We start from the raw sequence: 461,373 nt of genomic DNA, 5'->3' as shown, positions 1-461,373 counted from the left end.
GCCGGGCGTGAGCGCATCCAGTGGCGTGCGCTGGCCGGCGTGGGCGCGCAGGTAGGTCTCGAGCTGGGCGCTGGAGCGGATCGGCGGTCCCGCTATGGCAACCGCGGTGTCGCCGCTTGCCGCCACTTGGGCGGGTAGTGCCGGAGGCGGCGGCTGCGCCAGTGCCTGCGTCGCCAGGCACAGCGTAAGACTGGCAAGACATGCGCAGCGCATGCGGCGCTCCCGGGGCGGTGGTCGTTGCCGATCCTGGCGGCCGCCGGGCGGCCCTTCCACATGCGGAAGGCGCCATCTTCCACAGTGCTTAGGGAACTGAGCGCCTGGGCAGGGCATCCAGGCATCCAGCGGACACGCCCGAACGGATGAACGGCAGGCCAGCAGGGCCCGCGAAAACTTGACCTTGTAATAGCGTGCTATTACATTAGCGCAATGAAACAACGTCCCATCCCCGCAGAAGATCGCGACAGCGATGCATCGTTCAAGGCATTGGCGCGCACCCTGGCCCAGCTCGGCAAGCCGCAGGAAGTGGCGGCGTTCCTGCAGGACCTGTGCACGCCGGCCGAGCTGGAGGCGATGGCGGACCGCTGGCGGGTGGTGCCGCTGCTGCTCAAGGGCGTGCCGTACCGCGAGATCCACGACCTGACCCAGGTCAGCGTCACCACCATCGGCCGTGTCGCACGGACCCTGGAATACGGCGCCGGCGGCTATGCCGCGGCGCTGCGCCGGCAGACGGCGCGCCCCTCCGATTCCCACTGAGATGTCCTGATGAGTGCTTCCCTGGCAGCACCGGCCCGCGACCGGCTGCGTATCGCGATCCAGAAGAGTGGCCGCCTGGCCGAGCCGGCCCGTGCGGTGCTGGCGGCCTGCGGGCTGAGCTGGCGCGAGAGCCGCGACAAGCTGTTCTGCTACGGCGAATCGTTGCCGGTGGACCTGCTGCTGGTGCGCGACGACGACATTCCCGGCCTGATCGCCGATGGCGTGTGCGACTTCGGCATCGTCGGCCGCAACGAACTGGAAGAGCAGGCCGGCGAGCGCCGCCGCAACGGCTTGCCCGAGGCCTACCGCGCCCTGCGCGGACTCAACTTCGGGCAGTGCCGGCTGATGCTGGCGGTGCCCGAGAACTGGGAATGGAGCGGGCCGCAGCAGGTGCAGGGGCTACGCATCGCCACCAGCTATCCGGCGGTGCTGGCCGACTGGCTGGACGCGCGTGGCATCGCCGCGCAGGTGGTGGAACTGTCGGGCTCGGTGGAGATCGCGCCGCGCCTGGGTACCGCCGACCTGATCTGCGATCTGGTTTCCAGCGGCGCCACCCTGGCCGCCAACCAGCTCAAGCCGGTGGAGACGCTGCTGGAGAGCGAGGCGGTGCTGGCCGGGCCGGTGCGCGAACCGGCCGACGCCCGCGCCGGCCTGGCGGCGATGCTGCTGCGCCGTCTCGATGGCGTGCTCAAGCTGCGCGACAGCAAACTGCTGATGTTCCGCGCCGCGCGCGAGCGCGTCGCCGACCTGGCGCGGCTGCTGCCCGATGCCGAACCGCTGGTGCAACTGCCTGGCGACGGCGATGGCCCGCTGCAGTTGCAGACCATGTGCCACGGCGCGATCACCTGGCAGCGCATGGAGGAACTGGAGCGCGCAGGCGCGCAGGGGTTGATGGTGTTGACGGTGGAGCGGTCGCTGGCATGAATCGATTGGAATGGAGCGCGCTCGACGCGCAGGAGCAGACGCTGGCGCTGACCCGGCCGGTGCAGCGCGTGGCCGAGCAGACCCGCAGCGCGGTGACGCAGGTGCTGGATGCCGTGCGCAGCCGCGGTGACGTGGCGCTGCGCGAGCTCACCGCGCGTTTCGATGGCGTGGTGCTGGAGACCTTCGAGGTCAGCGCCAGCGAGTTCGCCGCCGCCGAGGCGGCGGTGCCGGCACCGCTGCGCGCGGCGATGGCCGAGGCGGCGGCGCGGATCGACACCTTCCACCGCGCCGGCATGGCGCAGCCGTATGCGGTCGAGACCGCGCCGGGCGTGGTCTGCGAGCGCGTAGTGCGGGCGATCGGCCGGGTCGGCCTGTACGTGCCGGCCGGCAGCGCACCGCTGCCGTCCACCGCGCTGATGCTGTGCGTGCCGGCGGCGCTGGCCGGCTGTCGCGAAGTGGTGCTGTGCACGCCGCCGCGCGCCGACGGCTCGGCCGATCCGGCGGTGCTGGTCGCGGCGACGCTGTGCGGGGTGGACCGGGTGTTCAAGCTCGGCGGCGCCCAGGCGATCGCGGCCATGGGCTTCGGCACCGAGACCGTGCCGTCCTGCGACAAGTTGTTCGGCCCCGGCAACAGCTATGTCACCGAGGCCAAGCAACAGGTGGCCCAGGCCGGCGCGGCGGCGATCGACATGCCGGCCGGTCCGTCCGAGGTGCTGGTGATCGCCGACGCCGGCGCCAATGCCGCCTTCGTCGCCGCGGACCTGTTGTCGCAGGCCGAGCACGGCCCGGATTCGCAGGTGCTGTTGCTGTCCGACAGCGTCGCATTGATCGAGGCGGTCGAGAACGAACTGGAGCGGCAGCTGGCGACGCTGCCGCGTGCGGCGATTGCCCGGCAGGCGCTGGCCGCGTCGCGGCTGATCCGTGTCGACACGCTGGACGACGCGTTCGCCATCAGCAACCGCTATGCGCCGGAACACCTGATCCTGGCGCTGCGCGCGCCGCGCGACTGGCTGCAGCGGGTCGAGGCCGCCGGCTCGGTGTTCCTAGGCGACTACACCCCGGAGGCGCTGGGCGATTACTGCAGCGGCACCAACCACGTGCTGCCGACCAGCGGCGCCGCGCGCGCCTACAGCGGCGTGAGCGTGGCCAGCTTCCAGAATTTCGTCAGCGTGCAGAGCGCCAGCGCCGACGGCATCGCCACGATCGGCGGCTGCGCGGTGTTGATGGCCCGTGCCGAAGGCCTGGACGCGCATGCCAACGCGGTGGCGTTGCGCATGGAGACGGCGGCATGAGCGCGACCTCCGACACGCGCGCCGTGCTGGCGCTGGTACGCCCGGACCTGCGCGATTTCGCCGGCTACTCCTCCGCACGCAGCAGCGCGCTGCAGGGCGAGGTCTGGCTCAATGCCAACGAATCGGCCTGGGCCAACGCCGCCGATGGCGACGCCGGCAATCGCCGTTATCCGGATCCGCAACCGCCGGCGCTGCGCGCGGCGCTGGCTGCGCTGTACGCCTGCGCCCCGGAACAACTGCTGCTCGGCCGCGGCAGCGACGAGGCCATCGACCTGCTGCTGCGCGCCCTGTGCGAGCCGGGACGCGATGCCATCGTCATCACCCCACCGGTGTTCGGCATGTACGCGGTGTGCGCGCGGCTGCAGAACGCACGCGTGGTCGAGGTGCCGCTGCGCGACACGGCCGACGGTCTGCTCACCGACGTGGACGCGGTGGTGGACGCCGCATTGAGCCAGATGGCCAAGCTGGTGTTCCTGTGCTCGCCGGGCAACCCCGGCGGCGCGGCGATCGCCGTGGCCGACATCGCCCGTGCCGCCGAGCGCCTGCACGGGCGGGCGGTGCTGGTGGTGGACGAAGCCTATGGCGAGTTTTCCGATGAAGCCTCGGCGACCGGCCTGCTGGCGCGCCACCCCAATCTGGCGGTATTGCGCACGCTGTCCAAGGCGCACGCGCTGGCGGCGGCGCGGATCGGCTGCGTGATCGCCGATCCGGCGCTGATCGCGGTGCTGCGGCGCTGCCAGGCGCCGTATCCGATTCCGGCGCCGTGCACGCAGCTGGCGCTGGCCGCGCTGCAGCCCGAACCGTTGCGGCAGACCGCCGCACGGGTGCAGGAAGTACGCGCCGAACGCACGCGCATGCAGGCGGCGCTGGCGGTGTTACCGGGTGTGCGCCAGGTGTATCCGTCGCAGGGCAATTTCCTGCTGCTGCGCTTCGACGACGCCGAGGGCGCGTTCCAGGCGCTGCTGGCGGCCGGGGTGGTGGTGCGCGACCAGCGCGCCGCGCCTGGCCTGGGCGATGCGCTGCGCATCACCCTGGGCACGCCGGCGCAGAACCAGCGCGTGCTCGGCGCCTTGCAGGCGTGGAGGGCGGCGGCATGACCCCGATCCTGTTCGTGGACCGCGACGGCACCTTGATCGAGGAGCCGGCCGATTTCCAGATCGACGCCTACGAGAAGCTGCGTTTCGTGCAGGGCGTGATCCCGGCGATGCTCAAGCTGCGCGATGCCGGCTACCAGTTCGTCATCGTCACCAACCAGGATGGTCTCGGCAGCGAGGCCTATCCGCAGGCCGCCTTCGACGGCCCCAACGACCTGATGCTGCAGATCTTCGCCAGCCAGGGCATCGTGTTCCGCGAGGTGCTGGTCGACCGCAGCTGGCCGGCCGACAACGCGCCCACGCGCAAGCCCGGCATCGGCCTGATGCTGCCGTACCTGCAGGACCGCAGCATCGACTGGTCGCGCTCGGCCATGGTCGGCGACCGCGTCACCGACATCCAGTTCGCCGAGAACCTGCGCATCCGCGGTTTCCAGTTGCGCACCGCGCAGTTCGGCGGCGAGTGGGACTGGGCCGGCATCGCCCATGAACTGGCCGATGCGCCGCGCCGCGCACGGGTGCAGCGCGACACCAAGGAAACCCGCATCGCGGTCGAGATCGACCTGGACCTGGCGCGCGACCCGCACTGCGTCACCGGCCTGCCGTTCTTCGACCACATGCTCGAGCAGATCGGCAAGCACGGTGGTTTCGCCCTGGACGTGCGCGCCGAGGGCGACCTGCACATCGACGAACACCACACCATCGAGGACACCGGCCTGGCGCTGGGGCAGGCGCTGCGCCAGGCGCTGGGCGACAAGCGCGGCATCGGCCGCTACGGCTTCACCCTGCCGATGGACGAGACCCTGGCCAGCGCCGCGCTGGATTTCAGCGGGCGGCCGTACTTCGTGTTCGAAGGCGAGTTCAAGCGCGAGCGGGTCGGCGACATGCCGACCGAGCTGGTGCCGCACTTCTTCCGCTCGCTGTGCGATGCGGCCGGGCTGAACCTGCACCTGAGCGTGCGCGGCGACAACGACCACCACAAGGTCGAAGCCTGCTTCAAGGCGCTGGCGCGCGCCCTGCGCCAGGCGTTGCGCCGCGAAGGTGCGGCCTTGCCCTCCACCAAGGGCGTGCTGTGATGCGCGCGACTGCTGCAAGGAGCCTGCGATGACCGATGTCGCGCTGATCGATGCCGGCGGCGCCAACCTGGGCTCGGTGCGCTACGCGCTCGAACGCCTCGGTGTGGAAGCACGTCTGGTGCGCGACGCGGCGGACCTGCAGGGTGCGGACCGGGTGATCCTGCCCGGCGTCGGCGCCGCGCCGCATGCGATGGCGCGGCTGCGCGAGCAAGGCCTGATCGAGCCACTCCGTGCGTTGCAAGTGCCACTGATCGGCATCTGCCTGGGCATGCAGTTGCTGTTCGAACGCTCGGAGGAGGGCGATGTCGACTGCCTGGGCCTGCTGACCGGCGTGGTCCGGCGCATGCCGCCGGCGCTGGGCATTCGCGTGCCACACATGGGCTGGAACCGGCTGCTGCCGTTGCAGCCGTCGTCGCTGCTGGCGGGCGTGCCGGACGGCGCCAGCGCCTATTTCGTGCATGGCTATGCCGCGCCGGTCACCGCCGACACCGTTGCCGCCTGCGACCATGGCGGCCTGTTCACCGCGGTGGTGCAGCATGGCCGCCGTTGCGGCGCGCAATTCCATCCCGAGCGCTCGGCCGATACCGGCGCGCGCATCCTGCGCAACTTCCTCGAGACCGATTTCCCATGAGCTTCGTCGTCTATCCCGCGCTGGACATCCGCGACGGCCGCGTGGTGCGGCTGGCGCAGGGCGACTACGCCCGCGAGACCCACTATGGCGACGATCCGCTGCGCCGCGCGCAGGCCTTCGCCGATGCCGGTGCGCAGTGGATGCACCTGGTCGACCTGGATGCGGCCCGCGCCGGCGGCTACACCCTGGCGCCGCTGCTGCAGCGGATCCGCAGCGAGACCGGGCTGCAGGTGCAGACCGGCGGCGGCGTGCGCTCGCGCGCCGATGTGCAACGCCTGCTCGATGCGGGCGCCAGCCGCGTGGTGATCGGTTCGCTGGCGGTGCGCGACCGCGAGTCGGTGCTGGAGTGGCTGGCCGAGTTCGGCCCCGACCGCATCACCGTGGCGCTGGACAGCCGCCAGGACGCGCACGGCGTGTGGCGCTTGCCGGTGCACGGCTGGACCGAGACCTCGTCGCTGAGCCTGGATGCGCTGGCCGGCGAGTACGCCGCGGCCGGCCTGATCCATCTGCTGTGCACCGACATCGCCCGCGACGGCATGCTGTCCGGGCCGAATCTGGCGCTGTACACGCACCTGCGGCAACTCGCGCCGGCGCTGGCCGTGCAGGCCTCCGGCGGCATCCGCGACGCCGCCGACGTGCGCGGCGCACGCGAGGCCGGCTGCGCCGGCGCGGTCCTCGGCAAGGCGCTGCTGGAAGGGCGGTTGCGCCTGGACGAGGCGCTGGCATGCTGAGCCGGCGCATCATTCCGTGCCTGGACGTGCGCGAGGGGCGTGTGGTCAAGGGCGTCAAGTTTCGCGACCACGTGGACATGGGCGACATCGCCGAACTGGCGCTGCGCTACCGCGACCAGGGCGCCGACGAACTGGTGTTCTACGACATCGGCGCCAGCCCGGAAGGGCGCTCGGTGGACTACGCCTGGGTCGAGAAGGTGGCGCGGCTGCTGGACATCCCGTTCTGCGTGGCCGGCGGCATCCGCGACGTCGCCACCGCGCGCGCGGTGCTGCACGCCGGCGCCGACAAGATCTCGATCAATTCGCCGGCGCTGGAGCGGCCGGCGCTGATCGCCGAACTGGCCGAGGCGTTCGGCGTGCAGTGCGTGGTGGTCGGCATCGATTCGATCCGCGAGGACGACGGCCAGTGGCGCGTGCGCCGCTTCACCGGCGACCCCAGCAAGACCCAGGCGCTGCGCATGCGCACCCTGGACTGGGTGGTCGAGGCGCAGCGCCTGGGCGCCGGCGAGATCGTGCTCAACTGCATGGACAGCGACGGCGTGCGCCGCGGCTACGATATCGCCCAGCTGCATGAGGTGCGCGCCCTGTGCAAGGTACCGCTGGTGGCCTCCGGCGGCGCCGGCGAGATGCAGCACTTCGCCGACGTGTTTGAGCGCGCCGACGTCGATGGCGCGCTGGCCGCCAGCGTGTTCCATAGCGGCGCCATCGCCATTCCCGAACTCAAGCGCTTCCTGCGCCAACAACAGATCGAGGTGCGCGATGGCGCATGAACACTCCAACGACACGGACGTCGCGGACGCGGCACTGGACTGGGGCAAGGGCGACGGCCTGCTGCCGGTGGTGGTGCAGGACGCCGCCACTCTGCGCGTGCTGATGCTGGGCTACATGAACCAGGAGGCGCTGGCGCAGACGCGACGCAGCGGCCAGGTCACCTTCTACAGCCGCAGCAAGCAGCGGCTGTGGACCAAGGGCGAAAGCTCCGGGCACGTCCTGGAGGTGGTGGCGATCGACACCGATTGCGATGGCGATACCTTGCTGGTCCTGGCGCATCCGCACGGTCCGACCTGCCACCTGGGCCGCGACAGCTGCTTCCCGCAGGCGCCGGGCCAGTTCCTGGGCGCGCTCGATCGCCTGGTCGCCCAGCGCGAGCGCGAACGGCCGGCGGGCAGCTACACCACGCAGCTGTTCGAGAAAGGCACGCGGCGCATTGCGCAGAAAGTGGGCGAGGAGGGCGTGGAGACCGCGCTGGCCGGCGTCGCCCAGGGCGACGACGAACTGCTCGGCGAATCCGCCGATCTGCTCTACCACCTGACCGTGCTGCTGCGCGCGCGCGGCCTGGGCCTGGCCGACGCGGTGGCGGTGCTGGAAGCGCGGCACCGCTGAGCCTGTCCGGCGCGGTCATCGCCGCGTCGGCATAGCTGGCTACAATCGGGGGCCCTCGGTTTCCCCGGATGTTCCGCATGCTGCGCACCGTCGTCCTTGCCTGCCTGTTGGCTGCCGCCGCTCCTGCCGTGGCGCAGACCGCGACGATCAGCGGCAGCGTCTATCAGGAACGCGACAACGCCCCGGGCCGCGGCCCGAGCGATGTCGGCATCGCCGGCGTGCAGGTGTCCGACGGCGTGCACATCGTCCGCACCGACGCGCAGGGCCGCTACCGACTGCAGGTGGAACCAGGCCGCACGGTGTTCGTGATCAAGCCCGACGGCTACAGCTTCGCCAGCGCCGGCAACGGCCTGCCGGACTACTGGCGGCATTACGCACCGGCTGGCTCGCCCAAGCTCAAGTACCCGGGCATCGCCCCGACCAGCGGCGCCACCGACCACTGGGATTTCGCGTTGCGCGCGCAGCCCAAGGCCGACAGCACCGAGGTGCTGGTGTTCGCCGATACCCAGACCGCGTCGATGACCGACGTCGGCTACTACGCCCGCGACATCGTCGCGCCCCTGCGCGGCAAGACCCATGCGCGCATCGGCACCACGCTGGGCGACGTGGTCAGCGACGACCTGTCGCTGTATCCGGCGCTGAATGCGGAAACCGCCAAGCTCGGCGTGCCTTGGTTCCACGTGCCCGGCAACCACGACCTCAACTTCGACGCGAGCGACGATGTGGATTCGCTGTCGAGCTGGCGTGCGGTCTACGGCCCCGATACCTACGCGGTGGAAGAGGGCGGGGCCAGCTTCGTGTTCCTGGACGACGTGGTCTACCAGCCGACGCAGCAGCCCAAGTATGTCGGCGGCCTGCGCGAAGACCAGTTCGCGTTCCTGCAGGCCTATTTGGCCAGCGTGCCCAAGGACCGACTGCTGGTGCTGGGGATGCATATCCATCTGTTCGATGCGGTCCCGGGCAAGGAGACCTTCCGCCACACCGATCGTGCGCGCCTGTTCGCGCTGCTGAAGGACTTCCCGCACGTGCTGGTGCTCACCGGGCACAGCCATACCCAGCGGCACGTGTACTACACCGCGGCCGACGGCTGGCACGGCGCGCAGCCGCTGCACGAGTACAACGTCGGCGCGGCCTGCGGCGCGTTCTGGTCCGGGGTGAAGGATGCCGATGGCATTCCCGCCGCGACCATGGCCGACGGCACCCCGAACGGCTATGCACTGCTGACCGTGCGCCGCGACGGGGGCTACGCGCTGGCCTACCACGCCGCGCGTGCCGCCGACGACGCGCAGATCGGCCTGCATGCGCCGAAGGTGTTGCGCCGCGGCGCCTATCCGGCCTGGGGTGTGTACGCGAACGTGTACATGGGGGAGGACGACACGCGCGTCGAGTACCGCGTGGACGACGGCGCCTGGAAGCCGATGCAGCGCGTCGAACAGCCCGACCCGACACTGCTCGCCGAGAACGCGCGCGACGATGCCGCCGACGCGCTGCGCGGCTACGATCGTTCGCCGGAAGCGACTCCCTCGCAGCATCTGTGGCGCGGCGCCTTGCCGACCGACCTGAAAGTGGGTGCGCACCGCATCGAGGTCCGCGCATTCGACCGCTGGCGCGGCGAGCAGCGAGCCGGCGGTAGCTACCGCTTGCAGGATGCGAGCCCTTGATGAAGTGGCGGCGGTGCGCGGTGGTCGGCAGATAAGGGCGCGGTGATGCTGCATGCTGGATCACCGTCACTGCCGCGACAGGGTTTTAGGCGGCCATGGATTCCAGGCGTCGGGACTGAAGTCCCTCCCACAGTGCGTCCATCAACACCTCGCAGCGTCGGACCCATATAGGAGCGGCTTTGCCGCGACAGGCGCGGTGAGACGGTCGCGCCATCCACCGTCAACGCCAAGAGACGCGTGCTCGCGTTCCGCACGCGCCACGCCGACCGCAGAAACAAAAAAACCTCCACGAAGGAGGCCGACGAACCGAAGGATCCTGGCTGGCGAGCGAAGGCTGGCGGGCGGTTGGATCGGGGCGCAGCTGGCTGGCGAAACGCGGGCGGGCTTGCTGCGGGAGTGATTCTAGCGAGCGCGCGCGCGCCGCGATCGAACGCGAATCACTCTCATCTTTCGGCCTGCTGCACGGGTTTGGGCGTGCAGGGTCGAGAGCAGGATCGTCCGGCAAGCACGAGGGTGCGCGCACGCCCCTCGCATGCAGTCGACCTCACGCCCTGCGCGGCATCACCGCGCGGACGTGCGCTTCGTCGGCGATGCCGGGTCCTGCACGCGCATCGGCACGGCGGGCGCTGCGCCATGCGCGTGGGTCTGCTCGCCATCGGCCGCATCCGCCGCGTCGGCCGCATCGGGTTCCGGATACGGATAGGGCGGTGCCGCCGCGTTCGGCAACTGCGCGCGCCAGTGCTGCAGCCAGGGGCCGATGCGCGCGCCTACGTACAGTTGCGGATACGACGGCGCCTCGCCTTCGGCCTGTTCGCGTGCGCTGATCTCGGCACTGGCCAGGCGATAGCTTTCGACGACATCGGTGGTGCGCGCCAGCGCGTCGATCAACCAGGCGCGGCCGAAATAGGTGGCGCTGGCGGTGTTGCCGCAGCCGAACGAGGGCCGGTCGCGGCGTGCGGCGGTGATCACCAGGGTGTCGGCGGTCTTCAGCGCCGGCACGAAGCCGCCGGAGTAGCAGGCCGAGATCACGATGATGCGGTTGCGGATGCCGGCGTCGTCGAGCAGGCGGCGCAGGTCCTGCGGGGTGATGGTGTCGTACTCGGCATCCTCGCCGGGGCCGAACTGCAGATACAGCTCGTGCTGGTCGGTGCCGTGGCTGGTCAGGAACAGCAGCAATGCGTCCTCGCGCGGGTCCATCAGCTTGCCGACGCGGTCCAGGGTATCGGCCAGGTTGTCGTACGAGGCCTGCGGCGCGTAGGCGTGCGCGCCGAGATTGTCGCCGTGGTTGATCAGGGTGGCGATGCGGCCGGCAGCGCCGAAGCGCTGCGCGAACAGCTGACGCAGGTACAGCACTTCGTTGCGGAACACGTCCTCGCTGGCGTCGCCGGCGAAGCCGACCACGTACAGGTCGGGGATGCCCGGTCGCTGCGCCTGCAGCGATCCCAGCGCCTGGCGCAGCTGCGCCTGGTCGAACGGGTCCTGCGCCGCGTCGTCCTGCGCGGTGTCGGCCGCGCCGCCCGGCATGGCACCGGCATCGGAATGGCAGGCGGGCAGCGCCAGCGCCAGCAGCGCGGCCGGCAGCAGCCGGCCGCGCAGCACGGCGAGCGGGCGCCGCAACGCCGCCAGGGCGGCCATCAAGGCAGCGACGGGCCTGCGCATTGCGGGCTCAGAAGCCCAGGTCGGCGAAGCTCTCCGCACGGCGGTGGCCGTTGCAGGCCGCGCCCTGGCGCGGTTGCGGGTAATCGTCGCGGCGGTCGATCAGCACCGTGTCCAGGCCGGCGGCGCGCGCCGCATCCAGTTCGGCGACCACGTCGGACAGGAACACGATCTGCGCCGGCGCCACGCCGATCGCTTCGGCGATGCGCGCATAGCTGGGCTGCTCGCGCTTGCCGCCGATCTCGGTGTCGAACCAGCCGGAGAACAGCCCGCGCAGGTCGCCGGCGTCGCTGTGGCCGAAGAACAGCTTCTGCGCCGGCACCGAGCCGGACGAGTACACGTACAGCGTCCGGCCCTGCTCATGCCAGCGGCGCAGCGCCGGCGCGGCGTCGGGATAGATGTGCGCGGTGAAGTCGGCATCGCGGTAGCCGGCCTCCCAGATCATGCCCTGCAGCGCCTTCAGCGCGGTGTGCTTGCGGTCCTCGTCGATCCAGCCCTGCAGGGTCTCCACGATCACCGCATCGGTGCAGATGCCGCCGCATTCGGTGGCGACCGCGTCCAGCCATTGCCGCACCTGCGGCTGCTGGCCGTGTTCGCGCACGAAGCCGGGCAGGGCACGGCGCGCGTAGGGGAACAGCACGTCCTTGACGAAGGAGATGCTGCTGGTGGTGCCTTCGATGTCGGTGAGAACGACGCGCGGATCGGTCATCGCTCAGTGCGCCTCGCCGCGCAGCTTCGCCTCGTAGCGCGGGAAGCGCTGGGCGATATCGGTGCCGGTGAAGTGGCCGACCCAGCCATCCGGCTCGGTGAAGAAGCGGATCGCGACGAAGCGCGGCTCCGGCCCCATGTCGAACCAGTGGTGGGTGCCGTCCGGCACGGCGATCAGGTCGTTCTGCACGCACTCGATCTCGTAGACCTTGCCATCCACGTGCAGGGTGAACAGGCCGGAGCCGGCGACGAAGAAGCGCACCTCGTCTTCCTTGTGGAAGTGCTCCTCGAGGAACTTCTTGCGCATCTCCTCGCGCTGCGGGTTGTCGGGGGCGATGCTGACCACGTCCACGGTCTTGAAGCCGTTGGCGGCGACCAGGCGGTCGATGTCGGCTTTGTAGGCGGCCATCACCGCTTCCGGCGAGGCGCCGGGCTCGATCGGCTGGTTGGCCTGCCAGCGCTCGAAGGTGACGCCGATCTTGCGCAGTTCGGCGGCGATCGCGTCGCCCTCGCGGCTGTCGAACAGCGGCGCGTCGGGAGTGGTGTCGGCGAAGATACGGAGTCGGCTCATGGCGGCGGGCGAAAGCGGCAGGGGGGGACGAAAAGGGTAGCAGGTGCGCGGCCGGCGGCCGTTGCGGCGCTGGAACGCTGTCGCGCCGCGGCGGATCAGCCGGCGGCGCGCAGCTTGCGCAGCTCCAGCTCGCAGTGCAGCAGGAATTCGAAGGCTTCCAGGTGGCGGCGCGCTTCGGCCATGTCGCGGCCCCAGGCGTACAGGCCGTGGCCGTCGATCAGGTAGCCCCACAATGGCGTGCGGTCGAGCAGGGCGTCGACCTGGGCCGCCAGCACGGTCATGTCCTGGGTGTTGGCGAACACCGGCATGTCCACCGCGGTCTCGTGGGTCTGGTTGCCGTGCAGCGCTTTCAGCAACTCATAGCCTTCCAGACGGATGTGACCCTGCGGGGCATACAGGCGGGAGGCGATGGTTTGCACCGGCGAATGCGTGTGCAGGATGCAGCCGATCTCCGGGAAGCGCCGGTACAGCTGGGTGTGCAGCAGGGTCTCGGCGGACGGGCGCAGCGGCCGGCCGACGGCCTGGCCGTCGAAATCCACCACCATGATGTCGTCCTCCACCAGCCGGCCCTTGTCGCGGCCGGAGACGGTGATCGCGGCATGGCGATCGTCCAGGCGGTGCGAGAAGTTGCTGCTGGTGGCGGGGGTCCAGCCGGCCTGCGAGAGCTCGCGGATGTTGTCGATCAGCAGGTGCGCCAGCGTGCGCAGGCGCTCGGAATCGTAGGGCAGTGCGTTCATGCGGGTAGTTTAGGGCTTGATGGCTGGATTGGGATGACAGGCGGCCGCACCCTCACCCCAACCCCTCTCCCGGTGGGAGAGGGGCTAAGCCATCCAACCGAAGCCGGCGCTTCCTTCTCCCCTCGGGAGAAGGTGCCCCGCAGGGGCGGATGAGGGTACGGGCGAAGCCTCGTGCAGCCGAACACCGCGCGCGCTTCGCGCCCGTACCCTCACCCCAACCCCTCTCCCGGTGGGAGAGGGGCTCGTGCTTCTCCCTTCTCCCCTCGGGAGAAGGTGCCCCGAAGGGGCGGATGAGGGTACGAGCGAAGCCTAGTGCAGCCCAAACACCGCATGTGCTTCGCGCCGGACCCTCACCCCAACCCCTCTCCCGACGGGAGAGGGGCTCTTGCGGCTCAGCCTTGGTCGGTGCGGCGCAGCCGGCTGTGGCGGTAGCCGTAGCCGAAGTAGATCGCCAGGCCGATCACCGTCCAGCCGGCCATCAGCATCCAGTTGTGTGCGGTCATCGCCGACAGCAGCGCCAGGCAGCTGAGCACGCCGGCGATGCAGATCGGCCAGGCGAACGGGATGCGGAACGGGCGCGGCAGGTCCGGCTGGGTGCGGCGCAGGATCAGCACCCCGGCGCAGACCGCGGCGAAGGCGATCAGGGTGCCCATCGAGGTCAGTTCGCCCAGCACGTCCAACGGGAACAGCGCCGCCAGCAGGGCGATGCCGATGCCGGTGATCACCGTGTTGACGTGCGGGGTGCGGTAGGTCGGGTGGATCTTGGTGAACACCGGCGGCAGCAGCCCGTCGCGGGCGATGATCATGAAGATGCGCGGCTGGCCGATGATCATCACCAGCACCACCGAGGACAGGCCGATCAACGCGCCGATCTCGACCACCACGCGCAGCCAGGCCAGCTGCGGATGCGCCGCCACCGCGGTCACCACCGGCTCGTCGGTGCCCAATTGGGTGTAAGGCAGCAGCCCGGTCATCACCGCGGCCATGGCGATGTACAGCACGGTGCAGATCACCAGCGACAGGATCATGCCGATCGGCAGGTCGCGCTGCGGCCGGTGCGATTCCTGCGCCGCCACCGAGACTGCCTCGAAGCCGATGTAGGCGAAGAACACCATCGCCGCGCCACGCAGCACGCCGTCCATGCCGTACTTGCCCGGGCCTTCGTTGGCGGGGATGAACGGATGCCAGTTGGCCGGGTCCACGTACTTCCAGCCGGCGGCGATGACGAGCACGATCAGGCCGCTCTTCAGCACCACCATCGCCATGTTCATCGCCGAGGACTTGCGGATGCCGACGTAGCACAGCCAGGTCAGCAGCAGCACGATGCCGGCGGCGGGCAGGTTGGCGATCGCCCCGGTGGGCTGCAGCTTGCCGTCCAGCGGCGCGTTGACCAGGGCCGCGGGCAGGTGGATGTTGAAGTGGTCGAGCAGGCTGAGGAAATAGCCGGTCCAGCTGACTGCCACCGCCGAGGCCGACACGCCGTACTCGAGCACCAGCATCCAGCCGATGAACCAGGCCGCCAGTTCGCCGAAGGTGGCGTAGGTGTAGGTGTAGGCGCTGCCGGAGACCGGCACCATCGCCGCGAACTCGGCATAGGCCAGCGCGCAGAACGCGCAGCACACCGCGGCCAGCACGAACGAGAGCATGATCGCCGGCCCGGCGTGGTTGGCCGCGGCCTGCCCGGTGATGACGAAGATGCCGCCGCCGATCACTGCGCCGATGCCCAGCGCGGTCAGGCCCCAGGGGCCGAGCGCACGTTGCAGGCCCAGCCCGCCGGCGTCCTCGTGGCTGGCATGGGGGTGTTTGGTGGCCAAGAGTTGTTTGAGCATGGAGCGGTTCCAGCCGAACACGGCGTGCGAGGAGAGGGGTGAACGCGAAGACCGGCGCGGACGCCGGTCTTCGGGGGAGCGGATCAGGCCTTGGTGGCCAGGCGGCTGTTGCGGATGCCGTAGAAGAAGTAGATGCACAGGCCGACCAGGGTCCAGCCGACGAACACCTTCCAGTGTTCCTGGAACGCCTGGAAGAACAGGCCGACGCAGAACAGCGCGCCCAGCGGGCACACCGCCCAGAACAGCGGCACCCGGAACGGACGCGGCAGATCGGGACGGGTGAAGCGCAACACCATCACGCCGACGCAGACCGTGGCGAAGGCCAGCAGGGTGCCCATCGACACCAGCTCACCGAGCACGTCCAGCGGGATCAAGCCGGCCAGCAGCGCGGCCAGCACGCCCACCACCACGGTGCCGACATACGGAGTGTGGAAGCGGCGATGGACCTTGCCGAACAGCTTCGGCAGCAGGCCATCGCGCGCCATGGTGTAGAAGATGCGCGGCTGCGCCATCAGCATCACCAGCACCACCGAGGACAGGCCGGCGATGGCGCCGATCTCGACGAAGGTCTTCAGCCAGGCCAGGTGCGGGTAGTGCTCCAGCGCGGTGGCCACCGGCTTGGCGGTGCCCAGTTGGGTGTAGGGCAGCAGGCCGGTCAGCACCGCGCAGACGATGATGTAGATGATGGTGCAGATGGCCAGCGACACCAGGATGCCGATCGGCATATTCTTCTGCGGGTCCTTGGTCTCGCCGGCCGAGGTAGAGACCGCATCGAAGCCGATGTAGGAGAAGAACACGATCGATGCCGCGCGGAAGATGCCGCTCCAGCCGAACTCGCCGGGGCCGGTGTTTTCCGGGATGAACGGATGCCAGTTGTCCGGGTTGATGTAGAAGACGCCGACGCCGACGAACAGGCAGATCACCAGCACCTTGATCGCCACCACGATGGCGTTGACGAAGGCCGACTGGGTGACGCCGACGTAGCACAGCGCGCTGACCGCGGCCACGATCAGCACCGCCGGCAGGTTGACGATGTTGCCGGAGGCGACGAAGGCGTGGCCGGTCCAGGTCAGCGGCGCGCTGGCCAGTTCCGTGGGGAAGGGCAGGCCGAGGGTGCCGGTGACGAAGCTGATCAGGTAGGCCGACCAGCCGACCGCGACGCTGGAGCCGGCGAACAGATATTCCAGCACCAGGCACCAGCCGATGAACCAGGCCACGCCTTCGCCGAGCGTGGCGTAGGAATACGAATAGGCGCTGCCGGAGACCGGCAGCATCGCCGCGAACTCGGCGTAGCAGAGGCCGGCGAAGGCGCAGGCCAGGCCAGCGAACACGAACGACAGCATCACTGCCGGGCCGGCATGATTGGCCGCGGCCTGGCCGGTGAGCACGAAGATGCCGGCGCCGATCACCGCGCCGATGCCGAGCAGGATCAGGTGTCTGGCGGTGAGGGTGCGTTTGAGGGTGCCTTCGCCCTCCAGACTGCCTTCGAACGGTTCGCCGGCATCGACGTGACCGGCAGGTTCGATCGGCTTGACCCTCAGCAGAGACTTGAGCATTCGGTGCATCCCCAGGTGGCGGTACGGGGCAAGCGGCCCCGGCAATGGTGAAGCGCCGGGCCCTTGGTGGGCGACGCAAGCGTCGTACCATGCCAAAGCCGGCCGGCCGCCACAAGCCGCGCTGCACCGTGGACGGCGATAATGACGGCCCCCGAACGCGAGAACGCCGATGCCGGAGTCGTCCCTACGCCAGCAGTTGCAGGCCCATGCCCGGCAGTGCCCGGACCAGGCCGAGGTCGCCGCGCAGTTCCTGGCCTTGCTGGACGATGCCGCTGATCCGTTCGTGCGCGCACGCCTGGACGGCCATTTCACCGGCTCGGCCTGGCTGGTCAGCGCCGATGGCACGCGCACCCTGCTGACCCATCACCGCAAGCTGCAGCGCTGGCTGCAACTGGGCGGGCACGCCGACGGCGACCGCGATCTGGCGCGGGTGGCGTTGAAGGAGGCCGAGGAAGAATCCGGGCTGCCTGGCTTGGCACTGGAGGATGGCGCGATCTTCGACCTGGACCGGCACTGGATTCCCGCCCGCGGCGAGGTGCCGGGGCACTGGCATTACGACGCCCGCTACGTGGTCCGCGCCGGCGTCGAAGAAGCCTTTGCGGTCAGCGCCGAGTCGCTGGCCCTGGCCTGGCGCCCGATCGCCGAATTGCGGGACGACGCGGACCTGGATCCGTCGCTGCGGCGCATGGCGTACAAATGGCTGCAGCGGCAAGCCCCTCTCCCCCCAGGAGAGGGGTTGGGGTGAGGGTAGGGTTGCGCAGCGCACGCGGTGTTTCAGCTGCACGAGGCTGCGCCCGGACCCTCATCCGCCCCTTCGGGGCACCTTCTCCCGGCGGGAGAAGGAAGAGCCGGCTCCGATCGGATGGCTAAGCCCCTCTCCCCTCGGGAGAGGGGTTGGGGTGAGGGTCGGGGCGCGCAGCGCACCCACGAATCCCCAATCCCCAATCCCCGCTAGTAAAGAATCCGCGTCCGCAACGTCCCCGCCACCTGCGCCAGTTCGTCCTTCAGCACCGCGGCCAGTTCCTCGCTGGCGGCGACGTCGATCACCACGTAGCCGACCTTGGGGTCGGTGCGCAGGAACTGGCCGTCGATGTTGACGTTGTGGCGCGAGAACAGTTCGTTGATCTGCGATAGCACGCCCGGCACGTTGCGATGGATGTGCAGCAGGCGCAGGCTCTCGGCGTGCTCGGGCAGGGTCACCTCGGGGAAGTTCACCGCCGACAGGGTGCTGCCGTTGTCGCTGTAGCGCACCAGCTTGGCCGCCACTTCCACGCCGATGTTGTCCTGCGCCTCCAGCGTGCTGCCGCCGACGTGCGGGGTCAGGATCACGTTGTCGTGCGCGGCCAGCGGCGATTCGAACGCATCGCCATTGCCCTTGGGTTCGATCGGGAACACGTCCACCGCGGCGCCGCCGATGTGGCCGCTGCGCAGCGCCGCGTCCAGCGCGTCGATGTCGATGACCGTGCCGCGCGAGGCGTTGATCAGGTGTGCGCCCGGTTTCATCTGCGCCAGTTGCGTGGCGCCGATCATGTTGCGGGTCGCCGCGGTTTCCGGCACGTGCAGGGTGACCACGTCGGCGCGCGCCAGCAGGTCGTCCAGATCGGTGGCGGTGCGCGCGTTGCCCAGCGACAGCTTGGTCTCGATGTCGTGGAAGATCACCTGCATGCCCAGCGACTCGGCCAGCACGCCGACCTGGGTGCCGATGTGACCGTAGCCGACGATGCCCAGCACCTTGCCGCGGGTCTCGTGGCTGCCGGTGGCGGACTTCGACCAGCCGCCGCGGTGGCATTCGGCATTCTTCTGCGGAATGCCGCGCAACAGCAGGATGGCCTCGGCGATCACCAGTTCGGCGACGCTGCGGGTGTTGGAGTAGGGCGCATTGAACACCGGGATGCCAGCCAGTTCGGCGGCGTCCAGGTCGACCTGGTTGGTGCCGATGCAGAAGCAGCCGACCGCGATCAGGCGCTTGGCATGGGCCAGCACCTCGGCGCTGAGTTGGGTGCGCGAGCGGATGCCGACGATGTGCGCTTCGGCGATGCGCTGCTTGAGCTCGTCTTCCGGCAGCGACTTGGCATGCAGCTCGATCTGCGAGTAACCGGCCGCGCGGAACACGTCGACGGCGGTCTGGCTGACGCCTTCGAGCAGCAGCACGCGGATATCCTGCTTCGGAAACGAGGTCTTCTTGGGCGACATTGCAGTGAGGGAGCGATGGCCAACGGGCCGGTCACTATGCCAGATGGCTCCGTGCTTTGGTGCGCCGCAATAGGATGGCGGGGGACCGTGGATGCAACGCCGGTGGAAGGTTTCAGGTGTATCGATCGCCGCAGCCGCGGCGCGGGATTCGAGAGTCGGGACTGGGGATTCGCAAGAGCAGCAGTGTCCTCGTCCAACTGGACGACATCGCACAACGCTGGCACGCTTGAACGCTTATCTACGCTTCGACCTCTCCGCCCATGACCGACCCGCGCCTGGATGCCCTGGCCCTTGCCGTTCCCGGCCTGCGCCTGAAGACCGATCCCGCCGACCTGGAGCACTACGGTCGCGACTGGACCCGGCGCTGGGCCCCGGCGCCGCTGGCGATCGCGTTGCCGGCGACGGTGGAAGAGGTGCAGGCGGTGCTGCGCTGGGCCAACGACCATGCGGTGGCGGTGGTGCCGTCCGGCGGCCGCACCGGCCTGTCCGGCGGCGCGGTGGCCGCGCACGGCGAACTGGTGCTGAGCCTGGAGCGGATGAACAAGGCGCTGGCGTTCGATCCGGTCGACCGCAGCCTCACCGTGCAGGCCGGCATGCCGCTGGAGGCGGTGCACAACGCCGCGCGCGAGCATGGCCTGCTGTACCCGGTGGACTTCGCCGCGCGCGGGTCGTGCTCGATCGGCGGCAACATCGCCACCAACGCCGGCGGCATCCGCGTGATTCGCTACGGCAACACCCGCGAGTGGATCGCCGGGCTGAAGGTGGTCACCGGCAGCGGCGAGCTGCTCGAGCTCAACCGCGGGCTGATCAAGAACTCCAGCGGCTACGATTTCCGCCAGTTGCTGATCGGCTCCGAGGGCACGCTGGGCATCGTGGTCGAGGCCACCCTGCGGCTCACCGACCCGCCGCCGCCGAGCAACGTGATGCTGCTGGCGCTGCCCTCGTTCGAGGTGCTGATGCAGGTGTTCGCCGCGTTCCGCAGCCGGCTGCAGCTGGAAGCCTTCGAGTTCTTCACCGACCGCGCGCTGCAGCACGTGCTGGCGCATGGCGCGCAGGCGCCGTTCGACACGGTGTATCCGTACTACGTGGTCACCGAGTACGCCAGCGGCAACGAGGCGCAGGAGGCCGCGGCGCTGGCCGCGTTCGAGGCCTGCATGGAGCAGGGCTGGGTGCTGGACGGGGTGATCAGCCAGAGCGAGGCGCAGGCCGCGCAGCTGTGGCGCCTGCGCGAGGGCATCACCGAGGCGGTGGCGCGCTACACCCCGTACAAGAACGACGTGTCGGTGCGGATCTCGGCGATGCCGGCGTTCCTGGCGCGGACCCAGGCGCTGCTCGGCGAGGCCTACCCGCAGTTCGAGGTGGTGTGGTTCGGCCATATCGGCGACGGCAACCTGCATATCAACGTGCTCAAGCCCGATGCCACCGCGCCGGCAGACTTCATTGCCGCCTGCGAGCAGGTCACCAAGCTGCTGGCGCAGGTGCTGGCCGAGCACGGCGGCAGCATCTCCGCCGAGCACGGCATCGGCCTGGTCAAGAAGCCGTACCTGGACAGCACCCGCAGCGCCGAAGAGATCGCGCTGATGCGCGCGGTCAAGCGCGTGTTCGATCCGTCCGGGCTGCTCAATCCCGGGAAGCTGTTCGATCCTTGAGACCGGCCGCTCCACTGCCGCGCGACCCGTTCAGGCGCTGCGCGCGACGGACCGCTAGGCTATGCGGCGCGGCGCTGGCCGTCCCCCCTTTCATGATCCTGTTTGGAACGATTGCGATGACCCGAGTGACCGCGCGCTGCGCCCTGCTGTTCGCCCTGATCCTGCCCGCGTTCGCGCAGGCGTCCAGCTTTGCCGGCAGCTCCGCCGGTTCGGCCTCGGCCGGCTCGGCCGGCAGCTCGGCGTCCTCCGACAGCAGTTCCAACAACGACAAGGTGGTGCTGCAGGCGCGCGACGACGCGGCCGGCTTCGTCGCCAGCGCCGGGCGCATCCGCGGCGTGCAACTGGAAGCGGCGCTGCGCGTGCTGCGCGAGGCCAACCCGCAGGCGCAGCAGGCCAGCGACCTGGAACTGGCGCAGGCGATCCTGGCACTGTGATCCCGCGCCGGCCACGGCGCCCAGGCGCGCGGTGGCTGGCGTTGCTGGCCCTGTCCGGTGCGGTGCACGCAGCGGCCGCGCCACTGTCTGTCGACGAGACCGGGCTGAATCCCGCCGAACGTATGGCCAGCGAGGCCGTGCTGGCGGCCGCGCAAGCGCGGTTGCCCGCAGCCTGGGCCCCGGCGCTGCCCGCAGGGCTGCCGCTGCAGTGGCGCGACGATCTTCCCGCGCAGGTGCACGGCCGCGCGCAGGCCAAGCGCCTGCTGTTGAACAAGCGCCTGCTGCGCGACTGGATGGCGGCGACGGGGGGCGACACCGATCCGGCCGCCGACCCGGCGCGGCGGCCGGCACTGGCTGCCTTGCTGCACGAACTGGCGCATTTCTACGATCGTTCCGCGGCAGGAAGGTTGTCGTCCGATCCGCGGCTGCTGGATCTGGCTGGCTGGCAGGTCAGCCCGATGCGCCTGGGCCTGCGCCGCGGCCAGAACCGGTTCACCGAGCGCAGTCCGGACCGCTACGAATTGCAATCGCCGGCCGAGTTCGTGGCGGTGAATCTCGAGCATTTCCTGCTCGATCCGGACTACGCCTGCCGGCGGCCGGCGCTGGCCCGCTACTTCGCCGCGCGCCTGGCATGGACGCCGCCGTCGGCCGCGTGCGCGCCCGGCCAGGTCTTTGTGCAGGACCCGCTGGCCGACGCGGCCGCCTTGCTGCAGGTGGACCCGGCACGGGTCTACGCGGTGGACTATCTGCTGGCCGAGGGCAATGCGCAGCCGATGAGCCACTGGGGCCACAGCATGCTGCGCCTGGTGATCTGTGCACCCGGGCGGCCGCTGGGCCCGGCATGCCGGCTGGATCTGGCCGAGCACCGGGTGCTGTCGTTCCGCGCCTTCGTCGACGACGTGCAGATCTCCAACCTGCGCGGGCTGACCGGCTCGTACCCGTCGCGGCTGTTCGTGCTGCCGCTGCGGCAGGTGGTGGACGACTACACCCAGGTGCAGCTGCGCGGCCTGCAGTCGCTGCCGCTGCGGCTGTCGCGCGAGGAGATCGCGGCGCTGCTGGAGCGCGCCGCGCAACTGCACTGGAGCTACGACGGCCGCTACTACTTTCTCAGCAACAACTGCGCGGTGGAGACCTACGCCTTGCTGCACGACGGCGTGCCGCGGCTGGCAGCCGCGCATCTGTCCGGGATCAGCCCGACCGGATTGCGCCGGCGCCTGGTGCGTGCCGGCATCGCCGATGCGTCGGTGTTCGACGACGCCGACGCGGCGGTGCGCAATGGCTACTCCTTCCCGGCGGCGAGCGCGCATTTTGCGCAGATGTTCGCGGTGGCGCGCGGTTCCTTGGCGCTGCCGGCGCGCAATGCCGAGGCGTGGCTGGACCTGCCGGCCGCGCAGCGCGCGCCCTGGCTGCAGCGCGGCGACCTGCGCGCCAGCGCTGCCTTGCTGCTGCTGGAGAATGCCGCCCGTCGTCGCGCCGAACAGCGCGGTCGCGATGCGCTCAAGCGCCGCTATCTGGGCAAGCCGTTGACGTCCGCGGTTGACGGGGCGGGCGAGGGCAATGCGAGTGCCGACACCCGCGATGCCGCCAGTGCGGTACGTGCGGTGCTGGCCGAGCAAGGCGTGCTGAGCCAACCGGCGAGCCTGCTGCAGGGGCAGCCGGGCTATGGCCTGCCGCAGGCGCAGGAGCGCGCCTGGCTGCAAGTCCAGGGACAGGCACGGATCGCGGCGCTGCATGACGACGGCGCCGCGCTGCAGACGCGCCTGCGCCGGTTGCTGCCGGCGCCGCTGCAGGCGGACCTGGCGCAGATCGATGCCAACCTGGCGACGCTGGGCGAACGCCTGCGCACGCTCAATCGCGAGGGTGGTGGGCTGCAGTTGCGGTCGCCTTCGGTGTTGCAGGAGGGCGGTGCGACGCCGTAGTGCGGCGTGCGAGGTTGGTCAGGGAGGCCGAAGGGGCATCTCGCGTTTGGTTGAGGATGTCGTGGTCGCGGCTGAAGCCGCTCCTACGATGTGGCTGACGGTGCGTCCGCTTGCAGGCGCAGCCTTTCTTCATGAAAGGAGGCCGATAGGTCCAGTCGTCGGGACTGAAGTCCCTCCCACAGAAGCGTCGCACCTTCCGCCCATTTTTGTATGAGCGGCTTCAGCCGCGACGAGCGAAGCGGTGAGGCGATTCGTCCAGGATAGCTACCGGGACCGAAGGTATTCCCACAGGTGCCGCACAGCGTGGCCAACACCTGTAGGAGCGGCTTCAGCCGCGACGAGCGAAGGCGGGAACTGGCCGATATCGACTGCTCTCAGGGCTGAGGTCCGTTCCCGCAAGGACACGGCCTCGCCGCCCCGTAAGCCGCCATCAGGGCTGTTCGAGATCGGCATCCTCGCCGTAGCGGCGCAGCCAGGCGTCGCGCGGCGGATCCTGGCGGTACTGCGCGCGCAGTTTCGCCCAGGTCTGTGCATTGCCGTCGCAGTACCTGTCCATCGCCTTTTCCAGTTCGCGACGCCGCGCCGCATCGTAGGGCTCCTCGCCCGCGAAGTGGTTGCAGGTGTCCTGGCGCACGACGAAGGCGCGGATCGGCTCGGGCAGCGCGCAGAAACCGGCGTAGTGCTCGGGGTCGACCGCGTCCGGAATCGTGCACGCGGGCTTGGCAGCAGCTGTGGCGGCCGGCGTCACCGGCGCGGCGAGCGCCAGCGCCGGCAGCGCCAGCAGCAGGCCGAGGCAGGCGCGCCGTGACGCGCGCTCGGCGCTGCCTGCGCGGGAGGCGTGATTGGCACGGCGCCCGCGCATCGGGTCAGTCGGCGCGGCCGGCGAATTCGCCGGTGGTGGTGTTGACCAGCACGCGCTCGCCATTGCCGATGTACTCAGGCACCATGATCTCGATCCCGGTGTTGAGCTTGGCCGGCTTGGGCCGCTTGGTGGCGGTGCCGCCCTTGAGTTCCGGCGGGGTCTCGATCACTTCCAGGGTCACGCTCTGCGGCAGCTGGATCGCCACCGGCTGGTCGTCGATGACCTGCACGTAGATGCCGCTGAGGCCCTCGGTGATGTAGCCGGCATCGGTGCCGATCACATCGGCGTCCAGGGTGTACGGCGTGTAGTCCTCGTCGTCGAGGAATACGAAGGCCTCGCCATCCTTGTAGGAGAAGGTGGCCTGGCGACGCATCAGCTCGACCTCGCGCAGGTCGTCGTCGCCGTCGAAGCTGGCATCGAGCTTGTTGCCGCCCGGCACGCTATACATCACGAAGCGGAAGCGCAGGTTGCCGCCGCGGCCCTGCGGCGAGCTGCGCTCGATGTCGCGGATCTGGTACACGCCGTTGTTGTATTCGACGACGTTGCCTTTCTTGATTTCGTTGGCTTTCATGGGTTTGGAGCCGGGATTGGGGATTGGGGAGTCGGGATTGGAAAGCGCCGGGCAGGGACGAGGGACGGGGAGCGTTTACGAATCCCCAATGCCGAATCCCCAATCCCGGCTACTTCGGCGCCAACCGCACCGCGCCGTCCAGGCGGATGGTTTCGCCGTTGAGGTAGCGGTTGCGCAGCAGGAACATCACCGTGTCGGCGAATTCGTCCGGGCGGCCGAGACGCGAAGGATACGGGATCGACGCGGCCAGCGACTGCTGCACGGCCTCGGGCATGCCGTCGACCATCGGGGTCCAGAAGATGCCCGGGGCGATGGTGTTGACGCGGATGCCGAAGCGCGCCAGTTCGCGTGCCATCGGCAGGGTCATCGCCACCACGCCGCCCTTGGACGCGGCGTAGGCGGCCTGGCCGATCTGGCCTTCGTAGGCGGCGACGCTGGCGGTGTTGACGATGGCGCCGCGCTCGCCGTCCTCGCCCGGGGCGTTGTGCTGCATCAGGTCGGCGGCGGCCTTGGCGACGTTGAAGCTGCCGACCAGGTTGACCATCACCGTGCCCTGGAACGTGGCCAGCGGCATCGGCGCCTCCTTGCCGAGTACGCGGCCGGCGCCGAGGATGCCGGCGCAGTTGATCGCGGCATTGAGTCCGCCGAGGAAGTCGCGCGCCGCGCCGAGCTGCGCGGCCACCTGGGCCTCGTCGCTGACGTCGGTGCGCAAGTAGCAGGCCCGGTCCGCGCCCAGGGCGGCGACCGCGGCCGCGCCTTTGTCGTCGTTCAGATCGAACAGCGCCACCTTGCCGCCTTCGGCGACGATGCGTTGCGCCACCGCCAGGCCGAGGCCGGACACGCCGCCGGTGACCACCGCTTTGAGATCGGCAAGCTGCATGGATGTTCCCTCCCAGGAAAACGCCCAGTTTAGAGGGTGCTGCCCCATCGCGGCGAGATCGGCGACGGGCCGCGGCATGCAGGCCCGTCACAGGGCACGGACCTGCAGTGGCTCAGGCCTCGGCGGCCAGCGCCTGGCCGACCTTGCTGCCGGTGGGCCGGCCGAGTTTCTGCGCCAGCCAGCGTCCGGTCGCGGCCAGCGCCGGCAGGTCGATGCCGGTCTCTACGCCGTTGCCGTGCAGCAGGTAGACAACATCCTCGCTGGCCACATTGCCGCTGGCGCCCTTGGCGTACGGGCAGCCGCCGGCACCGGAGACGGCGGCATCGACCACGCGCACGCCTTCTTCCAGGCAAGCGGCGATGTTGGCCAGGGCCTGGCCGTAGGTGTCGTGGAAATGCACCGCCAGCGCCGCCATCGGTACCGCCGCGGCGACCGCACGCAGCATCGCCCGCGCCTTGCCCGGCGTGCCCACGCCGATGGTGTCGCCCAGCGAGATCTCGTAGCAGCCCATCGCATGCAGCCGCTGCGCCACGCGCACCACGTCTGTCAGCGGGACCTCGCCCTGGTAGGGGCAGCCGAGCACGGTGGAGACGTAGCCGCGCACCTTGACCCCGTCCGCGGCCGCGCGCTCCAGCACCGGAGCGAAACGCGCCAGCGATTCGTCGATGCCGGCATTGGTATTGGTGCGGTTGAAGGCCTCCGAGGCGGCGGTGAACACCGCCACCTCGCGTACGCCGACCGCGGCGGCGCGCTCGTAGCCCTGCAGGTTCGGCACCAGCACCGGATAGTCCACGCCCGGCACCTGCGCGATGCCGGCGTAGACCTCGGTCGCATCGGCCAGTTGCGGGACCCATTTGGGGCTGACGAAGCTGGTCGCCTCGATGCTGCGCAGGCCGGTACGCCCCAGCCGTGCGATCAGCTCGATCTTGTCTTCTGTTGCGACCCAGGCCTTCTCGTTCTGCAGGCCGTCGCGCGGGCCGACTTCGACGATGCGCACGCGGTCGCTCATCCGCGAAGTTCCTGTGCGGTTGTCCGCGCACTGCGCACGTGACGAGAAGCGATGATGGTCATGGGGATTCCTGATAGGGCAGATGGGGAAACGGCAGCAGGCACGGCCAGCGCCGTAGGCGCCAGCGTGACACCGTAGTGCGGATCAGGCCGACGCCGGGCGGTGGCAGACCGCTTCGATGTTGTGGCCGTCCGGATCCAGCAGGAACGCACCGTAGTAGTCGGGGTGATAGTGCGGTCGCAGGCCCGGTGCGCCGTGGTCGCGGCCGCCGGCGGTCAGGCCGGCGCGGTGGAACGCGTCCACCTGTGCGCGGCTGGCGGCGACGAAGGCCACGTGCACACCGTTGTCCCGGCGTCGCGGCCGCCGTCGGCGATCCAGAAGCTGGGCTTGCCGTCGCGGCCGAAACCGACGTGGCGCTGGCCGCCGCTTTCCTCGGCGCTCACCTGCATCACCACGTCCATGCCCAGCGCAGCCAGGGCGGCGCGGTAGAAAGCCAGGCTGCGGTCGAGGTCGCTGCAGCGCAGGCCGAGATGGTCGATCGGATTCATGGGCTGGCCCTCCAGGCCGGTTCGCGCTTCTCCAGGAACGCATTCAGCCCTTCCTGGCCCTCGGCCGAGACCCGCAATTGCGCGATCAGGGCCGCGTTGGCCTGGTCCAGCGCATCGCGCTCGCCGCCGGCGGCGACCCGCCGCACCAGGGCCTTGGCGCCGGCGGCGGCCAGCGGACCGGCCTGGCCGAGCAGGGCGACCTGGCGCTGCACCGCCGCGTCCAGCGCGTCCGGCGCCACCGCCTGGTGGACCAGGCCGATCTGCGCCGCGGTGGCGGCGTCGAAGGTCTCGGCGCTGGCGAACCAGCGCCGCGCCTGGCGCGCGCCGATCGCCGCGATCACGTACGGCGAGATCACCGCCGGCAGCAGGCCCAGCCTGCTTTCGCTGAGCGCGAAACGCGCATCGGTGGCGGCCACGGCGATGTCGCAGCAGGCGACCAGGCCCACCGCGCCGCCGAACGCGGCGCCCTGCACCCGCACCACGGTGGGCTTGGGCAGTTCGTCGAGCAGGCGCATCAGTCGCGCCAGGGCCAGCGCGTCGTCCAGGTTTTCCTGTTCGCCGGCGCCGGCCATCGAGCGCATCCACTGCAGGTCGGCGCCGGCCGAGAACGCCGCGCCGGCGCCGGCCAGGACCAGCACCTGCACCTGCGGGTCGGCGCCGATCTGCAGCAGCGCGTCGCTGAGCTGGGCGATCAGCGCGGCGTCGAAGGCGTTGCGGACCTCGGGTCGGTTCAACTGCAGGGTCAGGACCTTGCCGGATCGTTGCAACAACAGGGCATCGCTCATCGAACACTCTCGTACGCAGGGAAAACGGCAGCCATACGGCGATCATAGCCGGCCGTGCCGGCGCCGCCATGACGCGCCGCGGCGATGCTACAATTGATAACCATTCTTATCGACGGAACGTGCTGTGACGTTGTCCGACATGCCGTTGCGCAGCAGCGCCCTCGTTGAATCCGTGCACGACCGCCAGCCCAACGACGCCATCGCCCGGCGTCTGCGCGAGCTGGGTTTCGTCGCCGGCGAGCAGGTGCAGATGCTGGCCAGCGGGCCGATCGGCGGCGAGCCGTTGCTTGTGCAGGTGGGCTATACGCGCTTCGCGCTGCGCCGTAGCGAGGCGGCGCGGGTGCAGGTCAGCGCGCTGGACGAGGTGCGCCCGTGAGCGCGGTGGCCGCGCCGCTGCGCCTGGCCCTGGTCGGCAATCCGAACTGCGGCAAGACCGCGCTGTTCAACCAGTTGACCGGCAGCAAGCAGAAGGTCGCCAACTACGCCGGCGTTACCGTCGAGCGCAAGGAAGGCCGCTTCCGCGCGCCGTCCGGCCGCGAGTTCGCAGTGCTGGACCTGCCCGGGGCCTACAGCCTGCAGCCGGCCAGCCTGGACGAGGCGATCACCCGCGACCTGTGCCGCGGCTTCTACCCGGGCGAGCCGGCGCCGGACGTGCTGGTCTGCGTGGTCGACGCCACCAACCTGCGCCTGCACCTGCGCTTCGCGCTGGAACTGCGCGAGCTGGGCAAGCCGATGGTGGTGGCCTTGAACATGGTCGACGCGGCGCAGCGCCGCGGCATCCAGATCGACCGCCAGGCGCTGGAGCAGGCGCTGGGCGTGCCGGTGATCGAGACCGTGGCGGTGCGCCGCAACGGCGCGCGCGCCCTGGTCGAGCGGCTGGACACGCTGGCGCCGGCACTGCCGCCGGCGGTGGCGCCGAGCGAGGGGCAGGGCGACTACCACCAGCAGGTGCGCGCGATCCTGGCCTCGGCGGTGTCGATGCCGACCCGCACCTCGCGCATCGACGACGCGCTGGACCGCTGGCTGCTGCACCCGGTGGCCGGGCTGCTGACCCTTGCAGTGGTGATGTTCCTGATCTTCCAGGCGGTCTACGCCTGGGCCGCGCCGTTGATGGACCTGATCGAAGGCGGCACCAAGGGGCTGGGTGCCTGGGTCGGCGCGACGCTGCCGGAGGGTCCGCTCAACAGCCTGCTGGTGGACGGCATCATCGCCGGCCTCGGCGGCGTGGTGATCTTCCTGCCGCAGATCCTGATCCTGTTCGCCTTCATCCTGGCGCTGGAGGAATCGGGCTACCTGCCGCGCGCGGCGTTCCTGCTCGACCGCATGATGGCCGCGGCCGGCCTGTCCGGGCGCTCGTTCATCCCGCTGCTGTCCAGCTTCGCCTGCGCCGTGCCCGGGATCATGTCCACCCGCAGCATCCAGGACCCGCGCGACCGCCTGGCCACCATCCTGGTGGCGCCGCTGATGACCTGTTCGGCGCGCCTGCCGGTGTATGCCTTGTTGATCGGTGCGTTCATCCCGCAGAAGCAGGTGTGGGGCGTGTTCAACCAGCAGGGGTTGGTGCTGTTCGGCCTGTACTTCGCCGCCATCGCCAGCGCGCTGGCGGTGTCGTGGACGATGAAGAAGTGGCGCCGCGACAAGGGCGAGCACCCGCTGCTGCTGGAGCTGCCGTCCTACCGCGTGCCGCACCTGCGCGACCTGGCGCTGGGCCTGTGGGAGCGCGCGGCGATCTTCCTCAAGCGCGTCGGCGGCATCATCCTGGCGCTGACCATCCTGCTGTGGTTCCTGCTGTCGTTCCCGGCGCCGCCGGCCGACGCCACCCTGCCGGCCATCGACTATAGCTTCGCCGGTCGCATCGGCCACGCCATGACCACGGTGTTTTCGCCGCTGGGCTTCAACTGGCAGATCTGCATCGCGCTGATTCCCGGCCTGGCCGCGCGCGAGGTGGCGGTGTCGTCGCTGGCGACGGTGTACGCGCTGTCGGCGGCCGACGACGATGCCGCCGCGCAGGCGCTGTCGCCGCTGATTCATGACGGCTGGTCGCTGGCCACCGCGCTGTCGCTGCTGGTCTGGTACATCTACGCGCCGATGTGCATTTCCACCCTGGCCACGATCAAGCGCGAGACCAATTCCTGGAAGCAGATGAGCTTCGCCGCGTTCTACCTGTTCGCGCTGGCGTATCTGGCTTCGCTGGTCACCTACCAGGTCGCGGTGGCGCTGGGAGCCGGCTGAGATGAGTGCCTCGCTGCTGCTGCAGTACCTGGTGATCGCGCTGGCGGTGCTGGTCAGCGCCTGGGTGGTGCTGAAGAAGCAGTTCCCCGGCACCGCGCGCAAGCTGCGCGGCGCCATCGCCGTGCGCCTGCTCAAACCGAACCGTGCGGCGTGGCTGCAGGCCCTCGGTCGCAGCATCGCACCGGCGCCCACCGCGGGCGCAGGCGCTTGCGGCGGTTGCGACAGTTGCGGGCCGACGCCGCCGCGGCGGCACTGAGCCGCGCCACGCGTTGCCGGCCGGCGCCCGCTTGTGCGCCGCACATGCGCGCCGTGAAGGCGGCGACTATCCTATGCCGATGACAAGCCCATTCCAGTTCTCCCGCCGTGCGCAGGCGCTGACCAGTTCGGCGATCCGCGAAATCCTCAAGGTCACCGAACGTCCGGAAGTGATCTCCTTCGCCGGCGGCCTGCCGTCGCCGGATACCTTCCCGGTCGAGCGCATGCGCGAGGCCTGCGCCAAGGTACTGCGCGACGCGCCACAGGCGGCGCTGCAGTACGGCCCGACCGAAGGCTATCTGCTGCTGCGCGAATGGGTGGCGGCGCGGCTGAGCCGCGACGGTGCCCACATCCGGCCAAGCCAGGTGCTGATCACCACCGGTTCGCAGCAGGGCCTGGACCTGCTCGGCAAGGTGTTCATCGACGAAGGCAGCAAGGTGCTGGTGGAAACGCCCAGCTATCTCGGCGCGCTGCAGGCGTTCTCGCTGTTCCAGCCTGCGTTCGCGGCGATGCAATCGGACGACGATGGCGTGGTGGTGGACGCGCTGGACGATGCGCAGCTGGCCGGCGCGCGCTTCATGTACGTGCTGCCGAACTTCCAGAATCCGACCGGGCGGCGCCTGCCGCTGCACCGGCGCCAGGCACTGGTGGCGCGTGCGGCCGAGGCCGGCGTGCCGATCGTCGAGGACGATCCCTACGGCGAGCTGTGCTACAGCGGCGACACGCTGCCGAGCCTGCTGTCGATGAACCCGGACGGCGCCATCTACATGGGCTCGTTCTCCAAGGTGTTCGCGCCCGGCCTGCGCCTGGGCTACGTGGTCGCGCCTGAAGCGGTGCACGCCAAGCTGGTACAGGCCAAGCAGGCGGCGGACCTGCACACGCCCTCGTTCAGCCAGCGCATCGTCTACGAGGCGGTGCAGGACGGTTTCCTGGATGCGCACATCCCCGGCATCCGCGCGTTGTACGCCAGCCGCTGCGAGCAGATGCTCGCCGCCCTGGCCAGGTATTTCCCGGCACAGGTGCGCTGGAACCGCCCGGCCGGCGGCATGTTCATCTGGGTCGAACTGCCGGAGGGCATGGACGGCAGCGCGCTGCTGAGCAAGGCGATCGAGCGCAACGTGGCCTTCGTGCCGGGCGCGCCGTTCTTCGCGGTCGCGCCGCAGCGCAATACCCTGCGGCTGTCGTTCGTGACCGTGCCGGCCGAGCGCATCGAGACCGGCGTGCGCATCCTCGGCGCGCTGTTGCAGGACGAAGTCGCCGCGCATCGGCGCGCGACGGTCTGAGTCCGGGCGTGCCTCCGTCGATGACGTCGTCCGATTCCGCCGCCGCGGCGTGGACCATCGATGCGGTGCTGGTCGGCCGCGCGCAGGCGTTCACCCGCCCAGGCAGCCGCAGCGCCATCGACAAGCGGCCGCAGGCCGGGCGCCTGCGCATCGGCCTGGAGGGGCTGGAACTGGACGAGCAGGGCGACCGCCGCGTGCATGGCGGCCCCGACAAGGCCTTGCACCATTATCCGCGCGACCATTACCTGGCCTGGCGCGAGGAACTGGGTGCGCATGCCTTGCTGGACGCGCCGGGTGCGTTCGGCGAGAACCTCAGCAGCTGCGGCGTGACCGAGGCCGACCTGTGCCTCGGCGACCGGTTGCGTCTGGGGACGGCCGTGGTCGAGGTGTCGCAGTCGCGGCAGCCGTGCTGGAAGCTGTCCGACCGGTTCGGCGTGGCCCCGCTGGCGCGGCGCGTGCAGGACAGCGGCCGCACCGGCTGGTACTACCGCGTGCTGCAGCCCGGCGAGGTCGCCGCCGGCGATCGTTTGACCTTGCTGGAGCGCCCGTATCCGCAGTGGCCGCTGGCACGGTTGATCGGCCTGCTGTACCGGCGCGAGATCGATCCGGCGCAACTGCAGCAGGTGCTGGCGCTGCCGCTGGTGCCGAACTGGCGCACCTTGTTCGAGCGGCGCCTCGCACAGCATGCGGTGGAGGACTGGGACAAGCGCTTGTTGGGGCAGGCGGCCGAGTAGGGCTTGCTTGCTGCTGCGCGGGTGCGGTCCCGGCGTCGGGGCTGAAGCTGCTCCCACAGCTGGGCGATCGGCTGCGATTGCGTTGTGGTGCCAGGTGCCAAGCGCCTCGCGCGCCAGCTTTTCTGTCGCTTCAAAGGGCCGCCACACCGTTGTGAGAGCGTCTTCAGCCGCGACGAGTGAACTATCCCCACTTCCTAGGTAGCGTACTGGCTGCTCGTCGGGCGCTTGCGTCTCTGGTGCACGCACCCTCTGTCGCACCCGCCCGCAAACCGCTAGCCTTGTGCCGATGACGACTTCTCCGCTGCGTGTGTTGATCCATGGTGCGTCCGGCCGCATGGGCCAGGCGTTGTTGCGGCTGGCCGCGCAGGACCCGGCGCTGCAGGTGGTGGCCGCGGTGGTGCGGCGCGCGCCGGCGCAGCGGGTGATCGACGGCGTGCCGTACTTCGCCGCGGCCGAGTTGGGTGGGGTGCCGGCCTTCGACGTGGCGATCGATTTCAGCCTGCCTCAGGGGTTCGACCCGGTATTGGCCTTGTGCACGGCGCGCGGCGCGGCGCTGGTGTCCGGCACCACCGGCTTGGAGGAGGCGCAGCGGCAGGCACTGACCGCCGCCGCCGAACGCATTCCCTTGATCTGGGCATCGAACTTCAGCCTGGGCGTGGCGGTGTTGCACGATCTGGTCGAGCGTGCCGCCGCGGCGCTGCCGGGTTGGGACTGCGACATCGTCGAATCCCACCACGTGCACAAGCAGGACGCGCCCTCCGGCACCGCGCTGACCCTCGGCGACGCCGCGCAACAGGGAGGCGCCACCCCGCGCTACGCCAGCCTGCGCGCCGGCGATATCGTCGGCGAGCATCTGGTGCAGTTCGCCGGACTCGGCGAGCGGGTGGAACTGGTGCACCGCGCCAGCAACCGCGACATCTTCGCCCGCGGCGCGCTGCATGCCGCCGCGCGCCTGCCGGGGCGTGCACCCGGGGCCTACCGGCTGCGCGACCTGCTCGGCTGAACAGGCGCTTCACCCAAACGGCTGGCGCGGACCGCCCCGCGCCGGTACAATTCTCGCTCGCCTGTTACCCATCGCCACGGACCCGGAGAAGCGCCGAGTTCGCGGTTTCTTGCAGCCTGCAAGTTGGTGGGGCAGGGTTCCTCTCTCCCCAAGGCGAACCCCGTGACTCAACCCGCAATCCTTGTCCTTGAAGACGGCACCGTGTTCGAGGGCGAATCCGTAGGCGCTGCCGGCCTGTCCGTCGGCGAAGTGGTGTTCAACACCGCCATGACCGGCTACCAGGAGATCCTCACCGATCCCTCCTACGCCCGCCAACTGGTCACGCTGACGTATCCGCATATCGGCAACACCGGCTGCACCGACCAGGACGACGAGGCCGCCCAGGTCTGGTCGGCCGGCCTGATCGTGCGCGACGTGCCGCGCCGCCCCAGCAACTGGCGCAACCAGGTGGCGCTGCCGGACTGGCTGATCCAGCGCGGCGTGGTCGCCATTGCCGGCATCGACACCCGCAAGCTGACCCGCATCCTGCGCGAGAAGGGCTCGCAGAACGGCGCGTTGATGGCCGGCGAGGTCGACGTGGACACCGCGCTGGAAGCGGCGCGCAAGTTCCCCGGACTGAAGGGCATGGATCTGGCCAAGGTGGTCTCCACCGACAAGGCCTATCCCTGGCACGACGGCCAGCTCGACCTGGACAGCAACGCGTTCGTGCAGGCCGAACCCAAGTTCAAGGTCGTCGCCTACGACTACGGGGTCAAGCACAACATCCTGCGCATGCTCGCCGAGCGCGGCTGCGAAGTGACCGTGGTGCCGGCGCAGACGCCGGTCGCCGAGGTGCTGGCGATGAATCCGCACGGCGTGTTCCTGTCCAACGGTCCCGGTGACCCGGCGCCGTGCGACTACGCGATCGCCGCGATCAAGGAATTGCTGGCGCGCAAGATTCCGACCTTCGGTATCTGCCTGGGCCACCAACTGCTGGCACTGGCCGCCGGCGCGCAGACCCTGAAGATGGGGCACGGCCACCACGGCGCCAACCACCCGGTGCAGGACCTGGATAGCGGCCGGGTGATGATCACCTCGCAGAACCACGGCTTCGCGGTGGACGAGGCGACCTTGCCGGCCAATGTGCGCGTCACCCACCGCTCGCTGTTCGACGGCAGTAACCAGGGCATCGCGCTCACCGACGCGCCGGCCTTCAGCTTCCAGGGCCACCCGGAAGCCTCGCCGGGCCCGCGCGACGTGGCGCCGCTGTTCGATCGCTTCACCGCGCTGATGGCGGCCGCCGCCTGATGGCCGTAGCGCCGGCCATGCCGTTGCCGACCCGCCGCTGGCGGTGGCCGGCTACGGCGTTGCTGGTGCTGGCCGCGTATCCGGCCTTCGTGCTGGGCGCGGTGTACCCGCAGTGGCTCAGCGCCGGCCTGCCGGGCGGGCGCGATGGCCCTGCCGATGCGTACCGCCATAGCCTGGCCAGCGCCGTGGTCGCCTACACCCTGTCGCCGCGCTGCGTGGACTGGGTCACGGCGGTCATGGAGCGCGACGGCCACGGCAACCCCAGCCGGGCGATGGACGCCCACAACAACCGGATCGGCGCGCGCATCGGCGCCACCGCCAGCAGTTGGGCCGCGATGCAGCGCGAGGTTCGCGCCGCGGTCGACCATGGTGCGATCGATGCGCGTTCGTCCGATCAGATCACCTGGCGCGCCCCCGCGGCGTGGCAGGACCGCCTCTACTGAGAATCCCCATGCCCAAGCGCACCGACCTCCAAACCATCCTCATCATCGGCGCCGGCCCGATCGTCATCGGCCAGGCCTGCGAGTTCGACTACTCCGGCGCGCAGGCGTGCAAGGCGCTGCGCGACGAGGGCTACCGCGTGGTGCTGGTCAACAGCAACCCGGCCACGATCATGACCGACCCGAACATGGCCGACGCCGTGTACATCGAGCCGATCAACTGGCAGACGGTCGAGAAGATCATCGCCAAGGAAAAGCCCGATGCGCTGCTGCCGACCATGGGCGGGCAGACCGCGCTGAACTGCGCGCTGGATCTGGCCGACCACGGCGTGCTGGAGAAGTACGGTGTCGAACTGATCGGCGCCAAGCGCGAGGCCATCCGCATGGCCGAGGACCGCGAGCTGTTCCGCGTGGCGATGGGCGAGATCGGCCTGGAGTGCCCGAAGGCGGCGGTGGCCCACACCCTGGAAGAGGCGCTGGAGATCCAGACCACGGTCGGTTACCCGACCATCATCCGCCCCAGCTTCACCCTCGGCGGCAGCGGCGGCGGCATCGCCTACAACCGCGAAGAGCTGATCGAGATCGTCGGCCGCGGTCTGGAACTGTCGCCGACCAGCGAAGTGCTGGTCGAGGAGTCGGTGCTGGGCTGGAAGGAGTTCGAGATGGAAGTGGTCCGCGACACCGCGGACAACTGCATCATCGTCTGCTCGATCGAGAACCTGGATCCGATGGGCGTGCACACCGGCGACTCGATCACCGTGGCGCCGGCGCAAACCCTCACCGACAAGGAATACCAGCGCCTGCGCGACGCCTCGATCGCCGTGCTGCGCAAGATCGGCGTGGACACCGGCGGCTCCAACGTGCAGTTCGGCATCAATGCGCAGACCGGCCGCGTGGTGGTGATCGAGATGAACCCGCGCGTGTCGCGCTCCTCGGCGCTGGCCTCCAAGGCCACCGGCTTCCCGATCGCCAAGGTCGCGGCCAAGCTGGCGGTCGGCTACACCCTGGACGAACTGAAGAACGAAATCACCGGCGGCCTGACCCCGGCCTCGTTCGAGCCGTCGATCGACTACGTGGTCACCAAGATCCCGCGTTTCGCCTTCGAGAAGTTCCCGCAGGCCGACGCGCGCCTGACCACGCAGATGAAGTCGGTGGGCGAGGTGATGGCGATGGGCCGCACCTTCTCCGAATCGCTGCAGAAGGCGCTGCGCGGGCTGGAGACCGGCAAGATCGGGCTCGATCCGACCGGCCTGAACCTGACCAGCGAAGACGACCTGGCCGCGCTCAAGCGCGAACTGAAGGCGCCGGGTCCGGAGCGGCTGTTCTACGTCGCCGACGCCTTCCGCGCCGGCATGAGCGTGGAGCAGGTGCACGCGCTGTCGTTCATCGACCCCTGGTTCCTGGACCAGATCGAAGACCTGATGGCGCAGGAAGTGCAGGTGGCCGCCGACGGCCTCGCCGCGCTGGACGCGGCACGCCTGCGCACGCTCAAGCGCGCCGGCTTCTCCGATGCGCGCCTGGCCGAGCTGTGCGGCACCAACGAGGCCGCGGTGCGCGCGTTGCGCCGCGCACACAAGGTGCGGCCGGTGTACAAGCGGGTGGACTCGTGCGCGGCGGAATTCGCCACCGACACCGCCTACCTGTATTCGACCTACGAGGACGAGTGCGAGGCCAAGCCCAGCAACCGCGACAAGATCATGATTCTTGGCGGCGGTCCCAACCGCATCGGCCAGGGCATCGAGTTCGACTATTGTTGCGTGCACGCGGCACTGGCGCTGCGCGAGGACGGTTACGAGACCATCATGGTCAACTGCAATCCGGAGACCGTGTCCACCGACTACGACACCTCCGATCGCCTGTACTTCGAACCGCTGACCCTGGAAGACGTGCTGGAGATCGTCGAGCTGGAGCAGCCCAAGGGCGTGATCGTGCAGTACGGCGGGCAGACCCCGCTGAAGCTGGCGCGTGCGCTGGAAGCCAACGGCGTGCCGGTGATCGGCACTTCGCCGGACTCGATCGACCTGGCCGAGGACCGCGAGCGCTTCCAGCAGCTGGTCGACAAGCTGGGCCTGAAGCAGCCGCCGAACCGCATCGCCCGCAACGCCGAGGAAGCATTGGTGCTGGCGCGCGAGATCGGCTACCCGCTGGTGGTGCGCCCGAGCTACGTGCTCGGCGGCCGCGCCATGGAAATCGTCTACGGCGAATCCGACTTGGCGCGCTACGTGCGCGACGCGGTCAAGGTCTCCAACGATTCGCCGGTGCTGCTGGACCGCTTCCTCGACAACGCGGTGGAAGTGGACGTGGACATCATCGCCGACCAGGACGGCCAGGTGCTGATCGGCGGCGTGATGGAGCACATCGAGGAAGCCGGCGTGCATTCGGGCGATTCGTCCTGCTCGCTGCCGCCGTACTCGCTGTCGCCGGGGACCCAGGCCGAGTTGCGTCGCCAGGTGGTCGAACTGGCCAAGGCGCTGAACGTGGTCGGGCTGATGAACACGCAGTTCGCGGTGCAGGTGAACGACGCCGGCGACGACATCGTGTATCTGCTGGAAGTGAACCCACGCGCCTCGCGCACCGTGCCGTTCGTGTCCAAGGCCATCGGCGTGCCGCTGGCCAAGATCGCCGCGCGCTGCATGGCCGGCAAGACCCTGGCCGAGCAGGGCGCGCTGAAGGAGATCGTGCCCGACTACTACTCGGTGAAGGAGGCGATCTTCCCGTTCGCCAAGTTCCAGGGCGTCGATCCGATCCTCGGCCCGGAGATGCGGTCCACCGGTGAGGTGATGGGCGTGGGCCGCAGCTTCGGCGCGGCGTTCGCGCGCGCGCAGGAAGCCGGCGGCATCAAGGCGCCGCCGCTGGGCAAGGCCTTCGTGTCGGTGCGCGATCCGGACAAGCAGCGCGTGCTGCCGGTGGCGCAGGCGCTGGTCGAGCGCGGCTACACCCTGGTCGCCACCCGCGGCACCTGCGCCTGGCTGCAGCAGCACGGCCTGCAGTGCGAACAGGTGAACAAGGTGGCCGAAGGCCGTCCGCACATCGTCGATCTGATCAAGAACGGCGAAATCGTGTATATCGTCAACACCACCGAGGGCCGGGCGGCGATCTCCGACTCGTTCTCGATCCGTCGCGAAGCCCTGCAGCATCGCGTCACCTATTCGACCACGGTCGCCGGCGCGCGTGCGCTGGTGCATTCACTGGAATTCCGCGGCACCGGTCCGGTCTGGGCGCTGCAGGAACTGCACAAGGAGCTGGAAGCGTGAGAGCCCCGATCACCATGCAAGGCGCGCAGCGGTTGCGCGAGGAACTGGATCACCTGAAGTCGGTCAAGCGTCCCGAGGTCATTACTGCCATCGCCGAGGCGCGTGCGCACGGCGATCTCAAGGAGAACGCCGAGTACCATGCCGCGCGCGAGCAGCAGGGTTTCATCGAAGGCCGCATCAAGCAGTTGGAGAGCGAGCTGTCGCACGCCGAGGTCATCGACGTCAGCAAGCTGGCGGTCGGCAGCAAGGTGGTGTTCGGCGCCACCGTGACGCTGGCCGACGTCGAGACCGACGAAGAGAAGCGCTACCAGTTGGTCGGTGACCTGGAAGCGGACATCAAGCTCGGCCTGATCGCGATCTCCTCGCCGCTGGCGCGTGCGCTGATCGGCAAGATGGAAGGCGACAGCGTCAGCATCGATGCCCCGGCCGGACGCCGCGAGTACGAGATCGTCAGCGTCGCCTACGTCGGCTGATCCGATGGCGGTCGCCACCTTGCTGTTGCCGGAGCGGGTCCGCCTGGCCGGCGCCGTGCTGGCCGGCGAGGTGGCGCGTGCGTTCGGCCGTGCCGACCGCACGCAGGCCACGCCGGGCGGCGAGGCGCAGTTGCGCCGCCATTTCGTGCTGGCGGAAGCATCGTTGCCGGCCGCGGCGCTGACGCGGCAGCTTGACGCTGGCGATGCCGGCGATGGCCTGTGGCTGCGCGCCGATCCCGCGTACGTGGTGCCGGACATGCAGGGCGCGCGGCTGATGGCGCATGGCGACATGCTGCCGCTCGATGCGGTGGACCTGGACGCGCTGCTGCCGGCGGTGCAGGGTCTGTTCGCCGAGAGCGGGCTGACCCTGGACGCGCCCGATCCCACCCGCTGGTATCTGCGCCTGCCGGCCGACAGCGTGCTGCCGGTCTTCGCGGCGCCGGCGCAGGTGCTCGGGGCGGACCTGTTCGATTATCTGCCGCAGGGCGAGGACGCGCGCCGCTGGCGTGCGCTGCTGACCGAGGCGCAGATCGTGCTGCATCAGCATCCGTGGAACCGCGAGCGCGTCGCCCGCGGCCAACCGGCGATCAATTCACTGTGGTTCTGGGGCGGCGGCCGCCTGCCGGCCTCGGTCGGCACCGCGCATGCGCAGGTGCGCAGTCGCGATCCGCTGTTGCGTGCCTTGGCCCAGGCCGCCGGCGTCGCCGATGCGCAGGCGCCGCGGGTCGATGCACTGGTCGACCTGCGCCAGCTGCGCGCGCCCGAACAGTTCGTCGGCGAGGTGGTGCAGCCGCTGCTGCAGGCGCTGCGCGATGGCGAGCTGCAGGAGCTGCAGCTGGATTTCGAGGACGGCACCTGTTTCCGCATCGCCCCCGCGCAACGCTGGCGCCTGTGGCGGCGGCCGTTGTCGCGCCTGGACGCATGAGTTCGATCGCGCGCATCGTGCGGCGGCCCGCGGCGGCCGCGGCTGGCCCGTGGCACGAGGCCACATTGCCGCTGCTGCGGCGCATCTACGCCGCGCGCGGCGCGCACCACGGCGGACTGGCCCAGCCCAAGCTGGCGCAGCTGCTGCCGCCGGATGCGCTGAGCGGCATCGACGCCGCAGTGGCATTGCTGGCCGAGGCGATCGCCGCGGGCAAGCGCATTCTGGTGGTCGGCGATTTCGATTGCGACGGCGCCACCGCCTGCGCGGTGGCGGTGCGCGGGCTGCGCCTGCTCGGCGCCGCGCAGGTGCTGCACGCGGTGCCCAACCGCATGGTCCATGGTTACGGCCTGTCGCCGGCGCTGGTCGCGGAACTGGCGCCGTTGCAGCCGGACCTGCTGGTCACCGTGGACCACGGCATCGCCTGCCATGCCGGCGTCGCCGCGGCCAAGGCGCTGGGCTGGCAGGTACTGGTCACCGACCACCATCTGCCGGGTCCGGCGCTGCCGCCGGCCGATGCCATCGTCGATCCGAACCTGGCCGGCGACGCGTTCCCGAGCAAGATGCTGGCCGGCGTCGGCGTGATCTTCTATGTGCTGCTGGCATTGCGCCGGCACCTGCGCGCGCACGGCGCGTTCGCCGCGGCGCCGCCGGATCTGGGTGTGCTGCTGGATCTGGTCGCCGTCGGCACCGTCGCCGACCTGGTGCCGCTGGACCCGAACAACCGTGCACTGGTCTCGGCCGGCCTGCGCCGGCTGCAGCGTGGCGAGGGCTGCCTCGGCCTGCGCGCCTTGATCGAAGCCAGCGGTCGCGACCCGGCGCGGCTCAGCGCCAGCGACATCGGCTTCGCCCTGGCCCCTCGGCTCAACGCCGCCGGCCGGCTCGAGGACATGGCCCTGGGCATCGAGCTGCTGTTGTGCGAGGACCCGCAGCAGGCGCGTGCGATCGCCGCGACGCTGGAAGAGATCAACGCCGAACGCCGCGCCGTGCAGCAGCAGATGACCGACGAGGCCGAGGCGGTGGTGGCGCAGGCGCTGCTGGCCGCGCCCGAGCAGCCGCCGGTGGCGGTGTGCCTGTTCGATGCGCAGTGGCATCCCGGCGTGATCGGCCTGGTCGCCTCGAAGATGAAGGACCGCCTGCACCGGCCGGTGATTGCCTTCGCCCCGGCCGAGCCGGGCAGCACGCAGTTGCGCGGCTCGGCGCGTTCGATTCCCGGTTTCCATATCCGCGACGCGATGGCGGCGGTGGAGGCGCAGCGGCCGGGCCTGATGGAGAAGTTCGGCGGCCACGCGATGGCCGCGGGCCTGAGCCTGCCCCAGGACGCGCTGGCCGAGTTCGAACAGGTGTTCCGCGCGCATGCGCTGGCCAGCCTGGACGCGGAACTGCTGCAGGCCGAACTGCTCAGCGATGGTCCGCTGGACCCGCACGAACTCGACCATCACCATGCCGAGGCGTTGCGCCAGGGCGGGCCGTGGGGGCAGGGCTTCCCCGAACCGCTGTTCGACGGCGAATTCGAGGTGCTGCAATGGCGCGTGCTGAAGGAGCGCCACCTCAAGCTGAGCCTGCGCTGCCCCGGCCGTGCCGAGCCCCTGAACGCGATCCATTTCAACGGCTGGCACGGCCGCGAACCTGGCCGCCGCGTCCACATCGCCTATCGCCTGGTGGCCGACGATTATCGCGGCGGCAATGCGGTGCAACTGGTGGTGGAGCACTGTCTGCCATTGGGTAGTTGAATATCTGGCGGTCTGCAGATGCAGATCGCGTCGCATGTGCCGACCCTCACCCCAACCCCTCTCCCGGCGGGAGAGGGGCTTTGCTGTTCCCTTCTCCCACCGGGAGAAGGTGCCCCGAAGGGGCCGGATGAGGGTAGGGCGCAGCCTCGCTTAGTCCGTCGCACCGCGCCTGCATCGCACCCTCACCCCAACCCCTCTCCCGGTGGGAGAGGGGCTTTTGCTGTTCCCTTCTCCCACCGGGAGAAGGTGGCACGCAGGGGCCGGATGAGGGTAGGGCGCAGCCTCGCTTAGTCCGTCGCACCGCGCCTGCATCGCACCCTCACCCCAACCCCTCTTCCGGTGGGAGAGGGGCTGCTCGCTCGCGAGTTCGCGGTGCGCCGGTCTAGTCCTGGCGCGCCGGCGCGGCAATGCCGGCGCGCTACACTTTGGCGATGTCCGATCCGTCCGGCGCCAGCGCCTACTCCCGTTTCCAGCCCTGGCGCCGCAGCTTCGAGATCGGCTTCTGGGTCGCGTTCACCCTGATCAACGCCACCGCCAACAGCGTCACGGTGCTGATCGACATCCGCAACACCGGGCTGCACTTCGCCGCGTGGGAGCCGGTGGTCTGGGAGTGGTCCAGCAACCTGATGTTCCTGCTGATCGTGCCGCTGGTGGTGGTGCTGACCCGACGCTACCCGCTGCACTGGGACACGTGGCGACGCCGGTTGCCGGGTTATCTGCTGGGCAGCGTGGCGCTGTCGGTGTTGCACGTGGTGGGGATGGTCGCCCTGCGCAGCCTGGTCTACCGCCTGCAGGGCCAGCACTACGATTTCGGCCCATGGCCGCAGGGGCTGGTCTACGAATACCTCAAGGACGTGCGCAGCCTGGCCTCGATTGCGCTGTGCGTGGAGATGTACCGGTTCCTGCTGCGGCGCTGGCAGGGCGAGGCGGCGCTGCTCGGCGCGCCCGACGCCGGCCCGCCGATGGGCTCGCTGGAGCGGCCGGAGCGCTTCCTGGTGCGCAAGCTGGGCCGCGACTTCCTGGTCGCCGCGGCCGACATCGAATGGCTGCAGGCCTCGGGTAACTACGTCAACCTGCGCGTGCGCGGCCACGACTATCCGCTGCGCAGCACCATGGCCGCGATCGAGGCAAGGCTGGACCCGGCGCGATTCGTGCGCATCCACCGCAGCTACATCGTCAACCTGGCCAGCGTGGTCTCGATCGAGCCGCTGGAGGCGGGCGAGGCGCGGGTGCATCTGCGCGACGGCAGCCAGGTGCCGTGCAGCCGCCGCTACCGCGCCGCGCTGCGCGTGGCGGCCGGCGAGGGCGAGGCCGCCACCGTCGAGTAGGCCGGCGGCGCTGTGGCGCAGCGGCCGGAATTGCTAGAATCGCGCTCTTGTCTGCCGGAAAAAGCCGCAATGATCGAACTCAATCCGATTCGCCACCGCATCGCCGATCTGTCCGATCGGGTGCTGTCGCTACGGGGGTTTCTTTGACTACGACGCCAAGAAGGAGCGTCTAGAGGAAGTCACCCGCGAGCTGGAAAGCCCCGATGTCTGGAACGACCCCGAGCGTGCCCAGGGCCTGGGCCGCGAACGCGCCGGCCTGGAGAAGACCGTCGGCGGGATCGCCAGCGTGCTCGATGGGCTGAACGAATCGCTGGAATTCCTGGAACTGGCCGAGAGCGAGAACGACGAAGCCACCGCGCAGGCGGTGCTGGCCGACGTCGACCGCTTCCAGGCGCAGGTGGAGAAGCTGGAATTCCAGCGCATGTTCTCCGGGCAGATGGACGCCAGCAACGCCTTCGTCGACATCCAGGCCGGGGCCGGCGGCACCGAGGCCCAGGACTGGGCCGAGATCCTGCTGCGCATGTACCTGCGCTGGTGCGAATCGCGCGGCTGGAAGACCGAGCTGATGGAAGTCTCCGGCGGCGAAGTGGCCGGGATCAAGTCGGCCACGCTGCGCGTGGAAGGCGACTTCGCCTACGGCTGGCTGAAGACCGAGACCGGCGTGCACCGGCTGGTGCGCAAGTCGCCGTTCGATTCGGACAACCGCCGCCATACCAGCTTCACCTCGGTGTTCGTGTCGCCGGAAGTGGACGACAACATCGACATCGACATCAATCCGGCCGACCTCAAGACCGACGTGTACCGGTCCTCCGGCGCCGGCGGCCAGCACGTCAACAAGACCGAGTCGGCGGTGCGCATCACCCACGTGCCCACCGGCATCGTGGTGGCCTGCCAGACCGGGCGCAGCCAGCACCAGAACCGCGACAATGCGATGAAGATGCTGGCCGCCAAGCTGTACGAGCTGGAGATCCAGAAGCGCAACGCCGAACGCGATGCGGTGGAGGCGACCAAGTCCGACATCGGCTGGGGCAGCCAGATCCGCAACTACGTGCTCGACCAGAGCCGGATCAAGGACCTGCGCACCGGCGTGGAGCGCTCGGACACCCAGAAGGTGCTCGACGGCGACCTGGACGAGTTCGTCGAGGCCAGCCTCAAGTCCGGTCTGGAAGTCGGCTCCAAACGCAGCGACGCCTGAACCGGCGGCCTCCGTCCTGGCGACGGAGGCCGTGCGGCGGCACACGGCCCGCCGGCTGGTGCATTCTTTCCCTTCCTCACGCATCCCCCATCCCATGACCGAGCAGACCCCCGCGCCGTCCCTTGCTGTCGACGAGAACAGCCTCATCGCCGAACGGCGCGCCAAACTCGCCGCGCTGCGCGCGCAGGGCGTGGCCTATCCGAACGATTTCCGCCGCAGCGACTTCGCCGGCGATCTGCAGGCCGAGTTCGCCGACACCGAGCGCTGGACCGCCGAGGCGCTGGAGGCCCAGGGCCGCAGCCTGCGCCTGGCCGGGCGCCTGCTGGCCAAGCGGGTGATGGGCAAGGCCAGCTTCGTGCAACTGCAGGACGAGTCCGGGCGCATCCAGCTGTTCCTGCAGGCCAACGCCCTGGGCGAGGCCTACGACGCCTTCAAGGGCTGGGACATCGGCGACATCATCGGTGTGGAGGGCGGCCTGACCCGCACCAAGACCGGCGAGCTGTCGATCAAGGCCACCGGCCTGCGGTTGCTGACCAAGGCGCTGCGGCCGCTGCCGGACAAGTGGCACGGCCTGTCGGACGTGGAGCAGCGCTATCGCCAGCGCTACGTCGACCTGATCGTGTCGCCGGAGGCGCGCGAGGTGTTCGTCAAGCGCTCCAAGATCATCCGCGCCATGCGCGCCTGGCTGGACGCGCGCCGCTTCCTGGAAGTGGAGACGCCGATGATGCACTACATCCCCGGCGGCGCCACGGCCAAGCCGTTCACCACCCACCACAATGCGCTGGACCTGGATCTGTACCTGCGGGTGGCCCCGGAGCTGTACCTGAAGCGTCTGGTGGTCGGCGGGCTGGAACGGGTCTACGAAATCAACCGCAATTTCCGCAACGAAGGCGTCAGCACCCGGCACAATCCGGAATTCACCATGATGGAGCTGTACGAGGCTTACGCCACGTACCACGAGGTGATGGACCTGACCGAGAACGTCATTCGCGATGTCGCCCGCGAGGTGTTGGGCACTACCCAGGTGCACTGGGACGGGGCCGACATCGACCTGGCGCCGGCGTTCCGCCGCTGGCGCATGGACGAGGCGGTGCGCCACCACAACCCGGAGATCAGCGCCGCCGACTGCACCGACCGTGACGCGCTGCTGCGCCATTGCGAGCGGCTGAAGATCCGCACCAAGCCGTCCTACGGCTGGGGCAAGCTGCTGCTGGAGATCTTCGAGGCCACGGTCGAGCACACCCTGATCCAGCCGACCTTCATTACCGACCACCCGGTCGAGGTGTCGCCGCTGGCGCGCTCCAGCGATACCGAGCCGGGCTATACCGACCGCTTCGAGCTGTTCATCAACGGCAAGGAAATCGCCAACGGCTTCTCCGAGCTCAACGACCCGGAAGACCAGGCGGCGCGGTTCCAGGCCCAGGTGGCGGCCAAGGACGGCGGAGACGACGAGGCGATGCATTTCGACGCCGACTACATCCGCGCACTGGAAGTCGGGCTGCCGCCGACCGGCGGCCTGGGCATCGGCATCGACCGGCTGGTAATGTTGCTCACCGGCAGCAGCTCGATCCGTGACGTGCTGCTGTTTCCGTATATGCGTCCGGAGGCTTAACCTAGCCCCGCTGGCGCGGTTCTTGCACCAGGCGTTGCACGCAAAAGGAAGTGAGGTGGACGGGTCGGCGTGATGCGCGCCGGCGCGTTCCCGTTGTCGTCTCAGCAGCCCGCGCAGATGCGACGGGCGGAGGATTGCAGATGCATGATGCCAGCATGAGCCTCTCCGGCGCGTCCTCGAACGGGGACCGTCTCCACTGGGCCGACGGAAGCGACAATCGTTTGAACATCGTCATCGTCGACGATCAGACCTCCGCGCGCACGATGCTGCGGCATGTCATCGAGGACATCGCCCCGGAACTGACCGTGCGCGATTTCGGCGATTCGCAGGCCGCGCTGGCCTGGTGCGAGGCCGGCAAGGTCGATCTGTTGCTGCTCGACTACCGCATGCCGGGCATGGACGGGCTGGAGTTCGCGCGGCGCCTGCGCCGGCTGCCCAAGCACCGCGACATCCCGATCATCCTGATCACCGTGGTCGGCGACGAGCCGATCCGCCAGGCCGCCCTGGAGGCGGGGGTGATCGACTTCCTGGTCAAGCCGATCCGCCCGCGCGAACTGCGTGCGCGCTGCCATAACCTGCTGCAGTTGCGGCTGCAGAGCGAGAACATCAAGCAGCGCGCGATGTCGCTGGAGCAGCGCCTGCTGGCCAGCATGCGCGAGGTCGAGGAACGCGAACGCGAGACCCTGTCGCGGCTGGCGCGGGCCATCGAGTACCGCGACGTCGGCACCAGCGCCTACCTGGAGCGCATGGCCCACGTGGCCGGGCTGATCGCCGAGCAACTGGGCCTGTCCGAGGACGAGGTGCGGGTCATCGAGATGGCGGCGAGCCTGCACGACATGGGCAAGATCGCCATTCCCGATGCGGTGCTGCTCAAGCCGGGCAAGCTCAACGAGGACGAGATGGCGGTGATGCGCATGCACCCGCGCATCGGCTACGAACTGCTCAGCGGCAGCCAGAACCGCTTCATCCAGGTCGGCGCGCTGATCGCCCTGCGCCACCATGAGCGCTACGACGGTAGCGGCTACCCGGACGGCCTGGTCGGCGAGGCGATTCCGCTGGAAGCGCGGATCGTGGCGGTCGCCGACGTGTTCGACGCGCTGATCTCGCCGCGCCCCTACAAGGATGCCTGGACCATGGATGCGACGCTGGCCTACCTCTACGCCCAGCGCGGCCGTCTGTTCGACCCGCGCTGCGTGGACGCGCTGTTCCGCGGCCGCGAGCAACTGCAGGTGATCTGCGAGAAATTCTCCACCGCCTCGGCGCGACCAGGGGTCTGACATGATCTCGGCGATCAGGTGGGTGCGGCAACGGTTCGCGGAGCGCAAGGATACCGAGCACGCGCAGGCCCTGGTGCGGATCGCCCTGATCTCTATCATCCTGAGCTATGTGCTGTTGCCGGGTCCGCGCGCCACCTTGCCCATGCGCGAGTACCTGAACGTGGTCGCCGTGGTGTCGTCCGGTCTGGTGCTGTCGCTGGGTGTGCTGGCCTGGTTGCTGTGGCGGCCTGAACGTTGCGATACGCGACGGATCATCGGCATGATCGCCGACTACGGCCTGATCGCTGCGGCGATGATCGGCATGGGCGAGCCGCTGGCCTGGATGTACGTCGTGGTCCTGTGGGTGACGGTTGGCAACGGTTTGCGCTACGGCAACCGGTATCTTTATCTGGCGGTGGCCATGGGGGTGGCCAGCTTCGGCACCACCGTGCTGGTAACGTCTTACTGGCGCAACAATCTTGGGCTGGGCGTTGGTCTGGTCATCGGCCTGTTGGCGGTGCCGGTTTATCTGTCAGGGCTGTTGCGGCAATTGACTCAGGCGACGAAGGAGGCGCAGCGCGCCAACGAGGCAAAGAGCCGCTTTCTGGCCAACATGAGCCACGAATTCCGTACCCCACTCAACGGCCTGTCCGGCATGACAGAGGTGTTGTCGACGACCAGACTCGATGCCGAGCAGCGCGAGTGCGTCAGCACCATCCAGGCGTCTGCCAAGAGCCTGCTCTCGCTGGTCGAGGAAGTGCTCGACATCTCGGCGATCGAGGCCGGAAAGATCCGCATCGACAACAGTGCCTTCTCTCTGCGCGAAACCGTGGAGCAGATCGGTTTGATCCTGCAGCCGCAGGCGCGGGCCAAGGCGATCGGCTATTTCGTCGACATCGCCGCTGAAGTGCCGAATCATCTCCTCGGCGATGCAGGCCACCTGCGCCAAGTGCTGCTGAATTTGGCCGGGAACGCGATCAAGTTCACCGACTTCGGTCGAGTCGACGTGCGGGTCAAGCTGCTGCGCACCGACATGGATCGGACATGGCTGAGTTTCGATATCGTCGACACGGGCATCGGTGTGCCGGAGTCGATGCGATCGCGGCTGTTCGATGCCTTCGAGCAGGCGGATGTGGGATTGGCCCGCCGTTACGAAGGAACCGGACTGGGCACCACGATCGCCAAAGGCTTGGTGGAGTCGATGGGCGGCAGTATCGGCTATCAGGAGAACCTGCCGCGCGGAAGCCGGTTCTGGTTCGATCTGCCGTTCGAGATTCCTGTAAGCACTGTCGAGGAAGAGCCGCAGGCGGAGGCGGCTTCCGCCGAACGCCCCGAGGAGAACGGCCAGCCTGGGAACGTCATTGCCTTTTCGGATCCCTTCCTGCGCCACCGTGCGCGCATCCGCAGCATGCGCATTCTGGTGGCCGATGACCACGCGGCCAATCGCATGGTGCTACAGCGCCTGCTGCAGAAGGCGGGTCACCGTCCGATCTGCGTCGAGGGGGCCGAATCGGTGCTGGACGCCTTGGCGGAGAGCGAGTTCGATGGGGTCATTGTCGATTTGCACATGCCCGGCATGAGCGGGTTGGACATGCTGAAGCAGCTGCGGATCATGCAGGCTGGCGGCCCGCGCACGCCCGTGGTGGTGCTCAGCGCGGACGTCACACCCGACGCGATCCAGCGTTGTGAGCAGGCCGGTGCGCACACGTTCCTGGCCAAGCCGGTCGTCGCCAGCCGTCTGCTGGATACGTTGGCCGACATTGCCGCGGAGGGGCGCCTGCGCGGCTCTGGCGAGGCTCAGGTCAGGCAGTTGATCGCCACCACGTCCGAAGGTGTGCTGGATTCCTCCGTGCTCGATGAATTGGCCGGGCTGGGCATGGGCGAAGGATTCGAACGCGAGTTCATTTCGCAGTGTCTCAACGATGCCGAGGGCTGCCTGGGTGGCATGCAGATCGCAGGCGACGCGGAGCATTGGGAACGTCTGCGCGAACATGCTCACGCGATCAAGGGCGTGGCGAGCAATCTGGGCCTGATCCGGCTGGCCAGCCTTGGTGGCGAGTTGATGCAGATGGCGGAATGGCAGATGCGCAGCGAATGGCGCTCCCGGTTGATGGCACTCAACGCCAGTCTGACCGAGGGCAGGGAAGTGCTCGAGGCGCGTGCGCGCCGCAGCGCAAGTTCCGAAGAAAACGAATTGCGCTGAGGCCGACGGTAAGGCCCGGGCGTGATACCGGGCCGACCGCTGACCACTGCGTTTTCCAGCTAGGCTGCAACATCCCGCGCACGGCGGGTCTGCGCGCGCACCAGCCGATCCATCGTGCGCAGCGATTTCTCGTCCAGCGCCAACGCGGAATCGACCCAGATTTTGGTGATCGCCTGCAGTTCCTGCAGGGTCACGGGTTGCGCCAGATTGCGCACCGTGTTCATCGCCAGGTACGACTGCGGGCTGCGGCGCTGGTGGTGGATGAGCTGTTTCACGCGGTCGATGCCCTGGTTCCGCGGGACCAGTACATCGACGATGCCCATCGCGTGCATCTGCTCGCTGCTGTACAGGTCGGCACCCAGGATGATCTGTTCGGCCACATGCGGAGCGACGCGCTTGCACAGGAAGGAATAAGCGCCCATGCCGGGAATCAGTCCGAAAATCGCCTCCGGCAACCCCATCGTGACGCCTTCTTCTGCGACGATCGTGTGGCAGGCCAATGCCATCTCCAGACCTCCGCCCAGGGTATCGCCTTGCAGCAGGGCGATGGTGCGCACGTCGCCCGCCAGGCCTCGCTGCAGTTGATGGACGCCGCTCACGCAGCGATAGGCGTAGTCGAGCAGTTGCTCGCGGTCTTTGCGGCGGATGAGGTCGGAAAAGAGCGCAAGATCGCCGCCGAGATTGAAGACATTGGCGTCGGAGGCGATAACCAGATGCTTCAGTGCGCCCTTCCTGAGCGTATTCGCACGCGTTGTCATCGCCTCCAGTGCTGCCAGTACGTCATCCAGCATCTGGCTATGGAAGCATGGGCGCGTGCCGAGCTGTGGATTCGCATGCATGTACAACCAATGGCTATCGTCGTCGCCGTCCGCATCGATGCGGATGCTGGAATAGGTGCGGGTACGGGGCAGCGTGTCGATCGTGCTCATGGCGGGCTCTCGGAAAGACGCCCGCGGAGATGGCGTGGCGCAGCGGGCGAGTGCGTTTCCACCCGGCGGATGCTACACCCGGGTGCCGTGGCCGGAACTCGCCCCGCCATCGCCTGCACGGGCGCCGCGTGGGCGCCCGCTGGACCTGCTTATTGCGGCGGCGGTGCGTCGCGCAACTCGCGCCGCAGGATCTTCCCGACGTTGGTCTTGGGCAGCTCCTTGCGGAATTCGACGATGCGCGGGTGCTTGTAGCCGGTGAGGTTGGCGCGGGCGTGCGCCTTCACCTCGTCGGCGGTCAGGTTGGGGTCCTTCTTGACGATGACCACCTTGACCGCTTCGCCGGATTTTTCGTCCGGCACACCGACCGCGGCCACTTCCAGCACGCCCGGCATCATCGCGATGACGTCCTCGACCTCGTTCGGATACACGTTGAAGCCGGACACCAGGATCATGTCCTTCTTGCGGTCGACGATATAGAAGAAGCCCTGCGGATCCATCCGCGCCATGTCGCCGGTGTGCAGCCAGCCGTCGGCATCGATGGCGCTGGCGGTGTCCTCCGGCCGGCGCCAGTAACCCTTCATCACCTGCGGCCCGCGGATGCACAGCTCACCGACCTCGCCATGGGCGAGGGTCTGGCCCTGGTCGTCCTTGACGCAGGCGTCGGTGGAGGGGATCGGCAGGCCGATCGCGCCGTTGTATTCGGTCAGGGTCAGCGGGTTGATGCAGGCCGCCGGCGAGGTCTCGGTCAGGCCGTAGGCCTCGACCAGGGTGACGCCGGTGACCTGCTTCCAGCGTTCGGCCACCGCGCGTTGCACCGCCATGCCGCCGCCGAGGGTGAACTTCAGCGAGGAGAAATCCACCTTGTCGAAGCCGGGCGTGTTGAGCAGGCCGTTGAACAGGGTGTTGACGCCGGTGAAGGCGGTGAAGCGGGTCTTCTGCAGTTCCTTGACGAAGCCCGGCATGTCGCGCGGATTGCTGATCAGGTGATTGAGCCCGCCGAGCTTCATGAAGACCAGCCCGTTCGCGGTCAGCGCGAAGATGTGGTACAGCGGCAGCGCGGTGATGATGACTTCCTTGCCTTCCTCCAGCTTGCCGGTCGCCGAGATCCAGGCGCCTGCCTGCAGCATGTTGGCGACCAGGTTGCGGTGGGTCAGCATCGCGCCCTTGGCCACGCCGGTGGTGCCGCCGGTGTACTGCAGGAAGGCGATGTCGTCCGGCGCGATGTCGATCGGCGGCAGCGTGTGCAGGCGGCCGAGGGTCAGCGCGTCGCGGAAGCGGATCGCGTTGGGGAGGTCGTAGTCCGGCACCAGCTTCTTGACGTACTTCAGGACGAAGTTGACCAGCGGCCCCTTGGGGAAGCCGAGCATGTCGCCCAGGCCGGTGGTGATGACCTGCTTGATCGGCGTGTCGGCGAGCACTTCCTGCACGGTGGTGCCGAAGTTGTCGATCACCACCAGCGCGCTGGCGCCGGAGTCGATCAACTGGTGGCGCAGTTCGCGCGGGGTGTACAGCGGGTTGACGTTGACCACGGTCATGCCGGCCAGCAGCACGCCGAAGGTGGCAATGGGGTACTGCAGGCAGTTGGGCATCATCAGGGCGACGCGGTCGCCCTTCTTGAGTTGCAGTTCGCCCAGCAGGTAGCCGGCGAATTGCCGGGCCAGTTCGCCGGCCTCGCGGTAGGTCAGGGTCTTGCCGAAGTTGCAGTAGGCGGGGCGGTCGCCGAACTTGGCCACGGAGCTTTCGAAGACGGCGGCGACGGAGCGGTATTCATCGACATCGATGTCGGCGCCAACGCCGGCCGGATAACTCTGCAACCACGGACGATCCAGACTCATATTCCCCCTCCAGGAAATGTATTGATGGGCGCGCAGCGGACAGTATCCGCCGGAATCCCGTAATGGGAGCATACCGTTCCGTAGGGGAGAAAGGCGAACAGGGGCGGGGGGATGCCTTGTGGGCGAGCGTGTTTTTGTGCCGGTAGGGCAAGAGTGCCGAAGGCTATCTGCTGTTGCTGTTGCTTTTACCGGTTCCCTTCCGAAGCGGCGGCCAGCACGGGGAAAAACCCCGAAGGGGCGGCGCACAGGGACGTGCGCCGTCCGCGGCAGGGGCAGGATGCCCCTCCCGCGGATCCCCGGGCTGGACGCGGACCCGGAACGCGCAGCGCGTAGGGCGCGAGGCAGGGTGTGCTTTCTTTTGGTTACTTTTCTTTGCACAAGCAAAGAAAAGTAACTCGCCGAAAGGCGAAAGCCTTTGCTCTCGAGTGCGCGCGCATGCAAGTGTCAATTCGCGTACCCGAGCATCGCCCCCGCGCTAGGCACGGGGGCCAGGGTTCCGTGTGGGAAACCCGTGCGGCTGTCAGCGCGCAGCCAATTGCCGCAGCACGTACTGCAGCAGGCCGCCATGGCGGAAGTACTCCACTTCCTTCGGGGTCAGCAGCATCACCGCCACCTCGAAGGACTGCGCGCTGCCGTCGGCCTTGGTCGCCACGACCTTGGCGCGCTTGCTGGCGCCGTCCTGCAGGCCGGTGATCTCAAACACTTCCGAGCCGTCCAGGCCCAGGCTCTGCGCGTTCTGGCCGTCGAGGAACTGCAGCGGCAGCACGCCCATGCCGACCAGGTTGGAGCGGTGGATGCGTTCGAAGCTTTCGGCGATCACGGCCTTGACCCCGAGCAGGTTGGTGCCCTTGGCCGCCCAGTCGCGCGAGGAGCCGGTGCCGTATTCCTTGCCGCCGATCACCACCAGCGGCACGCCGTCGGCCTTGTACTTCATCGCCGCGTCGTAGATCGCCAGCTTTTCCGGCTGGCCGCCGCCGGGCGGGTGGTACAGGGTGTTGCCGCCTTCCTCGCCGCCGAACATCAGGTTCTTGATGCGGATGTTGGCGAAGGTGCCGCGGACCATGACGTCGTCGTTGCCGCGGCGGCTGCCGTAGCTGTTGAAGTCGGCCGGCTGCACGCCGCGCTCCTGCAGGAAGCGGCCCGCCGGCGAGTCCTTCTTGATGTTGCCGGCCGGGGAGATGTGGTCGGTGGTGATCGAGTCGCCGAACAGGCCGAGCACGCGCGCGCCGTGCACGTCGTCGATGCGGCCGACCTGCATGGTCATGCCGTCGAAGTAGGGCGGGTTCTTGATGTAGGTGGAGGCGCCGTCCCAGGCGTACAGCTCGCCGTCGGGCGAGGCGATGGCGGCCCAGCGGCTGTCGCCCTTGAACACGTCGGCGTAGTTCTGCTTGAACATCTCCGGGCCGACCGTGGCGGCGATGGTGTCGCCGATCTCCTTGTTGCTCGGCCAGATGTCGCGCAGGTACACCGGCTGGCCGTCGCTGCCGGTGCCCAGCGGGTCGCGGGTCAGGTCGATGTCGGTGGTGCCGGCGATGGCGTAGGCGACTACCAGCGGCGGGGAGGCCAGGTAGTTCATCTTCACTTCCGGATGCACACGGCCTTCGAAGTTGCGGTTGCCCGACAGCACCGACGCCACCACCAAGTCGTCCTGGGCGATGGCCGCCGACACGTCCTCCGGCAGCGGGCCGGAGTTGCCGATGCAGGTGGTGCAGCCGTAGCCGACCACGTAGAAGCCGAGCTGTTCCAGGTCGTCCATCACTCCGGCCTTCTTCAGGTAATCGGTGACCACCAGCGAGCCCGGCCCGAGCGAGGTCTTCACCCACGGCTGCGCCTTCAGGCCCTTGGCCACGGCGTTGCGCGCGAGCAGGCCGGCGCCGAGCATCACCGCCGGGTTGGAGGTGTTGGTGCAGGAGGTGATCGCCGCGATCACCACCGCGCCGTCGCGTAGCTGCCAGCCGGCGCCGCTGGCCTCGGCCTCCTGCGCATGCGCCGCTTGGGCGCCGACCGCAGTGCCGCCGCCGCCTTCGTTCTTGAGCCGGTCTTCCTGTTTCGCATCGCTGTGGCGCTTGCTGCGCGCGTCGGCGAACGGCACCAGGCTGTCGCGGAAGTTGCGCTGCATGTCTTCCAGCAGCACGCGGTCCTGCGGGCGCTTGGGGCCGGCCAGCGAGGGCTTGACCTGGCCCATGTCCAGTTCCAGGGTGGCGCTGTATGCGGCATGCGCGCTGTCGGCGTCGTGCCACAGGCCCTGCGCCTTGGCGTAGGCCTCGACCAGCGCGATCTGCTCCTCGCTGCGCCCGGACAGGCGCAGGTAGGTCAGCGATTCGGCGTCGATCGGGAAGATGCCGCAGGTCGCGCCGTATTCGGGCGCCATGTTGCCGATGGTGGCGCGGTCGGCCAGCGGCAGGTGCCGCAGGCCGTCGCCGAAGAACTCGACGAACTTGCCGACCACCCCGTGCTTGCGCAGCATCTGCGTCACCGTCAGCACCAGGTCGGTGGCGGTGGCGCCTTCGGGCAGCTTGCCGGTGAGCTTGAAGCCCACCACCTGCGGGATCAGCATCGACGAAGGCTGGCCGAGCATCGCCGCTTCCGCCTCGATGCCGCCCACGCCCCAGCCGAGCACGCCGATGCCGTTGATCATGGTGGTGTGGCTATCGGTGCCGAACACGGTGTCCGGGTAGGCGATCGCCTCGCCGTCGCGTTCGCCGGTCATCACCACCCGCGCCAGGTGCTCCAGGTTGACCTGGTGCACGATGCCGGTGTTCGGGGGCACGACCTTGAAGTTGTCGAACGCCTTCTGGCCCCAGCGCAGGAAGCCGTAGCGCTCCTTGTTGCGCTGGAATTCGATCTTGCCGTTGAGGTCCAGCGCGTCGGGCTTGCCGAACACGTCCACCTGCACCGAATGGTCGATCACCAGTTCCGAGGGAATCAGCGGGTTGATCTGTTCCGGGCGCCCGCCGAGCTTGACCACCGCGTCGCGCATTGCGGCCAGGTCGACCACGCACGGTACGCCGGTGAAGTCCTGCAGCACCACGCGCGCCGGCATGAAGGCGATCTCGGTGTCCGGCTCGGCCTTGGGATCCCACTTGGCCACTGCCTCGATGTGGTCCTTGCCCACGGTCACGCCGCCGTCTTCGTGGCGCAACAGGTTTTCCAGCAGGATCTTCAGCGAGTAGGGCAGGCGGGCAATGTCGAAGCGCTCGGCGAGCTTGGGCAGGCTGTAGTAGGCGTAGCGTTGGCCGTTGACCTCGAGCGAGGCACGGGTGGAAAAGGAATCGCTCATCACGGAACTCCTATGGCATCGCGGCTGTAGGGACTGCGGTCATTCTGACCGATTCAGTGTGTATGGCAGGTGTGACCTGCGCTGTATGCGGGCTTGAGTATGACGCTTCAAGTATGTAAAATTCGTGCATACCTTGTGGAGCCCGCCCCATGGAAGCCACTGTCGCCGAGCGCGGTCAGATCACCTTGCCCAAGGCCGTGCGCGACGCACTGGGCCTGAGCAAGGGCACCATCCTGAAAGTGGAACTGGACGGCGGCCGGATCATCCTGCGCAAGAGCGTGGACGATGCCATCTCGCGCGCCCGCGGCCGCTTCAAGCTCGACGGCTTCGCCAGTACCGACGAGGCGATGCGCGCCATCCGCGGCCGCGCCCCGGGCGATCCGTTCGAACCCGAGCCCGACGCCGGCGCATGATCGCCATCGACTCGTCCGTGTTGGTGGACCTGCTGGCCGACGGCCCCCAGGCCGACGCCGCCGAAGCCTGCCTGCGGCAGTGCCTGAGCACCGGTCCGGTGGTGGTCTGCGACATCGTCCTGGCCGAAGTGTGCAGCGCGCTGCGCGATGGTGCCGAGGCGTTGTCGGTGCTGGAGGACATGAGCATCCGCTTCAGCGCGCTGGAGGCCAAGTCGGCCTTGCGCGCCGGCGAGATGCAGCGCCGCTTCCGCGCCCGCGGCGGCAAGCGCGAGCGGGTGGTGGCCGATTTCCTGATCGGCGCGCATGCGTTGCTGCAATGCGATGGCCTGATCACCCGCGACGACCGTTTTTTCCGCGATTACTTCAAGGGCCTGAAGATCATCGTCCCCAAGCCTGCCGGCTGACGCCGCGCCGCCGCTACCGCACATCCCCACCGTATTTTTCCGGAGAACCCGCATGTTGGAAGCCTACCGCCACCACGTTGCAGAGCGCGCCGCGCTCGGAATCCCGCCGCTGCCGCTGAGCGCGCAGCAGACCGCGCAGGTCATCGAACTGCTGAAGAACCCGCCGGCCGGCGAGGAGCACTTCCTGGTCGAACTGCTGAGCCATCGCGTGCCGGCGGGCGTCGACGACGCCGCCAAGGTCAAGGCCTCGTACCTGGCCGCGGTCGCCTTCGGCAGCGAGAAGACCCCGCTGATCTCGCGCACCCGCGCCACCGAACTGCTGGGCACCATGCTCGGCGGCTACAACATCCATCCGCTGATCGAGCTGCTGGACAACGCCGAACTCGGTGCAGTCGCCGCCGAGGGCCTGAAGCACACGCTGCTGATCTTCGACGCCTTCCACGACGTGCAGGAGAAGGCCGAGGCCGGCAACGCGCACGCCAAGGCGGTGCTGCAGAGCTGGGCCGAGGCCGAGTGGTTCACCAGCAAGCCGGAAGTGCCGCAGAGCCTGACCATCACCGTGTTCAAGGTGCCGGGCGAGACCAACACCGACGACCTGTCGCCGGCGCCGGACGCCACCACCCGTCCCGACATCCCGCTGCACGCGCTGGCGATGCTCAAGAACAAGCGCGACGGCGCCCCGTTCGAGCCGGAAGAAGACGGCAAGCGCGGCCCGATCCAGGCCATCGCCGATCTCAAGACCAAGGGCCATCTGGTCGCCTACGTCGGCGACGTGGTCGGCACCGGTTCCTCGCGCAAGTCGGCGACCAACTCGGTGCTGTGGTGGACCGGCGAGGACATCCCCTACATCCCCAACAAGCGTTTTGGCGGCGTGTGCCTGGGCTCGAAGATCGCGCCGATCTTCTACAACACCATGGAAGACGCCGGCGCGCTGCCGATCGAGCTGGACGTGTCGCAGATGGAGCACGGCGACGTGGTCGAGCTGCGTCCGTACGAGGGCAAGGCACTGAAGAACGGGCAGGTGATCGCCGAGTTCGCGATGAAGTCGGACGTGCTGTTCGACGAAGTGCGCGCCGGCGGCCGCATCCCGCTGATCGTCGGCCGCGGCCTGACCGCCAAGGCGCGCGAGTTCCTGGGCCTGCCGGCCTCGGACCTGTTCCGCCTGCCGATGGACCCGCCGGACACCGGCAAGGGCTTCTCGCTGGCGCAGAAGATGGTCGGCCGCGCCTGCGGGCTGCCGGAAGGCCAGGGCATGCGCCCGGGCACCTACTGCGAACCGAAGATGACCTCGGTGGGCTCGCAGGACACCACCGGCCCGATGACCCGCGACGAGCTGAAGGACCTGGCCTGCCTGGGCTTCTCCGCCGACCTGGTGATGCAGTCGTTCTGCCACACCGCCGCGTACCCGAAGCCGGTCGACGTCAAGACCCACCACACCCTGCCGGAGTTCATCTCCACCCGCGGCGGCGTGTCGCTGCGTCCGGGCGACGGCGTCATCCACAGCTGGCTCAACCGCATGCTGCTGCCCGACACCGTCGGCACCGGCGGCGACTCGCACACCCGCTTCCCGATCGGCATCTCGTTCCCGGCCGGCTCCGGCCTGGTCGCCTTCGCCGCCGCCACCGGCGTCATGCCGCTGGACATGCCCGAGAGCGTGCTGGTGCGCTTCAAGGGGCAGATGCAGCCGGGCGTGACCCTGCGCGATCTGGTCAACGCGATCCCGCTGTACGCGATCAAGCAGGGCCTGCTGACCGTGGCCAAGCAGGGCAAGAAGAACATCTTCTCCGGCCGCATCCTGGAGATCGAAGGCCTGCCGGAACTGAAGGTGGAGCAGGCGTTCGAACTGTCCGACGCCTCCGCCGAGCGGTCGGCCGCCGGTTGCACGGTGCGCCTGAACAAGGAGCCGATCGTCGAGTACCTGACCAGCAACATCACCCTGCTGAAGTGGATGATCGCCGAAGGCTATGCCGACGCGCGTTCGCTGGCGCGGCGGATCAAGAAGATGGAAGAGTGGCTGGCCGACCCGCAGCTGCTCGAGCCTGATGCCGATGCCGAATACGCCGCGGTGATCGAGATCGACCTGGCCGACATCCACGAGCCGATCGTGGCCTGCCCGAACGACCCGGACGACGTGAAGACCCTGTCCGACGTGGCCGGCGCGGCGATCGACGAAGTGTTCATCGGCTCGTGCATGACCAACATCGGCCACTTCCGTGCCGCGGCCAAGCTGCTGGAAGGCAAGCGCGACATCCCGACCCGCCTGTGGGTCGCGCCGCCGACCAAGATGGACGCCTCGGAGCTGACCAAGGAAGGCCACTACGGCACCTTCGGCGCCGCCGGTGCGCGCATGGAAATGCCGGGCTGCTCGCTGTGCATGGGCAACCAGGCGCAGGCGCGCGAGGGCGCCACGGTGTTCTCCACCTCCACCCGCAACTTCCCCAACCGCCTGGGCCGCAACACCAACGTGTACCTGGGCTCGGCGGAACTGGCGGCGATCTGCTCGCGCCTGGGCCGGATCCCGACCAAGGACGAGTACATGGCCGACGTGGGCGTGATCAAGACCAGTGGCGAGCAGATCTATCGCTACATGAACTTCGATCAGATCCAGGACTATCAGGACGTGGCCGCCACGGTCGCCGCTTGATCGCCCCGGCGATGCGCTGACGCGACGTGCCGCCCATGCGGCACTGTCGCAAACGAGAAGCCCGGCATTGCCGGGCTTTTTTCTTGGGGGTTGCAGGCGTTTCCCGACGCGGCGGTCTTGCCGCGCTCGCGTGCGCTTACGTCGGCTGTGCGGACGCACGCCCCTGCAGCCAGTGCTCCAGCGCCGCCGGTGTGAGCGCCGGGGCGAACAGGAAGCCCTGCAGCACGCGGCAGCCCAGCCGCGCCAGGAACGCGCGCTGCGCCTCGGTCTCCACGCCCTCGGCGACGGTATGCAGGCCGAGGGTCTCGCCAATGCGCAGCACCGAGGTGGTCAGCGCGCGCGAGGTCTGGCAGTGCTCCAGGTCGCTGACGAAGCTCATGTCCAGCTTCAGTTCGTTGACCGGCAATTGATGCAGGTGGCTGAGGCTGGAATAGCCGGTGCCGAAGTCGTCCAGCGACAGCAGCACGCCGCTGGCCTGCAGTTGGCGCAGATTGGCCAGCACGGCGCCGGGGTTGGAGAGCATGACGCTCTCGGTCATCTCCAGTGCCAGGTCCGCTGGTTGTAGGCCGGCGGTGGCGAGCAGATCCTCCACCCGCGCGGGCAGCTGCGGGTCGGCGAAATTGTTGGCCGACAGGTTCACCGCCACGCGCGGCACCGGGATACCGCGCAGGCGCCAGTCGGCCATCTGCCGGCAGGTCTCGCGCAGGACCCAATGTCCGAGCTCGTCGATCAGCCCGCATTCCTCGGCCATCGGTACGAAGCGGGCAGGGGAGATCGCGCCGAGGTTGGGATGTTCCCAGCGCAGCAGCGCTTCCACGCCGTACAGCGCATGCGGCGCCTGGCTGTGCAACTGCGGCTGGTAGTGCAGTTGCAGTTTGTTGCGATGCAGGGCGTCGCGCAGCGCGGTCTCCATCGCCACGCGTTCCTGCGCCATGCGGTTCATGTCGGAACTGAAGTAGCACACGCTGTTGCCGCCCTCGCGCTTGGCCCGGAACATCGCCAGGTCGGCATGGCGCAGCAAGGTCTCGATGTCGCTGCCGTCCTCGGGGAACATCGCCACGCCGATGCTGGCGCTGGGGTGCAGGGTCACCTGGCCGACCACCAGCGGCTCGGCCAGCGCCAGCAACAGGCGCTCGGCGACGCCGGCGGCCTGTTCGACGCTGCAGTTCGGCAGCATCAGCACGAATTCGTCGCCGGCCTGGCGGCCGATGAGGTCGGTCACGCCCAGGGTGTCGCCGATGCGATGGGCGATGTCGCGCAACAGGCCGTCGCCGGCGGCATGGCCCTGGGTCTCGTTGACGCGCTTGAAGCGGTCGATGTCCACGAACAGGATCGCCACCGGCGCGCCCTGGTGCTCGGCGGCGGCGAGCGCCTGCTCGGCGCGGGCGCTGAACATCACCCGGTTGGGCAGGCCGGTGAGCGAGTCGTAGAAGGCGAGCTGGTGCACGCGTGCCCTGGTCTGCTCGCGTTCCAGCGCCAATGCGCACAGATGCACGCAGAGTTCGATCAGGCGCAGGTGCCAGGCCAACGGCTCGCGCACCTGCCGGTAGCACAGCGCGAAGCTGCCGAGGACGCGGCCGCTGCTGGACTTGATCGGGGTAGCCACGCAGGTGCCCAACTGCACGTACTGCACCAGCCCCATGTAGTCGGCGAACAGCGGGTCGGTGCGCGGGTCGAGCACCAGCACCTGCTTGCCGCGCCAGATCGAGGTGGCGAGGGCGCCGGCACGCGGTCCGGCGCGCATGTTGCTCATGGTCTCGCCGAACCGCGCCGGCATGCTCGGCGCCGCCAGCGGCTGCAGGCAACCACTGCCGTCGACGCTGACGATCGCGGCCATCAGTTCCGGCGCGATGCGCTCGACCTCATTGCAGATCAGCGTGGCGACCTCGACCAGCGGCTGTTCGCGGACCAGCGCCTCCAGCACGTTCTTGTGCAGCACCTCGTGCATCTTGCTCTGGGTGATGTCGGTGAACGAGAGGATGTAGCGCCGTTGGTCGCCGTTCTCGCCGGCGATGGGGGTGGCCACCAGGGTGGCCCACAGCGGGGTGCCGTCCTTGCGGTACGCCAGGATGTCGGCCTGGTGGCCGAAGCCGGCGCGTACGCGTTCGCGGGTCTGCTGCACGGTCTGCAGGTCGGTACCGGGGCCGGTCAGCACGTTGCTGGGCAGGTGCCCCAGCACTTCGCTCTCGGCATAGCCGAACACCTGGCTGAAGCCGGCGTTGACGTAGAGGATGTTCAATTCCGGATCGCAGACGACGATCGCGTTGTCGCTGGAGTCCAGCGCCAGCGACAGCAGCCGCATCCTGGCATCGCGGGCGCGTTCGGCGCTGATGTCGCGCACGAACAGCACCTGCAGCTGGCTGGTGTTCTCCGGCACCCGTGCCGCGCTCACCGCCAGCCAGCGTGCCCTACCGTCGGGGTCGCGCAACGTCAGTTCGTAGCTGCCGCTGCCGTCGTGGTGCAGGCAACTGGCGAGGAAGTCCGCGCGGTTCTCCGCGTCGACCAGCTCGCCGAGCGGATGGCCCAGCACCTGCGCGCGTGGCCGGTTCCACAGCGCTTCGGCGGTGTGGTTGAAGGCGACCACGCGTGCCTTCGCATCGATCACCAGCACCCCTTGCGGGGCATAGTGCAGGCAGTGCAGCAGATCGAGTTCGGAACAGGCCGCGGCCGCCCGCGCCGTTTCCACACTGGGGTCGCTGGAGACGCTCGAGGTGGTGGCGCGGCGGCCCGGCATGCTGTCAGCGGGCCTGCACGGACAGCGCGATCAGGCGCTCGGCGATCTTGTCCAGGGGCAGCACCTCCTGCGCCGCGCCCAGCCGGAAGGCCGTGCCGGGCATGCCCCAGACCACGCTGGTGGCCTCGTCCTGGACCAGGGTGCTGGCGCCGGCCTGCAGCATTTCCAGCAGGCCGCGCGCGCCGTCGTCGCCCATGCCGGTGAGGATCGCACCGATGGCGTTGGCGCCGGCGTTGCGCGCCACCGACTGGAACAGCACGTCCACCGCCGGCTTGTGCCGGTTGACCGGCGGGCCGTCGTCGATCTTGCAGCGCCAGCGCGCGCCGTCGCGGATCACCTGCAGGTGCTTGCCGCCGGGCGGCAGGTAGGCGTGGCCGGGCAGGATCGCTTCGCCTTCGGTCGCCTCGCGCACGGCCATCGCCGAGTGCCGGTTGAGACGGTCGGCGAAGGCCGTGCTGAAGCCCGCCGGCAGATGCTGGGTCATCACCACTGCCGGGGCATCGGCCGGCATGCCTTCCAGCACCACGCGCAGCGCTTCGGTGCCGCCAGCGGACGCACCGATCGCGATCAGCCGGTCGGTGGTGCGGAACTTCAGCGAGGACACGGCGGCGGGCGTGGCGGTGGCGCTGGCCGGTTTCGGCGTGGCCGGCCGGTCCAGAGCACGGACCTTGGCCTTGGCCGCATTCTTGACCTTGGTGATGATCTCTTCGGCGTATCCCTCCAACCCGCGGGCCACGTCGAGCTTGGGCTTGGAGACGAAGTCGACCGCGCCCAGCGACAGCGCCTGCAGCGTGGTGTCGGCGCCGCGCTCGGTGAGCGAGGAGATCATCACCACCGGCGTGGGCCGCAGCCGCATCAGGTTTTCCAGGAACGCCAGGCCGTCCATGCGCGGCATTTCCACGTCCAGGGTGATCACGTCCGGATTCAGGCGCTTGATCTTCTCGCGCGCCAGCAGCGGGTCGGCGGCCGAGCCGACCACTTCCACGCCGGGCGCGCCCGACAGGATCTCGGTGAGGATCTGCCGCACGACCGCGGAGTCGTCGACGATCAGGACACGGCAAGGGGCTTCCAGGCTCATTCGAACAACTCCACGGCGCCGGTGACAGGGGCTTTGGCCAGACGGGCGCGCACCGCCGACTCGGCCGCGGCGATCTCAGCTTCCTCGTGCGCGTGCGGCAGGCGCTGCACGACCACGCGGCCGGTGCCGGGAAAGAACCAGATCTTGCGCGGATGGATGCCGCGCAGATCCTCGGCCACCACCGGGATCTGTTCGGCCTTGAGGTAGTTCAGCACGAAGTCGGCGTTGCGCGTGCCGACCGGGTTGTTGGTGAAGCCCTTGAGCACGTTGCCGCCGCCGAACACCTTGGCTTCCAGGCGGTTGCGGGCGGCGCCGCGCTTGAGCAGGTCGTTGATCAGCACTTCCATCGCGTAGCTGCCGTAGCGTGCCGGCGCGCCGTCGCCGCTCTGGCCGTCGGGCAGCATGAAGTGGTTCATGCCACCGATCTTCAGCAACGGGTCGCGGATGCAGGCGGCCACGCACGAGCCCAGGATGGTGGTCAGCGCGGTGTCGTCGTCCACCACCAGGTATTGGGTCGGCAACAGCTTGGCCGCGATCGTCTGGAAGCGCGTGTCGTGATAGCGCATCACCTGGTCCAGGGCCATGGCGGCGGGGCTCATGCGCGATCCTTTTGCGCCCGACGGTACAGCGTGCGGCCACAGGGCTGGATCAGGTCGGCCGCATGCAGATAGTTCTCCGAATGGCCGGTGTAGAGCATGCCGTCGTCGTCCAGGTGCGGGATCAGCCGCGACAGGATGCCGCGCTGGGTGGGCTTGTCGAAATAGATCATCACGTTGCGGCAGAACAGCGCCAGGTACGGGCCGGCGACGTCGTAGCGCGGTTCCAGCAAGTTGAGCTGGCGGAACTCGAGCAGGTCGCGCAGCGCCGGCAGCACCCGGCACTGGCCCTCGTTGGCGCCGCTGCCGCGCTGGAAGTACTTGCGCTTGAGCGCGGGGTCCAGGCTGGCGACGCGCTCCAGCGCGTACACGCCGCGCGAGGCGGTGGCCAGCACCTGGGTGTCGACGTCGGTGGCGAGGATCCGCACCGGCGGGGTCAGCGTGCCGAAGGCCTCGCAGGCGGTGATCGCCAGCGAGTAGGGCTCCTCGCCGGTGGAGGCGGCGCAGGACCAGATCTTCAGCGGCGCGGCGCTGGAGTGCTTCTGCAACTCTTCGCGCAGCCGCTCGAAATGGTGCGGCTCGCGGAAGAACGAAGTCAGGTTGGTGGTCAGCGCGTTGGTGAACGCCTCCCACTCGTCGCCGCCGTCGCGCTCCAGCCAGTCCAGGTAGTCGCGGAACGAGCGCAGGCCCAGCACGCGCAGGCGTCGCGACAGTCGGCCGTAGACCATGTCGCGCTTGGCCGGGGCCAACGCGATGCCGGCCTTCTGGTAGATGAGGTCGCAGACCCGCTTGAAATCGCGATCGCTGAAGTCGAAGTCGCGATTGTCGGAGCCGGAAGAGGGCGAAGCAGGAGTCTGGATGGCCATGGTGTGCAGCGATGCTCGGTCACTCGGGTTATCGGCCGGCACCGGCCGAAATTGACAGCCGGCGTTCAGCGACGGCCATCAGCAAGGGTGTATCGGTTCAGAACTCCTGCCACTGGGCCTCGCTGGCGGTGGAAGCGCCCGCGGCGACTGCGGCGACGGGGCGCGGCCGTGTCGCCTGCCGGGGTCTGCCGCGGGCCGGGGCGGGCGCGGCTTGCACCGTGGGCGCGTTGGCGGCGACACCGTGGTAAGTGTCCAGCTTGAACGCGGCGATGGCCGCGCCGAGTTGCCCGGCCTGGTCCTGCATCGAGCGCGCCGCGGCGGTGGCTTCCTCGACCAGGGCGGCGTTCTGCTGGGTGCTCTCGTCCATCTCCGTCACGGTCCGGTTGACCTGCTCGATGCCGGCGGACTGCTCCTGCGACGCGGCGGCGATCTCGCCCATGATGTCGGTGACGCGCCGCACCGAGGTCACGATCTCGCTCATGGTGCGGCCGGCCTGGTCGACCAGCGCCGAGCCTTCGGCGACGCGGCCGACCGACTCGTCGATCAAGCCCTTGATCTCCTTGGCGGCACTGGCCGAGCGCTGGGCGAGGGTGCGCACTTCGCTGGCGACCACGGCGAAACCGCGGCCCTGGTCGCCGGCACGGGCGGCTTCCACTGCGGCGTTGAGCGCCAGGATATTGGTCTGGAAGGCGATGCCATCGATGACGCCGATGATGTCGGCGATCTTCTTCGAGGACGCCTCGATGCCGTTCATGGTGGTGACCACCTGGCCGACCACGTCGCCACCCTGCGAGGCGACCGCGGCGGCGCCGGCGGCGAGCTGGTTGGCCTGGCGCGCATTCTCGGCGTTCTGCTTGACGGTGGAGGTCAGCTCTTCCATCGACGCGGCGGTGCGCTCCAGGCTGGCCGCCTGCTGTTCGGTGCGACGCGACAGGTCGTCGTTGCCGGCGGCGATCTCGGTCGAGGCGACATTGATGTTGGCGGCGGCGGCCTGGATGCGGCCGACGATGGCCGCCAGTTGCGCGGCGGTGGCGTTGGCGTCGTCGCGCAGCGCGGCGAACACGCCGTGGTACTCGCCGTGCATGCGCGCGGTGAGGTCGCCGGCGGCGATCGACTGCAGCAGCGTCGACAGCTCGCCCAGGTTGCGGTCGCTGACCGCCATCATCGCGTTGAGGTCCTGCACCATGGCGCGGAAGCCGAACTGGAAGCGGTCGGGATCGCCGCGCGTGCCGAACGCGCCGGCCGCGGCCGCCTCCGCCAGTTGCTTGATCTGCTCGCTCATCGCGGTCAGGTTCTGCTTGGCCATGTCCATGGTTTCGGTGAGCACGGCCTTTTCGCCGGGCAGCCGGTCCATGTCCTCGGACAGGTCGCCGATCGCGTAGCGCTGGATGATCTGCAGCAGGCGCATCTTCACCGCGATGTGCGAGGCGACCAACTCGTTGGTGCCCTTGACCATCTGCCCGTACTCGCCGGGGAAGGCGTTCTCGTCGATGCGGTAGCTGATGGTGCCGTGCGCATGCTGCTGCGCCATCTCGTCCTGCGCGCGGATCACCGCGTGGATGCGCGAGCGCATGACCAGCATGTCGTCCATCAGCTCGCCGATCTCGTCCTTGCCGTGCGGGTAGGTGGCGCCTTCCAGTTCGCCGCGGGCCACCGCCTGCGACAGGCGCTTGGCGGCGTGCAACTGGCGCGCGATGCCGCGCGCGATCAGCCAGGCGGTGACGCCGGCGAACAGCACGGCCAGCCCGAGCAGCGCCAGGATCAGGGTCTTGGTATTGGCCATCTGGCTGTCGGCGCGATCCATCTCCCGGTTCAGTTCGGCGACGTTGTACTGGGTCAGCGCCACGATGCGCTCGAACAGGGTCCGCCGCAGCGCACGTGACCGGGTGTCGGAGATCGTCTGCGCCGCCGCCACGTCACCGGCGCGCAAGGCGGTGCCCATGTCGGTGTTGGCCTGCAGGTAGGCGTTCAGCGTTTCCTGGACACCGGCGTACATCTGGACCTGCTTGGGGTCGCGCATCATCGCCGCGATGACCTGCTGGTTCTTCGCCACCTCGGTGCGCACCTTCTGCATGCGCTTGAAGTAGTCGGCCTGGGCCTGGGCATCGTCGGCGCGCGACAGCTGCGCCAGCTCGTATGTACGGAACTCGCCCAGCTGCGCGCGCACCTCGGACAGGGCCTGGGTCGCCGGCACCCAGTCGTGCTCGATGTGCTTGAGTTCGGCGATCGACAGGTTGGTGCGGGAATAGGTGAACGCGCCCAGCACCAGCGTCAGCAGTGTGGTCAGGACGAAGGCGCCGATCAGCTTGTCGCGGATTTTCAGGTGCGAGAGCACGTTCATGGGCATTCCATGTGCGGTAGCGGGGTGGAAAAGCGGAGCGAAGGCGGCCGCGGCATCAGCCGGCGGAAGCGGGGCGGGGCGAGGGCGACGCAGAGGCAGGCTGCCGGTCGAGGCCGCGTGCGTGGCGCCGCCGGGACGGCCGGCGCGGAACCGTGCGCAGGATCTGCGCGCATGCGGCGCCGCGGCGCGGCGGCAAGCGACTGGACGACGGTGAAGATGGACAGCAAGGCATCACGTGCTCCCTGAACGGTCGCGGTCGTGACCCGGCGATGTCATGCGCGGATCACGTGGCGTGATCCTGATATCGACTAGCGCGGCGATTGCTTGAACCGCGCCAGGGGGTAAATCGCCATGCCGTGCCTGATCGTTTCTATGGCAGCGGTACGTCCGCTCAATCGGCCTCGATGGCCGGGGCCGCCGTGCGGACCAGCCGCAGCGGGGCCGATCGCGCCGCGCTCCGTGCCGCTGCGGCAGGCATGAGCGCCGCAGCGCCGTCCGCATGTGCCGACATCGCGTCCAGCCGGAACACCGCTGCGGCCTCGCCGAGCCGGCGGCCTTGCTCTTCCAGCGCCCGCGCCGAGGCGCTGGCCTCCTCGACCACGGCGACGTTCTGCTGGATCGCCTGGTCCATCTGCGCCACGGTGCGGCTGACCTGCTCGATGCCCATCGACTGCTCCTGCGAGGCCGCGGAAATTTCGCCCATGATGTCGGTGACGCGCTGCACCGAGGCGACGATCTCCTGCATGGTGCGGCCGGCCTGGTCGACCAGGACCGAGCCCTCGCTCACGCGGCCCACCGAGTCGTCGATCAGCGTCTTGATTTCCTTGGCGGCGTTGGCCGAGCGCTGCGCCAGGGTCCGCACTTCGGTGGCGACCACGGCGAAGCCGCGGCCCTGCTCCCCGGCGCGGGCGGCTTCCACCGCGGCGTTCAAGGCCAGGATGTTGGTCTGGAAGGCGATGCCGTCGATGACGCTGATGATGTCGGCGATCCTCTTCGACGACGCCTCGATGCCGCTCATGGTCTCGACCACTCTGCCGACCACCTCGCCGCCCTGCGAGGCCACCGACGCCGCCCCAGCCGCCAGTTGGTTGGCCTGGCGCGCGTGCTCGGCGTTCTGCTTCACGGTGGAGGTCAGTTCCTCCATCGACGCGGCGGTCTCTTCCAGGTTGGCTGCCTGCTGTTCGGTGCGGCGCGACAGGTCCTCGTTGCCGCTGGCCAGTTCGGTGGTGGCGCCGTGGATGCTGCGCGCCGCGGCCTGGATGCGGCCGACGATGTCGGCGAGCTGGTCGGCGGTGGTGTTGGCATCCTCGCGCATCCGCGCGAACACGCCATGGAAGTCGCCCTGCATGCGCACGCTCAGGTCGCCGGCGGCGATCGCCTGCAGCAGCGCCGAGAGCTTGCCCAGGTTGCGGTCGCTGACCTCCATCATCGCGTTGAGGTCCTGCACCATCAAACGGAAGTCGTGCTGGAAGCGCTCGGCGTCGCCGCGCACGCTGAAATCGCCGGCGGCGGCCGCGGCGGCCAGACGCTTGATCTCGGTATTGATCGCCAGCAGGCTGGCCTTGGCGGCATCCATGGATTCGTGCAGCACCGCGCGGCTGCCGGGCAGGCGGCGGGCATCGCGATGCAGGTCGCCGTTGGCGTATTCGTTGAGCACGGCGATGGCGTCGACGATGGCGTCCAGGTGCTCGAACATCATGCGGTTGATGCTGGCGGCCAGTTCGCCGTACACGCCGGGGAAATCCTCCGGCATGCGGTGGGACATGTCCTTGTCGGCATGCAGCACGGCCATCCGGGCGGTCTCGCTGGAGAAGCGCTCCAGCATCCGGATCATCTCGCCGGTGGCGCGCAGCATTTCGCCGGTCTCGTCGCGGCCGGGGTTGTCGATGCGCACGCTGAGGTCGCCACGCGACACCGCGCGGATCGCCTCCAGGCTGCGCGACACCGGCCGCAGCACCGAACTGCCGATCAGCCAGTTGATGCCGAAGGCGAGAAGCACCAGGATGCCGCCGGCCAGGGTCATCACCCCGGTGAAGATCAGCGCCTGCGCCTGCACGTCGTCCATGTAGACGCCGGTGCCGATCACCCAGTGCCAGGGCGCGAACGGGGCGTTGTAGGAAACTTTCTCCACCGGCGTCTCGTTGCCGGGCTTGGGCCACAGGTAGTCGACGTAGCCGCCGCCGGCCTCGGCCACCTTGACGAACTCGCGGAAGATCGGCTTGCCGTCGGCGCTGAGCACCTGGCCGATGTCCTTGCCGATCAGATCCTTGCGGGTGGGATGCATCAGCATGGTCGGGTGCAGGTCGTGCACGTAGAAGTAGTCCACGCCGTCGCGGGCGCGCATCGACTCCAGGGTGCGCAGGGCGGTGCGCTGCGCCTCCGCCAGCGGCATGCTGCCCTTGTCCACCTCGGCCGCATAGGCGCGGACCACGCCCAGCGCCAGCTCGATCTGGCTCTTCAGCGCCTGCTCGCGCGTGTTGCGGATGTCCAGGTACTGCATCCGCGCGGCGATCACCGCCAGCAGGACGATCCCGGCGCCCAACAACACGGTCTGCCACAGGAACTTGCGGCGCAGCGGCAGATCCGAGAGGCGGGTGAGCAACGAGCGAGACGACATCGACCTGTTCCTTGGAAAGGTTCCCAGGGATTTAACGGCCCCGTGAACGATGAAATTGAGCGCGCGGCGCGATCGATTCGTAGACAATCCGCGCGCCGACGCGATCAGCAAAAAAATCCCCGGCGCGCAGGCCGGGGATGGGGTGATGCAGCGACAGGCCGGGCCGGTCTCAGAACTCCTGCCAGTCGGAATCGGCCAGCGCCGGTTCGACCTTGCGGGCGCGCACCGCCGCCGGTTTGGCGGAGGCGACGGCCGCGGGCTTCTTCGCCACCGGTGCCGGACGGGGTGCGGCCACGGCGTGCGGTGCATGCACCACCGCAGCCTGGGCCGACTGCTCGACGCGGAAGATCGACACGGCTTCGGTCAGCTGACCGGCCTGTTCTTCCATCGAGCGCGCTGCGGCGGTGGCTTCTTCCACCAGGGCGGCGTTCTGCTGGGTGGTCTCGTCCATCTGGGTGACGGTCTGGTTGACCTGCTCGATGCCGGCCGACTGCTCCTGCGAGGCGGCGGCGATCTCGCCCATGATGTCGGTGACGCGCTGCACGGAGGCGACGATCTCGGTCATGGTCTGGCCGGCCTGGCGCACCAGGGTCGAGCCGTTGGTCACCTGGCCCACGGAAGCGTCGATCAGGCCCTTGATCTCCTTGGCGGCGTTGGCCGAGCGCTGGGCGAGGGTGCGCACTTCGCTGGCCACCACCGCAAAGCCGCGGCCCTGTTCGCCGGCACGCGCCGCTTCCACCGCGGCGTTGAGCGCCAGGATGTTGGTCTGGAAGGCGATGCCGTCGATCACCGAGATGATGTCGCCGATCTTCTTCGAGGACGCCTCGATGCCGCTCATGGTCTCGACCACGCGGCCGACCACGTCGCCGCCCTGCGAGGCCACCGATGCGGCGCCGGCGGCCAGCTGGTTGGCCTGACGCGCATGTTCGGCGTTCTGGCGCACGGTGGAGGTCAGTTCCTCCATCGAGGCGGCGGTCTCTTCCAGGTTGGCGGCCTGCTGCTCGGTGCGGCGCGACAGGTCGTCGTTGCCGGCGGCGATCTCGCCGGCCGCGGCGTTGATCGCGTTGGCCGACTGCTGGATGCGGCCGACGATGGCCGCCAACTGCTCGGCGGTGGCGTTGGCGTCGTCGCGCATGGTCGCGAACACGCCCTGGAAGTCGCCGTGCATGCGCGCGGTGAGGTCGCCCTGCGACAGCGCGGTCAGCAGCTTGGACACTTCGCCGATGCTGTCGCCGTTGGCCTGCAGCAGGCCGTTGAGCTGCTGCGCCAGCTGCAGGAAGAAGCCGTGCTTGCCTTCCACGCCGACACGCCCGCTGAGGTCGCCGGCGGCGGCATCGCGCACGATCTTGGCCACTTCCTGCTCGACCTGCGCTTCCAGGGTGCGGTCGCGCGCTTCGCAGACGAAGCCGATGTGGTTGCCATGCGCATCGCGGATGGCGGTGATGGTCTGGGCGATGCGCGCGTCGGCATAGACCATCTCGCGCTCCATGACGCCGTTCTTTTCCAGCTCCGACAGGGTCTTGGGGTCGTGCTGGTTGCGGTACTCCAGTACCGTGACCGGCGAGCCGACCAGCGGCAGGCTCGAATCGAAGGCCGGCGCCACCGATTGGATCTGCTGGGCGTACTTGTCGGCCAGGCCCTGCATCGACGGGTTGGCGTAGACGATGTTGTAGTCCAGGTCGACGATGAACATGCCGGTGGAGGAATTGTCCAGCGCGGTGCGGATGCGCAGGTTCTCGGAGGCGACCGCGGCGTCGCGCTCGATGCGCCCGCGCAGGTCCTGCTGCATGCGCTTGAGCGCCTGCATCAGCTCGCCGATTTCGTCCTTGCCGTTGGCGTCGATATGCCCGTCGAGCTTGCCGCCGGCGACATCGCTGGCGACCTTGACCGCATCGCGCACGCTGTTGGCCAGCATCCGGCCGAACAGGAAGGCCATGCCGATCGCGGCGCCAAAGCCGATCAGCAGGCAGACCAGCAGGGTGGCGGCGGCCTTGCGATAGGTGCCGCTGGCGGCGTCGGCCGCGGTCTTGGCCTGGCGGTCGTTCTCGCCGATCAGGGCGATGACGTCCTCCATCACCTTGTTGTGCAGGGTGCGGGTCTCGCCGGTGAAGGTGTCGATGGCATCGTCGTGCAGATCCAGCTGCAGCATTTCGTCGACGGACTGGTAGGAGGCGCTGGCCTTCTTCCAGTCGGCGACCAGGCGGTCATAGAGCGCCTTTTCCTGCGGGCTGGCGATCCTGGGCGGGTACTTGGCCAGGATCGTATCCAACTGCTTCTTCAGCGCGGCCTGGCGCGCAGCCGATTCCTTCTTCAGTGCATCGCTGCTGCGGATCAGGCTCTGGTAGGCGGCATTGCGGTACTCGCCGAGGATGCCGCGCATTTCGCCGCCGGTGCGCACGCTCGGCACCACCTGCGTCGATACGTCTTTGGTCACGCCGTCGAGCGAGTTCAGGCCGCGATAGGCGGCCACGCCCTGGATCAGCATCAGCGCCAGCACGACGCCGAATGCCAGCATCAGCTTGGGCATCACCTTGAGATCTTTTATCCACTGCATGAGCGGTTCCCGTAATTCGGAGGGGGGCGACAAGGGGCAAAAACGACAAACGCCGCCGTGCCGGACCGTCTGTGCGGGTCCAGCGCGGCGGCGCAAAGGCTTACTTGATGGTCGCCAGCTTCAGGCTGGACGGCGCGCTGACCTGGATTTCGGCACGCGAGCTGTCGCGTTCGATCTTGCCGATCACGCAGACGTCCTTGCCTTCCAGGGTCTCCGGCGCGAAGCCGAACTTGCTGCGGTCGGCGCCGGCGATGCGGGCGGAGAAGGTGTGGCGCGGGAACATGCCGCCCATGTACAGGAAGGTCGGCTCGCCTTCGGAGTTCTGCGCGTACTTGGCCTTCTCGACCTTGCCGCAGACCATGCCGTCCTTGCCGACGAAGCGGGTGGCCATCTCCGGCGGGATCATCTGCTGGGACTGGGCGAAGGTGCTGGGGCTGGCGGCGAGCAGCAGGACCAGCAGCATGGGAAAGCTCGGTTTCATGGAACGACTCCTTGGGGACGGGGGCTGAAGTGAGGGCTGTGTGATGGCCAGCCACCTTTCAGCTATCGGCCTGAAACCGGTTAACTTGATTCTCACAAGTGATAAACAGTTCGCATTTCAAATAAAAAACCCGCCGTGAGGCGGGTTTCGTCTACAGCCGGGCCGGCCGTCGCCGTCAGGCGGCTTCGTCGACGTGGGCGTGCTGCTGGCCGAACTCGGCGCTGTCCAGCAGGGTCTCGATGTCCAGCAGGATCAACATCTTGTCGTCCTGGGTGCCGATGCCGGAGATGAAGCGGGTATCGACCGCGGCGCCGAACTCGGGGGTCGGGCGGATCTGCTCTTCGTTCAACGGGATCACGTCGGAGACGCTGTCCACGACGATGCCGACCACGCGGTTCTCGACGTTGAGCACGATCATCACGGTGAAGGCGTCATAGCGCGCCTCCTTCAGGCGCAGCTTCAGGCGCAGGTCGATCACCGGCACGATGGTGCCGCGCAGGTTGATCACGCCCTTGATGTACTCGGGGGCGTCCGGGACCCGGGTCACCGAGTCGTAGCCGCGGATTTCCTGCACCTTGAGGATATCCACGCCGTAGTGTTCTTCACCGAGGGTGAAGCTGAGGAATTCGCCGCCGGTGGCGCCGGAGGTGGAGGTGGTCTTGTCGTTCATCGTGTGCTCCTGGTGCGCACGGAATTGCGGTGGTGGCGGAATTGGGGAAGCGCGACTCTGATGCTAGATCGGCGCGTGGCCGCCGAACTTTAGACCTCGGCCGGTTGGCCGGGCCCGGCGTTCAGGAAAGCACGCCGCTCTTGCGGGCGCTGCGCTGGCGCTCGATGCGGAACACGTAGCGCTGGATCGCCGCGTCGGCGCCGCGCGGCAGGTCCAGGAAGCGCATGCCCACCCGCAGCGTGTCCTGGCCGTTGGCGAGCTTGGAGACATACATGTTGCAGACCTGCAGGGTCAGCCGGATGGCGTCGGCATCGGGCAACTGCAGCACGCAGTTCGGGTAGCGCTCCTGCACTTTCGGCATCGGCTGGCCGTGCACCAGCGCCACCGCCAGGCCGCCGCCGCTGATGTCCACCACGCGCAGCTTCAGTTCGACCTGGCCGGCGTCGTCCTCGATGCGCAGCACGCACAGCGGCGAGTCGGTGATGGGGGTCTCCAGGCGGAAATGCTCGCGCCGCTGCAGGTAGTACAGCGATTCCGGGAGCGGGGCGCGGAAGCCGTGCTGGCCGTCGTGTTCGACGCGCTGGGGATGTTCGATGCGGAAACGCACCCGTACCTTGTCCAGTTGGGCGAAGCACAGCAGGTACTCGGCCTGTTCGGCGGCGCGATTGGAGGCTTCGTTGACGCTCAGGTCCAGCAGCACTTCGTCCTCGTCCAGCGCCAGCAGCGCGGTCGAGAAGGCCTGGTCGCGGCCGCCCACGTGCGCGCTGACCTGCGAACGCTGCTGGATCAGCGACTGCAGCAACTGGCGGATCTGTCGCGGCTTGTCCAGCAGGAAACGGTCGTCCTCCACCTCTTCTTCCGGCGAAGACGGGACGGGGGAGTCGCTGGGAGTGCCTTCGGCCATGGTGGACAGTGAGTACGGGAAGTGGGTGGGGCCGCACCGCATCGGCACGCCCCACGCATGCTATCGGCTGAGCTGGGCTTTTTTGTAGACCGGATGCACGTTGCCGCCGCTGGCGGAGACGCCCGACGGCGAGCGCTGCTCCAGGGTGAAGGATGCCACGGCCCGGGCCAGTTCGCCCGCCTCCTGTTCCATCGAACGCGCGTTGGCGCTAGCTTCCTCGACCAGGGCGGCGTTCTGCTGGGTCGCCTCGTCCATCTGGGTGACGGTCTGGTTGACCTGCTCGATGCCGGCCGACTGTTCCTGCGAGGCCGAGGCGATGTCGCGCATGATGTCGGTGACCCGCTGCACCGAGGTCACGATCTCGCTCATGGTGCGCCCGGCCTGGTCGACCAGCGCCGAGCCGGTGGCGACGCGGCCGACCGACTCGTCGATCAGGTCCTTGATCTCCTTGGCCGCACTCGACGAGCGCTGGGCGAGGGTGCGCACCTCGCTGGCCACGACGGCGAAGCCGCGGCCCTGGTCGCCGGCGCGCGCGGCTTCCACCGCGGCGTTCAGCGCGAGGATGTTGGTCTGGAAGGCGATGCCGTCGATGACGCCGATGATGTCGGCGATCTTCTTCGAGGACGCCTCGATGCCGTTCATGGTGGTGACCACCTGGCCGACCACGTCGCCGCCCTGCGAGGCCACCGCCGCCGCGCCGACCGCCAGTTGGTTGGCCTGGCGCGCATGCTCGGCGTTCTGCTTGACGGTGGAGGTCAGCTCCTCCATCGAGGCCGCAGTTTCTTCCAGGCTCGCCGCCTGCTGTTCGGTGCGGCGCGACAGGTCGTCGTTGCCCGCGGCGATCTCGCCGGCCGCGGTGTTGATCGCATCGGAGGCGCCTTGGATCTGCCGCACGATCGTCGACAATTGCTCGGCAGTGGCGTTGGCGTCGTCCTTCATGTTCGCGTACACGCCCTGCAGGTCGGCGTCGATGCGCCGCGACAGGTCGCCCTCGGCCAGCGCGCGCAACAACTGCTGGATGTGGCCCAGGCCGGAGGCGCTGGCAGCGAGCATGGCGTTGATCTGTTCGCCCAACTGCAGCAGGAAGCCGTGCTTGCCGTCCAGGCGGATGCGCCCGCCGAGGTCGCCGGCGACTGCGCCGCGCACGATGCCGGCGATCTCTTCTTCCACCGCCACCTCCTCGGTGCGATCGGCCCATTCCACCACGAAGCCCAGGCGGTTGCCCGCCGCGTCGGTGACCGGATTGACGATCAGGCGCATGGTGTGGCCGCCCACGCGGATCTGCGCACGGTGCGTGCCCTTGAGCTCGGCGAGCATGCGCGCCTGATGTTCCGGGTGGCGGTGGAACACGTCGATGGTCTGGCCCAGCAGTGCGCTGGCATCGAACTGCGGCAGATCGCGGCGCAGATCCTCCTGCACGTCGCTGAGCATCTGCAGCAGCGGCCGGTTGACGTAGACGATACGGCGCTCGGCGTCGGCGATCATCACGTTGGTGGTGACGTCGTCCAGCGCGCTGCGGATGCGCTGGGTCTCACGCTGGGCCTCGCTGTCCTGCTCGCGGCTGTGCAGCAGTTGCGCGTTGGCGGCGACCAGAGTGTGGGCGATGGAGCCTTCCGGCAGGGTCAGCGCGCGGATTGCGGCCGGCAGCGGCTGCTGCTGGGCGATGGCGCGCGCGGCCTGCGCCAGATCGTGCGGGTCGTGGCCCACGTCCAGCAGTTGCCGGCGCATCTGTACCGCCATCGGCACCAGGATCGCCGCTTCCACCGCCACGTACAACGCGTGGATCGCCAGGATGCCGATTCCGGCGTCGGCGGTGAACACGCGCACCGGCAGGCCGCGATGCTGCAGCCAGAAGAACAGCACATGATGCACGGCGATCGCCGTGGCGGCGACCATGATCGGGCGCCAGTCGCGGTAGTACAGCAACAGCGCGATCAGCAGGATGACGCCGAAGTGCACCTCGATCATGCCGCCGGCCTGCTGGATCAGCGCGGCCGCCAGCACCATCAGGCCCAGCGCCACGGTACAGCGGCTGAGCAGGCTGCCCGGATACAGCTTCACCTGCAGCGCGATGACCGCCAACGTCGGCAGGCTGACCGTCAGCCACAACGTCCACGTGCCCTGATGCCAGGCGGCGCCCAGGCTGGCGAGGGTGGCCAGCACCGCCACCACCACGAACAGGCGGTCGGCCTGGGCCGCCAGTTTCTGCAGATAGACGTAGCGCTCGTTGCCGATGAGGAAATTGCCGTGGTGAGGCGACGCGCTCATGCGAGGGATTCCTTGGAGTCGATGGGACATCCGCACGAGGCGGGCGAGATCAGCGGCGAGACGCCGCTGGTGGCGAGTAGCCGGGGGATCAGCGTGGCGGCGGCGATGGAGTTGCCGCAGCCGGCCAGTTGTGCCGGGCCGGCATAGATCAGGCGGGACTGCGCATCGAAGACGATCAGCGCATAGGGCAGGGCCGGTGGTGCCGCACGGTCGCGCAGGTCGACGCTGCGGATGCCCGGCAGCGGTGCCGGTGCCGGTGCCGTTGCCGGTGCGGCGCATGCGCAGTCGGGCAAGCGCAGGCGGAACGCGACGGCCTGGCCGGCAGTGATGGCGGCCGGCGCGAAGGCCAGCAGGCGCGCACGGATGGCCTCGGCGCTGTCGGCCGGGGGCGGCGTGGCAGATGCCGCTAGGTGGGCGACGGCCCAGACGCTCCAGACCGCCAGCAGCAACAGGCCCGCCGGCAATCGCAGAACGTGCCGCGATCGGTCGGCATCGGTGGGGCGTGTCTGCATGGAAGACCGGCCTGGGCGGCGCCGGCATCTACCGGCTGTTCACGTTATCGACAGCCACCATCGTTCCTTAAGGTGGTATTCATTCCATTTCACGCTGTGGTCACGATACCGCTTTGGTGTGTCCGTATCGAAGCTGAATGTCTCAGGCTTGGAAACGCGATCGGCCGCGGGACGCCCGCAGCCGATCGGTCTTTCCAGTTGCCGCGTCGGTGGCAGGCGTGGCGCCGCCGGCCGGTGCCGGGCAGGCGGCAGGCTGGCTCCAGGGTGACCCGCGCGCGCAGGCTCAGGCGAGCGTGTGCGCCGGCCCGTGCGGGGACAGCACCGCCGGCGCGCGTGCCGAGGACGCGATTTCCACCTTGAACACCGCCACCGCCTGGCGCAGCTGCCCGGCCTGATCTTCCATCGAACGTGCCGCGGCGGTGGCTTCTTCCACCAGCGCCGCGTTCTGTTGCGTGCTCTCGTCCATCTGGGTGACGGTGCCGTTGACCTGTTCGATGCCCGACGATTGTTCCTGCGAGGCGACGGCGATCTCGCCCATGATGTCGGTGACGTGCTGCACCGAGGTCACGATCTCCTGCATCGTGTTGCCGGCACGTTCGACCAGGGCCGAACCCTCGGCGACGCGCTCGACCGAATCGTCGATCAAGCCCTTGATCTCCTTGGCGGCGCCGGCCGAGCGCTGCGCGAGCGTGCGCACTTCGCTGGCGACCACGGCGAAGCCTCGACCCTGTTCGCCGGCCCGCGCGGCTTCGACCGCGGCGTTGAGCGCCAGGATATTGGTCTGGAAGGCGATACCGTCGATGACGCTGATGATGTCGCCGATCTTCTTCGACGACGCCTCGATGCCGCTCATGGTCTGCACCACCTGGTCGACCACGTCGCCGCCTTGCGAGGCCACCGAGGCCGCGCTGGCGGCCAACTGGTTGGCCTGGCGCGCGCGTTCGGCGTTCTGCTTGACCGTGGAGGTCAGCTCCTCCATCGAGGCCGCAGTTTCTTCCAGGCTCGCCGCCTGCTGTTCGGTGCGGCGCGACAGGTCGTCGTTGCCGGTGGCGATCTCGGCCGCGGCGCCGTTGATGCTGATCGCGGCGGTCTGGATGCGCGCGACGATCGTCGCCAGTTGTTCGGTGGTGCTGTTGGCGTCGTCGCGCATGGTCGCGAACACGCCCTGGAAATCGCCGTGCATGCGCGCGGTCAAATCGCCCGCGGCGATGGCGCGCAGCAGGGACGACAGCGCCTGCAGGTTGCCGTCGGACGTGGCCATCAACTGGTTGAGGCTGTCGACCATCAGCTGGAAGTCGTACTGGAAGCGCGCGGTATCGCCGCGCACGCTGAAGTCGCCGGCCGCGGCGGCGCCGGCCAGGTGCTTGATCTCGGTGTTCATCGCGGTCAGGTTGCGCTTGACCGTGTCCATCGTCTCGGTGAGACGCGCCTTTTCGCCCGGCAGGCGGTCCATGTCTTCGGACAGGTCGCCGATGGCGTAACGGCCCATGATCTGCGCCAGGCGCTCGGTCACCGCGATGTGCGATGCGGCCAGCGCATTGCTGTCGCGGACCATGCGCCCGTAGTCGCCCGGGAAGGTGCTTTCGTCCATGCGGTAACTGGTCTGGCCGGTATCGTGGCGCTTGGCCATCTCGGTCTGCGCGGCCAGCACCTCGCGCAGCTGTTGCTGCATGCGTTGCATATCGGCCAGCAGGCGTCCACTTTCGTCGCGGCTGCGCACCACGATGCGGGCGTCCAGGCGGCCCTCGGCGATGTCCGCGGCGACGCTGGCGGCGCGGCGCACGTTGCGGGTCAGGGTGATCAGCGTATGCACGCAAACCGCCGCGATCAGCAGGGTCAACAGGCCGAGCCCGGCAGCGGCGGCCCACATCGCCTGCAGCGAGGCGTCCAGGTGCCGTTGCGACTGGCGTTGCAGCGCCTGCAAGCCGGTGGCGCTGAGGCTGTGCAAGGCGTCGTCCCAGCCATGCAGGGCCGCGTCCCAACGTTGATCGGCATCGGCGTTGCCGCCGTCCAGGGCCTGCGCTAGCTGCGGCAGCGCGCGATCGGCGACCGCCGCCTCGGCGGCGACCGCACGCGACAAGGCCGGATCCGGTTGCTCCAGCAGGCCCAGCGCCTTCTTCAGCTCCTGCCGCAGGCGCGCGTGATCGCGGGCCAGTTCGGCGATCTGCGCGTGCAGCATCGGCGTCTCGGCGCCGGCCTGGGAGGGGACGTGCATCGCATCCAACCGGGTCAGCGTTTCGCTGGTGACCGGGGCGTAGATCAGGCTGCTGACCACCAAGTGGTAGCTTTCCACGTACGGCGTATAGACCAGTTGGCTGTCGTCGCGCAGGGCATCCAGCGCGTCGTCGGCCTGGTCCGCCACCGCCGCGAAATCGTTGCGCCTGGTCCGCAAGGTCTGCTGCAGCTGCGCCAGCGCCGCCGTGCTGCGGTCGAAGCCGGGCAGGGACGGCACGGTCCGCTGCAGTTCGCGCAGCGCCCGGTCCGCGGTGTCGCGCGCTTTCGCCACGTCTGCGGCGTCGCCCACCTGTTCTTCCTGCAGCGCCCCGAGCAGGACCAGCATGTCGCGCAGCGGCGCGTAGCTGCGCAGTTCGGCGCGGCTGACCTCCACGCCGTCGCTGAGCGTGCGCGTGTACAGCAGCAGCGGAATGGCCAGCCCGATCAAGGCCAGGGCGCCGATCAGGCTGAGCTTGCGCGCGATGGGAAGGTCGTGCCAGACCCGCAAACGGGAGCGGTGTTCGGAGGCGAGCGGAGCGGCGTGGTTCGCGGGATGCGACGTCATTGCGCGGGTCTCTGAGGAAGAGCGAAAGAAGGCGGGCGATCCACAGGGAACCGCGCCATGGGAATGCGGGGTGCAACCGGATGGCCGCGGAACTTCGCCTGTCCAGGCGCGCGCATGCGATGGAATCGGCTGCGCTCGACCGGGTCGGGCAGATCTTTAGCGGCCGTCGTAGACAAATGTTGAAGCTGTCATCATGACCGCGTTAAGCCGCCGCCCATGCTGTGCAACCCTTGGCAGAGGGACGCATCGGGCGGGACATACGCGGCCGGGCGTGACTCGGATGCAGCATGCGTGAGTCTTTTCGCGTGCCGTGCCCGGTGGTCGGCGCCTCTCGGCCGGGCAGCGGCGTCGGGTCAGCTTTGTTCGATGGGGCCGCCCCGGATTGCAGCGTCGGCTGCCTGCGTGATCGGGTGGATTTGAGCGAGGCATTGCGTTGCCGATGACCGCGACCGCGGAGTCGTGGCGGGTTGCACGCTTACCCGTGTGAGGGACTGTCGGTGACGTCCGAGATGAGGCTGGGATGAAGCCTCAGGCCGTCACGGCTGCAGTCAAACCGGGCAGACCGTGGCGGCATCGGCGTGAGCCTTGGGACATTGCGAGACGGCAGCCGATCGCAGTGTCGATCGGCTGCCAGGCGCGTCCTTGCGGGGGCGGTGCCAGGCGACTGGTCGCCGTGGGATCAGAACTCCTGCCACGTATCGCCATTGCTTGTCGCGGCCACGGTCGCGCGGCGCGCGGTCGGCGCTTGCGGGCCGACGCCGGCCTTCGCCACAGTCTTGATCGGCGGCTTGGCGCTCCGTGCGGCCGGCGCAGTGCGGACAGGCGCAGGCCTTGCCATCGCGGCGACATTGTCGATCTTGAACAGCGCGACCGCATCGCTCAGTTGCACGGCCTGCTCTTCCATCGAACGCGCGGCGGCAGTGGCTTCTTCCACCAGGGCGGCGTTCTGCTGGGTGGTCTCGTCCATCTGCGTGACGGTCTGGTTGACCTGCTCGATGCCCGCGGACTGCTCCTGCGAGGCGGCCGAGATCTCGCCCATGATGTCGGTGACCCGCTGCACAGAGGCGACGATCTCGTGCATGGTCTTGCCGGCCTGGTCGACCAGGGCCGAACCGGTGGCGACGCGGCCGACCGAATCGTCGATCAAGGTCTTGATTTCCTTGGCGGCACCGGCCGAGCGCTGGGCGAGGGTACGCACTTCGCTGGCGACCACGGCGAAGCCGCGGCCTTGGTCGCCGGCCCGCGCCGCTTCCACTGCGGCGTTGAGCGCCAGGATGTTGGTCTGGAAGGCGATGCCGTCGATCACGCCGATGATGTCGGCAATCTTCTTCGACGACGCTTCGATGCCGTTCATGGTCTCGACCACCTGACCGACCACGTCGCCGCCCTGCGAGGCCACCGAGGCGGCACCCGCGGCCAATTGATTGGCCTGGCGCGCGTGTTCGGCGTTCTGCTTCACGGTGGAGGTCAGTTCCTCCATCGACGCGGCGGTTTCTTCCAGACTTGCCGCCTGCTGTTCGGTGCGGCGCGACAGATCGTCGTTGCCGGCAGCGATCTCGGTGGCGGCGGCGTTGATGCTGACCGCCGCGGTCTGGATGCGGCCGACGATGCCGGTCAGCTGATCGGCGGTGGCGTTGGCGTCGTCGCGCATCTGCGCGAACACACCGTGGAACTCGCCGTCCATGCGCGCGGTGAGGTCGCCCGCGGCGATCGACTGCAACAAGGCCGACAGCTTACCGAGGTTGCGATCGCTGACGTCCATCATCGCGTTGAGGTCCTGCACCATCAGTCGGAAGTCATGCTGGAAGTGCGCTGCGTCGCCGCGGGCGCTGAAGTCGCCGGCGGCCGCCGCCGCGGCCAGGCGCTTGATCTCGGTGTTGATCGCCAGCAGGCTGGCCTTGGCCGCATCCATCGATTCGTGCAGCACCGCGCGGCTGCCGGGCAGGCGACGGGCGTCGCGGCGCAGGTCGCCGTTGGCGTATTCGTTGAGTACGCCGATGGCGTCGACGATGGCATCCAGGTGCTCGAACATCATGGTGTTGATGCCCTTGCTCAGCTCGCCGTACACGCCGGGGAAGTCCTGCGGCATGCGGTGGCTCATGTCCTTGTCCGCATGCAGTTCGATCATCAATGCGGTTTCGCTGGAGAAGCGCCGCAGCTGGTTCTGCATCCGATCCATCGCGACCAGCAGGCGGCCGGGCTCGTCGCGCGCGGTGGTGCTCACGTCGTTGTCCAGGCGTCCGTCGGCGATGGCCTCGGCGGCGCGGGTGGCGCGGGCCAGCGGTCCAGTCAGGCTGCGGGTGATGGTCCAGCCCAGCAGGCCGCTGACCAATAGCACGGCCAGGCCGCCGGAGATCAGGACGATGCGCCCACGCGCCATCGCCGCCGACGAGACCGCATAGGCCTGCTTGCTCAGGCGCCGCTGCAGATCGGCATTGGCGCGGATCGCGGCCTGCTGCTTCTCCATCGCCACCGATGCATCGCCGAGCAACAGCGCCTGCGCCTGCGCGTTCTGGTCCTTTTCGCCGAGCGCCAGCACCTGATTGTTCAGCTGCACCGATCGTGCGCGCGAGACCTCGATCGTATCCATGGCTTGGCGCTCGGCCGGGCTGGCCGGCATCGCCGACAAGGCATCGTGCGCGGTCTTGTAGCGCGCCCGGTTGCTCTTCACCATGTTGATCATCTTCTGGTTGGCCGCGTCGCCATCGACGATGGTGACGGCCATCAACCCAATCTGCACGTTGGTGTTGGCGTCGAGCATCTCGTTGGAGAGCCGCACCTTTTCCATGTTGTTGTTGACGATGCTGTCCAGCTCGCGATGCGCTCTGGCCATGGTCAACAGCCCCATTGCGACCAGCAGGCCGGACAACAGGATGAGGATGCCGAACGCCACACCCAGGCGCCGACCGACGTTGTAGCGTTGCAGAAGTGCGTTCATAACCGACCTTTGGGACAGAGGGGGAGTCGGGTCGTAAGCGCTGGCAAATCAGCAGTTGCGACGCGTCGTGGCGGTGCCTTGCCGCACCCTCAATATCGACGTGTCGGTGAGAAGTTGAGCAATTCTCACCGAATCGTTGGCGGTCGGTTAGGAAGCTGTCTGCCGGCTACATTGCACCTGGCGGGATGGGGGAAATCCGACGTTGTTCCGACATCCACTGCTGTGTAATGAGAAAGGCTGCATCTTGCCCTTGAGGCGCGCGGGTCGAACTACACCGCATGGCGCCGAGGCCGGTCGCCAGGCTGGCAGCCCGACGACCGACCGAACCGATCAGAACTCCTGCCAGTCCCCGCCGCCCGCGATGGCGACGCGCTTGGCTGGCTGCCGCAATGGACGCGCCGTCGTCTTGGCGGCATGCGCCGGCTTGGCCGCAACAATGGGTACCGATGCCGGTGCAGCGCGCACGCCGGCCACAGCGACGCCGGTGTTGTCGATCTTGAACAACGCCACCGTGCTGGTGAGCTGGCCAGCCTGCTCCTCCATCGCGCGTGCCGCGGCGGTGGCTTCCTCCACCAGCGCGGCGTTCTGCTGGGTGGTCTCGTCCATCTGCATCACGGTCTGGTTGACCTGTTCGATGCCCGACGATTGCTCCTGCGATGCGGAGGAGATCTCGCCCATGATGTCGGTGACGCGTTGCACCGAGGCAACGATCTCGCTCATGGTCCGGCCTGCCTGGTCGACCAGCACCGAACCTTCGGCCACGCGCGTGACCGAATCGTCGATCAGGCCCTTGATTTCCTTGGCGGCGCCGGCCGAGCGCTGCGCCAGGGTACGCACTTCGGTGGCGACCACGGCGAAGCCGCGGCCCTGGTCGCCGGCACGGGCGGCTTCCACCGCCGCGTTCAGCGCGAGGATGTTGGTCTGGAAGGCGATGCCATCGATGACGCTGATGATGTCGGCGATCTTCTTCGACGAGGCCTGGATACCGCTCATGGTTTCGACCACCTGGCCGACCACGTTACCGCCTTGCGAAGCCACCGAGGCCGCACCCACCGCCAACTGGTTGGCCTGGCGGGCGTGTTCGGCGTTCTGCTTGACCGTGGAGGTCAGTTCTTCCATCGACGCGGCGGTCTCTTCCAGACTGGCGGCCTGCTGCTCGGTGCGGCGCGACAGGTCGTCGTTGCCGGCGGCGATCTCGGTGGCGGCGGCATTGATGCTCACCGCCGCGGTCTGGATGCGGCCGACGATCGCGGCCAACTGTTCGGCGGTGGTATTGGCATCGTCGCGCATTCTGGCGAACACGCCGTGGAAGTCGCCATGCATGCGTGCGGTCAGATCGCCGGCGGCGATGGATTGCAGCATCCGCGACAACGCCTGCAGGTTGCCGTCGGCGGTGGCCATCAGTTGATTGAGGCTCTCGACGATGGCGCGGAAATCGTACTGGAAGTGCACCGTGTCTCCGCGCGCGGCGAAATTGCCGGCCAGGGCCGCGGCAGCGAGTTGGTTGATCTCCCCACTCATGCGCATCAGATTGCCCTTCACTGCAGCCATCGCCGTGGTGATGATGGCCTTCTCGCCGGGCAGCTGCGGCATGTCCTGGGAAAGGTCGCCGATCGCGTAGCGTTCGATCAGGTGGACGGTCTGCATTTTCACCGCGATGTGATCGGCGACCATCTTGTTGGCGTCGCGGACCATGCGTGCGTAGTCGCCCATGAACGCGCCCTCGTCCATGCGGTAGCTGATCTCGCCGAGCTCGTGGCGGCGCGCCATCTCTTCCTGTGCCTGGAGCAAGTTACGCAATTGCGTCTGCATGGCGTGCATGGCATTCAGCAACCGCCCCGGTTCGTCGCGCATGTCGGTGGCGACGTCGTTGTCCAGCCGCCCGCTTGCGATGGCCTCGGCGGCGCGGGTGGCACGGTTCAGCGGCTGGGTCAAGCTGCGGGTGATCGTCCACCCCAGCAGGCTGCTGGCCAGCAGTACCATGATGCCGCCGGCGATCAGCAGATTGCGGCCATTGGTGATGGCCTGCGTCGCCTTGGCGTAGGCGGCCTGCAATTGCTCGTTCTGCAGGTCCACGTTCTCGCGGATGTAGCCGTTCCAGGCCAGGGTGGCAGGGCGCGAGCGGTTGATCAGCAGCGCTTGCGCTTCGTCGTTGCGATCTGCCAGCGAGAGCGCAATGACCTGGTCGTTCAATGCGCGCGCTGTCGCCCGTGCCGCGTCGATCTTGGCACGCAGCACTTTGCCTTTCGCGGACGGAGGAAACTTGTCCAGCTCGGCGCGCAATTCGGTGTAGCGCTGACGGTTGTTCTTGACCTCGGCCAGTGCCTGCTGGTTGAGTGCGTCGCTGGTCACCATCGCCAGCGTCCCGAGCGCGCCAAGGATCTTGTTGTTGGCGTCGAGCATGTCGTTGCTGATGCGGGTCTTCTCGACGTTCTTCTTGACGATCTGATCCAGCTCGGTCTGGGCGCGCGACATGGAGACCGTGCCGGCGGCGACCAGCAGGCAGGACAGCAGGATCAGCAGGCCGAAGGCGCCACCGAGCCGGCGTCCCACGTTGTAGCGTTGCAGAAAGGAATTCATGCCGACCTCTTCGTTGACGATGTCCCTGGGACGTCCAGGTCCTTTTCCCTACGGGTTCCGGTGGCATCTGTGCGACCGGAGTGGTGGGCGTGGCAGTCAGAAAGCGAAGAGAGGAAAAACCATTGCCTTGCTGTACAACATGATCCGCCGTCACCCGAATGTAATATCGGCGTGACGGCGCAATACTCGATACGTCGTTGGTCGTAAGACGATTCCCGACGCTGTCTAATTCAGTTCCCTACGCGGACAGCGGCTGCCATTGCGTGCCGATCGCGTCGGCGATCACCTGGGCATTCGCCTGCGGCGCGTGCCTGACTGTGGTCGCCGTCGCCGTCGCCTGTGCCGGCGCCGCTGCCGCGACGGACGCCGTCGCGGGCGCCGCGCTGCGCGTGGCCTGCTGTTCCAGCCGGAACACCGCCACCGCGTCGCTCAGTTGCGCCGCCTGGTCCTCCATCGACCGTGCCGCGGCAGTGGCTTCCTCGACCAGCGCGGCATTCTGCTGGGTACTCTCGTCCATCTGCGTCACCGTGCGGTTGACCTGCTCGATGCCGGCGGACTGCTCCTGCGAGGCGGAGGAGATCTCGCTCATGATGTCGGTCACCCGGCCCACCGAGGCCACGATCTCCTGCATGGTCTGGCCTGCGCGCTGCACCAGTTCCGCGCCGGTGGCGACCCGGTCGACCGAGTCGTCGATCAGGCCCTTGATCTCCTTGGCGGCGCTGGCCGAGCGTTGCGCGAGCACCCGCACCTCGCTGGCGACCACGGCGAAACCGCGGCCCTGTTCGCCGGCACGTGCGGCTTCCACCGCGGCGTTGAGGGCCAGGATGTTGGTCTGGAAGGCGATGCCGTCGATCACCGAGATGATGTCGGCGATCTTCTTCGAAGCCGTCTCGATGCCGCTCATGGTGTCGACCACCTGGCCGACCACCGCGCCGCCTTGCGAGGCGACCGCGGCGGCGCCGGCGGCGAGCTGGTTGGCCTGGCGCGCATGCTCGGCGTTCTGCTTGACCGTGGCGGTCAGCTCTTCCATCGAGGCGGCGGTTTCTTCCAGGCTGGCGGCCTGCTGCTCGGTGCGCTGCGACAGGTCGCTGTTGCCCTGGGCGATCTCGGTGGCGGCGCTGTGGATGTCGCCGGCGGCGCGCTGGATGCGGCCGACGATATCGGCCAGGCGCTCGGCGGTGCCGTTGGCGTCGTCGCGCATGGTGGCGAAGATGCCGTGGAAGTCGCCGTGCATGCGCGCGCCGAGGTCGCCATCGGCCAGCGCGCTGAGCAGCCGCGAGACCTCGGCGATGCTGATCGCGTTGGCGTCGAGCAAGCCGTTGAGCTGCTGCGCCAGCATCAGGAAGAAGCCCTGCTTGCCGGTGCGGTCGATGCGCTGCGACAGGTCGCCGGCGGCGGCGCTGCGTACCACCGCGGCCACTTCCGCTTCCACCCGGGTCTCGGCGGTGCGATCGCGCCATTCGCAGACGAAGCCCATGTGGGCGCCCTCGGCGTTGCGGATGGCGGAGATCTCCTGCGCGATGCAGACCTCGCGATAGCGCACCTCGCGCTGCGCCGCGCCCTGCCGGTCCAGCCGCTGGTAGATCTCCGCGTCCTGCGCATTGCCGACTTCCAGCAACGTCACCGACTGGCCCAACAGCGACGCGGCGCGGTCGAATGCCGGCGCGCAGGCGCGGATGTCCTCGGCGTGGGTCTGCAGCAAGGTCTGCAGCGCGGTATTGGCGTAGATGATGGTCAGGTCGGGATCGGCGATGTACATGCCGGTGGACGCGTTGTCCAGCGCGGTGCGGATGCGCAGGTTCTCGGCGGCGACGCTGCGCTCGCGTTCGATGCGCTCGCGCAGTTCGCGCTGCATCCGCGCCAGCGCCGCCATCAGGCTGCGGCCGTGCCTGGCCGCGACCGGGATGGGCTGGTCCAGGCGGCCTTCGGCGATGTGCTGGGCGGCGTCCATCGCCACCCGCGGCTCGCCGCCGAGCAACTGCGCGACCGAGCGCAGGATCCATGCCGCGGCGGCGCCCAGGCACAACACGGCGAGCAGCACCGCGCCGGTCTGCTGCCAGGTGGCGCGCTGGCTCTGCTGTTCGGCGGCGGTGCGACTCTGCTCGTTCAGCGCCAGGATGCGGTCGCTGATCGTGTCCATCTCGGTTTCCAGCCGCGCGAACTGCGCGGTGAAATCGGCATAGGCGGCGCTGCTGTCGCCCTGGGTCTCGGCCAGCGTCACCACCTTGTCGGCGGCGGCGATGTAGCGCTGCAGTGCAGGCCCGGCGGCATCCAGTTGCGCGCGTAAGGCGCCGTCCAGCGGCAGCTTCTGGTTGTCGTCCAGCGCCTTGCGGAATTCGCCGGCGTGTTCCCCCAGCGAGGCGCGCGCGGCCTTGACCCCGTCCGCATCCTGCCGTGCCGCCGCCAGCAAGGCGGCGGTGACGTCGCCGCGCAGGGCGTCGTGCATCATGTCGGCCTGCATGTGGTTGCGCAGCGCGTCCGAGGAGGTGACCTGTGCCGCGACCGAGCGCAGCAGCCCTTGCTGCGCGGTGTAGCCGACCCCGCCCAGGGCGAGCAGGGCGAGCACCGCCACCAGCACCAGGATCCCGAGCATATGCATGATTTTCATCGGTGTGGCCCGATCAGAAACGGAAGGACAGGCCCGCGCCGAGCGCGTGGTCCGGCGAACGGTCGTTGAGGCCGCGGCTGTACACCACGTCCAATTGCACGTCCTGGCTGAGCAGCCAGGCCGAGCCGACGTCGAGCAGGGCGATGGTGCCGCCGTCGTCGGCATGGGCGATCTGCGGTAGCGCCAACTCCACGAACGAGCGGCTGCGGTCGGTCCAGGCCTTGCCCAGCACCACGCCGAAGATGCCGGCGGTGTAGCGATGCCCGCCGTCGCCTTCGTCGCGGATCACGCCGGGCATCATCCCCAGCGAAACGCTGTCGCTGAGTTCCCATTCGGCCACCAGGCGGAACGAGGGGCGGGCGCCGCTGCCGCGCACGTCGCGTGCGCCGCTGGGCAGGTCCACGTGCAGCAGCCAGGCCAGCGAGGCGCCGCCGATCTCGCTGGCAAGGTGATGCTTGAGCCCGAGCGAAATGTCGGAAAAGCCGGAGACATCGTCGCCGACCGGGACGTCGACCGTCTGCCAGCCATCGGTCTCCACGCGTAGTTCCCAGGTCGGGCCGATGCCGTAGCGGAACAGGGTCGGTGTGGTGTAGCCATCGACATCGCCATCGCGTTCCCAGGCCACGCTGGTTTCCACCTGCAGGCGCCGGTCGCCGACGGTGAGGCTGGATTCGACGAAGTCGGGGCGATCGGTGGCGATCGGTTCGACCTCGGCGTGCGCCAGGCCGGCGAGGCCGCACAAGGTCAGACAACTGGCGATGACGCGTAGCTTCATGTGCGGCTCCCATTGGCGGTTCGGTCGGAACCGTGGGGCCGGGCGCAATGCGGCCGGCGCCGGGGCACGCCTGTCGCGGCGCCCATGGCATGGCAGTTCCGCTTTCTATATCGACCCTGAATACACTTTCTTTACGAGCGTGACGCGCTAAGCGCTCTGCGGCCGCCGCGACCAGGAGCCAGGCGGCCGGACCGCGAAGCGCGCAAGGCGCTCGGGGGAGTGGGTCGAGGTGCGGCTCAGAACTCCTGCCACTGCCCATCGTCGGTCGACGCGGTCGCGCGCGGGACCGCCCGCAACGGCGCCGTGGCCGGCCGCCGCGGCGTGGCCGCCGCTGTGGCCGGCGCGGGCGACGCAGGGCGGCGCGCGGGCGCCGGCGCAGCGATCGCCACCCCGGTGCTGGTCTCGAGCTTGAACAGGGCCACGGCCTGATTGAGCTGGCCGGCCTGGTCTTCCATCGAGCGCGCCGCGGCGGTGGCTTCCTCGACCAGCGCGGCGTTCTGCTGGGTGGCCTCGTCCATCTGGGTGATGGTCTGGTTGACCTGCTCGATGCCGGCGGACTGCTCCTGCGAGGCCGCGGAAATCTCGCCCATGATGTCGGTGACGCGCTGCACCGAGGCCACGATCTCCTGCATCGTGCTGCCGGCCTGATCGACCAGCGCCACGCCTTCGGCGACGCGCTCGACCGAATCGTCGATCAGGGTCTTGATCTCCTTCGCCGCGTTCGACGAACGCTGGGCGAGGGTGCGCACTTCGCTGGCCACGACGGCGAAGCCGCGGCCCTGTTCGCCGGCGCGCGCCGCTTCCACCGCGGCGTTGAGCGCCAGGATGTTGGTCTGGAAGGCGATGCCGTCGATCACCGAAATGATGTCGGCGATCCTCTTCGAGGAGGTCTCGATGCCGTGCATCTTCTCCGAGACCTCGCTGGCCAGTCTGCCGCCCTGCGAGGCGACCGAGGCGGCGCCGGTGGCGAGCTGGTTGGCCTGGCGGGCGTGCTCGGCGTTCTGCTTGACGGTGGAGGTCAGCTCCTCCATCGAGGCCGCGGTTTCTTCCAGGCTGGCGGCCTGTTGTTCGGTCCGGCGCGACAGGTCGTCGTTGCCGGCGGCGATCTCGGCCGCGGCGCCGTTGATGCTGACTGCGGCGGTCTGGATGCGCGCGACGATCGCCGCCAGTTGTTCGGTGGTGGCATTGGCGTCGTCGCGCATGGTCGCGAACACGCCCTGGAAGTCGCCATGCATGCGCGCGGTCAGGTCGCCCGCGGCGATGGCCTTCAATAGCCTGGACAGCGCCTGCAGATTGCCGTCGGCGGTGGCCATCAACTGGTTGAGGCTCTCGACCATCAAGCGGAAGTCGTACTGGAAGCGTTCGGCGTCACCGCGCACGCTGAAGTCGCCGGCCGCGGCGGCGCCGGCCAGGTGCTTGATCTCGGTGTTCATCGCGGTCAGGTTGCGCTTGGCCGTGTCCATCGTCTCGGTGAGCACGGCCTTCTCGCCGGGCAGGCGGTCCATGTCCTCGGACAGGTCGCCGATGGCGTAGCGGCCCATGATCTGCGCCAGGCGCAGCTTGACCGCGATGTGCGAGGCGGCCAGTGCATTGCTGTCGCGAACCATGCGCCCGTAGTCGCCGGGGAAGGCGCTCTCGTCCATGCGGTAGCTGATCTGGCCGGCATCGTGGCGCTCGGCCATTTCCTTCTGTGCGTCGAGCACCGCGCGCAGCTGCTGCTGCATGCGCTGCAGCGATCCCAGCAACTGGCCCAGTTCGTCGTTGCGCGCATACTGGATGCGGCTGTCCAGTCGCCCGGCGGCGACCGCGCTGGACACCTCCACTGCGCTGGCCAAGGGCGTGACCACCAGCCGCCGCAGCAGCAGGTAGAGGCCGCCGCTGAGCAGCAGCGCGGCGCACAGGCCGACCGCGGCGATGGTCCACAGCAGGTTGCGCGCCTGCGCCATCAGCACCGCCTTCGGCACCGCCACGCCCAGCGCGAAGCGCTCCTGGGCCTGGCCGATCTGCAGCGGCACGTACACTTCCACGTCGGTGGCGCCGGTCTGCGGATCGACGCTGTCGCGGCCGACGGTCTTGCCCTGGGCGATGTCGGCCAGCAAGGCGCGGGTGGCCGGATCCTGCAGTTTCTTGCCGACCAGCGCGGGATCGCGGTCGGCGACGATGGCGCCGCCGGGCGAGAGCAGGCGCACGCGGCCGGCGCCGAGCGGACGCAGCTTGGCGACGCGCTGCTGCAGCGCGGCCAGGCCGAAATCGGTGGTGACCACGCCCAGGAACTTGCCGTCTTCCAGGATCGGCGTACTCACCGTGGTCATCAGCACCTTCTTGCCGGCGATCTCGTAATCGTAGGGTTCGGCGACGGTGGGCCGCAGCAGCTTGCGCGGATTCAGATACCAGTCGCCGGCGCCGGCCACCTCGTAGTCGTGCAGCGGATCGCGCACGAGTTTCCCGTTCTGCCAGGACCAGTACACCATGTAGCGGCCGCTGGCGTCGTGGCCGGCGCTGTTGGCGTAGTCCGCGTCCTTGCCGTCCAGCGCCTGCGGTTCCCAAAGCGTGCCGATGCCGGTCCAGTCGGGGTGCTGCTGCAGTTCGCGGCGCAGGCTCTCGCTGAACAGGTCGCGCGCCGTGTCCTGGCCGCGCTGGGCGAGCAGGGCATTGGCCAGCGCCTGGTTGGAGACGGCGGAGGCGCCGATGGTGTTGCCGATGCGCTCGGATTCCAGGCGCGCGGTGTCGGTCATGCCGACCTTGGCGGAGGCGAGCAGGGCGGAACTGCTGCGGGCGTAGATGATGGCGGCGGTAATGCCGAAGCACAGCAGGGCGATCGCGGCCACGCCCAGCATCAGGCGGGTGGCGACACTGCTCGGGCGTGTGGAGGACGTCGTGGGCATCGCGGTCGTCTCGATGGGAGGATGGAGAGATCGCGCCATCGCCTCGGAAAGCGTCTTGCTTTCGGACAAGCCAGGCAGGGAGCATGCGCGATAGTGCCGTTATCGGCACCGCGTCCCAGAAATGTAGTCGGTGCCTGTGGTGTGCCGCGCCGGGCGGGCGCATCCGCGCGGATGGCGACGTCGGATCCGGACCCGCCGTCTACCGCGGCGCATGCCGCGGGGAGGGGAAGGCGCGCCTTGGTGGCGCACCGTGTGGCGGCCGGGCGGCGGCCAGGCGGCGAAGCATGGCGGCAATAAAAAGCCCCGGGAGCGATCCGCTCCCGGGGCCATTGGTGCGAGACGAGCGGCAGGGATGCGCGCTCAGAACTCCTGCCAGCTGTCGTCGCCGGCCGCGACCGCGATCGGCCGGGCCGATGGCCGCACCGGGCGCGCGGCGGGCTTGGCCGCCGGCTTGGCGGCCGACCGAGCGACCGCGCGGACCGGTGCGCTCGCTGCGCTGGCGATGGCCGGCTGGCCGGCGTGGCTGCTGCTGGCATCGATCTTGAACACGGCCACGGCCTGGCTTAACTGCCCTGCCTGGTCTTCCATGGAACGCGCCGCGGCGGTGGCTTCTTCCACCAGGGCGGCGTTCTGCTGGGTGGTCTCGTCCATCTGCGTGACGGTCTGGTTGACCTGCTCGATGCCGGCGGACTGCTCCTGCGAGGCGGCGGCGATCTCGCCCATGATGTCGGTGACGCGCTGCACGGAGGCGACGATCTCGTGCATGGTCTTGCCGGCCTGGTCGACCAGGGCCGAACCGGTGGCGACGCGGCTGACCGAGTCGTCGATCAGGCCCTTGATCTCCTTGGCGGCATTGGCCGAGCGCTGGGCGAGGGTACGCACTTCGCTGGCCACCACCGCGAAGCCGCGGCCCTGTTCGCCGGCGCGTGCGGCTTCGACTGCGGCGTTGAGCGCCAGGATATTGGTCTGGAAGGCGATGCCGTCGATCACCGAGATGATGTCGCCGATCTTCTTCGAGGAGGCTTGGATGCCGCTCATGGTCTCGACGACCTGGCCGACCACATCGCCGCCCTGCGAGGCGACCGAGGCGGCGCCGGCAGCCAGTTGGTTGGCCTGGCGGGCGTGCTCGGCGTTCTGCTTGACCGTGGAGGTCAGTTCTTCCATCGACGCGGCGGTTTCTTCCAGGCTGGCGGCTTGCTGCTCGGTGCGGCGCGACAGGTCGTCGTTGCCGGCGGCAATCTCGCTGGCGGCACCGTTGATGCTGACCGCGGCGGTCTGGATGCGCGCGACGATGGCCGCCAACTGCTCGGCGGTGGCATTGGCGTCGTCGCGCATGGTGGCGAACACGCCCTGGAAATCGCCGTGCATGCGTGCGGTCAGGTCACCGGCGGCGATCGACTGCAACAGGCCCGACAGCGCCTGCAGGTTGCCATCGGCGGTGGCCATCAGCTGGTTGAGGCTCTCGACCATCAGCCGGAAGTCGTACTGGAAGCGTTCGGTGTCGCCGCGCACGCTGAAGTCGCCTGCGGCCGCTGCACCGGCCAGGTGCTTGATCTCGCTGTTCATCGCGGTCAGGTTGAGCTTGACCTTGTCCATGGTCTCGGTGAGGACGGCCTTTTCGCCGGGCAGCCGGTCCATGTCGTCGGACAGGTCGCCGATGGCGTAGCGGCCCATGATCTGCGCCAGGCGCAGCTTCACCGCGATGTGCGAGGCGGACAGGGCATTGCTGTCGCGGACCATGCGGCCGTAGTCGCCGGGGAAGGCGCTCTCGTCCATGCGGAAGCTGATCTGGCCGGCGTCGTGGCGCTGGGCCATCTCGGTCTGCGCGGCGAGCACTGCCTGCAACTGGCTCTGCATCTTGTCCATGCTCGTCAGCAGCACGCCGGCCTCGTCCTTGCTGCGCAGGTCGATCGCGTTGTCGAGCTTGCCGCGGGCGATGGCGTCGGCCACGTCGATCGCCGTGCCCAAGCGCTTGAGCAACTGGCGGCGGATCACGATCGCCATGCCGATCGCGGCCACGATCACCAGCAGATTGCCCAGCAGCACGGCCCACTTGTTCTGCGCGCGCACCGTGTTCAGGGTTTCGCTGCGCTTGGCGAGCAGTCCGCGCTCCTCGTCGGTGAACTCACCGAGCAGGCTGCGGATCGATTGCATCGCCTTGCGGTCGCGGGCCTGCTTGAACTCGGCGGCGACCTGCGCCGTATCGTCGGACTGCGCGCGCAAGGCGGTGATCTGCTTTTCCACGCCGACCAGATCGTCGAACGACGCATGCAGCTTCTCGAGCCGCGCCTGCTGGCGCGGGTTGTCCGCAGTCAGGCGCTTGGCCTCGGCGAAGTTCTTGTCGAAACTGGCCAGGCCCGCGGTGTAGGGCTGCAAGTGGTCTTGGTTGCCCGACAGCAGATAGCCGCGCGCGCCGGTCTCGACGTTGAGCGCATCGACTTCCATCATGTCGCCGGTCGCCAGCACCTTGTAGGTGTGGTCGTTCATGTCGGCGGCCGTATTGAGCGAGGACAGGCTGCTCAGGCTGATCGAGCCGATGATCACAGTGATCAGCACGATCACGGCAAAACTGAGCGCGAGCCTGGCGGAGAGACTGAGGTTCTTGAGCGTCATCGTCGTATTCCTGGTGGAAAGAGTGGAGCGTTGGGGATGGCGTACCCCGTGCCTGAGTCGATGTCCGCGGAGGCGTTGGGCGCTGCCTTATCTATTTCGGCTGTGAATCAAAATCATCCAATTGATAGTTTTATTGAAATCAATAGGTTTTACGGATTGAAACATGCACTCCAATTGCAGTTGCCTTGCTTTAATGGCGTCGCTGCAAATTTTGTTCAAATTTGTAGACAATTTGTGTGCGCAACTTCCGTATCGGCATCGCGCCTGGGTTCTTTAAGCGCCGATGGCGCGTATTTAGCTTGTTTTCACGGTTGCTTCACGCAAGCAGGGATGCGCTTCTCGTTCCGAGGATCGTTGACGCCGCCGATTCCCTCGCGACCGGGCCAAGCCGGTCGAAAAAAGCCCGGGAGCTGACGCTCCCGGGCTCGATGTCATGCAGGTGTCTGGACGCGTCGGTAGCGCGCGATCAGAACTCCTGCCAATCGGTAGCGCCGGCCGCAACGGCGACGTTGCCCGTGGCGGTCGGCCGGTGGGCGGCCGCGCGCGGGGGAGACGCCTTGACCGGTCGCTGTGCGCCGGCGCTGGCGACGACCGCCGGCTTCGGGGCGGACGCGCGGCGGGTCACCGCCGGCGCTTGCTGGTCGATCTTGAACAGGGCCACGGCCTGGCTCAGCTGCCCGGCCTGGTCTTCCATCGACCGTGCCGCGGCGGTGGCTTCCTCGACCAGGGCGGCGTTCTGCTGGGTGGTCTCGTCCATCTGCATCACGGTCTGGTTGACCTGCTCGATGCCGGCCGATTGCTCCTGCGAGGCGGCCGAGATCTCGCCCATGATGTCGGTGACGCGCTGCACCGAGGTCACGATCTCGGTCATGGTCCGGCCGGCCTGATCGACCAGGGCCGAGCCCTGGGCGACGCGGCTGACCGAGTCGTCGATCAGATCCTTGATTTCCTTGGCCGCATTCGACGAACGCTGGGCGAGCGTGCGCACTTCGCTGGCGACCACCGCAAAGCCGCGGCCCTGTTCGCCGGCGCGGGCGGCTTCCACCGCGGCGTTGAGCGCCAGGATGTTGGTCTGGAAGGCGATGCCGTCGATCACCGAGATGATGTCGCCGATCTTCTTGGACGACGCCTCGATCCCGCTCATGGTCTGCACGACCTGGCCGACCACGTCGCCGCCTTGCGAGGCCACCGAGGCCGCACCCGCGGAGAGCTGATTGGCCTGGCGCGCGTGTTCGGCGTTCTGCTTGACCGTGGAGGTCAGTTCCTCCATCGAGGCGGCGGTCTCTTCCAGGCTCGCCGCCTGCTGCTCGGTGCGGCGCGACAGGTCGTCGTTGCCGGTGGCGATCTCGCTGGCGGCGGCATTGATGCTGACCGCGGCGGTCTGGATGCGCGCGACGATCGCCGCCAATTGCTCGGTGGTGGCGTTGGCATCGTCGCGCATGGTGGCGAATACGCCCTGGAAATCGCCGTGCATGCGCGCGGTCAGGTCGCCGGCGGCGATGGAGCGCAGCAGGGACGACAGCGCCTGCAGATTGCCGTCGGCGGTGGCCATCAACTGATTGAGGCTGTCGACCATCAGGCGGAAGTCGTACTGGAAGCGCTCGGTGTCGCCGCGCACGCTGAAGTCGCCGGCCGCCGCGGCGCCGGCCAGGTGCTTGATCTCGCTGTTCATGGCGGTCAGGTTGTGCTTGACCGTGTCCATCGTCTCGGTCAGCCGCGCCTTTTCGCCCGGCAGGCGGTCCATGTCCTCGGACAGGTCGCCGATGGCGTAGCGGCCCATGATCTGCGCCAGGCGCTCGGTCACGGCGATGTGCGCGGCGGCCAGCGTGTTGCTGTCGCGGACCATGCGCCCGTAGTCGCCGGGGAAGGTGCTTTCGTCCATGCGATAGCTGATCTGGCCGGCGTCGTGGCGCTGCGCCATCTCCGCCTGCGCGGCGAGCACCGCCTGCAACTGCTGCTGCATGCGGCCCATGGCGTGCAACAGGCGGCCGGTTTCGTCGCGGGCCTCCGTGCGCACGGCATTGTCCATGCGGCCATTGGCGATCGCCTCGGCGGTCCGCGTGGCCAGGCGCAGCGGCGTGGTCAGGCTGCGGGTGATGGCGAACGCCAGCAGGCCGCTCAGTGCCAGCGTCAGCAAGGCTCCGGTGATCAACAGTATTTGGCTGCTTTGCATCGACGACAAGGCGGCCTGGTAGGCCTTTGCGGCCTGATCTTTCTGGCGGTTGGCGAAGGTGCGGATCGCGTCCTGCCAGGCCAGCGTGGCAGGAGTCGCTGACGCGTTCAACAACTTCAGCGCCTTGGTGGTGGTGTCGTCGTTCGTACCCAAGGCTACGATTTGGTCGTTGATGTCCTTGGCAATAGCACGTTTTTCATCAATCTGCTTGCGTATTGCGTTGCCAGCGGCCGCCATCGACATGGTGTCGATCTTGGCGCGGGCGTTGGCGTAGTTTTCGCGCTGTGATTTGAACTGCTCCAGCGCCCGCTGCCGTACAGCCGGGTCATCAGAGGTGGTGAAAGTGCTGAGTGCAATCAGCACGGATGAGTTGGCATCCAGCATCTGGTTGCTGAACTCGATCTTCATCATTCGATCGAGCACGATCTTGTCCATCTGCTTGCGTGCATCGGACATGCCCCAGAGACCAACTAGTACCAGCAGAACGGAAAGCAGGATGAAAAGGCCGAATGCGGCCGAGAGGCGAACACCGACGTTGTAGCGTTGCAAAAAACCGATCACATCAATCTCCTCGAAAAGCGGGTGCTACGCACTGATTTGTAGCGGCGTGCGTGGGATGCCATGCAGCGCATGGAGCAACTGCGGCATCGCGGCGGCCGCGCGGGAGCGGCCGTATGAATATGGCGCGTGGCGATCAGAACTCCTGCCAGTCGCTGGCGGTGGCCTGGGCGAGCACGGCGGAACGTACCGGTGCCGGTCGCGGCTTGCGTGACGGCGCGACCGGCGCGCTGCGCGGAGCAGGGCGGGCGGTCCGCGCCGGGACGACGGTGGCGGCTTGCGTGATGGGATGGGACGTGTCCAGCTTGAACACCGCCACCGAGTCGCGCAGGTGTCCGGCCTGTTCTTCCATCGAGCGTGCGGCGGCGGTGGCTTCCTCCACCAGCGCGGCGTTCTGCTGGGTGGTCTCGTCCATCTGCATCACGGTCTGATTCACTTGCTCGATGCCGGCGGACTGCTCCTGCGAGGCGGCGGCGATCTCGCCCATGATGTCGGTGACGCGCTGTACCGAGGTCACGATCTCGGTCATGGTCCGGCCGGCCTGGTCGACCAGCGCCGAACCCTGGGTGACGCGGCTGACCGAGTCGTCGATCAAGGTCTTGATCTCCTTGGCGGCGTTGGCCGAGCGCTGGGCGAGGGTGCGCACTTCGGTAGCGACGACGGCGAAACCGCGACCCTGATCGCCGGCGCGTGCCGCTTCCACCGCCGCGTTGAGCGCCAGGATGTTGGTCTGGAAGGCGATGCCATCGATCACCGAGATGATGTCGGCGATCTTGCGCGAGGAGGCCTCGATGCCGCTCATGGTGTCGACCACCTGGCCGACCACCGCACCGCCCTGCGAGGCCACCGAGGCCGCGCCCGCGGAGAGCTGATTGGCCTGGCGCGCGTGTTCGGCGTTCTGCTTCACGGTGGAGGTCAGTTCCTCCATCGACGCGGCGGTCTCCTCCAGGCTGGCGGCCTGCTGCTCGGTGCGTCGCGACAGGTCGTCGTTGCCGGTGGCGATCTCGCTGGCGGCCGCATTGATGCTGACCGCAGCGGTCTGGATGCGCGCGACGATGGCGGCCAACTGCTCGGTGGTGGCGTTGGCGTCGTCGCGCATGGTGGCGAACACGCCCTGGAAATCGCCGTGCATGCGCGCGGTCAGGTCGCCGGCGGCGATGGAGCGCAGCAGGGACGACAGCGCCTGCAGATTGCCGTCGGCGGTGGCCATCAACTGATTGAGGCTGTCGACCATCAGGCGGAAGTCGTACTGGAAGCGCTCGGTGTCGCCGCGCATGCTGAAGTCACCGGCCGCGGCCGCGCCGGCCAGGTGCTTGATCTCGTTATTCATCGCGGTCAGGTTGTGCTTGACCGTGTCCATCGTCTCGGTGAGATGCGCCTTTTCGCCGGGCAGTCGCTCCATGTCCTCGGACAGGTCGCCGATGGCGTAGCGGCCCATGATCTGCGCTAGCCGCTCGGTCACGGCGATGTGCGCGGCGGCCTGCGCATTGCTGTCGCGGACCATGCGTCCGTAGTCGCCGGGGAAGGTGCTTTCGTCCATGCGGTAGCTGATCTGGCCGGCGTCGTGGCGCTGCGCCATCTCCGCCTGCGCGGCGAGCACCGCCTGCAACTGCTGCTGCATGCGCCCCATGGCGTTCAACAGGCGGCCGGTTTCGTCGCGCGCCTCGGTGCGCACGGCATTGTCCATGTGGCCATTGGCGATGGCCTCGGCGGTACGCGTGGCCAGGCGCAGCGGTGTGGTCAGGCTGCGGGTGATGGTCAGCGCCAGCAAGACGCTGAGCACCAGCGCCAGCACGGTGCCGCCGATCAACAGCATGCGGCCACGGTGCATCGAATCCAGCGCGGCCTGGTAGCCGGCGGCGGCCTGCGACTTCTGCCGATCGGAGAACTCGCGGATCTTGCTCTGCCACGCCAACGTCGCCGGCAGTGCTTGCTGGTTCAGCATCTCCACCGCCTGGGCGTTCTCGCCCTTCTCGCCCAGCGCGACGATGGCGTCGTTGATCTTCTTCGCGGCGGCACGCTTGGCGTCCATGTCGGCGCGGATGGCGCGGCCTGCGGCGGTGCTGGACAGCGTGTCGATCTTCGCGCGGGCTGTGGCGTAACGTTCGCGCTGGCGGTTGAAGGTGTCCAGCGCCGCTTGGCGCATCGCCGGGTTGCTGGAGGTGGTGTAGGTGCTCAGCGCCACCAGCACGGAGGAATTGGCGTCGAGCATCTGGTTGCTGAATTCGATCTTCGCCATGCGGTCCAGCACGATCATGTCCAGGTGCTTGCGCGCCTCGGCCATGCCGGACAGCCCGATGATCACCAGGACCACCGAAAGAAGAATCAGCAGGCCGAAGGCCGCCGATAGGCGGACACCGACGTTGTAGCGTTGCAGAAAACGGGTCATTTCAATCTCCAAGGGGCAGAAAGGCAGGTCGGCGCATAGGGATGCGGCGTCGGCGGTTTACTCGGGCAGACGCGGACGGCCTGCGCTGGAGGCGGCGGTAGTCACATGGCGTGATGACTGACGACGCGCAGGCAGGTCGTGCGAAAGCGCCGCAATCGCGACGGTGGCCATGGCGTTGCCATGCCCGATCTGCACCTGGAATCGCCGATGGCGTCCATGGGTCGTCTCGGTGGATGCGTCTTGCTGTCGCGAGAGCGCATGCATGGTGGGCCCCGTGTACGAAGGAAGAAACGACGCGTCTTGCGATGCGCCGGGAATCCGGGGTGTGATGCAACCTGACGAAACGTCTGGCAAAAAAATGCAAGTCGAGTCCGCGCGCGTGCCAAGGGCATGCGCAAAAAGATCAGCCGTCAGGGCGGCGTCCTTTCCCCGTTCGTTCGACTTCAGCGACCGGCAATGTGCACCGATCGATCCCCCCTGAAGCGCCGGCCGACCTCCCCAGGCCATGCCGGCACGCACCGATGTAGACAAAAAGCGTGCGCTCAACCTGGTATCGACGGGAGCACAGGATTCTTTAGCGTCGCAGGCGCCGTAGGACGGCGTGTTCATCCTGGCACTGCCGGTAAGCCGACGCTGCTTGTTTGAAGCATCCGGCGCCTTGCCGTACTCGGCATTGAGGAAGCTGGCGCAAGTGTCATGCGCATCGGCGGCATGCGCGTCGAGCGGCCGTGCGATGCATGCACGGCCGCTCGGTGAGCACTCGGAACGCCTGCCAGCCCGGGCAAGCGCAACGGACCGCGCCGTGCCCGGTGCCGGTCCTGACGTGCGCGACTACGCGGAGCGCACGCTGCGTGGGGCAGGGCGGGTTGCCGGCGCGATGGCGATCGATGCAATTTCGGGCAGTGCGTCCAACTTGAACACCGCCACTGCGTCCTGCAATTGCGTGGCCTGTTCCTCCATGGAACGCGCGACGGCGGTGGGCCTGACGCTGATGCGGACGTCGATCACTGTGCTGGAGCGATGCACGGGCGGCGCGACGAGCGCCTCGGCAGGTGGGCGTCGAGGCGATCCGTGATCCGCAGCGCCCACAACGCAAAAGCCCCGGCATCGCTGCCGGGGCTCGTCTGTGGCGTGACGCGGGAGGGTGGGGCGGTCAGGCCGCCTGCTGTACCCGCAGCGAGCGGACCAGGCCGCCGATGTCCACGATCAGGGCGACGCGGCCGTCGCCGAGGATGGTCGCGCCGGAGATGCCGCTGATGCGCCGGTAGTTGTTCTCGATGTTCTTGACCACCACCTGCTGCTGGCCGATCAACTCGTCCACTTCCAGCGCCAGCTTCTGCCCGTCGGCCTCCACCACCACCACCAGCGGTTCTTCGCTCTGCTCGATGCGGCCGAAGCCGTAGGAGTCGCTGAGCGAGAGGATCGGCAGGTATTCGCCGCGGACCCGCAGCACCCGGCCTTCGCCGGCCATGGTGCGGATGTCGTCGGCCTTCGGCTGCAGCGCTTCGATGACGTAGGCCAGCGGCAGGATCAGGGTCTCGCCGGCGACCGCCACGGTCATGCCGTCGAGGATCGCCAGGGTCAGCGGCAGGCGGATCAGCACGCGGGTGCCGCGGCCGGATTCGCTTTCCAACTGGACTTCGCCGCCCAGGCCCTGGATGTTGCGGCGGACCACGTCCATGCCGACGCCACGGCCGGACAGGTCGGTGACCGCATCGGCGGTGGAGAAGCCCGGGGCGAAGATCAGGTCCCAGACCTGCGCATCGCTCGGGTTGTCCGGCACGGCAATGCCACGCTCAGCGGCCTTGGCCAGGATGCGGTTGCGGTTGAGGCCGGCGCCGTCGTCGCTGACTTCGATGACGATGTGGCCGCCCTGGTGCGACGCGGCCAGGGTGATGGTGCCGGTCTCGTCCTTGCCGGCGGCGCGGCGCGCCTCCGGCAGTTCCAGGCCGTGATCGATCGAGTTGCGCACCAGGTGCACGAGCGGATCGGCGATCTTTTCGATCAGGCCCTTGTCCAGCTCGGTGCCCTCGCCAATCGTGCGCAGGCGCACCTGCTTGCCGAGGCGGCTGGACAGGTCGCGGACCAGGCGCGGGAAGCGGCGGAACACCGCGTCCACCGGCAGCATGCGCACGCCGATCACAGCCTCTTGCAGGTCGCGGGTATTGCGTTCCAGCAGGTCCAGGCCGGCGAACAGGCGTTCGGCCACGGCCTGGTCCAGGCCGGTGGAGACCTGCTTGAGCATGGCCTGGGTGATGACCAGTTCGCCGACCAGGTTGATCAGCGCATCGACCTTGTCGACGCTGACGCGGATCGAGCTTTCCGCTTCGTGCGCGGCGGCGGCGTTGCCGGCCGGCGCATTCGCGGCCACGGCGGCGGCGGGCGCTGCGGTGGCGGCGGTCGGTGGCGCGGTCAGCACCGGTGCCGGCGCGGTGGCCAGGCTCGGCGGCGGCACCGGGCGGATCTCCAGTTCGCAGTCGTCGATGACCCAGGCGAAGGTGTCTTCGATCGCGCTGCGCGGAATCTTGCCGACCAGGCCCAGATCCCAGGCCAGGTAGGCCTCGAGCGGATCGAGTTCGGCGAAGCCGGGCATGCGCGTGCTGCGGCAGGCGACCTGCAGCGGGCCGAGGTGTTCGAGTTCGCGGATGATGCGCAGCGGATCGTTGCCGCTCATGAACAGCGACGGCGCCGGGGTGAAGCCGATCTGCCAGGCTTCCGGCTCGGCCGGCTGGTTCGCCGCCGGGGTGGCGGCGGCCGGCGCGGCGGGGCCGCCGTTCAAGGCGTGCTGCAGGCGTTCGTGCACGGCCTTGACCGCGGCCGGATCGGCCGGGACGCCGTGTTCGGCTTCGCGCAGCAGGGCGCGCAGCACGTCCACCGAGCCGAGGATGGCGTCGATCGCGTGCGCCTCGACCTCGCGCTTGCCGGCGCGCAGCTCGTCGAGCAGCGTCTCCAGCACGTGGGTGAGGCCGGCCATCGCTTCGAAGCCGAAGGTGGCGGCGCCGCCCTTGATCGAGTGCGCGGCGCGGAACACCGAGTTGATGGTCTCGGGGTCGCGATTGCCTTCTTCCAACGACAGCAATCCGGCTTCCATCGCATCCAGCCCTTCGCGGCTTTCCTCGAAGAAGGTGGCGTGGAAACGTTGCAGGTCCATGCTCATGGGGCGGGAATCCGGAAAAGGAGGAGAGGGATCAGCCCAGGACTTTCTGGACGGTGGCGATCAGCTGTTCGGGATTGAACGGCTTGACCAGCCAGCCGGTGGCACCGGCAGCCTTGCCCTCGGACTTCTTCTCCGCCGCCGACTCGGTGGTCAGCATCAGCATCGGGGTGAACTTGTAGTCCGGCAGCTGCCGCAGCTCGCGGATCAGGGTGATGCCGTCCATGTTCGGCATGTTGACGTCGGTCACCACCGCGTTGAAGCGCTGGCCCTTGGCGCGGCCCAGCGCGACCGCGCCGTCTTCTGCTTCTTCGACGGCAAAGCCGGCCGAGGTGAGGGCGAAGGAGACCATCTGGCGCATCGACGCCGAATCGTCCACTACCAAGATACGTGCGCTCATGCCGCGTTCTCCACAGATTTCAGATTGTCAGGGGTTGCAGGAAGGCCCAGCGATTCGCTGACCCCTAGCAGGCGTGCCGCGTCGCGAAAGGTGGCGTTGCAGGCCTCGAATTCGGTGCGCTTGCCATCCTTGCGACGGGCGTCGACGAATGCGCACAGCACCTGGACGGACGCGGTATGGATGCGGCGCACTTCGCCGGCGTCCAGACGCAGCACGTCGTCCGCCGCAAGGAACGCGGTCAGGCGTTGTTTCAGGTCGGCGCTGGTCTCGATGCCGAGATCCTCGCCAAGAGGGACTGTGCTCATCATTACTCCGCACCAATGGTTCTATGGCAGATAACGGCCGTGGCCTGAAAAGCTTTAGCGGCGGTTGGAAAGTGCGGCACCGTTCCCAGTTGCCGCCCGCCGCATCGCTCAGTGCAGCAGTTGCTCGGCGTCGAGCAGGATCATCGGCTGTTGCGCCAGACGCGCCACGCCGCGGAACAGATGGTTGGAAATGCGGCAGATGCGGGCGTTGTCCGGCGGTTCGATCTGCTGGTCGCGCAGGCTGGCCACGTCTTCCACCGCGGACACGCGCAGGCCCAGGGTCTCGCCGTTCTCTTCCAGCACCACCACCCGGGTCAGCATGTCCATCTCGATCGGCGCCGCGCCCAGGTGCAGGCCCAGGTCGATCACCGGCACCACCTGGCCGCGCAGGTTCATGATGCCCAGCATCGCCGGTGGCGTGCCACGCAGCGCCAGCAGCGGCACCGGCAGCACCACTTCCTGCACCTTCAGCAGTTCCAGTGCGTAGGCCTGCTCGCCGCAGCGCAGGCGCAGCCAGCGGGTGCTGCGCTCGGCCAAGCGCTCGGGGGCGATGGCCGAGCCGTGCGGCACGCTCGGCGCCATGAAGGCCTGCAGATTCGGCGGCAGCTTCGCTCCGGCCGCCTGTGCGCGGCTGGCTTCTGCGCGCCGTTCCGGCGGCACCGCCATCGGCGGGCGCTGGACCGCACGCGCGGCGGCGGCATCGTCTTCGGCGGCGAGATTGCGCGGCGTTGTGGCGCGTTGCCGCTCCATCGCCGCGACCACGTCCAGGTCGGCCTGGCGCTCGGCCTGCTCGGCCGGCGTGAGCGCGGCAACGGGTGCCTGCTGCGACATGATGCCGGCCAGGGCCGGATCGGAATCGGCTTCGGCCAGGACCGCGGCGGCGATCTCTTCGGGCGTCGGACCGGCCAGCGCGGGTGCGAGTGCCTGCTGGGACATGATGCCGGCCAGGGCCGGATCGGAATCGGCTTCGGCCAGGACCGCGGCGGCGATCTGTTCGGGCGTCGGGCCGGCCGGCGCGGGCGCGAGCGCCTGCTGCGACATGATGCCGGCCAGGGCCGGATCGGAATCGGCTTCGGCCAGGACCGCGGCGGCGATCTCTTCGGGCGTCGGACCCGCCGGCGCGGGCGCGAGTGCTTGCTGCGACATGATGCCGGCCAGGGCTGGATCGGAGTCGGCTTCGGCCAGGACCGCGGCGGCGATCTGTTCGGGCGTCGGACCCGCCGGAGCGGGCGCGAGCGCCTGCTGGGACATGATGCCCGCAAGGGCTGGATCGGAGTCGGCTTCGGCCAGGACCGCGGCGGCGATCTGTTCGGGCGTCGGGCCAGCGGTGGCGAGTGCCGGGATCTCGGCGTCCGCGTCCACGTCGGCGACCGCGACCGGCGCGGGGTTCGCTGGCGGTGCCTTCTGCTCCTCGGCGATCACGTCGTGGAGCAGGCCTTCCAGGTAATCGTCGATGATGCCGGGGGTGCTCATGCGGCTTGCTCCATCGGCGTCGCGTCGCTGGCCAGCAGCCATTCCAGCGCGCGGCGGTAGGCGGCCAGACCGCGGCCGGGGTAGTCGCCCGCCGCGCCGGCCACGGTCAGCGCCTTGACGTTGCAGATCTTGGTATCGACCGGGATCGCGTCTTCCCACACCCGTTCGCCGTAGCTGTCCTGCATCTGTCGCAGGGTCTCGTTGCCGGCGCGGGTGCGCTTGTCGAACAGGGTCGGCAGGATCGAGGCGGGCAGCGGCCGGCGCCGCGAGCGTTCGACCATGTCCACGGTGCGGACCATGCTGGCCAGGCCGTGCAGGGCCAGCGGCTCGGCCTGGGTCGGGATGATCACGCGGTCGGCCGCGGCCAGCGCATTGATCATCAGAAGGCCCAGGGTCGGCGGGCAGTCGAGCAGGATGTAGTCGTGCTGGCCGGCATGGCGGGCCATGGCCTGCTGCAGCGCCAGGCCCAAACCGGGCTGGTTGGCGCTACGCCGTTCCAGCGTGGCCAGCGCGGTCTGCCCGCAGACGAAGCTCAGGCGCTCGACCGCGGTGTCGCGGGCCAGCGCGGCCAGTTCGCCCGGCGGGGTCCCGAACAGGTCCAGCACGCCCGGCGGCTGCGGTTCCTGCGGCACGTCGAAGGCCCGGGTCAGCGAGGCGTGCGGATCGAGATCGAGCATCAGCACGCGGTGTCCGAGCATGGCCAGCCCACGGCCCATGGCGAGCGTGGTGGTGGTCTTGCCCACGCCACCTTTCTGGTTGGCGATCGCCCAGATGCGCATCAGTTGACTCCTTCAATGGCAGGTACTGCGCGGGAACCGCCGGCATTGCCGGCGGCCGCCGCGGCGGGGGGTGTCGAAGTGGCCGGCGCGGCGCCGGCGCTCAAACGGTCGGGGGCCGACGGCGTCGGATCGCTGCTGTCGCCGGAATCGGCCAGGATCACCAGCACCACGCGGCGGTTGGCGTTGCGGCCGGCCGGCGTGTCGTTGCTGGCGCGCGGGCGGAACTGGCCGTAGCCGATCATCGACAGCCGCGAGGGCTGCAGGCCCTGGTCGGCGAACAGGTGGACCACGCTGGCCGCGCGCGCCGCCGACAGTTCCCAGTTCGACGGGAACTGCAAGGTGGCGATCGGGGTGTTGTCGGTGTAGCCCTCCACGCGCACCCCGTTGGGCACGCCGGCCAGCACCTGCGCCAGTTCCGCCAGGGTGGCGCGCGCGCTCTGGTCCAGCGCGGCCGAGCCGGAGCCGAACAGGATGTCGCTGTTGATCTCCACTTCGATCCACAGCCCGGCGCGGCGCACGGTGATCAGCTTCTTCTGGATCAGCGGCGCCAGCGCGGCGCCGAGACGGTCGGCGATGCTGTCGAGCTGGCGTTGCGCGCGGCGCAACTGCTGCGCGTCGCGCAGGTCGTCGCCGCGCTGCGCATTGCCGGAGGGCAGGCGGTTGGGATCGGGCAGGGTCAGCGCCGGGCTGGACTTGATCGGGGTCGGGCGCTCGCCGCCCTGGCCCTGCAAGGCCTGGTCGCCGACCTGCACCGGGCGCAGGGTCTTGGGGGTGCCGCCGAACGCGGCGCTCATCGCGTCGGCCATCACCCGGTACTTGGCTTCGTTGATCGTGGACAGCGCGTACATCACCACGAAGAAGGCGAGCAGCAACGTCATCAGGTCGGCATAGGGGATGGCCCATGCCTCGTGGTTGGCGTGCTCGTCGTGGGAGTGCTTGCGGGCCATTGGCAACTCAATGCAAGAATCCGGCCAGTTTCGATTCGATGTTGCGCGGGTTCTCGCCCTGGGCGATGGCGATCAACCCTTCGATGATCATTTCGCGCTCGCCGCAGCTGTGCTTGATCACGCTCTTGAGCTTGGCGGCCATGGGCAGGAACAGCAGGTTGGCCGAGGCGATGCCGTAGATGGTGGCGGTGAACGCGGCGGCGATGCCATGGCCGAGCTTGCTCGGGTCGGCCAGGTTCTTCATCACCGCGATCAGGCCCAGCACCGCGCCGATGATGCCCAGGGTCGGCGCGTAGATGCCCATGCCCTCGAACACCTTGGCCGCGGCCAGGTCGCAGTGTTCCTGGCCTTCCAGGTCGATCTCCAGCATGTGCCGGATGGCTTCCGGCTCCACGCCGTCCACCAGCATCTGCAGGCCCTTGCGCACGAACGGATCCTGCTGCTGCGGCACCTGGTTCTCGAGGCCGAGCAGGCCCTGGCGGCGGGCGATGTTGCTCCATTCCACGATCTGCTTGAGCAGCGCCTGGCGATCGCTCGGCGGCGGCCACAGCAGCCACTTGGCGATCTGGAACGCACGCCGGAACACGGAAGGCGGGGTATGCACCAGGATCGCGGCGACGGTGCCGACGATCACGATCACGAACGCAGCCGGCGACCACAGCGCCGAAATGCCGGCGCCCTTGAGGATGCTGCCGCCGATCAGCGACAGAATCGCCAACAGCAGGCCAATGAGACTGAGCTTGTCCATGCAGGAGGTATCGGCCAGGGGGCTTGGGACTTGATGGGGGTGGGGCCGGGATTGGGGATTGGGGATTGGGGATTCGCAAAAGCGCGCGCGGATCGCTGGTCGGCTTGGTGTGGGAGCGGCTTTAGCCGCGACGCGCTGACCTTGCCGCGTTGCCTATGCACAATCGTTCGGATCGTGTCGGCAGGGAGCCTTGCGCCGCGCGTTATCGCCGTTCCCGTAGTGGAACCGATGCGGCGGCGAGCCGCTTTTGCGATTCCCCAATCCCGATTCCCGAGTCCCAGCCTCACCGCGTCGCGGCTGAAGCCGCTCCTACAAGAAGCAGAGAAGCGCCAGGGAAGCCGCTCTCACGATTCCCCAATCCCGATTCCCCAATCCCGGCTCGTCAGGCCTTCAGGCCATCCACATCCAGGATCAGCGCCAGGCGGCCGTCGCCGATGAGGGTGGCGCCGGCGTAGCCGGGCAGGCCGCGCAGGGAACGCGGCAGCGGCTTGATCACCACTTCCTCGCGGCCGCGGACCTGGTCCACGACCAGGCCCATGCGCGATTCGCCGGCCTGCAGCACCACCACGGTCAGCAGCGGCAGTTGCGGGGCGTCGATGTTGAGCCACTGGCGCAGGTCCACCAGCGGCAGGGTGTGCGACTGCCGGTCGAGCACGGCGCGGCCGTCGAACCAGCCCAGCGAGCGGCGCGGGGCGTGCAGCACTTCCACCACGCGCGCCAGCGGCAGTGCGTAGACGGTGTCGCCGGCCTGCACCAGCAGGGTCGGCAGGATCGCCAGGGTCAGCGGCACGCGGATCAGGAAGCGGCTGCCGCGACCCAGTTCCGACTGGATCTGGATCTGTCCGCTGAGTTCGCGGATGCGCGACTGCACCACGTCCATGCCGACGCCGCGGCCGGAGATGTCGGTGACTTCGGCCTTGGTCGAGAAGCCGGGCAGGAACACCAGGTGCAGGCATTCCTCGGTGGTCAGGCGGGCGGCGGCCTCGGGGTCGATCAGGCCCTTCTCGCGGGCCTTGGCGCGCAGCCGTTCCGGGTCGATGCCGGCGCCGTCGTCCTGCACCTCGATGCTGACGTAGTCGCCTTCCTGCTGCGCCGACAGGCGCACGTGGCCGCCGCGCGGCTTGCCGGTGGCCTCGCGCAGCGCCGGCGCCTCGATGCCGTGGTCGATGGCGTTGCGCACCAGGTGCACCAGCGGATCGGCCAGCGCCTCGACCAGGTTGCGGTCCAGTTCGGTATCGGCGCCGATCAGTTCCAGTTCCACTTCCTTGTTGAGGGAGCGGGCGACGTCGCGCGCGACCTTGGGGAAGCGCGAGAACACCTTGCCGACCGGCTGCATGCGCGTGCGCATGACCGCCGACTGCAGGCGCGCGGTGGCGATGTCCAGGCTGCTGACCGCGCGGTCCAGTTCCTCGTCGCGCAGGCGCACGCGCAGGGTCTTGAGTCGGTTGCGCGAGAGCACCAGTTCGCCGATCAGGTTGACGATCGCGTCCAGGCGCTTGGTGTCCACACGCACGGTGTGTTCGGGTTCGGCGGCCTTGGCCGGGGCGGCCGCGGCCTTGGGCGCGGCGCTGGGCGCGCGCGGCGCCGGCTGCAGCGCCTGCGGCGTGGCCGTCGGCGGCGCATCGCCGTGCAACTGGTCCAGCAGCGCTTCGAATTCGTCGTCGCTGATCAGATCCCCCGCGGCCGCGGCGGTGGCCGCTGCGGGGGCGGGCGCCGGCGCGGCGCTCTTGGCCGGGGCCGGTGCCGGGGCGGCATCGCCGTGCGCGTCGAACTGCGCGATCAGTTCCGCTGGCGCACGCGGCGGCTCCTGGCCGCTGCCGAAGGCGTCGAGCATCGACTGCAGGTAGTCCAGCGACTGCTGCGCGGCGTCGAAGTGCCGCGCCTGCAGGGTGGCCTGGCCGGCGCGGGCCATGCCCAGGGTTTCCTCCGCGGCGTGGCACAGCTCGACCATGGCGTTGATCGCCAGGAAGCCGGCGCCGCCCTTGAGCGTGTGGAAGCCGCGGAACACGGCGTTGAGCTGGCCGCTGTCCTCGGGCGCCTGCTCCAGCGACACCAACTGCTCGCCGAGCCGGTCCAGGATCTCCTGGGCCTCGATGATGAAGTCGGCAGCGATGTCGTCGGGTACGGCGCTCATGGCATTACAGTCCCAGTCCGGACAGCAGGTCGTCGGCGTCGTTCTGCGACACGCCGTGGCGGTCCAGACCGGGCAGGGCCGGGCCGGCCAGGCTGCCGTCGGGTTTGCGTTCTTCCTTCGGCGGCAGACCCAGCGCGCCGAAGCCTTCGTGCACGCGGCGCACGATGCCGGCGACGCGACGGATGATCTGCCCGGTCAGGTCCTGGAAGCTCTGCGCCAGGGCCATTTCGGTGAGGTTGTGGCGGATCTTGTCGAGGATCTCGCCCTGGTCGCCGCTGAGGCCGCCGGCGGCGAGCTGGTTGGCCAGCGCGCGGCATTCCTCGGCCAGGTCCAGGGTGCGGTGGCTGGCCTGTTCGGTCATCTCCACCACGTGGTCCAGACGCGAGCAGGCGTCGTCCAGCTCGCCGGCCTCGCTGGGCACCACCGGCAGTTCGCCGAGCGCCTGACCCAGATCGCGCGCGAGCCGGCTCAGGCCCTGCATCATCGGCCGCGTGCGCCAGGCGGCGAGGGTGTCGATCTCCCTGCGCCAGCCGGCCTCGTCGCCGTTCTCCAGCGCGTCCAGCGCGCCTTGCAGGCGTTCGATCAGGGCGGTACGTTCGGCTGTGGCTTCCATTTAGGCGGTCGCTCCCAGGCGTTCGAAGATCTTGCCCAGCTTCTCCTGCAGCGTCTGCGCGGTGAACGGCTTGATGATGTAGCCGTTCACGCCGCACTGCGCGGCCTCGATGATCTGCTCGCGCTTGGCCTCGGCGGTGACCATCAGCACCGGCAGGTGCTTGAGCTTGTCGTCGGCGCGGATGTTGCGCAGCAGATCGATGCCGGTCATGCCGGGCATGTTCCAGTCGGTGACCACGAACTCGAACGGTGCCGAGCGCAGCGCGGCCAGGGCGCTGTTGCCGTCTTCGGCCTCGGCGGTGTTGGTGAAGCCCAGATCGCCGAGCAGATTCTTGACGATGCGCCGCATCGTCGAGAAATCGTCCACGATCAAAATCCGCATGTTCTTGTTCACCACTGACTCCTAAGGGTTCCTATTCTTCGTCTTCCAGACCGGCATCGGCGACACCGAACGCCTTCAGGCGTCCGCGCAACCGTACCGTGGCCTGGCCATGGATCTGACACACGCGCGACTCGCTGACCCCGAGTACCGCGCCGATTTCCTTGAGGTTCAATTCCTGCTCGTAGTACAGCGACAGCACCAACTGCTCGCGTTCGGGCAACTGCGCGATGGCCTTGCCCAGCTCGCGGCCGAATTCGCTGCGCTCGAGCATCTGCTGCGGATTGGGTCCGCCCTTGGCGATGGTATCCAGCTCGCCATGGTCCTCGATGCGCGACTCCAGGCTCAGCACCTGGCCGCGGGCGGCATCTTCCATCAAACGCAGGTATTCGGGAAGCGGCATGTCCATCGCCGCGGCCACTTCGTTGGCGGCGGCGGCGCGGCCGGTGCTCTGTTCGATCTTGCGGATCGCCGAGGCGGCGTCGCGGGCGCGGCGGTGCACCGAGCGCGGCACCCAGTCGCCGCGGCGGATCTCGTCGATCATCGAGCCGCGGATGCGGATCGAGGCGTAGGTCTCGAACGAGGCGCCCTGTTCGGCGTCGTAGCTGCGCGAAGCCTCGATCAGGCCGATCATGCCGGCCTGGATCAGGTCGTCGATCTCGACGCTGGCCGGCAGTCGCGCCGCCAGGTGATGGGCGATGCGCCGGACCAGGTCCGAGTGCTGGGCGATGTAGTCGTTGGCGCTGTTGCGCTGGACGGCGCGGTAGTGGGCGGCGGCGTTCATGCGGCCACCCCGCGCTGGATGATGCGTTCGACGAAGAACTCGACGTTGCCGCGTGGGGCGGTCGGCGCCTGCCAGCGCGCGGTGCGCCGGGCGATCTCGGAGATCGCCTGCGCCGACGGGCTGGACGGGTAGGCCTTGACCACCGGCTGCTGGCGCTGCACCGACAGGCGCAGCCAGTCGTCCTGCGGCACGCAGCCCAGGTAGTTCAGCGACACGTCGCCGAGGAACTTCTCGCAGACCCGGCTCAGCTTGTCGTACAGCAGGCGGCCTTCGTTGAGGTCGCGCACCATGTTGGCGACGATCTGCACCCGGTCCACGCCGCGCTCGCGCGAGAGGACCTTGATCAGGGCGTAGGCGTCGGTGATCGAGGCCGGCTCGTCGCAGACCACCACCACCGCGTCCTGCGCGGCCTGGCAGAAGGTCAGCACGCTGTCGGTGATGCCGGCGGCGGTGTCGACGATCATCACGTCCAGCTCGCGCTGCAGCTCGGAGAACACGTTGACCAGGCCCACGTGCTGGGCCGGCGGCAGCTCGGCCATGTAACGGCGGCCGGAGGCGGCGGGCACCACCATCAGCCCGTTGGGCATGTCGATCAGCACTTCTTCCAGGGTGCAGCGCCCGGCGACCAGGTCGGCCACGGTGAACTTGGGCGTCAGCCCCAGCAGCACGTCGACGTTGGCCAGGCCGAGGTCGGCGTCCAGCAGCAGGGTGCGCTTGCCCATGTCGGCCAGCGCCATGGACAGGTTGACCGAGATGTTGGTCTTGCCCACGCCGCCCTTGCCGCCGGTCACGGCGATGGTGCGCACCGGACCCAGCGGTTCGCTACGCGTCGCCGACAGGGGGAAGGCATTGGTCAGATTGACGTAGTCACGCGACGGCATGGGTCTGCTCCGGAGTACAGGGCTTATCGGCAGCGCGCCGCAAATCTTCAAGGCGCAATACCAGGCTGGCGGCGTTGGCGCGGTGCAGGTCGTCCGGCACGCGCTGTCCATCGGTCACCCAGGTGATGGGGAGGCGGTGGTCCACGACCACCGACAAGGCACTGCCGAACCGCCCGGTCTCGTCCAACTTGGTCATGATGACCCCCTGTGGGTCGGCGCCGGCGAACCGGCGCACCACCTCGTCCAGGTCGGAGAAATGGGCATTGGCAGGCAGTACCAGCAAGGATCGGACCACACGCGAGGCGCGCAGCCAGTGCAGCTGGGCGGCCAGGGCGCGGTCGCGCTGGCCCATGCCGGCGGTGTCGATCAGCACCAGCTTGTAGTCGGCCAGGCGCTCCAGCAACTGCTGCAGCGCGGCGTCGCTGTCGGCCTCGTGCACGGCGATGCCGAGCTGGCGGCCGTAGCTGTGCAACTGTTCGCGGCCGCCGACGCGGACCGTGTCGGTGGTCACCAGGGCCACGTCGCGGGCGGCATGGCGCTCCAGGAAGCGCGAGGCCAGCTTGGCGATGGTGGTGGTCTTGCCGGCGCCGGTGGGGCCGATCAGGGCGATCACGCCGCCTTCCTCGATCGGGTCCAGCGGGGCGATCGGCAGGCGCTTGGACAGCAGGCCCAGCATCAGCCCGCGGCCGCGGTGCAGCTCCAGGTCGGCGGGGATCTGCATGACCACGTCGCGGGTGATGCCGCTGTCGAAGCCATAGTCGTCCATCAATTCCAGGGCCTGGGCACGGACCGGCGAACCGCGCAGGCGTTCGTCGGTGAGGCGGTTCATCTCGCGCTCGATCATCTGCCGCATCAGCGCCAGTTCGTCGCGCAGCTGCGTCAATTGTTCGTCGTTCTGCGGGGCCGGGAAGGTCGGCACCGCCGCCAGCGTCGCGGCCGCCGGGATTCCGGCAGTGGCCGGCGCGTCCGCCTTGGCCGCGCTCGGCGCGGGCGCGGCCGGGGCCGGGCTCGCCACCGGGGTCAGCGCCACCGCGGCGACGTCGTCGCGCCAGGCCGGCATGGCCTCGGCGGCCGGCGCCGGGGCGGCGGCAGCGAACGGGCTGGGCATGGGCACGCTGATCGGGGCGTTGCGGAACACGTCCTCGGGGATGCTGAAGTCGGCGCGGCCCGTGGCCGGTGCCGGAGCCTTGGCCGCTGCGGCCGGGCGCGCTGCGGCAGCCGGGGCGCCCGCGTCAGGCATGGCCGAGGCGGCCAGCGCCGCCGGCTGGGTCAGCGGCCGCGCTGCGGGAGCGGCCGGGGCGGTCGCCGCGGCGCCACCACGGCGCTCGCTGATCGCGGCCATCATCGCCATCGCCGGGCTGGCCGCGGCCTTATCGCTGCGGGCGGCGCGCGGCGCGGCAGCGGCCGGTGCCTGCGCCGCGGCGGCGCGTGGCGCCTCGTCCGGGCGCACCGAATCCAGCGCCCGCTGCACCAGGGCCTCGTCGTAATTGCTGGCGGCGACGATCTCGATGCCCTCGTCGGTACGCCGGTTGGACAGGATCACCGCATCCGGCCCGTGCTCGTCGCGCACCATCCGGAAGGCGGTGCGCATGTCGGGGGCGACAAAGCGTTTGATCTTCATGGGTGAGTGCCGGGATTCGGGATTGGGGAGTGGGGATTGGTTGCGGAGGCCGCCATGGCATGGCTGCTATCCGGTCGCCTTGCTCTGGTTGTGTTCGTTCGTGTCATTGCTGTCTCTCTCCGCGTGCCGGGCCCGCTGTTGCGACTCCCGAATCCCAAATCACCAATCCCCGCCAATCAGCTGATCGTGCCGACCAACTTCAGCCGCTTGTCCTCCGGCACTTCGCTGTAGGACAGGACCGACAGCGCGGGGACGCTGTGGCGGACCAGGCGGGCGAGGGCGGCGCGGACCTGCGCCGGCACCAGCACCACTGCCGGTTCGTTGCGCGCCTCCTGCTTGCTCACGCAGTCCGCCAGACTTTGGTGCAAGCGTTCGGCCAGTCCGGGTTCCAGCGCCGCGCCGTTGCCCTGGGTAGAGTCCTGCAAGACACGTTCCAATTGCGGGGCCAGGGTGAACACCGGCAGTTCCGGGGCCATGCCGGCGATCTCCTGGACGATGAACCGGCCCAGGGCGTTGCGTACGGCGGCGGTGAGTGCGCCGGGTTCCTGACTCTGCGGCGCGTGCTCGACCAGGGCCTCGACGATCTTGCGCAGCTGCCGCACCGGGATCTTCTCGATCAGCAGGTTCTGCAGCACCCGCACCACCACCGACAGCGGCAGCGCCTTGGGGGTGAGGTCCTCGACCAGCTTGGGCGCGCTCTTGGCCAGGGTCGCCAGCAGTTGCTGCACTTCCTCGTGGCCGAGCAGTTCCGGGGCATGTTCGCGGATCAGGTGCGAAAGGTGCGTGGCGATCACCGTGGCCGGGTCGACCACGGTGTAGCCCATGGTCTCGGCCTGGGCGCGCAGGTGCGGCTGGATCCAGGTCGCATCCAGGCCGAACGCCGGATCCTTGCCGGCGATGCCGTCGATCTTGCCGAGCGCGCCGCCCGGGTCCAGCGCCAGTTCGCGGTCCGGGTGGATGTCGGCGGTGGCCACCGGCACCCCGTGCACCAGCAGGCGGTAGGCGTTGGCGGGCAGTTCCAGGTTGTCGCGGATGTGTACCGGCGGCACCAGGAAGCCGATGTCCTGGGTCAGCTTGCGGCGTACGCCCTTGATGCGTGCCATCAGCTCGCCGCCCTGGGCCTTGTCCACCAGCGGGATCAGGCGGTAGCCGACCTCCAGGCCCAGCGGGTCGATCGGACGCAGTTCGTCCCAGCCCAGTTCGGCATTGGCCTGGGCCGCGGCCGCGGCCTGCGGCGCCGCCTCGGCGGCGGCCGGGGTCGGCTGCAGGCTGCGCTTCCACATCTTCCAGGCCAGCAGGCCCAGGATCAGCGCCAGCGTCAAGAAAGCGACGTTGGGCATGCCCGGGATCAGGCCGACCAGGCCCATGATCGCCGCGGCCACCGCCAGCGCCTTATGCTGGCCGAACACCTGGCCCATCATGGACGCGCCCATGTCCTGCGAGCGCGAGGCGCGGGTGACCAGCATCGCCACCGCCGAGGACACCAGCAGCGCCGGCAACTGCGCGACCAGGCCGTCGCCGATCGACAGCAGGGTGTAGGTGGAGGCGGCCTGTCCCACCGGCATGCCATGCTGCAGCACGCCGACCGCCATGCCGCCGATCAGGTTGATGAACAGGATCAGGATGCCGGCGATGGCGTCGCCGCGGATGAACTTGCTGGCACCGTCCATCGAGCCGTAGAAGTCCGCTTCCTCGCGCACTTCCTCGCGGCGGGCCTTGGCTTCCTCGCGGGTCAGCAGGCCGGCGTTGAGGTCGGCGTCGATTGCCATCTGCTTGCCGGGCATGGCGTCGAGGATGAAGCGCGCGGTCACTTCCGACACGCGCCCGGCGCCCTTGGTGATGACCACGAAGTTGATGATGGTCAGGATCGCGAACACCACGATGCCGACCGCATAGTTGCCGCCGATCACGAATTCGCCGAAGGCCTCGATCACCTTGCCGGCGGCGCCGTGGCCGTCCTGGCCGTTGATCAGGATCACGCGGGTGGAGGCCACGTTCAGCGCCAGGCGCAGCATCGTGGTCATCAGCAGCACGATCGGGAAGATGCTGAACTCCAGCGGCCGCTTCACGTACACCACCGCCAGCAACACCATCAGCGAGATGGCGATGTTGAAGGTGAACAGGGCGTCCAGCACCGGGGCGGCCAGCGGCACCACCACCATCGCCAGCATCAGCAACACGATCACCGGGGCGCCGAGCCCGTGCTTGATCATGTCCATGACTTTGCGCGTATTCATCTGCGCGGCGGGCTGACTCATGGCTGGCTCCCCGGGGCGAATTCATCCACTTCCAACGGCGGCAACGGCGGCATCGGCCCAGTGCGCCAGGCGCGCAGCTGGTAGACGTACGAGAGGACCTGCGCCACCGCGGAATACAGTCTCACGGGAATTTCCTTGCCGAGTTCGCCTTCCCTATACAAGGCGCGTGCCAAAGGCGGCGCCGAGATCACCGCCACCCGATGCTGCTCGCCGACCTCGCGGATGCGGAAGGCGATTTCGTCCACGCCCTTGGCCACCACGGTGGGGGCGCGCATGCGCCCGCTCTCGTACTTCAGCGCCACCGCATAGTGGGTGGGGTTGACCACCACCACGTCGGCCTTGGGGATGGCTTCCATCATCCGCCGCTGCGACATCTGCATCTGCATCTGGCGGATGCGGCCCTTGACCTCGGGGCTGCCGTCGCTTTCCTTCATTTCCCGGCGCACTTCCTCGCGGGTCATCTTCAATTTGCGGATGTAATTCCACTTCTGATAGGGCGCGTCGATCGCGGCCAGCAGTGCCAGCGCGCCGGCGGTGTACAGCAGCAGCCGCAGGGTGAAGCCCAGGCCGTGGCCGACGGCCTGTTCCAGCGGCTGCAGCAGCAGCCCGCGCAGGAAATCGACGCTGCCCCACAGGCACAGCATCGCGGCGCCGCCGACGAAGGCCATGCGCAGGATCGATTTCAGCAGTTCGGCGATGGTCTCGGCGCCGTACATGCGGCTCAGCCCGGCCATCGGGTTGAGCCGGTCGAACTTGGGGATCAGCGCCTGGCCGGAGAAGCGCAGGGTGCCCATCAGCACCGGCGCGGCGAAACTGGCGGCAAGGCAGATGCCGACCAGCGGCAACACCACCCAGAGCAGGTTCAGCAGCAGTTCGCCGAAATGGCCGAACATCGCCTCCGGATGGGCGCGCATCGACAGGTCCGGGCGCAGCGCCTGCTTCAGCCAGGACACGACGCCGGCGGTCAGCGAGGTGGACAGGCCCATCAGCGCGAAGACCCCGGCGCTGAACACCGCCGCCGTCGCCAGCTCGCGCGAATGCGGGATGTTGCCCTGTTCGCGGGCTTCGCGCAGGCGTTTGTCTGTTGGCTGTTCTGTGCGCTCTGCGCCTTCTTCGCTCTCGGACATCGGGGGATGCGCTCGGCCAGGATCGACCCTGCGCACTGCAAGGACCGTGCCGGTCCTGGCCCGACTCTCCGAGACTGCCGCGGCGGGGCCTTCCGGCCGCGGTCAGGCGGGCTGCAGTTCCACCCGGTCGCGGCCCAGGCGCTTGGCCTGGTACAGCGCCGCATCGGCACGCGCCAGCAACTGCTGCAGGGATTCGCCGGGCCGGTACCAGGCCACGCCGATCGAGGCGGTGATCGCCAACTGCCGCTCGCCGATGCGCAGCGGTTGCCCGGCGATGGTGGCGCGCAGGGCCTGCAGCCGCTCGCCGCAGCTCGGCGGCAAGCCGGGCAGCATCGCCAGCAGTTCCTCGCCGCCGTAGCGGCCGACCAGGTCGGCGTCGCGCAGATTGGCGCCCAGGCGCCGCGCCACCTCGATCAGCACCGCATCGCCGACCAGATGGCCGTGCTCGTCGTTGATCCGCTTGAAATGGTCCAGGTCGATCATCGCCACCGCCAGCGCGGTCTGTTCGGCCTCGCTGCGGCGCATCTGCGCGGCCAGCGCCTCGAGGATGCCGGCGCGGTTGAGCAGGCCGGTGAGGGCGTCGTGCGAGGCTTTCACCGCCAGCGCGGCGCGGGCGATCTCCAGTTCGCGCTTGTCGTGCTCCAGTTCCTCGGTGCGCCGCGCCACCAGGTCGGCCAGTTCGCGCTGGCGCTGGTGCAGGCGGCGCTCGCGCCAATGCAGCAGCGCCACCATCAGGCCGCCGCCGAGCAGCAGGTACAGCGCCAGCATCGGCTGGCTGCGCCACCACACCGGCGCCACCGAGAACGCCACCCGTAGGGGAGCCGAGGCGCTACGCCGGTAGGCGTCCAGCAACTGGATCTCCAGCACGTAGCGGCCCGGTGCCAGCGGCGGTTGCTCGAACTCGAAGTTGGGCGTATGCAGCCAGCGGGTGTGTGCGCCCTCGAAGCGATAGCGGAAGCTGATGCGGTTGCGCTCGTCGTACAGGTCCGGCGAGCCGACCGCGATGTGCAACGGATCCTCGCTCCAGGGCAGGCGCGCGCCCGCGGCGATGGCCACGCCGCCGCGACTGAACTCCTTGAGCGCCAGCCGCGGCGCCTGCGCCGGGAACAGCCGCGTCGGATCCTGCAGGTGGGTGACGCCGCGGCTGCTGCCGATCCACACCGAGCCGTCGCCGTCCTCCAGGAAGGCCGATTCGGAAATATCGTTCCAGAGCAGGCCCTGCGCCTGGGTCAGCCGCGACCAGGCGCGACCGTTGAACACGTCCACGCCCTGGTTGTGGCAGATCCAGATCCAGCCATTGCGGGTGCCGCGAAGGGTGTAGATCTGCAGGTCGCGCAATTGCGCATCGGCAGGCTGCAAACGCAGGGTGTCGCCGTCGAGCCGGCCGTGCCAGGCGCCGGGACCGTACAGGCTGGCCCAGGCCTGGCCGTCGTCCTGGACCAGCAGCTTGCTGAGCACCGCCTGCGATGGCCTGCCGTCCACGACCAACCGGATCGGGGTCCAGGTGTCGCCGCGCAGGCGGAACAGCCCGGCGACGCCGGTCACCAGCACGCTACCGTCCTGCCGCTGCTGGATATCCGAATACTCGCCGCCGGGCAGCGTCGACAGCCGTTGCGGCTCCGCGTCTGCATTCGCCTGCGCAAGCAGGTACACGCCGTCGTCGCTGAGGATCCAGACCCGGCCGGTCGCATCCACGAGCAGTTGCTTGGCGATCACCAGTCGCTGTCGGCCGCTGCTGCGCAGCGGCGGATAGACGCGCAGCAATCGACCCTGCGCGTCGTAGTGGCGCAGCACGCCTACCGAGCCGATGCTCCACAGGGTGCCGTCGGCGGCACGCTGCAGCCCGATCATCTGTGTGCCGTTGGCGCTGGCCCAGCGCTGGAAGCGCCCGTCTTCGCGCAGCCGATCGATGCCGCCCTCGTTGCCGGCCAGCAGATCGCCCTGCTGGGTGCGCTGGATGCTCCAGGTCGGTGCGCGGCTGATGCCCTGCGACACGTCCCAGTTCTCGATCCAGCCATAGCCGGTCCAGCGCAAGACGCCTTCGCCGTCCATGCTCAGCCACAGGTCGCCGGCCTGGTCGAAGCGCATGGCGACGATATTGCCCTCGGGCAGGCCATTGCGGCGGTCGAAGCTGTGCCAGCGGCCGTGCTCCCAGCGCGCCAGGCCTCTGTCGGTGCGCACCAGCACGCGGCCCTGCGGGTCGAGCAGGATCTGCGTGCGCCGCGTCAGCAGGCCCGGTCCGTCCAGTCCAGGCGGCGTCTGTTCCTGGAAGCGTGAGGCGCCGGCCGGCAGCCGCATCACTTGGCGCTCGCCGAGCACCCACAGGGTGCCGGCGCGGTCACGCACCGCGCTGCGCCAGACCTCGCGCTGCAAGCCCTGGGCTTGGTCGTAGCGGGTCGCGTGGCCGTCGGCATCGACCCGGCACAAGGCCTTGCCGCAGCCCAGCCACAGCACGCCATCGGCGACGAACAGGTCGTGGACCTCGGCCAAGTCCGGTTGCCGCGCCAGCGTCGCCGCGTCGAACAGCGGGTGCAGTTCCCAGCCGATGCCGTCGGCCTTGCGCGCGGCGCGCAGCAGGCGGCGCCCGTCCAGGACCACCGTGCCCCAGTCCGGCGCGGCCAGGCGCGGGCGGTTCAGTTGATGGTGCGACGGCAGGCGGTCGTGCTCCAGCGGCATCCAGCCCGCCGGCGTGCCGTCGTCGACGTAGATCGCATCGTAGGTGGCCATCCACAGCCGTCGCTGGGCGTCCTCGACGGCATCGGAGATGTAGTGGCCGCCGCGGCCCTGCAGCGGCACCTGCTGGAACTGGTTGCCATCGAAGGCGTACAGGCCGCTCTCGCTGCAGACCAGCAGGCTGCCGTCGCGGCGCTGCAGCAGGCAGGTGCCGGCGAGGCCGAGCAGACCCTGGTCCTGCGCGTAGTGCCGCAACGGGATGACCTGGGCCTGCGCGGCTCCGGCGCAGCCCAGTGCCGACAGCAGCAGCCATCGCAGGCATCGATCCATGACCCTGCGCATGCGGCGCTCAGCCGTCGCTGTGCCGCCGTGCGAGACGGCGAGGGCAGACACGAGCGAACGCGGACGAGCAATGGGGCATGGCGGGGGCGGTATCAGCAAAAGAAAGGGCGGGCGGCGGCGACCGGCAGTGTAAGGACGGGCGGCAGCGCCATCGCTCATCCAGGCGTCACACCAATGGCCTTCTGCCGGTATCGGCCGCAGTACGGCGCAGCTTGAGTGCCGGCTAGGCGGTGATCGCGCGCGCCGCGTCGAAGGCGGCGTCGAACAGACGCTGCACCGGCGGCCCCATCTCGCCGACCAGTATTGCCAGCAGCGCCAGACCGAGCACCACCGCCACCGGCAGGCCGAGCTGGATCGGGTTCAGCGAGGGCGCGGCCTTGGCCAACGCGCCGAAGGCCAGGTTCACCGCCATCATCGCCACAATCACCGGCAGCGCCAAAGTCACCGCACCGCGCATGATGCTCATGAAGAAGTTCGGTGCCACCGACGCCATCGCCTGGGCGTCGGGAAGGGCGGTGCCGATCGGCAGCGCCTTGTAGCTGTCCACCAGCAGCGATACCACCGCCAGATGCCCGTTGGTGGTGAAGAACATCAGCCCGAAGACCAGGTAGAACCACTGGCCGATCACCGGCGAGTTGACCCCGCGCAACGGGTCGGCCATCTGCGCAAAACCGAGGCCAGTGCTCTGCGAGACCAGTTCGCCGGCCATCGCCCCGGCCTCGAAGATCATCCGCAGCATGAACCCCATACTGGCCCCCACCGCCAGCTCCCGTGCCACGCTCAGCACCACTGCGGCATTGAACCCATCCCAGTCCGGCACCGGCGGCAGGATCGGCGCCAGCGCGATGGCCAACGTCCCCGACAGGATCACCCGTACCCGTCCCGGCACCGCCTTGGTGCCGACCAACGGCATCACCGTGAACATCGCCCCGATCCGCAGCATCGTCCACAGCACGGCCCCGATCATCGCGAACGCCCGCGACCCATCGACGACCATTTGCGTGGCGGCATCCATCAGCCCGAGGCCCCGGCAGACATCACGAAGGAACGGCCAGCACTAACTGCGAGACGCGGGCGCCTTGCAGCCGAAGACAGACCGGCGAACCCCCAAACAACCAGGGGCACAGCACGACCGGCAATGGAGCCAAAGCCAAAGCGGCTATAGCCGTAGCCGTAGCCGTAGCCGTAGCGGTCGCTTTTGCGGTTGCCGTCGTTTTTGCTGTTGTTTCGCTCTTGATCCACCGGGTCCCCTCCGCAGCGGCGGAGCTGGCGGGCAAAACCCCCCGCAGGGGGGCGGCGCACAGGGATGTGCGCCGTTTTCGGCCGGGGCAGGGCTCGCCGGGAAAAGGCGAAGCACTGCTTCGCCCCGGCGGGCGGGCTGGCGCCGCGAGGCGACTGCCCCGGACTTGGCTGCGAAGCAGACAAGCCCCGTCCGAAAATCCCGTCAGCGGAGCGGACCCGCGTAGCGGGCGCGAAGGCGGGGTGTGCTTTCTTTTGGTTACTTTTCTTTGCACAAGCAAAGAAAAGTGACTCGCCGCAAGGCGAAAGCTCTTGCTGTTCAGAAGGCTCGCCACAAGGCGAAAGCTCTTGCCGGTTCCCAGCCAAAAGCGATGCAGCAGCAAGAAGCGCAGCGTCAGACGCAGCCATCCCAGCTACCCAATCAAATGCGGAATACGCTGAAACAGCATCGTCGTGTACTCCACCAGATGCGCCAGCAACATACTCCCCGTCGCGAACAACATCGCCGTCAACGCCACCACCTTCGCGATGAACGCGATCGTCGGCTCATTGAGCTGCGTCGCCGCCTGGAACACACCGATCACCACACCCACCGCCAACATCGCCAGCAACAACGGCCCCGCCACCCACAACACCGTGATCAGCCCGCCACGCAACTCGGTCAACGCCAGTTCCGGACTCATCGCCTCAGACCCCGTTGAAACTGGCGGCCAGCGTGCCGACCGTCAGCACCCAGCCATCGACCAGCACGAACAGCAGGATCTTGAACGGCGCCGAGATCAGCATCGGCGACATCATCATCATGCCCATCGACATCAGCACGCTGGCCACCACCAGATCGATGATCACGAACGGAATGAAGATCAGGAAACCGATCTCGAACGCCGTCTTCAGCTCGCTGGTGACGAACGAGGCCACCAGCACCTGGAACGGCACCGCGTCCGGGCCGCTGTAGGTGCCGTTGCCGGCCATGCCGGCGAAGGTCATCAGGTCGGTCTCGCGCACCTGCGCCAGCATGAAGGCGCGCAGCGGCTGCGTGGTCAGCGTCCACGCGGTCTGGAAGTCGATCTGGCCGTTGAGATACGGGCTCATGCCCTGGCCCCAGGCCTTTTCCCAGACCGGCATCATCACCAGCGCGGTCAGGAACAGCGCCAGGCCCATCAGCACCTGGTTGGACGGCGTCTGCCCGGTGCCCAGCGCCTGCCGCAGCAGGCCGAGCACGATGGTGATGCGGGTGAAGGCGGTCAGCACCAGCAGCAGCGACGGCAGCAAGGTGATGGCCGTCATCAGCAGCAGGGTCTGCAGCGGCAGGCTCACCGGCTGCGCGCCGATCTTGCCGACGTTGACCTCCGGTAGCGAGGGCAGGGTGGGCGCGGCGTTCTGCGGGTTCTGCGCGGTCGGCGTGGTGGCCGGCGCCGGATTGGCCTGCGCCCAGGCGAACGCGGGCAGCAGGCTCAGGGCCAGCAGGATCAGCAGCAGGCGCAGGCGGCGAGCGTTGCGGTTCCAGAAAAACGGCATGGTCATTTGTCCTTGCGCAGCTTCTGCGCCAGAAGCTGAGCGAAATCGGGAAGCTGCTTGAACTGCTTGAGCGAAGGCAGGGTCGGCGCGGGGGCCTGCGGCAGCGGCTCGGGCAACTGATGCAAGGTGCGTACCCCGCCGGGCGACACGCCGAGCAACAGCTGTTCGCCATTGACCTCGACCACCACCACCCGCTCCTTGGCGCCGACCGCCAGGCTGGCGACCACGCGCAGGCCCTGGGCCGGGCGGAAGCCGCTGCCGGGCAGGCGCTTGAGCACCCAGGCCATGGCCAGGATCAGGCCCAGCACCAGCAGCAGCGCGAACACCGCACCGAGCAGGCTGGGCGCCGACGGCGCCGCGTTGCCGACGCCCGCACCGTGCTTTGCGGTCTGCGTGGCGATGGCGAGCAGCAAGCTCACCGCAGTCTCCGGATGCGCTCGCTGGGGCTGACCACGTCGGTCAGGCGCACGCCGAAACGGTCGTTGATGGTCACCACTTCGCCGTGCGCGATCAGGGTGCCGTTGACGTACACGTCCAGCGGCTCGCCGGCGCCGCGCTCCAGTTCCACCACCGAACCCTGGTTGAGCTGCAGCAGGTTGCGGATCGGAATGCGGCTGCGGCCCACTTCCAGCGACAGCGTCACCGGCACATCCAGGATCACGTCCAGGTTCAGGTCGTTGGACTCGGCCGTGGCATCCGGCTGCAGGCTGTCGAACTGGGCCGGCGCCGGCTGGGTGGGATCGGTCTGGGTCATGGCAGGTCTTCCTGGAGAGCGGGACGACGGCGCAGCGCGCCGGGGGGATGGGTGGCGGTGATCTTCACCGCGTTCTGGCCGCGCGAGATGCCGAACTCGCCGGTGAACACCGGGATGTTCTCCACGCACAGCGGCACCTGCTTGGGCAGGTCGATCGGGAGCACGTCGCCGATCTTCAACCGGGTCAGCTCGCGCAGGCTCATCTGCTTCTGCGCCAGCACGCTGGAAATGGTGACCTCCGAGCCGAACAGCTGCTCGCGCAGCATGATGTTCCAGCTTTCGTCGCGGTCGACGCGGTCGCTCTGGATGCCGGCGTCGAGCAGTTCGCGGATCGGCTCCAGCATCGAGTACGGCAGGGTCACGTGGATCTCGCCGCCGCCGCCTTCCAGCTCCACGTGGAAGCGGCTGACCACCACGTACTCGCGCGGGGTGACGATGTTGGCGAAGTGCGGGTTGACCTCGGAATTGATGTACTCGAAGTCCACCTCCATCACCGGCGCCCAGGCTTCGGCCAGGTCGGCGAAGGTCTGCTTGAGCATCAGCTGGATCACCCGCATCTCGGTCGGGGTGAATTCGCGGCCTTCGATGCGGGTGGGGTAGCGGCCGTCGCCGCCGAAGAAGTTGTCGACCACGGTGAACACCAGGGTCGGCTCGAACACGATCAGGCCGGTGCCGCGCAGCGGCTTGAACTTGATCAGGTTCAGGTTGCTCGGCACGTACAGCGAGTGCATGTAGTCGTTGAACTTGATCAGGTCGATGCCGCGCACCGACAGGTCGGCCGAGCGCCGGATCAGGTTGAACAGGCCGATCCGCCACAGGCGCGCGAAGCGCTCGTTGACCATCTCCAGGGTCGGCATGCGCCCCCGGATGATCCGGTCCTGGCTGGAGAAGTCGTAGTTGCGTGCTTCACCCGGCTCGGCCGCCGCCGGCTCGGTATCCACCACGCCGGCATCGACGCCATGCAACAGAGCATCGATCTCGTCTTGGGAAAGCAGGTCGGTCATCGCGGCATCGCCTTACTGGGTGACGAAGCTGGTGAACAGCAGTTCTTCCACGCACTTCTTGCCGGTCTCGGCGGTCATCAGCTTCTGCGCATCGGCCAGCGCCGCGGCCTGCAGCTTCTTGCGCCCGTCGATGTTGGCGATGTCCGTTGCCTGCACCTGCGAGAACAGCATCAGCAGATGCGCGCGGATCGCCGGGGCGTTCTCGGTGATCAGCTTCAGCTCTTCCGGATCGCGGGTCATCAGCTGCACTTCCAGCTGCAGGTAGTGCGGGCCGTCTTCGGCGCCGCCGTTGAGGTTGACCACGAACGCCGGGTCCATCGCGAAGTACTGTGCGGGCTTGGGAACCTCGGCAGTCTTCTCCTCGGCCTTGGCGTGGCCGCCCTCGGGCTTCTTCAGGAAGAAGAACGCGCCGGCACCGCCGCCGCCCAGCACCAGCACCGCCGCGATGACGATGATCAGCAGCTTTTTCTTCGACTTGCCGCCTTCCGGGGCGTCCTTGGCGTCTTTCTTGGATTTGTCGGGGGCTGACACAGTGCGGCGTCCTGAAGGGGGTCTGCCCCTGAGGATGCAATCGCCGTGCCGAAACCGGGCGCCGGGCGCGCCGGGTGTTTGACGGTGCCGCCGCGTGCCGCGCAGGCGTGGGCCGAGACCGTTGTGGGAGAAGGGACCCGGGGTGGGAAGGGGTTCAGCCCCGACGCTTTTCGGAGGAAAGCGTCGGGGCTGAACCCCCTCCCACAAAAGGCCTTATCCCGATCCGGTTGGCGGCAGCGCCGCCAGGATCAGGCGTAGGCGTCGAGCAGCCCGCGCTGGCGCAGCACCATCGCCGGAATCCCGACGCTGCCGGACAGGTCGTCGGCAAGCTCGCCGCCGCTGCGGCTGCCGCCCTGCGGCGTGCTCTGCGCATTGGCCTGCTGTTGCTGCGGCTGCTGCTGGCCGACGTCGGCCTGGCCGAGCTGGAAGCCGTGCTGGCCGAGCATCTCGCGCAGGCGTGGCAGGCTGTTCTCCAGGGCCTGGCGCACGTCGGCCTGGTTGCTGCTGAAGCTGGCGTTGACCTGGTCGCCGGTCATGTGCAGGCGCACCTCGACCGGGCCGAGCTCGGCCGGATTCAGCTTGATGTGGGCGTGGCCGATCTTCTGGTCGGCCAGCCAGCTGATGCGCGCGCCCAGTTCCTCGTCGAACTGGTTGCCGTGCAGGTTCGGGGTCGGCGTGGGCGAGCCGCTGAACGGCTGCGCATCGGTCAGCCGCGTGGTGGCGTGCAGCGGCGTGGCCGCCGCGGTCGGCGCGATCGCGCTGGGGTCGGCGGCGGGCGCGGCGTCGCCGCCTTCGCCGGTCTTGCCGCTGGCCGCGGCGGCGATGGCCGCCAGTGCCGCCAGCGGGGCTGCGGTCTCGGCGCCACCGGCCTTGTCGGCCGACCCGCCCTGCGCCAACAGCATCGCGCCGAAGCCGCCGGCAGCCGAGGCCGGGGCGGTGCCGGCCGTCGCGCTGGCCGTGCCGGCGGTGGCCGCATTCGGATCGGTGGCGCCCGCCGCGGTCTGCGGCAGCGCGTCGCCGCCGCCGAGCAGGGCGGCCGCGCCGTTGGCCACGGCGCCGGCGACGCCGACGGCCAGCCCGGCCGCCGCGCCCAGCGGGGTCGCCGAGGCGGCCGGCAGCACCGCCGCGCCGATCGCCGGCAACAGGCCCAGGCCGATCCCGGCCAGCCCGGCCGGCGGCCAGGCGGCCTCGTCGGGCTTGGCGTCGTCGCGCTTGTCCTCGGCCTTGCCCTTGTCCTTGCCCGAGGCCTTGGTCTCGGTGCTGCTCTTCTCGGTGTCCTGGGCGACCTTGTCGCCGGCCTGCGCGGTGCGCGCGGGATCGCTGGCGGTGTCGTCGGCGGCCGCCGGGCGCTTGTCCGCCTGGTCCTTGTCGGCCGGTTGCGCCGGCTTGGCCGTCTCGCGGGCGGCGGGCTTGGGCGCGGTGGTGCGCGCCGAGCCGCCGCTGCTGCCGCCGAGCAGCTTGGCGAAGTCCTTGTCCTTGCCGCCGCTGCGGTCCAGGCCCGGGGTGTCGTTGCCGCCGCCGATCTGGCTGGCGCGGCCGCTGCCGCCCAGCGCGGAAAGCGCGTTGTTCATCGTCCGTCTCCGTTCTCGTGTTCGTCGGCGGTGGCCGCCAGGCGCGCGCGGCGCGCGCCGAGGTCGTCCATCTCGCGCTGGCTGCGGCGGTCGTCGACCTTGCGTTCCTGCGCGCGGTAGCTGGCCGCGAGCTGTTCCAGCACCTGCTTGTCGCGACTGGCCAGCAGCAGCCGGCTGCGCTCCATCTCGACCTTCTCGCGATTGCGGTCCACGGTCTGGCACTGCTGCTGCACCGCGCTCTCCAGCCTGTCCAGGAAGGCGCGGCGGTTGGCCAGCTGCGCCAGACTGGTCGCCGCCATCTGGCTGTTGGCGTACTCGTCGGCGTAGCGGCGCAGTTCTTCCAGCCGCGACTCGTGGGTGGCCAGGGCGCGCTGGCGCTCGGCGAGATCGCGGGCGACCTCGTCTTCGTGCTGCTGAGCCCGGCGGAGCAGGGGATCGAGACGTTGCGATTGCATCATGGCTTAGTTCTCGCGGTCGACCAGCCGTTTCAGGGCGGCCTGGCTGTGGGGCAGATCTGCGGCTTTGGCGACGTCCTGTCCGAGGAATTCCATGATCTCCGGCCAGCGCTCCAGCGCTTCGTCCACCGCCGGGTCATTGCCGCGCTGGTAGGCGCCGATGGTGATCAGGTCGCGGTTGGCCGAGTAGGCCGACACCAGCCGCTTCAGCGAGCGGATGCGCAGGCGCCACGGCTCGTCGGCGATGTCCTGGACCACGCGGCTGACCGAGGACTCGACGTCGATGGCCGGGTACAGGCCGCTGTCGGCGACGCGCCGCGACAGCAGGATGTGGCCGTCGAGAATGGCGCGGGCGGCATCGGCGATCGGGTCCTGCGGGTCGTCGCCTTCGGTCAGCACGGTGTAGAAGGCGGTGATCGAGCCGCGGCCCTTGGCGCCGTTGCCGGCGCGCTCGACCAGGGCCGGCAGCTTGGCGAACACCGACGGCGGATAGCCGCGGGTGGTCGGCGGCTCGCCCACCGACAGGCCGATCTCGCGCTGGGCCTGGGCGAAGCGGGTCAGCGAGTCCATCAGCAGCAGCACGTTCAGGCCCTGGTCGCGGAACCACTCGGCGATGGCGGTGGCGCGGTAGGCGCCGTGCAGGCGCGCCAGCGGCGGGCGGTCGGCCGGGGCGGCGACGACCACGGCGCGGCGCAGGCCTTCCTCGCCCAGGGTGGTTTCGACGAAATCGCGCACTTCGCGGCCGCGTTCGCCGATCAGCCCGACCACGATCACGTCGGCGGCGGTGTAGCGGGTCATCATGCCCAGCAGGGTGGACTTGCCGACGCCGGAGCCGGCGAACAGCCCCACGCGCTGGCCGCGGCCGATCGGCAGCAGCGCGTTGATCGCGCGCACGCCGACGTCCAGCGGGGTGGTGATCGGTTCGCGCGCCAACGGGTTGATCGACACGCCGGCCATGCCCACCGAGCCTTCGGCGCGGATCGGGCCCTTGCCGTCCAGCGGCACGCCGTCCGAGTCGATGACGCGGCCGAGCAGGCCTTCGCCCACTTCCACGCCGCCGCGGCGGTGCAGCGGCACCACCCGCGCGTTGGGCAGCAGGCCGTGGGTTTCGGCGCTGGGCATCAGCGAGGTGCGGTCGCCGGAGAAGCCGACCACTTCGGCATCGACCCAGCCGCCGTCGACCTCGACCCTGCAGGTGGCGCCCATCGGCGCCTCGCAGCCGACCGCTTCCAGGGTCAGGCCGACCGCGCGGCGCAGGATGCCTTCGCGGATCAGGCCGCGGCCGGCGGCCGCGTCCAGGTCGAGCCTGCCGAGACGGCCGGCCAGGCGCAGGTTGCGCGCATCCAGCCAGTCGGCGGGGTGGGTGCCCGACAGCGCGCTCACAGGCCGGCTCCGGACTTGCGCATCACCGTCTCCAGGGCCGCGCGCAGGCGCGCTTCGAGGGTGCCGTCGATGCGCACCGATTCGGCGTGCACGCGCAGGTCGCCGCGGCTCAGGCTCAGGTCCGGCACCAGCCGGATGCCCTGGTCCATCATCGTCAGCAGCGGGGTCAGTGCGGCGATGTCGTCCGGGTGCAGGCGCACCTCGACGTCGCGGCGCGCGCCGCCGACCGCGTCCAGCGCCTCGGCCACCAGTTCCGACAGCAGCACCGGGTCGGCCTGGTAGGCGCGGCCGACCAGGCTGCCGGCGATGCGCACGGCCAGTTCGCCGAGCGCGCCGACCACTTCGTTCTCCAGCCGCGCCAGCGGCCGCGAGAAGTTGTCCAGGATGCCGTCGATCTGCGCGGTCAGCCGGCGGATCTCGGCCTGGCCCTGGGCCAGGCCCTCGGCGTGGCCGCGTTCGAAGCCTTCGTGCTGGGCCGCGGCCTCGATCGCCTGAATCTCCTCCAGGCTCGGCGGGCGCAGCACCGGCTCGTCCGGCAGCACGTCTTCGTACGGCTGCGCCGCCGACAACGGCGGGGCATCGAGTTCCGGCGCCAGCCAGCGCACCACGTTGCCGTTCATACCATGGCCTCCGCACCACCGCCGCCGAGGCTGATCACGCCCTCATCGGCCAGACGCCGCACGATCGCCAGGATCTCCTTCTGCGCGGCCTCCACGTCGGCCAGGCGCACCGGGCCGCGCGCCTCCATGTCTTCGAGCAGGATCTCGGCGGCGCGCTGGGACATGTTCTTGGTGATCTTGTCGCGCACCTTGATGTCGGCGCCGCGCAGGGCCAGGCCGAGGCGGTCGCCGCTGACCTCGCGCAGCATGGTCTGCAACCCGCGGTCGTCCAGCTCTACCAGGTTGTCGAACACGAACATCAGGTCCTGGATGCGGCTGCCCAGGTCGGCGTCGATCTTGCTGATCGCCGCCAGCACACCCTGGTCGGCGCCGCTGTCCAGGAAGTTGAGGATGTTCGCCGCGACCTTGACCCCGCCCACGTTCGAGGACTTCAGGTTCTGGTTGCCGGAGAACTGCCGCTCCATGATCTCGTTGAGTTCGTTGAGCGCGTGCGGCGGGATGCCGTCGAGGGTGGCGATGCGCATCAGCACGTCGGCGCGGGTGCGCTCGGGCAGCAGCTTCAGCGCCTCGGCGGCCTGGTCGTTGTCCAGATGCGCCATCACGATGGCGATGATCTGCGGATGCTCGTTGCGCACCAGGTCGGCGATCGCGCGCGGATCCATCCACTTCAGCGTGTCCAGGCCGGTGGTGTTGCGGCCCAGCAGGATGCGGTCGATCAGGCTGCCGGCCTTGTCGGCGCCCAGCGCCTGCACCAGCACGTTGCGGATGTAGTCGTCGGCGCCCACGCCCAGCGAGGTCTTGCTGCCCAGCTCGGCGTTGAACTCTTCCATGACCTTGTCGACCTGGTCGCGCGAGATGCCGCTCAGCGTCGCCATGGCGATGCCGATCTTCTGCACCTCCTTGGGGTCCATGTGCTTGAGCACCTCGGCCGCGTCGGCCTCGCCGAGCGACAGCAGCAGCACGGCGGCGCGCTGGGTCCCATTCATTGCATTCGCATCAGGCTTCACTGGCGACCCATCCCTTCACGACCTGCGCCACGCGCTTGGAATCTTGTTTGACCGCTTCGCGGGCCTGGCGCAACCGTTCCTCGTAGGCGTCGGGCAGGGCGATGGCGGGGTTGCCGCCGCTGCCGCCGCTGAGGCTGGCGGTGTCCTCGCCCAGCGACGGCAGCAGCGGGTTGTCGTCGTCGAGCATCGACAGCTTGGCATCGCGCGGTTCGTTGCCGTCGCGGTCGTGGCCGACCGCCGCGGCCGGCGCGGGACCGGCGATCTGGCGCAGCGCCGGGCGCAGCACGCCGAACAGCAGCGCCAGCACCACCGCCGCACCCAGCACCAGGCGCAGGCCGTTCATCACCCGCGGATCTTCCCACCAACCGGGCTTGTCTTCCGCTTCCGGTGCTGTGCGCACGAACGGTGCGTTCATCACCGAGACGGTGTCGCCACGTTCGGCATTGAAGCCCACCGCCTGCTTGACCAAGCCTTCGATGCGGGTCAGCTCGGCGGCGCTGAGCGCCTGCTCGGTCATCTTGCCCTTGGCGCCGGGACGCATCACGTGGTCCACCAGCACCGCCACCGAGACGCGCTTGATGCGCCCGGCCGGCTGCCGGGTGTGCTGCAGGGTCCGGTCCAGTTCGTAGTTGCGGGTGGCGCTCTTGGAACTCTCGGTCGGCGTCGCGGCGGCGGCTTGTTGGGTGCCGGCCGTGCCCGGTGCAGGCGGAGCGCCGGTGGCACCCGGCTGGCCCGGCGCGCTGCCCGGCGAGTTGCTGGTCGCGCCCGGCGCGCCCTGCGGGCCGCCGGTCTGGGTGCTGCTGTCGCTGACCTGCTCGCTGCGCAGCTTCGGCGGGTCGCCGTTGTACAGCTCGCGCGCTTCCTCGACCACCGAGAAGTCCATGTCCACGTTCACTTCCGGGTTGACCCGGCCGGGGCCGGTCATCGGCTCCAGCAGTTCGCGGATGCGCTGGTTGTAGGCGCTTTCCTGGCGGCGCACCTGATCGAACTGGGCGGCGTTGAGCGCGGCATCGCTGTTGGGGTCGGCGATGGTCAGCATGCGCCCGCTCTGGTCGACCACGGTGACGCGATCCGGCGCCAGGTCGGGGATGCTGGAGGCGACCATGTTGACGATCGCATCGACCTGGTTGCGTTCCAGGGTGGTGCCGCCACGCAGTTCCAGCACCACCGAGGCGCTGGCGGCCTCGCGCTGGCGGGTGAACGCGCTCGGCTTGGGAATGGCCAGGTGCACCCGCGCCTCGCGCACCGGGCGCAGGCTGGAGATGGTGCGGGCCAGTTCGGTTTCCAGGGCGTGCTGGTAGCGCGCGTTCTCCACGAACTGGCTGACCCCGAAGCCGGGATCCTTCTCCATCACCTCGAAACCCATGTTGCCGTTGTCGGTCAGGCCGGAGCCGGCCAGCTTCAGCCGTGCGTCGTACAGCTTGTCTTCCGGCACGGTGATCGCGCCGGTGGCCTGGTCGAGCTTGAACGGGATCTGCGCGGTGCGCAGCAGGTCGGTGGCCTCGGCCGTGCCTTTCTCGTCCAGGCCGGTGTACAGCGGGGTGTAGGCCGGCTTCTGCGACCAGAAGAACACGAACAGCCCGGCCGCCACCGCCACCGCGATCATCGCCATCAGGCCGATGCGGCGGGTGAGCTGCAGGCTCTGCAGGCGGTCGAACCAGGCGCCCGCCTTTTCGCTGCTGAAAGTGTCTTTGCTGATCGCAAGCGCCATCGTCTTCTACCCTTACAGCGGCATGTTCATCACGTCCTGATACGCCTGGACGAGTCGGTTGCGGACTTCCACGGTAGCGCGAAACGCCACCTGGGACTGTTGTGCGGCCAGCATCACCTTGGCCAGATCCGCGCTGGGGTCGCCCAGTTCGAAGGCCTTGGCGAGGTCGCCGGACTTCTGCTGGGCCTCGTTCACGCCGCCGATCGCGTTACGCAGGGTCTCGGTGAAGCTCGGGCCCTGCACGCCCTGGTTGCCGGTCAGGCCTTCGATCGCATTGCTGCGGCCGACATCGCCCACCCGCGTCTGCGCTGCCTGGCCGACCTGGCCCTGATAGCTGCGGATCTGCGAAAGGATGGAGCTGATGGAGTCGCTCATACGGTGAAGTCCCTGCCGGGAGACGGCTTGCCCGTATGCAATGCAAGCGGTGTGCCGAAACGGCGTTCACGTGCCGCGCGGCCTCCAAGCGGGCACGGGCGGGGGACACCGGCGGCAGGTGACGGGTTCCCGGCGCCTGCCGCGTCGCCGGCGCGGGTGGGCGCAGGCGACGTGTCGGCGGGTTGACGCTGTGCGCGTCGTCACGTTCGGACGCGGGCGCTGCGCGCCGACCTCAAGGTGGGCTGGGGGGCGACTCAGTCCGGCAGCCAGGCCGCCCGCCACTCCTGCAGATTGGCGCCTTGCAGCAGCCAGTCGCGCTGCACCGCCGCGCGCAGGGCGGCGCCGGCCGCGGCCCGGGCGTCGGCATCGGCCAGGTGTGCGCGGATCGCATTGACCCAGTCGCGGAAGCGGTTCTTGACCAGGGTCACCGGCAGCCCGCCGTCGCGGTAGGGCGGCAGGTCGCTGGCCACCACCGGATAGCCGCAGGCGCCGTACTCGAGCAGGCGCAGGTTGCTCTTGCAGCGGTTGAACAGGTTGTCTTCCAGCGGCGCCAGCGCCAGGTCCAGGCCCAGCGCGGCCAGCGCCTGCGGATAGCGGGCGAAGTCCACCCCCGCGTGCACCTCGTGCACGTGCCGGCGCAGCCGCTCCGGGCACATCCCCATGAACACCCAATGGACCTCGCCGGCCAGCGCCTGCACCACGTCGGCGATCAGTTCCAGGTCGCCGGTGTGGCTGAGTCCGCCGGCCCAGCCGACCCGCGGCTTGGCCGAGTCGGACGCCGCCGGCGTCGCCAGCGCGCCCCACAGCTGCGGCTCCAGCCGGTTGCGGACCACGCGGATGTCGCCGTGCAGGCCGGCCAGCGCCTCGGCCAGGTCCGGCGTGGAGACGGTGACGCGGTCCACCAGCGTGGCGGCACGCCGCAGCGAACGCAGTACGTCCTTGGGCATCTGCTCGCGATGCGCGCTCTTCAGCGGCAGATTGGGCAGGTAGTCGTCCAGTTCGTAGACCATGAAGGCACCGCAGAAACGGCGCATGCGCTCCATCCGCACCAGTTCCGCATCGCCGACGCGGCGCTGCAGCACTACCGCGTCGGCGCCGATGCGCTGCAGTTCCACCGGGTCGAGCAGGCGCGCGTAGTACAGGCCGTCGATCTGCGCCGCCGCGGCCAGCGCCTGCAACGGCTGGATGACCCGGTACTGACCACTGCCGAAGGTGTCGCCCGGATGGGCAAGGATCCGCGGCAGCGGCTTCCATGACAGCGGCTGCCAGGAGAACTCGGATTCGCCCAACTGGAAGCCGCCGGGCTGCTCCAGGCCCAGGCTGGGCGAATAGGCCGGATCGTACGCCAGCGCCGGCAGCCAGCGCTGCAGCAGGGCCTCGTCGGCCGCCTCGCTGCGCGTGGCCGGGGCCGGCTGCAACAGCAGCGCCTGTGGCGTCCACACCGTCCAGGCGCCCGCCGCCGCGGCGCGCAAGCACAGGTCCACGTCGGCGCCGCCCTTGGCGAAGCCGGCCGCGTCGAATCCGGACAGGTGTTCGAACAGCGCCCGCCGCACCAGCAGGCAATGCGCCGACACCGCGCTGTAGCGATGCGCCACCTGCAGCCGGCCCATGTAGCCGGGCTGCGCCATCGCCTCGCCGGCAAAGGCGTGGCCGGCGCCGGCCAGCACGCCCGGCAGCAGACCGGCGTGGGTGATCCGGCTGTCGGCGGACACACCCTTGGCGCCGACGATGCCGACCTCCGGCCGCTGCGCGTGGTTCATCAGCGCGTGCAGCCAGCTGTCCTGCACCGCGGCGCTGTCGGCGTCCAGGAACAACAGGTACTCGCCCTGCGCCTGGGTCGCGGCGAGGTTGTGCGCCTCGGCCTGCGAGACCCGCTGCTCCAGCTCGAACACGCGGATGCGGCCGTTGCCCAGCTCGGCCACCGCCTGCATCCACGCAGTGATCTCCGGCGCCTGGCTGGCGTTGTCCACCAGCAGCAGTTCGTAGGCGGGGTAGGCGGTCTGTTCGAGCAGGCTGACCACCGCGCGCTGCAGCGCCGGCAGGTTGTCCTGTGCCAGCAGCACGAGCGAGACCGGCGGCTGCGCGGGGTGGCCGTAGTCGATGCGGAACAGGCCGCCCGGCAGCGGTTCGACCGCGGCATGTGGATAGCCGCGGGCCTGCAGGTGCGCGGCGATCGCACGCTGGCGCGCCGGGCCGCCGGCCTCGGCGCTGACCGGCGCGGCGACCAGCAGCGGCTCGGGCAGGTGCACGATGCCGTCGCCGCCGTCGCGCAGGAACAGGCGCAGGATCAGCTCGAATTCGCTGGCGCCGTCGTAGGCCGGGTCGAAGCCGCCCAGCGCCTGCACCGCGGCACGGCGGAACACCCAGTGGCTGGCCATTGCCAGCGGATTGCCCAGCAGTAGGTCCAGGTCCGGGTCCGGCCGCAGCAGCGGCGCCAGGGTGTCCGCATCCACCGCCAGCCATTCATCCGCGTACAGCGCGTTGCACTGCGGCTGTTGCGCCAGTTCCAGCAGCAGCCGCAGCAGGCCGCCTGCATAGAAACGGCTGCCCGCGGCCACGCGCAGGCACCAGTCGCTATCCGGTGATGCATCCAGCGCTGCGGCCAGCGCCGCCGCATCGGCCTCGGCCGGCAGCGACGGCAGGCTCCGGACCCGCGGGTCCGGCCACGCTGCGATGGGCGCATCGCCCAGCACCAGCGCCTGCACCTGTGCGAACGCCGCACCCTCCAGTAACAGGCTGTCCAGGGTCGCCGCCAGTGCGGCGTGGTCGGCGCCGCTTGCGTCGACCAGGACGGCCAGCCGCGGCGCGCTGCCCAGGGCGACCATGCGCGCGTCGAGCAGGTCGCGTTGCGCCGGCGTCACCATCCGCCGCGCCTGCCAGTCGTGCAGGGCGCTTTGCACGCAGACGCGCGCGTAGGCGTCCTGGATCGCCTGCAGCAGGTCCACCGGCGTACTCGGACCACCGGCCAGCGGCGTCACCGTGACCTGGCGAACGTCGCCATCGCCGCGGTACCAGCCCATCGCGCGCACGCCCTGGCGGAAGTTGGCATGACCCTGATCGCCGATGCCGGGCTGGTCGCGGCCGACCTGGCTGTATTGCTCCTCCGACACCCGGAAGCGGGTCAGCGGCCGCGCCAGCAGTGCCAGATGGCCGCGATGCAGCAGCTTGGCGTACAGCGCCAGATCGCCGACCCAGTTGATCACCTTGCCGGCCAGCGTCATCAACTCGTCGCCGATCTCCAGCAGGTCGCTGCGCCGGCACAGCACGCAGCTGGGCTCGCCGACGAAGTTGATGGTGTGGTCGGCCAGGAACGACAGCAGCTCCGGCCCGTCCAGCAGCACGTCGCCCGCGAACGGAAAGGCAGTGGCGGGGATGTCCTCCAGCGGCGCGCCGTGGCTGTCGATCCGCTGCCGGCGCGAGGACGCCAGCAGGACGTCGGGCGCGGACTGCATCGCCGCGACCAGCGCGGCCACGCAATCCGGCGCCAGCACGTCGTCGTCGTGCAGGAACTTCACGTACTCGCCCTGGGCCAGGGCGATGCCGCGCGCGGTGCTGCCGAGTTCGCCGTAGCGCTCCGGATTGCGTTGGTAGCGGATCGGGAACGGGGCACCGGCCGCACGGCGTTCCACCACCTCGGCGATCGCCTCGGTCGGGTTGTCGTCGCAGATGACCAGTTCCAGCGCCGGATAGGTCTGGGCCAGCACGCTGTCGAGCGCCTGCTCGAAGTAGCGGAGCTTGTAGGTCGGCATGACCACGCTGACCAGGGACGGGTGAGGCATGAACGATGGACCGTGTCGGGAATGGGAGCGGAGCGCACGCTGCGCCCGATCCATCTCAGATGCAACAAGCATGCCGGTCCTGCCCGTGCCGTCGCCTGCGAGCAGGCGGCGCTTTAGGAGCGAAGTTGGGTCTGGAGGCGAAGAAGAAGGTGGCGCAGCAGGCGCGGCTGCGCCTCACTCCACGTAGAGCACGCTGTCGAAGTAGTACATGGCGTAGTGGCGCAGTCGTAGTTTGGCACCCGGCATGATGCGGTCGAGTTCGGCGACGATGTCCAGCAGGTCGAGCGCATGGTGGTAGCAGGTGATGGCCATGCGCGGCCGGCAGCGCCCGATCAGCGCCGCGCCGCCCCGCAGCACCTTGGCCTCGGCGCCTTCCACATCCATCTTCAAGACGCTGACGTGCTCGATCAGGTCGTCCAGGCGCACGCAGTCCACGCGTGCTGAGCCGCTTCCATCGAGTCGGCTGCCCATGGTGCCTTGGGCATCGAACGCCAGGGTGCCGGCCACGTCGGCGACTGCGGCGTTGTACAGCGTCGTGCGGCCGTCATCGTCTGTCAGCCCTTGCTGCAGGGCGGCGAAGTTCTCCGGATCCGGCTCGAAGGCATGGATGGTGGCATAGCGGTGGCGCGATGCCGCGCGGAACTTCTTGACCGTGTCGCCGCGATAGGCGCCAATGTCCACATAGTGTTCGTCTGCGCCGATCCGCAGCGGATGCTCCAGAGCCGAATACACCGAGTAATACTCCTGCTCCATCGGGCACAGGACATCCAGCAGCGGCCGCCTGTCGCCGTCCATGCGCATCTGCAGTAGCGCGTCCAGGGTACGCATGCTCAATGCGTCGGCGAAGCGGCCACGCACGGCATCGAACTGCGCGGCGTGCGCAAGCGTCTGTTCCCGTGTCACCTGTCCGCTCTGATACACCAGTGGAATATCCAGCGCGTACATCAACTGCGGCAGATCGACGCGGCGACCGCTGCCCAGCCGCTGCAGTTGATCGAAGTGCAGCCACGCGGTTGGCATGTACGCACAGTTGATCGTGGGTAACCCGGCCAGATCCGGATCGCGCAAGAAGGTCGCTGTCGGACGCACGTCATCGAAGCCCGCATCGGTGATGCGGCGTTCGTGAAACACATCGTCCAGCGCAACGACGCGGATGCCGGGGACGCGCTCGACCAACAGAGCGGCGGCGCGGGCCGCGTAGAGCCCGCCGAGACTGGAACTGGGCGCCAGGAAGATTGCGCCGCCGGCGCGCTTGCAAGCATCAATCAGGTCCGCTTCGCGCTGAAGCGCGGCCAGAGGGTCGGTCATGGATTCACTCGAAAGGAGCGCGCCCTGCGGGCACGGGTGTTGGAAAATAGGCTTGGCTGCGCATCGCCTCATAGCGCGATCGGGTCGCGCCGCGAACACAGCAGATGCCCGATCCTAGCGGAGCGGGGGATGCTTACACCCGTGCATGCATCCCAGCTTGTGCAGAGGCGTTTGGGTTTGCGCCGTGCTGAATCGGACTTGCGAACTGCTGCCACACCGTTGGTGCGATGCGGCATGAATCGGATCGTGATACGTGTCGTCGCGTGCTGCGCGGCGTTGGGATCAACGCAGGATGCGGGCGCCGCCAGGCATCAGGGCGTCGTAGAAACAGCGGTCGGCCAGCACGTCCGGCACGGTGCCGGGCAGCAGCCATTCGCAGTGTCGGCCGATCTTCGCGCCGCTGCGGGTCATGCTGCCGCCGCCCAGCGTGCTGCCCTGACCGATCTGCGTGCCGCGGCCGAGGTGCACGCCGGCATGCAGGGTGACGCAGGCGCCGACGCGCACGTCGTGTTCGACGATCACTTGGCGGTCCAGCCAGCCGCCGGCGCCGATGCTGCTGCCAGCGGCCAGGTTGCAACCGGGGCCGACATGCACGTTGCCGAGCAGGCGCACGCCGTCATCGATGTGCGATTGCGGCCACACAAGATCGATGCTGCCATAGCCGGCCAGGCGCACGTCGGCCAGCAGCTTGTGCCGCGACTGGTTGACCGCGCGTTCGTCCATGGCGACGAACACGTCGGTCGCGGCGGGCTGATGGCTGGCGTGCAGGGCGCCCAGGTCGAAGTTGTAGCGGTCCGGCGATTCCAGGGCGATGCCCACGTACGCCAGGCCGCAGGCTTGCGCGGTACGTTGTGCCTGCTCCAGCGCATGGCCCTGGCCGATCAGCACCAGCGTCTTCATGCCGGTTGCTCCAGCACGTTGGCGCGGTACCACAGGTGCTGGCGCACCAGCTCGGTCTCGTAGTCGCCGTGCATGAAGGCACGCGAGTGCGGACCGAAGCCGGCCTGCAGGCGTTCCAGCACCGCCGTGTCCTCGGCGATCACCTGGTGCTCGATGCGCATCAGCGTACTCAGCAGGGCGGTGAAATCGGTCCGCTCGCTTCGGCGCCGGGCGGTCGCCACCCACAGGTGGTAGTCGGTCTCGTGCGGCGAGACCGGATCGTACTGCTGCAGTACGAAGGAGTCGCCACGCACGCTGTAGAAGTTCACGTTCGGATACAGGAACCAGTTGTAGAACGCCGAGTCCTCACCGTAGCGCTCGCAAAGCGGTCGGTACCAGTGATCCTGCACCGCGATCTCGGCCTTGGCCGGGAAGCTCAGCGCGTCCAGCGGAACGGGCTCGCCGCCTTGCAGCAGTTGTTCCACCGCCGAGGGTACCTCGACGGACCGCTCGACATGCGCCGAGGGCTTTGGCGCTGCCGTCATCAGCGGGTTGAAGGTCTTGGGATGGATGAACGGAATATGGTTGTAATCCTTCACGTTCTCCATGTTGAGTTTCCAGTTGTAGCGCACGCGGTGGCAGCTGTAGATCAACTGCGAATCCACGTGCGATGCCGCCGCGCGCAGATCCTCCAGGAACGCGGGCGCAAACTGCTCCTCCAGCGGCAGCGGTTGCTCGGCCATGTTCACGAACAGCAGTTCGCCGACCTGCTGCAGATGCAGCTTGGTCAAGCAGATGTTGGCCTTCTCCTCTGCGGTGAACTGGTACAGGCCGGAATTGGGCAGCCCACGCAACTCGCCCTCGGCACCGAACGACCACGCGTGGTATGGGCACACCAGCGGCCGCTTGCCGTGCGACTCGGTCTGGATCGCCGACTGCCGGTGCGGGCACTGGTTGAGGAAAGCGCGGATGCCGGCCTCAGTGCGCTGCACCAGCACCGGCACCCCGGCCACCTGGCGCGCGAAGAACTGGTTGCGCTCGCGTACCATGGAGGCGAAGCCGACGAAGATCCACAATTTGCCGAACAGCCGCTGCTGTTCCAGGCGCAGGCTGTGCGGGCTGATGTAGTGCTCGGCGTCGAGGGCGTGGCGGGTCATGCGGAACGGCGTCCTGGGTGCGGGGTCAACGGCTGAAGATGGTACGCGCCGGGTTCCCGGCGACGGTGACGTTGGGCGGCACGTCCTTGACCACCACGCTGCCGGCGCCGATCACCGCGCCGTCGCCGATCGCGACGCCGGGCAGCACGGTGGCGTGCGGATGGATGACCACGTCATGGCCGATGCGCGCGCCGCCGCCGACGAACACGAAGTTACCGATCTGCACGTAGTCGCCGATCACCACGTCGTGGCCGACGATGGTGGTGGCGAGGATGGTGACGAACTCGCCGATGCGGCTGTCGGCACCGATCGACACGCCGACCTCGAACAGGCTGCCGCGCCCGATCGGCGTCTCCGAGGCTTCGCGCAGGCGCGGGCGCAGCACCATGAAGTCGGCGCCGCGCGCCAGCAGTGGTTGGCTGTAGCGGCGGCGCGCGGCCGGGTCGCCGAGCGCGCAGACGAACAGGTCGCCGGGCACCGGCTGGTAGGTGTCCGGGTCGCCCAGCAGCGGCCAGCGCAGGCCGGACGCCAATGCGCTGCGGCTGTCCAGGAAGCCCTTGATGTCCCAGGCCTGGCCGTAGCCCGGATCGTCGTTGTACGCCATCGCCGCGATGCCGCGGCCGAAGCCGCCGGCCCCGACGATCAGCACGTGTTGCGGGGGCGCATCGCTCATGCGAACTCCACGCCGCCGTCCATGCTGAAGGCCTGGCCGGTGACTTTACTGCTGGCGTCGGAGAGGAAGTACAGGCAAGCCATGGCCACGTCCTCGGGGTCGCCGATGCCCAGCGGGTAGCGCTTGCGGCTCTCCTCGAACCAGGCCTTGTCTTCGTTGATCAGGGTGGTCTCGACCAGGCCCGGGCACAGCGCGTTGGCGCGGATCTGGCGCCTCGCCAGTTCCAGCGCCAGCGGCCGCAGCATGCCGATCAGCGCCGCCTTGGAGCCGGCGTAAGGCCCGACGCCGACGGTGCCGGTCAGCGCGGCGATCGAAGCGAGGAACACGATGGAGCCGCCGGGGCGCAGCGCCTGGCGCGCGAGCAGATGGCGGGTCAGCATCGTCGGCGCGACGTAGTTGATCGTCATCACGTCGGTGAGGAAACGCTCGCTGACCAGTTTCATCGGCGACAGGCCGCGGATGCCGGCGCTGTGCACCACGCCGTCCAGCGGCCCGCTTTCGGTGGCCAGGCGTTGCACGGTGGCGGCGTCGCACAGGTCGCCGGCGAACAGACGATGGCCGTCGCCCGGCAAGGCGTCGAGCAAGGCCTGCAGCCGCGGCAGGTCGCGGCCGGCGACGAGCAGGCGCGCGCCGGCGCCGGCACAGGCCTTGGCCACCGCCTCGCCGATGCCCTTGGAGGCGCCGGTCACCAGAATCGTCTTGCCATGCACGCCGTACAACGTTTGCGACAGAGCGGCCGGCGTTTCCGCAACGGACATGGGGGTCTCCAGGCTCATAGGCGGATCGGCAGGGAGAGCCCACCGTCGATGGTCAGGGTGCTGCGGGTGATCCAGCGGCTCGCGTCGGACAGCAGGTAGGCGGCGCCATTGGCGACATCGGCCGGGTCGATGCGGCCCAGCGGGGTCAGGGCGATCTTGTCGTCCATGTCCGCGGTGCTGCCCAGCCTACTCAGCATCGGCGTGTCGACGTAGCCGGGGGCGATGCAATTGGCGCGGATACGGTGCCGGGCCTGTTCCAGCGCGAAGGAGCGCACCGCGGCCTCCAGTGCCGCCTTGGACCCGGCGTAGCCGGCGCTGGCCTGCGGCGCGGCGCGCGCGGTCAGCGCCGAGACGTAGACCAGCGAGGCGCCCTCGTGCAGCCGGCGCTTGGCCAGCAACTGCTGGGTGAGGATGACCGGTGCCAGGTAGTTCACCGACAGCATCTGCTGCAGGTGCTTCTCGGCGGCCATCCGGAACGGCACCAGCGCGGCGATGCCGGCGCACGAGGCCAGGCCGTGGTAGCGCTCGGCCGCCTCGAGTAGGGCCGTGCGGGTTGCTTCTTCGGTAAGGTCGCCGATGACGCTGCGGTGGCCTTCGCCAGGGAGCGTTTCGGCGACCGCCTGCAAGCGTTCCGCATCGCGCCCGTTGAGCACCAGCGTCGCGCCCAGGCGCGCGCACAGCGCGGCCACGGCCGCACCAATGCCCGAGGAGGCACCGGTCACCAGGATGGTCTTGCCCTGCAGCCCGAAGGCATCGGTCGTTGCAGAGAACGCCATCGTCAGGACTCGATCAGGTCGGGGAACACCGCGCCGTCGATGTCGACCAGGCAGGTGCCCCAGGACAGACCGATGCCGAAGCCGCACAGCAGCACGCGCTTGCGGCCTTCTTCCAGTTGCTTGTTGATCCGCGCGGTCATGGTGACCGGTAGCGAGGCGCCGCTGGTGTTGCCGAAATCGTGCAGGGTGGAGGGCACCTTTTCCGGCGGCAGGCCGAGCTTCTTGCGGATGGTCTCGTTGATCATCCGGTTGGCCTGGTGGAACACGAAGTAGTCGATCTCGTCCTTGGACACGCCGCTGTAGTCGAGCAGCTTCTGCACCGCCGGCGGCACCCGCTGGGTGGAGAAGCTCAGCACCGCCACACCGTCCAGTTGCAGGTCCACGCCGCGGTGCCAGTGGTCTTTCTCGTCGGCGCGGTAGGGGATCAGGTGCTGCACCCCGACCGGTTCGCGGTGGCCGCCGACCGGCAGGATGATCGCGCGGTAGCCGCTGCCGTCGCTGTTGAGGTCGAAGTGCATCGGCGCGGCGTCGGCGCTGAATTCCAGCGCGGTGGCGGTGCCGGAATCGGAGAAGATCGGGTCGTCGAAGGTGGCGCTGCGGTCGCCCACCAGCAGCAGGCCCTTCTTGACGCCGCCGGCGGCGATCATCGAGCCGAGCAGGTTGATGCCGAACGGGTAGGCCGAGCAGCCCAGGTTGACGTCGAAGGCCACCGTGGCGTGCGACAGCCCGAGGCGGTCCTGCAGGATGATCGCGGTCGCCGGGATCGGGTAGTCCGGCGACTGGGTGACCACGATCAATGCATCGACCTCCTCGCGCTGCCATTGCAGGCGCTCCAGCAGCACCTGCGCCGCGTCGAAGGCCAGGTCGGAAAAGCACTGCCAGTCCGCGGCCATGCGCCGGGTATGGATGCCGATGTTGCGCACCAGCCGCTCGCGCTCGGAGCGGATCTGCGGCCGGCAATCGGTGAGGTTGGAGACGACGCGCCTGGGCACGCAGGTCGCCATGCCGGCAAAGCGTACGTTGCGCAGCGTGGAGGTCGGCATGTTACGCCCCGGTCAGCTTGTAGAGGTCGCCCAGGGTGACCACGGCGGCCAGGTGCTCGCCGGTGATGGTCTTGCCGTACTCCATGTCGAACATCACGATCACGCCCAGCGCGGCCAGTGAATCCCACTCGGGCAGTTCGCGCAGCACCGTGTCCATGGTCACCTCGACCGGATTCTGGAAATCCGTGGCCGACAGGAAATTCTCGATAAACGTCTCTTGGCTCATGTTGCTGGTTCCACGGGTTGGGCGAAGGAGGGAGGAGCGAGGGTGCTGGAGGAATCGGATCCGGACATGACGCCGCCGGCAGCGGCGATCAGGTCGACGATGGCGTCCACCTGGTCGGCCGCCAGTCCAGGGAAGATCGGCAGGCACAGCACGCGATCGGCCATCTGCCGGGCCACCGGCAGGCCGGCCGGGGCGGACGAGGGCAGGCCGCGGTACATCGGGAAATCGCTGATCAGCGGGTAGAAGTAGCGGCGCACCAGGATGTCGTGGCTGCGCAGCAGCCGGTGCAGTTCATCGCGCGCCAGCGGGAAGGCGTCCTCGACCAGGATCGGGAACGAGGCGTAGTTGGACAACCCCGGCGACCGCGGCGCCAGGCAACGGATCCCCGGCACCTGCGCCAGGCGTTGCCGGTACTGCGCGTCGATCGCCCCACGCTGCGCCAGCGCGTCATCGATGTGCTGGAGTTGCAGCAGCCCGAACGCGGCGTTGATCTCGCTCATCTTGCCGTTGATGCCGGTCGCCACCACCGTGGTCTCGTCGACGAAGCCGAAGTTCTTCAGGCGGCTAATGCGCTGGTAGGTCTTGGCGTCCGGGCAGACGATGGCGCCGCCCTCGAAGGTGTTGAACACCTTGGTGGCGTGGAAGCTGAGCACGCTGAGGTCGCCGTGGCGCAGGATCGAGCCGCCCTCGTCCTTGACCCCGAACGCGTGCGCGGCGTCGTAGATGACCTTGAGGTTGTAGGTGTCGGCGATGCGCTCGATCGCCGCGGTGTCGCAGGGGGTGCCGTAGCAGTGCACCGGCATGATCGCGGTGGTGTGCGGGGTGATCGCCGCTTCAATCTTGAGCGGATCCAGGTTCATGCTCAGCGGATCGATGTCCACGAACACCGGCTTGATGCCGCGCCACAGCAGCGAATGCGCGGTGGCGACGAACGAGTACGGCGTGGTGATGACCTCGCCGGTGATGCGCAGCGCCTGCAGCGCGGTCAGCAGCGCCAGGGTGCCGTTGGTCAGCAGCGCCAGGTGGTTCACCCCCAGGTACTCGGCCAGCGCCTTCTCCAGCGCACGGTGCATGTCGCCGCCGTTGGTCAGGATGCGGCTGCGCCAGATCTGCTCCAGGTACGGGACGAACGCCTCCAGGGGCGGCAGCAGCGGACTGGTGACGGGAATGGACATGGGACCTGCCTGGCGACGGGTGAAAGTCCCCGGTGCGGAACGCGCCGCCCGGTGCTGTGAAACGTGAAGCAAGCCACATGCCAAAGAGGCTGTCTACTCCCGTCATGCCGACCGGGATGCGGCGATGGCAAGGCAAAGCGCCGCGTGGCTAGCCGTGACCGCGCGATGCGCACGTCGACGCCCACGTTGCGCCGGTCGTGCCGCCGCGGGGAAACGATGAAAGGGGAAGGGAGTGCGCCGCGCTGGCGGCGGGCGCGCCGGGTGCGGCCGCACCCGGCGCCGTGCGCCGGCTCAACTGGCCAGTTCGGTCTGGTCGCGGTCGATGCCGTACTTGCGCAGCTTCTCGACCAAGGTGGTGCGCCGCAGGCCCAGCAGCTGCGCCGCATGTGCGACCACGCCCTGGGTGCGCTCCAACGCCTCGTTGATCAGCGCCAGTTCGATGTTGGCCATGTGCCCGCGCAGGTCCAGGCCGCTTTCCGGCAGTGTCGCCGCGGCCGCAGCCGGCGTATCGGCATCCGCGCCGCCCGGCTTGCCGCCGGCGTGCAGGTCCACCACGTTCGGGACCCGCCGCGGATCGGCGACGACGGGCGCCGGTGGTGCCGACACGTCGATGGACGAGGCGAAGTCGCCACGGTAGCGTGCCGGCAGGTCCTGCACCCGCACCAGTCCGCCCGGATGCAGCACCGCCAGGCGTTCGACCAGGTTGGTCAGCTCGCGCACGTTGCCCGGCCACTCGTAGCTGCGCAGCGCCTGCAAGGCCTCCTCGGAGAAGCGCACTTCACCGCGCCCGGTCCGCGCCAGTTGCGCGGCGATGGTGTGCACCAGCGCCGGCAGGTCGTCGCTGCGTTCGCGCAGCGCCGGCATCTCGATCGGGAACACGTTGAGCCGGTAGAACAGGTCCTCGCGGAACTGGTTGCCGGCGATGCGCTCTTCGAGGTTGCGGTGGGTCGCCGCGATCACCCGCACGTTGCAGCGGATGGTAACGTTGCCGCCGACCCGCTCGAAGCTGCGCTCCTGCAGCACGCGCAGCAGCTTGACCTGCATCGGCAGGCTCATGTCGCCGATTTCGTCGAGCAGCAGCGTGCCGCCCTCGGCCATCTCGAAGCGGCCCTTGCGTGCGCTCAGCGCGCCGGTGAACGAGCCTTTCTCATGGCCGAACAGTTCGCTTTCGAGCAGGTCCGGCGGGATCGCGCCGCAGTTGATCGCCACGAACGGGCCGTCGCGGCGCGGCGATTGCTGATGGATCGCGCGCGCCACCACTTCCTTGCCGGTGCCGGATTCGCCCAGCACCAGCACGGTGGTGTCGAACGCGGCAACCTGATCGATCAGCCGGCGCAGGCGGGTCACCGCCGCGCTGGTGCCGGTCGGGCCGTTGTCCTGCGCGGCACCGGCCTGGTGTTCGGCGTCCAGCCGCTTGAGGCTGGCGCGGCGCAGCAAGGTTTCCAGTTGCGCGTGGCGCAGCGGGGCTTCCAGTTGCCACACGTTGGCCTCGTGCAGGCCATGGCGCTGGGCGAAGGCCTGCGCGTCGCCGTTGAGCAGCAGCACCGGCGGCGGCAGCGAACTGCGCGCCACCCAGCCGAAGAAGGCATCGGCCTGCTCCTGGTCGTCGAGCCCGCCGACCAGGATCGCCATCCATTCGGTCTGCCGGTGACGGCCGGGCTGGACGTCGGCCACGTCGGTGACCCAGCGCGGGTTGAGGTCCATGAATTCGAGCAGGCTGACGGTCCGCTCGGCGCGCACCGCATCGTCATCGATCACCAGGATCCGCGATTCGCTCATGCCGGCACTCCCTCGGTGCGAAGTCCCTCCAGGATCGGCATCACTTCCTGGATGTAGGACAGCTTGCTGACGAAGTTGTCGGCGCCGGCGCGCATGGCGTGTTCGCGGTGCTCGGCGTCGTCGAAATGGCTGGCGATCACGATGTACGGCGCCTGGTCCTGGGTCTTGATCAGGCGCGTGGCCTGCAGGCCGCCCATCTCGGGCATGGCCAGGTCCATCAACACCACCTGCGGGCGCAACGACTCGGACCGCTCGATGGCTTCCAGGCCATTGGCGGCGCTGCCGATCACTTCCATCCACTCGAGCTTGCGGAAGTGGCGCATGGCGGCGTTGATGAAACCTTCGTGGTCGTCGACCAGAAGCACGGACAATTTGTTCATATGCGTCGTTTTTCCTTAGCCCACACGGGCCAGCAGCGGTTTGCTGCCGCGGCGGCGTTCGCGTGCGGGAGCGATGTCCAATTGTTCACGATACTTGGCGACAGTGCGCCTTGCCACGTTTACGCCCTGTCGCGACAGCAGCCCGGCGATGGCCTCGTCGGCCAGCGGCCGCCCAGCCGGCTCGGATTCGATCAGGCGCCGGACCATGGCGCGCACCGCCTGCCCGGAGACCGCGGCGCCTTCCAGGCGCACGGCGAAGAAATGCTTCAGCTCGAAGGTGCCGCGCGGAGTCTGCAGGTACTTGCCGGTGGTGATGCGCGAGATGGTCGATTCGTGCATGCCGATCGCCTCGGCCACTTCCTTCAGGGTCAGCGGCGCCATCGCTTCCTCGCCCTTGACCAGGAACGCCGACTGGCGCTCGACGATGGCGCGGGTGGTGCGCAACAGGGTCTCGTAGCGCATCGACAGGCCGCGGGTCAGCCATCGCGCCTCCTGCAGCATCTCGCGCAGCGGCTGCGCGGCGTCGCCGGCCTCGGCCAGGGCGCGTTCGTGCATCGGGTTGACGGTGACGCGGTGGGTGGTGGCCGGGTTCAGCGCCACCCGCCAGGTGCCGTCGGCATGCCAGGCGACCACGTCCGGGAGCACATGGCCGGCGTCCTGCGGCTGCAGGCTGTCGCCGGGCCGCGGCTGCAGCGACAGGATCAGCCGCACCGCCTCGCGCACGTCGTCGGTCTCGGCATCGAGCTGGCGCCCGAGCAGGGCGTAGTCGTGGCTGGCGAGCAGGTTGAGGTCGCCTTCGAGAATGCGCGCGGCCAGGTGGCGGCCGGGCACGCGGCCGGGCAGGTCGCTCAGCTGCGCCTGCAGGCACTCGCGCAGGTCGCAGGCGCACAGGCCGGCCGGGTCGCCGTGCAGCAGGCGCTGGCGCACCGCTTCGGCCTGCGCCACGGTCAGGCCCAGGCGTGCGCTGGCCAGCTGCTGCAGGGTCTCGAGCGCGCCGTCCAGGTAGCCGGCATCGTCGCAGTGTTCCAGCCAGAACGCGGCCGCTTCCAGTTCCAGCGCCGGCAGTTCCAGGGCCAGCCGCTGCAGCACGCGCAGGTGCGGGTCGCTGGACTCGCCGGCGGCGATGCGTTGCATGCGATCGTCTTCGCCGTCGTTCCAGCCGGCGGCCGGGATGTCCCACATCGAGGATTCGGGCAGTTCGTCGAACGCTGCGGTTTCCAGCCCCGCATCCTCGTGCTTGACCACCGGCTCGATCACGCCCTCTGACTCTTCCAGTTCGAGCAGCGGATTGGTCTCCAGCGCGCGGCGGATTTCCAGTTCCAGTTGCATGCCGTCGAGCTGCAGCAGTCGGATCGACTGCAGCAGTTGCGGGGTCAGATGCAGTTGCTGGCCCAGTTGGGCGGAAACGGTCGGCTTCATGCGGACTTCCTCGGTTTGGCGCCAACCCTCTGGCGCCCGTGGAACGCATACTGCTTGTCGCCCGACGGTAACAGAATCGGGGGGTTCCTGAGTAGGGTAGTAAAATTCCCGACAGGGTGTCAGGAATTTCCCGACATTCGGGTCCTGGGCGCCGGACAGTCGACGGCGTAATGCCTTATCTGGCGGGCCTCGGCTGGATCGTCGCAGCCTGCTGACCGGTTAAGGCAAACGCCATGCCAATGTTCCGTGTCGGGATGTCGTCCCCAGTTCAGCTCAGTTCGCTCTGATGGCGCGCAGCCAGCAGGACCAGATCGTTGGCGCGCCGACAACCCAGCGATTCCATCATGCGCGCGCGGTGGGTCTCCACCGTCTTGACGCTGATGCCCAGATCCGAGGCGATTTCCTTGTTGCTCTGGCCCCGGCCGATCTGACGCAGGATCTCGCGTTGCCGCGGCGACAGGGCGGCGACGCCCACCGGGCGCTCGCGGCCGAGCATCGGCGCGATCATCTTGGAGGAGATCTGCGGGCTCAGGAACACCTGGTTGGCGCTGGCCGCACGTAGCGCCAACTCCAGCTCCAGCGGGGCGGCGTCCTTGACCACGAAGCCGGTGGCGCCACGGTCCAGCGCATCGCGCACGTGCACCGGGTCGTCGTGCATCGACATCATCACCACCCGGGTCTTGGGCGAGCTGTGCAGCACGTCGGTGAGTGCGTCCAGGCCGCTGCGCCCGGGCAGGGACAGGTCCATCAGCACCAGGTCGGGGCGGTGCAGGGTGGCCAGGTCCACCGCCTGCTGCGCGTTGCTGGCCTCGGCGACCACGTCGACGTCCGCAAACGTCTGCAGCAGCCGGCTCAGGCCGGCGCGTACCAAGGTGTGATCGTCGACGATGATGACTCGCACGGTGCAGGTCCTTCTATTCAGATCGGCACCTTAGCCGAGCCGCTCGCCGCCGCCAACCTCGGCGCCACGCTGGCGGACCGAGGTGCCGGCTCAACGCGCCCGGCGGCTGTCGGCGATTTGCCGGCGGTGCAGCCGGAACAGGTGGCGTTCCAGGGCCTCTTCCAGGCCAGGCGGCTGTGTCTCGAACCGTAGCCAAAGTTGCACGACGCCGGCGGTGGTGGCCTCGGCCAGCACCCGCACCGGCAATTCCAGGTGGTCCGGCAGCCAGTCCGAGGGTTGCAGGCGCAGCAGGCCGGCGGCGCCGGCGGCAGCGCCGGAGCGCGCACCGAGCTCAAGTCGCACGCCGCGCCGCGACCAGCACAGCGGCCGCAGCGGCAGGGCGTCTTCATGCTGGCGGGCCAGCCGGCCCAGCAGGACAAGCATCAGGTCGAGCTTGGCCTCCATCCGCTGGGTCTGCGCGGTGGCCTCGCTGCGATCGTCGCTGCCGTCCTCGCCACGCAGATCCTCGATCTGCGCCAGGCTACGCAACAGCGCCTCGCCGGCGGCGAGCCGGCCGGCGCCGTTGCCCAGGCGGAAATCCGCCGGCAGCGCCAGTTCGCAGCTGAGGGTGTCGTGAAACAGTTCGGCGTCGGCCGGGTGGTGCGCGGCGCCGTCCGAGCCGGTGTTCATCCCAGCAGTCCGGCCTGCGAATACAGCCGCGCGGCGTGAGTGGACTGGCGGCTGGTGCGCAGCCAGGCCGCGGCATGGTCGCGCTCCATGCGCATCTGCGCGGTCACCGCCTGCTGCAGGGCGAGCAACGGCTTCAACGCCTCGCGCGAGCGGTCGGCATCGTCCTGCTGCAGATACGCCTGCAGGCGCCGCTCGTGATCGGCGATCATGGCCTGGGCCAGTGCGTAGTCGTCGCCACGCAGGACCTCGCGCAACTCGTGCAGGTCGTTGTGCAGGTCGGCGAGTTGGATACTCACGATGCGTTCGCCGTGGCCAGTTCGCGCTGCTGCGCGGGGATGGCGGCCCAGGCCGCGTCGATCTCGCTGAGCAGTTCCAGCGCTTCGGTCAGCGCAGCGTCGTCGTTGTGCAGGTTGGCTTCGGTCAGCCGGTGCATGACGTAGTCGTAGAGCGCCGACAGATTGCCGGCGATCTCGCCGCCGGCCTCGTGGTCGAGCGAGCCATTGAGATGGCCGACGATGGCGCAGGCTTCGCCGATCGCCTTGCCCTTGCGCGCCTGGTCGCCCTGCGCAAGGCAGGCCTGGGCCTGGCGGATGCGCTGGCAGGCACCGGCGAACAGCATGGCGACCAACTTGTGCGGGTCGGCATCCGTGACGCTGGTGGAAATGCCCATCTTGCGATATTGCTCAGCGTACTGGCGGCTGGAACCGTACATGGAAAACTCCCTCGGTGGATTGGCAGCGCGGGCCGCCGTGCTCTCCGGCAAGGGTGCCGGGGCGGTGGTTGCGGCCAATCCGCAATGACTGTCGATACTCTTCATATCGGCCACGACGCACTTGGACTTGAGCGGCGGCCGTGTGCGCGTCAGCTGAACTGCTTGGTGAGGCTATCGCTCACGCCCTGCATCTGCGTCACCAGCGTTTCCATCGCCGTGAAGCGCGCGGTGTACTGGTCGGTCAGCGTCTGCATGCGCGCGTCCAGATCGTTGAGCTGGTCGGTCAGGTCGGAAATGTGCTTGTTGAGCGCGTCGGTCCGCTGGGTCAGCGTACCGTTGGTGGTGTCCAGGTTGCTCTTCAGCAGCGTGCTCATGCCGGCGCCGAAGTTGCCGGCGCTGCCGAGCATGGTCTTGGCCGCCGAGGGATCGGCGGCCACGGCGGTATCGAACTTGCTGCTATCCATGCTCATCACCCCGTCCTTGTCGATGGTGACGCCCAGCGCCATCAACCCGCTGACGTTGTCGCTGACCAGCCGCCGCAGCGACTGCTGCAGGCCGCGCACCATCGCATCGCCGGTCATCGGCGAGGCCTTCTTGTTGGTGGCGTCGTAGGCGCTGGAGGACTTCAGGACGCTGTTGGCCGAGTTGTAGGCGCTGACCAGCGCGGTCAGGTTCGCTTTCAGCGGGCTGGTGTCGCTGGTGATGTTCAGATTGTAGGTGGTGCCGGCAACCGCCTTGGTCAGATTGATGGCGACCCCGGGGACGATGTCGGCGATGGTGTTGCTGCTGGACGTACGCTGGAAGCCGTCCACCTTCACCACCGCGTCGTCCGCAGCGATGGTCTGGGTCAGGCCGCCACTGCTGCCAGGCGGGTAGGTGAGCTTGGCCAGGCCGCCGTCGCCGCCGGAGGTGGTGATGGTCAGCGCGCCCTTGGTGCCGGAGTTGACCGCGTTGAGCACCAGGTGGTCGCCATCGTCGGCGGTGACCACGCTGGCGGTCACGCCGGCGCCGTTGGCGGCCTTGTTGATGAAGGCGGCCACGTCGCTGAGCTTGCTGCCTGCATCGACGTTGACGTTGAGCGTGGTGCTGCCGTAAGCGATCGTCAGGGTGCCGCCACCGACGACGGCGCCGCTGGCGTAGGCCGACGAGGTCAGCTTCTGCGACTGCGCCAGCTTCACGACCTCGATGCCGTACCTGCCGGCGCTGGCGCTCGAGGTGACCGTGGCGGTATAGCCCGCACCGTCGTCGATGTTCGCCTTGAAGGCGCCCTTGTCGGCGCTGTCGGAGACGGTACTCATCGCCGTCTGCAGGTTGGACAGCGCGCTCTTGATCGTGCTCAACGACGACAGCTGCGCGGTGGAGGCGGTGCCGTCGCGGTTGATCCGGTCTTCCTGCGGTTGGCGTTCCTTCGATACCAGCTTGGCGACGAAGGTCGGAATGTCCAGGCCTGAGCCGATTCCCGTGGTGGACATGATCGCGTTCCTTGAGGTGGCCGGCGCGCGGCGCGCCAGCGGCTGAGGGGAGTATCGGCGTGCGGGGGCGGTTCTTGAGCGCCGCCCGCGCGTCGCGGCGGTTCTCCGTTGCGATGCAAATCCTGTGCCGCAGTGTCAGCGTCAAAAAAAAGGCCCCTCCTTGCGGAGGGGCCCGGTGTCACGTTGCGGCGCGTCGCGCTTAGCCCTGGAGCAGGCTCAGCACGCTCTGCGGCGCCTGCTTGGCCTGGGCCAGCATCGCGGTGCCGGCCTGCTGCAGGATCTGCGTGCGGGTCAGCTCGGCGGTTTCCTTGGCGTAGTCGGTATCGCGGATGCGGCTGCGCGAGGCCGACAGGTTCTCCGAGGTGGAGCTCAGGTTGGCGATGGTGGAGGTGAAGCGGTTCTGGATCGCACCCATGTCGGCACGCGAGGAGTTCACCGCGGTCAGCGCGTTGTCGACGATGCTCAGCGCCTTCTGCGCGCCCTGGAAGGTGGAGATATCCAGGTCCTGCAGGTAGTTGGTGGTGCCGGCGGTGGCGGTGGCGCTGGCGGCGATGCCGGCGTTGCTGAAGGTGATGCCGGTGGCGCCGGTGGCCGAGCCGGCGGTGAACGAGAAGTCCTGGCCGCCCTTGACCGATTCCAGCTTCAGCGCGCTGCTGGTCGGGTCGATCGAGGCGTACACGCCGGTCTGCGCCAGCTGGTCGTTGATCGCCGAGGCGATCTTCTTGGCCACGTCGGCACCGGCATCGCCGGCGGCCACCGAGACCGAGGCGATGGTGACGCCGTTGACGACCATGCCGGAGAAGCTGCCGCTGGCGGTCGCGGTGCCGGAGGCCAGGGCGGCCGAGCCGGTCTGCGTGGCGGCGAAGCCGGCCTTGCCCAGGGCCGAGGCGCTGGCGTTGACGATGCTGTTGATGCCGATGGTCTGGCCGGCGTCGGCGCCGACCTGGAACAGCGCGCCGGAGAACGAACCGTCCAGCAGCTTGGTGCCGTTGAAGTTGGTCTGCTTGGAGACGCGGTCGATTTCCGCGGTCAGCTGCTTGACTTCCGAGTTCAGCGCACCACGGTCGGTGGTGGAGTTGGTGGCGTTGGCCGACTGCACCGACAGTTCGCGGATACGCTGCAGGTTGTTGCCGATTTCGACCATCGCGCCTTCGGCGGTCTGCGCCAGCGAGATGCCGTCGTTGGCGTTGCGCGAGGCCACGTCCAGACCACGGATCTGGGTGGTGAAGCGCTCGGAGATCGCCAGGCCGGCCGCATCGTCCTTGGCGCTGTTGATGCGCAGGCCCGAGGACAGACGCTGGATCGTCGTCGCCAGGCTGGCGCTGGTGGTGTTGAGGTTGCGCTGAGCGTTCAGCGACATTACGTTGGTATTGATGACCTGTGCCACGTTGATATCTCCTGTAAGCGATTTGTCCGGCAACTTTTGTTGCCTGGAGTCTCCGCAGGGGGCCATCAATTGGCCAGTGCCGCTGCTGATACAAGTAACGGCGGCAAGCCCGCAACCTTTAGTGATTTGCTGCGCAAAAATATGGCGGCGCGATGATTTGCAACCCACCCAAAACGCGGCGAAGAGCTTGTTTCGGCCGCGCTTTGGCAAACTTTAGGTCCAGCATGCAAGTCCGGGACACGGCGGCGTGGATCGATGCGGAAGACGTCGATGCCATCGCGGGCGCCATAGAAGATGCTGGATCACCTCGCCAACATGCGGCCGCGTCCACCGCTAACGCCTGACCCCTGTCCGCACTCCAGTCCGCCGGTCCGAGACCGGGTTCCTGCGCGTTAGGAAGTCGATGGCGCTGGCCATCTTCGGTCGCTCCAGTGGCAATGGCAGCGTGCACCGGGGGCCTTGCGTACCGCCTTGCTCACGCCATCCTCCAACGGCCGCATGACCTGGCAATGCCGGCCGAGACCGTCCAGCCGCTCCAGCCAGCGGGCCGTAGGTCGGGCACGCCAACCGCGGGTGCGGCATATGCGGGTTCAACGCAGCATCGAGTAACGGCGGTGACGCCGTGTTGTCCGACATGCACTCCCGCCGCGTCGGAACCGAATAAAAAAGGCCCCTCCTTGCGGAGGGGCCCGGTGTCACGTTGCGGCGTGCCGCGTTTAGCCCTGGAGCAGGCTCAGTACGCTCTGCGGCGCCTGCTTGGCCTGGGCCAGCATCGCGGTGCCGGCCTGCTGCAGGATCTGCGTACGGGTCAGCTCGGCGGTTTCCTTGGCGTAGTCGGTATCGCGGATGCGGCTGCGCGAGGCCGACAGGTTCTCCGAGGTGGAGCTCAGGTTGGCGATGGTGGAGGTGAAGCGGTTCTGGATCGCACCCATGTCGGCACGCGAGGAGTTCACCGCGGTCAGCGCGTTGTCGACGATGCTCAGCGCCTTCTGCGCGCCCTGGAAGGTGGAGATATCCAGGTCCTGCAGGTAGTTGGTGGTACCGGCGGTGGCAGTGGCGCTGGCGGCGATGCCGGCGTTGCTGAAGGTGATGCCGGTGGCACCGGTGGCCGAGCCGGCGGTGAACGAGAAGTCCTGGCCGCCCTTGACCGATTCCAGCTTCAGCGCGCTGCTGGTCGGGTCGATCGAGGCGTACACGCCGGTCTGCGCCAGCTGGTCGTTGATCGCCGAGGCGATCTTCTTGGCCACGTCGGCACCGGCATCGCCGGCGGCCACCGAGACCGAGGCGATGGTGACGCCGTTGACGACCATGCCGGAGAAGCTGCCGCTGGCGGTCGCGGTGCCGGAGGCCAGGGCGGCCGAACCGGTCTGGGTGGCGGCGAAGCCGGCCTTGCCCAGCGAGGCGGCGCTGGCGTTGACGATGGTGTTGATGCCGATGGTCTGGCCGGCGTCGGCGCCGACCTGGAACAGCGCGCCGGAGAACGAACCGTCCAGCAGCTTGGTGCCGTTGAAGTTGGTCTGCTTGGAGACGCGGTCGATTTCCGCGGTCAGCTGCTTGACTTCCGAGTTCAGCGCACCGCGGTCGGTGCTGGAGTTGGTGGCGTTGGCCGACTGCACCGACAGTTCGCGGATACGCTGCAGGTTGTTGCCGATTTCGACCATCGCGCCTTCGGCGGTCTGCGCCAGCGAGATGCCGTCGTTGGCGTTGCGCGAGGCCACGTCCAGACCGCGGATCTGGGTGGTGAAGCGCTCGGAGATCGCCAGGCCGGCCGCGTCGTCCTTGGCGCTGTTGATGCGCAGGCCGGAAGACAGGCGCTGGATCGTCGTCGCCAGGCTGGTGCTGGTGGTGTTGAGGTTGCGCTGAGCGTTCAGCGACATTACGTTGGTATTGATGACCTGTGCCATTTTGATATCTCCTCTTAGCGATTTGTCCGGCAACCGGTTGGTGCCTGGAGTCTCCGCAGGGGGCCATCAATTGGCCGGTGCGGCTGGTGATATAAGTAACGGCGACAGGTGCGCAACCTTTAGCGGTTTACTGCAGAAAATTTGCCGTTCCGACAATGCGCAAAAGACCCGGGCCACGGCGAAGAGGCTGATTCGACCGCGATCCGGCAAACTTTAGGGCTTCTTTCGCCTTGTCTACCGCGCAGTCGGCGATGGCGGTCTTTTGTATAACGCGAAAGGCCCGGAGGCGTCGCCGCGCTCCGGGCCTTTCGGTATATCCGGTTTATCGCTTGACGATCAGAGCCTGTCGAACAGCGACATCTTCTGCATCTGGGTAAAGATGGTCTGTGCCGCTTTCAGCGCCGACTGTTCCAGCTGGTATTGAGAAATCGCTTGCGCGTAGTCGAGGTCGCGCAGCGAGGACAGGGTGGTCTTCAGGGTCACGTCGTTGGCGGCGCGCAGGTCGGTGGCGTTATCGATCGCCGCGAGCTGAGCGCCGCCGGCGGCGCGCGCGTCGATCATCTTCGACGAGGCCTGGGTGATGTCGCGCATCGACGATTGCAGGCCGTTCTGCAGTGCGGCCTTGGCGGTGGGGGTGATGGGATCGGTGTTGAGCAGGTCGACCAGGTTGCTGATCGTGGAGAACACGTCCTTGGTGGTCGATGGCCCGATCTGGAAGCTGTCGCCGGCGGCGGGGGCGCCGTCCACGCGCATCTTCAGGCCGGGCAGGCCGATGCTCTCGCCGGCGGCATAAGTGCCGGTGTTGATCACGGTGCCGCTGCTGTCGCGCACCTCGTAGGTGGTGGCGGCGGTGAACACGACGTTGTAGCTGCCGCCGTTCCAGGCGGTCGCGCTTGAGCCGTCGCGGCTGAAGTCCAGCAACAGGCCGGTACCGGTGTTGGCGGCGGCCGCGTGCGCGTCCACGGTGCCGTCGCCGGTCGGTACGCGCATGAAGATCTCGCTGCCGGGCAGGGTGTCGGAGACCTTGGTATCCGGGGCCACCTCCACGCTGCGCTGGGTCTGGTTGCCGCTGTAGACCACGTTGCCGGAGACCACGGCGAAGGGTGCGGCGTCGTCGGCGGTGCCGCCGAACAGGTAGCGGCCGGAGCCGTCGGTGCTGTTGGACAGGCTGAGCAGGCTGTCGTGCAGGGTCTTCAGTTCCGCGGCGATGGCCTTGCGGTCGGGGGTGGTCAGCGCCGAACTATTGGCTTCCACCGTCAGATCCTTGACCCGGGCCATCAGGTCCCCGGCCTGCGACAGCGAGTTCTCCTGCAGGTTGAGCCGGTTCTGCACGTTGTTGGCGTTGTCGCCGAAGCGGGCCAGCGCGGCCACCGTGCGATCCAGGCTGACCGCGGTGCCCGCGGCGACCGGGTCGTCGGCCGCGCTGACGATGCGCTGGCCGGTGGAGAGCTGCTGCTGCAGGTGCGAGATCGTCGCCTGCTTGCCGAGCATGGTGTTGAGCGACTGATTGAAGATCATGCCGCTGGAGATGCGATTGCTCATCGGACCGCGCTCAGGATGGACTGGAACAGGGTGTCGGCGGTGGAGATCAGGCGCGAGGCCGCCTGATAGGCCTGCTGCAGCCGCAGCATGTCCGCCGCTTCCTCGTCGAGGTTGACGCCGGATAGCGAGTCGCGCGCATCCTGGGCGCTGCTCTGGATCACGTCCTGCGCGTCGGCGGCGTACTTGGCCTGGCGCGCCGCCGAGCCGACCGTGGTGGTCAGGCCGGCCACCGCGCCGTTGAGGGTGATGGTGCCGCCGTTGAAGGCCTTGGAGTCGTCGAGATTGGACAGCAGCAGGGCGTTGCCGTTGTTGCTCGAGCCGACGCCGGTCGGGCCCACCGCGAAGCTGTCGCCGGCCGACGGCATGCCGTCCATGGTCAGGCTCCAGCCATTGGCGTTGATGGTCTGACCGGCCGTGTAGGTCTGCGGTGCGCCGCCGTTGATCGAGTAGTGCGTGGAATCGATGAAGGCGATGCTTGCCGGCGTCAGCAGGTTGGCGTTGCTGGCGTCGGTTGCGGTGACCCCACTGACCTTGCCGGTGCCCAGGTTGCTCAGCGTGGCGCTGGCCTGGATCGGCGTCGCCGCGGCGATGCGCGAGGGGTCGGTGATGGCCACGGACAGTTTGCTGATGGCGTTGGCCGTGGGTTGCAGCAGGAACTTGTCGCCGCTGGCGGCGGTGCCGGACACCTGCAGGGACACGCCGTTGACCACGAACGGATCGGCACTGGTGCCCGAACCGCTCATCGGGACGCTGGCGCCGGTGTCGCTGCGGCTGGCGCTCCAGGCGGTGCCGTTGTAGGTCAGCAGCAGGTTCTGCCCGTCGAGCTTGCTCAGGTCGCTGACGTTGGCGGTGAACGCCGCGGTGCCAGTGTTGGCGCTGTTGCCGTCCACGCTCGGCGCCGGCAGGTTGAAGAAATCGCCGCCCAGCTGCCCGTACAGATCCATGCCGGCATGGTGCTGCTGGTTGTAGCTGCTGGCCACGCCGGTGGCGATACGCCCAAGTTCGGCCTTGGTCGGATCCAGGACGTTGCTGCGGAACTCCAGGAAACCGCCGAGCTGCCCCCCCAGCGCCTTGCTGGTAAGCGGCGTCGAGCCGCCCGGCGTCTTCAGCGCGATCTGCAGCTTTTCCGGCTGGTAGGGGTCGGGACTGGTGACCAGCGTCGACGCATTGGTGCCGACCACCATCGCTTGGCCGCCGGAGGTGTAGACGTTCATCATCCCGCCGTCCTGCTGGATGACGCTGCCGCCGGTGTAGCCGATGAGCTGGCTGATCATCTGGTCGCGGCGATCGAGCAGGTCCGGCGCGGCGGCATTGGCGTTGGAGCCGATCTGGCCGTTGAGCTTGGCGATCTCGGTGGCGAGGCGGTTGGCCTCGGCGGTGCCGGCCAGCAGGCCGTTGTTGACCTCGCTGCCGAGCGAATCGAGCTGGCCGTTGAGCTGCTTGAAGCGGGTCACCAGCGAATTGCCGGCGTCCAGCAGGTTCTGCCGGTTGGCGCTGGCCGAGGCGTTGGAGGACAGGCCGCTGGTGGCGTCGAAGAAGTTCGACCACTGCCCGGCGATGCTGGTCGCCTTGTCCGAGAACAGCCCGTCCACGCGGCTGGACAGGCTGGACAGCTGCTTCAGCCGGGCCACTTCGCCGGTGCTGTCGAACAGCCGCGAGATCGCCAGCTGGTCGGCGACGCGGGAGACGTCGGTGATCTGGGTGCCGTTGCCGATGAACTCGCTGCCGTACTGGCTGGGGACCGTGGTCGCGAACGTCGTCCGCTGCCGGCTGTAGCCGTCGGTATTGATGTTGGCGACGTTGTGGCTGACCGTGGACAGCGCCCGCTGGAAGGCGAGCAGGGCGCCGGTACCGGTGGAGAGAATGGACATGGGCGGCTACCTCAGCGGCGCACGAGGCCGGACGAATCGACGGTGCTGGCCAGCACGCGCTCGATGCCGCCGGCGGCGGCGCTGCCGATCGCGGCGACCGCGCGACCGATGGTCGGGCCGCCGGCGATGGCGGCGATCTTGGCCGCATAGGCCGGATCGGTGGCGTAGCCGGCGCGCTGCAGGCCCTGGGCGAAGCCGCGGATGTCGGTGCCGGCCTTCAGCGCCTGCTGATAGCGCGGATTGGTCTTCAGCAGGCGCACATAGTCGGCGAAGCTTTCCGCCGGCGAGGAATAGGCACGGAAATCGGCGGTCTGCGACTGCTTGACCCCGTCCACGTACTCGTGGGTGCCGGTGGTCACGCGGTCGCCGTTCCAGCCGGTGGCCTTGATCCCGAACAGGTTGTTGGAACTGGCGCCGTCGCCGCGGGAAATGCCGCGGCGGCCCCAGCCGGTTTCCAGCGCGGCCTGCGCGACCAGGGCACGCGCGTCCACGCCCAGTTCCTGCGCGGCCTTCTGCGCATGGTTCCAGATCTTGGCGACGAAGCCTTCCGGGGTGCGCTCGCCGAGGCTGGCCGCGGCGGCATTGGCCGCCGCGGCGGCGCTGGGATCGATGGCGTTGCCGCTGTCGGCGGTGGCCTGCACGTTCGACCAGCGGTCGTCGGCGCCGGCCCAGGACATCCCGGCGCTGCCGTCGGCCGGGCTGCTGCCGATGGCCTGGTGCATCGCGCTGCTCTCGCGGCCGGCAATCATGTCCAGCACCTGCTGCTGCGGGGAGGCGGTCGCCTCGGCGCCGCTCCACGGGCCAACGCCGGCGCCGGCCGTGGCACCGGCGGCAAGCGCGGCGTCGCCCTGCAGCGGCATCGGGCCGTTGCCGGACTGGCCGGATACCAGCGAATAGGCCTTGGCCGCCTTGGCCGCGTCCAGCGAGGTATTGGTGGGCGTGGCCGCGGCCGACTGCCCGCCGCCCAACTGCTTGGAGATCATCGCGGCCAGGCCCAGCCCCTTGCCGTCGGTCAGGCCCTTGGCCAGTTGCTGGTCGTACATGTCGCGGAAGGTCTGGTTCTCGCCCGGGAACAGCGAGTTGCCGAAGCTTGCGTCGCGCATGCTCTTGACCAGCATGTTGGCGAACTGCCCTTCGAGCTGGCGCGAGACCTTCTCGATCTTGGCCGGATCGTTTTGGGTAGAGGCGTGCAGGTCGAAGGGAGCGGCCGAGATACGCATGTCAGATCACCTCCAGCTCCGCGCTCAGGGCACCAGCCTGCTTGAGCGCTTCCAGAATCGCGATCAGGTCGCCAGGTGCGGCGCCGACCTCGTTGACCGCCCGGACGATCTGATCCAGCGAGGTGCCGCCCTCGAACTTGAACATGCGGCTGCCTTCGTTGGTGGCGGTGATGGTGGACTTGGGCGTGGCCACGGTCTGGCCGCCGCTCAGGGCATTGGGCTGACTGACCTGGGTGCCTTCGCTGATGGTCACCGTCAGCGAGCCGTGCGAGATCGCCGCCGGGCTGACCCGCACCTGCGAGCCGATCACCACCGTGCCGGTGCGGGCATTGACCACCACCTTGGCCGCCGCCGCGCCCGGCGACAGCTCCACGTTCTCGATGCGCGCCAGCAGACCGATCCGCGCGCTCTGGTCGGTGGGCGAACGCACCGCCACGGTGGAGCCGTCCACCGCGTGCGCGCTGCCCGGGCCGAAGGTGCTTTCCAGCGCGGAGACCATGCGCGAGACGGTGGTGAAATCGGGCTGATGCAGGTTCAGGGTGATCTCGCCGGTGTTGCCGAACACGTCCGGCAGCGCACGTTCCACTGTCGCGCCGTTGGGAATCAGGCCGACGCTGGGCACGTTCACCGAGATCCGCGAACCGTCCTTGCCCTGCGCGCCGAAGCCGCCGACCACCAGGTTGCCCTGCGCGACCGCGTAGACCTGGCCGTCGGCGCCCTTCAGCGGCGCCATCAGCAAGGTACCGCCGCGCAGCGAGATGGCATTGCCGATCGAGGAGACGGTGATGTCGATGGTCTGGCCCGGCTTGGCGAATGCCGGCAGCTGCGCGCTGATCGCCACCGCGGCCACGTTCTTCAACTGCGGGTTGACGTTCGACGGCACGTTGACGCCCAACTCGCCGAGCATGTTCTTCAGGCTCTGCACGGTGAAGGGCGCCTGGCTGGTGCGGTCGCCGCTGCCGTCCAGGCCGACCACCAGACCGTAGCCGACCAGCGCGTTGTTGCGCACGCCGCCGACCTGGGCCAGGTCCTTGATGCGTTCGGCCGCGGCCGGCGCGGCCAGGCCCGCGCACAGGGCGACGGCGGCGAGCAGGCGGCAGGGCAGGGACAGGAGATTCATGGCGGGCCTCAGTACGGCGAGATGCGCGAGTTGAAGAAGCGGCTCAGCCAGCCCATTGCGTTGGACTGCGCGACCGCGCCGCGGCCGCCGTAGGCGATGCGCGCTTCGGCCACCTTGCTGGAGGGAATGGTGTTGTCCGGGGCGATGTCGGCGGCGCGGACCACGCCCTGCACCTGCACCAGTTCGTCGCCCTGGTTCAGCCGCAGGTTCTTCTGGCCCTGGATCACCAGGTTGCCGTTGGGCAGGCGCTGCATCACGGTCACGGTGATGCTGCCCTGCATGGTGTTGCTCTGCGCGGTGTTGCCCTTGCCGGCGAAGCTGCGGTCGCCGCTGGTGGAGTTGTTGAGGATGTTGGTGCCGTTGACGGTGAGCGGCGCGCCGAGCAGGGTCGGCGTGGCCATGGTCACCGCATCCTTCTTGCTGATGCTGGTGTTGGCGGTGCTGCTGGCGTTGGTGCTTTCGACCAGGGTGATGGTCAGCAGGTCGCCGACGTCGCGGGCGCGACGGTCCGAATACAGCTGCAGGCCGGGGCCGGCGGCGTAGATCGCGCCAGCCGTGGGCTGCGCCTGCGGCGCCATCACCGGCGTGATCGGCGCCATCGGCGCGTACGGACGCACGTCGCCGGCGGCCACGCCCAGACCGGCGCAACCGCCGAGCAGGACCGGCAGCAGCAGCACGGCGGAGAAGGAGAGAGAGGACAGGCGCGACATGGCGGATTCCGGAGGCGAGGGGATCAGACGTTGTTGTTCAGATAGCCGAGCATGGAGTCGGTGGTGGAGATGGCCTTGGCGTTCATCTCGTAGGCGCGCTGGGTTTCGATCATGCTCACCAGCTCTTCCACCACGTTGACGTTGCTGCCTTCCAGCGCACCCTGCGCGATGTTGCCGAGGCCGTTGAGGCCGGGCGTGCCGTTCGTGGCCGGGCCGGAGGCGGCGGTTTCCACGTACAGGTTCTGGCCCTTGGCCTGCAGGCCGGAGGGATTGATGAAGTCGGTCAGGGTCAGCGAGCCGACCTGCAGCGCGGCGGCGGTGCCGGCGACCTGCACGCTGACCGTGCCGTCGTTGCCGATGGTCACCGACTGCGCGCCTTCCGGGATCTGGATACCCGGCTGGATTGCGTAGCCGCTGTTGGTGACCAATTGGCCCTGCGCATCGATCTGGAAGCTGCCGTCGCGGGTGTAGGCCGTGGTGCCGTCCGGCATCTGCACTTCGAAGAAGCCGCGGCCGTTGACCATCACGTCCAGGGCGCGGCCGGTCTGCTGCTGGCTGCCCTGCTCGAAATCCTTGGCGGTGGCGACCACGCGCACGCCGGTACCGATCTGCAGGCCCGAGGGCAACTGCGTCTGCGAGGAACTGGCGCCGCCGGGCTGCCGCACCTGCTGGTACAGCAGGTCCTCGAAGTTGGCGCGGTCGCGCTTGAAACCGGTGGTGTTGGTGTTGGCCAGGTTGTTGGACACGACCGACATGCGCGTCTGCTGCGCATCCAGTCCGGTCTTGGCGACCCACAAAGCCTGATTCATGACCCGAGTTCCTCTGATGGTGGCCCCGGCACGACGCGCCGGGGGCGCAGGGAGTGATGCACGTGCCGTGCCAAACCGGCACCTGAGGCGCCGCGGCGTGCCTTAGCCGTTCAGACGCAGCAGGGTGTTGGCCGACTGCGCGTTCTCGTCGCCGTTCTTGATGACCTTGACCTGCATTTCGAACTGGCGCTGCAACTGGATCATCTGCACCAGCGCGCCGGCGGCATCGACGTTGCTGCCTTCGAGCATGCCGGTGCGCAGCGAGTTGCCGGTGGCCGGCGCGAAGGCCTTGGCCGGATCGTCGCTGACGTTGCGCATCAGGCCGTCGGGACGGCGGCTGAGCTGGTCCGGCGGCGCCTGTACCACCTTCAGCGTGGCGATGGTGCTCATCGCGGTGGGGGCTTCGCCCAGCGGCACGATCGACACCGTGCCGTCGTTGCCGATTTCCAGCGACTGGTGCGGTGGAATCGAGACCGGGTTGCCCTGGTCGTCGAGCACCGCATGGCCGCTGGCGGTGACCAGCTGGCCATTCGGGGTCAGCGCCAATTCGCCGCCGCGCGTGTACGCCTCCTTGCCGTCGGACGACTGCACCGCCAGCCAGCGATCGGCATCCAGCGACACATCCAGCGGATTGCCGGTCGTGTGCTGGGCGCCGACGTCGCGGTTGAAGCCCTGGTCGATGTGCAGCGCATCGATACGCGACGGATAACCGGCGCCAGGAATCCGATACGCCTCGGTGTTGGCCAACGCCGCCTTGAACCCGGAGGTCTCGACATTGGCCAGGTTGTGCGACACGGTGGCCTGCGCCTGCAGCGAGGCGCGGGCGCCGGTCATGGCGACGTAGAGGGCTTTGTCCATGGGTGTGGGCCGTGATTCGGGAGAAGGGATTCGGGATTCGAAGAAGCGGAAGTACCGCAGACGATCGGAAGTGGTGGCTCAAGCTGGCGCCCGGTCGACGGGACGCCAGCGGTGACGAATCACCAATCCCGAATCACCAATCCCGGCCTTAACGCATATTGATGATCGTCTGCGTGACCTGATCCTGGGTCGAGATCACCTGCGAGTTGGCCTGGAAGTTGCGCTGGGCCACGATCATGTTGACCAGCTGCTCGGTCAGGTCGACGGTCGAGGATTCCAGCGCGCCGGACTGCACGCTGCCGAAGTCCGAGGTCGCCGGTGAGCCGGTCCGGGCCAGGCCCGAGGCCGAGCTTTCCGCCCAGGCGTTGTCGCCGAGCGAACTCAGGCCCTGCGGATTGACGAAGTTGGTCACCGCGATCTGGCCCAGCGCCTTGTCGGCGTTGTTGGAGTAGCGCGCGTAGACGATGCCTTTCTCGTCGATGCTGATCGAGTTGAGCTTGCCGCTGGCGTAGCCGTCCTGGGTCGAACCGCGCAGGGCGAAGGCCTCGCCGTACTGGGTCGACCCGAACACATTCAGGTTCAGCGACAGGGTGCCGGCACCGGTGCTGGGGGTGAAGGTGCCCAGCGCGATCTTGCCGTCAGGCGGGCTGACCAGCGCGCCGCTGTTGGAGAACTGCAGCGTGCTGGCACCGCCGGCGGCGACGCCGTCCACGTAGTTGTAGACGGTCCACTGGTTGGGCGTGGAGGTCTTGACGAAGTACGAGGTCTGCACGTGGGCCACGCCCAGCGAGTCGTACACCGTGGTGCCGCCGCTGGAGTTGTTGTAGCTGTTGGCGTCGTTCGGATCGAACGTGGCCACCGTCGGCGGCTGGGTGTTGCCGGGCAGGGTGAAGGTCAGGTTGACCGTACTGGTCTGCTTGGGCGGGCTGTCGGTGGTCAGCAGCTGCAGGTCGGTCAGGGTGCCGGCGGCGAAGCCGTTGCCGTTGCTGGCCGGCGGGAACACCTGCAGGCGGCCGCCCTGCGGATTGACCACGTAGCCGTTGGCGTCGGTCTGGAAGTTGCCGGCACGCGAGTACACGCGGGCACCGTTGTTGGACAGGGTGAAGAAGCCGGAACCGGAGATGGCCAGGTCCAGGCTGCGCCCGGTCGGATCGATGGTGCCCTGCGAGAACTGCTGGGCGACGTTGCTGACGCGCACGCCCGAACCCACCGCGTTGCGCGCCAGGCCGTAGCCGTTGAGCGTGAACTGGTCGGCGAACTCGGCGCGCGAGCCCTTGAAACCGGTGGTGTTGGCGTTGGCGATGTTGTTGGCGGTGACGTTGAGGTCGGTATTGGCCGCCCTGAGGCCTGACAGCGATGTATTGAAACCCATGGTGGACTCCTGTGGATGGTCGGCGTGGCGTTAGCTGACGCGGAGAACGTTGGTCAGCGGCGTGGTGCCGAGCCCGGTCAGATCGAGATAGATGCCGTCCGATCCGATGATGGCGCTCTCGACCGGCGCCTGGACGTAGGTGGACAGGGAGAGCTGGTTGCCCTTGGCGTCGGTCTGCCCGGCGGTGATGCTGTAGCTGCCGGCCGGCATGCGCTTGCCGCTGGCGTCGGTGCCGTCCCAGGCGAAATCGAGCTGGCCGGCCTTGTCGGCGGTCAGGCTGATCTTCTTGATCGGCTGGCCGTTGGCATCGCTGACGGTGACGTCGACCACGCCTGCGTCCTTGGCCGCCACCAGGCCGCCGGTGCTGCCTTCGGCGCCCAGCGGCAGCGAGGCCGACGGCACCAGCACCTTGTGGCCGATCAGGTTGGCGCCGCGCAATACCTGGTCGGTGCTCATCGACGAGGACAGCGCGGTCACGGTCTTGTTGAGGTCGCCGATGCCCTGCACGGTGGACAGCTGCGCCATCTGCGCGACCATCTGGCTGTTGTCCATCGGCTTGAGCGGATCCTGGTGCTGCAGCTGTTCGGTCATCAGCTTCAGGAAGTCGGCCTGCTGCAGCGCCTTGCCGCTGGTGGTGCTGGTATTGCTCGAGGCGCTCAGGCCAAGACTGGAATAGGTGGTGTCGGTGGAACTGGTGACGCTGGTCATGGAGGCGGTCCTGGAACGTGAGACGGCGGAAGGAGGGCGGCTCAGCGGCCCATGGTCAGAGTGGCCAGCGCCAGTTCCTTGGCAGTGTTGAGAACCTCCACGCCGGCCTGGTAATTGCGCGAGGCGGAGATCAGGTTGACCATCTGCGAGACCGGGTCCACATCGGGCGAATAGATGTAGCCCTCGGAATCGGCGAGCGGATGGCCGGGTTCGTAGCGCTTGATCGGCGGCGCGTTGGTCTGGGCGATTTCCTTGACGTTGACCGAGGTCAGGCTGCTGTCGTGCGGGTTGCGCACCGCCTGGAAGATCGGCTCGATCGGCTTGTAGGCCGCTTCCGCCGAACCGGCCACCGAATCGGCGTTGGACAGGTTGCTGGCGATGGTGCTCATGCGCACCGACTGCGCCTTGAGCGCGGAGCCGGCGACGTCGAAGATCGGCAGGTTGCTCATGCTTATTGGCCCGTGATCGCGGTGAGCATGTTGCGCACCTTGGATTCGATGAAGCTCAGCGAGGCGCGGTACTCCAGCGCGGCGCGGCCGTAGGCGGCGCGTTCGGCATCCGGATCGACGGTGTTGCCGTCCAGGCTCGGCTGGCTGGCGAAGCGGGTGACCTGGAACGGGTTCAGGCCGTCGCCGCCGACGGCGATATGGCGGCTGTCGTCGACCGCGAGCTGGGTGCCTTCGCGTTGTCCCTGTGCGGCACGCATCGCCGCGTCGAAATCCAGGTCCTGGGCCTTGTACCCGGGCGTGTCGACGTTGCTGAGGTTGCTGGCGATCAGCTTCATGCGCTGCTCGCGCAGCGGCAGGGCGTCGCCATGGACGCCGAAGTAGGCTGTGATCGGATTGGACATGGCACGATCCCGCGGTTCGTTGCCGTAACCACAGGCAAGGCCCGTGCCAAAGTCGGGTGCCGGGCCCGTGCGATCAGGGTTCGGCCGCGGGACGCCGGAAGCGTCCGCTGTCTTTAATATGCCGTCAGGCAGGCCGCGCGGCGCGGCGCCCGGGTCAGGCCGCCTGTGCGGCCGCGGCGACGACCCGCAGCCGGGTCAGCACGTACTCGGCCAACTCGTTGGGGCTGTACTTGGCCACGAAGGCGTTGGCGCCCACGCGCTCGACCATCGCATTGTTGAACACGCCCGACAGCGAGGTATGCAACAGCACGTACAGGCCGGCCAGGCCTGGATGGCGGCGGATTTCCGTCGTCAGCGTATAGCCGTCCATCGCCGGCATCTCGATGTCCGAGATCACCATGGCGTAGCGTTCGGCCGGATTCTCGCCGGCCGCATGGATCTGCAAGAGATGGTCCAGGGCCTGGCGACCATCCGAGAGCAGGGTCGCGGCGACCCCGAGCTGGTCCAGCACGCTGCGGATCTGCTGCCGCGCCACCCGCGAGTCGTCCACCACCAGTACCTGCAACTGCGGGCCGGTGAGGGCCAGCGACGGGTCCAGGTTGGCCTCGACCCGGGTCTGGGCGATGTCGGCCAGCACGCTTTCCACGTCGATCACCTGGATCAGCTCGCCCTGGAAGCGGGTCACCGCGGTCAGGTAGCTGGACTCGGCGCCCAGTTCCGGCGGCGGATGGATGTCCTCCACCGCGATGTTGACGATGCGCTCCACGCCGCTGACCAGGAAGCCCTGGACCGACCGGTTGAACTCGGTCACCACCAGATAGGCTGGCGCGGTATCCGCGTTCGGCTCGCGCTCCGGGTGGCCGATGGCCAGGCCCAGGTCGAGCACCGGTACCGAGCGCCCGCGCACGTCGGCGACGCCGGAGAATTGCAGTGGCAGCCCGGGCACCTGGAACAACTCCGGCCGGCGCAGCACTTCCTGCACCTTGAAGACGTTCACGCCAAAAAGCTGACGACCGCCCAGCCGGAACAGCAGCAGGGCAAGCCGGTTGTGGCCCGCCAAGCGGGTGCGCTGGTCGATTCGGTTGAGAAGGTCATGACTCATGGCGTTCATATCGGCGCCTGCGCGGCGGAACTTGAGGGCGCGGTGCGGATCGGGCGTGCTGTTTGCGGCACGGCCTTTGCATGGTGTCGGCGACCTTTCCGAGAGAGACGGCCATGCGCCCGATCCTATTGCTGGTCCTGCTGGCGGCGACGCCGGCCTGGGCCGCGGACTTCCAGTCGGTGGACTCGATCCGTGCCGCGGCGCTGTCCCTGGCCGGCGCCGACGCCGATGCCGAGGCGACCCTGGACCCGTCGGTGCGGGTGCCGCTGTGCCCGGTGCCGTTGCAGGCCCAGCCGACCGGTACCACGACCGTGGAAGTGAGCTGCCCGCGCGAGACCGGCTGGCGGCTGTTCGTGCCGGTCAAGGTGCGGCGCATGCAGCACGTGCTGGTGCTGGCGCGCGGCCTGTCCGCTGGAGAAACCATTGGCGCGGCCGATATCGTTCCCGAGAAGCGCGACGCGGCACGCATCGTCGGCGCCGCGATGACCGAGCCGGAGATGGCGATCGGCAAGGTGGCGCGGCGCACCCTGCCGGCCGGCACCTTGTTGTCCGCCACCGACCTGGTCGCGCCGCGGCTGGTCCGGCGCGGCGACAATGTGGCGCTCGTGGCACGCAGCGGCGGTCTGGAAGTGCGGATGGCCGGGCGCGCACTGGGCGATGCGGGCGAAAACGAGCGGGTGACCGTCGAAAACCTGTCGTCCCGGCGTATCGTTCAGGGAACTGTGTCACAAAATGGCGACGTTTTAGTGACGCGCTAAGAATCCGGCTAAAGTTCTCCGACGCTGTGCCGTTACCTACACCGAACCCGTAACAGGATGTCCGTCATGACCCAGAAAATTGAAGGGAATTTGCCGAGCCCGGCCACCCTTCGCACGTCGTCCGTCTCGACCAAGGCCGCCTCCGGCGCGTCCGAGGAAGGCAAGGACCGTGCGGTCGGTGCGGCCGCTGCAACCGATAGCCTGCGCCTGACCGGCGAGGCCTCCGGCCTGCAGACCCTACAACGCCAACTGTCGGCCGCGCCGGCGGTGGACAGCAGCCGCGTCGATGCGGTGCGCAGTGCGCTGCAGAACGGCAGCTACAAGATCAACCCCGACGCGATCGCCAGCCGCATGATCGATATGGATCGGCAACTCGGCGCATGAACATGTCCGTGACCAACCTCCTGCAGCAGCTCAGCGACGCGCTCGCCGGCGAGCGCCAGGCCTTGTTGGATCACAACGTGGAAGGCCTCATGCAGGCGACCAGCGCCAAGCTGGCGGCACTGCGCGCACTGGAGGCCGATGTGCCCGCCGGCGCCGAGGCCGAGTTGCGCCTGCGCGAGCTGGCCGACGCCAACCGCGCCAACGGCGCGCTGCTGTCGCGGCGACGACGCGAGGTCAACTGGGCATTGCGCCACCTCGGCCGCAGCGAGAGCGCGTCGTCCTACGACGCCAACGGCCAGTCCAGCACGCCGCTCTCCCAGCGTCCCCTGGCAGTCGCGTAAGCCGCAGCGCGTCCCAACGCGGGTCGCGCATCCGCCGGCGCCAACGGCGTATATTGGGCATCCATCGATCGCCCGCGGCCTGTCGTGAATTTCGCCGAAATCAATCCCAACCAACCGCTTGTCCTGCCCTCGCGCGAGCACCTGCTCGCGCTGAGCGAACTGTTGTACGAAGGCGTGGTGCTGTTCCGTGCCGACGGGCAACTGCTGCTGGCCAACAGCGCCGCGCGCCGCCATCTTTCCGGCACCGACGCCGGCCTGGCTGCGCACCTGGCGCAGTGGCTGCCGAGCGATGCGCTGTCGCAGGCGCGCAGCAGCGGCCGCTGGAGCGGGAGCCTGCCGACCGAACACCACGTGGTGCTGGCGCATCTGTACTTCCATGCCGATGCGGACGGCGGCCATTACCTGATGCTGATCCAGGGCATCGAAGGCCAGCAGGACTACGAACAGGAACTGCAGCAGCGCCATGCCGAGCTGCGCCAGGCCTACCTGCGCCTCAACGGCGCTCAGGAAAAGCTGCTGCAGTCGGAGAAGATGGCCTCGATCGGCCAGCTCGCCGCCGGCGTCGCCCACGAGATCAACAATCCGATCGGCTATGTCCACTCCAATCTGGGCAGCCTGCAGGAGTATCTGCGCAGCCTGTTCACCCTGATCGAGGCCTACGAGCGCGCCCTGCGCGCGCCCGATCCGAAGGCGCTGATCCCGGAGATCGACGACATCCGCAACCGCTTCGACATCGACTTCATCAGCCGCGACCTGCCGCAGCTGATGGCCGAGTCGCGCGAAGGCATCGAGCGGGTCACCCGCATCGTCCGCGACCTCAAGGATTTCTCCTATTCCGGCCGCGAGGAGTCGTGGAAGCTGGTGGACCTGCACTCGGGTCTGGAATCCACCATCAACATCATCTGGAACGAGCTCAAGTACAAGGTCACCCTGGAGCGCCACTACGGCAACCTGCCGCTGGTGGAGTGCCTGCCGTCCGAACTCAACCAGGTGTACATGAACCTGCTGCTCAACGCCGGCCAGGCGATCGGCGAGCGCGGCACCATCGTGGTCAGCACCGGCCAGGACGGCGAAGAGGTGTGGATCGAGTTCAAGGACTCCGGCGCCGGCATTCCGGCGGACCTGCTACAGCGCATCTTCGACCCGTTCTTCACCACCAAGCCGGTCGGCAGCGGCACCGGCCTGGGCCTGTCGATCTCCTACGGCATCATCAACAAGCACCACGGCCGCATCGATGTCAGCAGCACCGTGGGCGACGGCTCGACGTTCCGGATCGTGATTCCGGTGAGGCAGCCGAAGTAGCTGAGAGGCTGGGATTCGGGAGTGGGGATTCGGGATTGGCAAAAGCGCTTTTGCGTTTGCTGTTCCCATCCGCGCGTGTCAATGAAATGCCGACACCGCGCTTTTACGAATCCCCAATCCCCAATGCCCAATCCCCGCCCCTCAGGGGCCCGCATCCCGTCGCTGTTCGTCGTGCGTGCGGAAGGCCTGGCGGATGTGTTCGCGCAGTTCGTCGTCGTTCCACGGCTTGGTCAGGAAGCGGTAGATCGCGCCACGGTTGATCGCGTCGGTGACGGTGGCCAGGTCGGTGTAGCCGGACAGGACCAGGCGGATGGTGTCGGGGTAGAGCATCTTCACCCGGCCCAGGAACTCGGTGCCGCTCATGTCGGACATGCGCTGGTCGGACAGGATCACCTGCACGTCGTTGGTGGCGAGCAGGTCGAAGGCGTCGCGGACGTTGCCGGCGGCGAGGATGCGGTAGCCATCGCGGCGGAACAGCCGTACAAGCGAGCGCAGCACGTTCTCCTCGTCGTCGAGCAGTAGCAGGGTGCGGTCCGGGCGGGTTTCGGTGAACGATTCCGGGCGCAGGTAGCGCCGGCGCAGCGCCATGCCCGCGGCTTCGGCGGACATCGGTTCGCCGAACAGGTAGCCCTGGAAGATGTCGCAGTCGTTGCGGCGCAGGAAACCCAGCTGCGCCTGCGATTCGACGCCGTTGGCGATCACCACCATGCCAAGTTGGTGGCCCATGGCGATGATCGCGCGGGCGATCGCCGCCTCGCGGTTGCCGGCCGGTGCGCTCTTGATGAAGCTGCGGTCGATCTTCAGCTTGTCCACCGGGTAGCGCACCAGCGCGCTGAGGCTGGAGTCGCCGGTGCCGAAGTTGTCCAGGCTCAGGCTGATGCCTTCGCGGCACAGGTTGGCCAGGGTCTCGTGGACGAAGTTGACGTTGTTGGTCAGCGCGCTTTCGTTGATCTCCAGCACCATCATCTGCGGCGGCACCCCGGCCGCCTGCAGCGCCGACATCACTTCGTTGAAGAAGGTCGGGCGCAGCAGCTGCAGGGTGGAGACGTTGACCGCGATGGTGAAGTCGTCGAAGCCCTGGTCGCGCCATAGCCGCGCCTGGCGCAACGCGCCCTCCATCACCCAGGTGCCGATCTGCACGATCACGCCCAGGCGCTCGGCGGTACGCATGAAGCGCTCCGGCACCAGGATGCCCAGGGTCGGCGACTGCCAGCGCAGCAGCGATTCCATGCCGACCACGCGTCCGTCGCGGGCGCTGACCATCGGTTGGTAGCGCAGGCGCAGCTCGCCGTTGGGAATGGCGTCGACGATCTGCCGCGAGATGATGCTCTCGCTGTGCGCGCTGGGCGGGCCGTCGGCGGCATACAGGCGCACCAGGTTGCCGCCTTCGCGCGCGGCCTGGTAGACCGCGTCCTCGGCGAAGTCGAGCAGGGTCGACAGGCGCGTGGAATGCTCCGGGCACAGGCTCACGCCGATCTTGCCGGTCATGAACAGGGTGTACGGCAGCACCGACAGCGGCAGCTCGATCTGCTGCCGGATCTCCTCGGCGAAGGCTTCCGGTGGCGGCACGTCGGCGGTGCGCGGCACCGCCATCACCAGTTCGTCGCTGCCGTGGCGCCACAGCAGGCCGCGGCCGCGCAAGTGCGCCTGCAGCCGGTGCGCCAGCAGCGCCAGCGCCTGGTCGCCGACCTCCGGGCTCATGTTCTCGTTGATCGAGGCGAAGTGGTCGATGTCGATGTGCAGCAGCATCACCCCCGGCCCACCGGCCAAGGCCTCGGCGATCATGCCGGTCAGGGCGGGATGGCCCGCACCCAGGCGCGACGGCAGTTCGTCGTCCACGGGTACGGCGCTGGCGGGATTCCACATCGGCTCAGGTTCCAGGCGGGGGCGACGGCGCTGCCGCGGTGGTGTAGGGCAGGCACAGCGAGACCCGGGTTCCAGCGCCGGGCGCGGTGTCGATCTGCAGGGTACCGCCGGCGCTCTGCGCGCGCTCGCGCATCACGATCAGGCCCAGGCCGCGCGGGCCGGCCGGATCGAAGCCGTCGCCATCGTCGACCACTTCCAGGCGAAGGCGCTGGCGTTCCTCGTCGCCAAGGGTCATCCGCACTTCGCCGGCGCTGGCGTGGCGCAGCACGTTGGTCAGGCTCTCCTGGGCGATGCGGAAACAGGCCTGTTCGACCTCGCCGCTGGGGCGCTCGGGCAGGGCGGCGATGTCCAGGTGCAGGCGCACCGGCGAGGCGCGGAACAGCATGCCGGCCTGCCAGCGCAGCGCCGCTTCCAGGCCCAGCGCGTCCAGCTGCGGCGGCCGCAGCAGGGTGGAGAGGTTGCGCAGCTTGGTGATGCTGCTGTCGGCCAGGTTCACGATCTCGCTCAGGTCCTCGCGCCGGCGCTCGGCGTCGGTCTCGTCCAATGCGGCATGCGCGGACAGCTTCATCGCGGTGATCGCCTGGCCGATGTCGTCGTGCAGGTCGCGCGAGATCGCGCGGCGCTCGTCTTCCTGCAGCGAGAACAGGCGCCGCGCCATTGCCTGCAGCTCGCGGTTGCTCTGCGCCAGCGCATCGCGCATGCGCTCCGGTTCGCTGAGGTCGCGCACGATCAACAGCTTGCAGTCGCGGCCGCTGTAGCGGACGTTGCCGAACGACAGCCCGGCGTGGAACAGCGAGCCGTCGCGGCGGCACATGCGCGCGGTGGCACCGCGTTCGCCCTTGGCGCCGGCCGCGCCCATCCGCTGCCGCACGAGCGGCAGATCGGCGCTGTCGACCAGGCCCTGCAGCGGCTCGCCGAGCAGGTTCTCGCCCTCGAAGCCGAACTGTCCGGCGCAGGCGGCGTTGGCGTACAGCACGTGTTCCTGGTGCAGGATCGCCACCCCGTCCGGCAGCACCCGCACCAGTTCCCGGAACTGCTCCTCGCGCTCGTGCAGCAGGCGCCGCGAGCGCTCGTGCTCGGTCACGTCTTGCAGGGTGCCGTGCACGCAGGCGCTGCCCTCGTCGTCGCTGGACGATTCGGCGCGCAGGTGCAGCATGCGCGCCTGGCCGTCGGCGGCCAGCACCGGCAGCAGCATGTCCAGTTGCAGCGGCGCGCTGCCGCACAGGTCCTCGATCACCCGCTGGATACGCGCCTGCGACGGCACGTCAGGCGGCACCAGCAGCTCTTCCAGGCGGTGCTGGCGCGGCTGTTCCGGCACGCGCCGGCCGAGCATGCGGTAGACCTGCTCGGAATAGCTGCCCAGGCCGCTGGCCCGGTCCAGTTGCCACGAACCCAACCGCGCGATCGACTGCGCCTCCTGCAGATGCTGCAGGGCCTGGTCGCGGCGGCGCTGCGCGTCGTACTCGGCGCTGCGGTCGCTGATCACCACCAGCCGCGCCTGCCGGCCGTGGTAGTCCAGGCTGGTGCTGCGCGCCTCGGCCATGCACTGGCTGCCGTCGCGCAGGCGCAGCGGCTCGGCCACCACGCAGGTCTTGGACGGCGTCTGCCGGATCGTCTCGATCACCTCGGCCAGGCGGGCGCTGGCACTGGGCGGCCACAGCCGGGCCAGCTCCAGGCCGACGAACTCGTCGTGCGACCAGCCGAAGAAGGCGACCGCCGCCGGGTTCACGTCGAGGATGCGCAGGCCTTCCAGGTCGTAGACCAGCATCGGGCTGGGATTGGCGTGGAACATCTGCCGGTAGCCGGCCTCCGACAGCGCCAGCCGGGTGTGCGCCTGCACCGCGGCGCGCACCAGCGGGCGCAGCAGGTAGTAGAGGGCAACCGCGGTCAGCGCCAGGAACAGGGCGTCGTTGACCAGCTGAAGAGCGACCAACGTGCCGCGATCGTCTACGAAGTGCACCAGAACCAGGTCGCTGCCGATCGACAGCGCCAGCCCCAGCAGCACGTACAGCAACACCACGCGCCAGATGCCGCGGTCCAGGCGTTGCGCCAGGCGCATGCCGGAGGTCGCCTGGGTGGGCAAGGCACTGTCGCGTTGTGGTTGCATGCCCCGGCAGCCTGCTGCGGTGATCCGTGTCCGGCGGACATCTTAGCCGCTGACGGCCGCCGCGGCCCATCGCCGGGCAGTGTCGGCGCTCAATTAATGCCAGCGGATGCCGTTATCACCTTCGACCGCTGGCCTTCAGGGCGGCGAAACGGAGTATCTCGGCGTGGATCAAGGCGTCATCGCAAGCTTGCTGCAGCACCCGCTCACCTCGGCGCTCGTCCTGCTGGACGCCGATGGCAGGCCGCTGGCGGCGAACCGGGCAGCGCAGGCACTGGAGTTGCCGCGCACCGTGGAGGCGTACGCCGAGCTGCTGCGTGCGGCCCGCGAGCGCCTGCTTGGCGGCGAGACCATGCTGGCCTGCGCCTTGCCCGGCACCGCCGGGCGGCGCCTGGACGGCTGGCTGCGTGCGGTCCGCGACGACAGCGGCGGCCTGCTGGCCTACACCCTCAGCGTGCCCGAACCGGTCGGCAGCGACGGCGCCACCCGTTGGGAAATCGCCCTGGACAGCGCCGAGCACGGCCTGTGGGACTGGGACATCCCCAGCGACACCATTTTCCGCTCCGAACGCTGGAAACGCATGCTCGGCTACGGCGGCGATGCCCCGGCCGATGGCCTGAACGCGCTGCTGCCGCTGGTCCACAGCGACGACCAGGAGCGCCTGCGCCAGGCGATCCGCGCGCATTTCGAGGGCAGCACCGAAACCTATATGTGCGAGTTCCGCCTGCGCCGGCAGGACGGGCAGTGGCACTGGATCCTGGACCGCGGCCGGATCGTCGCGCGCACCGCCGACGGCAGCCCGCTGCGCATGATCGGCACGCACACCGACATCCACGAGCAGAAGCTGCTCGAGCAGCGCCTGCGCGACCAGCAGACCCTGCTGCGCGAGGCGCAGCGCATGACCCGCATGGGCAGCTGGTCCTGGGATCCGCTGAATGACCGGGTGTGGTGCTCGCGCGAGTTCCTGCGCGTCACCGGCCTGGACGAACAGCAGACGCCGAGCAGCCGCGGCTGGCTGCGCCTGCTCAGCCGCGATTCGATGGCGCAGCTGATCTCGATCTGGCGGCGCATGGCGCGCGAGGCCAAGCCGGCCAATTTCGAGGTCGAGCTGTTGCGCGGCAGCGAGTCGCCGCTGCACCTGCGGGTGTGGGCGCAGCCGCAGGTGGAGGCCGACGGCCGCGTCCAGCGCGTGCTGGGCCAGGTGCAGAACATCACCGAGCAGCGCCAGACCGACGCGCTGATCCGCTGGCGCACCGAACTGCTCAACCGGGTCTCGGCGCTGGGCAAGATCGGCGGCTGCGAGATCGAGGTCGGCACCCGGCGCATGCAGTGGACCGAGGAGTGCTATCGCATCCATGGCCTGCGCAAGGAGGCCATCGATCTGGATCACGCGTTGGCGCTGTACACCCAGGACTCGCGCGATGCGTTCGAGTCGGCGCTGGCGCGCATCGCCGAGGGTGGCCTGCCGGAGCAGCTGGACCTGTGCTTCCACCGCCCGTCCGGGCAGCGCATCTGGGTGCAGGTGCTGATCGAACTGGACGAGCGCGATGGTCTGCCGCCGCGCTTCGTGGTGCTGTTCCGCGACATCACCCGTGAACGCGAGGCCAGCGAGCGCATCGAGCTGCTGGCCCACTACGACCTGCTGACCGGCCTGCCGAACCGGCAGCTGCTGCGCGAGCAGGCCGAGAAGGCGATGCACGATTCGGTGGAGCGCGGCACCACGCTGGCGATGCTGTTCGTCGACCTGGACGGCTTCAAGAGCATCAACGATTCCTTCGGCCACGCCACCGGCGACGCACTGCTGAAGCTGGCGGCCACCCGCATGCATCAGCAACTGCGCACCAGCGACCTTTTCGGCCGCTTCAGCGGCGACGAATTCGTGGTGGTGCTGCGCGACCTGGCCGAGCCCGGCGACGCCGGGCACGTGGCGCGCAAGCTGATCGCGGCGCTGGCCGAACCGCTGCACAGCGGCGAGAACGTGATCAAGATCGGCGCCAGCATCGGCATCGCGCTGATGGAGGAGGGGCGCCAGGACTTCGACGGCCTGCTGCGCGCGGCCGATGCGGCGATGTACGCGGCCAAGGAGTCCGGACGCAACACCTGCCACTACTACAGCCAGGACGTGCTGCTGCGTGCGCAGCGGCGCCTGGAGATCGAGCACGCCCTGCACGGCGCGCTGGACCGCGAGGAGTTCTCGCTGGTGTACCAGCCGCTGGTGCATGCGGCGGGCGAGCGGGCCCCGGCGGTGGAAGCGCTGCTGCGCTGGCATCGCCCCGGCCATGGCCACTGCAATCCGGCCGAGTTCATTCCGATTGCCGAGGAGTGCGGCGAGATCGTGCGCCTGGGCGACTGGGTGATCGGCGAGGCCTGCCGCCAGGCCGCGGCCTGGGATGCGGCGGGGCTGAGCTTCGACCGCGTCTCGGTGAACGTCTCGGCGATGCAGTTGCGCGACCGCGGCTTCGCCGAGCGGGTGATCGAGCTGTGCCAGCGCAACGGCTGGTCGCCGAAGCGGCTGGAGCTGGAGCTGACCGAGTCGGCGCTGATCCGCGACAGCGAATCGCTGCGCCGCTGCTTCGAACTGTTCGAACAGGAAGGCGTGCTGCTGGCGGTGGACGATTTCGGTACCGGCTTCTCCAACCTGCATTACCTCAACCGCTTCCCGGTGCAGCGCCTGAAGATCGACCGCAGCTTCGTGCAGGACATGCTGCACGACACTGGCACTGCCAAGGTCACCCAGGCGATCGTGCAGCTCGGCCACGCGCTGGGCATGCAGGTGGTGGCCGAGGGCGTGGAAACCGTGCAGGAAGAGGCGCTGTTGCGCGAGCAGGGCTGCGACGAGATCCAGGGCTATCTGCACTCGCGGCCGCTGCCGCCGCGCGAACTGGCGGCCTGGTTGCGCGCGCGCCAGCAGGTGGCGCCGGCGACGCATCCGCGGCTGGTGCTGGCTGCGCAGTGAATGCGGGGCGCCGCCTGCGCCGCGCGGACTTGCGGCGCCGCAGCAGCTGGCTATACTGCGCGCGCCCATCGTTTCCCGGCCAGAGGCCACCTTCCTTGGACAGTCATCCTAGACCGACGCTGCAGCGACAGAGCTGACAGGACCGCCACGGTCTGGGTCGTCCCAGATGGGTCCCGTCCGCTCAGGACGGGATCGTTCGCCAGCCCCTCGCGGCGCTGGCCTTGATTCCGATAGTGCGCAAGCCCGATCCGCGAGGACTCCGAGCGTAGCCCCTGGCGTTTCCCGTCGTCGGAGCCGCCCATGCGCCTGTCATCGCCCTCGTCCCTGATTCGTTCGTCGCTGCGCGGTTGCGTGGCGCGGCGACGGCGTGCGTGTGCCATCCAGCCGGTGCATGCCCACGCGGCCGGCAGCGGCTGACGCACGGCGTACATCTTCCCCGGTCACACTGGGCGGTCCGCTTCGCGACCCGCGCCAGCGTCCTTTTTCCTTGCGGCGTCCGCTGCCGCTCCTGCCGGATCTTCCCATGCTGCCATTCGCTCGCGACCGCTCCGCGCCCGGACAGCTCGCCGCACGCCCCGGCGTGCTGCCCAACCTGCACGATCTGGCGGTGTTCGCGCTGCTGCTGGGCCTGGGCGCGCTGCTGCTGCACGGCGCGTCCGACATGCGCGCGCCGCTGCCGCCGGCAGGCACCGCCGCGGTGTCGCTGGATCTGTGGCAGCTGCCCGAATACGGCCTGCGCACCACCTTGCGCATGTTCGCGGCGATGGCCGCCTCGCTGGTGTTCACCTTCGTGGTGGCGACTCTGGCCGCCAAGAGCCGGCGCGCCGAGCGGGTGATCGTGCCGGCGCTGGACATCCTGCAGTCGGTGCCGGTGCTGGGCTTCCTCACCTTCACCGTGACCTTCTTCCTCGGCCTGTTCCCCGGCCGCCAGATCGGCGCCGAGCTGGCCTCGATCTTCGCCATCTTCACCAGCCAGGCCTGGAACATGGCGTTCTCGTTCTACCAGTCGCTGCGCAACGTGCCGCGCGACCTGGACGAGGTGTCGCGTGGCTTCGGGCTCAGCGCCTGGCAGCGTTTCTGGCGGCTGGAGGCGCCGTACGCCACGCCCTCGCTGATCTGGAACATGATGATGTCGATGTCCGGCGGCTGGTTCTTCGTGGTCGCCTCCGAGGCGATCAGCGTCGGCGACCACACCCTGGAACTGCCCGGCATCGGCTCGTACCTGGCGCTGGCGATCGGCCAGCGCAACTTCGCCGCGGTCGGCTGGGCGGTGGTGGCGATGGCCGTGCTGATCGCGCTGTACGACCAGTTGCTGTTCCGCCCGATCGTGGCCTGGTCGGACAAGTTCCGCGCCGAACTCACCGCCTCGCAGGACAAGCCGCAGTCGTGGCTGTACGACCTGCTGCGGCGCACGCGCCTGGCCAAGCGCCTGGTCGCACCGCTGGCCTGGATCTGGCAGCGCGCCATGCTGGTGCGCTGGACGCCGCGGCGCCAGCCGCAGCCCGTGGCGGCATCGCGCGCATCCGGCCGCAGCGGGGTCTGGGGCGATCGACTGTGGAGCGCGGCGCTGGCCGTCGCCGGTGCGGCCGCGGCCTGGTTCGCCTACGACTATGGCCGTCGCCATCTGGGCCTGCACGACCTGTCCGAGGCCTTCGGCGGCGGCCTGGCGACGTTGCTGCGGGTGGTGGTGCTGATCGCCCTGGCCAGCGTGGTGTGGGTGCCGATCGGGGTGTGGATCGGGCTGCGTCCGAAGGTGGCGCAGCGGGTGCAGCCGCTGGCGCAGTTCCTGGCCGCGTTCCCGGCCAACGTGTTGTTCCCGTTCGCGGTGCTGGCCATCGTCAGCACCGGCGCCGACCCCAACATCTGGCTGTCGCCGCTGATGATCCTCGGCACCCAGTGGTACATCCTGTTCAACGTGATCGCCGGCGCCAGCGCGTTCCCCACCGATCTGCGCGAGGCCGCGACCATCTACCACCTGCGCTCGTGGACCTGGTGGCGGCGGGTGATCCTGCCCGGCATCTTTCCGTACTACATCACCGGTGCGCTCACCGCGTCGGGCGGTTCCTGGAACGCCAGCATCGTGGCCGAGCTGGCCAGCTGGGGCCACACCCAGGTGCAGGCTTACGGCCTCGGCGCCTACATCGCCCGCGCCACCGCCGCCGGCGACGGCCCGCGGGTGCTGCTCGGGGTGGCGGTGATGTCGCTGTTCGTGACCCTCTTCAACCGCGCGGTCTGGCGACGCCTGTACGTCTTCGCCGAACGCCGCCTGCGTTTCGACTGATTCCTGGAGACCGACCATGAGCTATTCCGCAAGCGTGCCCGAGCGCGCCCCGCTGGTCCGCGTGCAGGGCGTGCGCAAGACCTACGACAAGGGCGGGGCGACGCCGCTGGTGGTACTGGAGGATGTCGACCTGACCCTGCACTCGGGGCAGATCGTGGGCCTGCTCGGCCGTTCCGGCTCGGGCAAGTCGACCCTGTTGCGCGCCATCGCCGGGCTGCTGCAGCCCAGCGCCGGCAGCATCGCCTTCCGCGACGCCGCGCCCGGCCAGGTTGCCGACGACATCGCCATGGTGTTCCAGAGCTTCGCCCTGTTCCCGTGGCTGACCGTGCTGCAGAACGTGGAAGTCGGCCTGGAGGCGCGCGGCGTGGCCGCCGACGAGCGCCGCCGGCGCGCCCTTGCGGCGATCGACCTGATCGGCCTGGACGGCTACGAGGGCGCCTATCCGAAGGAACTGTCCGGCGGCATGCGCCAGCGCGTGGGCCTGGCGCGGGCGCTGGTGGTGCGGCCGAAGCTGCTGCTGATGGACGAACCGTTCTCGGCGCTGGACGTGCTGACCGCCGAGACCCTGCGTACCGACCTGCTGGATCTGTGGTCGGAAGGGCGCATGCCGATCGAATCGATCCTGATGGTCACCCACAACATCGAAGAGGCGGTGTTGATGTGCGACCGCATCGTGATCTTCGGCGCCAACCCGGGGCGGGTGATCGGCGAGATCGAGGTGACCCTGCCGCAGCCGCGCAATCGCCTGGCACCGGCGTTCCGCGCCCTGGTCGACGACATCTACGCGCGCATGACCGCCAGCCCGCAGCGGCCACAGACCCGCGAAGGCGTGTTCCCGGGCAGCGGCATCGCCATGGTGTTGCCGCGGGTCTCGAGCAACCTGATGGCCGGCCTGATCGAGGCGGTGGCGGCCGAGCCGTACCACGGCCGGGCCGACCTGCCGCCGCTGGCCGCCGGCCTGCAACTGGAAGTGGACGAACTGTTCCCGATCGCCGAGACCCTGCAACTGCTGCGCTTCGCCGTGTTCGAACAGGGCGACCTGCAGCTGACGCCGGCCGGGCAGCGCTTCGCCGAGCTGGGCACCGATGCGCGCAAGCAGCTGTTCGCCCAGCACCTGGCCACCTACGTGCCGTTGGCCGCGCACATCCGCCGCGTGCTCGACGAACGCCCCGCACATCACGCGCCGGCGCGCCGCTTCCGCGACGAGCTGGAAGACCACATGTCCGAGGCCTATGCGGCGGAGACGGTGCAGGCGGTCACCAGCTGGGCGCGCTACGCCGAGTATTTCGCCTACGACAAGCAGGCGGACCTGTTCTCGCTGGAGAATCCGAGCTGATCCGCCAGCGGTGTACGGCGTCGCGTAGAGCGGCTTCCGCCGCGACCCGACGCCCGACAGTGCGGAAGCGGCTTCAGGCACTGGCCCGGATGCGATGCCGGTCGATGTCGCATCTCTATCGCCGAATTCGCGCTTGCATCAACGATGCCGCGATCTGATCGCGGCCGTTGTGGCAGGGATTTGAATTCCGACTGCAAGCGCATCAACGCTACCGGAGGGCGTCACGCGTCGCGACTGAAGTCGCTCCCACAGGAGCGTTCCCGCGCTCCGGCGCTGAATTGCGTTGGAAGCTTTACCCACGACGCTGGATGCGATGTCGGTCGATGTCGCAGCTCGCCGCCGAATCCGCTTCTGGAACGACGATGTCGCGATCTGATCGGAGTAGGTGTGGGAGGAACTTCAGTCCCGACTGCAGGTGGCCGGCCGGGCACGTGTCGCTCGCTTGCCGCGACCAAACGGCATTGCGCATCGCTGCGTCTTGCCGTGGTCTAGCGAGACCAGACATCGCCTTGTAGGAGCCCGGACGATCGGCTCGGCCTCATGCGCCAAGCGAGATCCAACGCGATGAGGTTGGGTGAATCTTCTTGGCAGTGCTCCGAGCGCATGCCACGCACAGGCTGCGCGCGCCGCCCGCAAACGCAACCGCCGCGATCGACTCAGTCGCCGTCGTAGAGCGGGAAGTGCACCGGCGGCGCCGGGGTGCCGGCGGCGGCGACCGCGCTGCCGTTCAGGCCCATGTCCCAGGCCAGGCCGGCCCAGACCGGGTCGGCGATGCGCGCGTCCTGCTGCGTCGGTGTGTGCGCAATCAGCAACTGCCGCAGTTCGGCCTGGGCCAGGGTCTCCAGCCGCCGCAGCGCGTGGCCGGGCTGGCGCGGCGCGGTCACCGGCCGCGGGCCGGGATCGGCCACCGGCTCGGACGAGGACGCGTGTGCGCTGCTGCGTTCATCGCAGGACATGGCCGCAACTCGGGACAGGGACTGGAGAGGCATCGACATCGACGGGGCTGGACGGGAAGGGCAGAGACGACAAGCCCCGGCAGGGGCCGGGGACTCGTCGGTTCATGGCGCGGAGGACGACAAGGCGGGCTTTAGAACAGCTCGACAGTGCCGGCGCCCATGCTCTGCTGCGCCACCGGCTTGTGCGGCGGGCGCTCCCACTCGGTGCGCATGTCGCGCAGGCGGTTGCCGACCCGCTGCAGAGCGTCGATCAGTTCGTGGTCGAACACCCCGCCATTGCGGTGCAGCAGTTCCTGCAGCGCCACGGCCTCGCGGTTGATCGCGGTCAGGCGGTCCAGGTGGGTGTGCACGCCGCCCAGGGCCTGGGTCGCGATGTCCTCGAACTGCAGGGCGCGCACCGCTTCGGCGACGCTGCTGTCGATGGCGCGGCCGCACTCGGAGATCTCGCGCATGCCGTCGCCCAGCGAGTGGTTGATCGCGGCCACGTTGTCCAGCATCGCCGCGGCCTCGGCCCGCGCCTCGCGGGAGCGGTCCATGTCGCGCGATGCCATGTTCGAGACCGTCTCGCGGACCTTGGCGATGGCGTCCTTGGAGCTGTGCGCCAGCTTGCGGATCTGCTCGTTGAAGGTGGTCGAGCGCTCGGACAGGTTGCGCACCTCGTCGGCCACCACCGCGAAGCCGCGGCCCGCCTCGCCGGCACGCGCCGCTTCGATCGCCGCGTTCAGCGCCAGCAGGTTGGTCTGGTCGGCGATCGACTTGACGTCCTCCAGCAGGGCGAAGATGCCGTCCAGATGCTGGGACATGTCGTCGATGTAGTGCACCGTGGTGCTGCTCTGGCCGCTGACCTGCTCCAGTGCCTCCACCAGTTGCTCCATGCGCTGGCTGGCATGCTGGGCGAAGCGGGCCACGTCCACACCGGCACCGCCGTCTTCGCCGGCGCGGTCGACGATGCGGGCCAGCGCCACGCTCTGCTGCCGCGACTTGCGGTTCATTGCCTCGAAGCTGCCGCCCAGGCCGCTGACGGCTTGGCGGATCAGTTCGCGGGCACGTTCGATCTCGGAGCGGGAGCCCTCGATCTCGTTGCCGACGAAGCTGCGCAGCTCGTTCAGCAGGTGGTCCTGCTCGCGCATGACCTTGGCCTGCTCCGGCGAGCGCCGGGTCTGGCTGTACGCGGTCCAGCCGGCGAAGCCGAGCCAGCTCAGCGTCATGGTGGTGAGGATGGCCCAACGGACCGGGGCCGGCCAGTCGAAACCGGCGGCGATGGGGAACAGCAGCGTCAGGGCGAGCGGGGCGGCCAGACGGATCAGGAGGCGTGAGTACATGGACGTTCTCGGCAGATTCACGATTGCTGTATCGGCCGTCCCCCCCGGGTCTTTAGCAACGCCGTGAGCGGATCATCGAAACCTGCCGACATTCATACGATCGGCGTCGCAGAACGGCCGAGCGGGGCGCGCTGCATGGCCCCGCGCCGGTGCCCTCGCGGGCTCAGCCCAGCGCGCGGTCCACGGTGTCGCGCATGCGCCGCTTGGCCAGCAGGAAGTCCCACAGGCTGCCGCCCATCTGCCGCCACAGCACCGCCGCGCGCACCGCCGCCAGCAGCAGCGCGCGGATCTCGGCCACCACCCCGGCCTGGCCCAGGTAGTGCGGATTGCCTTGCACCATCACCCGGGGGCGCAGGTGGCTGATGGTGTCGGCATAGAGCTGGCCCAGCGCCGCGATCACCTCCGGGTGGGTGCTGTCGCCATGGCGCTCCAGCAGCGGCGCGATCCGGGCCAGGCCGGCGTCGACCTTGGCGTCGGTCTCGGCATCGCCGGCGAAGCGCCGCTCCAGCTGGATCACCGCCAGCGCCAGCCGCGGCAGCACCTCGTCCTGGCCCTGGTTGCGGAAGTAGTTGTGCAGCAGGCGCAGGCCTGGCGCCAGGTCGGCGCGGCGGCCGTACACCGCCTCGGGGCTGGGCGCGTCGATGCGGAACACGCTGTCGAGCAGGGTGCGCACCAGCGACGCCTCCGACTGGCCGGTCTCGGCGATGCGCCGCACCTGCTGCAGGGCCTGGGCCATGCCCGCCAGCGCCAGCATGCGCGCGTCCATGGAATCGGTCATCGAATCGTGTCCTCGTGTGCGGCGGGTGCCTGCTGCGCCAGGCGGCGCTCCAGCGGGGCATCGGTAGTGGCGATCACGGCGCCGCCCAGGCATTCCTCGCCCTGGTACAGCACCAGCGACTGCCCGGGGGTGACGGCGCGCTGCGGGCGCGCGAAGCGCACCGACAGGGTACCGTCGTCGCCGACCTCGACCGTGCAGGGCTCGTCGGCCTGGCGGTAGCGGGTCTGGGCGGTGCAGTCGAAGCGTCGTGCCGGCGGCGCGCCGGCGATCCAGTGCGCGGTCTCGGACTGCAGCCGGTTGGCCATCAGGTGGGGGCTGTCGCGGTCCTGGTCGACGTACAGCACGTTCCGGGCGACGTCCTTGCCGACCACGTACCACGGCGCCGCGGCGCGCCCGCGCACCCCGCCGATGTTCAGGCCCTCGCGCTGGCCCAGGGTGAAGTAGAACACCCCCGGATGCTCGGCCACGACATGCTCGTGCGGATCGCGGATCTCGCCGCGCCGGGCCGGCAGGTAACGCCCCAGGAATTCGCGGAAATCGCGTTCGCCGATGAAGCAGATGCCGGTGGAGTCCTTCTTGGCGTGGGTCGGCAGGCCGGCCTCGCGGGCGATGCGGCGCACCTGCTCCTTGGGCAGCTCGCCGACCGGGAACAGCGTCGCAGCCAGTTGCGCCTGGCCCAGCTGGTGCAGGAAGTAGCTCTGGTCCTTGTTGCGGTCCAGCCCACGCAGCAGCCGCCAGCGGCCGCCGACGCTGTCCACCCGCGCATAGTGGCCGGTGGCGATGCGTTCGGCGCCGAGTTCGCGTGCCGCGTCCAGGAAATGCTTGAACTTGACCTCGCGGTTGCACAGCACGTCCGGGTTTGGGGTGCGCCCGGCGGCGTATTCGGCCAGGAAGTGTGCGAACACGCCTTGCCAGTACTCCTGCGAAAAATCGCGGAAATGGAACGGGATGCCGAGCCGCCCGCACACCGCCACCGCATCGCGGCGGTCGTCGTCGGCGCGGCAATCGCCGCTGCCGTCATCGGCCCAGTTCTGCATGAACAGCCCGGACACCGCGGCCCCCTGCTGGACCAGTTGCCAGGCCGCCACCGACGAATCCACGCCGCCGGAGACCCCGACCATGACCGTTGCGCCGCTCATGCCACCTGCCGCAACAGGTCCAGCGGGTAGCGGCGTCCGGCCAGGAAATCGGCCACCACCTGCCATACCAGCGGGCTGCGCCAGCGCGGCGCGGCGGCCTCCAGCTCGGCCAGGGTCATCCACAGCGCGCGCACGATGCCGGTGTCCAGCGGCCGCTGCGGATCGTGCGCGACCGGGTCGGCGGCGAAGGCGAAGCGCAGGTAGTGGCGGCCGTTGTCGGCCTTCCACTGGTAGGCGCCGATGAACGCGGTCGGCTGCACCTGCCAGCCGGTTTCCTCCAGCGTCTCGCGCACCGCGGCCTCGATCAGGCTCTCGTCCGGCTCCAGGTGGCCGGCCGGCTGGTTCAGCACCAGCGCACCGGCGATGGCTTCCTCCACCTGCAGCAAGCGCCCGTCGCGCACCACCACCGTGGCCACGGTCACGTCCGGCTGCCAGGGTTCTGCGGCCGCCGTCATCAGAACAGATCCTTGCCGCCGTTGAGTTCGGCGTCCATCGCGTCGGCGCCGCGTGCGGCCGCCTCCAGCGCCTCGCGCAGCGCCGTGTCGTCGGCATCGGCGGGGATCTTGACCACGAACACCGCGGTGCCGCCCTGGCGGACCCAGCCGCCGAGGATGTCCGACTGCGCATCCTCCAGCAGCCGGTTGGCGACCTTGGCGGGCAGGCTGTCGCCCTGGGCCTGGTAGGCCGGCGACCACACCTCGCGGATGCGGTAGCTGCCGAAGGTCTCCACCGGCGAGCGCACGTAGGTGAGCTGCTTGCGCTCACGGCCGTTGTCGCGCAGGCCGAACAGCACCTGGTAATCGCCGTCCTCGTCGGCCTGCACGTCGTAACCCAGCGCCTGCAGGCGCTTGCCCAGCGCCGCGTCCGGCGGCTCGGCGGCGGCTGGCAGGGCCACGGCGAGCAGCGCGGCGAGCAGCGGAACCTTGGGGAACATCGTCGAATGCATGCGAAGCGCCATCGAAAGGAGGGGAATTGTGCGGGCAGGGCCGGCGATCGTCCAATCCGGGCCGGCGGCCCCCGTATATAATGGGCGGATGCCCCGCAAGAATTCCCCCGAGCACGATCATGGCGTCATGGTGGAGACCGGCAAGCCGGAAATCGCCCGCCCGCCGATGTATCAGGTGCTGCTGCTGAACGACGACTACACCCCGATGGACTTCGTGGTGACCGTGCTGCAGCAGTTCTTCTCCCTGGACCTGGAGCGCGCCACCCAGGTGATGCTGCACGTCCATACCCGCGGCCGCGGGGTATGCGGGGTCTATACCCGCGAGGTGGCTGAATCCAAGGTGGCTCAGGTGAACGAGTTCTCGCGGATGAACCAGCACCCCCTGTTGTGCACGATGGAAAAAGCCTGATAGTGGGAGGCGTCGGTCACCGGTTTGCCCGGACTAACGCGGTGTGAACACACTGATCCGATAGGGTTGTGGAAATTCGCAACTCAAGCCACATATTGTTGGCAACAGACGTCGGAGTACACCATGTTCAGCAAAGATCTCGAGCAGACCATCGGCCAGTGCTACAAGCGCGCCCGGGAAGCCCGTCATGAGTTCATGACGGTGGAGCACCTGCTGTTGGCGCTGCTCGACAACCCCTCCGCCCAGGCCGTGCTCAAGGCCTGCGGCGCCGACGTCGAGCGCCTGCGCAGCGACCTGGAACAGGCCATCGAGGCCTCCGTGGCGCGCCTGGCCGAGGATGACGGCCGCGACACCCAGCCCACCCTGGGCTTCCAGCGGGTGCTGCAGCGGGCGGTCTACCACGTGCAGTCCTCGGGCAAGAAGGAGGTCAGCGGCGCCAACGTGCTGGTGGCGATCTTCGGCGAGAAGGACTCGCATGCGGTGTACTTCCTGAACCAGCAGGACATCACCCGCCTGGACATCGTCAACTACCTGTCCCACGGCATCGCCAAGATGGGCGAGGACGGCGAGCACGCCGCGCCGGCCGACGGCGAGCCCAAGGGCGAGGCGGGCGAGGGAGAGCCGAAGGGCGACGCCCTGGCCGAGTACGCCACCAATCTGAACGAGCAGGCTCGCAATGGCCGCATCGACCCGCTGGTGGGCCGCGCCGACGAGATCGAGCGCACCATCCAGGTGTTGTGCCGCCGCCGCAAGAACAATCCGCTGTACGTGGGCGAGGCCGGCGTCGGCAAGACCGCCATCGCCGAAGGCCTGGCCAAGCGCATCGTCGAAGGCAGCGTGCCCGCGGTGCTGGCCGATGCGGTGATCTTCTCGCTCGACCTGGGCGCGCTGGTCGCCGGCACCAAGTACCGGGGCGACTTCGAGAAGCGCCTGAAGGGGGTGCTGACCTCGCTGAAGAAGGTGCCCAACGCGGTGTTGTTCATCGACGAGATCCACACCATCATCGGTGCCGGCTCCGCCTCCGGCGGCACCATGGACGCGTCCAACCTGATCAAGCCGGCGCTGTCCTCGGGCGACCTGCGCTGCATCGGCTCGACCACGTTCCAGGAATACCGCGGCATCTTCGAGAAGGACCGCGCCCTGGCGCGGCGCTTCCAGAAGATCGACATCGTCGAGCCGACCGTGGGCGAAACCTTCGAGATCCTGCAGGGCCTCAAGCCCAAGTACGAGGCGCACCACGGCGTGACCTATGCCGACGACGCGCTGCAGGCGGCGGTGGACCTGTCGGTCAAGCACATCGGCGACCGACTGCTGCCGGACAAGGCGATCGACGTGATCGACGAGGCCGGCGCGCGCCAGCGGCTGCTGCCGGAAGGCCAGCGCAAGGAGTTGATCGACATCGAGGAGATCGAGACCATCGTCGCCAAGATGGCGCGGATCCCGGCCAAGCAGGTCAGCGCCACCGACAAGGACGTGCTGCAGCACCTGGAGCGCAACCTGAAGATGGTGATCTTCGGCCAGGATCCGGCGATCGAGACACTGTCCTCGTCGATCAAGCTGGCGCGCTCGGGCCTGGCCAATCCGGAAAAGCCGATCGGCAACTTCCTGTTCGCCGGCCCCACCGGCGTGGGCAAGACCGAGGTCACCAAGCAGTTGGCGCTGCAGTTGGGCATCGAGCTGGTGCGCTTCGACATGTCCGAGTACATGGAGCCGCATTCGATCAGCCGCCTGATCGGCGCGCCCCCGGGCTACGTCGGCTTCGACCAGGGCGGCCTGCTGACCGAGAAGATCGTCAAGACCCCGCACTGCGTGTTGCTGCTGGACGAGGTGGAGAAGGCGCACCCGGACATCTTCAACATCCTGCTGCAGGTCATGGACCGCGGCGTGCTCACCGACACCAACGGGCGCGAGGCCAACTTCAAGAACGTGATCCTGGTGATGACCACCAATGCCGGCGCCACCCAGGCCTCGCGGCGCTCGATCGGCTTCACCCAGCAGGACCACTCCACCGATGCGATGGAGATCATCCGTCGCAGCTTCACCCCGGAGTTCCGCAACCGCCTGGACGCGGTGGTGCAGTTCCAGCCGCTGGCCTTCAGCCACATCCTGCGCGTGGTCGACAAGTTCGTGATCGAGCTGGAGATGCTGCTGCAGGAGAAGCACGTGTCGCTGTCGGCGACCCCGACCGCACGCGACTGGCTGGCCCAGCACGGCTTCGACCCGCTGATGGGCGCGCGGCCGATGGCGCGGGTGATCCAGGACAAGGTCAAGCGCCCGCTGGCCGACGAGCTGCTGTTCGGCAAGCTGGTCAACGGCGGCCGCGTCACCATCGACGTGCGCGATGGCGAGCTGGTGGTGGAGACCCAGGCCGAGCCCGAGCGCCTGCTGCCGGCGACGGTGGACTGAGGCCGACAGGCACGACGAAAGGCGGCTGCAGAGGCTGCAGCCGCCTGGCGAAGTCACCGTCGTTCCACCGTTGCAGACGCGAAAGGCGGCCACTGGCCGCCTTCTTCATGTCCGCCCGCGGCGGATTACTTCATGCGGTAGGTGATGCGACCCTTGGTCAGGTCGTACGGGGTCATTTCGACCTTCACCCGGTCGCCGGTCAGGATGCGGATGTAGTTCTTGCGCATGCGGCCGGAGATGTGGGCGATGATTTCGTGTCCGTTTTCCAGCTTGACCCGGAACGTGGTATTGGGCAACGTCTCGCTGACGGTGCCTTCGAATTCGATGGAGTCGTCTTTCGACATGTAATCCTGTGCGATTCGGAGCGGCCAAAGGCCTGAAGAGCGAGGATTTTACTCGCCTGCGCCGCGCCATGCAAAGTTTGCGTTAATCCCGCTCAATCCTGGGCCAGTTCAAGCGCCGCCAGCGACCCGAATCGCGACGTCCAGGGCCCGGTCTGGGCCGGCGCCGCCGCCAGCGGCGCGATGGTCTCCAGGAAGCGCGCGCGCGGCCAGCGCTCGGCGCCCAGGCTCAGCAGGTGATCGTTCTCCACCTGCGCGTCGATCAGCGGCCAGCCCCAGCCGTGCAGGCGCCGCGCCAGCGCGGCCAGCGCGACCTTGGAGCCGCCGCTGCGCGCACTGAACATGCTCTCGCCGAAGAACATGCGTCCGCGTGCCACTCCGTAGATGCCGCCGACCAGTTCGCTGCCGTCGAACACTTCCACCGAATGCGCGTGGCCGGCCTGGTGCAGGGTCAGATAGGCGTCGCGCATCGGCGCGGTGATCCAGGTGCCGTCCTGGCCGCGGCGCGGGAGTTGCGCGCAGGCGTCGATGACCTGGGCGAAGGCGGTGTCGGCGCGCACCGTCCACGGGCAGTGGCGCAGGCTGCGGCGGAAGCGCGAGGACAGGCGCACGCCATCGCTGCGGAACACGGTGCGCGGGTCCGGGCTCCACCACAGGATCGGCTCGCCATCGGAGTACCAGGGGAAGATGCCCTGCGCATAGGCCGCGAGCAGGCGCGTCGGCGACAGGTCGCCGCCGACCGCGAGCAAGCCGTCCGGCTCGCGCAGGGCGCTGGACGGCGGCGGGAACGGGGCGGCGGGATCGGCCGCGAGCAGGGCAGGGAGACGACGCATCGCCGGCAGCGTAGCCGATGCCTCAGGCGTCGTGGCGGAACGGCGAGTGGCGCTGCAGCGCCGCCGCGTGCTGGCGCACCTCGGCGCGTTCCTGGGCGCACCACTCGGCCAGCGGTACACGGAAGCCCGGGTCGGCGATCCAGTGGCGGCTGCGCACCAGTCGCGGCAGGAAGCCGCGGGCGATCTTGTGCTGGCCCTGCGCGCCCGGTTCGAAGCGGGTCAGGCCCTCGCGCAGGCAGTATTCGATGCCCTGGTAGTAGCAGGTCTCGAAGTGCAGGCCGGGCAGGGCGTCGCCACCCCAGTAGCGGCCGTACAAGGTGTCGCCGCCGCGCAGGCAGAACGCGCCGGCTACCGGCGCGCCTTCATGCATGGCGAGGAAGATCAAAAGGTTGCGCGGCATCGTTCGCGCAAGATGTGAGAAGAATGCCAGGGTCAGCGCCGGCGAATTGCCGTAGTCGTCGAAGGTGCGCAGATAGAACCCATACATCGCCTGCAGGTCGGCAGCGCTGGCCTCGTCGCCGTGCAGCACCCGAAAGTCGATGCCGGCGCGCTGCACCTTGGCCCGCTCCTGGCGGATGTTCTTGCGGTGCTTGTGGTCCATCGCGCCCAGGTAATCGTCGAACCCGGTCCAGCCGGCGTCGTTGTGCCACTGGTACTGCACGTCGTTGCGCTCCAGCCAGTCGGCGCCGAACGCGGCGTCCTCCTCGGCGCGGTGGAAATTGACGTGGGCCGAGGACAGGTTGGTGCTCTCGGTCAGCGCCTGCATGGCCGCGAGCAGTTCCTGTTGCGCCGCCTGATCGCGCGCCAGCAGCCGCGGCCCGGTCACCGGCGAGTACGGCACCGCGCACAGCCACTTGGGGAAGTAGTCCTGGCCGTAGCGCGCGTAGGCGTGCGCCCAGGCATGGTCGAACACGAATTCGCCGTGCGAGTTGCTTTTGACGTACCCGGGCGCCGCGGCGACCAGCGCCTCGCCGTCCCAGACGGTGAGATGCAGCGGGCTCCAGCCCCAGTCCGGGCGCAGGCAGCCGTGCTGCTCCAGGCCGGCCAGGAACGCGTGGGCGACGAACGGATTGCAGCCGTCGTGCAGGGCGTCCCAGTCGGCAGCGGCGACCGCGTCGAGCTGGCGCAGCCAGCGGATCCGGCTCATCGCCGTGACGACTTGCGGTAGAGGGCGGCGCAGCGGCCGCCCGTGCCACCTGCCGCACGCGCGGGCGCACGGCCGCTTCCGGCCGGGCGCCGGCAGCTCAGGGCCTGCGTGGACTCAGGCACCCTTGTCCAGATACCGCTCGGCGTCCAGCGCGGCCATGCAGCCGAAGCCGGCCGAGGTGATCGCCTGGCGGTAGTGCTGGTCGGCGACGTCGCCAGCAGCGAACACGCCCGGCACCGAGGTCTCGGTGGCGGCGCCGCCGAGGCCGGAGCGGATCTCCAGGTAGCCGTTGTGCATGGCCAACTGGCCGTCGAACAGCTGGGTGTTCGGGTGATGGCCGATGGCGACGAAGAAGCCGTGCGCTTCCAGGTCGCGGGTGCTGCCGTCCTGCACCGACTTGACCCGCACGCCGGTGACGCCGGCCTCGTTGCCCAGCACTTCGTCCACCTGGTGGTGCCAGACGGTCTCGATCTTGCCGGCGGCGACCTTGGCGAACAGCTTGTCCTGCATGATCTTTTCCGCGCGCAGGGTGTCGCGGCGGTGCACCAGATAGACCTTGCGGGCGATGTTGGACAGGTACAGCGCCTCTTCCACGGCGGTGTTGCCGCCGCCGACCACGACCACGTCCTGGTCCTTGTAGAAGAAGCCGTCGCAGGTAGCGCAGGCCGACACGCCGCGGCCCTTGAACGCCTCTTCCGAGGGGATGCCCAGGTACTTGGCGGTGGCGCCGGTGGCGATGATCAACGCGTCGCAGGTGTAGTCGCCGCTGTCGCCGCTGAGCCGGAACGGGCGCTGCGCCAGGTTGGCGGTATGGATGTGGTCGAAGATCACCTCGGTCTCGAAGCGCTCGGCATGCGCCTGCATGCGCGCCATCAGGTCCGGGCCCATCAGGCCGTGGGGGTCGCCCGGCCAGTTGTCGACCTCGGTGGTGGTCATCAGCTGGCCGCCCTGCTGCAGGCCGGTGATCACCACCGGCTTGAGATTGGCGCGCGCGGCGTAGACCGCGGCGGTCCAGCCGGCCGGGCCGGAACCCAGGATCAGCAGGCGGGAATGCTTGGCGGAATTGGCGGCAGAGGGGCTCATGTATACTCGCGAACAGGGTGAAATGGCGGCCGAAGCGCGGCATTGCGCGGGTTCCGGCGAAGTCACATAGAGTGGCGGCCGGCCTGGAACGAATCAAGCCGCGTGGCGGAAACGCTGCGGCCCGCCGCGACAGACAGCGTGCGCCGCACGTCGTTGCCCGCCTCGATCGGGCATTGCCAGCGTCGGCCTGCGCAAAGACCGGACGATTCAGGTACCGACTGCTGAAATGCAAGGGCGAATCGTTTATTATCAATCACTAACGATGCATTTCTAAGGTCTGGTCATAGCGTGGCGAAGCAGGTTCCGGAACGCGGCAAATCCCAGGGCGCCAATGCGGCGGCACGCAAGCAGGGCGCCGCGCCCAACCCACGCCGGCAGAAGCTGTGGCGCGATCTGGCGCTGATCGCGATCGCGCCGTTGCTGCTGTACCTGCTGGCCAGCCTGGCCACGTACTCGGCGACCGATCCGGGCTGGTCGCATACCGGCAGCGTGGTCGCACCGGTGCACAACATGGGCGGCAAGTTCGGCGCCTGGATCGCCGACGTGCTGCTGCAACTGTTCGGCTACGTGGCCTTCCTGCTGCCGGTGGTGATCGGCGCGATCTCCTGGATCGCGCTGTTCGGCATGGACAGCGATGGCGATGGCGAGGCCGACCTGGGGCCGGCGCTGCGCCTGGTCGGCATCGTCGGTTTCCTGATCGCCGCCACCGGGCTGCTGCACCTGCGCCTGTTCGCCGGCGACGTGGCCGGGGCCGGCGGCATCCTCGGCAAGCTGGTTGGCAACTCGCTCGGCGCCGGGTTCGGCGCGCTGGGCGCCAACCTGTTTGTGCTGGTGCTGCTGCTGGTGTCGGTAACCCTGGCCACCGGGCTGTCCTGGTTCGCGGTGATGGAGCGCATCGGCAAGGCGGTGATGACGCTGCCGGCGCTGGCCCGCCGCGGCAGCCAGCAGGCCAACGAGTGGCAGCAGACCCGCGCCATGCGCGAGGAACGCGAGGAAGTGCGCAAGGTCGACGCAGTGCAGCGCGCCAAGCGCGAGCCGGTCAAGATCGAGCCGCCGCCGGCACCGGTGGTGGAGAAGAGCGAGCGCGCCAAGCGCGAGCAGCAGATCCCGCTGTTCCACGGCACCGGCAGCGACCCGTCCGGGGTGCCGCCGCTGGCCTTGCTGGACGACCCCAAGCCGCAGGCCAAGGGCTACTCCGAGGAGACCCTGGAAACCCTGTCGCGGCAGATCGAGTTCAAGCTCAAGGACTTCCGCATCGAGGCGCAGGTGGTCGGCGCCTATCCTGGCCCGGTGATCACCCGCTTCGAGATCGAGCCGGCGCCGGGCATCAAGGTCAGCCAGATCAGTTCGCTGGACAAGGACATCGCCCGCGGTCTGTCGGTGAAGTCGGTGCGCGTGGTCGACGTGATCCCGGGCAAGTCGGTGATCGGCCTGGAGATCCCCAACGTCAGCCGCGAGATGATCTATCTCAGCGAGCTGCTGCGCTCCAAGGAATACGACAAGTCGACCAGCCCGCTGACCCTGGCGCTGGGCAAGGACATCGCCGGCCGCCCGACCGTGGCCGACCTGGCGCGCATGCCGCACCTGCTGGTCGCCGGTACCACCGGCTCGGGCAAGTCGGTGGCGGTCAACGCGATGGTGCTGAGCCTGCTGTACAAGGCTTCGGCCAAGGACCTGCGGATGCTGATGATCGACCCGAAGATGCTCGAACTGAGCGTCTACCAGGGCATCCCGCACCTGCTGGCGCCGGTGGTCACCGACATGAAGGAGGCCGCCAACGGCCTGCGCTGGTGCGTGGCGGAGATGGAGCGCCGCTACAAGCTGATGAGCGCGGTGGGCGTGCGCAACCTGGCCGGCTTCAACAAGAAGGTCAAGGACGCGCAGGACGCCGGGCAGCCGTTGATGGACCCGCTGTTCAAGCCCAACCCGGACCTGGCCGAGGCGCCGCGACCGCTGGACACGCTGCCGTTCATCGTCATCTTCATCGACGAATTCGCCGACATGATGATGATCGTCGGCAAGAAGGTCGAAGAGCTGATCGCGCGGCTGGCACAGAAGGCCCGCGCCGCCGGCATCCATCTGATCCTGGCCACCCAGCGGCCCTCGGTGGATGTGATCACCGGCCTGATCAAGGCCAACATCCCGACCCGCATCGCCTTCCAGGTCAGCTCCAAGATCGACTCGCGCACCATCCTCGACCAGTCCGGTGCCGAGACCCTGCTGGGCCACGGCGACATGCTGTACCTGCCGCCGGGCACGGCGATGCCGGATCGCGTGCACGGCGCCTTCGTCAGCGACGAGGAAGTGCACCGGGTGGTCGAGCACCTCAAGGCCAGCGGCCCGGCCGACTACATCGAGGGCGTGCTCGACGAGGTGCAGACCATGGGCGACGGCACCGTGATCGGCGCCACCGGCCTGCCCGAAGCCGGCGGCGGTGGCGGCGACGAGTCCGACCCGCTGTACGACGAGGCCCTGCGCATCGTCACCGAGACCCGCCGCGCCTCCATCTCCGGCGTGCAGCGGCGGCTGAAGATCGGCTACAACCGCGCCGCGCGGCTGATCGAGGCGATGGAAGCCGCCGGCGTGGTCAGCCCGCCCGAACACAACGGCGACCGCAGCGTGCTGGCGCCGCCGCCGCCGAAGTGATGCGCACCGCGCCCTCCGCCGGCCATGGCCTGCGCCTGAGCGGACTGGCGCCTGTGCGCGCCGCGCGCTGGCTGTTCGGAGCGGTGCTGCTGGCGCTGGCCGGCGCCGCCGCCGCGCAACCGGCACCGGCCGCACATCCTGATACCGACCAGGCGGCGGGCGCGGCGGCCGCACCCGTGGTCAGCAACAACTACAGCTACGTGCGCTACCGCGCCGACTACGAGGTGCGCGAAGACGCCACCAGCGTCGAGACCGACGAGTACGAACTGCTGCTCAAGACCAAGGCCGGCGTCGACCAGTTCAGCCAGGTGCGGCTGGGCTACAGCGAGAAGCTGGAGACCCTGGAGGTGCTGGCTGCCTACACCCTGACCCCGGACGGGCTGCGCCACGACGTGCCGGCCGACAAGATCTACACCCAGGAGAGCTATTCCAGCGCGGCGGCGGCGATGTACGCCGACCGCAAGGTCAAGGTGGTGGTGTTCCCCAACCTGATGCCCGGCGCGCGCCTGGTGTACCGGGTGCGCCGCACCCAGAACGTGCCGTACTTCCCCGGCTATTTCAGCCTGTGGGAAACCTTCAGCGTGTTCTCCCAGTACGACGACGCCACGGTGACGCTGGTGGCGCCGCGGCGGCTGCAGATGCACCTGTACACGCGCGGCGTGCAGGGCAGCAACACGCCGCAGATCGACGGCGAGCAGGCGCGCTGGGAATGGCGCTACAGCCGCCGCGAGCCCATGAAGAGCCAGAACTGGACGGCGGCGACCTGGGAATTCAGCCCGACCATCATGGCCAGCAGTTTCCGCCGCTGGGCACAGATGGCCCAGGCCTACCAGCACAGCAGCGCCGCCGCCGCGCAGGTCACCCCGAAGGTGCGCGCACGCGCCGAGCAGATCACCGCCGGCATCAGCGACCGCCGCGCGCAGGCCGCGGCACTGTACGACTGGGTGGCGCGCAACATCCGCTACGTGGCGGTGTACCTGGGCAATGGCGGGCTGCAGCCGAACAGCGCCGACAGCATCCTCGACAACCACTACGGCGACTGCAAGGACCACACCGTGGTGCTGGAGGCGCTGCTGGCGGCCAAGGGCATCGCCAGCACGCCGGTGCTGATCGGCGCGCAGGGCGGGCCGACCCTGCCCGAGGTGCCGGTGCTGGGCCGCTTCAACCATGCCATCACCTATCTGCCCGAGTTCAAGCTGTACGTGGATTCGACCAGCCCGTACGCGCGCTTCGGCCAGTTGCCGGCCGGCGACCTGGGCGCGCCGGTGCTCCACACCGCCGACGGCACCGTGGCGCGCACGCCGCCGGACGATGCCAAGGTCAATCGCTACCTGGTCGAAACCGACTACCGCTTCGCCGCCGATGGCAGCCTGAGCGGCATCGCCCGCCTGGACAGCGGCGACGTCGGCGAGGTCGGCCTGCGCACGATGTTCGTGCAGCTCAACGCGCAGAACCGCACGCGTATCGAGGAGTCGATCGTCGCCGCCTCCGGCTTCGACGGCAGCGGCGAGCTGCTGCTGCAGGGCACGCCGCAGGATCTGACCCGGCCCTTCGGCTACGCCTACCGCTTCCGCGCCCACGACTACGTCGACTTCGGCGTGGTCGGCGGCATGAGCCTGCCGCTGATGCCCGGCGCCGACTCGGTGCGCGGGGTCTACAGCACGGCTTCGGCCGAGCGCAATCTGACCCCGTTCTACTGCAACGACAACGCGCGCAGCGAGACCTACCGGCTGACCTTCCCGGACAGCGTGCCGATCATCGCGATCCCGGCCGATACCCATTTCCGCAACGCCGCCGGCGAGTACGCCGCCACCTGGGTGCGCGCCGGGCAGACCGTGACCGCCACGCATACGCTGCACCGGCGTGCGATCCATGGCCCGGCGGCGCTGTGCCAGCCGCAGGATTACGCTGCGTTCCGCGAGTTGTACCAGCAGGTGCGGCGCGGCTTCCGCGGGCAGATCCTGTACGGCGACCTGAGCCGGATGCAGACCGGGCCGTAGCGTGGCGCGGCCGGCCGCGCCCTCTGATCGCCTATTCAGGCGCGTCGCGTCACACTTCCCACACTCCATCCGGAAATCCATCCGCATGCTTCGCACACTCCGCTACACCGTCCTCGCCACCGCGCTGCTGGCCGGCTCCGCCTTCGCCGGCGCCCGCGAGGACCTCACCGCCTTCACCCGCGGGCTGAAGGGCCTGGACGGCCAGTTCGCGCAGAAGGTCTACGACGGCAAGGGCACGCTGAAGGAAAGCTCCAGCGGCCGCGTTGCGCTGTCGGCGCCGCGCCTGTTCCGCTGGGAGTACCGCAAGCCCTACACCCAGTTGATCGTCGCCGATGGCAGCAAGGTCTGGGTGTACGACCCGGACCTGAAGCAGGCCACGGTGCGCGCGCAGGGCAGCGAGGAACAGAACAGCCCGCTGACCGCGCTGATCGATCCGGGCCGGCTCGACCGCCAGTACGACGTCAGCGAGGAAGCGGTGGCCCGCGACGGACTGCAGTGGCTGACCATGACGCCGAAGGTGGACACCGAGGCCAGCTTCCAGATGGCCAAGCTCGGCTTCGACCGCAACGGCCTGGCGCGCATGGAAGTGGTCGACCCGGTCGGCCAGCGCACCGACATCAGCTTCAGCGACTGGAAGCGCAATCCGGCCTTCGCCAGCGGCACCTTCCGCTACGTCCCGGACAAGGACGTGGACGTGGTCGGCGACCGCTGAGCCGGCGGCCGCCGCGCGCCGGGTCGGTGCACGGCGGGCTTTTCGCTCAGTTGGGGCAGGTCTGCACTTCGATGCTGACGTGGCCCAGCGTGGCCACGCCCTGCAGGCGCGCGTGGTAGAACGCCGCCGGCCGCGGCCGGTGCGTCACCAGCGACACGATCGCCGCGTGCTGGCCGGGGCCGACCCGCCACACGTGCAGGTCGGCGATGCGCTCGTCGTCCTGCTGCAGGCGGTCGCGGATCTGCGCCTGCAGCGCCGCCGGCGCCGAGGCGTCGAGCAGCACCGCGCCGGTGTCGCGCAGCAGCGCCAGCGACCAACGTGCGATGACGATGGCGCCGACGATGCCCATCAGCGCATCGGTCCAGGTCCAGCCCAGGTACTTGGCCAGCAGCAGGGCGACGATCGCCATCACCGAGGTCAGCGCGTCGGCCAGCACATGCATGTAGGCCGAGCGTAGATTGTGGTCGGCGTGGGCGTGCCGATCACGACTGTGCGCAGGCGCGGCGTGGGCGTGCGCATGCCCGTGGTGATCGTGAGGGTGGGGATGGTCGTGACCATGGGCATGATCGTGGTCATGCCCATCGTGGTACGCGTGCGCATGGTCGTCATGCCGATGCGCGGCGTTGGCGTGTGCGTGGCCATGGTCGTGGTCATGATGATGGCCGTGGCCATGCCCCTGCCCGTGATCGTGGTGGTGGTCGGCACCCAACATCCAGGCACTGAGCAGGTTCACCAGCAGGCCCAGCGCCGCGATCCACAGCGCTTCGTCATAGGCGATGTGCACCGGCTGCGCCAGGCGCAGTGCCGACTCCACGCCGATGCCCAGGGCGATCAGCGCCAGGATCAGCGCGCTCGAGAAGCCGGCCAGGTCGCCGACCTTGCCTGTGCCGAAGGTGAAGCGCGGGTTGTGCCGGTGCCGCCGCGCGAACCAGTAGGCGAAGCCGGCCAGCGACAGCGCGCCGGCGTGGGTGGCCATGTGCAGGCCGTCGGCCAGCAGCGCCATCGAGCCGGTCCACCAGCCGGCGACGATCTCCACGATCATCATCGCGGCGGTCAGCGCCACCACCGCCCAGGTGCGGCGCGCGTTGCGCTCGTGGCGCGTGCCGAGGAAGTCGTGCTGATGGGTAAATGCGTCCAGGATGTCGTGGTGGCTCATGGCGGGGGGCGGCCGGGCAGGGGAGGCGCCGCGATTCTAGCGCTGGCGTCGGTGCCGCGCGGGCTTGCAGCGAGCGGGCCGCGGGCAGGCACGCATGCAGGCCGCACGGCGTGCACGGGCCGCGGCGATAGAATGGGCGCATGGCCAAACGCAGACCCTTCGCTTCCGATACGCCCGACCTGCTGAGCGTCGACCGCGAGGCCATGCGCCCGCTGGCCGAGCGCATGCGCCCGCGCACGCTCGACGAGATGGTCGGGCAGAAGCGCCTGCTGGCACCCACCAGTGCGCTGCGCCGCGCGGTCGCGTCCGGCCGCGTGCACTCGATGATCCTGTGGGGGCCGCCCGGCTGCGGCAAGACCACCCTGGCACTGCTGTTGGCGCAGTACGCCGAAGCCGAGTTCAAGGCGATCTCGGCGGTGCTGTCCGGCCTGCCGGAGGTGCGGCTGGTGCTGGCCGAGGCCGCGCAGCGCTTCGCCGACGGCCGCCGCACCGTGCTGTTCGTCGACGAGGTGCACCGCTTCAACAAGGCGCAGCAGGATGCGTTCCTGCCGCACATCGAGCGCGGCACCATCCTGTTCGTCGGCGCCACCACCGAGAATCCCTCGTTCGAGCTGAATTCGGCGCTGCTGTCGCGCTGCCGCGTGCACGTGCTGGAGCCGGTGTCGCCGCAGGACATCGCCGAGGCGCTGCAGCGGGCGCTGCACGATCCCGAGCGCGGGCTCGGCGCCGAGCAGTTGCAGGTCTCCGATGCGGCGCTGCTGGAGATCGCCGGCGCCGCCGATGGCGACGTGCGGCGCGCGCTGACCCTGCTGGAGATCGCCGCCGAACTGGCCCAGGACGAGGCCGGCGAGATCACCGCGCAGACCCTGCAGCAGGTGCTGGCCGACCGCACGCGCCGCTTCGACAAGGGCGGCGAGCAGTTCTACGACCAGATCTCGGCGCTGCACAAGTCGGTGCGCAGTTCCAATCCGGACGCGGCGCTGTACTGGCTCACGCGCATGCTCGACGGCGGCTGCGACCCGTCCTACCTGGCGCGGCGGCTGACCCGCATGGCGATCGAGGACATCGGCCTGGCCGACCCGCGCGCGCAGTCGATGGCGCTGGAAGCCTGGGACATCTACGAGCGCCTGGGCAGTCCCGAAGGCGAACTGGCGTTCGCGCAATTGGTGCTGTACCTGGCCAGCACCGCCAAGTCCAACGCCGGCTATGCCGCGTTCAACCAGGCCAAGGCCGAAGTGCGCGAGACCGGCACCCAGGAGGTGCCGCTGCACCTGCGCAATGCGCCGACCAAGCTGATGAAGACCCTGGGCTACGGCGCCGACTACCAGTACGACCACGACGCCGAAGGCGGCATCGCCCTGGACCAGACCGGCTTCCCCGATGCGATGGGCGAGCGCGTGTACTACCGCCCGGTGGAGCGCGGCCTGGAGATTAAGCTCAAGGACAAGCTCGACCGCCTGCGCGCCGCGCGCGAGCAGGCGCGGGCTGACAAGGCCGGTCGATCGGCTTCATAATCGGCGCACAGGAGATGGCATTCCTCCTCGAACCGCCCGCAGCACTGCGCGCTGATGATGCCTGCCCAACCCCCGCCGGGGTGGCAGGCTCGCGCCCCGGCATCGTCCTTGTGGAGAATCCGATGCCCGTTCCTTCTCGTTTTTCTGCTGCCACTCCGGCGTTCGTCTCGCGGAGGCGCGCATGAACCTGACCCTGTGGTGGCAACAACTGCTGCTGGCGATGGCCGGTGGCGCGGTCGGCTCCGGGCTGCGCTTCGCGGTGGGCAGCGCGCTGCTGCAGCGCTACGGCGCCGGCTTTCCCTGGGGCACGCTGGCGGTGAACCTGGCCGGCGCCTTCGTCGGCGGCTTCCTGCTGGTGTGGATCGAAGGCCGCGGCGCCAGCGCGCCGTACTGGCGGGCGCTGCTGATCGTGGGCCTGGTCGGCGGGCTGACCACGTTCTCCTCGCTGATGATGGAAAGCATGGTGTTCGTGCGCAACGGCCGCCTCGGCACGGTGCCGCTGTACCTGGCGATCACCCTGGCGGCGGGGCTGGTGCTGGTGTTCGCCGGCGCGCGCACCGCCGCGGAACTGCGGCCGCCGACGGCGACTGCCGGCCGCTGAGCGGACGTGGGTCTCTAGCCCAGCAGGGCGGCGCCCACGCCCAGCGGCGGCGCCAGCAACGCCAGCGGCACGATCAGCCGCGGCCGGTACGGCAGCAGGCCCAGGGTCAGCAGCGCCGCGCTGGCGCTGAGCGAGCCCACCCACAGCACCGGGCCGATGCCCCAGCCGCGCGCTGCAACGCAGCTGGCGAATGCCGCGCTCAGCAGCAACCAGCCGGCGGCCTGCAGTCGCCGCAGGCGCGGCGGCGTGGCGCGGCGAGCGCCGTACAGCTCGAGCTGGTGCTTTTCCATGCCCAGGCACAGCGCGACGAAGCCGGAGAAGGCCAGGCACAGGCCGAGCACGGTCATGCGCCCTCCGTGGCCAGCACCGGCTTGCCGGGTCCGCCGCGTTCGCGGGCGCGGCGTTCTGCCGCCGACAGCGGCGGTTGCCAGCGCTGCATGCGCCGCGCGGCCAGCGCCAGGGCGATACCGAGGAACAGGCAGACCAGGTCGAACCCGGCCAGCGCCCAGTCGCCGGCCAGCAGGCTCACGCCCAGGTGCGCGTCGGTGGTGATGGCATTGAGCAACGGCAGCAAGCCGAACAACGCCGCGCCCGCATACAGTTGCCAGGCCCACATCGGGCGTTTCGGCCACACCTGGGCCGCGACCAGGGCCGCGGTCCAGGCCAGGAAGAACACTGTCGCTTCGCTTTCCGGCCGGGATTCCAGGTGCAGCGGTAGCAGTCGATTGCCCCAGAAATAGGCGGCGAAGGCGATGGGCAGCCCGGCCACGGTGCCGATGTTGAGCGCGTCGACCAGGCGCAGGCCCAGGCCGATGCGGCCGGCCTTGGCGTGCTTGGGCCGCTCCTTGACCGCCCACAGGATCGCGCCGCTGGCCACCATCAGGCAGCCGAGCAGGCCGCAGCCGAAGAACAGCCAGCGCAGCCAGGGCCCGGCGAAGTGCGCCAGGTGCAGGCCGTACAGGGTGCTGCGGGTCTCCGCCGCGGCGCCGAGTTCGCCGCTGCGGCCGAGGATCTGCCCGCTGGCCGCGTCCAGCAGCAGCGAGGGCGTGGTGTAGCCCAGCCGCTGGCCGTCTCCCTGGCGGATCTGGATGGCCGCGGCGGCGTCGCCGGCGTTGTACACGGTGAAGCCGGCGATCGGCGCCTGCGCACCCCATTCGCGGCGCGCCACGTCCAGCAGCTGCGCGATCGGCAGCATGTGCCCGGGCGTGCCGCTGGCCTCGCGCAGGTTCTGCGGCTCCTGGAAGGCCTCGGCGTAGAACGCCTGCTCGGCATCGGGATAGGCGGTCTTGATGCCCCAGGGCAGGTACATCAGCATCAGCGTGACCAGCCCGGTGTAGGTGATCATCGCGTGGTAGGGCAGGGCGAGCACCGCGCTGGCATTGTGGAAGTCCAGCCACGAGCGCTGGCCCTTGGCCGGGCGGAAGGTGAAGAAGTCCTTGAAGATCTTCTTGTGGGTGATCACGCCGCTGATGATCGCCACCAGCATGAACATCGCGCAGAAGCCGACGATGTAGCGCGCCCACAGCGCCGGCAGGTAGTGCAGGTCGAAGTGCAGGCGGTAGAAGAAGTCGCCGCCGCGGGTGTCGCGGGTCTGGCTGGCCTCGCCGCTGACCGGGTCGAGCAGGGCGCTGCCGAACATCTCCTTGCGGCTCTGGCGGGCACCGTCGGCCGGCGGTGGATTGCGCCAGAACAGATCGGTGAACGGCGCGCGCGGGTTGGCCAGCGACACGAACCATTGCGGCGACTGCGGCGCCTCGCGCTGCAGCAGCGCCACCGCCCGGGCGGCGACCACGTCGGTGCTCGGCTGCGCGCTCGGCAGTTCCGGACGCATCCAGCGGCTGATCTCGTTGCGGAAATAGCTGGCGGTGCCGGCCATGAAGATCAGCAGCAGCACCCAGGACACCAGCAGGCCGCTCCAGGTGTGCAGCCAGGCCATCGATTGGCGGAATCCCTGTTTCATGGCGCCTGCTGCTGCAGCCAGGCGATGGCCAGCGCCATCGGCGCCAGCAGCGCGGCGATGCCCAGCCAGGCACGTCCGGGACTGCGCGCGGCGAACGCCCACAGCGCGGTGCAGGCGCAGACCAGGATGCCCAGCATCATGCCGCTCAACACCGCTTGCGCACGCACCGACGGCCACAGCAGCGGCAACAGCACCGCCGTGGCCGCGGCCAGCGCATAGCCGCCGACGATCGCGGCCAGGGTGCGCGCCAGCACGCCCAGCCAGGGCGGCAGCCCACGCGAGGCGGCGGTGGGCGGGGTGGAGAGGCGCGGCGACGCTGGCGGAACAGGGTGCATGGAGGCCCGTCGGGAGAGGCACCGGCTTGGCGACAGGGCTAGGCGGAGCGGATGGCAGCGAGGGCTGCGGGTCAGTTAATGATACGCATTCCTATTTCCGACGCAAATCCCTGGCCTGGCTCGCGCTGTTGTGTCCGCAGGGTGTGAGTGATAAGCGGCGTCCTACAGAAGCGACTTGAGGCCGCCGAGCGGTGGCATAGGGAATGGTGAAACAGGCTTTTCCCCACGCAGCGCTGCATTCGCTTTCTTCTCGACCAGCTGATTTCCAGGCGGCCGGCGGCGTGCCAGTCATGATCCCGTGGCCTATTCTGATCGCGCGCACGCACGTTCATTGCTCGGCCATCTGCAGGGCCGCTTCTGATGGGTTGTTTGGTAGACACGTCGCGCCAACTCTTGCGGCTGATCAGAGAAAGCGAATAGCGTCCTTGAGAAGCATCCGTCCGCCAGGGAAGATCAGGTCATGAACGTCGCCAAGAACCTGTGGAGAGTAGTGTTTGCGGTCCATCTTCTCGCCGCGCAACTCTTTGCTGGCGCCGCCACCGCGTCGCCCGTCATTGTTACGACCACGACGACCTACCCCGACCAATCTCCCGAAAAGCAGGCCGTCGTGGCCTGGCTTCAACAGCATGCCCAGTACGTCAACGGGCATCTGATTGGGGAAGTCGACAAGCTCCGCGACGTCACTGTTACGTACACCCGGACCACTGACGGTCGCGTGCGTCCGCAGGCGCCAGGAGATGCGCCGCCAACGCCGCTACCGCCCGGGCAGCCCGGAGACACATATTCCGTATCGAACTGCACTGGCGGCGTCTCCCAGTCGTGGAGCTACAAATTCGTTTCCAACTCCAACGGAGGCGGATGGGTGCTGGTTGATTACAAGTACACGAAAAAAGCCTGCGGCTCCGAAGGCACTTGATTCCGAAGGTACTTAATTAAGCGCAGATTCGGCAGCCGCGTTCGGCGTAGTGGCATCAGCGCAGCGTGGTGGTCGCCGCGGCTGGTGCGGCGAGCATCGCTTCGGCCGCAGCGATCTTCTGCGTCACCGCGTCGCGCAACGGCGAGCCGGCGGGCAGCAGGGTCAACAGGTGGCGCCAGTCGCTGGCGGCGGCGGCATAGCGCTGCTGCTGGAAGGCGGCGATGCCGCGCATCCATAGGGCGCGCTGGTTGTCCGGTTGCTGCGCCAGCACCCGGTCGAGCATGGCGCGTGCGGCGCTGCCGACGGTGAGATCGGCGCGTTGCGCCATGTCGGTCTCGGCCCAGCCGAGCAGGGCCTCGACATTGTCCGGGGCGATCCGCAGGGCCTGCGCATAGGCCTGCTGCGCCTCGTGCGGGTGCCGCGCCTGTTGCGCGTCCCAGGCCTGTTGCAGCCAGCCTTGCAGCAGCTGCGCGGTCTGCTCCGGCGCGGCCGGCGGCAGCGGGTGCAGCGGGACACCGGCCAGGGCCGCCGGTGTGCCGATGCGCCAGTACAGGCTTGCACCGAGCAGGGGCAGGCTCAGCGCCAGCAGCAACGCGACGCCGCGTTGCGCAGATGCGCCGGAATGCTGGACGAGTAGTGGACGCAGCACCGCGAACAGGGCGATGCCCAGCATCGCCGCGGCGGCAAACAGGAAGCCGGGCGTCACCAGGCGTCCTCCGCATCCGCGTCCGCCGTCGCGGCGCCGATGGCGCGGCGGCGTTGCCGCAGCGTCGCCAGCACCATCGCGGCGCCGCCCAGCAGCAACAGCGCCGGCCCGAACCACAGCAGCCAGGTGCCCGGCGCCAGCGGCGGGTCGTACAGGACGAAGGCCGAGTAGCGATCGACCATGTACTGCTTGATCTGCGCATCGCTGCGCCCGGCCTGCAGTTGCGCGAACACCTGGTGGCGCAGGTCGCGCGCCAGGGTGGCGTCGGAATCGGCCAGGTTCTCGTTCTGGCAGACCAGGCAGCGCAACTGCGCGGTCAGTTGCTGGAAGCGCTGTTCCTGCGCGCGGTCCTTGAACGGCAACGGGTCCACTGCCTGGGCAAACGTCGGCAGTGCACCGCCCAGCAGCCACAGCAGCACCAGCAATCGCCACCATGGCGTGCGTCGGCACGTCCGTGCGACGCGCGCGCTCATCGCCGCGCCTCGTCGAGCGACGCGATCGCCGGGCGCAGCTCATCGGCCAGCACCTGCGCCGTCAGCACGCCGACGTGCTTGTAGCGGACCACGCCGTCGGCATCGATCAGGAAGGTTTCCGGTGCGCCGTATACGCCCAGATCGATCGCACGCTGGCCATCGGCGTCCACCAGTACCAGCGCATACGGATTGCCGCGCCGCGCCAGCCAGGCGGCGGTATCGTGCGGATCGTCGCGGTAGGCGTAACCGACCAGGGTCACCCCCAGTTGCCGGGCCTTCGCCATCAGCAGCGGGTGCTCCTCGCTGCAGGCCATGCACCAGCTGCCGAACACGTTGAGCAGATACGGGCGACCGCGCAGTTCCTGGCTGCCGCTGCGCAGCTCCGGCCGGTCCAGGCGCGGCAACGCGAACGCCGGCACCGGCTTACCGATCAGCGGCGAGGGCACCTCGCGCGGATCGTGGCTGCGGCTCCACCACAGGCCGAACCCGAACAACGCGGCCAGCAGCAGGAAGCCAGCCAGCGGCAGCAGCCGGCTCATGGCGCGGCTCCGGCGAGCGCGGCCGGCGTGGCGGCGCTGTCCGCGACCGGTTGCGCGCGCAGGCGGCGCGCGCCGGCGCTGACGAAGCCGCCGAGCATCATCAGCAGACCGCCGGCCCAGATCCAGCGGATGAAGGGCTTGTCGTACAGGCGCAGGGTCCAGCCGTATTCGATGTGCTGGTCGTCGACCGGTTCGCCCAGCGCGACGTACAGATCGCGCAGCACGCCGGCATCGATCGCCGCCTCGGTCTGGATCCGTTCGCTGCTGTACAGACGCTTCTGCGGATGCAGTACCGCCACCACGGCGCCGTCGCGCAGCACGCTCACCGTGCCTTGCTCGGCCTTCCAGTTGGGGCCGTCGACCAGGCGCACGCCGTCGAAGCGGAACGCATGCGCGCCGACCTGGGCGCTCTGGCCGGGATCCAGGCGCACGTCGCGTTCCACCGACAGGCTTTCCGACAGCAGCACGCCGGCCACGAACACCGCGACCCCGGTATGCGCCAGCAGCATGCCGGCCAGTTCGGCGGGGAAGCGGCGGCCGCGCGGGGCGCTGCGCCAGCGGGTGAGCGCATACAACGCGGTGCCGACGCCGACCCAGGTCGCGGCCGCGACGCCGGCCACCGCGCGCAGCGTACCCGCGCTCAGCAACCACGCCAGCAGTGCGCAGCCCAGTGCCGCCAGACCGGCGCGCGCGGCCACCGCGCGCAGCGCGCCGGGGTCGGTGCGGCCCCAGCGCAGGTAGGGACCGAACGGCAACAGCAGCACCACCGGCAGCATCAGCAGCGGAAACAGCAGGCCGAAGTAGGGCGGCCCGACCGAGATCTTGCCCAGCCGCAGCACATCGCCGAGCAGCGGGAACAGCGTGCCCAGCAGCACCATCGCCGCGGCCACGCTGAGCATCAGGTTGCCGACCAGGATCGCGGTCTCCCGCGACAGCGCGGCGAACGGCTTGCCCGCGGCCAGGCGCGGCGCGCGCAGCGCGTACAGCAGCAGCGAGCCGCCGACCACCAGCACCAGGAAGCCGAGGATGTACAGGCCACGGCGCGGGTCGGCGGCGAAGGCGTGCACCGAGGTCAGCACGCCGGAGCGCACCAGGAAGGTGCCCAGCAGCGACAGCGAGAACGCCAGGATCGACAGCAGCAGGGTCCAGGCGCCGAGCGCGCCGCGTTTCTCGGTGACCGCCTGGGTGTGGATCAGCGCGGCGCCGACCAGCCACGGCATGAAGCTGGCGTTCTCCACCGGATCCCAGAACCACCAGCCGCCCCAGCCCAGCTCGGCGTAGGCCCACCAGCTGCCGGCGACGATGCCGGCGCTGAGGAAGCCCCAGGCGACATTGGTCCACGGCCGCGCCCAGCGCACCCAGGCCTGCTGCTGTTCGCCGCCGAGCAGGGCGGCGATGGCGAAGGCGAAGGCCACCGAAAAACCGACGTAGCCGGTGTACAGCACCGGCGGGTGGAACACCATGCCCGGGTCCTGCAGTACCGGGTTGAGTTCGCTGCCGTCGCGCGGCATCGGCGACAGCCGCGCGAACGGATTGGAGGTAAACAGGACGAAGGCCAGGAAGCCGCTGGAGATCAGCCCGAGCACCCCGAGCACGCGCGCGGCGAAGGCTTCCGGCAAGTGCCGGCTGCTGCGCGCCAGCGCCACCGTCCACAGGTTGAGGATGGCGATCCACAGCAGCAGCGAGCCCTCGTGTGCGCCCCACACTGCGGCCAGCCGGTAGTACCAGGGCTGCGCCAGGTTGGCGTTGGCGGCAACGTAGCGCACCGAGAAATCCAGCTGCAGCAACACGTAGCCGAGCAGGCCGAAGGCCAGCCAGGCGAAACCGGCCTGGGCGTACGCGGCCGGCCGCGCCACCGCCATCCAGGTGCGCTGGCCGCGCCAGGCCCCGAGCAGCGGCAGCACGGCCTGCACCAGCGCCAGCAGCAAGGCCAGGATCAGGGCGCATTGGCCGAGCTCGGCGCTCATGGTGCGGCTGCTCCGGCGCGGTGGGACGCGATCGGACTCATGGTCGTGCGGTCGCCGCAGCGGCCGCCGAGGTGTTGCCGACGTGGGCGCGATCGGCATGCGCCTGCGCCATCGCGTCCTTCAGTTCCTGCGGCATGTAGGTCTCGTCGTGCTTGGCCAGCACTTCGGTGGCGACGAAGCGCGCACCCTGCATCGAGCCGGTGGCGATCACCGCCTGGTTGTCGCGGAACAGGTCCGGCAGGATGCCGGTGTAGGCGACAGCAGTGGCGCCGGCCTTGTCGATCACGGTGAACTGCACCTGCAGCGAATCGGCGCTGCGCGTGATCGAGCCGGCCTTGACCATGCCGCCGAGCCGGAACACCCGGTAATCCTTGGCCGCGCCGGCCTGCACCTGGCTCGGCGTGAACAGATAGCTGATGTTGTGCTGCAGGGCCAGCACGAACAGGCCGGTGGCCAGCGCCGCGGCGCCGAGCAACAGCAGCACCAGCAGCAGGCGGCGCCTACGGGTGGGATGCATCGTGCGCTCCGTTGGTGGCCGCGTTGCCGCGGGCACGGCGGGCCTGTTCGCGGGTCACTTGCGCACGGATCTCGGCGAGCAGGCGGCGCTGGCGGCGGCGCGGCAGCAGGCTGTCCAGGAGCAGCACCACCAGCGCCAGCGCGTACGCGCTCCACACATAGACGGCATAGCCGCCCATCGCCCAGAACCCGCTCATGCCGCGTGCTCCGCGGGCGGCGCGGTGTCCGCCGGCGACGTCGACACCGGCGCGGCCTGCAGCGCAATCGCACGCACCCAGGCCTTGCCGCGCTCCAGTGACAGCAGATCGCTGCGCATGCGCCCGCACAGGCTGGCGACGTAGTAGCACTTGCTGGCGACCACGCCGGTCAGCAGCGGCCACAGCATCGACAGCGGCATCTTCGACGGGCCGAGCACGCGTACCGTGGAGCCCTGGTGCAGCGTGTTCCACCAGACCACCGAGTAATGCACGATCGGCAGGTTGATCAGCCCGACCAGCGCCAGCAGCGCGGCGGCGCGCGCGCCCTGGCGCGGGTCGTCGATGGCGCGGTGCAGGCCGATCACGCCCAGGTACAGGAACAGCAGCACCAGTTCCGAGGTGAGCCGGGCGTCCCAGGTCCACCACGTGCCCCACATCGGCCGGCCCCACAGCGAGCCGGTACACAGGGTGACGAATGTGAAGGCGGCGCCGATCGGTGCCGAGGCCATGCAGGCGATTTCCGCCAGCTTCACCCGCCACACCAGCGCGACCAGGCCGGCCACGCCCATCGCCGCGTACACGAACAGGCTCATCCACGCGCACGGCACGTGCACGAAGATGATGCGGTAGGCGTCGTGCTGCTGGTAATCCGGCGGCGCCAGCACCAGCCCGCCGTAGCAGGCCACGGCGCCGAGCAGCACGGCCGCAGCCAGGCTCCAGGGACGCACCGCGCCGGCCACGCGGTAGAAGGTTGGCGGCGCGCCGAGCCGGTGCAACCAGAGCGGGATCCAGGAACGCATGGGGATGACCTCAGCGGGCGAGGGGAGCGCTGCGCGGCAACGCCTGCACGGCGGCGGCGGCGTCCACCTGCAGCAGGCCGTCGCGCGTGCGGCTGGTGCGCAGCAGCAGGTCATGCACGCTGCGCGCGTCCAGTTGCGGCGCCAGCGCCAGCAGCAGCGCGACCACGCCGCTGACGTGGGCGGTGGCCATCGACGAGCCGGAGGTGAAGTCGTAGCCACCGTTGGGCTGGGTGGTGAGGATGTCCTCGCCCGGCGCGCTGAGCACGCCCGCCGGTGCCGGCGTGGCGGCGCTGCTGCGCACCACGATCACCCCGGGAATGCCATCGGGAAACCCGTCCATGCGGCCGTTGGGCGGCATCGCCGCGACCACGATGCGGCCCTCGCGCAGCAACTGTTCCATGAGCTTGCGCAGCAGCGGGTCTGCCGGACCGCCCAGGCTGAGATTGATGATGCGGGTGCGGGTGTCGCCGATCGCCGCCAGCGCCTTGGCCAGGGTGAAGGAGTTGCAGCCGGCGCCGGCACCGGGGCGCTGCGGATACCAGCAGGCCTTGTACACGTCTAGCATCGCCTTCGGCGCGATGCCGACGATGCCCAGGTGGTTGTTGCTGCCGGCGGCGATGATGCCGGCGACCTCGGTGCCGTGCTGGTCGCGGTTGAACGCGCCCGGATCGGCGGCGACCAGGTCGCGGGTGTTGCGCAGGCGTCCGCGCAGGTCCGGATGCGACGTGTCCACGCCGGTGTCGACGATCGCCACGTCCACGCCCTGGCCCTGGCTCAGCGTCTGCGCGGTGGCTGCATTGGTGGCGGCGAAGCCGCGCTGCATGTCCACGTAGGGGTCGTTGTAGCGCAGCGGCTGCGCCGGCGCGGCCGCGGCCTGGCTGTCGGCCGAATACGTGCCGAAGTCCTGCAGCGGCTGCGACAGCGCCACGCGGTCATCCTTGGCCAATTGCGCCAGCAGCGCCGCGCGGTCGCTGCCCGGCGCCGGCTCCAGCACCACGCAGTACAGCCCCAGCGCCTTGATCGGCCAGCCGGCGACCTGGCGCAGGCCGTAGCGCTTGTTCAGCGCGTCCAGGGTGGCGACCGCCTGGGTGCCGGCGCCGTAGTAGCGGGCCGAGGCATAGCCGAGCAGATTGGAGCCGGCGTGGCGGCTCGGCGCGGCCATCGGGTTGGCCACGGCGAGGACGATCTGGCGCTGGCTGTCCAGCGCCGGCGACGGATCCAGGCTGGGCGCCTTGGCCGCGGGCGCAGGATCGGCGACGGCCGCCGGCGCGGCGTGGGCACAGGCGCCAAGGCCCAGGCAGGCGAACAGCAGGCTGGCGAGATGCAGCTTCATGGCGCGGCGATCGGCTCCGCCAGGCGGATGCCGGCGGTGGCGCGCAACTGCTGCACGCTGCGCTGCGGCTGCGCCGCCGACCCGGCCTGGATCGGCACCACGGTGTAGGCGCCGGCGGCGTTGGGGCCGCCGATCACCCGCAGCTGCAGCTTGCGCAGCAGCGCATCCCAGTCGGCCAGGGTCATGCGTGCGTCCGGCACCACCCGGATCGCGTCGGCCGCCAGCGGCTGCGTGGCGTCGCTGAGGGTGCGGTAGGCGGTGCTGCGCTCGTGCTCGGCGGACAGGCGCACGCCCAGCACGCCCAGGCCCACGGCCTGCAGCAGGGCGGCGGCAACCAGCGCCCGCGTGGTCCAACTGGTGCGGCTGCGCTGCGGCTGTGCCTTGGGGACCGGCGCGTCCAGGCGCTGCAGCAGGCGCTGCAGCCCTGCCTCGGCGTCCACCGGCACGTCGCTGGGCAGGGTCATCGCCATGCGCAGGCGGCTCTGCTGGGCGAACTCGGCACTGCAGTGCTGGCACTTGGCCAGGTGCGCGACCAGCCATTCGTTCTCGTCTTCCGTGGCGCTGTCCTGCAGCACCCACGGCATCAGTTCCCAGGCATGCGCGCATTCGTTGCCTGGCTCATTGAAGCCCGTTTTCATCACGCGCTCTCCGTCAGCGTGGACGCGTCGCCGGCCAATCCCGGCAACACGTTGCGAAGCTTGACCCGGGCATGGAACAGCCGGGCCTTGATGGTGCCCACCGGGCACTGCATGATCGCGGCGACCTCTTCCAGCTTGTGGCCGAGGCCGTAGACCAGTTCCACCACCAGCCGCTGGTCGGCCGACAGGCGTTCCAGGCCCTTGCCCAGCCAGTCGCGCAGCTCGCGGTCCTCGTCCGGGTCCGCCGCCGCGGCGTGGTCCTCGGCGGCCACGCCATCGTCGATGGCGTCGTCGCTGTGGTGGCGGATCGCCTTGAGCCCGCAGCGGTAGGCGATGCCCATGATCCAGGTCGAAACCTGCGAATCGCCGCGAAAGTCGCCCGCCTTCTGCCAGACGATCCAGAAGCAGTCGTTGATCGCTTCCTCGATGATGTCCGGGCGCCGGGTCAGCCGCGACAGGAACCGGCACAGGCGGCCGTGGTAGGCGCGGTACAGGCGGGTCAGCGCCTCGCGGTCGCTGGCCGCCATGCGCCGGAGCAGCATGCGGTCGGTGGCATCGCCGAGCAGGTCGGTGTCGTTCATGGGGGCAGGTGTGGCAACGGGCACCGGTATGTGCCGGGGCGGCACGGAAAGGTTGCGCTCGGATCAGAAGCTGCGGGAGACGCTGGCCACCCAGGGCCAGATCCCGTGGTTCGCGCCGCCGTGGGTGTCGTTGAACATGCGGTCCACCTCCACGCTCCAGCGCCCGGCGTTCCAGATCAGCCCGGCGTGGCCGTAGCGATAGTGCGCCACGTACTCCAGTCCGTACAGGGCCGGCGGCGCCTGGCTGACGCCGACCCCGGCCGACAGCGACAGCGCGCCGTGGAGCGGCTGGTGCGCGGTGAGGTCGAGCGCGCCGTACCAGCGCTGGCGCAGGCCGCTGTCGGGCAGGCGGAACGCGGCCAGCGACAGGCTCAGGCGGTCGCGGTAGCTCCAGCCCAGGCTGAGCTCGTCGCGGTTGAACGGACGGTCGACACGCCGGCCGGGGTAGCGGTACAGCAGCGCTTCGGCCTGCAGTTGCCAGTTGTCGGACAGGGTCCAGCCGCGCGACAGGCCGGCGCTGCCCATCAACACCTTGCCCGGCGCGTCCAGTGCCACGCTGGCCGAGCCGCTCAGCGACCAGCCCGGCGCCGGCAGCCAGAACAGCGCGCCCTGCAGGGTCGGGGTGCTGCGGGTCACGGCGATGCCGCGATCGACCAGTTGCGAGCTGATCCCGGCGGCACCGCCGACGTCGCCGGCCATTGCCGCCGGCGCGTGCAGGGCGGCGAGCGCAAGGCCCACGGCCAGGGCCGCGCCGACGCCTGGATGCACTGACCGCCGGGATGCGGCGCTCGGCGGGACCGCGTGCGCGTTCAGCATGCGCGGCCCGCCCCGCAGCGCTGGGTAGCGGCGGGCAGCAGCGACGAAGCGCCGCGGACGGCAGGGAAAACACGCACGGTGGCTCGGTGCTCGCAGGTCAGGAATCGGGCACGGGCGCGACGCGACGGCCGGCCCGTGGGGCGCCGAATATGACCCGATCGGGCAGCGAGTTCAATGCAGGCTGTGCAGGTAGGCGATCAGGTCCTGCAACTGCTTTGGATCGTCCAGTCCGTCGTACTTCATCTTGCCGCCGGGCAGGGCCTTGGATGCCGGTTGCGACAGGTAGCTGCGCAGCTTGTCGTCGCTCCAGGTCCACTGGCTCTGCTTCATCGCGTCGGAATAGGCGTAGTCCGGCACGCTGCCGGCGCGGCGCCCGACCACGCCGAACAGGGTCGGGCCCTTCTTGTTCTTGGCCGGTGCGGCGCTGTGGCATTCGGCGCATTCGCTGGCGAACACGCCGGCGCCGGGCGCGCCGCCGGCGGCATGCGCGGACGGCGCCACCGCGGCGGCCAGCGGCAGCAGGCCGGCCAGCAGGGTGCACAGGGGGAGGGCATTGGTGCGTTTCATGGGGGGAAGCTCCGTGCGGGGGATCAAAAGGCCAGGCTCAGGCTCAGCGCGAACTGGTTGAGGTCGCGCGGGCGAGTGACCGGGGTAGCGCCGAACACGTTGCCGGTGCTGCCGTTGAACTTGCTGAAACGGAACCAGGTCGCGGACAGGCGCAGGTTGGAGATAGACGAATAGCTGTCGTCCTTGCCGAACGGCGCCCACGAGGCGCTGATCAGGTTGCTGGTGGTGTCCGGCGCGCCGTACGGGCGGTAGCGGAACGGATCGTCCGAGCCGGTGTTGATGAAGTGCGCCAGCAGCAGGCTGTAGCTCTGCTTGTAGGTGTAGTTGAGGCTGATCGACTGGTCGCGCACGCTGGCCCGGCGCGGGCCGGCCAGGGCCGGGTCGGTCGGGTCGATCAGCGCGCTGCCGTAGCGGCGGCGCTCGTAGATGTTGAGGTAGCCGAGCTTGAGGATGTGCTCGCGGGTGCCCAGGAACTGGTAGTTGAGGTCGTAGCCCAGATCGGTGAAGTCGTCGCGCGGGCCGGTGCTGCGCGGCAACTGCCGGCGCGTGGTGAGTGCGACCACGCCGGCGGAGAAGAACTGGCGCTTGAGGTCCTTCATGTAGCTCAGGCGCAGGTAGCCGGTGTCGCTGAGCTTGCCGGGATCGCCGCCGATGGCGTAGCCCAGGTCGTCCTGGGTCGACACGGGCAGGGCGGTGTAGGTGCCTACTTCGCCGTACCAGTTGCGGTCGTACAGGCCGTAGACGCTGGTGCCGATCACCCGGTTGGACAGCGAGGATTGGTTGAGCAGGGTGGTCGAACTGGAATAGGCCGAGGCCGGGCCCAGCCCGGAGGCGTTGGGCAGCATGCCGATCGGGTCCTGGCTGCCGGGATTGTTGTTGACGCTGACGCCGAGCAAGGTGTCCTTGCCGCCGAGCTGGAAGCTCTTGACCACCGCGCGCAGGTCGACGTTGTCCAGGCGCGTGGTGTAGTCGTTCTTGCCGTTGTTGGTGGTGGCGACCTTGACGTAGCCGCCGACGTTGTCGGTGATGCGCCCGGCCAGGTACAGGTCGGCCTCGCTGAAGCGGGTGCGGCTCTCGCCGCGCGCCGGCACGCTGCGGTTGGCGGTGAGCTGCGCGGAGGCCGGGATCTTGGTGCCGTTGCCGTCGCTGTCGGTGTAGCCGCCGAGCTTGAAGCGCATGCCGTAGGGCGTCAGTGCCGGGCCGTAGGCGCCGATGTGGCAGTCGGCGCAGGACGAGCCGGTCTGCCGCGCGAACGCCGGCACCGCGGCGGCGCGTGGGCTCAGCACCAGCAGCAGCGAGCCCAGCGCCGACCACAGCAGCGCCTGCTCGGTGCCGCGCGTCCTGTCGCTGCGGGAGGAGGTGGAGGGGGACGACGGGGCCTGGTGCATGCGGAAGGTCCTTTGGCGGGCGGGTGGGTGCGGCGACGGACGGAAACGAGGTGAGCGGAGACGCGGCTCAGCGGCGGCGCAGGAACGGCACCATGCGTTGCAGCACGGCGTCGCGGCGCACGAGGTGGTGCCACAGCGCCGCGCCGATGTGCAGCAGGATCAGGCCGAGCAGCAGCCAGGCCGCGTCGACGTGCCAGGCGCCCAAGCTGTCGGCGAGATCGGGATCGGGCGCGACCAGCTCGGGCAGGGTCGCGCCGAACAGATGCACCGGCTTGCCCATCGATTGGCTCAGCGCCCAGCCCAGCACCGGCAGGGTCAGCAGCAGCGCGTACATCACCACGTGGGTGGCGCCGGCCAGCAAACGCATCAGCGCCGACCCGGCCTCCGGGTCGTGGCGCTTGCCCAGGCGCATCCGCAGCGCGACGCGCAGGCAGAACAGGCCCAGCACGAACAGGCCGAAGTGGCGGTGGCCTTCCAGCAGCCACTGCCGCCACATGCGGCTGTCGACCTCTTCGCGCAGCAGGATCAGTCCCGCCGCCAGCACCAGGCACAGCACGGTGAGCCAGTGCAGCCACACCATCGGCCGCGGCAATGCCGCCGACGCGGCAGGAGGGGAAACGGGCGGTTTCGGAGCGGCCGGCGTGGGCGAGGTCATGGCGGTACGCGGTGTCCTTGGGGGCGACGAGGCAGGGGCGCGGCGTGATGCCGGCGGGGCATCGCTGCAGCGGTGGTCGTCGATGGGTGCCGGCGCTGCGGCGAAAGGTTGCGTCGTAGTGCGCGTCGGCGTTGCGCAACCTTTCCGCGGACCCGCGGCACTCAGCCTGGACACTCCGATGTGGAGCCCGGTCGGGCACTCTGATGGCAATCGAACGAATCCAGTTGCGGACGCACGGCGACGCGCGCGGCCAGCTCGTGGCGCTGGAGCAACAGCGCGACGTGCCTTTCGACATCCGCCGTGTGTACTACCTGTTCGCCACCCGCAACGGCGTGCACCGCGGCCAGCATGCGCATCGTCATCTCAACCAGTTGGCGGTGGCGTTGCACGGTTCGGTGTCGTTCCTGCTCGACGACGGCAGCGGTCCGACGCAGGTGGTGCTGGACGATCCGCGGCAGGGCCTGCTGCTCGGCAGCATGGTCTGGCGCGATCTCTACGACTTCAGCGCGGACTGCGTGCTGATGGTGCTCGCCGACCAGGCCTACGACCCCACCGACTACATTTTCGACTACGACGAGTTCCTGCGCGAAGCGGCGGGCATGCGCCGGCAGGAGGCCTAGGCGATGGCGCGTCCCCTGGTCATCGTCGGCGCCGGCGAACTGGCGCAGATCGCCTGCGAATACTTCACCCACGACAGCGACTACGAGGTGCTGGCCTTCAGCGTGGAGCGCGACTACCTGTCCGCGCCGACCCTGGCCGGCCTGCCGGTGGTGGCCTACGAGGAGCTCGAACAGCGATATCCGCCGTCGCAGGTGGAGGCATTCGTGGCGATCCCCGCCAGCGGACTCAACCGGCTGCGCACGCGGTTCTATCTGGACGCCAGGCGCCGCGGCTACCGTATGGCCAGCTACGTCAGCTCGCAGGCCTTCGTCTGGCGCAACGTGGAACTGGGCGAGCACTGCTTCGTGTTCGAGCACAACGTGCTGCAGCCGTTCACCCGCATCGGCGCCAACTGCATCCTGTGGAGCGGCAACCACGTCGGCCACCGCACGGTGATCCACGACCACGTATTCGTGGCCTCGCACGCGGTGATTTCCGGCTACTGCGAGATCGGCGCGAGCAGCTTCATCGGGGTCAACGCCACGCTCAGCGACCGGGTCAAGGTCGCCGCCGACAACGTCATCGGCGCCGGTGCGCTGCTGACCCGCGACACCGAACCCGGACGCGTCTACGTCGGTGCGCCGGCGCGGGCGGTGGCCGGCAAGTCCAGCTTCGACGTGGACCTGTGAGGCGCATGTTCGCCTGGCACAAACGCGGATTGGTGTTCGACACCGCGCGCGACGGCGTCGGCGGCTGGATGCGGCATTCGGCGCTGACGCCGACCCCGCTGCGGCTGGATGCCGAGCGTCTGCGCATCTACGCCGGCTTCCGCAACGATGCCGGGGTCAGCCGCATCGGCTACGTGGACGTGCGCGCCGACGATCCTACCCAGGTGCTCGGCATCAGCGCCGCACCGGTGCTGGACATCGGTCGCGCCGGCTGCTTCGACGACAACGGCATGATCCTCGGCGACGTGGTGCATGGGCCGGACGGCCTGTACATGTTCTATGTCGGCTTCCAGCAGGTGGCGCGAGCCAAGTTCCTTGCCTTTACCGGCCTGGCGGTCTCCACCGATGGCGGCGACACGTTCCAGCGCCGCCAGGACACGCCGCTGCTGGACCGCGCGCCGGGCCGCAGCACCATCGCCGCGGTGCATTCGGCGCGTTACGAGAATCGCCGCTGGCAGCTGTGGTACGCGGTGGGGGACGACTGGGAATGGATCGGCGGCACGCCGTACCCGCGCTACCACATCCGTTGCGTGGAGACCGACGACCTGCAGGCGATCCCGCGTCAGGACACGGTCTGCCTGCAGCCGCAGGGCGACGAGTACCGTATCGGCCGCCCGCGGGTGTACCGGCACGATGGCCGCTATCTGATGTATTTCACCCATGGCAGTCGTGCCGGCGCCTATCTGCCCGGCATGGCGGTCAGCGACGACGGCCGCCACTGGCAGCGCTGCGACGCGGCGTTGGGTCTGCCGCTGTCGGCCGATGGCTGGGACGCACGCACGCTGTGCTATCCGGCGCTGATCCGCCACGGCGAGCGCCTGCTGCTGTTCTACAACGGCAACGACATGGGCCGCGACGGGTTCGGCGTGGCCGAGGCGGTGGTGCCGGCCGGCATGGCCTGGGAGGACGGCGATGCTGTCGGTTAGGGCGTATACCGCGACCGACGCGCCGGCATGGGATGCCGTGGTGGACGCCTCGCGCAACGGCAATCTGCTGCACCGGCGTGGCTATATGGACTATCACGCCGCACGCTTCGTCGATGCTTCGTTGTTGGTCGAGGACGCCGGCGCGCCGGTGGCGGTGTTTCCGGCCAACCGCGATGGCGACGCGGTGACCAGCCATGCCGGCCTCAGCTATGCCGGCTTGGTGTCGACCCACGCGCTGCGTGCGACGGCGACGCTGGAGGCGTTCGAGCGCATCGCCGCGCATTATCGCGACACCGGCGTGCGCACGCTGCTGTACAAGGCGGTGCCGCATCTGTTTCATCGCAGTCCGGCGGAAGAGGACCTGTACGCGCTGCACCGGCTCGGCGCGCGCCTGCAGCGCCGCGACCTGTCCTCGGCGGTGCCCTTACGCGAACCGCCGCGCTTCGCCGCCGCACGCAAGCGCTCGGTCGCCAAGGCACGCCGCGCCGGGCTGCGCGTGCAACGGGCAGACGATCCGGCGCCGCTGCATACGCTGCTGGGCGAGGTACTGCAACGCCACGGCGCGCGCCCGACCCACAGCCTGGACGAACTGCGCCTGCTTTGCGCGCGCTTCCCGGCACAGATCGTGCCCTACGAAGTGCGCGACGGTGCCGACCTGCTGGCCGGCACGCTGGTGTACGACTTCGGCCATGTCGTCCATACCCAATACCTGGCCTGCTCGGAGCAGGGTCGCCGTGCCGATGCGCTGAGCCTGCTGCTGGCCGAACTGATCGAGCAGGTCTACGCGCAGCGCGAGTTCCTCAGCCTGGGCATTTCCACCGAGCAGCAGGGCCAGGTGCTCAATGCCGGCCTGGTCGAGCAGAAGGAGCGCTTCGGCGCACGCGCCGTGGTCCACGATTTCTACCATTGGGAATTGCAATGAACCTGCCAGCGGCCAGCGTGCCGTTCCTCGACCTGCGCGCCAGCAATGCGCGCTATGCCGACGAGCTCAAGGCCGCCGCGGCGAGGGTGATCGATTCCGGGTGGTACGTGCTCGGCGAGGAACTGGACGCGTTCGAGCGCGAGTTCGCCGCCTACTGCGGCACCGCCCATGCCATCGGCGTCGGCAACGGCATGGACGCGCTGACCCTGATCCTGCGCGGCTACCGCGCACTCGGCCGGCTGCGCGAAGGCGACGAGGTGCTGGTGCCGGGCAATACCTTCATCGCCAGCTTCCTGGCGATCAGCGAGAACCGGCTGCGACCGGTGCCGCTGGAGCCGGAAGCGGCCAGCTTCAACTTGGATCCGGCGCAGGTGGAACGGGCGATCGGCCCGCGCACCAAGGCGATCCTGGCGGTACACCTGTATGGGCAACTTGCGGAGATGGCCGCGTTGCGCAGCATTGCCGAGCAGCATGGCCTACTCCTGATCGAGGACGCGGCGCAGGCGCACGGCGCGCGTCGCGACGGCCGCCCTGCCGGTAGCTTCGGCGATGCCGCCGGTTTCAGCTTCTTCCCCGGCAAGAACCTGGGCGCGCTCGGCGACGGCGGCGCGGTGACCACCGACGACGATGCGCTGGCGGCGCAGCTACGCGTGCTGCGCAACTACGGCTCGGACATCAAGTACCGGCATCTGGTGCAGGGCGTGAACTCGCGCCTGGACGAACTGCAGGCGGCGCTGCTGAGGGTCAAGCTGCGCCATCTGGATGCCGACATCGCCGCGCGCCGCGCGATCGCCCAGCGATACCTCGATGGCATCGCGCATCCGCAGATCGCAGTGCCGCAGGTGGCCGACCCGGCCGCGCACGCCTGGCACCTGTTCGTGGTGCGTTGCGCGCAGCGCGATGCGCTGCAACAGCATCTGCAGGCCCAGGGCGTGCAGTGCCTGGTGCATTACCCGACGCCGCCGCATCGGCAGCCGGCCTATCCGGAACTGGCGACGCTGCAGTTGCCGCTGTGCGAGCGGTTGGCTGCCGAGGTGCTCAGTCTGCCGATCGGCCCGACCCTGGACGACGCGGCGGTCGCGCAGGTGATCGACGCCTGCCAGCGTTTCGGTGGCGTGGCGGCATGAACGTGCTGCGCAGCGGCGTGTACAGCGGCGTGGCCACCGCGGCCAAGCTGCTGTCCGCGTTGCTGGTGCTCAAGCTGGTGGCGGTGTACGCCGGGCCGGCCGGGGTCGCCCGGCTCGGCCAGTTCACCAGCCTGATGTCGCTGCTGGCGGCGGTGGCCGGCGGCGGCATCGGTGCCGGCGTGGTCAAGTACGTGGCCGAATACCGCGACGATGCGCAGTCGCTGACCCGGCTGCTGGGAAGCGCCTTGGGCTATGCCTGCGTCGCAGCGTGCGCGATGGGCGTGGCCGCGCTGCTGTGCAGCCGCCTGATCGCCGAGCGTCTGCTCGGCGACGCGCAGTACCAGCCGCTGATCTGCGTGCTGGCAGTGGCGCAGCTCGGGATTGCGCTGGCCAACTATATTCTGGCCGTGGTCAACGGTTTCATGGACGTGCGCCGGCTGGCCTTGATCCAGGTCGCCGGCGCAGTGCTGAGCGTGCTGCTGGTGGCGGCGCTGGCGCACGGCATGGGCCTGTATGGGGCGCTGTTGGGCCTGGTGCTGGGGCAGGTGGCCTGGCTGTGCGCCGGGGTGCCGGCGCTGCGGCGCAGCCCGTACTTCCGCCGCGAGATGCTGCGCATCCGCTTCGACCCGGCGATGGTGCGGCGGCTGGCCGCCTTCTCCGCGATGACCCTGGCCTCGGCGCTGCTGCCGCTGCTGGTCAACATCGGCGTGCGCGATCATCTGGCCGGCCAGCTCGGCTGGCAGCAGGTCGGCTATTGGCAGGCGGTGAGCCGTGTCTCCGATGCCTACCTGCTGTTCTTCACCACCGCCATCAACGTCCACTACCTGCCCAAGCTGGCGGCGCTGCACACGCGCACCGCGCTGCTGCAGGAACTGCGTGGCGCCTACCGCTACGTGCTGCCGGCGGTGATCCTGGCCGCGGCTACGGTGTACCTGTGCCGCGACTGGATCACCCGGCTGCTGTTCTCGGCCCATTTTGCCGCCGCGTTGCCGCTGTATGCGCCGCAGCTGCTCGGCGACGTGCTCAAGATCGCGTCCTTCGTGCTGTCCTACCTGATGCTGGCCAAGGCGATGACGCGGCTGTTCGTGCTCTCCGAATGCTTTTTCGCCGCCAGCTACCTGGGCCTGGTGGTGCTGTTCACCGCGCACATGGGCCTGATCGGCGCGGCCTATGCGTTCGCCTGCAACTACGCGCTGTATCTGGCGTTCAACGTGCTGGTGGTGCGCCGCTACCTGCGAGGACTGGGCTGATGGACGCACCGCACACGCCGCCGACGCTGCCGCTGGTGTCGGTGTTGATCCCGGCCTACAACCACGCGCGCTTCGTGCAGCGCTGCCTGGACAGCGTGCTGGAGGATCCGTACCCGAACAAGGAACTGGTGATCGTCGACGACGGCTCCAGCGACGGCACCGCCGAGTGCATCGCCGAGTGGATTGCCCAGCACGGCGACACCTTGCACGTGCGCTTCTGGCCGCGCGAGAACCTCGGCATCGCCGCCACGCTCAACCACCTGGTGGCGATGGCCCGCGGTGAGTTTCTGCGCCTGGGGGCCAGCGACGATTACCTGCTGCCCGGCGGGCTGGGCGTGCAGGTGGCGTACCTGGGCGCGCATCCGCACAAGGCTGCGGTGATCGGCGACGCCATCGTGGTCGACACCCAGGGCCGCACGCTGCACCAGAGCAGCATGCGCGACCTGCACGGCGTGGACAAACGCCTGTACCTGAGCGAGGCCGGCATCCGCCGCGCGGTGATCCGCCACTGGGCGGTGAGCGGGGCGGTAGCGCTGGTCCGGCGCAGCGCGCTGCAGCCGGGCGCGGAGTGGGACGAGGGCCTGCGTATCGAGGACTGGGACTTCTTCCTGCGCCTGGTCGCGCGCGACGCCCTCGGCTTCCTGGACGTCGCCGTCTGCGCCTACCGCGTGCACGACCACAACGCCAGCCGCACCCGGCACTTGCCCAGCCGCCTGGCCAACCTGGCCGAATCGCGGCAGGTGGCATTGCGCCGCGCGCGGTTGTTCGATCCCGCCTGCCGCACCCTGCTGCATGCGCAGGCGCACTACATCGCCGCCAAGATCGCGTTCCTGCGGCGCAGCCCGCTGGCGCTGGGCGGGCACCTGTTGGCACATGCGTGGCTGTCGCTGTTGGCACGGTTGCGCCAGGGCGGCCAGCCAGCCCTGATCGAGCGCACATGAGCCGCCTGCTGCGCCTGCCGTCGGCGTATTTCGGCCTGCCGCTGCTGCTGAGCTGTGCGCTGACCCTACTCAGTTTCGACCTGCCGCCAGGCTATCTCGCCGGCATCGCGCTGCTGGCCGCCGTGGCGCTGGCGACGCTGGGGCTGGACGCGTTGCTCGGCATCCGCCTGCCGCCGTTGGCGGCGTTCCGGGCGCGCGACTACGCCGGCACCCGCGAGGCCTTCGTCGCGCTCGGCCTGGCCGCCGCGGTGGGCCTGTTCTGCCTGCTGGACCTGTTGCTGTTCCCGATTCCCTTGCTGCACAACCCCTCCGCCTACGCCGACCTCAGCCCGCTGCAATCGCACGTGCGGCATGTGTCGAACATGTGCTGGATCCTGCCGCCGATCGGCCTGCTATGCGTGCGCGAGCGCAGCGTGCGCAACGCGCTGCTGCTGGTCGGCTTCGCCTTCCCGGTGCTGGTGATCGACCGCAACCGCCTGTTCGCGGCGGTGTTCAGTGTGGGCCTGTTGGTCTTGCTGCGTCGCGACCCGGCGCGGCCGCTGCCGTGGAAACGGGTACTGGCGCTGCTATGCGCCGGCGCCGCCGCGTTCTCGCTGCTGGGCACGCTGCGCTCGGGCTCGCTGGATTCGGTGGCGCTGCCGTTCGGCGCGCTGTACCGGGCCGCGCCGCAGGGCATCAAGTGGCTGCTGCTGTACATCGGTGCCGGCCCGTACAACTTCGGCGCGCTGCTCAGCAAGGGCTACGAGAACGCCAGCTTCCTGGTCAACCAGTTGGTGCCGCTGAGCGGTTCCATCGCCACTGCCGGCACCGGCATCCCGCTGGATGCGCCGAACATCAATGTCGGCACCGAGTTCCTGCCGTTCCTGCTGGCCGGCGGCCCCGGCGCCGCGCTGGCGGCGATGCTGGCGCTGTACGCGGCGCTGCTGTGGAGCGTACGCCTGCTCGGCCGCGGCGTGGCGCTGTTCAACCTGCTGGTGTTCCTGCGCATCGCCTACGCCTGCGTGATGTCGCCGTTCGCGCCGCAGGCCTTCACCTGGACCAATGCCGGCTTCGTCGCGCTGTGCCTGCTGCTGCACGCCTGCAGCGCCTTGCTGCCGAACCGCCGCGACGCCGCAGCGGCGGCGGCCCTGCCTTCCGCTCCCCCGAGATCCCCGCTGCCATGACCGACACCGCCATGCCCCAAGACGAAATCTACCTGATCGACCTGTGGCGGATCCTGCGACGGGAGTGGCGCTGGTGTCTGCTGCCGCTGTTGCTCGCAGTGGCACTGGCGGCGCTGTTCCTGCATGGCGCGACCCGCCAGTGGCAGGCCACCGCCTGGGTGCAGGTCGGCGAGTTCGGCCCGACCCCGTCCGGGCGCGACCCCAAGCTGGAACCGTTCCAGCGGGTGATCGACCGGATCAAGACCCGGCAGTTCCAGGAACAGGTGCTGCGCGGCGCCGGCGTAGCGTTGGACAGCCGCCAGGCCGCGCTGTACCGCGACAGCCTCAAGCTGGGTCCGGACCCGTACGCCAACCTGATCCAGCTGACCCTGCGCGCCCAATCGCCGCAGCAGGCACGGCAGCTGGCGACGGCCACCATCGCGCAGCTGCAGGCGCTGCACCGGGGCATCCAGGCCGGTCCGCTGCAGCAGGCCAATGCACGGCTGCAGGCGCTGGCCGCGGACATCGCCGCCACCCAGGCCGAGCGCGACCGCCTGCTGCAGCAGCGCGAAGGCCGCGGCAGCGTCGAGCAGCAATTGCTCGGCAACATGCTGCTGTCGGAGAAGACCACCACGCTGCGCGGCCTCAAGGCCGAACGCGAGGATCTGCTCGGCCGGCTCGGCGCGCGCTACACCTACGACACCTCGGCGCCCTGGGAGACCTATGTGCCGCCGCGCGCCGCGTTCCCCAACCCGGTGCCGGTGCTGGCCGCGGCGCTGCTGGCCGGGCTCGGCGGCGGCGTGCTGGCCGCGGTGGTGCGCAACGCGCTGCGCCGCCGCCAGACGCGGCCGACTGCGGCTGTCGCATAACGGCACCTTGCCGATTCAACCAAACGGCGCTGCTGCCGCACCTACCTGCAGTACCGCGCGCTCGATACGCGCGGATTCCGACGAGGGCAGGGGAGTGGAGAGGTGCAGGTGACAGCGAACGGCAAGGCGGGCGCGACGGCGCATACGACCACTCTGGACCCGGTGCGGCTGCTGGACACGCAGCGCGCCTTCGACAGCGTGGCCGCCGACTACGATGGCCCACGCGGCAACAACGCGCTGATCCAGCGCATGCGCACCACCTTGTGGGACACGGTGGCGACGCAGTTGCCGGTCGGTTCGCGCCTGGTCGACCTGGGCTGCGGCACCGGCCTGGATGCGCACGCCTTCGCCCAGCGCGGCTACCGCGTGTTGGCCACCGACTGGTCGCCGCAGATGGTCGAGCGCACCCGTGCCCGCGCGCAGGACCCGAGCCTGCACGGCCGGCTCAGCGCGGCCCACGTCGGCATCCAGCAGCTGGATCTGCTCGATGGCGAGTTCGATGGCATGTACTCCAATTTCGGCCCGCTCAACTGCGCGCCGGACCTGCCGGAGGTCGCCGGTCACTGCGCACGGCTGCTGCGCCGCGATGGCCGGCTGGTGTTCTCGGTGATCGGCCGGCTGTGTCCGTGGGAACTGGGCCACTACCTGCTGCGCGGGCGCCTGCGCCGTGCCGCCGTCCGCGCCGCGCGCGGCGCCACCGCGGTCGGCATGAACGTGCACACGATCTGGACCTGGTACTACTTTCCACGCGAGTTCTACCGCGCGTTCGCGCCGCATTTCGAGTTGGAGTCGTACCGCGCGCTCAGCCTGTGCCTGCCGCCGCCGTACCTGGTCGACCACTACCAGCGCCACCCGCGTTTGGGCGAGGCACTGGGCCGCCTCGACGACCGCATCGGCGGCTGGCCGCTGCTGCGCGACATGGGCGACCACTTCCTGATCGTGATGCGCAAGCGCTGAGCATGGCCGCGCCTGCCGCTCCCGTCGACGTCTGCCTGGACGGTGCGCGTGTCGCGCATGCCGGCGGGGCAGTGCACGCGCCGCTGGCGCTATGCGCCGGTCGCGTCGCCGCGTCGGCCACGCCGGCGGCGCTGCACATCGCCTTGCCGGGGCACCTGCTGCTGCCGGGCTTGATCAACGCCCACGAGCATCTGCACGTCAATGCGGTGCCGCCGCTGCCCCAGGCCGCGCCATTCGCCAACAGCTACGCCTGGATCGACGCCTTCGCCGCGCATTTCCACACCCCTGCGGTGGCCGCCGCGCTGGCCTTGCCCAAGCCGCTGCGGCTGCGCCATGGCGGGCTGAAGAACCTGCTGGCCGGGGTGACCTGCGTGGCCCACCACGACCCCTGGCATGCCGCGCTGGACGCGGCCGACTTCCCGGTGGCGCTGCTGCGCGACTTCGGCTGGAGCTACACCTTGCATGGCCCCGACTACGGGCCACCGCTGGCGCAGAGTTTCGCCGCGGCGTCGGCTGCCGGCTGGCCATGGATGATCCACCTGGCCGAAGGCACCGACGCGGTGGCCGCCGGCGAACTCGCCGAGTTGGAGCGGCGCGGCCATCTGGCCCACAACACGGTGCTGATCCACGGCGTCGGCCTGGGCACGCACGATGTCGCGCGCGTGCTCGCCTGCGGCGCAGCGGTGGTGTGGTGCCCGAGCAGCAACCTGACCCTGCTCGGACGCACCCTGGACCCACGACGCCTGAGCGCCGCCGGGCGCCTGGCGCTGGGCAGCGATGCGCGGGTCAGCGGCGGCCGTGACCTGCTCGAGGACCTGCGCCTGGCCGCTGCCCACGGCCTGGACGCGACCCAGGCGCTGCGTCTGGCCACGACCGCCGCGGCCGACATCCTGGGTTTGCCGGAGCGCGGGCATCTGGCGCCGGGCGCACACGCCGATCTGCTGATCGTCGCCGATCGCGGCGGCGCACCGGCGCAGAGCCTGGTCGGGCTGTCGCGCAGTGCACTGCGCGCGGTGGTGCGCGATGGGCGGCCGCGGATCGCCGATCCCGATTTCGCGCCGTGGTTCGCCGCCGTCGGCGTGGACACGGTGCCGGTGACGCTGGACGGCGTGCCCAAACTGCTGGCCGCGGAGCTGGCCGATCCTGAGTTGCTGGCGCTGGAGCCGGGCCTGGAATTTCAAGTTGCGCCGCCGCGTTCGCGCAAGGCGGACATGGTGCAGGTATGCCACGCATGAGCGCAGTCCCGACCCTCGATCCGCTCGCCGCCTACGCCCTGTGGGCGGACAGCTACCCGGCGCAGGCGCACAACCCGGTGATGCAGGCCGAGCAGCGCGCCATGCTGGCCTTGCTGCCGCAATCGTTGCGCGGCCAGCACGTGCTCGATGCCGGCTGTGGCAGCGGCCGCTACCTGCTGCATGCCCTGCAGCGTGGCGCCGGGCACGTCACCGGCGTGGACCTGTCGCCGCAGATGCTGGCGCGCGCCGCGCAGGAACTGGCTGATGCCGACGCCGGCCGCTGCACCTTGCAAGAAGGCAGCCTCGAGGCCTTGCCGCTCGCCGATGCCAGCGTGGACCTGAGCCTCTGCGCGCTGGCGCTGGGGCACCTGCCGCAGTTGCCGCCCGCGCTGGCGGAACTGCGCCGCGTCACCCGGCCCGGCGGCTGGGTGCTGTGCAGCGACGTGCACCCGATCGGCCCGGCGCTGGGCTGGCGCCGCGACTTCAAGGCCGGCGGTCAGCGCTACGCGGTGCGCCACACCCAGCACCTGTACAGCCACTGGCACGCCGCCTGCGCCGCGCTGGGGCTGGCCATCGACGCGGTCAGCGAACCGATGCTCGACCCGGCGGACATTCCCGCCGGCGCCCATTTCGATCCCGCTGCATTGCAGGTGCCGGTGGCCCTGGTGCTGCGCCTGCGGCGCCTGCCGTGACCCCCGTCCTGCGTTCGCCCCGTATGTCCTCCACACCCAACACGCTGCTGGTCAATCCCACCATCACCAAGCCGTCCAGCGCCCGCTTTCCGCTGTCGCTGCTGAACCTGGCGGCGGCACTGGACCGCCACGGCGACAGCCGCATCATCGACGGCAACGTCGACCGCGACTTCATCGACCGCAGCCTGCAGGCGCTGCAGGAGCAGCACTTCGATGCGGTCGGCATCAGCGTGATGGGCGGGCCGCAGCTGGCGCCGTCGATCGCGCTGTCGCAGGCCATCCGCGCGCGCTTCCCGGCGCTGCCGATCGTCTGGGGCGGCTATTTCCCCACGCTGTACCCGGACACCGCGCTGGCCGCGCCGTACGTGGACTACGCAATCCGCGCGCAGGGCGAGGACACCTTGCCGGAACTGCTGGCCGCCTTGCGAGGCGAGGGGCCGACGCTGGCGCAGGTCGACGGGCTGTCCTGGAAGCAAGACGGCGCCGTGGTGCACAACCGCAACCGCGCCTTCCAGCGCGGCGATGCACTGCCGTCGCTGCCCTACGAAAAACTCGGCGAGCCGCGTCGCTATCTCGGCCGCACCTTCCTCGGCCAGCGCACCGCCTCGCACCAGGCCGCGCTGGGCTGCCGCTTCCGCTGCACGTTCTGCGGGGTGGCGGCGATGTTCGGCGGCGCCACCGCCTTGCCGACCGCGGCACGCCTGGAGCGCGAGCTGGGCTATCTGAAGTACGGCCTGGGCGCCGACTCGATCCAGTTCTTCGACCACAACTTCTTCGACCGCGAAGCCGACATGATCCCGTTGCTGGAGGTGATGGCGAAGCTGGAAATGCCGTGGTGGTGCTACGCGCGCGCCGACGCGTTGCTCAACCTGTCCGAGAGCACCTGGAAACTGGTGCGCAAGAGCCGCCTGCGCATGGCCTACGTCGGTGCCGAGTCGCCGAGCGGGGCGATGCTCAAGGAGATCCGCAAGGGCACGCGCCCGGACCAGACCCTGGAAGTGGCCGAGCTGTGCCGGCGCAACGGGGTGATCCCGGAGCTGTCGTTCATGGTCGCGCCGCCGCAGGACAGCGAGCGCGAGACCGAGCAGACCTTCGAGTTCATCCGCGAGCTGAAGCGGATCAATCCGCAGTCGGAAATCATCGTCTACGTGTACACCCCATTGCCGGAGAGCAGCCGCCACGAGAAGGACCGTGGCCGCCGCCCCAGCATGCCCTTGCTCGACCGCGACGGCGTGCCGGTGCAGTTCCCGCGCACGCCGGAAGAGTGGGCGCAGCCGCAGTGGGTGGACTACGCCTGCCACGCCGATGCGCCCTGGCTCACCGGTGCGCTGCGCCAGCGCATCCGCGATTTCGTCACCGTGCTCGGCTGCCGCTATCCCACCGCGCAGGACCCGCGCTCGCCGGGCTGGGCCAAGCGTGGCCTCAGCGCTCTGGCCGCGTGGCGCTACCGCTACCGGCGCTACGACCGGCCCTGGGAGCTGAACCTGGCCAACCGGCTGGTGCGCCTGCACCGGCCGCAGGTGTCCGGGATCTGAGCATGGCCGGCAACGTCCCCCGCGCCGTGCATGCCGTGCAACTCAACTTCGTGCCGCTGCCGGACGGGGTGACGCCGGAGCAGGCGTTCGCGCTGTGGCCATCGCTGGCCGATATCGCCGAGGCCGTGGCCAGCGCCGGCACCCGCGTCTCGGTGATCCAGGCCGCCGCGGTCGATGTGCAGTTGCAGCGCAACGGCGTCGACTATCACTTCGTGCGCCGCGCCGACGCCGGACGCCGGCGCCACCTGCGGCGCATCGCCGCGTTGCTGGCCGAGCTCGATGCCGACGTGGTGCACGTGCACGGCCTGCAGTTCGCGCGCGAGGCGGCGACGCTGGCGCGCTGGCGGCCGTCGCTGCCCATCCTGCTGCAGGACCACGCCAACCGTCCGCCGCGCTGGTGGCGGCGGCCGCAGTGGCGACGCTGGTATGCGGCCGCCGCCGGCATCGCCTTCACCTCGCTGGACCTGGCGCGCGGTTTCGTCGGCACCGGGCTGTTCGCCGGGTCCACGCGGCTGTTCGCCATTCCCGAATCCAGTTGCCGCTTCACTCCCGGCGAGCGCGACCAGGCACGCCGCGACAGCGGACTGCACGGCGCGCCCTGTGTGCTGTGGGTCGGCCATCTGAGCGAGGGCAAGGATCCGCTCACCGTCCTCGAAGGCGTGGCGCGCGCCAGCGTGCAGTTGCCCGGGCTGCAACTGTTCTGCGCGTTCGGCGATGCGCCGCTGCTGCCGGTCGTGCAGCAGCGCATCCGGGCCGATCCGCGGCTGGCCGGCCGCGTGCACCTGCTGGGCCGGGTGGAGCACGCGCAGATCCAGACCCTGATGCGTGCGGCCGACCTGTTCGTGTCCGGCAGCCTGGCCGAGAGTTGCGGCTATGCGGCACTGGAGGCCTATGCCTGCGGCGCGGTGCCGGTGCTGACCGACATCCCGGCGTTCCGCGCGCTCAGCGATGGCGGCCGGGTCGGCGCGCTGTGGCCCTGCGGCGACGCCCAACGCCTGGCGGCCACGCTGCTGCAGGCCTCGCGCGACGGGCCGTCGCGGGCGTTGGTGCGCGCGCATTTCGATGCGCAGCTGTCGTTCGCGGCGGTCGGGCGGCGCTGGGCGCGGGCTTATGCGCAGTTGCTCGGCGCCGCGCCGCGGAGCGCGGCATGAAGCTGGCCCTGGTGGTGCCGGGCGGCGTCGACCGCAGCGGCGAGTACCGGGTGATTCCGGCCTTCCTGAGCCTGATCGAACGCCTGGCACGCGTGCACGACTTGCACGTCTTCGTGCTGCACCAGGAGCCGCTGCCGGCGCAATGGGACCTGCTGGGCGCGCGCATCCACAACATCGGCGCGGTGCGCACGCGCTGGCGCGCGATCGCCGCGATCCGCGCCGAGCACCGTCGCGCACCGTTCGACCTGGTGCAGTCGCTGTTTTCCGGCCACTGCAGCCTGATCGCGGTGGCGGCAGCGCGCTGGCTGCGGCGGCCGAGCCTGGTGCACATCGCCGGCGGCGAACTGGTCGCGCTGCATGCGATTGGCTACGGCGGCCGGCGCAAATGGCAGGGGCGGCTGCGCGAGGCGCTGGTGTTGCGCCTGGCGAGCGCGGTGACCGCCGCCAGCGCGCCCATCCTCGACAGCCTGCGGGCGTTGGGCATCGCCGCCGAACGCGTGCCGCTGGGCGTGGACCTGCGCGCCTGGCCGCCGCGCCCGCCGCGTGCGCGCGGGGAGGGGCCGGCGCGCCTGCTGCACGTCGCCAGCCTCAATCCGGTCAAGGACCAGACGACCCTGCTGCGCGCACTCGCCGCGCTGGTCCGCGCCGGCGTCGACTTCCGCGTCGACCTGGTTGGCGTGGACACCCTCGACGGCGCGATGCAGCGCCTGGTTGCCACGTTGGGGCTGAGCGAGCGCGTGCGCTTCCTCGGCTTCAAGACCCAGCGCGAACTGCGGCCGCTGGTGGAGGCGGCGGATCTGCTGGTGCTGTCGTCGCAGCACGAGGCCGGGCCGCTGGTGCTGCTGGAAGCGGCGGTGGCGGGCGTGCCGACGGTGGGCACTGCGGTCGGGCATCTGCAGGAGTGGGCGCCCTCGGCGGCGCTGGCGGTGCCGGTGGGCGACTGGGCCGGCCTGGCCGATGCGCTGCGCCAGGTGCTCAGCGACGACGAACTGCGCCTGCGCCTGGCCTGGGCGGCGCAATGCCGGGCCGTGCGCGAGGATGCCGATTGCAGCGTGCGCGGCTTCACTGCGCTGTACCAGCGCCTATGTGCACCGCGCAATGGCGATGGCCGGCGCGCGGCGCAGCATGGCTGACGTGCAGCGCGGCATTCCGGCGCTTCGCCTTCAAGACGGAATCACGCTTTGTGGTAGGAGCGGCTTCAGCCGCGACATGCGCCGCCACAATGGCTGTCGCGGCTGAAGCCGCTCCTACGACGGTCTTTTACTGCGCGCTCGATGAGGGCGTGCGTCAATCCGACGACGGCACATACCCCTGCAGTGCGGTCCGCACCGCGTACAGCGTGTCCATCCGCGGCACCGGACGCAGCAGCCGCTGCAGTACGCGGCGACGCTGCGGCAGACGCACCCAGTCCTGGCCCTGCAACCACAGTTGGGTGCGGATCATCTCGGCGCGTTCCTGCCGGCTTTCCGCCGAGGGCTGCAGGCGCTGGCGCAGATAGTCCAGCACCTCGCGGCCCGAACGCGCCCACTCGATGCCCGGCAGTGCCGGTAGCCACAGTTGCGAGCACGACGCCGCGGTCAGGTCCAGCCCGCGCGTGCGCAGCCGCAGCAGCGGCGGGCATTGCGCGCGCAGTTGCTTGAGCACCGCCGACGGGATCGCCGCGCGGTAGTAACGCAACATCAGCCGCAAGGGCGACCATGCCCACCAGGCGTCGGCGCCGGTCAGCACCTGCCAGTCGCTGACGCGCATGCGCGGGGCGAGCAGGGCCAGGTCGTGCAGGTGCATCAGCCGCAGGCTGCGGCTGCACAGCCCGCCGGCCGCATGCAGCAGCAGGTGGCTCATCAGCGCGCCGTTGCTGGGGTAGGGATTCAAGCCAGGCTTGCCGTCGCGCGGCAGGATCCGTTCGCCGAGGTCGACCGTGCGCAGCGGCAGGCGCTCCTGGATGCGCACGTGCAGTTCGATGTTGATCGGGGTGTCGCGGTGCTCGCCCAGCGCCTGCACGGCCTGCGCCTGTGCTGGGCGGAAGGTCTGGTGCTTCCATTGCACGAACTCGGCCACGTAGCCCAGCGCACCGAGCAGCGCCGCGGCACGCTCGGCGTCCTCGGGGCGCACAAGCAGGTCGATGTCGGCCATCGGCCGGTCGCCAGGGCGATACAGGCCTTGCGCGTGCAGCGCCGCGCCTTTCAGCGGCACGATCGCCAGGCCGGCGGTCTGCGCCAGGGCATCGATCCGTTGCAACAGTGCGGCGATGCGCTGGTAGCGATGTGCCACGTGCTCGCGTTGCCCGTCCAGGAACGCGCGCCACGGTCGGTCCGGCCACTGCGAGCGCTGGCTCAGCAGCGGCGCCACGCCGTGCGCGACCGCCGCCGCCGCGGCCAGTTGCCAGTGCAGGCCGCTCCAGGCCGGCATCGGCGCACCCGGGCGCGCCAGCTCGTGCGCCAAGGTTTCGGTGGCCAGGCGCAGGCCACGACCGATGCGCCGCAGCGGCAGTTGTGCCGGCGTCGCCGTGTGGACCGCCGCCGGCGGGTCGGCCGCCACGGCCGGATTCGATGGCGTCGCCACGTCGTTCATGAGCGCTGCACCAGCGGGATGCGGCGGCTGCCACCGGCGGCGACCGCCTTGGCCGTCGGCGCTGGCAGCGCCTCGGTCCGATGCTGCGCCTCGCGTGCGATCAATGCCGCCCAGTCGGCGTCCAGCGCCACCCAGTCCTGCGCATGCGTCGGCGCCGGGCGCGCATCCTCACGGCATTGCAGGTCCACCTGCCGGTGCAGCAGGTCGCGCACCTGGCGATAGAACGCCGAGTCGTAGGCGCCGCGGAACATCATCGCCAGGTCGTCGCTGTCCTGCCAATGCGTCTTGCGCCCGAGCTGGTCCTTGACCTGCTGGTAGAACACGGTGCCGGGCAGGGGATAGGACACGCTGACGCCGATGTCGTCCGGCCGCGCCTGCGCCACCAGTCGGCGGGTGGCGAGGATGTCGTCCAGTTGCTCGTCCAGGTAGCCCAATTGCAGGAAGAAGCCGACGCGGATGCCCTGCGCGCCGAGGCGCTGGCGTGCGGCGATCACGCCGTCCACGTCGGTGCCCTTGGTCATCTTGTCGAGGATGCGCTGGCTGCCGCTCTCCGCGCCGATCCAGGCCTCGCGGCAACCGGCCCGCGTCAGCGCGGCGGTCATGCGCTCGCTGCACAGGTCGGCACGGGTCTGGATGGTGAAGGGCACCGCGCCGTCGGCGGCGGCCAACGCGTCGGCGAAGTCCTCCACCCAGTCGACGTGGAAGCCGAAGATGTCGTCGGCCATCCACACATGGTCGGGCGCGAAGCTGCGCTTGAGCTGGGTCATCTCCGCGGCCACGTCCTGCGCCTCGCGGCGTTTGTAGTGATTGCCCCAGATCGGCTTGGCGCACCAGTTGCAGCGGAACGGGCAGCCGCGCGACGCGGCCATGTTCAGGCTGAAATGGCCGTGCCGCTGCTGCCAGAACGCACGGTAGCGGGCGATGTCCAGCAGGTCCCAGGCCGCCGTCACCGACAGCCGCGGATCCGGCGGCCGTGCGCCGATCTGCGCGCGCTTGAGTTGCGGCAACACCGCGCTGGCCACCTCGGCGATGCCGGCCACCCAGCGCGCCGGGTCGATGTCCGGTTCCGCCTGCAGGCGCGCAACCAGTTCCAGCAACGCCGCGATGCCTTCGCCGATCAGCACCGCGTCGGCACCGGCGGCGAGGAATGCCTCCGGGTGATCCGACGCGTCGGAGCCGGCGACGATCACCCGACTGCCGCCGGCGCGCGCCTCGGCGATCATCCGGCACGCGGCCTCGCGCATCCGGCTCAGGCACATCTTGGTGAGGAAGTTGAAGTTGTCCTCGTAGAACACCACAAGGTCCGGCCGCTGCGTGCGAACGGCGTGGTCGTAGTCCTCCACCCCCTCGGCGAGCATCGCGTCGAACAGCGTCAGTTGGTGTCCATGTTGGCGCAGCAGTGCCGCCACCTGCAGCGTGGCCAGCGGCGGATACGGCTTGCCACGCTCCCATTGCTTGGGGTCGTAGCGCAGGAAGTAGGAGTGGCTGACCTGGATCTTGAGCATCGGCGAAAGGTCTCGTTCGGCGCCGTGGGGGAGAAGGCGCATGCAGCGATGGCCGCGCGCAGGTGGCCGTGGCGGTAGGTGCCGGGGCTGCGTCGTTTGGTTGCGCGCTGCGTGGGTGGCGCCGGCGCAACCTTTGGCCGCGACAAGCGCACCCACGCTGCATCCACTCAAGCGACTCTTCTCCGATGCAGCGATCGACCGTGCGTGTTCTGGACGTGGCGACAAGCGACCACGCCGCGCCTGTCGTCGCCGCGGGCGGCGCCTGCGATCCGTTCCACACCCGGTTGCGGCGACCGCACACGCTCAGCAAGCAACTGCTCGGCGGCCGCTTCCACTTCGAAAGCAATAGTCCGACCCTGCTGGCCTTGGTGGAGGCCGCTTTCGGCGCGGTGCCGGCGCATCGCCTGCCGGAGAGCGCTGCGTTCCATATCGAACTGACCCTGGTGAACCGCGACGAGGCGCCGTACGCGCTGGCGTTGGAACCGCCGCCGGTGCAGACCCATTCCGGTGCCGGCGTGTTGAGCGGGGTGATCGATGCGCACAACTATGTGGTGCTGGTGCCCGAGCAAGGCAGGGCGCTGGTGGTGGTGTCCGAGGACATGCTCGCGCACGCCTACCACGTGCGTTACGAACTGATCGAGTTCGCCGTGTTCGTCCTCGCCGCGCGCGGCATGCGCCTGGTGCCGCTGCACGGCGCCTGCGTCGGCCGCGATGGCCGCGGCGTACTGCTGCTCGGCGGCAGCGGTGCCGGCAAGTCGACCCTGGCCCTGCACAGCCTGTTGCGCGGGCTGGAGTTCCTCGCCGAGGATGCCCTGTTCGTCGCGCCGCAGCACCTGCTCGCCACCGGCATCGGCAACTTCCTGCACCTGCGGCCGGAACTGCTGCGCCTGCTCGACCCGCAGACCCACGCCTGGATCGCTGCGGCGCCGATGATCCGCCGCCGCAGCGGTGCGCTCAAGCACGAGGTCGACATCCGCCAGGGCGACTGGCGCCTGGCACAGGCGCCATTGCGGCTGGCCGCGGCCGTGTTCGTCTCGGCCACCGTGGCGGCCGATCCGCAGCGCCTGCTGCAGCCGCTGCCCGACGCGGACGTGGCGGCGCGCCTGGCCGCGGACCAGCCCTATGCCGCGGGCCAGCCGCACTGGCCGTTGTTCGCCCGTCAACTGCAGCGGCTGGGCGTGTACGAACTGCAGCGCGGCACCCATCCGGAGGCCTCCGTCGATGCGCTGCAGACGCTGCTGGGCTGAGTCCTCGCACAAGGTGATGGCGCCGGCGATGCGCGTCGCCGGCGTCCGGGAGTGTCGGCTAAGCAAGGTGTTCATGGTCCACGGCACAGACACCCGACGATGAGCACGCGACCGGATCCAGCCTCGCACCTGCTGCGTGCCTTCATTGCCGTACTCGGTCGCGGCGAGTGCCTTCGCATCGCCTGGTACGTGCTGCTGTCGCTGCTCGGCGCGCTGGCCGGCGCGCTCGCCGCGGTCGCGTTGGTGCCGCTGGTGCAACCCGGCCATGTACTGACCCTGGCCGGTCACGCCTTGCCATTGCCGAGCGGCTTCCTCGCGCAGACCCTGCTGTTCGTCGCCGCCAGCAGCGGCTTCGCCCTGCTGCGCTGGTGGGCGACGCGACTGGCCGCGGACCTGGCCAGCCGTCACGCGCTGGACCTGCGCCGGCAGGTGCATGCGCGGCTGCTGCAGGCGCCGTTGCCGGCCCTTGCCGATGCCAGCTCGGCGGAAATCGCCAACCTGCTCACCTACAACGTCGAGATCGTGGTGCAGGGTTTCAGTGCGCTACTGCAGCTGCTGGTGGCGGCGATCACCGCGGCGGTGAGCCTGGCCGCGGCATTCCTGGTCTCGCCCATGCTGGTGCTGGCACTGCCGCCACTGCTGGCGCTGGGCCTGCTCGCCTTCCGCATCGCCGGCCACGAACAGGCCCGGGTCAGCCGCCAGTACGTTGCCGACATGACCCGGCTGTTCTGGCTCAGCGAGGATTTTCCGCGGCGCCTGCGCCACGTGCGTTCGTTCGCGCGCGAGGCGCGCGAGCAGGAAGCCTACGAGGCGATCGCCGGTCGGCTCGCCCATGGCTACGCGCGGCAGCAGGCGCTGGTCGCGTCCGGCCGCCTATGGCTGGAACTGGCGGCGGTGGCGGCCGTCGCCGCGATCATGCTGCTGGCCGGGATGTGGCACGGCATCGATCGCGGTGCGCTGATCACCGTCGGCCTGCTGCTGGGGCGGCTGCTGCCGTACCTGGTCTCGACCCGGCAGAGCGTGCAGCAGCTGCGCTCGGCGGCGCCGGCGCTGGAGCTATGGCAGCGTTATGTGGCGCTTGGCACGCCAGCACCGGCGCCAGCGCCGGCACCGCCAACCACGGTGGCAGCGCAGTCCAGTGCCGCGACCGAGGCGGCGGCGCCAGCGGCCATCCAGATCGAACGCATCGGTCTCGCCCCGCCGCTGGCCGCCGTCGCCTTGACCGATCTGGTCCTGGCGCCCGGCACGCTGACCCTGATCAGTGGCCCGTCCGGAGTCGGCAAGAGCAGCCTGATGGATGCGCTGGCCGGCATGGTCGCGCCCCCGCAGTTCGTCGCCCGCTGCAACGGTCGCGCGCTCGACTTCGCCGGCTATCGTGCCGTGCTACAGCCCTTGGCCTACGTCGCCCAGGGCGTGCGGCCCTGGCAGCACACCGTGCGGCACTGCCTGGCCTGGGCGGCGCCGAGCGCGGGCGAGGCGGCGATGTGGGAAGCCCTGCGCGACGTCGGCCTGGCCGCACGTCTGCAGGGCGGCGCCGGCCTGGACACCGCCTCGCACGGCGCCGGCGCGCGCCTGTCCGGCGGTGAACTGCAGCGGCTGCTGCTGGCCCAGGTGCTGCTGCGGCAACCGCGCGTGGCCTTGCTCGACGAAGCCACCAGCGCTCTCGACGCCATCGCCGAACAACAGGTCCTGAGGACGCTGCGGCGCCGCTTGCCGCAGACCGCTCTTGTGGTGGTGTCGCACCGCCTCGGCCTGACGGCGATCGCCGACCAGTGCGTGATGGTGCAACGCGGGACTGTGGCCCCGCTGCTGTTGGCGGACCGCGCGTCCTGAGCGACCGCGGCGGTGCGCTGGCGAACCCAGGACGCTGTCGTTTCCAGCCGCCAGCCCGATGCGTCGGTCCAAGCGTGCTACGCGCGGTTTTGTCTAAGCGCCATGGGCTGGGCGTCGCTAAGCTCTGCGCACAGGGGGAGAGCATGGACGTCATTCAACGGGTAGCTGCAGGGCTGCTCCTTATCGCCGTCTCGGTGACCGCATCCGCGCAAACGCGTTCCGCGATCGGGCGGGGCATCGAGCGTGTGAACCCGCAGCGCAACGTCGCCCCGATTCCACGCCTGGATTGCCGCAAGCTGCTGGCAAACGATCCGCGGCCCTGGACGCATGCCTACTGCGAACACGTGGACTTCTCCATGCAGGACAACCTGGCCCATACCTTCGGCCGACCGAGGCCATCCCGGATCCAGCTCGATATTCCTGCACTGGGCACTGCCGAAGCCCGTGCCGCCGGCGTTTCCTGCTCGGAGGGGCGCGTGATCCGCAAAGTGGGCAACGGCTGGGAGCAGGCCCTGGACCGTGATCGCAATTACTTGCGTTGCAGACCATCGGTGGAACTGCCGTCGATTTTCATTGGCAGGTGACGGAGCGTGTGCTCGGCACATTCACAGAAAACGAGGCCCCCGCAAGCGAGGCCTCGTTCGCATTCGAACTCAGGTGGTGTAAGTCCACCTGACGTCTGACTCACCCCTGCGGGATGTCGCACTTCATCTTTCCATCCACGTAGTACGGCTTGGGGACGTCCGGATTCTGGCTGGTCTTTTCGAACACCACCTCGAACGAGTTGGGATCCGGCGTGCCCTTGCGCGACGTGCAGGCCTCCTGCAACTTCTTCTTGACCGCGGCGATGCCGGCTTCGCGGTTGGCACCGTCCGCGCTGTTGGTGAGATTGGCGACCTCGGCGAAGGCCGGCGAGGCGAGGCCCAGCAAGCTTCCTGCGAACACGAGTGCGTACAGCTTCTTCATGGCGTCTCCTTGTTGTTGGGTATCCTTACGCAGCCGGAGGCGTTTGTCGCCACGCATGCGTCAATGCCTGGCACAGCGGCCGTCTTCCAGCGCGGGGCTAGCATAGGCAGCGGTGGTTAAGGCTTCGTGGGGATAGCGGCGGCACGACGTTGCAGCACCACCCTCGCAGCGATCGTGCATCTCGGTCTCGGTTGCGCCCTGTAGCCGATACGCGTGGCCCGGGGGTGCCCAACCCTGAAAGGGCATGTCGCCAGCGCGACAGCGGAGGCTACTCGGTACGCGGCGCCTCGTAGTTCTGGCCGGGCTGCAGCGTCGTCACGTAGGGACCGTTCCAGTCACGGTCGAAGATGCGCGTTAGTGTCTCGGCCGGCCCTTTGCCTTTGACGAACACCGAGGCGTCCACTGCCGTGTTGAAGTAGCTCCATTCCCAGTTGCCGGTGCCGATCACGCTGCTGCGGTCGTCGGCCACCGCGTACTTGGCGTGCTCGACCCGCGCGTAGGGAATGAAGCCCTGCGGTGCCGGCGGCAGACGGCTGAACTTCACCGTGATGTTCGGCAGCGCGGCCAGGCTCTTCAGATACCCCTGCATCGGTTCGCGCAGCGCCCAGTCGGCGACGATGATGTGCACCTGCACGCTGCGCGCGGCGGCATCGCGGATGGCGCTGTCGACCGGCGCCCACCAGCCCTTGGGGCCGAAGCTGCGGATCGCCGAGAGCGTCATCACCTGGATGCGCAGCGCATGCTGGCTGGCGCGGATCATCTCGATCAGCGCCGGCTCCTCGGCAGTAACCCATGCCGGCTGCAACGCCGGCGGGCTGAAGGCGGGGAAGGCGGTCAGCGGCGCGTCGCTGCCGGCATCCAGCAGCACCGGATCGGTGGAGGTGACCGGAACGAAGTCCGGCGGCAGCACGCCGCGTGCCTGCGCCTTGGCCAGGTCGCCCTCGTCGGCCAGGCGCCAGCTGTAGTCGAAGCTGGCGGCGAAGGTCCTGGCGAAGCGCGCGTCATCGATGCGCGCGCCGATCTCGTGGATCTGCTCCAGCGCTCGCCAGTCCCAGTTCTGGCTACCGACGAATACGCTGGCGTCGTCGACGATCATGTACTTGGCGTGCAGCACGCCGCCGGTCAGCGTATCGACCGGCAGCACCCGCACGGTGATGCCCGGCACCTTGCCCAGCCAGGCGACGCTGTCCGGGTTCTTGGCCAGGAAGGTGTGGTCGACCAGCAGGTGCACCGCCACCCCGGCCCGGGCGCGGGCGGCCAGCGCGTCCAGTACCGGCGTCAGGCCGGTGCCGGGCTTCTCGGAGATGTAGAACGCGGCGATGTCGATGCGCTGCCTGGCGCCGTTGATCATCCCCAGCCAGGTCTGCTGGGTGCGCGGCACGCCGGGTTCGCCGTAGACGCTGGCCTCGGGCACGCTCTCGACGATCTGGAACTGCGAGGGCTGCGGCCGGGCCTCGGCACCGGTGACTGCCGACAGCAGCAGGCAGACCATGGCGGCGGACAGGAAACGGCGTGCGCGATGCGCGCTGGCGATGGAAGCGAGAGGCACGTTGGGTGTCCTTGCGGGAGCTTGGGAAGTGGACGCCGGGCGGCGATGCGCGCGCATGCTACCGGCAGCCGTCGTAGCTTGGCAGCCCGTTGCTGCAACACACGTGTCAGTGAGATGCCCCGGTGCCGATGGGTTCCGGATAGCTTGGCGCGGCCCTGTCCAGGCGCGTCAGCGCGTCAGGGTAGAGCGCGCCGCCGATGCGCGCGCCGGTCGGGGCCGACCTCCATCGCTTGACGACTCACTGTCCGCATTGGATCAGGACGTTGCCATGCAGGGCTGCGCCGCGACCGACACGCCCGGCCGAGCAGCGGTTGCAGAAGAAACGCACCGCGGTCCAACGGCACCCGCGACCGCGTTGCGCGATGCGGGAGGGTTCAAACGCGACCATCGGCGAATGCAGCCTGCGCCTGCGCAAACCACTGCAGCACCTGCTGGCGATGCGGCTCGCCCCAGCAGCGCACGAACTGCTGGGTGTGATGGTCAGTGGGGTCGTTGAGCGCAGCGATACGTTGCGCGATATAGGCAGGCTCCAATCGCAGGCCGCAGTCGACCTCGATGCAGTGGCGCCACGCGGTGTAGCTATCGGGAATGATGGAAGAAGACATGAAGATCCCTGAAGTTCGGCACCCACCGCGGCACAGCCCCCGTGCGACGCACGTCGATGGTGGCCGGATGCGAACCGCGGCTGACTGACGGCAACGGCAGGCTTGCGCCCGCGATCGATTGTTCACTAATGTTATAGTGTAACTCAACCGATGCGCACCTTATGCGACCTGGCATTCCCCTGATCCTGTTGCTCCTCTTCGCCAGTTCGCCCGCCGCCGCTGCAGTCCGCCACCACGGCCCGCATGTGCACGGCCAGGCCGACCTGGAGCTCGCCGTCGATGGCACGGCCGTCGACGTGCAGCTCAGCGCGCCGGGCATCGGCATCCTCGATTTCGAACACCCGGCGCGCGATGCCGGCGAGCGCCAGCGCCTGGAGGCCGCCGTCGCCACCTTGCGCGGTGCAAGCTGGTTGCAGTTCCCGGTCGCGGCGGCCTGCTCGCTGCGCAGTGCGCAGGTCACCACCGAGGGCTACGACGTGGCGATGGCCGATCCGGACGAGCCTGGCCACAGCCATGCAGAATTCCATGCCCACTATGCATTCAACTGCGCCCAGCCGACGCGACTCGATCACCTGCAGGTGTTGCTCCCGCAGCGTTTCCCGGGGCTGCACACGGCGGTGGTAGATGTCGCCACCGCGGCCGGGCAGGGCCGCACCGAGGTCGTGCTCGGGCAGACCCGGGTGAAGTTGCCGGAATGAACCAGCAGCCCGTCGTCGAACTGACCGAGGTGCGCTTCGGCTATCCCGGTGGCACCGCCCCGGTGCTGGACATCGCATCGTTCGCGCTGCCGCGTGGGCAACAACTGTTGCTACGCGGCGCCAGCGGATCGGGCAAGAGCACCTTGCTGGCGTTGATCGCCGGCGTGCTGCAGCCCACCGCCGGCTGGGTGCGCGTGGCCGGGCAGGACCTGGCGGCGTTGCGCAAGGCCGCACGCGACCGTTTCCGCGCCGACCACTGCGGCGTGGTGTTCCAGCAGTTCAACCTGCTGCCGTTCCTGAGCACCCGCGACAACATCGCCCTGGGCCTGCAGTTCTCCGCGCGCCGCGGCCGGCTGGCACCAGGCATACAGGCGCTGGACACGGAGATCGAGCGGCTGATGGTCGCGCTGGGCCTGGACGTGGCGGCACTGTGGTCGCGCCAGGCCGCCCGCCTCAGCGTCGGCCAGCAGCAACGCGTGGCCGCGGCGCGCGCGTTGATCGCGCGGCCGCCGTTGCTGCTCGCCGACGAGCCCACCTCCGCGCTCGACCCGGTCGCGGCGCAGGCCTTCCTGCAACTGCTGTTCGCCGAGTGCCGGCAAGGCGGCACCAGTTCGATCGTGGTCAGCCATGATCCGTCGATCGCACCGCTGTTCGACGCCCAGGCCGACCTGGCCACGCTCAACCGCGCCAGCGCGGGAGGGGCGCGATGAGCCTGTTGAAGCTGGCCCTGGCCAGCCTGCGCAGCCGGCGCCTGGGCGTGGCGTTGACCGTGCTGGTGATCACCCTGAGCGTGACGCTGCTGCTGGGCGTGGAGCGGATCCGCACGCAGGCACACGAGGGTTTCGCCAGTACCGTGTCGGGCACCGATCTGATCGTCGGCGCGCGCTCGGGCCCGGTGAACCTGTTGCTGTACTCGGTGTTCCACATCGGCGACGCCACCAACAACGTCTCCTGGAAGAGCTACCAGGACCTGAGCGCGATGCCCGAGGTGAAATGGGCGGTACCGCTGTCGCTGGGCGATTCCTACCGCGGCTACCGCGTGGTCGGCACCAGCACCGGATTCTTCGAGCACTATCACTACGGCGCCAAGCATCCCCTGGCGTTCGCGCAGGGCAGGGCATTCGACGACCTCTACGATGCGGTGATCGGCGCCGACGTCGCCGCCGCGCTCGGCCGCCACCTGGGAGACGAGATCGTCCTGACGCACGGTACCGGACGCATCAGTCTGGCCACCCATGCCGACAAGCCGTTCCGGATCGTCGGCATCCTGCGCCGCACCGGCACGCCGGTGGATTCCAGCGTGCTGGTGTCGCTGCAGGCGATCGAAGCGATCCATATCGACTGGCATTCCGGCGTGCGCCTGCCGGGCCAGCACGTCAGCGCGGCGCAGGCGCGGGCGATGGACCTGACCCCGGACACCATCACCGCCTTCATGCTCGGCCTGAAGACCCGCATCGCCACCTTCTCGGTGCAGCGGCGGATCAACGAGTACCCGGAAGAAGCGATGCTGGCGATCATGCCGGGCGTCACCCTGCAGCAGCTCTGGGGCACGCTGGGCACCGCCGAAGGCGCCTTGCGCATGATCGCCTCGCTGGTGGTGCTGCTCGGCCTGGTGTCGATGGTCGCGTTGCTGGTGGCCACGCTGCAGGAGCGCCGGCGCGAGATGGCGATCCTGCGCGCGGTCGGCGCACGGCCGCGCGACATCGCCTGGCTGCTGTTGTTCGAGGCCGGCCTGGTCACCGTGGTGTCCTGCGCGCTGGCACTGTTGGTGGTGACGGCGGCCAGCTGGCTGGCGCGTGGCTGGGTGCTCGATCATTTCGGACTGGCGCTCAACCGCATCGCGCCTAGCGCGGCGGAGTGGGGCTGGCTCGGCTGCGTGCTGCTGGCCGGCGTGCTCGCCGGCATCGTGCCGGCCCTGCTGGCCTATCGCCGCACCCTGGCCGATGGCCTGTCGCCGGAGCTGTGAGCGTGACCCGCTGGATCCTTCCCTTGCTGGCGCTCGCACTGCTGTGCGGCTGCGGCCGCCAGCAGCAACCCGCCACCGCAGGAAAAGCGCAGGCGACAGCGGCGGCGCAGCCAGCACCGGCCAACGACGCGGCGATCAACCCGCCGCTGGGCGAGCCCGACGCCGACGGCTATCGCGAACTGGACTGGAGCGCGATGCTGCCGCCGGCCGAGCTGAAGGCCCTGGAAAACAGCGACGAAGCGCCGGTCAACCATACCGGCAAGCGTGCGATGCCGCAGACCGGCACCTACAACACCGTGGCCGCCGTGCTGGCGCGCAAAGTGCGCCTGCCGGGCTATGTGGTGCCACTGGACAGCGACGACGCCGGCCGCGTGCGCGAGTTCCTGTTCGTGCCGTACTACGGCGCCTGCATCCACGTGCCGCCCCCGCCGCCGAACCAGATCGTGCATGTGCGCCTGGACACCCCGATCGACCCGCCCGACATGTACAGCCCGTTCTACCTGACCGGCCAACTGCGCGCCGAAACCCTCCACGGCGAACTCGCCGGCACCGCCTATACAATGGAGCAGGCGCACCTGCATCCTTATGAAAAAGGCTGATCGCCATTTCGCGCTGGTCGCGGTGCTGTGCCTGCTGGCGGCCTGCCACGGTGACGGCGGGAAGCAGCCGGACGCCACGCCGACACCATCACCGGTAGCGACGCACGCGACCGCAGCCGCCGACAGCGTCCCGGACACAGTGGAACGCTGGGAACAACTGGCGCCGGCCAACGACATCTACCAGCGTCCACCGCCGCGGATCAGCGCGTCCTGGCGAGGCGACGCCACGGTGATGGATCAGGCGGCGCCGGTCGACGATGGCCCGTCGGTGGTCAACGGCATGCCGATCGACCATTCCGGCACCCAACGCGCCGCGCAGTTCGGATCGTCGCAAGTGGTGAAGGGGCTGGAAGGCAAACGCTTCGCCCTGGACGGCTACGTGGTGCCGCTGGAAAGCGACGACGAGGGCAAGGTCAGCGAACTGCTGTTCGTTCCGTTCTATGGCGCCTGCATCCACGTACCACCGCCGCCACCGAACCAGATCCTGCACGTGGTGCTACGCACCCCGATCGACGTGCCCGAGCTGTGGGACCCGTTCCACCTGCAGGGGCGGCTGCATCTGGCCGACTTCAAGGCGGATATCGCCAATGCCACCTACGAGGCAGAGGACGCCACGATCACTCCGGTGCAGGGCTGAATGCGCGGCTCGATGCGCCTGAAGTCTTCGATGCTTTTGGCGATCGTGATCGCCGCCTGTGGCGTCGTCGTTGCCGGCGGCGTGCTGTTGGCATTGCGCACGCACCGGCATGCGGCACCAACACCGCATGCTGCTGCGACCACGGCGATCCACCCGCCAACTGTGCCCGCATTCCATGTCGCGCCATTGTCCGAAGACGCAGCCTACAAGCGCATCACCGCACTGTTGCAAAGCAATCCCGCATTCGCACGCGACGCCACGTTCCTGATCGCGGCCAGCGTCCGCGAACGCTGCGCACCCGCCCATGCCGGCGAACTGGCGAAGATGGCCAACCGCGCGCGCCTGCCGGTGCTGGCCGCAACGTCCGAGGTAACGGCGCGCGAACCCGACCTGGACCATCCGATCTACCAGGCGATCCAGCGCATCGCCGCCGCGGCACCGTGCGGCCGCACGCTCGACCTGATGGCGACCGGCATCCCGCTGCAACTGGACCCAGAACGCTACGCGGCAGCGTTCCCCGACAGCTACCACCAACCGACGCTGGACACCGTGCCGCACGAATACGCCGGCCAACCGCTGGGCGCCCGCGCGGCGCAAGAATGCCAGTCGATCGCCTACGCAGTGCTGCCGCTGGGCCAAGACGGCTGGCAGTGCAGGGCGCTCTGGTCCGGCGCGCGCCCGCGGATCGTCAAGGCTTGCGAGCAGGCCCGTAGCGAAGCCGGGCAGGGGGCTGGTGACGCGATTCCGCCCGAGGTCGCGAACCGGCTGACGCCGGTGGTGGCTGGCTTGCTGGAGAAGTTGCCGGAATCCTGTCGCTGAAGGCTGTTGCTCAGTTGCAGCGGCTGGTGGAATCGCGGCAGTGCTGCAGCGAAAGGGCTAACTGCGGTAGCGTGTGCTATGGCTAACAATCGTTCAACTGGCGCCGCTTCGCGACGCGGCTAAATTCAGGGTGACTCGCCTATGCAAGGTTCAGCGTTTCTAGTGGCAGCGCTTTCCGGCGTTTCAGCGCTTTTGGGCGTCGCATTAGGTCACATATTTGCCGCAAAGCGCGCACGCCAAGATGAACTAGCAGCGATGAGGATGGCTGCCTACGTAGACTTCCTAAAGTCGACTTCACTTCTATTCACCGCGCGTCGCGCAGGACGCATCAAGGATGAAGTCGAAGAATTGGCTCACCTCAACGACGCCAAGGCGCGAATTTTGTTGACGGCCGATCTTCCTGTGGCCCAAAGCTTACAAAAATTCTGGTTGCAAGGCGGAACGTTGGAGCAAGAGCAAGAGATACTTGCCTTCCGCACCCTCTGTGATGACATGCGCGAAAGTCTCGGCAAGGAGCGTCTTTCAATAAAAATGGATCTTGCTGGGGTTTTGTTTAAGCTTGAACCATCAACGTATTCGTACAAAGCCAGTGGTTGATAGGTATCGTTTCATCCCAATAGACGCTATTTCGCGACGTGACTTAGTGCCGCATTAGGGGGCTGCTATTCCTTTCCGGACACGGGTTGGATCAGTAACGGCGATTAGGAATGTTTCCTATGCTACGTCGTTGCGTTGGGCCTTACGTTCACTTGCCCCCGAACCCTTGCAACCGCACCTGGATGAACTCCAGCAACGCCCGAACCCGAGCAGTGACCGAATGACGGTGACTGTAGGCGCCGAGCAATTGCAGTGGTGCAGGGCTTAGATCCAGTTGCACTTCCTGCAATCGGCCCGCGGCAAGATCTTCCTGGCATGGGTAGGCCGCAACGATCGCGAAGCCAAGCCCCTGGCGCGCGCCGGCCACCGCAAGCTCTCCGCTATTGACGCGATAGCGGCTGCGCACAGGCACCTTCACGATCTCGCCCGCAGGATCGAGAAACTGCCAGGGCTGGCCCTTCAGTGCGCTCACGGTGGTGATGCAAGGCAAGGACTTGAGTTCGCGCACGTAGCGCGGCGTTCCGGTTCGGGCCAGTAGAGCGGGGGCCGCAACCACGATGCTGGGCAGTGTCGCCAGTTCGCGGGTAATGAACGCACTGTCATCCTGACGTCCGCGATGGAAGACGATGGAGAGGTCCATGTCCTCGCGCAACACTTCCAGGCCGGTCAGGCGCGTGTCGCATTCCAACTCAATGCCAGGATGAAGACTGCAGAATTCGGCAAGGATAGGCGCGAGCAGCCTGGGCGCTTCGTTGGGCATGCACATCCTGAGAGGCCCCTTCAATTCGCCTTGTACTGCGCCGAGCTCCTCCTCCGTGGACAACAAGGCGTCGAGTACTGGTTTGGCGCGTTCGTACATCAGCCTGCCAGCTTCTGTCATGCGCAGATGGCGCGTGCTGCGTTCCAGCAAGCGCACGCCCAGCCTGCGCTCCAGCGCCGCGACGTGACGGCTGACGTTCGACGACGGCAGGGCCAGCAGGCGACCCGCGCCGGAAAAGCTCTGCTCGTCGACGACGGCCACGTAGACACGAACTGCATTCAGGTCGAGGTTGTTGCGCACCGTTATCCCATCTGAGGTATGAAATCCCGCCATTTTTGCACGCTAGTTTGCGCAATTGGTGGGGGCCAAGATGCACTCCCGTCCAATGGATGCCATGCAACGGCACGCCTGGACCACTTGAATCGTGATGCATCGGAATGGAAATCGGAATACTGGGTGGTGGCATCGCAGGCTTGAGCGTGGCCCTCGCGTTGCACAAGCAGGGGCACACCGTCCGCGTCTATGAACGTCGGAACGGGCCGGCCACCATGGGCGCTGGCGTGACGCTTTGGCCCAACGCTGGCTTTGTGCTGCAAGAGTTGGGGTTATTGGAGGATGTCGCGGCAGCGGGCGGCCGGCCGTTGTCAGTGCAGCGCAAGGACGCAGCAGGTAACTCGCTGGGAGGCCTGGACATCACGCTGCTGGACCGACTCATGGGCTACCCGACCCATACGATCCTGCGTCGGGACTTGCAGGCGGTACTGCTCGACCACGTGGCACGCGCTGGTATCCAAGTGGAGTTCGGGCATCGCGCGGTAGCCATTGATCTGGATGCCAGCGACAAGGCCGTGGCGCGGTTCGAGAACGGGAAGCGTATCCGCCCGGACCTGCTTATCGGCGCGGATGGGCGCATGAACTCGGTGGCGCGTAGGTTCGTCGCAGGGGACAACACGCCCATTTACCAGGGCTTTGTGAACTGGATCGGCGTTGCACAGGGAAGTGGCGCGTTGGTGAGCGACCTCGCAATTCAGGACTACTGGGGGTCTGGCGATCGTTTTGGTTGCGTCCCGATCCGGACAGATCTGGTGTACTGGGCCGCCGCGCAGGCGCGGCCATTGCCCGAGGCGACGCCAGCAGCGGATTTGCGCAAGGAGGTGATGGATCTGTTTGCAGGATGGCCCGAGCCTGTCGCGCGCCTCATCGAGGCCACGCCGGCGCATTCCATGCAACTGATCGCGGTGCATGACGTCGAGCAGCTGCACACATGGAGCCGAGCAAATGTGCTGCTCGTCGGAGATGCGGCGCACGCGCCGCTGCCGACCTCGGGCCAGGGCGCCTGTCAGGCCTTGGAAGACGCCTGGCATCTGGCGCGGTGCCTCGCTGGCGACGACGGTGGCCTTGATGAAGCACTGCCACGCTTCGCCGCAGTCCGCGGACCAAAGACCTTAAAGCTGGCAGAGCAGGGCCGAATGTTCGCACGCGGCCTTTTCGCCCAAGACCCCGAAACCTGCCGTCTTCGCAATGAGCGCGCCAAGGCGTCCGATCCGTTGCGTGACGCGCACGCCATGGCGGCAGGATGGTCGCAAGGGTTGCCGATGGCCGACTGCATTGACCGGGCGCCGGCCAACGGTGCTGGCAGTCTGTATCGTCTATGACAGACGATTTTGATCAGGGCGTAGCATGGTATTTCTGGCCGCCCGAGCCAACGATCAGCAGTTTATCGCCTCTCGTAGGCAGGGGTGGTGTCCCAGGTGTTCGTCCACTCTTCGTGGGAGAAAAAAGTGCGGGCTAAGCCGGAAGGCATGTCAACGAGGGCGCTCAGTCTTTAGCTGACCCGCAGCTCTGAGAAGCCCAAGTGCCCACTCGACGCGGTCTGATGCAGTGTCGACCAAGTTGCCGGGGTCTTCTCCCAGCAGCGCTCGAAGTTGATGCGGGGCGAAGACCAGGTCGACGAAGTTGCGTGCCAAGGTGGACGGGTCGGCAGGTTGATCCGGGCCATCGAGAATCGCCACGCGGACGCGCTGCAGCCCGCCCTCCCAACCGATCCGGTTGACCTCAGCGGCAAGCGCCGGCGCTCGGATGGACGTGCCGACGACCAAGCGCATCATGGCCACTGTCTCGGGTTGCAAGGCGTGCGCGAGTATTCCTTGACCTGCGAGCCTTAGCCGCCCCTCCAGATCCATCGGGACGCTGGCAGGGGCGGGCGCGGGCTGCGTCTCGACATCACGGCGAATCACCGCCTCGAAGATGGCGTCTTTGTTGGCGTAGCGGGCATAGAGACTTGCCTTTCCTGCGCCCGCCAATCGCGCAATGTCTTCACACGAGGTGTGCTCGAAGCCGCGTTCCAGAAAAAGTTGCAATGCCGCGTCGAGTAGGCGCCGCTCGACATCGCCCGCCTTATCTAGCGGCGGCCTCCCGCCTTTGGATTTCTGCTTCGCAGTTTTCATCGACGAAAAGTTACACGGCGCTTGCGCTTTCAACAACTGAACGATATCGTTCAGTTGTTCTCTGCACGAGCCCTGGGCTGCACGTTGCATCGCAGCCGATGTGACAGGGCGCTTGTCTCTTCTATTGCACTGGCCATCCGCGGGTTTCGGCGCAAAAAGAGTCAAGCGAGAACGATGTGTCGAACGCCGGTCTGAATTCGCGGGTTGTCGTCGCCGGCGCCTTGACCCAGCTGGATAACGATCGCTACTGCGTGCGAACTTGGCAGACCGATCGTCGGACCCTAACCAGAACGTATGCATCGGGAGCCTAAAATGACGGACGCCATTGCACCGTTTCAGATCCACGTCTCACAGTCAGAACTCGATGACCTCCAGCAACGTCTCGGGCAAACCCGCTGGCCCAGCGCGGAAACGGTGAGCGACCAGAGCCAGGGCCCACAAGTCGAGCGCATTCGACGTCTGGTCGACCGCTGGCAGACTGGCTACGACTGGCGCGTAACGGAGAAGCTTCTGAATGGCTGGAACAGCAGTCGCACTACCATTGACGGATTGGATATCCATTTCCTTCATGTGCACTCCCCGGAACCGGATGCGCTTCCATTGCTGTTGACGCATGGATGGCCGGGATCCATTCTTGAGTTTCGTGAGGTCATCGGCGCACTGAGTGACCCTGTAGCCAATGGCGGTAAAGCGTCGGACGCCTTTCATTTGGTGATTCCGTCGTTGCCTGGCTTTGGTTTCTCCGGGAAACCCGTCACCAGCGGATGGGGAGTAGGGCGAACGGCGATGGCATGGGTCCAGTTGATGCAGCGGCTGGGCTACGGCAAGCGGTGGGGTGCCCAGGGTGGCGACTGGGGCAGTGCGATCACGACAGCACTTGGATTTATGCAGCCGCCAGGCTTGGTCGGCATCCATCTGAACATGGTGATGTTCGACCCGAGCGCAGAGGAGATCGCCAACGCCACGCCTGCTGAGAAGAGGATGCTCGATGACGCCAAGCGCTACTACACAGAATTTTCCGGCTACATGCGGCTTCAAAGCACGCGGCCGCAATCTGTGAGTTTCGGCTTGGCTGATTCTCCGACCGGCTTGGCTGCCTGGATCTATGCGCTCTTTCAGGACGTCTCCCAAAGCAACGGCGAACCCGAAAAAGTGGTCACATTGGACCATCTCATCGACGACATCATGTTGTACTGGCTCCCCAATGCAGGCCCAAGCTCCGCGCGGTTTTATTGGGAAGCCGCGCATGAAATAGGGACAGCGATGCCTTCGCACGCGATGCGGACGCCAACGGGCATCAGCATGCTTCCAGGAGAACAGGTGCGTATTTCCCGGCAATGGGCAAAGCGACGCTTTGAGGATTTACGTTTCTTTGGAGAAGCGGAGCGGGGCGGGCATTTCGCTGCAATGGAAAATCCGTCCGCTTTTGCTGATCACGTGCGAGAGACCTTTCGGTCGCTTCGATGATGGTTGGCGGATTGGATGGATCCAGAGCGTTGGAGATCGCCATGGCGATCGCGTCACCATAGATGCCGACGGTGACCGGATTGTTGGAGACGTTACCGGAATCCTGTCGCTAAGCGCGGTTGCGGTTGTGCTGCGAGCGTAAACTGCTCCGAGCGCCACTTCTCAGGCTTCTCATTGCGCGCAGCGTGACGAGCAGCGCTTACGCATCCCGAAGCAGAAAGCGCCCACAAAGCGCTGCTCATTGAGCTTCAGCACATGCAGGAAGCGACGCCGCCTGAGCGCGACACTTTTACCCAACGTGGGCGCGCCAGGGAAGATCGGGCACATGCGAAGGTAGATCGGGCGTGCTAGGAGACCAAAGAGGCTCATCAATTGAGAGCGAACAGGTAGGGTACGGTCCAAGCAAAGGACACGAACCGGAGAAGCTGATTGACGACAAGAATTCGCCGCAGATATAACTCATTGAATAACTGGAATTTTTACGGGAGACGGGGCGGATCCTTAGTAGTATGAGTCGAAGACAAATCGCCACATTCGCGGCGGACTTCGCTCAAACACCACCAACTTAAGTCTGGTGCCGACAAATAGCCCCGGAGTCTCCGTTAGCGACGACAATCTGCCCCGCAGTTCTATCTGCGTGGCCGCGAGGCGGCAGGGCGCGACCGCCTCGACGGAGGGGCGGTCACTTTCTTGGCGGTTGGTATGGTGAGTGGAATGTCCACAATTCGACGTCTTTCGGGTGTCGGCACCCGAAGCCAAGTGATTCGGATCTGGTCGAGATGTCCCGGTCGAGCCCGAACCTCGATCGATGGCAGCCACCAGCTCACGCTGCTCTTCACACTGCTTTGGAGATGTCCGCGGAGCACCAAATCCAGACCTTGGGCGTAGCCGCGTCGGATCAGGCCTTCGAGTGCGCGCAACAGGCAATCTCGCCCGGCAATCTGCTCCAGAGCGTAACTGCGCGCCGCCTGCAGTGATCTGGCTTGGTCGTCCAGCTCGAGGCCACAGGCCGCGATCACGCGGTCGATGAGGCGGCCGCACAGTTGTAGCATTTCAGGCTCGATCGCCGACAGGTTCAACCATATCTCATTGCCATGAGCAGGGCTGTGCGGCGCGATGAAACAATCAGGACGGGCGTGGACATTGTCGCGCAAGGCCACCTTCGCGTCCAAGCCATGGAAGGTGACCAACTCCAGCGGGGTTTGGACGTCCGCGGGAAGTGCACGAACTACCTCTTCGCTCACTTCGCTTAGCATGGCAAGCACACGCGCAGGAAGTGGAACGTACGTCATCGGACGTTCCGAGCCTAGCAGGCACCAGGCCCAGCACTGGCGCCTATCAAGTTCGGCGAGTCCCGCCGCATTGAACTCTTCAATCTCAAGAGCAGTGGCATCCGGCAGCAGTGCGTCCGGGAGCGCCGCCTGGTGACGGTAGTGCTCGCGCCATCGGGAACCGCGATCGGGAGCTACCAGATAGCGAGTGGTGCGCTGGTCCCGGGCCCAAAGCCAGTAGGCTTGAAGCCAACCCTCTGCGTGCAGCGATGGAAATCGCCGCATCTGTGCCGATGCCACATCGACATCGAACAGATCGAAGCCGCAAGGACAGGCCCCCATTTGCTCGGGACCGCCGAGCAGCGGAAACAGTGGACGGCGGCAGCGCGGGCAAGATTCGATCAATCGCTGACCGTGCCAAGGACACTCAACGATTGATGGCAACTGAAACGCAGCCGTGTGGTATCCATGTTGCGCGCACTCTGGGCACTGTCGAACCGGGGACGGTCGATCAAGGGCGCCGGAGGTCTGGATCGGCGACCAACTCTCAGGGAGCCAATGCGTTCTGGCGTACGCCGGGTCGACGCCTGCGGCCGTGCACAGGGCCATCTGTGCGCGGCCGGGGCGTTGAACCTGCGCCAACAGGTTGATGTCTTTCCTCAACCGGAGGTCGAGAGAGGAAACCAGTTCGCGCGGCTCCAATGCCATCAGGCGACACACGCGAAGCAGCAGCCCATACCCGGACAGGTGCGGGTAGATCTCGAAGTCGGCCCCCAACAACGCGAGTGGCGCAGAGCTGCTGGGTACCGCTTCACGTATGTTACGCCGCCTCATCACCGGAGATCAGGTTGGCCCGAACGTACTCTAGTCGCAGGTAGCCACTCGCAAGCAGGGCGGCGCGCACGTGTGCTGGCGTCAGTTCGTCGAAACCTCGCTCCTCAGCGGCGTTGGCGAGCAAATGGCGAACGGTCAGAGCAAATGTGGCCATCGGCCAGGCATCACTGGTCGGCAACTTGTTTTCGGCCCGTAACGCGATCACGCCCTCGAGAATCAGACCCGCCTGCGCCGCTAGGCGCCAGCCACTGTCGTACGCGCCCGGGGCGAAGAACCGGGAGAACGGCATGTCCGGCGTAGGCCACGTTGCAGAATGGTCGTACCGATCCAGGGCGTGCGCGATCTCCACCAAACCTATCAGGGGTTGGAAGGCGTGGGTCGACATAAACCAGCGCCGTAGTAGGTGAGAGGGATAGCCGGCCCAGTCGTCATGCGCGTTAACGCCGGTGGCGTCGTTTTGGCGGACGAAAACGATGAACAGGCGCAGCTTCGCATCCGTCACCTGCTCGTCGATGTCAGCGAGATAGTCGTACTCAGCCCGCGTAATGCGCTGAGCGTTGTCGATGAACATGACCATCAACGGCAGGTCGGCTTGGCCGCATCGTGTCTTGACGAAGTTTACGATCCGGTCCTTGCCGCGTTGTGGTGTCAGACGATCGGAAGTTGTCAGGTTCAGTCGAGTGTTGAGCGCGGTATAGAACGCGCCGTCGCTGCGTCGCTGTCCACTGGGCATGATCAGGCGACTGGCGACGCCGATCGGCCTATTATCGCGATCCACCAGCCATCGCGACACGTTTTGAGTGAGGTACTCCTGGGCGCTGGTTTTGCCCAAACCGCCACCGCCGTAGGCAGGGGCGCCATGGTGGTCCAGTTCGACGTTGCTGAGCACGTAGTTGGCGAACGCCTCGATAGGCCGCGTGGAGATATGAAACCCGTTCGGGACGAAGATAGGGTGTTGTTCCGAAGACATGTGAGCCTCCGCACGCAAGATTGGTTAGAGCAGAAGTGAGTAGCCGTCAGTGGTCGCGCGAGCCGTCGAAGCTGACCCAGCCTCGCCGCGGAGTGGGTACGGTCAGATCGACCGCCGGCAGCGGTGTCGGTTGAGGCGTTTTCGCGCCCGACGCCTGCTGCATGCGCGCCAGTTGGTCCACCGCTTTCTGGGAGCTGGACGCCAGCTTTCGCAGGTGATCCGTGTAGGCCTCCACGGCGCACTCGCACCCGACAAACGAGAGCCCATCCTTCAGTTTGGTCCACTGCATGGCTAGGGTACGCGTCGTTTCGTCATGGGGTGCACGGTCCCATGGGGGCATCGCGCGGACGAAGCCGAGCGGCACGGTGGCGCTTCGCATCAGCAGCAGCGTGCGCAGGTCATGGCGGCAAATGCGTGCCAGCACGGTTCTGCCGATCAGCTCCCATCGCTGGTCCAGTTCGGAACTGCGGTAGCGCACGTACAAATGGTTCACATGCGGCATTTCTCCGGTCTTGCGGTTCCCGTGCACGACCAACGGCACCAGTACGCTGCCCATCTCACGGGCGTCCTTCTCTGGCTCGGGCACGGACAGCGCGAATGCGCGTGGCGTCTGCATCTGCAGAAACTGCAGCGGGCTCAAGCTACCGAGTGCCGGGTGCGGAGTCGCGTTGTAGTTGGCCACCAGGACATCGAGCAGTTCTTCGAACAGGTGCAGTTGGATTGGAAGATCGCCGGGTGCGAAATTGCTGATTCGCAGCTTGCGCTCGCCCAACCGGGTGGCTGGCTCGAATCCGCCGGGCAAGTCCCGGAGTACGCCACGCTCCAGACGCGAGAACAGTTGTTCGACTACCGGTCGCGAACGCGGCTCATGGGCGCGCCCAAAGTAAAGAATCGCGCCGTGCGCACGTCCCATCGCCTCTTCGAAGCTAATCGAGTGATGGGCCTTGGCATTGTCCATAGCGATGCAACGAACGCGTCGACGACCGCGATCACCGGTCAGTCCGCTTGGCATTCCTGCGCCGGGGGCATACTCCAGACCAGGGATCGTCAGCTCACGGCGCGTCCAAGGGTACAGTGCCCGTGCAACGCAGCTCGCCACATCAAGGTTGTTGTAGGCGCGGCCGACCCGCAAGGTCCAGGCCAAGATCGCCCGAGATTCGATTTCCACCTCGCACAGGAACCACAACTTAGTGATCCTGCGCTTGACCACGCCGCCATTGGGCAGCGCCACGCCAAGTTCGGCTTCAATGTCGACCGAGTGTGCATCGAACTCGGAACGATCAAACGGCCGTCCACGGAAGGCATCCGCGAGTACGGTGAGGGAGGGGCCCATCTCGTCCAGCGTTGGCACCGCGATGTCATCGATACGCATTTTGCGCAAGTACCGCAGCAGCGCCCGCCGGCCCTGGTCAGGTTGATTTAGTGGATAGAACGCGTGCTGATCCAAGCGCTTGAGCTCGGCGACGATCTTGGCGAACAAACGTTCAAAGGCCTTTGGTGGGCGGCCGGGGGGAAGCTTCGTGGTGAAGCCCTCGATCCAGGTCGCGATCGTAGGTTGTGCACGGAGCACTTTGCGCATTGCATGTGGCTCCGCCATGGATGGCATCTGCGGGTCATCAGTGTCATCGTTGCCTTCGTAGGTGCCCCACGGTACGCACACGCGATAGCCGAAAGGGTGTCCGTCGCGTGCGAGCTGTGGGGCGAGCCTCGCCATGCGCTTGAGACGACTTCGGCAAAGCCCATTGGCCTCGGCGGCGCGGGTCAAACTCATTGCCCCCGTGAGCACTGCGGTCAATGCGGCGCAGCGGCGTTGGAAGCGGTCGACGAACGCCGGTTTCACGGTAGACAGATCCGGTTTGAACCATTCCTGCAGTTGCTCGGCATCGAAGAGCTCGGTTCGGTCAGTGCGCATGGCATACCTCCACCGTCGCCTGCGCACTACCGGCTGTGTAGTCGACCAGACGCAATCTGCCTGCATGCACCATTCCCGCGACAACGGCACGCACGCTATCGGCGTCGACTGCCAAGTGCTGGATCAGGCCAGAGAGGGTGAGGCGCGGGCGATTGGTCAGCAGAGCCAGAATCTGGTCCTGGATGGTCGAGCGCGTCACCAGGCGCTGATAGGCCCATACGTGGTGAAGCAGCTCGAAGCGAACGGCGCAGTCGGCGATTGATGAGATGAGTTCGCGCTCAGTAATGTAGATCAGCCGGAGCCCATGGCGCTCTGCGGCAGCGTCGAGCGCCTCTTGTTCGCGGATGGACACGATGCCGCTGGTGCTCCCGATGGTGCCCGATGCGGGAATCGCCAAGTAGTAGCGCTCTTCGCCTTGCTTGCTCCGGGTCCAGAACGAAATGTCGATGTCCTGTCGAGGCGACAGCGCGATGCGCCGCGGGCGCTCGACGTAGGACTGCAGATTGGGATCGAACTCGAGCTGCAGGGCCAGGGTTAGGTGCAGGAACTCGGTGACGGTTACAATGCGCGCATTGCGCGGTGAGTGGAATACGAAAAGTTCACGACGGTTGCGTTCGCTGCGAGTGAGCTTTCGCGGCTCGTATGGAAGGGTGGGGTTGGTGACGTGCGAATTGGGCTTGAACTCGTCGCGGGTGGCGGCAGTACCTGCGGTCATGGCATGACTCCAGACGAATAAGCGCGAGCGCGGCCGGAGGCCACGCGATGCGGGGTGCGCGCCGAGGGCGCGCGAGGAGGAACGCTGCGATGCGGCGGGAGCGACGGTTAGACCGTAGACAAAGGTGACAGGCGATAGCTGAGCACCCGGCCTGTGATCTGGTCGCAATTCACATCCAGGTGGTACAGCCGACCTAAGACGCCTATCACCTGACGCCGATTAATCTGCATGGGTGAAAGTTGCTCCGATTCGGCTGAAGCGGATTCAGCGCACGCAGGCTCTGCAGCGTGGTTAAGGCCGGCAAATTCGAAGGCGAGTTGCTCGGGTGAGCTCAGCAGTTCGGCGTTCGGTGCAGGCACGGATTCCGGGTACACGTTCATCGCGACATCTCCTGAGGCGCTGCCGGCAGGCAGCACTTGACTAGGACCCAAGAACGCGCGACGCTGCAGTTCTCTAGGCGGCAGCATCTGGGGCCCCGTCTCGGGGCCCCACTTGGGTCAGCGTGACAATCGGTTTGATATTCACGATCGAAGTGGTCTGTGGGCACCTCCTAGGATTAAGGGAGTGAAAAACAGACGTAACCGGTCCGCCCGCGACGACGCGGGACCTTTTTCGAGCCTCACCCTTCCTTCGGTGATCACCGAACTTCACCGGCTGTCAGCGTTGCAGTCGGAAGTTGGCACTGAGATAGATCGCGCCTATCGTCGAGGGAAAAAATCCTCCTGCATACAGCGGCCTTACGTAGCCGGACGATTAAAGACTGGGCGCAGATCACCGAACGTAGCAGCTCCTATCGCCACGCACAATACCTTTCAAATCAGTGGGTTTTCGATCCCGGGCAGCGACAACTGGAACAGCGCGAAGCTGCGCTGCCTGTGTTCCGTATATGCCAACCAAAGTTGGTATTCATAGGCGCGACATATGACAACGAAAGTCGCGCTGCCGTCGTCCATCCTTGCCGTTGAGGCGCCGGATCGCAGCGACGCCAGCCATCCTTCGATACTTACTGTGCATCGCTGCCAACCACGAGGTGCATATCCTATGCGTGTCGTCGACGAGCACACATCGAATTTCGCCAGCATATGGCGCAACAGCCAGCATGAGTGCCCCGCATTGAGCTATCAAGTCACAGTGATGGCCACTTTCGCTACACAGTCTGAGCAATCGCTAGGCAACTCCTCTTTGGCAGAATGCCGGGGCTGCTAAGCTAAAGCTCGCAGCGCTTAGAGACTATGCCGGGGTTAAGGATGTTCAGTGTTGATTGGACTGCCGTTTCAGTAGCCGTCGCGGTTTTGGTATTCGTTGCTGATCGTAGGGATAAGCGACAAAGACTCGCGGCGTCCAGCACCGTAGTAATGGAATTTCTGGTTCAAGATATGGTTCGCCTTGCCAGGCAGTCGAGGGAAATGGGGATGTACGCTGCTTCGCTGGAGATCCATGACCCTAATCGCAGTTCACGCGCTGATTTGTATCTCACACAGCGGGCTGAGCAATTGAACATCGCCACCCTTGAACGGCATGCGGATGACCTCTCATCGCTGCCAACGACAGTAGTTGAGTGTTGTGCTGGCAGCCTGAGCAGGATCCGGCTACTTCAGGAGACGGTCGAACTCCTGACGGCAGATCAACCGGTCGGTCGTCACCACTTAAGCTGGAAGGATGGAAAGCATGCAGTCAACGTCGCAGCCGCTGAGTTGATGCGCAGCGCAGAAGCATGCATCGAAGCCATCGACCTCATTCGGCGCGGTGCTATGGCCCGAGCCTAGCCGCTAAGCTCGTTGCCGTGGCGCGTGCGCTTTGGGTTCGCTGTTCAATGCTTTCAATGCCGAGCCTCTTTCAGAGACTGCCAGAATTCTCTTGCACAATAGAGCTTCGTTGGGCAGCCCTCTCCGGGTCGAGAGCGGATGTTGAGCAGGGGCAGGAGATAAGGGATATTCATTGAGGGGAGGGCGTAGCAGCTGTTGACCCAAACCGATGCTGTCGGCGCCGGCGTTTGGACATTGCCACGGTCCGCCCAGCTTGAAGAGCACTGATCTGGGCGAATCATCCGCACCGGGCCGGCACATAACCCGCTGCAAGATGCATCAGAAGCTTTGGCACTAAGCGTGCCAAGGCTCCTGCAGATCGATGTCGCCGCTGTCCAGACGTCGGTTCGCATTGAGCAGGTCGACCTGCACGACCATCGGCAAGTCGAAGGCCGTACCTGTCACGACGCAGCAGCCTTGGGTAAGGTTTGGGATCAGTGCGCGCGAAACGGGTCAAGGGTAGAGATGGTGTTGTCGATCAGGAACAGATCGCGGTCGTTCACCAGGCGATGGATCAAGAAGTTGTGGATCTGAGATACGATGGTCGGAGAGATGTCGGCTGGCCGTTGGCTGGCGATGGTTAAGAAAATTCCAAACTTCCGGCCTTCAATGATTCTTGCAGGCTTGAGAGTGCTCGGGTAGGCAGCAATAGGCAGACGTCGCCCCCAAAGCGAACAGGAGGTGCTAGCAGGTGCTTGGTCGAGCTAGGTCGAGCTTCGCTTCAGACGGATTCCGGGGGTGTTGCCTATCGATGACATCTGCTCGCATTTTGACCAAGCTTTTAGCTCACCAGGTAGTGGGGCCGCTTTGGCTAGAAGCAGATGTTGGGGAGGCAATTAGGCATGTTTATCGGGGGTAGGGGAGGCAGCTCTTAAGCCGGCCTAGTCCTTTTCTCCATTCGATGGGGCCCCTGACCGTAGCGTGGTCTCATGGCAGACACGCAACGAATTGGAGCCGGGGCATGTGGGATCGTAGCTGATGACCTGAGCTGATAAAGCTCGCTCTCTGTCCAGGCTTTGGCGTCGCAACTTGGTGACATTGCTTCTACATGTGTCAGTAGGGATGCCAAGGCCATGCGATAGTGGTGGACTCCGAGTAATACGACGCAGGATCCTCGTCCACAATTGCGAGGTCGCCCAGTTGGTAGCAGGCGTGGACAACCTCACCGTCCGGATGGTGATACTCGCCGTGAGGCTTGGCTGGTGCCAGAAACATTGTTGGCTTAGCAAGGCGGGCTGCGAGCTCTCGAAAGAGGAACATGGAAGGATCAAAGCTGCGACGGGAGCCGTGGTGTGGCAGAACCAGCACCGACGTCAGCGAAATCTCGGTAATGTAATGATCTAAAAATTCTTTCAGCCGATCCTCGTCGGTGAAGTTTGCATCACCCGTATGAACCCAACCTACGGCCCGCGTGCTGTTGCGTTCGCGCGCATTCTGTACGCCAGAATGAATCGAGTGATCAAAGCGCCTCCGCGGTATGCCGATGCCTCGCTCAGCCGGACCCGAATAGACGCACATGGATGCATCATTGTAGTCATGAAGTGAAGTGGTGATGCGATACAACGTCGACAAGAGTTGCTTGCAGCTAATTTTTCCAGTTGCTACCTTTTCTCCTAGTTTTTTAAAGGTAGGAGCGCGCGAATCCGCTGGAGGTACAAGCGATTCGAGCTCTGCTGCAAGCGATTTGTCGGCCTTTTTCTTTAGCTCAAAATTAAGGTCGTCTCTAAACTTCTCCCAGTCGAAGCTAGTTGGGGGGGCTTTAGTGGAGCTGATGACCGACTGCAGCCCATGGAGCAACTTCATGTTCCAAATGGAAGCGACTTGGCTCGGGAATTTCCATTCCCGCGAGTAGAAGCGGATCAGCCAATCCAAGTCCAAGATCAGCGACGTTGAGCACGAGAGTCTGGCCCCGGCACCCTTTGCGCCTTCAATTGCTTGGCGCGCGCGATTGGTCAGAACGTGATCGTCGCGTTCATCCTCGCCGATATCAGGGTTATTCTCGCCGCCACCACCCTCTTCGGGGTCCCCTACGAGGACAATCGGGCCGAAATACCCATCATAAAGAAGCGAGGCAGTCTTGGAGAACCCTGCCAGGGTACTACCTAAGTTCGCACCTGCACTCGCACTGAGCTTCAGCGCCATCCATTTAAGATAACTATTAATATCGACGTGTGGGAGAAAAACTGTCCCGAAGCTCACGCCAGCGTCCTTCAGATTCTCCAAGCCGTTTATATGATCATCATCCAGATGGCTGATTGCTAGGAAATCATGCCTGCGCTTGCGCTCCGCGAATGCTTTGGCAAGCTTCCTGCGATGGTTAACCGTGGATCCACCGCAATCCACCACCATGCTAAAAATGCGACCCCTGCCAGAATGTAGAGCCATAGAGTGGAATCCGCCTTGGCCTATCGGGAACTGGGTTCTGTCGACTTGGAATGACACCACGATTTCTCCTTGATCAGTGGAAGCACGATAGCCATTAGCTCACTTTGACCGCGCCGTCCGAAAGCGCTACATGATCGGCCTGATCTGGCAGCAGGAGCACGCGGTGGATAAGATTGATTCATCATAGGTAGGCTGACCCAAGCGAACAGACTGGGATTAGGGAGCGTTATCGAGGGTAAGCCAGTAGCCGCATCGTTGAGGCGAAGCCTCAAGAGTACTGAAAAGGCTCTGCGCGCATGTGCCGCAAAGACCGGCTGCTGCGCTCTACATCTGATCTGGCCACGCAGGAAGTCGATGAGGAGCCGGAAGGTGTACGTGAGGGGTAGACTTCCGTGAAAGGAAACGCGTTAGGGTGTCGATGAGCTACACGAACCGATGGATGGATTTAGCCAGGCAGAATCCGGAGCCGGATCCTTCGGCTTTATCGATCCTGATATCCGCGAGGTTGATGATGAGTGGCGAGCCCTGCACATGCCTTCACTAAGGAGGGGTTGTTGTCAGCACAGGGCTGTTGAGCAAGGAGGGGAGGGCATTGGCCAAGTGTTTGCATGTGGATTTGGTGCGGCTGCCGGGAGAGGCCGAGCGGCGAATAATGGTTCCTTAGGATGAACGCGACGCCAACACACGGTCTGGCGCAAGTACCTTAGGGGCTGGGCCAGCAAAGAGCAGATTTGGTGCTCAATGGGAGCAGCGCCCTTCCTAGCAGGTCTAATGAAAGTTGGTCAGGAGAGAGACTTCTATCGTGTTCGGGACATGACAGATGAAGATGTCGCTTTTGGCGCAGCTGCGATGGCCCATATAGCCGCCGCGCCAACACGCTCTGCCTGATTCTGCACTGGGCCCAAGCGACGGGCAGGTATCCCAACGCCGATGATCTTCGGTGGGGATGTATTCCGGCCGCCTGCGCGACGCCAGCCGGTGGGACCTGCCGACAGGTCTGGCATTGCACTGGGCGCGATGGGCAATCTATCAAGCCAACGAGATCGCCCACGTGGCGCTCGAAACGCTCCTCGGCGCTCTGCTTAGGCGGCTAGCCGAGCAGCCAAGTGGCATGACGCTAGATGCATTAGTCGCAGTCCCGCGATCGCCTCGCGCCCTGAAGAATCTCCCTTTCTTGTGCCAATAGGCATCCCAAAGCGGTTTTTTCCACGTTGCCTGTAGGTTCTCAATGAGACCCCAAGGATAGCGAACCCAATCTCAGGACGGGGATATTCTTGCTCGTTTGAACTGTCTTAGAACCTTTTTCCAGCTTAAACAGTGCCACCGCCTGGGATAGGCCAAGAGCCTGTTGTTCCATAGAGCGCGCCGCGGCGGTGGCTTCTTCGACCAGGGCGGCGTTCTGCTGGGTGGTCTCGTCCATCTGGGTGACGGTCTGGTTGACCTGCTCGATGCCGGCGGACTGCTCCTGCGAGGCGGCGGCAATCTCACCCATGATGTCGGTGACGCGCTGCACCGAGGCGACGATCTCGGCCATGGTCTTGCCGGCCTGGTCGACCAGGACCGAGCCGGTGGCGACGCGGCTCACCGAGTCGTCGATTAGGCTCTTGATCTCCTTGGCTGCGTTCGACGAGCGCTGGGCGAGGGTGCGCACTTCGCTGGCCACCACGGCGAAGCCGCGGCCCTGTTCGCCGGCGCGGGCCGCTTCCACCGCGGCGTTGAGCGCCAGGATGTTGGTCTGGAACGCGATGCCATCGATGACCCCGATGATGTCAGCGATCTTCTTCGAGGAGGCTTCGATACCGCTCATGGTCTCGATCACCTGACCGACCGCGTTGCCACCCTGTGAGGCGACCGCCGCCGCGCCGCTGGCGAGTTGGTTGGCCTGTCGCGCATGTTCGGCATTCTGCTTGACCGTGGAGGTCAGTTCTTCCATCGAGGCAGCGGTTTCTTCCAGGCTGGCGGCCTGCTGCTCGGTGCGCTGCGACAGGTCATCATTGCCGGCGGCGATCTCGGTGGCTGCGGCGTTGATGCTGACCGCCGCGGTCTGGATGCGGCCGACGATGCCCGTCAACTGATCGGCGGTGGCATTGGCATCGCCACGCATGGTCGCGAAGACGCCATGGAACTCGCCCTGCATGCGTGCGGTCAGGTCGCCGGCGGCGATGGATTGCAGCAGCGCGGACAGTTTGCCCAGATTGTGGTCGCTGACCTCCATCATCGCGTTGAGGTCCTGCACCATCAGTCGGAAATCATGCTGGAAGTGCGCGGCGTCGCCGCGAGCACTGAAGTCGCCAGCGGCGGCCGCGGCAGCCAGGCGCTTGATCTCGGTATTGATCGCCAGCAAGCTGAACTTGGCCGCATCCATGGATTCGTGCAGCACCGCGCGGCTGCCGGGCAGGCGGCGGGCGTCACGGCTCAAATCGCCGTTGGCGTACTCGTTGAGCACGCCGATGGCGTCGACGATGGCGTCCAGGTGCTCGAACATCATGGTGTTGATGCCCTTGCTCAGCTCGCCGTACACGCCGGGGAAGTCCTGCGGCATGCGGTGGCTGATGTCCTTATCGGCATGCAATTCGATCATCAACGCGGTTTCGCTGGAGAAGCGCTGCAACTGGGCCTGCATCCGCTCCATGGCGACCAGTAGGCGGCCGGGTTCATCGCGCGCCTCGGTGGTCACGTCGTTGTCCAGGCGGCCATCGGCGATGGCTTCGGAGGCACGGATGGCGCGGCCCAGCGGCCCGGTGAGGCTGCGGGTGATCGTCCACGCCAGTAGGCTGCTGATCAGAAGCACCGAGAGGCCGCCTGCGATCATGACAAAGCGGCCGCGTGCCATCGCCGCCGACGAGATCGCATAGGCCTCCTTGCTAAGACGCCGCTGCAGATCGGCATTGGCGCGGATCGCCGCCTGTTGCTTCTGCATCGCCGCCGAAGCATCGCCCAACAACAGTGCCTGTGCTTGTGCGTTCTGACCCTTCTTGTCGAGCGCCAGCACCTGATTGTTCAACTGCACCGAGGTTGCTCGCTGAGCCTCGATGTGGGCGATGGCTTGGCGTTCGGCCAGACTTGTAGGCATCGCCGACAATGCATCGTGTGCGGCCTTGAAGCGAACTCGACTGGTCTGCACGATGTCCAGCATCTTCTGATTGGTCGCGTCGTCATCGACAATGGTGATGGCGAGCAGGCCGATCTCCACGTTGGTGTTGGCATCCAACATCTCGTTGGAAAGCCGGACCTTTTCCATATTTCCGTGGACGATGCTGTCCAGTTCGTGATGCGCTTTGGCCATGGTGATCAGGCCGATCGTCACCAGCAGGCCGGACAGTAGGATGAGGATGCCGAAGGCCACGCCAAGGCGCCGCCCGACATTGTAGCGTTGCAAAAGTGCGTTCATGTTGACCTAGGCAGACTAAAAAGGAGTGATTGACATACGAACTCTTTCCATCCTTGGTAGCAGCCACTCCTAATTGTTGGATCTCAACAGAGGTAAAAATATCCAGATCCAATTTCAATTTAAATATTGTTGCGTGCTTCCCTCTGATGGATAGCCAATATAACCATGGCGCGCTCCATATATGCCGCCATCACCTTTGTAACACTAAGTCCATCGTTCATATGCCGCCTGCGACACCTCGGAGGCTTTTTCCAGCGGAACATTTTGCGGGTCATTTCGCCGAGCACAAGTACGGGACTAGTGCTCATCGACACTTTTTTCGGAAAATAAATATCCCGTAGGAATCGGTTCGTGTTCCTCGCCCTTGTGCTACAAGCTTAGGCGCCAAAATTGAACTGCATCAAATTGAAAATTGAAATATCACCAATCACCAATCGAAATGTCTCGATTCCTGGCAATACGCTATCTTCTAGGCTCTTGCATACACCATGAGCGCCGCCATGCAACGCGATGATGACCTTGTCAAGCTGCGCGCGTATATCGATCATGCCGCCGCCCAAGGTGGTGCCTCCATGCGCCTGCCCCCGGAGCCCGACTTGTCGCAGGTCCTGGGGATATCACGGGCCCGACTGCGAGCCTTGCTCAGGCACCTCCAAGAAGAGGGCCTGATCTGGCGCCACGTTGGGAAGGGAACGTTCGTGGGTCCGAGGCCTGTGGCGGCGAACGATCGCCGTTGGGCAGCCGGCATCGGCGCCGACGACATCTTCGACGCGCGCGTACTGCTTGAGCCGCAATGGGCGGCGCAAGCAGCGTTGCGCGCCACCCCGACCGACATCGCCATGATGGAGCAATGCCTGGCTGAGATGACCACAGCCGGTACGTTCATGCAATGGAAGCGGTTGGACGAGAGGCTGCATCGCCTCATTGCGCAGGCTACACACAATCTATTGCTACTGATGCTCCACGACAGCCTGCGTATGCAGGTTCCTACGTGGCTGGATGCCAAGCTGGAAGACGTGTATGGCACGTCCGGTGAGCCGAAGCAGGCCATCTATCAAGAGCGCCGGGAAATCATCGACGCCATCCGCTCGCACGACCCGACAAGGGCCGAACAGGCAATGCGCGAGCACGTGCGCTCGGTGCGAACGCATTTGTTCGGCCTGCGCTGAGCCGAACACTGCAGCGCGCTTGCAGCTTGCTCCGCAGCTGGTGCTGCTCCTCTCCACGCATTGGCCGCACGCCGTTTTGCATCGGCGCGATCGCCCAGCGGCCATATGGCAGGGTTGGCAAGGAGGCGATGAGGTCCCTGCACGATGGCGATGCCCTAGTCTGCCGCGCCCTGGATGCCGACGCCGCGTTACCTGGCATCTAAGTTCAAAGTCTTGATCGTTCTAGGTCTGGATGGCGCCGTTGGACAGGAGCACCACGGAGCGAACCTTAGACAACTCGGCCTCCATCGCATACACGTTCTCTGCAGAACGCACGCCGCATCTTCCGGCGCAGCATCGCATGGGTCGGCAACGCAGACGGCAGCGAGGGGACGGAACAGTGCCGAAGAACTATCCCCGGCTGATCCACGATCAGACTGGCCACATCGCGTTGTGCTAGCAGCTGTGGCAGACCGATGCCGTACTATAGCTCTTTGGTGCTATCTAGGCCATTGACCTGCAGCAACAACGGCTGCCGGGTCCCTGCGGGCGCGCCCTGGGTATGAACGTACAGATCAGCAGACGCGAGCCTTCGTAGGGTATTTCTAACCGCTTGCAACTGGCTCCGGTCAGTGTGATGCAAAGCGGAAAAAGGTCCAGCGAACACTCGTAGAGTTCTCGTCGACCCGGCGTGCCCTGCGCCGGAGCTTTCTGCTATGCCCAAGTACATCGCGGCGCGACTGTATTTCTCGCCCGCCGAAAGCATGCAGCCGGCTTGTTCGTCTTCGACCGCCAACGCGTTCAGCTTTTCAGTCGCGAGACTAGGACCGTTGGCCGGCCACCGTTCACTCCTCCCCGCAGAGAAGCTACGTCCAGATATCGCATTGATGAAATTTTGTTGTATTAACCTACGGAATTCATCAGAAAAATAGATCGAGAGTACCATGCGTTTTAAGAAGCTCGACTTGAACTTACTGGCTGCACTGGATACCTTGCTGCGCACTTGCAGCGTCAGCCGGGCCGCATTGGAAATGTTCATAACCCAGTCGGCGATGAGCAACGCATTGGCGCGACTGCGTATTCATTTCGATGACCCCCTGTTAGTGCAGGTTGGGCGCAGGATGGAGCGTTCGCCGCTGGCGGAAGCCCTGCAGGAACCGCTTCGCGACATTATGGTCCGGATCGAGATGGCGATGGAGATCACACCCAATTTCTCTTCCAAATCATCCACGCGGCGTATCAGCATCAGCTTGTCCGACTACACGCTGTACACCGTTGCGCCCCACTTCTTGCGCGAAGTGGCTCGACAGGCACCCGGCATCACCATCGAATTGAAGCCTCAAACCGCGTTGCCCTATCTGTTGCTCGAACGCGGCGAAGCGGATTTGGTCATCGCCCCAGACCGAGTGCGATCGACCATCCACCCAGTAGAGGCGCTGTTGACCGATCCTCTGTGCTGCCTCGTCGCCGCTGAAAGCGACCATCCACCAGGTCGGTTCAAAGCTTCAGAATTCCAATCAGCCGGCCACGTGGTCATGCAACCGCCTGGCGGCATCGAGAGCTATGCGGTGCAAGTGTGCCGGGAAGCCGGGCTGCATGTTCGGGTGGAAGTTTCGACGTTCTCCTTCGCGTCGATCGGCGACTTGGTGAAAGGCACTGATCGCATCTCGTTAACGCAGGAACGCCTGGCAAAGAAGTTGATCGCGGAGAAAGGCGGGCTGCGCATCGTCGCTCCGCCGCTTCCATTGCCGCCAATGCAGCAGGACATGATGTGGCACATCGCACGCACCCACGATCCTGCACTGGCTTGGCTACGGGAAGTAATCAAGACGGTCGCCAACGAATAGCCGCTCATTCATCGGATGCATGCGTCGCATTCAATGAACAAAATTTTGCATTCTTCAAGTGGTGACTGTCGGTCGGCTGGGCCATCAAATCAACCATCGGAAATGCACAACCTTTGATCGTGGGGGTGTTTTTCTACGAGCAGCCAAAACACCTTCAGGCCACGAGCGCCAACTCGATCTCGTAGGACTTCGGAATTGCATTCGCATCGATGATGTAGTCGCCAAATCGCTTCATACGGCTAGTCACGCACGATCTAACTCGAAACGCGGGCAACTTAATGCGGTCCCGCATCAGTTGTTCAATGGCCACGTTGATCAGATCTGCCGCGTTGTCCATCGCAGCCGCCGCATCGCGCATGGCGCGCATGCGACCAAGTCGAGAATCTCGCCGGTGCGTGGCGCAACCACAAGCGTGAGCGAGTAAGGATGTTGCGTAGGAATTGGAGTAGTGCCGGATTTCCCTGTGAACTGAAAGTCAAGATCCACAGCGATTAGAGGAATTTATCGGGGGTAGGGAAGGGCTCTTTACGACCCGAAGCGGACATTGGATCTGGAGCTATGCAAAACGCATTGTGGGTTAGAACTAAAAGCCGCCGTCGAGTGGTCTGGCCTTCTAGAATTTATGGCTCCGACGGCCGCCTGGATTCATCGGTACGGCGCAAGATTGCGAGCGGAAGGTGTTGCGGTGCTTGGTCGCGTCCGAATGCCACGCTCAGGTGCTGAGCCACGGACGAAGCGAACCCTGCCGTGGGCATCGAAAGCGTTGGTGCATCGGTGCGACCAGGTCAGCATGCTCGCACGACGCGCCCAGGTCCATGGGGGCGAGAGAGAATAGGTGGCGAACCGCCTTCAGGCGCGTAGGCACCGGGACTCGCGCTTCGGTCGGCAGCTGGGCAGCCAATAGCATTTTGTTCAAGGCCAACGCGGACTTAAGCTCAGTCGCTTGCGCGAGGCGGGCGGCTTGACCATTGACCCCAAGAATATCGCGTGCGTGTCTCGCCGTCGAATCACCGGTCGAGACATCGGTGCCCCGGTGGCGGATGCGCTGCTCGTTGGGCAGCAATCCCTGAGCTCAGTCTGGAGGCGGGTCGCCGCCGGTTACTTTCGCCACGGGGCAGTGTCGGGTTCGATAGAGCGTCCCAGGAACTTGCGCTGGTTTCCGGCACTGGCCTTATCCAAGCCGGCGTTGAACGGTCCGCGGTTCACTCGTGCATGCCAGCGCTTGCGCGTATACAAAGGGGAAGCAGCATCGGCCTTAGGCGTTTCGGAAGCCTCCCACAGCTCGGCGCGGCGATCGGCGCTGGCGCGGAACAGCACCCAAGCTGCGTAGCTGCCTTCCGCCGTGTCGCGCGCCCAGTACTCGCGCCACCAATGCCGCGCACAGGCTTCGCGCCAGCGCTCCCGTGCGGCCTGATGTTCGAGCTGCGCGATCGTTCCCTCAAGTGGTCCATCCGGCCAGGCGCCGGCGACCGGCAACTCATTGAAGGCCAAAAAGCCCGAAAGCACGATGGCGCGCTGCTGGCGCCAGTTCAACGTGCTGGCCGCATCCTGGGCAATGACGGCCTCCACCCAGTTGCGCCTGCCGTTGTATTGGGCCGCCAGCATCAGCTCGTATAGCCCGTGGTCCGAGGTCGACGCGTCCAGACCGAGCAGTTGTTGGCGCAAGGCCTCCACCGGCGGGGAATCGGGAGCGCCGAAGACGAGATGCAACAACTCCGGCAAATTCGCGCCACTGAGCACTCGGCTGGGAAGAGTCTGGCGCAAGGCGTTCCACAGCGCCGCGCCGATGTCAGGGAGCGAGGCCAGCAGCACCTCGCACAGCGCCAGAAAGGGCACTTCCGCCAGGAGTACCCGGCGCCGGAAGGCGTCGGTCAAGGTGTCGTAGCCCTCGATCCATCGTTCGACGAACTGTGGCGCGGCACGCCAGACCATCTCGAACTCTGCCGCGGTCATGTTCATCATGACCAAGCTGGAGGTGGTCTGCCGTGCGAGCGTGATGCGCTCCCAGGCGACCTTGCGCGCCGCCTTGAAGGCGGCGTTGCGCGTGTCGTCGTCGAACATGCGGAAGAAACCTTCGGGCGAGTCGGCGTCGGCTTCCGGCAAAGGTTGCACGGACACACCCAGAGGGCGCAAGCCGGAGTGCCCTTTCCACACCGTCAACTCGGCACCAGGGTCGAATTCTGGAGCGGTGTCCGCGCGAATGACCGCATCGAAGGCCGTGGCCGCCTCGAGGACCTCCACCGGAACCTCTCCCCGGATGCGCGCCGCTTCCAACCACCACCACGGTGGCAGGCGTGGCCATACCTGATCGAACGGGTCACCCCGGGTTGCCGCGACCAAGGCGTTGGAAGCATGGAAGGCGATGCCCGGATCCATGGTGGCCTGCCAGCGCCAGCCATGTTGCAACAGTTCGGCCCCCAACCGGACCGCGTCGCTAGTGCCCAGGATCAGGTAGGCCAAGCGCGCCAGGTTTTCGTTGTCCGATTCCAGCACCTGTGCGATCCAGGACCACGCGGTATCGCTGAGCGGCACTGGGGCACCGGACAACATCTCCAGGAGCTGTTCTTGCACCGCGGCGCCCTGACCCTCAGACTGCGCCACCAATTCATCCACGTCCTGCCGGGACAACGTCCCCAACCCGTCGCGAAGGGTGGGCATCAACTCCGGCAACGCGGCGGCGAGGACCGCTTTGACTTGGTCGATGGGAGCGAGCTCAGCGATCTCGACTAATACGGCGCGGTTGCCGATGTCGTAGCGTATTTGCTCAGAAGCGCCATCGACGGTTTCGCGCAAGGCGCGCGCGGCGGCGCGTTCGGCATCGCCCTGGACCAGGGCGGCATCGTTCAACTCTAGGGCATGCCACAGTTGGGCGTTAGGCGCTTTGCAGGGGCCGGCCGCAGCCCAGGACCGCCACAGCTGGGCCAGCTCGTCCGGCAGGCACCGGGCCAGGGCGGGGAGGAGACGCTCGAACTCATGCGATTCGGACGTGGCATAGCGATTGATGTAAAGCTTGTCGACCGGAAACTGCTTGACCAGTGTCCGGAGCTCATCGCAATACGCCGCGGTTGGTACGAACGTCGGATCCAGCCAGTGTTCTCGCAAAGTATGCGCGCGTTGGATCGGCGCCATAGCGGTGTCCGCCAGTAGCTGGACCGCATGGCGTCGTTCGACGGCGAAGAATCCGCGGCCAATGTTATCCAGATAGTCGCGCTGGTAGTTCCATTTCAAGTCGAGTTCACTATCGACGGACCTGCCTGCGTCGTGGTCGGCCGGATACCCGGTGAGGTACAATAAAAAGGCCGCCACGCGTTGCAGTAAGCGCGGGTTAACACCCGCTTCCGGAGTTCGCGCCAGGATCTGCGCCGAGGCATGTCGCAAGGACAGTGCGGTCGGCTCTGGATCTACCTCGTTGAGCAGACACAGCCACTTGAGCGACTCCCAATGCGGATGTAACGGCGACAACAGCGCCGATAGCGCACCGGCGGTGAATGCTGCGGTGGCATGCCGCAGGGGAAAGCCTTCGAGCAAGGCGGCCGCGCTGGCACCCCACTGGTCGGTGTCGTAGTCCACTACCTGCAGGGGCAGGCCCAGTACGGTCTTTGCATTACCCGGGACCGAACCGATCCGCTCGAGCAGACGCTCCTGACGCGTGGTCTTTTCGGCGTCTTCGCTGCCAGTCATGAAGCGCGCAACCACGCTCAGCCATTTCGTGGCTCGGGCGACAAAGCGATCGCGAAGCGACGCATCGCTCCGATCCAGACTGCGCAACGCCGTCAGCGTCACTAGGCGCGCCGATGACTGGGCCGATCGCCCCGTGCGCTCCACCACATCGAGCAGGTTGTCCGGCATGGCCGGTGCCAGCGCGATCAGTTCGGCGCGGTGCGTGGGCGCCAAGTTCTGAGTCTGCAGCCACGCAGTGACCAGCAGCGTCAGCATCGGGCCGGTTTGGCCCGACTCAAGCGCAATCGACACCGCGGCCCGCAACACTTCGGCCCGCTGGTCCAAACCTGCGATAGGCTCCAGCCACCCGGTTAGCGCGTTGTCGGCCTTGGCCACGTCGTTCTCGGCGGCTACGAGTTCGACCAAGGCGGCGCCCAGCGCGTGGTTGACCAGCACTGGATCGAGTTCATAGCCGCCCGCGGCGTCCCTGCGGGTGAAGGTGCCATCGATGATCTCGCTCAGGCGACGTGATACGTTGCTCGGGTCTTGCGAAAAATCATGCGCTTGGTCGGCCAGCTCCTGGCGCGAGTACTTGGTGATGCCTTTCACCGCGCGTTCGGCCACAACGCGCAGCCAGTCGCGCCATTGCTCGTCCGACCAGGCGCGGTCGCCCAAGGTGTCGCGCCCATGCTCGAACAGCAATCGTTGCACGGTAATCTGGCCCACATCTTTCAGGCGATCGTGCAGACGCACCACGAGGCTGAATAGGCGTGGCGTGCGCGCCTGCTCGAGAAGGTCGAGCTTCATCGATGCGTGCGACAGGCCGTGCTGCTGCAGCATCGCGTCGAGCTCTGCGTCGTTGAACTTGTTCACTTCCGCCTTGTCGGGCTTGTCGACCAAGCCCTTGAGCTGCCGCAGTTCATTGTCGAAGTAGGTCTGGCGCGTTGAGAGCACCACTCGCACCCGTTCCCGGAACGGCTCGGCTTGCAGGACTTTGAGCACGGTGATCCAGTCGAACAGCGGCTCCTGGTTCACGCCGTCGAAGACCAAAATGAAGGCAGCGCCTTCGGATGGCGGGCGCAGCAGCAGCTGGTCCACCCGCGCCCGCCAATGCGCCGCGTCGCGTACTCGAGTCAATTCGTGCAGGCGTTCGCCGAGAAATTGCGTCAGCCCCGTCTTGTTGAGCTTGATCAGGCCCGGCATCGCGGAAGACGGAACGACCAGCGTGATCGGCAACTGGTCTTCGACCTGCTCGAGCCAGTCGATTGTGGCCCAGGTCTTGCCCATGCCTTCGCTGCCGATCACACACAAGGGCGAGCCTTTGGCGCTGGGACTGGCAAGCCATGCGGCCATCTTGCTGCTCGGGCCGTCCCGGCGCACGAATTGCGGACCCTTCAAGGCTTGGTTGAAGGTCAATGCCGACTCGTGGCGATCGGTGCGCACCTTGCGTAGCAGTTCTAGCGAACGCGTGCGTAGGGCATCGAAGCCGATCTGCCACGCTTCCACCTCGCGCTGCAGCTCCGCAATCTTTGTCGTGAAGCTCGGCGCCAGCGCTTTGGCCAGCGCTCCGGCGCGTGCACCGAAGTGTTTTTCGGTCGTGGTCGGGTCCCAGGCCAAGAGGGCCGGCAGCGCTGGCGTGCTGGTGGTTTTCCAGTCAACGACCAGCACCGGCACGCCATCGCGCAACCCGGAGTTGTACAGGCCGGTCTCAACTTGGTCGGGCACAGAACGCGACGACGCCAGGATCCATGCCTCCAGACCCGGCGTGCGCTCTTGCGCTTCATCGATTTCACCCCGCAACGACCGCTCGTCCAGTGGCGTGCTGTCGCGATAGCGCTTGCACTCGATCAGCAATGATCGGCCCTGTCGTCCGGCGGTGCTGGCATCGGTGCCGTGCTGCGTACCGGACTTGGCGACGGCGAATGTCGTCCCGATAAGCCTACTGAATAGCTCGGTGACCCCGTCCTCGAACACGTCGGTGCCCGCCTTTTGAACCAAGGCTTGCAGCTCCTCGAGCTCGGCGTTCATAGCGGCCCACACAAACGAGGTTGGCGTCGTGGTGGACAAGGTGCTCCCCCAAAAAAGTAGATTTCAGTGCAGCGTGCAATCAATTGTAAACGTCACCACGCCATGGCTCTTGTCATAGCGCTGCTATCGGAGGTTTTAGAACGCCTACGGCCCATCCATACCGGACACGGTGTAATTACCCGGGATTTCGCCCCTAGGGGTGAGCGAGGATCGACGTCGACCACCGCTCGTCCTACATCCTGAGCCATTGGTCGTCGCGGTTCTGGTTATGGATTTAACGTCTTAAGGTTGCAGGTGAAAATCTGAGTAGGATCTCGGCGGAGCCTGTTGCGGTGTTAGAGACGGTGATGGACCTTCATCAGGGCGTTTCACCACGCGGTTCGATCATGTCAAGCAGTTTCCAGCCGACGCGCGTCAGTCTCTTCAAGCAGTCGATGTCAGCTCTGTCTACGTGCATCGCAACGGCCAAGAGCTTCCGCGGGCGAGTGACACCGACGAACATGTTCATCAGGCGCTCAGTCGTCGCTTCATCCGTTGCACCCCTGGCATCCTCATCTCCGCATAGGAACGGCAGCAGAGTCTGCACGTCGAACTTCTTGTTTCGGCAACTCTCCATAATCAGTGTGGCTAAATGAGTCTCCCCCTTTACGGAAGCGACCGTGGCCACGTGGATGGGAAAGGAAACCTGTAGACCTTGAACGAGATACGTATTCGATGGGCCGAGATCCTCGCTGGCTTGCGGGGTGTCGTGGGCGAGCCAAGCCATTGGAACGTCAGCAAGCGAAGGACATACATCAATGATGTCTCCCAACTCTCTAGTGATGTTGACGAGCGCAACGAGGAATGACTGTTCCGAGACCATATCGTAGGGCTCGAACACCAACTTGTGCGCAACAGTGGTGAGCGTGATTTGTTTATCGCTGTGCCGTCCGAGGATGTTAAGTAGATCGCGCCAGTGCCTAGCCTTTCGATACTCTGACTTACCAAAAGCCTGAACTATCGAGACGAGGGCTGCGCGAGCTGCCGATACACGCTTTTCTATAACAGAGCCTTTGGTCTCGGTGCCCGCAATCTGCATTAACTTCTTTGCGTTGCTCGAATTACGCGTCGGGTTAGCCGCGATGTCGTCATAGGCAGGGAAATAGTCGGGAATGTGTCTACCGACTCGCTGTTGCGGGTTTCCTCGGGACTTGATCGCGCACACTGCCTTAACCGGAAGCGCGTCTAGTTCTTCCTGCATGGCATGATTTGCGACCCAAGCACCAAAGCGCGCGATGACTTGGTTCACAGTGTCGTCGCTGTACAAGAACAGCGTCGGCGGAGCAGATGGATTCGGACCTCGGCCCTCGATACCTTGCCCTACTGCTTTGACGCTGTTGGCGACTTCGGCAAATTGGGCTCCAAATCGCATGCTGATCCGCACCTCCTGACTACCGATGTTAGGAAAGGCGTTCGCAACCGAGCTCCGACGTCGATTCAGAATTGCTTGGTTAACATCCCCGAACCGCTGAACGACTGAATTCTTGCCAAAGATCGCGTTGAGAACTTCAAGCTGGAGCTCGCTCGTGTCCTGCATCTCGTCGATAAAAACGTTCGGAAATCGGTGGCTAATAACTCCCGCGAGAGCCGGAACCTGCGACATGGCTTGAAGCGCGTACGCAAACATATCCGCATGCCGCAATCTTCCGTCCTGCGCCATCTTCTCTTTGAGTGCGCGAAGGTTCTGAACCATCTGCCCGCCGGCTGGCAATGGGACATCGGCGTCTGAGTGCAGGTCCAGGTTAGGGCCTCGAAAACGAACTTGCTTTATCGTCGATTCGCGCGCGTACCTGTTTACGCCTATCCATCCTTTGCTAAACTTGTAAGCCGCTGAGTAAAAACGCTCGGAAAAATCTTCCTCGTCAACTTCTCGAGGGGTAATTCCAAGCGTGCGCAGCCACGGTAGAGCAACAAAGCGATTAACAAAGCTTTGAATTGTGCCGATGTAGTGGGGATACGCGAGCAGGGATTCTCCGGACGGGACCGATTTGAGGCATCTTTCAATCTCTGCTCGGGCAACGTTGGTGTGTGTGAGGATGCAGATCCCTCTACGCGCATACGGCCAGCGGGCTGCCATTAGGGACAACTTTGCCCCAAGGAGAGTTGTCTTGCCGCTGCCTGGGGCGGCTTGCACGTCGCCCGAAGAGGCCATCAGCAGCGCATCCACCTGCTCTTGCCGATTGAACTCCAGCTTCGGAAACAGCCCTGGCAGCTTTGCCAGGTCGTCAAGGGTGAGGATAAAGGGAGTCCCCATCACAGTTCATCCGGAACGAGATAGTCGAAGGCGGCGAGGATATAAGGAGGCAATGCCTTGAGTATCTGCTCTTGGTTCCCGGCATGTCCATCCTTTAACAGGCGAGCCAGATACTGCGCTACGACAGCTTTTGACGCGCTCTTGGAGTGTAATGTCTCGTACGTGGTCGCGGCGATTGATTCGGAGGAATTGGACTCCTTGAGTTGGTCGAAATCTTCGCCGGCGGAGTTGACTGTGGCAGCGTACTGCTCTGTCGTCAGATGCCCCTTCGAGCCCTCGGCTTGGTCCAACTGAACCGCGATATATGTCGCGCGTGCAAGGCCGGAACGAAGCAGGTCGTACTCTAGGGTCCAGTAATCAGAGATAAAAACTTCTGTGCTTCCGCCACGCGCGCGGTCAACCTTGGCTTGTCGCGCCGCTGCCAATTCTATGGCCGTGTAGTCCGCCACCTTGCGCTTCGGATGACGCTTGCCGCCCTGGGTCGTATGATTTCCGCCGGCTTCCTTTTCCAATCGCCCTTGTATGTACGTAACATCGTTGGGAACAATGTCTGCATCGCCCAGACATGCCACCTTTATGGGAAGACTTGTGCCATCTCTGCGTTGTAAGATGCGTGCATAGCGAAACAATCCGACACTGCCGACGCTGACAACGGAGATGCCATTGGCCTCGAAAGAGCGCCCCGCGGCTTCAGCCAACGCTGGCAGTAAGATTGCCTCGGCGGGCCCTTCGACAATCATAACGCCACGCGCAAAGAACAAGTTTGCCTTTGAACTATCCAGAAAACGTCGTAAGAATTCATAGTCATCTGGCTCAAGGGCTGTCTCGCCCTTGGCCAATCGAAACGCCTTGCCTCCGCAGATGATGGTGAGCGACTCAACTGGGGCACTGGCTGCGATGCTGGGACTATGTGTAGTGACCACCACCTGGATTCCATCTGCGCTTGCTTTAGCTGCCAGCATGGATAGCACGCGAGACTGCAGTTGCGGATGCAAATGCGCCTCTGGTTCCTCAATGAGCAGCAAAGGCAGATCTTCGCTGCTGCCATTGCCGAGCAGAAGCAACTCCGCCGCCATGAACAACACATTATTGTAGCCGAGGCCTCGTTCGCAATTTGTCTCGTGTGTCGACGCTTGCGGGGGGAGCAGTCTCAGCTCCAGTCGTTCCAGTATTTGCGTAAGCGTCAGCTCGGAGGAGATTCGGATGTCGGACGTGAGTGGCGTCGCCTGAAAGCTCAATTCTTTTAGATACTCATTGTTGAGCTTGTCACGCACGTCCTTGACCACCGCCTTGGTGCTGATGCGATGCTGAGCTTGAGCCATGATTCCGACGAGGGTGTTCGGGGGAGCATCAGGGTCCTTCTTGTCGAACTTGTTCTCGCCTTCCTTCTTTAGATCCTTGTGCGACCTCAGAATTTGGGAAAGACGTGACCCTTTCCTAGGCCTGAGCTCTGCGATCGCATCGCGAAGTGGCTTTAGGTACGTCGAGCGGAGCAGATCACGAGCCGCCGCCGACAATTCCGGACCACCGCCTCCCTTGCCACAGGTAACGCTGATGATGGGAGTAAGTTGCCTGGCGTTTGCCGCGCCAGGCAATCGGCGCTTGGCGTGTACGTGGATCACCACGAAAGGTTCGGAGCCTGCCTCCAGTGTGAGCCAATCCAGGAGCGCGGCCTGTTGCGGCTTGTTGAGGCCTCGCAACTCCAGTTCCAGGCGCAACTCCGATGCCTGACCTGCGGGTCCGCAGTGGAAGTCGTCGTCTTCGATGCGTATGAAATCGTTGCTCGTCGTGAGCAATGTATATCGCATCACATCCACAATGCATGTCTTTCCGGCGTCGTTCTCTCCGACGAGCACATTCAGCCCTTGGGCAAGTTGCAGGTCTAAATGCTTTTTCGATGCGCTATCCGCGAAGACGCGAAAGTTCTCTGCGAACATCCGATGCACATACATGAAATCCGCTCCCCTAGATTGAATTATTCAAGGTCGTTAGTTTAAAACGACCAGGAAAAATGAGAGTGCACTGCTGAGCAATCTAGTATACCCAGATTATGAATCTGAACCTCGTCGAGCAGTTGCACGATCTTTCCATAAGCGACGACGTCATTCCCGCCCTAAGCGCCCTCGGCCGAAATGCTCGAGCACGTCTAGCTCGACCGTCGTTCCTTGCGCACCGAACCAGCCTAGCAGCCTCTTTAGTTCGGCGCGGCCATCGGGCGCCAGCACCAGCTGATTGATCATTGCGCGCACGCCGAGTCGGTTGCGGTACTTGCGCCAGGTGGCGGCTGGGTTCCAGGACAGGCTGAACCCATCAAAGCCCACGCTCATCGACGATTGACCGAGTCCCGCGCCGGCCAGGGCGTCGTCGACCCCGCGCGCGATCTCGACCAGCGTGCGCTCGTAGGTGGAGGTAGGGGCGCCATCGGGGTTGTTGACGTGCTGCTGGTACAGCCCGAGCCAGTCGCGCACTGGCCGGAAGCGGTCGCGCAGCGCCACGGCACCGGCAATCAGGGCCGCGGGGCCGTCGACATCACGGATGACTTGCAACGGGATCGGATCGAGCATCAGCCGCAGTGACATCAGCGACTCGTTGCGCGTCTCACGCCGTTGCAGCTTGGTCCGGCTGGTACGCACCATGTCGAGGGTACGATCGGCGGCGCTGGCGTCAGGTAGTGCGACGCCGGCGATCTGATAGAAGCGGCGCCGTGCCGGGTGCGGCGTGTACGGCGTGTCGAACTTGACCGCACGCGCAAGCATGCCCGCGCCGCCCCACAATATCTGCGACTCCAGCGGGTGCGAGCTGACCCCGTGCTCACGGTAAGCGATTGTGTACTGCGCGTGCAGCTCGCGGAGCGGCGCCGTAAACGCCAGGCGCTCGACAAACGCGTCACGCACCGACCCCAATTCCGGATCCCGCGGCTGGAAGTCGTAGCCACGCAGAGCCCCCTGGCGAGTGGCGGGGGCAAACACATGGCCGGCGCGCTGCCACGTGTCGACATGAGCGGCCTCGACCAGAATTTGGTCGCGCAGCACTAGGTCGGTGAGCAGGTCGAACAAGCACTCCAGCGCGATAGCAGCCGAAGGCACTGACGTCAGCTGTGGGGCGCCGTCGGTCGTGACCTGCAGTAGCTGGCACTGATCGCGGCCGAGTCCGTCGGTGAGCAGCTCCGCCACAATCTGCAGCGACCAGTTGTCGGCAATAACCGATTGTCCCATGTGTCCATACCGGGCTGAGTGTTCCGGTATCGTACCCCTAATAGGCCCAACTTCCGCTGCCCAGGCTTCCGATCAATCCACGACGCTCGAACGAAATTCCACAACGATCACTTATGCGGCTTAGCTATCTTCAAGTAAGCGAGCGGCAGGATTCGCGGATGCGCCGCCGGTCTGGAAGTATCCAATCACACTGGACACCGACCGGTGCTCGGTCAGTTGCATGATCGCCGGCAGCGCCACGCCTTGGCGGCTAGCCTCGGTCACGAACCCCGAGCGCAGGCTGTGCCCGCCAAAATCTCCCTCCAGCCCGGCCAATCGCGCCCGCCGCTGTACGATCTCGCTTACCGCGGCCGGAGACAAGGCAGGGCCGACGCGCTGCTTCCAGAGCCGTCGGAAGATCGCCCCTTCGGTGATCCCGGCTGCGTCCAGCCAGTCCTGCAGCGCGAGGGCGGCCCGATCGAGCACCGGCTTGTCCGGGGTCGAGCTCGCGGTGACGCCGGCCTGCTGGGTCTTGCTGTGCTCCAGGCGGTAGATGTAGCCCGCCTCGCCGATCCGGCGCAGGTCGCGCAGGTCGGCGGCGGCGATCTCACTGCGCCGGCGCCCACCGCTGGCAAACCCGAAGCAGAGTAGGGCACGATCCCGTATTCCTTCCAGGCTGTCGTCGCAGGTGGCCAGCAGGGCTTCCAGCTCGGGCAGGGTGATCGCGGTCTTCTTGCGCGGCCGCTCGCCGCGTTTGACCGAAGCGCGGGCCGCACGGCTGAGCACGGTGCGGATCGCCGGCTGCTCGCAGGGATTGGGCTGCTGCTTGAGTCGATGTGCGGTGGACAGCACCGCCACCCGATGCCGGACGGTGGACAAAGTCCAAGGACCCAGCTTGGCCTTCAGGCTGGCGGCCACCAAGGCCTGGTCAACCGCCGGCGGCAGTTCCCAAGCCAGCTCGCCGTCGGCATTGCGCCGAACCACATGGTCGACCACGAACTGCAGCACGGCAGCCTCGGGCACCGGCAGGGTCAGTTCAATCCCGTAGCGCGCCACGTGCCAGCCGGCCCAATAGCGCAGCGCGCTGGTGTAGCTGCGGGTCGTGTTCTCGGCTGCTGCTTCGGCCAGCAGCTCGCGCACCGCGTCTGCCGCCTGTTGTGCCAGCTGTTCGGGCAGTACCAGCTGGTGGACGGTCTGGACGAGGGCGGCACTAGTGGAATTAACATCCATAGTATGTAATGTGCGCTACGAATAAGCAGGCGTAGCCACGATAATCATCACTTATCGCGAGTACGTCAACTGCGGGGCAGGGAGCCAATCCGGGAGGCACTTCAATGGCCAGAGGTATCACAGAATCAGATGTTCACGCCGCCGCCGACGCGCTGATCGCGCTTGGCGAACGTCCGACCGTGGAACGCATCCGTGCTCATCTTGGCACTGGCTCCCCGAATACCGTGGTTCGCTGGCTGGAAACCTGGTGGGGAAGATTGGGTGAGCGGCTGACCGCGCAGCAGGTCAAACTTGAGCTACCCAATGCCCCTGCGGAGCTGGCAACCTTGGCCTCACAGTGGTGGGAGCATGCGCTGGCAGCCGCACAGCGCCACGCTGACGCCAACCTGGCTCAACAGCGTGCCGACCTCGTCGCACTACAAGATGACTTGGGCAATCGGGAGGCCGCTTGGCAAGCGCAGATTCAACAGCATTCCGTTGCTGCCAACCAAGCTCGGCAGTCGCTGGTTGTCGCCGAACAACGGCTGGCCGATCTCCAGCGCTTGTGCGATCAACAGCTTACTCAGATTGCCGACCTGACCACGCAACGCGAGGACTTGCGTGACCGCTGCACCCAGATGGAACAAGAGCTTGGTGCGCTGCAGGGCCGCTACAGCGAGCGTGAGGCAGTGATCGCCATCGAGCGCAATCGTCAGGCCGACCACCTGCGCGCAATTGAAGATAGGGCGCATGCAGAGATCGATCGGGCACGACAGGAAGCTCAGGGACTTCTAAAGCAACTTACGAGCGCACAACGGGAGCGTCAGACGTTTGAACAGCACGCTCGCCAGCAAGAAGACAGTACCCGTCAGGCATTGGCTGAGGCGCTACGAGAAGCTGCCGTCGAGCGAGCTCGAGCCGACACCCTGGCAGCAGAGTTACAACGTACCGTCTCAGCGAGGCCCACGTCACGCCAGAAGTCGGCCGGACCGGCGGCACGCAAGTCGCGCCGCGCCGCACGTTAGACAACAAGCGCATGGTATGCTCAAGCCATGAGTGCCTACCACCGCTACGAGCCCGGCTTTCGAATACCGGCGTGATCGCAACGATCACGCCCCTGTAGCTCAATTGGTAGAGCAGCGGATTTATATCCCGTCAGCGCCAGATAAGCGGCAAGTGCCGGTTCGAGCCCGGCCAGGGGCACCATCTTTTCGCGTCGCCGCAGCTGATGCGTTGAACTGTGCCTGCTTACGTCCGAGCTTTTAATTGATGCGCTTCTTTCTCGATACCGAATGGGCCGATACCATAGGCTCTGAGCTCGTTAGCATCGCTCTCGTGGCTGAGAGCGGCATTGACTACCTCTACGCCGAGCGAGAGATCTTGCCGGCGCGCCCGACTGACTTCGCTCGCAGCGTCGTGTATCCACTGCTGGATCGGGACAAGTCGGTCTTGACGGATCAAGCAATGACCAGACGCTTACGCGGTTTTCTCAACTCCGCAAGTGCTCCACTGATCTTTGCGGACTACGCCAACGATCTTCAGCTTCTGCACTACGTGCTCGCGGGCTTCGATCTACCCGATACCCAAGTCTCTGCGTGCGGCCCGACACCTCGGGCAGTGGATGTGCAGATCATTCACGATAGGCCGACGGCGACATTGGTGGAAGCCTACTTTGAGGCTCATCCTGCAGTTCGGACTAGACGACACCATGCCTTGGTCGATGCAGAGGCATTGCGAGTGGCATGGCATGTCTCTACCGGTCGCGTGCCATGCCCAGCATGGGGCTTTGATGCTATGGCACGAGTAAGCGCACACCCTAGCTAACCATCGTAAGCAGAACCGTGGGGAGAGAGAAGCGGCATGAATGACCTCGCAGACGAACTAGATCCGCAGTACCGATCATGGCTGTTGTCTCAGGCTTTGCCTCATGTATGGGCTGCAACGTTTTCCCTCCATCTTGATAAAGGCGAGGGCACAGCAATCGCGACAGCAGATGCTGCGGCTGGCGTGGTGAAAAGGCTAAAGAATGAACCTGTGCTTCCTCCAGAGGAGGTTGTTGCCAAGTCGGGCTTCGTCTTTTCCTTCGACGATTTTCGGGGCTGGTACCGTGTCACTCATCGATTGCAACAGTCCAGTGGCTCGATCTACCGAGATCCCACTGATACTGAGATCGAGCAAGCCTTCGAGAGCTACCAACAAAGCCGCAGTGACTTCTACTAAGGTCTGGGAACACCAGACCGACAACGGTATGCCATCTTGGCGAATCCGGAGCAGCTTTTCCTTCGTTCCATCCTGGAGTAAACATGGCCAAGCTCGATCCCCGTGTTTCCGAATTTGAGTCGACCGAAGCCGCCGAGGACTACGACTGATGGTTCCGGGCGAAGATCGAGCGCGCCCTGGCCGACACGCGGCCGACGATTTCGCACGACCAAGTGATGGCGCGCGCACACGCTGCGATCGAAGCAGCCGCGAAGCGATAGAAGCTCGCTGATGAACCAGGTCCAGAGCTGCAGGAACTTGTCGTCCTATGGAACAGCGGTGCTGGAACTTAAGGTCCAGATCTCAGTACTGGCGGTTGTTCCGGTCAACTCCGGGGCGTTTTTTCCGTCGTTCCATCAAAGCTGGGGCGACTTGTCCAGACTCCGAGAAATGTGCGGCGTTTGTCCGCGGCAAATGGGGTGTATGTCTGCGGGAACGGGGGCATTTCCTGCGCGGCAATCAGAAGCTGCTGACGCGTTTCTAGCCGCATCCAATACAGGCGCGCCCGTGTCAGGCGAACATGTAATTTCGCATAATGTATCTTATGTAAAATCGAACTGCGGCAGTGCTCCTCGCGTCAGCCCCTCAGCGCTTCCCCAGCCGCCGCGGTATATGTGCCATCTGCCTGGCGTTGAAGTCCCTGCCGTGCCGATCCAGCAACGCAACCACAGTCGCGTGTGCCTCATCGGCCCGGCGCCGCAGCTCCAGGATGGCGGCGTGCTCGATGGCTCGCCATTCTTCGGCAGTCTTGCCTGTTGGGATGGCTTGGCGCTGGCGGTTGGTGTCCAATGCGGTACTCATGTGGAAGCTAGTCCTGAACGCATTCTTCGTGCAGTGACTTTACCGCAGCGCCGATCTCAAACCTGCCGTTTGCGCGGATTTGGCGCAGGCGCGTTGCCTCCACCCGGGCCGGCATCAGCTGGAAACCCAGGCGGCAAACGCACCCGCGCGCACAACCCGCCGCCTTCGCGGTTGGCGAATTCCAGCGCGCCACCGTGCGCATGGCAGATGGCCGCGGCGATCGACAGGCCGAGGCCGCTGCCGCCGGAATGGCGGGCGCGCGAGTCGTCGGCACGCCAGAAACGGTCGCCCATCCGCGCCAGCGCTTCCTCGTCGACACCGGGACCGCGGTCGTCGACGCGGATCAGTACGCCATCGGCAGCGGCCTGCGCCTCCAGCGCCAGTTCGCCGCCGACCGCGGCGTAGCGCAGCGCATTGTCGATCAGCACCGACAGCACCTGGCCCAGGCGATCGCGGTCGGCGCTGATGTACAACTGTTCGGGAATGCGCACCTGCACCTGCATGCCGGCCTCCTGCAGCGGCTGCGCGGCCCAGGTCAGGCGTTCGCGGACCAGCGCGCCGAGCGCGAACCGCTGCGGTTCCAGCATCAGCTGGTTGGCGCGGGCCATCGACAGCAGGTGCAGGTCGCCGACCAGGCGATTGATCTGCTCCAGTTGGCGCTGGACCATGCGCAGCTGCTCTTCGCTGCTCGGGAACACCTGGTCGAGCATGCCCTGCACCCGGCCCATCGCCGCATTCAGCGGCGTGCGCAGTTCGTGCGCCAGCATCGCGCTGGACTCGCGCACCTCGCGTTCGTACTGCTGCAGCTGCGCGCTCATGCCGTTGAAGTCGATGGCCAGCCCGGCCAGTTCGTCCGGTGCACCGGGTACCACCCGCGCACGCGCGGCGAAATCGCCGTCGCTGATCCGCCGCGCCGCCTCGGCGACGTTGGAGAACTGCCGCGACAACGGCCGTGACGCGAGCAGGCCGCAGACCACGATCACCGGGATCGACGCCAGGATCATGCCCGCCAGCAGCAGCCAGTCGCGGCTGGCCAGCCCGGGCAGGAAATCGGCCACGTCGTAGTAGGTCTCGAACAGTTCCCACAGGCGCCGCGCGTTGCTGTGCGGATCCTCGCGCAGTTGCAGCATCTCCTGCCGCGCCTGCGGCGGCAGGCGGCTCAGCGTGGAGGCATCCCAGATCGCGAAGCGCAGCAGCATGCCCAGCGCGATCGCGATGATGGTCAGCACCGCCAGCGCGCTCATGCGCAGGCCTACCCACTGCCACAGCGGCACGTGACGCTTGCGGCGGAACCAGGCCCAGTTCATCGGAAGCGGTAGCCGATCGCGCGCACCGTCACCAGCAGGCCGGTGACCTGTTCGTGTTCCAGCTTCTTGCGCAGGTTATGCACGTGCGCATCCACCACCCGCTCCAGCGCATCGCTGTCGGGCAGGCAGATCTCCAGCAGTTCGCTGCGGGTGAAGGCCTTGAACGGCGTCTTCATCAGCGTCGACAGGATGTTGAACTCGGTCGGGGTCAGTTCCAGCGCCACCTCGTGGCCATCGGCATTGCGCACGGTGGCGCGCACCGCCGCCGTGTCCACGGTGAGCCGCTCGTGGCGCAGCGGCTCCTCGCTGGCGCGCGCCGGCCCGGCGCGACGCAGCACCGCATACACCCGCGCCACCACTTCCTTGGGGCTGTACGGCTTGACCACGTAGTCGTCGGCGCCGTAGCGCAGCGCGCCGAGCTTTTCCGGTTCGTCGCCCATCGCGGTGACCATGATTACCGGGGTATCGCTGCTGCGGCGGATCGTGGACAGCACCTCGGTGCCGCTGAGCCGCGGCAGCATCACGTCCAGCAGCACCAGGTCCGGCTTCCACTGCGCATGCACGGCCACCGCCTTCTGCCCGTCCTCGGCGATGGTGACCTCGAAGCCGTCGCGGCGCAGGTAGGCCTCGAGGATGCTGGCGCTGTCGGCATCGTCTTCGACCAGCAGGATCTTCTTCGCGTGCATTGCCTGGTGCCTGTATTTCGCGTCTTGATGGAATCTTGAAGATTCCTAGAAGGCGGCTTGAACATGCCCGCCCATGCTGGCAGTCGAGTTCGATCACCGACCGCCGCCATGATTCTACCGTTCCTGCTGCTCCGCCCGCGCCGCACCGGCGCCCTGCTCGGCCTGCTCGCGCTCGTCCTGGGTGGCTGCTCCCTGGCGCCGGTCTACCAGCGCCCGCAAGCGGCCCTGCCGCCCACGCTGGGCGCGACCACTGCGACCGAGGCTGCCGCCCCGAACCGTAGCGACAATGCGCTCACCGAGCAGGAACAGCAGTTCGTGCAGGCGTTCTCGCCACAGCACGACCTGACCCCGCTGCTGACCCAGGCGCTGGCCCACGACCCGGACTTCCGCAATGCCGTGCTGACCGTGCAGCAGGCGCGCGCGCAGTACCGCATCGAACGCGCGCAGCAGCTGCCGCAGCTCGGCCTCGATGCCCAGGGCACGCGCCGCAGCTACGACGACGCGGCCACGCAGGCGCGCTACGGGCAGAAGCTGAGCACTGTCGCGGTCGGCGTGGACGGCTTCGAACTGGATCTGTTTGGCAAGCTGGCCTCGCTGTCGGCGGCCGCGCAGCAGCGTTACCTGGCCTCTGAGGATGGTCGACAGGCGGCGCGCGGTGCGCTGATCGCCGAGGTCCTGCGCGCCTACACGCTGGAACGCGCCGCCCTGCAGAGCCAGCAGCAGGCGCAGACCATCGCCGAACGCAGCGCCGCACTGTTGGCGATCGCCACGCGCCAGCAGTCGGTCGGGCTGATCTCCCGCGATGCGCTGGACCGTCAGCGCCACGACGACGACCAGGCCCAGGCGCGCGCGCAGCAAGCTAGCAGCGACCACGCCGCCGCCCGCCGCGCCCTGCAACTGCTCGCCGGCTACGCCACGCCCGATGGCGCCGGCACCCTGCAGGATCTGCTGCCCCGCGCCGAGCAGGACGACGGCCACGCCTGGCGCGACCTCGACTCGCAGCTGCTGCTGCAGCGCCCGGACGTGCGTCAGGCCGAGGCAGAGCTGCGCGCGCGCAATGCCGACATCGGCGCCGCACGCGCCGCGTTCTTCCCGTCGATCCGCCTGAGCACCTCGCTGGGCACCGCCAGCGAGGCATTGAACGGCCTGTTCATGCCCGGCAGCCGCACCTGGAGCTTCATGCCGCAACTGCTGCTGCCGTTGTTCGACGGCGGCCGCAACCGCGCCAACCTGGATCTCGCGCAGCTGCGCAAGGACGGCGCGGTGGCCGACTACGAGAAGACCGTGGAAGCGGCGTTCCGCGAGGTGGCCGATGCGCTGGATGCGTTGCCGGCGCTGCAACAGCGCGAGCGCGGCGAACGCACCAACCTGGAACGCGAACGCCAGCGCGTGGCGCGCCTGCAACAACGCGTGGCGCAGGGCCTGCAGGACCGCCCCGAGCTCCTGGCAGGCGATATCCAGGCCGCACAGGCCGAACTGGCGCACCTGCAGGCGCGCCAGGATCTGCTGCTCGATCGCATCGCGCTGTTCCGCGCGTTCTACGGCGTGCCGTTGCCGCACGCGCCCTGACCTTTCCCCCACCGCACGAGGTTGACCCGATGAAACATGTCCTGTCCGTTCTTTCGCCCACGTTGACCATGGCCTTGCTGGCGCTGCCACCGGCCGCGCACGCCGCAGATTCCGATCCGGCATCCAGCGCCGGCCTGTTCGGCGACCGCACGCAGGTGAGCGTGGGCGCCGGCGCCATGGTGACCCCGCGCTATCCCGGTGCCGCCGACGATCGCGTGCAAGCGGTGCCGGTGTTCTCGGTACAGCGCGGCATCCTGTTCGTCGACACGGTGCGCGGCGCCGGCGTGCAGTTCCAGAATGCGCACGGCTTCTCCGCCAGCCAGTCGTTCGGCTACGACCTGGGCCGCCTGCAGCGCAACAGCAGCTGGCGCCCCGGCTCCAAGAGCCTGGCTGGCATGGGCGACGTGCCCGGCGCGATCACCGCACGCAGCCTGGTCATGCAGCAGCTGACCCCGTACCTGGCGCTGGACGCCGAAGCCGAGTTCGCGCTGAAGGACGGCGCGCGCCGCAACCGCTATCGCGCCGGGGCGCGCTTCACCCTGCTGCAGGCCGCGGCCGACAACGTCACCCTGGACCTTGACGCGCACTTCGGCGACCGCCGCTTCAACCAGGCGTACTTCGGCGTCACCGATGCGCAGAGCCTGGCCAGCGGCTTCCAACCGCACCGTGCCGATGCCGGCGTGTACGTCTACACGGTCGGTGCCGAATGGGATCACACCCTGTCGCCGCACTGGACCGCCTCGCTGCTGCTCAACGCCACCCGCTACGTCGGCGCCGCCGATGGCAGCCCGGTGGTGCGTCGCCGTGCCGCTGCCGGCGGCGGCGCCACCGTCACCTACACCTTCTGATCGCTTCCGGGACACCGCCGACCATGACCCTGCGCCCCACCCTGCTTCTCATGCTGTGCCTGCCGCTGGCTACGCTGACGCTGTCCGGCTGCGACCACGAGGCCGCGCCGCCCGCCGATGCGCCGCGCGCGGTCAAGCTGGAAACCGTCGGCAGCGACGCCGTGCATGACAGCACCCGCTACCTCGCCCAGGTGCGCCAGCAACAACGTGCCGATCTCGGCTTCGAAGGCGGCGGCCGCATCGCCACCATCGCCGTGGACGTGGGCGACCGCGTGCACGCCGGACAGGTGCTCGCGCGCCTGGATCCGGAGCCGAACCGCCTGCGCCTGCAGCAGGCCGAGGCCGGCGTCGGCATCGCCGCGGCCGACCTGCAGCAGCAACAGACCCAGCTCGCCCAGCAGCAGGCCATGTTCGACGACGGCGCCGCCTCCGCCGCGACCCTGACCGCCGCCAAGAGCGCCTTCGCCGCGGCGCAGGCGCGGGTCCGCAGCGCACAGTCGGACCTGGCGCTGGCGCGCCGCGCGGTGCGCCAGTCGGAACTGCGTGCGCCGTTCGACGGCAGTGTGGTGGCGCGGCTGCAGCAGCCCGACACCTTGGTCAGCGCCGGCCAGCCGGTGCTGCAACTGGACGGCGCGGATCGCGCTCAGGTGCTGGCGACGCTGCCGGCCGATCGCGCGGCAGCGCTGCAACCCGGCCAGCGCGTCCTCGCCTACCGCAGCAGCGCGCCGCAGCAGGGATTGCCGCTAAGCCTGCGCAGCGTGTCCGAACGCGTGGACGGCGGCGCCACCGTGCAGGCGCTGTTCGACAGCACCGGCACCGATGCCGCGCAGCCGCGCAGCGGCGAATCGCTGCTGCTGGCCCTGCCCGACAGCGCCGCCAATCAGGCGCCGAGCGTGCCGTTGAGCGCGCTGATCCCGAGCATGGCCGATGGCCAGACCATGGTGTTCGTGTACCGCCAGGACAACGGCAGCGTACGCCGCCGCCAGGTCGTCGCAGGGCACGCCGATGGCGGCCGCGTGCAGATCCTGCGCGGCCTTGCCGCGGGCGAACGCATCGTCGCCGCCGGCGCCGCCTTCCTCCACGACGGCCAGCACGTCGTGCCGTTCCGTCCCACCACCCGCCTCGGCACCACCTCGCCATGAACCTGACCCGCGCCACCCTGCAATCGAGCCGCCTGGCGCTGTTCAGCGCCGCCCTGATCCTGATCGGCGGCATCGTCACCTTCCTCGGCTTTCCTTCGCAGGAAGAACCCAGCGTGACCGTGCGCGATGCGATCGTGCAGGTCGGCTTCCCCGGCATGCCCAGCGAACGCGTGGAAAACCTGCTCGCGCGCCCGCTGGAAGAACGGCTGCGCGAGGTCAGCGGTCTGAAGAAGATCGTCACCACCATCCATCCCGGCAGCGCCATCGTGCAGGTCACCGCGCAGGACAGCGTCAAGGACCTGCCGGCACTGTGGCAGCGTGTGCGCAGCAAGGCCGCCGAAGCCGGCGCCGAGCTGCCCGCGGGCACGCAGGGGCCGCTGGTGGACGACGACTTCGGCCGCGTCGCCATCGCCTCGATCGCGGTCACCGCACCCGGCTTCAACACCGCCGAGATGCTCGGGCCGCTGCGGCAGATGCGCGCGCAACTGTATGCCGTGCCGGGCGTCGAGCGGGTCACCTTCCACGGTCTGCAGGACGAGCGCGTCTATGTCGCCTTCGACCGCACCAAACTGGGCGAGGCTGGTCTCACCCCGGCCGCGGTCGCGCAGCAACTGCGCGCGCAGAACGTGGTCGCCGGCGGCGGCCTGGTCGCCGCGTCGGGCATGGCGATGACCGTGACCACCTCCGGCGAAGTGCGCGACCTGGACGACTTGCGCAATACCCCGATCGCGACGCAGGGCGCCGACGGCCCGCGGCAGATTCCGCTGTCGCAACTGGCGCGGATCGAGCTGATGCCGGTGGATCCGCCGGAGGCCGGCGCCATCTACCAGGGCCAGCCGGCGGTGGTGGTGGCGGTGTCGATGGCCCCGGGCAACAACGTCGCCGAGGTCGGCAAGGCGCTGCGACGCACCCTGGGCGAGACCGCCAAGGCGCTGCCGGTGGGCTTCGCGCAGCACGTGGTCACCTTCCAGGCCGACGTGGTCGAGCGCGAGATGGGCAAGATGCACCACGTCATGGGCGAGACCATCGTCATCGTGATGGCGGTGGTGATGCTGTTCCTCGGCTGGCGCACCGGCCTGATCGTCGGCGCGATCGTGCCGCTGACCATCCTCGGCGCGCTGATCGCGATGCGGGCGCTGAACGTGGAACTGCAGACCGTGTCCATCGCCGCGATCATCCTGGCGCTGGGCCTGCTGGTGGACAACGGCATCGTCATCGCCGAGGACATCGAGCGGCGCCTTGCCGCCGGCGAGGAACGTCGCGCCGCCTGCGAGGCCGCCGGCCGCAGCCTGGCGATCCCGCTGCTGACTTCCTCGCTGGTGATCGTGCTGGCGTTCTCGCCGTTCTTCTTCGGCCAGACCAGCACCAACGAATACATGCGCTCGCTGGCGATCGTGCTGGCGGTGACCCTGCTCGGCTCGTGGCTACTCAGCATCACCATCACCCCGCTGCTGTGCATGTACTTCGCCCGCGCGCATGCCGCGCCCGGCCACGGCGATACCTATACGTCCAGACCGTATCGCCTGTACCGGCGCGCGATCGAGGCGCTGCTGGCGCACAAGGCGCTGTTCCTGGGCAGCATGCTGGCGCTCCTTGCGCTGGCGGTGACGGTGCTGGTCTCGGTGCCGTACAGCTTCCTGCCCAAGTCCGACCGCCTGCAGTTCCAGATGCCGGTAACCCTGCAACCGGGCAGCGATGCGCGCGAGACCCTGCGCACCGTGCAGTCGATCAGCCAGTGGCTGGCCGACCGCCGGCAGAACCCGCAGATCGTCGACAGCATCGGCTACGTCGCCGACGGCGGCCCGCGCATCGTGCTCGGGCTGAACCCGCCGCTGCCGGCGGCCAACATCGCCTACTTCACCGTCAGCGTGCGGCCGGGCAGCGACATCGACGCGCTGATCGCCAAGGTGCGCACCCACCTGCGCCAGGCCTACCCGGCGGTGCGCGCCGAGCCCAAGCGCTTTTCGCTGGGCTCGACCGAATCCGGTGTGGCGATCTACCGGGTGATCGGCCCGGACGAGGCGCAACTGCGCCGCCTCGCCGCCGGCATCGCCGACGCCTTGCGCGCCCTGCCCGGCACGCTCGACGTCAGCGACGACTGGGACAGCCGCATTCCGCGCTACGTGGTGCAGGTGGACCAGGCCAAGGCACGCCGCGCCGGCGTCGCCAGCGAGGACATCGCCCAGGCGCTGCAGCTGCGCTACGGCGGCGTGGACGCCTCGGTGATCCACGACGATGGCACTAACGTGCCGATCGTGCTGCGCGGCGACGGCGCCCAGGATGCGCGCGGCGGCAATCCCGGCAACACGCCGATCTACCCGTCCTCCGGCGCCGCGCCGCTGCCGCTGGCGGCGATCGCCGACATCCAGCTGCGTTCGGAACCCTCGACAATCCAGCGCCGCAACCTGAGCCGCGCCATCACCATCACCGGCCGCAACCCGGACCTGACCACTGACCAGGTGGTGGACGCACTGGCCGACAAGGTCGCGGCACTGCGCCTGCCGCCGGGTTACCGCATCGAGATGGGCGGCGAACTGGAGGACGCCGCCGAAGCCAACCAGGCGCTGCTGCAATACATGCCGCATGCGCTGGGCGCGATCCTGCTGCTGTTCGTGTGGCAGTTCAATTCGTTCCGCAAGCTGTTCATCGTGGTCGCCAGCATTCCGTTCGTGCTGATCGGCGCCACGCTCGCCCTGCTGGTCACCGGCTATCCGTTCGGTTTCATGGCCACCTTCGGCCTGCTCGCGCTGGCCGGCATCATCGTCAACAACGCGGTGCTGCTGCTGGAGCGGATCGAAGCCGAACTGGCCGATGGCCTGCCCCGGCACGAGGCGGTGATCGCCGCGGCGGTCAAGCGCCTGCGCCCGATCGTGATGACCAAGCTGACCTGCATCGTCGGCCTGATCCCGCTGATGCTGTTCGCCGGCCCGCTGTGGACCGGCATGGCCATCACCATGATCGGCGGCCTGGCCCTGGGCACGCTGGTGACCCTGGGCGTGATCCCCGTGCTGTACGACCTGCTGTTCGCGCGCCGTGCTGGCATGCCGGCGAAGACCACGGCATGAGGCGGCAGCGCTGGTACCGCGGAATCCTCGCTTGCGCGATGCTGGGGCTGGCACTGTGTGCGGGCGGCTGCGCCAGCGTCACCGTGCAGCGCGTGGATGCGGCGCGCTACATCCAGGCCAAGCGCGGCGACGCGCTGAGCGCCGCGCGCCCCAGCGACGCCGCCCTGCAAACGCTGAACGTCGCCGGGCTCGACGTGGCAAGCTGCACGGCAAAGGTGCCGCCCTGCATCGACCAGTTGCTCGGCAATGCCGACCTGGACCAGGAACGCGTCCTGGCAACGGCAGCGGAACTATCGCTCCTGGCCGCGCAGCGTGCCGCCAGACAACGACCGGACAGCGACGCCACGCTGGCGGCCTGGCTGCAGACCGCGCGCTACGCCTACGCCTACCTGTTCTTCAGCGGACGCACGCCCAGCGAACGCGCCTTCGAGGAACGCCAGACCCAAGTGCGCGACTACTACAACTACGCCGTGCAGCAGGCTGTGACCGCGTTGTTCGCACGCTACCGACAGCATCCGCCCGCCACGCACGACGCCGACGCGCAGATCGCCGCCCTGCCCCACTGGACGGTGACGCTGGATGCCAGCGTGGGCAGCCCACAGGACATGCCGATGCCCAAGGCGATGCTCGTGGCCAGCGACCTGCGCTTCGACGGATTGCGCAGCGTGTATCGGCGCGACGGCTTCGGCGCGGAAATGGTCGCGGTCCTGCCGCAGCCGGCGGACGCCACGCGCGACGCCGATGCCGCGCCCGCCTACAGCGACATGCCCACGCCCAACCTCACGGTGTTGCTGCGCTTCGACGGCCGCAGCCTCAAGGAGGTGCTGGCCAGCCACACCGCGCACGTGGAGGTCCACGACCCCTCGGTCAGCGAGCGGGTGGCGATGGGCGGTGTCGACGTGCCGCTGGCGGCCAACTTCAGCGCCGGCTATGGCGTGTGGATGGCGCGCGCCGGCTTCGCCGCGCAATCGCTGCGTACCCTGCTCGGCCTGGGGCACGGCATCGACCGGCCGCATGTGTTCCTGACCCAGCCCTACGATCCGAACCGGCGCGTGCTGGTGCTGCTGCACGGACTGGCCAGCAGCCCGGAGGCCTGGGTGAACCTGGCCAACGACCTGCTCGGCGATCCGCAGGTCCGCGCGCGCTACCAGATCTGGCTGGTGTACTACCCGACCAACCTGCCGATCCCCTACACCCACCTGCAGGTTCGCACGGCGCTGCAGCAGACACTGGATCAGCTCGATCCGCAACGCCGCAGCGTGTCCGCACACGACATGGTGCTGATCGGACACAGCATGGGCGGCGTGCTGGCGCGCTTGATGGTGTCTTCCAGCGGCGGCGAGCGCCTGTGGCGAACCTTGTTCGACGAAACGAAGCTGGATCCGCAGGCACGTCAGGCGCTGCAGGACAGGCTCGGACAGATGCTGCATTTCGCGCCGATGCCGGAAGTGTCGGAGGCGATCTTCCTGGCCACGCCGCAGCGCGGCACGCCCGAGGCCGCCGGCACCGTCGGCGAACTGGCGCGCGCCGTGATCGGCCTGCCCCGGCGCGTCCTCGATCAGTTCAAGGACATCGCCGGCAAGGACAGGCTCGGCGCACTGCCCAACAGCATCGACAGCCTCAGCGACCGCGATCCCTTCATCCTCGCCGCGGCGCAGTTGCCGATCTCGCCGCAGGTGACCTACCACTCCATCATCGGGCAGGAGGATCCGCGCGTGCCGCTGGCGCAGTCCAGCGACGGCATCGTGCCGTACTGGAGTGCCCACCTGCCCGGCGCCGCCTCGGAAACGGTGATCGTCTCCGGGCACAGCGTGCAACGCACGCCGCAGGCGATCCTGCAGATCCGCCGGCTGCTGCACTGAACGGGCGTCAGCCCCTCTCCCCTCGGGGGAGGGGTTGCGGTGAGGGTACGGAGCGCAGCGACGCGCGGTCGGAATGCAAATGACGTATGTGCTGACGGCTGGAATGCTATGCGCGGCCGTACCCTCATCCGCCCCTGCGGGGCACCTTCTCCCGAAGGGAGAAGGGAGAAGCAAAGCCCCTCTCCCCTCGGGAGAGGGGTTGGGGTGAGGGTACGGGAGCAGCCACGCACCATGGATGCAAGCAGGCACTCAGAAGAAAGCCATTGTTCGAAGATGCAAGCAATCCACCGCTTGAAGCACACGCCCTGCGGCGCTCTTCCGTTCACCGCCCACGCCCACAACACCCATAAAAAAACACCCGGCAATGCCGGGTGTTTTCGAAAAATGGCGTCCCCACGGGGATTCGAACCCCGGTCGCCACCGTGAAAGGGTGATGTCCTAGGCCTCTAGACGATGGGGACGCGGATAACGATGTTGCTTTGCGGACGGCCTATGTCCGAAAAGTTGGTGGAGCCAGCCGGGATCGAACCGGCGACCTCTTGCATGCCATGCAAGCGCTCTCCCAGCTGAGCTATGGCCCCACGTGTACTGGCAGAAGCGGAATCATACCCGACTTTCTTCCGATGTACAAACCCCGCACTCAACATGTTCGGCAGAGCCGAACCCGGATGCGCGCGAGGAATTCCTGCGAAAATGGCGTCCCCACGGGGATTCGAACCCCGGTCGCCACCGTGAAAGGGTGATGTCCTAGGCCTCTAGACGATGGGGACGCTGTGTAACGGTGTCGCCTTTGCGGACGGCCTATGTCCGAAAAGTTGGTGGAGCCAGCCGGGATCGAACCGGCGACCTCTTGCATGCCATGCAAGCGCTCTCCCAGCTGAGCTATGGCCCCACGTGCTGCGAGGAGCGGAATATTAACGATCGTGATCGGCACACGCAAGCGTTTTTTTGCGGAACGTTCGCGACATCGCAAAGGCCATCGCCACGCCCTCTGGAATCGACTCGCGCCCCTGCTTTGCGCAGGGCGCACGGCTCACGCCAAGCCATTGCTGCGAGCTGCGTCTGGCGCGGTGCGTAGCGCAGAATCGCGCTGCGCCCGCGTCGCCACCGATCGCCCGCGATTGCCGATATCGGCACAACGCAAAGGGCGTGCGTGGCAAGCGCGCGGCAAGGGGGTTGCAACGGCGCACCACACATATAGGACGCACCGCAGGTGCAGAGAGCGGCTCAACACCACCACAGCCTCCGCTATGCCCTCACCTGTCCGGCCCCGACAACCGCAAGAACGGATCGCTAGCGGCGCGGGCGAACAGTCGGCTATACTCCGCGGCCGCGCCGAAGTGGCGGAATCGGTAGACGCAGCGGACTCAAAATCCGCCGCCCTTAAAAGCGTGTGGGTTCGAGTCCCACCTTCGGCACCAGGACTGACGGCAGCTTCGGCTGCCGTTTGTTTTTTGCGCGATCACCACAGCGCATTGACGGCGATCACAGGTAAACGCTTCATTTTCCTCTCGTCGTTTGTCTAGGCGGCGGCCGTGACGGTCCCGTTATACTTTCCGTTCCCAAACCTTAACGAGCAAGCGATGTCGGCATTGCGGGGCCTGCGTATCCTGGTGGTCGAGAACGACGAGATGAACGCCACGCTGCTCGAGCTGCAGCTTGCCCAGGCCGGTGCCGAGGTGGTTGGCGTCGCCGCCTCCGTGCAGCAGGCCCTTGCCCTGCTCGACAGCGAACGCCCGGACCGGGCCGTGCTCGACTTCCGCCTCTCCGCCGGCGAAACCAGCGAGCCGGTGGCGCGGGCGCTGAGCGAACGCGGCACCCCCTTCGTGCTCGCCACCGGGGTGGCGGCCGACGCCCTGCCTCCCGCCTTTACCGCCGGCGTGGTGCTCACCAAGCCCTACCTGTCCGAGCAGCTGATCAAGGCATTGCAGGACGCTCACGCCAAGACGACCGCAGGCCCCTGAGAATCCTCGGCAGTAAGCCCGCCGCCTGGCGGGGACGATTCGAGGGACTCAGCCATCAACGCCCAGGACTGTTCGCCGCCTCCTGTCCGGTTTCCCGCCGGCAGCGTCACGGGCGCCTTGCTGCGCGCCATCGATTGGCATGAGCACGAACTGGGCCCGATGGAGCAGTGGCCGCGGAGCCTGCTCACCGCGCTGTCGATCTGCCTGAACTCGCGGTTCCCGATGGCGGTGCGCTGGGGCGAGCGCCAGTTCAACCTCTACAACGACGCCTACGTGCCGATCCTCGGGCTGCGGCATCCGCAGGGCTTCGCCCGGCCGATGGAAGAGGTGTGGCCGGACGTGTGGCCGGAGGTCCGGGCGCAGGCAGACCAGGTGATGGCCAGCGGCGAATCGACCTGGAACGAACATATCCCGCTGAAGATGATGCGCAACGGCTACAGCGAGCAGGTGTACTTCACCTTCTCCTACAGCCCGCTGTTCGACGACGAGGGCCGCATCGCCGGCGTGCTGTGCGTGTGCACCGAGGACACCGCACGGATCACCCTGGCCCGCGAACGCGACACGCTACTGAAGGCGCTGGACGCGCAACGCGCGCAGATGGCCGACGCGTTCGAGCAGTCGCCGGCGGCGCTGGCGATCCTGCGCGGCCCGGACTACGTGATCGAGACCGTCAACCGGCGCTACCAGCAATTGATCGGACCACGCGACGTGGTCGGCCGGCTACTGACCGAGGCCATTCCCGAAATCCAGCAGCAGGGCGTCATCGGCCTACTCGACAACGTCCGCACCAGCGGCCAGGCGTTCATCGACGAGTCGATGACCTTCCACCTGTGCCGCAGCCCGCACGAAGCGACCTCGGAAACCACGCTGGAATGCGTGTACCAGCCGATGCACGACGCCGAGGGCCGGGTCAGCGGGATCCTGGTGCACGGCATCGACCGCACCGAGCAGGCGCGCGCGCAGGCGCACGACAGCTTCCTGCTGATGCTCGAGGACACCCTGCAGAACCTGCACAGCACCGAAGCCATCTGCGAGACCGGTGCCGCCCTGCTCGGCCAGCACCTGGGCGCCAACCGCTGCGCCTACGCGATCGTCGAGGCCGATGAGGACGTGTTCGACGTGCGCGCCGACTATGTCGACGGCGCCTCGCACCTGACCGGGCGCTCGCGCTTCAGCGACTTCGGCAGCGATCTGCTGGAGTGCATGCGCGAAAGCCGCCCATGGGTGGTACAGGATACCGAGACCCACCAGCCGCCGATGCGCCTGGACGATCCCAACTACCGCCGGCTGGGCATGCGCGCGGTGCTCACCGCGCCGCTGCACAAGGCCGGCCGCCTGGTCGCGGCGATCGGCGTGCACCAGACCCATCCGCGGGTGTGGACCTCGGCCGAGATCGAGTTGGTGCGGCTGGTCGCAGCGCGCTGCTGGGAGTCGATGGAGCGCGCGAGCGCGCAAAGTGAACTGGCCAGCAGTGCCGCACGCCTGAGCGAGCTGGCCGATGCGATGCCGCAGATCGTGTTCACCTCCACGTCGGATGGGCATGTCGACTACTTCAACCGGCGCTGGTACGAGTACACCGGGCTGCCGGTTGGCGAGGCCGGCTACGACAGCTGGCGCAAGGTGCACACCGAGGAAGGTCTGGCGCGGGTGATGGAGGTGTGGCCGGAGGCGCTGCGCAGCGGCAAACCGTACGAGATCGAGTATCCGCTGCGTCGCCACGATGGCGAGTACCGCTGGCACCTCGGCCGCGCCCTGCCGATCCGCGACGACAGCGGCCGCATCGTGCGCTGGATCGGCACCAACACCGACATCCACGACCGCCGCCTGGTCGAGCAACGCCTGCAGGAAAGCGAACTGCGCTTCCGTCAGCTGTGCGACAACGCGCCGGTCATGATCTGGATGTCCAATGCCGATGGCGACTGCGAATACATCAGCCGCCAATGGTATCTGTTCACCGGGCAGAGCGAGCAGGAAGCGCTGGGCAGCGGCTGGCAGGAAATGATCCATGCCGACGACCTGGCCACGGTGGGCCGTACCCTGGCGCGCGCCTGCGCGGATCGTCGCGCCTACACCGTGGAGTACCGCCTGCGCCGCCACGACGGGGAATACCGCTGGTGCGTGGACACCGCCACACCGCGCTTCAGCTCGTCGGGCCAGTTCCTCGGCTTCATCGGCTCGCTGCTGGACATCGCCGAGCGCAAGCGCATCGAGAACGCCACCGCCGCCGAGCGTGCGGCGCTGGAGATGATCACCACCGGCAAGCCGCTGAACGCCGTACTGGAGGCGATCGCGCGCGGCATCGAGTCGCAGAGCGATGTCGGCCTGCGCTGCACCATCATGCTGGTCGACGAGCACCGCCAGTGCCTGCTGGAGGGGGCCGCGCCAAGCATGCCGCAAGGCTTCCGCAAGGCCGTGCAGCGCTTGCCGATCGGTCCCAACACCGGTTGCTGCGGACGCGCCGCCTACCTGCGCCGACAAGTGCTGTGCAGCGACGTGCGGGTCAATCCGCATTGGCAGGACTATCTGGCCGTGGCCATGGAAGCGGACATCATCGCCTGCTGCTCGACGCCGATCCTGGCCAGCGACGGCGAAGTGCTGGGCGTGGTCGCGCTGTACCACCCGTTCGTGCACTACCCCAACCCGCACGAACAGGACCTGGCGCGCTCGGCCTCGCACCTGGCCGGCATCATCATCGAGCGCCGCGGTACCGACCTGCGCCTGCAGCAGCTGCTCGCCGCCGAGCAGAGCGCGCGCAGCGAGGCCGAGCGCGCCAGCCGCATGAAGGACGAATTCCTGGCCACGCTCAGCCACGAACTGCGCACGCCGCTCAACGCGATCCTGGGTTGGTCGCGGTTGATGCAGGACGAGGCGGTACGCGAGAAGGATCTGGGCAAGGGTCTGGAGGTGATCGAACGCAGCGCCCATTCGCAGGCGCAGATCATCGACGACCTGCTGGACATGAGTGCGATTCTGTCCGGCAAGGTGCACCTGGAGCCCAACGACCTGGACCTGCGCGGACTGCTCGGCGAGACCATCGATGCGGCCCGCCCCGGCGCGCAGAACAAGGGTGTCGACATCGTGCTGGTCGCCGACGAGGCCACCGCCCTGCCCTATCTGGGCGATCCGGTGCGGCTGCAGCAGGTGCTGACCAATCTGATCGGCAACGCGATCAAGTTCACCCCCAGCGCCGGCACGGTCACGGTGACCCTGGACAGCACCAGCACCCATGTGCGCATCGCCGTCAGCGATACCGGCATCGGCATCGACCCGGCGTTCCTGCCACATGTGTTCGACCGCTTCCGTCAGGCCGATGCGAGCAGCACGCGCAGCGCCGGCGGTCTCGGCCTGGGCCTGGCGATCGCCAAGCAACTGGCCGAACTGCACCAGGGACAGTTGTCGGTCAGCAGCGATGGCGTCGGCCTCGGCGCGACCTTCACCCTGCTGCTGCCGCGCAACGACCTGCAGAGCCTGGACCCGATCCGCCGCGACGACGCGGCGCTGTCCGGCGGCGCGCTGCGCCGCGGCGGCATTCGCCTGGACGGCGTGCGCGTGCTGGTGGTGGACGACGACATGGATTCGCGCGGCGTCACCCAGCGCTTCCTGCAGGAGGCCGGCGCCGTGGTCGAGACCGCGGTCTGCGCCGACGATGCCGAGGCGCTGCTGCGCGAGCGGCCGTATGCGCTGCTGGTCAGCGACGTCGGCATGCCGCGCCGCGACGGCCACAGCCTGATCCGCAGCGTCCGCAGCCGCGGCGCCGGTGCGGCCAGCCGCATCCCGGCCATTGCCCTGACCGCCTACGTGCGCAGCGAGGATCGTGCGCTGGCTCTGGAGGCCGGCTTCGATGCGCACCTGGGCAAGCCAGTGGATCCGGTCAAGCTGCTTGGGCTGGCCGCGTCGCTGGTGGCGCCACCACCGGCCACGCTCGCGCCGGACCAGAGCCCGCACGCCGAACCGGCCTGATCAGGCCGGTTCGGCGCATTGCGCGACCGCAGCGGGCGATCGCGACTGCAACGGCCGGCGCAGGCGCGCCGGCGCTCCTCCTCTTCTGGAACGTCAGCCGCGCTTGGCGCGGGCGAACGCGTCGGCGAGCGCGCTGTTGACCGGCGCCGCCGCCGTAGCCGGACGCGGCTTGGCGTTGCCGCCGCCCGGGTTGCCGCGCCCGTCGCGCTCGCGCCGCGGTGGGCCGCCGGCATTCCGCGCACCGCTGTCGCGGTCGGCGGGACGCGCCGGTGCCGGCGTGTCGTCCAGGCGCCGGGTCAGCGCGATGCGCTTGCGCGCCACGTCCACCTCCAGCACCTTGACCTTGACGATGTCGCCGGCCTTGACCACGTCGCGCGGATCCTTGACGTAGCTGTCCGAGAGCGCGGAGATGTGCACCAGACCGTCCTGGTGCACGCCGATGTCGACGAACGCGCCGAAGGCGGCGACGTTGCTGACCACGCCTTCCAGCACCATGCCCGGCTTGAGGTCCTTGATGTCCTCCACGCCGTCGGCGAAACGCGCGGCCTTGAACTCCGGGCGCGGATCGCGGCCCGGCTTTTCCAGTTCCTTGAGGATGTCGCGCACGGTCGGCAGGCCGAACTTCTCGTCGGTGAACTGGTCCGGCCTGAGGCCGCGCAGGAAGCCGCCGTCGCCGATCAGCGCCTTGATCGGCTTGCCGGTGGCGCCGACGATGCGCTCCACCACCGGGTAGGCTTCCGGATGCACCGCCGAGGCGTCCAGCGGCTCCTCGCCATCGGCGATGCGCAGGAAGCCGGCGCATTGTTCGAAGGTCTTGTCGCCCAGCCGCGGCACCTTGAGCAGGTCCTTGCGGCGCTTGAACGGGCCGTTGTCGTCGCGGTGGCGCACGATGTTCTCGGCCACGCTCGACGACAGCCCGGACACCCGCGAGAGCAGCGCCGCCGAAGCGGTATTGACGTACACACCGACCGCGTTCACGCAATCCTCCACGCGCGCATCCAGCGCCCGCGCCAGGCGGTACTGGTCGACGTCGTGCTGATACTGGCCCACGCCGATCGCCTTGGGCTCGATCTTGACCAGTTCCGCCAGCGGATCCTGCAGGCGCCGCGCGATCGACACCGCGCCGCGCAGCGACACGTCGAGCTGCGGGAATTCCTTGGCGGCGAACTCGGAGGCCGAGTACACCGAGGCGCCGGCCTCGCTGACCACGATCTTCTCCAGCTTCAGCTGCGGGTTCTGCTTGATCAGATCCGCGGCCAGCTTGTCGGTCTCGCGGCTGGCGGTGCCGTTGCCGATCGCGATCAGTTCCACGCCGTGCTGCGTGCACAGCTGCCGCAGCGTGTGCAGCGACTGGTCCCACTGCCGGCGCGGCTCGTGCGGGTAGATGGTGTCGGTGGCCAGCAGCTTGCCGGTAGCGTCGACCACGGCGATCTTGCAGCCGGTGCGGATGCCCGGGTCCAGGCCCAGGGTCACGCGCGGCCCGGCCGGCGCCGCCAGCATCAAGTCCTGCAGGTTGTCGCCGAACACCGCGATCGCCTCGGCCTCGGCCTTTTCGCGCGCCTGGTTGAACAGGTCCAGCAGCAGGTGCATGTGCAGCTTGGCGCGCCAGGTCATGCGGCAGGCATCCAGCAGCCAGCGATCGCCGGGGCGGCCCTGGTTGGCGATGCCGGCACGCAACGCGACGCGGCCTTCGGCGTACTGGTGGCCGGCCTCGGCCTCGCTGCCCGGATCCAGTTCCAGGTACACGATCTCCTCGCGGCGCGCGCGGAACAGCGCCAGCAGCCGGTGCGAGGGAATCTTTGCCAGCGCTTCGGCATGGTCGAAGTAGTCGCGGTACTTGGCGCCTTCCTGCTCCTTGCCCTCGGCCACGCGGGCGCGGATGACGCCCACCTCGCCCAGCCAACTGCGCAGTTCGCCGACCAACGCGGCGTCCTCGCCCCAGCGCTCCATCAGGATCGCGCGCGCGCCTTCCAGCGCGGCCTTGACGTCGGCCACGCCCTTGTCGGCATCGACGAAGCCGGCGGCGAAGGTCTCCGGCACCAGCGCCGGATCGGCCAGCAGGCCGTCGGCCAGCGGCTCCAGCCCGGCCTCGCGGGCGATCTGCGCGCGCGTGCGGCGCTTGGGCTTGTATGGCAGGTACAGATCTTCCAGCCGCGACTTGGTATCGGCGGCGACGATCTCCGCGCGCAGCTCGTCGCTGAGCTTGCCCTGCTCGGCGATGCTGGCCAGCACCGCGGCACGGCGCTCTTCCAGTTCGCGCAGATAGGTCAGGCGCACTTCCAGGTTGCGCAACTGGGTGTCGTCCAGCCCGCCGGTCACTTCCTTGCGGTAGCGCGCGATGAACGGGACGCTGGCGCCCTCGTCGAGCAGGGCGATGGCGGCGCGGGCCTGCGCCGGCTGCGCGCCGATCTCGGCGGCGATGGTGTTGGCGATCTGCTGGGCGAGCTGAGTGTCGTGCATTGCGTCCGGCCGAAGCCGCCTTGCGGAAAACCCGCATTTTCGCAGTGCGCGCGCCGCCGGGAAACCCCGTTGACAGGCGCGCGCCGACCTGTCGGTCAGCTCACGCCGTTGGGACCGTCCAACACCATGCGCACTTTGCGGGTGAGCTCCTGGCGGTTATACGGCTTGGCCAGCACCTCGAACTCGTTGCCGCCGGCATCGGTGCGCTCGATCGAGGACTCCGCATAGCCGGTGGTCAGCAGCACCTTGATCTTGGGCCGGCGCCGCCGCGCCTCGCGCGCCAGCATCACGCCGTTGAGGCCGCCCGGCATGATCAGGTCCGAATACAGCAGGTCCACGTGCACGCCGGTGTCGAGCAGTTCCAGCGCCTCGCGGGCGTTGTAGACGACATGCGTGGCATAGCCCTGGTCCTCCAGGAACAGCCGCGCCAGCTCGGCGATGTCCGGCCGGTCCTCGACGATCAGGATGGTCTCGTCGCCCTGGCGGTCGAACGGACGGCGCGTGCGCGAATCGCGCGGCGCCATGTTCTCGACGTTGTCGTCGATCGGGAAGTACAGGCGCACGGTGGTGCCGTGGCCATCCTCCGAATACAGGCGCACCGCGCCGCCGGACTGCTTGGCGAAGCCGTACACCATCGACAGGCCCAGGCCGGTGCCCTTGCCTTCTTCCTTGGTGGTGAAGAACGGATCCAGCACCCGCGTCAGCACCTCCGGCGGCATGCCGCTGCCGTTGTCGGTGATCGACACGCATACATAATGGCCGGGCAGCAGGTTGTCGTAGGTGGTGGGTTCGTCAGCGCGCACCGAGACGTTGCGGGTCTGGATCACCAGGCGCGGCGATGCCTGTTCGGCCATGGCATCGCGGGCATTGATCAGGATGTTCAGCAGCGCCACCTCGGCCTGGGTCGGGTCGATCCGGCAGTTGCGCAGGTCCGGCGCCAGTTCCAGCGAAAACGCGATGCCATCGCCCAGCGTCCGCTCGGCCACATCGCTCATCCCGGCCACCAGGGTATTGAGGTTGAGCACGCGCCCTTCCAGTTTCTGCTTGCGCGCGAACGCCAGCAACTGCTGGGTCAGGCGCGCGGCCTGGCCGGCGGCATCGCGCGCGCGGTCCACGCTCTTGCGCAGCAGCAGCGGATTCAGCGGATCGCTCTCGACCGCATGCTCGATCAGTTCCAGGTACCCGGACATGACCTGCAGCAGGTTGTTGAAGTCGTGTGCGATACCGCCGGTGAGCTGGCCCAGCGCTTCCATCTTCTGCGCCTGGCGCAGCGCATCCTCGGCGTCGCGGCGACGGCTGACGTCCAGCTGCGAACCGAAGAAGTACACCAGCTCGCCGCGGTCGTCGTAGACTGGAGAGATGTACAGCGCGTTCCAGAAGCTGGAACCGTCCTTGCGGTAGTTGAGGATCTCCACCGCCACTTCGTCGCTCGAGGTGATCGCATCGCGGATGCTGCGCACCGTTTCCCGGTCGGTGTCCGGCCCCTGCAGGAAACGGCAGTTGTTGCCGATCAGCTCATCGCTGCCATACCCGGTCATCTCCAGGAACGCGCGATTGACGAAGATGATCGGGTTGTCCGGCTGCCGCGGATCGGTGACGATCATGGGCATGCGCGTGGTCTGCACGGCAGCGAAGAAGATATCGCTGCGCTGGTTGGACATGTCGGTGGGAGCGTCAGGGTCGACGGTGGTGTGCGGCGCCGGGCAGTTGCTGATTTCTGGTGCGGGCATGGTCGATGGCAGGTCGATGCGAACCGTCGCTGGCCCGGCTAGACGGGCGGCCACACCGGGGTTCGCACGCCGGCGTCAACGCGAATAATACCTGTGCAGGCGTTCTACCACGATATCGTCCTGCAGCGACTCCAGGGCCATGATCCGCACCTGCCGGTCGCTCAACGCCAGCACGCGCTCGACATAGATTTCCGGGCCTGCCTCGGTTTCCTTCATGGACTTGCGGAAACCGTAGGGCACCACGCCCTTCTCTCCGTCCTTGCTGCCACCGATATACAGAACGACCGACATGACGCTTTCTCTACAGGGAATTCGTGGAACTGGCGCGCACCATACACAGCGCCATGTGAGGGACTTCTGCACCGAGGTTAATCGCGGCTGTTTGCCCGAGCATGACGTCCGCCGCGGCTCACGCGGACTTAACCAGGCCTGCGCGTAAGTCGCACATCCTTTCTGCGCCGGGGCGTCATGGATCTCAAGAGCGGTTATCCCTTCTGGTCGGTCCGCAACGGCCTCATGCAGAGTTTCCCGCAGCTACGCGACGACGTGCGCTGCGATGTCGCCGTGGTCGGCGGCGGCATCACCGGCGCGCTGATCGCCGAAGAACTGAGTACGCACGGGCACGCGGTGACAGTGCTGGAGCAGCGCGACATCGGCTGGGGCAGCACCGCCGCCAGCACGGCACTGTTGCAGTACGAGATCGACACCCACCTGATCGACCTGGCCAAGCGCTATGGCGAACGGGCCGGCGCCCTCGCCTATGGCGCCTGCGCGCAGGCGTTGGAGCAATTGCGCGACCTGGTGCGGCCGCTGCGCGATGTCGACTTCGGCTGGAACGACAGCCTGTACTACGCCAGCAAGCGCCGGCACGTGCGGGTGCTACAGGAAGAGCTGGAGGTGCGTGCGCGGCACGGCCTGGACGTGGCATGGCTGGACGCACAGACCCTGGACACCGACTACGGCATCCAGGCGCACGGCGCGATCCTCAGTCACCAGGCCGCGCGAGTGGATCCGTACCGCCTCACCTATCGCCTGCTCGGCCGCGCGTTCCGGCGCGGCGTCGGCGTCTACGACCGCACCCGCATCGCGCGGATCGTGGTCAATGGCCGAGGCGTGACCCTGCACACCGACCAGGGCGCGCAGGTGCGCGCCGGCCACGTGGTGATGGCCGCCGGCTACGCCAATCAGCATTGGCTGGACCAGCGCGTGGCGCGCAACCGCAGCAGCTACGCCTTCGTCAGCGACCCGCTGGAACCCTCCGTCCTCGGCCCGCTGCGCGACACCATGATCTGGGAAAGCGCGCGGCCGTACCTGTACCTGCGCAGCACCGGCAACGGCCGCGTCGTCGCCGGAGGCGAGGACGACAGCGTGGATGTGCCGGCGCGCCGCGACGCGCGCGTCGACAGCAAGGCGCGCACGCTGTCGCGCAAGATCGCCAAGGTGATGCCGGGGCTGGAGCTGCAGCCGACCTTCGCCTGGGCCGGTACCTTCGCCGAGACCGAGGACGGCCTGCCGTTCTTCGGCCCGCACCCGCAGCACGGCCCGCGCGTACAGTTTGCGATGGCCTACGGCGGCAACGGCATCACCTACAGCATGATCGGCGCCGGCCTGCTGCGCGCGCAGATCGAGCGGCATGCGCATCCGCTCAAACAGCTGTTCGGCTTCTCCCGGCTCGACTGACCCAAGCCGCTACAAGCGCCACTGGTACCTCCGTAGGAGCAGCTTCAGCCGCGGCCGGGGCGTTCCCAGGAAGCCCGTCGCGGCTGAAGCCGCTCCTACGCGATAACGTCGTGCATGGCGAAAGCAGCGGTGTGCTGGCGCCACGCACTCATCCCGTGCCCGGCCACCAACCTCGGCCGTGCAGTGCATAGCGATCGGCGGCGCGTTCCAATGGATTGCGCACGCTGACCCCGCCGCACACCAGGTACACCGGCAGGAACAACGGTCCCAGCAGCATGTACTGCAGCACGTGCGCACGTTCGTGGTCGCCGAGCCGTACCGCGGGATGCCGGCAACGACCGGCGGCGTGTTCGTAGGTGGCGCAGGCCACGTCCAGATCGTCGGCGCTGAGCAGGATCACGTTGCCCAGGGTCATCGCCCCGCGCGGCCGCAACGGCATCCGCTCGAACACCAGCGCCAGCTCGCGGCGGCTGAAGCGCAGGCGCGCACCGAAGGCCAGCGCGATGCCCCCAGCAAGCACACCGAGCAAGGTATTGGGCAAGGTCCACAGCACACCAACGGCGATGCCGGCACGGCGCCAGGCCGGCGGCAGCGGCCGCTTCAGTCGGCTTCGTTGGGAATCAGCAGCCACAGGATCAGGTAGACCAGGATGCCGGGGAAGGCGGCCGAGACGATCGAGCCGACCACGTACAGCACCCGCAGCAGGGTCGCATTCCAGCCGAAGCGGTGAGCGATGCCGCCCATCACGCCCGCGATCATGCGGTCGTTCAAGGAGCGCGACAGCGAACGGGGTTGCGACATGGCGGCGGCTCCAGCAACGGCGGCAACCCACTCTACCCGCGCCGGGCGGGCACCGCGTGACGGAACGCGGCGATCAGCGCTCAGTGCCCGCCATCGCGTTCGGCCAGCCACCGGTGCAGCGCCGCCGGCACTTCGCGCTGGGCACGGCCGGAGACGTAGATGCCGATATGGCCGCCGCGGAAACTCAGCTCGGCGTAGTCGCGGCTGCCGACCACGCCGCGCAGCGCCCGCGAGGCGTCCGGCGGCACCAGGTGGTCCTGCTCGGCATAGACGTTGAGCACCGGCATGGTGACCCGGCCCAGGTCCACCGTGTGCGCACCGATGCGCGCGCGCCCGTGCATCAGCGCATTGTCCTGGTAGAACTGCTTGACGAACTCGCGGAAGGTCTCGCCGGCCAGATCGGGCGAATCGAAGATCCATTTCTCCATGCGCAGGAAATCTTCCAGCGCCCGCGGATCGTCGAGGATGTCGAGCAGACCGACGTACTTCTGCAGATTCAGTCGGAACGGCTTGAGCATCAGGTAGCTGACGTTCATCAGATCCGCCGGCACGTTGCCCAGCGTGTCCACGAACAGGTCGACGTCGACCTGGCGCGCCCAGTTGGACAGCATGTTGTCCGGGGTATGGAAATCCACCGGCGTGACCATGGTGACCAGGTTGCGCACCTTCTCCGGCTGCAGCGCCGCGTAGCACAGCGAGAACGTGCCGCCCTGGCAAATGCCGAGCATGTTGACCGGCGCGCCGTCAGCGGCCGCGCGCAGATGGTCCACTGCGCCGTCGATATAGCGCAGCAGGTAATCCTCCAGCGTCAGGTAACGCTCGGACCGATCCGGGTAGCCCCAGTCCAGCACGTAGACGTCCTCGCCCAGCGCCAGCAGGCCCTGCACCAGCGAGCGGTCGGCCTGCAGATCGACCATGTAGGGGCGGTTGACCAGGGCATAGACGATCAGCAGCGGCACATTGGCGGTGGGCGGGCGCTCGCCGACGAAGCGGTACAGCACCACCTTGCCGTCGCGCCACACTTCCTGGCGCGCGGTCGCGCCGTAGTCCACCGTGTCCAGGCCCGGGAGCACGCGCAGGCCTTCGAGCAGCTTGCGTTGCAGCTCCAGGGTTTCCTGGACCAGATCGTCGCTGCTGAAACTCAGCGGTCCCTTCATGCGCGACTCCGACGCCCAGCGGGCTTGGTTCCCGCCCGCCGCGACGGGGTGGCGGGCGCGGCCTTCGCTGGCTTGGCGGCGTTGGATCTGGATTTGGATTCGGGTGCGCCTGCTGCCGCCTTCGCAGCGGCGGGCTTGGCTGCGGTCTTCCTGGCGCTTTTCCGCGGCACAGAAGAAGCCGGCGCAGCAGCAGGTGCAGGCGCGACAGGCGCACCCTGCCCTTCTGCGCGCTCGATCCGCCGCAGCCGCCGTTCCAGGTCGGCGATACGCCGATGCGCGGCATCCAGTTCGGTGCGTGTGGGCAGGCCAACCTGCTCGCAGACCTGCTCGGTCTCGCGCTGCAGCAGGGCGCGCAGGCGCATCTGCGCGTTGGCGACGTCTGCGTAGACCTGGCGGAACTCCGGCGACAGCGCGGCCGCCGCATAGGCCTCCTCGGCCGCATCGATCCACAGGTCGAACATCGCCCGCGCATTGGTCAGTTGCCGGCCCGGGTCCTCGTGGCCGCGCAGCTTCTCCTCGAACAGGCCGAAGGCGCGGTCGATGGCGCCCTGCAGCAGCCCCAGATAGGCCTGCAACTGCGCCTGGTAGTCCTGCTGCGCCTTGGCCAGCGCCCGCCAGCGCGCCTGGTGGTTGCGCGCCGGGCCGAACCCGGGCATCTGCAGCCACGGACCGCTGTCGCGCTGCAGCCCTTGCAGCCACTGCGCCGCCTGCTGCAACCACGGATCGATGCCACCCTGACCGGTGCCGCGCACCGCGCCCAGCAGCCATTGCAGCAACTGCTCGCGCTGGCCCTGCACCTGGCGCTTCCAGGCGTCGGCGACGTCGGCGCTGCTGGCGTCGCGGCCGGCGAACTGCGCGGCCACCTGCTGCATCGCGCCGAGCCAGTCGCCGGCATGTTGCTGGAATTGCGCCACCGCGTCCTCGGCCTGCGGCGCGCTACCGCGCGGCAGCCACTGGCTCCAGGCCGCGATCGCCTCGCGCCAGGAACCGGTGCCGTCGCCAGCCGCGGCCGACGCGGGGGCCGGTGCGCCCTGGCGCAACGCGGCATTCCAGGCCTCCCAGTACTGCCGCGTCATCGCCTCGAAATCGCCGGCGCCACCGCCGCCGCTAGCCTTCATCGCCACTCTCCCGAACTGGCCCGCGATGATAGCAACCCGCTGCGATCAGGGCTTGGGAATGCGCAGCGTCTTGCTGATCATCAGCGAGCCGGACAAGGCGAACAGCAGCGACAGCGGGTGCAGCAGCCACGGCCCCAGTCGCCATTCGCCCCACCACAAGGCATCGCCGATATGGCCAAGGTGCGCGGCGACCGCCAGCACGATGACCAAGCCCAGACTGCTCGGGATCGGCGTGCCCTCGAAGTACGGCACCTTGTCGCCGTCGCCGGCGATCTGCTCGGCGGTGACGTTGTAGCGCGCCAGGCGGCTGACCCCGCAGCAGACGAAGAAACTCAGCACCAGCCAGTCCCAGCCGCCCTGCATGCCGCAGGCATAGGCCAGCGCGGCCGGGGCCACGCCGAAGGAGATCACGTCGGCCAGCGAGTCCAGCTCGCGGCCCAGCGTGGAGGACGACTTGCGCCAGCGCGCCACTCGGCCGTCCAGCGCGTCGAACACGAACGCCAGCGGGATCAGCGCCATGCCGAACAGCAGATCGCTGCGGCGGCCGTCCTGCAGGAAGCGCATCGCCGCGAACACCGCGCCGGTGCCGCAGAAGGCATTGGCCAGGGTGAACCAGTCGGCCAGCTGGAACTCGCGCAGCATGGAGAAGTGGCGTTTCATCGGCATAACGTGGCGGATCCGGCGTGAGCGGCGAGCGACGGCACAGGGTAGCGTGGCGCCGCCGCACTGGCGAGCGGCCGCTGCCGGGCGGCGCCGCGCGCTGCTACGCTGGCCGCTCCCCACTTCCGCGCAGGCACTCCCCATGCAGACCGTCCTGATCACCGGCGCCGCCAGCGGCATCGGCGCCGGCATCGCCCGCGAACTGGCCGCGGGCGGCCGCCACATCGTCGTCAGCGACCTCGACCTGGCGGCCGCCGACGCGGTCGCCGCGCAGTTGCGCCAGGCCGGCGGCTCGGCCGAGGCGGTGGCGCTGGACGTGGCCAGCGCAGACAGCATCGCGGCGGCGCTGGCCGCCGTCAGCCGGCCGGTGGACGTGCTGGTCAACAACGCCGGGCTGCAGCACGTGGCGCCATTGCAGGAGTTCCCGATGGACAGGTGGAGCCTGCTGGTGGAGGTGATGCTGACCGGCGTGGCGCGGCTGACCCAGGCGGTGCTGCCGGGCATGCGCGAGCGCGGCTTCGGCCGCATCGTCAACATCGGCAGCATCCACTCGCTGGTCGCCAGCCCATACAAGAGTGCCTACGTCGCCGCCAAGCACGGCCTGGTCGGCTTCTCCAAGGTGATCGCGCTGGAGACCGCCGATACCGACATCACCATCAACACGCTCTGCCCCAGCTATGTGAAAACGCCGCTGGTGGACAAGCAGATCGCCGACCAGGCGCGCACCCGCGGCATTTCCGAAGCCGACGTGATCGCCCAGGTGATGCTCAAGCCGATGCCCAAGGGCGTGTTCATCGCCTACGACGAACTGGCTGGCTGCGTGGCGTTCCTGGCCTCGCCGGCGGCGCGCAACATCACCGCGCAGACCATCGCCATCGACGGCGGCTGGACCGCGCAATAGCGTTGCGGCAAGCACGCAGGTCCGGTTGCTGGATCGCGCGTTCGACACTGGCGAATTTTTCGCCAGCGCGGCGACGGTCGTTGCGGCACAACGCCACCCGGATCTTATCCACAGCGTTCGTGCGATTTCATCCACACCGGCTGTGGAGAAGCGCGACCGGGACTGCTGAAATTTTCACCACCCGGCAAAATCGGGCAGCCATTTCAGTGACTTGCCATGCTTGCCCACAGGCTTGTGCAGGATCGATCCACAGCCGCTGTGGACAAGCCCGACGCGGCGTCACGCGGAGGCGACCGAGCGGTGCGCCGGACGACGGGAGAGGCGCTAGCACTCGTCCTTCTCCCCTCGGGAGAAGGTGCCCCGCAGGGGCGGATGAGGGTGCGGGCGAAGCCTCGCACCCAAACTCCGCGAGACGCTTTCGCGCCGGACCCTCACCCCCAACCCCTCTCCCGGCGGGAGAGGGGCTTAGGCTGTTCCCTTCTCTTATTGGGAGAAGGTGCCCGCAGGGGCGGATGAGGGTGCGGGCGAAGCCTCGTGCACCCAAACTCCGCGAGACGCTTTCGCGCCGTACCCTCACCCCCAACCCCTCTCCCGGTGGGAGAGGGGCTTAGGCTGTTCCCTTCTCTCATTGGGAGAAGGGACCCCACAAGGGCGGATGAGGGTGCGGGCGAAGCCTCGTGCACCCAAACTCCGCGAGACGCTTTCGCGCCGGACCCTCACCCCAACCCCTCTCCCGGCGGGAGAGGGACTTTATGGCAGCACGAGCGTGTCAGACCCGCGAATAGCGCCAGGACTGCATGCGCCCGTCGCGGTACGGCATGACCCCGTGGAACGGGCGCGGGTCGCCGTCGAACACCAGCGGCAGGAAGTGACGGTCGCCCTCCCACAGCGGCAGCGTGTCCATCTGCGCGATCGGCACCCAGGCCAACGTGCCCTCCGCGTTCTCGGCGAACGGCTCGCCCGTGTAAGCCTCGATCAGGAACACGAAACCCAGCCAGTCCTCGCCGTGCTTGCCGAACCCCGGCCAGCTGATGGTGCCGCGCAATTGCAGCGCCTCGCAGGTGATGCCGGCCTCTTCCAGGATCTCGCGGCGCATGCCGGCCAGCACGTCCTCGTCCGCCTCCACCTTGCCGCCAAGACCGTTGTACTTGCCCAGGTGATGGTCGCCGGGCCGGGCATTGCGGTGGACCAGCAGCACCTGGGTACGGTCGGGCGAGAGCACGTAGCCCAAGGTGGCGACGATGGGGGTGTAAGGCATGCGGTGACGGCGGAGGGCGACGGGCGCGCAGTATGCCGTATCCGCGCTGTCGCCTGGTCTAGCCTGAGGCTAGACGTTTAAACGGCCGGCGTCGCGGCGTCGCGCGGCAGGGGCGGCGCCGGTCGCAGCGTGGCCACGCCGTGGCCGCGCTCGGCCAGGTATTCCAGCCATTTGCCTAGGAAGGTGTTCATGCGCATGCGGTGGCTGATCAACTCCGCCGGCGGCGGGTACAGCCCCATCACGTCCTGCCAGCGGCGGCCGACGTAGCAATGCGTGGTCTCGGCCTGGCGCGCGTCCAGGTACAGGCGCACGTAGGCCGATGGGTCCGGCTCCCCGGTCAGCGGATCGCACAGGTCGTAGGTCAGGCGCAGTTCGACGGTGTAGCGGTGCCGCTCGATCACATCCAGGCGCAGGTCCAGGCCGTCGCCGATGCTGGACACGTAGCTGCCGGCCTCGAGGTCGGCCGGCACGAACAGGCGGTTCAGGTGCAGATAGTTCTCGGCGTACAGCCCCATCAGCCAGCCGAAACGGCTGAGCCGGGGGATGCGTTCGCTGCGGGTCATGGCGTGCTGCATGGACCGATCCTACACGCTGGATCGCGCCGGCGGCAGCATTGACGGATCGGCGCCGGCGGCCTACCGTGGAAATCCATGCGGCGACGTGCGGAAATTCCATTGCCGCCAGGAGCGGCCCGGCCCGCTCAGAACATCTCGCGCTGCAGTCCCAGCGTCGTCAGCACCTTGCTGGAAATCTCCTCGATCGAGGTATGCGTGGTGCTCAGGGTCGGAATCCGCTCCATGCGGAACATGGTTTCGGCGGCCGCCACTTCGCGCCGGCAGGTCTCCGCACTGGAGTAGCGCGAATTCGGCCGCCGCTCCTGGCGAATCTGCTGCAACCGTTCCGGATCGATGGTCAGCCCGAACAGCTTGTTGCGGTAGGCGCGCAACCGCGGCGGCAACCGATCGCTCTCCAGATCCTCGTCGGTCAACGGATAGTTGGCCGCGCGCACGCCGTAATGCAGTGCCAGGTAGATGCAGGTCGGCGTCTTGCCCGCGCGCGAGACCGCCACCAGGATCACGTCGGCCTCGTCGTAGGTGAGCGCGATGCCGTCGTCGTGCGCGAGTGCGAAGTTCATCGCGTTGATGCGGCGGTGGTAGGTCTCGAAATCGACCAGACCGTGCGCCTGCCCCACCCGCGAGTGCCGCGGCGCGTTCAATTCGCGCTCCAGCGGCTCGATGAAGGGCGCGAACACGTCGAGCATCAGCGCCCCGCTCTCGGCCAGCAACATGCTCAGTTGCGGATCGACGCAGGAGTTGACCACGATCGGCCGAACCTGATAGCGCTCGCCCGCGGCATGGATGCGCTGCGCCGCGTCACGGGCTTTTTCCGGATCGTCGACGAACGACATGCGGTCGGTGACGAAGCTGAAACCGCTGAACTGGGTGAGCAGGCTATGCCCAATGGTTTCAGCGGTGATACCGGTTCCATCGGACACGTAGAACACCGGTCTGATCGTCGACATTGCCTGCATTCTCCTGGCTGAAACCCAACGGATGCGCCCGCTTCGCTTGTGCCGGCTCGGGTGCGCACTGCATCATATCGGCTTCTTCCCTCACGGACGCGGCCATTCAGCCCGCCTCGGGCGATGGCCTAACGGAGCATCGCGCTTGAACGAGAACATCCTGTGGTTGCATGAGCTGCGCCTGGCCGACCTGGCTCGCGTTGGTGGCAAGAATTCCTCCCTCGGCGAAATGATCGGCAACCTGGCGGGCCTCGGCGTGTCCGTGCCGGGCGGCTTCGCCACCACTGCCGAAGCGTTCAAGGCCTTCGTCGCCCACAACGATCTGTACCAGCGCATCTTCGACAAGCTGGCTACGCTGGACGTGGAAGACGTGGGCGCACTGACCGCCGCCGGCAAGGAAATCCGCGGCTGGGTGATCGACGCGCCGCTGCAGCCGGAACTGGACCAGGCGATCCGCGAGGCCTATGCGCAGCTATGCAGCGAGAACGGCGGCGGCGACGTGGCCGTGGCGGTGCGCTCCTCGGCGACCGCCGAAGACCTGCCCGACGCCAGCTTCGCCGGCCAGCAGGAGACCTTCCTCAACGTGACCGGCGCCGACGATGTCGTGCACAAGGTCAAGGAAGTCTTCGCCAGCCTCTACAACGATCGCGCCATCGCCTACCGCGTGCACCACGGCTTCAAGCACGAGGACGTGTTCCTTTCGGCCGGCGTGCAGTTGATGGTGCGCTCCGGCGTCGGCTCCTCCGGCGTGCTGTTCACCCTGGACACCGAATCCGGTTTCCGCGACGTGGTGTTCGTTACCTCGAGCTTCGGCCTCGGCGAGATGGTCGTGCAGGGCGCGGTCAATCCCGACGAGTTCTACGTCTACAAGCCCACCCTCAAGGCCGGCAAGCCGGCGATCCTGCGCCGTTCGCTGGGCAGCAAGCTGATCCGCATGGTGTATTCGGACGTGCCCGGCGAGCGCGTGCGCATCGAGGACACCCCGGCCGAACTGCGCAACACCTTCTCGATCAACGACGAGGATGTGCAGGAACTGGCCAAGCAGGCGCTGGTGATCGAGCAGCACTACCAGCGGCCGATGGACATCGAGTGGGCGAAGGACGGCGTCAGCGGCAAGCTGTTCATCGTGCAGGCGCGCCCGGAAACGGTGAAGTCGCGCGGCCACGCCACTCAGATCGAACGCTTCGCGCTGCAGCAGCGCGGCGAGGTGATCGCCGAAGGCCGTGCCATCGGCCAGAAGATCGGTGCCGGCGTCGCCCGCGTGGTACGCAGCCTGGACGACATGAACCGGGTGCAGCCCGGCGACGTGCTGGTCGCGGACATGACCGATCCCGATTGGGAGCCGGTGATGAAGCGCGCCTCGGCGATCGTCACCAACCGCGGCGGCCGCACCTGCCACGCGGCGATCATCGCCCGCGAGCTGGGCGTGCCGGCAGTGGTCGGCACCGGCAACGCGATGGAGCTGGTCGAGGACGGCAAGGAAGTGACGGTCAGCTGCGCCGAAGGCGATACCGGCTACATCTATGGCGAGCGCCTGCCGTTCGAGCGCACCACCACGGACCTGGGCAACATGCCGCCGGCGCCGCTGAAGATCATGATGAACGTGGCCAACCCAGAGCGCGCGTTCGATTTCGGCCAGCTGCCCAATGCCGGCATCGGCCTGGCGCGCCTGGAAATGATCATCGCCGCGCACATCGGCATCCATCCCAATGCGCTGCTGGAATACGCCAAGCAGGATGCGGCGACCAAGAAGAAGATCGACGCGAAGATCGCCGGTTACGCCGATCCGGTGAGCTTCTACGTCAACCGTCTGGCCGAAGGCATCGCCACGCTGACCGCGTCGGTGGCGCCGCACCCGGTGATCGTGCGCCTGTCGGACTTCAAGTCCAACGAGTACGCCAACCTGATCGGCGGCAGCAACTACGAACCGCACGAAGAGAACCCGATGATCGGCTTCCGCGGCGCCAGCCGCTACGTCGACCCGAGCTTCGCCGCGGCGTTCGCGCTGGAATGCAAGGCCGTGCTCAAGGTCCGCAACGAAATGGGCCTGGACAACATGTGGGTCATGATTCCGTTCGTGCGCACCCTCGAGGAAGGCCGCAAGGTCGTCGAGGTGTTGGCCAGCAACGGTCTGCGCCAGGGCGAGAACGGCCTGAAGATCATCATGATGTGCGAGGTGCCGTCGAACGCGCTGCTGGCCGAGGAATTCCTGGAGATCTTCGACGGCTTCTCGATCGGCTCCAACGATCTCACCCAGCTCACCCTGGGCCTGGACCGCGACTCCTCGATCGTGGCGCACCTGTTCGACGAGCGCAATCCGGCGGTCAAGAAGATGCTGTCGATGGCGATCAAGGCCGCGCGCGCCAAGGGCAAGTACGTGGGCATCTGCGGCCAGGGCCCGTCGGATCACCCGGACCTGGCCGAGTGGCTGATGCAGGAAGGCATCGAGTCGGTGTCGTTGAATCCCGACACCGTGGTCGACACCTGGCTGCGCCTGGCCAAGCTCAAGAGCCAGGGGTGATGCCGATGCAGTCGTGGCTGACGGCACTGACGGCGGCCACGACCGCTGCACCGGCGGCGCAGGCGGCGCGCCCGTTCGACTGGCGGACGCTGGACTGGGCGCAGTACGCGCTCAACTGGGGCGTGGCGATCCTGATCCTGATGGTCGGGATGTGGATCGCCAAGCGCCTGAGCGAATGGCTGCGCAGCGCGCTGCTGCGGGCGCGGGTGGAAACCACGCTCAGCAACTTCCTGCGCAACGTCGCCTATGCGTTGATGCTGGTGCTGGTGCTGGTCACCGCGCTGCAGAAGATCGGCGTGCCGCCGACCTCGCTGTTCGCCGTGCTCGGCGCCGCCGGCCTGGCGGTGGGCCTGGCGCTGAAGGACTCGCTGTCCAACATCGCCTCCGGGGTGATGCTGATCGTGCTGCGGCCGATGCGCGACGGCGACCACGTGGTGGTGGCCGGGCAGGAAGGCGTGGTCGACGAGATCCGCATCTTCCAGACCCGCATCCGCACCTTCGACGAGCGCATGGTGACCCTGCCCAACAGCACCATCACCACCGCGCCGATCGTCAACTACAGCACCCTGCCCAACCGGCGCCTGGAGATCACCGTCGGCGTCGGCTACGGCGACGACCTGAAGAAGGCGCAGGAGCTGTTGCTGCAGATCGCGCAGGAGAATCCGAACATCCTGAAGACGCCCGCCCCGTTCGTGCAGGTCACCAACCTGGGCGAGAGCACGGTGGACCTGATGTTGTTCGGCTACGCCAAGAACAGCGATTTCGGCGCGGCCAAGAGCAGCACGCTGGAGCAGATCCGCAACCAGCTGCTGGAGAACGGGCTGAGCATTCCGTATCCGCAGCGCGACCTGCACGTGTACCACCACGATGCCGACGGCCGCCCGATCGCGGAATTGTTGACCAAAGGCGTCACCGACGACGGCGAGACCAAGCCGGGACCGCCGCTGGCGCGCTGAGCGGCGGCTTCACCTTCTGTATTCCTGCACCACTGCATCCGCCCGACGAAAATCGGGCGGTGTTCCGCATGCGCCCCGACGCGCAAGGCTCGCGGATCAGCCCTCGCCCTGCCCGCCCAGCCTGCCCATGAAGGGACGGTAGTAGCGCAGTTCGTCGATGGAATCGTGCACGTCGCTGAGCGCGGTATGCGAAGAGGTCTTGGTCAGGCCGGCCGACACCGCCGGCGCCCAGCGCCGCGCCAGTTCCTTCAACGTCGACACGTCCAGATTGCGGTAGTGGAAGAACCGCTCCAGCCGCGGCATCTGCCGGTGCAGGAAACGCCGGTCCTGGCAGATCGAGTTGCCGCACATCGGCGAGGTGCCGGGCTTGCACCACTGGGTCAGGAACGCCATGGTCTCGGCCTCGGCCTGCGCCAGCGTGACCTGGCTGTCGAGCACGCGCTGCCACAGCCCGGAGTGGCGGTGCTGGTTGCGGTTCCACTCGTCCATCGCCTCCAGCGTCTGCAGCGGATGGGCGATGGCGAACTCCGGGCCTTCGGCCAGCACGTTGAGCTGCGCGTCGGTCACCACCGTGGCGATTTCGATGATCGAATCGCGATCGGTATCCAAGCCGGTCATTTCCAGATCGATCCAGATCAGCCGATCGTTCGCCACGTGCGCTTGCGCCATATCACCGTCCTGTCGTTCGCGGCGGCGAGGCCGGCGCGGAAGTGTCGTATCAAGCATCAATGATACCGCGCGGGCTGCGTGACAGGCAGGGGCTGGACGCTCACGCGCCGAGCGGCGGCTTGCCGCGCTTGGCGCGGAAATAGTTGGTCAGGCGCGTGCTGGCCGCCGTCGCCAGCACCCCGCCGCGGACCTGCACGCGATGGTTGTGACGCGGGTCGGCGATCAGGTCGAACACGCTGCCGCAGGCCCCGGTCTTGGGATCGGTGGCGGCGTAGACCAGCTCTGCCACCCGCGCATGCACCACCGCCATCGCGCACATCGCGCACGGTTCCAGAGTCACGTACAGGCGGCTGCCGACCAGGCGATGGTTGCCGAGCCGGCGGCCGGCCTGGCGCAGCGCGACGATCTCGGCATGCGCGCTGGGATCGTGTTCGGCGATGTTGAGGTTCCAGCCCTCGCCCAACACCTCATCCTCGGCCGAGACCAGGACCGCACCGACCGGGATCTCGTCGAACTCGCGCTCGGCGCGCTCGGCCAGTGCCAGCGCGTGCCGCATCCAGTGCTCGTCGCGCGCCAGTTGCGCGTCGTCGCCGACAGTCATCGCGCCGCGCCGTGCTTGCGCACGAATTCGGCGAACACCGCTAGCGTCGCTTCGCTGACGTGATGCTCGATGCCCTCGGCATCGCGGCGCGCGGTGTCGGCGTCGATGCCCAAGGCCAGCAGGAACTGCTCCACGGTCTGGTGGCGCTGCCGGCTGGCTGCTGCCAGCGCCTCGCCCTCAGGGGTGAGGAACACGCCACGGTAGGGGCGCTGCACCACCCAGCCGCCCTTGACCAGGCGCTTGAGCATCTTGGCCACGGTCGGCTGGGCCACGCCCAGGCGCGCGGCGATATCCACCTGCCGCGCTTCGCCGCCATCGGCGAGGAGGTCGGAAATCAGCTCCACGTAGTCCTCGATCAGCTCCAGGCGGTGCGCCTCGCGCACCTGGCGGAAGCTTTCGACCTGCACTTCGGCGTCGAGCAGCACCGCCGGCGGCGCCATCGACTTCCCGCTTTTCTGCATTGCAACGCCCTTGTCCGGTGCCGGCGCCCCGCCGACCACCTGCCTATTCTGGCCGAAATCCGGGCTATCGCAGCGATTTGAATTGCCAATGCTAATCCATATAGCACCTGCTATATACTCGTTTGCATCCCGCCCCACCCCGTCGTCGCCATGGCCGCCCCCCTGCCCCTGCCGAGTTCCGCCGCCGAGCACGCCAGCCGTGGCGAGGCGCGCCCCAGCCTGGGCGCCATGCATGCCAGCGTCGCCGTGCCACGCAACGGCCTTGGCTGGCGCCGCTTCCTGGCCTTCCTAGGGCCCGGCTACATGGTCTCGGTCGGCTACATGGATCCGGGCAACTGGGCGACCGACATCGCCGGCGGCTCGCACTTCGGCTATCTGCTGCTGTCGGTGATCCTGCTCTCCAACCTGATGGCGATCGTGTTGCAGGGGCTGGCCGCGCGCCTGGGCATCGCCACCGGCCTGGATCTGGCCCAGGCCTGCCGCGCGCACTATTCCAAGCCGGTGAACTTCCTGCTGTGGCTGGCCTGCGAGGCGGCCATCGTCGCCTGCGACCTGGCCGAGGTGATCGGCACCGCGATCGCGTTGAAGCTGCTGTTCGGCATCCCGCTCACCGCCGGCGCGATCATCACCTCGATCGACGCGCTGCTGGTGCTGTTCCTGATGCGCCGCGGCTTCCGCGCGCTGGAAGCGTTCGTGATCGCCCTGCTGATGGTGATCTTCGCCTGCTTCCTGGTGCAGATCGTGCTGGCCGCGCCGCCGCTGCGCGAGGTGCTGGCCGGCTTCATCCCGCGCACGCAGGTGGTCACCGACCCGGCCGCGCTGTACCTGGCGATCGGCATCATCGGCGCGACGGTGATGCCGCACAACCTGTACCTGCATTCCTCGATCGTGCAGACCCGCGCCTACGAGCGCACCGATCAGGGCCGCCGCTCGGCGCTACGCTGGGCACTGGCCGACAGCACCATCGCGCTGAGCCTGGCGCTGTTCGTCAACGCCGCGATCCTGATCCTGGCCGCCGCGGTATTCCATGCGCACGGCCGCACCGACGTGCAGGAAATCGAACAGGCCCACGAACTGCTGGCGCCGATGCTCGGCGTCGGCCTGGCCTCGACCCTGTTCGCGGTGGCGCTGCTGGCCTCCGGCATCAATTCCACCGTCACCGCCACCCTGGCCGGGCAGATCGTGATGGAAGGCTTCCTGCACCTGCGCCTGCCGCCATGGGCGCGGCGCCTGCTGACCCGCGGCCTGGCGATCGTGCCGGTGGTGGCGGTGACCTCGCTGTACGGCGAACAGGGCACCGCCAAGCTGCTGGTGCTGAGCCAGGTGGTGCTGTCGATGCAGTTGCCGTTCGCGGTCATCCCGCTGGTGCGCTTCGTCACCGACAAGCCTCGGATGGGTCCGCTGGTGGTGCGCCGCGGGCTGGCCTGGCTGGCCTGGGGGATCGCCGCGCTGATCGTGGTACTGAACCTGAAGCTGCTCATCGACACGCTGCTGCACTGACGGCGCGGTTGCGGTGCGCTTCCGGGCCCTGGTCTTTCAGGTCCCGGCGTCGATCACTAGCACAGCGAAGCGGTGTCCGATCTGCCGGCCATGCCGGCATTGGCCCGCACTTGCTGCAGCGCGTTGGCCAGTTCGTCCAGCCGGTAGGGTTTGGACAGGATCTGCACCCCTTGCGCCTCTGCCGCGGACTTCGCCGCTTCGGCATAGCCGCTGGTGAGCAGGACCGGCAGCGCGCCACGCCGCATGCGGATTTCCTGCACCAGCTCCAGGCCGTTCATGCCGCCGGGCATCATGATGTCGGAGAACACGATGTCCACCACGCGGCCGTTGGCCAGCGCACCCAGCGCCGCGCCCGCACTGGCCGCGCGGACGACCTCGTAGCCAAGTTGGCGCAACATCTCCCCGACCAGCGCGGCGACTTCGTCGTCGTCCTCCACGAGCAGCACGCAGCCGGCCTGGCCGGGCTCATCTCGAACGACCTGAAGGTCCACCAGGTGCCGATCTTCTTGCACTGGCGCACGGTGCGAGCGCGGCAACAGCAGATGGATCGCCGTGCCGCGCCCCGGCTCGCTGTCGATGTGGATGGAACCGCCCGACTGCTGCACGAAACCATGCACCTGGGCCAGGCCCAGGCCGGAGCCCTTGCCGATGTCCTTGGTGGTGTAGAACGGCTCGAACACCCGCGCCTTCACCTCTGGCGCCATGCCGCTGCCGTCGTCGATGATCGACAGGCGGATGAAATCCGGGTCGGTGGCGACGGCGCCAGGCAGGTTGCGCGCCCGTACCACGATGGTGCCGCCGTTGGGCATTGCATCGCGCGCGTTCACGGCCAGGTTCAGCACCACCAGTTCCAGTTCACCTGGGTCCACTTCGACCGGCCACAGGTCGTCGGCCAGATCGAAATCCACGTGCACGTCGCCACGCAGACTGCGGTCCAGCAACTCGCGCATGCCGCCGATCTGCCGCGACAGGTCGATCGGCTCGGGCTTGAGTTCCTGCCGGCGCGAGAACGCCAGCAGTTGCCGGGTCAGCCCGGCGCCGCGCTGTGCGGCCTTCTGCATGCCGTCCATCAAGCGTTTGCGGATCGCCGGATCGCTCTGACTGTCGAGCATCGCCAGGCCACCGGAGATCACCATCAGCAGGTTGTTGAAATCGTGCGCGACGCCGCCGGTCAACTGGCCCAGCGCCTCGATCTTCTGCGCCTGGCGCAGGGTCTCCTCGACCCGCGCGCGTTCGTCCATCTGCCGGCGCAACAGCCGATTGGCCTCCTCCAGCTCGCGCGTGCGCGCCACCACCTGCGCCTCCAGCTGCGCCGCGGCCGACGCCTGCGCCTGCAGCAGCGTGCGCACCTCGTATTGCCGCGCCCGTGCGCGCAATGCGGCCTTGATGGTGCTGGTGAAGGTGATCGTTTGCACCGGGCGTTCGAGCAGCGCCACGTTGCGCAGCGCACCCACCAGCTTGCGCCGCCATGCAACCACGAACGGCTGCTCCTGGTGGCTGGTCAGCACCACGAACGGCAGGTCCGACCAGGCCGGCTGCGCGTCGGCCCAGGCGAACAGCGCCGAGGTGTCCGCGCCGAACAGTCCCTCCTCGGCCAGGAACACCGCCGCCGCGCCGACGTGCAGCTCGCGCACCAGCATGCCCAGGTCTAAACAGTGGCACGCCACCACCCCGCCGCGACGCAGCAGTTCCACCGACGCCGGGCCGTCGCGCCCGATCGGCGTGTACACCAGTACGCGTTTTTCGGGTGCGTCGCTGCTGCTCATGCAAGCGGGTCCAGCAGCGGCAGGTCTCCCCCGCCATAGCGCGGCGTGCCGGAAAAGATGCCGCTGAATTCCTTGAGCGGCGGCCCCACGTCGATGCCCTTGCTGCTGAGCCGGAACTCGCGAATGGTGTTCTCGTGGTTGCCGCTGCGCTTCTTGACGACCGACAACGCGCGGCGCACGGTGCCGCCCACTTCGAAATACCGCAGCATCAGCACCGAATCGCTGAGATAGCTCAGGTCCAGCGGGGTCTCCATCGGGCCGACCAAGCCATGCTGCGCCAGCACCAGGATAGTCAGCACGCCGTGCTGGCCCAGATAGCTGAGCAGTTCGTGCATCTGCAGGATCAGGAAGCGCTCGTCCGGCATCGCATTGAGATAGCCGTTGAGGCTGTCGATGACGATCACCCGGGCGCCGTCGACCTCGACGCTGCTGCGCACGCTGGCAGCAAACTGTCCGGGCGACATCTCGGCCGGGTCGATCTGCTGGAAGCGGATCAGCCCGCTCGCCAAGTGCTTCTCCAGCGGCAGTCCCAGGGTGCGAGCACGCGCCTCGACCGTGCCGCGGCCTTCGTCGAAGGCGAAGAACACACTGTGTTCGCCGCGTTCGGCAGCGGCGATGGCATAGGTCAGCGCCAGCGAGGACTTGCCCACGCCGGCAGCGCCGAGCAGCAAGGCATTGGTGCCGCGTTCCAGCCCGCCACCGAGCAGCCGGTCCAGTTCGGCATTGCCGCTGGAGGTGAATGCGTCGATGTGGTGATGCTTGTAGTCGGCCGCGACCAGCCGCGGATAGATTTCCAGGCCGCCGCGTTGGATGCTGAAATCGTGGTAGCCGCCGCGGAACTGGATGCCGCGCATCTTCACCACGCGCAGGCGCCGGCGTTCGGCGCCGTAGTCGATCGCCAACTGTTCCAGCAGCACCACGCCGTGGGTAATGGAATGCAGCTGGAGGTCGTTTTCCTGCGAGGACAGGTCGTCGAGCAGGATCACCGTGCATTGGCGGCTGGCGAAGAAATGCTTCAGCGCCAGCACCTGGCGACGATAGCGCAGTGGACTTTGCGCCAGCAGGCGCAGTTCCGACAGGCTGTCCAGCACCACGCGGCTGGGATTGAGCTGTTCGACCTTCTGGAAGATCAGCTTGGTGGTCTCGGTGAGTTCCATCTCCGCCGGATGGAACACGGTGAGTTCGCGCTCCGGGTCCAGTGCGGTTTCCGGCGGCACCAGCTCGAACACGTCGACCTGCTCCATGCTCCAGCCGTGGCGCGTGGCGACCAGATGCAGTTCGCGCTGGGTCTCCGAGAGCGTGATGTACAGCACGCGCTCGCCCTGCCGTACGCCCTCCAGCAGGAACTGCAGGGCGATGGTGGTCTTGCCGGTGCCCGGACGTCCTTCGTAGAGATACAGGCGGTTGGCGTCGACGCCGCCGCCGAGGATGTCGTCCAGGCCCGCGCTACCGGTGGAAATACGCGGCAATTCATCGCCATTCACGTGATCGGTCCGCCGATGGGGCGTCATGGTCGTCCTTTCTGTGCTGCCTGCACTGTGGTCAACGCGTCGTGTGCTCAGGGTGCGTGGTGACCAAGTGCAACCCAGCCGGAGGTCGCGACCACCGCATGCCGCGACGTGCACGCGCGTCGAGCACGCCGCCTCCCTTGCACTTCTTCGCCACGAACCACGCTACGTTCGGCAAAGTGATTTTTCTGTGTAGGCAAAGGCGATGGGCGGACGTCCGCGCCGCATCGCTGTCATCCGTCGAGTAGTACATGGCCGCACATCGAAGCCGGCTTCGCTCGCATGGCTTGGCACCGAACCGGTCAAAGACGTGCTACCGCACGCACCAGCGGCAAGCAGACCATACCGACGAAACATCTGGAATGCTGCAAGCGGCGGTGCCGCCGGTGCAGGCTCGCAAATCCGAGGCGAAAGAAAGAAAGACCACGCGCTCGCCTGCGGCACCGATGAGGTGCGACGCGTCTCACACTGTCGCCTACGCCAGCAACTGTCTACCCTCGACGCCGATCCGGCTTATACAGTAGCGGCGACATACCAGGGATGGCGGGGATGGCCGCGGCAAGAGATTTCGCCAAAGGCGTTCTACTGAGCGCGACCTACTGCATCGCCTTCCTGCTGGCGTGGCGCTGCTCCGTGGATCAGTGGTATCTGCCGGCAGGCGTGCGCGTCGCCAGCCTGCTGTTCCTACCTGCGCGACGCTGGCCGTGGTTGCTGGCCGGCGATGCCGCCGCGCTGCTGACGCTGCGCATTCCCATGAGCGAGGCCTGGGGCGCGAGTGCCGCCTGGGCTTACCTGAGTCCGTTCCTGCTGATGCCGGCCGTGTCGCTGTTGCCGGTCCTGGTGCGTCAGCGAGTACCGGATCTGGCGCGCAACGATCACTGCCTGCTGCCACTGGCGCTGGCGACCGCGCTGTGGAGCACGCTCTGCAACATCGCCATCAACACCGCCTTGGGCGGCCCGGCGGGGCCAGCACCGCTCGATGTCCTGCTGCGCTACTGGCTCGGCGATTACCTGGGCACCTTGATGTTCGTGCTGCCGGCGTTGCTGTGGTTGCGCCGCGACGAACCCACGCAGATGCATGCCTCGCTGTTGCGCGAAGGGTTGGCGTCGATCGCCGTGGTCGTCGTACTGTCGGCGTCGATCGCCGGCGTGGACGATGCCCTGCTGCGGCAGTTGCTGATGGTGTTGCTGGTGGTCCCGGCGATCGTGCTGACGCTGCGCCATGGTTGGCGGGGCGCGGCGCTCGGCGTGGTCCTGGCGAACGTTGCGGTGGCGCTGTCCATGCCCAAGGTCGTGGCACCCGGGATCCACGACGCCGACGCGTTCGTGGTGCAGATCCTGCTCGCCGCCACGGCCACGGTAATGTTCGCGTTCGGGTCGCGCATCTCCGCGGCCTATCGGCACATGCGCGACGACGGACGCCTGCGCGAGCAGGCGCTGGCCTTCGCGCAGGCCGGTTACCTGTCCGCCGAACGCACGCTGCGCCGGCGGGTGGTCGACTACACCGATCTCAGCACACAGATCAACAAGCTGCGCCGCGACGTGGTGGAGGATCTGCGCGCGCGCGGACACTACGCCGCCGCCATGCAGATGACCCGCACCGGCGTGATCCAGGCACAACTGCTGGACGAGTACGTCACCGCGCTCTACCCGCTCGGCATCGAGACGCATGGCCTGTACCCCACCCTGCACTCGCCGACCTTCGCCAACCTGTGCGCGACCGAGTTCCGCTGCCGCCTGCATGGCGATCCGCGGCGCCTGTCGCTGGGCCTGCAACTGGTGGCCTATCGCTGCATCCTCGACGCCATCGAGACCCTGCCCGTCGCCCACACCCACCTGCTGCAGGCGCGGGTCTGGCGAGCCAGGGGGCGGCAGGGCATCGCCATCCGCATCACCGCCGACGCCGCCATGCTGAGCGCAATGCGGCGTCGCCCGGAGGCGCCGGACCGGGAACTGGCGGTCCGCCTGCAAGCGCATGGCGGCACCTGCCGGCGCCGCCATGCGTTGAGTTTCAGCTTCCTGGTGTCGGAAAGCGCTGCCGCCAGCCTTCACTCTACCGACGTGACCTCCCACGCATCGCCGCGCCCATCCGCGCGCAGCCGCACCACCACATCCGCGGTCCGATAGACCACACGGCCCGGCACCACTGGCGCTGCCGTCACCGTGACGCGCGTCACGTCGCTGCCCATCGGCAGCACCCACAGCGTCTTGCCGATGCGGCCGACCGCAGCGCGGACCACGCCGTTGGCGTCGTTGATCTGCAGGTAATTCACGCCGTCGCGCGAAAACTCGTAGATGCGCCAGGCCGAATCCGTGGCGAGATTCAGCGCCTGGGGCACGCTCTCTCCCAGCCCCTTGCCGACGACCCCGTGCCCGCCGGAGGGGCAACACGTCTGCGCCTGCGCCTGAAAGGACAGCGCCAGCGCCGCTGCCGCCACGATTGCCAAGCCTTTCGCCTTCGTTTCCATTCCATCGATCCTTTCCCACGCGGGGAATTCCGCCTGCATCTCAGGCTGGATCAAGGTACGTGGTCCTGGCCCGGAAGCGGTCGACAAACACCATCAGCAAGGCCGTGCAGGGCCGCTCGCCTTTGGGGAGTCCGATCGCTGAACCGTTCCGTCGCCGGCGCGTAGGAGATCGGCCTGCTGCTCACCATTCTGTACGCAGTCCCCGGGCAAGCGACTACAGACACACAGCGGCGCTGGGTACCCGCCGCGCCGGCTCAATCGTCCTTCGCCAACGCCACGAAATGGGCCAACGGCGAGCCGGAGGGCGCGTCGCGCCAAATCAAGGTCAACGGAATGGTGAACGCGGATGCCGGATCCAGCGTCCGGTACACCACGCTCTCGCGATGCAGCGACTGCAGCGCCATCGGCACGATCGCGACGCCCTGCCCAGCTGCCACCATGGCGGCGGCGGACAGCAGACGCGGCACGGTGGCCACAGCCCGCGGCGCGAAACCGGCCCGGTGGCAGGCAGCGGACAGCACGTCCAGGATGCCTGGCCCGTCCGGACTGCGATACAGCACGAACTCCTCCGTCGCCAATTCTTCCAGCGCCAACGCATCGGTTGCCGCACTCAACCGGTGCCCACGCGGAAGTGCGACCACCACGGCTTCTTCAGCAAGGATGATGGCGTGCAGCGGCGCAAAGCGCTCGGCGGGGGCGCGTACGAACGCCGCGTCCATCTCTTCGGCCCGCACCGCACGAAACAAGCCGTCGGTCGCATGCTCGCGCACATCCAGCGCGACCTGCGGATAGCCTTCGCGGAACGCTCGCAGGATCCGCGGCACCAGCGGATGCAATGCAGCCGAACTGGTGTAGCCCATCACCAGGCGACCCAGTTGCCCCTGCGCCGCACGCCGCACGCGAACGACGGCGTCATCGGCCGCGGCCAGAATGGCCTGCGCATCCGCCAGGAACACGCGTCCTGCATCGTTGAGGCGCACGCTGCGCGGCGTCCGCTGGAACAGTTCGACACCCAGTTCGCGCTCCAGATCGCGGATCTGCTGGCTGAGTGGCGGCTGCTGAATGCCCAGATGCGCCGCCGCCTTGGTGACGCTCTGCGCAGCTGCCACGGCGACGAAATAACGGAGATGGCGCAATTCCATGGCGTTAATGATATTCAAAATATCCGCTCATGGTAGTAAGCAGATATTTTACATTCCGACTATCCCTCCCTAGCATCGCGGTCCTTCGTGAATCCCTTTTATGGACCATCGCCGATGCCCATCGATTTCCACGCACGCCAGAACCGATACACCTACTCCGGCAGGGACGTCGATCCAGGCTGGATGGACGCCATGCAGGTCCTTGTCGAACCCGTGGGCAAGCGGATTGCCGACGTTGGCTGCGGGGGCGGCCTTTACTCGCTGGCCTGGCATGCGCTGGGTGCCGCCCACGTAACGGGCGTGGATTTTTCCGCGGAGATGGTGGCTGCAAGCCGCGAGCGAGGCACGGGCGTGGACGACGTCTGCTTCGTGCAAGGCTCCGCCGCCGCGACGGGGCTTCCCACGGCAAGCTGCGATGTGGTGTTCCAGCGCGCATTGATTCACCACCTGCCGGACTACGTGGCGTGCTTTGCCGAGGCTCGCCGCCTCCTGGCGCCCGGAGGACGCCTGCTCGTGCAGGACCGCACACCCGAGGACGTCGACCTGCCTGGATCAAGCACGCACCTGCGCGGCTACTTCTTCGACTGCTTTCCGCGGCTTCGTGCCGTCGAGGCCGGTCGTCGGCCTACGCACGCGACCGTCGCGGCGGCAATGCAAGCTGCCGGCTTCACCGACATCGCCGAGCGTTCGCTGTGGGAAACACGCAAACGCTACGATGGCGTCGAATCGCTGGCCCTGGACCTGGCGGCGCGCTCGGGTCGCTCGATCCTGCACGAACTGAGCGATGAAGAGCTGCAGACCCTGATCGACGACCTCCGTAGCCGATTGCCCGCGGATGAGGAAATCGTCGAGCAAGACCGCTGGACCCTCTGGGTTGCACAACCCGCCTGATGCGCGTGCATGGGCCACCGCGCATAGCGCGCGCGGGATCGTGTCATCAGTAGTGAAGGAGATCGGCGCTACGTGGCGAGACAGCCATCGGCGCCGCGACGATCGAAGCCGCTAGCGGGTCTCGGCGTGGCGCCGGCGCCAGGCCTCCACGTCGAGAGCGAACCCATGCAGGGCCGCCTCGTCGCTGACGTGGGAAAGGCGGCGTGGAAACCGTTCTCGTTCGGGCTGCCAGACTCCATGAAGCGATGCACACGCCGGTCAAGGCATGTGCCCGACGGCTGCCACGGTGGCACTACAGGCTTCCAAATGCGGCCGTCGGCTGCAGCAGCAGCCGCACCAGCGGATTCGGGAAGCGCCGCGACATGGTCACGGCGTGGAAGGTCTCCACGATGTCCAGCAATTGGTCGCCTTCCACCAGCACGCCCGCGGCGATCTCGTCCTTGACCACGATCGGCGGGAGCACGGCCAGGCCGATGTCCTCGCGCGCCAGCAGTCGCATCATCGCCATGTCCTCCACTTCCGCGACGATCTGCGGCCGCACGCCCAGGCGATCGGCCAAGGCGTCGAAGCCCGCGCGCACGCTGTTGTCCACCGTCGGCAGGATGATGGGGTGGTGGCGAAGGCGGTCGGCGATGCTGGCGGCGTGGCCCAACCGATCCGGCGTGCCCACCAGGCTGACCGGGCGCTCGGCGAGCCGGTGGGTCACGAACGGGGTCAGCGCGTCGCCCGGCGGCGCCTGATTGAGCAGCACCACGTCGAGGTTGAGGGCCTCCAGTGCCCGCAGCAATTCGCCGGCACTGCCCGAACGCAGGATCAGGTCGATGTCGGGCCGGCCGAGCAGCGGCCGCAGGAACTCCAACTGAAAGTTGCGCGACAGCGTGGCCAGCGAGCCGACCCGCAACGCCTGCCGGGCAGCGCCGGTCTGCCGCAGCGTGCCCAGCAGTTCGTCGCCGGTCGCGAAGATCGCATCGGCGTGGTCGAGCACGATCTGTCCGGCTTCAGTGAGGTGCAGCTGCCGCCCGCGCCGTTCGAACAGCGCATGGCCGAGGCGCTCCTCGAGCTTGCGGATCTGAACCGACAAGGCCGACTGAGTGAGGTTGAGCCGCTCGGCAGTGCGAGTGAGATTGCCGTCGTGGGCCACAGCCCAGAAGTAGCGCAGGTGGTTGTAGTTCAGGGCGGCCATCGTTCGATAATAACGAACGATATCGCAAAAACAATGAATTTTTGTTCCAGCCCGACGATCGCTATCGTGGCGCCGCCCGCCACTGCGCTCGATCCGAGGGGATTGCCTTGTCGCTCTATCTGCTGCCGCTCTCTGCACCGTTCTTGCTGCTCGTCGCCGCGATGTTCGGCTTCGTTCGCAGCGGCCGACGTCCACGCCTGCTGCCCGCCTTCGCCGAAGGCGCCGCGCTCGGCGCGCTGCTCGTCGCGCTCGCCTCGCTGACGCTGCTGATCGTTCGTGGCGCCGGCGACAGTGAGCTGATCGGCTGGGGAGGCCTCGGCCTGTCGGCACGGCTGGATGCGGTGAGCACCACGATGCTGCTGCTGGTCGCCTTCGTCGGCTGGATCGTGGTGCGCTACACCCGCACCTATCTCGATGGCGAGGCGCGGCAGGGGTATTTCACCGGCTGGCTGTGCGTTGCGCTCGCGGCGGTACTGCTGCTGGTGCAGGCAGGCAACCTGGTCCAGATCGTCGTCGCCTGGATCGCGACCAGCATCGCGCTCAATCGCCTGCTGCTGTTCTATCCCGATCGCGTGGCGGCACAGCGCGCTGCGCGCAAGAAGCGCCTGTTCTCCAGCATCGGCGCCATCGCCCTGATCTGCGCGGCCCTGCTTGTCTGGAAGAGCCTGGGCACCACCGACATCGCCACGATCAACGCACTGGCCCGCGGCGGCCGGCACGACTGGCTGCTGACGGCCGCCGCCGCGCTACTTGCGCTGTCCGCGGTGCTGAAATCGGCGCAGTTCCCGACCCACGGCTGGCTCACCGAGATGATGGAAGCGCCGACGCCGGTGTCGGCGCTGCTGCATGCCGGCGTGGTCAACGGTGGCGGCTTCCTGCTGATCCGCTTCGCCGACCTGATGCTCGCAGCCCCTGGCGTGCTCGCCGTGCTGGCCATGCTGGGCGGGTTCACCGCCTTGTTCGGTGCGCTGGTGATGCTGACCCAGCCGGCGGTCAAGACCTCGCTGGCATGGTCCACGGTCGCGCAGATGGGCTTCATGATCCTCCAGTGCGGGCTGGCGCTGTTCCCGCTGGCGTTGCTGCACATCGTCGCGCACTCGCTCTACAAGGCGCATGCCTTCCTGGCCTCCGGCGGAGCCGTGGAGCAAGTGGCCTCCATCCGTCGCCCCGGGCCCGTAGCCGTACCCAATGGGGCCGCGGTCGGCCGCGCCTTCCTGATCGCCCTGGCGATCTATGTCGGGATCGGCGCCGCCTTCGGGTTCGCCTTCGGCTTCGAGCACAAGTCGCCGCAGGCGCTGGCATTGGGCGCCATCCTGATCTTCGGTGTCGCCTATCTGCTGGCCCAGGGCCTGGCCGATGCCGCGCCGCGTCCGCTCACCCGCAGGACGGCGCTGTACGCCAGCGCCGCGGCAATCGGCTACTTCGCCCTGCAGACGGTCGCCGAATGGCTGACCACCGGCGTGCTGCCCGCGACGCCGGCGCCGGGCCGGCTGGAGTGGACGCTGATGGCGCTGGCGGTGCTGAGCTTCGGCTTGGTGGCGGTGGCGCAGGCGCTGTTCCCGCTGTGGGCCTCGCACCCGGCCGCCGCCGGACTGCGCGTGCATCTTTCCAACGGCCTGTACGCCAACGCCACGCTCGACCGCCTGCTCGGCGGCTGGTCTGTTCGCAAGACGTCGTGACCTCTACCCGCCAGGACACCCCCATGCTGATGACCTCGACCAACGTACCGCCTCTGTCCCACGCTGCGATCATCGCCGCCGCCGAGCGAGCGGCACGCGCCATTCCCCCGCTGTGGCCGCTGGCCTCGAGCGTGGCGGTCAATCCCTTCCTCGGCCAGGCCGGCGAACCGCTGGCGACCGCGGCAGCGCGCCTGCGCAATGCCGCCGGCATCGCCCTGACCATGCCGCGCGCCTGGTATGCGGAGCGGCTGCAGTCCGGCGAGATCGCCGAGGAGGATCTGCAGGCGGCCTGGCACAACACGCCGGCCGCGCTGCGCCCGCCGAGCCTGTCCGCGCTCCAACAGGCCGTCCAGGCCGCGCGCCCTGCCCCACAGGCGATCCCGACCGTCGCCGAATTGGCACGCGATGCCTCGGCCGTCGACTGGCCGGGCATCGTCGGCGAGCGCATCGGGCACTGGGCCGCCGCCTATTTCGACCAGGGTCAGGCCCTGTGGGTCGCCGGGCAGTCCGGCGGCGCCTACAGCGCATGGCGTCAGGTCGCGACGCATGATCTGACGCCGGAAATCGCCGGGCTCACCCGATTCGCGCAGCAGGTGGCGGACGCACCAGCGAATGCCGAAGAGGCGATCGTTGAAGGGGTCGCCCGCCTCGGCCTCTCACCCGACGCGCTGGACAGTTACTTCCACCGCCTGCTGACCACGCTGGGCGGCTGGAGCCAGGTCGCCCGGTATCGGCTCTGGCAAGCGGAGTTGAACGGCGGAACCGATGCCTGCGTCACCGACCTGCTCGCCATCCGCATCAGTTGGGAAGCGGCGCTGTTGGGCAAGTTCGGTTCGCAGATCGCGCCGCAGTGGCGATCCGCCATCGCCGCCTACGCCACGCCGGTGGCAGCGACGCCGGACGATGTCGCCGACAGCATCCTGCAGGAAGCGGCCGAACGGGCGGCGCAGCGGCGGCTCGACAGCGTGCTAGCAGTACCTGCTTCAACTCCTGCCGCGCCCGCCCGGATGAAATTGCAGATGGCCTTCTGCATCGACGTGCGCTCGGAAGTGTTCCGCCGCGCATTGGAAAGCCTCGATTCCGGCATCCAGACGCTCGGATTCGCCGGATTCTTCGGGCTGGGCATCGGCCATCGTCGGTTCGCTTCGGACGTGGTCGAGGCGCGCCTTCCGGTGCTGCTGACGCCGGGGTTGCATACCTGCTCGGGAGACGCGACGTCGTCGCTGGCCGAATCCGACCTCGCCGCACGGATCACGGCCCGTGCGAAGCGTGCCTGGGGTCGCTTCAAGCTCGCCGCCATTTCTTCCTTCGCCTTCGTCGAGGCCACCGGCCCGATCTACGTCGCCAAGCTGCTGCGTGATGGATTGGGACTGACGCGGCACTCAGCGCCGAACGACCCCGCGCCGCGCCCGACCGACGCGCTCGACCTCGATACGCGGCTGACCATGGCCATGCGCATCCTCAAGGCGATGTCGCTCACCACCGACTTCGCCCGACTCGTCGTGATCGCCGGCCATGGGGCAAACGTGGTCAACAACCCCCATGCCAGCGCCCTGCACTGCGGCGCCTGCGGCGGCTACTCGGGCGAAGTGAACGCGCGGCTGCTCGCCACGCTGCTCAACGATCCCGAGGTACGCGCCGGCCTCACCGAACGCGGCATCGCGATTCCCACAGACACGTTGTTCGTGGGCGCACTGCACGACACCACGACCGATGCGGTCATGCTCTACAGCGCCGACCATCCTTCGTCCGCGCATGCCGCCGATGTCGAGCAGGCGGCACGTTGGCTGCACGCCGCCGGCGCACTGGCGCGTGGCGAGCGAGCGCTGCGCCTGCCGCGCGCGCAGCGCAGCCAGGACATCGCACATCGCGCCCGCGACTGGGCCGAGCTGCGTCCCGAATGGGCGCTGGCCGGCTGCCAGGCCTTCATCGCCGCGCCGCGCGCGCGCACCGCCGGGCGCGACCTGGCAGGACGCGCCTTCCTCCACGACTACGACTGGCGCCGCGACGAGGGCTTCGGCGTGCTGGAGCTGATCCTGACCGCTCCGGTCGTGGTCGCCAGCTGGATCAGCCTGCAGTACTACGGCTCGACCGTCGCGCCCGAGGTCTTCGGCGCGGGCAACAAGCTGCTGCACAACGTCACCGGCGGCATCGGCGTGGTCGAGAGCAATGGCGGCCTGCTGCGCGGCGGACTGCCATGGCAGTCGGTGCACGACGGCGAGCGGCTGATCCACGAACCGCTACGGCTTTCGGTGCTGATCGAGGCACCGACAGACGCGATTACCAACATCCTCGAACGTCACCCGCAGGTTCGCGCGCTGTTCGACAATCGGTGGCTGCATCTGCTCGCGCTGGACGACCACGGGCGGATGGCGTCGCGCTACACCGGCGAGCTGCGCTGGGAGATGTGCGCTGGCGATGCGTCTTCCGAGCGCGATCCCGTGCCGGCCCTGGCGTGACCCAGTGTTTTCGCTCACTGCGCCCTTCCGAACGCAGGCGAGAGGGCAGGCGTCGGTTCCCCAAGCAGGCGGACATTTACGGCATTGCGCATGGCAGCGCCCCTGCAACTGCTGCGATGGCACCGATCACTCCCCGTGATCGGCGCGGGGCAGCACCGCAATGGTCCATGACAACGGCATCGCAGCCTTCGAACCCCGATCGTGCATGCGTTCGCCGGATCCGCTGGCGATCGCGGTTACGCGCCCAGATCAGCGTGATGCCGCACGGTTGCCGACACCAGCAACGAGCATCTCGACAAATGCGGTGACCTTGGATGGGCGAAAGCGCGCCGTCGGGTAGACCACGTGGATGCCGCCGGCCGGCAACGACCAGTCCGGCAGCACAGCGACCAGCGTTCCGGCTGCCAGGGCGTCTGCCACCAGGAAATCCGGCAAGACCGACACCCCGCCGCCGGCCAGCGTCGCCGCGAGCACGGCCGGCGTCGCATTGGTCGACAGGGCCTGGCGCATGTGGACCGTGCGCCGCTCGAAATCGTCTTTGACGAAGTGCCAGGTCAGCGGCTCGCGAAGCGCGCTGTTGGCGACGAACGGAACCTGCGCGAGGTCGTCGGGGCCTGCGACCGCCAAGGTCCTGGCCAGTTCCGGGGTGGCGACCAGGCACTGCCGGAAACCGCCGATGCGCCGTGCATGCAGGCTGGAATCGTCGAGCCAGCCCACCCGGATGGACAGATCGATCTGGCTGGCGACGGGATCGATGCGCGAGTCGGCCAGGATCAACTCGACCTGGCACGCCGGGTGCAGCCGGGTGAAGGCGGCAGCCAGCGGCGCAATCCTGGAGGTCCCGTAATCGTTCGGTGCGGCCACCCGCAGCACACCGCTCGGCTCGGTGTTGGAGCGCGTGACCTCGCCGATGGCATCCTCGACCTGGCGCAGCACGCTCACGCTGCGCGCATGCAGCAACCGCCCGGCTTCGGTCGGCTCGACCCGACGGGTCGTTCGCATCAGCAGCGCAGTCTTCAACTCTGCCTCGAGCTTGGCGACCTGCTGGCTGACCACGGTCTTGGTGATACCCAACCGCTCGGCCGCGCGCGTGAACGAGCCCGTGTCCACCACGGCCGCGAAATAGGCAAGCCTGTTGAGATTGACGGCTTCCACGCCGACCTCGTCACACTGTAAGCCAATGACTTACAGACTGTAGCATTACACACGATTTATCCGTCAATCTCGCTTCGCTATGGTGGCCGCACCTTCTCAAGCGATCTCGCCATGCGCCTCACTTACCTCTTCGATCCTCTTTGTGGGTGGTGCTACGGCGCCATCCCGGCCCTGGACCAGCTTGCGCAGGTCCCGGGCGTCACCGTGCGGCTCGCCCCCACCGGCTTGTTCGCCGGCGAGAATGCGCGGCCGATGGAGGCGTCCTTCGCCGCCTACGCCTGGCAGAACGACCAGCGCATCGCCCGCCTCACCGGGCAGGCGTTTTCCGAGGCCTACCGCAGCCAGGTACTCGGCGCGACCGGCACGCTGTTCGATTCGGCTCCCGCGACGCTCGGCGTGATCGCCGTTGGCATGACCGAGCCGGAGCGCGAACGCGAGGCGCTGAAGACCCTGCAACGTGCCCGCTATGTCGATGGCCGCAACACCTCCGATCGCGTGGTCGTGGCGGAGGTACTGTCCGGCGCAGGGTTTGCCGATGCCGCGCGGCGCGTGGTCTCGCCCGACGCCGAGGTGCTTGGCGCCTATCGTGCGCGTATCGATACCGCACGCGGCGAGATGGCGCGTTTCGGTGCACAGGGCGTTCCCACGCTCGTCGTCGACGACGCCCACGGCAGTCGGTTGTTGCCGAGCGATGTGCTGTTCGGCAACCGCGACGCCCTGGCCGCGCATCTGCGCGCCGCCTGAGCTCCCAGACCCTTCATTCCCGCTGACTGCACGCTCGAACCCAAGGAGACCTGCAATGACCAACGACCGCCAGACGTCCACATTGACCTGGACCCATTTTCCCGCCGGCCAGAACGGCTTCTTCCGCGCGCCGGTGCTGTTGACCGGTGCAACCGAAGCGCTGCTGATCGACGGCGGTTTCACCTATCCCGACGGCAAGGCGTTGGCCGAGGCGATCAAGGCCACCGGCAAGACGCTGACGACGATCTACGTCAGCCAGTCGGACCCGGATTACTACTTCAGCCTCAAGGCGGTGCGCGAAGCTTTCCCGCAGGCCAAGGTCATCGCCGCCTCCGACACGCTCGCCGCCATCCAGGCCAACGTCGAAAAAAAGCTCGCCGTGTGGGGGCCGCAGCTCAAGGAGAACGGTCCGCAGACGCTGGACGACATCGTCCTGCCCGAGGCCTTCGACGGCGCCTCGCTGTCGGTCGATGGCGAGACGGTGGAGATCGTCGCGGCCCAGGGCCTGGGCAATCGCCGCTATCTCTGGGTGCCGTCGCTGCATGCCGTGTTCGGCGGCGTCATGATCTTCTCCGGCGTGCATGTCTGGACCGCCGATACGCAGACGAAGGCGCAGCGTGCTGCCTGGGTCGCCAATCTCGATGCGATCGCCGCGCGCGCGCCGGCGATCGTCGTGCCTGGCCATCTGACGCCCGACGCGGCGACCGACCTGTCGGCCATCGCCCACACCAAGGCCTACCTGCTGGCCTTCGAGGAGGCGCTTGCGACGGCCAAGGACGCCGCATCGCTCAAGGCAGCGATGGAAGCGCGCTTCCCGAATCTCGGCATGGGCGTGGCCCTCGATATCGGCGCCAAGGTCGCCACCGGCGAAATGCCCTGGGGCTGAGAAGACCGACAATCGCGAACTGATCCGGAGGACCTACGCAGGGTCCTCCGAGGAGAACGGCAAGCACCTGTCGGCAGTGCTGTCGTCCGACATCGAATGGAGGGAGACCGAACGCGTCAAAGAGGAACCGAGCCGGACGCCGCGCGTATCGCTGCAGCGATCTCGTCCTCGTTGCGACCGCCATTGATCGCAATACGTTCCCCAAAGACAAAGTGAGGAACCGAGCGGACACCGGCATCCGCCGATTTGGCCGCTTCCGCCTCAACGCGGCGGTGCTGCGCAGGATCGAGCGCGATGGCACGCGCCTGGTCGCGGTCGAAACCATGGTCGGCTGCGATGTCGGCCAGCACCTCCGCATCGGCGATGTTCTTCGCTGCGATGAAGTAGGCATCGGTGATGGCGACGGCGAGCCGATGCTGGGTGTCGCGCCCGGCGGCGGCGAGGATCAGCGCATGCGCGGCCTGGGTCGGATAGGTCCAGAGTTGGCGACCGAGATCCAGGTCGAAGCCCGACGCGCGTGCTTCTCCCTCGGGACGCGCGAAGGCGGCCTTCGGATCGGTGATGCCGTAGCGCGAGCGCAGCAAGTCGGGAATGTAGAGACCGCTCGCCGGCGCATCCGGCAACAGCAGGACCGGATGCTGCCGGATGTCCACGGCCAGGTCGGGGAAACGCTCCGCCAGCACTTTGTCGAGGCGGTGATGGCCGACGAAGCACCAAGGGCAACTGATCTCGGTATAGAGGTCGATTTTCAACATGCCAGATCTCCCTTCTTCAACCATTGGCGATGCCAGGCGCGGCCCGCACGAACTGCTTGTCAGTGATCTGCCTCACCAGAAAATCCGCCAGATTTCCGCGGGAAAGTTTCGAACTGAGCTTGGTTGTTCCATACCAACCCACATCGACCTTTCCGTTCGCAGGGCCATCCTGAAGGAATGGAATCCGCACCAGTGTCCAGTCCAAATCCGAGTTGGCGATCAGTTCGCCCGTAGCCTTGATGTCGTCGTACGCCTTGCGGGCAATCACCTTGAACATCAGCGCGTTCGCGCGCGAGCCGAGATCAAACCCATCCTTGGGATCGCGATAGGCGGCAGTGGAAATCTGGATGAGGCGGCGCACGCCGGCCTGCCGCATGGCCGCGATGATGTTGGCCAGGCCGTGCATGACCGGCTTGTCGCCCTGCACCTTGAAACCGTTGGGGCCAAGGGCGCTGATGACCGCATCCGCCCCTCGGACGCATTGTGCAATGGCGTTGCGGTCCTGCAGATCGCCGACCACGATGTCGACCTTTCCCGCGAACGCGGCAAGCTTCGCGGCGTCGCGCGTGTAGACCGACAGCCGATGGTCACGCTTCAAGGCGTCATCGATGAGCTGCCGCCCGGTCGGCCCGGTTGCACCGAACAAGGCGATGGTCTTTTTGGCGGTCATGCGCTCACGCCGCCTTCGCCAGCAAGGCAGTGATGGCCGTTGCGGCCTTGTCGATGGCGGCATTCACCGCATCGGGGCCGAGCACCGTGCCTTCGACACGCACCACCTCGACATCGCTCAGGCCGATGAAGCCGAGCAGGTGCAACAAGTAGTTGGTCTGAAAATCGAACGGTGCCCATGCACCTTCCGAGAACACGCCGCCCGTGGCGGCGACGAGATAGACCTTCTTGTCGGTCAGCAGTCCTTTCGGTCCAGTGTCGCCATAGCTGAACGTGACGCCGGGCCAGGTGACGTGATCGAACCACGCCTTGAGCTGCGAGGGCGGGCCAAAGTTCACCATGCCCGAGCCGAGCACGATCACGTCCGCGGCCTGCAACTCATCGACCAACGCCTGCGCGACCTCCACCGCCTTGGCCTGCTCCGGTGTGCGATCTTCGGGGGGCAGAATCCGGCCCTGGATATAGGCCTGCGTAATGTGCGGCGGCGGATTCGCCGCGAGGTCGCGCACAGTCGGAGAACCGCCAGAGCGAGCCTGGATGCCCTCGGCGATCTGGGTAGCGAAGCGTGTGGAGAGGCTGTCCGCCCCGCGCGGGCTGGACGTGACAAGTAGCGTACGGCGCATGACGACTCCTAGGTATAAAATGAGAACCGAGTAATTGATGGATTCTCACTTACGAATCCATACAAAGGATGGTATGGTCCGTGCCGCTGCCCCACAAGAAGGCACACGCGTGTCACCTGGTCACATTGAGCCACCCGCCGAGTCGCCCACGCCTGACGCAGGCGGCTGTCTGGCCACCCGTCAGATCCTGGATCGCATCGGCGACAAGTGGAGTCTCTACATCGTCGCCATGCTGCAGAACGGCCCGCAGCGCTTCAACGCATTGAAGCGTGGCATCGACGGCATTTCCCAGCGCATGCTGACGCTGACCTTGCGCGGACTGGAGCGGGACGGACTGATCACGCGCACGCTGTATCCGGTGATCCCGCCGCGCGTCGATTACGAACTCACCGACCTGGGACGCACGCTATTGAAGCCGGTCATGGCACTGGTCCATTGGGCGAACGAGAACCAGGCCGCCATCGCCAAGGCGCATCAGCGCTTCGACGAGCAGCCGGAGCCGGATCAGGTCTTGGTTCAGGGCGTTGTGTACCAACGCCAATAAAAAGCGCTAGGCTTTCGGCTCTGCGATGGCTGTGGCGATACCCCACGGAAACCCGTTAGCTTTCGGCAAGGGAATCGCCACCTTGCCTGCGGCCAGCCTGGAAGCGCCGCCAACCGCCCAAGACGGCGCTGCCTGGACAGTTAATAGAAAACCTTAAGCGGCGCCCAGATTCCTGTCGTCATCCACCCACCCTGCGGGCAGGAAACGGATCGGTCGGATATGGGATCACTCCCACTCAGCTATCAATGAAGAGGATAAAACTTCGCTAAATCAAGGCATTGCGAGTTCAGACTTAGCCGATACCACGAAAAATACCATACCTGACCAATGGGGCCGCCTATAGGCAACTCAGGCGAACAACTGCGTCGATCCGCCCATACGAGGGTCAGTGGCGGTCACACCAAACTGCGGATCTGATCATCCATCTCAACGCAGACGTCAGAACAAAGAGAGACACCCGACGTGCCTATCCGGTCGGTGTATTCGATATCGTATGTCGGCAATGAAACATGGAGTTACGACCTTGAAAGTAAGTGAATTGTCTGGCCAAACCGCACGCCTCTCCGGCTTGAGCAACATCAACATACTTGTGGGCCGCAACGGCGCGGGAAAGAGCCGTTTCTTTCGTGATATCGACGAAATAGCCAGCCAGAGTAAGCAGCTATTTTATGTCCGGTATGTCAGTCCAGAGCGAGCGGGGTCGTTCAAGCGTGATGGCAACGTCCTCACAAATATGAGCAACAACCCCGAATGGCTGCGGCAAACGCGGGCATTCAATCAGGCCAGCGACTTCAAAGCTGCATCGGCGATGCTCTTTCGCGAGGCTGAAACGCTTTATCTGCGCCGGCTCGCGCGCACACCAGAAATCCGCTTGGATCCGACACGCAATTTCGAGACAGACCGGTTAAGCAAAGTAAATCAACTGCTCACTAATATTTCTCTAGAGATGGGCAATGCCGATTTCGAGTTTCGCTCGCTCCTCAATGGTGAAACAATCGCTCCGCAACAAATCAGCAGCGGCGAATCAGAAGCTGTGGCCTTGGCTGCTGAAATTCTCTATTTTTTCGATACGATTGATCCCGCGAAGTTCAACGTACTCCTCCTGGACGAGCCGGACGTACATCTTCACCCAGATCTGCAGGCACGGCTTGGCAAGCTAATCATCTCTATGCTTGATGAGTTCAAAGACCACGCAGACAGCATAGCCGTATGCATCTCCACACACAGCTCCCCGCTAGTCTGTTCTCTCGCGGCTTCGCCGTATGTGTCGATCGGCACAAAGAGCTTCGCGGTCGATATAGTTGAACTGAAACCAGCCAGCGCCGAGCTTCGCAAGATTGCTCCATTCCTCGGACATCCCCTCTCCCTTTCGCTTAGCGATGATGCAGCTCTGATCCTCGAAGGAGAAGACGATGAGCGCGTCTGGCAGCAAGCTGCAAGAACGTCACAGGGCAGGATCAAAGTCTTTCCCGTGCTGGCCGCCAGCGTCGATCAGCAGGGCGCTCTTGAGACTTTCTGCATCCAACTGCTAGACACACTCTACGACAACCCAGTCGCCTTTTCGATTCGCGACGGCGACGGTGTGGTGGACCAGCCGCTCGAACACCGCCCACCCCTCAAGCGTTACCGTCTCGAGTGCTACGCGATCGAGAATGCTCTATTGACTGACTCATGTCTTGCCTTAATGGACACGACCTGGGAAGACTTCATCGCCACATCAAGGAAATGGATCAAGGACAATCCAGAGCATCGTGACACCGCTTTGATTGAGGAGATCGCCGGATCGAGCGACCGCCTACGGCACAAGAAGATAAAAAAAATCCGTAACCTCATCTGCGACGTCGCCGGTTGCAAGAAACCTTGGGAGATAGTAGTTGGTCAAGCGATCGCAGCACTGACAAGAGAAGATCTTGCAAATCCAAACATGCTAATCGACTTCCTCGGTGCGGAAATGGTCAGCAACGTTATCTTCGGGGATGCGGTAAATCCATGAAAGTTGCCCGATACCATGACAGCACTAGGCTCGCCCTCATGGTATCAGTATTTATTTTATGATCCGCCTCTCAACATGCCATGAAAAACACCATTGACAATGCGGGAGACATAGTTATTGAGAATATTATTCTTCAATTAATCAATGACTTATAAATCAACCTCACTCCCACTCGATCGTCGCCGGCGGCTTGCCGCTGATGTCGTAGACCACGCGAGAGACGCCGCGCAGTTCGTTGATGATGCGATTGCTCACCGTGCCGAGGAAGTCGTACGGCAGGTGCGCCCAGTGCGCGGTCATGAAGTCGATGGTCTCCACCGCACGCAGGGCGATCACCCACTCGTAGGCGCGGGCGTCGCCGACCACGCCGACCGACTTCACAGGCAGGAACACGGCGAAGGCCTGGCTGGTCTTGTCGTACAGGTCGGCCTTGCGCAGTTCGTCGATGAAGATGGCATCGGCCTTGGCCAGCAGTTCGGCGTACTCGCGCTTCACTTCGCCGAGGATGCGCACGCCCAGGCCGGGGCCGGGGAACGGATGGCGGTAGACCATGCTGCGCGGCAGGCCGAGTTCCACGCCCAGGCGCCGCACTTCGTCCTTGAACAGTTCGCGCAGCGGCTCGACCAGGCCCAGCTTCATGTGCTCGGGCAGGCCGCCGACGTTGTGGTGGCTCTTGATGACGTGGGCCTTGCCGGTCTTGCTGCCGGCCGACTCGATCACGTCCGGATAGATGGTGCCCTGCGCCAGCCACTTGGCGTTGCGGAGCTTGTTCGACTCTTCGTCGAAGATCTCCACGAACAGGTTGCCGATGATCTTGCGCTTGGCTTCCGGATCACTGACGCCAGCCAGCGCGGTGAAGTAGCGGTCCGCTGCGTTGACACGGATCACCTTGACGCCCATGTGCTCGGCGAACATCGCCATCACCTGGTCGCCTTCCTGCCAGCGCAGCAGGCCGGTGTCGACGAACACGCAGGTCAGCTTGTCGCCGATCGCCTTGTGCAGCAGCGCGGCGACCACCGACGAATCCACGCCGCCGGACAGGCCGAGGATCACCTCGTCGTCGCCGACCTGGGCGCGCACGCGGGCGATCTGGTCGTCGATGATGTTGGCCGCGGTCCACAGCGTGGCGCAGCCGCACACGTCGACCACGAAGCGGCGCAGCAAGGTCTGGCCCTGCAGGGTGTGGGTGACTTCCGGATGGAACTGCACGCCGTACCAGCGCTTGGCCTCGTTGGCCATGGCCGCGACCGGGATGCGGTCGGTGACGGCGGTGATGGTGAAGCCCGGCGGCACCTGCGACACGTGGTCGCCATGGCTCATCCACACATTCAAACGCGACGCGCCTGCGTGATCGGTCAGCCCGGAGAACAGCGCATCGGCAGCGACCACCTCGACTTCGGCGTGGCCGAACTCGCGCTGGTCCGCCGCTTCGGTGGCGCCGCCGAGCTGCGCGGCCAGGGTCTGCATGCCGTAGCAGATGCCGAAGATCGGCAGGCCGCTGTCGAACACTTCCTGCGGCGCGGCCGGCGCGCCCGGCAGCGTGGTCGATTCCGGGCCGCCGGAGAGGATGATGCCCTTGGCGCCGAAGCCGGCAATCTCGGCCGGATCGTGGTCCCACGCCCAGATCTCGCAATACACGCCGAGTTCGCGGATGCGCCGCGCGATCAACTGCGTGTACTGCGCACCGAAATCGAGGATGAGGATCTTGTCGCTGTGGATGTTGGTCATCTGGGGCCGGGATTCGGGATTCGGGAGTTGGGATTCGCAACAGCGGGGGGCCGCGCTGCGCACGGCCGGTGGAGACGCGGCGGGCGACGAATCCCCAATCGCGAATCCCCAATCCCGCGCATGGGCATCAGCCCATGCGGTAGTTCGGCGGTTCCTTGGTGATCTGCACGTCGTGGACGTGGCTCTCGCGCTGGCCGGCACCGGTGATGGTGACGAACTTGGGCTTGGTGCGCATGTCCTCGATGGTGGCGCAGCCCACGTAGCCCATGGTCGCGCGCAGGCCGCCGATCAGTTGGTGGATGATGCCGCTGAGCGGGCCGCGGTACGGCACGCGGCCTTCGATGCCCTCCGGCACCAGCTTGTCGGCGTCGGAGGCGTCCTGGAAGTAACGGTCCTTGCTGCCCTTCTCCATCGCGCCCAGGCTGCCCATGCCGCGGTAGCTCTTGTAGCTGCGGCCCTGGAACAGTTCGACTTCGCCCGGGGCTTCCTCGGTGCCGGCGAACAGGCCACCGACCATCACCGTGGAGGCGCCGGCGACCAGCGCCTTGCCGATGTCGCCGGAATAGCGGATGCCGCCGTCGGCGATCAGCGGGATGCGGTCCTGCAGCGCCTCGGCGACCATATCGATCGCGGTGATCTGCGGCACGCCGACGCCGGCAACCACGCGCGTGGTGCAGATCGAGCCCGGACCCACGCCGACCTTGACCGCATCGGCGCCGGCGTCCATCAGCGCCAGGGCGGCGTCGCCGGTGACGATGTTGCCGCCGATCACCTGCAACTGCGGGTAGGTCTTCTTGACCCAGGCCACGCGCTCGATCACGCCCTGCGAATGGCCGTGCGCGGTGTCGACGATCACCACGTCCACGCCGGCCGCGGCCAGCAGTTCGATGCGCTGTTCGGTATCGCCACCGACACCGACCGCGGCGCCGACTAGCAGCCGCGTGGCGGCGTCCTTGGCGGCGTTGGGGTTGTCGGTCTTCTTCTGGATGTCCTTGACCGTGATCAGGCCGCGCAGCTCGAAGCCGTCGTTGACCACCAGGATCTTCTCGATGCGGTGGCGGTGCAGCAGCTGCAGTACTTCCTCGTCGCTGGCGCCTTCGCGCACGGTGACCAGGCGATCCTTCTTGGTCATGATGTGGCGGACCGGATCGTCGAGCTTCTTCTCGAAGCGCATGTCGCGGCTGGTGACAATGCCGACCAGCTCGCTGCCGTCCACCACCGGCACACCGGAGATGTTGCGGGCGCGGGTGAGTTTGAGCACCTCGCCGATGGTGGTCTCCGGACCGACCGTGAACGGCTCGGTGATGACGCCGGCCTCGAACTTCTTGACCTTGGCCACTTCGGCGGCCTGCTGCGCCGGGGTCAGGTTCTTGTGGATGATGCCGATGCCGCCGAGCTGGGCCATGGCCACCGCCAGGCGGTGCTCGGTGACCGTGTCCATCGCGGCCGAGAGGATCGGCAGTTTCAGGCGCAGGTCGCGGGTCAGCCGGGTTTCCAGGCTGACGTCCTTGGGCAGGACGGTCGAATGGGCGGGGACGAGCGAAACGTCGTCGTAGGTGAGAGCTTCAGCCTGGATGCGGAGCATCGGCGGACCCGAGTGTGGGGAAGCGCGGCATTTTAACGCATTGGGGCGGGGATTGGGGAGTCGGGATTGGGATTCGTCAAGGCAGCGCCTCGCGCGGCCGCGCCGTTTGCCGGGCTGTCAGACGACCGATTCGATAGCCTGCCGATACCGGATGCACCCCGGATGGCCCGTGCCCGTGCTTCTGCCGTTGCTTGAACGAATCCCCAATCCCCACTCCCCAATCCCGCGCACTGCCTTCAACGAATCCCCAATCCCGAATCCCGAATCCCGGCCGCATCAGCGGCCTCGGCGGCCTCGATCGTGTTCTGCATCAGCGTGGCCACGGTCATCGGCCCGACCCCGCCCGGCACCGGGGTGATCCAGCTGGCGCGCTGCGCCGCCGCGTCGAAGCCGACGTCGCCGACCAAGCGGCCATCGTCCAGGCGGTTGATGCCGACGTCGATCACCACCGCACCCGGCTTGACCCACTCGCCCGGGACCAGCCCCGGCCGCCCCACCGCCACCACCAGGATGTCGGCGTCGCGCACCCGTGCCTGCAGCACCTCCGGCGGGGTGAACTTGTGGCAGCAGCTGACCGTGCAGCCGGCGATCAGCAGTTCCAGCGCCATCGGCCGGCCGACGTGGTTGCTGACGCCGACGATGGTGGCATTGCGCCCGCGCACCGGCTGGTCGGTGTGCGCCAGCAGGGTGACGATGCCGCGCGGCGTGCATGGGCGCAGGCCGAATTCGCGCAGCGCCAGGTGGCCGACGTTCTCCGGATGGAAGCCGTCCACATCCTTGCGCGGATCGATGCGGTGGATCAGCCGGCTGGCATCGGGAATGCCCGGCAGCGGCAATTGCACCAGGATGCCGTGGATCTTGGGGTCGGCATTGAGCCGGTCGATCAGCGCCAGCAGTTCGGCTTCGCTGGTACCGGCCGGCAGGTCGTAGTCGAACGCCTCGATGCCGACCTTCTCGGCCGCACGGCGCTTGTTGCGCACGTACACCGCGGACGCCGGGTCGCCGCCCACCAGCACCACCGCCAGCCCGGGCCGCGGCTGCCCGGCCGCCAGTCGCGCGTCGACCCGTGCCTTGAGCTCGTCGAGCAGGTCTTCGGCGATGCGGCGCCCGTCGAGGATGCGGGCCGGGACGGAGGAGACGGGCGCGGAATCGGTCATCGGGGCGGGCGGGTGTAGAGTCGGGGGATGTCCATTGTCCCCGATTCCGCCATGACCGACACCACCCGCATCGAGGCCGCCGCCTTCCGCCGCCTGCTGCAGCACCTCAATCAGGACCGTCCCGACGTGCAGAACATCGACCTGATGATCCTGGCCGGGTTCTGCCGCAACTGCCTGGCCGACTGGTACCGCGAGGCGGCGGCCGCCGAAGGCGAAGACTTGAGCAAGGAGCAGGCGCGCGAGCGCGTCTACGGCATGCCGTTCGCCGACTGGAAGGCGCAGCACCAGGCCGAGGCCACACCGGAGCAACTGGCCGCCTTCGCCGAGGCGCAGCGCAAGCACGGCTAGTGATGCTGCGCTACGCCGCCATTGCCCTCGCCATCCTCGCCATCGCCTATCTGAGCGTCTGCGCCCTGCTCTACCGGGGCCAGCGCGACCTGCTGTATTTCCCGCAGGGCACGCGGGTGGCGCCGGCGCAGACCGACTTCGCGCTGCGACGCGGTGCGGACGTACAGGTGCGCGGCTGGCAGGTCACTCCCGGCCGCGACAAGGTGCTGCTGTACTTCGGCGGCAATGCCGAGGACCTGCGTTCGGCACGCGCGCAGTTGCAGGCCGCCCTGCCCGGCCACAGCCTCTACCTGCTCGCGTATCGCGGCTACGGCGCCAGCGATGGCACACCCAGCGAGACCGCACTGGTCGGCGACGCCTTGGCGCTGTACGACCATGTGCGCGCCGCGCAGCCGCAGGCACAGATCGCGGTGCTCGGGCGCAGCCTGGGCAGCGGCGTGGCCAGCCAGCTGGCGGCGCGCCGCGCGGTGTCGCGGCTGGCGCTGGTGACGCCGTTCGACAGCCTGGTCTCGGCGGCACAGGCGCACTATCCGTGGGTCCCGGTGCGCTGGCTGCTGCGCGATCGCTACGACTCGGCCACCGCCTTGCGCGGCTATCGTGGCCCGCTGCTGGTGCTGCGTGCCGGCCACGACCAGGTGGTGCCGCCGGCCAGCACCGATGCGCTGCTCAAGGCCCTGCCGCAGCGCCCGACCGTGGTCGCCTTCGCGCAGGCCGACCATAACGACATCAGCGACGATCCTGGCTACGTGCAGGCGCTGCAGGCGTTCTTGCGCTGAGACTGGGCGCCTGTCGTAGGAGCGGCTTTAGCCGCGACCAGGCGTTCCCGGGAAGGCACTGTCGCGGCTGAAGCCGCTCCTACAACTCCCGCTAACGATGGCGGCTAAGTGCCGTCGCGCTCCTGCACAGGTTCGGTCACCGGCACGCCTTCCGGATTCAGCGTGCGGCTCTCGCGCCGCGGCGGCGTGAACGGGGTGGGCGTCGGCACCACCGGGGTGATGTTGCCGTACATCAGGCCTCTGCCGGCACGCACGTCGCCGGCGGCGACCTCCAGTTCCAGTCGCTCGGCATCGCGGCGGCGGATCTCGCGGGCGATGGAGCGCGCCTCGCTCTCGTCCATACCCAGTTCGACCAGCGCGGCCTGGCCGAACTCGACCGCCGATTCGAAGGTCTCGCGAATGTGATAGTCGACGCCGGCGGCGATCAATTCCAGCGCATGCTCGCGGTCGTAGGAGCGCACCAGCAGCTTGGCGTGCGGAAACTCATGCGTGGCCAGCTCGACGATGCGGTTGGCCGCCTCGCGGTTGTCGACGCACACCGCGATGGCGCGGGCGCTGTGCGCGCCGGACGCGTGCAGCACGTCCAGGCGCGTGCCGTCGCCGTAGTAGATCTTGAAGCCGAACTTGGCCGCGCTCTGGATCATCTCGATGTCGTTGTCGATGATGGTCACGTCCACGTCGCGTGCCAGCAGCGACTGGCTGGCGACCTGGCCGAAGCGGCCGAAACCGATGATCAACACGCTGCCGGTGAGGCCGTCGGCCGCGTCCACGCCTTCCATGGAGGGCACTTCCACCGGCGCCCAGCGCCGGTACAGCAGCACGAACAACGGGGTCAGCGCCATCGACAGCACCACGATGGCGGTCAGGTTGGCGTTGATCTGCGCATCGATGACGCCGGCGCCGCTGGCGGCGGCAAACAGCACGAAGGCGAACTCGCCGCCCTGCGCCATCAGCACGCCACGATCCAGCGCCTGCGCGTGGCCGCTGCCGGTGAGCCGCGCGACCAGGTAGATGCACGCGGCCTTGGCGGCCATGAAGGCGAGCACGCCGCTGAGGATCAGCGTCCAGTTGGCCGCCACCACCGCCAGGTTCAGCGCCATGCCGACACCGAGGAAGAACAGCCCCAGCAGGATGCCGCGGAACGGTTCGATGTCGGCTTCGATCTGGTGACGGAAGGTCGATTCGGACAGCAGCACGCCGGCCAGGAACGCACCCATCGCCATCGACAGCCCGCCGAGTTGCATCAGCAGCGCCGCGCCCAGCACCACCAGCAAGGCCGCCGCGGTCATCACCTCGCGCGCCTTGGCCGCGGCCAGCAGCCGGAACAGCGGGTTCAGCAGCCAGCGCCCGGCCGCCAGCAGGCCGACGATCGCCGCGGCGCCGACACCGATGCCGATCCAGCGCGACGGCGCCGAGGCATCCGCCGGCACCGGCGCCATCCACGCCACCACCGCCAGCAGCGGCACGATCAACAGGTCTTCGAACAGCAGGATCGCGACGATCTTCTGCCCGGCCGGCAAGGCGATGTCGCCGCGCTCGCCGAGCAACTGCATCACCACCGCGGTGGAGGTCAGCACGAAGCCGGAAGCGGCGATGAAGGCCACCGGCAGCGGAAAGCCGAAGGCCAGACCGACGCCGGTCAGCACGCTCGCGCAGACGATGATCTGCGCGGTGCCCAGACCGAAGATCTGCTTGCGCAGGCTCCACAGGTGCGAGGGCCGCATTTCCAGGCCGATCACGAACAGGAACATGACCACGCCCAGTTCGGCGACGTGCAGGATCGCCTGCGGATCGGAAAACCAGCCCAGGCCGAACGGCCCGATCGCAAGACCGGCAGCAAGATAGCCGAGCACCGAGCCCAGGCCAAGCCGGCGGAACACGGGAACCGCCACCACGGCCGCGCCGAGCAGCGCCACCACCTTGATCAATTCGCTGCTGTCGGCTGGACTTGTCATGCGCTGATTCTACGCACACCGCCGGAGCATCCCTATGGAGCGGGATGCGACATGAGACGCGGCGCACTGCGTGCTTCGCGCACCACGCGTCGCCTGAGACATGCAGGCGGTCGATTGCCGGCCAATGTCGATCGTGCGATCAACGCGCAGAGCACACCTTCCTTTTCCCACCAGGAACCTGTTTCCCTTCTCCCACCGGGAGAAGGTGTCCCTAAGGGGCGGATGAGGGTGCGGGTGCCGCCGCGCACAGCGACACCTACTGCAGGCTGGCACCACGAGTGCGCTTCGCGCCGTACCCTCACCCCAACCCCTCTCCCGGGGGAGAGGGGCTTAAGCGTGCGCGACACTGCTTCAACCATCGAGACCCACTCCCCTTCTCCCCACCGGGAGAAGGTGCCCCGAAGGGGCGGATGAGGGTACGGGCGCCGCCGCGCACAGCTACACCTACTGCAGGCTGGCACCACGAGTGCGCTTCGCGCCGTACCCTCACCCCAACCCCTCTCCCGGGGGAGAGGGGCTTAAAGCGTGCACGGCACTGCTTCAGCCACCGAGACCCGCGTCCCTTCTCCCACCGGGAGAAGGTGCCCCGAAGGGGCGGATGAGGGTACGGGTGCCGTCACGCACAGCGATAGCTACTGCAGGCTGGCACCACGAGTGCGCTTCGCGCCGTACCCTCACCCCAACCCCTCTCCCGGGGGGAGAGGGGCTTAAAGCGTGCACGGCACTGCTTCAGCCACCGAGACCTCGCTTCCCTTCTCCCACCGGGAGAAGGTGCCCCGCAGGGGCGGATGAGGGTCCGGGTGCCGCCGCGAACAGCGACACCTAGTGGCAGCTAATCCTCAGCACCACAGAACTGCGCGTAGTCGATATAGCCAGGAAACGGCCGCTCCGGCGCACACAGCGGACACTGCGGATCGGCAGATAGGCGGGTTTCGCGGAAGCGCATCGCCAGTGCGTCGAAGTGCAGCAGGCGACCGCGCAGCGGCTCGCCGATCTCGAGCAACAGCTTCAAGACCTCGTTGGCCTGCAGCAGGCCGACGATGCCGGGCAGCACCCCGAGGACGCCGGCGTCGGCGCAGTTCGGCGCGAATTCCGGCGGCGGCGGCTCCGGGAACAGGCAGCGGTAGCATGGGGCCTGGCCGCGCCGGCGGCCGGCGTCGAACACGCTGACCTGGCCCTCGAAACGCTGCACCGCGCCGTACACCAGCGGCTTGCCCAGCTTCACGCAGGCATCGTTGAGCAGGTAACGCGCAGGGAAATTGTCCGAACCGTCCAGCACCACGTCCACGTCCTGCAGCAGCCGCTCGACGTTGTCCGCGGTGACCCGCTCGCGCACCGCCTCCACCCGCACGCCCGGGTTCAACGCGCCCAGGCTCGCAGCGGCCGAGTCCACCTTGGCCTGGCCGATCCGCGCATCGCCATGCAGGATCTGCCGCTGCAGGTTGCTGCGCTCGACCACGTCGTCGTCGGCGATGCGCAACTGCCCCACCCCGGCCGCAGCCAGATAGAAACCGGCCGGCGACCCCAGGCCGCCGGCACCGACCAGCAGCACGCGCGCGGCCTGCAGCCGGCGCTGGCCCTCGACCCCGACTTCGGGCAGGCGCAGATGCCGCGAATAGCGGTCGAAGAAGTCTTCCTGCTCCGGCGCCAGCGGCGGCCGCTGCAGCGACAAGCCCTCGCGCTGCCAGCGCGTCGTACCGCCCAGCACCGAGGCGACCTGCGTGTAGCCGGCCTGCTCCAGGAACACCGCGGTGTCGTGCGAGCGCTTGCCGCTCTGGCAGATCAGCAGCACCTCGGTGTCGGCGCCAAGATAGGCGGCCGGGTCGGCCTGCAACTGCGCGCGCGCCACGCCCTGCGCGCCCTCGGCCATGCCGGTGGCGCGCTCGTGCTCCTCGCGAATGTCGATCAAGCGCGCGCCCTGCGCCTGCCGCGCCTGCGCCTGTGCGGGGGTCAGTTCTCGAATGCCCATGCGCGCATTATCGGCGCAAACCGGGCGCGCGTCCGCCGTCCGCGGCGCAGTTCAGTACGGCACCACCTCGACCACGTCGCCGGCCTGGAACTGGCGCGCGCCCTCCTCCAGCCGCAGCAGCACGTCGCTGTCGGCGGCGCCGCGCAGGCGATGCGAGCCGTCCGCGGGATTCGGTTCCGCCCACAGCTGGCCCCGCGCATCGCAGCGCATGCGCCCACGCAGGAACTCCAGCCGGTCGTGGCGCTTGTCCCAGCCGGCCGCCAGCCGTGCGCGCCAGGTCCGGTGCGGCTCGCTGCGACGCTGCAGGGCATCCAGCAACGGTCGCCCGATCGCCAGGAAGGTCGCCAGCACCGACACCGGATTGCCCGGCAGGCCCAGGAACAGGGCGCGATCCCACTCGCCGAACAGCAGCGGCATGCCCGGGCGCATGCGCACCTTCCAGAACAGGATGCGGCCATGCTCGGCCAGCAGCCGCGGCAGGTAGTCCTTCTCGCCGGCAGAGACGCCGCCGCAGGTCAGCACCACGTCGAATGCCGAGGCCGCATCGGCGAGCATGGCCTGGATGCGCTGCGGATCGTCCGGCAGGGTCGGCCAGGCGGTCGGCGCCAGGCCGAGCAGGCGCAGTTGCGCCATCAACATGTCGCGGTTGCTGTTGTAGATCTGCCCCGGCTGCAACGGCATGCCCGGCTCGACCAGTTCGTCGCCGGTGGCGAATACCGCCACGGTCGGCCGCGCCGCCACCGTCAGCTGGTCCATGCCCAAGGCCGCCGCCAGGCCGATGCGCGAGGGCGTCAGCAGCATGCCGGCCTCGAGCACGCGCTCGCCGGCACGCACGTCCTCGCCGCGCGCCCGCACGTGCGCGCCGGCGGCGATCTCGGCCGGGACCTGCACCACGCCATCGTGCTCGTGCACGTTCTCCTTGATCACCACCGTATCCGCCCCGGCCGGCAGTGGCGCGCCGGTGGTGATGCGCAGGCATTCGCCGGTCGCGAGCGCCTGCTGCCGATCGGCGCCGGCGAACTGCTCGCCGGCCAGGCGCAAGTCGGTCGGCGCCCCAGGGGCCAGGTCGGCATGGCGCAGCGCGAAACCGTCCATCGCGCTGTTGGCGAACGGCGGCAGGTCGATCGGCGCATCCAGCGGTTCCAGCAGGATGCGGCCATCGGCGCGCGACGCCGCCAGGCGCTCGCTGTTGACGGGACGGGCACGCGCAGCGGCAGCGACGATCGCCAACGCGTCGGTGTAGGCGATCCGGGAGGGATAGTCGGTCATGGTGGCGGCAGGATACCCGCTGCGGCCAGGTCCTGCGGCGTGTTCAGGTTGCCCAGCACGATCTCCGGCAGCGCCACCGGCCCCATCCGCAGGCGCTGCTGCAATGCCCGCGGCGCGTAGCGGGCGGCCGCCAGCGCCTCCTCCAGCGCCGGGCGCAGCGCGGACAACCGGTACAGCGCCACCAGCGGCTGCGCGCCGTCGGCATCCTCGACCCAGGCACCGTCGCACTCCTCAGCGGCTGCGGCCAGCTTTGCGAGCAGATCCGGCGGCAACACGCACAGGTCGACCGGCACAGTCAGCAACCAGGGCGTGGCACAGGCGGCGGCGAGTGCATCCAGCCCGGCGATCGGCCCCAGCGAACGCTCCGCCCCGGCCGGCGCCGCGACGCGGTCCGGCACGGCCTTCAATCCAATGGCGGCGTAGCGCGGCAAGCTGCGGTTGGCGCTGACCAGCACCGCAGACACCCGCGGCGCCAGCGCCTGTACCAGCCACTCCACCTGCGCCTGCCCGCCGCGTTGCAGCCAGGCCTTGTCGTATCCGCCCAGGCGCTGCGCGCGGCCACCGGCGAGAATGCCGAGGGTGATTGCGCGCTGCGGGTCCATCGTGCGGCTACTTGCCGCGGACGTGCTTCATCAAACGCCGCTTCTTGGCGATCTGGCGCTCGGTCAGCACGTTCTTCTTGCCTTCGTAAGGGTTGGCGCCTTCGCGGAACATGAAGCGCACCGGCGTGCCGACCAGCTTGAAGCGCTTGCGGAAGAAATTTTCCAGGTAGCGCTTGTACGATTCTGGCAGCACCTTCAGGCGCGTGCCGTGGACGATGAAGGTCGGCGGATTGCTGCCGCCCGGATGCACGTAGCGCAGCTTGGAGACGTGTCCGCGGATGCTCGGCGGCGGATTGCTCTCGTAGGCGATTTCCAGCGCCTGGTTGACTTCGCTGGTGCTGAACTCGCGCACCGCCGAGGCGTGTGCGCGATGGATCGCCTGGAACAGCTCGCGCATGCCCGAGCCATGCTTGGCGGAAATACGCACCGCCTCGGCCCAGGCCACGAAGCCGAGCTTGCGCGACAGCAGATCTTCGGCCTGCGCGCGCTGGTAGTCGCTCTGCCCGTCCCACTTGTTGATCGCCACCACCAGGGCGCGGCCGGCATCGAGGATCGCGCCGAGCACGGTCGCGTCCTGGTCGGTCACGCCTTCGCCGGCATCGAGCATCAGCACCGCCACCTGGCACTGCTCGATCGCCTGCAGCGTCTTGAACGCGCTGAACTTCTCCACCGCCTCCTCGACGCGGCCGCGGCGACGCAGGCCGGCGGTGTCGATCAGCCGGTACAGGCGGCCGTCGCGCTCCAGGTCCACCGCGATCGAGTCGCGGGTGGTGCCCGGAACCTCGGAAGCGATCATGCGCTCCTCGCCCAGCAGGCGATTGACCAGGGTCGACTTGCCGACGTTCGGGCGACCGACGAAGGCGATGCGCATGCGCGCCGGATCGGTGTCCAGGGTTTCGCCGGCGCCCTCTTCCGGCAACCGCTCCAGGACTTCCTCGAGCAGGTCGTCGATGCCATGGCGGTGCGCTGCGGAAACCGCGATGGCGTCGCCCAGGCCGTAGCGCGCGAACTCGGCACGCACCTGGTCCTCGTCGGTACCGTCGATCTTGTTGATCAGCAGCAGGGTCGGCCGCGCCAGCTTGCGCAACCAGGCCAGGATCTCGTCGTCGAGCGAGGACGAGCCCTCGCGGCCGTCGACCACGAACAGGATCAGATCGGCCTCGCCGGCCGCGGCGCGCGCCTGCTCGGCGGTGGCGCCGGCCAGGCCTTCCTCTTCGCCGGAGATACCGCCGGTATCGACGATCACGAACGGGGTTTCCGGCTGCAGCCGGCAGACCCCGTAGTGGCGATCGCGGGTGACGCCGGGCTGGTCGTGGACCAGCGCGTCACGGCTGCGCGTCAGCGCGTTGAACAGCGTGGACTTGCCGACATTCGGCCGTCCAACCAGGGCGACCAGCGGCAGCATCGCGACATCCTTCTCTTGTTATTGACCCAACCGGAACGCGGTCAGGTCGCCTTTCGTGTTCTGCATCAGCAGAATTCCGTCCGCGACCACCGGCTGCGCCACCAGCGGCTGGCGCCCGACCCGCTCGCGCGCAGCGAACTCGCCGTTATCGAGCCGGAGCCAGTGCAGATAGCCCTTGTAGTCGCCGACCACGGCGTAGTCGCCCTGGATCGCCACGCCGGTCAGCGAACGGCGCGCCAGCGCCGGCTGCGACCACATCGCCGATCCGGAGGCCTTGTCCAGCGCCCACACGGTGCCGGCGTTGTCGGCCACCACCACGTTGCCGGAGCTCACGCCGACTCCGCCGGCGCCGCCATGATCGCGGCTCCATAGCGGACGGCCGCTCGGACCTTCCAGTGCCACGGTCTGGTTCTTGAAGCTGGTCGCGAACAGCGTGGTGCCGTCGAGCACCGGGGCGCCGTCGACGTCGGCCATGCGCTCCAGCTCGGTACGGCCTTCCGGCGCACCGATGGTCTGCTCCCACAGCACGCGGCCGTCCTGCATCGCCAGCGCGGCCAGGGTGCCGTCGTCGTTGCCGATGAACAGCACGCCCGGACCCGCCACCACCGGCGCGTTGCCGCGCACGGTCAGGCTCGGCAATTCCTGCGCGTTGAACCAGCGCTGCTGGCCGGTGGCGGCATCGAAAGCCGTGGTGCGGCCGTCGTTGCTGCGCACGAACACCGTGTTCTGCGCGATCACCGGTGCGGCGATCACTTCGTTGGGCACCTTGGCGCGCCACTTCTCGGTGCCGCTGGCGGCATCGAGTGCGATCACCTCGCCATCCAGCGCACCGACGACCACCAGGCCATCGCCCACGCCGGGGCCGCCGGCGAAGCGCGGCAGCGGACGCTTCTTCTCAAGCCGCTTGCGCTCCTTGGCCTGCTGCTTCTCGTTGCGCAGGCGCTGCTTGTAGGCGGCGCGCTCGTCCTTGGTCAGGTTCTTGCCGGACTCGCTCTCGACCTGGCTCTTCGGCTGGTCCTCGACCTGCGCCAGCTTCTGCTTGCGCGCCTGCTTGGCGTCGTATTCCCAGATGGTCTTGCCGGTCTGCAAATCCAGCGCGTAGACCGTGCCGGAGGTCGCGGCCGCATACACCTTGCCGTCGGCCACCACCGGGTGCTGGCGCACGCCGATGCGGCGCTCGCCCTTGCCGGCGTCGGTGGACCACAGCTTCACCACCTTCACCGACGGGGTGAACTTCACCAGTTCGGCCGGCTCGGCGGCCTTCTTGGCAGCCGCATCCTTGCCGGCGAACCAGCCCTTGACCGTGGTGCAGCCCGACAACGCCAGACCCAGCAGGGCCACGGTGGCGACACGCTTGAACATGACTACCTTCATCAGATCGGCTCCGCGGCATTCGGCACGCTGCCGCCCGCATCCATCAATTTCGTTTCGACCACGCGCCGCTGCGGCGAGGCCACGTCCAGGCTGGTCAGCGCTTTGGCGTACGCGTCACGCGCCGCGTCGCGCTTGCCCTGCGCGATCAGCGCATCGCCGCGAATTTCCAGGCCCTGCGAATCGGTGGCCGAAGCCACCAGCGGCAGCGCGTCCTGCGGCTTGCCGCCGGAAATCAGCAGCCGCGCCACGCGATGGTCGACCATCACCTTCATTTCGCCGTCGGTCTTGAGCCCGCGCAGCGTGGTCAACGCGGCATCGGACTTGCCGGCATCGACCTGCGCCTTGGCCAGGCGCAGCGCGGCCAGTTCGGCGTAGATGTTGGTCGACCCCTGCTGCAGCTCGGCCATGTCCTTGGCGGCCTTGTCCAGCTGATTGGCCTGGATGCTCTTGAGCACCGCTTCGTAGCGGGCATTGGCCTGGGCCAGATCGCTGGAGCGCTGCTTGGTCCACCATTGCCAGCCGATGATCGCGCCGAGGCCCAGGACGATGCCGCCGATCAGGCCGGCGCCGTTCTTCCTGAGCCAAGTGCGGACGCGTTCGCTTTGTTCGTGCTCGTCGAGCAGGTCGTCAATCGCCATGCGTACTCTCGCCCCGCCGCTGCGACGGGACATGAAATGTTGAAGATGAGGAACCGCGCCGCCGTCACTCGGAGGCGGGCACCACGGAACCGTCAGAGGATACCGCAAAGCGCGCCACGTTCGCGCGCCTGAACGGGGTCAGATCCACCGTACTCCCGGCATGCTGAACCTGGACCGCGGAGGCATTGCCCAGCACCACGCGCCCGACCTGGCCCGGCGCATAGGTGCGGGTCTCGCCCGCCCTCAGCAGCGCCTTCTCCACGGGCGTGCCGTCGGGCGCGAGGATCTGCACCCAGCTGTCGCCCTGGAACGACAGGCTCAGGCTGTTCTTTTCCGGCTCCGCCGCCGGGCGCGGCATCGGCGTCAGCGAGGCGATGTACGGCGCAGCGCTCGGCGCCGGCCGTGCGGCCACCGGCGCGGCCGGCGCCGTCGACGCGGCGCCATTGGCCGGCGCCGCCGGCGCGGCCGCGGTATTGCCCGGCGCGCCCGGCACCACGTCCAGCGACGCGGTGCTGGGGCCATTGTCGTCGGCGAAGTGGCTGCGGGTGGCGTACCAGACCGGCACCGCCAGTCCGGCGGTGATCACCACGTACACCATGCGCCGCGTGGCGCTCTCGAGCATGCGCCGCAGCGGCGGCGTATGCGTGTGGCTGATCAATTCGACCGGCTGCACCGGCGCGATCTGCGCGGTCTGCAGCAGCGGCTCAAGATCGACACCGAGCAGGCGCGCATAGCTGCGCAGCTGCCCGCGGACGAACACCGGCGCGCCGAGGCGCTGCCACTGCTCCGACTCGAGTGCCTGCACCACATGCAGCGGCATGCGCAGTCGGCTGCCGACGTCGTCGATGCTCAGGCCCGCCGCTTCGCGCGCTTCGCGGAGCTGTTGCCCGCAGCCTTTGGCGCCATCGAAAGCGTTCGGATTGGAATCACTGATCACAATGCACTAGCCCCGGGTGTCGTGGTCGCGGCGTCGGGAAACTCCTTGCGCAACCGCTGTTGGTAACGGCCGGCGGCAGCCTTGTCGCCCAGCCTTTGCTCAATCTGAATAGCAAGTTGTAACACGGAAGCGGTGGCAGGCGCAGCCGCCAGACGCCGCTCGGAGAAGGCGCGCGCCTCGAAAAAGCGCCCTTGCGCGACCTGGTTGCGCGCCATCGCCTCGAGTGCGAACGCGTTGTCCGGATCCAGGTCCAGCGCCTTGCGCAGATCGCGTTCGCCGCGCTCGCGCTGGCCGACCTGCAGCGCGCAGCCGCCGGCGTTGGCCAGTGCCGAGGCCGGGGTGGCGTAGTCCTGGAGCGCAAGCGCGCGGTCGAACCAGGCCAGCGATTCGGCCGGCGAACCGTTCGCGCACAGCCAGGCGCCGTAGTTGTTCAAGGTCGCACCGTCGGTCGGCGCCAGTTCGGCGGCCTTGCGGTAGTACCCGCCGGCGGTCGTGGCGTCGCCGCGGCGATCGGCGACCACCGCCAGCACGGTCAGCGCATCCACCGAGTTCGGATCCAGCGCCAGCGCCTTGCGCGCGTGCGTCTGCGCCGCGTCCAGGTCGTTGGAGGCCAGCCCGTTGGCGGCCAGGCCCAGTTGCTCCTGCAAGGCCACGCGCGACTTCACCGCACGGTTGTCGCGGAACGAGTAATTCGGCTGCACCTGCTCGGCAGTGCGCACCGTGCCGGTCTTGGCGGCGATCCAGTTGCAGCCCGGCAAGGCCAGCACTGCAATCGCCACCACCGCGATGGAATGCCCTTGGCTAAGCCGCCGCATCCCGATCCGCCCGCGTCTGCAATTCGCGCTTGAACTCGGCCTGGCGGCGGGTGCGGTCCATGACCTGCCCCTTGAGCTGCCCGCAGGCCGCATCGATGTCGTCGCCGCGCGTGCGCCGCACCATGGTCAGCACCTGCGCGTCCAGCAGGATCTTCTGGAACGCGCGGATCTCCGTCTCGCCGGAGCGCTCGTAGCGCGTGCCCGGAAACGGATTGAACGGAATCAGGTTGACCTTGCCGGCGTTCGACGCCTGCACCGCGTTGTCGAACTGGCGCATCAGCCGCGCCAATTGCCGCGCATGCTCCGGCTGATCGTTGATCCCCTTCATCAGGGTGTACTCGAAGGTCACCGACTCGCGGCGCTTGTTGGCGCGCAGATAACGTGCGCAGGCCGCCATCAGCTCGGCGATCGGGTACTTCTTGTTGAGCGGGACCAGGGTCTCGCGCAGCGCGTCGTTGGGCGCGTGCAGCGACACCGCCAGCGACACGTCGCTTTCGCTGGACAGCCGGTCGATCTGCGGCACCAGGCCCGAGGTGGACAGGGTCACGCGCTTGTTGGCCAGGCCATAGCCCAGGTCGTCGCGCATCACGCTCATCGCGCGCACGACGTTGTCGAAATTCATCAGCGGCTCGCCCATGCCCATCATCACCACGTTGGTGAGGCGGCGCATCTGGTGCGGCACGTTGCCCAGATGCCGCGCCGCCACCCATACCTGGCCGATGATCTCGGCGGTGGACAGGTTGCGGTTGAAGCCCTGGGTGGCGGTGGAGCAGAACGTGCAGTTGAGGCCGCAACCGACCTGCGAGGACACGCACAGCGTGCCGCGGGTCTTGTCGGGGATGTACACGGTCTCGATCGCGTTCTTGCCGTCCACGCCCATCGCCAGCAACCACTTGTGGGTGCCATCGGCGGAGGGCTTGTCGAACACGATGTTGGGGACGACGACCTCGGCATGCTGCTGCAGCTTGGCGCGCAGCGCCTTGCCGAGGTCGGTCATCTGGTCGAAATCGGTGACGTAGCGGTGATGGATCCACTTCATCACCTGGTGGGCACGGTAGCGCGCTTCGCCGAGGGTCTCGGCGAAGAAACGCTCCAGCCCCTCGCGATCGAGGTCGAGCAGATTCTGCTTGGCCGCCGCGCCGGTCCGCACGGGATCGGCGATGGCCAAGGGAGGATGGACGACCTCGTTCACGACGACCTCGCTTAGCGCGAAACCACTTCGGTGGCGGCGAAGAAATACGCCACTTCGTTGGCGGCGTTCTCGACCGAATCCGAGCCGTGCGCGGCGTTGGCGTCGATCGAATCGGCGAAGTCGGCGCGGATGGTGCCCGGCGCGGCGTCCTTCGGATTGGTGGCGCCCAGCAGGTCGCGGTGCGCGGCCACGGCGTTCTCGCCTTCCAGCGCCTGGATCATCACCGGGCCGGAGATCATGAACTCGACCAGCGCGTTGAAGAACGGACGCTCGCGGTGCACGGCGTAGAAGCCCTCGGCCTCGCGGCGCGACAGCTGCTTGTACTTGGCAGCCACGACCTTCAGGCCCGCCTTCTCGAAGCGCGAGTAGATTTCGCCGATGACGTTCTTGGCGACGGCGTCGGGCTTGATGATGGACAGGGTGCGCTCCAGCGCCATGGGAAGTTCTCCGTTGGGCGGGCCACTGAAGGCCCGAGGTTAACATGAAAAAAACCCGCGTCAAAACGCGGGCTTAGCCAGAATTGCGATGGACAATTCTATCCAATCGGCGCCGGCTTTGCACGGCCAGGCTGAATCGTGCTGCAAAGCAGCATGACGCGCCTGCCGCCCAGGCCTAGACTCAAACAATCGTTTGATTGATTCTGGCGGCCGCATGGCAAAGCAAGCGCACTTTTCGACCAAGGACCGCATCCTCAGCGCGGCCGAGGAACTGTTCGCGCAGCACGGCTTTTCCGGCACCTCGCTGCGCCAGGTCACCAGCCAGGCCGACGTCAATATCGCCGCGGTGAACTACCACTTCGGGTCCAAGGAAAACCTGGTCAACGAGGTGTTCCGGCGGCGCATGGACGAAATGACCGCCGCGCGCATGGCGCAGCTGGAGGCCGCGCAGCGGCAGCATCCCGGCCAGCTCGGCCCGGTGCTGGCGGCCTTCGTCGAGCCGGCCCTGGCGATGGCCCAGGATCGGCAGAGCGGCGGCGCCTTCGTGCGGGTGATCGCCCGCGCCTACGCCGAGAACAACGACAGCCTGCGCCAGTTCCTGTCCGACCACTACGGCCACGTGCTGCGCGAGTTCGGCAAGGCCATCGCCGCCTGCGTGCCCGGGCTGAGCAAGCAGGAACTGTACTGGCGCCTGGATTTCCTTGCCGGCGCCCTGACCTACGCCATGGCCGACTTCGGCCTGATCAAGCGTCCCGCCGGCGTCAGCGAGGGTGCCCACCGCGCCCACGCCGCCCGCGAACTCATCCGTTTCGCCGAAGCCGGCTTTCTCGCCCACTCGGCTCCCTGATCCCGCAAACGTTGACCCACAGAGGCTGATCGCTATGTCCAATCCCCTGCTCGTCCGCCGTGCCGCCGTCCTGGGCGCGGGCGTGATGGGTGCGCAGATCGCTGCGCACCTGACCAACGCCGGCGTCGACACCGTGCTGTTCGACCTCCCCGCCAAGGAAGGCCCCGCCGATGGCGTGGTGCTCAAGGCGATCGCCAACCTGACCAAGCTCAGCCCGGCGCCGCTGGCCAGCCCTGCCCTGGCCGAGGCCATCACACCGGCCAACTACGACTCCGGCCTGGAGCAGCTGCGCGGCTGCGACCTGATCATCGAAGCCATCGCCGAGCGCATGGACTGGAAACAGGACCTGTACAAGAAGATCGCGCCGTTCGTGGCCGATCATGCGGTGCTGGCCTCCAACACCTCCGGCCTGGGCATCAACGCCCTGTCCGACGTGCTGCCGGAGCAGCTGCGCCACCGCTTCTGCGGCGTGCACTTCTTCAACCCGCCGCGCTACATGCACCTGGCCGAGCTGATCCCGGCCAAGCACACCGAACCGGCGGTGCTGGAAGGCCTGGAAAGCTTCCTGGTCACCACCCTGGGCAAGGGCGTGGTCTACGCCAAGGACACCCCGAACTTCATCGGCAACCGCATCGGCGTGTTCTCGATCCTGTCGACCATCCACCACACCGAGCAGTTCGGCCTGGGCTTCGACGAGGTCGACGGCCTCACCGGCCCGCTGGTCGGCCGGCCGAAGTCGGCGACCTACCGCACCTCCGACGTGGTCGGCCTGGACACCATGGCGCACGTCATCAAGACCATGGGCGACACCCTGCCGAACGACCCGTGGCATGCCTTCTTCAAGGCGCCCAAGTGGCTGGAAGCGCTGATCGGCAAGGGCGCGCTGGGCCAGAAGACCGGCGCCGGCATCTTCCGCAAGGTCGGCAAGGACATCGTGGTGCTGGACCTGCAGAAGCAGGATTACCGCCCGGCCGACCGCGCCGCCGCGCCCGAAGTGGTCGAGATCCTGAAGATCAAGAACCCGGCCGAGAAGTTCGCCAAGCTGCGCGAGAGCCAGCATCCGCAGGCGCAGTTCCTGTGGGCGACCTTCCGCGACCTGTTCCACTACAGCGCCTACCACCTGGCCGACATCGCCGAGACCGCGCGCGACGTGGACCTGGCGATCCGCTGGGGCTACGGCTGGGCGCTGGGTCCGTTCGAGACCTGGCAGGCCGCGGGCTGGAAGCAGGTCGCGCAGTGGATCGCCGACGACATCGCCGCCGGCAAGAGCATGAGCAGCGCGCCGCTGCCGAACTGGGTGTTCGATGGCCGCGACGGCGTGCACGCCGCCGAAGGCTCGTACAGCCCGGCGCGCGACGCCAAGCTGCCGCGCTCGGCGCTGCCGGTCTACAAGCGCCAGCGCTTCCCCGATCCGCTGCTCGGCGAGAAGTTCGCGCGGGGCGAGACCGTGTTCGAGAACGACGGCCTGCGCATGTGGCACGACGGCGACGACATCGCCGTGGTCAGCTTCAAGACCAAGATGAACACCGTCTCCGACCAGGTGCTGGACGGCCTGCAGGAAGCGGTGGGCCGCGCCGAGAAGGACTTCAAGGGCCTGGTGCTGTGGCAGCACAAGGAGCCCTTCTCCGCCGGTGCCGACCTGGCCGGCGCGCTGGGCCTGCTGCAGGCCGGCAAGGTCGACGCGTTCGAGGCGATGGTCGCCAACTTCCAGGCCACCAGCCAGCGCATCAAGTACTCGCTGGCCCCCGTGGTCGCAGCGGTGCGTGGGCTGGCGCTGGGCGGCGGCTGCGAGTTCCAGATGCACAGCGCCAAGACCGTGGCCGCGCTGGAGAGCTACATCGGCCTGGTCGAGGCCGGCGTGGGCCTGCTGCCGGCCGGCGGCGGCCTCAAGGAGATCGCGGTGCGCGCGGCGCAGGCCGCGGGTCCGGGCGGCGACGTGTTCGCCGAACTAAAGAAGACCTTCGAAACCGTGGCCATGGCCAAGGTCTCGACCTCGGCGGTCAACGCCAAGGAACTGGGCCTGCTGCGCGGCACCGACAAGGTGGTGTTCAACAGCTACGAGTCGCTGTACATCGCCAAGGCCGAGGCGCGTGCCCTGGCCGAGGGCGGCTACCGCCCGCCGCTGCCGGCCCGACGCATCCAGGTCGCCGGCGACGTCGGCATCGCCACCTTCAAGATGCTGCTGGTCAACATGCTGGAAGGCCGCTTCATCAGCGAGTACGACTACGAGATCGCCACCCGCATCGCCACCGTGCTGTGCGGCGGCGAGGTCGACCGCGGCGCGCTGGTGGACGAGGAATGGCTGCTCAAGCTCGAGCGCAAGCACTTCGTCGAACTGGCCCAGCAGGAAAAGACCCAGGCGCGCATCGGGCACATGCTCAAGACGGGTAAGCCGTTGAGGAACTGAGATTCGGGAGTCGGGATTGGGGATTCGTTACGGCGGATTCCCAATTCCTGATACCACCCTCGCCTCCCACCATTTATCAGCCGGGCAAAAAGCATTCGACGCCGGGATCCGCTCTGACGAATCCCCAATCCCGAATCCCCATTCCCGGCTTTCGGAGAAAGCCAAATGAGCAAACAGATCCAGGAAGCCTACATCGTCGCCGCCACTCGCACCCCGGTCGGCAAGGCGCCCAAGGGCATGTTCCGCAACACCCGTCCCGACGACATGCTGGCGCACGTGCTGCGTGCGGTGGTGGCGCAGGCGCCGGGCATCGACACCTCGCGCATCGACGACGCGATTATCGGCTGCGCGATGCCCGAGGGCGAGCAAGGCATGAACGTGGCGCGCATCGGCGTGCTGCTGGCCGGGCTGCCGAACTCGGTGGCCGGGCAGACCATCAACCGCTTCTGCTCCTCGGGCATCCAGGCGGTGGCGCTGGCCGCCGACCAGATCCGCCTGGGCAACGCCGACCTGATGCTGGCCGGCGGCACCGAATCGATGTCGATGGTGCCGATGATGGGCAACAAGGTCGCGCTGTCGCCGAGCGTGTTCGCCGACGACCACGTGGCCATCGCCTACGGCATGGGCATCACCGCCGAGAAGGTGGCCGAGGAGTGGAAGGTGTCGCGCGAGGACCAGGATGCGTTCGCCCTCGCCTCGCACCAGAAGGCCATCGCCGCTATCGCCGCCGGCGAGTTCCGCGACGAGATCAGTCCCTACGAGATCCTCTCGCACCAGCCCGACCTGGCCGGCAACGTCATCGCCCTGCGCAAGAAGCTGGTCGACACCGACGAAGGCCCGCGCCCCGACAGCTCGATCGAAGGCCTGGCCAAGCTGCGCCCGGTGTTCCGCAACGGCCAGTTCGGCGGCAGCGTCACCGCCGGCAATTCCTCGCAGATGAGCGATGGCGCCGGTGCGGTGCTACTGGCCTCCGAGCAGGCGATCAAGGACTACGGGCTGACCCCGCTGGCCCGCTTCGTCAGCTTCTCCGTCGCCGGCGTGCGCCCGGAAGTGATGGGCATCGGCCCGATCGAGGCGATTCCGAAGGCGCTCAAGCAGGCCGGCCTGAGCAAGGACCAGCTGGACTGGATCGAGCTCAACGAAGCCTTCGCCGCGCAGTCGCTGGCGGTGATCCGCGACAGCGGCCTGGATCCGTCCAAGGTCAACCCGCTGGGCGGCGCCATCGCCCTGGGCCATCCGCTCGGGGCCACCGGCGCGATCCGCACCGCCACCCTGGTGCACGGCCTGCGCCGGCACAAGCAGAAGTACGGCATGGTCACCATGTGCATCGGCACCGGCATGGGCGCCGCGGGGATCATCGAGGCGCTGTAAGCGCGCCACCTGGGCTCTTAGCCCCTCTCCCCCCGGCAGAGGGGTTGGGGCGAGTGTCCGGTAGCAAGCACGTGTGAAATGGACCATGCGGGTGCGCGCCCTACCCTCATCCGGCCCTGCGGGCCACCTTCTCCCGGAGGGAGAAGGAGCAGGACCTAGCCCCTCTCCCACCGGGAGAGGGGTTGGGGTGAGGGTCCGGCATCAAGCGTTGCTGTACGAACAACGTACAAATAGAAAAGGCAGCCTCGCGGCTGCCTTTTCTGTTTGTCAGCTGATTCGACCGATCTGGATCGAATCAGCGGCTTGACGTCCGGATCAGCACTCGGCCCGCGCGCCGCCCTGCAGCGGCGCGCGGCGCCAGGCTCACTCCTCGGCGAGCATCTGGGTGAGCTTCGCGCGCGCCGGCTTGGCCAGCTTCTTGTTCTCCAGCGCGAAACGGATCGTCGCCTCGACCAGGCCCAGGTGGGTACCGCAGTCGAAGCGGGTGCCCTCGAAACGATAGGCGTCGACTTCTTCGCTCTTCAGCAGCGCGGCGATGGCGTCGGTCAGCTGGATCTCGCCGCCGGCACCGGTGCCGGTGCTTTCGAGCAGCTCGAAGATCTTCGAGCTGAGCACGTAACGACCCACCACCGCCAGATCGCTCGGTGCGTCTTCCGGCTTGGGCTTCTCGACGATCTGCGCGATACGGCCCTTGCGGCCGTCGAACGCCTCGGTAGCCACGATGCCGTAGCTGGCGGTGTTCTCGTGCGGCACGTCTTCCACCGCGATCACGCTGGCGCCGCTGCGCTCGTTGAGATCGGCCATCTGCTTCAGCGCGCCGTCGCCACGGTTCCAGATCAGGTCGTCCGGCAGCAGCACCGCGAACGGCTCGTCGCCGATCACCGACTTGGCGCACAGCACCGCGTGGCCCAGGCCCAGCGCTTCGGCCTGGGTCACGAAGATCGCGCGCACGCCCTCGGGCAGCACGTGGCGAATCATTTCCAGCTGCTCGTGCTTGCCCGCACGCTCCAGCTTCTGCTCCAGTTCGTAGGCCTTGTCGAAATAATCCGCGACCGCGTGCTTGTAGCGGTTGGTGACGAAGATCAGGGTGTCGCAACCGGCTTCGATCGCCTCGTCCACGGCGTACTGGATCAACGGCCGATCGATGATCGGCAGCATTTCCTTGGGAACGGTCTTGGTGGCGGGAAGGAAGCGGGTACCCAAACCTGCCACCGGGAATACTGCCTTGCGGATTCTCTTGCTCATCAGAGCCTTCTGGCCTCGCGTGCGGGGAATGGAACGATGGTAGCGGAGCCGTCGTGATCGCCTTGCTGACGCAGAGGAGCGAACTCCGGCATGGTCATGCGCAGCACCTTCTCGATGGTCTCGCTGTCGTAGTCGGCCACCGCCGCGCGCAACTGCTGCACGCCACGCAGCACGTCCTCGCGCGAGAAGCTGCGCACGCCGGCCTCCAGGATCTTCGGATGCGACGTCGGCCGATAGTTTTCGTCGGCGTAGAACAAGGTCTCGTGCAGCTTCTCGCCCGGACGCAGGCCGGTGTAGACGATGGCGATGTCGCGCCCGGGCTGCTTGCCCGCCAGGCGGATCATCTGCTCGGCGAGCAGGCGGATCGGTACCGGCTCGCCCATGTCCAGCGTGTAGATGGCGCCATGCGACGCCGACGCGGCCGCCTGCACGATCAACTGGCTGGCTTCGGGGATGGTCATGAAGTAGCGCGTTACCTGCGGATCGGTGACCGTCACCGGACCGCCCTGGCGGATCTGCTCGCGGAACAGCGGCACCACGCTGCCGGCCGAATCCAGCACGTTGCCGAAGCGCACCGTCACGAAGCGCGTGCTGACCGCCTGATCGTCCAGCGACTGGCACACCATTTCCGCGTAGCGCTTGGACGCGCCGAGCAGGTTGACTGGGTTGACCGCCTTGTCGGTGGAAATGAACACGAAGGTCGAGACCTTCGCCGCGACACAGGCACGCGCCACGTTCTCGGTGGCCAGCACGTTGTTGCGCACCGCCTCGCGACACTGCCGCTCCAGCAGCGGCACCTGCTTGTAGGCGGCGGCATGGAACACCGCGTCCGGCTCGGCCACCTTCATGGCGTGGCGAATCACCGCCGGATCGCCGCAATCGCCCAGCACGCAGTCGATCTCCAGATCCGGGAAGGTGCGGTGCAGGTCGGCATGGATGGTGATCAGCGCCAGTTCGTTGATCTCCAGCAGCACGATCTTGCGCGCGCCGTGACGCGCGCACTGCCGGCACAGTTCCGAACCGATCGAACCGCCGGCGCCGGTGACCAGCACCGTGCGCCCGGACAGCCAGCCCTTGATCAGCTTCCAGTCCGGCGTCACCGGCTTGCGCCCGAGCAGGTCCTCGATCGCGACCTCCTTCAGTTCGCCCGGCAGGTAGTGGCCCTCGAGGACGTCGACCAGCCTCGGCACAGTGCGGAACGGCAGGCCGGTACTCTCGCAGATCGCCACCACCCGCTGCATGCCGGCCGCATCCAGCGACGGGATCGCGATGACCAGCAGCTTGGCCGCGGTTTCCTTGGCGATCGCGCCGGCTTCGTCGATGCGACCCAGGATCGGCAGGCCTTGCAGCTTGGCGCCGTGCAAGTGGCCTGCGTCGTCGACGAAACCCACGGGCTGGTAGGCACCGGAGCGGCGCAGGTCGCGCACCAGTGCCTCGGCCGCACGGCCAGCGCCGACGATCAGCACGCGCCGCGCGGTGTCGTCCGAATGGGCGATCTGATAATCCTTCCAGGCGCGGTACAGCAGGCGGGGCGCGCCAAGCAGCGCCGACAACGCAAACGGATACACCATCAGCACCGACAGCGGGATCGCATCGAAGCGGCTGTAGGCCAGCCCCAGCACGATCGCCACCAGGCCATAGAAGCTGGCCTTGAAGATATTGAGCAGGTCGGGAACGCTGGCGAAGCGCCACAGGCCGCGATACAGGCCGACCTTCCAGAACACCAGCCCCTGCGCCACCAGCACGATGGCGGTGTTGAGGTTCCACAGCGGCAACGGATGCTCGCCAGGCAGCATGGTGTAGCGGGCAGCATGCAGCAGTTGCCAGCAGACCCAGACAATGGCCAGATCGTGGACGACCACGGAGGCCTTGGGAAACAGCTCGGTGAATCGGTCGCGCGTGGAAAGCATCAGTGATCCGTGAGAGTTCGGCGCATCCGGTTGCGCAAAGCCAGCCAAAGCACACCTGCCGAACAGAACCAGGCGATCGTCAGACCGGCCTGGACGCCCGCATCCAGGGGCCTGCCCAGCCGCGCGATTGTAATCGCGACGATGCTGAACAGACCGTAGGCGAGCGTGACGACAGTATGGCTACTGCCGGTGTGTACCCAACGCTGATAAAAATGTTGCGCGTGCGGTTGCCACCAACGTTCGCCCGCGAGCATGCGCGAGGCGAGCGTGAAGCCTGCGTCGATGGCGAAGGCCGACAGCGGCAATGCCGGCAGCCATGGCGCCTGCTCACCGGCCACCAGACACCAGGCGAACAGCGCGGCGATCAGGTAACCGAGTGCGCCACTGCCGACATCTCCGAGGAAAATGCGCGCCCGGGGATAGTTGAACGGCAGAAACCCCGCACAGGCGACCAACAGCACCCAGCATGGCCACCGCAGCGGCGCCGGCAGCAACCAGGCGAATCCCATGGCCGCGATCATCGCCTGGCTGCTGGCCAGACCATTGATGCCATCCATGAAATTCCAGATATTGATCAGCGAAACCGTTGCCAGCCACACCAGCGCGACCACCCACAACGGTTGGCTCGCACTGTAGACAAGTGCAGCGAGCAGGGTCGCCGCCACCGCATGCACCAGCAATCGCAGCGCCGCCGACAGCGGCCGGTGGTCGTCCCACCAGCCGATGCCGGCGACCAGCAGCAGGCCGGCCGCGAAGGTGGCGATGCCGGCACCGTGCTGCGGCCACTGCAGCGCCGCCCAGCCGCAGGCGAGCAGCACTGCCGCCACGATCGCCACGCCGCCACCGCGCGGCGTCGCCACGGTGTGGCTGCGCCGCTCGCCGGGTGCGTCCATCAGCTTGCGTTTGAGTGCGTAGCGGCGCGACAGCCAGGTGCCGGCCGCGCTGAATGCCCCGAGCGCCAAGAGCAGCGCGGCTCCTGCGATGGGCATTACACCACCGCGTAGTTGAGCAGCGGCTTGACCGTGCCCCACTCCTTGCAACTGGGGCATTGCCAGTGGTGGGTACGCGCACCGAAGCCGCAACGGGTGCAGCGGTAGCTGGGATTGCGCACCAGCAACTGGTCGGTGATGTGCTTGAGGTCCTGCAGGGTCGCGGTGGAGTCGGCACCCTCGGCCAGGGTCAGGTCGATCAGCGCGGACTCGCCGCGCACCGACGGGCGGTCCTTGAGCTGCCGGCCGAGATAGGAGCGCGCGGCGGAAATACCTTCCTGCGACTCCATCAGACGGGTCAGCGCCAACACCGGGGCGATGCCGCGATAGTGCTCGGTCATCTCCGACAGGAACGCACGCGCGCCGCTGAGATCGTTGCCGCGCCGGTAGCAGTCCATCAGCGCAGGCATGATCTCCGGCAGGTAGTCCGGGTCGTGGCGGGCGGCGCGCTCGAAGGCGCGGATCGCGGCCTCGTCGTTGCCGTCGTCGACGTCGATGCGTCCTTCCAGGATGCCGGCGCGCACCGACTTGGCATCGGCCTGGTAGGCACGCGCGATCGCCGCCCGCGCCAGGTCGTTCTTGCCCGACGCGCGATAGCGGTCGGCCAACTCGCATTCGAACTGGGCGATCAGCTTGCCCATCGGCTCGCCGGTCACCTCTTCGTAGCGGGTGGCGTTGTCGATGGCCTTTTCCCAGTCGCGTTCGGCCTGGTAGATGCCGATCAGGTGCTTGAGCGCCTGCGGCGCGCGCTGGTCGATCTGCGCCAATTCGGTGAACACGGTTTCGGCCCGGTCCAGCAGCCCCGACTTCATGTAGTCCTCGCCCAGCGCCAGCAAGGCCTGCACGCGCTGCGCGTCGCTCAGGTCGCCGCGCTGGACCAGGCCCTGGTGCAGGCGGATGGCGCGGTCGACCTCACCGCGGCGGCGGAACAGGTGGCCCAGCGCGACCTGGGTCTCGAAGGTTTCCTTGTCCAGTTCGGCGATGTGCAGGAACAGCTCGATCGCCTTGTCCGGCTGCTCGTTGAGCAGGTAGTTGAGGCCGCGGAAATAGGTGCTGGAGAGCCGGCTGACCTGGGTATCGCCATGGCGCTGGCCGCCACGGCGGCCGATCACCCAGCCACTCAGCGCTGCCAGCGGCAGGAACAGGAAGAACCAGAACCACTCGGTCAGAAAGTCCATCGAAGGTCAGCGTCCATCCAAGGGCTGGGCATGGGGAGAAACCGGCGCGACGGCCGGGGTCGCGGCGTTCGCGGCCTTGTTGGCGCGACGCAGCTTGGCATACAGGGGGATCACCAGGGTCGCCAGGACCAGCGAAGCGCCGATCAGCACGCCGGCGAACAGCGAGACGATGATGGCGATGCCGGAGGTGGTGGCGATGCTGGAGAACACGAAGTTGATCTGGATCGGCTGCGAATTGAGCGACCCGATGACCAGGCCGGCCAACAGCAACACCAGCAGGATCAGCAGTCGTGCAATCTTCATGAGCAACTCCAGCGTCGGGAGACACTAGATTAGCCGAACAGGCGTGGATTCCGGCAAACGCCGGACGCCGGACTCAGGGCGTGTCGGATTCGACCGGAACGACGCCGCTCACACGCTCGCGCAGCTCCTTGCCGGGCTTGAAATGCGGCACGTGCTTGCCGGGAAGCGCGACGGACTCGCCGGTCTTGGGATTGCGTCCCAGGCGCGGCGGCCGGTAATGCAGGGAAAAGCTGCCGAAGCCGCGGATCTCGATGCGATCACCGCCGGACAGGGCGCCGCCCATCATTTCCAACAACGACTTCACCGCCAGATCGACGTCGTCCGACTTCAGATGCGCCTGCTTGCGCGCCAGGATTTCGATCAGCTCGGATTTTGTCATTGCGGATTCGTGCAGTGGGGTCGCAACCTGGCACGGCCCGGGAACACCGGGCCGTGCCAGTAACGCTGCGTGTGGCGGATTACTCGGACTTGTTGCCGTTCAGCTGTGCACGCAGCAGCGCGCCCAGCTGGGTGGTGCCGCCCGACGCGGACTGGTATTCCTCCAGCACTTCGCGCATTTCGGCATCGTCCTTGGCCTTGATCGACAGCTGCAGGGTGCGGCCCTTGCGGTCCATGCCCACGAACTTGGCTTCGATCTTGTCGCCGACCTTCAGGTGCTGGCTGGCGTCGTCGACGCGCTCGTTGGCGATGTCGCGCGCGGCAACGTAGCCTTCGATGCCGTCGGCCAGGTCGATGGTGGCGCCCTTGGCGTCCACTTCACGCACCACGCCCTCGACCTTCGAGCCCTTCGGGTTGGCGGCCATGTACTGGCCGAACGGATCCTGCTCCAGCTGCTTGACGCCCAGGCTGATGCGCTCGCGCTCCGGGTCCACCGCCAGCACCACGGCTTCCAGCGTGTCGCCCTTCTTGAAGTTGCGCACGATGTCTTCGCCGGTGGTGTTCCAGCTGATGTCGGACAGGTGCACCAGGCCGTCGATGCCGCCGTCCAGGCCGATGAAGATGCCGAAGTCGGTGATCGACTTGATCTGGCCGGACACCTTGTCGTTCTTCTTGTGGGTGGCGGCGAAGGTCTCCCACGGATTGGCGGCGACCTGCTTCATGCCCAGCGAGATGCGGCGACGCTCTTCGTCCACGTCCAGCACCATCACTTCGACTTCGTCGCCGACCTGCACGACCTTGGACGGGTTGACGTTCTTGTTGGTCCAGTCCATCTCGGACACGTGCACCAGGCCTTCCACGCCCGGCTCGATCTCGACGAACGCGCCGTAATCGGTGACGTTGGACACCTTGCCGAACACGCGGCTGTTGGCCGGGTAACGACGGGCGATGTTGTCCCACGGATCCTCGCCCAGCTGCTTCAGGCCGAGGCTGACGCGGTTACGCTCGCGATCGAACTTCAGCACGCGCACGTCCAGCTCGTCGCCGACGTTGACCACTTCGGACGGATGGCGCACGCGCTTCCAGGCCATGTCGGTGATGTGCAGCAGGCCGTCGATGCCGCCCAGGTCCACGAACGCGCCGTAGTCGGTCAGGTTCTTGACCACACCCTTCAGGATCGCGCCTTCCTGCAGCTTGTCCATCAGCTGCTCGCGCTCTTCCGAGTGCTCGCTCTCGACCACCGCACGACGCGAGACCACCACGTTGTTGCGCTTGCGGTCCAGCTTGATCAGCTTGAACTCCAGTTCCTTGCCTTCCAGGTAGGCCGGGTCGCGCACCGGGCGCACATCCACCAGCGAACCGGGCAGGAACGCGCGGACATCCTTGATGTCCACGGTGAAACCACCCTTGACCTTGCCGCTGATGCGGCCGGTGATGGTCTCGTTCTTTTCCAACGCTTCTTCCAGCTCGTCCCACACCATGGCGCGCTTGGCCTTCTCGCGCGACAGCACGGTCTCGCCGAAGCCGTTCTCGAGCGAGTCGAGCGCGACCTTGACCAGGTCGCCTTCGGCGACGTCGATCTCGCCAGCGTCGTTACGGAACTGCTCGATCGGCACGATGCCTTCGGACTTCAGGCCGGCGTTGATCACCACCACGTCGCCGCGGACTTCCACGACGGTACCGGTGACGATGGCGCCGGGCTTCAGCTTGGCCAGATTGGCTTGGCTGGCTTCGAACAGTTCGGCAAAAGATTCGGTCATTTGAAATTACTCTAGTGGACACACGGACAGGGCGTTTTTCTTCTGGAAAAACAGCGACTGCCCACCTGTTAGTCGGCCCGAACAGCGGCCGGGTGTGGAATGGAAAAACCGCAGCGCGGGATTGCGCAGCGGAGCCTTTGACACTATCGGTGGAACCTGGATGTAGCGTGTTGCGAGGAACCGGTGGCATGCATGCCACCACCACTCTGCTGCCCTGCCCTGCGCACTGCTCTCAGACTGGCAACAACTGCAGGACGCGGCCCACCACCTGGTCGATGTCCATGCCGGTGGTATCGAGGAGGACGGCATCGTCTGCCGGCCTCAGCGGGGCCACCGCGCGTTGGGCATCGCGTGCGTCGCGGGCCATGATCTCGCGCAGCAGGTCGTCGAATATAACGGAAACCCCTTTTTCCTTCAACTGCTTATGCCGGCGCTGGGCGCGCTCCTCGGCGCTGGCGGTCAGGAACACCTTGTACGGGGCGTCCGGGAAAATCACCGTGCCCATGTCGCGGCCGTCGGCGACCAGCCCCGGCGGGGTGCGGAAGGCGCGCTGACGCTGCTTCAGCGCCGCGCGCACCTCGGGAATGGCGGCAATCGCCGAGGCCACCGCGCCGGTGGTCTCCAGGCGCAGTTCGTCGGTGGCATCGGCGCCGTTGATCCGGACCCGCAGGCCGCCGCCGGCGACCTCGTCGAAATCCACCCGGGTGTCGAAGGTGCAGCGCACCAGGGCGGCGGCGTCGGAAATGTCCAGATTGGCCCAGCTGGCCGCGACCCCGACCGCCCGGTACAGCGCCCCCGAATCCAGGTAATGCCAGCCCAGGCGGGCGGCGACGATGCGGCTGACGGTGCCTTTGCCGGCCCCGGACGGGCCATCGATGGTCAGGACGGGAGCGGGCTCGTTCATGCGGTTCCTCGGACGGGGGGCGGCGCATTGTAGCGCCGACGCCAGCCCGACTGGCGCAAGCAGTTGAAACCATGAAGAAAACCAGGCTACAATCGCCGGCTTACTGATCCCGCGCCATGGTTTCGGCCGTGCCGCCCTCCTTCGAATCCACAAGTTTACGCCGAGGTGTGCCATGAAAGTCCTGTCCTCCCTGAAGTCGGCGAAGGCCCGTCACCGCGACTGCAAGGTGGTCCGCCGCCGCGGTAAGGTCTTCGTGATCTGCAAGTCCAACCCCCGTTTCAAGGCGCGCCAGCGCTGATCCGACCCGGCCTACCCTACCGCGCTGCGCGCAGCGGTGGCCGGTCGTCGACGAAAGCCGCCTTCGGGCGGTTTTTTGTTGCCGAAGTTTGCTGTAATCGACGCTCGTCCTCTGGGGAGTACACGTGATGAAGCATCGTCTGTCCGTCCTGCCGCTGCTGGCCGTGTTGGGCCTGGCCGGCGGCGCCCACGCCGAGACCCTGCTGGTCGAGCGGGTCAAGGAAGAACCCGCGGCGGCGCTGCCGACCCGCGGCCTGAGCATGGCCCAGGTGCAGGCGCGCTACGGCGCCCCGCAGCAGAAGCTGGAGCCGCGTGGCGGCCAGAAGCGGCAATGGCCGACCATCAACCGCTGGGTCTATCCGGCCTTTACCGTCTACTTCGAGAAGCAGAAGGTGGTGGACGTGGTCGCCAACAAGGCCGACGCCAACGAGATCGGACCGAAGCCGGCGATCCGCTGACGTCGGTCCTGCGCCCGGTTGCGCGTGCGCCTGGCCGAACACCCCGGCGCTGCCGCTGGCGACCGTCCCGTCCCGTGGTCCTGCGCAACGCACCTGCGCCCGCCAGTGCAGGGATATGAACGACACACACCCTGGCGCGACGCCAGGCACAACCTGAGTACTGGTCGCAATGACTGATCGCCTTCGCCTTCCCGCAGAATGGGAACCGCAGTCCGCCATCCTGATCGCCTGGCCGCATGCCGGCACCGACTGGGCCGAGCGCCTGGCCGAGGTCGAGGAGACCTACATCGCCCTGGTCGCGGCGATCGTGCGCTTCCAGCGGGTGCTGATCTGCGTGGCCGACGCCGACCTGCAGATCTATGCCGAGGCGCGGCTGCGCTCGGCGCGTGTGGACATGCAGCGGGTGCGCTTCGTCGAGGCCGAGTACGACGACACCTGGCTGCGCGATTCCGGCCCGATCACCCTGGCGCGCGCCGGCGGCGGCTTCCAGTTGCTGGATTTCCGCTTCACCGGCTGGGGCGGCAAGTTCCAGGCCAGCCGCGACGACCAGTTGGTGGGCGTGCTGGCCGAGCAAGGCCTGTTCGCCGACAGCGACGTGCGCCGCATCGATTTCGCCCTGGAAGGCGGCGCCATCGACTGCGACGGTGCCGGCACCCTGCTGACCACCTGGCAGTGCCTGCACGAGCGGCATCCGCAGCGCAGCCGCGAATCGCTCAGCCACGACCTGGCCGACTGGCTGGCGCAGCAGCGCGTGCTGTGGCTGGATCACGGCTATCTGGAAGGCGACGACACCGACGCGCACATCGACACCCTCGCCCGCTTCGCCAGCCCCGACGCGATCGTTTACCAGGCCTGCGACGACGCCGGCGATTCGCACTACGCCGAGCTGCAGGCGATGGGCGCCGAACTGGCCGCATTGCGTACCGCCGACGGCGTGCCTTATCGGTTGTTTCCGCTGCCGTGGGCGCAACCGGTGATCGACGATGGCCGGCGCCTGGCCGCGTCCTATGCCAATTTCCTGATCGTCAACGGTGCGGTGCTGATGCCGGCCTACGGCGACGCGTCCGATGCGCAGGCGCAGGCGGTAATGGCGCAGGCCTTCCCGCAGCACGAGATCGTGCCGATCCCCTGCCGCGCGCTGATCTGGCAGAACGGCAGCCTGCACTGCATCACCATGCAGCTGCCGGCCGGATTGCTGGCGGACTGAGCCGCCGCGCCTGCGCCGCACGCCGGCGCAGCGCCGACCACACCACCCGCGCCGCCGCCACGCGCAGCGCGGGATTCATCTCCCTGGAACCTGCCGCGCGGCCATCCGCGCTACCATGCCGGTTTACCGCGAACCTTGATTCCGCAATGACCCGAACCACTCTTTCCGTCGCGCTGATCCAGGAGCGCAACCACGGCGACGCCGCGGCGAACCTGGCAGCGATCGAATCGCGTGTGGCCGAGGCCGCCGCGCAGGGCGCACAGTTGGTGCTGCTGCAGGAACTGCACAACGGCGCGTACTTCTGCCAGCACGAGTCGGTGGACGAATTCGACCTGGCCGAGCCGATTCCCGGCCCCAGCACCGAGCGCCTGGGCGCCCTGGCCAAGCGCCACGGTGTGGTTCTGGTCGGCTCGCTGTTCGAGCGCCGCGCCGCCGGGCTGTACCACAACACCGCGGTGGTGTTCGAAAAGGACGGCAGCCTGCTGGGCAAGTACCGCAAGATGCACATCCCGGACGATCCGGGCTTCTACGAGAAGTTCTACTTCACCCCGGGCGATCTGGGCTTCACCCCGATCCAGACCTCGGTCGGCCGCCTCGGCGTGCTGGTGTGCTGGGACCAGTGGTACCCGGAAGCGGCGCGACTGATGGCGCTGGCCGGTGCCGAACTGCTGCTGTATCCGACTGCGATCGGCTGGGATCCCAACGACGAACAGGCCGAGCAGGAACGCCAGCGCGATGCCTGGATCCTCAGCCATCGCGGCCATGCGGTGGCCAATGGCGTGCCGGTACTGAGCTGCAACCGGGTCGGCCACGAGCCCTCGCCGCTGGGCGCGTCGGGCATCCAGTTCTGGGGCAACAGCCACGTGCTCGGCCCGCAGGGCGAGTTCATCGCCGAGGCCGGTGGCGAGCCGACCGTGCTGGTCTGCGACGTGGACCTGCAGCGCAGCGAGCACGTGCGGCGGATCTGGCCGTTCCTGCGCGACCGCCGCATCGATGCCTACGGCGACCTGCTGAAGCGCTACATCGACTGACCCGCAGCGCCGTGCCGGGTCTTCGCCTGTGCGGCGCCGCTCCCTGCGGCGCAGCGCGCCCCGGCCGCAGGCGCCCATGCCGGTCGCGGCCAATGCCCTCACCCCCCTGCCTGCTGAGCCCCGGCGCTGCCGAGGCGCCCTCCGATGAGTGATGGAATGAACGAACTTTCCCAGGCCGACGGCGACGACGCGCTGTTCGACGGCCAGCCGTACCGCATCGTCGAACGCGACGGCATCCGCTACACCCTGCTCGGCACCGCGCACGTGTCCCTGGCCAGCGTCGCCGCCGTGGAACGGGCGATCGGCAGCGGCCGTTTCGACGCGGTGGCGGTGGAACTGGACCCGCAGCGCCTGCAGGCACTGACCGATCCGGACGCACTGACCAAGCTGGACCTGGTGCAGGTGATCCGCAAAGGCCGCGTGGCCCTGTTCGCCGCCAACCTGGCGCTGGCCGCCTACCAGCGGCGCCTGGCCGAGCAACTGGGCATCGAGCCCGGCGCCGAGCTCAAGCGCGCGGTGCTGCTGGCGCGCGAACGGCAGTTGCCGGTGTACCTGGTCGATCGCGAAGTCGGCCTGACCTTCAAGCGCGCCTCCAGCCGGCTCGGCTTCTTCGGCAAGCTGAAGCTGGCCAGCGGCCTGCTCGGCGGCCTGTTCGCCTCCGACGAGGTCGGCGAGGCGGAGATCGAGAAGCTCAAGCAGGGCGACATGCTCGAGGCCAGCTTCGGCGACTTCGCCAGCGAAAGCCCGGCGCTGTACGACACCATCATCGCCGAGCGCGACCGCTACATGGCCACGCGTCTGCGCGAGGAACAGGCGCAACAGCGCGCGCTGCCGCTGGCCGGCAACGCCGAGCCACTGGACGGCTCCACCGGTGCCGGCGTGCGCGAGGTACTGGCGGTGGTCGGTGCGGGCCACCTGGCCGGCCTGGCGCGGCACCTGCAGGGCGACCAGGACGATCCCGCGACGCTGCGCAAGGCGCTGGAAGAGGTGCAAACCAAGAAGAAGGTGCCGTGGATCACCCTGACCCTGACCGCGCTGGTGCTGGGCGGCGTGGCCTGGGGCTACTGGCATGGCGGCTTCGCCCTGGGCACCGACCTGTTGCTGCAGTGGGTGTTGTTCACCGGCGGTCTGGCCGGGCTGGGTTGCATCCTGGCCGGCGGCCATCCGCTGAGCGTGATCGCCGGCGCCATCGCCGCGCCGCTGAAGCCGTTCCGCCCCGGCGTGCCGGCCGGTGCGTTCAGCGCCCTGGTCGAAGTGCACATGCGCAAGCCGGCCTATGGCGACTTCCTGGCGCTGCGCGACGATGCGCAGAACCTGCGCGGTTGGTATCGCAACCGCGTCTCGCGCGTGGTGCTGACCTTCCTGCTGACCAACCTGGGCAGCATGCTCGGCGTGTGGCTGGCCGGCTTCCGCATCTTCGGCAAGCTGGCGGGTTAAACCAGCCGAAGCATTGACCTCGTAGGAGCGGCTTCAGACGCGACGGGCCTTCCCTGGGACGCCTGTCGCGGCTGAAGCCGCTCCTACGAAAAGCTCCTACGAAAAGCTCATGCGGCTTGCGGTGCGGCGACACCACGCGCGCGCTGCACCAAGCCCGCCGCGCCATTGCTGAGATCGTCGAGCATCGCGTAGATGGTCGGCAGAAACAGCAGGCTGACCACGGTCGAGAACGCCAGGCCGCCAGCGATGGCGCGGGCCATCGGGTAGTAGGCCGGACCGTCGCCGAACATCTGCGTGGTGGTCAGCGAGATCGGCACCATCGCCAGGATCGCCGTGCCCATGGTCATCATGATCGGCCGCAGGCGCTCGCGCGAGCCTTCGATCAGCGCCTCGGTGCGGCCGAGGCCGCGCCGGCGCAGATTGTTGATGTGCTCGATCATCACGATGCCGTTGTTCACCACCACGCCCATCAGCACCAGGATGCCGATGAAGGCCATGATCCCGAAGCTGGTGCCGGTGATCCAGAACAGCCAGAACACGCCGAACACCGAGAACAGCACGCCGCTCATGATCGCCGCCGGGAACAGCAGCGATTCGAACACCGCGGCCATCACCACGTAGATCATCAGCAGCGCGATCAGCAAGTTGAACAGCATCTGCTGGCTGGCCTGGTCGTCGTCCTGACCGTCCGCACCGTCGAAGCTGTAGCGGTAGCCGACCGGGAAGCTGACCGCCTTGAGCGTGTCCTCGATCGCCTGCTTTGCTTCCGGCGCGGTGACCTTGGCGCCGAGATTGGCGGTGATGGTCAGCGTGGTCTGGCGGTTGGTGCGGGCGATCTGGGTCGCGGCCGCGCGCGGTTGCGTCTCGACCAGGCTCAGCAGCGGCACGCTGCGCCCGTCCTGGGTGCGCACGTTGAAGCTGTCCAGATCCTCCGGCGAGGTTTGCTCGGCGCCGGCGAAGCGCACCCACACCGGCACCTCGTTGTCGCCGTGGCGGAACTCGCGCAGCGACGCGCCACGCAGCGCCAGGCCGACGAAGCTGGCAACCTGCTCGGCGCTGAAGCCGAACGCGGCGGCACGCTCGCGGTCCACCCGCACCGCCAGTTCGGTGCTGCGGTCGCCGCTGTCCACGCGCACGTCGCGCAGTTCCTTGCGCCGCGCCAGCACCGGCACCACGTCGTCGGCCAGCGCGCGCAGCGCCTCGGTGGAATCGCCGACCAGTTGCACCTGCACGGTCTGCCCGCCGCCGTTGCCGCCATCGCCGCCGTTGCTGTTGCCGACGTGGAAATCTACCCGCGCCGAGCGCGGCAGTTCCTTGCGGATGCGTTCCATCAGCGCCGGCAGGTCGCGGACCTGCTTCAGGTCCACGGTCAGCGTGGTGCTGCTGCCCTCCTCCTCGCTGAACCAGGAATACACCTGGGTCACGTGGTACTGCGCGCGGCGCGCATCGATGAAGCGTTCGAGCCGGGTCACTTCCTCGGCCATCTGTTCGCGCGTATAGGCGCCCTTCCATTGGTAGCCGATGAAGACCTGCTCGCCGCCGTCGCCGCCGAACATGTCCTTCTTGGTCTGCATCATCGGGATCACGCTCAGCGCGCTGATCAGCACGATCGCGCTCACGCTCCAGCCGCGGTGCGCCAGCGACCAGGCCAGCACCCGCGCGTAGCGGCGCTGCAGGCGCGGGATCAGTCCGTGCGGGGAATGCACCAGCGCCGGGGTGCGCATGCGCGCCGACAGCATCGGGATCAGGCTCACCGCCACCAGCCACGACGCCAGCAGCGACACCGAGATGGTGATGGCGATCTGCGACATGAAGATGCTGATGTTGTTGGTCTCGCCGAACAGGTTCGGTACGAACACGATGCAGTGGCACAGGGTGCCGGCCGACAGCGCGATGGCAACGTTGCGGGTGCCGACGATGGAGGCGCGCTGCGGCTGGTCGGGCATGCGCTCGCGCTCCTGGTAGATGCTCTCCACCACCACCACGGCGTTGTCCACCAGCATGCCGACGGCCAGCAGCAGGCCCATCATGGTCAGGATGTTGAGGGTGACCCCGGCGAAGTACATGAAGCCCAGGGTGATGGCGAAGCAGATCGGGATCGCCAGGGTCACCATCAGCGTCGACGGCCAGTGGCGCAGGAAGAAGAACAGCACCGTCACCGACAGCAGCAGGCCCACCGCGCCGGCTTCGGCCAGTTCCGCCAGCGACGAGGTCACCGCCTTGCCCTGGTTGTCGATGACCTTGATCTGCACGTCGCTCAGCGCCGGCTGCTTGCGGATCTGCTCGACCTCGGCCAACACCGCGCGCGAGACCTCGACTAGGTTGGCGCTGCGCTCCTTGAACACGTCCAGGCCCACCGCCGGGCGTCCGTCCAGGCGCCGGCCGTAGCTCATCCGGGTCGGCTTGAGCCGCACCTCGGCGATGTCGCCCAGGCGCAGGCCCTTGCTGTCGATGACCAGATCGCGCAGTTCCTGCAGGTCGCGCAGTTCGCCGATCGGCTGCACCCGCAGGCGCTGGCCGTTGTCGTCGATCTGCCCGGCCGACAGCGAGAAGTTGAGCTTGCCCAGGCGCTCGCTGAGCTGGTTGAGGCTGAGGTTGTGCGCGCTGAGCCGGTCCGGGGCGATGGCGATCTCGACCTCGTTCGGCGGCGCGCCGGACACCGACACCTTGGCCACGCCGGGAATGCGTTCCAGGCGGCGCTTGAACTCGCGATCGAGCATGTCGTAGGCGCCGGTCAGGTCGGCCGCGCCGGCCAGGCGCACCTTGAGCACCGGCTGGTCGCTGCTGGACCACTTGAACACGTTGTAGCGCCGCAGGTCCGCCGGCAGATCGGCGCGGATCGCGTCGATGCGCTCGCGCGCGTCGGAAGCGGCGATGGCGATGTCGCGGTCCCAGTCGGAGAACTCGATGAAAATGTTGGCGCCGTCGGCGGTGGCGGTCGAGCGCATGCGCTTGATCCCGGTCATCGTCGCCAGCGCTTCCTCGGTCGGCCGCACCAGGTTGCGCTCGACCTCGTCCGGGGTCGAGCCGGTGTACGGCAGCTGCACGAACAGGAACGGCGCGGAGATGTCCGGCAAGGCCTCCAGCGGCAGGCGGAAGGCCGCGATCAGCCCGACCACCACCAACGACACGAAGCACATGATGGTGGTGACCGGACGGCGGATGCTGAACTCGGCGACGCTCATGCCGGTGCGCCCTCACCGTCCTGCAAGCGCTGCTCGCCGTGCTCGCGCTGCCGCGCGCGCCGTCCGCGCTCGGCGTAGTACGCGTCGGCGCGGCGATCCAGGCGGTCGTAGACCACCGGGATCACCAGCAGGGTCAACAGCGTCGACACCAGCAGCCCGCCGATCACGGTGATCGCCATCGGCGCGCGCACCTCGGCGCCCTCGCCACTGGCGATCGCCAGCGGCAGGAAGCCGAACAATGTGCACAGCGTGGTCATCACGATCGGCCGCAGTCGCGAGCGCGCCCCTTCGATCAGCGCGGCGCGCTTGGCCACGCCCTCCTCGCGCAACTGGTTGACCTTGTCGATCAGGATGATCGCGTTCTTGGTCACCAGGCCCACCAGCAGGATCAAGCCGATGAACACCACCACCGACACCGGCTTGCCGGTCAGCAGCAGCGCCAGCACCGCGCCGACCAGCGCCAGCGGGATGGTGAACAGGATGACGAACGGATGCAGCAGCGACTCGAACTGCGAGGCCATCACCAGGTACACCAGGAACACCGCCAGGCCGAACGCGAACAGCAGCGAGCGCGCCGATTGCGCCAGTTCCTCGCCCTGCCCGCCGATGTGCATGCCGACGCCGGCGCCGAGCGGATCGCGCGCCACCATCGCGCCGACTTCGCGTACCGCGCCGCCCAGGTCGATGTCGCGCAGGTTGGCCGAGACGATCGCCACGCGGATCTGGTCGGCGCGGTGGATTTCGCTGGGCCCGGTGGTGGCGACGACGTCGGCGACCGCGTCCAGGGTCACCGGCCGGCTGCTGCCCGGATTGACGATCAGCCGGCGGATGCTGTCGACGCTGGAGCGGTCGCTCTGCTGCGCGCGCACCAGCACGTCGATCTTGCGGTCGCGGAAGCTGTAGCGGGTGGCGACGTCGCCGCGCACCTTCTTCACCACCACGTCGGCGATCTGCCGCGTGGTCAGGCCCAGCGCGCCGGCGCGCTCCTGGTCGAAGCGGATCTGGATCTCCGGGAAGCCCTCCTCCACCGTGGATTTGACGTCGGCGAAATGGCCGTTGCCGCGCAGCAGCGCCGCCAGTTTCTGCCCGGCGTGCTGGATGGTCTGCAGATCCTGGCCGCGCAGTTCGATCTCCAGCGGCGTGGAGAAACTGAACAGCTCGGGCCGGCTGAAACCGACCTGCACGCCCGGGTGGTTACGCATCGTCGCGCGCATGCGCTCGCTCTGCTGCGCCTCGAACTGCGCACTGCCGCCGCCGGCCATGGCGATGGTCAGCTTGCCGATGTTCTCGCCGCTCTCGGTGGGGCTTGCGTCGAGCCGGGTGCCGCTGCCGCTGACCCCGTACAGCGCCTGCACGCCCGCATCCTTGCCGTGGACCTCCTGCAGTTCGCGCACCAGCGCGTCGGTCTGCCGCAACGGCGTACCGGCCGGCAGTTTCACGGTCATCTCGAAGCGGTCCTGCGCCAGCTGCGGGATCAGGTCGGCGCCCAGCAGCGGCGCCACCGCCAGCGTCGCGGCGAAGGCCAGCGCCGCCAGCCCCAGCACCCAACCCGGACGCGCCAGCGCGCCCGGCAACAGCCGCAGGTAGCCGCGCTCGGCCAGCGCGTACGGCGCCATCGCCAGGTCGCTGGCCTTGCGCATCACCGGCGCGACCACCGCCATCGCGCCGCGCCACAGCCGCACGCACGACCAGGCCACGCCGAAGCACACGCCGCGCACCGCCGCACCGGCACCGCGGCGGCTCCAGGCCAGCGGCTTCAGCCAGCCGCGCTGCGGCTGCCAGCGCGGCGCCGCCGGCTCCACCGGGAACGCCAGCGGCGGGCGGCCCTTCAGCGAACTGAGCATCGGGATCAGGGTCATGGACACCACCAGCGAGATCGCAATGGCGATCGCCACGGTCAGCGCCTGGTCGCGGAACAGTTGCCCGGCCACGCCTTCCACGAACACCAGCGGCAGGAACACCGCGATCGTGGTCAGGGTCGAGGCGACCACCGCCATGCCGACCTCGCGGGTGCCGACGATCGCCGCATCGAGCACGCTCAGGCCGCGCTCGCGCGCCTTGGCGATGCTTTCCAGCACCACGATCGAGTCGTCCACCACCAGGCCGGTGGCCAGCGCCAGCCCGCCCAACGACATCACGTTGAGGCTCAGCCCGAGCTGGCCCATGAAGAAGAACGTGGTCACGATCGACACCGGCAGCGACAGGCCGATCACGAACGTGCTCCAGCCGTCGCGCAGGAACAGGAAGATGATCAGGATCGCCAGCAGGCCGCCGATCACCGCATCCTTCTTTACGTCGCCGATGGCGTGCTCGATGAAGCGCGACTGGTCTTCCAACGTGGTCAACTCGGCGTCGGCCGGGATCTGCGCCTGCAGCTGTTCCAGGCGCTTGCGCAGCGCCGCGGCGGTGGACACGGTGTTGGCGTCGCCTTCCTTGTAGATGGCCAGTTCCACCGCTTCCTTGCCGCCCAGGCGGATGATCGCCTCGCGCTCCTTGTAGCCCTGCCGCACCTGCGCCACGTCCTTGAGCCGGATCGGCATGCCGCCGGCGACTATGGTGGTCGTGCTGGACGTCGCGCTCTGCGCTGCCGACGCGGCCGCGATCGCGGCTTCCGAACCGGTGGAGGCGGCGATCGCATACATCTGCTGCAAGGCCGCGTCCGCCGCGTTGCCGCCGGCGCCCTGGGTGGTGAGCAACAGGTTGCGGATCTCGTCCAGGTCGGCGAACTGATTGACCGTGCGCACCAGGTAGCGCTGCGTGCCCTGCTCCAGGCGCCCGCCGGAGAGATTGACGTTCTCGTCCTTGAGCCGCGCGATCACCGTGTCGATCGGCATGTTGAGCTGCGCCAGCCGCTGCTGGTCGATATCCACCTGGATCTCGTCCTCCAGGCCGCCGCCGACCTTGACCGCGGCCACGCCCGCCACCGGCTCCAGCTTCTTCTTCAGATCCTCGTCGGCGTAGCGGCGCAACTGGGTCAGCGCGCGCACCGCCTCGGCGTCGCTGTGCGCGGCGGTCTTGCTCGACAGCACCAGGCGCATGATCGGCTGGGTGGACGGATTGAAGCGCAGCAGCACCGGCGCCTTGGCCTCCAGCGGCAGCGACAGCGCCTCCATCTTGTCGCGCACCTCCAGGCTGGCCTGGTCCATGTTGGTGCCCCAGGCGAACTCCAGCACCACGTCGCTCTGCCCGGTGCGCGACACCGACTTGAGCTTGCGCAGGTTCTTGACCACGCCGACCGCTTCCTCCACCGGCTCGGTCACCAGCGTCTCGATCTCCGACGGCGCGGCGCCGGCGTATTCGGTGCGCACGGTCAGGGTCGGATAGCTCAGGTCCGGCAGCAGGTTCACCTTGAGCCCGTGCAGCGCGATCGCGCCGAACAGCAGCATGGTCAGGGTGATCATCGCGATGGTCACGCGGCGGCGGGTGGCGAATTCCACCAGGCCGCCGCCGTGCGCAGCGGCGGGCGCAGGCGGCGCGTGCGCGTCGGGATCGGCGCCGTGCATCAGCGCGCTCCGGCGGCGGTGGCCGGCGCGGCGTCGGCGACCTCGCGCTGCGGCGCGATCACCTGCACGCGGCTGCCGTCGCGCAGCGCGACCTTGCCGGCGGTGACCACCTGGTCGCCGGGCTGCAGGCCCTGGCGGATCTCCACCCACGGCCCTTCGGCATAGCCCAGCATCACCGGCACCCGCGCGACCTTGCCGGCGACCACGCGGAACACCGCCGGCTCACCATCGTCGAGCAACGCCAGCCGCGGCACCACTAGCGCATCGGCGCGCTGGTCGTAATCGATGCGGATGCGCCCGAACATGCCCGGCTGCAGCGCCTGCGCGCCCTCGTCGAAGGCGCAGACCACGCGGAAGGTACCGCTGCCGGCATCCACCACCGGCGCGATGCGGTCGACCCGGCCGCGGAACTGCTTGCCCGGCAGCGCATCGGCCAGCAGGGTCACCGGCTGCCCGGTCTTGAGCGTGGCCAGTTCGCGCTCGGGCACGTTGAGCGTGGCCTCCAGGCGCGAATCGTCGACGATGCGGAAGATCGGCGTGTTGATCTGCACGAAGTTGCCGGTCTTGATCGAGCGCGAGGCGATCACCCCGGAGATCGGCGCCGTCACCGTCGCGTATGAAAGTTCCAGCGACGCCAACTGGTGTTGTGCGCGCACGTTAGCCAGGTCGTACTTGATCTGGTCGACGTCGGCGGCGCTGACCAGTTGCTGGCCCACCAACTGCTGCGAGCGCCGGTAGTTGTTCTCCAGCTTGCGCAACTGCGCCTCGCTCTGCGCCAGCGCCAGCCGCGCACGGTCCGGGTCCAGCCGCACCAGCGGCTGCCCGGCGCGCACCTGCTGGCCCTCCTCGGCCAGCACCGCCAGGGCCACGCCGGAGGTCTTGGCCACCACCTGCGATTCGGCGCGGGCTTCCAGCGCCGCAGTGCCGCTGTAGCTGGCCGCCACCGCGCGGCGGCTGGCCACGGCCACCTCCACCGGCACCGCCTCCGGCGCCTTCTCGCTGTCGGCGGCCTTGGCCTTGGCTTCGGCGGCCGGTTTGCAGGCGCTGAGCAGCAGCGTGGTGGTGACCAACAGCGCGGCAGCGCAACTGGCAGTGCGGCGCGTGAGCGGTCGCGTCATCGTCGTATCCCCGGTGGATGGCGTGAATGGTGTTGTAGATAAGTAGATCACCAATCGACGCCATGCCGAATGCCCCAAAGGTCACGGGTCCCTCGCCACGGCCAGTTTCGGAGCCGCGAAAGGTGAGGCTATACTCGGGCCGTTCCGTGTTCCCCCACGCCGGAACCCCAATCCGTCCTCCGGACCACGAAACCATGCGCACGCAGCCGCTAGCCGCTTGTTTTGCTCTGGCCGTACTCGTTTCCGTTGGGGCCGCCCCGGCCATGGCGCAGACCGCGCCGGCGCCCGCCGCTCCCGCAGCCGCAGCCGCGGCACCCGCGCCCGTGCAGGGCAATGCCGCCAATGGTCGGGTGCTCACCTACACCTGTCAGGGCTGCCACGGCGTCACCGGCTACAAGAACGCCTACCCCAGCTACCGCATCCCCAAGATCGGCGGGCAGTCGGCGCAGTACCTGACCCAGGCGCTGACCGAATACCGGCTCGGCAAGCGCAAGCATCCGACCATGCAGGCCCAGGCGGAAAGCTTCTCCGACCAGGAGATCGCCGACATCGCCGCTTTCCTGTCCACCCTCAAGTAGGCCTCCCATGCCGAACGCCGCGCACGCCTTGCGTCCCGCCCTCGTCCTGCTTGCCGCCCTGTGCCTGGGGGCCTGTTCGCAATCGCAGGTGGAATCCACCAGCAAATCCGCCGGCGATCCCGGCCACGCCAGCGGCGAGCACGGTTCCGGCTCCTCCGCCGGCCTGCCCGGCGGGCGCATCGAGGCCGGCGACAAGCTGGCCCACGCCAAAGGCAAGGCCACCGGGCAGAGCTGCATCGACTGCCATGGCGCCGACGGCAACGCGCCGATCGACCCGACCTACCCCAAGCTGGGCGGCCAGTACGGCGACTATCTCGCGCACGCACTGCAGGCCTATCGCGGCGGCACCCGCACGCATCCGCTGATGAGCCCGCAGGCGGCGCAGCTGAGCGACCAGGACATCGCCGACCTGGCCGCCTACTTCGGCTCGCGCAGCAGCCAGTTGCGCGACCTGCACGGCGTGAACTGAGCCGACCATCGCCAGGCATCCCGCACGTCGCATGACGTGCCGGACGCTCGGGCGATCCCGGACATCAGCAGCGTGGTGGATGCGGTGTTCTACGCGCCGATGTCGACGTCTCGCTCGGCATAGGCCGACTCCCCATCGCGATCGGCATGACCGGTGTGCAGCCAGGCATGGCGCACGCCGTCCCGGCGCATCCCGCATCGCACAGCGACAACGAACCCGTCCCGATCCAGTCATCGCCGCGCTCAGCGGCTGCCGTTGTCCTCTTGCAGTTCGCGCTTGAACGGCACGTTCGGTGGCGGCCGCGCGCCGGCCGGCTGCTCGTTGAGATTGGGATCGGTGATGCCGCAGCCACCACCCACCTGCAGGATCGAGATCACGCAGGAAATGCTGCTGGTGGTGCCCGGAATCGGGATCTTCACCGACTTGATGCCGCGCCGCACCCACTCCTCCAGCAGGGTCGCGTTCGGCAGCCAGTACTTGTCGAACGAGGTCGGCGTGTAGTCGTACGGCGGACGCTTGAGCCACTCCCCGGCCTTTTCGATGCGCTCGCGGGTCCAGCTGTCGGTCTCGGACCCGGGCGCGCTGCGCGCAGGGGTCTGGTCGTTGCCGCGGCCATCGGCCAGGCGCACGCTGCCGTCGGCATTGAACAAGCCGCCGCCCTTGCTGGCGCCGGCACCGGCATCGCCGGAGCGGTTGCGCGCAGCCGCGCCCCAGTCGTCGCCACGCTGCGGCGTGGCCCAGCCACCATCGCGAGCGACCGGGGCCGGGCCGCTTCCCGGGGCCGCGGCCTGGCTCCCGGGCGGCGCGGTGCCGGCCGCGGGCGCGGTCGGCTTGGCGGGCGCACTGGCGGCGGCACCGGCTGCTGCGACCGGCGCCTGCTGCGCTGTCGGCGCGCTGGCCGGCGCTGCGTCCGGAGCGGTCGCCGGTGCTGGCATGGGCGCGCTCGCGGTAGCGGTGCTCGGCGTTGGCACTTCGATCTGACGCACCTGCGGTACCTCGGCGCTGCGCGGCACCGGCGTGGGCTCGGGCGTGCGCAGCTGCGGCGCCGGAACCTGCACCTGCGGCAGCGGTGCCGGCACCTCGCGTTCGCGCACCTGCACCTGCGGTGCGACTGGGCGCGGCACCGCGATGTCGCGCGGGCGCAGCTGGGCCACGGTCGGCACGTCGGTGACCACCTCGACCTCGCGTACCGGCACCTGCACGTCCGGCGGCACCACCGCGCGCGGTGTCGGCACCGGCACGCGCACGCTCGGCGGTGGCGGCAGCACGAAGTCGCGGGTGGGCGTCGGGGTCTCGGTCACCTGCAGCGGCTGCTCCGCCGGCGGTGGCGGCGCACTGGCCGTGGTCTGCGTGGGCACCGGCGGAACGGGAGCTGGAGCGGGAACCGGAGTCGGCGCCGCGGCCGGTGCGGGCGCTGCAGCAGCCGGCGGCGTCGGGCGCGAGCGCGCGGTCGCGGCGTGCTGCGCACGCGGGGTCGGCGCCGCCGCCGTTGCAGCGGCGGCCGCCTCGGCCGGCGCACCGCCACCGCGTTCGGCGGGCGTGCCGCGGCCGACGAATTCCACCTGTACGCGCCCGGCGGCGTCCGCGTCGGCGCGCGGCGGCAGCCAGCGCACGAACGCCACCCACAGCAAAAACACCGCGAACAGCAGGTGCAGCAACAAGCTCAGCAGGACGGCCAGGCGCCGCCACCAGCGCTGGTCGTAGGGCGCCGGATCCCAGTGCTGCCACCACAGGCGGCGGAACGCCTGCCACAGCGGCAAGGCCGGCAGGCGCAGGGTCGCAGGCGGCGAGGCCGGCGGCATCGCCGCGATCAGCTCGGGGGCTGCAAACGGCCGAGGCACGACCGGTTGCGCCGCGATCCAGTGCGCCCACGCGTACGGCAGGCCGGTGCGGCGATCGCGCAGCAGCTTGCGCGGCGTGCGCGCCAACAGCGCATCGAGGATGTCGGTGGCGCGCGTCACCGGCAGTGGAAAGTCAGGCGGCCGAATCGCGCGGAATGTAGGGGGCGCTGCCGGTGTCGTGGTCGGTGGCGTCGCGCACCGCGGTCACGCCCGGCACGCGGCCCATCAGGGTCTTCTCGATGCCCTGCTTCAAGGTCACGTCGGCCATGCCGCAGCCGTGGCAGCCGCCGCCGAAGCGCAGCAGCACCACGCCATCGGCGGACACTTCCTGCACCGCCACGCGGCCGCCATGCTGGGCCAGCTGCGGATTGACCTCGTTTTCCACCACCCAGCGCACCCGTTCCACCAGCGAGGCCGCCTCGCCCGGGGCTTCGCCCTTGATCTTCGGCGCCTTGATGGTGAGTTGCTGGCCGGTGCCCTGGGTGACGTAGTCGATTTCCGCGCCGTCGAGCCAGCCGACGCTGTCGGCTGCCACGTACAGGGTGAAGCCGGCGCAATCGATCGCCCATTCGTCGCCGGCCAGGTCCGCCGGCTCGGCGAACTCCAGCCGCGCATCGGCGCGCGGGGTGCCGGCATCGACCGCGCTCAGGCGTACGCCCATGCCGGGCACGGCCTCGCGTTCGAGCAACTTGCGGAAATGGGCCTGTGCGTTGTCTGAGATCTGGATCATGCGGGTATTCTAGACCCTTCCACGCCCTGCGCTCGTCGCGGGCGGTATGTTGACCGGCCCTGTCCGTTCCACCGCAGAGACCACCATGAACGACCTGATCCCGCTCGTCCAGGCCCATTGCTCGCCCTGCAAGGGCGGCGAATACAAACTGACCCAGGCGCGCCTGGCCGAACTGCTGCCGCAGGTGCCCGGCTGGGACGTGGTGGAGAACGGCACCGCGATCAGCCGCACCTTCCGCTTCCCCGACTATTACCGCACCCTGGCCTTCGTCAACGCGCTGGCCTGGATCGCGCACCGCGAGGACCACCACCCCGACCTGGGCGTGCACTACGACCGCGTGGTGGTGCGCTATTCCACCCACGATGTCGGTGGCCTCAGCGAGAACGACTTCATCTGCGCCGCCAAGGCGTCCGCGCTTCCGGAATGAACCCGATGACCGCCACCGCTACCGCCCGCCGTCTGCTCCCCCTGGCCTGCCTGAGCGCCGTGCTGCTCAGCGCCTGCGGCCAATCCCAGCAATCGCAGCAACACACCGTGGCGCAGCCGCCGACCGAGGTCGCCGCGGTGAAGACGCCGCCGCCGGACTATCCGATCGACGTGGCCTGCGCCGGTGTTGGCGGCAAGGTGGTGCTGAAGGTGGTGGTCGGCGTGCAGGGCAAGCCGACCGAGGTGGACGTGGTTGCCGGCAGCGGCCAGGCCAAGCTGGACGCCTCGGCGCAGGAGGCCGTGCGCGGCTGGACCTTCAAGCCCGCCACCCGCAACGGCCAGGCGGTGCCGTGGACCATCCAGGTGCCGGTCAATTTCAATCCGCCGCAGCCGCGCCCGGACCGTTGCTTCGCGCTGGACGCCCAGGCGCACAAGGCTGGCTGAACCATGGGCGCGCGCGGCGCGCCTTCACGCGACACCCGCACCGCGCCGGGTTTGATCGACGCCTCTTCCTAGGAGCCGCCGGCGCATGCTGGATATCCCGCTGCACAATGTCCTGGTCGCGCTCGGCGTGACCCTCGCCGCCGGCTTGGCCACCGGCCTGGGCAGCGTGCTGGTGTTGTTCAGCAAGGGGCCCAATCCGCGCCTGCTCGCCTTCGGCCTGGCATTCTCCGCCGGCGCGATGGTGTACGTGTCGCTGACCGAGATCCTCGGCAAGTCGATCGCCGCCTTCAGCGAGGCCTTCGATCCGCGCCTGGGCCAAGCCTACGCCACCCTGGCGTTCCTGGCCGGCATGGTGCTGATCGTGACCATCGACCGGCTGGTACCCAATCCGCACGAAAGCCTCAACAGCCGCGATCCACTGTTCCGCGACGACAACCGTGCCTACGTCAAGCGTGTCGGCCTGCTCACCGCGGTGGCGATCACCGCGCACAACTTCCCCGAGGGCCTGGCCACCTTCTTCGCGACGCTGGAAAGCCCGGCGGTCGGCATGCCGCTGGCCTTCGCCATCGCCGTGCACAACATCCCCGAGGGCATCGCCATCGCGGTGCCGGTGCATTACGCCACCGGGCGCAAGTCCTATGCCTTCGGCGCCAGCCTGCTGTCCGGCCTGGCCGAGCCGATCGGCGCGCTGATCGGCTACGTCGCGCTGGCGCGCTTCCTGTCCGATGCGGTGTTCGGCGCGGTGTTCGGGCTGATCGCCGGGGTGATGGTGTTCCTGGCCCTGGACGAATTGCTGCCGGCGGCCAAGCGCTACGCGCAGGGGCACGAGACGGTGTACGGCCTGGTCGCGGGCATGGCCACGCTGGCGCTCAGCCTGGTGCTGTTCCGCCTGTCCGCGCCGGTCTGAGCGTGCCCGTGGGCGCCGCCTGAACGCGCGCTCGCTGGCCCGCGCGGCGACGCTGCGCAGAAAGGTCGCAGACACCCAAGGCGGCGCATGCTGCGGCCACCTTCGCCCCGCTCGATGAGGTGTCGCATGGAGTTCCGCCCCCTACCCCCGGCCAGGCTGGCCCTGTTCACCGCGCTGAGCGTGGTGGCGCTGGGCGCCTGTCAGCGACAAGAAACGCCATCCCCCGCGACCCAGGCCGATGCGCCCGCCCCCGCCGCGGCCCCCGCGCCCGCCCCCTACGTACCGCCCACCGCCGACCAGCTGTATCAACTGGTGGCGCCGATCGCGCTGTTCCCGGACAAGCTGCTGGCGCAGACCCTCGCCGCCTCGGTGTATCCGGATCAGGTGGTATCCGCGCAGGACTGGCTGCGCAACAACCGCACCCTGTCCGCCACCGACCGCCTGCAGGCGGCCGCGGCGCAGCCTTGGGACCCCAGCGTCAAGGCGCTGACCGCCTTCCCCGACGTGGTCGACCAACTGGCCGGCAACGGCGACTGGACCCGCTCGCTGGGCGATGCCTACGCCCACGACCCCAACCAGGTGCTGGACGCGGTGCAGGTGATGCGCCAGCGTGCGCAGGCGCAGGGCCACCTGCGCAGCACCCCGCAACAGCGCGTGCAGGTGGTGCAGCGCACGGTGGTCGAACCGGCGCCGGCCTATGCCGACGCGGTACCACCGCCGACCCGCACCATCGTGATCGAGCCGGCGCAGCCGGACGTGGTCTACGTGCCGCGCTACGACCCCGACGTGGTCTACGGCGCACCGGTCAACGTCTACCGCGAGTACCGCTACCGCCCGCCGCGCCCCTACTACGACACCGGCGACCTGGTCACCGCCGGCATCATCTCCTTCGGCGTCGGCGTGCTGGTCGGCGACGCGCTCGAACATCACCACCACAGCGTGTTCGGCTGGCTGGAACCGGCACCGCCGTGGCACAGCTGGGGCTGGAACAACTGGGGGGTGAACTGGAACGCGCCGCCATCGGCGCCGAACTACGTGGTCTACCGCAACAGCGTGTACGCGCCGCGCACCACCATCATCAACAACCACTACGACAACCGCAGCTACGTGCACAACGACTACCGCGGCGCGCCGCCGCCGGCCGCACCGATGGGTGGGCCGGGCGGTCAGCAGGCCTTCGCCGCCACGCATGCTCCAGGTGCCGCAATGACCGCCGCGGCGATGGGCGCACGCATGCCGGCCGCGGCGTTCGGGCCGACCCGCGCCCAGCCGGGCGCGATGCCGCAGAGCATGCCGCACTTCACCCACCAGATGCTGCAGGCCGGCCGCCCGGTCGCGGCGATGCCGCCGCCGGTGCAGCGCCTGCCGAGCCCGGGCACGCCAGCGGCCATGGCCGCCGCGCGCGATCCGCGGCTGCTGCCCGGCTTCGCCCAGCGCGCTGCGGCACCGCCACATACCGTGGCGATGGCCCAGCCGAACGCACCGCGCGCGGCTCCGTCGATGCCGGTCCCGCAGTTCCATGGCCGCCCGGTGCCGCAGGCGCTGACGCCCACGCCGGTGCCGCACGAGGCCGTCGCCAATCGTGGCGGCATGCCGGAAGCGCGCGTCGCCGAACCGTCGCGGCACGGCGACCCGGGCATGCAGCCCTCCGGCTTCGCCCGCGAGATGGCACGCACGCAGCCGCCGCGCCAGGCGATGCCGGCCGACGCCCCGCGCGCCCAGGCCTGGCATGCGCCGGCGCCCGAACGCGAAGCGCGGGCGCCGGAGATGCCGCGCGAGGCGATGCGCGCACCGATGCCGGAACCACGCCAGGAGCAGCGCGTCGCCCGGTTCTCGCCACCGCCGCGCATGCCGGCGCCGCGTCCAGCCGAGTCGCACCCGGCACAGCGCCCGACCCCCGCCCACCACGACGGGCGCCACGACCACGACCATCACGAAAGCTGAGCCCAACCCGGGAGCGGCAGCGATGCCGCTCCCGGCGCGCCTGCCTCAGCCGAGGCGGTTCAGCGCCTCGGCCAGTTCGTCGGCCAGTGGCGCATTCAATAGATAAGGCGTCTTGCCTTCGTCCAGGCTGAACTCCAGGGAGGCGGCATGCAGGAACAGGCGCTTGAGCCCGATCTGCTCGCGCAGGCGCTTGTTGACCGCCGGATCGCCGTACTTGTCGTCGCCGGCGACCGGATGTCCCAGGTGCTGCGCATGCACGCGGATCTGGTGGGTGCGGCCGGTCTCGATCCGCACCTCGCAATAGGAATGCCCGCCGCGCCGTTCCAGCACCCGGAAATGGCTCAGCGACGGCTTGCCCGCCGCATTCACCTGCACGTGGCGCTCGCCGCCCTGGCGCAGGCCGATGTGCAGCGGCGCGTCCACGCTCATGGTGCCGTCGGGCATGCGTCCGACCAGCAGGGTCAGGTAGCGCTTGCTGATGCCCCGCCCCTGGACCCGGTCGTCCTCGCGCATCAGCGCCTGCAGCTCGGTCAGCGCCGAGCGCTTCTTGGCCACGATCAGCAGCCCGGAGGTGTCGCGGTCGAGCCGGTGCACCAGTTCCAGCGATTGATTGGGACGCAACGCACGCAGCGTCTCGATGGCGCCGAAACTGATCCCGCTGCCGCCGTGACTGGCGACACCGGACGGCTTGTTCAGCGCCAGCAGCCGTGCATCCTCATAGACGATGGCCGCCTCCAACCGGGCCATGAAGGCGTCGGGTGGCGCACTCTTCTCGCCCTCCTCGGCCAGCCGCACCGGCGGGATGCGCACTTCGTCGCCGGCCTCGAGCTTGCGCTCGGCCTTGGTGCGGCCGCCGTTGACCCGGACCTGGCCGCTGCGCATCAGCTTGTAGATCAGGCTGCGCGGCGCGCCCTTGAGCTGGCCGAGCAGGAAATTGTCTACGCGCTGTCCGGCCCTGTCTTCCGGGACCTTGAGAATGCGCACCGCGCTGGTCGCGACATCGCGCGGCTTTGGAGGGATCGGGGGGGAAGTCATCAGGCAGTTTATTCTGTTACACTCGGGGGGCGAGATAAGGGTTTGATTTCGTTGGAAGTTAGTTGAGGGCCAGAAGCCCGGCTTACGACGATTCCGGCACAGTGCGCGACCACCGCCCCCGGGGCGGCCATGTTAGCGGCTCACCGGCCTACCCGGCCATCGCCGGATGCCGCAAGCGTCCGCGCTGAACATGCCCCGTGCGGCGCCCAGCCTGGCTGGAGTCGCCGCCGGTCCTGAACCACCTAAAAGCAAGAAGCGCTCCCGCGGCTCGCCGTGGTGTCGTAGCGCTGGAAACCCAAGACGCCCACCCCGCGCCTGCGCGATGGGCGACGAAGCGTGACCAGAAGCGAAACCCCATGGCGTTCCGCGCGGTAGCAGCGCGAGGAACGCAACAATGAAGCGAATGCTGATCAACGCCACGCAGGCAGAAGAACTGCGTGTGGCCATCGTGGACGGCCAGACCCTGTACGACATCGACATCGAGCAGCCGTCCAAGGAACAGAAGAAGTCCAACATCTACAAGGGCCGCATCACCCGGCTCGAGCCCTCGCTGGAAGCGGCCTTCGTCGAATACGGCGGCGAGCGTCACGGCTTCCTGCCGCTGAAGGAAATCTCCCGCGATTACTTCCAGGCCGGCGTCGACCACAACAAGGCGACGATCCGCGAACTGCTGCGCGAGGGCCAGGAAGTCGTGGTCCAGGTGGACAAGGAAGAGCGCGGCAACAAGGGCGCTGCCCTGACCACGTTCATCTCCCTGGCCGGCCGCTACATGGTGCTGATGCCGAACTCGCCCACCGCCGGCGGCGTCTCGCGCCGGATCGAGGGCGAAGACCGCGCCGCGCTGAAGGAAGCGCTGGACAAGCTGAACATCCCCGACGACATGGGCGTGATCATCCGCACCGCCGGCGTCGGCCGCGATGCCGAAGAACTGCAGTGGGACCTGGACTACCTGCTGCAGGTGTGGAAGTCGATCGCCGAGGCCGCCCTGGCCAAGCCGGCGCCGTTCCTGATCTACCAGGAATCGCGGCTGATCATCCGCGCCCTGCGCGACTACCTGCGCGCCGACATCGGCGAGATCCTGGTCGACACCGCCGAGATGTACGGCGACGCCCAGGAGTTCATGCAGCAGGTGATGCCGCAGAGCCTGCGCAAGCTCAAGCACTACACCGACGACATCCCGCTGTTCAATCGCTTCCAGATCGAGTCGCAGATCGAGGCCGCCTACGAGCGCAGTGTGCGCCTGCCGTCCGGCGGCTCGATCGTGGTCGACCAGACCGAGGCGCTGACCGCGGTGGACGTCAACTCCTCGCGCGCCACCAAGGGCAGCGACATCGAGGACACCGCGTTCCAGACCAACCTGGAGGCGGCCGAAGAGGTCGCGCGCCAGTTGCGCCTGCGCGACCTCGGCGGCCTGGTGGTGATCGACTTCATCGACATGGCCTCCAACAAGCACCAGCGCGAGGTCGAGAACCGCCTGCAGAACGCGCTCAAGTACGACCGCGCGCGGGTGCAGATCGGCCGTATCTCGCGCTTCGGCCTGCTGGAGATGAGCCGCCAGCGCCTGCGTCCGTCGCTGGGCGAGTCCAGCCAGATCGTCTGCCCGCGCTGCGATGGCCACGGCCGCATGCGCAGCGTCGAGTCGCTGTCGCTGTCGATCATCCGCGTCGCCGAAGAGCACGCGATGAAGGAGAACACCGGACAGGTGCTGGTGCAGGCCCCGGTGGAGATCGCCAACTACCTGCTCAACGAGAAGCGCCGCGCGCTCAGCGAGATCGAGAAGCGCCACGACGCGCCGATCGTCATCGTCGCCGACGAGCAGATGCACACCCCGCACTACGAAGTGACCCGCCTGCGCGAGAACGAACTGGGCGAGGAAAGCACCAAGCCCAGCTACCAGCGCGGCACCCCGCGCAAGCTGCCGGTGCATGCGCTGACCAAGGCGCAGTTGAACATTCCGGCGCCTGCGGTGACCAACGTGAAGCACTCGCAGCCGGCCCCGGTGCGCGAACCGGCCGAGGAACCGGTGGCCGCGCCGGTACCGGCACCGGTCGTCGCGCCGGCACCGGTCGCACCGCCGGCCACCGGCGTGGTCGGCTGGCTGAAGCGCATCTTCGGCGCCGGCGACAACCCGGCCCCCGCCCCGGCCGCCGCCGAGCCGGCACAGCGCCAGCGCCCGCAGGACGGCAACCGTAACCGCAACGACCGTGGCGATCGCAACGACCGCAACGCGCGCCGCAACGGCGGCCAGGGCGGCAATGCCGCCCGCGGCAACGGCAACGGCGGCAATGCGCGCCGCGACGAACGCCGCACCGGCAACGGCAATGGCGCCACTGCGCCGGCCGCGCAGCAGAACCAGCAGCCCAAGGCACCGCGCAACGAGCAGGCCGCGCAGCAGGCCAAGCCGCAACAGCAGCCGCAAACGCCCAAGCCGCCGAAGCAGCAGCAGCCGCAGAACCCGCCGCGCCAGCCGAAGCCGCAGCAGGATCCGGCACAGGCCGCCGTGCAGGGCGACAAGCCGCCGCGTCAGCCGCGCGCCGACGAGGCCGTGGTCAAGCAGCAGGCCGCGCCCGTCGCCACCGCACCCGTGACGCCGATGCAGGACGCCACCACCCTGGCCGCCGCTGCGGTCGCCGGTGGCGCGAGCGCCGCGTCCCAGGAGCCGGCAGTGGTTGTCGAAGCCGCCGCCGCACCGGTGCAACAGGCGCCTGCCGCCGCAGCAGCCGGCATCGATGAACGCGAAAGCGCCGCGGAAACCGCGCAGGCCGTGCCCGCCGGCGAAGGCGCCGAGGGCGAGGACGGCACCGGCGACGCCGGTGGCCGCCGTCGTCGCGGCCGTCGCGGTGGACGTCGTCGTCGTCGTGGCAATGGCGAAGCCGGTGCCGCCGGCGATACTGCCGGGCTGGACGATGCCGATCTGGATGCCGGCGACAGCGACAGCGACGGCGAAAGCGCGCCGGCGCCGAGCCGCAGCCAGCCGGAGTTCGACTTCGACGACGACGGTGCCACCGACGCACCCGCGCCCAAGCCGCCCGTGCAGGAAAAGCGCGAGCCGCAGGAAAAGCGCGAGCGCCGTGAGCGTCCGGCTGCCGTCAGTGCAGCGGCACCGGCCAGCGACGCAGCCCAGGCCCCCGCGCCGATCACCGTCGACCCCGTGCCTGCGCCAGCCACCGCACCGATGCAGCCGTCCGCGTCTGCCGACACCGTGATCGCATCGCCCGCGCCGACGGCGCCGGCCGCAGCGGCTCAGGGCGTGAGCGATGCGGCCGTTGCCCATGCCGACACGGTGGTGGCGGCACCGGCAGCACCGACGCCGGTCGCCGAGACCACGCCGGTCGCACAGGAGACTGTGGTCACCCGCGCCGCGGCACCGGCCGAACGCGCCACGCCTGCCGTCGCCCCGACCACGCAGCAACCGCAGGCAGTCACCACTGCCGTCGAGCAACCGACCGCCACCGCCGCCAAGGCGCCGGTCGCGGAGCCGGACGCCGCAGATACCACGACCAAGGTCGAGGATCCGGCGGGCGTCACCGCGCCGGCGGAAGCTGCCGTCGTTCCGCCGAGCGCAGCGCCGGCCGTCACCGCCGCGCCCACCGCTTCCGTGGAGCCGCGTGCCGAAGAGGCTACCCCGGCCAAGCCGGCTTACGTCCCGGTGCAGACCACCCTGCTCGACGCCTTCGCCGATGCACCGGCGCAGGCTCCGCACGGTGGTGCGGCAGCGGCCGCAGCGTCGACTGAGAGCGTATCGGCCACGCCGGCAAGCGACGACACCGCAACGTCCGTTGCCGCCCCGGCTGCGCAGGCGCAGGTCGTGTCTGCAGACGAGGCGGCGAAGAAGGAACGCGCCGCCACTGCCGCGCAATCCGCAGCGCATGCGCCGCATTCCGCGGACAAGGCGGACGGCGACGAGCACAAGGATCGCAGCTGATCCACGCTTTTCCCGTTGCAGCATGAAAGAAGCGGCCTTCGGGCCGCTTTTTTTATGGGCGCGCTGCAGCGCAAACAGCGCAGCGGCTCAAGGCGATATGCCCGCATGCGCGAATAGTCAGCGCGATCCAGTTGCGCTGCACCGCCGAAGCAGCAGCTTCACGTCACCTCCAAAACACGCTTTTGCGGCAGCAACGACACTCGATCACCTCGTAGGTGCGGCTCTTCCCCTTTGCGGGATTAGCCGCGACAGAGCATTACCGGTCGCCTGTCGCGGCTGAAGCAACTCCTACAAGAACACGCGGTGCGCGGCGTACATAGCCCGTGGCGAAAGCAGGCGACTGGAGGTGTCCTGCAGACACGACACACATGCGCGCGCGCTTCCTTGGGAGCACGCACGCGCGCTTCGCCAAAGATTGCCGTGATGGGCGCTGCGCCCGCACAGAGTGCCGTGCTGCTTCGCCGCCACACCTGCGTCGAGCGCTGCCACGCGAAGGCACTCAGCCATTGCGACCGCTACTGTCGCGAGGCTGTGTGCGGCGTGCGCGAGGCCGACGGCGATTGCAGTCGATCGACACCGCGAACGGATCTTCCTTCGCGCCCGCACAACGCAAGAGCGGCCCGAAGGCCGCTCTCGTGTCACTTCGACAGGCGATGCCGATTACAGCGGATGCGTCGGATCCAGCAAGCCGTATTGCGTGGCCAGGCGCGCCAGGGCGATGTTGTCCTGGATGCCGACCTTCTCGAACAACCGCGCCTTGTGCGTGTTGACGGTCTTGGCGCTGAGGCTCAGGCGCTTGGCGATGTCTTCCTGGCGCAGGCCGCGGGTCAGCAGCAAGGCCACTTCCAATTCGCGCGGCGACAGCGCATCGAACGGCGAACCGCCGCCTTCCAGATTGGCCAGCGCCAGGTTCTGCGCGATGTTGGCGCCGAGGTAGCGCTTGCCCATCGCCACGTCGCGGACCGCGCGCAGCAATTCCTGCGCGTCGCCGGCCTTGCCGACGTAGCCGGACGCACCGGCTTCCAGCAGGCGCTTGGGCAGCGGGCCGTCTTCCAGCACCGAGACGATGATGACCTTGGTGCCGTGGTCGCCCTTGACGATGCGCTCGGTGACTTCCAGCCCGCTGACGCCGGGCATGTGCAGATCGCACAGGACGATGTCCGGCTTCAACTGCCGGATCTGCGGGAGCGCGGTTTCGCCGCTGTCGGCTTCGCCGACGATTTCGATATCCGTTTGATTCGACAGGATCAGCTTCATGCCCGTGCGGACAAGAGCGTGATCATCGACCAGAAAAACCCTGATGGCCATCTCGTATAACCCCAACGCAGCGGATACCGCACCATCCAGACTATCTGCGTGAATTATTCAGGGCAATACGAATTTGTAGACAAACGAAGACGCTTCACGGTGTGCTCATCTGCACCTCGCGAAACGTCATGTTGTCGTCATCAAAACCCTGCCGAGCTTACTCAAGGCTCGGCACGCAGGGTCGAGTGACCTGCCAGCGCTTTCCTCGTAAGGCGCGCGACGGTCCCTGCGTCAGGCCGAGGCCAGTATGCTGCCGCGGCGGGGAAAGCGTTATCAGGACAATCCTGATCTCACGTCAGAATTATCTGACCCTCACCCTTCCCGCTTCCGGACACCACCGCGCTGCGGATCCCGGACAGGCCCGGCGAAATTTTCCGACATGCACTTCGGGAATGGCCGATGCAGGGCGCGCGCACTCGACACAACCACGACTTGACCGACCGCCTGCGGCACACTGACTGGGTGAACATGATCCGTCCGTATGCCGCGCAGGACCACGCCGCCTGCATGGCGCTGTTCGACAGCAACGTCCCGCAGTTCTTCGATCGCAGCGAACGCGCCGCCTTCGAGCACTTCCTGCAGCACGACACCGGTGCCTGGCATTATCTGGTCATCGTCCGCGCGGGCACGATCGTGGCCTGCGGCGGCCACGCGCTGAGTGCAGATGGCCGTGTCGCCAGCTTCGGCTGGGGGATGGTCGAGCGCCGCCTGCACCGCCAGGGCTTGGGCCGCGCGCTGACCGAGGCCCGGCTCGACGCCTGCCGGCGCAGCACCGGCGTGGCGCGGATCGAACTGGACACCAGCCAGCACACCCAGGCGTTCTACGCGCGCTTCGGCTTCAGCGTCGACCGCGTGGTCGCGAACGGCTACGGCCCGGGCCTGGATCGTTGGGACATGGCGTTGAACCTGGACAACGCGCGCGACTGAAGCGGATCGCGATGCGACGCCAGTCGGCCGCACCTCACGAAACTGCCGTCATGCGGCCAGCGCGTAGCGGCGGCAATGTTCGAGATAGCCGGCCTCGTGAAGGCCGGCGAGCGCGACCACGCTCTCCCAGAGCCGCGACGGCGTGTCGATCGCCTTGCGCCGGTCGGCGTCCAGTAGGTGCAGCCACGCGGCGCGCATTTTGGGCTTCATCTGCCGCGCATGCGCCTTGCCGACGACGAAGGCGAGATAGCGCGCCGAGCGCATCGCCTCGACGTGATTGAACTGGTCGACCTCCAGCTTCAGGTCGCGCGGCGAGAGTTCGCGAATGAACAGCGAGCGGCCCAGCAGATGCACCGGCAACATCCTGCTGCCCAGGTACGGCGACAGCGCCCGCGCCGCGGCGGTCACGCGCTCGGCGTTATCCGCCGGCATCCGTGCATCGGGCGCTGCCGGCGCGATCGGTGCGATCGCCTCCTTCAGATCGACCAGCGCATAGGACCAGTGGCCCTTGCCGGTCTTCAAGGCGACGATCGCCGCATAGCGCAACAGACCCAGCGAACTGCAGCCCTTCATCCAGTACGCCGCATCGACCAGACGCACCTCGCGGTCCTTGGGCTTTCCCTTCAGCGACAGCACCATCTGCGCCACCGCCGGATCGGCGAACAGCCGCTCCAGTGCCTCGCGTTCTTCCGGTGCCAACGCCCAGAACTTCTCGCCCAGCGGAATGTGCGGCTCCACCGCCTGCAGACGCTCCTTGGCCAGGTGGCGCCAGCGCCGGCCGAAGGCCTCGCGCCGGATGCTGCGCACGGTCTCGGGTTCGGCACCGGGGTGATCGCGCGTCGGATCCTCGATGGCCGCGCAATAACCGTCGATCATCGCCTCCATCATCCGCGCGGTGGTGACGCCGGGCAGGTCCGAACCGCGTGCCGCGGTGGCCAGCGACAGGCCCAGGCGGATGAGGTCGTGCGCGGGATTGCCGATCACGCCCTGGTCGAGATCGCGGATCTGGATCTCGACGCGCCCCTCGCCATCGGCGACCGGCCCCAGGTTGCCGAGGTGGCAGTCGCCGCAGATCCAGATCGCCGGCCCCATCGGCACACGCCGCGCCGCCGGCGACGCTGCCAGCCATTCGTAGAACCTGGCGGTATTGCCGCGCACGTAGGCGTGTGCGGAGCGCGCCATCTTCAAGGTGCGCTTGCGTTCGAGGATGACGGGGCGTTCGGCGAGACTGGGCATCGAAGGTGGGACCTGGAGCAGATGGCGTGGGGGTGACGCGCGGCGGCGCAGACGCTAGCAGAGCCGCATGGAATGGGCCGTGCACGTCGGATACGTCGGCATGCGCTCGGCGGTGGCCGGGATCGTACGGCTTGGACCCGGATGCGGGCGGCTGAACGACTGCGCGATATGTCCGGCTGTCTTCCATGCCACTGAGCGCGCCCTCAGCGATAGCCCCTCACCCTCGCGACGCCTGCTGGATGGTCAGGACGCGGTCTCCGACGTCGACGTGATCTTAATCACGCCCCCGGCTATGCTCCGCGCACCTCACATAACTTAGGGAGAAGTTCATGCGTCTGACCATGCCGGCAACGGTTGCTGTGTGTGTGCTGCTCGCCGCCTGTAGCAAGGGCGGCGACAAGAACGGCGACAACGTCGCCATGTCCAACGCCTCGGTCGCCGACGTGGCCAAGGTGCAGGCGGCCAAGCTGCAGCCCGGCCAATGGGAGATGCGGATCGAGCAAGTGAGCAGCGAGACCAGCGGCGGCTCCGGCAACATGCCGCAGATGCCGAAGGTCCCACCGAGCACCGCCAAGGTGTGCCTCACCGCCGAGCAGATCAACGATCCCGCCAGCCTCTTCGGCAGCGCCTCGCCGATGCAGAAGAACTGCGTGTACGACAGCTTCACTATGAAGGACGGAAAGATCGACGCGAAGATGCACTGCACGATGGGCGACATCAAGGTCGCGGGCACCAGCACCGGGACCTTCAGCGCCACCGAGATGGCCTCCGAATCGCATTCCACGATCACCGGCCTGCCGGGCGGCATGTCGATGAAGACGCACATGAAGATGGACGGCAAGCGCCTGGGCGAGTGCCAGCCGGGCGACATCAAGGCGGGCGACACCAAGGCGCCCGCTGCCGGCTGAGTCAGCCTGTTCCCTCGGGGCGTTCCGAGGCACCCGCTCTGAGTTTCTGCCTTGTGTTGCAGCGCCGCGATGGTTCGCCATCGCGGCGCTTTTTACTGGCTACGGTACAACGCTCGCTCGAGTGCGAGGCCCTGGCCGCCTGAGCGTTCATTGTCCTACGTTGCCGCCGTCCGCTCCAGTCACGGGACACGTGAGCGCAGTAAAGCCTGGTCCCACATGCTGTTTCCCACGCCACACGCGGTGGCGAGTGCCAGCCACGCGCCGCCAGCTTCCGATGCCGACCTGACCGTGCATCGACGCTACTGGGATGCGCCGGCTAGCGCACCATCATTCGCGCCGAAGCCAGACATGCGCCAGGTCCGCGCCGCTGCAAAACGGCGCGCGACACTCCGGGCTACTTCAATGCACGCCAGCTCCGACCGGCAAGGAAGGCACGCTCGAGCGTCGCCGCGAGCAGGCAGATCTTCAGCGTCTGCGGCAGGATGCCGTCGCCAGGATCGCTGGGCGTACCCAGCACCACCGACAGCTGATTGGCGATCGCCTGCCACACCACCTGCGGATGCGGGCCGATCAGGCGGGTCAGGCCCATCCAGGCCCAGGCCGAGGCCCAGTCCAACGCGCGATAGAGCACGATCAAGGTGACCAGCGCGGACAACCCGGTGGCACCGGCCAGTTGCACGCTGTTGGCCGCGGCGCGATAGCGCGAGACGGTGCCCGCCCAGAAATGGCCGATGAAGTCGCGCAACCAGGTCGGCAGTTTCCGCCACAGCCCGAGCGTGCCGTCGACCTTGCTCGACCACCTGGCGGGCGCATTCAATGCGGCGTTGTGCACGTCGTAGCGGTAGATCAGCGCGGCCAGCGCCAGCCAGACCACCGGCAACAAGGCCGAGAAGAAGATCACCACCAGCGTGTCCGCCACGCCCGGCGGCGCCTGCTCCACCGCGCCGGGCAGCGCGGCATGCGCGACGCCGATCGGATGGCTGATGCCTTGCCACAGTTGCTGGCCGAGATCGGCGATGCGCAGATGCGCCAGCCAGCGGAACACCCCGCCCTTCCATTCGGTGAGCACGTACATGCCGACGAAGGTCCAGCCGGCCTCGCACAGCACGATCAGCACGTTCCACGCCGGATGCGGACTGCGCTGCTTCTGTTTTTTCGCGCCGCGCCGGATCAGCCACAGCAACGCCACCGACGCCACCAGCCACCAGCCGCCCGACACCTCGAACAATGAACCGCGGTAGGTCGGATCGAACGGATTGAACTGCCCCAACCCCTCGCGCCCGTAGGCACGGATCGTCTCGCCGAGGAAACCCCAGGCGGCGTAGTAGGCGAAGAACGGCACCAGCGCCTGCGAGACGATCGCCGACAGGCGACGCCAGCGTGCCCTGCCCTCTTCTTCTGCGGCCGTCGCATCGGCCTGTTCGGCCAGCGCAGCACTTGCGATCCCCGGCAACGCCGGGCGCAGCGTTTCGAACAGCAGCACGAAGATCACCAGCTTGACCAGCACCACCAGCGTCAGCGACAGCAGACCGGCGAGCCGGTTCTGGTAGCCGATCCACACCGAGGCCTGCAGCAGCAGTTCGTTGAGCAACACGCCGGCCAGCGCCACGGCGAGCAATTGCGGCAGGTAGCGGACCCACAGCCGCAGCGTGTCGCCGATCAGCCCCAGCGGCCCACCGCGCAGCGCCAACTCAGTCATGGGCGTGCTCCCGCGCGAAACGCAGATAGTGCGGGCGACCGCCGCGCGTGCTCACGGTGAGTTGCAGTTGCGCGGCCGCCGCACGCGGTACCAGATAGTAGCCGTCGACCGCCAACGGCACGCCCGGCTTGGCCGCAGACACGGCCAGCCCATCGCAGGCGACGCCGAGCGGTTCGCCCGGCTTGGCCAAGGCACGCTGCAACAGGTCCGGCACGGTGTCGATCGCGGACCAGGAGCGACCGCTGCCGTCGACCAGCTTGAGCGTGCAATCGCTCCACTGCGCACCGGAGGCACCCGGCACCAGCGTCAGCCGCGTGCGCACGAACGTGCGATCGGCGGGCAGTCCTGCCTCGAACGGCAGCACGTCGACCGACGCGAGCCGAACGGCGGCACCGTCGTAGTCCACGGTCTGCGCAATTGCCACATCCACCGGCCGCCATTCGCGCGCATGCAGCAACTCCCGCACATCACGCCAGCCGGTCGCGACCATCGTGCACGGCACCAGCACCACCAATGCCGCCAGCGCGAGCCAGCGCATGCGCCGCTCGGAAACGGCCGGAGCCATGTCGCGGTCAGAGACGTGCATGTAGCGCATCCAGATCGAGCACGTCCATCGGAGACCCGGCCGAGATCGGCGGATAGCGCACCTGCGCCTCGGCCGTCAGTTGCGGGTCGCGGTCCTCCGATAGCACCAGCGTGCCGCCTGCCCTGGCGAGCGCGGACGGCAACTCGAAGACGAGCACGTCCTTGCGCTCCAGGCCGGGCTGCAGCGTCTTGATCGACGACAGCACCGCATCGCCCATCTCGGCGCGGCCGCTGGCGCGATAGCGGCGGCCGTCGGGCGTCGCCCAGACCCGGCCGTACACGCGCGCCGTCGCACGCACTACCTTCGACCGCACCGGCACCACCAGCCACACGCCGCCGGTGTCGCGTTGCTGCACCGCGCCCGCCGCCTTGAAACGGATCGTGTGCGCGAGTTGCGGCGTGCCGGCGTTCACGGCCAGATTGTCCGCCTGCACCCAACTGTCCGGCGCCCCGGACACCGCGATCGGACCAGTGATGCGCTCATAGCGCGGCATCGTCCAGCGCATCCCGGCGAGCAGCACGAAGCCGAGCAGCAGGATCGCGATGGTGGCCAGCCGCTTCACGGTTCACCCGCCTGTGCGCCGGCACGCGACACACCAAGCGGCAACTCCACGACCCCGACCGGATGCGGATCGGTCCACAGCGGCTGCGCATAGAGATTGTCGAAGGCCTTGAAGGTCCTGGCGGTGACGTCGAAGCGCACACGCGCGGCCGAGTGCTCCTTCGCCGGATAGGTCCAGACCAAGGCGACCTGCTCCGGCAGGCCCGGCTGCAATTCGGTGGTCGCCGTGCGATCGCGCAACAGATACGCCGTCGGCCGCGCATCGGCCCCGCGCGGCGGCGTCTTCAACGCCACCGCCTGCACCACCGAGCCGCTGGTCTGCGTGGTGCGATTGGTCGCCTGCAGATACAGCACGATCGCCTTGCGACCGTCGCGCGACACCACCTCGCCATTCGGCAGCCGGTCACTGGTCTCCACGTGGTCGAAGCGCAGCGACCACTCGCCGGCGGCAACATCCTTCCCGGCCTGCAGCGCGGGCGGCACCGGCACCTCCTTGGCCTCGAACAACCCGATGCCCCACCCCACCACGATCGCGGCAACGCCACCGATCCCGGCCAGCATCCGTGTCCGCCACTGTCCTAGAGACGCTTTGCTCGCCAACCCGGGGAGTCCTTTTGGAAGCTCGGCCGGACGGTATCACCGGGTTGCGACGCCATGCAACCTGCAACTGAATGAAGAAAACATGGCATTCCGGCCGAACCGTAGATCCTGCTTGCAGGCCCTACTTGCGAATGACGAGGAGAAGGACGGGGGCACTTATCGCGCAACAACATACACCTGCAAAACACGTCAACCTTACGATTAACGCCGAGGCTCTTAACCACGGTATCGGCCGTTTCCGCCGCGCCGCCTTCTGACTACGTCATGACCCGCGCCCGTCAATGCGCCAAGGGGGAAACGTATCATTGGCTTGCGCGACGCCGATTGACCGATCCCTCTCGCATCAGATGCCTATGTTGAGCGCTTGAAATCGGAACTGACGTCATCTCGCCCGAGGACCGGCCGGGGGGAGCTTTAATCAGCCACTCGGCCACCAGAAGATTCGGTAGCCAGCATAACCAGGCAATCGCCCGATAGGCCAAGACAAATTCGATGCCCAAGATAAACGTCGAGAAAGGCAGGTAAAGACGCAGCGTCACCGCAGACAGGGTCAAGGCGAAAGAGCGCATCATCCATTGCCGATGCTCAGCCAGACGACCTGTCAGGACCTTGCGTAACGCGATGGCCGTTGTCGCCATCCAAGCGATGCCAAGCGCACCAAACCCCGCGCCAGCGACAGGCCCGGTGGATATCCCGGCGGCGAGAAACAGGGCGGAGATGCCTCCGACCATGCAGCCCGCGACATAAACGCGTCCGGTCGCCCGATGCCACCCTGGGTGACGCAGACGAAGACGGCGAACGAACTGGAAGGGCCCACAGAGCAGCGCCGTCGCGGCGCTGGTCGCGTGCACGATCAACCACGGATGCACGTGCCGGTTGGCTGCGACCCCAGGCGGCACGGGACCTCGGTCGAACAGATAGCGATAAGACACCAGGGCTACCGCGCCGCTCAACACAGCGAGCACTCCCCATGCGTAGCTCGACCGCCTGGATTTCGCTGTCGCGCCTGCCTGCGACCGATACGTCGAATTCATCATGCTGCTTCCCGGGGAGACAAATGCGGCCATCGGCCGGACTTCAAGCCGCGGCGTGTCTGCCACGTCCTTCAGGTGCAACACTACCGTTGCCGCGCAGCCGAGCCCATGCTAAATCGTCGAAACATCTGTCGCTATCGTCCAGACATGACCGACCCGCTTTCCGACATCCTCGGCCTCGTGCAACTCAACTCGTATGGATTTCGCGGATTGGACGCAGGAAGCGATTGGGGACTGCGTTTTCCACCAGCCGAGGGTATCCGCTGTTTTGCCATCGATTCGGGGGAATGCAGGCTCGCGATGCAGGACGCCGGCTCTTCGATTGCCCTGGAACCGGGGGATGTGATTCTTGTGGAAGGAGGAGCCGCCATGCAGCTGTATGCTGGCACCCCCGTGACGTGGCAAGACGCCATCGCATTCCTGACACAGGTGCCGCCGGGCCACGTTGCTGAAATCAACGGCGGTGGGGTGTGTCGAGGCATCGGAGGTTTCTTTTCGTTGCGTGGCCAACATGCTGCGGCCATCCTTTCAGCCGTACCGCCGGTGGTCCACATTCGGTCCCAAGACCACAAAGCGGCGCTTCAAGCCAGCGTACGACGCCTCATCGTCGAACTGCGCGAACCTCGGCCAGGCAGCGATCTGCTTGCTGGACACCTTGCGCAGGCGCTCTTGATCGAGGCCTTGCGCGCACATCTGGAGACAGGCCAGCAGCAGGTGGGGTGGCTGGCCGCGCTCGGCGTGCCCGCGCTCAATCGTGCCCTGACGGCCATGCACGCAAACGTCAGCCATCGGTGGACGGTCGCAGAATTGGCTGCTGCCGCACGCATGTCGCGCTCCAGCTTCGCCGCCCATTTCGAGCGCGTCACCGGCGAGACGCCGATGGATTATCTGACCCGGTGGCGCATGGCCCTGGCGTCTCATCGTCTGCTGACCTCCACGCTGTCCGTCGGCGCGATCGGCATTTCCGTCGGTTATTCGTCTGAAAGCGCGTTCACGGTTGCATTCAAGCGCAGCTTCGATGCGTCGCCCAGCCAGTATCGCGCGCAATCGGTGCCGGCCACGCCGTGACTTTATTGATGCCTCCAGGACGTAAACGCTGCAGACGTCCCGCCCCGCTAGATCAACGCAGGTGGCCCGCCCTCAGGCTCCACATATGCCATCACGCCTTGCCCGCCAGCGTGGCGGAGAGAGTGGGATCGGATCACCTCCGACCCAAGCCCTTCAATCCGTTGCAGAAAGCCTGCTTGGCAGGTTTCCTTTCGGTGTTTCCTCGATCATAGCGCCGAGGTTAGGCCCATTGCTAGCGCCCACTGGCCCTCGATGTAGGTCGCCGCCAGCGCCGCGTGTCTGAGTAGACTAGACGAAGCCATGTCACACCGAGTCAAGGATGAGCCGTCCCTATCTTTCCAACTCCATCGATCAGCTCGAGGAGCTGTTTTCCACTTCCCAGGATGACCCTCAGGTCCTTCTGACCATTGCGACCGAACTAGGATTCAGAAGAACGGCTCGAGCCAAAGAATTGGGAATCGAGGTCATGCAGACCTTGACTCGCTTGAGCCCGGAGGTTGCGCGAGAACGTCCGGCGCCCCCGCCGCGCCCAGAAGTTGCCACTGGAGACCGGGACACGGTTTGGTCTCCACCTCTGGCTCCGTCCGACGTGGCACCCCCCCCAACATCTCATGCTAATCGCCCCAAGGATGTGCTCGCTGCATGGTCTGCGTTGGAGGTCTTGTCACCGCAAACGTATGACCGTCCTACCGACCTAGCGAAGGGGGACCGCGCCATCGTCTCTATCAGCGATGGCCGCCTGCCCTGGGATAGAGGTCCTGCGAGCTCGCGACCCAAGCAAAAGATCTACTTCCATGTTGTTTTGGCGACCATTCCTGCCCCGCCCGCTTTCGCTGCACTGATCGATCGCTTCAAAGACTCCCGTATTGAGCGCCCGAGCGTCAAAGCTAATGTTGTCCTTGCCTCGTTGCTTGTGGATAAGGAAGGAGTCCTGGCTGGAGAGGCACCCGTCTCGCTATCCGCCTTTGGGTGGGGCTTGCCTGTCGCTCTGAGAGGGTCGCTCAAGGACTTGGCTGCCTGGCCCCAACAAGAACCGCGGCTGATCGACGGCCTCACCAAGCAGTTGGGCGTTTCATCAACAGAGAATCCAGTTCCCCTGACGTGGGAAGCGCTACAACGCGCCTTTTCCTGGCTGGTAGACACCCTCGGGTTGTCCGAACACCAAGTAAGCGGCCCGACATTTGCTGTCGCCCAGTACCTCTATTACACGTTGCGGATTGTTCCTGACCCGCTTCTTCTCAATAGCTTTTACCTGCGCGACTTGGTCAAGGCCCGGGAGATCGCCAGCAGGGGCGATCTCCCCAAAGCGTTGTCTCTCTATCTGGGCAGCCAGAAGCCAGCAGCACAAAGGGATTTGTTAAAAGACGATGCCGCACTGGAAGCTTCGTTGGCTCCAGCCAATGTGCCGCTCGGTAGATGGCCCACCCCCGCATCGCACACCCCCGCCCTGCTGCAGCAAGCTGCCGTCAACTCGGCCGGGCGTTTGTCGGGCGGCCCCGGAATTTTGGGTGTCAACGGCCCGCCTGGGACGGGGAAAAGCACCCTGCTGCGGGACATCGTGGCGGATCTACTGACTCGCCGGGCCTCGGCCATGTGCGCGTTCACCGACCCGAACCAAGCTTTTAAGGTGAGTTGGACAAAGAGAGCCAAGGGAGAGACGCAGGAGCTTCACGCACTGGATGCCAGCTTGCGAGGATTCGAGATGATCGTCGCCAGCTCGAACAACAAGGCTGTGGAGAACGTCAGCGCGGAGATGCCATCGCTGCAAGCGATCCCCGGCGACTCGCCCCTCCGTTATTTCGCGCCCTTGGCGTCTGATCTATTGGACCGCGAGGCATGGGGATTGATGACAGCGGTCCTCGGAAATGCATCCAATCGGTCTGCGTTCCGAAAGAAATTTTGGGGAGATTCGCCACGCTCCCTTGAGCGCTACCTCAAGCAGGTCAGCGGTATCGCACCGCGTGAGGAAGGGTCTCCCGAAGGCCTTGCCGAACTTTGCGGTGCCCCGCCTACCCCGAAAGAAGCCCAAGACCGCTGGGAGCATGCTCGAAAGCATTTCAAGCAACTATCCAAAGCCTGCTCCACACGTCTATCCGAGCTGGAGAGCTTGCGAAGAGCCCTGATCGAACTACCAAAGCTTCACGCCGATGAAAAGGAAAAACACCAACAACATCTGGATGCTTCCAGTCATGCCAACCAAGCGCAATCGGTGCTTGCTGCCCTAGTTCGGGATGCACTGACCGCTGCTTTGGCGCTGCAGCAGTGTGAGGCCTCACTGTCCGAACATGCGAAGACGCGACCGAGGTTTTTTAGTCTAAAGCGTCTTTTCGGTGCACCGTCCGCCAAATCTTGGCAAGCGACGCATGAGCCTCTCAGGCATCAAGCTGAAGTTGCGAAGGGAGCGAGGAACCGCGCTGCAGAGGCCCAACACAGCGCAGATGGATTATCCCAGCTTGCCAGCCAGCAATCAGTGCTTGCGTCCCAAGAGCTCGAAAAGGCTCGCAAGAAGCGCGAAGCGACGGAGCAGCTGTGCTGTGAAGTGCAAATCGGCGCTGGAGCTCAAGCGCTGGACGAGCATTTCCTTTCATTGCCGCACGAGCAGAAGCAGCTGGCCGTGCCCTGGTTAGACACTGAGCTACAGAAGCTTCGGATGCAAGTCTTTGAAGCAGCCATGGAAGTGCATCGGGCCTTCATCGACGCGGCAGCAAAGCCCATTCTCCATAACATCAACGCCCTGGTGGGAGGAAATTTCAACATCCCACCAGACCGACAGCACCTGAGCGGAGACCTCTGGAGCAGCTTGTTCCTAGTTGTGCCGGTAATTTCAACGACTTTTGCCTCCGTCGAGCGAATGTTGGGACGCCTCCCGCAGGAGACCTTTGGCTGGCTGCTGGTGGACGAAGCAGGGCAAGCAACGCCGCAAGCAGCCGTAGGTGCCCTGCTTCGATGTCAGAGAGCAGTGGTCGTCGGCGATCCGCAGCAAGTCGAGCCAGTTGTTCCGCTGCCTGACGCGCTGACCGCCGCCGTGCTTCGCGAGTTTGATGCCGACCCTGACAAATTCGGCGCCCCGAATGCATCGGTTCAAACCTTGGCCGACGAGGCTGGCGACTATTGCGCCACGTTCGATACAGCCGGCGGATTCCGGACGGTGGGATCTCCCCTCCTCGTCCACCGTCGTTGCGCTTCGCCGATGTTCGACATTTCCAACAGGATTGCTTATGGCGGCTTGATGGTCCAGGCGAAGCCTACCAAGGGGTCGAGCATTCGAGATGTCCTGGGCAGCTCCCATTGGATAGATGTGCAAGGGAGTGCGCGTGACAAGTTTTCGCCAGAGGAAGGCCAGCGCCTTCTGCTCTTGCTAAGAACCTTGCGAAACAATGCGATTCTTCCTGATCTCTACATCGTCACACCGTTTGTTGCTGTTCAAGATGGTCTTCGACAACTCGTGAAGCAGGACGGCGTCTTGCAAGGCTGGGTGGACAATGCCTTCAATTGGCCATCCGAGCGAATTGGCACCGTCCATACCGTCCAAGGCAGAGAAGCGGAGGCAGTCATCATCGTTCTGGGGGCGCCAGACCCTAGCCAAAATGGTGCTCGCCAATGGGCTGGCGCGACGCCAAACCTGCTCAATGTCGCGGTCACCAGGGCGAAGGAAGCGGTTTACGTGATTGGTAACCGCTCACTATGGGCTGGCGCCGGGAAATTCAGTGCACTAGATCTAAAGCTGCGTTGAGCAAGGCACTTGAGAGTTGGCCTGCGCGATTGATTTCGTCCAGCTTCCGCCATGCATCACCCTGGTGTGCCCCAGGAGCTACGGGTTAAGAGCCTAAAGAAATCCCTGGAACTCATCGACGTTGCCGGCCTGCTTTGCTCGCCAGCTGAGCACACCGGTATGAATGCATGGCTTGCTTCTAGGAACGCGCGCAAAGATAAGCGAATCAAACCTTCATCGGTGACTTTGGGCCGCATTTTCAACTAAAAATTGGGACTCCACCTGCGCAAGAGCCGCGAGCGCACACCATCAAAATCCAAGGCTCGCACTCAATCCAGATTGGGGATCACAACACACAAAACGTCGTCGGGGCAGTCCAGACACTGGCGTATGCCATTGAGGCCTCGAACGCCTCAGAAGACCAAAAGACAGAAGCGAAGTCTCGGTTGGCCAAACTACTTGAACACCCGATTCTTGCCAGTGTCCTTGGCGGGATTGCAGGAGCTGCAACAGGATAAAAATCGAGCTAATTGCCTAGGAAAATAGCGATTCGGCACATCCGCAAGAACGGAATTTAATTATTGTGAATAGGCACACATGAAAGCGTATTGCTGATTTGCAAATAGCTGCTTGGATGGAGATCTCTCAACTGCGCCAAGGAGCGTTCATGCCATCCCTCCAACTCCATATTGCATCCAACCTGCTGGGGCATCTGCTCGAGCAAGAACAAACCCGGAAGCTTCCTGACCGCATGGAGGATGTCCAACACGCATGGGATGTTGCCGGCGCACTGCTGCAAGTCTCGCGGGTTATGGAGCCCTCTGTCGATGGGGGGCCAAGCAGCCCTGCAGCCCCTGCCCTTCGCCCCGACTTCGCTGTTCGTCCACCGATCGCAGTGCGCCGCTCCATTGTTGACCGGAATACCCTGCCCCTCATGCCTACTTCTATAGAAGAATGGCGCGCGAACCGGGCGAAGAAGAAGCCGGAGCCGCCGGAGGCGGGTCCTCGAAAAGGTCCTACCTTCCGATAGATGATCCGGCCCATCATACGGTCATGGAAAGCCCCGCAGATGCGGGGCTTTTTGTAGCTATCGACCTTATCGACGAAAACGCAGCTTCTGAGGCGCAGGCGCAGTTTCAGGTTCCATTGTCGGCTGCTCTTCCATGTTCCACTGAACTAGCAGTTCCGAACACTGGTTCTCCAACGCTTCGGCTCGACGCTGCACTTCGGCCTCACAGTACACCCTGACTTCATCCGTCGCGCCAGCCCTGGCTTGCTTCAGCTCCGTTGCCCGCTTGTCTAGGGTTGCCAGCCGGCGCCCCCTGCGCGCTTCCCAGTCGTAGTTCAGCCAACCTTCAAGAGAAGGAGGGCGATTGACATTGAACTGTTCCCAAGCATGGTCTGCCAGGTGGAATAACTTCTCAGCTCGGGTAACCGCGGCCGCCCGCTTGGCAAAAGTGGTCAGGCCTCGGCGCAGCTGCTGCAGTCGGTTAATCACTGCGCACAGGTGGCGTCTGAGCTCCGGCCCGTCCACCAACGAAGAAAGGCTGGATACCCAGTGATTGACCACTCGCTGCGTTTTTGGAAGGCATAGCGTAGGCCTCAACGCGAACACATCGCGGAGCTCCAGGGCAACCTCGTCCACAAGCGCCTCGACAGAGGCGGGAGAAGACTCGCCGTCTTGAGAGTTGGTGCTTGGGTCCGTCGACCCCAACTCGCTCCACCGGATGCCGGAAATCCCCTCAATCTGAAGGCCGGTCCCAAAGCGATAGGCCTTGCTGGAACGTTGGCGCTCCCGAGCGGCCTGCGCTGCGCTGTAACCTGGCGGCGTAGCAACGGCGCGCCCTTCTAGCTGTGCTTGTTGAATGGCTCTCTCAAACGCGGCATTGTTCTCCTCGACGATGCGCTCATTGGCAGCCGCACGGTCTGTATGGACTCCGCGGCGTTCGAGAGCGCTGGCGTTCTTTCCCACGTGTTGGGTAGGCTGCCGAGTAAGGGCGATAGCCTCGACCAGGTCGCCGCGGAGCATGGCGTCTTCTGCCTGAACTTCCAGGCGCCGATGGTCGACGCGGCATTCGATGCCCGCCATTGCAAGATGGGCATTGGTAAGCTCGGCCACGGTCGCCCTTACCCACTCGATTTCACTGCGCCCAGATACCCCTCCATCGAGTTCGCGCGTTTTGTCTCCAAGGCCCTCCGGAGTCATTCTTCGAGTGGTGGCTAGGATGTGCGCGTGATGGTTGAGCCCATCCCGCGTCCCAGGTGCGTGGACGCTCGCCTGCAACGCGAACCCGTAGCGGCCCACCAGCGCCTCCGAGATGGCGGCGGTCAGCTCGGAGCGCTGTGACTCATCCAGTTCGTGGGGCAATGCCACCTCGAACTCTCGGGCAACGGTCGAGTTTTTACGATTTTCAGCGAGTTCGGCGGCCGGCCAGAGCTCACTGGGCTCGAAGGCCCAGTCGGGCGATCCCTCGGGAGCGAGGCAGATCGTCTCCACGACACCGCCACGGTGGCGGTAGTCGTGGCGGCGTCCTGTGAGATGGTCGACCAAGAGCAGACCGGCACGATAGGCAGCGGCGGCGACCGATGAGTCACCGCGGGAACGGCTGAAGGTTTTGATACGAGAGTGGTAAATGGCCATGCGAACTCCGAAGTGGACTTCGCTCTTTATGCCTCGGCTTTTGGCTTTGGCAAGCGCATCGCGCTTGGGGTCCAAGGGGCGCAGCCCTTTGCGCACGCAATGTCGAAGATATTGCCTATGTGCGCTTTTACTTCTTGCTTTTAAGCCTTGTTTTTCAGATATTTTTGAATTTCTTGGGGCCAAAATTTTCAATCCTGCGGAAGCTTGACGCGAGCCATTTCTTTGGTTGACTCGTAAGCATCCATAGGAGAAAAGCATGACCGAACCAACCCATTACCACCAGAGAATCCAGAGAGCCACCGAACGGCTGGCTCAGCTCCAAGCGCGCGAACTTTTAGCGAGCCAGCGCCTGGCGGTGAAAGCGAAGGAAACGCAGCGCCGCGAAGAAACCAAGCGACGAATGAGGGTCGCAGAGCTTGTGTTCCTGGCTGGCGCGGAAGCACTGGAAGATGCTGAGTTGGTCGGCACGCTACTGAGCCATATGGAAAGCCGCAATGACCACGACATTCGTAACCAAGCACGTTCGCGCGGCGCCTCGCGCCTGACAATGGCAGGCGCAGAAGATAGCCAAATCAGGCACTGATTAGGTTTTCAGTACAGATGTTGTGCCTGCATAGAGATAGGTTTCATCAGCACATACTTCTTACATCATGACTTCATACACCTCACCGGATCGCGGTGTTCAATTTCTCCATCGCCTCAAAAGCTGAATCCTTATCATACTTCGCCAAAATATCTATGGACAGCAGCCCGGCCTCGACGGCAAGGTCACCTATGTATTCAAGAGCTGCAGCCAAAGCTTTTGAGGAAAACCGCCCTCCTACGGTACTATCCCCCATGTAACCAGATATTAATCCAGCCCCCCCATGCACGAACGCATGGACCATTCTCGGCGACGCTTCAAATAAGCGCGTAAAGAGATCGTGCTCTGGATTTACTGCTTCAATGACGCGCACCATAACATCACCATTTGGAAACTTGTCTTTCTGATAAGCCGTAACTACAGCTTCATCTTCTGCGGCAAAGGCCCATGACGCACGCTTCAACTTCTCATTCAATGGGCGCAAAAGGGTCAATGCAGGTCCAGCCAAAGGCTCCTTTTCAGAGTGATCAAGCAACACGGTTATCGCAACAGCATCTCCGAGCGCAGCCTGAATCAACGCAAGCGCAATACGATCACGACTTTCCTCGGGAGGAAAGGCATTTGCCTTTTGTATAACCCATCTGACCATATCCAAGCGCCGCTTGGCATTCTGAATATACAGCTTCAATGTCATACACCTTCCCCCTAAAAGCCAAGGCCATCTTTACACTCAAAACGTCCCCCTGATCCCTATCTCTTTAGTCCAGCTTTCGTCTATACGTCGTAGACGCTGTAAGCGTTGCAAGAAAAAGCTAGCAATCAGCGGATGATGACGCAGCTCCTTTCTTTTGGCGATCCCGGTAGGTCTCAGTGACAAAATCCACGAATGCCACGGCGGAAGCAACCGCCAACCTGGCGTGTCGCGGCTGGAGACCCCGATGCTTCCCATCCTTCCCGTGGCCGGTGCCGTAAAGCCGTCGCAGGTTGGCCAGGTTGCCAGCGATCTGGTTCAAGTTGCTCAGAATTCGCTTGATGCAATCGGCACCTTTAGCTTGATCGTCAATGCCTTCGGGAACTAGGTCCAAGCTCTTGGCCAGCTTCTTGGCCAAGTCGTTCATGTCGTCGCTCTTACCGATCTCCACACCCAGCTTGCCCAAGATAGTCTTGCAGCACGATTCGACCAGTTCCTTGGCGCTGCCAATGGCTAGCTCGGGATCTTTTTCCACCGCGTATTCCATTCGCTGAATCTGTTTGGCGATAGCGCCTGCGTCCAAGGAGTCGGCCGCTGAACGCCCCCGCTCGAATGCTCGATGGTCATTTGACGTCAGTGGCCGTGGCTCATACCGGGCGCGCCCAGCAATACGCTCGACCTCCACCAACTGCCAACCGGCTTGCCGCAACTGATCGTTGAGATGTTCCACGATCGTGGCAGCCTCTTCGCGATCTGGGCGCACAACAGGGTGAACCATTTCCGTGAGAAAGCGCAGAAAGGTGTCCGCGGGACCGTCGAGCAACGGGAAACGGTCGTCATCAAAAATCCAATAATCGTCCCAATCGAAGTTGTTGACTCGATGCTGGTAGATGTCCCCGGCAGCGTCCTTGTAGCGCGAGTCATATGAAGGCAGACGCCGAAGCTCATAGATTCGGCTCAGGAACTCGGTATCGTCCAGTGCACCGAACACGCTCACCTGATCCAGGCGCAATCCGTCCAAGATATTTCGGCGGACGGTGCGCGGAATGGCCACCGGTGATGTTGCCCTCCAATCTTCATCCTGTCCCACGATGGGAATCAATCGAGCAGTGAAAAAGTCATGGCCATTGGGTGGTATGGCTTCACTCAATGCCTCGGTGATTTGCTCGCAAACGTCCTTGAGCTTGGGACGCAAGCGCGCGAACTCCGGCGCCGGGACTTCGAGCATGACGTTCCAATAGTTTGTGCCACCGTTCCAGCTGTCGGACGTGTCGTGCTGGATGGTGGCCTTAGAAGTGCGAAGAAGGTCCGCAGCGTCTGAACGCCCACTTTCCTGGAGCAGGACGTATGCAGCGCCTAGGCACCGCTCCAGCGTTTGATCGTCGATAGGGCTTGCCAACATCTCAACTCATCCAAATAAGCATTGCCTGCGAAGACTGCGTAAGCAGCCGAATCCTGCCCTATGACTACATAGTCATCCGCGGCCCCTGCTCCCGCTCCTGCTTCTGAGTCTGTTGCTGAGTCTGCTCCAGCGCCTGCTGGCGGACCTGATCCTGCTTGATGACCTCCGCCTGCTGCAGGCTCTGCTCCGCCGGCTGCTGGGCCGCTTCTCTGCCATCCACCCGAGCATGGAAGATCGGTAGCTTGTCGCCAAACGGCGCGTAGACCGCCAGCACGTTCTCGGCCCCGTCCTTGCCCAGTGCGCCGGTGACCCGGTCCACACGCTTCACCAGCGGATCCTCAGCCTGCTGCTTATAGAGCGCCGCCGTCACGTTGCGGCTCTCCTCCTCGTTCCAGTTCCCCGTGCCGCTGACCCAGGAGTGGATCGTCTGGTAGGTCGAGTGGTCTGGATGCGCGGGGTTGTCGGCCAGGATCGGGCTCTTCGCGTCCTTCTCCTGCGCCGGTTCGGCCTCCAGCTCTTTGCTGCGGCTTGGCGCGGTCACCGAGACCGTCGCCAATGTCGGCACGTGTGCCATGGCGGGCTGGCCCAGTTCGGCCTTGGCTTGGCGCAGTTCCTCGGAAGTGGTTACCGCCACTTGATGGGCCACGCCGTCCTGGCCGACCTTGTAGTGTGCGATCGGACTGTCGTAACTGTATTGCCCCTGCTCGTTGGGCTTCAACTTCTGAATCGTCGGACCGGTTAGGCCTTCGGCCTCCTTTGTCCGCTGCGTGGCGAGTTCCACTGCCTGCAGGTTGTGCTCCTGCGCGTTGAGGTCGACGCCAGCGGCTCGATACCGATGCAGGAGCTCGTTGTGCTCCATCTGCGCCGCCGTGGGCGCTGGGCGAGCCTCAATGGCCGCCAGCGTCTCCTGAGCGCGCTCCAGCGATGGCTGGCGCATCTGGTTCGTGAGCTCCAGCTCCGCCGCCAGGTTGCCGGCGGCCACCCCGTCCTTGCCGAGCCACTGCCCGGCCTCGTTGCGCTGGTAGGTCTGGCCATCGTGGCCTTGCACCCGGTCTTGCTGGGCACGAGCACTTTCCACGGCGGCAGGAACGCCCACTCCGTAGTCCTGCCCGCGCTGGGCGGCATGGCTTTCCAGGTAGGCCTGGGCAATGGCCTCGCGGCCAGTGGCGATGTTGCTCTCGATCCGGGACAGAGCCTCCTGATTCAGGCGCTGCGTCTGCTCTGCGTTCGCGATCTGCGGCTCGTAGACGCCGCGATCATCCGCCCCCGTCACGCCGGTTTTGACCTGGCGCTCCCACTTCTCCGTGTCCGGATTGCGATGCCAATTTTGGTTGTCCAACCCAATCCGATCGCCGGGCCGGGCCGGCAAATTGAACGGGTCCTGCGGCGGGGGCGCTTTGCCCAAGGCAAACTCAACAGCCTTGGCATTGGCCATCGCGCCCAGTTCCTGGGACTTGGTATAGCTGGCGACCACGTCTTGCTCGACGGCCTTGCCCTGCCCCTCTTGCAGTTGGCCTTGGCGCTCCCAATTGCGGCCGTTGAACTGCCAGTCCACCCCGGCCTTGTCGGTCTGGTGGAAGATGTCTCGGTTCTCTTTCAGGTCCACGGCCTTGTCGAAGGCCTTGCTCATCAGGACCGCGTCGCCCACCACCAGCGCCGCAGGCACAAACCCGCTGCTGCTGCCCAGCGCGGCCGAGGTGGCCGCGCCGCCGGCCCAGCCACCCGCGTTGCGGGCAATGGCGTGCTGAACTTCCGACTGCGCGGCTGTGGTGTTGCCCTGCTCCATCAGCGCCGAAGCCGTGCGGGCAGTCATCACCGCATCGGCCCCCGTCGCCAGGAGTCCGCCGGCACGAGTCAGGCCGCGCGCCGATGCTTCGCCCATCAACAACTGCATAGCGACTTCGCCACGCTGTCCTCGCGGCACGCGGAGACTATTTGCGGCCTCTTCTCCCAGTGTGTTTTCGACCACCGCCACCCCACCTGGCGACATGGTCAAGCGGCCGTCGTGGTAAGCGTCGGCGATAGCCTGGAATAGGCTGTTGCGCTGGAAGTCCAGGTCACCGCCCCTCAGCAGCGACCTTCCCGAACTCTGAAAGTGCTGCAAGGTCGAGACAATGCGACCTTCATTGTGCGTCACCGGGCTCCATTGGCGCGCATTGGCACTTGCCTTGCCATGTGCGTCCAACTGCGTTTGGTTCTGAAAAGCATAACCGTTTGGGTCACGATAGAACGCCTGCGTGATAGCCCGCGTTTGGTCCATCGTTTCCCCTAGCGCATTGTTGGTCCGCAAGTCGCCATTGATGAGCGCCACCTGCACGGTGTCGCTCAATCGATGCACCTTAAGGGCAACTCGATCTAGGGCATCCGGATCTCCAAGCAATGCTGCCTGCCCATCTTTCGTGGCAGCCATGCGCTGAAGAACATAGTTCACACCTAAGTTATAGTCCTTGATGGGACCGCCAGAGTGCGGCGGAACACCGATGGCGTGAGCAAACGCCTTGTCGCTGGGCAAATTGATCAGATTCGTGGGCCAATCCTTATGGAATCGGCCATTATCCACAAGCACCTTCAACAGAGGATCGCTCTCAAACGACTTCTGATCGAGGCCGTGGTGTCCTTGGAAGAGGGGCCTACCTGCCATAATATGGGCTCCGTCCTTGTCAGCTTATGAGATCAGAGATCCGATGCGTCAATGAAAGAGATGCCGCTGACTTCTGCGTCTTCAGATATGCCAGCGTTGTGAAGTGCCTCTTTGAACTGTCGATCGCAGAACACCGACGGATTGAACGGCAATCGAAATACGTGCGAATCCCCTAGAACTTCACGCCGGAATGCAAGGCCAGCTCCCCCGCCGAAGTAATAGAACTTGCCACGCACAAACTCCTCATCGACCTCGATCTTCAGCCGCGATGATGCTTCGTCCAAGGCATCCAGTTCTCGAACAACGTCGCACAGGAAGCGGCGCGACCCCTTGGTACCATCGGCCAGGCGGTAGTCCACCTCAACGAACGCGAAGGCGCTTGGATCGACTGAGCACATGACGTTGTGGAGTCGCTCGGAAACCAGCCAATAGCCCCCAAACCCAGGTTCCAAATCACGAGGCTCGGGACCCGCGCTGGGGTCATAGGTCATCTGTGGTTGCTCAAGCAGTGAAGGAAAACCACCTTCTTGCGGACGCAAGATCACACGGGGCGGCGAATGCAGCCGACGGAGGTTGTCGAACCTAACCCCACAAGGCGGCCTATTACTCTCCATGTCTGATATGAACATGTAGAACGCACCTGACTGGGGCTGATTGGTCATCGTTGTTTTCACGCGTTGCATCCCGTCCACTTGGGCATGGCCTCCACCTCACCAGGGCCAGAGTCTACCGCTCCGGTCGCCGACTTGGGCAGACAAAAGGGCGCATGCGCAATCCCTCAAAGCCCACCAAAAACTGTCAGCGCTTTGCCGGCTCCCACCCTGCCCGCATGGCCTCTTCAGGGCTGCAGAACATGCGCTCGCCGCGGCTCAGATCGATGCTGGTGCGCTCATAGTCCCGCTGGCCGGGCACGTGGTAGATCTTCTTGCCCTGACGGGAGATGTTGCCCTTGATGCGACAGCCGCTGGACACGGGTGACATGGCCACCGGAGTCTGGCGGGCCGCCTGGTCCCGCTTGCCGCGCCGGTAGTCGGCGGGCATCTGGAAGGGCCCTTGCCAGAGGTTCCGCTGGTGCTGGCGCGCGTCGGCTTCGTCAGCGATGAACGCCGTGGCGTATTGCCGATACGCGACCGCCCAACCCGAGCGCACCATCCAGCGATTGACGGATTGCCCCTGGACGAAGCACTCCGCGACCACCCGCCCATAGCGGTCGGTGTCCTTGGGCTGGCAACGAACGGTCTTTTCCAGCAAATAGCCGTCCAGCGCGGCGGCGGAACGCCGGCCACAGGGCCAGGAGCGCCTGTCCTTGGTGGTGCATTGCTGGGCGCTTTCCGGGGCATCGATGCCCCACAGGCGGATGCGCTGCTTCGCCACGGTGAGGGTATCGCCGTCCGTGACGGTCGCGCGGCCGACCAGCTCTGCAGCCACGCCAGGAACCGAAGAAAAAGCCAACAGCAGAACCACCAGACCTTTCAACACCATCAACAACGACTTCCTCTAAGCGTACGCGCGGGTCGCGAGCGCCAGTTCAAACAGGGTCCGACACTCTAGCGCAAGTGGGAAGTGACGCCGACAAGTCGAAAACCCTTCAACTCAGACCTGCGTCCCTGGCTTGGCCGCCGTCAGTCTCCTCTACGACAACGAAGGTACTCACAAGCCAGCCGCATGCATCGCTCAAGGCATCGGCGATACCCTCTTCGCTCTCGCATTCGACTGTGGCTTCAGCCGGCAATGCGGGACGCTTGCCGTCCCCCACACAATCCCATGCACGTGAACACCTTCATTCCTGCTCCTTGGAAATGCATCTACTTAAGCAGTCTAGCTTCCGCAAACCGCATAGGTGAAGCGGGCTATACCTCGCCTGCTGGCCAGGCTGACGTGCTGCCGGCCACCATGACCAGATGGTGTCGAAGAATCCGACACGAGCGCGAAACGACATCGGCATTAGGTTCATAATCTGCACCAACTTCGCCAAATTCGTGGTCGCGCGCACATGCTCATCGCCGCCAGCATCGTTTTCGAGCCCTACTATGACTTGTGGTTCGTTCAAGTGCTTGAAGCCAAAGGCGGCCAGGCGCCAAAGTGGCGACGGCACCATCCAGACGATACACCTGACATCGGTGCTAGGGCGTTTTCCAGTAGAGCCGAGGCAAAAGAGCGTGCTGCGCTGCTTAATGATCTATTCGTGGCCGCTATAAATGGCTTGACAGACTCCGCTCGGCGCATCTCAATGCTTCTCCGTTCACAGAAGGCCCAACAATCTAAGCAGCGCCTTGAGCAGGAAGAGCTTTTGATGCTCGACCAAGCGAGGAATCGCGGTGCGGCGTTACAGGCGTTCATCCCTAGCGAACTTCGCCTACACCCGGATAGCGAGAAGTATCGAGAACAAATAAACGCTTTCCTTGCAAATTACCCCTACGTTCATTCGGTGCTGGTAGGTCAAGCAAGAGCCTGGCGCTTTGTTCAGCGACTTGAAGATGGTTCTTGGTCTAAGCCATTCTGGCCAACCCGCACAGGCATCAAGTGCGTATCCCGTGCACGTATAGCAAACGGCTTCGGGATCTCCGAATTTATTCATTGGGGCAAAGCAAAAGCGGAGATTCGTCGCATCCTTTTGCCCGACGCCAACAAGATCCTTATGTCTGAAGGTGTCCGCGCGATCCTCGCCGATGCACTTTCACGAGGCATCCGAGCAGTTGCCTGGGGGCCATACGTCTTTTGGTATGAAGCTGCAGGCCAGGTTGGTTGGATCATAAAAGAACGAAGCGGAAGCTCTGATAGTGAGGACAATGAAGCCCTCTGGTTCGAAGGCGAAATTTACTCGACGAACTATGGCCGTATTGTTGTCCTCCCCTATGTCAAGGACAACGGTGAGAAGGTTCGCGGCCACACCAAGAATGCACCACATGATGGTCCCGCCCTTCCACGCAAGCCTGGCGAAGAACTAGTGATTCCTTTTGAAGTTCTGGACGGCGACTTGATGTTTGGGATTTCCGGTGAAAAGCATTACGAGTAGTGGACCTATTTCTACCCGTAGTCTCACTAGGTGTCAGCAGTCCATTTGTTCTTAGGGCGAAAAGGGGGGGCTATGCCCACCCCCTGCTGGCGAGGCTGACGTGCTGCTTGCCACCGATGACCAAGTGGTCAACGACTCGGATGTCGAGGAGGCTCAGCGCCTGCTTCAAGCGCTCGGTGACTTGGCGGTCGGCTTGGCTCGGCTCCGGGTTCCCGCTCGGGTGGTTGTGGAAGAAGATGACGGCGGCAGCGTTGAGGTCCAGGGCGCGCTTGGCGACGACTCGGCTGTGGACTTCACAGCCGTCGATGGTCCCGGAGAACAAGTGCTCGGTAGAAATGACGTGGTGCTTGGTGTCAAGGAAGACGACGCCGAAGACTTCGTGAAGCAGATGGGCGCAGCGGGCGATCAGGTAGCTGCCGGCCTGCTCGGGACTGTCGATGCGGCCCAGCCGCTGGAGGCGTTGCTCCAGGATAGTGGCGGCGGCGAGCAGGATGCCTTCTTCGTCCATCTGGAGTTGGTATTGGGCCGTGCGGTCTTTGGTGCTGCGCTTCATCGGTTCTTCTCCACCAGCGCGTTGTGCGCCTCGTGGGAACCGGCAGGCGAAGCGTCAGGCTCGACCGCACCCGAGAGTGAGCACCGCTTGCGGCGCGCAGCGGAGGGCCGGAACAACGTGGAGGAGGCCTGCCCTTGCGGTCGGGACAGCGGAGCTAGGATTCCCTTTAAGAGGCCCAGCGCTGGTGGAGAGCAATGATGTGCGGCTCCCCTGCCCGCGATTGAAAAGCCAAGGGGGCTTGAGTGCTGCGTGCGTGCAACTCTTGCCCACCGTCCTCGCACACGTTGGCGACTGCTGGCTCGCTGCTGCCGTGAGCGACCGCTCACTGAGAGTGCTCATGCCCACAGCATTCAAGTTCGATAGTCTCTGGCGCGCATCTCAGCATTGCATTGCAGAGCTATGGGACACTCGGACCATCTTCCGACACGCGTCCAACCATGCGAACCAAACAACGAAAAGCTTCTCTGGCCTTTTGGATGAGAGCGCAGGCACTTACGGCGCTGGTGGCGATATCGCTTGCAGGGTGCGCGGCAAGTAATCCGGTCGCGAGCCATCCCATTGAAGGCCCTGTGCACCTGGGAGAGATTGCGGCGGTTGATGGCCCCAGGGTGCGTCCCGATCGCGTCATCGAAGACAGCCGTTGCCCTGCCAACGTTCAATGCATCCAGGCGGGTCGGCTCGTCGTTAGGGCGACCGTGCTCGGTGGCGGCTGGTCCAAGGAGTTGGACCTCACGCTGGGCGTCCCGGTCCCGGTTGCCGATGGCATGTTGACGCTGGTCGACGCCACGCCCGTGCCCATTGGTGGGGAGACCGGCGCGTCCGCCGCCCGCTTCACCTTCAAATTTCAGGGCGGCCGTTAGGCCCAGGAGATGCCTGGCTCCTCATTGCTCGGCTGGGTCTTGGTAAGCACCCCGATCCCAAGAGCGATAGCGCCAGGGCACGACGTCTTCAAGGAAAGTGATGCGGGGACTTGGAAGGTTGCCGAACCCTGCCAGGCTGGCGCGCAGCCGTTCGGCTTGAGCCTCAGGGACAAAGAGCCAGGGCCTGACTATCCAATCCAGCGGGACGCCGCTATCGCGAGCCAGCGCCGTCCTAACTCCAGGCCAATGTTCGTTCCAAGATTTCAACCGAGCCAAGAGCGAAGGCGCCCGGGCTGCGTAGGTGATCTCGCAAAGGTAGCCGGCCCGCTCCTTGAAGCTCACAGCCACCGCGTCGCAATACCAATGCGGGCCGCTGGTGTCTGGGTTGGCGCCCTCGTTGAGTTGGATGCAGCACTGGCTGTTGACGAACAGCGCTCGGTCCGCCCTCAGATAGTCGAGCACCACGCCTTCAAAGTGATCCATGTTCGCAACTCCCTTTGCAGTTTTTCGAAGGACAGACTTTGGCATCCCAGAATCAAAATAAAATAGCTAAAATAGCTAAAATAGCTAAAATAGCTAAAATAGCTAAAATAGCTAAAATAGCTAAAATAGCTAAAATAGCTAAAATTTATATTATATTAAATTCCAGTCACTCAATTTTATCCGACTAGTCAGCGTATTGCTAATAACAACACGAAATGTCAGCGCGGATGTTTAACGATGCCGTTCACTTGACCGCGGAGCCTTAAGGAACGGGACCGATAGCATGTCGGCAATAGCCTGGTTTCTTACAGAAAGCTCCTTTGTCGATACTAGAACAGATGAACCTGGCAACATAAATTGCGGGTACACGCGAGCCTCGGCTTCAAGCGTTTCTCGATACTTGACACACTGAAAGATGCCGCGCTTGAGCTCTTCCTCGCTCGCGTTACTTGCCTTGACCTCCACCGCCAGTCTGGCAGATGGCCCAACCAGCATGACGTCCACGCTATCACCGGATTGCAGGAACTCTTCGATCCTACCTTTCGTGTAGTGCCCGAACTCCTTGAACTTCCCCACGTTCTCGGCAACCCAGCATTTCAGTGCCTTATGCTTTTCGCTCTCTCCGCCTCCGTAGCGACCGACCTTCGATGGCAACCCCAGGTCTTTTTTAGTTCGTCTTTGGCTCGGCAGAGGCAATAACCCGAGCAGCCTTTCCAACGTTCCCCATTGCTCAACGCCAAATTTTCGCACACGTCGTGCTTCAGCATCCAGAATTTTAAGGCGCACGGGATCCTTTAAGTCAAGCTTTTGACCGTGGAGCCGCTTCACGAACCAATCCACGCCCGTGCCCGCGTAACCAATATCCTCTCTCACAACGATTACGCTCAGCGCAGGCACTTTCAAGCCGTGCCGGGCACCAATCTCGATGGCAGCTCTAGCAGAAGCACCCAACGGGTGACCATACTTCCGCTTGTTGGCCTGAATGGGCTCGCCAAAGCGCCGGAACACCTCTAGAGCAAGCGCGCCATATGAAATCGGGCCCTTATTGTTCTTCAAACGATCCAAGACGATCGCCAGCACCATGGGCGCTGTGCGCCTAGTCCATTCATTCTTGGCGGGGATCCATTTACCCCAGTCAACTCCGGCAGCAGCTTTCATCCATGTCGCTCCAAGTTCAATCACAATTACTGAGAAGGCATCCCAGGCGCAGTTCGCCTTAGCGGCACATGCCAGCAGCATTGCTTGCCATCGTGCCGCGGTTTGATGATAAGCCTGGCTCAGGAAATACAAGGTCGGGTTCGAGACGTCATGGGAGGTGCCGCCAAACCTTGGAAAACTCTGAACCTCAGGCTGAGCATCTTCAATGCATGCTTGCCCCACTCCGACAGCGCTTTGATGACCCTCTAGCTCTGGCGATCGGAGCCGCCCGGCTCCCCCAAGCTCGGGCGATTCACCAACATGCCAATAGTTTCCAGGCACTACTGAGAATCCAGCACATTGAACTGTCGCGACCCTGAGGGGTGCATTAGCCAGCACCCTCCCAGGATAGCTCCAAGCCTCAGCTTCCTTTCTTGTGCGTGTGAGGCTTGAGACCAGGCGTGTTACCGGGCGTTTCCTTGTTGTCTCGACGGCGCTGATCCGGCTTTCCAGTTGATTTGGCGATGGGCTTTGGACCGGGCTTGATAGGCATACCTATACTCCTGCGTGAGAAGGGCCAGCGCCATCAAGGTGCGCCTCAGCCTTAAAGCTGTCAAGTTAACCTAACATGGAAATCAATACGTTTATCTGGCGTTCATATGCATGTTAGGCTATTTTAGCCATTCAATCGCCCTCTAATTTTTATACAGTATAGTTATGACAATTTAGCCACGAGCAATTAACGCCTTAAAACCTTGCTGCTCCCAGGTTTCGCCAAACGAAATAGTTTTGATCCGCAAACGAGTAAATGGCTCGACCTAGCAGCCCGGTGAGTTTGCATAAGGACGTAAAAAGCCACTCAATTTTTGTTGACGTTTGGCCAGCCCGTCGTATCTGTACTTCCATTGTAAACAATGGAAGCCAACCAGTGACACATCCCTCGATCGATATTCTCCGCAATTACATTGATGCCCCTTGCGGCCGCTTGGTCTTGGATAGCCTCCAGATAGGCCGAGTCAAGTTCGGAAAAATGACCATCTTCGACCGCGAAGGAGCGTTCAACGCTCAGGACCTTATCAATATGGTCATGAACAAGACGGCTCGCATCCGGAGCGGTAAACACGGCACGCGATACACTGAGCTACTGCCGCCCGGCAGCCCTGCGCGACTCTTGTCCATAGAGATCGGCGACTTCTCAAAGCATCAGCGTCGGCGCCACTTGAAGTCCGCCACTGTCAAGGACTATGCCCGGACATTGAACTTGCTGCTACTGGCGTGCGGCGACATCCCCGTTTCTCACATTGACCACACACACGTTGAACGCCTGTGGGATCTCTTGCGATGGGCCCCGTCTGCTGTGCTCCAGGATCCGAAGTTGCGCGCGATGACCGTGGACGAGGTGATTGCACTAGGCCGATCCACCGGTGTGCAAGGCGTGTCCCACGCCACGCTCAAGAAGCACAACCTTTGCCTGACCAACTTCTTCCGGCGCCTGGTGGCTACCCGCGCCATTCCTGGAAACCCCATGGCAGCGATGGGGAAGATCAAGAAGAGCCTGGTGACCGATCCAAACCGTGGCAAGAAAGCCGAGCGATTCTTAGAGGAAGCCGAACTTCAAAAGATCTTCGATCCAGACGCGTTCATCGCTTGGGCAAAGAAGTGGCCCCATCGCTGGTGGTGCCCGATCTTGGCGCTTTACAGCGGCGCGCGTGTCAACGAGCTCGCACAACTCAAGCTCCACGACATCGTGAACGAGAACGGCATCTGGTGTATCGCTATCCAACTCACGGTCGACGACGACTTGGCAGGCAACGAGCACTTCAAAACCCGCCAGACAGTAAAAGGAGCGTCGGCTCTCCGGCGGATTCCCATCCATCAAGCGGTGCTCGATGCCGGCTTTCTCGACTTCATCGAGGACATTAAGGCGTGCGGCCATCCTCGGCTATTCCCCCATCTGTCTGCGGGTGCCTGCGAGGCGTCAGGTGAAACCAATGCGCGCTACAGTCAAGGTTTGGTCATCCAGTTCAGCGCATACCTCAAGACGCTAGGCTTTGGCAAAGGGCTTGGCTTCCATACCTTCCGCCACACGCTTTCCACCAAACTCAAGCATGCCCGGGTTCCCCAGGAGGACATTGCCACGATTACGGGGCACTCCGAGAACAATCGCTTCCCTGTGTTGAACCTCTATCAAACCGCGGAGAACCCCGAAGAGCGGACCCGCCAGGTAGCTGCCTTGCAACGATACAACCCACCGGTAGCGCTTCCGAAATATGAGCGAGGCCAGTTCAAGAAGCAGTTGGGCAAAGACGCGAAGTTCTATCCATGATTGATGCTATTGGCAGAGCACACCGGCGCTCTCATATGAACGCCGCTGCTTCTTAAGCCTGATGCGTTCGTGAATCGGCCGGCGAGGTCCGTTCGATTTGTGCTCGGCCGGTATGAGCAAGTTCTACCCGTGGTGCTCAGTTGCTGCTTCGCCCGAGTGGCGCCCTGTTGGGCGCCATATCCAATCAGTCGTTCTCTTCGACATCCTGATTGTTGAACCACTCCGCGTAGGGGGTGTTGCGGACGAGGTGGCGATTGAAGTCTTTGGAACCGTCCGTCCACCAAACCGGCCCGCGTTCGCCGAGTCCCACCTTGGCGGCGTTCACCGCTCGTCGAGCCTTGGCGAGGTCATCCGAGCCTCCGGCGGCCTTTGCCGCCTTCACCGCCCGTCGCGCATCCATCAGCTCGTGGACCAAGCGCTCACGTTCCTGGTCACTCAAAGCCGGGTTGGCGGTGCGCCAGAGGCGTCCACGGACGATGAGGTAGCGGCCATCTGGGGTTGTCAAGGAAGCCATGCCCCTACTGTAATTTGTCAGCGCGTTGCTTAAGCGCAACGCCCAACAATCATGGCTTCTTAAAATCCTCAGCGGTTAATGGCTTGAGCTCCAAGTGCCCACGGCGAGCCAAGGCCTTCTTAGCATCCGCTCTTTCTGCGTTGACGCAATCCGGCGTGTCTCGAAGCTCGCCAGGGTTGTCGCGACAACGAGCCAGAACCACCCTTCTTTCTTCACCGTGCTCAGAGTAGTAGCTCACCGTCTTCGGCGTAGCAGCCTGTGCTTGACTGCTTAACGCAAGGCCGCACACCACGCTTACCACGCATGACTGGATCCGCATGACTTCTGCCTCCCATTTTGGAACAACCAACCCATACCGAATCGTCGACATGGACGACGATCCAGACCATATAAAAGACCACCGACCGAAGATTTCCATATCAATTCAGCTCTGGATCGCCGACACCCTTTACAGGCCTTTGACCGCTTCAATTCGACCGACATGGTAACGACTCGACAGTACAGCTTCTGATATTTCGTCTACCAATCCAATGGCCCCTATGGACGCGTAGAGATAGCATGGCTCCATGGAGCGCGGTAAGAGGTAACGGCAATCTGCGCCCCTCCGGATTGTGCAGCTAATCTCTAACCAAGGACATGGTATGCCTCGCGTTCGCCACATTGCAATCCGCAACTTCCGTTCTATCCAATCACTGGACTGGGCTCCCTCTCCGGGCATCAACTGCCTTGTTGGACCTGGGGACAGCGGCAAGTCCACGATTCTGGACGCCATCGATCTCTGCTTGGGTGCTCGCCGTGCGGTGACCTTTGGCGACGTGGACTTCCACGGCCTCAGCGTCGCCGCGCCGCTCTCCATCAAAATCACGATAGGCGAACTGCCGCCCTCGCTCATGGATATCGATCTATACGGCGATTTCCTTCGCGGATTCGATCCAACAGCGGGCACGATTGAGGACGAGCCAAAGGTGGGTTGGGAAACTGTGCTGACACTTCAACTAGTGGTCAACGCCGACCTTGAACCCACTTGGTCGCTATTCTCCGATCGTGCCAGTCGTGATGGCATCGAGCGAAGCCTGCCCTGGAAGGAGCGAACCTTCATCGCTCCGGCGCGAATCGGGCAATTTGCGGCCTCCAACCTATCGTGGAGCCGGGGATCGGTCCTGAACCGATTGACGGAAGACAAGGCCGAGCTGGGCGCGCAGTTGGCCGCTGCTGGGCGTGAAGCTCGCACGAGTTTTGGCACACAGGCCACCCCGCACTTGGCCGCGACGCTGGCTGTCGTGCAGACCACCGCCCAAAGTCTGGGTGTGTCAGTTGGGGCAGCCCCTCAAGCCCTGCTGGATGCCCACGCGGTTTCCATCGGCGAGGGAGCCATCGCTCTTCATGACGAACAGGGCGTCCCCCTGCGCTCTCTGGGGACCGGGTCCTCACGCTTGCTGGTGGCAGGCCTGCAGCGCGCGGCCGCGACAGCCGCCCCCATCGCCTTGGTCGACGAGGTCGAATACGGCTTGGAGCCCCACCGTCTCATGCGGCTACTCGACTCGCTGGGAGCGAAGGACACCAGCCCTCCAGTCCAAGCGTTCCTAACGACCCACTCCCCAGTTGCCCTGCGCGAGCTGTCAGGTCATCAACTCTTCGTTGTTCGCCGCTATTTCGAGCTTCACAGGGTCTGGTTAGCCGGAGCATCGGATGAGGTCCAAAGCACCCTGCGGACGGATCCGGAGGCCTTCCTGGCCAAGTCGATCATCGTTTGCGAAGGCGCCAGCGAAGTGGGCTTTGTCCGCGGCTTAGATCAGTGGGCCATGGCGACTGGCGGGACATCGTTCCTCGCCTTAGGGGGATCCTACGTCAACGCTGGAGGTGGCTCCCCTGACAATGCCTTCGCTCGTGCAGCGGCATTGATGGGTCTGGGCTACCGGGTCTTGGTCTTTATCGACGCAGACAAGGACGCCAAGCCGGGGGTGGCGGAGGACTACACCTCAAATCTCGGAGATTTCGTCACCTGGCGACCAGGGCTTGCCTTGGAAGACGAGCTGTTCCGCCATCTGCCCGACACGTCCATTGATGCGCTCCTGACCAAGGCCAAAGAGTTGGTCGGAGAAGAACTGATGAATCAGCACATCCAGACCAGATCCAACGGCCGATGGACGCTGGCTGCCATTGAGGCGCAAAGACCGGCAACAAACTACTCGACTGAAACGCGAGAGCTTTTGGGTGCAGCCTCACGGATTCGTGGAAGCGGATGGTTCAAATCGCTAACAGCCTACCAAGACATTGTCGTGAACATCGTTTCTCATGGCTACGCAGATGCAGAAGGTGGGTTCAAATCGGTAATCGATAAGTTATGGGGGTTCATGCGTGCTCCCTGAGATCGACCTCCTAGCCATCCAGCGCGGCTCCATCACCGCTCCTGCCGGATGTGGCAAGACGGAGCTGATCACCGCTTCCTTGGCTGGAAAGCCTGAAGGCAAGCCCGTGCTGATCCTGACCCACACCAATGCAGGAGTGGCCGCCCTACGCGCCCGCCTGAAGAAAGCGAAAATCTCTAGCGCGGCCTACCGGCTGTCAACGATCGACGGGTTCGCCATGCGGCTCATCGGCAAGTTCCCTGCGCGCAGCGGCCATCCAGCGGACCTTTTGGAACTAAGCAACCCCGGCGCCGACTACCCCGCCATCCGGCAAGCCGCTCTCACGCTCCTGACCGCTGGCCACCTGCTCCAGGCAGTCACCGCCACCTACGACCGCCTGTGGGTAGATGAATATCAGGACTGCAATACCGTCCAACACGCCTTGGTCCGCGCCCTAGCTGCGATGTTGCCCACGTGCGTATTGGGCGACCCGATGCAAGCGATCTTTGGGTTTGGCAACAATCGACTGGTGGACTGGCGCACAGACGTGCAGCCGTTCTTTGTCCCTTTCGGCGCACTTGGGACCCCTTGGCGCTGGCGCAATGCAGGCACGGAGCCGCTGGGACTGTGGCTGTTGGGCGCACGCATGGCTCTGGAGGCAGGCGGCAGCATTGATCTCCGCACGGCTCCGCCAGAGCTGACATGGATCCAGCTCACCGCAGGTAACGAGGCCACTCAGCGGATGATGGCAGCAAGGACCAACGCACCGGGAACCCAAGGAGCGGTACTGATTATCGGCGACTCAATGAATGTAAGAGGTCGCCACCTACTCACCAGTCAGACGCCAGGTGCAATGGTTGTTGAGCGAGTCGACCTTCCCGAATTAATTTCCTTCGCCAGAGGCTTTGACCTTGGGGATGAGAACGCACTTCAAATACTCGTTCAGTTCATTGCCGAAATGATGACCGGTGTTAGCGCCCCCAATCTGCTTACTCGAGTTGCCAGTCTGCGAAGCGGTCGTGCAAAAAACCCTCCGACCCCCATAGAGGCAGCCGCTATTTCCTTCGAAAACGAGAAGACGATCGGGCGTGCCTTGCACCTCATCAACACACTAGCAAGCTGTGCTGAAACCCGCGTGTATCGACCAGAAATGCTTCAATGTTGTCGATCTGCAATGGAGTCCGTAATCCGTGGGGAACGAGAACTCTTGGCAGCCGTCCTACATGCACGAGAGCGCAACCGGCACTCTCGCTCCCCGATGGCCAGGCGGGCCGTTGGAAGCACTCTTTTGTTGAAAGGATTGGAAGCAGATGTGGCAATCATTCTCGAACCAGAAACCATGAGTGCGCAGCACCTCTATGTCGCTCTCACACGTGGAGCCAAATCCATAGTCGTTTGCTCTTCAAGCCCTGTCATCAAGCCACGTTAGGCCCATCCTAGAGTCCTCAAAACAGACCTTCCACCTAATTTCATAGCAAGGCATCTAAAGATGACAACTTACACCCTTGACGATCATGCAAAAGCAAAGGAAGCATTAGAGCTACTTCGATCCAAGCGAAGTGCTTATTCGGGCAACAACCCCAACAAATTTCGGGCCGACATTGAGACCGCCAAAGCGAGGCTTTCAGATATAGAGTCGACATTGAAAGAAGCAGGAATCCTTCAGCGCACCCCGACCGAACAACGGGACTCCCTATTAGACAAGGCTTTTCCTGAAGCACGCTCCAAGGAAGTTGTGGAATGGCAAGGCAAACGCTTCAAAAAAATCTACACACCCGCCGGCAAAAGTCTCTCTGGCAAAACTGTTCTTAAATGGAACACCCATTGGGAGGAACTTGCCGATTAAAGCAAATACATACAGACACTCATTCTCGCCGCACCCAACTCGATCAGTAAACCTTAAATCGGACCACGAAAAATGAAAATCGAAGAACTGATTCGCCTCAATAAATTTGAGCTTTGTTTAATTTTACTGCGCGAATGGTCGGAATTATCCGATTTACGCTTAAAGATTTCAAACCGCTCGCCCACATGGGAGCAAGCAATTAGCAATCCAAGCTACATAAAAAATATGGATTGGCTGGACTACAACGCTTTCAAGCGCCAGGTCACACTTCAGGTTTCAAGATACATCAAAGATGCAAAAAATTTTGGGGCCAAACTTGAAATAATTATTTGCAGGCAATTTGATTACTGCAAAAAGACCAACCTTCCTGTATCCACGATCATGACCGGACTTGCCAAGGCACTGTCAGATTCGCTACCTGAAAATGTCGCGAACGTCATCGCAGCGCTCCTTTTTAGCCATGATGCTTTGAGGATTCTTTGCAAATGCGCACCAAGCCCCTAGCCCTATATTGATAGATTTTTCGCTAGCAATGGATGACCTCTACGCATATGTACTGGCCCGAGCCGCGGCAAGCTATCAAATCGATTTCGATATTCCTCCACCTCCCACAGCCAAGCCTCCTGCATTTCGTAGTTCGGGCTGTAAAGCACCCAAATCAATCGGTCCCACTCGTAGTTCGACGGCTTCGGCACCCAGGTCACCTTGCTGCCCCGCTTTCCGCTTGGCCGATTACCCTTCACTTGGTAGCGAAGACCTTCGTAGACGAAGTCATAGCCCCTCCGGACTGCGGTCGCACCACGCATGCAAACTGAGTAGTCAGCCAGGGAGCACCCCAGCAACACGGCGGCGTCGTATTCGGACAAGGCAGAAGTAATGGACGGAGCGTTCCCAAACGCAGCTTCCCATGACAGGGCTGCGTCCACCAACTGCTGGCGCAGGTTCTCCATCGCTACTTCTTCAGCCCCAGCCAGGTCAGGAGCACTGCAAGAGCGATCGCGGACAGAACACCAATCGCGGCCTTGCCCAGGTTGTCGGCCAGCCAAGAGCCTAGCCTGCGATAGATGCTGTCCTCACCCGGCGGCGCGTGAATGTATCTCCGGGTCACGTCCGACCCTTCGTCCACCAAGTCTTCGTTCCCCCATGAGAAGCTACCTATCAAAAATACCCCCCCTCCTTGGCTATTGAGCTCATCTGTGCGACGCCGATCCGCGTCTTGCAGCCTGTTGAAGGTGGACTCTGCAGCCTCGACCGTCACCCGGATCGAGGTCCAGGTGATGTCGCGAGTTTGAACCACCTTGTGATCGCTCAGCAGAACAGCCTTGCCTTGCTTGTAGGGCCGCACGAACCGCTTCTTTAGGTCGCGGGGTGTCAGATCAACGAACAGCGCCTGCTTCTTGTCGCTGCCTTTGAGCGTCACGAATACATGGTGAAAAGCCTCCTTACTCTCACTGGCTGTCATAGCTCACCGTCTACCAATTCAAAAATTTGCCTTTGTGCAGGCCGATTGCTTACGGATGAACCGTGAGCGTTGTTACGGTGGTTCGGTCAAATGGCTTTTGATGAGATCCAGCACTGCCTGCTGCCGCGCAGCAGGCAACCGAGCGACAAGTAGGATCACCTCGGCCAACACGTCCGAACTGGCGTGGAAATACGCCGGCGGCACGCCAAGCGCATCGCTCAACGCGGCGAGCGTTTCATGATCGGGCTCCCGCTCCCCCCGCTCGTAGCGGGATAGGCGTGACGAGGCAGCTTTCTCGTTCATCCCCAGCAGCGCTCCCAGTTGGACTTGCGACAAGCCCGCCACGCGCCGGGCCGCTCGCAAGCGACGGCCAAAGACAGAACTCGGAGGCAGGGATGCGGGCATGGAGATCTAAATTGGGGCTGACCTCCAAGTCTGCACCGACTAGCATCCTAACGCACTTATCTGCCAATATGGCAGATACATCCACAAAAGTCGCGAGGGTCTATGGCACTTCAGGAAAAGCTGGCATTCGTAGCATCTCTGGCATTGATGTTGGCTGTTCCTATCGCTGCCCACGCCCAAGACGGCTCCGACCCCAAGCCGGGCTTCTTCCGTCAGCTCGGCGGGAGCCTCAAGGACGCCGGCAAGCAGATGGTCGGCATCAAGCCGAACGCGGGGAGCAAGTCCACCGCACAGGCCGGCGGTTCCGGTGCCCTCTACACGTCCCTCAGCGGCGCCGGGAAGCTGCCCGGCCTCTTCAAAGGCGACAACCACCAGGCCGCCCAGGCCGGCCGCCTGGACTGGCCCAGGGTCGCGCTGACGTTCACCGAGTGGGGCGTCTCGCTGCCCTGCTGGACCGTCGAGGCCCGCATCTGGACCGACCCTGCGAACTCGAGCATGGAGACCTTCCGGGCTTGTGCCGACGCCCCGCTGACCGACACCGACGACCTCGGCGAGACGGCCGAGCTCAACACCTCTGCTCTCTGGAAGGGACGCGACACGCTCAACGGTGTCCGGGTGCCGCCCAGCAAGCCGAACACCGGTGCCCAGCGCTCCATCGGCCCCAACCCGCCGGCGCAGCCCTTCGTGGTCAACGTCGGCCGACCGGGCATCGCCGATCGCGCCGTCGACGTCGCCCTGCGGGTGGCATGGGTCTCTGGCTTCCTCCAGACCGCGGATCTCCATCCGGGGGCCAGCGGCCTGCTGACGCCGTTCAAGGACAGCCGGCTCTGGATCGCGGGGTTCAAGCCGGACGGCAACCGCGACAAGCAGTAGTCCCTGACCTCTCCCGCTTCCCCATCACCATCCCTCAGCAAGGAACGACATGAAAAATGCATGGATCGGCCTGGTCGCATCGACCATGGCCTTGGGCCTCACCGCCTGCAGCGGCAAGCCGTCGGCCGACGACGCCAAGGAAGCGTTCGTCAGGCTGCTTCAGCAGAGTGGCGCTGGCCAGGTCACCGACATCCAGAACTTCGAACTCACCGGCTGCGTGGAAGCCGAAGGCGTGGACGGCTACCGCTGCGATACCCGCGGCCAGGCCATGCTCAACATTGAGGGCCGGCAGGTGCCGATTCCGCTGAGCAAGAACCTGCGCTACGTGCGGGAATCTGGAACTTGGAGGGCCTACGCGAAATGAAGACCAACCTTGACCCGATGGCCGGCACGCCGGTGGGTGCTGCGAGCGGGTTCCGTGGGGACGGCGAGCCGCGCGCCGCCTCCAGGAAAGTCCTGACGCCCCACAACCGTTTCTTCTGGTGGTTCTCGTGGACCCTGCTCCTGCTCGGGCCGTTTGGCTTCATCGTCGGGCCGCTGATGGCCCGGCGCGGCCTGCGGAAAGCGGAGCGCTTCTACCCGCAAGAAGCCTACGCAGCTCGGCAGCGCGACCAGGGGTTCACTGCTGGACAGTGGTGGGTGATGACGCCACTGGCATTGATGGGAGCCTTCTGGATCTTTTCGCTCCTGAGCGGATTGCCGATGGTGTTGCTGGTGCTGTGGGTGCAGCTGACCAGTTGATTCCGATAGGGCATCCGCATCAAAAAAGCCCGGCAATCCGGGCTTTCTTTGTTAGGCGTCTTAGCTTCTAAACGGGGCACCATAGCGCGTGCTCAGCTACGCGTCGCCGTCATACCTAGCAGAGCAGGGCACGCCGACGAGCAGCTTGATCATCCGCTGGCGAGATAAACTAACCACGGCTACCGACTTCAAGCGGCTTCGTGATGCTCTTTTGGCACTACAGACAAACGCAGTTCGAGAGAATCAAGAACCGCATCAAGTGTAGCGAGCTCAGGATTCCCATCGGTGGAGAACGCGCGATAGGCACTTGTCCTGCTGCTCAGCCCAGCCCGAGCGACAATCGTGCCCATGCCATGAGCTTTCATCACGTGCCCTAGGCCAGCCAAGAAAAGCTCCTGACCACCTTCTTCAATGCATGCGTCCAAGTAGGCAGCAACCATCTCCAGATCCTCAAGGTGATCACTTACATTGAATGCGTGAGAGCCTGCCATGACCTTTTCCTCTGAGGTTGAGCGTTCAAACTATTTCATCACTGTCGGCGCCAAAGTCAACGCAGCCAGGATGTCATCCTGTTGTGTGGACTTGTCTCCGCCTCCCAACAAGATTACGAACGTATCGCCCTTCTCGATGAAGTAGAGGCGAAGACCGGGTCCCCAGTTGATCCTTGACTCCGACACACCATCGCCCACAGGCTCACAGTCTCCAAAATTCCCGCGCTCCATATTGGTAATTCGCGCAAGAACTTTGACTTTGCTCGCCCTGGAGATTCCCTTCAACCATTGATCGAACTCTAAAGTCGACAGAACACTCGGCATGAACACTGTCTCTCATAAGCGACACCCTGTCAAGCGAATGCATGAATACGAGATCCCTGCTTCGCCACTATTCACCTCCACCGCCTCTCCCTCCGAGGCTTCGCGAGCCGATGCTCCATTCAGAAGTGCATTGGACGTCTAAAGAAGCCTACGTCGGCTGCTCTTGGACTAGAAGCTCCTTCACCCGCTTAAGCGACTCTTTTTGAGTTGTGGGTGGCAACCTGAACACCACCAATATGACTTCTGCCAACAGGTTAGGCAAGGGCGCGCCGCCCCCAGGAAAGTCCTGACGCCCCATAACCGGTTCTTCTGGTGGTTCTCGTGGACCCTACTCCTGCTCGGGCCGTTTGGCTTCATCGTCGGGCCGCTGATGGTCCGGCGGAGCCTGCGAAAAACGGAGCCTCTATCCGCAAGAAGCCTACGCGGCTCGGCAGCGCGACCGGAGGTTCATCGCTGGGCAGTGGTGGGTCATGACGCCACTGGCATTGATGGGAGCCTTCTGGGTCTTCTCGCTCCTGAGCGGGCTGCCGATGGTGTTGCTGGTGCTGTGGGTGCAGTTGACCAGCTGATCGAGCGTCAGTCCTCGCCCCTTCATGACGCTCTCCCCTGACTGGTATATCAAGGCCAAGGACAGGGGGACTTACAGAGGAAAGGAGATGGGTTCTATCTGCGCAAGAGTGTCCGGGTTGGCGCCTTTCGATTCAACGTATCGAAGGGCGTCGTCGGCGTTTCGGTTGGCATCAAAGGCTTGCAGGTAGGAAGCCGCCCCCGAGGCAACTACCTCCACTTCAAAACTTTTTACCCATCTTGAACCCTCTACGCTCCAATGCTTCTTCAAGAACGGGCCTTTCTTCCTCAGGCACTTCCTGGATGGATTGGTCCGCATCGCAATGGTCAATCAAAAGATCGACTACTGCGTGTTGACCAAAATAGGTGGCTCGCTCAAGCGCTGCTGAGCATGGCATACCAGGCCCATTGACCAAAAGGATATGCTCAACAACTCTTTCGAAGCCAAATTCAGAGGCTTGATTGAACACTTCCACGCTAAATCGGCGAGGTTTTTGAAGACTGAGGATTGCAGAAATCAACTGCTCAGCAACCTGTTCATGCCCCATCATTTTGGCCTCAACAAGTGCAAGAACATATGCTTCTTCTGGGTCCGGGAGATTTGCTGCCAAGAGAACGGCGACCATATTCCCATTCCCATTTTTCGCCGCAGTCGGCAAAGCATAAAAAGCTGCCTGAATTGAAGAAGAAACGGGCAAAAGTAGCTTCACCACCTCGGTAAATCCATGAAAGGCAGCATATCGAAGCGCTTCACTATTACTGATTTTTGGATTGCTATACGGGATTAATGCAGCAACCACGTCGACATGCCCTTCTTTTGCCGCTTCAGACAAGGCACGTGAATTTTGAATCCAAGGCTCCGAGTGCGGCAAGAGAAGGTTGACAATATCGAGGTATCCATGGGAAGCCGCTTGAAAAAGAGCTTCTGATTTGTCTGCCTTAGGATCCGAGTAAGGCAACAGCTGCTCAACCACCTCTTTCATTCCCCTTCGAGCAGCATGAGCCAGGGCAATCGAGGTTCTCCCATCAGTAGGCAAGAAGGGCAGAAAGGAGTCAATTAATTTGACTTGATCGACTGCCATGGCTTGAATGATAGCTGCCCACGCCAGCATTTCCTTTTCGCCACAAGCAATCAATTCAACAGCCCTTATGACATTGCCTTCTGTTATGGCATGACGTATTTCCGAAAGATCGTTTGACATATTCATCCCCTGACATTCACTGCTTATAAGTGAAGGGACGCAGCTGTCAAGACTCCATATCACACAGGTTAGGTAATGCTTCGCGTCTAACATGCCATACCTGGCGATGTTCAGAATTACCAAATTAAACTTGGCCGGTTTTTCCGTAATCCAGCAAGGACCAACCCCGAGCCGCTCAAAACGTCTACGAGGATAGACAGATATCTTCCGCCCGGCGCTCCTTCCCCCTGCCAGGTTAGTGCTTGTCAAGGAGCCTGGGCGAAAAAAAGCAAAGCCCTTGCATACGAGGTCTTTTGTCGTCGTTGCTTGAGGAGGTTTTCGCTCCTGTCCCCCGGGCATCGGTGCCGACCGCGCCACCATCCACATTAACTCAAGTCTGGCGAACGGCCGCCGCTAGAAGTGTTTATGGACAGATCCCCCCTAGATGAAATGAAGCGCCTCATGCCGAGCGGATTGCTACGACATCTATCCTGGCACCTCATGCCCGGTGCCATGGTGGCTGGCACCGTCCTATTAGCCCCGACGCAGTGCGTGGCTGCGGACGCCGTCGCACAAGGGCGGGAGCAAAGCCACTGGCTGGTCCGCGTCATGGCGCTGGAGGTGGATGCGGTCCACGTTGCGTCGGAGATCCCCATTATCGGTGGCAAGATCACGATACCCAGCAAGGCGGTGCCAGGGATGGACCTGAGCTACTTCGTCACCGACCACTGGGCGGTCGAGTGCCAGGGCGGCGTGTTCGCTCGCGACTATCGCATCCGGAACTCCCGCATCGGCGACTTCGACGTCGGCACCGTCGAAAGCGGCACTGTCTCGCTGACCGTTCAGTACCACGTGCGTCCCCATGCCACGCTCAGCCCCTACCTCGGGCTCGGGATCAACTACGCATGGCCGCACGCGGTCCGGCCCGCCGGCGGCATCCCCGACTTCGAGGTCCGCGGCGTCACCAGCGCCATCCTCAACCTGGGGGTCGACTACCGCGTGGCAGACCATTGGCGCCTCAGCACGAGCGTGCGCTACGTGAGCAGCCCCGCCTACCGCTTCACAGGGCACGGTTTCGGCGCCGTCGTGGAGGTGGACACCTTGGTGGTCGGCGTCGGCGTCGGCTATCGATTTTGACGTGCGCCACCGACGGAGTCACCGGGACGGTCTCGGGAGACGGCATCCAAGTATCGTTCTGCGGAGAAGTGGGTCGCCATGCTCGACATCGAAACGCTCTACTTCAGTAGCGCCGTAGGCCGAGCGGCCTTCCTGGTGATCTTCGTGGTCACGGTGCTGGGCCAGCCCAAGGAACGCTACCTGCATCACTGGACCGCCGCGCTGCTGGCCTCCACTCTGGGAGCGCTGCTTAGCAGCCAATACCAGGACGGCGCGCTGCTGCCACCATTGGTGGCGCTCGTCGTTTATGTGTTGTTCCTGTCGAGCCTGGCGGCTTCTTGGAGCGGGATCAGGCTGTTCTACGGGCGCACAGCGCCGGTTCGCTGGCTACCGCTGCTAGTCGTACTGCCGAGCGTACTCTACACCGTTGCCGCCATCACGGGCGTCTCGCCGCGGATCACGTTACCTTTCATCTTCCTCGTCGCCGCTCTGCAGTCGGCGCTGGTGTTCCACGAGATCCTGACCACCCCGGATCGGCGGCTGCTCTCGCAGTACGTGGTGGCCCTGGCCTTCGGCTGCTACTTCCTAGTGCTTATCGTGCCGGCCGTCTTGATCCCCTTGGGCCTAATGCCGGCGGATGTCAGCAAGAGTGCGCGCGCGTCGATGATCTTCGACCAGCTCAGCAGCATCCTGGTCTACTTCGGCTACATCGCCATGGCCGGCGAACGCGCCAACCTCGGCTTGAAGCAGCAGGCCGAGAGCGACTCGCTGACCAACCTGACCAACCGCCGCGGCGGCAGCCGCATCCTGGAGCGGCTGCATGCCCGCACGCGATTGGGCGAACCGTGTAGCGTCGTGCTCGGCGACATCGACCACTTCAAGCAGATCAACGACAGCCTCGGCCACGAAGCGGGCGACACCGTACTGGTTGCGCTCGCTGAGCGCCTGGCCAATGGCCTGCGCAAGCGGGATAAAGCCGTACGATGGGGCGGCGAGGAATTCCTGCTCATCCTCCCCGACACAGGCATCGACGACGCCGAACGCTCAGCCGAGCGCCTGCGCGCGCGCATCGCGGCCGAACCGTTCACCATTCACGGGGAGCGGCTTGCGATCACGCTCAGCGTAGGCGTGGCCGAGATCGACCCGGCCGACCCGACGTTCGAGACGGCGATCCTGCGCGCCGACCGAGCGCTCTATCGGGCCAAAGGCGAGGGGCGAAATCGGGTATGCCGGGCTCCGCCGCCGTCCGACTGAAGACGAGGCAGGCGCGGCACCGCTGACACTGTCTCGGAGTGTTGGCCGCCCCGCGTCGGTCGCATCGTTCCTGGGGGATCTGAGGTAGTGCTTGAAGCGCTCCGTGACCACCGCACCAAGCTTGAACTTTCGAATACTATCCCAGCGCAAGTAGCCGGCGTTTCATCTTCACAGCATAGTCCAATCACACTGGGCACCGGTTCAACACTGTCTTCTAGCAAATACGTCGACGTCGACGCTTTTGCAGCAAGCGCTCCGGCTACTTTCATCCTCCCATCGTAAGACGCCCCCATGGCGCCGAGTGCGAACTGTGCAAGCTTTTTTGGCGCACTCTTTAGCACGTGTCCTTTCCAGCATCAGCAGCCAGCGGCGCAGGTTCTAGAGGCGCACCCGCGTGTTCCAGTGGTCTAGTTGAGGCGGTCCTTTGGAGAGCTAGGGCTTGCCCAGACCGGCGGCCAGGTCTTTGCGCCGTGCTCTCAAGGCAACTCCCCCGCTGCAGGATGAGTGATTGGCTGCGCATGCTGATAGTCAGTCGCGGGCGCAGCACCTCGGCTTGGCCAGTGGCGGTCAGGCAGCGGCCATCGGCTAAATCAACGGCAAAGCGCGCTAGCTCGGCAAGCTGATTCAATACCTCAGCCGCGCGGCTCTTCGGAGTGATCGTCGTACGGCTGGGTTATCTTTGCCCCAAGTCACATCTTGAGGCACGCAGAATTGACGGTCGAGCTCGTTGTAGATACAAACGTGAATCCTATTCCAATGCCTTCGGTATCCAAGCGTGAACTCATCCTACTTATCTGCTGCCCAATATAGGCAGAATTTGATCGTCCGCTCAACCTTTGCCAATTTGCACCTGCTTGAACAGGCAGCAGCCCCGTCCCGCCCTCGCGTAGATCTGCGCGCCCCTAAAAGCTTTAAAAGATGTGCTGCTAGGCGATTCCGTATCCTTCTCGCCGTCTTGCTGCTCACCACCTTCGGTAGCGCGACCCAAGCCCATGTAGTCACGCGCAACGAGTGCAACCACACTCTAAAATATGACCGCGTTAACCACGCTGAGTTACGCATACGCACTGTGGACGGACGCCATTTCGGCTTCGACGGTGAAACATCCAGCGCGTCCTATTCCAGCGAGTGTTAGGGCGATGCTGCGGGTATTTGGTGACGACCAATCACCTCGACGGCAACACGATCTGCATCCACCGCGACAATCTCATGTCGGACAAGTAAGTATCTCACGTTACCAGCTCCAACCACGGCATCTGGTTGCGAGTCGAGGAAGAGGCTCCGTGTTGAAACCGCCGCATCCAAGGTGGCTACCAGCAACGTGCGTTCATTCGATTCTTCCACCGCCAAGCGGCCATCCAAGCGACCGGCTGCTACGCTTGGTCTGGCACCGGGCAACCATACATATCTGCGAGAGCTCTGAGTCCACCGGCCGCTTGCCTTGCATTGACGCGGCTCACGCTCGATGCCGGAGTGATACATGCAACGCGGCCCAGAGTGTGTCATCAATCCCCGAGCAGATCGGAATTTGATGACCCGCCCTAGCGGGCGTCGCGCCTTTTGCTTGCGGCCACGAGCGGAGCCGGCTCCAGATAAATCGCCTGCAGACGTTTGCGGTCTTCACGACTCACGCCCAGTCGGCATCGTCCGGTAGAAACTGCCGAACACGCGCAACGCGGTCATTTCCGGGTTGGCCGACGGCGTGGAGAACAACTTGGCGAAACCGCCGGCGCCGAACTCCAGCTTATAGTCGAGGCTGTAGTAGTTGCCGCCGTCGGCGATGCGCTTGGCATCAGTCGGCTCGAGCGCACGCTCTTCCTGCGAACGCAGGTCGCAGATGGTCTTGATGCCGAGCTTCTGCAGGTAGGCATAGTCGGCATCGGTCAGGTCGCTCATCACGCCGGAACGGTAGAGCCTGCCCCACTTGATGCTGCGGCCGTCGGTGGTGCGGTAGCCGCCGAGGTCGCGGAAGTTGACCCCGCCTTCCAGCGGCAGCACGCGTTCGGCGACGACTTCTTTGTGGCCCTCGTTGTCGTCGACCAGCACGTAAGGGCGCGTGCCGGCGGCATGTTCGAGTTCCACGCGGCCGGTGTCGCCGGACGCATCGTCGATCCATTTGGCTTTACCGGGGACCTTGCCCTGGGCATCGCTGAGCATGAGGTCGAGTTTTTCGCCGGCAGCCAGCGCGCCACTCAAGACCACGGCGATCCTGGTCGGCGAAACGCGCTCGACGGCGACGTCGGTCGGCAGCTGCGCCTGCGCGTCGAACGCGACGGCGGCAATTGTGCAGACCAACAGTGGCTTGCTGTTCCTCATGTGATGTTTCTTCAGAAGCGGATGGCGACGTCGAACCCGAAGGTGCGCGGGTCGTTGAAGATCCCATAGGTGCCCAGGCTTGCGGTATTGATGGCATGGAACAGGTGCTCTTCGTCCAGCAGGTTGCGCGACCACAGCGAGAATTCCGCCGTGGCTCCGCTGCTGCCCATTGGCACGTCGATCAGGGCCACACGCGCGTTGACGAGGAAGGAACTGTCGGCGAGCATCTGCTCGACCTCGGTGTAGTAGCCGTCGGACCAGTTGCCGCCGAGGTAAAACTTCAGCGCCGAAGCACCCAGCGGCAATAGGTAGTCGATGCCGACGCTGCCGGCGTTTTTCGGCGCGAACAGCGGCTGCACGGTGACCAGCGGGTTGCCGACCACGTACGGGTTGGGCGCGCTCAGCGGGTCGGCCTTGGTGTAGGCGTAGTCCACGCTCAGGGTCAGACCATCCAGCGGCATGATGCTGAACTCCAACTCCGCGCCCTTGGACTTGCCGTCGGTGCTGGCATTGGTGGTATCGGAAACGTTACGGTTCTGGCCCGGCACCTGCGGCAGGAAGAAGTCCATTTGCCGGTCTTTAATCGTAGTGGAGAACAGCGCCAGGTTCAGGCGCGCGCGGTCGTCCCAGAACTGGGTCTTGGCACCGAGTTCGATCGCTTCGACTTCTTCCGGGCCGAACGCGCGATAACTCATCGAACGAGAGTTGGCGCCACCGGCCTTGAAACCGGTGCTCCACTTGGCGTAAAGCATCGTGTCGTCGCCGAGGTCGTAGGCCACGTTGACCATCGGGTCGAAGCGACTCCACGAGCCTTCGAATGCCAAGTTGGATGCCGCACCGTTCAAGGTGTGCAGCCTCCCTTCCTTGTCGTCCTTGGTCCAGCGCCCGCCGACGGTCAGGTGCAGATCCTCGATCGAGGCCGGAGTCCAGGTGGCCTGGCCGAAGACGCCAAGGCTGTCGGTCCTTGCCTTGCTGGCGCGGTCGATGCGCACCTTGCTCAGGTCCAGCGGTTGGTTGATCACGGTGTAAGCGCTGCCGTCGACATTCCAGCGCAAGGTGTTCGGGGTCTGCGCGTTGTCGCCCACGGTTTCGTGGTAGTAGAACGCGCCGGCGACGTATTCCACCTGCGCGGTGTTGCCGATCAGCTGGAATTCCTGGCTGTACTGGTGCTGGTACAACCGGGCTAGGCTGTAGCGACCGAACTCGCCATTCGGCGCGAATATAGAAATGGCGTCGGTTACTCCATTGTCGAACTGGCTCTGCTCCAGCTGCCGGTAGGAGCTGATCGACTTCAGCTGCAGATCGTCTGACAGCGTCCAGGTCAGGTTCAACAGATGACCATCGGTCTTGCCGACATTCTCTTCTTGCGGCACGCCGATGATGGCCGAGTCACGCCGGTAGTGCTGCAAACCGGCACTCAGCAGCGGACCACGCGGAGCGGTGCCGCCGCCCAGGTATTGGGCATAGTAAGGCGTGGTCGCGTCATAGGAATGGTCGAGCGCGTACAGGGCCTCGAAGTTGTCGCTTGGCTGCCACAGCGCGCTGAGACGTGCGCCGCGTTTGTCGTAACCGTTGAAATCCTCCTGACCGCGCATCGGATTGTCGGTGGTGCCGCCGCGATGCGCCTGCACCGCGTCGATCTTGAAGCTGACGTTGCCCACGCGAGGCAGATCCAGGTGCATGCCGCTGCTGTAGCCATCGTAATTGGAGACGCCGAAGTTGGTCCTCAGTCCGAACTCGCCGGTCGGCGCCTTGGTCACGATGCTGATGGCGCCGCCTTCGGTATTGCGGCCGAACAGCGTGCCTTGCGGCCCCTTCAGCACCTCGATGCGTTCCACGTCGTATAGCGCCGTCCCCAGGCCCTGGGCGCGGCCGAGGAACACGCCATCGACATACACACCCACGCCTTGGTCGCGTGCCGGCTGGTTGGCATCGCTGCTGGCACCGATGCCACGTATGGCGATGTTCAGCGCAAAGCTGCGAGTAGCGAACGGCGCGATACGCAGGGAGGGAATCGAGCCGTCCGCCAGGCTGCCGAGGGAAATCGCGCTGCGATCCTTCAGTTCCTCGTCATTGAGCACCGACACAGAGATCGGCGTTTCCTGCAGGTTGGTCACGCGCTTCTCTGCGCTCACCACGACCTGATCGAGCGTAACCGGTGAGGATGCATGCCGGGTCGCAGTTTCCTGCGGGACTTCCTGCGCGAACACCGGCCAAGTTGCCAACGCAGCCAGCGCCAGAGCGACGGCACGGGAAAGAGGATGACGCATCATGGAGGTTCCTGAAGAGAGTAGAAATAGCCGGCTATCTTGCCAAGCGACATTGACAGTTGAATGAAAGTTAAACGCATTTTTTGGCTACCAACGGCGTGAATTCCGCGGGCGAGCAAAGTCCTGCCATAACGAGGTCCCCTCGAAAAGCTAATACGCCAGAAGCGCCAACTCATCCTTGATGCCACTCGCGAGTGCATCATCTAAGAAGGCTTTGAGGCCACGTCGATGGTGAAGATCGCAGCGCGCGAACGTAAGCACCGGCTTGTGCCCTACCACTACTTCCGGAACAAGCGCGATCGTCTTGGCGTCGTGCAAGATTCTGCAGCGCATCGGCCAAGACAAGCGCCAGATGGTTATGGGTTGACTGCGGCAGCACTACGCCAAGCAGGGGCAAAGCCGTGCTCCGGTCGAACTGCAGCAAATGGCCGCCGACATGATCTACTGCTTTTCCGACGGCTTAGCCCTGAAGTCCGCGCGCGCACCGGGCTTAGACCGAGCACTGAAGCCTTTCTACAGCGCGTAGCACTCCGCTGCTTTTTGTGCACTCCGACCGCTTCAGTAGCATGCGTAGCTTGGACCTGCTCCCGCACCCGCTCCACCCGAGCAGCAAGACCACGCTCAGGGCAATGACCACTATCGTCAAGGCGACACCCAAGGCGCGATTGCGCAGGCTCGCCAAAGCCAAGTTAAGCATCGGACCTCCCGGCGGAGGCCTGGTTGATGTGTTTCAAGTCAATGACCTCATCGAATAGCCCCCGCAGCGACTCATTGTGGCTGACGACAATCGCCGTTGTGTTTGATCGCCGGCACTCGTCGAACATCAGCCGCAGGAAGGAACCGGCCGTGCGCCGATCCAGCGCAGAAGTGGGCTCGTCGGCGAGCAGGATTTCTGGCTGCCCGATCAAGGCTCGCGCTGCAGCAACGCGCTGTTGCTGGCCTACGCTCAGATGCCCGACTTTACGTTCGAGCAAGCTCGGCGCATCGAGCTCCAGTGCACTCAACATACGCACGATCTCTTCATCCAGGCTGCTCGCCAAGCTGGCGCTGTACGCTCTGGAAAAGTGCATGCCCAGCGCGACATTGGCTCGGACGGAAAGGAAAGGCAGCAGGTTGAGCTGCTGGAATACGACGCCGAGATGGTTGGCACGGAAGCGATCCCGTTTGGCGCCGCTCATGTTCCCCAAATCGTGACCAGCGACGATGACGTGCCCCGATTCAGCGGTGATGATGCCGGAGATGAGGGCCAGTAGCGTGCTCTTCCCTGAGCCGCTGGCACCACTCAAGAGTATTTGCTTTCCCTTCGGGATAGCTAGGTGCGGGATATCCAAGACCGGGACGTCCCACGTGTATCCGAACCGGACATCTCTGATTTCAGCAATCGGCGGCACCATCATTTGCCGAATCGCACGCGCATATTGCACCGAGTGACGACAGTCCTGCCCTGCTCCTCTTCAGTGGCTGCATTCACGATGAACTCATGCAATCCCTCAAAGATATCCCGCAAGCGCACCCCGATCTCGGCAAGAGCGGTGGGCACCGTACAGCGGCAATTCTGTTGCGCGGAAAAATCGGCGCGGTGGTGATCTTCATGCGACTGGTCAGCTGCGTGACTTTCCCCGTGACCGGTGCGATCGTCGAAACCTCCCGCTTTCGCGTCGGAGCTGACCAGCGTGCAACGCGCTGCCGGTGACAACTCAAGACAGCCCGAGCGCTTCAACACGGAAAGTACCGTGGCCAACCTGGCCCTCTTATGGGAGGTCGCCGGCGGGCGTTCGAAGTCCAGGATTCCAAATCCGAACGCCTTAGCAGGGCGGTCAAAATACGGTGGTCTATCGCCACATCCAAAGTGGCCTGATCGCGCACGTGGAGTTCGAGGTGCCGGACAGCGTTGGAACTCGCAGAGGCTGATATGCCTAGAAGAAAGACCGGGGGAAGTACTTTCATCAGTTACCCTATAACCGTTACTATATAACATAATGAACCACATGCCTAGCTTTTCGACAAGTGCTGCCGCTCGCACTAGACAGGTAGCGCATTGCATCGCCATCTTGACCTGGCGAGAGCGTGGCTCTCGATTGGTTGCGTAGCGCATTGCATGGTGCTGCGCTCGTTCCCTCATCCCGCCCATGGCGCGATGACGCTTCTGCTGGTGGAGCTGACGCGCGGGAAATGGCTGTTCGCCGCAACGGCGTCGGGGATCGCGCTGGCAACACCTTCGCTGGAACGCCACGCCACGGTCGCCGGCTAGGGCCGATGCTGGCGAGCACTGGCTCCGTCGCCTTGATTGGCGCGTCGGCGTATGGCCCGCGGAAGGAGGCACTGGCGCGGCACGGGGCGGTCGCCGCGGTCGGCGGACTGCTGTTGGCGTCCGCCCACCTCTACAACCGGGTCGCGTTGCGGCAGACCGCTCCCGGGTCGACAGATTGACTTGGTCGCGATGACCCGCTTGGTGGCTATGGCCGGTCCGGCGCGCACTGTCCCGCACTACTGCAACTCTTAAACTCTGGCGTCGCTCCCACCGCATTGTCGTTGGAGATCGTTGGCACCTGTAGTGGCATGCAAGGTCGCCCCACGCACCGTAGCAACGGCCCTAGCGGGTGCTGGCTAGGAGGCAGCACACCAGCTTGCGGAATCCGGCATGGGCTCACCCATCGTCGCGACGATCCTCCAATGCCATCCGAACCACCTCCGCCACATCGGTGTTGTCAATGTAGCTGCCGTCGTTCCAACCGACATACTGACGGTAACCAGCATCCACGCCCCTCACGCGCTCGGCGAACCGATTGGAACCTGCACCCTTGGCCCAAAGCGGCACCAGCGCATTGGAGTGGTCACCAGTCGGTCTGAAGCTCATTCTGGGCATGTTTCCACGCCCGCTGCTGATCACGGGCGCGAAGGCAGTGTGCTGTGCGTTTTCTCCCATCGGCATGCTGTTGTCGTGATCGGTGGTAACGATGAGCAGGTTCTCTTCCCAACCGCCGTTTTCCTGGATCCAATCCACCACCACCGCCACGGCATCGTTGAAATCCGCGGACTCCTCGACCAGACGCCCGTATTGGGGGTGTCCGGTACATTCGCCGTAGTGCCATTGCGTGCCGCAGGCGCTGGTATGTGCAGCCCAGTCAGTGGCGCCGCCTTCCACCATCAAGAAGAGCCCTTGGTTCGAACGGTGCTTCAAGAACCGGAGCGCGCCACGGGTCATCGTGGAAAGATCGGGCACCGTCGCGATTGCCCTGACCCCGGAAGGCCTGGCGGGATCCGGGCCGAGTACGCTCTCCTGGCGCGCCTGCTGCAATGTAGTCGCCACTTCGGGAACACCGATGAGCGGGCGATCAACGGGCAGTTCGCCGGCGGCTAGTCGCAGGAAGTCTTCGCGGGTGCGGATGAGGCGCCACGGCCCCTGAGGATTCTTGCCAATGATCGCGGCCGCCTGCAGCTGCTGCCAATCTTCCTTGGACACGTATTCCCAGGGCGCATCGCAGCCTTCGGGCCGGCCGAAACTCCGCGCCCGATCGCAGGGCTCGCCATTGACGCTGTACCCCGGTCCACCAGTACCCATTACCAAGTCCATGTGGCCTTGCGAGAGCATCTGATGCGCGATCTGGTGATAGTGGTTGCGGGACTCGTTCTGGGCGGCAAACGCAGCCGGCGTTGCGTGCGAGAACGGCACGGTCGTGACCACGCCGGTGGCCATGCCCAGGCGTTTGGCGAGCAGCGTATTGAACTCCACGGCAGTGCCATGATTATCATAGTTGATGGCGTTGTTGTAGCTCTTGATCCCCGAAGACAACGCGGTACCAGCGGCTGCGCTGTCGGTGGCGACGGCAGTCAGGTATTGATATCCGGCAAAGGGCAGGTCGGCTGCCGGAACGGGCATGGTGTCCCACGCCTTGCCTGGATCGTAGCCAATCGATTGCGCGTCGTCTCCCGTCGGCTGGTTGCTGGTGTTGAGCGGGAAAGTGGTGACGCCATAGCGCTGCGGGAAATCTGCGTAGGGCGCGCCATCGCGACTTCCATACTGCCAGTAAGCCGCAGCGTCCCACGTCCCCCAACCAGCACCGTCATTGATCATCACGATCACATTCTTCGGCCGTTCATTGGCGGCCGTCCCCTGCAGGGGAGCGACGGACTGGCACCCAGCCAGCCCGATTACGAGCAGAAGGGCGGTCCATCGCAACTGCGATCGATGGCCGGCGAAAAAGCGGTCACGGGATAGCACATTCGAGTCTTTCATCGGATTTCCATAGCGCCACAAAGAGCTAGTTTCATGTCGCCGTCCTCACCGCCCAGCAGGTTATGACGGCTCGTTTAAAGATATGTTATATCATTGCATTATTGCAGATTTGTTCCACGATGCCTCTCCCCCTCAGTAGCGCACCTCGTAGCGGGCTTGCTGTTGCTCTTTCTCTAGCGTCCTTGGCTGCAACGGCGTCGCCAGACGCCAACCAGTTGGATCGTGGTCGCCGAAGCCGACAACGCGACGGCGTTCCTGCTCACCGTTCCCCGCATCGCTCAATTTAGAGCGACCGTGGTGCCGTTTGACGACTCGAGTTCGCCAGGCCAGATCGTCGGTCCTTCCGGCAAGTGCCTGGACGTGGTGAACGGCAGCACCGACAACACAGCGCCGATTCAGGTCTGGGGATGCAACGGCTTGCGCCAGCAGAAATGGCAATGGCAAAGCAAAAGCCGGGCGCTGCGCAACAACGGCACCGACAAGGTCCTGGATATCGCCGGGGTCAATACCAGCAACGGCGCGGGCATGCAGCTCTACCAAGCGTTCAACTCGTCCAACCAGCGCTGGAGCTTCCGGTCGTCCGCCATCATCGCCACTGGCGGCAAAGTGCTGGACGTGGTCAACGCAGGCTCTGACAACGGTGCACGCCTGCAAACCTGGGACAATCTCGGCGGCACCAACCAGACATGGCAATTCGATCCGGCAACCGGCGCGATCCAGGTGTCCAGTGGACGATGCCTGGACGTGATGGGCGGCGGCGTTACCAGTGGCACCGCAGTTCAACTATGGGACTGCTCGGGGAACAAGAACCAGAAATGGACGCTGGGCACGAATGGCTCGCTCATCGGCTACGGCGGCAACTGCCTCGAAGTCAACGGCCCGTCCGGCGCGAACGGCAACACCATCCTGATGGCCAAATGCAATGGAAGCGCCGCGCAAACATGGCGGATTCGCGGGCAGATCCGTAGCGACCTGAACAATAAATGCCTTGATGACTCCGAAGGCGGCAGGACCAACGGCGCACGCGTGCAGATGTGGGACTGTCTGGGCAATCCCAACCAGACCTGGGAAGTACAGCCCAACTAACAAACCGGGCGGGGTGGTCGTATCCCCTCGCTGGCCAACGAGCCAGCTCTCCAGACGCAGACGCGACTTCTACCCAAGCCCCAGTCCAACTGGGGCTTTCTATCTTTGGCTTGAACATTCAGGCAGTGATGGATCCAAGAGCGACGAGCCATAGGTCTCGGCACTGCGTTAGCCAACCTGCAATCCCGGGGCTTCGTCGTTGACCAAGAGCAGCGGTTGCCCCGCGGCCGAGCCGATGGGCAAGCGCGACTCAGCGCCGGGGGTTACAACGATGACCGTGATGACGTCGTCCTGCAGCGAGTTGATTTGGACGAATTTGAGACCCGCTTTCTCGAACACATAGGCCTTAAATAACGGGGAACGGCTGACGTTCGTCTTCCCCGGAGGCACGCGCTCTCCCATGCCCTCAATGACGTCGGCTGGGTTCATCATCTGGTCTGCCGCCTTGGCGATCGGTGAGAGGCCAGCAGCCAGCCCGGCCAATCCAAGCAATGCGCCAGAGAGGGTTTTCATCGTTCGTTCCTTGACGAGAAAGCGTCGCTAAAACGCTACTGCTGGCCAGATGGGCGTGCAAGCGCCAGCACGAGGACTGCTCAAAACGTCTACGAGGATAGACAGATGCTTCCGGCCGGCGGCCCTATCCGTGCCCTCCCCTGCCTGACCAAGGAGCCTCAGGCGCAAAAGCAAAGGCCCCGCGTGCGGGGCCTTTGATCGTCGGCGCTTAAGTGGAGGTTCTGGGCTCCGTCCCCCGGCCATGGCGGGTGAAGTGGCCTGGACAACAGATACAGGTTGCCACCAAGATCGCGGACGTGGGATCAGTTGAAAGCTGACCGCAGCATCAGAAAACTCTTACGCGAGCCAGAGCGCGAACTACAGCACTACTCACGTGCTTTTTGCTTTACGGCATTCCGTCGCTCAAGTCCCTCCTCAAGCGCCGCAATTTTCGCTTCCTGACGCTGCACATACTTGGCCCCCTTCTTCACCCGAATGATGATGCCGATCGCATAGACGGCACACGTGTAGATGGCTAATCCAAGGATCGACACAACTGGCGCCATCCATTTCGCTCCTCCATCCATAAAAGCGATCGTCGAATACGCCATTGCCACGCCCAAGATGGCGAAGCAGAAGAGGATTTGAGTGAGAAGAAACGCCGCAACTTTTGCCGAATCTCGCTGAAGGTTCAACACCTTGTTTAGCTCAGCGCGATGGATTTTAAGGGTGATCCTGTCGTTCATCAGCCCTAGCCGCATCCTTGCCCAACCCAACGCCCAACCACCCCCTCCAAGCAGCAGAGCAACGATGATTCCGTTGAAAACGCTGTTCGCATCCAAGTGCAGGTCACTCATGATTCCTCTCTCTCGCTGGTTGATTTTTCAGCCGGTGCGGCTAGCACCCCACATTCGATGCGCGCCACGGCAGGAGTAGACAGAAGAGGTGTCGCACAGATCGAGACAGTGCTTGGGAATTTCTCGGCTTCCCAAAGCAAGAAGCCCTGGCGATCCAGGGCTTCTTTTCAACGAACGTCCGAGACGGCTACCCCGGATACTTCGGGAACTTCTCATCCGGGTGGCTGGCCTTCCACTGCTTGTAAGCCGCCGTCCCCTCCCACGCCTTGAACGCCAGGGGAGTGCGTCCGCGGCCCGACCAGGTTTCCTGAGTGTGCGGAAGCCAGTATTTGGGGGCCACTTCCTTCTTGGCCTGGGCTGGACCAGCCTTGCGGCCACGGCCCGGGCTGCTGGCCCCGATGGCGACGGCCAGCTCGGCCTTCTGCTTCGGGGTGAAGTGCTCGCCGTATTGGCTCAGCAGGCTCGTGATCTCCCTAAGAGCGGCGGCAGCCTGTTCTTGGCGGAGAGCGGCTTCCTGCTCTTCAAGCTTGCGGAGCTCCTCTTCGATCTTGGCCTTGGCAGAGGTGATCGAATCCAACGTTTTCTTACTCATTCAGCAGATCGCCTGTTAGGAACATGGGTCTTTCCCGGGAGCAAAGAGTTTAATTGAAGTAGCTGTCAGCACGCTTGCGTGTTGCCCTCCTAGATACCGGCGCACGTATCAATGAAGTCGCTCAGCTCAAGCTGAACGACATCGTTCAGGAGAGCGGCGTGTGGTGCATCCGCATCCAAAAGACCTCTCGACCCTTCCATCAGACGAGGCTGATGGCAGCACTGACTGAAGACGGTGATAGTGGTAGCGATAGCGATCGGCATCCCCAGCCCGCTCCGAACTGAGGCCGGCCCAGCAAGACGTCTAAGCGGGTGAACCTTCCTTTGCTTTTCGTAGGAAAGCTATCTTCCAAGCAGCAGAGATCGCACGTCCATGGGCAGCATCACTTGGCAAGCCACTCCGCGTAGGCATCAACGTCAATCATGGGCACTGTCCCACTGAACTGCAGAGTGGCGATCAGCTTTAAAAGAAACGCCGTCGCCGGCTTCCGCTCGGGGACAAAATCGTATGCTCCACCCTCAAGCCTAACGAAGTGGCCGTGTGAAGCGATGCATCCAAGATCGAGGAGGCCGAGCTCTTGGTCGGCCGCAAGCGCTTTTCGTAGCGGGTCGCCCATCGCAGGCTTCCACTCGCTTTCAAGAGACAACACGCCACCAATGATCGGGATTGGTGGCTTCGGCGCGTAAATGCCACCGGCATGCGGAATCGGAAGACTGGTCCGGTGCAGTCGTCTCACAGAAGCCACCTTTCGTTGCGCGTATTCGACAAGGGCCGCGTCGACGGTCTGCTTCGCCTCAAAGGCCGCGTAGACGCTCTCCGCGGGCACAATGGTCTGCCCTTGGAAGTTGAAGATAAATGGGGAATATTGTCGATCGAACACAAGCACATCGATCTGTTCACTAAAATTCCCAAGGCTATCGACCACGTGCGCTTGGGCAACCTGGTAGCGCTTAGGCAGATACTTTTCTAGAAGCTCGATCCAAACTGATTCACTGGCGTCACCCTTTGTTCCAGGGTGCGCGAAACTGCGCCGCGCGATTGAGAGACGATTCTCGATATCGGCATGTAAGTCGGACAGAAGTGCGGACAGACTCCACTCGCTCACATTCACCCTCCGGCATTAGGACAATGGAAATTTGACGCCAAACAGAGCGCGCCAAGCGCGTAGCGCCTCACCCTGACGCCCTCGGCGAGCATGGTCGATTGCGACCGCAGCTTCTCGCTCGGCCGCCCGAAGAAGAGACTGGGCCCGCTGCTTGCGCGCTTGATCCATTTCGTCGCTTATTGGGGGGCCAAGCCCTGCCGGGTCATCAAACGTATCGAAAATACGATCGGCAAGCGTAGCGAATACCCCTTGAATCTCACGCTCGAAACTGCCACCCCAGCCCCCATGGAGAGCCTGGAGACACATCACCTCAATCAGGAAGGACGGCTTGATCGGCTTCTCGCCATGCGTTGGATTGTTGTTCCAATACTTGAGCATCCGAACGATGCCCTTCCATTCACTAGAATAAGCCTGATGCGCAGCCGTCGCCTTGTCGGCGTGGATCTTCGGGTTGGTATCGATCCACTTCCCAAGCGTCTCGTCGGGGATGGCATAGTTGTCGCCACTAGCGAGCGCTGGCACCACATCCACGCTCATCACGCGGTAGTCGGTGTTGTCTTCGCCGTCGGCAGAGACGCCGAAGGAGACGTTGAGTGAACGACGCTGGCGTTTGACGCGATCGCCATACTTCTCTTTTAACGCGCTAAAGAAGTCGTCCAGCACCACGGATGGCGATTTGCTCAGATACGCGCTTTCAGAGTTCTTCAAGACAAAGAAGATGTCGATGTCTTTAAGAGGCTTGGTTTTGGTCCAACGGGCGTAAGATCCGGTCAAGAAATCGGTATCGACCTTGAACTTATCCCGGATTTGATCGCGCACCTCTTGGTGTCGAGCGCTAGCGTTAGCCTGCTCACGGTCATTTAGTTCCAGACGGTGCTTGAACTTGCGAAAGGCATCTTCAATCGAGATCACGATGAGTTCCTCAGGTAAGAAGTCCGGCCTCCAAGGCCGCTGTGTTCGATCGTAGAGCCGAGGCTTTGCCGCACCATCCCCGCTATTGAACGCTCGTGGCCAGTGCCCCAACCCAACACATCAGGCCGCCCCGGCTTGGTATCGAGGAGAAGGGAGTAGCGGGCGGACGCTGGCGACAGCCCGGCCTTACGGATGGCGTAGCGAAGCTGCTCGGTATCAGTCCAGAAGGTGCCGTCTTCGCTGCTCCACGCGTAGCTGATCTCGATATCCCAGCGGACAATCAGCGCATTGGTCGCAGGATTGTAGATCTCAAGCCAAACACCCCGCAGGTGTTGACTGGCAAGCCACGTTTTGATGGCTCGGTGGTTCGTTTCCCAGTCTCCAACGAAAGCTGCCGGATCAAGGCCGCTCAGCCTGATGATGTCTTTTAGGCTTCTCAATATGTTGTCAGCGACGTAGACGACTGAGTGCGTGTAGGTGTTCACGACGACGGTAGTCATGCGAGGAACCCTTTCGTATCAAGCGTCAGCACAGAGGAACTTGTGGAGCTGGCCGCCGCCTCCGTCTGCTTGTCTGACAAGTCCCGGGCGGTGATGCGCTTAGAGTGCTCGGCCAAGGCTCGCTGTGCCCAGCTCAGGTCATCTGCGGGGCAAGGAAGGGATATCGACCATTCGCCTTTGAGTGGATCGAAACCCATGCTCTCCTCGTTCACGTCTTCTCCGCCTATCGCATCGTCGTCATAAAGGCAGTAGATGCGTGTGCGCGGCCCACTGCAGATGACGGTAATCGGTGCTTCCCGTGGAGCCTGATCCGCAATGAGACTGGTGGCAATGCCAGCGACCGCCTCAAGCTCAGCGCGCGCTGACCCATCGCCGTTGCGCAGGAGGAGTTCGGTGATTGCCCGCCAAGTTTCAGACGCGTCCCGGCCTGGCGTGCTCTTAAATGCGCGGCGAACGACGCTCATGCGACTCGCCCTCCCGCGCGCTCAACCTTGGCCGCCTGCGCTGCACGAAGGAGGTCTTGATGCGTCAGGCGCGACGGGTCGATAGCCGTTTCCTTGTTGAACGTTAATGCACTAGCGACCATTTTGCGGATCGCACGCCCATCTAGCCCAACGCATGCCTTCGCTGATGCATTAAGCCCCGCGCCATTCTTCAACGCATTGAGAGCTGGAAAAGTCGCGGCCAAGCCACTTAGGCAATCAAGCAGAATCTCTCTGCAGGCGTCGGCGCCTGGCAGCGGGATGGTCATCACAAGGTCGCACCGCGAGGTAAACGCTTGGTCGACAGCCTCCGGGAAGTTGCTGGTGGCGAGAAACAGGATGTTTGTGTATTGCTCAGCCAGCGCATCGAGTTGCACGAGAACGGCATCCGTCGCGCGATGGATGTCGATCGGATTAGCCTCGAGGCTCATTCGCGTGCGATCTGCTGCAAGGGTTTCAACCTCATCAAGAAGCACGATGGTCGGGCCGAGCGCTGCTGCCTCGGCGATAGTTTGTGAAAAGAGGTCGGACACGGCACGCTGGGTCTTGCCCATATTCGAACTGGTCAGCATATGCGGCTCGACTTCCAGCAGACGAAAGCGTTCGCTTTTAAAAAGCTCGGACACGCGGTTGGCCAGCCCCTTCGCCAGCGACGTCTTGCCCGTTCCAGGTGCGCCCACGAGGAGAATCGCCCCGTGCATCGGCAAGACGCTACGTGCCACCTTAGGCCGAAGCGTGAAATTCAAGATCGCCTGCGATAGGAGGCGTTCTTTGATTCCCTCCTCAAGCTTGATCGAATCCCAGAGCGCACCTAGAGACGCGTCTGGCAGCGCCCGGCTGCGCTGAATACCTTTGGCCTGCGGCACATCATGACCGGGTAACAAGTTCCGCATCGCTTGATCCTCAGAGGTAGTCCAAGTCGCCCGGTCCTAGCACCAGTGCGACCGGGCAGGCCATCCCTGTCCGTAAACAAATCATACGGATACTTTGTAGAGGTAGTCAAGTATGTTTACGGCCTGTATGCTTAGGCCCTGTTGCCGGGAGAGTTCGATGGAGTCGTCTGGAAGTTCCAAGGTCCGCTGGGGGCAGAACCGCAGGTTGAACTTCATCGATGTGCGCCTGCAGTATGACGGGCGCATCAATCGCAGCGATCTGATGCAGTTCTTCGATATTTCGGCACCGCAGGCTAGCGCGGACTTGGGGCTGTATCAGCAATTGGCCAGCGATAACTTGGTTTACGACAATCGGCAGCGGATCTATCTTGCGACGCCCGAGTTCAAGCCGATTACAAAGAGGAGCGAAGCCACGCGCTACCTCAACGAGCTGCAGCGTCTCGCTCGTGGAATCGTGGAACCTGACGAGAGCTTCGTGGGCTACCAACCTTCTACAGGCGTAGTCGTCAGTCCGTCGCGCGCGATCGAAGCAGACGAGGTCGCGACCCTCGTGCGCGCCATCCGCGATCGAGTCGCCCTCCTTGTCCGTTATCAGTCGATGGACGCACCGGAGCCGCAAGAGTGGGTGCTTTCGCCCCATGCGCTTGGATTTGACGGCCTGAGGTGGCACGTCAGAGCTTGGTGCCACACGAGGCAAATCTTTCGCGACTTCGCAATCGGACGACTGGATGTGCTTGAGCACGTCCTTAGCGAGAAGTCAGTCGATCCATCGCTTGACGAAGGCTGGAACACTGAAGTCATCGTTTCGCTTGTACCACACCCCGGACTTACGCCATCGCAGAGGCACGTGGTCATGCGCGATTACGGGATGGTTGACGGGCACTGTGAGTTGCGTTGTCGCAAGGCGATGCTCTTTTACACACTCCGGCATCTGAACCTGGAAAGCCTTGCCATTTCAGACATGCCCGCCCAGCAGCATGTCGTGGTCGAAAACGCCGAAGAGGTCAAGCAGTGGATGCGTGAGGACCGCGATGGCCTTCGGCATGGTCGGCGCTGATATCTTGTCTTTCAAGCCTCTGTTGGCCCCACGGCGGTAGCTCAGATTGCATCTGTGACCGAGGCCGCATTCTTGCCCTTCTTTCCAATCGCAAGAACCTTCGGTATACAAAGGAATCAGACGGCTGGCGGGCCTACGCCAAATGAGCGTTCCGCCTCCTCTGTTTGACGAGCCGGTGACCGCACGGCGCAAGCTCATGACGCCACGGGACCGACTTTTCTGGTGGTACTCCTTGACCTTGCTTTTCCTGGGACCTTTTGGGTTCCTTGTCGGGCCGCTTATGGCCCGCGAGGAACGCGAAAGGTAGGACGCCTCTACCCGGCCGACGCCCGTGTGGCCCCGGGCGCGGGACAAAGGCTTTGCGTGGTGGCAGTGGTGGGCCATGACCTTGCTGACCCTGATGGGCTCGTTTGCGGCCTTCGCTGTCCTGAGCGGGCTGCCGATGTTTCTGTTCGTGATGTATGCGCAGCTGACCCAATAGAAGGAATATCTCCTTGGGATAAGAAGGCCGCCCTTGGCAGCCTTCTTTTCTTTAAGCGAACAGCGCATCTCCCGATCCATCTAAGTGATGGGCCTAGGCAGCAAAAGCTTGACTTCCTGCGGCTCCGCGCTAGCTTTCAGACAACTCCCCACCTATCCGCCAACGTGACTGTTACCTCGCAACTAAACGAAGAAAATGAGACAGAGAGGAAAATCTGGGAAAAGGTATACCTAGCGTCTCTAGATCGGGTTTCACCACAAGAGGCTTCTGCGGAAGCCGACTTGGCAGTCAGACTATGGGCGAAGAAATGGCGCACCACGACCACGTCAGACCGAAAAATCTCACGACTTCTCGAACAGCTGCCTGACGTAGAGTAAATCAAGGCGCAGGAGTTTTTACACCGAGCAGTGTCGCGCCAGGCTTCCGCTGACGCCTTGGCGACATCCTTGGCGAGCTTGGTTTCATTATCTTCGCAAGTTCCCTAGTCGACCCAGCTATGCGATAGAAGCTCCCCGTATCTGACATAACGACAGCAAATATCCCTTCTTCCTCTTCATCTCCTCCAATCAAGTTGTCTACGTAGGCCTGCAACTCTTTAAGGGTGAGACCCACCTTTCGGCCGGGCGAGCAACCATCCTCGGAGAAGCAAATATTGACTTCGGAATCCAGAGCATCATCCAAACTGACAACCTCTGACGTAAGGCGATCCGCCCCTTCTTTCCACGTCAACCCAAAATAATTTCTTGGCCATGGATTTAGATACTGCCAAGGTGATGTTTCGTCCGTCGAATCAAATAGCGCAGAACACGCCGCAACGTAGGGCTCGACAACGATTTCACCGACAAGCTTCCCGTCATCATCCTCCCACTCATCCCAATAAGCGAAATGGTGGCCGGCTAGCGAAAATTCGAAGAAACGCAACAACCTAAAGCGCGCTGCTCGGTCAACATTTTTGTCAGTTGAGGAAAGATCCTCTAGCCGTTTCCAAAAATGTGCCAGCGACCTATAAGCTAGCTTGGGCCTCGCATCATCACGCCCAATCCACTCGTCCCTAATGCCTGAGCGCCTAGCTTTTACCTCAAAAACAAAATAACGCTCACCAGAAGCGTAAACTACGTCTCCAACTGCAGACTCAGCATTGCCATCAAGCTTGACAAAACCAGGCGGGAAAGCGGTCGCTGGAGATCTCCCTCGGGCACACCTCAACCATTGCGCGTCACGGAGTGCCGTAACGACTGTATCTTCCCATAACCTGGTCATTTTAACCTCACCCAATGGATCTCACAGTTAAACAAATGGACGATCGAAAGTTCAAGCTACAAAGTGCGCGTAAACTTCTGAATCGAACACACCCTAGCAATCCCGATCGAAGTAGTTAACAGAAGCAATCCCGATCGAGTGCGCTCCGATGCCATCGCGCTTTTCGCGCACAGTAAAACAACGACTGTAAGTTGCGTGGTGCTCGTCATCGAGCTCATGGCCGACGATTTGTGCCCTCAGCTCAGACACCACGCCAGCCCCCTGCAGTTCCTGGATAAACGTCTTCCTGAGCGAATGGAAGCCCCTTTTCGCCGGTTCCCAGCCCTTCCCCACCTCGGCCAGATGTCTACTAAACGCTTTTGTGATCCAGTTGCCCTGTCCGTTCACGGCGGCGGCCTTGGCAGCCGGGAACAGCCTGGTTTCACCGACTTTACGCTTGCCATCGACCCAATCCAGGAAACCCATCTTGAGGAGCTCAGGATGGAGCGGGACCGTCCGAAGGCTGACTTCGGTTTTCACTTTCTGGTGCTCGCCTTCGTCTGAGATGCGGATGCACGGGATGCCGTCCTCCTCGAACACATCCTTGATGAGGAGCTGGCCGACCTCAGATGCCCTGGCACCGGTGTAGAGCCCAATGAGCGAGGCCCAGCGCGCCGATTCCGACAGTTTGGCCAGCGCGTCGGGCGCAAACAGCGCCTGGATCTGGGCGCGGTCATACGCTTTGAAGCCCAGCTTCTTCCGGGCCCGTTTCTCGCGCTGGGAGTAGCTGACGTGACCAGAGGCCGGGTTATCGCCCTTCGGGTAGTGGCCCGACGCCATGGCCCATTCGAAGAAGCCGCCCTTGCCGCCGATGTAGGACTGCTTATTCGTGAGCGTCGGTGTAGACGCACCTTTCTCCCGCATGTCCTGATACCAGCGAGCCAGGTCCGAGCGCGTGATGGCGTGGACCTTGGTCTTCTCGCCGAGGAAGCTCACCAGAGCCTCAATGGCGGTCTTCTTGATGGTGTAGGTCTTGGGCAACGTCGAGCCCTTGAGGGTCGCGAGGAACGCGTCCCGGGCCTTGCCCAGTGTCATCGTCTCAATGGCCGGCGCAGAAGCATGCCTACTCGGGCCAGCATGCTGTGCGGATCCAAACATCGTGGGCACGGCAACCGGAAGGGCGCGAGCCTGCAAAGCCGCCCCGGCCATCGCTTCCAGCTCCATCAGCTGCCGATACAGCTTCAGGTCCTTGGGGCTGTCGATCTGCCACTGCTCGGTCACCGTCCCATCCGGTTGGCGGGTGCGGTTGAGCGTCAGTTCCTGGAGGTTTTCGGCGCTCGTCAGGCGAGCAATGAGCAGGTCAGCGTCCGACTTGCTGAGCTTGGCCACGCGTTGATCCTTCAACTGTGCGAAGAGCCGAGCATAGCCCGCCCCCAGCACGACCGCACGCACGTGAGCCTGCGCCACGTCCTTCGTTTGCAGGGTGCGTTTGATAAGCCGGCAGCCCATCACGGTTTGCAAATCGACGGGCACACGTTGGACGAACGACCAGCGGCCGGTGGACGACCGGCTCAAATGATGTGGGATGCGCATGCAAGTGTTTCCTCTGCATGCTTCCTGCCTTCCAATCAAACCAAGTCAGATATTTATTTTCAAAATCAATGACTTGGAAGCAACTGGCGGAGAGAGTGGGATTCGAACCCACGGAAGGTTTGACCCTTCGCCGGTTTTCAAGACCGGTGCCTTAAACCGCTCGGCCATCTCTCCGTTTGCGAACGCGGCGGTGCTGCGGAAGAACGTCGCAGCCGCTTGAAGCCCAACGCCGCAGCAGCGCGACGTTGTAGTGCCTGCCCCGCCTGAAGCGGTCGGTGCCGCTGACGACACCCGATGCACCCGAGCCCAGAACCACCGGCACGGGCACGCATTTTCGCATGCCCGCAGCGGTTTTGCTCGACCGACTTGCTCGACCGACTTGCTCGGCCGGCTTCGCTCAGCCCGCCTCAACCGCCATGGCGCCCAGGGTCGAGTGCCGGGCCTTGGTGCGTTCGGGGCAGTCGCCGCCGCAGTCCAGGCGCGAGGCCTCGATCTGGCGCGGCAGGTGTTCGGCGAGGAAGTCGATGAACACGCGCACCGCCGGCAGCAGGCCGCGGCGCGAGGCGAACACGGCGTGGCAGATGCCCTGCGGCAGCGACCATTCCGGCAGCACCACTTCCAGTTCGCCGTTGCGCACGGCTTCGGCGCAGACGGTCTCGGGCAGCAGGGTGATGCCGAAACCGTCCTTGACCATGGACTGCAGCAGCGGGAAGTCGAAGCCGGCCACACGCGGCTGCAGGTCGACGCGGCGCACTTCGCCGGCCGGGCCATGCAGTTCCCAGCGCTGCCGGGCTTCGTCCTCGCTGATGCTGAGGGTGACGTGCGAGGCCAGTTCCTCGGGGTCCTTGGGGCGGCCGGCGCGGTCCAGGTACTTGGGGCTGGCGACCAGCAGTTCCTGCACCTGGCCGAAGCTGCGCATCACCAGGCTGCCGTCGTCGTCCAGGCGCGAGCGCACGCGCAGGGCGACGTCATAGCCTTCGTTGATGATGTCGACGCGGCGGTTGCTGATGTTCAGTTGCAGCCGCACCTTGGGGTACTGGTCCAGGAACATCGGCAGCAACTTGGGCAGCTGCATCTGCGCCAGCGACACCGGCACGCTGACCCGCACCAGCCCGCGCGGCTCGGCGCTGAGCCGGTCGACCACTTCGCGCGCGGCCTGCGCCTCGGCCAGCATGGTCTGGGCGTGGCGGTGCACGCTCATGCCCAGGTCGGTGACGGCGAAGCGGCGGGTGGAGCGTTGCAGCAGGCGCACGCCCAGGTCGCTCTCCAGTTGGCTGATGCGACGGCTCAGGCGCGACTTGGGGATGCCCAGGGCGCGCTCGGCGGCGGCGAAGCCGCCGTGGTCGACCACCATGGCGAAGTAGTACAGATCGTTGAGGTCGTGCATGTTCTTTCGATATTTAGAACGATGGGGACAATCGGATCCGGTTCATTCTACTCCTACAACGATTCGCGCTGCAGGGACGCCGGTCGCGCTCGCGCGGTGGCTCAGGCACGGATGTGAACGCACGCAGGGTAACCCCGGCCGGGCTAGCGCGAAGTGACGGGGACGGGAGTTCGGCGCACGCGGAACGCCGTTTGCGGCGGGTGCGGCAGTGGGCAATGCATGCAAACGCCCTGCCCCGTCCGGGTCGAAGACCCACTTGTGGCGCAAGGCGGGGCATTGCCCGCATCAGGACAATTTGCGTGAGCACAGGGACGGACAGGAGGGCGTCGCCGCAGCAACGGCGACGCGAGGCGCGCCCGAGGTGGATGCCCCGGGCCCGGTCGATCAACCGATCCGCTCGGCCCCACCCATGTACGGGCGCAGCGCGTCGGGCACGGTGATCGAGCCGTCGGCGTTCTGGTAGTTCTCCATCACCGCGATCATGGCGCGGCCGACCGCGGTGCCGGAGCCGTTGAGCGTGTGCAGCAGTTCGGGCTTGCCGGTCGCCGGGTTGCGCCAGCGCGCCTGCATGCGACGCGCCTGGAAGTCGCCGCAGTTGGAGCAGGAAGAAATCTCGCGATAGGTCTGCTGCGACGGCAGCCAGACTTCCAGGTCGTAGGTCTTGCTGGCGGAGAAGCCCATGTCGCCGGTGCACAGCAGCATCTTGCGGTACGGCAGGCCGAGCGTCTCCAGCACCACTTCGGCGCAGCGGGTCATCCGATCGTGTTCGGCGACGCTGTCCTCCGGGCGGCACACGCTGACCAGTTCCACCTTCTCGAACTGGTGCTGGCGGATCATGCCGCGGGTGTCGCGGCCGCCGCTGCCGGCCTCGGAGCGGAAGCACAGCGAGTGCGCGGTCATGCGCAGCGGCAGGCGCTCGGCCTCGACGATCTCGTCGCGCACCAGGTTGGTCAGCGAGATCTCCGAGGTGGAGATCAGGTAGCGCTTCTGTTCGCCCAGCGCGGTGGCGAACATGTCTTCCTCGAACTTCGGCAACTGGCCGGTGCCGTACAGGCTGTCGGCGTTGACGATCACCGGCACGTTGGTTTCCTGGTAGGCATGCGGGCCGGTGTGCAGGTCCAGCATGAACTGCGCCAGGGCGCGGTGCAGGCGCGCGATCGGCCCACGCAGCACGGTGAAGCGCGCGCCCGACAGCTTGGCCGCCGACTCGCCGTCCAGCCAGCCATGGCGCGCACCGAGTTCGACGTGGTCCTTGACCTCGAACTCGAAGCTGCGCGGGGTGCCCCAGCGCTGCAGTTCGACGTTGTCGGCTTCGTCCTTGCCGGCGGGCACGTCGGCCTGCGGCAGGTTGGGAATCTCCAGCGCCAGCGTCTCCAGTTGCGCACGGATCTCGTCCAGGCGCTGCTCGGAGGCCTTCAGCTCGTCGCCGAAACCGGCCACTTCGGCCATCAGCGCGCTCACGTCCTCGCCCTTGGCCTTGGCCTGTCCGATCGCCTTGGAACGGCTGTTGCGCAGGCTCTGCAGCTCCTGGGTCCGCACCTGGATGCGCTTGCGGTCGGCCTCCAGGGCCTCCAGGACGGCCACGTCCAGCGCATAGCCGCGGCTGGTGCGCAGGCGCTCGGCGAGGTCGGCGGGCTGTTGGCGAAGCAGAGCGGGATCGAGCATGGGCGCGGGGTGCCAGGGGAACGAACCCGGGATTATCGCCTGTCCGTCGCGGTTTTGCCGACTTGCTCCCGCGGCGGCGCGCGATTCACCGCGGCTATGCCAGAATCGAGCGGTTCCCTACGGTGAGTCCCATGTCCACGTCGCCCTCGTCTTCCAAGTCCGGCATCGTGCTGCATCTGCCGCGGCGCCTGCTCGCGATCGTCGGCATCGCCTTCGCCGTCGGCCTGCTGCTGTTCCTGGTGGTATGGCTGGTCGGACGCAAGGACAACGATTTCTACAAGCCGCAGCCGGCGCAGGTGCAGCAGGAGACCGAGCAGGTGAAGCCGCTGCCCGAGCCGCTGCCGGCCGGCAGCGCCGCCAGCAGCATGCCGCAGGCCAAGCCCGCGCCCGCTGGCGATGCGCCGAAGCTGGTGGAGACCGCGCCGACGCCGCCGCCGACTACGCAAGGCCCTGCCCCGGCTGCGGGCAGCGATACCGCCGGCGGCACGGCCACCGCGCTGGCCCCGGGCGACCGTCCGGTGCCGCTGGAAGGACAGACCCCGCCGCCGCGCTATCCGCCGGCGGCGCTGCGTCGTGGCGATGCCGGCACCGTGGTGGTGCGGGTCGAGGTCGATGCCAGCGGTGCGCCGGCCGGCGTGGCGCTGCTCCGGCGCAGCGGCTCGCGCGACCTGGACCGCGCGGCGATGGAGACCGTACGCCGCTGGAAGTTCCGCCCGGCGCAGCAGAACGGCCATGCGGTGCCGGCCAGCATCGAGATTCCGTTCGACTTCAAGCCGGGGCCGTAACTGAATCGCCACCCGGACGCGCGGGCGGCGTTCACATGGGGGTGACACCCCTGAGGCGGGTCCTGGGCGACACTGGACCCGTCCCACGGCACCGGAGTTGCCGCCATGCCCACCCCGTACAAGTCGACACAGCCGCTGGATGCGTGGAAGCGCCCGGCCCGCCCGTCGTCTGCGCGCCGGGAGTCGCATGCGCGCGCCGATCATGGGTCGCCCTGGGCCTGGATGATCGTGATCGCGCTGGCCCTGGCGGTGGCCGGTTGGTGGCTGGCGGTGGATCGCGACGACGATGGCAGAAGCCCCCGCGCCACGCCCATGACGCCGGCCAACGATCCGCCGCGGTCGCAGCCGCCGGTGCACTGAAGTCTTCCGACACCGGATTCAAAATCCGGTCTCAAGCATCCAAGTGGAAAACACTCGCCAAGCCTGCACGCGGCCGCTGTAACACAGCCGCTTGCGCGCGCACCCCCGAGTCCAGCGCCGCGCGCCAGTGCGTCAAAGCCCGGAAACGACGTCGCCACGCTCGCCACATCCTCGATCCGCACCCTGTCTCGCACCGGATAGATGTCTGGCGATGGCCGAGGCATGCGATGCGATGGTCGCGGTGGCTCCCGCGAGTGCCCGCGTCCAGTTTGATGGGTGATGCCGCCGCGCGTTCGTATCCAGCGGCGCATTGCCGTGGGTCCATCGCCACCGGTTGGCAGGACCTGCCCGATCGGGCAAGACAGACCGCCAGGCGTCCGCACGCGTGCCATCAGAACACCGCGTCCGGCCGCGGCTATCCGACGACCCTGGCGACGGCGGCGGCGATCCGATCGAGCATCGCGTCGTCGGTACGCGCGACGTTGAGGCGCACGTGCCGGTAGGCGCCATCGCTCTTGAACACGTTTTCGGTGGCAAGCATCATGCCGTCCGCGCGCAGCACGTCCGCGACCGCCCGGGCATCGACGTCTTCGCCGAACGACGTCCACAGGTACATGCCCGCCCCGGTGTCCCTGGCCTGCCAACCGCGGGCCCGGACCTTGGCCAGCAGCGCCTTGCCGCTGGCGGCCAGCTTCCTGCGCAGCTTCTCGCAGTGCGGCTCGTAGCCGCCCTCGGTGAGTACGTGGTGCACGATCTGGTCGGTGAGCAGCGAGGAATGGATGGAGCAGACCGATCGCTTCAACAGCATGTGCTCCAGGCGCTGGCCGCTGGCCGCCAGGAACCCCGACCGCAGGCCCGGCGCCAGGGTCTTCGAGAAGCTGCCGATGTGGATGACGCGCTCGAAGTGGTCGAGGGCCGCCAGGCGCGTGACCGATCCCTGCTGGCCGCGCGGGAGCAGGTCGCCATGGGAGTCGTCGTCCACGATCCACACATCGTGCTGCTCGGCGAGCTTGAGCAACTGATGGGCCTTGCGCGGCGACATGCTGGTGCAGGTCGGATTCTGGAGCACCGAACTGCAGAAGAACGCCTTGGGCCGATACTTCTCGCACAGTTGCACGAACTGCTCCAGATCGGGGCCGTCGTCCAGGCGGGGCACGTGCAGGAGCCAGAGGCCGCTGGCCAGGAGCCGCTGCGTATGGATGAACGGCCCCGGCTCCTCCACCAACACGTACTGGGTCGGGTGGAGGTACATCGAGACGATCAGGTCCAGGGCATCGGCGGCGCCGGCCGTGGTCACGATCTGATCGGCGGCGGCAGCGATCCCGGCCATGCGTAACCTGGCACCCAGCGCCTCCCGCAAGGGCAGCCAACCCCGGACGTCGGAATAATCGAACAGACTCTTGCGCGGCCGCGCCGCCACGGCCCGCAGGGCCTCGGACAGCAGGTCGCTCCCACCCCATTCGGCGGGCAGCGTACCGAGCGCCGAGCCGTCATGCGGTCCTTCCGCATGCAGCAGGTGGCCCCAGTTGACCCCCGTCGATGGCCCGCTCCATTGATCCGGCTGCGCCAGCGCACCTGCCTGACGGGCGCGGGGCGATACGTAGAAACCCGATCCGCGGCGCGCTTCCAGATAACCCGCCGCCGTGAGCTTGTCGTAGGCACGCAGCACGGTCTCGTTGCTGATGGCCATGCTGGCGGCCATCGCCCGGACCGACGGCAGGCGCTCGCCGATCTCCAGCGACTGCTGCTCGATCCGGCTCCTGACGTCGTCGAAGATCCGGTCGATGAGCGGACCACTGGCTCGGGCAGCCGGCGCGGCTGCCTTCCGCGTGCGCTTGGCGGCGGGCTTCGATGGAGGAGAGGCTGGCATGGGCGGGGAGCAATGGGGAAGGCGAAGAG

General features: G+C 66.9%; 389 protein-coding genes, 7 tRNA genes, 4 pseudogenes and 1 riboswitch (1 of these 401 running past the window's edge). Of the genes and pseudogenes, 148 read left to right on the top strand and 252 right to left on the bottom strand.

Features of this window, described 5'->3' with window-relative positions; genetic code table 11:
* A protein-coding gene (locus tag GGR66_RS09280) for a hypothetical protein (protein ID WP_255421632.1) crosses the window boundary here: on the bottom strand, positions 1-213 show its 5' portion. The gene continues 1,014 nt to the left of window position 1, outside the view; the window shows 213 of its 1,227 coding nt (coding positions 1-213); its start codon is at positions 211-213; its stop codon lies off the left edge, out of view.
* A gap of 213 nt (positions 214-426) precedes the next feature.
* On the opposite strand from GGR66_RS09280, the gene GGR66_RS09275 reads away from it, so the two are divergent.
* From GGR66_RS09275 to GGR66_RS09230, 10 genes are all read left to right on the top strand, one after another.
* Positions 427-753, top strand: a complete 327-nt coding sequence (locus GGR66_RS09275) for a YerC/YecD family TrpR-related protein (protein WP_184448035.1) — start codon at positions 427-429, stop codon at positions 751-753.
* Positions 754-762: 9 nt separating this feature from the next.
* A complete protein-coding gene (hisG, locus tag GGR66_RS09270; protein WP_184448034.1) occupies positions 763-1,677 on the top strand; it encodes an ATP phosphoribosyltransferase in 915 nt (304 codons plus the stop codon).
* Positions 1,674-2,969, top strand: coding sequence for a histidinol dehydrogenase (hisD, locus tag GGR66_RS09265; RefSeq protein WP_160969009.1), 1,296 nt, complete (start codon positions 1,674-1,676; stop codon positions 2,967-2,969). Before hisG ends, hisD begins: the two co-directional genes overlap by 4 nt.
* Positions 2,966-4,066, top strand: coding sequence for a histidinol-phosphate transaminase (gene hisC / locus GGR66_RS09260; RefSeq protein ID WP_184448033.1), 1,101 nt, complete (start codon positions 2,966-2,968; stop codon positions 4,064-4,066). Before hisD ends, hisC begins: the two co-directional genes overlap by 4 nt.
* A complete protein-coding gene (gene hisB / locus GGR66_RS09255; RefSeq protein ID WP_184448032.1) occupies positions 4,063-5,136 on the top strand; it encodes a bifunctional histidinol-phosphatase/imidazoleglycerol-phosphate dehydratase HisB in 1,074 nt (357 codons plus the stop codon). Before hisC ends, hisB begins: the two co-directional genes overlap by 4 nt.
* Positions 5,137-5,164: 28 nt before the next feature.
* Entirely contained in the window at positions 5,165-5,767 is a 603-nt protein-coding gene (hisH, locus tag GGR66_RS09250; RefSeq protein WP_184448031.1) for an imidazole glycerol phosphate synthase subunit HisH, read from the top strand.
* Positions 5,764-6,498 (top strand): 1-(5-phosphoribosyl)-5-[(5-phosphoribosylamino)methylideneamino]imidazole-4-carboxamide isomerase, encoded by a 735-nt coding sequence (gene hisA / locus GGR66_RS09245; RefSeq protein WP_184448030.1) that lies wholly within the window; start codon positions 5,764-5,766, stop codon positions 6,496-6,498. Before hisH ends, hisA begins: the two co-directional genes overlap by 4 nt.
* Positions 6,492-7,268, top strand: coding sequence for an imidazole glycerol phosphate synthase subunit HisF (gene hisF / locus GGR66_RS09240; protein ID WP_184448029.1), 777 nt, complete (start codon positions 6,492-6,494; stop codon positions 7,266-7,268). Before hisA ends, hisF begins: the two co-directional genes overlap by 7 nt.
* Positions 7,258-7,881 (top strand): bifunctional phosphoribosyl-AMP cyclohydrolase/phosphoribosyl-ATP diphosphatase HisIE, encoded by a 624-nt coding sequence (hisIE, locus tag GGR66_RS09235; RefSeq protein ID WP_184448028.1) that lies wholly within the window; start codon positions 7,258-7,260, stop codon positions 7,879-7,881. The genes hisF and hisIE overlap by 11 nt, the downstream gene beginning before the upstream one ends.
* 68 nt (positions 7,882-7,949) lie before the next feature.
* Complete coding sequence (locus GGR66_RS09230) at positions 7,950-9,542, top strand: calcineurin-like phosphoesterase family protein (RefSeq protein ID WP_184448027.1); 1,593 nt, start codon at positions 7,950-7,952, stop codon at positions 9,540-9,542.
* A gap of 561 nt (positions 9,543-10,103) precedes the next feature.
* Here GGR66_RS09230 and GGR66_RS09225 read toward each other — a convergent pair.
* The 6 genes from GGR66_RS09225 to GGR66_RS09200 all read right to left on the bottom strand — a co-directional run bounded on the left by GGR66_RS09225 (position 10,104) and on the right by GGR66_RS09200 (position 16,599).
* Positions 10,104-11,177, bottom strand: a complete 1,074-nt coding sequence (locus GGR66_RS09225) for a C13 family peptidase (protein ID WP_184448127.1) — start codon at positions 11,175-11,177, stop codon at positions 10,104-10,106.
* Between the two features lie 31 nt (positions 11,178-11,208).
* Positions 11,209-11,907 (bottom strand): acireductone synthase, encoded by a 699-nt coding sequence (gene mtnC, locus GGR66_RS09220; RefSeq protein WP_184448026.1) that lies wholly within the window; start codon positions 11,905-11,907, stop codon positions 11,209-11,211.
* Between the two features lie 3 nt (positions 11,908-11,910).
* Entirely contained in the window at positions 11,911-12,477 is a 567-nt protein-coding gene (locus GGR66_RS09215) for an acireductone dioxygenase (RefSeq protein ID WP_160969027.1), read from the bottom strand.
* 95 nt (positions 12,478-12,572) lie between these two features.
* Entirely contained in the window at positions 12,573-13,214 is a 642-nt protein-coding gene (locus GGR66_RS09210) for a methylthioribulose 1-phosphate dehydratase (RefSeq protein WP_184448025.1), read from the bottom strand.
* Positions 13,215-13,606: 392 nt separating this feature from the next.
* Entirely contained in the window at positions 13,607-15,043 is a 1,437-nt protein-coding gene (locus tag GGR66_RS09205) for an amino acid permease (protein ID WP_184448024.1), read from the bottom strand.
* Positions 15,044-15,126: 83 nt separating this feature from the next.
* Positions 15,127-16,599, bottom strand: coding sequence for an amino acid permease (locus tag GGR66_RS09200; RefSeq protein WP_160969033.1), 1,473 nt, complete (start codon positions 16,597-16,599; stop codon positions 15,127-15,129).
* 169 nt (positions 16,600-16,768) lie between these two features.
* On the opposite strand from GGR66_RS09200, the gene GGR66_RS09195 reads away from it, so the two are divergent.
* Positions 16,769-17,344 (top strand): NUDIX hydrolase, encoded by a 576-nt coding sequence (locus GGR66_RS09195; protein ID WP_184448023.1) that lies wholly within the window; start codon positions 16,769-16,771, stop codon positions 17,342-17,344.
* Between the two features lie 206 nt (positions 17,345-17,550).
* Here GGR66_RS09195 and serA read toward each other — a convergent pair whose 3' ends face one another.
* Positions 17,551-18,792: a phosphoglycerate dehydrogenase gene (gene serA / locus GGR66_RS09190; protein WP_167087637.1), complete on the bottom strand. Its 1,242-nt coding sequence runs from the start codon at positions 18,790-18,792 to the stop codon at positions 17,551-17,553.
* 260 nt (positions 18,793-19,052) lie between these two features.
* On the opposite strand from serA, the gene GGR66_RS09185 reads away from it, so the two are divergent.
* From GGR66_RS09185 to GGR66_RS09175, 3 genes are all read left to right on the top strand, one after another.
* The gene (locus GGR66_RS09185; RefSeq protein ID WP_184448022.1) at positions 19,053-20,441 is read left to right on the top strand and encodes an FAD-binding oxidoreductase; all 1,389 of its coding nucleotides are present in this window, start codon (positions 19,053-19,055) and stop codon (positions 20,439-20,441) included.
* Positions 20,442-20,557: 116 nt separating this feature from the next.
* Positions 20,558-20,875, top strand: a complete 318-nt coding sequence (locus tag GGR66_RS09180; RefSeq protein WP_160971071.1) for a DUF2388 domain-containing protein — start codon at positions 20,558-20,560, stop codon at positions 20,873-20,875.
* A gap of 122 nt (positions 20,876-20,997) precedes the next feature.
* A complete protein-coding gene (locus GGR66_RS09175) occupies positions 20,998-22,794 on the top strand; it encodes a DUF4105 domain-containing protein (protein WP_255421650.1) in 1,797 nt (598 codons plus the stop codon).
* A gap of 430 nt (positions 22,795-23,224) precedes the next feature.
* On the opposite strand, the gene GGR66_RS09170 is transcribed toward GGR66_RS09175, so the two are convergent.
* The 6 genes and pseudogenes from GGR66_RS09170 to GGR66_RS09145 all read right to left on the bottom strand — a co-directional run bounded on the left by GGR66_RS09170 (position 23,225) and on the right by GGR66_RS09145 (position 27,449).
* Positions 23,225-23,656, bottom strand: coding sequence for a hypothetical protein (locus GGR66_RS09170; protein ID WP_184448020.1), 432 nt, complete (start codon positions 23,654-23,656; stop codon positions 23,225-23,227).
* Positions 23,657-23,660: 4 nt separating this feature from the next.
* Positions 23,661-24,227 (bottom strand): elongation factor P-like protein YeiP, encoded by a 567-nt coding sequence (gene yeiP / locus GGR66_RS09165; protein WP_184448019.1) that lies wholly within the window; start codon positions 24,225-24,227, stop codon positions 23,661-23,663.
* 109 nt (positions 24,228-24,336) lie between these two features.
* The gene (locus GGR66_RS09160) at positions 24,337-25,107 is read right to left on the bottom strand and encodes an SDR family oxidoreductase (RefSeq protein WP_184448018.1); all 771 of its coding nucleotides are present in this window, start codon (positions 25,105-25,107) and stop codon (positions 24,337-24,339) included.
* 112 nt (positions 25,108-25,219) lie between these two features.
* The gene (locus tag GGR66_RS09155) at positions 25,220-26,116 is read right to left on the bottom strand and encodes a hydroxymethylglutaryl-CoA lyase (RefSeq protein ID WP_184448017.1); all 897 of its coding nucleotides are present in this window, start codon (positions 26,114-26,116) and stop codon (positions 25,220-25,222) included.
* A 144-nt stretch (positions 26,117-26,260) separates the two neighbouring features.
* A pseudogene (locus GGR66_RS09150) lies at positions 26,261-26,664 on the bottom strand (VOC family protein).
* Positions 26,661-27,449 (bottom strand): enoyl-CoA hydratase-related protein, encoded by a 789-nt coding sequence (locus GGR66_RS09145; RefSeq protein ID WP_160967734.1) that lies wholly within the window; start codon positions 27,447-27,449, stop codon positions 26,661-26,663. Before GGR66_RS09145 ends, GGR66_RS09150 begins: the two are co-directional and overlap by 4 nt.
* Before the next feature lie 124 nt (positions 27,450-27,573).
* Between GGR66_RS09145 and GGR66_RS09140 the strand changes: the two genes are divergently transcribed.
* The 17 genes from GGR66_RS09140 to GGR66_RS09060 all read left to right on the top strand — a co-directional run bounded on the left by GGR66_RS09140 (position 27,574) and on the right by GGR66_RS09060 (position 48,659).
* Complete coding sequence (locus GGR66_RS09140; protein ID WP_184448016.1) at positions 27,574-27,825, top strand: FeoA family protein; 252 nt, start codon at positions 27,574-27,576, stop codon at positions 27,823-27,825.
* Positions 27,822-29,681, top strand: a complete 1,860-nt coding sequence (locus GGR66_RS09135) for a ferrous iron transporter B (RefSeq protein WP_184448015.1) — start codon at positions 27,822-27,824, stop codon at positions 29,679-29,681. Before GGR66_RS09140 ends, GGR66_RS09135 begins: the two co-directional genes overlap by 4 nt.
* Position 29,682: 1 nt before the next feature.
* Positions 29,683-29,937, top strand: a complete 255-nt coding sequence (locus GGR66_RS09130) for a DUF6587 family protein (protein ID WP_184448014.1) — start codon at positions 29,683-29,685, stop codon at positions 29,935-29,937.
* Positions 29,938-30,010: 73 nt separating this feature from the next.
* Positions 30,011-31,219 (top strand): PLP-dependent aminotransferase family protein, encoded by a 1,209-nt coding sequence (locus tag GGR66_RS09125; protein ID WP_184448013.1) that lies wholly within the window; start codon positions 30,011-30,013, stop codon positions 31,217-31,219.
* Positions 31,220-31,239: 20 nt separating this feature from the next.
* Positions 31,240-31,953 carry an MOSC domain-containing protein gene (locus GGR66_RS09120; RefSeq protein WP_184448012.1) on the top strand — a complete coding sequence of 238 codons (714 nt, stop codon included), beginning with the start codon at positions 31,240-31,242 and terminating at the stop codon, positions 31,951-31,953.
* A gap of 286 nt (positions 31,954-32,239) precedes the next feature.
* Positions 32,240-32,956: a 4-hydroxy-tetrahydrodipicolinate reductase gene (dapB, locus tag GGR66_RS09115; protein ID WP_184448011.1), complete on the top strand. Its 717-nt coding sequence runs from the start codon at positions 32,240-32,242 to the stop codon at positions 32,954-32,956.
* 162 nt (positions 32,957-33,118) lie between these two features.
* Entirely contained in the window at positions 33,119-34,243 is a 1,125-nt protein-coding gene (carA, locus tag GGR66_RS09110) for a glutamine-hydrolyzing carbamoyl-phosphate synthase small subunit (protein WP_184448010.1), read from the top strand.
* Positions 34,243-34,686 carry a hypothetical protein gene (locus GGR66_RS09105; RefSeq protein WP_184448009.1) on the top strand — a complete coding sequence of 148 codons (444 nt, stop codon included), beginning with the start codon at positions 34,243-34,245 and terminating at the stop codon, positions 34,684-34,686. The genes carA and GGR66_RS09105 overlap by 1 nt, the downstream gene beginning before the upstream one ends.
* An 8-nt stretch (positions 34,687-34,694) precedes the next feature.
* A complete protein-coding gene (gene carB, locus GGR66_RS09100) occupies positions 34,695-37,937 on the top strand; it encodes a carbamoyl-phosphate synthase large subunit (RefSeq protein WP_184448008.1) in 3,243 nt (1,080 codons plus the stop codon).
* Positions 37,938-37,945: 8 nt separating this feature from the next.
* Complete coding sequence (greA, locus tag GGR66_RS09095) at positions 37,946-38,410, top strand: transcription elongation factor GreA (RefSeq protein WP_026143501.1); 465 nt, start codon at positions 37,946-37,948, stop codon at positions 38,408-38,410.
* 4 nt (positions 38,411-38,414) lie between these two features.
* Positions 38,415-39,335 (top strand): phosphoglycerate mutase, encoded by a 921-nt coding sequence (locus GGR66_RS09090; RefSeq protein WP_184448007.1) that lies wholly within the window; start codon positions 38,415-38,417, stop codon positions 39,333-39,335.
* On the top strand, positions 39,332-41,065 hold the full coding sequence (gene recJ, locus GGR66_RS09085) for a single-stranded-DNA-specific exonuclease RecJ (protein ID WP_184448006.1): 1,734 nt from the start codon (positions 39,332-39,334) through the stop codon (positions 41,063-41,065). Before GGR66_RS09090 ends, recJ begins: the two co-directional genes overlap by 4 nt.
* A 431-nt stretch (positions 41,066-41,496) precedes the next feature.
* Entirely contained in the window at positions 41,497-42,393 is an 897-nt protein-coding gene (locus tag GGR66_RS09080) for a LytTR family DNA-binding domain-containing protein (RefSeq protein ID WP_184448005.1), read from the top strand.
* Positions 42,394-42,462: 69 nt separating this feature from the next.
* Positions 42,463-43,588 (top strand): peptide chain release factor 2 gene (gene prfB, locus GGR66_RS09075; protein WP_160967761.1). Its coding sequence is split into 2 segments (ribosomal slippage): positions 42,463-42,537 and positions 42,539-43,588, totalling 1,125 coding nucleotides; the frame shifts between segments, so codons are not numbered across the junction.
* A gap of 94 nt (positions 43,589-43,682) precedes the next feature.
* Entirely contained in the window at positions 43,683-45,200 is a 1,518-nt protein-coding gene (lysS, locus tag GGR66_RS09070) for a lysine--tRNA ligase (protein ID WP_184448004.1), read from the top strand.
* A 140-nt stretch (positions 45,201-45,340) separates the two neighbouring features.
* On the top strand, positions 45,341-46,477 hold the full coding sequence (locus GGR66_RS09065) for a two-component system response regulator (protein WP_184448003.1): 1,137 nt from the start codon (positions 45,341-45,343) through the stop codon (positions 46,475-46,477).
* 1 nt (position 46,478) lies between these two features.
* Positions 46,479-48,659: an ATP-binding protein gene (locus tag GGR66_RS09060; RefSeq protein ID WP_184448002.1), complete on the top strand. Its 2,181-nt coding sequence runs from the start codon at positions 46,479-46,481 to the stop codon at positions 48,657-48,659.
* A 59-nt stretch (positions 48,660-48,718) separates the two neighbouring features.
* Here GGR66_RS09060 and GGR66_RS09055 read toward each other — a convergent pair whose 3' ends face one another.
* The 3 genes from GGR66_RS09055 to acnA all read right to left on the bottom strand — a co-directional run bounded on the left by GGR66_RS09055 (position 48,719) and on the right by acnA (position 54,703).
* On the bottom strand, positions 48,719-49,588 hold the full coding sequence (locus GGR66_RS09055) for a crotonase/enoyl-CoA hydratase family protein (RefSeq protein WP_184448001.1): 870 nt from the start codon (positions 49,586-49,588) through the stop codon (positions 48,719-48,721).
* A 149-nt stretch (positions 49,589-49,737) separates the two neighbouring features.
* Positions 49,738-51,423 (bottom strand): long-chain fatty acid--CoA ligase, encoded by a 1,686-nt coding sequence (locus GGR66_RS09050; RefSeq protein WP_160967769.1) that lies wholly within the window; start codon positions 51,421-51,423, stop codon positions 49,738-49,740.
* Positions 51,424-51,943: 520 nt separating this feature from the next.
* Positions 51,944-54,703: an aconitate hydratase AcnA gene (gene acnA / locus GGR66_RS09045; RefSeq protein ID WP_184448000.1), complete on the bottom strand. Its 2,760-nt coding sequence runs from the start codon at positions 54,701-54,703 to the stop codon at positions 51,944-51,946.
* A 149-nt stretch (positions 54,704-54,852) separates the two neighbouring features.
* Here acnA and GGR66_RS09040 point away from each other — a divergent pair, with 149 nt between their 5' ends.
* The 3 genes from GGR66_RS09040 to acnB are packed head-to-tail and all read left to right on the top strand — an operon-like array spanning position 54,853 to position 58,164.
* A complete protein-coding gene (locus GGR66_RS09040) occupies positions 54,853-55,116 on the top strand; it encodes an AbrB/MazE/SpoVT family DNA-binding domain-containing protein (protein WP_010343322.1) in 264 nt (87 codons plus the stop codon).
* Positions 55,113-55,520, top strand: coding sequence for a type II toxin-antitoxin system VapC family toxin (locus GGR66_RS09035; RefSeq protein WP_019798091.1), 408 nt, complete (start codon positions 55,113-55,115; stop codon positions 55,518-55,520). Before GGR66_RS09040 ends, GGR66_RS09035 begins: the two co-directional genes overlap by 4 nt.
* A 52-nt stretch (positions 55,521-55,572) precedes the next feature.
* Positions 55,573-58,164: a bifunctional aconitate hydratase 2/2-methylisocitrate dehydratase gene (gene acnB / locus GGR66_RS09030; RefSeq protein ID WP_184447999.1), complete on the top strand. Its 2,592-nt coding sequence runs from the start codon at positions 55,573-55,575 to the stop codon at positions 58,162-58,164.
* A 136-nt stretch (positions 58,165-58,300) separates the two neighbouring features.
* On the opposite strand, the gene GGR66_RS09025 is transcribed toward acnB, so the two are convergent.
* The 22 genes from GGR66_RS09025 to GGR66_RS08920 form a co-directional block, all read right to left on the bottom strand.
* Positions 58,301-60,898: an EAL domain-containing protein gene (locus tag GGR66_RS09025; RefSeq protein ID WP_184447998.1), complete on the bottom strand. Its 2,598-nt coding sequence runs from the start codon at positions 60,896-60,898 to the stop codon at positions 58,301-58,303.
* Positions 60,899-60,902: 4 nt separating this feature from the next.
* Positions 60,903-61,976 carry a chemotaxis response regulator protein-glutamate methylesterase gene (locus GGR66_RS09020; protein ID WP_184447997.1) on the bottom strand — a complete coding sequence of 358 codons (1,074 nt, stop codon included), beginning with the start codon at positions 61,974-61,976 and terminating at the stop codon, positions 60,903-60,905.
* The gene (cheD, locus tag GGR66_RS09015) at positions 61,973-62,575 is read right to left on the bottom strand and encodes a chemoreceptor glutamine deamidase CheD (protein WP_160958665.1); all 603 of its coding nucleotides are present in this window, start codon (positions 62,573-62,575) and stop codon (positions 61,973-61,975) included. Before cheD ends, GGR66_RS09020 begins: the two co-directional genes overlap by 4 nt.
* Positions 62,572-63,438, bottom strand: a complete 867-nt coding sequence (locus tag GGR66_RS09010) for a CheR family methyltransferase (RefSeq protein WP_160967778.1) — start codon at positions 63,436-63,438, stop codon at positions 62,572-62,574. Before GGR66_RS09010 ends, cheD begins: the two co-directional genes overlap by 4 nt.
* Positions 63,439-63,535: 97 nt before the next feature.
* Positions 63,536-65,779, bottom strand: a complete 2,244-nt coding sequence (locus GGR66_RS09005) for a methyl-accepting chemotaxis protein (protein WP_184447996.1) — start codon at positions 65,777-65,779, stop codon at positions 63,536-63,538.
* 391 nt (positions 65,780-66,170) lie between these two features.
* Positions 66,171-68,396: a methyl-accepting chemotaxis protein gene (locus tag GGR66_RS09000; protein WP_160967782.1), complete on the bottom strand. Its 2,226-nt coding sequence runs from the start codon at positions 68,394-68,396 to the stop codon at positions 66,171-66,173.
* A 169-nt stretch (positions 68,397-68,565) separates the two neighbouring features.
* Positions 68,566-70,950, bottom strand: a complete 2,385-nt coding sequence (locus GGR66_RS08995; RefSeq protein ID WP_184447995.1) for a methyl-accepting chemotaxis protein — start codon at positions 70,948-70,950, stop codon at positions 68,566-68,568.
* 100 nt (positions 70,951-71,050) lie between these two features.
* On the bottom strand, positions 71,051-71,413 hold the full coding sequence (locus tag GGR66_RS08990) for a hypothetical protein (RefSeq protein WP_017910574.1): 363 nt from the start codon (positions 71,411-71,413) through the stop codon (positions 71,051-71,053).
* A 193-nt stretch (positions 71,414-71,606) separates the two neighbouring features.
* Positions 71,607-72,101: a chemotaxis protein CheW gene (locus GGR66_RS08985; protein ID WP_019796102.1), complete on the bottom strand. Its 495-nt coding sequence runs from the start codon at positions 72,099-72,101 to the stop codon at positions 71,607-71,609.
* A 121-nt stretch (positions 72,102-72,222) separates the two neighbouring features.
* Complete coding sequence (locus GGR66_RS08980; protein WP_184448125.1) at positions 72,223-73,005, bottom strand: flagellar brake protein; 783 nt, start codon at positions 73,003-73,005, stop codon at positions 72,223-72,225.
* 60 nt (positions 73,006-73,065) lie between these two features.
* Positions 73,066-75,273, bottom strand: a complete 2,208-nt coding sequence (locus tag GGR66_RS08975; protein WP_184447994.1) for a methyl-accepting chemotaxis protein — start codon at positions 75,271-75,273, stop codon at positions 73,066-73,068.
* Positions 75,270-75,785 (bottom strand): hypothetical protein, encoded by a 516-nt coding sequence (locus GGR66_RS08970; RefSeq protein ID WP_255421631.1) that lies wholly within the window; start codon positions 75,783-75,785, stop codon positions 75,270-75,272. The genes GGR66_RS08975 and GGR66_RS08970 overlap by 4 nt, the downstream gene beginning before the upstream one ends.
* A 283-nt stretch (positions 75,786-76,068) precedes the next feature.
* Positions 76,069-78,564 carry a methyl-accepting chemotaxis protein gene (locus GGR66_RS08965; protein WP_255421630.1) on the bottom strand — a complete coding sequence of 832 codons (2,496 nt, stop codon included), beginning with the start codon at positions 78,562-78,564 and terminating at the stop codon, positions 76,069-76,071.
* 679 nt (positions 78,565-79,243) lie between these two features.
* Positions 79,244-81,502 (bottom strand): methyl-accepting chemotaxis protein, encoded by a 2,259-nt coding sequence (locus GGR66_RS08960; protein ID WP_184447993.1) that lies wholly within the window; start codon positions 81,500-81,502, stop codon positions 79,244-79,246.
* Positions 81,503-81,832: 330 nt separating this feature from the next.
* Positions 81,833-84,082, bottom strand: coding sequence for a methyl-accepting chemotaxis protein (locus GGR66_RS08955; protein WP_184447992.1), 2,250 nt, complete (start codon positions 84,080-84,082; stop codon positions 81,833-81,835).
* Positions 84,083-84,320: 238 nt separating this feature from the next.
* A complete protein-coding gene (locus GGR66_RS08950; protein ID WP_184447991.1) occupies positions 84,321-86,690 on the bottom strand; it encodes a methyl-accepting chemotaxis protein in 2,370 nt (789 codons plus the stop codon).
* 13 nt (positions 86,691-86,703) lie between these two features.
* Positions 86,704-87,465 carry a transporter gene (locus GGR66_RS08945; RefSeq protein ID WP_184447990.1) on the bottom strand — a complete coding sequence of 254 codons (762 nt, stop codon included), beginning with the start codon at positions 87,463-87,465 and terminating at the stop codon, positions 86,704-86,706.
* 236 nt (positions 87,466-87,701) lie between these two features.
* Entirely contained in the window at positions 87,702-90,350 is a 2,649-nt protein-coding gene (locus tag GGR66_RS08940) for a methyl-accepting chemotaxis protein (protein WP_184447989.1), read from the bottom strand.
* Positions 90,351-90,710: 360 nt separating this feature from the next.
* Positions 90,711-92,963 carry a methyl-accepting chemotaxis protein gene (locus GGR66_RS08935; protein WP_184447988.1) on the bottom strand — a complete coding sequence of 751 codons (2,253 nt, stop codon included), beginning with the start codon at positions 92,961-92,963 and terminating at the stop codon, positions 90,711-90,713.
* A gap of 466 nt (positions 92,964-93,429) precedes the next feature.
* Complete coding sequence (locus GGR66_RS08930; RefSeq protein ID WP_184447987.1) at positions 93,430-95,697, bottom strand: methyl-accepting chemotaxis protein; 2,268 nt, start codon at positions 95,695-95,697, stop codon at positions 93,430-93,432.
* Positions 95,698-95,830: 133 nt separating this feature from the next.
* The gene (locus GGR66_RS08925; protein WP_184447986.1) at positions 95,831-98,083 is read right to left on the bottom strand and encodes a methyl-accepting chemotaxis protein; all 2,253 of its coding nucleotides are present in this window, start codon (positions 98,081-98,083) and stop codon (positions 95,831-95,833) included.
* Positions 98,084-98,140: 57 nt separating this feature from the next.
* Positions 98,141-98,692, bottom strand: coding sequence for a hypothetical protein (locus GGR66_RS08920; protein WP_184447985.1), 552 nt, complete (start codon positions 98,690-98,692; stop codon positions 98,141-98,143).
* On the opposite strand from GGR66_RS08920, the gene GGR66_RS08915 reads away from it, so the two are divergent.
* On the top strand, positions 98,685-99,158 hold the full coding sequence (locus tag GGR66_RS08915) for a hypothetical protein (protein ID WP_184447984.1): 474 nt from the start codon (positions 98,685-98,687) through the stop codon (positions 99,156-99,158). The two genes, GGR66_RS08920 and GGR66_RS08915, sit on opposite strands and share 8 nt — an antisense overlap.
* A 78-nt stretch (positions 99,159-99,236) precedes the next feature.
* Here GGR66_RS08915 and GGR66_RS08910 read toward each other — a convergent pair whose 3' ends face one another.
* The 62 genes from GGR66_RS08910 to GGR66_RS08605 form a co-directional block, all read right to left on the bottom strand.
* Positions 99,237-101,240, bottom strand: a complete 2,004-nt coding sequence (locus GGR66_RS08910; protein WP_184447983.1) for a chemotaxis protein CheA — start codon at positions 101,238-101,240, stop codon at positions 99,237-99,239.
* A 31-nt stretch (positions 101,241-101,271) separates the two neighbouring features.
* Positions 101,272-101,637 (bottom strand): response regulator, encoded by a 366-nt coding sequence (locus tag GGR66_RS08905; protein WP_010341778.1) that lies wholly within the window; start codon positions 101,635-101,637, stop codon positions 101,272-101,274.
* Positions 101,634-101,942 carry an STAS domain-containing protein gene (locus tag GGR66_RS08900; protein WP_160967807.1) on the bottom strand — a complete coding sequence of 103 codons (309 nt, stop codon included), beginning with the start codon at positions 101,940-101,942 and terminating at the stop codon, positions 101,634-101,636. Before GGR66_RS08900 ends, GGR66_RS08905 begins: the two co-directional genes overlap by 4 nt.
* Before the next feature lie 108 nt (positions 101,943-102,050).
* Positions 102,051-103,415: a chemotaxis protein CheW gene (locus tag GGR66_RS08895; protein ID WP_184447982.1), complete on the bottom strand. Its 1,365-nt coding sequence runs from the start codon at positions 103,413-103,415 to the stop codon at positions 102,051-102,053.
* A complete protein-coding gene (locus tag GGR66_RS08890) occupies positions 103,412-104,194 on the bottom strand; it encodes a ParA family protein (protein WP_167087706.1) in 783 nt (260 codons plus the stop codon). Before GGR66_RS08890 ends, GGR66_RS08895 begins: the two co-directional genes overlap by 4 nt.
* The gene (gene motD / locus GGR66_RS08885) at positions 104,194-105,147 is read right to left on the bottom strand and encodes a flagellar motor protein MotD (protein WP_237475346.1); all 954 of its coding nucleotides are present in this window, start codon (positions 105,145-105,147) and stop codon (positions 104,194-104,196) included. The genes GGR66_RS08890 and motD overlap by 1 nt, the downstream gene beginning before the upstream one ends.
* 1 nt (position 105,148) lies before the next feature.
* Positions 105,149-105,889, bottom strand: a complete 741-nt coding sequence (locus GGR66_RS08880) for a flagellar motor protein (protein ID WP_160958704.1) — start codon at positions 105,887-105,889, stop codon at positions 105,149-105,151.
* Between the two features lie 382 nt (positions 105,890-106,271).
* Positions 106,272-108,023, bottom strand: a complete 1,752-nt coding sequence (locus GGR66_RS08875) for a chemotaxis protein CheA (protein WP_184447981.1) — start codon at positions 108,021-108,023, stop codon at positions 106,272-106,274.
* Between the two features lie 4 nt (positions 108,024-108,027).
* Positions 108,028-108,636 (bottom strand): protein phosphatase CheZ, encoded by a 609-nt coding sequence (locus GGR66_RS08870; RefSeq protein ID WP_160967575.1) that lies wholly within the window; start codon positions 108,634-108,636, stop codon positions 108,028-108,030.
* Positions 108,637-109,029: a chemotaxis response regulator CheY gene (gene cheY / locus GGR66_RS08865; protein WP_010341542.1), complete on the bottom strand. Its 393-nt coding sequence runs from the start codon at positions 109,027-109,029 to the stop codon at positions 108,637-108,639.
* Positions 109,030-109,048: 19 nt separating this feature from the next.
* Complete coding sequence (locus GGR66_RS08860; protein WP_160967573.1) at positions 109,049-109,798, bottom strand: RNA polymerase sigma factor FliA; 750 nt, start codon at positions 109,796-109,798, stop codon at positions 109,049-109,051.
* Positions 109,795-110,679, bottom strand: a complete 885-nt coding sequence (locus tag GGR66_RS08855; RefSeq protein ID WP_010341540.1) for a P-loop NTPase — start codon at positions 110,677-110,679, stop codon at positions 109,795-109,797. The genes GGR66_RS08860 and GGR66_RS08855 overlap by 4 nt, the downstream gene beginning before the upstream one ends.
* Complete coding sequence (gene flhF, locus GGR66_RS08850) at positions 110,666-112,300, bottom strand: flagellar biosynthesis protein FlhF (RefSeq protein ID WP_184447980.1); 1,635 nt, start codon at positions 112,298-112,300, stop codon at positions 110,666-110,668. Before flhF ends, GGR66_RS08855 begins: the two co-directional genes overlap by 14 nt.
* Before the next feature lie 176 nt (positions 112,301-112,476).
* Positions 112,477-114,537, bottom strand: a complete 2,061-nt coding sequence (gene flhA, locus GGR66_RS08845) for a flagellar biosynthesis protein FlhA (protein WP_184448123.1) — start codon at positions 114,535-114,537, stop codon at positions 112,477-112,479.
* A gap of 17 nt (positions 114,538-114,554) precedes the next feature.
* Positions 114,555-115,685 (bottom strand): flagellar biosynthesis protein FlhB, encoded by a 1,131-nt coding sequence (gene flhB, locus GGR66_RS08840; protein WP_184447979.1) that lies wholly within the window; start codon positions 115,683-115,685, stop codon positions 114,555-114,557.
* A gap of 102 nt (positions 115,686-115,787) precedes the next feature.
* The gene (locus GGR66_RS08835; RefSeq protein ID WP_184447978.1) at positions 115,788-118,688 is read right to left on the bottom strand and encodes a ligand-binding sensor domain-containing diguanylate cyclase; all 2,901 of its coding nucleotides are present in this window, start codon (positions 118,686-118,688) and stop codon (positions 115,788-115,790) included.
* 235 nt (positions 118,689-118,923) lie between these two features.
* On the bottom strand, positions 118,924-119,715 hold the full coding sequence (fliR, locus tag GGR66_RS08830; RefSeq protein WP_184447977.1) for a flagellar biosynthetic protein FliR: 792 nt from the start codon (positions 119,713-119,715) through the stop codon (positions 118,924-118,926).
* A 637-nt stretch (positions 119,716-120,352) separates the two neighbouring features.
* A complete protein-coding gene (locus tag GGR66_RS08825) occupies positions 120,353-120,622 on the bottom strand; it encodes a flagellar biosynthetic protein FliQ (RefSeq protein WP_010343869.1) in 270 nt (89 codons plus the stop codon).
* A gap of 4 nt (positions 120,623-120,626) precedes the next feature.
* Positions 120,627-121,457 carry a flagellar type III secretion system pore protein FliP gene (gene fliP, locus GGR66_RS08820; RefSeq protein WP_160967586.1) on the bottom strand — a complete coding sequence of 277 codons (831 nt, stop codon included), beginning with the start codon at positions 121,455-121,457 and terminating at the stop codon, positions 120,627-120,629.
* A gap of 2 nt (positions 121,458-121,459) precedes the next feature.
* Complete coding sequence (gene fliO, locus GGR66_RS08815) at positions 121,460-121,876, bottom strand: flagellar biosynthetic protein FliO (protein ID WP_184447976.1); 417 nt, start codon at positions 121,874-121,876, stop codon at positions 121,460-121,462.
* Positions 121,873-122,211: a flagellar motor switch protein FliN gene (gene fliN, locus GGR66_RS08810; protein ID WP_160967559.1), complete on the bottom strand. Its 339-nt coding sequence runs from the start codon at positions 122,209-122,211 to the stop codon at positions 121,873-121,875. The genes fliO and fliN overlap by 4 nt, the downstream gene beginning before the upstream one ends.
* Positions 122,208-123,215, bottom strand: coding sequence for a flagellar motor switch protein FliM (gene fliM / locus GGR66_RS08805; RefSeq protein ID WP_160967557.1), 1,008 nt, complete (start codon positions 123,213-123,215; stop codon positions 122,208-122,210). The genes fliN and fliM overlap by 4 nt, the downstream gene beginning before the upstream one ends.
* 12 nt (positions 123,216-123,227) lie before the next feature.
* The gene (locus GGR66_RS08800; RefSeq protein ID WP_160967555.1) at positions 123,228-123,746 is read right to left on the bottom strand and encodes a flagellar basal body-associated FliL family protein; all 519 of its coding nucleotides are present in this window, start codon (positions 123,744-123,746) and stop codon (positions 123,228-123,230) included.
* Positions 123,747-123,994: 248 nt separating this feature from the next.
* Positions 123,995-125,317, bottom strand: a complete 1,323-nt coding sequence (locus GGR66_RS08795; protein ID WP_184447975.1) for a flagellar hook-length control protein FliK — start codon at positions 125,315-125,317, stop codon at positions 123,995-123,997.
* Positions 125,314-125,775, bottom strand: coding sequence for a flagellar export protein FliJ (gene fliJ, locus GGR66_RS08790; RefSeq protein ID WP_167087715.1), 462 nt, complete (start codon positions 125,773-125,775; stop codon positions 125,314-125,316). The genes GGR66_RS08795 and fliJ overlap by 4 nt, the downstream gene beginning before the upstream one ends.
* A 3-nt stretch (positions 125,776-125,778) precedes the next feature.
* Positions 125,779-127,155: a FliI/YscN family ATPase gene (locus GGR66_RS08785; RefSeq protein ID WP_160967549.1), complete on the bottom strand. Its 1,377-nt coding sequence runs from the start codon at positions 127,153-127,155 to the stop codon at positions 125,779-125,781.
* Positions 127,152-127,775 carry a FliH/SctL family protein gene (locus GGR66_RS08780; protein ID WP_184447974.1) on the bottom strand — a complete coding sequence of 208 codons (624 nt, stop codon included), beginning with the start codon at positions 127,773-127,775 and terminating at the stop codon, positions 127,152-127,154. The genes GGR66_RS08785 and GGR66_RS08780 overlap by 4 nt, the downstream gene beginning before the upstream one ends.
* On the bottom strand, positions 127,772-128,761 hold the full coding sequence (gene fliG / locus GGR66_RS08775; RefSeq protein WP_160958722.1) for a flagellar motor switch protein FliG: 990 nt from the start codon (positions 128,759-128,761) through the stop codon (positions 127,772-127,774). Before fliG ends, GGR66_RS08780 begins: the two co-directional genes overlap by 4 nt.
* A 10-nt stretch (positions 128,762-128,771) precedes the next feature.
* Entirely contained in the window at positions 128,772-130,493 is a 1,722-nt protein-coding gene (fliF, locus tag GGR66_RS08770) for a flagellar basal-body MS-ring/collar protein FliF (protein ID WP_184447973.1), read from the bottom strand.
* A gap of 12 nt (positions 130,494-130,505) precedes the next feature.
* Positions 130,506-130,868, bottom strand: a complete 363-nt coding sequence (gene fliE / locus GGR66_RS08765) for a flagellar hook-basal body complex protein FliE (RefSeq protein ID WP_019797186.1) — start codon at positions 130,866-130,868, stop codon at positions 130,506-130,508.
* A 254-nt stretch (positions 130,869-131,122) separates the two neighbouring features.
* The gene (locus tag GGR66_RS08760) at positions 131,123-134,647 is read right to left on the bottom strand and encodes a glycosyltransferase (RefSeq protein ID WP_221236375.1); all 3,525 of its coding nucleotides are present in this window, start codon (positions 134,645-134,647) and stop codon (positions 131,123-131,125) included.
* A gap of 174 nt (positions 134,648-134,821) precedes the next feature.
* The gene (locus GGR66_RS08755; RefSeq protein WP_255421629.1) at positions 134,822-136,027 is read right to left on the bottom strand and encodes an FkbM family methyltransferase; all 1,206 of its coding nucleotides are present in this window, start codon (positions 136,025-136,027) and stop codon (positions 134,822-134,824) included.
* Between the two features lie 210 nt (positions 136,028-136,237).
* Positions 136,238-136,855 carry an acetyltransferase gene (locus tag GGR66_RS08750; RefSeq protein ID WP_184447972.1) on the bottom strand — a complete coding sequence of 206 codons (618 nt, stop codon included), beginning with the start codon at positions 136,853-136,855 and terminating at the stop codon, positions 136,238-136,240.
* A complete protein-coding gene (locus GGR66_RS08745; protein WP_184447971.1) occupies positions 136,852-137,991 on the bottom strand; it encodes an aromatic ring-hydroxylating dioxygenase subunit alpha in 1,140 nt (379 codons plus the stop codon). The genes GGR66_RS08750 and GGR66_RS08745 overlap by 4 nt, the downstream gene beginning before the upstream one ends.
* Positions 137,992-138,016: 25 nt before the next feature.
* Positions 138,017-138,664, bottom strand: a complete 648-nt coding sequence (locus tag GGR66_RS08740) for a NeuD/PglB/VioB family sugar acetyltransferase (protein WP_184447970.1) — start codon at positions 138,662-138,664, stop codon at positions 138,017-138,019.
* Entirely contained in the window at positions 138,661-139,422 is a 762-nt protein-coding gene (locus GGR66_RS08735) for an SDR family oxidoreductase (protein ID WP_184447969.1), read from the bottom strand. Before GGR66_RS08735 ends, GGR66_RS08740 begins: the two co-directional genes overlap by 4 nt.
* 14 nt (positions 139,423-139,436) lie before the next feature.
* Positions 139,437-140,198 carry an SDR family oxidoreductase gene (locus GGR66_RS08730; RefSeq protein ID WP_184447968.1) on the bottom strand — a complete coding sequence of 254 codons (762 nt, stop codon included), beginning with the start codon at positions 140,196-140,198 and terminating at the stop codon, positions 139,437-139,439.
* A gap of 2 nt (positions 140,199-140,200) precedes the next feature.
* The gene (locus tag GGR66_RS08725) at positions 140,201-141,241 is read right to left on the bottom strand and encodes a ketoacyl-ACP synthase III (protein ID WP_184447967.1); all 1,041 of its coding nucleotides are present in this window, start codon (positions 141,239-141,241) and stop codon (positions 140,201-140,203) included.
* A gap of 1 nt (position 141,242) precedes the next feature.
* Positions 141,243-141,467 (bottom strand): acyl carrier protein, encoded by a 225-nt coding sequence (locus GGR66_RS08720; protein WP_019801391.1) that lies wholly within the window; start codon positions 141,465-141,467, stop codon positions 141,243-141,245.
* A complete protein-coding gene (locus tag GGR66_RS08715) occupies positions 141,464-142,642 on the bottom strand; it encodes a DegT/DnrJ/EryC1/StrS family aminotransferase (RefSeq protein WP_184447966.1) in 1,179 nt (392 codons plus the stop codon). The genes GGR66_RS08720 and GGR66_RS08715 overlap by 4 nt, the downstream gene beginning before the upstream one ends.
* Positions 142,643-142,933: 291 nt before the next feature.
* Positions 142,934-144,421 carry a sigma-54 dependent transcriptional regulator gene (locus tag GGR66_RS08710; protein ID WP_160967526.1) on the bottom strand — a complete coding sequence of 496 codons (1,488 nt, stop codon included), beginning with the start codon at positions 144,419-144,421 and terminating at the stop codon, positions 142,934-142,936.
* On the bottom strand, positions 144,418-144,801 hold the full coding sequence (locus GGR66_RS08705) for a response regulator transcription factor (RefSeq protein ID WP_048489825.1): 384 nt from the start codon (positions 144,799-144,801) through the stop codon (positions 144,418-144,420). Before GGR66_RS08705 ends, GGR66_RS08710 begins: the two co-directional genes overlap by 4 nt.
* Before the next feature lie 15 nt (positions 144,802-144,816).
* Entirely contained in the window at positions 144,817-146,220 is a 1,404-nt protein-coding gene (gene rpoN / locus GGR66_RS08700; RefSeq protein ID WP_184447965.1) for an RNA polymerase factor sigma-54, read from the bottom strand.
* A gap of 268 nt (positions 146,221-146,488) precedes the next feature.
* Positions 146,489-147,121: a response regulator transcription factor gene (locus GGR66_RS08695; RefSeq protein ID WP_160967522.1), complete on the bottom strand. Its 633-nt coding sequence runs from the start codon at positions 147,119-147,121 to the stop codon at positions 146,489-146,491.
* A gap of 90 nt (positions 147,122-147,211) precedes the next feature.
* Positions 147,212-147,790: a PilZ domain-containing protein gene (locus GGR66_RS08690; protein ID WP_160967520.1), complete on the bottom strand. Its 579-nt coding sequence runs from the start codon at positions 147,788-147,790 to the stop codon at positions 147,212-147,214.
* Entirely contained in the window at positions 147,787-148,086 is a 300-nt protein-coding gene (locus GGR66_RS08685; protein ID WP_160967518.1) for a hypothetical protein, read from the bottom strand. Before GGR66_RS08685 ends, GGR66_RS08690 begins: the two co-directional genes overlap by 4 nt.
* Positions 148,083-148,502 carry a flagellar export chaperone FliS gene (gene fliS, locus GGR66_RS08680; protein ID WP_010341674.1) on the bottom strand — a complete coding sequence of 140 codons (420 nt, stop codon included), beginning with the start codon at positions 148,500-148,502 and terminating at the stop codon, positions 148,083-148,085. The genes GGR66_RS08685 and fliS overlap by 4 nt, the downstream gene beginning before the upstream one ends.
* Before the next feature lie 149 nt (positions 148,503-148,651).
* On the bottom strand, positions 148,652-149,974 hold the full coding sequence (gene fliD / locus GGR66_RS08675; RefSeq protein WP_160967516.1) for a flagellar filament capping protein FliD: 1,323 nt from the start codon (positions 149,972-149,974) through the stop codon (positions 148,652-148,654).
* Between the two features lie 199 nt (positions 149,975-150,173).
* Complete coding sequence (locus GGR66_RS08670; protein ID WP_160967514.1) at positions 150,174-151,361, bottom strand: flagellin; 1,188 nt, start codon at positions 151,359-151,361, stop codon at positions 150,174-150,176.
* A 716-nt stretch (positions 151,362-152,077) separates the two neighbouring features.
* The gene (locus tag GGR66_RS08665; RefSeq protein WP_160967513.1) at positions 152,078-153,265 is read right to left on the bottom strand and encodes a flagellin; all 1,188 of its coding nucleotides are present in this window, start codon (positions 153,263-153,265) and stop codon (positions 152,078-152,080) included.
* 336 nt (positions 153,266-153,601) lie between these two features.
* Positions 153,602-154,807: a flagellar hook-associated protein FlgL gene (flgL, locus tag GGR66_RS08660; protein ID WP_184447964.1), complete on the bottom strand. Its 1,206-nt coding sequence runs from the start codon at positions 154,805-154,807 to the stop codon at positions 153,602-153,604.
* Positions 154,804-156,678, bottom strand: coding sequence for a flagellar hook-associated protein FlgK (gene flgK, locus GGR66_RS08655; RefSeq protein WP_184447963.1), 1,875 nt, complete (start codon positions 156,676-156,678; stop codon positions 154,804-154,806). The genes flgL and flgK overlap by 4 nt, the downstream gene beginning before the upstream one ends.
* Before the next feature lie 11 nt (positions 156,679-156,689).
* Entirely contained in the window at positions 156,690-157,898 is a 1,209-nt protein-coding gene (flgJ, locus tag GGR66_RS08650; protein ID WP_160967507.1) for a flagellar assembly peptidoglycan hydrolase FlgJ, read from the bottom strand.
* Between the two features lies 1 nt (position 157,899).
* Positions 157,900-159,018, bottom strand: a complete 1,119-nt coding sequence (locus tag GGR66_RS08645) for a flagellar basal body P-ring protein FlgI (protein WP_160967505.1) — start codon at positions 159,016-159,018, stop codon at positions 157,900-157,902.
* Between the two features lie 8 nt (positions 159,019-159,026).
* Positions 159,027-159,728 (bottom strand): flagellar basal body L-ring protein FlgH, encoded by a 702-nt coding sequence (flgH, locus tag GGR66_RS08640; RefSeq protein ID WP_160967503.1) that lies wholly within the window; start codon positions 159,726-159,728, stop codon positions 159,027-159,029.
* 23 nt (positions 159,729-159,751) lie between these two features.
* Positions 159,752-160,537 carry a flagellar basal-body rod protein FlgG gene (flgG, locus tag GGR66_RS08635; protein ID WP_160967501.1) on the bottom strand — a complete coding sequence of 262 codons (786 nt, stop codon included), beginning with the start codon at positions 160,535-160,537 and terminating at the stop codon, positions 159,752-159,754.
* A gap of 102 nt (positions 160,538-160,639) precedes the next feature.
* Entirely contained in the window at positions 160,640-161,395 is a 756-nt protein-coding gene (locus GGR66_RS08630; RefSeq protein WP_160967499.1) for a flagellar basal body rod protein FlgF, read from the bottom strand.
* Positions 161,396-161,543: 148 nt separating this feature from the next.
* On the bottom strand, positions 161,544-162,767 hold the full coding sequence (gene flgE, locus GGR66_RS08625; protein ID WP_160967497.1) for a flagellar hook protein FlgE: 1,224 nt from the start codon (positions 162,765-162,767) through the stop codon (positions 161,544-161,546).
* A gap of 30 nt (positions 162,768-162,797) precedes the next feature.
* Positions 162,798-163,475, bottom strand: a complete 678-nt coding sequence (locus GGR66_RS08620) for a flagellar hook capping FlgD N-terminal domain-containing protein (RefSeq protein ID WP_160967495.1) — start codon at positions 163,473-163,475, stop codon at positions 162,798-162,800.
* Between the two features lie 41 nt (positions 163,476-163,516).
* The gene (gene flgC, locus GGR66_RS08615; protein WP_160967493.1) at positions 163,517-163,924 is read right to left on the bottom strand and encodes a flagellar basal body rod protein FlgC; all 408 of its coding nucleotides are present in this window, start codon (positions 163,922-163,924) and stop codon (positions 163,517-163,519) included.
* Between the two features lie 2 nt (positions 163,925-163,926).
* Positions 163,927-164,325, bottom strand: coding sequence for a flagellar basal body rod protein FlgB (gene flgB, locus GGR66_RS08610; protein ID WP_160967491.1), 399 nt, complete (start codon positions 164,323-164,325; stop codon positions 163,927-163,929).
* Between the two features lie 154 nt (positions 164,326-164,479).
* Positions 164,480-165,427, bottom strand: coding sequence for a chemotaxis protein (locus GGR66_RS08605; RefSeq protein ID WP_160967489.1), 948 nt, complete (start codon positions 165,425-165,427; stop codon positions 164,480-164,482).
* A 113-nt stretch (positions 165,428-165,540) separates the two neighbouring features.
* Between GGR66_RS08605 and flgA the strand changes: the two genes are divergently transcribed.
* The 4 genes from flgA to GGR66_RS08585 all read left to right on the top strand — a co-directional run bounded on the left by flgA (position 165,541) and on the right by GGR66_RS08585 (position 168,212).
* Positions 165,541-166,185 (top strand): flagellar basal body P-ring formation chaperone FlgA, encoded by a 645-nt coding sequence (gene flgA / locus GGR66_RS08600; protein ID WP_184447962.1) that lies wholly within the window; start codon positions 165,541-165,543, stop codon positions 166,183-166,185.
* A 66-nt stretch (positions 166,186-166,251) separates the two neighbouring features.
* Positions 166,252-166,569 (top strand): flagellar biosynthesis anti-sigma factor FlgM, encoded by a 318-nt coding sequence (flgM, locus tag GGR66_RS08595; protein WP_160967582.1) that lies wholly within the window; start codon positions 166,252-166,254, stop codon positions 166,567-166,569.
* Positions 166,570-166,571: 2 nt separating this feature from the next.
* Positions 166,572-166,910, top strand: a complete 339-nt coding sequence (locus GGR66_RS08590) for a flagellar protein FlgN (RefSeq protein WP_167087820.1) — start codon at positions 166,572-166,574, stop codon at positions 166,908-166,910.
* A gap of 84 nt (positions 166,911-166,994) precedes the next feature.
* Positions 166,995-168,212 carry an ATP-binding protein gene (locus GGR66_RS08585; RefSeq protein WP_160967483.1) on the top strand — a complete coding sequence of 406 codons (1,218 nt, stop codon included), beginning with the start codon at positions 166,995-166,997 and terminating at the stop codon, positions 168,210-168,212.
* Positions 168,213-168,353: 141 nt separating this feature from the next.
* On the opposite strand, the gene GGR66_RS08580 is transcribed toward GGR66_RS08585, so the two are convergent.
* Together GGR66_RS08580 and GGR66_RS08575 are read right to left on the bottom strand one after the other, a co-directional pair.
* The gene (locus tag GGR66_RS08580) at positions 168,354-170,078 is read right to left on the bottom strand and encodes an EAL domain-containing protein (RefSeq protein ID WP_160960862.1); all 1,725 of its coding nucleotides are present in this window, start codon (positions 170,076-170,078) and stop codon (positions 168,354-168,356) included.
* Positions 170,079-170,082: 4 nt separating this feature from the next.
* A complete protein-coding gene (locus GGR66_RS08575) occupies positions 170,083-172,185 on the bottom strand; it encodes a PAS domain S-box protein (protein WP_255421628.1) in 2,103 nt (700 codons plus the stop codon).
* A 163-nt stretch (positions 172,186-172,348) separates the two neighbouring features.
* Between GGR66_RS08575 and GGR66_RS08570 the strand changes: the two genes are divergently transcribed.
* The 3 genes from GGR66_RS08570 (at position 172,349) to GGR66_RS08560 (ending at position 178,755) form a co-directional block, all read left to right on the top strand.
* Positions 172,349-175,138, top strand: a complete 2,790-nt coding sequence (locus tag GGR66_RS08570) for a bifunctional diguanylate cyclase/phosphodiesterase (protein ID WP_160967481.1) — start codon at positions 172,349-172,351, stop codon at positions 175,136-175,138.
* Positions 175,139-175,661: 523 nt separating this feature from the next.
* Positions 175,662-177,419, top strand: a complete 1,758-nt coding sequence (locus GGR66_RS08565; protein ID WP_184447961.1) for an ABC transporter permease subunit — start codon at positions 175,662-175,664, stop codon at positions 177,417-177,419.
* 16 nt (positions 177,420-177,435) lie between these two features.
* Positions 177,436-178,755, top strand: a complete 1,320-nt coding sequence (locus GGR66_RS08560) for a nitrate/sulfonate/bicarbonate ABC transporter ATP-binding protein (RefSeq protein WP_184447960.1) — start codon at positions 177,436-177,438, stop codon at positions 178,753-178,755.
* A 656-nt stretch (positions 178,756-179,411) separates the two neighbouring features.
* Here the strand turns inward: GGR66_RS08560 and GGR66_RS08555 are convergent.
* The 6 genes from GGR66_RS08555 to GGR66_RS08530 all read right to left on the bottom strand — a co-directional run bounded on the left by GGR66_RS08555 (position 179,412) and on the right by GGR66_RS08530 (position 183,908).
* Positions 179,412-179,711 carry a hypothetical protein gene (locus GGR66_RS08555; protein ID WP_160967475.1) on the bottom strand — a complete coding sequence of 100 codons (300 nt, stop codon included), beginning with the start codon at positions 179,709-179,711 and terminating at the stop codon, positions 179,412-179,414.
* Between the two features lie 131 nt (positions 179,712-179,842).
* The gene (locus tag GGR66_RS08550; RefSeq protein ID WP_160960851.1) at positions 179,843-181,033 is read right to left on the bottom strand and encodes a methyl-accepting chemotaxis protein; all 1,191 of its coding nucleotides are present in this window, start codon (positions 181,031-181,033) and stop codon (positions 179,843-179,845) included.
* A gap of 163 nt (positions 181,034-181,196) precedes the next feature.
* Positions 181,197-181,811, bottom strand: a complete 615-nt coding sequence (hflD, locus tag GGR66_RS08545; protein WP_160967473.1) for a high frequency lysogenization protein HflD — start codon at positions 181,809-181,811, stop codon at positions 181,197-181,199.
* The gene (gene mnmA / locus GGR66_RS08540) at positions 181,808-182,950 is read right to left on the bottom strand and encodes a tRNA 2-thiouridine(34) synthase MnmA (protein ID WP_184447959.1); all 1,143 of its coding nucleotides are present in this window, start codon (positions 182,948-182,950) and stop codon (positions 181,808-181,810) included. Before mnmA ends, hflD begins: the two co-directional genes overlap by 4 nt.
* Positions 182,947-183,405 carry an NUDIX hydrolase gene (locus tag GGR66_RS08535; protein WP_184447958.1) on the bottom strand — a complete coding sequence of 153 codons (459 nt, stop codon included), beginning with the start codon at positions 183,403-183,405 and terminating at the stop codon, positions 182,947-182,949. The genes mnmA and GGR66_RS08535 overlap by 4 nt, the downstream gene beginning before the upstream one ends.
* A complete protein-coding gene (locus GGR66_RS08530; RefSeq protein WP_184447957.1) occupies positions 183,405-183,908 on the bottom strand; it encodes a hypothetical protein in 504 nt (167 codons plus the stop codon). The genes GGR66_RS08535 and GGR66_RS08530 overlap by 1 nt, the downstream gene beginning before the upstream one ends.
* Positions 183,909-183,984: 76 nt before the next feature.
* Here GGR66_RS08530 and clpS point away from each other — a divergent pair, with 76 nt between their 5' ends.
* Both clpS and clpA read left to right on the top strand, forming a co-directional pair.
* Positions 183,985-184,305, top strand: coding sequence for an ATP-dependent Clp protease adapter ClpS (gene clpS / locus GGR66_RS08525; RefSeq protein ID WP_019796528.1), 321 nt, complete (start codon positions 183,985-183,987; stop codon positions 184,303-184,305).
* 123 nt (positions 184,306-184,428) lie between these two features.
* Positions 184,429-186,711, top strand: a complete 2,283-nt coding sequence (gene clpA, locus GGR66_RS08520) for an ATP-dependent Clp protease ATP-binding subunit ClpA (protein ID WP_160967465.1) — start codon at positions 184,429-184,431, stop codon at positions 186,709-186,711.
* Positions 186,712-186,836: 125 nt separating this feature from the next.
* Here the strand turns inward: clpA and infA are convergent, their stop codons facing one another.
* The 4 genes from infA to trxB all read right to left on the bottom strand — a co-directional run bounded on the left by infA (position 186,837) and on the right by trxB (position 190,115).
* A complete protein-coding gene (infA, locus tag GGR66_RS08515) occupies positions 186,837-187,055 on the bottom strand; it encodes a translation initiation factor IF-1 (protein ID WP_004425677.1) in 219 nt (72 codons plus the stop codon).
* Positions 187,056-187,147: 92 nt separating this feature from the next.
* Positions 187,148-187,885, bottom strand: coding sequence for a leucyl/phenylalanyl-tRNA--protein transferase (aat, locus tag GGR66_RS08510; RefSeq protein ID WP_184447956.1), 738 nt, complete (start codon positions 187,883-187,885; stop codon positions 187,148-187,150).
* 22 nt (positions 187,886-187,907) lie between these two features.
* Positions 187,908-189,032, bottom strand: a complete 1,125-nt coding sequence (locus tag GGR66_RS08505) for a GNAT family N-acetyltransferase (protein ID WP_184447955.1) — start codon at positions 189,030-189,032, stop codon at positions 187,908-187,910.
* Between the two features lie 114 nt (positions 189,033-189,146).
* A complete protein-coding gene (trxB, locus tag GGR66_RS08500) occupies positions 189,147-190,115 on the bottom strand; it encodes a thioredoxin-disulfide reductase (protein ID WP_160967460.1) in 969 nt (322 codons plus the stop codon).
* A 288-nt stretch (positions 190,116-190,403) separates the two neighbouring features.
* Between trxB and GGR66_RS08495 the strand changes: the two genes are divergently transcribed.
* From GGR66_RS08495 to lolA, 3 genes are all read left to right on the top strand, one after another.
* The gene (locus GGR66_RS08495; RefSeq protein WP_160967459.1) at positions 190,404-192,761 is read left to right on the top strand and encodes a DNA translocase FtsK; all 2,358 of its coding nucleotides are present in this window, start codon (positions 190,404-190,406) and stop codon (positions 192,759-192,761) included.
* Positions 192,758-194,761 carry a DUF3857 domain-containing transglutaminase family protein gene (locus tag GGR66_RS08490; RefSeq protein ID WP_184447954.1) on the top strand — a complete coding sequence of 668 codons (2,004 nt, stop codon included), beginning with the start codon at positions 192,758-192,760 and terminating at the stop codon, positions 194,759-194,761. The genes GGR66_RS08495 and GGR66_RS08490 overlap by 4 nt, the downstream gene beginning before the upstream one ends.
* Positions 194,762-194,846: 85 nt before the next feature.
* Positions 194,847-195,473: an outer membrane lipoprotein chaperone LolA gene (gene lolA, locus GGR66_RS08485; RefSeq protein ID WP_160967457.1), complete on the top strand. Its 627-nt coding sequence runs from the start codon at positions 194,847-194,849 to the stop codon at positions 195,471-195,473.
* A 46-nt stretch (positions 195,474-195,519) separates the two neighbouring features.
* On the opposite strand, the gene dmeF is transcribed toward lolA, so the two are convergent.
* Positions 195,520-196,629, bottom strand: coding sequence for a CDF family Co(II)/Ni(II) efflux transporter DmeF (dmeF, locus tag GGR66_RS08480; RefSeq protein WP_184447953.1), 1,110 nt, complete (start codon positions 196,627-196,629; stop codon positions 195,520-195,522).
* A gap of 140 nt (positions 196,630-196,769) precedes the next feature.
* Here dmeF and GGR66_RS08475 point away from each other — a divergent pair, with 140 nt between their 5' ends.
* Entirely contained in the window at positions 196,770-198,143 is a 1,374-nt protein-coding gene (locus GGR66_RS08475) for a replication-associated recombination protein A (protein WP_184447952.1), read from the top strand.
* 1 nt (position 198,144) lies between these two features.
* Positions 198,145-198,214, top strand: a riboswitch (Fluoride riboswitch).
* A 110-nt stretch (positions 198,215-198,324) separates the two neighbouring features.
* Positions 198,325-198,744: a fluoride efflux transporter CrcB gene (gene crcB / locus GGR66_RS08470; protein ID WP_184447951.1), complete on the top strand. Its 420-nt coding sequence runs from the start codon at positions 198,325-198,327 to the stop codon at positions 198,742-198,744.
* Between the two features lie 14 nt (positions 198,745-198,758).
* On the opposite strand, the gene GGR66_RS08465 is transcribed toward crcB, so the two are convergent.
* The 3 genes from GGR66_RS08465 to GGR66_RS08455 are packed head-to-tail and all read right to left on the bottom strand — an operon-like array spanning position 198,759 to position 201,039.
* Complete coding sequence (locus tag GGR66_RS08465) at positions 198,759-199,091, bottom strand: DUF3325 domain-containing protein (protein ID WP_184447950.1); 333 nt, start codon at positions 199,089-199,091, stop codon at positions 198,759-198,761.
* Complete coding sequence (locus GGR66_RS08460) at positions 199,088-200,704, bottom strand: PepSY-associated TM helix domain-containing protein (RefSeq protein ID WP_184447949.1); 1,617 nt, start codon at positions 200,702-200,704, stop codon at positions 199,088-199,090. Before GGR66_RS08460 ends, GGR66_RS08465 begins: the two co-directional genes overlap by 4 nt.
* Complete coding sequence (locus GGR66_RS08455; RefSeq protein ID WP_255421627.1) at positions 200,701-201,039, bottom strand: DUF3649 domain-containing protein; 339 nt, start codon at positions 201,037-201,039, stop codon at positions 200,701-200,703. Before GGR66_RS08455 ends, GGR66_RS08460 begins: the two co-directional genes overlap by 4 nt.
* A gap of 460 nt (positions 201,040-201,499) precedes the next feature.
* Between GGR66_RS08455 and GGR66_RS08450 the strand changes: the two genes are divergently transcribed.
* A complete protein-coding gene (locus GGR66_RS08450) occupies positions 201,500-201,955 on the top strand; it encodes a hypothetical protein (RefSeq protein ID WP_184447948.1) in 456 nt (151 codons plus the stop codon).
* 55 nt (positions 201,956-202,010) lie between these two features.
* Here the strand turns inward: GGR66_RS08450 and GGR66_RS08445 are convergent, their stop codons facing one another.
* The 14 genes from GGR66_RS08445 to GGR66_RS08380 all read right to left on the bottom strand — a co-directional run bounded on the left by GGR66_RS08445 (position 202,011) and on the right by GGR66_RS08380 (position 213,056).
* Entirely contained in the window at positions 202,011-202,661 is a 651-nt protein-coding gene (locus GGR66_RS08445) for a tetratricopeptide repeat protein (RefSeq protein ID WP_184447947.1), read from the bottom strand.
* A complete protein-coding gene (locus GGR66_RS08440; protein ID WP_184447946.1) occupies positions 202,658-203,134 on the bottom strand; it encodes a cytochrome c-type biogenesis protein in 477 nt (158 codons plus the stop codon). Before GGR66_RS08440 ends, GGR66_RS08445 begins: the two co-directional genes overlap by 4 nt.
* Positions 203,131-203,673 (bottom strand): DsbE family thiol:disulfide interchange protein, encoded by a 543-nt coding sequence (locus tag GGR66_RS08435; RefSeq protein WP_184447945.1) that lies wholly within the window; start codon positions 203,671-203,673, stop codon positions 203,131-203,133. The genes GGR66_RS08440 and GGR66_RS08435 overlap by 4 nt, the downstream gene beginning before the upstream one ends.
* Positions 203,670-205,640: a heme lyase CcmF/NrfE family subunit gene (locus tag GGR66_RS08430; RefSeq protein ID WP_184447944.1), complete on the bottom strand. Its 1,971-nt coding sequence runs from the start codon at positions 205,638-205,640 to the stop codon at positions 203,670-203,672. The genes GGR66_RS08435 and GGR66_RS08430 overlap by 4 nt, the downstream gene beginning before the upstream one ends.
* 37 nt (positions 205,641-205,677) lie before the next feature.
* Positions 205,678-206,157 carry a cytochrome c maturation protein CcmE gene (gene ccmE / locus GGR66_RS08425; RefSeq protein ID WP_184447943.1) on the bottom strand — a complete coding sequence of 160 codons (480 nt, stop codon included), beginning with the start codon at positions 206,155-206,157 and terminating at the stop codon, positions 205,678-205,680.
* Positions 206,141-206,353, bottom strand: coding sequence for a heme exporter protein CcmD (gene ccmD, locus GGR66_RS08420; protein ID WP_160967433.1), 213 nt, complete (start codon positions 206,351-206,353; stop codon positions 206,141-206,143). Before ccmD ends, ccmE begins: the two co-directional genes overlap by 17 nt.
* Positions 206,350-207,153, bottom strand: a complete 804-nt coding sequence (locus GGR66_RS08415) for a heme ABC transporter permease (RefSeq protein ID WP_184447942.1) — start codon at positions 207,151-207,153, stop codon at positions 206,350-206,352. The genes ccmD and GGR66_RS08415 overlap by 4 nt, the downstream gene beginning before the upstream one ends.
* A gap of 10 nt (positions 207,154-207,163) precedes the next feature.
* Entirely contained in the window at positions 207,164-208,486 is a 1,323-nt protein-coding gene (locus GGR66_RS08410; protein ID WP_184447941.1) for a S8 family serine peptidase, read from the bottom strand.
* Complete coding sequence (locus GGR66_RS08405) at positions 208,483-209,124, bottom strand: zf-HC2 domain-containing protein (RefSeq protein ID WP_160967427.1); 642 nt, start codon at positions 209,122-209,124, stop codon at positions 208,483-208,485. Before GGR66_RS08405 ends, GGR66_RS08410 begins: the two co-directional genes overlap by 4 nt.
* Positions 209,124-209,705: a sigma-70 family RNA polymerase sigma factor gene (locus tag GGR66_RS08400; protein WP_017913785.1), complete on the bottom strand. Its 582-nt coding sequence runs from the start codon at positions 209,703-209,705 to the stop codon at positions 209,124-209,126. Before GGR66_RS08400 ends, GGR66_RS08405 begins: the two co-directional genes overlap by 1 nt.
* Positions 209,706-209,768: 63 nt before the next feature.
* On the bottom strand, positions 209,769-210,443 hold the full coding sequence (locus tag GGR66_RS08395; RefSeq protein ID WP_317845262.1) for a hypothetical protein: 675 nt from the start codon (positions 210,441-210,443) through the stop codon (positions 209,769-209,771).
* Positions 210,444-210,692: 249 nt separating this feature from the next.
* A complete protein-coding gene (locus tag GGR66_RS08390) occupies positions 210,693-211,088 on the bottom strand; it encodes a c-type cytochrome (RefSeq protein ID WP_184447940.1) in 396 nt (131 codons plus the stop codon).
* A 23-nt stretch (positions 211,089-211,111) separates the two neighbouring features.
* Entirely contained in the window at positions 211,112-212,476 is a 1,365-nt protein-coding gene (locus tag GGR66_RS08385) for a cytochrome C (protein ID WP_184447939.1), read from the bottom strand.
* Positions 212,477-212,543: 67 nt separating this feature from the next.
* Complete coding sequence (locus tag GGR66_RS08380) at positions 212,544-213,056, bottom strand: cytochrome b/b6 domain-containing protein (RefSeq protein WP_184448118.1); 513 nt, start codon at positions 213,054-213,056, stop codon at positions 212,544-212,546.
* A gap of 278 nt (positions 213,057-213,334) precedes the next feature.
* Between GGR66_RS08380 and GGR66_RS08375 the strand changes: the two genes are divergently transcribed.
* The 15 genes from GGR66_RS08375 to GGR66_RS08305 all read left to right on the top strand — a co-directional run bounded on the left by GGR66_RS08375 (position 213,335) and on the right by GGR66_RS08305 (position 228,339).
* On the top strand, positions 213,335-213,751 hold the full coding sequence (locus tag GGR66_RS08375) for an FdtA/QdtA family cupin domain-containing protein (RefSeq protein WP_160968075.1): 417 nt from the start codon (positions 213,335-213,337) through the stop codon (positions 213,749-213,751).
* 3 nt (positions 213,752-213,754) lie between these two features.
* Positions 213,755-214,420: an acetyltransferase gene (locus tag GGR66_RS08370; RefSeq protein WP_184447938.1), complete on the top strand. Its 666-nt coding sequence runs from the start codon at positions 213,755-213,757 to the stop codon at positions 214,418-214,420.
* A gap of 5 nt (positions 214,421-214,425) precedes the next feature.
* On the top strand, positions 214,426-215,385 hold the full coding sequence (locus GGR66_RS08365; protein ID WP_184447937.1) for a hypothetical protein: 960 nt from the start codon (positions 214,426-214,428) through the stop codon (positions 215,383-215,385).
* Positions 215,372-216,307, top strand: a complete 936-nt coding sequence (locus GGR66_RS08360) for a GNAT family N-acetyltransferase (RefSeq protein ID WP_184447936.1) — start codon at positions 215,372-215,374, stop codon at positions 216,305-216,307. Before GGR66_RS08365 ends, GGR66_RS08360 begins: the two co-directional genes overlap by 14 nt.
* Positions 216,304-217,434, top strand: coding sequence for a DegT/DnrJ/EryC1/StrS family aminotransferase (locus tag GGR66_RS08355; protein ID WP_184447935.1), 1,131 nt, complete (start codon positions 216,304-216,306; stop codon positions 217,432-217,434). Before GGR66_RS08360 ends, GGR66_RS08355 begins: the two co-directional genes overlap by 4 nt.
* Positions 217,431-218,684, top strand: a complete 1,254-nt coding sequence (locus tag GGR66_RS08350) for an O-antigen translocase (protein ID WP_184447934.1) — start codon at positions 217,431-217,433, stop codon at positions 218,682-218,684. Before GGR66_RS08355 ends, GGR66_RS08350 begins: the two co-directional genes overlap by 4 nt.
* The gene (locus GGR66_RS08345; RefSeq protein WP_160968063.1) at positions 218,684-219,625 is read left to right on the top strand and encodes a glycosyltransferase; all 942 of its coding nucleotides are present in this window, start codon (positions 218,684-218,686) and stop codon (positions 219,623-219,625) included. The genes GGR66_RS08350 and GGR66_RS08345 overlap by 1 nt, the downstream gene beginning before the upstream one ends.
* Positions 219,622-220,788 (top strand): hypothetical protein, encoded by a 1,167-nt coding sequence (locus GGR66_RS08340; protein WP_160968061.1) that lies wholly within the window; start codon positions 219,622-219,624, stop codon positions 220,786-220,788. Before GGR66_RS08345 ends, GGR66_RS08340 begins: the two co-directional genes overlap by 4 nt.
* Positions 220,789-220,799: 11 nt before the next feature.
* Positions 220,800-221,636 carry a Wzz/FepE/Etk N-terminal domain-containing protein gene (locus tag GGR66_RS08335; protein ID WP_184447933.1) on the top strand — a complete coding sequence of 279 codons (837 nt, stop codon included), beginning with the start codon at positions 220,800-220,802 and terminating at the stop codon, positions 221,634-221,636.
* Between the two features lie 108 nt (positions 221,637-221,744).
* Positions 221,745-222,593 (top strand): class I SAM-dependent methyltransferase, encoded by an 849-nt coding sequence (locus GGR66_RS08330; RefSeq protein WP_184447932.1) that lies wholly within the window; start codon positions 221,745-221,747, stop codon positions 222,591-222,593.
* Positions 222,594-222,595: 2 nt separating this feature from the next.
* Entirely contained in the window at positions 222,596-223,828 is a 1,233-nt protein-coding gene (locus tag GGR66_RS08325) for an amidohydrolase family protein (protein ID WP_184447931.1), read from the top strand.
* Positions 223,825-224,520 (top strand): methyltransferase domain-containing protein, encoded by a 696-nt coding sequence (locus tag GGR66_RS08320; RefSeq protein ID WP_184447930.1) that lies wholly within the window; start codon positions 223,825-223,827, stop codon positions 224,518-224,520. The genes GGR66_RS08325 and GGR66_RS08320 overlap by 4 nt, the downstream gene beginning before the upstream one ends.
* Positions 224,521-224,543: 23 nt before the next feature.
* The gene (locus GGR66_RS08315) at positions 224,544-226,055 is read left to right on the top strand and encodes a radical SAM protein (protein WP_184447929.1); all 1,512 of its coding nucleotides are present in this window, start codon (positions 224,544-224,546) and stop codon (positions 226,053-226,055) included.
* 2 nt (positions 226,056-226,057) lie between these two features.
* The gene (locus GGR66_RS08310; protein WP_184447928.1) at positions 226,058-227,206 is read left to right on the top strand and encodes a glycosyltransferase family 4 protein; all 1,149 of its coding nucleotides are present in this window, start codon (positions 226,058-226,060) and stop codon (positions 227,204-227,206) included.
* The gene (locus GGR66_RS08305; protein WP_184447927.1) at positions 227,203-228,339 is read left to right on the top strand and encodes a glycosyltransferase family 4 protein; all 1,137 of its coding nucleotides are present in this window, start codon (positions 227,203-227,205) and stop codon (positions 228,337-228,339) included. Before GGR66_RS08310 ends, GGR66_RS08305 begins: the two co-directional genes overlap by 4 nt.
* A gap of 154 nt (positions 228,340-228,493) precedes the next feature.
* Here the strand turns inward: GGR66_RS08305 and GGR66_RS08300 are convergent, their stop codons facing one another.
* Complete coding sequence (locus GGR66_RS08300; protein ID WP_255421625.1) at positions 228,494-229,777, bottom strand: nucleotidyltransferase family protein; 1,284 nt, start codon at positions 229,775-229,777, stop codon at positions 228,494-228,496.
* Positions 229,774-231,282: a radical SAM protein gene (locus tag GGR66_RS08295; RefSeq protein ID WP_184447926.1), complete on the bottom strand. Its 1,509-nt coding sequence runs from the start codon at positions 231,280-231,282 to the stop codon at positions 229,774-229,776. The genes GGR66_RS08300 and GGR66_RS08295 overlap by 4 nt, the downstream gene beginning before the upstream one ends.
* A 185-nt stretch (positions 231,283-231,467) precedes the next feature.
* Between GGR66_RS08295 and GGR66_RS08290 the strand changes: the two genes are divergently transcribed.
* The 3 genes from GGR66_RS08290 (at position 231,468) to GGR66_RS08280 (ending at position 234,946) form a co-directional block, all read left to right on the top strand.
* A complete protein-coding gene (locus tag GGR66_RS08290) occupies positions 231,468-232,529 on the top strand; it encodes a serine kinase (RefSeq protein WP_184447925.1) in 1,062 nt (353 codons plus the stop codon).
* Positions 232,530-232,628: 99 nt separating this feature from the next.
* Positions 232,629-234,362, top strand: coding sequence for an ABC transporter ATP-binding protein (locus GGR66_RS08285; protein WP_184447924.1), 1,734 nt, complete (start codon positions 232,629-232,631; stop codon positions 234,360-234,362).
* A gap of 143 nt (positions 234,363-234,505) precedes the next feature.
* On the top strand, positions 234,506-234,946 hold the full coding sequence (locus GGR66_RS08280) for a hypothetical protein (protein WP_184447923.1): 441 nt from the start codon (positions 234,506-234,508) through the stop codon (positions 234,944-234,946).
* A 100-nt stretch (positions 234,947-235,046) separates the two neighbouring features.
* Here GGR66_RS08280 and GGR66_RS08275 read toward each other — a convergent pair whose 3' ends face one another.
* From GGR66_RS08275 to GGR66_RS08265, 3 genes are all read right to left on the bottom strand, one after another.
* Positions 235,047-235,328, bottom strand: a complete 282-nt coding sequence (locus GGR66_RS08275; RefSeq protein ID WP_184447922.1) for a hypothetical protein — start codon at positions 235,326-235,328, stop codon at positions 235,047-235,049.
* Between the two features lie 268 nt (positions 235,329-235,596).
* Positions 235,597-236,877 carry a phospholipase D-like domain-containing protein gene (locus GGR66_RS08270; RefSeq protein WP_326520964.1) on the bottom strand — a complete coding sequence of 427 codons (1,281 nt, stop codon included), beginning with the start codon at positions 236,875-236,877 and terminating at the stop codon, positions 235,597-235,599.
* A gap of 374 nt (positions 236,878-237,251) precedes the next feature.
* A complete protein-coding gene (locus GGR66_RS08265; RefSeq protein ID WP_184447921.1) occupies positions 237,252-237,482 on the bottom strand; it encodes a hypothetical protein in 231 nt (76 codons plus the stop codon).
* 188 nt (positions 237,483-237,670) lie between these two features.
* Between GGR66_RS08265 and GGR66_RS08260 the strand changes: the two genes are divergently transcribed.
* The 7 genes from GGR66_RS08260 (at position 237,671) to GGR66_RS08230 (ending at position 242,798) form a co-directional block, all read left to right on the top strand.
* Entirely contained in the window at positions 237,671-238,180 is a 510-nt protein-coding gene (locus GGR66_RS08260; RefSeq protein WP_184447920.1) for a DUF2796 domain-containing protein, read from the top strand.
* Positions 238,177-238,890: an ATP-binding cassette domain-containing protein gene (locus GGR66_RS08255; RefSeq protein WP_184447919.1), complete on the top strand. Its 714-nt coding sequence runs from the start codon at positions 238,177-238,179 to the stop codon at positions 238,888-238,890. Before GGR66_RS08260 ends, GGR66_RS08255 begins: the two co-directional genes overlap by 4 nt.
* A gap of 2 nt (positions 238,891-238,892) precedes the next feature.
* A complete protein-coding gene (locus GGR66_RS08250) occupies positions 238,893-240,146 on the top strand; it encodes an ABC transporter permease (RefSeq protein ID WP_184448115.1) in 1,254 nt (417 codons plus the stop codon).
* 2 nt (positions 240,147-240,148) lie between these two features.
* Positions 240,149-240,745 (top strand): DUF3299 domain-containing protein, encoded by a 597-nt coding sequence (locus GGR66_RS08245; protein ID WP_184447918.1) that lies wholly within the window; start codon positions 240,149-240,151, stop codon positions 240,743-240,745.
* Complete coding sequence (locus tag GGR66_RS08240) at positions 240,732-241,382, top strand: DUF3299 domain-containing protein (RefSeq protein WP_237475361.1); 651 nt, start codon at positions 240,732-240,734, stop codon at positions 241,380-241,382. Before GGR66_RS08245 ends, GGR66_RS08240 begins: the two co-directional genes overlap by 14 nt.
* Positions 241,383-242,201, top strand: a complete 819-nt coding sequence (locus GGR66_RS08235) for a hypothetical protein (protein WP_255421623.1) — start codon at positions 241,383-241,385, stop codon at positions 242,199-242,201.
* A 162-nt stretch (positions 242,202-242,363) separates the two neighbouring features.
* Entirely contained in the window at positions 242,364-242,798 is a 435-nt protein-coding gene (locus tag GGR66_RS08230) for a hypothetical protein (RefSeq protein ID WP_184447917.1), read from the top strand.
* Positions 242,799-242,946: 148 nt separating this feature from the next.
* Here the strand turns inward: GGR66_RS08230 and GGR66_RS08225 are convergent, their stop codons facing one another.
* The gene (locus GGR66_RS08225) at positions 242,947-243,858 is read right to left on the bottom strand and encodes a LysR family transcriptional regulator (RefSeq protein WP_184447916.1); all 912 of its coding nucleotides are present in this window, start codon (positions 243,856-243,858) and stop codon (positions 242,947-242,949) included.
* 137 nt (positions 243,859-243,995) lie between these two features.
* Here GGR66_RS08225 and GGR66_RS08220 point away from each other — a divergent pair, with 137 nt between their 5' ends.
* A complete protein-coding gene (locus tag GGR66_RS08220) occupies positions 243,996-245,213 on the top strand; it encodes an FAD-dependent monooxygenase (protein ID WP_184447915.1) in 1,218 nt (405 codons plus the stop codon).
* 150 nt (positions 245,214-245,363) lie between these two features.
* Here the strand turns inward: GGR66_RS08220 and GGR66_RS08215 are convergent, their stop codons facing one another.
* Complete coding sequence (locus tag GGR66_RS08215; RefSeq protein WP_184448113.1) at positions 245,364-246,005, bottom strand: TetR/AcrR family transcriptional regulator; 642 nt, start codon at positions 246,003-246,005, stop codon at positions 245,364-245,366.
* 312 nt (positions 246,006-246,317) lie between these two features.
* Here GGR66_RS08215 and GGR66_RS08210 point away from each other — a divergent pair, with 312 nt between their 5' ends.
* On the top strand, positions 246,318-247,472 hold the full coding sequence (locus tag GGR66_RS08210) for an epoxide hydrolase family protein (RefSeq protein WP_184447914.1): 1,155 nt from the start codon (positions 246,318-246,320) through the stop codon (positions 247,470-247,472).
* A 629-nt stretch (positions 247,473-248,101) separates the two neighbouring features.
* Here GGR66_RS08210 and GGR66_RS08205 read toward each other — a convergent pair.
* The 5 genes from GGR66_RS08205 to GGR66_RS08185 form a co-directional block, all read right to left on the bottom strand.
* Complete coding sequence (locus tag GGR66_RS08205; protein ID WP_184447913.1) at positions 248,102-249,148, bottom strand: hypothetical protein; 1,047 nt, start codon at positions 249,146-249,148, stop codon at positions 248,102-248,104.
* A 415-nt stretch (positions 249,149-249,563) separates the two neighbouring features.
* Positions 249,564-250,547, bottom strand: a complete 984-nt coding sequence (locus GGR66_RS08200; protein ID WP_255421622.1) for an ATP-binding protein — start codon at positions 250,545-250,547, stop codon at positions 249,564-249,566.
* Positions 250,548-250,593: 46 nt separating this feature from the next.
* Positions 250,594-252,459 carry a hypothetical protein gene (locus GGR66_RS08195; protein ID WP_221236372.1) on the bottom strand — a complete coding sequence of 622 codons (1,866 nt, stop codon included), beginning with the start codon at positions 252,457-252,459 and terminating at the stop codon, positions 250,594-250,596.
* Positions 252,449-253,174, bottom strand: coding sequence for a hypothetical protein (locus GGR66_RS08190; protein ID WP_184447912.1), 726 nt, complete (start codon positions 253,172-253,174; stop codon positions 252,449-252,451). Before GGR66_RS08190 ends, GGR66_RS08195 begins: the two co-directional genes overlap by 11 nt.
* 107 nt (positions 253,175-253,281) lie before the next feature.
* Positions 253,282-253,554, bottom strand: a complete 273-nt coding sequence (locus GGR66_RS08185; protein WP_184447911.1) for a hypothetical protein — start codon at positions 253,552-253,554, stop codon at positions 253,282-253,284.
* A 975-nt stretch (positions 253,555-254,529) separates the two neighbouring features.
* Here GGR66_RS08185 and GGR66_RS08180 point away from each other — a divergent pair.
* Positions 254,530-254,940, top strand: coding sequence for a hypothetical protein (locus tag GGR66_RS08180; RefSeq protein ID WP_184447910.1), 411 nt, complete (start codon positions 254,530-254,532; stop codon positions 254,938-254,940).
* Between the two features lie 1,092 nt (positions 254,941-256,032).
* Here the strand turns inward: GGR66_RS08180 and GGR66_RS08175 are convergent.
* Together GGR66_RS08175 and GGR66_RS08170 are read right to left on the bottom strand one after the other, a co-directional pair.
* Positions 256,033-257,328 carry a hypothetical protein gene (locus GGR66_RS08175; RefSeq protein WP_184447909.1) on the bottom strand — a complete coding sequence of 432 codons (1,296 nt, stop codon included), beginning with the start codon at positions 257,326-257,328 and terminating at the stop codon, positions 256,033-256,035.
* Positions 257,329-258,589: 1,261 nt separating this feature from the next.
* Positions 258,590-260,755: a methyl-accepting chemotaxis protein gene (locus GGR66_RS08170; RefSeq protein WP_184447908.1), complete on the bottom strand. Its 2,166-nt coding sequence runs from the start codon at positions 260,753-260,755 to the stop codon at positions 258,590-258,592.
* A 488-nt stretch (positions 260,756-261,243) separates the two neighbouring features.
* Here GGR66_RS08170 and GGR66_RS08165 point away from each other — a divergent pair, with 488 nt between their 5' ends.
* Positions 261,244-261,924, top strand: a complete 681-nt coding sequence (locus GGR66_RS08165) for an FCD domain-containing protein (RefSeq protein WP_221236371.1) — start codon at positions 261,244-261,246, stop codon at positions 261,922-261,924.
* A 923-nt stretch (positions 261,925-262,847) separates the two neighbouring features.
* Positions 262,848-263,750 (top strand): LysR family transcriptional regulator, encoded by a 903-nt coding sequence (locus tag GGR66_RS08160; RefSeq protein WP_184447907.1) that lies wholly within the window; start codon positions 262,848-262,850, stop codon positions 263,748-263,750.
* A 154-nt stretch (positions 263,751-263,904) separates the two neighbouring features.
* On the opposite strand, the gene GGR66_RS08155 is transcribed toward GGR66_RS08160, so the two are convergent.
* The 6 genes from GGR66_RS08155 to GGR66_RS08130 all read right to left on the bottom strand — a co-directional run bounded on the left by GGR66_RS08155 (position 263,905) and on the right by GGR66_RS08130 (position 276,155).
* Positions 263,905-264,117: a hypothetical protein gene (locus GGR66_RS08155; protein WP_184447906.1), complete on the bottom strand. Its 213-nt coding sequence runs from the start codon at positions 264,115-264,117 to the stop codon at positions 263,905-263,907.
* A 731-nt stretch (positions 264,118-264,848) separates the two neighbouring features.
* Positions 264,849-269,438, bottom strand: a complete 4,590-nt coding sequence (locus GGR66_RS08150; RefSeq protein WP_184447905.1) for a hypothetical protein — start codon at positions 269,436-269,438, stop codon at positions 264,849-264,851.
* A gap of 358 nt (positions 269,439-269,796) precedes the next feature.
* Entirely contained in the window at positions 269,797-271,731 is a 1,935-nt protein-coding gene (locus tag GGR66_RS08145; RefSeq protein WP_184447904.1) for a UvrD-helicase domain-containing protein, read from the bottom strand.
* Complete coding sequence (locus GGR66_RS08140) at positions 271,731-273,683, bottom strand: AAA family ATPase (protein ID WP_184447903.1); 1,953 nt, start codon at positions 273,681-273,683, stop codon at positions 271,731-271,733. Before GGR66_RS08140 ends, GGR66_RS08145 begins: the two co-directional genes overlap by 1 nt.
* 150 nt (positions 273,684-273,833) lie before the next feature.
* Positions 273,834-274,946 (bottom strand): hypothetical protein, encoded by a 1,113-nt coding sequence (locus GGR66_RS08135; protein WP_184447902.1) that lies wholly within the window; start codon positions 274,944-274,946, stop codon positions 273,834-273,836.
* A 120-nt stretch (positions 274,947-275,066) separates the two neighbouring features.
* Entirely contained in the window at positions 275,067-276,155 is a 1,089-nt protein-coding gene (locus GGR66_RS08130; protein WP_184447901.1) for a site-specific integrase, read from the bottom strand.
* Positions 276,156-276,259: 104 nt separating this feature from the next.
* Between GGR66_RS08130 and GGR66_RS08125 the strand changes: the two genes are divergently transcribed.
* The 4 genes from GGR66_RS08125 to GGR66_RS21375 all read left to right on the top strand — a co-directional run bounded on the left by GGR66_RS08125 (position 276,260) and on the right by GGR66_RS21375 (position 278,614).
* On the top strand, positions 276,260-277,159 hold the full coding sequence (locus tag GGR66_RS08125) for a DNA-binding protein (protein ID WP_184447900.1): 900 nt from the start codon (positions 276,260-276,262) through the stop codon (positions 277,157-277,159).
* 88 nt (positions 277,160-277,247) lie between these two features.
* A tRNA-Ile gene (locus GGR66_RS08120) sits at positions 277,248-277,340 on the top strand.
* 654 nt (positions 277,341-277,994) lie between these two features.
* Positions 277,995-278,354 (top strand): hypothetical protein, encoded by a 360-nt coding sequence (locus GGR66_RS08110; protein ID WP_184447898.1) that lies wholly within the window; start codon positions 277,995-277,997, stop codon positions 278,352-278,354.
* A gap of 164 nt (positions 278,355-278,518) precedes the next feature.
* Positions 278,519-278,614 carry a hypothetical protein gene (locus GGR66_RS21375; protein WP_326520974.1) on the top strand — a complete coding sequence of 32 codons (96 nt, stop codon included), beginning with the start codon at positions 278,519-278,521 and terminating at the stop codon, positions 278,612-278,614.
* A 364-nt stretch (positions 278,615-278,978) separates the two neighbouring features.
* Here GGR66_RS21375 and GGR66_RS08105 read toward each other — a convergent pair whose 3' ends face one another.
* The 3 genes from GGR66_RS08105 to GGR66_RS08095 are packed head-to-tail and all read right to left on the bottom strand — an operon-like array spanning position 278,979 to position 281,187.
* Complete coding sequence (locus tag GGR66_RS08105; RefSeq protein WP_184447897.1) at positions 278,979-279,194, bottom strand: hypothetical protein; 216 nt, start codon at positions 279,192-279,194, stop codon at positions 278,979-278,981.
* Positions 279,195-279,250: 56 nt separating this feature from the next.
* Complete coding sequence (locus GGR66_RS08100; RefSeq protein ID WP_255421621.1) at positions 279,251-280,501, bottom strand: ATP-binding protein; 1,251 nt, start codon at positions 280,499-280,501, stop codon at positions 279,251-279,253.
* On the bottom strand, positions 280,498-281,187 hold the full coding sequence (locus GGR66_RS08095; RefSeq protein ID WP_184447896.1) for a response regulator: 690 nt from the start codon (positions 281,185-281,187) through the stop codon (positions 280,498-280,500). Before GGR66_RS08095 ends, GGR66_RS08100 begins: the two co-directional genes overlap by 4 nt.
* 108 nt (positions 281,188-281,295) lie before the next feature.
* Between GGR66_RS08095 and GGR66_RS08090 the strand changes: the two genes are divergently transcribed.
* The 5 genes from GGR66_RS08090 to GGR66_RS08070 are packed head-to-tail and all read left to right on the top strand — an operon-like array spanning position 281,296 to position 289,673.
* Positions 281,296-282,756, top strand: coding sequence for an efflux transporter outer membrane subunit (locus tag GGR66_RS08090; RefSeq protein ID WP_160968005.1), 1,461 nt, complete (start codon positions 281,296-281,298; stop codon positions 282,754-282,756).
* A 29-nt stretch (positions 282,757-282,785) separates the two neighbouring features.
* On the top strand, positions 282,786-283,604 hold the full coding sequence (locus GGR66_RS08085) for a MipA/OmpV family protein (protein WP_184447895.1): 819 nt from the start codon (positions 282,786-282,788) through the stop codon (positions 283,602-283,604).
* Positions 283,605-283,627: 23 nt separating this feature from the next.
* Positions 283,628-284,746, top strand: coding sequence for an efflux RND transporter periplasmic adaptor subunit (locus GGR66_RS08080; protein WP_184447894.1), 1,119 nt, complete (start codon positions 283,628-283,630; stop codon positions 284,744-284,746).
* On the top strand, positions 284,743-287,811 hold the full coding sequence (locus GGR66_RS08075) for an efflux RND transporter permease subunit (protein WP_184447893.1): 3,069 nt from the start codon (positions 284,743-284,745) through the stop codon (positions 287,809-287,811). The genes GGR66_RS08080 and GGR66_RS08075 overlap by 4 nt, the downstream gene beginning before the upstream one ends.
* Before the next feature lie 38 nt (positions 287,812-287,849).
* Positions 287,850-289,673: an alpha/beta hydrolase gene (locus tag GGR66_RS08070; RefSeq protein ID WP_255421620.1), complete on the top strand. Its 1,824-nt coding sequence runs from the start codon at positions 287,850-287,852 to the stop codon at positions 289,671-289,673.
* 385 nt (positions 289,674-290,058) lie between these two features.
* Here the strand turns inward: GGR66_RS08070 and GGR66_RS08065 are convergent.
* The 4 genes from GGR66_RS08065 to GGR66_RS08050 form a co-directional block, all read right to left on the bottom strand.
* Positions 290,059-290,134 (bottom strand) — tRNA-Glu (locus GGR66_RS08065).
* Positions 290,135-290,178: 44 nt separating this feature from the next.
* Positions 290,179-290,254 (bottom strand) — tRNA-Ala (locus tag GGR66_RS08060).
* Between the two features lie 113 nt (positions 290,255-290,367).
* Positions 290,368-290,443: transfer RNA gene (locus GGR66_RS08055), tRNA-Glu, on the bottom strand.
* A gap of 46 nt (positions 290,444-290,489) precedes the next feature.
* Positions 290,490-290,565, bottom strand: a tRNA-Ala gene (locus GGR66_RS08050).
* 442 nt (positions 290,566-291,007) lie between these two features.
* On the opposite strand from GGR66_RS08050, the gene GGR66_RS08045 reads away from it, so the two are divergent.
* The 3 genes from GGR66_RS08045 (at position 291,008) to GGR66_RS08035 (ending at position 295,597) form a co-directional block, all read left to right on the top strand.
* A tRNA-Leu gene (locus GGR66_RS08045) sits at positions 291,008-291,094 on the top strand.
* A gap of 162 nt (positions 291,095-291,256) precedes the next feature.
* Positions 291,257-291,637 (top strand): response regulator, encoded by a 381-nt coding sequence (locus GGR66_RS08040; RefSeq protein ID WP_160967995.1) that lies wholly within the window; start codon positions 291,257-291,259, stop codon positions 291,635-291,637.
* Between the two features lie 159 nt (positions 291,638-291,796).
* On the top strand, positions 291,797-295,597 hold the full coding sequence (locus GGR66_RS08035; RefSeq protein WP_255421619.1) for a PAS domain-containing protein: 3,801 nt from the start codon (positions 291,797-291,799) through the stop codon (positions 295,595-295,597).
* A gap of 93 nt (positions 295,598-295,690) precedes the next feature.
* Here GGR66_RS08035 and GGR66_RS08030 read toward each other — a convergent pair whose 3' ends face one another.
* The 3 genes from GGR66_RS08030 to GGR66_RS08020 form a co-directional block, all read right to left on the bottom strand.
* On the bottom strand, positions 295,691-298,057 hold the full coding sequence (locus GGR66_RS08030) for a Tex family protein (RefSeq protein ID WP_184447890.1): 2,367 nt from the start codon (positions 298,055-298,057) through the stop codon (positions 295,691-295,693).
* Positions 298,058-298,152: 95 nt separating this feature from the next.
* Positions 298,153-299,718, bottom strand: a complete 1,566-nt coding sequence (locus GGR66_RS08025; RefSeq protein ID WP_237475364.1) for a hybrid sensor histidine kinase/response regulator — start codon at positions 299,716-299,718, stop codon at positions 298,153-298,155.
* Between the two features lie 144 nt (positions 299,719-299,862).
* Positions 299,863-300,078, bottom strand: a complete 216-nt coding sequence (locus GGR66_RS08020) for a hypothetical protein (RefSeq protein ID WP_017907884.1) — start codon at positions 300,076-300,078, stop codon at positions 299,863-299,865.
* A gap of 177 nt (positions 300,079-300,255) precedes the next feature.
* Here GGR66_RS08020 and GGR66_RS08015 point away from each other — a divergent pair, with 177 nt between their 5' ends.
* Complete coding sequence (locus GGR66_RS08015; protein ID WP_184447889.1) at positions 300,256-301,467, top strand: FAD-binding oxidoreductase; 1,212 nt, start codon at positions 300,256-300,258, stop codon at positions 301,465-301,467.
* A gap of 148 nt (positions 301,468-301,615) precedes the next feature.
* On the opposite strand, the gene GGR66_RS08010 is transcribed toward GGR66_RS08015, so the two are convergent.
* From GGR66_RS08010 to GGR66_RS07990, 5 genes are all read right to left on the bottom strand, one after another.
* Complete coding sequence (locus GGR66_RS08010) at positions 301,616-302,071, bottom strand: hypothetical protein (RefSeq protein ID WP_184448109.1); 456 nt, start codon at positions 302,069-302,071, stop codon at positions 301,616-301,618.
* Positions 302,068-302,268: a PspC domain-containing protein gene (locus GGR66_RS08005; RefSeq protein ID WP_026144177.1), complete on the bottom strand. Its 201-nt coding sequence runs from the start codon at positions 302,266-302,268 to the stop codon at positions 302,068-302,070. The genes GGR66_RS08010 and GGR66_RS08005 overlap by 4 nt, the downstream gene beginning before the upstream one ends.
* Positions 302,269-302,348: 80 nt before the next feature.
* Positions 302,349-303,425 carry a class III poly(R)-hydroxyalkanoic acid synthase subunit PhaC gene (locus GGR66_RS08000; protein WP_184447888.1) on the bottom strand — a complete coding sequence of 359 codons (1,077 nt, stop codon included), beginning with the start codon at positions 303,423-303,425 and terminating at the stop codon, positions 302,349-302,351.
* On the bottom strand, positions 303,422-304,543 hold the full coding sequence (gene phaE / locus GGR66_RS07995) for a class III poly(R)-hydroxyalkanoic acid synthase subunit PhaE (protein ID WP_184447887.1): 1,122 nt from the start codon (positions 304,541-304,543) through the stop codon (positions 303,422-303,424). The genes GGR66_RS08000 and phaE overlap by 4 nt, the downstream gene beginning before the upstream one ends.
* A 45-nt stretch (positions 304,544-304,588) precedes the next feature.
* Positions 304,589-305,203: a phosphatidylcholine/phosphatidylserine synthase gene (locus GGR66_RS07990; RefSeq protein ID WP_160968077.1), complete on the bottom strand. Its 615-nt coding sequence runs from the start codon at positions 305,201-305,203 to the stop codon at positions 304,589-304,591.
* 142 nt (positions 305,204-305,345) lie between these two features.
* Between GGR66_RS07990 and GGR66_RS07985 the strand changes: the two genes are divergently transcribed.
* Positions 305,346-306,104 (top strand): 3-hydroxybutyrate dehydrogenase, encoded by a 759-nt coding sequence (locus GGR66_RS07985; protein ID WP_184447886.1) that lies wholly within the window; start codon positions 305,346-305,348, stop codon positions 306,102-306,104.
* 769 nt (positions 306,105-306,873) lie between these two features.
* On the opposite strand, the gene GGR66_RS07980 is transcribed toward GGR66_RS07985, so the two are convergent.
* The 3 genes from GGR66_RS07980 to GGR66_RS07970 all read right to left on the bottom strand — a co-directional run bounded on the left by GGR66_RS07980 (position 306,874) and on the right by GGR66_RS07970 (position 308,884).
* On the bottom strand, positions 306,874-307,362 hold the full coding sequence (locus tag GGR66_RS07980) for an 8-oxo-dGTP diphosphatase (RefSeq protein ID WP_184447885.1): 489 nt from the start codon (positions 307,360-307,362) through the stop codon (positions 306,874-306,876).
* A 77-nt stretch (positions 307,363-307,439) separates the two neighbouring features.
* A complete protein-coding gene (locus GGR66_RS07975) occupies positions 307,440-307,937 on the bottom strand; it encodes a DUF1249 domain-containing protein (RefSeq protein ID WP_160967977.1) in 498 nt (165 codons plus the stop codon).
* A 125-nt stretch (positions 307,938-308,062) separates the two neighbouring features.
* Positions 308,063-308,884 carry a pyruvate, water dikinase regulatory protein gene (locus GGR66_RS07970; RefSeq protein WP_184447884.1) on the bottom strand — a complete coding sequence of 274 codons (822 nt, stop codon included), beginning with the start codon at positions 308,882-308,884 and terminating at the stop codon, positions 308,063-308,065.
* A 145-nt stretch (positions 308,885-309,029) separates the two neighbouring features.
* Between GGR66_RS07970 and ppsA the strand changes: the two genes are divergently transcribed.
* Positions 309,030-311,405 (top strand): phosphoenolpyruvate synthase, encoded by a 2,376-nt coding sequence (gene ppsA, locus GGR66_RS07965; protein WP_160967973.1) that lies wholly within the window; start codon positions 309,030-309,032, stop codon positions 311,403-311,405.
* Positions 311,406-311,410: 5 nt separating this feature from the next.
* Positions 311,411-312,361 (top strand): mechanosensitive ion channel family protein, encoded by a 951-nt coding sequence (locus tag GGR66_RS07960; protein WP_184448108.1) that lies wholly within the window; start codon positions 311,411-311,413, stop codon positions 312,359-312,361.
* A gap of 96 nt (positions 312,362-312,457) precedes the next feature.
* Here the strand turns inward: GGR66_RS07960 and orn are convergent, their stop codons facing one another.
* The 3 genes from orn to mntR form a co-directional block, all read right to left on the bottom strand.
* Complete coding sequence (gene orn, locus GGR66_RS07955; RefSeq protein WP_160967969.1) at positions 312,458-313,030, bottom strand: oligoribonuclease; 573 nt, start codon at positions 313,028-313,030, stop codon at positions 312,458-312,460.
* A 100-nt stretch (positions 313,031-313,130) separates the two neighbouring features.
* Positions 313,131-313,631, bottom strand: coding sequence for a tRNA adenosine(34) deaminase TadA (gene tadA / locus GGR66_RS07950; RefSeq protein ID WP_184447883.1), 501 nt, complete (start codon positions 313,629-313,631; stop codon positions 313,131-313,133).
* Complete coding sequence (gene mntR, locus GGR66_RS07945) at positions 313,628-314,092, bottom strand: manganese-binding transcriptional regulator MntR (protein WP_184447882.1); 465 nt, start codon at positions 314,090-314,092, stop codon at positions 313,628-313,630. Before mntR ends, tadA begins: the two co-directional genes overlap by 4 nt.
* A gap of 228 nt (positions 314,093-314,320) precedes the next feature.
* Between mntR and GGR66_RS07940 the strand changes: the two genes are divergently transcribed.
* The gene (locus GGR66_RS07940) at positions 314,321-315,592 is read left to right on the top strand and encodes an Nramp family divalent metal transporter (protein ID WP_255421648.1); all 1,272 of its coding nucleotides are present in this window, start codon (positions 314,321-314,323) and stop codon (positions 315,590-315,592) included.
* A 56-nt stretch (positions 315,593-315,648) separates the two neighbouring features.
* Here the strand turns inward: GGR66_RS07940 and GGR66_RS07935 are convergent, their stop codons facing one another.
* Both GGR66_RS07935 and GGR66_RS07930 read right to left on the bottom strand, forming a co-directional pair.
* On the bottom strand, positions 315,649-317,358 hold the full coding sequence (locus GGR66_RS07935; protein ID WP_160970766.1) for an ATP-binding protein: 1,710 nt from the start codon (positions 317,356-317,358) through the stop codon (positions 315,649-315,651).
* Complete coding sequence (locus GGR66_RS07930; protein WP_160970764.1) at positions 317,355-318,869, bottom strand: ATPase domain-containing protein; 1,515 nt, start codon at positions 318,867-318,869, stop codon at positions 317,355-317,357. The genes GGR66_RS07935 and GGR66_RS07930 overlap by 4 nt, the downstream gene beginning before the upstream one ends.
* Before the next feature lie 546 nt (positions 318,870-319,415).
* Here GGR66_RS07930 and GGR66_RS07925 point away from each other — a divergent pair.
* Positions 319,416-320,993: an MASE1 domain-containing protein gene (locus tag GGR66_RS07925; protein WP_255421618.1), complete on the top strand. Its 1,578-nt coding sequence runs from the start codon at positions 319,416-319,418 to the stop codon at positions 320,991-320,993.
* Here the strand turns inward: GGR66_RS07925 and GGR66_RS07920 are convergent.
* Entirely contained in the window at positions 320,915-321,334 is a 420-nt protein-coding gene (locus GGR66_RS07920) for a hypothetical protein (protein WP_184448107.1), read from the bottom strand. The two genes, GGR66_RS07925 and GGR66_RS07920, sit on opposite strands and share 79 nt — an antisense overlap.
* Before the next feature lie 254 nt (positions 321,335-321,588).
* On the bottom strand, positions 321,589-322,476 hold the full coding sequence (locus tag GGR66_RS07915) for a LysR family transcriptional regulator (protein ID WP_184447880.1): 888 nt from the start codon (positions 322,474-322,476) through the stop codon (positions 321,589-321,591).
* A 114-nt stretch (positions 322,477-322,590) separates the two neighbouring features.
* Here GGR66_RS07915 and GGR66_RS07910 point away from each other — a divergent pair, with 114 nt between their 5' ends.
* Positions 322,591-323,367, top strand: coding sequence for a class I SAM-dependent methyltransferase (locus GGR66_RS07910; RefSeq protein ID WP_184447879.1), 777 nt, complete (start codon positions 322,591-322,593; stop codon positions 323,365-323,367).
* A 292-nt stretch (positions 323,368-323,659) separates the two neighbouring features.
* On the opposite strand, the gene GGR66_RS07905 is transcribed toward GGR66_RS07910, so the two are convergent.
* Entirely contained in the window at positions 323,660-324,550 is an 891-nt protein-coding gene (locus GGR66_RS07905; RefSeq protein ID WP_184447878.1) for a LysR family transcriptional regulator, read from the bottom strand.
* A gap of 107 nt (positions 324,551-324,657) precedes the next feature.
* Between GGR66_RS07905 and GGR66_RS07900 the strand changes: the two genes are divergently transcribed.
* Entirely contained in the window at positions 324,658-326,229 is a 1,572-nt protein-coding gene (locus GGR66_RS07900) for a proton-conducting transporter membrane subunit (RefSeq protein WP_184447877.1), read from the top strand.
* Between the two features lie 23 nt (positions 326,230-326,252).
* Positions 326,253-328,688 (top strand): DUF2309 domain-containing protein, encoded by a 2,436-nt coding sequence (locus GGR66_RS07895; protein ID WP_184447876.1) that lies wholly within the window; start codon positions 326,253-326,255, stop codon positions 328,686-328,688.
* Positions 328,689-328,937: 249 nt separating this feature from the next.
* On the opposite strand, the gene GGR66_RS07890 is transcribed toward GGR66_RS07895, so the two are convergent.
* Positions 328,938-329,843: a LysR family transcriptional regulator gene (locus GGR66_RS07890; RefSeq protein WP_160970752.1), complete on the bottom strand. Its 906-nt coding sequence runs from the start codon at positions 329,841-329,843 to the stop codon at positions 328,938-328,940.
* Positions 329,844-329,954: 111 nt separating this feature from the next.
* Here GGR66_RS07890 and GGR66_RS07885 point away from each other — a divergent pair, with 111 nt between their 5' ends.
* Positions 329,955-330,587 carry a DsbA family protein gene (locus GGR66_RS07885; protein ID WP_184447875.1) on the top strand — a complete coding sequence of 211 codons (633 nt, stop codon included), beginning with the start codon at positions 329,955-329,957 and terminating at the stop codon, positions 330,585-330,587.
* A 55-nt stretch (positions 330,588-330,642) separates the two neighbouring features.
* On the top strand, positions 330,643-331,473 hold the full coding sequence (locus GGR66_RS07880; protein WP_221236370.1) for an MBL fold metallo-hydrolase: 831 nt from the start codon (positions 330,643-330,645) through the stop codon (positions 331,471-331,473).
* A gap of 116 nt (positions 331,474-331,589) precedes the next feature.
* Here GGR66_RS07880 and GGR66_RS07875 read toward each other — a convergent pair whose 3' ends face one another.
* From GGR66_RS07875 to GGR66_RS07865, 3 genes are read right to left on the bottom strand one after another with little or no spacing between them, the layout of a single operon-like run.
* The gene (locus GGR66_RS07875) at positions 331,590-332,228 is read right to left on the bottom strand and encodes a DsbA family protein (RefSeq protein ID WP_184447874.1); all 639 of its coding nucleotides are present in this window, start codon (positions 332,226-332,228) and stop codon (positions 331,590-331,592) included.
* Between the two features lie 16 nt (positions 332,229-332,244).
* Entirely contained in the window at positions 332,245-332,898 is a 654-nt protein-coding gene (locus GGR66_RS07870; RefSeq protein WP_184447873.1) for an SDR family oxidoreductase, read from the bottom strand.
* Positions 332,899-332,902: 4 nt separating this feature from the next.
* A complete protein-coding gene (locus GGR66_RS07865; protein ID WP_184447872.1) occupies positions 332,903-333,520 on the bottom strand; it encodes an NAD(P)H-dependent oxidoreductase in 618 nt (205 codons plus the stop codon).
* A gap of 109 nt (positions 333,521-333,629) precedes the next feature.
* Here GGR66_RS07865 and GGR66_RS07860 point away from each other — a divergent pair, with 109 nt between their 5' ends.
* A complete protein-coding gene (locus tag GGR66_RS07860) occupies positions 333,630-334,064 on the top strand; it encodes a helix-turn-helix domain-containing protein (protein WP_345776750.1) in 435 nt (144 codons plus the stop codon).
* A 523-nt stretch (positions 334,065-334,587) separates the two neighbouring features.
* On the top strand, positions 334,588-336,057 hold the full coding sequence (locus tag GGR66_RS07855; protein WP_184447870.1) for an AAA family ATPase: 1,470 nt from the start codon (positions 334,588-334,590) through the stop codon (positions 336,055-336,057).
* Between the two features lie 162 nt (positions 336,058-336,219).
* Here the strand turns inward: GGR66_RS07855 and guaA are convergent, their stop codons facing one another.
* From guaA to folD, 3 genes are all read right to left on the bottom strand, one after another.
* Positions 336,220-337,785, bottom strand: a complete 1,566-nt coding sequence (gene guaA, locus GGR66_RS07850; protein WP_184447869.1) for a glutamine-hydrolyzing GMP synthase — start codon at positions 337,783-337,785, stop codon at positions 336,220-336,222.
* 127 nt (positions 337,786-337,912) lie between these two features.
* Complete coding sequence (guaB, locus tag GGR66_RS07845) at positions 337,913-339,370, bottom strand: IMP dehydrogenase (protein ID WP_160963519.1); 1,458 nt, start codon at positions 339,368-339,370, stop codon at positions 337,913-337,915.
* Between the two features lie 236 nt (positions 339,371-339,606).
* Positions 339,607-340,527 carry a bifunctional methylenetetrahydrofolate dehydrogenase/methenyltetrahydrofolate cyclohydrolase FolD gene (gene folD, locus GGR66_RS07840; RefSeq protein ID WP_184447868.1) on the bottom strand — a complete coding sequence of 307 codons (921 nt, stop codon included), beginning with the start codon at positions 340,525-340,527 and terminating at the stop codon, positions 339,607-339,609.
* A 51-nt stretch (positions 340,528-340,578) separates the two neighbouring features.
* Between folD and GGR66_RS07835 the strand changes: the two genes are divergently transcribed.
* Positions 340,579-340,875, top strand: a complete 297-nt coding sequence (locus GGR66_RS07835; RefSeq protein ID WP_017913743.1) for a DUF1244 domain-containing protein — start codon at positions 340,579-340,581, stop codon at positions 340,873-340,875.
* Between the two features lie 2 nt (positions 340,876-340,877).
* A complete protein-coding gene (locus GGR66_RS07830) occupies positions 340,878-341,651 on the top strand; it encodes an alpha/beta fold hydrolase (protein ID WP_184447867.1) in 774 nt (257 codons plus the stop codon).
* 104 nt (positions 341,652-341,755) lie between these two features.
* Here the strand turns inward: GGR66_RS07830 and GGR66_RS07825 are convergent, their stop codons facing one another.
* From GGR66_RS07825 to ndk, 11 genes are all read right to left on the bottom strand, one after another.
* Positions 341,756-343,606, bottom strand: coding sequence for a monovalent cation:proton antiporter-2 (CPA2) family protein (locus GGR66_RS07825; protein ID WP_184447866.1), 1,851 nt, complete (start codon positions 343,604-343,606; stop codon positions 341,756-341,758).
* A gap of 832 nt (positions 343,607-344,438) precedes the next feature.
* A complete protein-coding gene (gene moeB, locus GGR66_RS07820) occupies positions 344,439-345,575 on the bottom strand; it encodes a molybdopterin-synthase adenylyltransferase MoeB (protein WP_184447865.1) in 1,137 nt (378 codons plus the stop codon).
* 51 nt (positions 345,576-345,626) lie between these two features.
* Positions 345,627-346,844: a gephyrin-like molybdotransferase Glp gene (gene glp, locus GGR66_RS07815; RefSeq protein WP_184447864.1), complete on the bottom strand. Its 1,218-nt coding sequence runs from the start codon at positions 346,842-346,844 to the stop codon at positions 345,627-345,629.
* The gene (locus GGR66_RS07810) at positions 346,841-347,446 is read right to left on the bottom strand and encodes a molybdenum cofactor guanylyltransferase (RefSeq protein ID WP_184447863.1); all 606 of its coding nucleotides are present in this window, start codon (positions 347,444-347,446) and stop codon (positions 346,841-346,843) included. Before GGR66_RS07810 ends, glp begins: the two co-directional genes overlap by 4 nt.
* Before the next feature lie 7 nt (positions 347,447-347,453).
* Positions 347,454-348,851, bottom strand: a complete 1,398-nt coding sequence (gene der / locus GGR66_RS07805; protein ID WP_160969902.1) for a ribosome biogenesis GTPase Der — start codon at positions 348,849-348,851, stop codon at positions 347,454-347,456.
* A gap of 18 nt (positions 348,852-348,869) precedes the next feature.
* On the bottom strand, positions 348,870-350,228 hold the full coding sequence (gene bamB / locus GGR66_RS07800) for an outer membrane protein assembly factor BamB (protein ID WP_184448106.1): 1,359 nt from the start codon (positions 350,226-350,228) through the stop codon (positions 348,870-348,872).
* On the bottom strand, positions 350,225-350,863 hold the full coding sequence (locus GGR66_RS07795) for a tetratricopeptide repeat protein (protein ID WP_160969906.1): 639 nt from the start codon (positions 350,861-350,863) through the stop codon (positions 350,225-350,227). The genes bamB and GGR66_RS07795 overlap by 4 nt, the downstream gene beginning before the upstream one ends.
* Positions 350,864-350,927: 64 nt before the next feature.
* Positions 350,928-351,800, bottom strand: coding sequence for a RodZ domain-containing protein (locus GGR66_RS07790; RefSeq protein WP_184447862.1), 873 nt, complete (start codon positions 351,798-351,800; stop codon positions 350,928-350,930).
* Positions 351,797-352,588 (bottom strand): type IV pilus biogenesis/stability protein PilW, encoded by a 792-nt coding sequence (pilW, locus tag GGR66_RS07785; RefSeq protein WP_184448105.1) that lies wholly within the window; start codon positions 352,586-352,588, stop codon positions 351,797-351,799. The genes GGR66_RS07790 and pilW overlap by 4 nt, the downstream gene beginning before the upstream one ends.
* A 13-nt stretch (positions 352,589-352,601) precedes the next feature.
* Complete coding sequence (rlmN, locus tag GGR66_RS07780; RefSeq protein WP_040901919.1) at positions 352,602-353,783, bottom strand: 23S rRNA (adenine(2503)-C(2))-methyltransferase RlmN; 1,182 nt, start codon at positions 353,781-353,783, stop codon at positions 352,602-352,604.
* Positions 353,784-353,818: 35 nt separating this feature from the next.
* Positions 353,819-354,244, bottom strand: a complete 426-nt coding sequence (gene ndk / locus GGR66_RS07775; RefSeq protein ID WP_002812972.1) for a nucleoside-diphosphate kinase — start codon at positions 354,242-354,244, stop codon at positions 353,819-353,821.
* A 214-nt stretch (positions 354,245-354,458) separates the two neighbouring features.
* On the opposite strand from ndk, the gene GGR66_RS07770 reads away from it, so the two are divergent.
* From GGR66_RS07770 to GGR66_RS07760, 3 genes are all read left to right on the top strand, one after another.
* Positions 354,459-355,091 (top strand): TetR family transcriptional regulator, encoded by a 633-nt coding sequence (locus GGR66_RS07770; protein WP_184447861.1) that lies wholly within the window; start codon positions 354,459-354,461, stop codon positions 355,089-355,091.
* A gap of 34 nt (positions 355,092-355,125) precedes the next feature.
* Positions 355,126-357,498: a 3-hydroxyacyl-CoA dehydrogenase/enoyl-CoA hydratase family protein gene (locus GGR66_RS07765; RefSeq protein WP_184447860.1), complete on the top strand. Its 2,373-nt coding sequence runs from the start codon at positions 355,126-355,128 to the stop codon at positions 357,496-357,498.
* A gap of 165 nt (positions 357,499-357,663) precedes the next feature.
* Positions 357,664-358,869: an acetyl-CoA C-acyltransferase gene (locus GGR66_RS07760; RefSeq protein ID WP_017913732.1), complete on the top strand. Its 1,206-nt coding sequence runs from the start codon at positions 357,664-357,666 to the stop codon at positions 358,867-358,869.
* Positions 358,870-359,232: 363 nt separating this feature from the next.
* On the opposite strand, the gene galU is transcribed toward GGR66_RS07760, so the two are convergent.
* The 8 genes from galU to cmk form a co-directional block, all read right to left on the bottom strand.
* Positions 359,233-360,114 (bottom strand): UTP--glucose-1-phosphate uridylyltransferase GalU, encoded by an 882-nt coding sequence (gene galU, locus GGR66_RS07755; protein ID WP_184447859.1) that lies wholly within the window; start codon positions 360,112-360,114, stop codon positions 359,233-359,235.
* Positions 360,114-362,024, bottom strand: coding sequence for a nucleoside-diphosphate sugar epimerase/dehydratase (locus GGR66_RS07750; RefSeq protein ID WP_160969914.1), 1,911 nt, complete (start codon positions 362,022-362,024; stop codon positions 360,114-360,116). The genes galU and GGR66_RS07750 overlap by 1 nt, the downstream gene beginning before the upstream one ends.
* Positions 362,024-363,013, bottom strand: a complete 990-nt coding sequence (locus GGR66_RS07745) for a glycosyltransferase family 4 protein (protein ID WP_184447858.1) — start codon at positions 363,011-363,013, stop codon at positions 362,024-362,026. The genes GGR66_RS07750 and GGR66_RS07745 overlap by 1 nt, the downstream gene beginning before the upstream one ends.
* Positions 363,013-364,191, bottom strand: coding sequence for a lipopolysaccharide assembly protein LapB (lapB, locus tag GGR66_RS07740; RefSeq protein ID WP_160947820.1), 1,179 nt, complete (start codon positions 364,189-364,191; stop codon positions 363,013-363,015). Before lapB ends, GGR66_RS07745 begins: the two co-directional genes overlap by 1 nt.
* Before the next feature lie 6 nt (positions 364,192-364,197).
* Positions 364,198-364,494 (bottom strand): LapA family protein, encoded by a 297-nt coding sequence (locus GGR66_RS07735; protein WP_184447857.1) that lies wholly within the window; start codon positions 364,492-364,494, stop codon positions 364,198-364,200.
* A 73-nt stretch (positions 364,495-364,567) separates the two neighbouring features.
* Positions 364,568-364,888, bottom strand: coding sequence for an integration host factor subunit beta (locus tag GGR66_RS07730; protein ID WP_255419593.1), 321 nt, complete (start codon positions 364,886-364,888; stop codon positions 364,568-364,570).
* Between the two features lie 64 nt (positions 364,889-364,952).
* Entirely contained in the window at positions 364,953-366,632 is a 1,680-nt protein-coding gene (rpsA, locus tag GGR66_RS07725) for a 30S ribosomal protein S1 (protein ID WP_010342889.1), read from the bottom strand.
* 232 nt (positions 366,633-366,864) lie between these two features.
* The gene (gene cmk / locus GGR66_RS07720; protein ID WP_017913728.1) at positions 366,865-367,536 is read right to left on the bottom strand and encodes a (d)CMP kinase; all 672 of its coding nucleotides are present in this window, start codon (positions 367,534-367,536) and stop codon (positions 366,865-366,867) included.
* Between the two features lie 172 nt (positions 367,537-367,708).
* Here cmk and ykgO point away from each other — a divergent pair, with 172 nt between their 5' ends.
* From ykgO to GGR66_RS07695, 5 genes are all read left to right on the top strand, one after another.
* Positions 367,709-367,834 carry a type B 50S ribosomal protein L36 gene (ykgO, locus tag GGR66_RS07715; RefSeq protein ID WP_010342887.1) on the top strand — a complete coding sequence of 42 codons (126 nt, stop codon included), beginning with the start codon at positions 367,709-367,711 and terminating at the stop codon, positions 367,832-367,834.
* Positions 367,835-367,961: 127 nt separating this feature from the next.
* The gene (locus tag GGR66_RS07710; protein WP_184447856.1) at positions 367,962-368,291 is read left to right on the top strand and encodes a hypothetical protein; all 330 of its coding nucleotides are present in this window, start codon (positions 367,962-367,964) and stop codon (positions 368,289-368,291) included.
* Positions 368,292-368,460: 169 nt separating this feature from the next.
* A complete protein-coding gene (locus GGR66_RS07705) occupies positions 368,461-369,498 on the top strand; it encodes an agmatine deiminase family protein (RefSeq protein ID WP_184447855.1) in 1,038 nt (345 codons plus the stop codon).
* 146 nt (positions 369,499-369,644) lie between these two features.
* Positions 369,645-370,529, top strand: coding sequence for a carbon-nitrogen hydrolase (locus GGR66_RS07700; protein WP_160969924.1), 885 nt, complete (start codon positions 369,645-369,647; stop codon positions 370,527-370,529).
* Between the two features lie 156 nt (positions 370,530-370,685).
* Positions 370,686-371,966, top strand: a complete 1,281-nt coding sequence (locus GGR66_RS07695) for a TraB/GumN family protein (RefSeq protein ID WP_184447854.1) — start codon at positions 370,686-370,688, stop codon at positions 371,964-371,966.
* A 107-nt stretch (positions 371,967-372,073) separates the two neighbouring features.
* On the opposite strand, the gene GGR66_RS07690 is transcribed toward GGR66_RS07695, so the two are convergent.
* From GGR66_RS07690 to GGR66_RS07680, 3 genes are read right to left on the bottom strand one after another with little or no spacing between them, the layout of a single operon-like run.
* The gene (locus GGR66_RS07690) at positions 372,074-375,151 is read right to left on the bottom strand and encodes an efflux RND transporter permease subunit (protein ID WP_184447853.1); all 3,078 of its coding nucleotides are present in this window, start codon (positions 375,149-375,151) and stop codon (positions 372,074-372,076) included.
* The gene (locus GGR66_RS07685; RefSeq protein WP_184447852.1) at positions 375,148-378,654 is read right to left on the bottom strand and encodes an efflux RND transporter permease subunit; all 3,507 of its coding nucleotides are present in this window, start codon (positions 378,652-378,654) and stop codon (positions 375,148-375,150) included. The genes GGR66_RS07690 and GGR66_RS07685 overlap by 4 nt, the downstream gene beginning before the upstream one ends.
* On the bottom strand, positions 378,654-379,772 hold the full coding sequence (locus tag GGR66_RS07680; protein ID WP_184447851.1) for an efflux RND transporter periplasmic adaptor subunit: 1,119 nt from the start codon (positions 379,770-379,772) through the stop codon (positions 378,654-378,656). Before GGR66_RS07680 ends, GGR66_RS07685 begins: the two co-directional genes overlap by 1 nt.
* A 194-nt stretch (positions 379,773-379,966) precedes the next feature.
* On the opposite strand from GGR66_RS07680, the gene GGR66_RS07675 reads away from it, so the two are divergent.
* Together GGR66_RS07675 and GGR66_RS07670 are read left to right on the top strand one after the other, a co-directional pair.
* Positions 379,967-380,350 carry a cytochrome c gene (locus GGR66_RS07675; protein ID WP_026143839.1) on the top strand — a complete coding sequence of 128 codons (384 nt, stop codon included), beginning with the start codon at positions 379,967-379,969 and terminating at the stop codon, positions 380,348-380,350.
* A 7-nt stretch (positions 380,351-380,357) separates the two neighbouring features.
* Positions 380,358-380,819 (top strand): cytochrome c, encoded by a 462-nt coding sequence (locus GGR66_RS07670; RefSeq protein ID WP_019800789.1) that lies wholly within the window; start codon positions 380,358-380,360, stop codon positions 380,817-380,819.
* A gap of 242 nt (positions 380,820-381,061) precedes the next feature.
* Here GGR66_RS07670 and GGR66_RS07665 read toward each other — a convergent pair whose 3' ends face one another.
* Both GGR66_RS07665 and GGR66_RS07660 read right to left on the bottom strand, forming a co-directional pair.
* On the bottom strand, positions 381,062-382,780 hold the full coding sequence (locus GGR66_RS07665; RefSeq protein WP_184447850.1) for a transmembrane repetitive protein: 1,719 nt from the start codon (positions 382,778-382,780) through the stop codon (positions 381,062-381,064).
* Between the two features lie 13 nt (positions 382,781-382,793).
* Complete coding sequence (locus tag GGR66_RS07660; RefSeq protein WP_184447849.1) at positions 382,794-383,390, bottom strand: NfuA family Fe-S biogenesis protein; 597 nt, start codon at positions 383,388-383,390, stop codon at positions 382,794-382,796.
* A gap of 85 nt (positions 383,391-383,475) precedes the next feature.
* Between GGR66_RS07660 and GGR66_RS07655 the strand changes: the two genes are divergently transcribed.
* The 4 genes from GGR66_RS07655 (at position 383,476) to GGR66_RS07640 (ending at position 387,111) form a co-directional block, all read left to right on the top strand.
* Complete coding sequence (locus tag GGR66_RS07655; protein ID WP_184447848.1) at positions 383,476-383,817, top strand: 4a-hydroxytetrahydrobiopterin dehydratase; 342 nt, start codon at positions 383,476-383,478, stop codon at positions 383,815-383,817.
* Between the two features lie 5 nt (positions 383,818-383,822).
* Positions 383,823-384,260, top strand: a complete 438-nt coding sequence (locus tag GGR66_RS07650; protein ID WP_184447847.1) for an energy transducer TonB — start codon at positions 383,823-383,825, stop codon at positions 384,258-384,260.
* Positions 384,261-384,345: 85 nt separating this feature from the next.
* A complete protein-coding gene (zupT, locus tag GGR66_RS07645; RefSeq protein WP_184447846.1) occupies positions 384,346-385,167 on the top strand; it encodes a zinc transporter ZupT in 822 nt (273 codons plus the stop codon).
* Positions 385,168-385,293: 126 nt separating this feature from the next.
* Positions 385,294-387,111 carry a DUF3300 domain-containing protein gene (locus tag GGR66_RS07640; RefSeq protein ID WP_184447845.1) on the top strand — a complete coding sequence of 606 codons (1,818 nt, stop codon included), beginning with the start codon at positions 385,294-385,296 and terminating at the stop codon, positions 387,109-387,111.
* 45 nt (positions 387,112-387,156) lie between these two features.
* Here the strand turns inward: GGR66_RS07640 and GGR66_RS07635 are convergent, their stop codons facing one another.
* Positions 387,157-388,146, bottom strand: coding sequence for an RluA family pseudouridine synthase (locus tag GGR66_RS07635; protein WP_184447844.1), 990 nt, complete (start codon positions 388,144-388,146; stop codon positions 387,157-387,159).
* A 394-nt stretch (positions 388,147-388,540) separates the two neighbouring features.
* Between GGR66_RS07635 and GGR66_RS07630 the strand changes: the two genes are divergently transcribed.
* Positions 388,541-392,071: an Rne/Rng family ribonuclease gene (locus GGR66_RS07630; protein WP_184447843.1), complete on the top strand. Its 3,531-nt coding sequence runs from the start codon at positions 388,541-388,543 to the stop codon at positions 392,069-392,071.
* 660 nt (positions 392,072-392,731) lie between these two features.
* Here the strand turns inward: GGR66_RS07630 and GGR66_RS07625 are convergent.
* Positions 392,732-393,379, bottom strand: a complete 648-nt coding sequence (locus tag GGR66_RS07625; RefSeq protein ID WP_160947835.1) for a response regulator — start codon at positions 393,377-393,379, stop codon at positions 392,732-392,734.
* A 462-nt stretch (positions 393,380-393,841) separates the two neighbouring features.
* Here GGR66_RS07625 and GGR66_RS07620 point away from each other — a divergent pair, with 462 nt between their 5' ends.
* The gene (locus tag GGR66_RS07620; RefSeq protein WP_184448104.1) at positions 393,842-394,306 is read left to right on the top strand and encodes a GNAT family N-acetyltransferase; all 465 of its coding nucleotides are present in this window, start codon (positions 393,842-393,844) and stop codon (positions 394,304-394,306) included.
* Between the two features lie 48 nt (positions 394,307-394,354).
* On the opposite strand, the gene GGR66_RS07615 is transcribed toward GGR66_RS07620, so the two are convergent.
* On the bottom strand, positions 394,355-395,542 hold the full coding sequence (locus tag GGR66_RS07615; protein WP_184447842.1) for a DUF2252 family protein: 1,188 nt from the start codon (positions 395,540-395,542) through the stop codon (positions 394,355-394,357).
* A gap of 329 nt (positions 395,543-395,871) precedes the next feature.
* Between GGR66_RS07615 and GGR66_RS07610 the strand changes: the two genes are divergently transcribed.
* Positions 395,872-396,450 carry a DUF3617 domain-containing protein gene (locus GGR66_RS07610; RefSeq protein WP_221236302.1) on the top strand — a complete coding sequence of 193 codons (579 nt, stop codon included), beginning with the start codon at positions 395,872-395,874 and terminating at the stop codon, positions 396,448-396,450.
* A gap of 394 nt (positions 396,451-396,844) precedes the next feature.
* On the opposite strand, the gene GGR66_RS07605 is transcribed toward GGR66_RS07610, so the two are convergent.
* The 5 genes from GGR66_RS07605 to GGR66_RS07585 all read right to left on the bottom strand — a co-directional run bounded on the left by GGR66_RS07605 (position 396,845) and on the right by GGR66_RS07585 (position 401,014).
* The gene (locus tag GGR66_RS07605; protein WP_184447841.1) at positions 396,845-398,149 is read right to left on the bottom strand and encodes a hypothetical protein; all 1,305 of its coding nucleotides are present in this window, start codon (positions 398,147-398,149) and stop codon (positions 396,845-396,847) included.
* A complete protein-coding gene (locus GGR66_RS07600; RefSeq protein ID WP_255421617.1) occupies positions 398,142-398,735 on the bottom strand; it encodes a hypothetical protein in 594 nt (197 codons plus the stop codon). Before GGR66_RS07600 ends, GGR66_RS07605 begins: the two co-directional genes overlap by 8 nt.
* Positions 398,722-399,297, bottom strand: a complete 576-nt coding sequence (locus tag GGR66_RS07595; protein WP_184447840.1) for a hypothetical protein — start codon at positions 399,295-399,297, stop codon at positions 398,722-398,724. Before GGR66_RS07595 ends, GGR66_RS07600 begins: the two co-directional genes overlap by 14 nt.
* Positions 399,294-399,857 (bottom strand): hypothetical protein, encoded by a 564-nt coding sequence (locus GGR66_RS07590; protein WP_184447839.1) that lies wholly within the window; start codon positions 399,855-399,857, stop codon positions 399,294-399,296. The genes GGR66_RS07595 and GGR66_RS07590 overlap by 4 nt, the downstream gene beginning before the upstream one ends.
* A gap of 341 nt (positions 399,858-400,198) precedes the next feature.
* Positions 400,199-401,014 carry a DUF2306 domain-containing protein gene (locus GGR66_RS07585; protein ID WP_221236368.1) on the bottom strand — a complete coding sequence of 272 codons (816 nt, stop codon included), beginning with the start codon at positions 401,012-401,014 and terminating at the stop codon, positions 400,199-400,201.
* A 63-nt stretch (positions 401,015-401,077) separates the two neighbouring features.
* On the opposite strand from GGR66_RS07585, the gene GGR66_RS07580 reads away from it, so the two are divergent.
* Both GGR66_RS07580 and GGR66_RS07575 read left to right on the top strand, forming a co-directional pair.
* Positions 401,078-401,998 (top strand): AraC family transcriptional regulator, encoded by a 921-nt coding sequence (locus GGR66_RS07580; protein WP_184447838.1) that lies wholly within the window; start codon positions 401,078-401,080, stop codon positions 401,996-401,998.
* 802 nt (positions 401,999-402,800) lie between these two features.
* The gene (locus tag GGR66_RS07575; protein WP_255421616.1) at positions 402,801-405,731 is read left to right on the top strand and encodes an AAA domain-containing protein; all 2,931 of its coding nucleotides are present in this window, start codon (positions 402,801-402,803) and stop codon (positions 405,729-405,731) included.
* 1,075 nt (positions 405,732-406,806) lie between these two features.
* Here the strand turns inward: GGR66_RS07575 and GGR66_RS07565 are convergent.
* On the bottom strand, positions 406,807-408,609 hold the full coding sequence (locus tag GGR66_RS07565) for a MobA/MobL family protein (RefSeq protein WP_255421615.1): 1,803 nt from the start codon (positions 408,607-408,609) through the stop codon (positions 406,807-406,809).
* Here GGR66_RS07565 and traD point away from each other — a divergent pair.
* Entirely contained in the window at positions 408,608-408,934 is a 327-nt protein-coding gene (traD, locus tag GGR66_RS07560) for a conjugal transfer protein TraD (RefSeq protein ID WP_184447837.1), read from the top strand. The two genes, GGR66_RS07565 and traD, sit on opposite strands and share 2 nt — an antisense overlap.
* Positions 408,935-409,016: 82 nt before the next feature.
* Here traD and GGR66_RS07555 read toward each other — a convergent pair whose 3' ends face one another.
* From GGR66_RS07555 to GGR66_RS21165, 6 genes and pseudogenes are all read right to left on the bottom strand, one after another.
* Positions 409,017-409,628: a hypothetical protein gene (locus GGR66_RS07555; protein WP_184447836.1), complete on the bottom strand. Its 612-nt coding sequence runs from the start codon at positions 409,626-409,628 to the stop codon at positions 409,017-409,019.
* Between the two features lie 118 nt (positions 409,629-409,746).
* Entirely contained in the window at positions 409,747-411,027 is a 1,281-nt protein-coding gene (locus tag GGR66_RS07550; RefSeq protein WP_255421614.1) for an abortive infection family protein, read from the bottom strand.
* Between the two features lie 64 nt (positions 411,028-411,091).
* Positions 411,092-413,668: an XVIPCD domain-containing protein gene (locus GGR66_RS07545; protein ID WP_184447835.1), complete on the bottom strand. Its 2,577-nt coding sequence runs from the start codon at positions 413,666-413,668 to the stop codon at positions 411,092-411,094.
* Positions 413,669-413,700: 32 nt separating this feature from the next.
* Positions 413,701-414,351, bottom strand: coding sequence for a DUF1629 domain-containing protein (locus GGR66_RS07540; protein WP_184447834.1), 651 nt, complete (start codon positions 414,349-414,351; stop codon positions 413,701-413,703).
* 115 nt (positions 414,352-414,466) lie between these two features.
* Positions 414,467-415,150 (bottom strand): thermonuclease family protein, encoded by a 684-nt coding sequence (locus GGR66_RS07535; RefSeq protein WP_184448096.1) that lies wholly within the window; start codon positions 415,148-415,150, stop codon positions 414,467-414,469.
* A 106-nt stretch (positions 415,151-415,256) separates the two neighbouring features.
* Positions 415,257-415,438 (bottom strand): annotated as a pseudogene (locus GGR66_RS21165) (hypothetical protein).
* 223 nt (positions 415,439-415,661) lie between these two features.
* Here GGR66_RS21165 and GGR66_RS07530 point away from each other — a divergent pair.
* Positions 415,662-416,684, top strand: coding sequence for a hypothetical protein (locus tag GGR66_RS07530; protein ID WP_184447833.1), 1,023 nt, complete (start codon positions 415,662-415,664; stop codon positions 416,682-416,684).
* 70 nt (positions 416,685-416,754) lie between these two features.
* Here GGR66_RS07530 and radC read toward each other — a convergent pair whose 3' ends face one another.
* Entirely contained in the window at positions 416,755-417,237 is a 483-nt protein-coding gene (gene radC, locus GGR66_RS07525) for a DNA repair protein RadC (protein WP_184447832.1), read from the bottom strand.
* A 476-nt stretch (positions 417,238-417,713) separates the two neighbouring features.
* On the opposite strand from radC, the gene GGR66_RS07520 reads away from it, so the two are divergent.
* A complete protein-coding gene (locus GGR66_RS07520) occupies positions 417,714-418,097 on the top strand; it encodes a hypothetical protein (RefSeq protein WP_184448095.1) in 384 nt (127 codons plus the stop codon).
* A 21-nt stretch (positions 418,098-418,118) separates the two neighbouring features.
* Here the strand turns inward: GGR66_RS07520 and GGR66_RS07515 are convergent, their stop codons facing one another.
* Together GGR66_RS07515 and GGR66_RS07510 are read right to left on the bottom strand one after the other, a co-directional pair.
* Positions 418,119-418,580, bottom strand: a complete 462-nt coding sequence (locus GGR66_RS07515; RefSeq protein ID WP_184447831.1) for a hypothetical protein — start codon at positions 418,578-418,580, stop codon at positions 418,119-418,121.
* Between the two features lie 231 nt (positions 418,581-418,811).
* On the bottom strand, positions 418,812-419,870 hold the full coding sequence (locus GGR66_RS07510; RefSeq protein ID WP_184447830.1) for a hypothetical protein: 1,059 nt from the start codon (positions 419,868-419,870) through the stop codon (positions 418,812-418,814).
* Positions 419,871-420,747: 877 nt separating this feature from the next.
* Here GGR66_RS07510 and GGR66_RS07505 point away from each other — a divergent pair.
* A complete protein-coding gene (locus GGR66_RS07505) occupies positions 420,748-422,043 on the top strand; it encodes a site-specific integrase (protein WP_255421613.1) in 1,296 nt (431 codons plus the stop codon).
* 184 nt (positions 422,044-422,227) lie between these two features.
* Here GGR66_RS07505 and GGR66_RS07500 read toward each other — a convergent pair whose 3' ends face one another.
* Both GGR66_RS07500 and GGR66_RS07495 read right to left on the bottom strand, forming a co-directional pair.
* Positions 422,228-422,557 (bottom strand): hypothetical protein, encoded by a 330-nt coding sequence (locus GGR66_RS07500; RefSeq protein ID WP_184447828.1) that lies wholly within the window; start codon positions 422,555-422,557, stop codon positions 422,228-422,230.
* Positions 422,558-422,606: 49 nt separating this feature from the next.
* On the bottom strand, positions 422,607-422,927 hold the full coding sequence (locus GGR66_RS07495) for an EexN family lipoprotein (RefSeq protein ID WP_255421612.1): 321 nt from the start codon (positions 422,925-422,927) through the stop codon (positions 422,607-422,609).
* A 271-nt stretch (positions 422,928-423,198) separates the two neighbouring features.
* Between GGR66_RS07495 and GGR66_RS07490 the strand changes: the two genes are divergently transcribed.
* From GGR66_RS07490 to GGR66_RS07475, 4 genes are all read left to right on the top strand, one after another.
* The gene (locus GGR66_RS07490; RefSeq protein ID WP_058360700.1) at positions 423,199-424,926 is read left to right on the top strand and encodes an ATP-binding protein; all 1,728 of its coding nucleotides are present in this window, start codon (positions 423,199-423,201) and stop codon (positions 424,924-424,926) included.
* Positions 424,916-426,334 carry a UvrD-helicase domain-containing protein gene (locus GGR66_RS07485; protein WP_184447827.1) on the top strand — a complete coding sequence of 473 codons (1,419 nt, stop codon included), beginning with the start codon at positions 424,916-424,918 and terminating at the stop codon, positions 426,332-426,334. Before GGR66_RS07490 ends, GGR66_RS07485 begins: the two co-directional genes overlap by 11 nt.
* A 60-nt stretch (positions 426,335-426,394) precedes the next feature.
* Positions 426,395-426,751 carry a hypothetical protein gene (locus tag GGR66_RS07480; protein WP_155616489.1) on the top strand — a complete coding sequence of 119 codons (357 nt, stop codon included), beginning with the start codon at positions 426,395-426,397 and terminating at the stop codon, positions 426,749-426,751.
* A gap of 72 nt (positions 426,752-426,823) precedes the next feature.
* Positions 426,824-427,255, top strand: coding sequence for a hypothetical protein (locus GGR66_RS07475; RefSeq protein ID WP_184447826.1), 432 nt, complete (start codon positions 426,824-426,826; stop codon positions 427,253-427,255).
* Positions 427,256-427,257: 2 nt separating this feature from the next.
* Here the strand turns inward: GGR66_RS07475 and GGR66_RS07470 are convergent, their stop codons facing one another.
* The 3 genes from GGR66_RS07470 to GGR66_RS07460 all read right to left on the bottom strand — a co-directional run bounded on the left by GGR66_RS07470 (position 427,258) and on the right by GGR66_RS07460 (position 428,618).
* Positions 427,258-427,701, bottom strand: a complete 444-nt coding sequence (locus tag GGR66_RS07470) for a hypothetical protein (protein WP_184447825.1) — start codon at positions 427,699-427,701, stop codon at positions 427,258-427,260.
* A gap of 2 nt (positions 427,702-427,703) precedes the next feature.
* On the bottom strand, positions 427,704-428,171 hold the full coding sequence (locus GGR66_RS07465; RefSeq protein WP_184447824.1) for a hypothetical protein: 468 nt from the start codon (positions 428,169-428,171) through the stop codon (positions 427,704-427,706).
* 114 nt (positions 428,172-428,285) lie between these two features.
* Positions 428,286-428,618 carry a helix-turn-helix transcriptional regulator gene (locus GGR66_RS07460; protein WP_081049026.1) on the bottom strand — a complete coding sequence of 111 codons (333 nt, stop codon included), beginning with the start codon at positions 428,616-428,618 and terminating at the stop codon, positions 428,286-428,288.
* A gap of 102 nt (positions 428,619-428,720) precedes the next feature.
* Between GGR66_RS07460 and GGR66_RS07455 the strand changes: the two genes are divergently transcribed.
* From GGR66_RS07455 to GGR66_RS07445, 3 genes are read left to right on the top strand one after another with little or no spacing between them, the layout of a single operon-like run.
* A complete protein-coding gene (locus GGR66_RS07455) occupies positions 428,721-429,491 on the top strand; it encodes a hypothetical protein (protein ID WP_184447823.1) in 771 nt (256 codons plus the stop codon).
* 49 nt (positions 429,492-429,540) lie between these two features.
* Complete coding sequence (locus tag GGR66_RS07450) at positions 429,541-429,855, top strand: hypothetical protein (protein WP_184447822.1); 315 nt, start codon at positions 429,541-429,543, stop codon at positions 429,853-429,855.
* Complete coding sequence (locus tag GGR66_RS07445) at positions 429,852-430,232, top strand: hypothetical protein (RefSeq protein WP_184447821.1); 381 nt, start codon at positions 429,852-429,854, stop codon at positions 430,230-430,232. The genes GGR66_RS07450 and GGR66_RS07445 overlap by 4 nt, the downstream gene beginning before the upstream one ends.
* A 188-nt stretch (positions 430,233-430,420) precedes the next feature.
* On the opposite strand, the gene GGR66_RS07440 is transcribed toward GGR66_RS07445, so the two are convergent.
* A complete protein-coding gene (locus tag GGR66_RS07440; protein WP_184447820.1) occupies positions 430,421-430,723 on the bottom strand; it encodes an addiction module antidote protein in 303 nt (100 codons plus the stop codon).
* 30 nt (positions 430,724-430,753) lie between these two features.
* Entirely contained in the window at positions 430,754-431,047 is a 294-nt protein-coding gene (locus GGR66_RS07435) for a type II toxin-antitoxin system RelE/ParE family toxin (protein ID WP_184447819.1), read from the bottom strand.
* Positions 431,048-431,333: 286 nt separating this feature from the next.
* Between GGR66_RS07435 and GGR66_RS21160 the strand changes: the two are divergent.
* Together GGR66_RS21160 and GGR66_RS07430 are read left to right on the top strand one after the other, a co-directional pair.
* Positions 431,334-431,616, top strand: a pseudogene (locus GGR66_RS21160) (hypothetical protein).
* Positions 431,617-431,657: 41 nt separating this feature from the next.
* Entirely contained in the window at positions 431,658-431,858 is a 201-nt protein-coding gene (locus tag GGR66_RS07430) for a DUF4236 domain-containing protein (RefSeq protein WP_184448094.1), read from the top strand.
* Here GGR66_RS07430 and GGR66_RS07425 read toward each other — a convergent pair.
* Positions 431,836-432,822: an ankyrin repeat domain-containing protein gene (locus GGR66_RS07425; protein WP_184447818.1), complete on the bottom strand. Its 987-nt coding sequence runs from the start codon at positions 432,820-432,822 to the stop codon at positions 431,836-431,838. The two genes, GGR66_RS07430 and GGR66_RS07425, sit on opposite strands and share 23 nt — an antisense overlap.
* 525 nt (positions 432,823-433,347) lie before the next feature.
* On the opposite strand from GGR66_RS07425, the gene GGR66_RS07420 reads away from it, so the two are divergent.
* Both GGR66_RS07420 and GGR66_RS07415 read left to right on the top strand, forming a co-directional pair.
* Entirely contained in the window at positions 433,348-433,932 is a 585-nt protein-coding gene (locus GGR66_RS07420; RefSeq protein ID WP_184447817.1) for an OmpW family outer membrane protein, read from the top strand.
* 78 nt (positions 433,933-434,010) lie between these two features.
* The gene (locus tag GGR66_RS07415; protein WP_184447816.1) at positions 434,011-435,165 is read left to right on the top strand and encodes a GGDEF domain-containing protein; all 1,155 of its coding nucleotides are present in this window, start codon (positions 434,011-434,013) and stop codon (positions 435,163-435,165) included.
* A gap of 1,620 nt (positions 435,166-436,785) precedes the next feature.
* Here GGR66_RS07415 and GGR66_RS07410 read toward each other — a convergent pair.
* From GGR66_RS07410 to GGR66_RS07400, 3 genes are all read right to left on the bottom strand, one after another.
* Positions 436,786-437,481, bottom strand: a complete 696-nt coding sequence (locus tag GGR66_RS07410; RefSeq protein WP_221236366.1) for a tyrosine-protein phosphatase — start codon at positions 437,479-437,481, stop codon at positions 436,786-436,788.
* A gap of 11 nt (positions 437,482-437,492) precedes the next feature.
* Positions 437,493-439,616 (bottom strand): TonB-dependent receptor, encoded by a 2,124-nt coding sequence (locus GGR66_RS07405; RefSeq protein ID WP_326520956.1) that lies wholly within the window; start codon positions 439,614-439,616, stop codon positions 437,493-437,495.
* A gap of 824 nt (positions 439,617-440,440) precedes the next feature.
* Positions 440,441-441,148: an ATP-binding cassette domain-containing protein gene (locus GGR66_RS07400; protein ID WP_184447814.1), complete on the bottom strand. Its 708-nt coding sequence runs from the start codon at positions 441,146-441,148 to the stop codon at positions 440,441-440,443.
* Between the two features lie 83 nt (positions 441,149-441,231).
* On the opposite strand from GGR66_RS07400, the gene GGR66_RS21155 reads away from it, so the two are divergent.
* Positions 441,232-441,444, top strand: a complete 213-nt coding sequence (locus GGR66_RS21155) for a hypothetical protein (protein WP_255421610.1) — start codon at positions 441,232-441,234, stop codon at positions 441,442-441,444.
* 405 nt (positions 441,445-441,849) lie between these two features.
* Positions 441,850-442,002, top strand: a complete 153-nt coding sequence (locus GGR66_RS21370; RefSeq protein WP_326520955.1) for a hypothetical protein — start codon at positions 441,850-441,852, stop codon at positions 442,000-442,002.
* A gap of 396 nt (positions 442,003-442,398) precedes the next feature.
* Here GGR66_RS21370 and GGR66_RS07385 read toward each other — a convergent pair whose 3' ends face one another.
* Positions 442,399-443,988, bottom strand: coding sequence for an alkaline phosphatase (locus GGR66_RS07385; RefSeq protein WP_184447812.1), 1,590 nt, complete (start codon positions 443,986-443,988; stop codon positions 442,399-442,401).
* A 222-nt stretch (positions 443,989-444,210) separates the two neighbouring features.
* On the opposite strand from GGR66_RS07385, the gene GGR66_RS07380 reads away from it, so the two are divergent.
* Positions 444,211-445,074: a ricin-type beta-trefoil lectin domain protein gene (locus tag GGR66_RS07380; protein WP_326520954.1), complete on the top strand. Its 864-nt coding sequence runs from the start codon at positions 444,211-444,213 to the stop codon at positions 445,072-445,074.
* Positions 445,075-445,242: 168 nt separating this feature from the next.
* Here GGR66_RS07380 and GGR66_RS21150 read toward each other — a convergent pair whose 3' ends face one another.
* The 8 genes from GGR66_RS21150 to GGR66_RS07340 form a co-directional block, all read right to left on the bottom strand.
* Entirely contained in the window at positions 445,243-445,587 is a 345-nt protein-coding gene (locus GGR66_RS21150; protein ID WP_255421609.1) for a hypothetical protein, read from the bottom strand.
* 365 nt (positions 445,588-445,952) lie between these two features.
* On the bottom strand, positions 445,953-446,423 hold the full coding sequence (locus GGR66_RS07370) for a hypothetical protein (RefSeq protein WP_255421608.1): 471 nt from the start codon (positions 446,421-446,423) through the stop codon (positions 445,953-445,955).
* 187 nt (positions 446,424-446,610) lie between these two features.
* Positions 446,611-447,015 (bottom strand): H-NS family nucleoid-associated regulatory protein, encoded by a 405-nt coding sequence (locus GGR66_RS07365; RefSeq protein WP_184447811.1) that lies wholly within the window; start codon positions 447,013-447,015, stop codon positions 446,611-446,613.
* A gap of 382 nt (positions 447,016-447,397) precedes the next feature.
* Complete coding sequence (locus GGR66_RS07360; protein ID WP_184447810.1) at positions 447,398-448,120, bottom strand: DUF6602 domain-containing protein; 723 nt, start codon at positions 448,118-448,120, stop codon at positions 447,398-447,400.
* 15 nt (positions 448,121-448,135) lie between these two features.
* Positions 448,136-449,032, bottom strand: a complete 897-nt coding sequence (locus GGR66_RS07355) for a CBASS oligonucleotide cyclase (RefSeq protein ID WP_184447809.1) — start codon at positions 449,030-449,032, stop codon at positions 448,136-448,138.
* On the bottom strand, positions 449,029-449,532 hold the full coding sequence (locus GGR66_RS07350; RefSeq protein ID WP_184447808.1) for an HORMA domain containing protein: 504 nt from the start codon (positions 449,530-449,532) through the stop codon (positions 449,029-449,031). Before GGR66_RS07350 ends, GGR66_RS07355 begins: the two co-directional genes overlap by 4 nt.
* A complete protein-coding gene (locus tag GGR66_RS07345; RefSeq protein WP_184447807.1) occupies positions 449,529-449,996 on the bottom strand; it encodes a hypothetical protein in 468 nt (155 codons plus the stop codon). The genes GGR66_RS07350 and GGR66_RS07345 overlap by 4 nt, the downstream gene beginning before the upstream one ends.
* On the bottom strand, positions 449,993-450,907 hold the full coding sequence (locus tag GGR66_RS07340; RefSeq protein WP_184447806.1) for an AAA family ATPase: 915 nt from the start codon (positions 450,905-450,907) through the stop codon (positions 449,993-449,995). The genes GGR66_RS07345 and GGR66_RS07340 overlap by 4 nt, the downstream gene beginning before the upstream one ends.
* 205 nt (positions 450,908-451,112) lie before the next feature.
* Between GGR66_RS07340 and GGR66_RS07335 the strand changes: the two genes are divergently transcribed.
* Entirely contained in the window at positions 451,113-451,964 is an 852-nt protein-coding gene (locus GGR66_RS07335; protein ID WP_255421607.1) for a WYL domain-containing protein, read from the top strand.
* Positions 451,965-452,106: 142 nt separating this feature from the next.
* Positions 452,107-452,445: pseudogene (locus GGR66_RS07330) on the top strand (hypothetical protein).
* 378 nt (positions 452,446-452,823) lie between these two features.
* On the opposite strand, the gene GGR66_RS07325 reads toward GGR66_RS07330, so the two are convergent.
* From GGR66_RS07325 to serS, 5 genes are all read right to left on the bottom strand, one after another.
* Positions 452,824-453,705: a hypothetical protein gene (locus GGR66_RS07325; protein ID WP_184447805.1), complete on the bottom strand. Its 882-nt coding sequence runs from the start codon at positions 453,703-453,705 to the stop codon at positions 452,824-452,826.
* A gap of 93 nt (positions 453,706-453,798) precedes the next feature.
* Entirely contained in the window at positions 453,799-455,277 is a 1,479-nt protein-coding gene (locus GGR66_RS07320; protein ID WP_184447804.1) for a site-specific integrase, read from the bottom strand.
* 84 nt (positions 455,278-455,361) lie between these two features.
* Positions 455,362-455,451: transfer RNA gene (locus GGR66_RS07315), tRNA-Ser, on the bottom strand.
* 223 nt (positions 455,452-455,674) lie between these two features.
* On the bottom strand, positions 455,675-456,664 hold the full coding sequence (locus GGR66_RS07310; RefSeq protein ID WP_184447803.1) for a LysR family transcriptional regulator: 990 nt from the start codon (positions 456,662-456,664) through the stop codon (positions 455,675-455,677).
* Positions 456,665-457,048: 384 nt separating this feature from the next.
* The gene (serS, locus tag GGR66_RS07305) at positions 457,049-458,329 is read right to left on the bottom strand and encodes a serine--tRNA ligase (protein ID WP_184447802.1); all 1,281 of its coding nucleotides are present in this window, start codon (positions 458,327-458,329) and stop codon (positions 457,049-457,051) included.
* A gap of 131 nt (positions 458,330-458,460) precedes the next feature.
* On the opposite strand from serS, the gene GGR66_RS07300 reads away from it, so the two are divergent.
* Together GGR66_RS07300 and GGR66_RS07295 are read left to right on the top strand one after the other, a co-directional pair.
* Positions 458,461-459,114, top strand: coding sequence for an energy transducer TonB (locus GGR66_RS07300; protein WP_160970625.1), 654 nt, complete (start codon positions 458,461-458,463; stop codon positions 459,112-459,114).
* 105 nt (positions 459,115-459,219) lie between these two features.
* Positions 459,220-459,474: a hypothetical protein gene (locus GGR66_RS07295; RefSeq protein ID WP_184448138.1), complete on the top strand. Its 255-nt coding sequence runs from the start codon at positions 459,220-459,222 to the stop codon at positions 459,472-459,474.
* A 415-nt stretch (positions 459,475-459,889) separates the two neighbouring features.
* Here GGR66_RS07295 and GGR66_RS07290 read toward each other — a convergent pair whose 3' ends face one another.
* On the bottom strand, positions 459,890-461,344 hold the full coding sequence (locus GGR66_RS07290; protein WP_184447801.1) for a PLP-dependent aminotransferase family protein: 1,455 nt from the start codon (positions 461,342-461,344) through the stop codon (positions 459,890-459,892).
* Positions 461,345-461,373: the final 29 nt, after the last annotated feature.

Source organism: Xanthomonas sp. 3498 (genome assembly GCF_014199795.1).
GTDB lineage: Bacteria > Pseudomonadota > Gammaproteobacteria > Xanthomonadales > Xanthomonadaceae > Xanthomonas_A > Xanthomonas_A rydalmerensis.
The sequence above is the reverse complement of the archived record's forward strand: the minus strand, read 5'-3'. Positions and strand labels throughout refer to the sequence as shown.

Excerpts from the sequence above, each read along its gene's own strand:
- GGR66_RS09145 (WP_160967734.1), bottom strand. The coding sequence starts at position 27,449 with ATGAGCGATGCCCTGTTGTTGCAACGATCCGGCAAGGTCCTGACCCTG.
- GGR66_RS08155 (WP_184447906.1), bottom strand. The coding sequence starts at position 264,117 with ATGCGCGCCATGCGCGATGCGGCGGCTGCGATGGACAACGCGGCAGAT.
- GGR66_RS07415 (WP_184447816.1), top strand. The coding sequence starts at position 434,011 with ATGCTCGACATCGAAACGCTCTACTTCAGTAGCGCCGTAGGCCGAGCG.
- lysS (WP_184448004.1), top strand. The coding sequence starts at position 43,683 with ATGACCGAGCAGACCCCCGCGCCGTCCCTTGCTGTCGACGAGAACAGC.
- GGR66_RS08175 (WP_184447909.1), bottom strand. The coding sequence starts at position 257,328 with ATGGTGGTGGATTGCGGTGGATCCACGGTTAACCATCGCAGGAAGCTT.
- GGR66_RS08390 (WP_184447940.1), bottom strand. The coding sequence starts at position 211,088 with ATGAAACGCACCAATGCCCTCCCCCTGTGCACCCTGCTGGCCGGCCTG.
- GGR66_RS08745 (WP_184447971.1), bottom strand. The coding sequence starts at position 137,991 with ATGACCCGCCACGCCCTCGACGCCGAGCACTACATCAGCCCGCACAGC.
- GGR66_RS07320 (WP_184447804.1), bottom strand. The coding sequence starts at position 455,277 with ATGCGCATCCCACATCATTTGAGCCGGTCGTCCACCGGCCGCTGGTCG.
- GGR66_RS08295 (WP_184447926.1), bottom strand. The coding sequence starts at position 231,282 with ATGCTCAAGATCCAGGTCAGCCACTCCTACTTCCTGCGCTACGACCCC.
- GGR66_RS08380 (WP_184448118.1), bottom strand. The coding sequence starts at position 213,056 with ATGGTGTGGCTGCACTGGCTCACCGTGCTGTGCCTGGTGCTGGCGGCG.
- GGR66_RS08160 (WP_184447907.1), top strand. The coding sequence starts at position 262,848 with ATGCGTTTTAAGAAGCTCGACTTGAACTTACTGGCTGCACTGGATACC.
- GGR66_RS07690 (WP_184447853.1), bottom strand. The coding sequence starts at position 375,151 with ATGAGCGTCGCCGAGTTCAGCATCCGCCGTCCGGTCACCACCATCATG.
- GGR66_RS08020 (WP_017907884.1), bottom strand. The coding sequence starts at position 300,078 with ATGTCGGTCGTTCTGTATATCGGTGGCAGCAAGGACGGAGAGAAGGGC.
- GGR66_RS09200 (WP_160969033.1), bottom strand. The coding sequence starts at position 16,599 with ATGCTCAAGTCTCTGCTGAGGGTCAAGCCGATCGAACCTGCCGGTCAC.
- GGR66_RS08430 (WP_184447944.1), bottom strand. The coding sequence starts at position 205,640 with ATGAGCGCCGAGCTCGGCCAATGCGCCCTGATCCTGGCCTTGCTGCTG.
- GGR66_RS08725 (WP_184447967.1), bottom strand. The coding sequence starts at position 141,241 with ATGCCGACCTCCACGCTGCGCAACGTACGCTTTGCCGGCATGGCGACC.
- GGR66_RS08690 (WP_160967520.1), bottom strand. The coding sequence starts at position 147,790 with ATGAACACCGGCTCGGACGGCGCCGCGCACCACCCGGCCGACGCCGAA.
- recJ (WP_184448006.1), top strand. The coding sequence starts at position 39,332 with ATGAGTTCGATCGCGCGCATCGTGCGGCGGCCCGCGGCGGCCGCGGCT.
- GGR66_RS08960 (WP_184447993.1), bottom strand. The coding sequence starts at position 81,502 with ATGAACGCACTTCTGCAACGCTACAACGTCGGTCGGCGCCTGGGTGTG.
- GGR66_RS08910 (WP_184447983.1), bottom strand. The coding sequence starts at position 101,240 with ATGAGCATGGACCTGCAACGTTTCCACGCCACCTTCTTCGAGGAAAGC.
- ccmD (WP_160967433.1), bottom strand. The coding sequence starts at position 206,353 with ATGAGCGGGTTCTGGGCGATGGGCGGCTATGCCGTCTATGTGTGGAGC.
- GGR66_RS07500 (WP_184447828.1), bottom strand. The coding sequence starts at position 422,557 with ATGGCTTCCTTGACAACCCCAGATGGCCGCTACCTCATCGTCCGTGGA.
- flgC (WP_160967493.1), bottom strand. The coding sequence starts at position 163,924 with ATGAGCAACCTGCCGATCTTCGACGTCGCCGGCTCCGCGCTCAAGGCG.
- GGR66_RS08220 (WP_184447915.1), top strand. The coding sequence starts at position 243,996 with ATGGAAATCGGAATACTGGGTGGTGGCATCGCAGGCTTGAGCGTGGCC.
- GGR66_RS07925 (WP_255421618.1), top strand. The coding sequence starts at position 319,416 with ATGGCCGCGGCAAGAGATTTCGCCAAAGGCGTTCTACTGAGCGCGACC.
- GGR66_RS08880 (WP_160958704.1), bottom strand. The coding sequence starts at position 105,889 with ATGGACAAGCTCAGTCTCATTGGCCTGCTGTTGGCGATTCTGTCGCTG.
- serS (WP_184447802.1), bottom strand. The coding sequence starts at position 458,329 with ATGCTCGATCCCGCTCTGCTTCGCCAACAGCCCGCCGACCTCGCCGAG.
- GGR66_RS07655 (WP_184447848.1), top strand. The coding sequence starts at position 383,476 with ATGAACGACCTGATCCCGCTCGTCCAGGCCCATTGCTCGCCCTGCAAG.
- GGR66_RS07760 (WP_017913732.1), top strand. The coding sequence starts at position 357,664 with ATGAGCAAACAGATCCAGGAAGCCTACATCGTCGCCGCCACTCGCACC.
- GGR66_RS08760 (WP_221236375.1), bottom strand. The coding sequence starts at position 134,647 with ATGCCTCACCCGTCCCTGGTCAGCGTGGTCATGCCGACCTACAAGCTC.
- flgH (WP_160967503.1), bottom strand. The coding sequence starts at position 159,728 with ATGTCGCGCCTGTCCTCTCTCTCCTTCTCCGCCGTGCTGCTGCTGCCG.
- GGR66_RS07590 (WP_184447839.1), bottom strand. The coding sequence starts at position 399,857 with ATGCTGGCCGGGATCGGTGGCGTTGCCGCGATCGTGGTGGGGTGGGGC.
- hisF (WP_184448029.1), top strand. The coding sequence starts at position 6,492 with ATGCTGAGCCGGCGCATCATTCCGTGCCTGGACGTGCGCGAGGGGCGT.
- GGR66_RS09160 (WP_184448018.1), bottom strand. The coding sequence starts at position 25,107 with ATGCAGCTTGCCGATCTCAAAGCGGTGGTCACCGGCGGCGTGTCCGGC.
- rpoN (WP_184447965.1), bottom strand. The coding sequence starts at position 146,220 with ATGAAGCCGACCGTTTCCGCCCAACTGGGCCAGCAACTGCATCTGACC.
- phaE (WP_184447887.1), bottom strand. The coding sequence starts at position 304,543 with ATGAAGGCTAGCGGCGGCGGTGGCGCCGGCGATTTCGAGGCGATGACG.
- ndk (WP_002812972.1), bottom strand. The coding sequence starts at position 354,244 with ATGGCGCTGGAGCGCACCCTGTCCATCATCAAGCCCGACGCCGTCGCC.
- GGR66_RS08855 (WP_010341540.1), bottom strand. The coding sequence starts at position 110,679 with ATGCCGTCGCGTGACTACGTCAATCTGACCAATGCCTTCCCCCTGTCG.
- GGR66_RS07410 (WP_221236366.1), bottom strand. The coding sequence starts at position 437,481 with ATGAGGAACAGCAAGCCACTGTTGGTCTGCACAATTGCCGCCGTCGCG.
- GGR66_RS08900 (WP_160967807.1), bottom strand. The coding sequence starts at position 101,942 with ATGAGCACAGTCCCTCTTGGCGAGGATCTCGGCATCGAGACCAGCGCC.
- GGR66_RS07350 (WP_184447808.1), bottom strand. The coding sequence starts at position 449,532 with ATGACTACCGTCGTCGTGAACACCTACACGCACTCAGTCGTCTACGTC.
- GGR66_RS07290 (WP_184447801.1), bottom strand. The coding sequence starts at position 461,344 with ATGCCAGCCTCTCCTCCATCGAAGCCCGCCGCCAAGCGCACGCGGAAG.
- GGR66_RS08755 (WP_255421629.1), bottom strand. The coding sequence starts at position 136,027 with ATGAGGCGATGCGCAGCCAAGCCTATTTTCCAACACCCGTGCCCGCAG.
- GGR66_RS08310 (WP_184447928.1), top strand. The coding sequence starts at position 226,058 with ATGGCCGGCAACGTCCCCCGCGCCGTGCATGCCGTGCAACTCAACTTC.
- GGR66_RS08195 (WP_221236372.1), bottom strand. The coding sequence starts at position 252,459 with ATGCGCACTGACCGAACCGAGCTCTTCGATGCCGAGCAACTGCAGGAA.
- GGR66_RS08015 (WP_184447889.1), top strand. The coding sequence starts at position 300,256 with ATGGATCTCAAGAGCGGTTATCCCTTCTGGTCGGTCCGCAACGGCCTC.
- GGR66_RS07700 (WP_160969924.1), top strand. The coding sequence starts at position 369,645 with ATGACCCGAACCACTCTTTCCGTCGCGCTGATCCAGGAGCGCAACCAC.
- GGR66_RS08165 (WP_221236371.1), top strand. The coding sequence starts at position 261,244 with ATGAGCGCCGCCATGCAACGCGATGATGACCTTGTCAAGCTGCGCGCG.
- hisIE (WP_184448028.1), top strand. The coding sequence starts at position 7,258 with ATGGCGCATGAACACTCCAACGACACGGACGTCGCGGACGCGGCACTG.
- GGR66_RS08575 (WP_255421628.1), bottom strand. The coding sequence starts at position 172,185 with ATGCAACCACAACGCGACAGTGCCTTGCCCACCCAGGCGACCTCCGGC.
- flgK (WP_184447963.1), bottom strand. The coding sequence starts at position 156,678 with ATGTCCATTCTCTCCACCGGTACCGGCGCCCTGCTCGCCTTCCAGCGG.
- GGR66_RS07795 (WP_160969906.1), bottom strand. The coding sequence starts at position 350,863 with ATGGCGATTGACGACCTGCTCGACGAGCACGAACAAAGCGAACGCGTC.
- mntR (WP_184447882.1), bottom strand. The coding sequence starts at position 314,092 with ATGCAGAAAAGCGGGAAGTCGATGGCGCCGCCGGCGGTGCTGCTCGAC.
- GGR66_RS09050 (WP_160967769.1), bottom strand. The coding sequence starts at position 51,423 with ATGAGTCTGGATCGTCCGTGGTTGCAGAGTTATCCGGCCGGCGTTGGC.
- GGR66_RS07435 (WP_184447819.1), bottom strand. The coding sequence starts at position 431,047 with ATGCCGAGTGTTCTGTCGACTTTAGAGTTCGATCAATGGTTGAAGGGA.
- GGR66_RS09025 (WP_184447998.1), bottom strand. The coding sequence starts at position 60,898 with ATGCCGGGCCGCCGCGCCACCACCTCGAGCGTCTCCAGCGACCCCAGT.
- GGR66_RS08095 (WP_184447896.1), bottom strand. The coding sequence starts at position 281,187 with ATGCACGCGAAGAAGATCCTGCTGGTCGAAGACGATGCCGACAGCGCC.
- GGR66_RS07365 (WP_184447811.1), bottom strand. The coding sequence starts at position 447,015 with ATGAGTAAGAAAACGTTGGATTCGATCACCTCTGCCAAGGCCAAGATC.
- GGR66_RS08565 (WP_184447961.1), top strand. The coding sequence starts at position 175,662 with ATGCTGCCATTCGCTCGCGACCGCTCCGCGCCCGGACAGCTCGCCGCA.
- hisD (WP_160969009.1), top strand. The coding sequence starts at position 1,674 with ATGAATCGATTGGAATGGAGCGCGCTCGACGCGCAGGAGCAGACGCTG.
- GGR66_RS08005 (WP_026144177.1), bottom strand. The coding sequence starts at position 302,268 with ATGTCGCAACCCCGTTCGCTGTCGCGCTCCTTGAACGACCGCATGATC.
- mnmA (WP_184447959.1), bottom strand. The coding sequence starts at position 182,950 with ATGAGCGGCGCAACGGTCATGGTCGGGGTCTCCGGCGGCGTGGATTCG.
- GGR66_RS07650 (WP_184447847.1), top strand. The coding sequence starts at position 383,823 with ATGACCGCCACCGCTACCGCCCGCCGTCTGCTCCCCCTGGCCTGCCTG.
- GGR66_RS07990 (WP_160968077.1), bottom strand. The coding sequence starts at position 305,203 with ATGAAACGCCACTTCTCCATGCTGCGCGAGTTCCAGCTGGCCGACTGG.
- rpsA (WP_010342889.1), bottom strand. The coding sequence starts at position 366,632 with ATGACCGAATCTTTTGCCGAACTGTTCGAAGCCAGCCAAGCCAATCTG.
- GGR66_RS08560 (WP_184447960.1), top strand. The coding sequence starts at position 177,436 with ATGAGCTATTCCGCAAGCGTGCCCGAGCGCGCCCCGCTGGTCCGCGTG.
- GGR66_RS21370 (WP_326520955.1), top strand. The coding sequence starts at position 441,850 with ATGGTGCTGCGCTCGTTCCCTCATCCCGCCCATGGCGCGATGACGCTT.
- GGR66_RS09275 (WP_184448035.1), top strand. The coding sequence starts at position 427 with ATGAAACAACGTCCCATCCCCGCAGAAGATCGCGACAGCGATGCATCG.
- GGR66_RS08460 (WP_184447949.1), bottom strand. The coding sequence starts at position 200,704 with ATGAAACAGGGATTCCGCCAATCGATGGCCTGGCTGCACACCTGGAGC.
- GGR66_RS07565 (WP_255421615.1), bottom strand. The coding sequence starts at position 408,609 with ATGCTTTTCTCCTATGGATGCTTACGAGTCAACCAAAGAAATGGCTCG.
- cmk (WP_017913728.1), bottom strand. The coding sequence starts at position 367,536 with ATGAACGAGCCCGCTCCCGTCCTGACCATCGATGGCCCGTCCGGGGCC.
- GGR66_RS08345 (WP_160968063.1), top strand. The coding sequence starts at position 218,684 with ATGGACGCACCGCACACGCCGCCGACGCTGCCGCTGGTGTCGGTGTTG.
- GGR66_RS08100 (WP_255421621.1), bottom strand. The coding sequence starts at position 280,501 with ATGAACTGGGCCTGGTTCCGCCGCAAGCGTCACGTGCCGCTGTGGCAG.
- GGR66_RS09010 (WP_160967778.1), bottom strand. The coding sequence starts at position 63,438 with ATGGCCATCCAGACTCCTGCTTCGCCCTCTTCCGGCTCCGACAATCGC.
- GGR66_RS08925 (WP_184447986.1), bottom strand. The coding sequence starts at position 98,083 with ATGACCCGTTTTCTGCAACGCTACAACGTCGGTGTCCGCCTATCGGCG.
- GGR66_RS09180 (WP_160971071.1), top strand. The coding sequence starts at position 20,558 with ATGACCCGAGTGACCGCGCGCTGCGCCCTGCTGTTCGCCCTGATCCTG.
- GGR66_RS08475 (WP_184447952.1), top strand. The coding sequence starts at position 196,770 with ATGGCCAAACGCAGACCCTTCGCTTCCGATACGCCCGACCTGCTGAGC.
- GGR66_RS08275 (WP_184447922.1), bottom strand. The coding sequence starts at position 235,328 with ATGAAGAAGCTGTACGCACTCGTGTTCGCAGGAAGCTTGCTGGGCCTC.
- lapB (WP_160947820.1), bottom strand. The coding sequence starts at position 364,191 with ATGGACTTTCTGACCGAGTGGTTCTGGTTCTTCCTGTTCCTGCCGCTG.
- glp (WP_184447864.1), bottom strand. The coding sequence starts at position 346,844 with ATGACCGACTATCCCTCCCGGATCGCCTACACCGACGCGTTGGCGATC.
- GGR66_RS08255 (WP_184447919.1), top strand. The coding sequence starts at position 238,177 with ATGAACCAGCAGCCCGTCGTCGAACTGACCGAGGTGCGCTTCGGCTAT.
- GGR66_RS08170 (WP_184447908.1), bottom strand. The coding sequence starts at position 260,755 with ATGAACGCACTTTTGCAACGCTACAATGTCGGGCGGCGCCTTGGCGTG.
- GGR66_RS07940 (WP_255421648.1), top strand. The coding sequence starts at position 314,321 with ATGCATGCCAGCGTCGCCGTGCCACGCAACGGCCTTGGCTGGCGCCGC.
- acnA (WP_184448000.1), bottom strand. The coding sequence starts at position 54,703 with ATGAGCGATTCCTTTTCCACCCGTGCCTCGCTCGAGGTCAACGGCCAA.
- GGR66_RS08450 (WP_184447948.1), top strand. The coding sequence starts at position 201,500 with ATGAACGTCGCCAAGAACCTGTGGAGAGTAGTGTTTGCGGTCCATCTT.
- GGR66_RS07450 (WP_184447822.1), top strand. The coding sequence starts at position 429,541 with ATGAAAAATGCATGGATCGGCCTGGTCGCATCGACCATGGCCTTGGGC.
- fliM (WP_160967557.1), bottom strand. The coding sequence starts at position 123,215 with ATGACCGACCTGCTTTCCCAAGACGAGATCGATGCTCTGTTGCATGGC.
- flgM (WP_160967582.1), top strand. The coding sequence starts at position 166,252 with ATGACCCAGAAAATTGAAGGGAATTTGCCGAGCCCGGCCACCCTTCGC.
- crcB (WP_184447951.1), top strand. The coding sequence starts at position 198,325 with ATGAACCTGACCCTGTGGTGGCAACAACTGCTGCTGGCGATGGCCGGT.
- GGR66_RS08375 (WP_160968075.1), top strand. The coding sequence starts at position 213,335 with ATGGCAATCGAACGAATCCAGTTGCGGACGCACGGCGACGCGCGCGGC.
- trxB (WP_160967460.1), bottom strand. The coding sequence starts at position 190,115 with ATGAGCCCCTCTGCCGCCAATTCCGCCAAGCATTCCCGCCTGCTGATC.
- GGR66_RS08280 (WP_184447923.1), top strand. The coding sequence starts at position 234,506 with ATGGACGTCATTCAACGGGTAGCTGCAGGGCTGCTCCTTATCGCCGTC.
- GGR66_RS07630 (WP_184447843.1), top strand. The coding sequence starts at position 388,541 with ATGAAGCGAATGCTGATCAACGCCACGCAGGCAGAAGAACTGCGTGTG.
- GGR66_RS08370 (WP_184447938.1), top strand. The coding sequence starts at position 213,755 with ATGGCGCGTCCCCTGGTCATCGTCGGCGCCGGCGAACTGGCGCAGATC.
- GGR66_RS08835 (WP_184447978.1), bottom strand. The coding sequence starts at position 118,688 with ATGGATCGATGCCTGCGATGGCTGCTGCTGTCGGCACTGGGCTGCGCC.
- aat (WP_184447956.1), bottom strand. The coding sequence starts at position 187,885 with ATGCGTCGTCTCCCTGCCCTGCTCGCGGCCGATCCCGCCGCCCCGTTC.
- GGR66_RS07475 (WP_184447826.1), top strand. The coding sequence starts at position 426,824 with ATGAAAATCGAAGAACTGATTCGCCTCAATAAATTTGAGCTTTGTTTA.
- GGR66_RS08860 (WP_160967573.1), bottom strand. The coding sequence starts at position 109,798 with ATGAACGCCGCCGCCCACTACCGCGCCGTCCAGCGCAACAGCGCCAAC.
- GGR66_RS08965 (WP_255421630.1), bottom strand. The coding sequence starts at position 78,564 with ATGACGTCGCATCCCGCGAACCACGCCGCTCCGCTCGCCTCCGAACAC.
- GGR66_RS08110 (WP_184447898.1), top strand. The coding sequence starts at position 277,995 with ATGAATGACCTCGCAGACGAACTAGATCCGCAGTACCGATCATGGCTG.
- GGR66_RS07470 (WP_184447825.1), bottom strand. The coding sequence starts at position 427,701 with ATGGAGAACCTGCGCCAGCAGTTGGTGGACGCAGCCCTGTCATGGGAA.
- GGR66_RS08645 (WP_160967505.1), bottom strand. The coding sequence starts at position 159,018 with ATGAATCTCCTGTCCCTGCCCTGCCGCCTGCTCGCCGCCGTCGCCCTG.
- GGR66_RS08630 (WP_160967499.1), bottom strand. The coding sequence starts at position 161,395 with ATGGACAAAGCCCTCTACGTCGCCATGACCGGCGCCCGCGCCTCGCTG.
- GGR66_RS08870 (WP_160967575.1), bottom strand. The coding sequence starts at position 108,636 with ATGGAAGCCACAGCCGAACGTACCGCCCTGATCGAACGCCTGCAAGGC.
- GGR66_RS08665 (WP_160967513.1), bottom strand. The coding sequence starts at position 153,265 with ATGGCACAGGTCATCAATACCAACGTAATGTCGCTGAACGCTCAGCGC.
- GGR66_RS08720 (WP_019801391.1), bottom strand. The coding sequence starts at position 141,467 with ATGAGCCAAGAGACGTTTATCGAGAATTTCCTGTCGGCCACGGATTTC.
- GGR66_RS08455 (WP_255421627.1), bottom strand. The coding sequence starts at position 201,039 with ATGCACCCTGTTCCGCCAGCGTCGCCGCGCCTCTCCACCCCGCCCACC.
- GGR66_RS21155 (WP_255421610.1), top strand. The coding sequence starts at position 441,232 with ATGCAATCCCTCAAAGATATCCCGCAAGCGCACCCCGATCTCGGCAAG.
- mtnC (WP_184448026.1), bottom strand. The coding sequence starts at position 11,907 with ATGACCGATCCGCGCGTCGTTCTCACCGACATCGAAGGCACCACCAGC.
- GGR66_RS07455 (WP_184447823.1), top strand. The coding sequence starts at position 428,721 with ATGGCACTTCAGGAAAAGCTGGCATTCGTAGCATCTCTGGCATTGATG.
- GGR66_RS07535 (WP_184448096.1), bottom strand. The coding sequence starts at position 415,150 with ATGGTGTTGAAAGGTCTGGTGGTTCTGCTGTTGGCTTTTTCTTCGGTT.
- GGR66_RS08145 (WP_184447904.1), bottom strand. The coding sequence starts at position 271,731 with ATGGGGACTCCCTTTATCCTCACCCTTGACGACCTGGCAAAGCTGCCA.
- clpS (WP_019796528.1), top strand. The coding sequence starts at position 183,985 with ATGCCCCGCAAGAATTCCCCCGAGCACGATCATGGCGTCATGGTGGAG.
- lolA (WP_160967457.1), top strand. The coding sequence starts at position 194,847 with ATGCTTCGCACACTCCGCTACACCGTCCTCGCCACCGCGCTGCTGGCC.
- GGR66_RS09035 (WP_019798091.1), top strand. The coding sequence starts at position 55,113 with ATGATCGCCATCGACTCGTCCGTGTTGGTGGACCTGCTGGCCGACGGC.
- GGR66_RS08105 (WP_184447897.1), bottom strand. The coding sequence starts at position 279,194 with ATGAGTACCGCATTGGACACCAACCGCCAGCGCCAAGCCATCCCAACA.
- GGR66_RS08710 (WP_160967526.1), bottom strand. The coding sequence starts at position 144,421 with ATGAGCGAATCGCGGATCCTGGTGATCGATGACGATGCGGTGCGCGCC.
- GGR66_RS08190 (WP_184447912.1), bottom strand. The coding sequence starts at position 253,174 with ATGACCGCAGGTACTGCCGCCACCCGCGACGAGTTCAAGCCCAATTCG.
- GGR66_RS07975 (WP_160967977.1), bottom strand. The coding sequence starts at position 307,937 with ATGCAGCACGCCATGACCCGCAGCGAACGCATCCCCCGGCTCAGCCGT.
- GGR66_RS07505 (WP_255421613.1), top strand. The coding sequence starts at position 420,748 with ATGACCATCTTCGACCGCGAAGGAGCGTTCAACGCTCAGGACCTTATC.
- GGR66_RS08040 (WP_160967995.1), top strand. The coding sequence starts at position 291,257 with ATGTCGGCATTGCGGGGCCTGCGTATCCTGGTGGTCGAGAACGACGAG.
- GGR66_RS07445 (WP_184447821.1), top strand. The coding sequence starts at position 429,852 with ATGAAGACCAACCTTGACCCGATGGCCGGCACGCCGGTGGGTGCTGCG.
- GGR66_RS08740 (WP_184447970.1), bottom strand. The coding sequence starts at position 138,664 with ATGAGCGATGCGCCCCCGCAACACGTGCTGATCGTCGGGGCCGGCGGC.
- GGR66_RS08730 (WP_184447968.1), bottom strand. The coding sequence starts at position 140,198 with ATGGCGTTCTCTGCAACGACCGATGCCTTCGGGCTGCAGGGCAAGACC.
- GGR66_RS07610 (WP_221236302.1), top strand. The coding sequence starts at position 395,872 with ATGCGTCTGACCATGCCGGCAACGGTTGCTGTGTGTGTGCTGCTCGCC.
- fliE (WP_019797186.1), bottom strand. The coding sequence starts at position 130,868 with ATGAGCGACTCCATCAGCTCCATCCTTTCGCAGATCCGCAGCTATCAG.
- GGR66_RS08990 (WP_017910574.1), bottom strand. The coding sequence starts at position 71,413 with ATGCTGCTGGTCCTGCTGCTCGCCGCCAGCCCCAGCACCTTCGCCCAG.
- GGR66_RS08360 (WP_184447936.1), top strand. The coding sequence starts at position 215,372 with ATGCTGTCGGTTAGGGCGTATACCGCGACCGACGCGCCGGCATGGGAT.
- fliN (WP_160967559.1), bottom strand. The coding sequence starts at position 122,211 with ATGACCCAGACCGATCCCACCCAGCCGGCGCCGGCCCAGTTCGACAGC.
- GGR66_RS07615 (WP_184447842.1), bottom strand. The coding sequence starts at position 395,542 with ATGCCCAGTCTCGCCGAACGCCCCGTCATCCTCGAACGCAAGCGCACC.
- GGR66_RS09005 (WP_184447996.1), bottom strand. The coding sequence starts at position 65,779 with ATGAACGTGCTCTCGCACCTGAAAATCCGCGACAAGCTGATCGGCGCC.
- GGR66_RS08125 (WP_184447900.1), top strand. The coding sequence starts at position 276,260 with ATGGCCAGAGGTATCACAGAATCAGATGTTCACGCCGCCGCCGACGCG.
- GGR66_RS07915 (WP_184447880.1), bottom strand. The coding sequence starts at position 322,476 with ATGGAATTGCGCCATCTCCGTTATTTCGTCGCCGTGGCAGCTGCGCAG.
- GGR66_RS08945 (WP_184447990.1), bottom strand. The coding sequence starts at position 87,465 with ATGAAGCTACGCGTCATCGCCAGTTGTCTGACCTTGTGCGGCCTCGCC.
- GGR66_RS07680 (WP_184447851.1), bottom strand. The coding sequence starts at position 379,772 with ATGACGCGACCGCTCACGCGCCGCACTGCCAGTTGCGCTGCCGCGCTG.
- GGR66_RS07960 (WP_184448108.1), top strand. The coding sequence starts at position 311,411 with ATGCAGTCGTGGCTGACGGCACTGACGGCGGCCACGACCGCTGCACCG.
- GGR66_RS08030 (WP_184447890.1), bottom strand. The coding sequence starts at position 298,057 with ATGCACGACACTCAGCTCGCCCAGCAGATCGCCAACACCATCGCCGCC.
- GGR66_RS08290 (WP_184447925.1), top strand. The coding sequence starts at position 231,468 with ATGCAGCGATCGACCGTGCGTGTTCTGGACGTGGCGACAAGCGACCAC.
- GGR66_RS08780 (WP_184447974.1), bottom strand. The coding sequence starts at position 127,775 with ATGAACGGCAACGTGGTGCGCTGGCTGGCGCCGGAACTCGATGCCCCG.
- GGR66_RS08605 (WP_160967489.1), bottom strand. The coding sequence starts at position 165,427 with ATGAGTCATGACCTTCTCAACCGAATCGACCAGCGCACCCGCTTGGCG.
- GGR66_RS08070 (WP_255421620.1), top strand. The coding sequence starts at position 287,850 with ATGCTGGGGCTGGCACTGTGTGCGGGCGGCTGCGCCAGCGTCACCGTG.
- flhF (WP_184447980.1), bottom strand. The coding sequence starts at position 112,300 with ATGAAGATCAAACGCTTTGTCGCCCCCGACATGCGCACCGCCTTCCGG.
- orn (WP_160967969.1), bottom strand. The coding sequence starts at position 313,030 with ATGGCGCAAGCGCACGTGGCGAACGATCGGCTGATCTGGATCGATCTG.
- GGR66_RS08530 (WP_184447957.1), bottom strand. The coding sequence starts at position 183,908 with ATGGCGCTTCGCATGCATTCGACGATGTTCCCCAAGGTTCCGCTGCTC.
- infA (WP_004425677.1), bottom strand. The coding sequence starts at position 187,055 with ATGTCGAAAGACGACTCCATCGAATTCGAAGGCACCGTCAGCGAGACG.
- hisA (WP_184448030.1), top strand. The coding sequence starts at position 5,764 with ATGAGCTTCGTCGTCTATCCCGCGCTGGACATCCGCGACGGCCGCGTG.
- fliG (WP_160958722.1), bottom strand. The coding sequence starts at position 128,761 with ATGAATGGGACCCAGCGCGCCGCCGTGCTGCTGCTGTCGCTCGGCGAG.
- GGR66_RS07735 (WP_184447857.1), bottom strand. The coding sequence starts at position 364,494 with ATGAAGATTGCACGACTGCTGATCCTGCTGGTGTTGCTGTTGGCCGGC.
- GGR66_RS08265 (WP_184447921.1), bottom strand. The coding sequence starts at position 237,482 with ATGTCTTCTTCCATCATTCCCGATAGCTACACCGCGTGGCGCCACTGC.
- GGR66_RS08305 (WP_184447927.1), top strand. The coding sequence starts at position 227,203 with ATGAAGCTGGCCCTGGTGGTGCCGGGCGGCGTCGACCGCAGCGGCGAG.
- flhB (WP_184447979.1), bottom strand. The coding sequence starts at position 115,685 with ATGTCCGAGAGCGAAGAAGGCGCAGAGCGCACAGAACAGCCAACAGAC.
- GGR66_RS09205 (WP_184448024.1), bottom strand. The coding sequence starts at position 15,043 with ATGCTCAAACAACTCTTGGCCACCAAACACCCCCATGCCAGCCACGAG.
- GGR66_RS07830 (WP_184447867.1), top strand. The coding sequence starts at position 340,878 with ATGCTGCGCTACGCCGCCATTGCCCTCGCCATCCTCGCCATCGCCTAT.
- GGR66_RS07295 (WP_184448138.1), top strand. The coding sequence starts at position 459,220 with ATGCCCACCCCGTACAAGTCGACACAGCCGCTGGATGCGTGGAAGCGC.
- GGR66_RS08435 (WP_184447945.1), bottom strand. The coding sequence starts at position 203,673 with ATGAGCCGGCTGCTGCCGCTGGCTGGCTTCCTGCTGCTGGCCGCGTTG.
- GGR66_RS08080 (WP_184447894.1), top strand. The coding sequence starts at position 283,628 with ATGACCCTGCGCCCCACCCTGCTTCTCATGCTGTGCCTGCCGCTGGCT.
- GGR66_RS07885 (WP_184447875.1), top strand. The coding sequence starts at position 329,955 with ATGCGCCTCACTTACCTCTTCGATCCTCTTTGTGGGTGGTGCTACGGC.
- GGR66_RS08320 (WP_184447930.1), top strand. The coding sequence starts at position 223,825 with ATGAGCGCAGTCCCGACCCTCGATCCGCTCGCCGCCTACGCCCTGTGG.
- GGR66_RS09215 (WP_160969027.1), bottom strand. The coding sequence starts at position 12,477 with ATGAGCCGACTCCGTATCTTCGCCGACACCACTCCCGACGCGCCGCTG.
- GGR66_RS08355 (WP_184447935.1), top strand. The coding sequence starts at position 216,304 with ATGAACCTGCCAGCGGCCAGCGTGCCGTTCCTCGACCTGCGCGCCAGC.
- hisB (WP_184448032.1), top strand. The coding sequence starts at position 4,063 with ATGACCCCGATCCTGTTCGTGGACCGCGACGGCACCTTGATCGAGGAG.
- GGR66_RS08535 (WP_184447958.1), bottom strand. The coding sequence starts at position 183,405 with ATGACGGCGGCCGCAGAACCCTGGCAGCCGGACGTGACCGTGGCCACG.
- GGR66_RS07580 (WP_184447838.1), top strand. The coding sequence starts at position 401,078 with ATGACCGACCCGCTTTCCGACATCCTCGGCCTCGTGCAACTCAACTCG.
- clpA (WP_160967465.1), top strand. The coding sequence starts at position 184,429 with ATGTTCAGCAAAGATCTCGAGCAGACCATCGGCCAGTGCTACAAGCGC.
- hisG (WP_184448034.1), top strand. The coding sequence starts at position 763 with ATGAGTGCTTCCCTGGCAGCACCGGCCCGCGACCGGCTGCGTATCGCG.
- hisH (WP_184448031.1), top strand. The coding sequence starts at position 5,165 with ATGACCGATGTCGCGCTGATCGATGCCGGCGGCGCCAACCTGGGCTCG.
- GGR66_RS07480 (WP_155616489.1), top strand. The coding sequence starts at position 426,395 with ATGACAACTTACACCCTTGACGATCATGCAAAAGCAAAGGAAGCATTA.
- GGR66_RS09185 (WP_184448022.1), top strand. The coding sequence starts at position 19,053 with ATGACCGACCCGCGCCTGGATGCCCTGGCCCTTGCCGTTCCCGGCCTG.
- GGR66_RS08940 (WP_184447989.1), bottom strand. The coding sequence starts at position 90,350 with ATGCCCACGACGTCCTCCACACGCCCGAGCAGTGTCGCCACCCGCCTG.
- GGR66_RS09175 (WP_255421650.1), top strand. The coding sequence starts at position 20,998 with ATGGCCAGCGAGGCCGTGCTGGCGGCCGCGCAAGCGCGGTTGCCCGCA.
- guaA (WP_184447869.1), bottom strand. The coding sequence starts at position 337,785 with ATGACCAACATCCACAGCGACAAGATCCTCATCCTCGATTTCGGTGCG.
- GGR66_RS08950 (WP_184447991.1), bottom strand. The coding sequence starts at position 86,690 with ATGAAAATCATGCATATGCTCGGGATCCTGGTGCTGGTGGCGGTGCTC.
- GGR66_RS07400 (WP_184447814.1), bottom strand. The coding sequence starts at position 441,148 with ATGATGGTGCCGCCGATTGCTGAAATCAGAGATGTCCGGTTCGGATAC.
- GGR66_RS07750 (WP_160969914.1), bottom strand. The coding sequence starts at position 362,024 with ATGCTTTCCACGCGCGACCGATTCACCGAGCTGTTTCCCAAGGCCTCC.
- tadA (WP_184447883.1), bottom strand. The coding sequence starts at position 313,631 with ATGACTGTCGGCGACGACGCGCAACTGGCGCGCGACGAGCACTGGATG.
- GGR66_RS09155 (WP_184448017.1), bottom strand. The coding sequence starts at position 26,116 with ATGAGCGACCGCGTGCGCATCGTCGAAGTCGGCCCGCGCGACGGCCTG.
- GGR66_RS08025 (WP_237475364.1), bottom strand. The coding sequence starts at position 299,718 with ATGTCCAACCAGCGCAGCGATATCTTCTTCGCTGCCGTGCAGACCACG.
- flhA (WP_184448123.1), bottom strand. The coding sequence starts at position 114,537 with ATGAATACGCGCAAAGTCATGGACATGATCAAGCACGGGCTCGGCGCC.
- GGR66_RS07515 (WP_184447831.1), bottom strand. The coding sequence starts at position 418,580 with ATGGATCACTTTGAAGGCGTGGTGCTCGACTATCTGAGGGCGGACCGA.
- GGR66_RS08075 (WP_184447893.1), top strand. The coding sequence starts at position 284,743 with ATGAACCTGACCCGCGCCACCCTGCAATCGAGCCGCCTGGCGCTGTTC.
- flgB (WP_160967491.1), bottom strand. The coding sequence starts at position 164,325 with ATGTCCAATCCGATCACAGCCTACTTCGGCGTCCATGGCGACGCCCTG.
- galU (WP_184447859.1), bottom strand. The coding sequence starts at position 360,114 with ATGAGCAAGAGAATCCGCAAGGCAGTATTCCCGGTGGCAGGTTTGGGT.
- GGR66_RS07765 (WP_184447860.1), top strand. The coding sequence starts at position 355,126 with ATGTCCAATCCCCTGCTCGTCCGCCGTGCCGCCGTCCTGGGCGCGGGC.
- GGR66_RS08180 (WP_184447910.1), top strand. The coding sequence starts at position 254,530 with ATGGAATTTCTGGTTCAAGATATGGTTCGCCTTGCCAGGCAGTCGAGG.
- fliR (WP_184447977.1), bottom strand. The coding sequence starts at position 119,715 with ATGGATGCCGCCACGCAAATGGTCGTCGATGGGTCGCGGGCGTTCGCG.
- dmeF (WP_184447953.1), bottom strand. The coding sequence starts at position 196,629 with ATGAGCCACCACGACATCCTGGACGCATTTACCCATCAGCACGACTTC.
- GGR66_RS08890 (WP_167087706.1), bottom strand. The coding sequence starts at position 104,194 with ATGCGCATCTGGGCGATCGCCAACCAGAAAGGTGGCGTGGGCAAGACC.
- GGR66_RS07600 (WP_255421617.1), bottom strand. The coding sequence starts at position 398,735 with ATGCACGTCTCTGACCGCGACATGGCTCCGGCCGTTTCCGAGCGGCGC.
- GGR66_RS08325 (WP_184447931.1), top strand. The coding sequence starts at position 222,596 with ATGGCCGCGCCTGCCGCTCCCGTCGACGTCTGCCTGGACGGTGCGCGT.
- GGR66_RS07340 (WP_184447806.1), bottom strand. The coding sequence starts at position 450,907 with ATGCGGAACTTGTTACCCGGTCATGATGTGCCGCAGGCCAAAGGTATT.
- GGR66_RS07550 (WP_255421614.1), bottom strand. The coding sequence starts at position 411,027 with ATGTTGGCAAGCCCTATCGACGATCAAACGCTGGAGCGGTGCCTAGGC.
- der (WP_160969902.1), bottom strand. The coding sequence starts at position 348,851 with ATGCTGCCGCTGGTCGCCCTGGTTGGACGGCCGAATGTCGGCAAGTCC.
- GGR66_RS07640 (WP_184447845.1), top strand. The coding sequence starts at position 385,294 with ATGGAGTTCCGCCCCCTACCCCCGGCCAGGCTGGCCCTGTTCACCGCG.
- GGR66_RS08620 (WP_160967495.1), bottom strand. The coding sequence starts at position 163,475 with ATGACCAGCGTCACCAGTTCCACCGACACCACCTATTCCAGTCTTGGC.
- GGR66_RS08955 (WP_184447992.1), bottom strand. The coding sequence starts at position 84,082 with ATGAATTCCTTTCTGCAACGCTACAACGTGGGACGCCGGCTCGGTGGC.
- GGR66_RS07875 (WP_184447874.1), bottom strand. The coding sequence starts at position 332,228 with ATGTTGAAAATCGACCTCTATACCGAGATCAGTTGCCCTTGGTGCTTC.
- GGR66_RS07440 (WP_184447820.1), bottom strand. The coding sequence starts at position 430,723 with ATGGCAGGCTCTCACGCATTCAATGTAAGTGATCACCTTGAGGATCTG.
- moeB (WP_184447865.1), bottom strand. The coding sequence starts at position 345,575 with ATGGGCATTCGAGAACTGACCCCCGCACAGGCGCAGGCGCGGCAGGCG.
- GGR66_RS08385 (WP_184447939.1), bottom strand. The coding sequence starts at position 212,476 with ATGCACCAGGCCCCGTCGTCCCCCTCCACCTCCTCCCGCAGCGACAGG.
- GGR66_RS07425 (WP_184447818.1), bottom strand. The coding sequence starts at position 432,822 with ATGAATATGTCAAACGATCTTTCGGAAATACGTCATGCCATAACAGAA.
- GGR66_RS08200 (WP_255421622.1), bottom strand. The coding sequence starts at position 250,547 with ATGTCTTCGGAACAACACCCTATCTTCGTCCCGAACGGGTTTCATATC.
- fliJ (WP_167087715.1), bottom strand. The coding sequence starts at position 125,775 with ATGATGCAATCGCAACGTCTCGATCCCCTGCTCCGCCGGGCTCAGCAG.
- GGR66_RS07520 (WP_184448095.1), top strand. The coding sequence starts at position 417,714 with ATGAGAGCGCAGGCACTTACGGCGCTGGTGGCGATATCGCTTGCAGGG.
- fliF (WP_184447973.1), bottom strand. The coding sequence starts at position 130,493 with ATGGCGCTTGCGATCAGCAAAGACACTTTCAGCAGCGAAAAGGCGGGC.
- GGR66_RS07835 (WP_017913743.1), top strand. The coding sequence starts at position 340,579 with ATGACCGACACCACCCGCATCGAGGCCGCCGCCTTCCGCCGCCTGCTG.
- GGR66_RS08335 (WP_184447933.1), top strand. The coding sequence starts at position 220,800 with ATGCCCCAAGACGAAATCTACCTGATCGACCTGTGGCGGATCCTGCGA.
- GGR66_RS08000 (WP_184447888.1), bottom strand. The coding sequence starts at position 303,425 with ATGAAGGGACCGCTGAGTTTCAGCAGCGACGATCTGGTCCAGGAAACC.
- GGR66_RS07625 (WP_160947835.1), bottom strand. The coding sequence starts at position 393,379 with ATGGCCATCAGGGTTTTTCTGGTCGATGATCACGCTCTTGTCCGCACG.
- GGR66_RS08895 (WP_184447982.1), bottom strand. The coding sequence starts at position 103,415 with ATGAGCACCCCCGGCATCATCGACGATTACCTGGAAGGCCTGCTCCAC.
- GGR66_RS09020 (WP_184447997.1), bottom strand. The coding sequence starts at position 61,976 with ATGAGCCTGGAAGCCCCTTGCCGTGTCCTGATCGTCGACGACTCCGCG.
- GGR66_RS08935 (WP_184447988.1), bottom strand. The coding sequence starts at position 92,963 with ATGACGCTCAAGAACCTCAGTCTCTCCGCCAGGCTCGCGCTCAGTTTT.
- GGR66_RS07660 (WP_184447849.1), bottom strand. The coding sequence starts at position 383,390 with ATGATCCAGATCTCAGACAACGCACAGGCCCATTTCCGCAAGTTGCTC.
- GGR66_RS09195 (WP_184448023.1), top strand. The coding sequence starts at position 16,769 with ATGCCGGAGTCGTCCCTACGCCAGCAGTTGCAGGCCCATGCCCGGCAG.
- GGR66_RS08970 (WP_255421631.1), bottom strand. The coding sequence starts at position 75,785 with ATGCAGACACGCCCCACCGATGCCGACCGATCGCGGCACGTTCTGCGA.
- GGR66_RS08130 (WP_184447901.1), bottom strand. The coding sequence starts at position 276,155 with ATGGATGTTAATTCCACTAGTGCCGCCCTCGTCCAGACCGTCCACCAG.
- GGR66_RS07935 (WP_160970766.1), bottom strand. The coding sequence starts at position 317,358 with ATGAGCAGCAGCGACGCACCCGAAAAACGCGTACTGGTGTACACGCCG.
- flgJ (WP_160967507.1), bottom strand. The coding sequence starts at position 157,898 with ATGCGTATCTCGGCCGCTCCCTTCGACCTGCACGCCTCTACCCAAAAC.
- GGR66_RS07545 (WP_184447835.1), bottom strand. The coding sequence starts at position 413,668 with ATGGCAGGTAGGCCCCTCTTCCAAGGACACCACGGCCTCGATCAGAAG.
- serA (WP_167087637.1), bottom strand. The coding sequence starts at position 18,792 with ATGTCGCCCAAGAAGACCTCGTTTCCGAAGCAGGATATCCGCGTGCTG.
- ccmE (WP_184447943.1), bottom strand. The coding sequence starts at position 206,157 with ATGCATCCCACCCGTAGGCGCCGCCTGCTGCTGGTGCTGCTGTTGCTC.
- GGR66_RS08150 (WP_184447905.1), bottom strand. The coding sequence starts at position 269,438 with ATGAACGCCGAGCTCGAGGAGCTGCAAGCCTTGGTTCAAAAGGCGGGC.
- GGR66_RS08550 (WP_160960851.1), bottom strand. The coding sequence starts at position 181,033 with ATGTACTCACGCCTCCTGATCCGTCTGGCCGCCCCGCTCGCCCTGACG.
- GGR66_RS07980 (WP_184447885.1), bottom strand. The coding sequence starts at position 307,362 with ATGCCTTACACCCCCATCGTCGCCACCTTGGGCTACGTGCTCTCGCCC.
- GGR66_RS08410 (WP_184447941.1), bottom strand. The coding sequence starts at position 208,486 with ATGAAGCTGCATCTCGCCAGCCTGCTGTTCGCCTGCCTGGGCCTTGGC.
- GGR66_RS07810 (WP_184447863.1), bottom strand. The coding sequence starts at position 347,446 with ATGGACCCGCAGCGCGCAATCACCCTCGGCATTCTCGCCGGTGGCCGC.
- GGR66_RS08825 (WP_010343869.1), bottom strand. The coding sequence starts at position 120,622 with ATGAGTCCGGAACTGGCGTTGACCGAGTTGCGTGGCGGGCTGATCACG.
- dapB (WP_184448011.1), top strand. The coding sequence starts at position 32,240 with ATGACGACTTCTCCGCTGCGTGTGTTGATCCATGGTGCGTCCGGCCGC.
- zupT (WP_184447846.1), top strand. The coding sequence starts at position 384,346 with ATGCTGGATATCCCGCTGCACAATGTCCTGGTCGCGCTCGGCGTGACC.
- GGR66_RS08985 (WP_019796102.1), bottom strand. The coding sequence starts at position 72,101 with ATGAACGACAAGACCACCTCCACCTCCGGCGCCACCGGCGGCGAATTC.
- GGR66_RS07685 (WP_184447852.1), bottom strand. The coding sequence starts at position 378,654 with ATGCACGGCGCCGATCCCGACGCGCACGCGCCGCCTGCGCCCGCCGCT.
- fliS (WP_010341674.1), bottom strand. The coding sequence starts at position 148,502 with ATGTACGGTTCCAGCCGCCAGTACGCTGAGCAATATCGCAAGATGGGC.
- GGR66_RS07985 (WP_184447886.1), top strand. The coding sequence starts at position 305,346 with ATGCAGACCGTCCTGATCACCGGCGCCGCCAGCGGCATCGGCGCCGGC.
- GGR66_RS08995 (WP_184447995.1), bottom strand. The coding sequence starts at position 70,950 with ATGCAGTGGATAAAAGATCTCAAGGTGATGCCCAAGCTGATGCTGGCA.
- GGR66_RS08795 (WP_184447975.1), bottom strand. The coding sequence starts at position 125,317 with ATGAACAACGCGCTTTCCGCGCTGGGCGGCAGCGGCCGCGCCAGCCAG.
- GGR66_RS07870 (WP_184447873.1), bottom strand. The coding sequence starts at position 332,898 with ATGACCGCCAAAAAGACCATCGCCTTGTTCGGTGCAACCGGGCCGACC.
- GGR66_RS08590 (WP_167087820.1), top strand. The coding sequence starts at position 166,572 with ATGTCCGTGACCAACCTCCTGCAGCAGCTCAGCGACGCGCTCGCCGGC.
- GGR66_RS09125 (WP_184448013.1), top strand. The coding sequence starts at position 30,011 with ATGCCGATGACAAGCCCATTCCAGTTCTCCCGCCGTGCGCAGGCGCTG.
- GGR66_RS09080 (WP_184448005.1), top strand. The coding sequence starts at position 41,497 with ATGTCCGATCCGTCCGGCGCCAGCGCCTACTCCCGTTTCCAGCCCTGG.
- GGR66_RS08315 (WP_184447929.1), top strand. The coding sequence starts at position 224,544 with ATGTCCTCCACACCCAACACGCTGCTGGTCAATCCCACCATCACCAAG.
- GGR66_RS08905 (WP_010341778.1), bottom strand. The coding sequence starts at position 101,637 with ATGAGCGCACGTATCTTGGTAGTGGACGATTCGGCGTCGATGCGCCAG.
- ykgO (WP_010342887.1), top strand. The coding sequence starts at position 367,709 with ATGAAAGTCCTGTCCTCCCTGAAGTCGGCGAAGGCCCGTCACCGCGAC.
- GGR66_RS07370 (WP_255421608.1), bottom strand. The coding sequence starts at position 446,423 with ATGAGTGACCTGCACTTGGATGCGAACAGCGTTTTCAACGGAATCATC.
- GGR66_RS07910 (WP_184447879.1), top strand. The coding sequence starts at position 322,591 with ATGCCCATCGATTTCCACGCACGCCAGAACCGATACACCTACTCCGGC.
- GGR66_RS07310 (WP_184447803.1), bottom strand. The coding sequence starts at position 456,664 with ATGCACGACCTCAACGATCTGTACTACTTCGCCATGGTGGTCGACCAC.
- GGR66_RS09170 (WP_184448020.1), bottom strand. The coding sequence starts at position 23,656 with ATGCGCGGGCGCCGTGCCAATCACGCCTCCCGCGCAGGCAGCGCCGAG.
- hflD (WP_160967473.1), bottom strand. The coding sequence starts at position 181,811 with ATGACCGATTCCATGGACGCGCGCATGCTGGCGCTGGCGGGCATGGCC.
- GGR66_RS08750 (WP_184447972.1), bottom strand. The coding sequence starts at position 136,855 with ATGAAGACGCTGGTGCTGATCGGCCAGGGCCATGCGCTGGAGCAGGCA.
- GGR66_RS07710 (WP_184447856.1), top strand. The coding sequence starts at position 367,962 with ATGAAGCATCGTCTGTCCGTCCTGCCGCTGCTGGCCGTGTTGGGCCTG.
- GGR66_RS08440 (WP_184447946.1), bottom strand. The coding sequence starts at position 203,134 with ATGAGCGCGCGCGTCGCACGGACGTGCCGACGCACGCCATGGTGGCGA.
- GGR66_RS08090 (WP_160968005.1), top strand. The coding sequence starts at position 281,296 with ATGATTCTACCGTTCCTGCTGCTCCGCCCGCGCCGCACCGGCGCCCTG.
- GGR66_RS07325 (WP_184447805.1), bottom strand. The coding sequence starts at position 453,705 with ATGACCAGGTTATGGGAAGATACAGTCGTTACGGCACTCCGTGACGCG.
- GGR66_RS09040 (WP_010343322.1), top strand. The coding sequence starts at position 54,853 with ATGGAAGCCACTGTCGCCGAGCGCGGTCAGATCACCTTGCCCAAGGCC.
- GGR66_RS09055 (WP_184448001.1), bottom strand. The coding sequence starts at position 49,588 with ATGAGCACGATCGACACGCTGCCCCGTACCCGCACCTATTCCAGCATC.
- GGR66_RS08365 (WP_184447937.1), top strand. The coding sequence starts at position 214,426 with ATGTTCGCCTGGCACAAACGCGGATTGGTGTTCGACACCGCGCGCGAC.
- GGR66_RS07605 (WP_184447841.1), bottom strand. The coding sequence starts at position 398,149 with ATGACTGAGTTGGCGCTGCGCGGTGGGCCGCTGGGGCTGATCGGCGAC.
- GGR66_RS07705 (WP_184447855.1), top strand. The coding sequence starts at position 368,461 with ATGACTGATCGCCTTCGCCTTCCCGCAGAATGGGAACCGCAGTCCGCC.
- GGR66_RS08975 (WP_184447994.1), bottom strand. The coding sequence starts at position 75,273 with ATGAGCGCGTCGCCTCACCACGGCAATTTCCTCATCGGCAACGAGCGC.
- GGR66_RS08240 (WP_237475361.1), top strand. The coding sequence starts at position 240,732 with ATGAAAAAGGCTGATCGCCATTTCGCGCTGGTCGCGGTGCTGTGCCTG.
- fliP (WP_160967586.1), bottom strand. The coding sequence starts at position 121,457 with ATGCCGTTTTTCTGGAACCGCAACGCTCGCCGCCTGCGCCTGCTGCTG.
- GGR66_RS08555 (WP_160967475.1), bottom strand. The coding sequence starts at position 179,711 with ATGTCCTGCGATGAACGCAGCAGCGCACACGCGTCCTCGTCCGAGCCG.
- GGR66_RS08735 (WP_184447969.1), bottom strand. The coding sequence starts at position 139,422 with ATGTCCGTTGCGGAAACGCCGGCCGCTCTGTCGCAAACGTTGTACGGC.
- flgE (WP_160967497.1), bottom strand. The coding sequence starts at position 162,767 with ATGGGTTTCAATACATCGCTGTCAGGCCTCAGGGCGGCCAATACCGAC.
- GGR66_RS07635 (WP_184447844.1), bottom strand. The coding sequence starts at position 388,146 with ATGACTTCCCCCCCGATCCCTCCAAAGCCGCGCGATGTCGCGACCAGC.
- yeiP (WP_184448019.1), bottom strand. The coding sequence starts at position 24,227 with ATGAAAGCCAACGAAATCAAGAAAGGCAACGTCGTCGAATACAACAAC.
- hisC (WP_184448033.1), top strand. The coding sequence starts at position 2,966 with ATGAGCGCGACCTCCGACACGCGCGCCGTGCTGGCGCTGGTACGCCCG.
- GGR66_RS07490 (WP_058360700.1), top strand. The coding sequence starts at position 423,199 with ATGCCTCGCGTTCGCCACATTGCAATCCGCAACTTCCGTTCTATCCAA.
- GGR66_RS08920 (WP_184447985.1), bottom strand. The coding sequence starts at position 98,692 with ATGAACACGCCGTCCTACGGCGCCTGCGACGCTAAAGAATCCTGTGCT.
- GGR66_RS08300 (WP_255421625.1), bottom strand. The coding sequence starts at position 229,777 with ATGAACGACGTGGCGACGCCATCGAATCCGGCCGTGGCGGCCGACCCG.
- GGR66_RS08285 (WP_184447924.1), top strand. The coding sequence starts at position 232,629 with ATGAGCACGCGACCGGATCCAGCCTCGCACCTGCTGCGTGCCTTCATT.
- GGR66_RS07930 (WP_160970764.1), bottom strand. The coding sequence starts at position 318,869 with ATGACGCCCCATCGGCGGACCGATCACGTGAATGGCGATGAATTGCCG.
- GGR66_RS09060 (WP_184448002.1), top strand. The coding sequence starts at position 46,479 with ATGATCTCGGCGATCAGGTGGGTGCGGCAACGGTTCGCGGAGCGCAAG.
- GGR66_RS08340 (WP_160968061.1), top strand. The coding sequence starts at position 219,622 with ATGAGCCGCCTGCTGCGCCTGCCGTCGGCGTATTTCGGCCTGCCGCTG.
- GGR66_RS07385 (WP_184447812.1), bottom strand. The coding sequence starts at position 443,988 with ATGAAAGACTCGAATGTGCTATCCCGTGACCGCTTTTTCGCCGGCCAT.
- GGR66_RS09210 (WP_184448025.1), bottom strand. The coding sequence starts at position 13,214 with ATGAACGCACTGCCCTACGATTCCGAGCGCCTGCGCACGCTGGCGCAC.
- GGR66_RS07865 (WP_184447872.1), bottom strand. The coding sequence starts at position 333,520 with ATGCGCCGTACGCTACTTGTCACGTCCAGCCCGCGCGGGGCGGACAGC.
- GGR66_RS07530 (WP_184447833.1), top strand. The coding sequence starts at position 415,662 with ATGCTCATCGCCGCCAGCATCGTTTTCGAGCCCTACTATGACTTGTGG.
- GGR66_RS07345 (WP_184447807.1), bottom strand. The coding sequence starts at position 449,996 with ATGAGCGTCGTTCGCCGCGCATTTAAGAGCACGCCAGGCCGGGACGCG.
- GGR66_RS07300 (WP_160970625.1), top strand. The coding sequence starts at position 458,461 with ATGTCCACGTCGCCCTCGTCTTCCAAGTCCGGCATCGTGCTGCATCTG.
- GGR66_RS07970 (WP_184447884.1), bottom strand. The coding sequence starts at position 308,884 with ATGTCGACGATCAGACCGGTGTTCTACGTGTCCGATGGAACCGGTATC.
- GGR66_RS09120 (WP_184448012.1), top strand. The coding sequence starts at position 31,240 with ATGACGTCGTCCGATTCCGCCGCCGCGGCGTGGACCATCGATGCGGTG.
- GGR66_RS08035 (WP_255421619.1), top strand. The coding sequence starts at position 291,797 with ATGGAGCAGTGGCCGCGGAGCCTGCTCACCGCGCTGTCGATCTGCCTG.
- GGR66_RS07825 (WP_184447866.1), bottom strand. The coding sequence starts at position 343,606 with ATGACAAGTCCAGCCGACAGCAGCGAATTGATCAAGGTGGTGGCGCTG.
- GGR66_RS08715 (WP_184447966.1), bottom strand. The coding sequence starts at position 142,642 with ATGTCCATTCCCGTCACCAGTCCGCTGCTGCCGCCCCTGGAGGCGTTC.
- GGR66_RS09225 (WP_184448127.1), bottom strand. The coding sequence starts at position 11,177 with ATGGCCGCCCTGGCGGCGTTGCGGCGCCCGCTCGCCGTGCTGCGCGGC.
- GGR66_RS07495 (WP_255421612.1), bottom strand. The coding sequence starts at position 422,927 with ATGTCGACGATTCGGTATGGGTTGGTTGTTCCAAAATGGGAGGCAGAA.
- GGR66_RS07745 (WP_184447858.1), bottom strand. The coding sequence starts at position 363,013 with ATGCCCATCGCAGGAGCCGCGCTGCTCTTGGCGCTCGGGGCATTCAGC.
- fliD (WP_160967516.1), bottom strand. The coding sequence starts at position 149,974 with ATGTCCACCACGGGAATCGGCTCAGGCCTGGACATTCCGACCTTCGTC.
- GGR66_RS07555 (WP_184447836.1), bottom strand. The coding sequence starts at position 409,628 with ATGACATTGAAGCTGTATATTCAGAATGCCAAGCGGCGCTTGGATATG.
- flgG (WP_160967501.1), bottom strand. The coding sequence starts at position 160,537 with ATGAATCAGGCTTTGTGGGTCGCCAAGACCGGACTGGATGCGCAGCAG.
- folD (WP_184447868.1), bottom strand. The coding sequence starts at position 340,527 with ATGACCGATTCCGCGCCCGTCTCCTCCGTCCCGGCCCGCATCCTCGAC.
- GGR66_RS09065 (WP_184448003.1), top strand. The coding sequence starts at position 45,341 with ATGCATGATGCCAGCATGAGCCTCTCCGGCGCGTCCTCGAACGGGGAC.
- GGR66_RS08980 (WP_184448125.1), bottom strand. The coding sequence starts at position 73,005 with ATGGCCGAAGGCACTCCCAGCGACTCCCCCGTCCCGTCTTCGCCGGAA.
- GGR66_RS07770 (WP_184447861.1), top strand. The coding sequence starts at position 354,459 with ATGGCAAAGCAAGCGCACTTTTCGACCAAGGACCGCATCCTCAGCGCG.
- GGR66_RS08185 (WP_184447911.1), bottom strand. The coding sequence starts at position 253,554 with ATGAACGTGTACCCGGAATCCGTGCCTGCACCGAACGCCGAACTGCTG.
- acnB (WP_184447999.1), top strand. The coding sequence starts at position 55,573 with ATGTTGGAAGCCTACCGCCACCACGTTGCAGAGCGCGCCGCGCTCGGA.
- traD (WP_184447837.1), top strand. The coding sequence starts at position 408,608 with ATGACCGAACCAACCCATTACCACCAGAGAATCCAGAGAGCCACCGAA.
- GGR66_RS08235 (WP_255421623.1), top strand. The coding sequence starts at position 241,383 with ATGCGCGGCTCGATGCGCCTGAAGTCTTCGATGCTTTTGGCGATCGTG.
- flgL (WP_184447964.1), bottom strand. The coding sequence starts at position 154,807 with ATGAGCAATCGCATCTCCAGCGGCATGATCTTCAATCAGTCGCTCAAC.
- GGR66_RS21150 (WP_255421609.1), bottom strand. The coding sequence starts at position 445,587 with ATGAAAACCCTCTCTGGCGCATTGCTTGGATTGGCCGGGCTGGCTGCT.
- GGR66_RS08215 (WP_184448113.1), bottom strand. The coding sequence starts at position 246,005 with ATGAAAACTGCGAAGCAGAAATCCAAAGGCGGGAGGCCGCCGCTAGAT.
- GGR66_RS08415 (WP_184447942.1), bottom strand. The coding sequence starts at position 207,153 with ATGCGTTCCTGGATCCCGCTCTGGTTGCACCGGCTCGGCGCGCCGCCA.
- GGR66_RS07920 (WP_184448107.1), bottom strand. The coding sequence starts at position 321,334 with ATGGAAACGAAGGCGAAAGGCTTGGCAATCGTGGCGGCAGCGGCGCTG.
- GGR66_RS09090 (WP_184448007.1), top strand. The coding sequence starts at position 38,415 with ATGGCGGTCGCCACCTTGCTGTTGCCGGAGCGGGTCCGCCTGGCCGGC.
- GGR66_RS07675 (WP_026143839.1), top strand. The coding sequence starts at position 379,967 with ATGCGCACGCAGCCGCTAGCCGCTTGTTTTGCTCTGGCCGTACTCGTT.
- GGR66_RS08210 (WP_184447914.1), top strand. The coding sequence starts at position 246,318 with ATGACGGACGCCATTGCACCGTTTCAGATCCACGTCTCACAGTCAGAA.
- guaB (WP_160963519.1), bottom strand. The coding sequence starts at position 339,370 with ATGCTCCGCATCCAGGCTGAAGCTCTCACCTACGACGACGTTTCGCTC.
- GGR66_RS09105 (WP_184448009.1), top strand. The coding sequence starts at position 34,243 with ATGGCCGTAGCGCCGGCCATGCCGTTGCCGACCCGCCGCTGGCGGTGG.
- GGR66_RS08465 (WP_184447950.1), bottom strand. The coding sequence starts at position 199,091 with ATGACCGTGCTCGGCCTGTGCCTGGCCTTCTCCGGCTTCGTCGCGCTG.
- GGR66_RS08085 (WP_184447895.1), top strand. The coding sequence starts at position 282,786 with ATGAAACATGTCCTGTCCGTTCTTTCGCCCACGTTGACCATGGCCTTG.
- GGR66_RS07880 (WP_221236370.1), top strand. The coding sequence starts at position 330,643 with ATGACCAACGACCGCCAGACGTCCACATTGACCTGGACCCATTTTCCC.
- GGR66_RS07670 (WP_019800789.1), top strand. The coding sequence starts at position 380,358 with ATGCCGAACGCCGCGCACGCCTTGCGTCCCGCCCTCGTCCTGCTTGCC.
- GGR66_RS09230 (WP_184448027.1), top strand. The coding sequence starts at position 7,950 with ATGTTCCGCATGCTGCGCACCGTCGTCCTTGCCTGCCTGTTGGCTGCC.
- GGR66_RS08875 (WP_184447981.1), bottom strand. The coding sequence starts at position 108,023 with ATGAGCGCCGTACCCGACGACATCGCTGCCGACTTCATCATCGAGGCC.
- carB (WP_184448008.1), top strand. The coding sequence starts at position 34,695 with ATGCCCAAGCGCACCGACCTCCAAACCATCCTCATCATCGGCGCCGGC.
- GGR66_RS08350 (WP_184447934.1), top strand. The coding sequence starts at position 217,431 with ATGAACGTGCTGCGCAGCGGCGTGTACAGCGGCGTGGCCACCGCGGCC.
- GGR66_RS08580 (WP_160960862.1), bottom strand. The coding sequence starts at position 170,078 with ATGTGGAATCCCGCCAGCGCCGTACCCGTGGACGACGAACTGCCGTCG.
- GGR66_RS08405 (WP_160967427.1), bottom strand. The coding sequence starts at position 209,124 with ATGAAAACGGGCTTCAATGAGCCAGGCAACGAATGCGCGCATGCCTGG.
- GGR66_RS07895 (WP_184447876.1), top strand. The coding sequence starts at position 326,253 with ATGCTGATGACCTCGACCAACGTACCGCCTCTGTCCCACGCTGCGATC.
- radC (WP_184447832.1), bottom strand. The coding sequence starts at position 417,237 with ATGAAGCGCAGCACCAAAGACCGCACGGCCCAATACCAACTCCAGATG.
- GGR66_RS08505 (WP_184447955.1), bottom strand. The coding sequence starts at position 189,032 with ATGAGCCGGATCCGCTGGCTGCGCCAGCTCGACGCGGTCGCCGCTGCC.
- cheD (WP_160958665.1), bottom strand. The coding sequence starts at position 62,575 with ATGAGCCCCGCCGCCATGGCCCTGGACCAGGTGATGCGCTATCACGAC.
- GGR66_RS07695 (WP_184447854.1), top strand. The coding sequence starts at position 370,686 with ATGAACGAACTTTCCCAGGCCGACGGCGACGACGCGCTGTTCGACGGC.
- flgA (WP_184447962.1), top strand. The coding sequence starts at position 165,541 with ATGCGCCCGATCCTATTGCTGGTCCTGCTGGCGGCGACGCCGGCCTGG.
- GGR66_RS07460 (WP_081049026.1), bottom strand. The coding sequence starts at position 428,618 with ATGCCCGCATCCCTGCCTCCGAGTTCTGTCTTTGGCCGTCGCTTGCGA.
- GGR66_RS08400 (WP_017913785.1), bottom strand. The coding sequence starts at position 209,705 with ATGAACGACACCGACCTGCTCGGCGATGCCACCGACCGCATGCTGCTC.
- GGR66_RS09000 (WP_160967782.1), bottom strand. The coding sequence starts at position 68,396 with ATGTCGTCTCGCTCGTTGCTCACCCGCCTCTCGGATCTGCCGCTGCGC.
- GGR66_RS08135 (WP_184447902.1), bottom strand. The coding sequence starts at position 274,946 with ATGGGACAATCGGTTATTGCCGACAACTGGTCGCTGCAGATTGTGGCG.
- GGR66_RS08705 (WP_048489825.1), bottom strand. The coding sequence starts at position 144,801 with ATGAACAAATTGTCCGTGCTTCTGGTCGACGACCACGAAGGTTTCATC.
- GGR66_RS09130 (WP_184448014.1), top strand. The coding sequence starts at position 29,683 with ATGAGTGCCTCGCTGCTGCTGCAGTACCTGGTGATCGCGCTGGCGGTG.
- GGR66_RS07540 (WP_184447834.1), bottom strand. The coding sequence starts at position 414,351 with ATGCAACGCGTGAAAACAACGATGACCAATCAGCCCCAGTCAGGTGCG.
- GGR66_RS08140 (WP_184447903.1), bottom strand. The coding sequence starts at position 273,683 with ATGTATGTGCATCGGATGTTCGCAGAGAACTTTCGCGTCTTCGCGGAT.
- GGR66_RS07905 (WP_184447878.1), bottom strand. The coding sequence starts at position 324,550 with ATGGCCGCCCTGAACTACAACCACCTGCGCTACTTCTGGGCTGTGGCC.